This window comes from Olsenella uli DSM 7084 (genome assembly GCF_000143845.1).
Lineage (GTDB): Bacteria > Actinomycetota > Coriobacteriia > Coriobacteriales > Atopobiaceae > Olsenella > Olsenella uli.
On sequence record NC_014363.1, the window covers coordinates 1,087,647 to 1,549,019 of the forward strand.

At 65.4% G+C, this 461,373-nt stretch carries 385 protein-coding genes, 8 tRNA genes, 1 other RNA gene, 1 pseudogene, 1 CRISPR repeat array and 1 riboswitch (1 of these 397 cut by a window edge); of the genes and pseudogenes, 83 read left to right on the forward strand and 312 right to left on the reverse strand.

All coding sequences use genetic code 11. The annotated features are described in order from the left end of the window. From OLSU_RS04835 to lepA, 15 genes are all read right to left on the reverse strand, one after another. A protein-coding gene (locus OLSU_RS04835) for a DNA translocase FtsK (RefSeq protein ID WP_013251828.1) crosses the window boundary here: on the reverse strand, nucleotides 1-1,890 show its 5' portion. Its footprint begins 741 nt before the window's first position; only the first 1,890 of its 2,631 coding nucleotides appear in the window; it begins with the start codon at nucleotides 1,888-1,890; its stop codon lies beyond the left edge, outside the window. Next, complete coding sequence (locus OLSU_RS04840) at nucleotides 1,891-3,552, reverse strand: ribonuclease J (RefSeq protein ID WP_013251829.1); 1,662 nt, start codon at nucleotides 3,550-3,552, stop codon at nucleotides 1,891-1,893. A gap of 243 nt (nucleotides 3,553-3,795) precedes the next feature. Next, nucleotides 3,796-6,027, reverse strand: coding sequence for a polyribonucleotide nucleotidyltransferase (locus OLSU_RS04845; RefSeq protein ID WP_013251830.1), 2,232 nt, complete (start codon nucleotides 6,025-6,027; stop codon nucleotides 3,796-3,798). An 87-nt stretch (nucleotides 6,028-6,114) separates the two neighbouring features. After that, nucleotides 6,115-6,393, reverse strand: a complete 279-nt coding sequence (gene rpsO, locus OLSU_RS04850) for a 30S ribosomal protein S15 (protein WP_013251831.1) — start codon at nucleotides 6,391-6,393, stop codon at nucleotides 6,115-6,117. A 209-nt stretch (nucleotides 6,394-6,602) separates the two neighbouring features. Further along, nucleotides 6,603-7,355: a DNA repair protein RecO gene (recO, locus tag OLSU_RS04855; protein WP_013251832.1), complete on the reverse strand. Its 753-nt coding sequence runs from the start codon at nucleotides 7,353-7,355 to the stop codon at nucleotides 6,603-6,605. A gap of 13 nt (nucleotides 7,356-7,368) precedes the next feature. Continuing rightward, complete coding sequence (gene era, locus OLSU_RS04860) at nucleotides 7,369-8,307, reverse strand: GTPase Era (RefSeq protein ID WP_013251833.1); 939 nt, start codon at nucleotides 8,305-8,307, stop codon at nucleotides 7,369-7,371. Between the two features lie 24 nt (nucleotides 8,308-8,331). Beyond that, on the reverse strand, nucleotides 8,332-8,703 hold the full coding sequence (locus OLSU_RS04865) for a diacylglycerol kinase family protein (RefSeq protein WP_013251834.1): 372 nt from the start codon (nucleotides 8,701-8,703) through the stop codon (nucleotides 8,332-8,334). A gap of 3 nt (nucleotides 8,704-8,706) precedes the next feature. Beyond that, entirely contained in the window at nucleotides 8,707-9,213 is a 507-nt protein-coding gene (ybeY, locus tag OLSU_RS04870; RefSeq protein WP_013251835.1) for an rRNA maturation RNase YbeY, read from the reverse strand. Beyond that, nucleotides 9,203-10,183, reverse strand: coding sequence for a PhoH family protein (locus OLSU_RS04875; RefSeq protein WP_013251836.1), 981 nt, complete (start codon nucleotides 10,181-10,183; stop codon nucleotides 9,203-9,205). The genes ybeY and OLSU_RS04875 overlap by 11 nt, the downstream gene beginning before the upstream one ends. 73 nt (nucleotides 10,184-10,256) lie before the next feature. Then, a complete protein-coding gene (locus OLSU_RS04880) occupies nucleotides 10,257-11,525 on the reverse strand; it encodes a MiaB/RimO family radical SAM methylthiotransferase (protein ID WP_013251837.1) in 1,269 nt (422 codons plus the stop codon). Beyond that, the gene (locus tag OLSU_RS04885; RefSeq protein WP_013251838.1) at nucleotides 11,522-12,631 is read right to left on the reverse strand and encodes a DnaJ C-terminal domain-containing protein; all 1,110 of its coding nucleotides are present in this window, start codon (nucleotides 12,629-12,631) and stop codon (nucleotides 11,522-11,524) included. Before OLSU_RS04885 ends, OLSU_RS04880 begins: the two co-directional genes overlap by 4 nt. Before the next feature lie 81 nt (nucleotides 12,632-12,712). Next, nucleotides 12,713-13,843, reverse strand: a complete 1,131-nt coding sequence (locus OLSU_RS04890; protein ID WP_013251839.1) for a DnaJ domain-containing protein — start codon at nucleotides 13,841-13,843, stop codon at nucleotides 12,713-12,715. A 43-nt stretch (nucleotides 13,844-13,886) separates the two neighbouring features. Further along, entirely contained in the window at nucleotides 13,887-15,170 is a 1,284-nt protein-coding gene (locus OLSU_RS04895; protein WP_013251840.1) for a coproporphyrinogen-III oxidase family protein, read from the reverse strand. Next, nucleotides 15,167-16,219 carry a tRNA dihydrouridine synthase gene (locus tag OLSU_RS04900; RefSeq protein ID WP_013251841.1) on the reverse strand — a complete coding sequence of 351 codons (1,053 nt, stop codon included), beginning with the start codon at nucleotides 16,217-16,219 and terminating at the stop codon, nucleotides 15,167-15,169. The genes OLSU_RS04895 and OLSU_RS04900 overlap by 4 nt, the downstream gene beginning before the upstream one ends. Next, entirely contained in the window at nucleotides 16,216-18,027 is a 1,812-nt protein-coding gene (gene lepA / locus OLSU_RS04905) for a translation elongation factor 4 (protein ID WP_041548916.1), read from the reverse strand. Before lepA ends, OLSU_RS04900 begins: the two co-directional genes overlap by 4 nt. Nucleotides 18,028-18,162: 135 nt before the next feature. On the opposite strand from lepA, the gene rpsT reads away from it, so the two are divergent. Then, on the forward strand, nucleotides 18,163-18,426 hold the full coding sequence (gene rpsT / locus OLSU_RS04910; RefSeq protein WP_013251843.1) for a 30S ribosomal protein S20: 264 nt from the start codon (nucleotides 18,163-18,165) through the stop codon (nucleotides 18,424-18,426). A gap of 109 nt (nucleotides 18,427-18,535) precedes the next feature. Here rpsT and holA read toward each other — a convergent pair whose 3' ends face one another. The 31 genes from holA to OLSU_RS05065 all read right to left on the reverse strand — a co-directional run bounded on the left by holA (nucleotide 18,536) and on the right by OLSU_RS05065 (nucleotide 53,318). Then, nucleotides 18,536-19,504, reverse strand: coding sequence for a DNA polymerase III subunit delta (gene holA / locus OLSU_RS04915; protein WP_013251844.1), 969 nt, complete (start codon nucleotides 19,502-19,504; stop codon nucleotides 18,536-18,538). Nucleotides 19,505-19,551: 47 nt separating this feature from the next. Further along, nucleotides 19,552-21,948 carry a ComEC/Rec2 family competence protein gene (locus OLSU_RS04920; RefSeq protein ID WP_013251845.1) on the reverse strand — a complete coding sequence of 799 codons (2,397 nt, stop codon included), beginning with the start codon at nucleotides 21,946-21,948 and terminating at the stop codon, nucleotides 19,552-19,554. Then, nucleotides 21,941-22,561: a ComEA family DNA-binding protein gene (locus OLSU_RS04925; protein ID WP_049765160.1), complete on the reverse strand. Its 621-nt coding sequence runs from the start codon at nucleotides 22,559-22,561 to the stop codon at nucleotides 21,941-21,943. Before OLSU_RS04925 ends, OLSU_RS04920 begins: the two co-directional genes overlap by 8 nt. Before the next feature lie 201 nt (nucleotides 22,562-22,762). Beyond that, a complete protein-coding gene (gene thiI, locus OLSU_RS04930; RefSeq protein ID WP_013251847.1) occupies nucleotides 22,763-23,995 on the reverse strand; it encodes a tRNA uracil 4-sulfurtransferase ThiI in 1,233 nt (410 codons plus the stop codon). 3 nt (nucleotides 23,996-23,998) lie between these two features. Beyond that, complete coding sequence (locus OLSU_RS04935; protein WP_013251848.1) at nucleotides 23,999-24,292, reverse strand: DNA-directed RNA polymerase subunit omega; 294 nt, start codon at nucleotides 24,290-24,292, stop codon at nucleotides 23,999-24,001. Further along, entirely contained in the window at nucleotides 24,279-24,872 is a 594-nt protein-coding gene (gene gmk, locus OLSU_RS04940; protein WP_013251849.1) for a guanylate kinase, read from the reverse strand. The genes OLSU_RS04935 and gmk overlap by 14 nt, the downstream gene beginning before the upstream one ends. Further along, complete coding sequence (gene mihF / locus OLSU_RS04945; protein WP_013251850.1) at nucleotides 24,873-25,181, reverse strand: integration host factor, actinobacterial type; 309 nt, start codon at nucleotides 25,179-25,181, stop codon at nucleotides 24,873-24,875. Between the two features lie 178 nt (nucleotides 25,182-25,359). Continuing rightward, a complete protein-coding gene (gene pyrF, locus OLSU_RS04950) occupies nucleotides 25,360-26,082 on the reverse strand; it encodes an orotidine-5'-phosphate decarboxylase (protein WP_013251851.1) in 723 nt (240 codons plus the stop codon). Beyond that, entirely contained in the window at nucleotides 26,076-27,002 is a 927-nt protein-coding gene (locus OLSU_RS04955) for a dihydroorotate dehydrogenase (protein WP_041548919.1), read from the reverse strand. Before OLSU_RS04955 ends, pyrF begins: the two co-directional genes overlap by 7 nt. Next, nucleotides 26,996-27,790, reverse strand: coding sequence for a dihydroorotate dehydrogenase electron transfer subunit (locus OLSU_RS04960; RefSeq protein WP_013251853.1), 795 nt, complete (start codon nucleotides 27,788-27,790; stop codon nucleotides 26,996-26,998). The genes OLSU_RS04955 and OLSU_RS04960 overlap by 7 nt, the downstream gene beginning before the upstream one ends. 74 nt (nucleotides 27,791-27,864) lie before the next feature. Beyond that, nucleotides 27,865-29,157, reverse strand: a complete 1,293-nt coding sequence (locus OLSU_RS04965; RefSeq protein WP_013251854.1) for a dihydroorotase — start codon at nucleotides 29,155-29,157, stop codon at nucleotides 27,865-27,867. Then, on the reverse strand, nucleotides 29,141-30,076 hold the full coding sequence (locus OLSU_RS04970; protein WP_013251855.1) for an aspartate carbamoyltransferase catalytic subunit: 936 nt from the start codon (nucleotides 30,074-30,076) through the stop codon (nucleotides 29,141-29,143). The genes OLSU_RS04965 and OLSU_RS04970 overlap by 17 nt, the downstream gene beginning before the upstream one ends. Continuing rightward, nucleotides 30,077-30,649 (reverse strand): bifunctional pyr operon transcriptional regulator/uracil phosphoribosyltransferase PyrR, encoded by a 573-nt coding sequence (gene pyrR, locus OLSU_RS04975; RefSeq protein ID WP_013251856.1) that lies wholly within the window; start codon nucleotides 30,647-30,649, stop codon nucleotides 30,077-30,079. It abuts the gene before it with no gap. Nucleotides 30,650-30,868: 219 nt separating this feature from the next. After that, nucleotides 30,869-31,996 carry a glycosyltransferase family 2 protein gene (locus OLSU_RS04980; protein WP_013251857.1) on the reverse strand — a complete coding sequence of 376 codons (1,128 nt, stop codon included), beginning with the start codon at nucleotides 31,994-31,996 and terminating at the stop codon, nucleotides 30,869-30,871. A 5-nt stretch (nucleotides 31,997-32,001) separates the two neighbouring features. Next, on the reverse strand, nucleotides 32,002-32,796 hold the full coding sequence (locus OLSU_RS04985) for an ABC transporter ATP-binding protein (protein ID WP_013251858.1): 795 nt from the start codon (nucleotides 32,794-32,796) through the stop codon (nucleotides 32,002-32,004). 36 nt (nucleotides 32,797-32,832) lie between these two features. Beyond that, nucleotides 32,833-33,672 (reverse strand): ABC transporter permease, encoded by an 840-nt coding sequence (locus OLSU_RS04990; RefSeq protein ID WP_013251859.1) that lies wholly within the window; start codon nucleotides 33,670-33,672, stop codon nucleotides 32,833-32,835. A gap of 203 nt (nucleotides 33,673-33,875) precedes the next feature. Further along, nucleotides 33,876-33,950, reverse strand: a tRNA-Asn gene (locus OLSU_RS04995). A gap of 210 nt (nucleotides 33,951-34,160) precedes the next feature. Beyond that, on the reverse strand, nucleotides 34,161-35,522 hold the full coding sequence (rpoD, locus tag OLSU_RS05000; RefSeq protein ID WP_013251860.1) for an RNA polymerase sigma factor RpoD: 1,362 nt from the start codon (nucleotides 35,520-35,522) through the stop codon (nucleotides 34,161-34,163). A gap of 43 nt (nucleotides 35,523-35,565) precedes the next feature. Further along, nucleotides 35,566-37,506 carry a DNA primase gene (gene dnaG, locus OLSU_RS05005; RefSeq protein ID WP_013251861.1) on the reverse strand — a complete coding sequence of 647 codons (1,941 nt, stop codon included), beginning with the start codon at nucleotides 37,504-37,506 and terminating at the stop codon, nucleotides 35,566-35,568. Beyond that, nucleotides 37,503-38,570, reverse strand: a complete 1,068-nt coding sequence (gene ribF / locus OLSU_RS05010; RefSeq protein WP_013251862.1) for a riboflavin biosynthesis protein RibF — start codon at nucleotides 38,568-38,570, stop codon at nucleotides 37,503-37,505. Before ribF ends, dnaG begins: the two co-directional genes overlap by 4 nt. Beyond that, nucleotides 38,567-39,523 carry a tRNA pseudouridine(55) synthase TruB gene (truB, locus tag OLSU_RS05015; protein ID WP_013251863.1) on the reverse strand — a complete coding sequence of 319 codons (957 nt, stop codon included), beginning with the start codon at nucleotides 39,521-39,523 and terminating at the stop codon, nucleotides 38,567-38,569. The genes ribF and truB overlap by 4 nt, the downstream gene beginning before the upstream one ends. Beyond that, nucleotides 39,520-40,539 carry a DHH family phosphoesterase gene (locus OLSU_RS05020; RefSeq protein WP_013251864.1) on the reverse strand — a complete coding sequence of 340 codons (1,020 nt, stop codon included), beginning with the start codon at nucleotides 40,537-40,539 and terminating at the stop codon, nucleotides 39,520-39,522. Before OLSU_RS05020 ends, truB begins: the two co-directional genes overlap by 4 nt. A 10-nt stretch (nucleotides 40,540-40,549) precedes the next feature. Next, on the reverse strand, nucleotides 40,550-40,951 hold the full coding sequence (gene rbfA / locus OLSU_RS05025; protein ID WP_013251865.1) for a 30S ribosome-binding factor RbfA: 402 nt from the start codon (nucleotides 40,949-40,951) through the stop codon (nucleotides 40,550-40,552). A 6-nt stretch (nucleotides 40,952-40,957) separates the two neighbouring features. Beyond that, nucleotides 40,958-43,582, reverse strand: a complete 2,625-nt coding sequence (infB, locus tag OLSU_RS05030; RefSeq protein ID WP_013251866.1) for a translation initiation factor IF-2 — start codon at nucleotides 43,580-43,582, stop codon at nucleotides 40,958-40,960. Nucleotides 43,583-43,637: 55 nt separating this feature from the next. Then, nucleotides 43,638-44,882: a transcription termination factor NusA gene (gene nusA / locus OLSU_RS05035; RefSeq protein WP_013251867.1), complete on the reverse strand. Its 1,245-nt coding sequence runs from the start codon at nucleotides 44,880-44,882 to the stop codon at nucleotides 43,638-43,640. 49 nt (nucleotides 44,883-44,931) lie between these two features. Further along, entirely contained in the window at nucleotides 44,932-45,405 is a 474-nt protein-coding gene (locus tag OLSU_RS05040) for a ribosome maturation factor RimP (RefSeq protein ID WP_013251868.1), read from the reverse strand. Between the two features lie 189 nt (nucleotides 45,406-45,594). Then, the gene (locus tag OLSU_RS09505) at nucleotides 45,595-46,662 is read right to left on the reverse strand and encodes an NADH-ubiquinone oxidoreductase-F iron-sulfur binding region domain-containing protein (protein WP_013251869.1); all 1,068 of its coding nucleotides are present in this window, start codon (nucleotides 46,660-46,662) and stop codon (nucleotides 45,595-45,597) included. A 16-nt stretch (nucleotides 46,663-46,678) separates the two neighbouring features. After that, nucleotides 46,679-48,805 (reverse strand): FAD-dependent oxidoreductase, encoded by a 2,127-nt coding sequence (locus tag OLSU_RS05050; protein ID WP_013251870.1) that lies wholly within the window; start codon nucleotides 48,803-48,805, stop codon nucleotides 46,679-46,681. Between the two features lie 110 nt (nucleotides 48,806-48,915). After that, nucleotides 48,916-50,445: an FAD-dependent oxidoreductase gene (locus OLSU_RS05055; RefSeq protein ID WP_013251871.1), complete on the reverse strand. Its 1,530-nt coding sequence runs from the start codon at nucleotides 50,443-50,445 to the stop codon at nucleotides 48,916-48,918. 151 nt (nucleotides 50,446-50,596) lie between these two features. Beyond that, nucleotides 50,597-51,574, reverse strand: coding sequence for a flavodoxin family protein (locus OLSU_RS05060; protein ID WP_013251872.1), 978 nt, complete (start codon nucleotides 51,572-51,574; stop codon nucleotides 50,597-50,599). 187 nt (nucleotides 51,575-51,761) lie between these two features. Then, nucleotides 51,762-53,318, reverse strand: a complete 1,557-nt coding sequence (locus tag OLSU_RS05065; RefSeq protein ID WP_013251873.1) for a PucR family transcriptional regulator — start codon at nucleotides 53,316-53,318, stop codon at nucleotides 51,762-51,764. A 211-nt stretch (nucleotides 53,319-53,529) separates the two neighbouring features. Here OLSU_RS05065 and OLSU_RS05070 point away from each other — a divergent pair, with 211 nt between their 5' ends. The 7 genes from OLSU_RS05070 to OLSU_RS05100 all read left to right on the forward strand — a co-directional run bounded on the left by OLSU_RS05070 (nucleotide 53,530) and on the right by OLSU_RS05100 (nucleotide 61,235). Next, entirely contained in the window at nucleotides 53,530-55,338 is a 1,809-nt protein-coding gene (locus OLSU_RS05070; RefSeq protein ID WP_013251874.1) for a CocE/NonD family hydrolase, read from the forward strand. 131 nt (nucleotides 55,339-55,469) lie between these two features. After that, nucleotides 55,470-56,762, forward strand: a complete 1,293-nt coding sequence (locus tag OLSU_RS05075) for an MFS transporter (protein ID WP_013251875.1) — start codon at nucleotides 55,470-55,472, stop codon at nucleotides 56,760-56,762. A gap of 117 nt (nucleotides 56,763-56,879) precedes the next feature. Further along, the gene (locus OLSU_RS05080) at nucleotides 56,880-57,131 is read left to right on the forward strand and encodes an acyl carrier protein (RefSeq protein ID WP_013251876.1); all 252 of its coding nucleotides are present in this window, start codon (nucleotides 56,880-56,882) and stop codon (nucleotides 57,129-57,131) included. 73 nt (nucleotides 57,132-57,204) lie between these two features. Next, entirely contained in the window at nucleotides 57,205-58,200 is a 996-nt protein-coding gene (locus OLSU_RS05085; RefSeq protein WP_013251877.1) for a phosphate acyltransferase, read from the forward strand. A 95-nt stretch (nucleotides 58,201-58,295) separates the two neighbouring features. Beyond that, nucleotides 58,296-58,781, forward strand: a complete 486-nt coding sequence (locus OLSU_RS05090) for an ABC transporter ATPase (RefSeq protein ID WP_201781574.1) — start codon at nucleotides 58,296-58,298, stop codon at nucleotides 58,779-58,781. A gap of 25 nt (nucleotides 58,782-58,806) precedes the next feature. Next, nucleotides 58,807-59,931 carry a butyrate kinase gene (gene buk, locus OLSU_RS05095; protein WP_013251879.1) on the forward strand — a complete coding sequence of 375 codons (1,125 nt, stop codon included), beginning with the start codon at nucleotides 58,807-58,809 and terminating at the stop codon, nucleotides 59,929-59,931. Nucleotides 59,932-59,933: 2 nt separating this feature from the next. After that, the gene (locus OLSU_RS05100) at nucleotides 59,934-61,235 is read left to right on the forward strand and encodes an MFS transporter (RefSeq protein ID WP_013251880.1); all 1,302 of its coding nucleotides are present in this window, start codon (nucleotides 59,934-59,936) and stop codon (nucleotides 61,233-61,235) included. Nucleotides 61,236-61,411: 176 nt separating this feature from the next. On the opposite strand, the gene OLSU_RS05105 is transcribed toward OLSU_RS05100, so the two are convergent. Both OLSU_RS05105 and OLSU_RS05110 read right to left on the reverse strand, forming a co-directional pair. Further along, nucleotides 61,412-62,272, reverse strand: coding sequence for an MBL fold metallo-hydrolase (locus OLSU_RS05105; protein WP_041548923.1), 861 nt, complete (start codon nucleotides 62,270-62,272; stop codon nucleotides 61,412-61,414). Nucleotides 62,273-62,334: 62 nt separating this feature from the next. Beyond that, on the reverse strand, nucleotides 62,335-62,856 hold the full coding sequence (locus tag OLSU_RS05110) for a hypothetical protein (protein ID WP_013251882.1): 522 nt from the start codon (nucleotides 62,854-62,856) through the stop codon (nucleotides 62,335-62,337). Nucleotides 62,857-63,368: 512 nt separating this feature from the next. Between OLSU_RS05110 and OLSU_RS05115 the strand changes: the two genes are divergently transcribed. Together OLSU_RS05115 and OLSU_RS05120 are read left to right on the forward strand one after the other, a co-directional pair. Beyond that, nucleotides 63,369-64,124, forward strand: coding sequence for an SDR family NAD(P)-dependent oxidoreductase (locus OLSU_RS05115; RefSeq protein WP_013251883.1), 756 nt, complete (start codon nucleotides 63,369-63,371; stop codon nucleotides 64,122-64,124). Between the two features lie 164 nt (nucleotides 64,125-64,288). Next, nucleotides 64,289-65,086, forward strand: a complete 798-nt coding sequence (locus tag OLSU_RS05120; protein ID WP_013251884.1) for a 2-keto-3-deoxygluconate permease — start codon at nucleotides 64,289-64,291, stop codon at nucleotides 65,084-65,086. Between the two features lie 15 nt (nucleotides 65,087-65,101). Here the strand turns inward: OLSU_RS05120 and leuS are convergent, their stop codons facing one another. Next, entirely contained in the window at nucleotides 65,102-67,666 is a 2,565-nt protein-coding gene (leuS, locus tag OLSU_RS05125) for a leucine--tRNA ligase (RefSeq protein WP_013251885.1), read from the reverse strand. A gap of 532 nt (nucleotides 67,667-68,198) precedes the next feature. Beyond that, on the reverse strand, nucleotides 68,199-69,116 hold the full coding sequence (locus OLSU_RS05130; RefSeq protein WP_013251886.1) for a D-alanyl-D-alanine carboxypeptidase family protein: 918 nt from the start codon (nucleotides 69,114-69,116) through the stop codon (nucleotides 68,199-68,201). 214 nt (nucleotides 69,117-69,330) lie between these two features. Here OLSU_RS05130 and OLSU_RS05135 point away from each other — a divergent pair, with 214 nt between their 5' ends. Together OLSU_RS05135 and OLSU_RS05140 are read left to right on the forward strand one after the other, a co-directional pair. After that, on the forward strand, nucleotides 69,331-70,026 hold the full coding sequence (locus OLSU_RS05135) for a response regulator transcription factor (RefSeq protein ID WP_013251887.1): 696 nt from the start codon (nucleotides 69,331-69,333) through the stop codon (nucleotides 70,024-70,026). Beyond that, complete coding sequence (locus tag OLSU_RS05140) at nucleotides 70,023-71,267, forward strand: sensor histidine kinase (protein ID WP_013251888.1); 1,245 nt, start codon at nucleotides 70,023-70,025, stop codon at nucleotides 71,265-71,267. Before OLSU_RS05135 ends, OLSU_RS05140 begins: the two co-directional genes overlap by 4 nt. A 172-nt stretch (nucleotides 71,268-71,439) precedes the next feature. On the opposite strand, the gene OLSU_RS05145 is transcribed toward OLSU_RS05140, so the two are convergent. From OLSU_RS05145 to hpdB, 5 genes are all read right to left on the reverse strand, one after another. Then, on the reverse strand, nucleotides 71,440-72,777 hold the full coding sequence (locus OLSU_RS05145) for an MFS transporter (protein ID WP_013251889.1): 1,338 nt from the start codon (nucleotides 72,775-72,777) through the stop codon (nucleotides 71,440-71,442). Between the two features lie 45 nt (nucleotides 72,778-72,822). After that, entirely contained in the window at nucleotides 72,823-73,773 is a 951-nt protein-coding gene (locus tag OLSU_RS05150; protein ID WP_013251890.1) for a hypothetical protein, read from the reverse strand. 66 nt (nucleotides 73,774-73,839) lie between these two features. Beyond that, nucleotides 73,840-74,784 (reverse strand): 4-hydroxyphenylacetate decarboxylase activase, encoded by a 945-nt coding sequence (gene hpdA, locus OLSU_RS05155; protein ID WP_013251891.1) that lies wholly within the window; start codon nucleotides 74,782-74,784, stop codon nucleotides 73,840-73,842. Nucleotides 74,785-74,885: 101 nt separating this feature from the next. Beyond that, nucleotides 74,886-75,146, reverse strand: coding sequence for a 4-hydroxyphenylacetate decarboxylase small subunit (hpdC, locus tag OLSU_RS05160; protein ID WP_013251892.1), 261 nt, complete (start codon nucleotides 75,144-75,146; stop codon nucleotides 74,886-74,888). A gap of 48 nt (nucleotides 75,147-75,194) precedes the next feature. Beyond that, nucleotides 75,195-77,903 (reverse strand): 4-hydroxyphenylacetate decarboxylase large subunit, encoded by a 2,709-nt coding sequence (hpdB, locus tag OLSU_RS05165; RefSeq protein ID WP_013251893.1) that lies wholly within the window; start codon nucleotides 77,901-77,903, stop codon nucleotides 75,195-75,197. Nucleotides 77,904-78,464: 561 nt separating this feature from the next. Between hpdB and OLSU_RS05170 the strand changes: the two genes are divergently transcribed. Next, nucleotides 78,465-79,370, forward strand: a complete 906-nt coding sequence (locus tag OLSU_RS05170; RefSeq protein WP_013251894.1) for a tetratricopeptide repeat protein — start codon at nucleotides 78,465-78,467, stop codon at nucleotides 79,368-79,370. Nucleotides 79,371-79,432: 62 nt separating this feature from the next. Here OLSU_RS05170 and OLSU_RS05175 read toward each other — a convergent pair whose 3' ends face one another. Beyond that, entirely contained in the window at nucleotides 79,433-81,718 is a 2,286-nt protein-coding gene (locus OLSU_RS05175) for an ATP-dependent Clp protease ATP-binding subunit (RefSeq protein WP_013251895.1), read from the reverse strand. A 203-nt stretch (nucleotides 81,719-81,921) separates the two neighbouring features. Between OLSU_RS05175 and OLSU_RS05180 the strand changes: the two genes are divergently transcribed. The 3 genes from OLSU_RS05180 (at nucleotide 81,922) to OLSU_RS05190 (ending at nucleotide 84,627) form a co-directional block, all read left to right on the forward strand. Beyond that, on the forward strand, nucleotides 81,922-82,581 hold the full coding sequence (locus OLSU_RS05180; RefSeq protein WP_148219057.1) for a Crp/Fnr family transcriptional regulator: 660 nt from the start codon (nucleotides 81,922-81,924) through the stop codon (nucleotides 82,579-82,581). Between the two features lie 105 nt (nucleotides 82,582-82,686). Beyond that, entirely contained in the window at nucleotides 82,687-83,298 is a 612-nt protein-coding gene (locus tag OLSU_RS05185) for a trigger factor (RefSeq protein WP_041548924.1), read from the forward strand. 177 nt (nucleotides 83,299-83,475) lie between these two features. After that, entirely contained in the window at nucleotides 83,476-84,627 is a 1,152-nt protein-coding gene (locus OLSU_RS05190) for a toxic anion resistance protein (RefSeq protein WP_013251897.1), read from the forward strand. A gap of 41 nt (nucleotides 84,628-84,668) precedes the next feature. Here the strand turns inward: OLSU_RS05190 and OLSU_RS05195 are convergent, their stop codons facing one another. The 6 genes from OLSU_RS05195 to ileS all read right to left on the reverse strand — a co-directional run bounded on the left by OLSU_RS05195 (nucleotide 84,669) and on the right by ileS (nucleotide 93,195). Further along, nucleotides 84,669-85,757, reverse strand: a complete 1,089-nt coding sequence (locus OLSU_RS05195; RefSeq protein ID WP_013251898.1) for a 5-bromo-4-chloroindolyl phosphate hydrolysis family protein — start codon at nucleotides 85,755-85,757, stop codon at nucleotides 84,669-84,671. A 47-nt stretch (nucleotides 85,758-85,804) separates the two neighbouring features. Beyond that, complete coding sequence (locus OLSU_RS05200; RefSeq protein WP_013251899.1) at nucleotides 85,805-87,322, reverse strand: IMP dehydrogenase; 1,518 nt, start codon at nucleotides 87,320-87,322, stop codon at nucleotides 85,805-85,807. A gap of 167 nt (nucleotides 87,323-87,489) precedes the next feature. Further along, the gene (locus OLSU_RS05205) at nucleotides 87,490-88,737 is read right to left on the reverse strand and encodes a glycosyltransferase family 2 protein (RefSeq protein WP_049765215.1); all 1,248 of its coding nucleotides are present in this window, start codon (nucleotides 88,735-88,737) and stop codon (nucleotides 87,490-87,492) included. A gap of 75 nt (nucleotides 88,738-88,812) precedes the next feature. Beyond that, nucleotides 88,813-89,841: an RluA family pseudouridine synthase gene (locus OLSU_RS05210; protein WP_013251901.1), complete on the reverse strand. Its 1,029-nt coding sequence runs from the start codon at nucleotides 89,839-89,841 to the stop codon at nucleotides 88,813-88,815. Between the two features lie 3 nt (nucleotides 89,842-89,844). Continuing rightward, the gene (lspA, locus tag OLSU_RS05215) at nucleotides 89,845-90,375 is read right to left on the reverse strand and encodes a signal peptidase II (protein ID WP_013251902.1); all 531 of its coding nucleotides are present in this window, start codon (nucleotides 90,373-90,375) and stop codon (nucleotides 89,845-89,847) included. Between the two features lie 9 nt (nucleotides 90,376-90,384). After that, entirely contained in the window at nucleotides 90,385-93,195 is a 2,811-nt protein-coding gene (gene ileS, locus OLSU_RS05220; RefSeq protein WP_013251903.1) for an isoleucine--tRNA ligase, read from the reverse strand. 940 nt (nucleotides 93,196-94,135) lie between these two features. On the opposite strand from ileS, the gene OLSU_RS05225 reads away from it, so the two are divergent. Both OLSU_RS05225 and ftsH read left to right on the forward strand, forming a co-directional pair. After that, a complete protein-coding gene (locus OLSU_RS05225) occupies nucleotides 94,136-96,133 on the forward strand; it encodes a fructose-bisphosphatase class III (RefSeq protein ID WP_013251904.1) in 1,998 nt (665 codons plus the stop codon). A gap of 192 nt (nucleotides 96,134-96,325) precedes the next feature. Beyond that, nucleotides 96,326-98,227, forward strand: coding sequence for an ATP-dependent zinc metalloprotease FtsH (ftsH, locus tag OLSU_RS05230; protein ID WP_013251905.1), 1,902 nt, complete (start codon nucleotides 96,326-96,328; stop codon nucleotides 98,225-98,227). A 13-nt stretch (nucleotides 98,228-98,240) separates the two neighbouring features. Here ftsH and OLSU_RS05235 read toward each other — a convergent pair whose 3' ends face one another. Beyond that, entirely contained in the window at nucleotides 98,241-99,074 is an 834-nt protein-coding gene (locus OLSU_RS05235) for a TrmH family RNA methyltransferase (RefSeq protein WP_013251906.1), read from the reverse strand. A 110-nt stretch (nucleotides 99,075-99,184) separates the two neighbouring features. Here OLSU_RS05235 and OLSU_RS05240 point away from each other — a divergent pair, with 110 nt between their 5' ends. Further along, a complete protein-coding gene (locus OLSU_RS05240) occupies nucleotides 99,185-100,861 on the forward strand; it encodes a L,D-transpeptidase family protein (RefSeq protein WP_148219058.1) in 1,677 nt (558 codons plus the stop codon). Nucleotides 100,862-100,937: 76 nt separating this feature from the next. Here the strand turns inward: OLSU_RS05240 and ffh are convergent, their stop codons facing one another. The 20 genes from ffh to OLSU_RS05340 form a co-directional block, all read right to left on the reverse strand. After that, complete coding sequence (gene ffh, locus OLSU_RS05245; RefSeq protein ID WP_013251908.1) at nucleotides 100,938-102,335, reverse strand: signal recognition particle protein; 1,398 nt, start codon at nucleotides 102,333-102,335, stop codon at nucleotides 100,938-100,940. A 3-nt stretch (nucleotides 102,336-102,338) separates the two neighbouring features. Then, on the reverse strand, nucleotides 102,339-103,244 hold the full coding sequence (gene ftsY, locus OLSU_RS05250) for a signal recognition particle-docking protein FtsY (protein WP_013251909.1): 906 nt from the start codon (nucleotides 103,242-103,244) through the stop codon (nucleotides 102,339-102,341). Further along, the gene (gene smc / locus OLSU_RS05255) at nucleotides 103,244-106,777 is read right to left on the reverse strand and encodes a chromosome segregation protein SMC (RefSeq protein ID WP_013251910.1); all 3,534 of its coding nucleotides are present in this window, start codon (nucleotides 106,775-106,777) and stop codon (nucleotides 103,244-103,246) included. The genes ftsY and smc overlap by 1 nt, the downstream gene beginning before the upstream one ends. A 26-nt stretch (nucleotides 106,778-106,803) precedes the next feature. Then, nucleotides 106,804-107,532: a ribonuclease III gene (gene rnc / locus OLSU_RS05260; RefSeq protein ID WP_013251911.1), complete on the reverse strand. Its 729-nt coding sequence runs from the start codon at nucleotides 107,530-107,532 to the stop codon at nucleotides 106,804-106,806. A 13-nt stretch (nucleotides 107,533-107,545) separates the two neighbouring features. Beyond that, nucleotides 107,546-107,782, reverse strand: coding sequence for an acyl carrier protein (locus tag OLSU_RS05265; RefSeq protein WP_013251912.1), 237 nt, complete (start codon nucleotides 107,780-107,782; stop codon nucleotides 107,546-107,548). A gap of 116 nt (nucleotides 107,783-107,898) precedes the next feature. Next, nucleotides 107,899-108,888: a phosphate acyltransferase PlsX gene (gene plsX, locus OLSU_RS05270; RefSeq protein WP_013251913.1), complete on the reverse strand. Its 990-nt coding sequence runs from the start codon at nucleotides 108,886-108,888 to the stop codon at nucleotides 107,899-107,901. A gap of 93 nt (nucleotides 108,889-108,981) precedes the next feature. After that, nucleotides 108,982-109,161 carry a 50S ribosomal protein L32 gene (rpmF, locus tag OLSU_RS05275; protein ID WP_013251914.1) on the reverse strand — a complete coding sequence of 60 codons (180 nt, stop codon included), beginning with the start codon at nucleotides 109,159-109,161 and terminating at the stop codon, nucleotides 108,982-108,984. 336 nt (nucleotides 109,162-109,497) lie between these two features. Then, nucleotides 109,498-109,797, reverse strand: a complete 300-nt coding sequence (locus tag OLSU_RS05280) for a hypothetical protein (RefSeq protein ID WP_013251916.1) — start codon at nucleotides 109,795-109,797, stop codon at nucleotides 109,498-109,500. A gap of 5 nt (nucleotides 109,798-109,802) precedes the next feature. Continuing rightward, nucleotides 109,803-110,087, reverse strand: a complete 285-nt coding sequence (locus tag OLSU_RS05285) for a hypothetical protein (protein WP_013251917.1) — start codon at nucleotides 110,085-110,087, stop codon at nucleotides 109,803-109,805. Between the two features lie 39 nt (nucleotides 110,088-110,126). Continuing rightward, entirely contained in the window at nucleotides 110,127-110,603 is a 477-nt protein-coding gene (locus OLSU_RS05290; RefSeq protein ID WP_013251918.1) for a hypothetical protein, read from the reverse strand. 207 nt (nucleotides 110,604-110,810) lie between these two features. Beyond that, nucleotides 110,811-111,281 carry a hypothetical protein gene (locus tag OLSU_RS05295; RefSeq protein WP_013251919.1) on the reverse strand — a complete coding sequence of 157 codons (471 nt, stop codon included), beginning with the start codon at nucleotides 111,279-111,281 and terminating at the stop codon, nucleotides 110,811-110,813. A gap of 14 nt (nucleotides 111,282-111,295) precedes the next feature. After that, nucleotides 111,296-115,723 carry a DUF6531 domain-containing protein gene (locus OLSU_RS05300; protein WP_041548928.1) on the reverse strand — a complete coding sequence of 1,476 codons (4,428 nt, stop codon included), beginning with the start codon at nucleotides 115,721-115,723 and terminating at the stop codon, nucleotides 111,296-111,298. A gap of 3 nt (nucleotides 115,724-115,726) precedes the next feature. Continuing rightward, nucleotides 115,727-116,269, reverse strand: coding sequence for a hypothetical protein (locus OLSU_RS05305; RefSeq protein WP_013251921.1), 543 nt, complete (start codon nucleotides 116,267-116,269; stop codon nucleotides 115,727-115,729). A 249-nt stretch (nucleotides 116,270-116,518) separates the two neighbouring features. Next, nucleotides 116,519-117,145 carry a YceD family protein gene (locus OLSU_RS05310; protein ID WP_013251922.1) on the reverse strand — a complete coding sequence of 209 codons (627 nt, stop codon included), beginning with the start codon at nucleotides 117,143-117,145 and terminating at the stop codon, nucleotides 116,519-116,521. Between the two features lie 14 nt (nucleotides 117,146-117,159). Next, on the reverse strand, nucleotides 117,160-117,657 hold the full coding sequence (locus OLSU_RS05315; RefSeq protein ID WP_013251923.1) for a hypothetical protein: 498 nt from the start codon (nucleotides 117,655-117,657) through the stop codon (nucleotides 117,160-117,162). Nucleotides 117,658-117,748: 91 nt separating this feature from the next. Then, on the reverse strand, nucleotides 117,749-118,261 hold the full coding sequence (gene coaD, locus OLSU_RS05320) for a pantetheine-phosphate adenylyltransferase (RefSeq protein WP_013251924.1): 513 nt from the start codon (nucleotides 118,259-118,261) through the stop codon (nucleotides 117,749-117,751). After that, nucleotides 118,254-118,838 (reverse strand): RsmD family RNA methyltransferase, encoded by a 585-nt coding sequence (locus OLSU_RS05325; RefSeq protein ID WP_013251925.1) that lies wholly within the window; start codon nucleotides 118,836-118,838, stop codon nucleotides 118,254-118,256. The genes coaD and OLSU_RS05325 overlap by 8 nt, the downstream gene beginning before the upstream one ends. Beyond that, nucleotides 118,835-120,997, reverse strand: coding sequence for an ATP-dependent DNA helicase RecG (locus OLSU_RS05330; protein WP_013251926.1), 2,163 nt, complete (start codon nucleotides 120,995-120,997; stop codon nucleotides 118,835-118,837). The genes OLSU_RS05325 and OLSU_RS05330 overlap by 4 nt, the downstream gene beginning before the upstream one ends. A gap of 19 nt (nucleotides 120,998-121,016) precedes the next feature. After that, nucleotides 121,017-122,681, reverse strand: coding sequence for a DAK2 domain-containing protein (locus tag OLSU_RS05335; protein ID WP_013251927.1), 1,665 nt, complete (start codon nucleotides 122,679-122,681; stop codon nucleotides 121,017-121,019). 56 nt (nucleotides 122,682-122,737) lie between these two features. Beyond that, nucleotides 122,738-123,082, reverse strand: a complete 345-nt coding sequence (locus OLSU_RS05340; protein ID WP_013251928.1) for an Asp23/Gls24 family envelope stress response protein — start codon at nucleotides 123,080-123,082, stop codon at nucleotides 122,738-122,740. A gap of 221 nt (nucleotides 123,083-123,303) precedes the next feature. Between OLSU_RS05340 and rpmB the strand changes: the two genes are divergently transcribed. Further along, nucleotides 123,304-123,504 carry a 50S ribosomal protein L28 gene (rpmB, locus tag OLSU_RS05345; protein WP_013251929.1) on the forward strand — a complete coding sequence of 67 codons (201 nt, stop codon included), beginning with the start codon at nucleotides 123,304-123,306 and terminating at the stop codon, nucleotides 123,502-123,504. 120 nt (nucleotides 123,505-123,624) lie between these two features. Here rpmB and OLSU_RS05350 read toward each other — a convergent pair whose 3' ends face one another. Continuing rightward, nucleotides 123,625-125,004 (reverse strand): thiamine diphosphokinase, encoded by a 1,380-nt coding sequence (locus OLSU_RS05350; protein ID WP_013251930.1) that lies wholly within the window; start codon nucleotides 125,002-125,004, stop codon nucleotides 123,625-123,627. A 154-nt stretch (nucleotides 125,005-125,158) separates the two neighbouring features. Between OLSU_RS05350 and OLSU_RS05355 the strand changes: the two genes are divergently transcribed. Then, complete coding sequence (locus tag OLSU_RS05355; RefSeq protein ID WP_013251931.1) at nucleotides 125,159-125,347, forward strand: FmdB family zinc ribbon protein; 189 nt, start codon at nucleotides 125,159-125,161, stop codon at nucleotides 125,345-125,347. Between the two features lie 51 nt (nucleotides 125,348-125,398). On the opposite strand, the gene OLSU_RS05360 is transcribed toward OLSU_RS05355, so the two are convergent. The 6 genes from OLSU_RS05360 to OLSU_RS05385 all read right to left on the reverse strand — a co-directional run bounded on the left by OLSU_RS05360 (nucleotide 125,399) and on the right by OLSU_RS05385 (nucleotide 133,109). Continuing rightward, nucleotides 125,399-126,853, reverse strand: coding sequence for a transcription antitermination factor NusB (locus OLSU_RS05360; RefSeq protein WP_013251932.1), 1,455 nt, complete (start codon nucleotides 126,851-126,853; stop codon nucleotides 125,399-125,401). Further along, nucleotides 126,825-127,754, reverse strand: a complete 930-nt coding sequence (gene fmt / locus OLSU_RS05365) for a methionyl-tRNA formyltransferase (RefSeq protein WP_013251933.1) — start codon at nucleotides 127,752-127,754, stop codon at nucleotides 126,825-126,827. Before fmt ends, OLSU_RS05360 begins: the two co-directional genes overlap by 29 nt. 9 nt (nucleotides 127,755-127,763) lie before the next feature. Continuing rightward, nucleotides 127,764-128,306: a peptide deformylase gene (gene def, locus OLSU_RS05370; protein WP_013251934.1), complete on the reverse strand. Its 543-nt coding sequence runs from the start codon at nucleotides 128,304-128,306 to the stop codon at nucleotides 127,764-127,766. Between the two features lie 208 nt (nucleotides 128,307-128,514). Further along, the gene (gene priA / locus OLSU_RS05375) at nucleotides 128,515-130,824 is read right to left on the reverse strand and encodes a replication restart helicase PriA (RefSeq protein ID WP_013251935.1); all 2,310 of its coding nucleotides are present in this window, start codon (nucleotides 130,822-130,824) and stop codon (nucleotides 128,515-128,517) included. Nucleotides 130,825-130,835: 11 nt separating this feature from the next. Next, complete coding sequence (metK, locus tag OLSU_RS05380; RefSeq protein WP_013251936.1) at nucleotides 130,836-132,089, reverse strand: methionine adenosyltransferase; 1,254 nt, start codon at nucleotides 132,087-132,089, stop codon at nucleotides 130,836-130,838. Nucleotides 132,090-132,184: 95 nt separating this feature from the next. Further along, nucleotides 132,185-132,293: riboswitch (SAM riboswitch) on the reverse strand. 72 nt (nucleotides 132,294-132,365) lie between these two features. Beyond that, nucleotides 132,366-133,109 carry a TetR/AcrR family transcriptional regulator gene (locus OLSU_RS05385; protein WP_036573571.1) on the reverse strand — a complete coding sequence of 248 codons (744 nt, stop codon included), beginning with the start codon at nucleotides 133,107-133,109 and terminating at the stop codon, nucleotides 132,366-132,368. A gap of 259 nt (nucleotides 133,110-133,368) precedes the next feature. On the opposite strand from OLSU_RS05385, the gene OLSU_RS05390 reads away from it, so the two are divergent. The 3 genes from OLSU_RS05390 to gltX all read left to right on the forward strand — a co-directional run bounded on the left by OLSU_RS05390 (nucleotide 133,369) and on the right by gltX (nucleotide 139,911). Next, nucleotides 133,369-136,062 (forward strand): YhgE/Pip domain-containing protein, encoded by a 2,694-nt coding sequence (locus tag OLSU_RS05390; protein ID WP_013251938.1) that lies wholly within the window; start codon nucleotides 133,369-133,371, stop codon nucleotides 136,060-136,062. Further along, entirely contained in the window at nucleotides 136,055-138,286 is a 2,232-nt protein-coding gene (locus OLSU_RS05395; protein WP_013251939.1) for a YhgE/Pip domain-containing protein, read from the forward strand. Before OLSU_RS05390 ends, OLSU_RS05395 begins: the two co-directional genes overlap by 8 nt. A 131-nt stretch (nucleotides 138,287-138,417) precedes the next feature. Next, nucleotides 138,418-139,911, forward strand: coding sequence for a glutamate--tRNA ligase (gene gltX / locus OLSU_RS05400; RefSeq protein WP_013251940.1), 1,494 nt, complete (start codon nucleotides 138,418-138,420; stop codon nucleotides 139,909-139,911). Nucleotides 139,912-140,121: 210 nt separating this feature from the next. Here gltX and OLSU_RS05405 read toward each other — a convergent pair whose 3' ends face one another. Both OLSU_RS05405 and OLSU_RS05410 read right to left on the reverse strand, forming a co-directional pair. Next, on the reverse strand, nucleotides 140,122-140,436 hold the full coding sequence (locus tag OLSU_RS05405; RefSeq protein ID WP_013251941.1) for a hypothetical protein: 315 nt from the start codon (nucleotides 140,434-140,436) through the stop codon (nucleotides 140,122-140,124). Next, a complete protein-coding gene (locus OLSU_RS05410) occupies nucleotides 140,433-140,747 on the reverse strand; it encodes a type II toxin-antitoxin system RelB/DinJ family antitoxin (RefSeq protein ID WP_013251942.1) in 315 nt (104 codons plus the stop codon). Before OLSU_RS05410 ends, OLSU_RS05405 begins: the two co-directional genes overlap by 4 nt. Before the next feature lie 573 nt (nucleotides 140,748-141,320). Here OLSU_RS05410 and sdaAA point away from each other — a divergent pair. Further along, nucleotides 141,321-142,910: an L-serine ammonia-lyase, iron-sulfur-dependent, subunit alpha gene (gene sdaAA, locus OLSU_RS05415; RefSeq protein WP_013251943.1), complete on the forward strand. Its 1,590-nt coding sequence runs from the start codon at nucleotides 141,321-141,323 to the stop codon at nucleotides 142,908-142,910. Nucleotides 142,911-142,927: 17 nt separating this feature from the next. Here the strand turns inward: sdaAA and OLSU_RS05420 are convergent, their stop codons facing one another. Then, a complete protein-coding gene (locus OLSU_RS05420) occupies nucleotides 142,928-144,232 on the reverse strand; it encodes a lysylphosphatidylglycerol synthase transmembrane domain-containing protein (RefSeq protein WP_013251944.1) in 1,305 nt (434 codons plus the stop codon). 257 nt (nucleotides 144,233-144,489) lie between these two features. On the opposite strand from OLSU_RS05420, the gene OLSU_RS05425 reads away from it, so the two are divergent. The 3 genes from OLSU_RS05425 to OLSU_RS05435 all read left to right on the forward strand — a co-directional run bounded on the left by OLSU_RS05425 (nucleotide 144,490) and on the right by OLSU_RS05435 (nucleotide 144,759). Continuing rightward, nucleotides 144,490-144,563, forward strand: a tRNA-Gln gene (locus OLSU_RS05425). A 21-nt stretch (nucleotides 144,564-144,584) separates the two neighbouring features. Next, nucleotides 144,585-144,661 (forward strand) — tRNA-Glu (locus tag OLSU_RS05430). Nucleotides 144,662-144,682: 21 nt separating this feature from the next. Further along, nucleotides 144,683-144,759 (forward strand) — tRNA-Glu (locus tag OLSU_RS05435). A gap of 36 nt (nucleotides 144,760-144,795) precedes the next feature. Here OLSU_RS05435 and OLSU_RS05440 read toward each other — a convergent pair. Next, a complete protein-coding gene (locus OLSU_RS05440) occupies nucleotides 144,796-146,190 on the reverse strand; it encodes a CCA tRNA nucleotidyltransferase (RefSeq protein ID WP_013251945.1) in 1,395 nt (464 codons plus the stop codon). Between the two features lie 194 nt (nucleotides 146,191-146,384). Between OLSU_RS05440 and OLSU_RS05445 the strand changes: the two genes are divergently transcribed. The 3 genes from OLSU_RS05445 (at nucleotide 146,385) to OLSU_RS05455 (ending at nucleotide 150,046) form a co-directional block, all read left to right on the forward strand. Further along, entirely contained in the window at nucleotides 146,385-147,734 is a 1,350-nt protein-coding gene (locus OLSU_RS05445) for a C1 family peptidase (RefSeq protein WP_013251946.1), read from the forward strand. A 99-nt stretch (nucleotides 147,735-147,833) separates the two neighbouring features. Next, complete coding sequence (locus OLSU_RS05450) at nucleotides 147,834-149,297, forward strand: C1 family peptidase (RefSeq protein WP_013251947.1); 1,464 nt, start codon at nucleotides 147,834-147,836, stop codon at nucleotides 149,295-149,297. Between the two features lie 140 nt (nucleotides 149,298-149,437). Then, entirely contained in the window at nucleotides 149,438-150,046 is a 609-nt protein-coding gene (locus tag OLSU_RS05455) for an HAD family hydrolase (protein ID WP_013251948.1), read from the forward strand. A 48-nt stretch (nucleotides 150,047-150,094) separates the two neighbouring features. On the opposite strand, the gene OLSU_RS05460 is transcribed toward OLSU_RS05455, so the two are convergent. Next, nucleotides 150,095-150,736, reverse strand: a complete 642-nt coding sequence (locus OLSU_RS05460; RefSeq protein WP_041548931.1) for an IMPACT family protein — start codon at nucleotides 150,734-150,736, stop codon at nucleotides 150,095-150,097. 83 nt (nucleotides 150,737-150,819) lie between these two features. On the opposite strand from OLSU_RS05460, the gene rnpB reads away from it, so the two are divergent. Continuing rightward, nucleotides 150,820-151,188, forward strand: an RNA gene (rnpB, locus tag OLSU_RS09230) — RNase P RNA component class A. A 259-nt stretch (nucleotides 151,189-151,447) separates the two neighbouring features. On the opposite strand, the gene OLSU_RS05465 is transcribed toward rnpB, so the two are convergent. From OLSU_RS05465 to OLSU_RS05710, 50 genes are all read right to left on the reverse strand, one after another. Continuing rightward, nucleotides 151,448-152,137, reverse strand: coding sequence for a DivIVA domain-containing protein (locus OLSU_RS05465; RefSeq protein ID WP_013251950.1), 690 nt, complete (start codon nucleotides 152,135-152,137; stop codon nucleotides 151,448-151,450). A gap of 74 nt (nucleotides 152,138-152,211) precedes the next feature. After that, on the reverse strand, nucleotides 152,212-152,463 hold the full coding sequence (locus OLSU_RS05470; RefSeq protein ID WP_013251951.1) for a YggT family protein: 252 nt from the start codon (nucleotides 152,461-152,463) through the stop codon (nucleotides 152,212-152,214). Nucleotides 152,464-152,466: 3 nt separating this feature from the next. Beyond that, nucleotides 152,467-153,279 (reverse strand): pyrroline-5-carboxylate reductase, encoded by an 813-nt coding sequence (gene proC, locus OLSU_RS05475; RefSeq protein ID WP_013251952.1) that lies wholly within the window; start codon nucleotides 153,277-153,279, stop codon nucleotides 152,467-152,469. Nucleotides 153,280-153,284: 5 nt separating this feature from the next. Next, nucleotides 153,285-154,055 carry a cell division protein SepF gene (locus tag OLSU_RS05480; protein WP_013251953.1) on the reverse strand — a complete coding sequence of 257 codons (771 nt, stop codon included), beginning with the start codon at nucleotides 154,053-154,055 and terminating at the stop codon, nucleotides 153,285-153,287. Nucleotides 154,056-154,122: 67 nt separating this feature from the next. After that, nucleotides 154,123-154,854 carry a YggS family pyridoxal phosphate-dependent enzyme gene (locus tag OLSU_RS05485; RefSeq protein WP_013251954.1) on the reverse strand — a complete coding sequence of 244 codons (732 nt, stop codon included), beginning with the start codon at nucleotides 154,852-154,854 and terminating at the stop codon, nucleotides 154,123-154,125. Between the two features lie 42 nt (nucleotides 154,855-154,896). Continuing rightward, nucleotides 154,897-155,703 (reverse strand): polyphenol oxidase family protein, encoded by an 807-nt coding sequence (locus tag OLSU_RS05490; RefSeq protein WP_013251955.1) that lies wholly within the window; start codon nucleotides 155,701-155,703, stop codon nucleotides 154,897-154,899. Nucleotides 155,704-155,719: 16 nt separating this feature from the next. Beyond that, nucleotides 155,720-156,847 carry a cell division protein FtsZ gene (gene ftsZ, locus OLSU_RS05495; RefSeq protein WP_036574129.1) on the reverse strand — a complete coding sequence of 376 codons (1,128 nt, stop codon included), beginning with the start codon at nucleotides 156,845-156,847 and terminating at the stop codon, nucleotides 155,720-155,722. A gap of 356 nt (nucleotides 156,848-157,203) precedes the next feature. Then, nucleotides 157,204-158,169 (reverse strand): cell division protein FtsQ/DivIB, encoded by a 966-nt coding sequence (locus OLSU_RS05500; protein WP_013251957.1) that lies wholly within the window; start codon nucleotides 158,167-158,169, stop codon nucleotides 157,204-157,206. A 112-nt stretch (nucleotides 158,170-158,281) separates the two neighbouring features. Continuing rightward, complete coding sequence (gene murB / locus OLSU_RS05505; protein WP_013251958.1) at nucleotides 158,282-159,196, reverse strand: UDP-N-acetylmuramate dehydrogenase; 915 nt, start codon at nucleotides 159,194-159,196, stop codon at nucleotides 158,282-158,284. A gap of 1 nt (nucleotide 159,197) precedes the next feature. Next, the gene (murC, locus tag OLSU_RS05510) at nucleotides 159,198-160,619 is read right to left on the reverse strand and encodes a UDP-N-acetylmuramate--L-alanine ligase (protein ID WP_013251959.1); all 1,422 of its coding nucleotides are present in this window, start codon (nucleotides 160,617-160,619) and stop codon (nucleotides 159,198-159,200) included. A gap of 80 nt (nucleotides 160,620-160,699) precedes the next feature. Beyond that, nucleotides 160,700-161,833, reverse strand: a complete 1,134-nt coding sequence (gene murG, locus OLSU_RS05515; protein WP_013251960.1) for an undecaprenyldiphospho-muramoylpentapeptide beta-N-acetylglucosaminyltransferase — start codon at nucleotides 161,831-161,833, stop codon at nucleotides 160,700-160,702. Next, on the reverse strand, nucleotides 161,823-163,412 hold the full coding sequence (locus OLSU_RS05520; protein ID WP_013251961.1) for an FtsW/RodA/SpoVE family cell cycle protein: 1,590 nt from the start codon (nucleotides 163,410-163,412) through the stop codon (nucleotides 161,823-161,825). The genes murG and OLSU_RS05520 overlap by 11 nt, the downstream gene beginning before the upstream one ends. A gap of 3 nt (nucleotides 163,413-163,415) precedes the next feature. Next, nucleotides 163,416-164,831 (reverse strand): UDP-N-acetylmuramoyl-L-alanine--D-glutamate ligase, encoded by a 1,416-nt coding sequence (gene murD / locus OLSU_RS05525; protein ID WP_013251962.1) that lies wholly within the window; start codon nucleotides 164,829-164,831, stop codon nucleotides 163,416-163,418. A gap of 8 nt (nucleotides 164,832-164,839) precedes the next feature. After that, nucleotides 164,840-165,871 (reverse strand): phospho-N-acetylmuramoyl-pentapeptide-transferase, encoded by a 1,032-nt coding sequence (mraY, locus tag OLSU_RS05530; protein WP_013251963.1) that lies wholly within the window; start codon nucleotides 165,869-165,871, stop codon nucleotides 164,840-164,842. Further along, nucleotides 165,871-167,307 (reverse strand): UDP-N-acetylmuramoyl-tripeptide--D-alanyl-D-alanine ligase, encoded by a 1,437-nt coding sequence (locus OLSU_RS05535; protein WP_322785170.1) that lies wholly within the window; start codon nucleotides 167,305-167,307, stop codon nucleotides 165,871-165,873. Before OLSU_RS05535 ends, mraY begins: the two co-directional genes overlap by 1 nt. Nucleotides 167,308-167,342: 35 nt before the next feature. Then, nucleotides 167,343-169,019: a peptidoglycan D,D-transpeptidase FtsI family protein gene (locus OLSU_RS05540; RefSeq protein ID WP_013251965.1), complete on the reverse strand. Its 1,677-nt coding sequence runs from the start codon at nucleotides 169,017-169,019 to the stop codon at nucleotides 167,343-167,345. Between the two features lie 113 nt (nucleotides 169,020-169,132). Then, nucleotides 169,133-169,702: an FtsB/FtsL family cell division protein gene (locus tag OLSU_RS05545; protein WP_013251966.1), complete on the reverse strand. Its 570-nt coding sequence runs from the start codon at nucleotides 169,700-169,702 to the stop codon at nucleotides 169,133-169,135. A gap of 143 nt (nucleotides 169,703-169,845) precedes the next feature. Continuing rightward, the gene (gene rsmH, locus OLSU_RS05550; RefSeq protein ID WP_013251967.1) at nucleotides 169,846-170,817 is read right to left on the reverse strand and encodes a 16S rRNA (cytosine(1402)-N(4))-methyltransferase RsmH; all 972 of its coding nucleotides are present in this window, start codon (nucleotides 170,815-170,817) and stop codon (nucleotides 169,846-169,848) included. Nucleotides 170,818-170,835: 18 nt separating this feature from the next. Then, the gene (locus OLSU_RS05555) at nucleotides 170,836-171,261 is read right to left on the reverse strand and encodes a division/cell wall cluster transcriptional repressor MraZ (RefSeq protein WP_013251968.1); all 426 of its coding nucleotides are present in this window, start codon (nucleotides 171,259-171,261) and stop codon (nucleotides 170,836-170,838) included. A 265-nt stretch (nucleotides 171,262-171,526) separates the two neighbouring features. Beyond that, entirely contained in the window at nucleotides 171,527-172,492 is a 966-nt protein-coding gene (locus OLSU_RS05560; protein WP_013251969.1) for a site-specific tyrosine recombinase, read from the reverse strand. A gap of 24 nt (nucleotides 172,493-172,516) precedes the next feature. Next, nucleotides 172,517-174,169, reverse strand: coding sequence for a CTP synthase (locus OLSU_RS05565; protein ID WP_013251970.1), 1,653 nt, complete (start codon nucleotides 174,167-174,169; stop codon nucleotides 172,517-172,519). A gap of 82 nt (nucleotides 174,170-174,251) precedes the next feature. After that, complete coding sequence (recN, locus tag OLSU_RS05570; RefSeq protein ID WP_013251971.1) at nucleotides 174,252-175,892, reverse strand: DNA repair protein RecN; 1,641 nt, start codon at nucleotides 175,890-175,892, stop codon at nucleotides 174,252-174,254. Between the two features lie 2 nt (nucleotides 175,893-175,894). Beyond that, nucleotides 175,895-176,740, reverse strand: coding sequence for an NAD(+)/NADH kinase (locus OLSU_RS05575; protein WP_041549378.1), 846 nt, complete (start codon nucleotides 176,738-176,740; stop codon nucleotides 175,895-175,897). Nucleotides 176,741-176,786: 46 nt separating this feature from the next. Further along, nucleotides 176,787-177,569 carry a TlyA family RNA methyltransferase gene (locus OLSU_RS05580; protein WP_013251973.1) on the reverse strand — a complete coding sequence of 261 codons (783 nt, stop codon included), beginning with the start codon at nucleotides 177,567-177,569 and terminating at the stop codon, nucleotides 176,787-176,789. Nucleotide 177,570: 1 nt separating this feature from the next. Next, on the reverse strand, nucleotides 177,571-177,864 hold the full coding sequence (locus OLSU_RS05585; RefSeq protein ID WP_013251974.1) for an exodeoxyribonuclease VII small subunit: 294 nt from the start codon (nucleotides 177,862-177,864) through the stop codon (nucleotides 177,571-177,573). 3 nt (nucleotides 177,865-177,867) lie between these two features. Continuing rightward, entirely contained in the window at nucleotides 177,868-178,365 is a 498-nt protein-coding gene (gene nusB / locus OLSU_RS05590) for a transcription antitermination factor NusB (protein WP_013251975.1), read from the reverse strand. A gap of 5 nt (nucleotides 178,366-178,370) precedes the next feature. Next, nucleotides 178,371-178,733, reverse strand: a complete 363-nt coding sequence (locus OLSU_RS05595; RefSeq protein ID WP_013251976.1) for an Asp23/Gls24 family envelope stress response protein — start codon at nucleotides 178,731-178,733, stop codon at nucleotides 178,371-178,373. Between the two features lie 166 nt (nucleotides 178,734-178,899). Continuing rightward, a complete protein-coding gene (gene efp / locus OLSU_RS05600) occupies nucleotides 178,900-179,463 on the reverse strand; it encodes an elongation factor P (protein ID WP_013251977.1) in 564 nt (187 codons plus the stop codon). A 534-nt stretch (nucleotides 179,464-179,997) separates the two neighbouring features. After that, nucleotides 179,998-180,387, reverse strand: a complete 390-nt coding sequence (locus OLSU_RS05605; RefSeq protein ID WP_013251978.1) for a DUF956 family protein — start codon at nucleotides 180,385-180,387, stop codon at nucleotides 179,998-180,000. 99 nt (nucleotides 180,388-180,486) lie between these two features. Further along, nucleotides 180,487-181,404 (reverse strand): PTS system mannose/fructose/sorbose family transporter subunit IID, encoded by a 918-nt coding sequence (locus tag OLSU_RS05610; RefSeq protein WP_013251979.1) that lies wholly within the window; start codon nucleotides 181,402-181,404, stop codon nucleotides 180,487-180,489. Nucleotides 181,405-181,426: 22 nt separating this feature from the next. Next, the gene (locus tag OLSU_RS05615; RefSeq protein ID WP_013251980.1) at nucleotides 181,427-182,236 is read right to left on the reverse strand and encodes a PTS mannose/fructose/sorbose transporter subunit IIC; all 810 of its coding nucleotides are present in this window, start codon (nucleotides 182,234-182,236) and stop codon (nucleotides 181,427-181,429) included. A gap of 26 nt (nucleotides 182,237-182,262) precedes the next feature. After that, on the reverse strand, nucleotides 182,263-183,258 hold the full coding sequence (locus OLSU_RS05620; RefSeq protein WP_013251981.1) for a PTS sugar transporter subunit IIB: 996 nt from the start codon (nucleotides 183,256-183,258) through the stop codon (nucleotides 182,263-182,265). Nucleotides 183,259-183,554: 296 nt separating this feature from the next. Continuing rightward, a complete protein-coding gene (locus OLSU_RS05625; protein WP_013251982.1) occupies nucleotides 183,555-186,599 on the reverse strand; it encodes a Cna B-type domain-containing protein in 3,045 nt (1,014 codons plus the stop codon). Between the two features lie 276 nt (nucleotides 186,600-186,875). Beyond that, nucleotides 186,876-188,000: a M24 family metallopeptidase gene (locus OLSU_RS05630; RefSeq protein WP_013251983.1), complete on the reverse strand. Its 1,125-nt coding sequence runs from the start codon at nucleotides 187,998-188,000 to the stop codon at nucleotides 186,876-186,878. A gap of 31 nt (nucleotides 188,001-188,031) precedes the next feature. Further along, on the reverse strand, nucleotides 188,032-189,171 hold the full coding sequence (locus OLSU_RS05635) for a 3-dehydroquinate synthase family protein (RefSeq protein ID WP_013251984.1): 1,140 nt from the start codon (nucleotides 189,169-189,171) through the stop codon (nucleotides 188,032-188,034). Continuing rightward, entirely contained in the window at nucleotides 189,168-189,716 is a 549-nt protein-coding gene (locus OLSU_RS05640; RefSeq protein ID WP_013251985.1) for a shikimate kinase, read from the reverse strand. Before OLSU_RS05640 ends, OLSU_RS05635 begins: the two co-directional genes overlap by 4 nt. A 52-nt stretch (nucleotides 189,717-189,768) precedes the next feature. Then, entirely contained in the window at nucleotides 189,769-190,272 is a 504-nt protein-coding gene (locus OLSU_RS05645) for a YqeG family HAD IIIA-type phosphatase (RefSeq protein ID WP_013251986.1), read from the reverse strand. 4 nt (nucleotides 190,273-190,276) lie between these two features. Continuing rightward, nucleotides 190,277-191,515, reverse strand: coding sequence for an endolytic transglycosylase MltG (mltG, locus tag OLSU_RS05650; protein ID WP_013251987.1), 1,239 nt, complete (start codon nucleotides 191,513-191,515; stop codon nucleotides 190,277-190,279). Between the two features lie 2 nt (nucleotides 191,516-191,517). Continuing rightward, the gene (gene ruvX, locus OLSU_RS05655; protein WP_013251988.1) at nucleotides 191,518-191,931 is read right to left on the reverse strand and encodes a Holliday junction resolvase RuvX; all 414 of its coding nucleotides are present in this window, start codon (nucleotides 191,929-191,931) and stop codon (nucleotides 191,518-191,520) included. Nucleotides 191,932-191,939: 8 nt separating this feature from the next. Then, the gene (gene alaS / locus OLSU_RS05660) at nucleotides 191,940-194,582 is read right to left on the reverse strand and encodes an alanine--tRNA ligase (protein WP_013251989.1); all 2,643 of its coding nucleotides are present in this window, start codon (nucleotides 194,580-194,582) and stop codon (nucleotides 191,940-191,942) included. Nucleotides 194,583-194,670: 88 nt separating this feature from the next. Continuing rightward, the gene (locus OLSU_RS05665) at nucleotides 194,671-196,098 is read right to left on the reverse strand and encodes an AI-2E family transporter (protein ID WP_201781572.1); all 1,428 of its coding nucleotides are present in this window, start codon (nucleotides 196,096-196,098) and stop codon (nucleotides 194,671-194,673) included. Between the two features lie 27 nt (nucleotides 196,099-196,125). After that, nucleotides 196,126-196,956: a SigB/SigF/SigG family RNA polymerase sigma factor gene (locus OLSU_RS05670; protein WP_013251991.1), complete on the reverse strand. Its 831-nt coding sequence runs from the start codon at nucleotides 196,954-196,956 to the stop codon at nucleotides 196,126-196,128. Next, the gene (locus tag OLSU_RS05675) at nucleotides 196,946-197,323 is read right to left on the reverse strand and encodes an ATP-binding protein (protein WP_013251992.1); all 378 of its coding nucleotides are present in this window, start codon (nucleotides 197,321-197,323) and stop codon (nucleotides 196,946-196,948) included. The genes OLSU_RS05670 and OLSU_RS05675 overlap by 11 nt, the downstream gene beginning before the upstream one ends. 38 nt (nucleotides 197,324-197,361) lie before the next feature. Then, nucleotides 197,362-197,943 carry a DUF948 domain-containing protein gene (locus OLSU_RS09110; protein WP_013251993.1) on the reverse strand — a complete coding sequence of 194 codons (582 nt, stop codon included), beginning with the start codon at nucleotides 197,941-197,943 and terminating at the stop codon, nucleotides 197,362-197,364. Between the two features lie 75 nt (nucleotides 197,944-198,018). Then, nucleotides 198,019-199,407: a replication-associated recombination protein A gene (locus tag OLSU_RS05685; protein WP_013251994.1), complete on the reverse strand. Its 1,389-nt coding sequence runs from the start codon at nucleotides 199,405-199,407 to the stop codon at nucleotides 198,019-198,021. Next, nucleotides 199,407-200,678, reverse strand: a complete 1,272-nt coding sequence (locus tag OLSU_RS05690; protein WP_013251995.1) for a deoxyguanosinetriphosphate triphosphohydrolase family protein — start codon at nucleotides 200,676-200,678, stop codon at nucleotides 199,407-199,409. Before OLSU_RS05690 ends, OLSU_RS05685 begins: the two co-directional genes overlap by 1 nt. Before the next feature lie 84 nt (nucleotides 200,679-200,762). Next, a complete protein-coding gene (locus OLSU_RS05695) occupies nucleotides 200,763-202,661 on the reverse strand; it encodes a GNAT family N-acetyltransferase (protein ID WP_013251996.1) in 1,899 nt (632 codons plus the stop codon). A 65-nt stretch (nucleotides 202,662-202,726) separates the two neighbouring features. Next, nucleotides 202,727-203,527: a metallophosphoesterase family protein gene (locus tag OLSU_RS05700; protein WP_013251997.1), complete on the reverse strand. Its 801-nt coding sequence runs from the start codon at nucleotides 203,525-203,527 to the stop codon at nucleotides 202,727-202,729. A 57-nt stretch (nucleotides 203,528-203,584) separates the two neighbouring features. Continuing rightward, nucleotides 203,585-204,145 carry a very short patch repair endonuclease gene (locus tag OLSU_RS05705; RefSeq protein WP_013251998.1) on the reverse strand — a complete coding sequence of 187 codons (561 nt, stop codon included), beginning with the start codon at nucleotides 204,143-204,145 and terminating at the stop codon, nucleotides 203,585-203,587. Further along, a complete protein-coding gene (locus OLSU_RS05710; protein ID WP_013251999.1) occupies nucleotides 204,135-205,121 on the reverse strand; it encodes a zinc dependent phospholipase C family protein in 987 nt (328 codons plus the stop codon). Before OLSU_RS05710 ends, OLSU_RS05705 begins: the two co-directional genes overlap by 11 nt. Nucleotides 205,122-205,342: 221 nt before the next feature. On the opposite strand from OLSU_RS05710, the gene OLSU_RS05715 reads away from it, so the two are divergent. After that, nucleotides 205,343-206,593, forward strand: coding sequence for an MFS transporter (locus OLSU_RS05715; RefSeq protein ID WP_013252000.1), 1,251 nt, complete (start codon nucleotides 205,343-205,345; stop codon nucleotides 206,591-206,593). Between the two features lie 57 nt (nucleotides 206,594-206,650). Here the strand turns inward: OLSU_RS05715 and OLSU_RS05720 are convergent, their stop codons facing one another. Next, on the reverse strand, nucleotides 206,651-207,517 hold the full coding sequence (locus tag OLSU_RS05720) for an HAD-IIB family hydrolase (RefSeq protein ID WP_013252001.1): 867 nt from the start codon (nucleotides 207,515-207,517) through the stop codon (nucleotides 206,651-206,653). A gap of 332 nt (nucleotides 207,518-207,849) precedes the next feature. Between OLSU_RS05720 and OLSU_RS05725 the strand changes: the two genes are divergently transcribed. Both OLSU_RS05725 and OLSU_RS05730 read left to right on the forward strand, forming a co-directional pair. After that, nucleotides 207,850-210,690, forward strand: coding sequence for a DUF2201 family putative metallopeptidase (locus OLSU_RS05725; RefSeq protein WP_148219060.1), 2,841 nt, complete (start codon nucleotides 207,850-207,852; stop codon nucleotides 210,688-210,690). 115 nt (nucleotides 210,691-210,805) lie between these two features. Continuing rightward, the gene (locus OLSU_RS05730) at nucleotides 210,806-212,380 is read left to right on the forward strand and encodes an AAA family ATPase (protein ID WP_013252003.1); all 1,575 of its coding nucleotides are present in this window, start codon (nucleotides 210,806-210,808) and stop codon (nucleotides 212,378-212,380) included. Nucleotides 212,381-212,634: 254 nt separating this feature from the next. Here the strand turns inward: OLSU_RS05730 and OLSU_RS05735 are convergent, their stop codons facing one another. From OLSU_RS05735 to OLSU_RS05765, 8 genes are all read right to left on the reverse strand, one after another. Continuing rightward, complete coding sequence (locus OLSU_RS05735; protein ID WP_013252004.1) at nucleotides 212,635-214,431, reverse strand: DUF438 domain-containing protein; 1,797 nt, start codon at nucleotides 214,429-214,431, stop codon at nucleotides 212,635-212,637. A 143-nt stretch (nucleotides 214,432-214,574) separates the two neighbouring features. Further along, entirely contained in the window at nucleotides 214,575-217,988 is a 3,414-nt protein-coding gene (locus OLSU_RS05740; protein WP_013252005.1) for an ABC transporter permease, read from the reverse strand. A 3-nt stretch (nucleotides 217,989-217,991) separates the two neighbouring features. After that, entirely contained in the window at nucleotides 217,992-218,693 is a 702-nt protein-coding gene (locus OLSU_RS05745; protein WP_013252006.1) for an ABC transporter ATP-binding protein, read from the reverse strand. A gap of 159 nt (nucleotides 218,694-218,852) precedes the next feature. After that, nucleotides 218,853-219,584 carry a GntR family transcriptional regulator gene (locus tag OLSU_RS05750; protein WP_013252007.1) on the reverse strand — a complete coding sequence of 244 codons (732 nt, stop codon included), beginning with the start codon at nucleotides 219,582-219,584 and terminating at the stop codon, nucleotides 218,853-218,855. Between the two features lie 504 nt (nucleotides 219,585-220,088). Further along, entirely contained in the window at nucleotides 220,089-220,247 is a 159-nt protein-coding gene (locus tag OLSU_RS09630) for a hypothetical protein (RefSeq protein WP_187287195.1), read from the reverse strand. A gap of 269 nt (nucleotides 220,248-220,516) precedes the next feature. Continuing rightward, nucleotides 220,517-220,831 carry a YolD-like family protein gene (locus tag OLSU_RS05755; protein ID WP_013252009.1) on the reverse strand — a complete coding sequence of 105 codons (315 nt, stop codon included), beginning with the start codon at nucleotides 220,829-220,831 and terminating at the stop codon, nucleotides 220,517-220,519. Between the two features lie 74 nt (nucleotides 220,832-220,905). After that, on the reverse strand, nucleotides 220,906-222,288 hold the full coding sequence (locus tag OLSU_RS05760; RefSeq protein ID WP_013252010.1) for a Y-family DNA polymerase: 1,383 nt from the start codon (nucleotides 222,286-222,288) through the stop codon (nucleotides 220,906-220,908). A 9-nt stretch (nucleotides 222,289-222,297) separates the two neighbouring features. Continuing rightward, on the reverse strand, nucleotides 222,298-222,879 hold the full coding sequence (locus tag OLSU_RS05765; protein ID WP_013252011.1) for a DJ-1 family glyoxalase III: 582 nt from the start codon (nucleotides 222,877-222,879) through the stop codon (nucleotides 222,298-222,300). Nucleotides 222,880-223,138: 259 nt separating this feature from the next. Here OLSU_RS05765 and OLSU_RS05770 point away from each other — a divergent pair, with 259 nt between their 5' ends. Continuing rightward, nucleotides 223,139-224,782 carry an L-lactate permease gene (locus OLSU_RS05770; RefSeq protein WP_148219061.1) on the forward strand — a complete coding sequence of 548 codons (1,644 nt, stop codon included), beginning with the start codon at nucleotides 223,139-223,141 and terminating at the stop codon, nucleotides 224,780-224,782. Nucleotides 224,783-224,786: 4 nt separating this feature from the next. Here OLSU_RS05770 and OLSU_RS05775 read toward each other — a convergent pair whose 3' ends face one another. Next, nucleotides 224,787-225,815, reverse strand: a complete 1,029-nt coding sequence (locus tag OLSU_RS05775) for a 3-deoxy-7-phosphoheptulonate synthase (protein WP_013252013.1) — start codon at nucleotides 225,813-225,815, stop codon at nucleotides 224,787-224,789. A gap of 176 nt (nucleotides 225,816-225,991) precedes the next feature. Here OLSU_RS05775 and OLSU_RS05780 point away from each other — a divergent pair, with 176 nt between their 5' ends. Next, a complete protein-coding gene (locus tag OLSU_RS05780; protein ID WP_013252014.1) occupies nucleotides 225,992-227,539 on the forward strand; it encodes a C69 family dipeptidase in 1,548 nt (515 codons plus the stop codon). 51 nt (nucleotides 227,540-227,590) lie between these two features. Continuing rightward, the gene (gene trhA, locus OLSU_RS05785) at nucleotides 227,591-228,262 is read left to right on the forward strand and encodes a PAQR family membrane homeostasis protein TrhA (protein ID WP_013252015.1); all 672 of its coding nucleotides are present in this window, start codon (nucleotides 227,591-227,593) and stop codon (nucleotides 228,260-228,262) included. A 53-nt stretch (nucleotides 228,263-228,315) separates the two neighbouring features. Here the strand turns inward: trhA and OLSU_RS05790 are convergent, their stop codons facing one another. The 4 genes from OLSU_RS05790 to OLSU_RS05805 all read right to left on the reverse strand — a co-directional run bounded on the left by OLSU_RS05790 (nucleotide 228,316) and on the right by OLSU_RS05805 (nucleotide 232,018). After that, nucleotides 228,316-229,488: a coiled-coil domain-containing protein gene (locus OLSU_RS05790; RefSeq protein WP_013252016.1), complete on the reverse strand. Its 1,173-nt coding sequence runs from the start codon at nucleotides 229,486-229,488 to the stop codon at nucleotides 228,316-228,318. Between the two features lie 318 nt (nucleotides 229,489-229,806). Further along, nucleotides 229,807-230,589: a prepilin peptidase gene (locus tag OLSU_RS05795; RefSeq protein WP_013252017.1), complete on the reverse strand. Its 783-nt coding sequence runs from the start codon at nucleotides 230,587-230,589 to the stop codon at nucleotides 229,807-229,809. A 219-nt stretch (nucleotides 230,590-230,808) separates the two neighbouring features. Continuing rightward, entirely contained in the window at nucleotides 230,809-231,117 is a 309-nt protein-coding gene (locus OLSU_RS05800) for an AzlD domain-containing protein (RefSeq protein WP_013252018.1), read from the reverse strand. Next, nucleotides 231,107-232,018, reverse strand: a complete 912-nt coding sequence (locus OLSU_RS05805) for an AzlC family ABC transporter permease (RefSeq protein ID WP_201781571.1) — start codon at nucleotides 232,016-232,018, stop codon at nucleotides 231,107-231,109. The genes OLSU_RS05800 and OLSU_RS05805 overlap by 11 nt, the downstream gene beginning before the upstream one ends. Before the next feature lie 94 nt (nucleotides 232,019-232,112). On the opposite strand from OLSU_RS05805, the gene OLSU_RS05810 reads away from it, so the two are divergent. Together OLSU_RS05810 and OLSU_RS05815 are read left to right on the forward strand one after the other, a co-directional pair. After that, the gene (locus OLSU_RS05810) at nucleotides 232,113-233,108 is read left to right on the forward strand and encodes a LysR family transcriptional regulator (protein ID WP_013252020.1); all 996 of its coding nucleotides are present in this window, start codon (nucleotides 232,113-232,115) and stop codon (nucleotides 233,106-233,108) included. Beyond that, entirely contained in the window at nucleotides 233,109-233,957 is an 849-nt protein-coding gene (locus OLSU_RS05815; RefSeq protein WP_013252021.1) for a YaaA family protein, read from the forward strand. On the opposite strand, the gene OLSU_RS05820 is transcribed toward OLSU_RS05815, so the two are convergent. Then, nucleotides 233,926-235,023 carry a nucleoid-associated protein gene (locus OLSU_RS05820; protein ID WP_013252022.1) on the reverse strand — a complete coding sequence of 366 codons (1,098 nt, stop codon included), beginning with the start codon at nucleotides 235,021-235,023 and terminating at the stop codon, nucleotides 233,926-233,928. The two genes, OLSU_RS05815 and OLSU_RS05820, sit on opposite strands and share 32 nt — an antisense overlap. A gap of 385 nt (nucleotides 235,024-235,408) precedes the next feature. On the opposite strand from OLSU_RS05820, the gene OLSU_RS05825 reads away from it, so the two are divergent. Next, a complete protein-coding gene (locus OLSU_RS05825; RefSeq protein ID WP_013252023.1) occupies nucleotides 235,409-235,735 on the forward strand; it encodes a hypothetical protein in 327 nt (108 codons plus the stop codon). A 123-nt stretch (nucleotides 235,736-235,858) separates the two neighbouring features. Here OLSU_RS05825 and OLSU_RS05830 read toward each other — a convergent pair whose 3' ends face one another. Together OLSU_RS05830 and OLSU_RS05835 are read right to left on the reverse strand one after the other, a co-directional pair. Then, nucleotides 235,859-236,431: a PTS sugar transporter subunit IIA gene (locus OLSU_RS05830; protein WP_013252024.1), complete on the reverse strand. Its 573-nt coding sequence runs from the start codon at nucleotides 236,429-236,431 to the stop codon at nucleotides 235,859-235,861. 225 nt (nucleotides 236,432-236,656) lie between these two features. After that, on the reverse strand, nucleotides 236,657-237,301 hold the full coding sequence (locus OLSU_RS05835; protein WP_013252025.1) for a GNAT family N-acetyltransferase: 645 nt from the start codon (nucleotides 237,299-237,301) through the stop codon (nucleotides 236,657-236,659). Between the two features lie 180 nt (nucleotides 237,302-237,481). Between OLSU_RS05835 and OLSU_RS05840 the strand changes: the two genes are divergently transcribed. Further along, entirely contained in the window at nucleotides 237,482-238,963 is a 1,482-nt protein-coding gene (locus OLSU_RS05840; protein WP_013252026.1) for a DUF1846 domain-containing protein, read from the forward strand. 636 nt (nucleotides 238,964-239,599) lie between these two features. Continuing rightward, on the forward strand, nucleotides 239,600-240,709 hold the full coding sequence (locus tag OLSU_RS05845) for a hypothetical protein (protein WP_148219062.1): 1,110 nt from the start codon (nucleotides 239,600-239,602) through the stop codon (nucleotides 240,707-240,709). Nucleotides 240,710-241,059: 350 nt separating this feature from the next. On the opposite strand, the gene OLSU_RS05850 is transcribed toward OLSU_RS05845, so the two are convergent. The 6 genes from OLSU_RS05850 to OLSU_RS05875 form a co-directional block, all read right to left on the reverse strand. Further along, complete coding sequence (locus OLSU_RS05850) at nucleotides 241,060-242,136, reverse strand: ABC transporter ATP-binding protein (RefSeq protein ID WP_013252028.1); 1,077 nt, start codon at nucleotides 242,134-242,136, stop codon at nucleotides 241,060-241,062. A 3-nt stretch (nucleotides 242,137-242,139) separates the two neighbouring features. Then, on the reverse strand, nucleotides 242,140-243,858 hold the full coding sequence (locus OLSU_RS05855; protein WP_013252029.1) for an ABC transporter permease: 1,719 nt from the start codon (nucleotides 243,856-243,858) through the stop codon (nucleotides 242,140-242,142). 119 nt (nucleotides 243,859-243,977) lie between these two features. Next, nucleotides 243,978-245,132 (reverse strand): extracellular solute-binding protein, encoded by a 1,155-nt coding sequence (locus OLSU_RS05860; RefSeq protein ID WP_013252030.1) that lies wholly within the window; start codon nucleotides 245,130-245,132, stop codon nucleotides 243,978-243,980. A 122-nt stretch (nucleotides 245,133-245,254) separates the two neighbouring features. After that, complete coding sequence (locus tag OLSU_RS05865) at nucleotides 245,255-248,641, reverse strand: M14 family metallopeptidase (RefSeq protein ID WP_013252031.1); 3,387 nt, start codon at nucleotides 248,639-248,641, stop codon at nucleotides 245,255-245,257. A gap of 265 nt (nucleotides 248,642-248,906) precedes the next feature. Then, on the reverse strand, nucleotides 248,907-249,752 hold the full coding sequence (locus OLSU_RS05870) for a DegV family protein (protein WP_013252032.1): 846 nt from the start codon (nucleotides 249,750-249,752) through the stop codon (nucleotides 248,907-248,909). Nucleotides 249,753-249,804: 52 nt separating this feature from the next. After that, nucleotides 249,805-250,254, reverse strand: coding sequence for a MarR family winged helix-turn-helix transcriptional regulator (locus tag OLSU_RS05875; RefSeq protein ID WP_013252033.1), 450 nt, complete (start codon nucleotides 250,252-250,254; stop codon nucleotides 249,805-249,807). A gap of 290 nt (nucleotides 250,255-250,544) precedes the next feature. Between OLSU_RS05875 and OLSU_RS05880 the strand changes: the two genes are divergently transcribed. Further along, a complete protein-coding gene (locus OLSU_RS05880) occupies nucleotides 250,545-251,972 on the forward strand; it encodes a L,D-transpeptidase (RefSeq protein ID WP_049765167.1) in 1,428 nt (475 codons plus the stop codon). 62 nt (nucleotides 251,973-252,034) lie between these two features. Here the strand turns inward: OLSU_RS05880 and OLSU_RS05885 are convergent, their stop codons facing one another. The 5 genes from OLSU_RS05885 to cysK all read right to left on the reverse strand — a co-directional run bounded on the left by OLSU_RS05885 (nucleotide 252,035) and on the right by cysK (nucleotide 256,581). Further along, entirely contained in the window at nucleotides 252,035-253,030 is a 996-nt protein-coding gene (locus OLSU_RS05885; protein ID WP_013252035.1) for an inorganic phosphate transporter, read from the reverse strand. A gap of 3 nt (nucleotides 253,031-253,033) precedes the next feature. Further along, nucleotides 253,034-253,660 (reverse strand): DUF47 domain-containing protein, encoded by a 627-nt coding sequence (locus OLSU_RS05890; RefSeq protein ID WP_013252036.1) that lies wholly within the window; start codon nucleotides 253,658-253,660, stop codon nucleotides 253,034-253,036. 108 nt (nucleotides 253,661-253,768) lie between these two features. Next, nucleotides 253,769-254,662, reverse strand: coding sequence for a CPBP family intramembrane glutamic endopeptidase (locus OLSU_RS05895; RefSeq protein ID WP_013252037.1), 894 nt, complete (start codon nucleotides 254,660-254,662; stop codon nucleotides 253,769-253,771). 248 nt (nucleotides 254,663-254,910) lie between these two features. Further along, complete coding sequence (gene cysE / locus OLSU_RS05900; RefSeq protein WP_013252038.1) at nucleotides 254,911-255,582, reverse strand: serine O-acetyltransferase; 672 nt, start codon at nucleotides 255,580-255,582, stop codon at nucleotides 254,911-254,913. A gap of 87 nt (nucleotides 255,583-255,669) precedes the next feature. Beyond that, entirely contained in the window at nucleotides 255,670-256,581 is a 912-nt protein-coding gene (gene cysK, locus OLSU_RS05905; RefSeq protein ID WP_013252039.1) for a cysteine synthase A, read from the reverse strand. A 540-nt stretch (nucleotides 256,582-257,121) separates the two neighbouring features. Between cysK and OLSU_RS05910 the strand changes: the two genes are divergently transcribed. From OLSU_RS05910 to OLSU_RS05920, 3 genes are all read left to right on the forward strand, one after another. Beyond that, the gene (locus OLSU_RS05910; RefSeq protein ID WP_013252040.1) at nucleotides 257,122-258,201 is read left to right on the forward strand and encodes a 6-phosphofructokinase; all 1,080 of its coding nucleotides are present in this window, start codon (nucleotides 257,122-257,124) and stop codon (nucleotides 258,199-258,201) included. 311 nt (nucleotides 258,202-258,512) lie between these two features. Next, the gene (locus OLSU_RS05915) at nucleotides 258,513-258,881 is read left to right on the forward strand and encodes a VOC family protein (RefSeq protein ID WP_013252041.1); all 369 of its coding nucleotides are present in this window, start codon (nucleotides 258,513-258,515) and stop codon (nucleotides 258,879-258,881) included. Between the two features lie 113 nt (nucleotides 258,882-258,994). Next, a complete protein-coding gene (locus tag OLSU_RS05920; protein WP_013252042.1) occupies nucleotides 258,995-259,966 on the forward strand; it encodes a 3'-5' exonuclease in 972 nt (323 codons plus the stop codon). Nucleotides 259,967-260,125: 159 nt separating this feature from the next. Here OLSU_RS05920 and OLSU_RS05925 read toward each other — a convergent pair whose 3' ends face one another. From OLSU_RS05925 to OLSU_RS05940, 4 genes are all read right to left on the reverse strand, one after another. After that, nucleotides 260,126-260,371, reverse strand: coding sequence for a hypothetical protein (locus OLSU_RS05925; RefSeq protein ID WP_013252043.1), 246 nt, complete (start codon nucleotides 260,369-260,371; stop codon nucleotides 260,126-260,128). Between the two features lie 166 nt (nucleotides 260,372-260,537). After that, nucleotides 260,538-262,508: a molecular chaperone HtpG gene (gene htpG / locus OLSU_RS05930; RefSeq protein WP_013252044.1), complete on the reverse strand. Its 1,971-nt coding sequence runs from the start codon at nucleotides 262,506-262,508 to the stop codon at nucleotides 260,538-260,540. Between the two features lie 927 nt (nucleotides 262,509-263,435). After that, a complete protein-coding gene (locus OLSU_RS05935) occupies nucleotides 263,436-263,642 on the reverse strand; it encodes a type II toxin-antitoxin system RelB/DinJ family antitoxin (RefSeq protein WP_036573324.1) in 207 nt (68 codons plus the stop codon). A 170-nt stretch (nucleotides 263,643-263,812) separates the two neighbouring features. Further along, nucleotides 263,813-264,295 carry a deoxycytidylate deaminase gene (locus tag OLSU_RS05940; protein WP_013252046.1) on the reverse strand — a complete coding sequence of 161 codons (483 nt, stop codon included), beginning with the start codon at nucleotides 264,293-264,295 and terminating at the stop codon, nucleotides 263,813-263,815. 226 nt (nucleotides 264,296-264,521) lie between these two features. On the opposite strand from OLSU_RS05940, the gene OLSU_RS05945 reads away from it, so the two are divergent. Beyond that, entirely contained in the window at nucleotides 264,522-265,226 is a 705-nt protein-coding gene (locus OLSU_RS05945; protein ID WP_013252047.1) for a gamma-glutamyl-gamma-aminobutyrate hydrolase family protein, read from the forward strand. 83 nt (nucleotides 265,227-265,309) lie between these two features. Further along, a complete protein-coding gene (locus OLSU_RS09910; protein WP_148219063.1) occupies nucleotides 265,310-265,507 on the forward strand; it encodes an NgoMIV family type II restriction endonuclease in 198 nt (65 codons plus the stop codon). Nucleotides 265,508-266,018: 511 nt separating this feature from the next. Here OLSU_RS09910 and OLSU_RS09525 read toward each other — a convergent pair. From OLSU_RS09525 to OLSU_RS09535, 3 genes are all read right to left on the reverse strand, one after another. Then, nucleotides 266,019-266,471: a hypothetical protein gene (locus OLSU_RS09525; protein ID WP_148219064.1), complete on the reverse strand. Its 453-nt coding sequence runs from the start codon at nucleotides 266,469-266,471 to the stop codon at nucleotides 266,019-266,021. A gap of 81 nt (nucleotides 266,472-266,552) precedes the next feature. Beyond that, nucleotides 266,553-267,014, reverse strand: a complete 462-nt coding sequence (locus OLSU_RS09530; protein WP_148219065.1) for a hypothetical protein — start codon at nucleotides 267,012-267,014, stop codon at nucleotides 266,553-266,555. Between the two features lie 174 nt (nucleotides 267,015-267,188). After that, complete coding sequence (locus OLSU_RS09535) at nucleotides 267,189-267,863, reverse strand: hypothetical protein (RefSeq protein WP_013252048.1); 675 nt, start codon at nucleotides 267,861-267,863, stop codon at nucleotides 267,189-267,191. 200 nt (nucleotides 267,864-268,063) lie between these two features. On the opposite strand from OLSU_RS09535, the gene OLSU_RS05960 reads away from it, so the two are divergent. The 4 genes from OLSU_RS05960 to OLSU_RS09365 all read left to right on the forward strand — a co-directional run bounded on the left by OLSU_RS05960 (nucleotide 268,064) and on the right by OLSU_RS09365 (nucleotide 271,030). After that, nucleotides 268,064-268,561, forward strand: a complete 498-nt coding sequence (locus tag OLSU_RS05960; protein ID WP_013252049.1) for a DNA-3-methyladenine glycosylase family protein — start codon at nucleotides 268,064-268,066, stop codon at nucleotides 268,559-268,561. A gap of 334 nt (nucleotides 268,562-268,895) precedes the next feature. Then, nucleotides 268,896-269,258 (forward strand): DNA cytosine methyltransferase, encoded by a 363-nt coding sequence (locus tag OLSU_RS09790; protein ID WP_236697189.1) that lies wholly within the window; start codon nucleotides 268,896-268,898, stop codon nucleotides 269,256-269,258. Then, nucleotides 269,162-270,079, forward strand: coding sequence for a DNA cytosine methyltransferase (locus tag OLSU_RS09915; RefSeq protein ID WP_407635727.1), 918 nt, complete (start codon nucleotides 269,162-269,164; stop codon nucleotides 270,077-270,079). The genes OLSU_RS09790 and OLSU_RS09915 overlap by 97 nt, the downstream gene beginning before the upstream one ends. Nucleotides 270,080-270,082: 3 nt before the next feature. Beyond that, nucleotides 270,083-271,030, forward strand: a complete 948-nt coding sequence (locus OLSU_RS09365; RefSeq protein ID WP_013252050.1) for a NotI family restriction endonuclease — start codon at nucleotides 270,083-270,085, stop codon at nucleotides 271,028-271,030. 902 nt (nucleotides 271,031-271,932) lie between these two features. On the opposite strand, the gene OLSU_RS05970 is transcribed toward OLSU_RS09365, so the two are convergent. Both OLSU_RS05970 and OLSU_RS05975 read right to left on the reverse strand, forming a co-directional pair. Further along, entirely contained in the window at nucleotides 271,933-272,355 is a 423-nt protein-coding gene (locus OLSU_RS05970; protein WP_013252051.1) for a hypothetical protein, read from the reverse strand. A gap of 9 nt (nucleotides 272,356-272,364) precedes the next feature. Then, entirely contained in the window at nucleotides 272,365-272,604 is a 240-nt protein-coding gene (locus OLSU_RS05975; RefSeq protein WP_013252052.1) for a hypothetical protein, read from the reverse strand. Between the two features lie 159 nt (nucleotides 272,605-272,763). Here OLSU_RS05975 and OLSU_RS05980 point away from each other — a divergent pair, with 159 nt between their 5' ends. Both OLSU_RS05980 and OLSU_RS09115 read left to right on the forward strand, forming a co-directional pair. Beyond that, the gene (locus OLSU_RS05980) at nucleotides 272,764-272,988 is read left to right on the forward strand and encodes a hypothetical protein (RefSeq protein WP_013252053.1); all 225 of its coding nucleotides are present in this window, start codon (nucleotides 272,764-272,766) and stop codon (nucleotides 272,986-272,988) included. Further along, nucleotides 272,985-273,500 (forward strand): hypothetical protein, encoded by a 516-nt coding sequence (locus OLSU_RS09115; protein ID WP_013252054.1) that lies wholly within the window; start codon nucleotides 272,985-272,987, stop codon nucleotides 273,498-273,500. Before OLSU_RS05980 ends, OLSU_RS09115 begins: the two co-directional genes overlap by 4 nt. Before the next feature lie 279 nt (nucleotides 273,501-273,779). Here the strand turns inward: OLSU_RS09115 and OLSU_RS05990 are convergent, their stop codons facing one another. Next, a complete protein-coding gene (locus OLSU_RS05990) occupies nucleotides 273,780-275,393 on the reverse strand; it encodes an aminotransferase class I/II-fold pyridoxal phosphate-dependent enzyme (protein WP_013252055.1) in 1,614 nt (537 codons plus the stop codon). Nucleotides 275,394-275,797: 404 nt separating this feature from the next. Between OLSU_RS05990 and OLSU_RS05995 the strand changes: the two genes are divergently transcribed. Beyond that, entirely contained in the window at nucleotides 275,798-276,352 is a 555-nt protein-coding gene (locus tag OLSU_RS05995) for an NADPH-dependent FMN reductase (RefSeq protein ID WP_013252056.1), read from the forward strand. A 382-nt stretch (nucleotides 276,353-276,734) separates the two neighbouring features. Here the strand turns inward: OLSU_RS05995 and OLSU_RS06000 are convergent, their stop codons facing one another. Then, on the reverse strand, nucleotides 276,735-277,694 hold the full coding sequence (locus tag OLSU_RS06000) for a YncE family protein (RefSeq protein ID WP_013252057.1): 960 nt from the start codon (nucleotides 277,692-277,694) through the stop codon (nucleotides 276,735-276,737). 7 nt (nucleotides 277,695-277,701) lie between these two features. Further along, on the reverse strand, nucleotides 277,702-278,667 hold the full coding sequence (locus tag OLSU_RS06005; protein ID WP_013252058.1) for an AEC family transporter: 966 nt from the start codon (nucleotides 278,665-278,667) through the stop codon (nucleotides 277,702-277,704). Between the two features lie 349 nt (nucleotides 278,668-279,016). Between OLSU_RS06005 and OLSU_RS06010 the strand changes: the two genes are divergently transcribed. Further along, the gene (locus OLSU_RS06010; protein ID WP_013252059.1) at nucleotides 279,017-280,096 is read left to right on the forward strand and encodes a D-alanine--D-alanine ligase family protein; all 1,080 of its coding nucleotides are present in this window, start codon (nucleotides 279,017-279,019) and stop codon (nucleotides 280,094-280,096) included. On the opposite strand, the gene OLSU_RS06015 is transcribed toward OLSU_RS06010, so the two are convergent. Then, nucleotides 280,093-282,507 carry a glycyl radical protein gene (locus OLSU_RS06015; protein ID WP_013252060.1) on the reverse strand — a complete coding sequence of 805 codons (2,415 nt, stop codon included), beginning with the start codon at nucleotides 282,505-282,507 and terminating at the stop codon, nucleotides 280,093-280,095. The two genes, OLSU_RS06010 and OLSU_RS06015, sit on opposite strands and share 4 nt — an antisense overlap. Before the next feature lie 258 nt (nucleotides 282,508-282,765). Between OLSU_RS06015 and OLSU_RS06020 the strand changes: the two genes are divergently transcribed. Then, nucleotides 282,766-283,674, forward strand: coding sequence for a glycyl-radical enzyme activating protein (locus tag OLSU_RS06020; protein ID WP_013252061.1), 909 nt, complete (start codon nucleotides 282,766-282,768; stop codon nucleotides 283,672-283,674). Between the two features lie 41 nt (nucleotides 283,675-283,715). Here OLSU_RS06020 and OLSU_RS06025 read toward each other — a convergent pair whose 3' ends face one another. The 3 genes from OLSU_RS06025 to OLSU_RS06035 form a co-directional block, all read right to left on the reverse strand. Then, the gene (locus OLSU_RS06025; RefSeq protein ID WP_013252062.1) at nucleotides 283,716-284,462 is read right to left on the reverse strand and encodes a DeoR/GlpR family DNA-binding transcription regulator; all 747 of its coding nucleotides are present in this window, start codon (nucleotides 284,460-284,462) and stop codon (nucleotides 283,716-283,718) included. 132 nt (nucleotides 284,463-284,594) lie between these two features. Further along, nucleotides 284,595-285,482: a type I methionyl aminopeptidase gene (gene map, locus OLSU_RS06030; RefSeq protein ID WP_236697188.1), complete on the reverse strand. Its 888-nt coding sequence runs from the start codon at nucleotides 285,480-285,482 to the stop codon at nucleotides 284,595-284,597. A gap of 889 nt (nucleotides 285,483-286,371) precedes the next feature. Further along, nucleotides 286,372-286,686 (reverse strand): hypothetical protein, encoded by a 315-nt coding sequence (locus tag OLSU_RS06035; RefSeq protein ID WP_013252065.1) that lies wholly within the window; start codon nucleotides 286,684-286,686, stop codon nucleotides 286,372-286,374. Between the two features lie 161 nt (nucleotides 286,687-286,847). On the opposite strand from OLSU_RS06035, the gene OLSU_RS06040 reads away from it, so the two are divergent. Next, complete coding sequence (locus OLSU_RS06040) at nucleotides 286,848-288,512, forward strand: flotillin family protein (protein WP_013252066.1); 1,665 nt, start codon at nucleotides 286,848-286,850, stop codon at nucleotides 288,510-288,512. A gap of 192 nt (nucleotides 288,513-288,704) precedes the next feature. Here OLSU_RS06040 and OLSU_RS06045 read toward each other — a convergent pair whose 3' ends face one another. Next, nucleotides 288,705-289,640, reverse strand: coding sequence for a hypothetical protein (locus OLSU_RS06045; RefSeq protein ID WP_041548949.1), 936 nt, complete (start codon nucleotides 289,638-289,640; stop codon nucleotides 288,705-288,707). Between the two features lie 94 nt (nucleotides 289,641-289,734). On the opposite strand from OLSU_RS06045, the gene OLSU_RS06050 reads away from it, so the two are divergent. Beyond that, on the forward strand, nucleotides 289,735-290,028 hold the full coding sequence (locus tag OLSU_RS06050) for a hypothetical protein (protein WP_049765169.1): 294 nt from the start codon (nucleotides 289,735-289,737) through the stop codon (nucleotides 290,026-290,028). A 248-nt stretch (nucleotides 290,029-290,276) separates the two neighbouring features. Here OLSU_RS06050 and OLSU_RS06055 read toward each other — a convergent pair whose 3' ends face one another. Together OLSU_RS06055 and OLSU_RS06060 are read right to left on the reverse strand one after the other, a co-directional pair. After that, entirely contained in the window at nucleotides 290,277-291,095 is an 819-nt protein-coding gene (locus OLSU_RS06055) for an HAD hydrolase family protein (RefSeq protein ID WP_013252068.1), read from the reverse strand. Nucleotides 291,096-291,239: 144 nt separating this feature from the next. Beyond that, the gene (locus OLSU_RS06060; RefSeq protein ID WP_036573292.1) at nucleotides 291,240-292,853 is read right to left on the reverse strand and encodes an alpha-glucoside-specific PTS transporter subunit IIBC; all 1,614 of its coding nucleotides are present in this window, start codon (nucleotides 292,851-292,853) and stop codon (nucleotides 291,240-291,242) included. 314 nt (nucleotides 292,854-293,167) lie between these two features. Between OLSU_RS06060 and OLSU_RS06065 the strand changes: the two genes are divergently transcribed. Next, nucleotides 293,168-293,887: a UTRA domain-containing protein gene (locus OLSU_RS06065; RefSeq protein ID WP_013252070.1), complete on the forward strand. Its 720-nt coding sequence runs from the start codon at nucleotides 293,168-293,170 to the stop codon at nucleotides 293,885-293,887. Nucleotides 293,888-293,897: 10 nt separating this feature from the next. Here the strand turns inward: OLSU_RS06065 and OLSU_RS06070 are convergent, their stop codons facing one another. Then, on the reverse strand, nucleotides 293,898-295,286 hold the full coding sequence (locus OLSU_RS06070) for a sensor histidine kinase (RefSeq protein ID WP_013252071.1): 1,389 nt from the start codon (nucleotides 295,284-295,286) through the stop codon (nucleotides 293,898-293,900). Continuing rightward, nucleotides 295,279-295,965, reverse strand: a complete 687-nt coding sequence (locus tag OLSU_RS06075; RefSeq protein WP_013252072.1) for a response regulator transcription factor — start codon at nucleotides 295,963-295,965, stop codon at nucleotides 295,279-295,281. Before OLSU_RS06075 ends, OLSU_RS06070 begins: the two co-directional genes overlap by 8 nt. A 132-nt stretch (nucleotides 295,966-296,097) precedes the next feature. Between OLSU_RS06075 and OLSU_RS06080 the strand changes: the two genes are divergently transcribed. The 5 genes from OLSU_RS06080 to OLSU_RS06100 are packed head-to-tail and all read left to right on the forward strand — an operon-like array spanning nucleotide 296,098 to nucleotide 300,782. Further along, entirely contained in the window at nucleotides 296,098-297,855 is a 1,758-nt protein-coding gene (locus OLSU_RS06080; protein WP_148219067.1) for an AMP-binding protein, read from the forward strand. A gap of 16 nt (nucleotides 297,856-297,871) precedes the next feature. Continuing rightward, complete coding sequence (gene dltB / locus OLSU_RS06085; RefSeq protein WP_013252074.1) at nucleotides 297,872-299,038, forward strand: D-alanyl-lipoteichoic acid biosynthesis protein DltB; 1,167 nt, start codon at nucleotides 297,872-297,874, stop codon at nucleotides 299,036-299,038. A 1-nt stretch (nucleotide 299,039) separates the two neighbouring features. Further along, nucleotides 299,040-299,303: a D-alanine--poly(phosphoribitol) ligase subunit DltC gene (gene dltC / locus OLSU_RS06090; protein WP_013252075.1), complete on the forward strand. Its 264-nt coding sequence runs from the start codon at nucleotides 299,040-299,042 to the stop codon at nucleotides 299,301-299,303. After that, entirely contained in the window at nucleotides 299,296-300,573 is a 1,278-nt protein-coding gene (dltD, locus tag OLSU_RS06095; protein WP_013252076.1) for a D-alanyl-lipoteichoic acid biosynthesis protein DltD, read from the forward strand. Before dltC ends, dltD begins: the two co-directional genes overlap by 8 nt. Further along, nucleotides 300,570-300,782 (forward strand): hypothetical protein, encoded by a 213-nt coding sequence (locus OLSU_RS06100; protein WP_013252077.1) that lies wholly within the window; start codon nucleotides 300,570-300,572, stop codon nucleotides 300,780-300,782. The genes dltD and OLSU_RS06100 overlap by 4 nt, the downstream gene beginning before the upstream one ends. A 6-nt stretch (nucleotides 300,783-300,788) precedes the next feature. Here the strand turns inward: OLSU_RS06100 and OLSU_RS06105 are convergent, their stop codons facing one another. The 14 genes from OLSU_RS06105 to OLSU_RS09125 form a co-directional block, all read right to left on the reverse strand. After that, a complete protein-coding gene (locus OLSU_RS06105; protein WP_013252078.1) occupies nucleotides 300,789-301,418 on the reverse strand; it encodes a uracil-DNA glycosylase family protein in 630 nt (209 codons plus the stop codon). Nucleotides 301,419-301,809: 391 nt separating this feature from the next. Beyond that, nucleotides 301,810-302,493, reverse strand: a complete 684-nt coding sequence (locus tag OLSU_RS06110; protein WP_049765217.1) for a GTP pyrophosphokinase — start codon at nucleotides 302,491-302,493, stop codon at nucleotides 301,810-301,812. 29 nt (nucleotides 302,494-302,522) lie between these two features. Next, on the reverse strand, nucleotides 302,523-303,776 hold the full coding sequence (locus tag OLSU_RS06115) for a sensor histidine kinase (RefSeq protein ID WP_013252080.1): 1,254 nt from the start codon (nucleotides 303,774-303,776) through the stop codon (nucleotides 302,523-302,525). Next, nucleotides 303,754-304,437, reverse strand: a complete 684-nt coding sequence (locus OLSU_RS06120) for a response regulator transcription factor (RefSeq protein WP_013252081.1) — start codon at nucleotides 304,435-304,437, stop codon at nucleotides 303,754-303,756. The genes OLSU_RS06115 and OLSU_RS06120 overlap by 23 nt, the downstream gene beginning before the upstream one ends. Nucleotides 304,438-304,609: 172 nt before the next feature. After that, on the reverse strand, nucleotides 304,610-305,998 hold the full coding sequence (locus OLSU_RS06125; RefSeq protein ID WP_013252082.1) for an FtsX-like permease family protein: 1,389 nt from the start codon (nucleotides 305,996-305,998) through the stop codon (nucleotides 304,610-304,612). Nucleotides 305,999-306,010: 12 nt separating this feature from the next. Continuing rightward, nucleotides 306,011-308,104, reverse strand: a complete 2,094-nt coding sequence (locus OLSU_RS06130) for an ABC transporter permease (protein ID WP_013252083.1) — start codon at nucleotides 308,102-308,104, stop codon at nucleotides 306,011-306,013. Beyond that, complete coding sequence (locus OLSU_RS06135) at nucleotides 308,094-308,864, reverse strand: ABC transporter ATP-binding protein (RefSeq protein ID WP_013252084.1); 771 nt, start codon at nucleotides 308,862-308,864, stop codon at nucleotides 308,094-308,096. Before OLSU_RS06135 ends, OLSU_RS06130 begins: the two co-directional genes overlap by 11 nt. Nucleotides 308,865-308,896: 32 nt before the next feature. After that, a complete protein-coding gene (locus OLSU_RS09635) occupies nucleotides 308,897-309,052 on the reverse strand; it encodes a hypothetical protein (RefSeq protein WP_013252085.1) in 156 nt (51 codons plus the stop codon). A 213-nt stretch (nucleotides 309,053-309,265) separates the two neighbouring features. Continuing rightward, nucleotides 309,266-310,351, reverse strand: coding sequence for a sensor histidine kinase (locus OLSU_RS06140; RefSeq protein ID WP_013252086.1), 1,086 nt, complete (start codon nucleotides 310,349-310,351; stop codon nucleotides 309,266-309,268). Continuing rightward, complete coding sequence (locus OLSU_RS06145) at nucleotides 310,348-311,016, reverse strand: response regulator transcription factor (RefSeq protein WP_013252087.1); 669 nt, start codon at nucleotides 311,014-311,016, stop codon at nucleotides 310,348-310,350. Before OLSU_RS06145 ends, OLSU_RS06140 begins: the two co-directional genes overlap by 4 nt. Before the next feature lie 67 nt (nucleotides 311,017-311,083). Further along, a complete protein-coding gene (locus OLSU_RS09120; protein WP_013252088.1) occupies nucleotides 311,084-311,932 on the reverse strand; it encodes a lysoplasmalogenase family protein in 849 nt (282 codons plus the stop codon). A 699-nt stretch (nucleotides 311,933-312,631) separates the two neighbouring features. Continuing rightward, nucleotides 312,632-312,904 carry a type II toxin-antitoxin system RelE family toxin gene (locus OLSU_RS06160; protein ID WP_013252090.1) on the reverse strand — a complete coding sequence of 91 codons (273 nt, stop codon included), beginning with the start codon at nucleotides 312,902-312,904 and terminating at the stop codon, nucleotides 312,632-312,634. Next, a complete protein-coding gene (gene relB, locus OLSU_RS06165; protein ID WP_013252091.1) occupies nucleotides 312,888-313,124 on the reverse strand; it encodes a type II toxin-antitoxin system RelB family antitoxin in 237 nt (78 codons plus the stop codon). Before relB ends, OLSU_RS06160 begins: the two co-directional genes overlap by 17 nt. A 335-nt stretch (nucleotides 313,125-313,459) precedes the next feature. Next, nucleotides 313,460-313,789 carry a helix-turn-helix domain-containing protein gene (locus tag OLSU_RS09125; RefSeq protein WP_013252092.1) on the reverse strand — a complete coding sequence of 110 codons (330 nt, stop codon included), beginning with the start codon at nucleotides 313,787-313,789 and terminating at the stop codon, nucleotides 313,460-313,462. A 207-nt stretch (nucleotides 313,790-313,996) separates the two neighbouring features. Here OLSU_RS09125 and OLSU_RS09640 point away from each other — a divergent pair, with 207 nt between their 5' ends. From OLSU_RS09640 to OLSU_RS06180, 3 genes are read left to right on the forward strand one after another with little or no spacing between them, the layout of a single operon-like run. Further along, complete coding sequence (locus OLSU_RS09640) at nucleotides 313,997-314,143, forward strand: hypothetical protein (protein ID WP_156407852.1); 147 nt, start codon at nucleotides 313,997-313,999, stop codon at nucleotides 314,141-314,143. Between the two features lie 9 nt (nucleotides 314,144-314,152). Then, the gene (locus tag OLSU_RS06175; RefSeq protein ID WP_013252093.1) at nucleotides 314,153-315,715 is read left to right on the forward strand and encodes a terminase; all 1,563 of its coding nucleotides are present in this window, start codon (nucleotides 314,153-314,155) and stop codon (nucleotides 315,713-315,715) included. Nucleotides 315,716-315,751: 36 nt separating this feature from the next. Further along, nucleotides 315,752-315,967: a hypothetical protein gene (locus OLSU_RS06180; protein WP_013252094.1), complete on the forward strand. Its 216-nt coding sequence runs from the start codon at nucleotides 315,752-315,754 to the stop codon at nucleotides 315,965-315,967. Here OLSU_RS06180 and OLSU_RS09645 read toward each other — a convergent pair. From OLSU_RS09645 to cas9, 5 genes are all read right to left on the reverse strand, one after another. Continuing rightward, complete coding sequence (locus OLSU_RS09645; protein WP_013252095.1) at nucleotides 315,964-316,140, reverse strand: hypothetical protein; 177 nt, start codon at nucleotides 316,138-316,140, stop codon at nucleotides 315,964-315,966. The genes OLSU_RS06180 and OLSU_RS09645 overlap by 4 nt on opposite strands. A 48-nt stretch (nucleotides 316,141-316,188) precedes the next feature. Continuing rightward, a CRISPR array of direct repeats spans nucleotides 316,189-318,199; the repeat unit is 36 nt; unit sequence GTTTGATTACCAGTCAAAACGACACTGCCCCAAAAC. Between the two features lie 54 nt (nucleotides 318,200-318,253). Then, nucleotides 318,254-318,934 carry a type II-A CRISPR-associated protein Csn2 gene (csn2, locus tag OLSU_RS06185; protein WP_013252096.1) on the reverse strand — a complete coding sequence of 227 codons (681 nt, stop codon included), beginning with the start codon at nucleotides 318,932-318,934 and terminating at the stop codon, nucleotides 318,254-318,256. Next, on the reverse strand, nucleotides 318,931-319,239 hold the full coding sequence (gene cas2, locus OLSU_RS06190; RefSeq protein WP_041549421.1) for a CRISPR-associated endonuclease Cas2: 309 nt from the start codon (nucleotides 319,237-319,239) through the stop codon (nucleotides 318,931-318,933). Before cas2 ends, csn2 begins: the two co-directional genes overlap by 4 nt. Nucleotides 319,240-319,262: 23 nt before the next feature. Beyond that, complete coding sequence (cas1, locus tag OLSU_RS06195) at nucleotides 319,263-320,159, reverse strand: type II CRISPR-associated endonuclease Cas1 (protein WP_322785171.1); 897 nt, start codon at nucleotides 320,157-320,159, stop codon at nucleotides 319,263-319,265. Further along, nucleotides 320,131-324,330 carry a type II CRISPR RNA-guided endonuclease Cas9 gene (gene cas9 / locus OLSU_RS06200; protein WP_013252099.1) on the reverse strand — a complete coding sequence of 1,400 codons (4,200 nt, stop codon included), beginning with the start codon at nucleotides 324,328-324,330 and terminating at the stop codon, nucleotides 320,131-320,133. Before cas9 ends, cas1 begins: the two co-directional genes overlap by 29 nt. Before the next feature lie 558 nt (nucleotides 324,331-324,888). On the opposite strand from cas9, the gene OLSU_RS06205 reads away from it, so the two are divergent. Beyond that, nucleotides 324,889-325,539, forward strand: a complete 651-nt coding sequence (locus OLSU_RS06205) for a thymidine kinase (RefSeq protein ID WP_013252100.1) — start codon at nucleotides 324,889-324,891, stop codon at nucleotides 325,537-325,539. 231 nt (nucleotides 325,540-325,770) lie between these two features. Here the strand turns inward: OLSU_RS06205 and OLSU_RS06210 are convergent, their stop codons facing one another. The 35 genes and pseudogenes from OLSU_RS06210 to OLSU_RS06380 form a co-directional block, all read right to left on the reverse strand. Further along, nucleotides 325,771-326,130, reverse strand: coding sequence for an MmcQ/YjbR family DNA-binding protein (locus OLSU_RS06210; RefSeq protein ID WP_013252101.1), 360 nt, complete (start codon nucleotides 326,128-326,130; stop codon nucleotides 325,771-325,773). Nucleotides 326,131-326,280: 150 nt separating this feature from the next. Beyond that, a complete protein-coding gene (locus OLSU_RS06215) occupies nucleotides 326,281-326,535 on the reverse strand; it encodes a hypothetical protein (RefSeq protein ID WP_013252102.1) in 255 nt (84 codons plus the stop codon). A 113-nt stretch (nucleotides 326,536-326,648) separates the two neighbouring features. Further along, a pseudogene (locus tag OLSU_RS06220) lies at nucleotides 326,649-327,368 on the reverse strand (tryptophan synthase subunit alpha); the annotation flags it as partial. A 73-nt stretch (nucleotides 327,369-327,441) separates the two neighbouring features. Next, nucleotides 327,442-328,581 (reverse strand): iron-containing alcohol dehydrogenase, encoded by a 1,140-nt coding sequence (locus tag OLSU_RS06225; protein WP_201781569.1) that lies wholly within the window; start codon nucleotides 328,579-328,581, stop codon nucleotides 327,442-327,444. A 95-nt stretch (nucleotides 328,582-328,676) separates the two neighbouring features. Next, on the reverse strand, nucleotides 328,677-329,474 hold the full coding sequence (locus OLSU_RS06230; protein WP_013252105.1) for a BtpA/SgcQ family protein: 798 nt from the start codon (nucleotides 329,472-329,474) through the stop codon (nucleotides 328,677-328,679). A 75-nt stretch (nucleotides 329,475-329,549) separates the two neighbouring features. Then, nucleotides 329,550-330,302 carry a nucleoside phosphorylase gene (locus tag OLSU_RS06235; RefSeq protein ID WP_013252106.1) on the reverse strand — a complete coding sequence of 251 codons (753 nt, stop codon included), beginning with the start codon at nucleotides 330,300-330,302 and terminating at the stop codon, nucleotides 329,550-329,552. Next, nucleotides 330,284-331,270: a carbohydrate kinase family protein gene (locus OLSU_RS06240; protein ID WP_013252107.1), complete on the reverse strand. Its 987-nt coding sequence runs from the start codon at nucleotides 331,268-331,270 to the stop codon at nucleotides 330,284-330,286. Before OLSU_RS06240 ends, OLSU_RS06235 begins: the two co-directional genes overlap by 19 nt. Further along, entirely contained in the window at nucleotides 331,267-331,857 is a 591-nt protein-coding gene (locus OLSU_RS06245; RefSeq protein ID WP_013252108.1) for a cysteine hydrolase family protein, read from the reverse strand. The genes OLSU_RS06240 and OLSU_RS06245 overlap by 4 nt, the downstream gene beginning before the upstream one ends. Next, nucleotides 331,850-332,764, reverse strand: coding sequence for an ABC transporter permease (locus OLSU_RS06250; protein WP_013252109.1), 915 nt, complete (start codon nucleotides 332,762-332,764; stop codon nucleotides 331,850-331,852). Before OLSU_RS06250 ends, OLSU_RS06245 begins: the two co-directional genes overlap by 8 nt. 2 nt (nucleotides 332,765-332,766) lie before the next feature. Further along, nucleotides 332,767-333,885 (reverse strand): ABC transporter permease, encoded by a 1,119-nt coding sequence (locus OLSU_RS06255; protein ID WP_013252110.1) that lies wholly within the window; start codon nucleotides 333,883-333,885, stop codon nucleotides 332,767-332,769. Continuing rightward, nucleotides 333,875-335,419 carry an ABC transporter ATP-binding protein gene (locus OLSU_RS06260; RefSeq protein ID WP_013252111.1) on the reverse strand — a complete coding sequence of 515 codons (1,545 nt, stop codon included), beginning with the start codon at nucleotides 335,417-335,419 and terminating at the stop codon, nucleotides 333,875-333,877. Before OLSU_RS06260 ends, OLSU_RS06255 begins: the two co-directional genes overlap by 11 nt. 100 nt (nucleotides 335,420-335,519) lie before the next feature. Further along, complete coding sequence (locus OLSU_RS06265; protein ID WP_013252112.1) at nucleotides 335,520-336,722, reverse strand: BMP family ABC transporter substrate-binding protein; 1,203 nt, start codon at nucleotides 336,720-336,722, stop codon at nucleotides 335,520-335,522. A gap of 41 nt (nucleotides 336,723-336,763) precedes the next feature. Then, nucleotides 336,764-337,567, reverse strand: a complete 804-nt coding sequence (locus OLSU_RS06270; RefSeq protein ID WP_013252113.1) for a GntR family transcriptional regulator — start codon at nucleotides 337,565-337,567, stop codon at nucleotides 336,764-336,766. 538 nt (nucleotides 337,568-338,105) lie between these two features. Continuing rightward, nucleotides 338,106-338,180: transfer RNA gene (locus tag OLSU_RS06275), tRNA-Val, on the reverse strand. Between the two features lie 225 nt (nucleotides 338,181-338,405). Beyond that, a complete protein-coding gene (locus OLSU_RS09370) occupies nucleotides 338,406-340,172 on the reverse strand; it encodes a lysylphosphatidylglycerol synthase transmembrane domain-containing protein (RefSeq protein WP_013252114.1) in 1,767 nt (588 codons plus the stop codon). Nucleotides 340,173-340,950: 778 nt separating this feature from the next. Beyond that, nucleotides 340,951-342,093, reverse strand: a complete 1,143-nt coding sequence (gene mnmA, locus OLSU_RS06285) for a tRNA 2-thiouridine(34) synthase MnmA (protein WP_013252115.1) — start codon at nucleotides 342,091-342,093, stop codon at nucleotides 340,951-340,953. Further along, entirely contained in the window at nucleotides 342,093-343,346 is a 1,254-nt protein-coding gene (locus OLSU_RS06290) for a cysteine desulfurase family protein (protein ID WP_013252116.1), read from the reverse strand. The genes mnmA and OLSU_RS06290 overlap by 1 nt, the downstream gene beginning before the upstream one ends. Then, a complete protein-coding gene (locus tag OLSU_RS06295; RefSeq protein WP_013252117.1) occupies nucleotides 343,343-344,251 on the reverse strand; it encodes a putative ABC transporter permease in 909 nt (302 codons plus the stop codon). Before OLSU_RS06295 ends, OLSU_RS06290 begins: the two co-directional genes overlap by 4 nt. Before the next feature lie 291 nt (nucleotides 344,252-344,542). After that, a tRNA-Cys gene (locus OLSU_RS06300) sits at nucleotides 344,543-344,616 on the reverse strand. Nucleotides 344,617-344,654: 38 nt separating this feature from the next. Then, nucleotides 344,655-344,730: transfer RNA gene (locus OLSU_RS06305), tRNA-Gly, on the reverse strand. A 195-nt stretch (nucleotides 344,731-344,925) separates the two neighbouring features. Next, nucleotides 344,926-345,720: an ATP-binding protein gene (locus OLSU_RS06310; RefSeq protein WP_013252118.1), complete on the reverse strand. Its 795-nt coding sequence runs from the start codon at nucleotides 345,718-345,720 to the stop codon at nucleotides 344,926-344,928. A gap of 47 nt (nucleotides 345,721-345,767) precedes the next feature. Further along, nucleotides 345,768-348,053, reverse strand: coding sequence for a GAF domain-containing SpoIIE family protein phosphatase (locus OLSU_RS06315; RefSeq protein WP_013252119.1), 2,286 nt, complete (start codon nucleotides 348,051-348,053; stop codon nucleotides 345,768-345,770). 70 nt (nucleotides 348,054-348,123) lie between these two features. Then, nucleotides 348,124-348,214, reverse strand: a tRNA-Leu gene (locus OLSU_RS06320). A 96-nt stretch (nucleotides 348,215-348,310) separates the two neighbouring features. Continuing rightward, a complete protein-coding gene (locus OLSU_RS06325) occupies nucleotides 348,311-349,345 on the reverse strand; it encodes an ABC transporter ATP-binding protein (protein WP_013252120.1) in 1,035 nt (344 codons plus the stop codon). Then, nucleotides 349,345-350,433: an ABC transporter ATP-binding protein gene (locus tag OLSU_RS06330; RefSeq protein ID WP_013252121.1), complete on the reverse strand. Its 1,089-nt coding sequence runs from the start codon at nucleotides 350,431-350,433 to the stop codon at nucleotides 349,345-349,347. Before OLSU_RS06330 ends, OLSU_RS06325 begins: the two co-directional genes overlap by 1 nt. A 2-nt stretch (nucleotides 350,434-350,435) precedes the next feature. Beyond that, the gene (locus OLSU_RS06335; RefSeq protein ID WP_013252122.1) at nucleotides 350,436-351,413 is read right to left on the reverse strand and encodes an ABC transporter permease; all 978 of its coding nucleotides are present in this window, start codon (nucleotides 351,411-351,413) and stop codon (nucleotides 350,436-350,438) included. Between the two features lie 13 nt (nucleotides 351,414-351,426). Further along, on the reverse strand, nucleotides 351,427-352,467 hold the full coding sequence (locus tag OLSU_RS06340) for an ABC transporter permease (protein ID WP_013252123.1): 1,041 nt from the start codon (nucleotides 352,465-352,467) through the stop codon (nucleotides 351,427-351,429). Nucleotides 352,468-352,675: 208 nt separating this feature from the next. Beyond that, on the reverse strand, nucleotides 352,676-354,316 hold the full coding sequence (locus tag OLSU_RS06345) for a peptide ABC transporter substrate-binding protein (RefSeq protein WP_013252124.1): 1,641 nt from the start codon (nucleotides 354,314-354,316) through the stop codon (nucleotides 352,676-352,678). A gap of 329 nt (nucleotides 354,317-354,645) precedes the next feature. Then, nucleotides 354,646-354,894, reverse strand: a complete 249-nt coding sequence (secG, locus tag OLSU_RS06350; RefSeq protein WP_013252125.1) for a preprotein translocase subunit SecG — start codon at nucleotides 354,892-354,894, stop codon at nucleotides 354,646-354,648. 96 nt (nucleotides 354,895-354,990) lie between these two features. Continuing rightward, nucleotides 354,991-355,755 carry a triose-phosphate isomerase gene (tpiA, locus tag OLSU_RS06355; RefSeq protein ID WP_013252126.1) on the reverse strand — a complete coding sequence of 255 codons (765 nt, stop codon included), beginning with the start codon at nucleotides 355,753-355,755 and terminating at the stop codon, nucleotides 354,991-354,993. Beyond that, complete coding sequence (locus OLSU_RS06360; RefSeq protein WP_013252127.1) at nucleotides 355,748-356,938, reverse strand: phosphoglycerate kinase; 1,191 nt, start codon at nucleotides 356,936-356,938, stop codon at nucleotides 355,748-355,750. The genes tpiA and OLSU_RS06360 overlap by 8 nt, the downstream gene beginning before the upstream one ends. 123 nt (nucleotides 356,939-357,061) lie before the next feature. Beyond that, nucleotides 357,062-358,087 (reverse strand): type I glyceraldehyde-3-phosphate dehydrogenase, encoded by a 1,026-nt coding sequence (gap, locus tag OLSU_RS06365; RefSeq protein ID WP_013252128.1) that lies wholly within the window; start codon nucleotides 358,085-358,087, stop codon nucleotides 357,062-357,064. Between the two features lie 199 nt (nucleotides 358,088-358,286). Next, nucleotides 358,287-359,237: a DNA-binding protein WhiA gene (gene whiA / locus OLSU_RS06370; RefSeq protein ID WP_013252129.1), complete on the reverse strand. Its 951-nt coding sequence runs from the start codon at nucleotides 359,235-359,237 to the stop codon at nucleotides 358,287-358,289. A gap of 1 nt (nucleotide 359,238) precedes the next feature. Next, a complete protein-coding gene (gene rapZ, locus OLSU_RS06375; protein WP_013252130.1) occupies nucleotides 359,239-360,165 on the reverse strand; it encodes an RNase adapter RapZ in 927 nt (308 codons plus the stop codon). A gap of 29 nt (nucleotides 360,166-360,194) precedes the next feature. Next, nucleotides 360,195-361,289, reverse strand: coding sequence for a Gfo/Idh/MocA family protein (locus tag OLSU_RS06380; protein ID WP_013252131.1), 1,095 nt, complete (start codon nucleotides 361,287-361,289; stop codon nucleotides 360,195-360,197). 311 nt (nucleotides 361,290-361,600) lie between these two features. On the opposite strand from OLSU_RS06380, the gene OLSU_RS06385 reads away from it, so the two are divergent. Next, entirely contained in the window at nucleotides 361,601-362,122 is a 522-nt protein-coding gene (locus tag OLSU_RS06385; RefSeq protein WP_013252132.1) for a DNA-deoxyinosine glycosylase, read from the forward strand. An 84-nt stretch (nucleotides 362,123-362,206) separates the two neighbouring features. Here the strand turns inward: OLSU_RS06385 and OLSU_RS06390 are convergent, their stop codons facing one another. The 16 genes from OLSU_RS06390 to OLSU_RS06465 all read right to left on the reverse strand — a co-directional run bounded on the left by OLSU_RS06390 (nucleotide 362,207) and on the right by OLSU_RS06465 (nucleotide 381,296). Then, nucleotides 362,207-363,274, reverse strand: coding sequence for a zinc-dependent alcohol dehydrogenase (locus OLSU_RS06390; RefSeq protein WP_013252133.1), 1,068 nt, complete (start codon nucleotides 363,272-363,274; stop codon nucleotides 362,207-362,209). A gap of 127 nt (nucleotides 363,275-363,401) precedes the next feature. After that, complete coding sequence (locus tag OLSU_RS06395; RefSeq protein WP_236697187.1) at nucleotides 363,402-364,304, reverse strand: PTS system mannose/fructose/sorbose family transporter subunit IID; 903 nt, start codon at nucleotides 364,302-364,304, stop codon at nucleotides 363,402-363,404. A 10-nt stretch (nucleotides 364,305-364,314) separates the two neighbouring features. Continuing rightward, nucleotides 364,315-365,154 (reverse strand): PTS mannose/fructose/sorbose/N-acetylgalactosamine transporter subunit IIC, encoded by an 840-nt coding sequence (locus OLSU_RS06400; RefSeq protein ID WP_013252135.1) that lies wholly within the window; start codon nucleotides 365,152-365,154, stop codon nucleotides 364,315-364,317. A 60-nt stretch (nucleotides 365,155-365,214) separates the two neighbouring features. Beyond that, on the reverse strand, nucleotides 365,215-366,183 hold the full coding sequence (locus tag OLSU_RS09375; RefSeq protein ID WP_013252136.1) for a PTS mannose/fructose/sorbose transporter subunit IIAB: 969 nt from the start codon (nucleotides 366,181-366,183) through the stop codon (nucleotides 365,215-365,217). 175 nt (nucleotides 366,184-366,358) lie between these two features. Next, complete coding sequence (locus tag OLSU_RS06410) at nucleotides 366,359-367,162, reverse strand: DeoR/GlpR family DNA-binding transcription regulator (protein ID WP_013252137.1); 804 nt, start codon at nucleotides 367,160-367,162, stop codon at nucleotides 366,359-366,361. 259 nt (nucleotides 367,163-367,421) lie between these two features. Further along, a complete protein-coding gene (locus OLSU_RS06415; protein WP_013252138.1) occupies nucleotides 367,422-368,114 on the reverse strand; it encodes an N-acetylmannosamine-6-phosphate 2-epimerase in 693 nt (230 codons plus the stop codon). 75 nt (nucleotides 368,115-368,189) lie between these two features. Further along, nucleotides 368,190-369,158 (reverse strand): ROK family protein, encoded by a 969-nt coding sequence (locus OLSU_RS06420; protein ID WP_013252139.1) that lies wholly within the window; start codon nucleotides 369,156-369,158, stop codon nucleotides 368,190-368,192. 25 nt (nucleotides 369,159-369,183) lie between these two features. Next, nucleotides 369,184-370,110, reverse strand: a complete 927-nt coding sequence (locus tag OLSU_RS06425; RefSeq protein WP_013252140.1) for a dihydrodipicolinate synthase family protein — start codon at nucleotides 370,108-370,110, stop codon at nucleotides 369,184-369,186. 89 nt (nucleotides 370,111-370,199) lie between these two features. Continuing rightward, on the reverse strand, nucleotides 370,200-371,123 hold the full coding sequence (locus OLSU_RS06430; RefSeq protein WP_013252141.1) for an acetylxylan esterase: 924 nt from the start codon (nucleotides 371,121-371,123) through the stop codon (nucleotides 370,200-370,202). A gap of 2 nt (nucleotides 371,124-371,125) precedes the next feature. Further along, a complete protein-coding gene (locus tag OLSU_RS06435; protein ID WP_236697211.1) occupies nucleotides 371,126-372,088 on the reverse strand; it encodes an acetylxylan esterase in 963 nt (320 codons plus the stop codon). 74 nt (nucleotides 372,089-372,162) lie between these two features. Further along, nucleotides 372,163-372,990 carry an ABC transporter ATP-binding protein gene (locus OLSU_RS06440; protein WP_013252143.1) on the reverse strand — a complete coding sequence of 276 codons (828 nt, stop codon included), beginning with the start codon at nucleotides 372,988-372,990 and terminating at the stop codon, nucleotides 372,163-372,165. After that, nucleotides 372,991-375,030, reverse strand: a complete 2,040-nt coding sequence (locus OLSU_RS06445) for a dipeptide/oligopeptide/nickel ABC transporter permease/ATP-binding protein (RefSeq protein ID WP_013252144.1) — start codon at nucleotides 375,028-375,030, stop codon at nucleotides 372,991-372,993. It lies immediately after the preceding gene. 2 nt (nucleotides 375,031-375,032) lie between these two features. Further along, on the reverse strand, nucleotides 375,033-375,989 hold the full coding sequence (locus tag OLSU_RS06450) for an ABC transporter permease (protein WP_013252145.1): 957 nt from the start codon (nucleotides 375,987-375,989) through the stop codon (nucleotides 375,033-375,035). Between the two features lie 169 nt (nucleotides 375,990-376,158). Beyond that, nucleotides 376,159-377,766 (reverse strand): ABC transporter substrate-binding protein, encoded by a 1,608-nt coding sequence (locus OLSU_RS06455; RefSeq protein WP_013252146.1) that lies wholly within the window; start codon nucleotides 377,764-377,766, stop codon nucleotides 376,159-376,161. A gap of 221 nt (nucleotides 377,767-377,987) precedes the next feature. Further along, nucleotides 377,988-379,952, reverse strand: a complete 1,965-nt coding sequence (gene uvrC / locus OLSU_RS06460; RefSeq protein ID WP_049765220.1) for an excinuclease ABC subunit UvrC — start codon at nucleotides 379,950-379,952, stop codon at nucleotides 377,988-377,990. A gap of 75 nt (nucleotides 379,953-380,027) precedes the next feature. Then, nucleotides 380,028-381,296 carry a carboxylate--amine ligase gene (locus OLSU_RS06465; protein ID WP_013252148.1) on the reverse strand — a complete coding sequence of 423 codons (1,269 nt, stop codon included), beginning with the start codon at nucleotides 381,294-381,296 and terminating at the stop codon, nucleotides 380,028-380,030. A 220-nt stretch (nucleotides 381,297-381,516) separates the two neighbouring features. On the opposite strand from OLSU_RS06465, the gene cuyB reads away from it, so the two are divergent. Further along, complete coding sequence (cuyB, locus tag OLSU_RS06470; RefSeq protein ID WP_013252149.1) at nucleotides 381,517-382,260, forward strand: cysteate racemase; 744 nt, start codon at nucleotides 381,517-381,519, stop codon at nucleotides 382,258-382,260. 37 nt (nucleotides 382,261-382,297) lie between these two features. On the opposite strand, the gene hisI is transcribed toward cuyB, so the two are convergent. Next, the gene (gene hisI / locus OLSU_RS06475; protein ID WP_013252150.1) at nucleotides 382,298-382,693 is read right to left on the reverse strand and encodes a phosphoribosyl-AMP cyclohydrolase; all 396 of its coding nucleotides are present in this window, start codon (nucleotides 382,691-382,693) and stop codon (nucleotides 382,298-382,300) included. A gap of 247 nt (nucleotides 382,694-382,940) precedes the next feature. On the opposite strand from hisI, the gene OLSU_RS06480 reads away from it, so the two are divergent. Then, nucleotides 382,941-384,686, forward strand: a complete 1,746-nt coding sequence (locus OLSU_RS06480; protein ID WP_013252151.1) for an FAD-binding protein — start codon at nucleotides 382,941-382,943, stop codon at nucleotides 384,684-384,686. Here the strand turns inward: OLSU_RS06480 and OLSU_RS09130 are convergent. The 15 genes from OLSU_RS09130 to OLSU_RS06555 form a co-directional block, all read right to left on the reverse strand. Next, nucleotides 384,683-385,705: a hypothetical protein gene (locus OLSU_RS09130; RefSeq protein WP_049765171.1), complete on the reverse strand. Its 1,023-nt coding sequence runs from the start codon at nucleotides 385,703-385,705 to the stop codon at nucleotides 384,683-384,685. The two genes, OLSU_RS06480 and OLSU_RS09130, sit on opposite strands and share 4 nt — an antisense overlap. 615 nt (nucleotides 385,706-386,320) lie before the next feature. Beyond that, nucleotides 386,321-387,091: an imidazole glycerol phosphate synthase subunit HisF gene (gene hisF, locus OLSU_RS06490; protein WP_013252153.1), complete on the reverse strand. Its 771-nt coding sequence runs from the start codon at nucleotides 387,089-387,091 to the stop codon at nucleotides 386,321-386,323. A 63-nt stretch (nucleotides 387,092-387,154) separates the two neighbouring features. Then, complete coding sequence (locus OLSU_RS06495) at nucleotides 387,155-387,898, reverse strand: 1-(5-phosphoribosyl)-5-[(5-phosphoribosylamino)methylideneamino]imidazole-4-carboxamide isomerase (protein WP_013252154.1); 744 nt, start codon at nucleotides 387,896-387,898, stop codon at nucleotides 387,155-387,157. 3 nt (nucleotides 387,899-387,901) lie between these two features. After that, complete coding sequence (gene hisH / locus OLSU_RS06500; protein ID WP_013252155.1) at nucleotides 387,902-388,558, reverse strand: imidazole glycerol phosphate synthase subunit HisH; 657 nt, start codon at nucleotides 388,556-388,558, stop codon at nucleotides 387,902-387,904. Beyond that, nucleotides 388,558-389,148: an imidazoleglycerol-phosphate dehydratase HisB gene (gene hisB / locus OLSU_RS06505; RefSeq protein WP_013252156.1), complete on the reverse strand. Its 591-nt coding sequence runs from the start codon at nucleotides 389,146-389,148 to the stop codon at nucleotides 388,558-388,560. The genes hisH and hisB overlap by 1 nt, the downstream gene beginning before the upstream one ends. Continuing rightward, nucleotides 389,145-390,248: a histidinol-phosphate transaminase gene (gene hisC / locus OLSU_RS06510; RefSeq protein WP_013252157.1), complete on the reverse strand. Its 1,104-nt coding sequence runs from the start codon at nucleotides 390,246-390,248 to the stop codon at nucleotides 389,145-389,147. Before hisC ends, hisB begins: the two co-directional genes overlap by 4 nt. 76 nt (nucleotides 390,249-390,324) lie before the next feature. Then, complete coding sequence (gene hisD, locus OLSU_RS06515; RefSeq protein WP_013252158.1) at nucleotides 390,325-391,725, reverse strand: histidinol dehydrogenase; 1,401 nt, start codon at nucleotides 391,723-391,725, stop codon at nucleotides 390,325-390,327. A gap of 3 nt (nucleotides 391,726-391,728) precedes the next feature. After that, complete coding sequence (gene hisG / locus OLSU_RS06520; RefSeq protein WP_013252159.1) at nucleotides 391,729-393,414, reverse strand: ATP phosphoribosyltransferase; 1,686 nt, start codon at nucleotides 393,412-393,414, stop codon at nucleotides 391,729-391,731. Between the two features lie 463 nt (nucleotides 393,415-393,877). Then, the gene (gene murJ / locus OLSU_RS06525; RefSeq protein ID WP_081439264.1) at nucleotides 393,878-395,671 is read right to left on the reverse strand and encodes a murein biosynthesis integral membrane protein MurJ; all 1,794 of its coding nucleotides are present in this window, start codon (nucleotides 395,669-395,671) and stop codon (nucleotides 393,878-393,880) included. 80 nt (nucleotides 395,672-395,751) lie between these two features. Further along, nucleotides 395,752-396,249 (reverse strand): Cys-tRNA(Pro) deacylase, encoded by a 498-nt coding sequence (gene ybaK / locus OLSU_RS06530; RefSeq protein ID WP_013252161.1) that lies wholly within the window; start codon nucleotides 396,247-396,249, stop codon nucleotides 395,752-395,754. After that, complete coding sequence (uvrA, locus tag OLSU_RS06535; protein ID WP_013252162.1) at nucleotides 396,250-399,150, reverse strand: excinuclease ABC subunit UvrA; 2,901 nt, start codon at nucleotides 399,148-399,150, stop codon at nucleotides 396,250-396,252. A 979-nt stretch (nucleotides 399,151-400,129) separates the two neighbouring features. Next, the gene (locus OLSU_RS09650; RefSeq protein WP_041548960.1) at nucleotides 400,130-400,318 is read right to left on the reverse strand and encodes a hypothetical protein; all 189 of its coding nucleotides are present in this window, start codon (nucleotides 400,316-400,318) and stop codon (nucleotides 400,130-400,132) included. A gap of 247 nt (nucleotides 400,319-400,565) precedes the next feature. After that, the gene (locus OLSU_RS06545) at nucleotides 400,566-402,071 is read right to left on the reverse strand and encodes a DUF4153 domain-containing protein (protein ID WP_013252163.1); all 1,506 of its coding nucleotides are present in this window, start codon (nucleotides 402,069-402,071) and stop codon (nucleotides 400,566-400,568) included. Between the two features lie 200 nt (nucleotides 402,072-402,271). After that, nucleotides 402,272-402,493: a helix-turn-helix domain-containing protein gene (locus OLSU_RS06550; protein ID WP_013252164.1), complete on the reverse strand. Its 222-nt coding sequence runs from the start codon at nucleotides 402,491-402,493 to the stop codon at nucleotides 402,272-402,274. Next, the gene (locus OLSU_RS06555) at nucleotides 402,494-402,952 is read right to left on the reverse strand and encodes a DUF2975 domain-containing protein (protein WP_013252165.1); all 459 of its coding nucleotides are present in this window, start codon (nucleotides 402,950-402,952) and stop codon (nucleotides 402,494-402,496) included. A 313-nt stretch (nucleotides 402,953-403,265) separates the two neighbouring features. Here OLSU_RS06555 and OLSU_RS06560 point away from each other — a divergent pair, with 313 nt between their 5' ends. Genes OLSU_RS06560 through OLSU_RS06570 form a run of 3 tightly spaced genes read left to right on the forward strand, consistent with a single transcriptional unit; the run spans nucleotide 403,266 to nucleotide 407,370 of the window. Continuing rightward, nucleotides 403,266-404,129 (forward strand): Mrp/NBP35 family ATP-binding protein, encoded by an 864-nt coding sequence (locus tag OLSU_RS06560; protein ID WP_013252166.1) that lies wholly within the window; start codon nucleotides 403,266-403,268, stop codon nucleotides 404,127-404,129. A 5-nt stretch (nucleotides 404,130-404,134) separates the two neighbouring features. Beyond that, on the forward strand, nucleotides 404,135-405,688 hold the full coding sequence (locus OLSU_RS09135) for an NAD(P)/FAD-dependent oxidoreductase (RefSeq protein WP_013252167.1): 1,554 nt from the start codon (nucleotides 404,135-404,137) through the stop codon (nucleotides 405,686-405,688). Between the two features lie 11 nt (nucleotides 405,689-405,699). After that, nucleotides 405,700-407,370 carry an NAD(P)/FAD-dependent oxidoreductase gene (locus OLSU_RS06570; RefSeq protein ID WP_013252168.1) on the forward strand — a complete coding sequence of 557 codons (1,671 nt, stop codon included), beginning with the start codon at nucleotides 405,700-405,702 and terminating at the stop codon, nucleotides 407,368-407,370. 683 nt (nucleotides 407,371-408,053) lie between these two features. Here the strand turns inward: OLSU_RS06570 and OLSU_RS06575 are convergent. The 8 genes from OLSU_RS06575 to pepT all read right to left on the reverse strand — a co-directional run bounded on the left by OLSU_RS06575 (nucleotide 408,054) and on the right by pepT (nucleotide 419,145). After that, the gene (locus OLSU_RS06575) at nucleotides 408,054-410,219 is read right to left on the reverse strand and encodes a C69 family dipeptidase (RefSeq protein ID WP_013252169.1); all 2,166 of its coding nucleotides are present in this window, start codon (nucleotides 410,217-410,219) and stop codon (nucleotides 408,054-408,056) included. Between the two features lie 499 nt (nucleotides 410,220-410,718). Next, entirely contained in the window at nucleotides 410,719-411,546 is an 828-nt protein-coding gene (locus OLSU_RS06580; protein ID WP_041548965.1) for a hypothetical protein, read from the reverse strand. An 819-nt stretch (nucleotides 411,547-412,365) separates the two neighbouring features. Then, nucleotides 412,366-414,681 carry an excinuclease ABC subunit UvrB gene (gene uvrB / locus OLSU_RS06585; protein ID WP_013252171.1) on the reverse strand — a complete coding sequence of 772 codons (2,316 nt, stop codon included), beginning with the start codon at nucleotides 414,679-414,681 and terminating at the stop codon, nucleotides 412,366-412,368. Between the two features lie 84 nt (nucleotides 414,682-414,765). After that, nucleotides 414,766-415,353 carry a lytic transglycosylase domain-containing protein gene (locus tag OLSU_RS06590; protein WP_013252172.1) on the reverse strand — a complete coding sequence of 196 codons (588 nt, stop codon included), beginning with the start codon at nucleotides 415,351-415,353 and terminating at the stop codon, nucleotides 414,766-414,768. Continuing rightward, nucleotides 415,346-415,984: a dephospho-CoA kinase gene (gene coaE, locus OLSU_RS06595; protein ID WP_013252173.1), complete on the reverse strand. Its 639-nt coding sequence runs from the start codon at nucleotides 415,982-415,984 to the stop codon at nucleotides 415,346-415,348. Before coaE ends, OLSU_RS06590 begins: the two co-directional genes overlap by 8 nt. Nucleotides 415,985-416,036: 52 nt before the next feature. Beyond that, nucleotides 416,037-416,447, reverse strand: coding sequence for a hypothetical protein (locus OLSU_RS06600; RefSeq protein ID WP_013252174.1), 411 nt, complete (start codon nucleotides 416,445-416,447; stop codon nucleotides 416,037-416,039). Nucleotides 416,448-416,662: 215 nt separating this feature from the next. Further along, nucleotides 416,663-417,721: a zinc-binding metallopeptidase family protein gene (locus OLSU_RS06605; protein WP_013252175.1), complete on the reverse strand. Its 1,059-nt coding sequence runs from the start codon at nucleotides 417,719-417,721 to the stop codon at nucleotides 416,663-416,665. A gap of 155 nt (nucleotides 417,722-417,876) precedes the next feature. Next, entirely contained in the window at nucleotides 417,877-419,145 is a 1,269-nt protein-coding gene (gene pepT, locus OLSU_RS06610) for a peptidase T (RefSeq protein WP_013252176.1), read from the reverse strand. Nucleotides 419,146-419,391: 246 nt separating this feature from the next. On the opposite strand from pepT, the gene OLSU_RS06615 reads away from it, so the two are divergent. Beyond that, entirely contained in the window at nucleotides 419,392-421,014 is a 1,623-nt protein-coding gene (locus OLSU_RS06615) for an ABC transporter substrate-binding protein (protein WP_013252177.1), read from the forward strand. Between the two features lie 537 nt (nucleotides 421,015-421,551). On the opposite strand, the gene OLSU_RS06620 is transcribed toward OLSU_RS06615, so the two are convergent. The 6 genes from OLSU_RS06620 to rpsA all read right to left on the reverse strand — a co-directional run bounded on the left by OLSU_RS06620 (nucleotide 421,552) and on the right by rpsA (nucleotide 429,036). Beyond that, nucleotides 421,552-422,604 carry an ABC transporter ATP-binding protein gene (locus OLSU_RS06620; protein ID WP_013252178.1) on the reverse strand — a complete coding sequence of 351 codons (1,053 nt, stop codon included), beginning with the start codon at nucleotides 422,602-422,604 and terminating at the stop codon, nucleotides 421,552-421,554. A gap of 3 nt (nucleotides 422,605-422,607) precedes the next feature. Beyond that, the gene (locus OLSU_RS06625) at nucleotides 422,608-423,702 is read right to left on the reverse strand and encodes an ABC transporter ATP-binding protein (RefSeq protein ID WP_013252179.1); all 1,095 of its coding nucleotides are present in this window, start codon (nucleotides 423,700-423,702) and stop codon (nucleotides 422,608-422,610) included. A gap of 12 nt (nucleotides 423,703-423,714) precedes the next feature. After that, on the reverse strand, nucleotides 423,715-424,671 hold the full coding sequence (locus tag OLSU_RS06630) for an ABC transporter permease (RefSeq protein WP_013252180.1): 957 nt from the start codon (nucleotides 424,669-424,671) through the stop codon (nucleotides 423,715-423,717). Beyond that, nucleotides 424,671-425,606 (reverse strand): ABC transporter permease, encoded by a 936-nt coding sequence (locus OLSU_RS06635; RefSeq protein ID WP_013252181.1) that lies wholly within the window; start codon nucleotides 425,604-425,606, stop codon nucleotides 424,671-424,673. The genes OLSU_RS06630 and OLSU_RS06635 overlap by 1 nt, the downstream gene beginning before the upstream one ends. Before the next feature lie 151 nt (nucleotides 425,607-425,757). Next, nucleotides 425,758-427,383, reverse strand: coding sequence for an ABC transporter substrate-binding protein (locus OLSU_RS06640; RefSeq protein ID WP_013252182.1), 1,626 nt, complete (start codon nucleotides 427,381-427,383; stop codon nucleotides 425,758-425,760). 474 nt (nucleotides 427,384-427,857) lie between these two features. Continuing rightward, nucleotides 427,858-429,036, reverse strand: a complete 1,179-nt coding sequence (gene rpsA, locus OLSU_RS06645; protein WP_013252183.1) for a 30S ribosomal protein S1 — start codon at nucleotides 429,034-429,036, stop codon at nucleotides 427,858-427,860. 388 nt (nucleotides 429,037-429,424) lie between these two features. On the opposite strand from rpsA, the gene OLSU_RS06650 reads away from it, so the two are divergent. Beyond that, nucleotides 429,425-430,171, forward strand: a complete 747-nt coding sequence (locus tag OLSU_RS06650) for an HAD family hydrolase (RefSeq protein WP_013252184.1) — start codon at nucleotides 429,425-429,427, stop codon at nucleotides 430,169-430,171. A gap of 129 nt (nucleotides 430,172-430,300) precedes the next feature. Continuing rightward, the gene (locus OLSU_RS06655; RefSeq protein WP_013252185.1) at nucleotides 430,301-431,617 is read left to right on the forward strand and encodes an L-cysteine desulfidase family protein; all 1,317 of its coding nucleotides are present in this window, start codon (nucleotides 430,301-430,303) and stop codon (nucleotides 431,615-431,617) included. Nucleotides 431,618-431,649: 32 nt separating this feature from the next. On the opposite strand, the gene OLSU_RS06660 is transcribed toward OLSU_RS06655, so the two are convergent. The 4 genes from OLSU_RS06660 to OLSU_RS06675 form a co-directional block, all read right to left on the reverse strand. After that, nucleotides 431,650-432,027, reverse strand: a complete 378-nt coding sequence (locus OLSU_RS06660) for a heavy-metal-associated domain-containing protein (protein ID WP_013252186.1) — start codon at nucleotides 432,025-432,027, stop codon at nucleotides 431,650-431,652. Between the two features lie 95 nt (nucleotides 432,028-432,122). Further along, nucleotides 432,123-432,605: a ribonuclease HI gene (gene rnhA, locus OLSU_RS06665; RefSeq protein ID WP_041549456.1), complete on the reverse strand. Its 483-nt coding sequence runs from the start codon at nucleotides 432,603-432,605 to the stop codon at nucleotides 432,123-432,125. Nucleotides 432,606-432,736: 131 nt separating this feature from the next. Further along, nucleotides 432,737-435,505: a DNA polymerase I gene (gene polA, locus OLSU_RS06670; protein WP_013252188.1), complete on the reverse strand. Its 2,769-nt coding sequence runs from the start codon at nucleotides 435,503-435,505 to the stop codon at nucleotides 432,737-432,739. 185 nt (nucleotides 435,506-435,690) lie between these two features. Next, nucleotides 435,691-437,199, reverse strand: a complete 1,509-nt coding sequence (locus tag OLSU_RS06675; RefSeq protein ID WP_013252189.1) for an NAD(P)/FAD-dependent oxidoreductase — start codon at nucleotides 437,197-437,199, stop codon at nucleotides 435,691-435,693. A gap of 583 nt (nucleotides 437,200-437,782) precedes the next feature. Between OLSU_RS06675 and OLSU_RS06680 the strand changes: the two genes are divergently transcribed. Both OLSU_RS06680 and OLSU_RS06685 read left to right on the forward strand, forming a co-directional pair. Then, on the forward strand, nucleotides 437,783-439,873 hold the full coding sequence (locus OLSU_RS06680; RefSeq protein ID WP_013252190.1) for a glutamine synthetase III family protein: 2,091 nt from the start codon (nucleotides 437,783-437,785) through the stop codon (nucleotides 439,871-439,873). Nucleotides 439,874-439,954: 81 nt separating this feature from the next. Continuing rightward, nucleotides 439,955-440,884, forward strand: coding sequence for a zinc dependent phospholipase C family protein (locus OLSU_RS06685; protein ID WP_013252191.1), 930 nt, complete (start codon nucleotides 439,955-439,957; stop codon nucleotides 440,882-440,884). 22 nt (nucleotides 440,885-440,906) lie between these two features. On the opposite strand, the gene OLSU_RS06690 is transcribed toward OLSU_RS06685, so the two are convergent. Continuing rightward, complete coding sequence (locus OLSU_RS06690) at nucleotides 440,907-441,149, reverse strand: hypothetical protein (RefSeq protein WP_013252192.1); 243 nt, start codon at nucleotides 441,147-441,149, stop codon at nucleotides 440,907-440,909. 39 nt (nucleotides 441,150-441,188) lie between these two features. Between OLSU_RS06690 and OLSU_RS06695 the strand changes: the two genes are divergently transcribed. Beyond that, nucleotides 441,189-442,154, forward strand: coding sequence for a hypothetical protein (locus OLSU_RS06695; protein WP_013252193.1), 966 nt, complete (start codon nucleotides 441,189-441,191; stop codon nucleotides 442,152-442,154). Nucleotides 442,155-442,207: 53 nt separating this feature from the next. Here OLSU_RS06695 and pepI read toward each other — a convergent pair whose 3' ends face one another. From pepI to ligA, 3 genes are all read right to left on the reverse strand, one after another. Continuing rightward, the gene (gene pepI, locus OLSU_RS06700; protein ID WP_013252194.1) at nucleotides 442,208-443,146 is read right to left on the reverse strand and encodes a proline iminopeptidase; all 939 of its coding nucleotides are present in this window, start codon (nucleotides 443,144-443,146) and stop codon (nucleotides 442,208-442,210) included. Nucleotides 443,147-443,173: 27 nt separating this feature from the next. Continuing rightward, a complete protein-coding gene (locus OLSU_RS06705) occupies nucleotides 443,174-444,517 on the reverse strand; it encodes an esterase family protein (protein WP_013252195.1) in 1,344 nt (447 codons plus the stop codon). Between the two features lie 154 nt (nucleotides 444,518-444,671). After that, nucleotides 444,672-446,915, reverse strand: a complete 2,244-nt coding sequence (gene ligA, locus OLSU_RS06710) for an NAD-dependent DNA ligase LigA (RefSeq protein WP_013252196.1) — start codon at nucleotides 446,913-446,915, stop codon at nucleotides 444,672-444,674. A 280-nt stretch (nucleotides 446,916-447,195) separates the two neighbouring features. Between ligA and OLSU_RS06715 the strand changes: the two genes are divergently transcribed. Then, the gene (locus tag OLSU_RS06715; RefSeq protein ID WP_013252197.1) at nucleotides 447,196-447,981 is read left to right on the forward strand and encodes a uracil-DNA glycosylase; all 786 of its coding nucleotides are present in this window, start codon (nucleotides 447,196-447,198) and stop codon (nucleotides 447,979-447,981) included. A gap of 279 nt (nucleotides 447,982-448,260) precedes the next feature. On the opposite strand, the gene OLSU_RS06720 is transcribed toward OLSU_RS06715, so the two are convergent. From OLSU_RS06720 to OLSU_RS09145, 10 genes are all read right to left on the reverse strand, one after another. Then, nucleotides 448,261-450,999, reverse strand: a complete 2,739-nt coding sequence (locus tag OLSU_RS06720) for a heavy metal translocating P-type ATPase (protein WP_013252198.1) — start codon at nucleotides 450,997-450,999, stop codon at nucleotides 448,261-448,263. A 34-nt stretch (nucleotides 451,000-451,033) separates the two neighbouring features. After that, nucleotides 451,034-451,354: a metal-sensing transcriptional repressor gene (locus OLSU_RS06725; protein WP_013252199.1), complete on the reverse strand. Its 321-nt coding sequence runs from the start codon at nucleotides 451,352-451,354 to the stop codon at nucleotides 451,034-451,036. 323 nt (nucleotides 451,355-451,677) lie between these two features. Further along, a complete protein-coding gene (locus OLSU_RS06730; RefSeq protein WP_013252200.1) occupies nucleotides 451,678-453,246 on the reverse strand; it encodes a S1C family serine protease in 1,569 nt (522 codons plus the stop codon). A 236-nt stretch (nucleotides 453,247-453,482) separates the two neighbouring features. Continuing rightward, entirely contained in the window at nucleotides 453,483-454,157 is a 675-nt protein-coding gene (locus OLSU_RS06735; protein WP_013252201.1) for a winged helix-turn-helix transcriptional regulator, read from the reverse strand. 168 nt (nucleotides 454,158-454,325) lie between these two features. Further along, the gene (locus tag OLSU_RS06740; RefSeq protein WP_013252202.1) at nucleotides 454,326-455,186 is read right to left on the reverse strand and encodes an amino acid ABC transporter ATP-binding protein; all 861 of its coding nucleotides are present in this window, start codon (nucleotides 455,184-455,186) and stop codon (nucleotides 454,326-454,328) included. Nucleotides 455,187-455,189: 3 nt separating this feature from the next. After that, a complete protein-coding gene (locus OLSU_RS09140; RefSeq protein ID WP_013252203.1) occupies nucleotides 455,190-457,436 on the reverse strand; it encodes an ABC transporter substrate-binding protein/permease in 2,247 nt (748 codons plus the stop codon). 216 nt (nucleotides 457,437-457,652) lie between these two features. Beyond that, nucleotides 457,653-458,999: a glutamine synthetase family protein gene (locus tag OLSU_RS06750; protein ID WP_013252204.1), complete on the reverse strand. Its 1,347-nt coding sequence runs from the start codon at nucleotides 458,997-458,999 to the stop codon at nucleotides 457,653-457,655. Between the two features lie 246 nt (nucleotides 459,000-459,245). Beyond that, on the reverse strand, nucleotides 459,246-459,461 hold the full coding sequence (locus tag OLSU_RS06755) for a hypothetical protein (RefSeq protein WP_013252205.1): 216 nt from the start codon (nucleotides 459,459-459,461) through the stop codon (nucleotides 459,246-459,248). A 212-nt stretch (nucleotides 459,462-459,673) separates the two neighbouring features. Then, nucleotides 459,674-460,078 carry a flavodoxin domain-containing protein gene (locus OLSU_RS06760; protein WP_013252206.1) on the reverse strand — a complete coding sequence of 135 codons (405 nt, stop codon included), beginning with the start codon at nucleotides 460,076-460,078 and terminating at the stop codon, nucleotides 459,674-459,676. A gap of 120 nt (nucleotides 460,079-460,198) precedes the next feature. Beyond that, the gene (locus OLSU_RS09145; protein WP_013252207.1) at nucleotides 460,199-460,903 is read right to left on the reverse strand and encodes a DUF3793 family protein; all 705 of its coding nucleotides are present in this window, start codon (nucleotides 460,901-460,903) and stop codon (nucleotides 460,199-460,201) included. Nucleotides 460,904-461,373 lie beyond the last annotated feature (470 nt).

Below are 461,373 nucleotides of genomic sequence, written 5' to 3' on the forward strand. Positions count from 1 at the left end.
CTTGTTGTAGACCCTGATGTCGCGTGCGCCCGCGCGCTCGAAGACCTTGAGGCGGCGCTCCATCTCGGAGACGGCCCACTGCAGCGCCGAGGCAGCCTGACGGGGCTCGGTCACGACCGGCACATAGAGGTGCGGCAGGCCGTTGTAGGCACTGAACTCGACGCGCTTGGGGTCAATCATGATGAGCCTGACCTGCTTGGGGGTCGTACGCATGAGCAGGGACATGATCATGGAGTTGATCATGACGGACTTGCCCGAGCCGGTGGTGCCGGCAACGAGCATGTGGGGCATCTTGGAGATGTCCGCTATGACCGGACGCCCGGAGGAGTCACGCCCGATGGCGACCTCGAGGGGGCCGCCCGAGGCATAGGGCAGGACGTCACCAAGATGGACGTTCTGCCGCTCCTTGTTGGGGATCTCGATGCCCACGAAGGAGGTGCCGGGTATCGGCGCAAAGATGCGGACCTTCTCGGCGGCGAGCGTGAGGGCGATGTCATCCTCGAGGTTGCGGATCTTGTTGACGCGCTCCCCTTCCCCCATCTCGACGCGGAAGGTGGTCACCAGCGGGCCCGAGACGTAGTCGACGACGCGGCTGCGCAGCCCAAACTCCTGCAGCGTCCCCTGGAGGCGCCGCATCGTCTCCTCCAGCTCGTCGGCAGAGCTGGAGGAGAGGGCGCTGTTGGGGTTGGAGCTGAGCATCGAGAACGGGGGGAGCTCGTATCCCTCGGCGGCGTCGCCCGGTCGCTTCGAGCCGCCTGCGGCGGCGCGACCCGGACGCGGCTGGATCGTCGTGACCGCAGGAGCCGCGGCGTTCGGCGCCGCGGCGGCAGACGAATCGAGGGGGTGCGCGTGGGCTGCGGACCGGGGGCTGGGCACGCGACGGTCAGCCCTGCCCCGCTTGGGCCTGACGACGGCCTTCGTCGGCACCGCCTGCTGCAGGAAGTCCGGGACCACAGGTGCGGGAGGGATGCTTGCCGGGGAGCCATCCGACCCTCCGGTGGGTGCCGCGACCGCATCCGCCGGACAGGCGATCTCGACGTCGAGGTCCGGATGCCTCTTACGACGCAGGAGCCTCGTGGGCTCGACCTCGTCCTGGTCCGCATCCACCTGATGCCCTGCCTTTGGCTTTCTTCCCCGGACGAGGACGCTCGTCTTGCGGGAGCCGATAAAGCTGGTCTTGGGCTCCTCGAGGTCGCCTTCCACCTCTCCCGCGGCCGTCGCGCCGCCATAGGCATCGGCGAAGCGGGCGCCCGCGCGGGGGCGCTCGCGCGAGCCCCCAAGGGAATCCCGTATGCCGGAGAGGCGCAGGCGCAGGCGCACGACGGTATCCGATACGGAGAAGCCGCACACGATCACGCCGGCGACGATCGTTCCCACGAGCACGACGTCTCCCACGGGACGCCCGACGAGCTGGAGCAGAGACCACGCCAGGGCGCCACCGACATAGCCCCCCCGCGCGCGGGCGGACTCGGCGACAAGCACCAGGGAGGGGTCGCTGTCGGCGCCCGGCAAGCTCAGGGAGAGCAGGCCCAGGACGGCGAGCACGACCAGGAGCAGCCCCACGATGACGCGGACTCCCGTCACCTCACCTTCCTCCACAAAGAATGTGGCCGAGAACAGGATGATGGAGACGGGCAGGAGCAGCGCCCCGACACCAAAGGAGAGCTCGAGGAACTCGCCTGTCGCCTGGGTGACGGGAGCGCTGCTGGGCGAGACGATCGAGATGACCATGGCTATTGCGACGACGATCATGAGGACGGCGATGACGTCACCGACGGCGCTGCCCCTGACGGGCGCGGGCGGCACGGGGACGGAGCCCCGGCGCCTGGCTCCTGCCCCGGCCTTGCTGCTCTTCCTCTTTTGTGCGTTTGACCTGTGACCAGAGGACATCTAAACCTCCATCACGACCGGAATCACCATCGGCCGCGTACGGGTCTTGCCCCACAGGTAGTTCGAGAGCCTGTTGCGGGCCGTCTTGCGGAGGGTGTCCATCGTGATGCCCTCCTTGCGGGCGCTGCCCTCGACGGACTCGCGCACGCTGTCCTGAATATCGCCCATGAGCTCGTCGATGGCGAAGGAGACGCCCCGACACGACAGCTCGACGCCGCCCACCTTGCCCGTTCGCTTCGAGACGGTCACGACGCAGGTGACGATGCCATCGCTTGCGAGCTTCTGGCGGTCACGGAAGACGATGGGGTCGGCATCCGTGACGGAGAGGCCGTCAACGTAGACGATGCCCGACTCGACGGGGGCTCCCCACGAGACCTTGCCGTTGCGTACCTCGAGGGCGTCCCCGTTGTCCGCGATGAAGATGTGGTCGCTCCTGATGCCCATCTGCTCGGCCAGGTGGGCGTGCGCGCGCAGGTGCACCGCCTCTCCATGGACTGGCATGAAGTAGTGCGGACGCGCCATGGCCAGCATGAGCTTGAGCTCCTCCTGGCTCCCATGTCCCGAGACGTGGACGAGGGTGGACGACTTGTCGAAGATGGTGCAGCCTATCTTGGCGAGCGAGTTGACGATGGACTGGACGCTCTTCTCATTGCCGGGAACGGGCGTCGCGGAGATGATGACCGTGTCGTTTGCGGTGATCGTCAGCGACTTGTGGTCCCCGTTCGCCATGCGTGCGAGCGCGCTCATGGGCTCGCCCTGGCTGCCGGTGCACATGACGACTATCTTGTCGTCGGGAATGTCGTCGACCTCGAACGCATCGATGATGTCCCCGTCGGAGATCCTGAGATAGCCCAGCTCGCGGGCGATCTTGGTGTTGGTGACCATGGAGCGACCGGTGACGACGACCTTGCGGCCGACCGCAGTCGCGGCGTCGCAGATCTGCTGGAGCCGATGGATATGGGACGAGAAGGACGCGACGAACACGCGGCCGGGAGCGTTCTTGATGATGTGGCGCAGGGCGGGGCCGACGGCGGACTCCGAGGGGGTGAAGCCCGGACGCGTCGCGTTGGTGGAGTCAGAGAGCAGGAGGTCGACCCCCAGCGAGGAGAACCTGCCAATGGCCTGATAGTTGGGAGTGACACCGTCGATGGGCGTCTGGTCGAGCTTGAAGTCGCCCGTGTGCATGACGGAGCCTGCCGGCGTACGCATGTACACGCCGAGCGCAGCGGGGATGGAGTGCGTCATGGAGAAGAAGTCGATGCTGAAGGTACCCAGGTTGATATGGGTTCCGTTCTGGACCTCGCGGAACTTGGGTGCGTTCAGCCGGTGCTCGGCAAGCTTGCCCTCGATGATCCCGAGCGTGAGCTTGCTCGAGTAGATGGGAACCTTGCGGCCCAGGTCCATGAGCAGATACGGGAGGGCGCCGGTGTGGTCCTCGTGGCCATGCGTGATGATGATGCCGCGCAGCTTCTCCTCGTTCTCCAAGACGTAGGAGTAGTCAGGCAGGACCAGGTCGATGCCCGGCTGCTCGTCATCGGGAAACATCAGGCCAGCGTCGACGAGCACCATGTCGTTCTCGTACTCGAACGCGGTCATGTTCTTGCCGATGCCATCCAAACCACCCAGGGGGATGATCCGCAGCGGACTAGATTTTTTTGCCATTGGTGAAGCAATCCTTTCAGGACGTGTTCCCACAGGTTCTATCACATGCCCCGACCGGCGGTCTGGGCAATCGCTTCGCGTGAAGTTGGCATCATGCCATTCTATCCGCCCGGATGAGGGCGCATGCGCCCGAGGCGCCGATTCCAGAACCCCTCTATCAAAGACGCCCCACCAAGACACGAGCCGCGCCCCTGCACAGGACGCGGCTCGCTCAGCGCCTACCCTTATGGTCGCCCCTTACGATCAGCCCTCGTGATGGCGACGGGGATGGCGAGTGCCGACACTGCCCTTGTCGCCTGGGTGTCGCCGGCGTCCGCCGACGCGACCGTCTCCGTGGCTGCCGTGATCGGGGCGCTCACCATGCCCGGAGGGGACTGCGGGGGCCTCGGGCTTGTCGAGGCGGTCAAGGGAGATCTTGCCCTTCTCGTCCACCTCAATGACCCTGACCTTGACCTCGTCACCGATGCTCAGGACGTCCTCGACCTTGTCTACGCGACCCTGGGCCACACGGGATATGTGGAGCAGGCCGTCCTTGCCGGGCAGCAGCTCGACGAAGGCGCCGAAGGGCTGGATGCCCACGACGCGGCCGGTGTACTCCTCGCCCGCCTCGGGGACCTTGACGATGGCCTTGATGCGCTCGGAGGCCTCGCCCGCGGCCCCACCCGTGCCGGCGATGAAGACGGTGCCGTCCTCCTGGATGTCGATGGTGGCGCCCGTGTCGTCCTGGATGCCGCGGATGACCTTGCCGCCAGAGCCGATGACGTCGCGGATCTTGTCCGTGGGAATCTGGATGGAGATGATCTGCGGAGCAGACTCCTTGGTGGACTCGCGTGGAGCGGGAATCTGCTCGAGCATGGCCTCGAGGATGTGCATGCGGCCCTCGTGCGCCTGCATCAGGGCCTGGCGCAGGATCTCGGGCGTGAGGCCGGTCGCCTTGTTGTCCATCTGCATGGCCGTGATTCCCTTGACCGTGCCGCAGACCTTGAAGTCCATGTCGCCGAGGAAGTCCTCGAGACCCTGGATGTCCGTGAGGACGACCGTCTTGCCCTCCTCCTGGATGAGACCCATGGCCACGCCGGAGACGGGACGCGCGAGGGGCACGCCGGCGTCCATGAGGGCGAGCGTGGAGCCGCAAGTGGACGCCATGGACGAGGAGCCGTTGGACTCCATGACCTCGGAGACCACGCGGATGGCGTAGGGGAACTCGTCCTCGGAGGGGATCACCGGGAGCAGCGCTCTCTCGGCCAGGCTGCCATGGCCGATCTCGCGGCGCTTGGGTGCGCCCATGCGGCCGGTCTCGCCGGTGCAGAAGGGCGGGAAGTTGTAGTGGTGGATGTAGCGCTTGCCGTCAACGGGCTCGATGGTGTCAAGGCGCTGCCACTCATTGAGCATACCCAGCGTGGCTATGGAGAGCACCTGGGTCTGACCGCGCTGGAAGAGACCGGAGCCATGGACGCGTGGCAGGTAGTCGGGCTTGACCATGAGCGGACGTACCTCGGTGGCGCTGCGGCCGTCGACACGCTCGCCGCACTCCACGACCATCCTGCGCATGGCATGCTTCTCGAGGCTCTTGAGCTCGACGGGGATCGCGCGATCCCACTGGAGCTGCTCGTCCTCGCTGAACTCCGCGCGGATGGCCTCCTTGAGCGCCTCGACCTTGCCCATGCGGGCGAGCTTGTCGGCGTCGGTGAGGGCGGCGCGCATCTCGTCGAAGTGAGCGAAGACGCGCTCGTGGACCTCGGGCACGGGCTCGTCGAGGACGTACTCGCGCGCGACGATGGACCCATTTGCCTGCTCGACCTTGGCAAAGAACACCCTCTGCTCCTCGCAGAAGGCGGCGATGGCCTCCTGACCGAAGGCCATGGCGGCGAGCATGTCATCCTCGGAAACCTCCTTGGCGCCCGCCTCGAGCATGGAGATGAAGGTGGCGGAGCCGGCCAGCTCGAGGTCGAGATCGGAGGCATCACGCTCCTCGTAGCTGGGGTTGACGATGAACTCGCCCGTCTCGACGTCGCGACCGACGCGAACGCAGGCGAGTGGGCCCTCGAAGGGCACGCCGCCCACGGTCATAGCGGCGGACGCGCCCATGACCGAGATGGTGTCGACGGGGTTCACCTGGTCGGCGACGAGTGGCATGGCGACGATCTGGACCTCGTTGCGGAACCCCTCCGGGAAGGATGGGCGTATGGGACGGTCGATCAGGCGTGCGGTGAGCGTTGCCTTCTCGGAGGGCCTGGCCTCGCGCTTGAGGTAGCCGCCGGGGATGCGGCCCACGGCGTACATCTTCTCGACGAAGTCGACCGTCAGTGGGAAGAAGTCGTAGTTCTTGCGCTCCTTCGAGACGACGACGGTGACGTTGACCGTGGACTCCCCGCAGGAGACGAGGCACTCGCCCGTTGCCTGCTTTGCGAGTTCGCCCGTCTCGAGCGTATAGTGCTTGCCAAAGAGATCGAACTCGTGCGTGACCTTTGCCATTTCTTTTCCTCTTATCTCCGCCTGCCCCGTTGCAGGCGGGCCGTCATACAAAGGGAGCGCCCGCAGGCGCTCCCGACCAACGCTCAGCTACTGAATGTTGTCGCGGATACCCAGGCTCCTGATGAGGGCGCGGTACTCCTCGACGTCCTGCTTCTTGATGTAGGACAGGAGGTTGCGGCGCTTGCCGACGAGCATCAGCAGGCCGCGGCGGGTGTGGTGGTCGTGCTTGTGGGTCTTGACGTGCTCGGTGAGACCCTTGATGCGCTCGGTGAGCAGAGCGACCTGAACGGGCGCGGAGCCGGAGTCGTTGGCGTCCTTGCCGTACTGGGCGATGAGCTCTGCCTTGCGCTCCTTGGTGACTGCCATGTTACTTCCACCTTTCACATAGATTCGCCCCGAACCGGGTTGGCCGTCAGGCAAGGGCGGGCCACCAGGTACGGGGTACGGACTGATAGAGGGTAGCACACCCTCGCAGCGGACATGCATGGCCTCGCCGTCCTACCGATAGCCCACACATTCTCGCACGTGCCACCCGAGGGGACGCGGCGCGCGATGGATCCCAGTGTGCCACAGGACTACATGCTCAGCATGAACTCGAAGGCCCTGAGCCGTGCATCCAGGTGGGTCGCACACCAGACGTGCACGAGCGACACCAGCTCGGTCGAGGTCCCCACATCGATGGGCGCCGAGAGGAGCTCGTCGAACGTGGACTGGAGCAAGGCGGCGAGCCACAAGCGCCCCGAGCGTCCCATCTCCCGTGCCCCTGCGACGTCCTTGGCGCAGCTCGCGCAGAGCATGCCCCCTGAGGCAACCGAGAAGAACGCGACGTCCTCGTCCCCACAGGACGTGCAGAAGCGCAGTTCGGGACGCCAGCCACCATGTGCGAGGACCTTGAGGGCGTAGGCTGCGGCGACGAGGTCGAGGTGCCCCTGGTCCCCGGCCTCCTCGCAAGCGCACAGGGCGCGCGAGCAGATGGGGTACAGGAAGGGGTCGCGCACGTCGGCAAAGCAGGTGAGCCGTGCCACCTCGCAGATGGCCGAAGCGGCGCTCATGCGAGCGAGGTCGCCACGGATGGCGAGATGGGCGTTCGTAGAGGAGGCCTCCGCCACGACGTCGAGGGAGCGGCCGCGCGCGAGGAGGAAGTCCGTCTCGCCGAAGAAGTCGACGCGCGCCGCGAGGCGCCCTCCGGGCTTGAGCGCCCCCTTTGCCACGACGCTCTTCTCCGAGCCGTCCTCGGCGAGCAGCACCAGGATGAGATCCTGCTCCTTGAGCCGTGTCCTGCGATCGACGACGATCGCCTTGGTGCGATAGGTCCCGCGCGGTGCCACTCGAACCTCCGCCCTACTCGTCGGCCTCGTAGCCCAGGCGGCGGATCTCGTTGGCGTCGCGGCGCCACGCAGGTCGTACCCGCACCTGGATGTCGAGGAAGCACGCACAGCCCAGGAGCCGCTCGACGTCACGACGGGCCTGGGTCCCGATGCGCTTGATCATGCGGCCGCCGCCTCCGATGACCATACCCTTCTGCCCCTCGCGCTCGACGATGATGGTCGCCGTGATGGAGGCGTGTCCGTCCTTGGCCCACACTATGTCGTCGCAGAGCACGCCCACGGAGTGGGGCACCTCCTGCCTCATGTTGAGCAGGACCTTCTCGCGGATGAACTCGGCGACGAGATCCTCGTCGCTCATGTCCGTGTCCATGCCCTCGGGAAACCACCGTGGCCCCTCGGGCAGGTGGGCCGAGACGAGGGAGACGAAGCCGTCGACGTTGAAGCCCTCCTTCGAGGAGACGACGAGCGCGTCATCGAAGTCGGCGAGCGCCGAAGCGGCGGCCAGCTGCGAGGTGATCAGCTCGCTCGACGCCAGATCGGCCTTGGTGACCACCAGCAGCTTGAAGGGGGCATGCGACGCCGCCACGTGCCTGGCCACCCACTCGTCGCCCCTGCCCACCGGCTTCGTGGCATCGACGAGGAAGGCCACGGCGTCGACGTCGGCAAGCTCGCCCAGGGCGACCTTGTTGAGCTCCTTGCCAAGCGCGTCCTTGGGCTTATGCAGGCCCGGGGTGTCCACGATGACGAGCTGCGATCCCTCGGCGTTGATGGTCGCCCGCATGCGGCGGCGCGTGGTTTGCGCCACGGGGCTCGTGATGGCGATCTTGTCTTTGAAGCAGGCGTTGAGCAGCGTCGACTTGCCGACGCTGGGGCGTCCCACGAGGGCGACGAAGCCGCTTCTGAAAGGTGTCGGACCGGCGGGGGCGGAAGGGGTAGGGCTTGCGTCCGTCATGTGAGGCTCTCCTTGGGCGGTCGGTCAGAGGATGGCATTTGCGAACACGAGGGCACCGACGAGGGCGACGAGCACGCAAAGCACCCAGACCGAGGCGGCCGCGATGTCCTTGGCGCGGCCGGCAAGTGGGTGGAACTCGGGCGAGACCAGGTCGACGACCGTCTCGATGGCGGTGTTGAGCAACTCGGCCGAAATGACGACCCCGCAGCACAACAGGATGATCGCCCAGCTGAGGGGGTCAATGTTCAGCATGACCCCCAAGAGGAGCGCCGCGGCGCCACCCACCAGCATCACCTTGATGTTGCGCTCCTGCCTGACGGCTGTCCTGAAGCCCTGGACGGCGAACAGGAAGGAGCGCTTGAACGTGGGGTGGCTCGGCCTCTTGCCGGGAATCATGCCCTATTCACCGTCCCCATGCCGCGCGACCGTCACGAGACCCAGGGACCCGTCAGTCGCAACCAGGTCGAGAAGGGCATCCTCGCGCGCCTCCATGACCTCGGCCTCTGCATCGTCCAGGTGGTCGTATCCCAGGAGGTGCAGCATGCCGTGGACGAGCAACAGCCGGCACTCGTCTGCCTCCGTGGTGGAGAGGCGCTGGGCCTGGCGGCGGATGTAGGACGGGGCGAGGACGATGTCTCCCAGCTCGCAGGGCTCTCCGGGCGCGAGGTCGGGATCGCCGGGGCGCTCACACTCGAGCGACAGGACGTCCGTGGCCCGGTCCTGGTCGCGCCACGTGCGATTGAGCTCACGCATGCGCTCGTCGGAGACGATGGAGACTGACACCGCACAGGGCCTCCCGACGCCCTCCTGCTCCAGGACGAGGTCGCAGATGGCGCACAGCTCGCCCTCTGGCAGTATGGGTCTGACACCCCCCTCGACCGTCAGGTCGTAGTCGTTAGTTGCCATGGCCCCTCTCCCCTCTTGGCGCGAGAGCACCACCTGCGCCGTCATAGGCGTCCACGATGCGCGCCACGAGCGCGTGACGCACGATGTCGTTGCGGCCGAGGTCGACGAATGCGATGTCATCGATCTCCGAGAGGACTCTGCGGGCGGACTCCAGGCCGTTGGGTCCCAAAAGGTCATGCTGGGTCATGTCGCCGGTGATGACGAACCTGCTTGCGTAGCCCAGGCGCGTCAGGAACATCTTCATCTGGTCGGGAGTGGTGTTCTGCGCCTCGTCCAGGATCACGAAGGCGTCATTCATGGTGCGCCCGCGCATGAAGGCGAGCGGTGCGACCTCGATCACGCCCTGCTCGATGAGGTCGTTGCCCCGCTGCCTGTCCGTCATGTCAAACAGGGCGTCGTAGAGTGGCCGGACGTAGGGGTCGAGCTTCTCCTCCAACGTGCCGGGGAGGTACCCCAGGGACTCCCCCGCCTCGACCACCGGCCGCACCAGCACGATACGGCTGACCTCGCGCCGCTTGAGCGCGGCGACGGCCATCGCCATGGCGAGGTAGGTCTTGCCGGTGCCCGCCGGACCGACGGCGAAGGTTATCGTGTGCGTGCCTATGGACTCGACGTAGCCCCTCTGCCCAGCCGTCTTGGGACGGATGGCCCGGCCTCGGTACGTGAGTAGGATCTCGTCGGGAACGGAGCCTTCGCGGGTCGCCCCATGGGTCACCTGGCCTATCAGGAGCTCCACGTCATCCGCGGTGGGAAGGTCTCCCGCCTCGACCATGCTGATGAGGCGCGAGAACACCGAGGTCACCTGCTCCACGACAGAGTTGGGGCCGATGACGCTCACCTGGCTGCCACGCACCGCGATCATGGCATCGAAGGACGCCTCGACGCGGCGCAGGAGGGAGTCGGAGGGACCCATCAGTGCGGTGGGGTCCACCGAGTCCGGAATGGTCAGTCTGACGTGAGTTGGCTCCATGTTCCTCCAAGCGGGGTGACGGGGGTGCATGCCGTGGCAGCTGCATCTATGATAGACGTCTGCCGGCCCGCGGTCATGCGCCGACGGCCACGAGCGTGCCGTCCTCCATGACCGCCCCGATGCGCACGCGGACGAGCGCGTCGACGGGGACGGACGCGTCCAGGCGCACGTCGAAGAGCCCGCCCGTCACGCCCCTGCCGGGACGCTGCACCACGACGAGCTCCTCCTGGCCCACGCGGCGCGCCGCCTGGTCGTGGCGCATGCGATCGGCCAGCGCGCGCATGCGGGAGCTACGCGCGGCCATGACGTCCGGCCCAACCTGATCTGGCGCGCTGGCGGCAGGGGTGCCGGGGCGCCTCGAGTAGCGGAAGACGTGCATCTTGGCGAAGTCCATCTCCGCGCAGAACGCCAGCGAGCGCTCGAAGTCATCGTCCGTCTCACCAGGAAAGCCCACGATGAGGTCGCAACCGACAGCGATGCCGGGAACCATCTCGCGCGCCCGGGCGATCGCCGTGCGATAGAGGGCGGTGTCATAGACGCGCCCCATGCGCCTGAGGGTCGCATCGCAGCCGGACTGCAGGCAGACATGCAGGAACGGGGCGATGCGTGCGGGGTTGGCCGCCATCACGGAAAGGAGCTCCCCGTCCACGTCGGGCGGCTCGATCGAGGACAGGCGCACGCGCTCCACAGTCGTCTCGCGTAGGACCAGCTCGAGCAGGCCCGGCAGCGCGATGCGCCCGCCGCCCGCGCAGGTACCCCGGAAGCTGCCGAGGTTGATCCCAGTGAGCACGACCTCACGTGCGCCACGCGAAAGCGCGTCACGCACCGCCGAGACGACCTCGCCCGAGCCCATCGAGCGCGCGGCCCCACGCGCCTTCCAGACGATGCAGTAGGTGCAGCGATTGTCGCAGCCGTCCTGCACCTTTATGCCTGGTCGCGCACGGCCGGTCGGCGTGGGTGTCGCGACCAGCTCTCCGTCGTCGCCGACGGAGCCTGCGGGCAGTCCCAGCTCGCCCAGGACCGTCTCGGACACGCGCGACTTGTCGGCCTCGACCGTGACGTTGGGCGCGATGGAGGCGAGCTCGTCCGAGAAGAGGCTGGCGACGCAGCCCGTGGCGACCACCACGGGGACCTGCCCCAGCGACGCAGCCCTGCGGACGACCTTGCGCGTCTTGGCCTCGGCTTCGGCCGTGACGGCACAGGTGTTGACGACGACGGCGTCCGCCTCCTCGGGCTTGACGATGACACAGCCCGCACGCGCGAGCTCCTGGGCGATGAGGTCGACCTCAACGCGGTTGACCCTGCAGCCCAGGTTGACGAAGGCAACGCGGGGTGCGCTCACTTGGCCTCCGCTGCAGCCGGGTCGGCGTCGGCACGGGCGTTCACGATGGCCGCAATGTCGCCCCTCTCCTCGGGAGTGAGGCCCTCGGGGGGGACGATCTCGACGACGGCGATCAGGTTGCCGCGTGCGCGCATGCCCATCCGCGGCATGCCCCTGCCGCCGACGCGCACCTGCTGGCCAAACTCGCAGAGCGCCGGAACCGTGACCGTGACCCTCTCGCCCGCCATGATGCCGTCCATCTCGACGGACTTGCCGACGATCGCCTCGAGTGAGTCGACGGTGACGCGACAGAGGAGGTCATCGCCCTGCCGCTCGAAGGTCGCATGCTGGTCGACCTCGAGGCGCACGATGAGGTCGCCAGCACGGTCGCCCCGCACGCCCGCCTCGCCCCTGCCCGAGACGGAGAGTGACTGGCCGGAGTGGATGCCTGCCGGGATCTCGATGTCAACGGTCTCGCGGGAGGGCGCCCTACCCTGGCCGTCGCAGGTCTCGCACGGCTTGTCGATGACCTTCCCGCTGCCCCCGCAGTCGGGACAGACGGACTGGGACTGCATCTGTCCGAAGATGGTGCGCTGCACCTCCCTCACGACACCCGTGCCATGGCAGCGTCCGCACTCCTTCTCGTGTCCGCCCTCGGCGACGCCCGTGCCCCCGCAGTCGTCGCAGGGAGCCAGGCGCTCGTATGCGATGCTCTTCTTGCAGCCAGCCGCAGCCTCTTCGAGGGTGATGTGCAGGGTGAGGCCCATGTCACGACCACGTGTGGACGCCTGTCTTGCGGAAGAGCGTCCCGCGGGCCCACCGAAGAACGAGTCGAAGATGTCGTTGATGCCGAAGCCGCCGCCGAAGATGTCCGACATGTCGACGTAGTCGGAACCAAAGCCGCCAGGGCCCTCCGCAGTGCCAAAGCGGTCGTAGTTCGCACGCTTGCGCTCGTCCGATAGGACGGAATACGCCTCGTTGACCTCCTTGAAGCGCTCCTCGGCGTCAGGGTCGTTGCTCACGTCGGGATGGAGCTTGCGTGCCCTCTTGAGGAACGCGCGCTTGATGGTCTTCGCGTCGGCGCCACGATCGACGCCCAGTACCTCGTAGTAGTCCTTACCAGCCACTCTGTCCGTCTCCCACTGCTTATGCCAGAACGTATACGAAACATGCCAGAAGGGCGCACGGCAGCCGCCGCGCCCGTGATGCTACCCCCGCGTCAACGCGGAGCCGGTATAGCCCGCCCGGCCGAGCGACGAGGTGCACGAGTACATGGCGATGGTGAGGATCGCGAAGAACGTTCCCGTCGCCACGCCGTTCGCGAGCGTCGCGAGGGCGTTCCTCCACCAGGCGCGCTCGTGGGCGATCCCATCCCTGAAGGCCAGCAGCACGCCGGCGACCAGGAGCATGACCACGAAGACGCTGTAGGCGGCAAGATTGCCGGATATCGCACCGAAGACGATGAACGGCAGGTCGAAGCCCAGAACCTGAAAGCCCATCGACTGACGCTGCGTCAGCCGCTCGCTGGGAACGCCGATGTGACAGACGAAGTCGCCCGCAGCGGAGCCATTGGTCCCCGCATTGCCCATGCCCTCGATGCGGACCTCGTCGCCATCGTGGCTTCCAGCGGGAATCTCGACGACGACCTCGCTCGCCGAGAGCACGCGACCCGAGCCGCCGCAGTTGCCGCAGGGATCGGCGACGACCTTGCCCGTGCCCTCGCATTCGGGGCACTCCATCTCCATCACGCCGAACCCGAAGATGCCGCTGAGGTCGACGCGCATCTTGCCGCTGCCGCCGCAGGTGGGACAGGTCTCGGAGTGGCTCGTCTCCACCGAGCCGCGCCCAGAGCACACGTCGCAGGCGACATAGCGCTGGTAGGTGACGCCCCGTCGCACGCCCCGCGCCGCCACGTCGCCATCCAGGTCGAGGCGGACCGACACGTCGGCACCCGCGCGGGGGTTGTACGCACGCGAGCGTGCGGACGGTTCCCCCCTCCCCCGGCCGTAGCCGCCGCCAAAGGGGAAGCCCCAGCCAAAGGGGAAGTCTCCAAACGGCGAGCCGCCATAGCCGCCGCCCGCAGAGCCAGCCGGGGAGGCATAGCCCGCAAACGGGGAGCCGGAGCGCAGGGCGTCATAGCGCCTGCGCTTGGCGTCGTCCGAGAGGACGGCATAGGCCTCGGAGACCTCCTTGAAGCGCTCCTCGGCGCCAGGGTCCTTGTTCACGTCGGGATGGAGCTTGCGCGCCTTCTTCTGAAAGGCCCTCCTGATGTCATCCGTCGTGGCATCCTTGTCCACACCGAGGATGGCGTAGTAGTCCTTTTCGTTCATCGACGCCATATGGGCGGCACCCTACTTCCCCAGCCGCGCATTGCGCGGGTCGTCAGCATGCAAACGTCGCGATTGTACCCTCCGAGAGGCCCCACAATTCCCCGTAGAGCTCGTTTCCCAGAAGCCATCCACGACGGGTCGGCACGAGGGAGCCGCCCTCGCGCGTGGCCAGCCCCGACCGATGCACGCGTCCGAGGGCGGCGTCAAGCGCATCTGCGCCGACGACTCCCCGCGCGCGGGACAGCAGGTCCTCCCCGATGCCGCGCGCGAGGCGTGCCCCCAGCATGAGGTCCTCGGCCACGGCCTGCCGCTCGGTGAGCATCTCACCGGAGAAGTGCAGGTCTGCGCAGGAGGAGGAGGCGAGGAATGCGTCCAGGTCGTCTTTGACCACGAGCCGGACGCGCGCGATGCCGGGCAGGGGGACGGGGAGCTGCGGACAGGCTCGCCTCAGAGACTCGTATCCCGTGCGATCGAGCATGCCTGCCGCCGCGACGCCGATTCCGAGGTAGCTCCGCCCTTCCCAGTACGTCTGGTTGTGACGGCACTCACGACCGGGACGTGCGTAGCTTGCGACTTCGTAGCGCCGCAGCCCGGCGGCGGCGAGCGCGTCGCACGCGATCTCCATGCGCCGCGCCTGCACGGCCTCATCGTTGAAGTCCGGGCGAGTGCCTGCGTAGCGCGCCCCGAAGGGGGTCTTCTCCTCGATGGAGAGCGGGTACACGCTCACGTGGGTCGCCCCGGCCGAGAGGACGTCGGCAAGGGAGCGCCTCCAGGTGGCATCGCTCTGGTGGGGAATCGCGCACATCAGGTCGCAGGAGACGGCAAGGCCCGAGGACGCCACCGACTCCACCGCCGCCAGGGCGTCCCGTGCGCCGTGGGTCCTGCCCAAGGCCGCAAGCTCGACGTCGTCCGTGCTCTGCACGCCGAGCGAGACGCGGGTCAAAGGCGTCTGGGCAAGCTCCCCCACCAGGTCCGCAGGCAGCGACTCGGGGTTCGCCTCCATCGAGAACTCGCTCAGGGTGCCCAGCTCGCCGATGGCGAGGCTCAGATCGACCAGCCCCCCACCCAGCATCGGGGGTGTTCCCCCACCGACATAGGCCGTATCGCAACCCTCAAGCAACCCCACGCTTCGCAGCTCGGAGTACTGTTCGAGGATTTTCCCGAGGTAGGGCAGCATGCGCGCGTCGTTGCGCGCGGTGGCCCTCGACGCAAAGTCGCAATAGGGGCATTTGTGGGCACAGAAGGGGATGTGGACGTAGAGTGCGGCCACGGTGCCAGGACCCGAAGGGACCCCCGGCGCGTTGGTCGCCCGGACGTGACGGACGGCGCCAGTCATCGGTCACGTCTCCCGGGGGACTGGGCAAGGAGCGTGCGCAGCTCTTCGATGACGTGCAGGTAGTCCCCCAGGTCCGCGCAATGCATGGAGCGCTCGCGCCAGGCTGCGGCATGGGGTAGCCCCCTGAAGTACCAGCCGGCAAGGCTGCGGGCCCGGGCCATGTGGGCACCGGTGGCCTCCAGGAGGCGCAGGTGGCACTCGAACGCCGAGAGTCGAGACGACGGCGTACCGGACGCGGCAGAGATGCCCCGCGCCTGGGCGAAGAGCCAGGGGTTGCCATAGCTTCCCCGAGCCACCATCACGGCTGCGGCACCCGTCTCGGCAAGCATCCTGCGGGCAGTCGCCGCGTCTGTCACGTCACCCGACCCGATCACGGGAACGTCCACGGCCCGGGCCACACGAGAGACGGTGCCCCAGTCGGCCTCTCCCCGATAGAGCTGGCTCGCGGTCCTTCCGTGCACGGCGATGGCAGATGCCCCAGCCTGCTCCATGGCGCGCGCGAACTCGGGGGCGACCTCCTCCCCCGCCCTGCGGCCGCGACGTATCTTGCAGGTCACGTCCACTGTGGCCTCGGCCTTGCAGGCCCTCACGATGCTGGCGGCGAGGGCGGGGTCGTCCAACAATGCCGACCCCTCGCCCTTGCGGGTGACCTTGGGCACGGGACAGGCCATGTTGACGTCGATGAGCGCCAGGCGCCTGCCCAGGCGCTCCTGGACTCTCGCGGCAGCCTCGCGGAACTGCTCGGGCTTCGAGCCGAACAGCTGGACCGCCAGCTCGCTCTCGCCGTCCCGGGGACAGACGAGATCCCAGGTCTTCTCCCCGCCGTAATGGATGCCCGCGACCGACACCATCTCGCTGTAGGCGAGTCCCGCACCACCCGCACGAGCCATGAGGCGGTAGGCGGCGTCCGTGACGCCCGCCATGGGCGCCATCAAGTAGGGGTTGCGCGAAAGGCGCTCGGAGAGGCTCCCCGTCGGGGGGAAGGGGCTGACCCTTGCGGTCAGGCCCGCCGCGGGGCCCCAGGCCGCAAGGACCTCCGAGGGCGTCACTGGTCCTCCACCTTCAGGACGGCAAGGAACGCCTCCTGCGGGACGTCCACCGAGCCGATGGACTTCATGCGCCTCTTTCCCTCCTTCTGCTTCTCCAGGAGCTTGCGCTTGCGAGAGATGTCGCCGCCGTAGCATTTGGCGAGGACGTCCTTGCGATGCGCCTTGACGGTCGAGCGGCTGATGATCTTGTTGCCGATGGCACCTTGTATGGGGACCTCGAACTGCTGGCGCGGAATGATCTCCTTCAGCTTGTCGCAGAGGGCGCGCGCCATGCCGTAGGCCTTGTCCCTGTGCACGATGAACGAGAGTGCGTCGACCTCGTCGCCTGCCAGCAGTATGTCGAGCCTCACGAGGTCCGAGCAGCGATAGTCGCCCATTTCGTAGTCGAGGGAGGCGTAGCCCTTGGTGCGGCTCTTGAGCTGGTCAAAGAAGTCCAGTATGAGCTCTGCGAGCGGGATGTCGAAGTGCATCTCCACGGACCTCTCCGTGAGGTAGACCATGTCCCGGGTGATGCCGCGGTGATCGACGGCCAGCTGCATGACGGCACCCATGAACTCGGGTGGAACGATGACCTTGGCCTTGAGGTAGGGCTCCTCGATGCGCTCGATGCGCGTGACGTCGGGCAGGTCCTGGGGACTGGTGATGCTCACCATCTCGCCATCGGTCCTGAACACGTGGTAGTCGACCGAGGGCGAGGTGGCGATGAGGTCCAGGCCGAACTCGCGCTCGAGGCGCTCCTTGACGACCTCCATGTGCAAGAGGCCGAGGAAGCCCACGCGGAAGCCGAAGCCCAGGGCAACGGACACCTCGGGCGACCAAGTAAGTGACGGGTCGTTGACCTGGAGCTTCTCGAGTGCGTCACGTAGGTTCTCGTACTGCTTGTTGTCTATCGGGAAGAGTCCCGTGAAGACCATCGGCTTGGCCTCGTGGTAGCCGGGGCACGGCTCAGCACAGGGGTTCTCGACGGAGGTGATGGTGTCCCCCGTCTTGACCATCGACGGGTCCTTGAGGCCCGTCACGACATAGCCCACCTCACCTACACCCAACTCGTCGAGGGGGGTCTCGAGGGGACGCTTGCAGCCGACGCCGTCACAGAGGAACTCGTCACCGAGGGCCATCATCCTGAGTCCCTGACCTTCCCTGATATGGCCGTCAAAGACGCGGACCATGGCTATGACCCCACGGTACTCGTCGAAGTAGGAATCGAGTATGAGCGCCTTGAGCGGTGCCGATGCATCGCCTCGCGGGGGCGAGACCAGAAACACGACGCTCTCGAGCAGGTCATGGATGCCCTCACCCGTCTTGCCGCTGACCAGAACGGCGTCGTCGGCGGGGATGGCAAGGTCGTCCTCGATCTCCGTCTTGACCTCCTCGGGATGCGCCGAGGGCAGGTCGATCTTGTTGATGGCCGGCACGATGTCAAGGCCCGCGTTCATGGCGAGCGTCGCATTGGAGACCGTCTGGGCCTCCACGCCCTGCGTGGCGTCGACCACGAGGATCGCGCCCTCACATGCCGCAAGGGAACGGGACACCTCGTAGGTGAAGTCGACGTGCCCCGGAGTGTCGATGAGGTTGAGCTGGTAGGTCTCGCCGTCCTCGGCCTCGTACTCCACGCGCACGGCATTGCTCTTGATGGTGATGCCGCGCTCGCGCTCAATCTCCATGGAGTCGAGCATCTGGGACGCGAGGTCACGCTCCTCCACCGTGTGGGTGAGCTCGAGGATGCGGTCCGAGATGGTCGACTTACCGTGGTCGATGTGCGCGACGATCGAGAAGTTGCGTATATGTGAAGTATCGTTGCGAGACATGGCGATGATGATAGCCCATCTTGGGCGCAGCATGCTATACTTGCGAACCGACCTTGCCGTGTCAGGTGTTGGATTCCCCACATCCTTCACCTCAAATACAGGGGCCTCAGGGATAAGAACCGAAAGGAATCGCACGTGGCTAACATCAAGTCTCAGAAGAAGCGCATCATCACCGCCGAGAAGGCGCGCGTCCGCAACAGGGCCGTCCGCTCGGAGCTGAAGACCGCGGTCAAGGATGTTCGCAAGGCCGTCGAGGCAAAGGATGCCGACACGGCCCAGGCTGCGGCCTGCAAGGCCAATCGCCTGCTCGACAAGGCCGCTTCCAAGGGAATCATCCACAAGAACCAGGCGGCGGAGCGCAAGAGCGGCGTGCAGAGGCTTGTCAACACCCTCGGCTAGCTCCTTCCAAGGCAGACAAGATTGCGGCATGCAGGACGACGGCCCTCGGGTCGCCGTCTTTTTTTGGACGGTCGCGATTGGGCGCCTGTCGGACGCCGACAGATGGGCGTCAGGCGTAGCCGCATAGCTGTACCACGAGCCGCACGAAGGCGAGGTCGGGTTCCGATGCGCTCTTCAATGACCGGTCGCAGCGGGCACAGAGCACGAGGCCCCTCTCAAGCTCGCCGGCGGCAAAACCCCGCGCCCAGACCAGATGCCTCTTCACCTGCCAGCCCTGCTTGCCCAAGGCGCTCGGGAGGAGCGACCCTTCGCCCCGTTCGTCAAGCGCCCGGGCACAGATAAGCTCGCGAAGCCTCCCCGTCAGCAGGGAGAGGAGCGCCACCTGGGACGGCTTCCGCATCATTGTGTAGAGCACCAGGGCCTTGCGCCCATCCCGTGCCGAGACGGCATCGAGAAAGTCCCAGGGCTTGACCTCCGCCGTCCGGGCGACGTGGGCCTCGACGTCGGAGAGCGTGATGGCGCCCGTCTCACGACAGAGTGCTGCCAGGGTCTTCACCTGGGTATCGAGCAAAGTGGTCGACTCCCCCACCCTGCTCACGAGCTCCCGGGCGGCCTCCTCGCCCATTCTCATCCCATAGCGGGCGGCCATGCGCCCTACGGTAGGGGCCAGCTCCCAGCGCTTCTTGGGAGTGCAGTCGACTATCGTGCGCTCCCCCGCAGACTTGACCGCCTTGTAGAGGCGGGTCGACTTGGCGAGCGATGACGCGACGAGGCAGAGGACGCAGGCGGGGTTAGGGTCCCTGAGGTAGGCGACGATGGCTTCCGAGGCCGCCTTGGGGAGTCTCTCGGCATTCTCCACCAGTACGAGCCTGAAGCCGTTCCCAACAGGAAGCGTGTTGAGCGAGGCCACGATGTCCGCGGGCACCATGTCGGCCTTGGCGGCCCGCTCGTCCAGATTGAACGCGGCCAGACCCGCGTCGAGGTGACCCTTGAGCCGCGTGACGGCCTGCCGGCTCTTCAGCTCGTCAGAGCCAACGACGAGGTACGCAGGTGCGAGCACGGTTTTTTTGGAAGCCAAGGCGCATCCTCTCGCGACGGCATGGCGTGCACTTCTGACACTCCCCACTATGCCACATCAGGGGCCAGCCGGGGGCGCGCCGTGCGCACGAGAAAGCCGCCGTCTTCCGGCAGCAGTTCCACCGTCCCCACGTCCTTGGTGCAGAGGAAGCGCGAGCCGACGCGCTCGAGGGTGTCGACGCAGGTTGCGCTGGGATGGCCATAGCGGTTGCCCTCCCCCGCGCTCGCCACTGACAGCTCGGGGCTGATGGTGCGCGCCGTCCCGTCACCGATTGACACCTCGGAACCATGGTGCCCAACCTTCAGGAAGTCAAGTTTTCCCAGATGGGCGTGGGAGACGGCCGGGCCCGTCTCGTCCCTCTCGGCATCGCCCGTCAATAGGCCCGTGAGGATGCGGTCCCCGTCCCGGTAGCTGAGGTACAGCTCTATCGAGTCGGCGTTATGTGATCCGTCGACGTCTTGCTCGGGCCAGATGACCCTCAGGCCGAAGTTACCCACACGCAGTCCGTCCCCCCATGAGACCTCCTCCACGCGATCGCCCACCAGGCGGCGGACGGCCTCTGCCGCCTCTCCTGACAGGTGCTCCCGCACGCCCCGTGCGACGATGACCCTGTCGCACCGCACGACGCCACACAGCGACGACAGCCCACCGTAGTGATCGTCATGCAGATGGGTGAGTACGACGGCGTCCAGGCGAAAGACATGCAGGCGGGCAAGTTCGTCCGCCACGCGCTCGTCGGGTCCGCTGTCGACCAGGACGGCCGACGGCCCGTCCTGGACGAGTATGGCGTCGCCCTGTCCCACATCCAAGATGCGCACGCTGGGCGGCGCGAAGAGCGCCCAGCGAACAAGCAGGACGGAGAGCACGGCAGCGGCTCCCCCGAGAGCGATCCTGACCTTGCGCGGATTCACCTTTGGCCACCTCCAGACCAACAGGGCAGAGGCGGTCACCACGACAAGCCAGAGCACCCATCCGGGAACGTCCACGCGCAGGGAGGCAAGGGGAATGCGTGACATGCGCCTCACCGCATCAGCCGCAAGGGATCCCGAACCATCGCAGACCAGCAAGGCGCCCACGCGCACGGGAGCGAGGGGGGCGACGCACGCCAGGAGCCCCGCAGTGATGAGCAGCTCGAACAGTGGCCCCAGCACCAGGTTCGCCACAGTGGACACCAGCGCGAAGGACCCGAAGGCAGGGCCTACGATCGGCAGGGTCACCACCTGGGCGACGAGCGTCGCGGCCGTGATGTCGGCAAAGGCGTCGAAGGCGCGAGAGAGAGCGCGACCGCAGGGCAGGCGCCATGGCACAGATTGGGGCCGGCGGGGCAGAAGGGCCCTGAGGGCATATGCCGCGTAGGGGGAGAACAGACAGAGCCCGACGACCGAGGAGACGGAGAGGAGGAACCCCAGCTGCCCAGCGGCAAAGGGGTCGACGAGCACCATGCTCGCCGCGACGACGCAGGCACAGGAAAGGGAATGGTTCCGCCTGCCAACGAGCTGGGCCCCGGATGACGCCAGGACCATGAGAAGGGCCCTGACGGCAGACACAGGGGCCCCGCAGAACACGACGAAGAGCACGTCGCAGGCAAGGAGGAGGACGGCGCGCGCGGAAGGGGCGAGCGCCGTCAGGGCAAGCAGGCGCGCGGCCACCGATGACACGATGGCGAGATGGCCGCCCGAGACTGCGACGAGATGGGCGACGCCGCAGGTCGCGAAGTCGTCCGTCAGCCCTCGCGCGTCCATGGCCCTTCGGGATCCACATATGCTGCCGGCGACGATCGCCCGGGCGTCGTCGGCATCCGGGTCGATCAGCCTGAGTGCTCCCTCCCTGGCCGCCATGACCAGGGCGTAGACGCCTTCCGGCTCCCTTGTCTCCTGGACCCTGACCATGCGCACGCTCCCAGCGATGCCCCTGAGGCGGTTCGAGCGCGAGGACTCGTCATTGGCGTTGGGAGAGAAGCGACCCACGCCTCGGATCGTCATTCCGATGCCATACTCATCCTGGGTCGTCACCCACACGTCACCGCGGCACACTCCGTCAACGCTGACGCTGGCCTGGCATCGCTGTCCGCCGACCGTCGCGCGTCCCTCCGTGGTGATGCGCAGCTCCCACTCGCTCACAGGTCTCTCTGACAGCAGGGACTCGCAGGCGTCCAGGCGCCCAAGCGCCGTGGTCGCCACCAGCACGGCAAGCAGTGAGGACAGCGCCAGGACACAGACCATGCGCGCCATCGTGCCCATGTGGCCACCTTTGTGGCGATGGTGGCGCGCGACGAGGGTAAGTCCCGCCCCGGCAATCGTCCCCAGACAGGCGATGACGCCAAGGGCCCTCCACCCATCACCCCTCGACAGTACGAGACGGACGAGGAGGATGTCCGTCACCATCAGGTAGAACGTGAAGGGGACGTAGGGACGCGCAGGCAGCGGGGCCTTCGTCTCAGACACAGATCTGGTCCCGGACCTTCTCGAATTTCTTCTCCCCTATGCCGGACACCCGCATGAGATCCTCGGGTGACGAGAAGGGTCCGTTCTTGCCGCGATCCTCCACGATGCTTTTGGCGGTCGCCTCCCCAACCCCGCTGAGACCCTTGAGCTCGTCCACACCTGCGGAGTTTATGTTCACGAGCCCGCTTGCCGACGGAGTGGCATCCTCGGCTCCCGATGGCCCCTCCGGGGCCGACGCCTCCCCTGCGGCCGTCACATGGACCTTGCTTCCGTCGGTCACGGGCGCCGCAAGGTTCAACGCGGCGGTGTCGGCATCCTCACGCAGCCCACCCGCCGCCTCAATGGCATCGTTGACACGAGGGGACTCCGCATGTATCTGGTAGACTCCCGGGCTCTCGACCGCACCGTCGACATGAACGAGGACCTCCTTCATCGAGGCGTCGCCCGTCCCCCTCCCGTCGTCTGACGATGCGGTCGGATCGAGCTCCTCTGCGGCAGGTGGCGTGAGACCCTCCCCCCGCACCACCTCGAAGCTGCTGCCAGACAGCTGCCGATATGCCCCCACGGCCACAAGGACGGCGGCAAAGAGCACAAAGGCAACCAAGGCCGTCACAGGTGGAGCGAACCCCAAGAGCGACAGGGCTTTTTTCGACTGATGCCTACGTCGCGCGATCTGAGCCAAAGCAAACTACCCCCACCCCCATTCTCGGGGCAGGGGTAGCGATCAGGCGGGCGAATCCAAGATTGCTCCGCACGAAGATCGCGCATGTATTGCACGAAGCACGCGGCCAGGGCAAAGCCGGCCTGCCAGGCCCTACTGCGAGCGCGGCCCGAGCACGTGATGCCTCCGGCGCAGCATGCGGGGCGGGCGGTAGGACGGACACTGGTCGTAGTCGACGTATTCGATGCCATTGACCAGCTCCTCGATCATGGCGTCGTGGTCAAAGCTCTCCCAAGCCTCGTGGACCTGGTCGAGGCGGGCATGCGTCTCGGGACGACGAGGCATGAAGAGGGTGCAGCAGTCCGGTGCCGTCTCGCAGCTGATGTCATAGGTGCCGATCTGCTCGGCACGACGCATGATCTCCTGCTTGTCAGAGCCGATGAGGGGCCTCAGGACGGGAAGGGAGACGACCTCGTTGACGGCGGCGATGTTATCGAGGGTCTGCGAGGCGACCTGACCGAGCGACTCGCCCGTGACGATCGCCTTGGCACCCTCGAGCTGGGCGATGCGCTCCGCCACGGAGAACATGACGCGCCGGTAGCTGATGATGCGCAGGCTTTGGGGCACCGCGAGGGAGATCTCGCGCTGCCTCGCCCCGAAGGGGACCACGTAGAGCCTTCCGACCACGCCCGAGGGGGCCAGTGCGCGCACGATGTCCTGTGTGAGGTACTCGCTCGTATCGGGGGTCATGGGACGACCCGAGAAGTGGACCGGGACGCAGGTCGCTCCCCGGCGTCCGACCATCCATGTCGCGACGGGAGAGTCGAACCCGCTCGAGAGGAGCGTGACGACCTTGCCCGCCGTCCCCACGGGAAGGCCACCGACACCGGGCTCGGAGGCAGCGTAAACGTAGACGCTTCCGTTGACCACGACGACCATCACCGTGACGTCCGGCTTGTGCATCTCGACCCGCCTGTCAGGGAACTCCTCGCAGAGGGCGGCGCCGACGAGGCGGTTAATGTCGAGGGTATGGAGCCCATAGGTCGTGGACGACCTGCGGGCATGCACCTTGAAGGAGACGAAGTCACCCGCCTCGCGCAGGGCTTGGACGGCAGCTGCGCAATACTCCCCCTCGTCGAGCCCGCAGAGGTATGCCAGCGAGACCCGAGCGACGCCGGGCACGCGGGAGATGGCATGCGCCTCCTCGACAGTGGCCTCACCCTCGAAGGTGACGAGGACATGGCCCGAGATGCGCCTGACGCCCTCAACGGGATAGTCGCCGAGCGAGCGGCGGAGGTTGGTCACGAGCCGGTTCTCGAAGGTCGAGCGATTCTTCCCCTTGAGACCGATCTCGTGATAGTGGACCAGGCAGACCTTGCGCGCCATGGCCTACAGGTTGTGCTCGACGCGCGCGTTGGAGCCCTTGATCTCCTCGTCGAAGTCCTCCTTGACGAAGCCCAGGGTCCCCTCATCGATCTCTTCCATGGCGACGGAAACGGGGTCGGTGCCGGACACGACGGTCGTGATGTCATCAAAGTCCTGGATGGCCGTGACGCGCAGGTGCTGGCCACGCACCATGTTGTTGATGTCGCAGGCACGTTTGGACGCGACGGCGCAGAGGAGGAACGGGTTGTGCTCGGTCTTGTCGAGCAGGTTGTCGATCTCGGGCTCAGTGACTGCCATTGTAGGAGTCCCCTCCGTTCGTTTCGAATGCTTCAAGAAGGCCGGAGAGCTCGCCTGCCGCAACGTCAAGGTCATCGTTGACGACGCGAGCGTCGTATTTGTCGGCAAGCTCCATCTCGTGGCGTGCGTTGGAAAGGCGCAGGGCCAGCGAGGACTCGTCTTCCGTGCCGCGGGCGCGCAGTCGCTGCTCTAGGGCCTCCATCGAAGGCGGCTCGATGAAGATGAGCACCGCGTCGGGATAGACCCTTCGTACGTTCAGGGCACCCTGGACGTCAATCTCGAGGATGACGGACCGGCCAGCGGCCACCCTCTCGTCAACCTCGCTCCTGAGAGTCCCGTATCGGTGGCCATGGACGCTGGCCCACTCCAGGAACTCCCCGCGCGCGAGACGGTCTGCGAAGTCCGACTCGGTGAGGAAATGGTAGGAGGTACCGTCCACCTCGCCAGGACGGGGACTCCTGGTGGTAGCCGAAACCGTCAGGCCCAAGCCCGGGCGCTGGTTGCGAACAACCGCAACCAGCGTGCCCTTGCCTGCACCTGACGGTCCGGAAATGACGAATAGACGAGGAGTCCTAGACACTTACTTGGAAAGCACCTCAATGAGCTGCTCGCGCTGACGGGCACCCAAGCCCTTGACGCGACGCGTGGAGGAGATGCCCAGCTCGTCCATGATCTTGGAGGCCTTGGCCTTGCCATAGCCGGGAAGGGACTCGATGAGGGCGGAGACCTTCATGCGGCTTGCGATGGGATCATCGGAGTTGAGGACGTCCTCGAGCGTGGTCTCGCCCCTCTTGATCTTCTCGCGAAGCTCAGCGCGCTCGTGACGGGCGGCCGCGGCCTTCTCGAGGGCTGCCTTGCGCTGCTCGTCGGTAAGCTGAGGTAGTGTCATGGTTCCTCCAAACATCGTTATCTTGCTGAGTATGATTCTGCAAAATAGCAGGTCACAAACTGGCAGTCACATAGTTTGCCAATTGAGCGGCCGTTTTACAAGTACTTCTTCCCAAATCAGCATGTCAAAGGCGGCCATCCACACAAAACGACCCTTTTGGATGCCCCAAATTGGTCGTTCATGCCCCCAAAAGCTCCCCGACGAGGGCTTCGAAGGTACGGACGGGATCGGTCGCCTGCGTGATGGGCCGGCCGACGACGAGCTTGGTGGCACCTGCGGCAATGGCCGCAGACGGGGTGGCGATGCGCTTCTGGTCCCCCACGGAGGCGCCCTTGGGGCGAATGCCGGGAGTGACGATGAGGGCCCCCTCGCCCAGCAGGGCACGCATGGCAGAGGCCTCCTGGGGAGAGCACACGACGCCGTCGGAGCCGGCCCGCACGGACAGGCCCGCGAGGCGGGACACCTCCTCGGCAACCGTGCCACAGACGCCTATCTCGGCCAGGGAATCCTGATCCATGCTCGTCAGGACCGAGATGGCGACGAGCCGGGCGCGACCGCCGCGCACCTGGGCCGCGTCCTCCACACCGGCACGGGCTTGCGCGACCATGTCCGCAGATCCCATGGCATGGATGGAGAGGATGTCGGCACCAGCAAGGGATGCGGCGCGCGCGGCGCCCCTGACCTGAAAGGGGATGTCGTGGAGCTTGAGGTCGAGAAACACCTTCAGGCCCCTCTCGCGCATCTCGTGCACGATGGAGGGTCCCTCGGCATAGAAGAGCGTCATGCCGACCTTTACCCAGCGAGCCTTCCCACGAAGCTTGTCAGCCAGCCCGAGCGCGTCGCCACGGTCGAGGTCGAGCGCAACGACGAGGGACTCGCGTGCTTGTTCGTCTGTCAGCATTCCACGGCTCCAATCAACTCTCTGATGTCATTGGCGCCCTGTTCGGACGCCCATTGCCTCAGCTCGGACAGGATGCGCGGGGCGCAGCGGGGATCACAGAGGTTTGCCGTTCCGACAGACACGGCCGTCGCACCCGCAAGGATGAACTCTGCGGCGTCCTCACCCGTCGTGACGCCTCCGATGCCGCACAGGGGGATCCTTACCGCATGGTAGGCCTCCCAGACCATGCGAACGGCCATGTGGTGCACGACAGGGCCCGATATGCCGGCCGTCGCGCGTGACAGCCTGCTCCTTCTCGTGCGCACGTCGATCGCCATGCCCGGTATGGTGTTGATCAGCGAGAGGGCGTCGGCTCCCTCCGCCTCGAGCGCGCGTGCGGTCTCGCCCACGTCATGCGGCGCCATCTTGACGATGACCGGCAGTTTGGTGTGCGGCCTCACGGCACGCATGACCTCGGCTGCGGCGGCGGGCGTGGCCCCCAACGCCGCCCCGCCCCTGCTCACGTTGGGACAGCTGATGTTGAGCTCAAGGCCCGAGGCGAATGGCGCAAGGTCGTCGTAGAGTTCGACGGCGCGCGTGCACTCCTCGACGGAGTGGCCCACGACCTGGCATATGACCTGGCAGCCCCGCTCACGTAGGCCCTGGAGGTACTCCCCGTCCTGCCGCACGAACTCTGAGATGCCCGGGTTCTGGAGTCCGACTGAGTTCATCAGCCCCGAAGCGATCTCGGCCATGCGTGGGGCGGGGTTGCCGTCCCAGGGATCGATCGAGCAGCCCTTGGTCGTTATGGCACCCAGCTGAGCCACGTCGTAGAAGCCCTCGAACTGCCAGCCGTAGCCAAAGGTGCCCGAGGCGGTGTTGATGGGGTTTCTCATCTTGATTCCGCCGAGGTCGACGAACATGCTCACGTCACTCACCAGAGGACCTCCCGGGCATCGAAGACGGGACCATCCGTGCAGCAGGCCTTGTAGCCGCCCGACACCATGGCGACGTTGCAGGTGTTGCAGGCGCCAAAGCCGCAGGTCATCATCCTCTCCAGCGAGACCTGGCAGGCGATTTCCGCCTTGGCCGCCAGTCGCGCGACGGACGCCATCATGGGAGCCGGTCCACAGGCGTAGGCCATCCCATACGCCCTCCTTCCGAGGAGGGCGCCCATGGCGTCGGTCGTGAGTCCCCTCATGCCCGCCGAACCGTCGTCGGTCGTGACGACGACCTCGCCGCCGTCCAGCTCGCGCGCCCTTTCGACGCCCCAGAGCCGTCGTGCGTCCTGGGCTCCGATCACGACGTCGAAGGGCACGCCCCTCTCGGCCAGCATGCGCGACGCCGCCATGATGGGTGCTATGCCGGCGCCCCCCGAGACCAGAAGGCAGCGCCGGGCGTCCGTCGGCGTCTGCCAGCCGTGGCCACAGGGCCCGACGACGTCGGAGGAGTCACCGGGGCGCATCGTGGAGAGGCGACGGGTGCCCTCCCCCACCACGGCGTAGACCAGCTCGACTGTTCCCACCCGGGCATCGGAGCGCGAGAAGGATAGCGGCAGACGCACGATGTGCGAGGCGTCGCCAGGGACGTTCAGGTTCATGAACTGTCCCGGCTCGATGGTCCGGGCCAGGGCGGGGGCCTCCATGACGAGGCGAAAGACCGAATCGGCCTCTTCGTCGTTCGAGGCGACCCTGAAGTCATGGAGCCGTACGGAGGAAGTGGGAATCACGCGTGCCCCCTGATCAAGACGATGGGACGGCGCGCCGGTCAGCTGCCGCCGCGCCGTCCCGTTCGGACGAACGGTTAGGCGACGAGGCCGCCCTCGAGCACGCGCCTGCCGTCGACGAAGACGTCGGTGGCGGCGCCCACGAGGGTCTCGCCCATAAACGCCGAGTTCTTCGAGAGGCTCTCGAAGTAGTCGGTCGTGACCCTCACCTCACGGTCGGGATCGATGAGCGTGAGGTCGGCGCGCGAGCCGGCCTCGATGCTAACGGGCCGCAGCCTGAGGACGGAGCGGGGGTTTACGGCCATGACCTCAACCAGACGCTGCCAGGACATGAGACCGGTGCGGACCATGTTGTTGAGCATGAGGGGAAGCGAGGTCTCCAGGCCGATGGTGCCGAAGAAGGCGATCTCCCACTCGCAGTCCTTCTCGTGCTGGGCGTGGGGAGCATGGTCGGTGACGACGCAGTCGACGGACCCGTCCAGAATGCCCCGGCGCAGCGCCTCGGCATCGGAGGGAAGGCGCAGCGGTGGGTTCATCTTGAGGCTGGTGTCGAAGGCGTCCGTGATGTCCTCCTCGCTCAGGAAGAGGTGGTGTGGCGTGACCTCGCAGGTGACGGGCAGCCCCTCGGCCTTGGCGGCCTTGACGAGCTCGAGGCCCTTGGCCGTGGAGATGTGCGCGATGTGCAGCGGGCAGCCGGTCAGGCGGCAGAGCTCGATGTCGCGATAGATCTCCATCTCCTCGCCCAGCGCCGGCCAGCCGAACATGCCCAGCCGCGTCGACGCCCTGCCCTCGTTGATGACGCCATGCGACGAGAGGGACTCGTCCTCGCAATGGGCGATCGCCACGCGGTCGAACTGGGAGACGTAGTCCATGCAGGTACGCATCATGCCGGCGCTCTGCACGCCATGGCCATCGTCGGAGAAGGCGCAGGCACCCTCCATGACCATGTCACCGATCTCGGCCAGGGCCTCGCCCCTCTGTCCGCGCGTCAGCGCGCCGATGGGACGCACGTGGCAGAGGTTGGCGGCACGCGCACGGTCGATCTGGTAGCGGATGCCGGTCCCCGTGTCAGTCACGGGATCCGTGTTGGGCATCGTCGCCACGTCGGTGAAGCCTCCGTGGACTGCGGCGCGGCTGCCGGTCTCGATGGTCTCCTTGTACTCGAAGCCTGGGTCGCGGAAGTGGACGTGCATGTCAACGAGGCCGGGAACGAGGTACTTGCCCGTGGCGTCGATGACCTCGACGCCATCGGCGGGCGCCAGCCCCGCGCCCACCTCGACGATGTCGCTTCCCTCCACGAGGATGTCGGTCATGCCGTCCAGGCCGACCTGTGGATCCACGGCATGGGCGCCCTTAAGCAGAAATGCCATTGTTCTCTCCTCCCAGAAGCAGGTACATCTCGGCCATGCGGGTGAGAACGCCAGCATTGACCTGGTCAAGGATCCTCGAGCGCGCGCAGTCGGCAACGTCGGCGTTGATCTCCATGCCCCGGTTCATGGGACCCGGGTGGCAGATGATGGCGTTGTCCTTCATCCTGCCCACGCGCCTCACGTCAAGGCCGTAGAGGCGATTGTACTCGCGACGGGACGGGATGGCGGCGCCCTCCATGCGCTCCAGTTGGACGCGCAGCATGTAGACGACGTCCATGTCCTCGATGACCTCGTCGAGGCTGGAGGTCTGCGGGCAGCCGAACCAATCGGGGTCGTCCACCTGGAAGGTCGGGGGGCCCACCAGGGTGACGTCGGCGCCCATGGTCTTGAGGGCCGGCGCAAGGGAGCCGCAGACGCGGCTGTGCGCGAGGTCGCCGACGATGGCGACCTTGAGGCCCGCAAGATGGCCGAAGTGCTTGCGGATGGTGTAGAGGTCGAGCATGGCCTGCGTGGGATGCTGGTGCTTGCCGTCGCCCGCGTTTATGACGATGGCATCGGTGTTCTCGGTGATCTTCCGCGGGGTCCCGGCAAGGCGGGCTCGGCAGACGAACATGTCGACGTTCATGGCGTCGATGGTCTGGATGGTGTCGGCGAGGGATTCCCCCTTGACGACCGAGGAGGTGGAGCCGCCCATGCTCAGGCTGTCTGCGGACAGGCGCTTCTCGGCGAGCTCGAAGGAGCTCTTGGTGCGCGTGGAGGGCTCGAGGAAGAGGTTCACGATGGTTCGTCCGCGCAGGGCGGGGACCTTCTTGATGGCGCGCCTGTTGACCTCCTCGAACGATGCGGCGGTGTCGAGTATCTGGGTGATGTCGTCAGCCGTGAGGCTGTAGGTGTCGATGAGGTGTTTGACAGAGAGCATTTAGTTCGCGCCTCCCGCGTTCTTCTCGGTGTTGACGTCCCAGATCTCGACGGCGTCGTGGTCGTCGAGGGGCCGGATGCAGACGCGCACGTCCTCCTCGTGAGACGACGGGACGTTCTTGCCCACGAAGTCGGCGCGGATCGGCAGCTCGCGATGGCCGCGGTCAACCATAACGGCAAGCCGCACCGTTTTGGGACGCCCGTAGTCCATGAGGGCGTTGAGGGCCGAGCGCACCGTACGGCCCGTATAGAGCACGTCGTCCACCAGGACGATGTTGGCGCCATCGATGACGAAGGGGATGTTGGTGGCATGGAGCACGGGAGCGATGGCGCGCGTCACATCATCACGATAGAAGCTGATGTCGAGCGAGCCCATCTGGGGGCGCGTGCCCTCGATCCGCTCGATCGCATCCGCCAGGAGGTTGGCAAGGGTCTCCCCACGGCGGATGATCCCCACGAGGGCGATGCCATCCGCCCCCTCGTTGCGTTCGATGACCTCATGGGCGATGCGTGTCACCGCCCTCTCCATAGCCTGGCCATCCATGATGACCGCCTTGAGCCCGGACTGTCCCATGACGCTCCTTCCTCAACAAAAGTGCCCTGCCCGCACGCGCGGACAGGGCACCGGAAGAAACCTGTGTTTGGCCCTGCGGGACCCATCCACCTTACCGGTATCTCGTACCGCGCTTAAAGGCTATCTCGCGTCACAGTACAGCACAGGTGCCCGCCAGTGGCAATACCCAAGACGCAAGCGGCACAAGATGGCACGAGCGAGCGCCGATGGGACGAAGCCCTAGATGGATGCCGACTTGGTCGAGGTCGGCTTGATCAGGCCCCTCTCGGCGGCGCGGCGGCTGACGAACAGGCCCACGCGCGAGAAGGCGAAGCCCGGCCCGTTGGTCTTCCAGCTGTAGAGGAACTCGGACATGAGGGCCCGACGGTAGGGCCAGTCCGAGAACGGAACGGGGTCGTAGCCAGTGAGCTCGAAGAAGGTCCGCTTGAACGACCCCGAGAGCGTCGCGATCCGGACGACGACCTGCGGGTCCATGCGCCTGAACATTCGCGTGACCCAAGTCCGGCACCGCTCGTCCCCAAGCCCAAGCTCGCCGATCGCCGCACCGGCGTAGCGAAATCCTATGACGTAGAGGCTGCCGAGGATGCCCGCGTCGGTGACCCCGCAACGCTCGATGACGTCAGCCATGTCGTTCCAGCGTTCGAACGAGAGGCCAGCCGTGCGCAAGACCGACGAGCTGCCAGGCAGGTCCTCGCGATAGCAGTAGTAGGCCTGGTCGGTATAGACGATGGAGGAGGCCTGGACGCAGGTCTCGATCAGGAACGGATTGTCGACCCAGCCGGCACCAGGGACCTCCTTGAAGAGGATGCCCCGCTCGTCCAGGAACCCCTTGCGATAGATGGCCGACCAGATGGATGGGTGGTGCTGGATGACACGAGGGCAGTCGCGCAGCGTGAAGGGAGTCCCGACCGGTCTGACGCGCTTGTAATACGCACAGTGGTAGAGGCGCTCCCGGGGGGTGCCCGGCATCCAGACGCGCCAGTAGGACGACTTGACCATGTCGGGGCAGGCGTTTGACCTCGCGAGATCGAAGAGGTCATCATACATGTGAGGCAGCACGTAGTCGTCCGGCTCGAGGATGGCGACGTAGGTGCCACGCGCTTCAAGGAAGCCACGGTTGACAGCCTGCCCATAGCCGCCGTTAGGCTTGTCGATGACCCGGACCCGATGATCGCGCGCCTCGTGCCGACGCATGATGGCAAGCGAGCCGTCAGTCGAGCCGTCGTTCACCACGATGATCTCGAGGGCGATGCGATCGTTCCTCTCGGCGGAGGAGAGCGCCTGGTCGAGGTACCTCTCAGTGTTATAGCAGGGCACCACGACGGTGACGTCAGGCTGGTAAGACATGGGACCTACCTCCCGAGGCCCTTGTAGGCCGCACACACCTCGTCGGTGGGACCGAGCATGCGCTGCTGGCCGTGCTCGATCCAACAGACGCGGTCACACATGCGCTCGACGAGGTCGATGCTGTGGCTGACGAGCAGGACGGTGACGTTGTCGCTCTCGACGAGCTCCTTGATGCGCTGCTCGCACTTCTGCTGGAAGAGGAAGTCGCCGACGGAAAGCGTCTCGTCGACGATGAGGATGTCGGGCTCGGTGATGGTGGCGATGGCGAAGGCGATGCGGGCGACCATGCCGGAGGAATAGTTCTTGAGCGGCATCTCCATGAAGTCCTCGAGCTCGGCGAAGCGGACGATGTCATCGAAGTGGGTGTCGATGAACTCCTTCCTGTAGCCGAGGAGCGCCCCGTTGAGGTAGATGTTCTCCTGGGCCGTGAGCTCCATGTCGAAGCCCGCCCCCAGCTCGATCAAAGGCGCGATGGTCCCCTTGACCGTGCAGCTCCCCTCCGACGCCTCGAGGACGCCCGCGATGATCTTGAGCATGGTGGACTTGCCGGACCCGTTGGTCCCCACCAACCCGAAGGCCTCGCCCCGCTTGACCTGGAAGCTGATGTCGTTCAGCGCACGAAACTCCTTGAAGGCCAGTTCGTGGCGCATGAGCGCTATGAAGTACTCCTTGAGCGAGTTGAACTGCTCGGAGGCGATGTTGAAGATCATGGAGACGCCGTCGACGTCGATGATGGTCTCGGCGTCGTCGCCCGGGTAGATCGGGCGGGTGAGCTTCTGGCTGTCGTTGGACTCTGCCACACGGACTCCTGTCATGGGGCTTGGCGCTGGACGGGGCTAGATGTAGAGGATGAACTTGTGCTCGTTCTTGCGGAAGACCACATAGCCGAGCGCAAGGAAGAACAGCGCGAAGAAGGCGCAGGCGAGAAAGGCGTTGGGATTGGGCATGCGCCCATAGAGAACGAGGTCTCGCACCACGTTGACGTAGTGGTACATGGGGTTGGCCAGCTCGACCTCGAGCATCCAGGGCGGGAGGAGCTCCTGCGTGTAGAACAGCGGCGTGGCATAGGTCCACGCGGTCAGGACGACGCCCCAGAGGTGGATGACATCACGGAAGAACACCGAGGCCGTCGAGAGGAACAGGGAGAGACCGGCACAGAAGATGCCGACGAGGGCGAGCCAGAGGGGAAGCAGCAGCATGCAGGGCGTGGGCGCGACGCCGGCCACGACCATGACGAGGATGACGGCGACGAACGAGAAGGCGAAGTTCACCATGGCGAAGAGGACCTTCTCCACCGGGAACACCCAACGGTTGATGCGCACCTTCTTGAGAAGCGAGGACGCCCCGATGATGGAGGTCATGCCCTGGCTCGTGGAGTCGCTCATGAGCTGGAACGTGATGTTGCCCAGGATGATATAGAGCGGATAGCTGGGGATGCTGTCGGACGAGAAGCGCATCAGGGTGGAGAAGACCACCGACATGACGATCATCATGAGCAGCGGGTTGAGCACGCTCCAGACGACACCGAGGGCGCTGCGGCGATACTTGAGCTTGAAGTCTTTGGCGACGAGCTGCCTGAGGATGAAGGCATCGCGCTTTGACGAGGTGTACCAGGCGTCCTCCCGCTTGTGTGACTGCGTTGGAGGGACCTCTCCCCTGACGACGTCTGCTTCCAAGAAACCCTCCCAAGGGACCGGACCGGTGACATGCGTCCGTCCGATACGCCCGCCAGACAGACCCTGCCCATCCTAGCACAGGCCCCCTCCCAGCCATCTTGCCCATACAAACGGCAGAGCCGCAAAGGGTCCCCGGGACGGCCTTCGCCGGATGGCAGCCCGTGTGAAAAAAGGGCCCACCTTGCGGTGGGCCCTTGGGCCGTTGGCTCCCCGGGCAGGATTCGAACCTGCGACACGCTGATTAACAGTCAGCTGCGCTACCACTGCGCCACCGGGGAATGGTTTAGTGCGCTAGAAACTATAACAGACCTCACTGATTGTGCAACCCAAAAAATCAGGCGCTTTCGCGACCGAGGAGCCTTCACACACCGTCGCAGGCGCCCGAAGTCCCGCTCCACGCCGGTCATGCGGCTCCATCATGCCCCAGGAAGAGCCTGGGGACGCTCCTCCCACGCCCCCGGACGCATGACGCATAGGAAGGGGGCGGCCTAGTCCTCCATGTAGTCCTTCAGGCGCCCAGAGCGCGACGGATGACGGAGCTTGGCCAGCGTCTTGCTCTCGATCTGGCGGATTCGCTCGCGCGTGACGCCAAACTCGCGACCGACCTCCTCGAGCGTACGGGGATGGCCGTCCTCCAGGCCGAAGCGGAACTTGATGACCTTGCGCTCGCGGTCTGCCAGGCTGTCGAGGACCTGTTCGAGCTGCTCGCGAAGCATGGAGTCGCTCGCGGCCTCGGGAGGGGCGACGGCCGAGGAGTCCTCGATGAAGTCACCGAGCGAGGAGTCCTCCTCCTCGCCGATGGGGGTCTCGAGCGAGACGGGTTCCTGGCTGATCTTCTGGATTTCGCGCACGCGGTCCGCAGAGATGCCCATTTCGGCACCGATCTCCTCGGGCGTAGGATCGCGGCCCAGGTCCTGGAGCAGCTGGCGCTGGACACGGACGAGCTTGTTGATGGTCTCGACCATATGGACCGGGATGCGGATCGTGCGTGCCTGGTCGGCGATGGCGCGTGTGATGGCCTGACGGATCCACCACGTCGCGTAGGTGGAGAACTTGAAGCCCTTGGTGTAGTCGAACTTCTCGACCGCACGGATCAGACCGAGATTCCCCTCCTGGATGAGGTCCAGGAAGAGCATGCCGCGCCCCACGTAGCGCTTGGCGATGGAGACCGTGAGGCGGAGGTTCGCGCTGATGAGGGCCTGCTTTGCCTCCAGGCCGACCTGCTCGATGCGCATGAGGCGCCTCTGCTCGGCGCGGGTGAGCTCGATCTCACCGCGATCGGCGGCCTCAAGGCGCTCCGTGGCCTCGGTGCCAGCCTCGATCTTCATGGCGAGATGGACCTCCTCCGAGGCGGTCAGCAGGTCGACCTTGCCGATCTCCTTGAGGTACATGCGGACGGGGTCGCCCGTGAGCATGACGGCCGAGCTGTCGAGCTTGTGGGCTCGTGCGCGTGAAGAGCGCTTGCGACCCTTGGGCTTTGGCACGGACCGCAGGACCTCGTTGGCGACGCGCGCCTCCTTGCGTGCCTTGGAAATCTCATCGTCCTCGTCATCCTCATCGTCGAGGGCGGCCTTCCCGTCGGCCTCGAGGGCATCGAGGCCGTCCTCATCGTCGACGGCAGAGACGGGCTGGCTCTCCCCGGAGGCGACGATGCTCACGCCCCGCGCGCGAACGGCCTCGTAGATGTCCGAGAGCTCGTCGTCATCGACATCCATCTCGGCGATGGCGACCTGTATGTCATCCTCGGTGATGGAACTGTCGGACGAGGAGGCGGACCTGATCAGCTTCGTAACGACCACCTGGAGCTCGTCGGAGAACTCAAGGTCGCTGGCAGCCTTGTTAGTTGTCACGGATTTCCTTTCGACGCACGTGCGGTTGGAATGATACCCATTTTCAGGCCGAGACAACAGATGAGAGCCTATTTGTCAGCTCGCCTATGCGTCGCTGAAGCCCGGTCGCCCTCTGGAAGAGCCCGATGGCCGCGGCGTCGGGCGTGGACGTCGAGGCGGAACGCAGGCGCGCCTTGATCTCGCGAACCTCGCGTCGCTTGGACCAGAGCTCCACCGTGTCAAGCAAGAACGACACCTTGTCGGCATTGGACAGCCTCGAGGTGACCTCGAGGCTGCCTGACGCCAGGATGCGCGGCGCATCCGCGACGACACCCGACGCGGCCGCCACCACGTCGGCGGGAGGGGTGCCCTCGGGCGTCGCGAGCATGGCCCACGCCATGGACTCGTAACGTGCATCAGTCCAGGTGAAGCCTGCGATCCTCTCGGCATGGGGCCTGATGGCGTCTGGGTGCGACGCGAGCATCGACAGAAGCTCGCGCTCGGCAACCACCCGCATGCGCTCGTCGCTCGAGAGCATCGCGAGCGAGGGCACGGGTGCGCCGGTCGCCTCCCCCCCATCATCGAAGGGCTGATGGTCGTAAGGCTGCTCCCCTCCGGAGGCGTGGATCGCGACGTGCTCTGACGAAGGCGGGGGGGGAGGCACGGCCAAGGCGTCCGCGCGGCGCATCCCCTGCGATCGCCCGCCTGCGCGTGGGGATGCGACAGGCTTCTCTCGCACGAGGCGCTTCACCTCGCCGAGGTCCGCGCCAAGCATGTCCGCAAGCTGGGTGGCATAGCCATCGAGGAGGATGGAGCCCTTGAGCGGCGCGAGGAGCGCGGCCATGTCGTCCATCGCCTGGACGCGCCTTCCAGGAACCGAGAGGTCGTAGGTTGCCATGCGCTTGTCGAAGACGAACTCCATGAGGGGGCGGGCGGCGTCGATGATGGGGCGCAGGGCGCCCGCCCCCTTGTCCGCGAGGAACTCGGCAGGGTCCTGGTTGTCGGGAAGCGTGACACACAGGAGGTCGGCCCCCGTCTTGTCGACGAACTGAACGGCGCGCTCCGCAGCCTTCTGACCTGCGGCATCACCGTCGAACATGCAGACGATGCGACTCTTGGCAAAGCGCTCGATCATCTTGACGTGATCGAGCGTGAGCGCCGTACCGAGCGCGGCAACGACGTTGGTGAAGCCCGCCTCGTGCATGGAGATGACATCGGTGTAACCCTCACAGACGATGGCCTCCCCCGTTGCGACCATGGAGTCCTTCGCACGGTCGAACGCGAAGAGGTGCTTCCCCTTGTGGAAGACGGCCGTCTCCTTGGTGTTGAGGTACTTGGGCTTGGCATCGGCGAGCACGCGACCGCCAAAGCCGATGGAACGCCCTAGCTCGTCGTGGATGGGAAACATCACGCGGTCGAAGAAGCGGTCTCGGACGCCGCTGCGGCCCTCTAATGCGAGGTCTGCGGCGACCATCTCCTGGCGCGTGAAGCCCCTCCCGAGCAGGTGTGCCGCAAGGGCACCGTGGCCGGGGGCAAATCCCAGGCCCCACCTGCGGCAGACCGCCGATCCGAACCCGCGCCCCGCAAGGTAGCCCCGTGCCACGCCAGCCCCTTCCGAACGCCCACGCAGCAGCTGGGTCGTATAGAACGCCTCGGCCTCGGCAAGGCACTCCACCAAGCGGTTGCGCTTGGGGCCGTGTCCTGCGGCGCCGCGCTCCTCCTGGAGCTCGATGCCCGCACGGTCGGCCAGGTAGCGGATGGCATCCGGGAAGTCCAGGCCCTCGCGCTTCATGACGTAGGCAAACAGGTCGCCTCCCTCGCCACAGCCGAAGCACTTCCAGAGCCCGGTGGCGGGGTTGACGTGAAACGACGGGCTCTTCTCGTGATGGAAGGGACAGCAACCCCAGAAGTCGCCACGGCGCTCGCGAAGCTCCACCGTCTCGCCCACGAGCCGCACGATGTCGGTCGCCTGGCGGACCCGCTCCCTGTCCTCGTCCGTGATCACGCGCTCACCTCCGCCCCGCCGACGCCTATGTTGGTACGTACCCAGTCGATGTCGCCCAAGACGACGCGTTCGAGCTCTTCGGTGGAATCGAACGGCCGAGAGGCGCGCAGCCATCTCACGAAGATGACCGTCGCCTCGCTTCCGTACAGATCGCCGTCGAAGCCGATGAGGTTGGCCTCGAGGAAGGAGGGGTCGGGGTCGGCGAACGTGGGAGGTGAGCCAACGTTGACGGCAGCGGGCCATGCCCGCCCTCCCTCGATGTAGAGGCAGGCGTAGACGCCCTCCGCCGGCATGCAGGCCTCGGGGCGCACCCGTACGTTCGCAGTGGGAAAGCCCAGGGAACTCCCCTCTCCCCTGCCATGCGTGACGACGCCACGCACGAAGTGGCAGCGCCCGAGCAGCTGTGCCGCGCGCTCGACGCGACCCTCGTGGAGGAGGTTCCTGACGCGCGTGGACGAGACCTTCACGTCACCCTCAGCGACCAGGTCGTGCCCGAAGACGTCCATGCCGCAGAACCTCCCCAGCTCCCGTAGGGCCGAGACGTCACCCGCACCCTGGGCACCGAGCCTGAAGTCGCTGCCCACGTGCAGCGAGACGGGTCTCAGGGCCTCCCCCAGCACATCCGAGAAGAACGCCCGGTAGCTGGTCGCAGACAGCTCCTCTGTGAAGTCGAGCACGAGAATCGCATCGGGTGCCGCCGCGGCAAGCGCCCTCACGCGGTCGCGTGCGGAGAGGAGCTCCGTGGAGATCGCCTTGTGACCCAAGACCGACGCGGGATCGGGGTCGAACGTCACGACGGCGGAAAGACAGCCTCGCGCGCGGGCGTCGGCGATCGTCGTGGCGACAAGCGCCTGGTGCCCCCGGTGAAAGCCATCGAATACCCCGATGACGCAGCAAGCTGCGACATCGGGCCCCAGATCGACGCCCTCCGCGACGAGCGCGCGGCCGCCGCCGAGACCCTTGGCCTCGTAGCGCCGCGCAGGTCGTCCGAGAAGCGCCGCAGACGCCAGACGGGCGACGTCCTCGGCAGGGAGGGGCCCTGGCCATGCCAGACGCAGGCTCATAAGCAGACTCCCGCGATGCCCGCCGGAAAGTTGACGTCACAACGCAGGAGGTGGCCAGAGCGACGCCAGATGCCCACGAGGGCAGCGTCTCGGACGAGCGCGACGCGCTCGCAGGAAGAGGCGGGCCCCTGCACCCCTCCGCCTCCCGCGCGGGAGGCGCCTGCGGGAAGCGCCCTGCCGCACAGGACCGACGCGAGCTCGGCATCGCCCACCTGGCGCACGGGCAGGCCCAGCAGCGACGCGGGATCGAGCATGCCGCCCGAGAGGGCGCGGGCGCCGTGTTTCTGCAGCTCGTCAAGGGACAGGCAGTTCCCGAGGCCGACGGCGCCGGATGCGGTGCGACGCAGCGCGCTCAGGTGCGCCGCCGTCCCCTGCTCGCGTCCCAGGTCACGGGCGATGCTGCGTATGTAGGTGCCCTTGGAGACCGTAAGCGCGACGCGCCACGTGAGCGCCTCGGCAGACTCGACCGCGAGCAGGTCCGCCCCAAGGATCTCTATGTGTCGCGGCGCGATCCTGACCGTCTGGCCCGAGCGGGCGCGGCGATAGGCGCGCTCGCCATTGACCGATATGGCCGAGAAGGATGGTGGCACCTGGTCGTGAGGTCCCACGAGGTCCCGGACGATGGCTTCCGCGACCTCGGCCGAGCGCAGTCGCCTAGGGACGGCGGCGCGGCGCGTCACCTCCCCCTCGGCGTCATCGGTGTCCGTCTCGGCACCAAACGCGATGAGGGCCTCATAGGACTTGGCCTCACAGCTGAGCAGCCCCATCAGGCGCGTACCCTGGCCGACGCCCACCACCAGCACGCCCGAGGCGGCGGGATCGAGCGTGCCGGCATGCCCGACCCGACGCTCGCCCAGTGAGCGGCGAACGCGATTCACCACGTCGTGGCTTGACATGCCGACGGGCTTGTCGATGGCCACGAGACAGTTGATGCCGCTCTGCCCACGCTTCACGAGACGGCTGTCCCGTTCTCGAACAATGCACGTAGCTGGGGCAGGACGGACGAGAGGGCCTCGTCTAGGTCTCCGTCGAGAGTGAAGCCGGCGGCAGCACGATGGCCTCCCCCGCCCAAGCCGCGGGCGATGGCCGCGACGTCGTGATCGGCCTTGGAGCGCAGGTTGCCCCTGACGCGGCCTCCCGGAACCTCCTTGAGAAAGAGTGCGACCTCGGAGCCGGCAACGCTGCGCACGACATCTATGAGGCCGTCGCACTCGTCTAGGCTTGCGCCAGTGCGCTCCAGGTCGGAGGCGGTCGCATAGCTGTAGGCGATCCGACCGCCTGCGAAGGTGGCGATGCGCCCCATGACCGCAGACTCCAGGTGCAGATACGAGAGGCTGAAGTTCTGGTAGACGTTGAGGGAGACCTCGCAGGGCGAGGCGCCGGCATCGACCAAAAGCGACGCGACCGAGAAGGCCTCGGCATCGGCGTTCTGGTACTGGAAGCGCCCGGTGTCGGTCGCAACCGCACAGTAGAGGCACTGGGCGATCTCGGGGGTGATGTCCACGCCCAGATGGAGCGCGAACTCGGCCACGATGACGCCTACGGCGGCGGCGTCGGGTCGTATCAGGTTCACCTCGGCGTAGGGGTCGTCACAGGGATGGTGGTCCATGATGGCCGTGTGGCGGGCGCGGCGCATGACCGCCTCTCCGTCGCTGAGGCGATGCGCGACCGAGAGGTCCACGCTCACGAAGAGGTCGGGATCCTCCGTGTAGTCACGGGCGCTGACCAGGCGCTCGCAACCCGGCAGGAACCGGTAGATGCGTGGCACGGGGGCAAAGTCGGCGAGCAGGCTGGTGACGCGCTTGCCCGGCCAGCGCGCCTCGATGACCCCACACAGTCCCAAGCACGAACCCAGGGCGTCTCCGTCCGGACTCGTGTGGGCGCAGAGCGCGACGCTGTCGCTGCCCTCGATGAGGGCCGCTATGGCATCGAACTTCTCCTCTTGCTCCGGATGTGCGATCAGGCCCATGGCAGCTGCGCTACTCCTCGTCCCCAGGTGTGTCACCGACGGGGTAGCCCGCATCGTCCTTCTCGACGGAGAGGGTCGGAGGGACGTTTTCCAGCGCGATGGAGATGCGCTCGGCCTCGTCGGCAGTCGTGTCTATCTCGAAGATAAGCTCTGGCGTGACCCGCCAGCCAAGGGCGTGTCCAAGCAGGGCCCGGATGCGGCCCCTGGCACGCTCGAGCGCGTCGGCGACGGAGTCGTAGCGATCCCTCTCGCAGCTCACGTATGCCTTGAGCACGGACTTGTCGACCGAGACCTCGACGCCCGTGAGGGTCACGAGCGCCAGGTCGGGATCGGCCACCTCGAAGAGGAGGATGCTGGCGAGCTTCTCGCGCGCGATCTGGTTGTTCCGCCGGGAGTTCCTGTTCTGCTTCATGTCAGCCTACTCAGTGCGGGCGACCTGCTCGACGCGATACGCCTCGATGATGTCGCCGACGTGGATGTCCTGGAAGTTCTCGAGGCCGACGCCGCACTCGAAGCCGGCCTTGACCGTCTTGACGTCATCCTTGAAACGACGCAGCGATGCAAGCCTGCCCTCGTAGACGACGATGCCATCGCGGACGAGACGGCAGAGGTCATCCCGGGAGACCTCGCCGTCCTGGACCATACAGCCCGCCGCGATGCCGACCTTGGGGACCTTGAAGGTGTTACGAACTTCGACGGAGGCCGTCTGGCGCTCCTCCTCGGTCGGCTTGAGCATGCCGATGCGGGCTGCATCGATGTCCTCGATGGCCTTGTAGATGACGCTGTAGGTCCTGATCTCGACACCCTGCTGCTCGGCGGCGGTGCGCGCCTTGGCCTCGGGGCGAACGCCAAAGCCGATGATGATGGCGTTCGATGCGTCGGCGAGGACGACGTCGGTCTCGGAGATGGCGCCGACGGCAGAGTGGATCGTGTTGATGCGGACCTCGGATTGGTCCATCTTGTCCAGCGAGTCCTGGAGCGCCTCGATGGAGCCCTGGACATCGGCCTTGATGATGAGGTTGAGCTCCTTGACGTCGGCGTCGGCCATGGTGTCGAAGAGGTTCTCGAGGGTCACGTGCTTGACCCGGTTCTGCTCCTCGATGCGGGCCTTCAGCTGGCGCTGCTCGGCCAGGCCGCGCGCATCGCGCTCGTCCTGGAACACGCGGAACTCGTCACCGGCCATCGGCACGCTCGAGAGGCCGAGGACCTCGACCGGATCGGCGGGTCCCGCCTCGGTGACGCTGTTGCCACGGGGGTCGACCATGGCACGAATCTTGCCGAAGGCCAGGCCCGCGACGATGGCGTCGCCGACATGCAGGGTGCCTCGGCTGACCAGCAGCGTGGCGACGGAGCCACGGCCACGGTCCAGCTTGGCCTCGAGGACGTTGCCCGACGCGAAGGTGTCGGGGTTGGCCTTGAGCTCGAGGACGTCCGCCTCGAGCAGGACGCTCTCGAGCAGGGTGTCGATGCCCTGGTTCTGCCTGGCGGATATGTCCACGAACATGTTCTCGCCACCCCATTCCTCGGGGATGACGCCGTACTCGGTGAGCTCCTGGCGAACCCTCGTGGGGTCGGCGCCGGGCTTGTCGATCTTGTTGACGGCGACGATGATGGGCACGCCGGCAGCCTTGGCATGGTTGATGGACTCGATGGTCTGTGGCATGACGCCGTCGTCGGCGGCGACGATCAGGATGACTATGTCGGTCACCTTGGCGCCGCGGGCGCGCATGGCGGTGAAGGTCTCGTGACCGGGCGTGTCGATGAAGGTAATGATGCGCCCGTTGATCTTGACCTGCGAGGCGCCGATGGCCTGGGTGATGCCACCGGCCTCCCCTGCGGCGACGCCCGTGTGGCGGATGGCGTCGAGAAGCGACGTCTTGCCGTGGTCGACATGGCCCATGACCGTGACGACGGGGGGACGGGACACCAGGTCCTCGGGGTTGTCGAAGAAGGTGAAGGAGTTCTCCTCCTCCTTGGTCATGACCTTGACGTCCCGGCCGAGGTCATCGGCGACCAGCTCGATAAGCTCGTCGGACATGGACTCGGTCAGGGTCAGGGGCGTGCCCAGCAGGAACAGGCGCTTGATGATGTCGTTGGCGGGGACGCCGAGGAGCCCGGCCAGCTGCGTGACCGTGGAGCCCTGTGGGACCCTGACGGTGTCGAGCTGCGAGACGTCCTGGTCGTTGGCGATGGCCTCCTCGATGCGCTGCTGCTCGGCGGCCTGCTCGGCCTGCTGCTTCCTGCGCTCCTTGCGCTTCTTGCGACGACCGGTGGACTCGCGGGTGGCCTCCTCGACGGCCACACGGGCCTCCTCGAGGACGTGGGAGCGGTTGTACTCCTCCGCCTCGCGGGCCATGCGGCTGTAGCGGTCCTCCTCCTGGCCTCCCCTGCGAGTGGTCTTGCGTCCCCTGCCCCTGCCCTTGCGGCCCTCGTCTCCGGGCGAGGGGGCGCCGGCACCCTCGGAGGGGCGGGGCGCGGCGCTGCGACGGGGACGGTGCTGGTCGTCACGTTTGCCGCCACGGGCCTCGTCCTTCTTCTTGGAGGCCTCCTCCGCCTGCTGCTGCAGGACCTTCTCCTGTTGGGCGATCTGGTCGAGCAGGCTGGTGAAGGACGGGACCGACTTGGGGGCGGTGTCCTTCACGCGATTGCGCTCGGCCTCCTCGGCGGCAAGGCGCTCCGCCTCCAGGCGCTCCTCCTCGGCCCTCTTGCGCGCGGCCTCGGCGGCGGCGCGCTTGCGCTCCTCCTCGGCTCGCTCGCGCTCGCGACGGGCCTCCGCCTCGATGCGCTCCCGCTCGGCCTTCTCCGCCTCGACGCGCTCCCGCTCGGCCTCGGCCTCGGCCTCGGCCCTCTTGGCGGCCTCGATCTCCGCCGCACGGGCCTCGAGGATGGGCTTGAGCTTCTTGCGCACGATGGAGACGTAGGCATCCTCCAAAGTCGAGGACGGGGACTTGGCCGGGATCTTCATGTCTGCGAGATGGCCGAGCATCTCCTTGCTGGTCATGCCATATTCCTTGGCGAGGTCATGTACGCGCGTCTTTGCCATGTGACCAACCTTTCTGGGACGAGGGTCTTGGGGACTACGAGGTGGGACCCTCGTGCTAGATCAGGGAGTCGGGGTCGTCGCTGACGGAATCCGCGGGCATCGAGGCGAGCTTCTCGTGCACGCCGCAATAGCGCGACCCAGGGCGGGCCATGTTGCGGCATTGGACCCCGTTGGCCCCGACGTACTCGCAGCGGTACTCGCCGTCCTCCCCGGCAAGCTCGACCTCCTTGGGCATGTCACGCAGGATGTCGGCCGCCAGGGACTCGTTCTTGATGTCGATGTGCATGCCGGTCAGGCGCGCGGCGAGGCGGGCGTTCTGCCCCTCCTTGCCGATGGCCAGGGAGAGCTGGTCGTCGGGGACGATGACCGTGGCGTAGTTGTTCTCGGGATCGACGATGACGCGTGAGACGCGCGCCGGCGAGAGAGCGTTGGCGACGCAACGTGAGGGGTCGTCGCTCCACAGCACGACGTCGACACGCTCCCCACGCAGCTCGGAGACGACGGTGCGCACGCGGCTGCCCTTGGGGCCGACGCAGGCACCCACGGGGTCGAGACGGTCGTCCAGCGAGGACACGGCGACCTTGGAGCGCACGCCCGCCTCGCGCGCGACGGAACGGACCTCGACGACACCCTCGTAGACCTCGGGAACCTCGAGCTCGAAGAGCCTGCGGATGAGGTCGGGGTGGGTACGGGAGACGACGATCGAGGGACGCTGGCGCTCGCCGCGGATGGGCGGCTGGTTGCTGTTGGGGTCGCGCACGTCGACTATGATCGCACGGATGCGCTGGTTGTGGATGTAGCGCTCGCCTACAGGCCGCTCGTTGCGCTCGTCTGGGTAGCGGCGCTGATCGAAGTAGGGCAGCTCGGCCTCGACGCCCTCGCGGATCTTGATGAAGGCGAAGTCGGGGGTGGTCTGCAGCACGGTGCCGGTGATGATGTCGCCCACTCGCTGAGAGAACTCCTCGAAGATCTGCTGACGGGCAGAGTTGCGCACGATCTCGGCAATCTCGGACTTGGCGTGCTGCGCGGCGATGCGCGAGGCGTCCTTGGGCGTGACGTCGACCTCCTCGAAGTTGTCGAACTCGCCAGTCTCGTCGTTGATGTCCCCCTCGGGAACGAGCTTGTAGACGTAGACGCGTCCGGTCGCACGGTCAATGGTGACGCGTGCTCCGAAGTCGAGGTGCAGGATCTCGGCGTAACTCTTGGCCAGGGATTGCTCGAGGCGGTCGATGAGGTAGAGCTCGTCGATGTGCTTCTCCTGGCAGAGCGCCATCAGTGCTTCCATCATTTCGGATGCCATGTTTCTTCCTTCCCGGGAGGGGCGAACGGATTCTCGAGACGCCTTGCGGCTAGTCGAAGTCGGGTCTGACGTGGCAGGACTTTATGTCGTCGAGGGCGAGGGAGACGCGCTCTTCGCCGCACTCGACGACGACCCTGCCTCCCTCGACGCCCAGCAGCCTGCCCGTGAAGCGGCGGCGACCCTCGCGAGCGAAGGTCTTGAGGGAGACGTCACTGCCCGCAAAGCGCTCGAAGTCGCGCTCCTTGCGCAGCGGTCGCGCGAGACCCGGCGAGGACACCTCGAGGACGTAGGATCCCGCGATGGGATCCGCGTCGTCCAGGACCTCGTTGATCCAGCCGCTCTGGGCGGCAACCTCGTCGAGCGAGATCGTGGGGACCCCCTCGTCCGCATGGTCGATCCTCACGCGCACGACGGGGGCCTTGCTCGAGCCCACGACCTCGACGTCCACGACGTCGATGCCATGCGACCGAGCCGCATCTTCGAGCGCGGTCACCAGTTGCCTCTCAAGGTCGGTCGTTGCCACGCGATACTCCTCCCGGCAGACGGACCGTCTGCATACCAAAAGGAAGCAGGGCAAAGGAGCTGCCCCACTTCCTCGTACGTTCACAATTGAGCTTCACATAATATAGCCAACGTCGCCACCGGTGGCAAGGGGGAATCACGCACATATTACCCGCACGAGCGATGGCATTCGGGACCGACGGCCATGCCCCTAGCTCCGTTTGCAGGGGATGGGGCGTGGCGGCGTCTTGGGCTTCCTGGCACCCGCCATCACGACGGCGCCCTCCCCGCAAGCCTCCAGGCACCTGCCGCACTGGATGCAGGCCTTCTGGTCAATGACGTGGACGAACTTGTCCTTGCCCGTGATCGCGTCCTCCTCACAGGCGGCGAGGCAGTCACCGCAGCCGGTGCAGCGCGACACGAGGATGTGGTAGGTCATGAACGCCTTGCACTCGCCCGCAGGGCAGCTCCTCTTGCTGACGTGCCGATCGAGCTCGTCGCCAAAGAGGTCGATGCCCTCTTGCACGGTACGCGCCATGATGCGCCCCAGCTCGCAGAGCGACTGGGTGGACATGGTCGGGCAGAGGTCGCGCATGAGGTCGAGGTCGCCCATGCGGCCCCTCTTCCCCACCGCGTCACCCAGGATCGTTTCGAGCTGATAGCCGCCCTCGTAGCCAAAGACGCAGCGCCCACAGCACTCCCGGTGGAAGGTTGTGGCGATCTCGTGCAGGGCGTTCGCCATGCAGTTGGCATCGGTGTAGACGCACATGTAGTCGCAGGAGAGCTCCATAGGCTCGTCCAGCTCGCCGGGCACCAGAAAACGGCTCTGCGGATATCCTAAGTAGACGGCCCTGAGCCCCTCGGTGGGGACGGCGGTGACCGAGAGGAGACCCGCAGCCGTGGTCGTAGCATCCACCTCGACGGGGTCATTCGCGCCTTCCAGCCACACACGCTTGGTGCCGTCCTGGCCGCAAAGCCACGCCTCACCCGAGACGACCTCGTCCTCGGCCGCACCCGTCACGGAAGATGGTACGGGCTTCTCGCCCGAAAGCAGCTTGGCAGCCGCCGTGTCGTTGCCATAGAGGAAGCCGATCGTCTCGTCCGCAAGGACCACCTTGCCTTCGCCGAAGCGGCTCGCAAGGTCGGTGCGGCCCTTGGGCAGGATGAGCGTGACGTCCTCGGATGCCGCCCGCTCGACGGCCTCGTCGAGGCGCTCCTCGAGCAGCCTCAGGGAGACGGGGGCCTGGCGGTAGACGGGCATGAAGTTGATGATGGTCATGTGGTCCGTCCCCTCCCTAGTATTCGTTCCAGAGACGCGGCTTCTCGAGGGTCAGGCGCAGGTCGCACTGCAGGCAGCGGCTCGCCTCGCGCTTGGCCTCGGACTCGCTGAACGGGCACTCGAACGGCTCGAGGGCGCCCTTGCGCTCGGATGCCGGAACGAACTGGGGAAGGACCGGGCTGTCATAGAAGCCGGGGGCGGCCTTGCCGATACGCTGTTCGCCCTCCTCGCGGTCCAGCAGTTCCTCGCTGATGTCGCCGTCGCCTCCCAGGAAGCGGTCGATGGAGCTGGCGGCCTCGCGGCCCTGGGCGATGGCGGCGATCACGGACTTGGTACCGGTGACGTCATCGCCAGCGGAGAAGACGCCCTCGACGGAGGTCATGAGGCAACCGTCCGCGACGACGTAGGGACCGTGTGTGAGCGCGAGGCCCATGACCGGCGTATCCTCGGGCTTCTGGCCCACGGCGAAGATGACGTAGTCTGCCGGGAGCGTGAGCTCGGAGCCCTCCACGAGCTCGGTCACGGCGCGGTGGTTCTCGTCGAAGTAGAAGCGGGAGATCTTCTGGATAGTCATTCCTCCCACGAATCCCGGCTTCTCGGGGGACTCGTCGATGGAGTTGAAGGCGTGGGCGTCATGCAGGACGATACCCTCCTCGGCCGCCTCCTTGCGCTCCTCGGGGGTGGAGGTCATCCTGTCCTCGGCCTCGAGGCACGCCACGTCGACGCTCTTGGCGCCCAGGCGAACCGCCGTGCGTGCGCAGTCATAGGCGACGTTGCCCCCACCGAGGACGACGACGCGGCCCTCCTCGACGGGAAGGGGTTTGCCTTCGCGAGCGGCCTTCAGGAAGGCGGTATTAACGTAGACGTTCTTGAGGCCATGTCCCTTCATGGGAAGCACGATACCCTGGTGGGTCCCCACCGTGACGAGGACGGCGTCGAAGTCGCCCCTGAGCGAGACGGGGTCAACAACGCGCTCGCCCAGCCTGAGGTCGATGCGCGGCCGAGGGTCTGTGCCCTGGGAGACCTCGAGGATCGTATCGATCTCTCTGTCGATGGCCTCGTCGGGCAGGCGGTAGGCCGGAATGCCATAGCGCAGCTGGCCGCCGGCCTTCTGATTGGCCTCGAACACGGTGACGCGATGGCCCTTCTCGGCGAGGTAGAGTGCGGCGGTGAGGCCTGCGGGGCCTGCGCCGATGACGGCAACCGACTTGCCCGTGAGGGGATCGTGGCGCACGCGGCTCTTCCAGGCGCCGTTGTCGCGCACTGCTGCCGCACGCTTCAGGCGGCAGATGGAGAGCGGTCCGTGCAGGTCGTTGCGCTTGCACTCGCCCTGGCAGTTGTGGGTGCAGATGGAACCCAGCGTCTCGGGGAAGGGGACCCTCTCGCGCACGACGGCCGTGGCCTTCTCCCACTCTCCCTGCTTGATGTAGCGCAGGTAGCGCGGGATCTCGATGTGCGCAGGACAGCCGAAACGACAGGGGACGACGTTGTCCTCGCTGGAGCGCTCGGGCTTCGCCAGGCCGAGGGCATCGACAATCGAGCCGGTCGGGCATACCTCGACGCAGGCCCCGCAGAAGCGGCAGCCCGCCTCCTCGAGAGAGACGCCCCCGTCGATGCCGATGCGGATGCCGCTCTCGGTGCGCTGGTAGTCAAGGACACCCACGCCGCGCAGGTCGCGGCAGGCGCGCACGCAGCGGCCGCAGCGGATGCAGCGGGTGAACATGTGCGTGATGAGCGGGTTGGAGTCGTCCGTCGGGACGGAGCGGATCTTGCAGCGCCAGCGCGCGGGCGAGACGCCCATGTATTGGTACATGGACTGCAGCTCGCACACACCGTACTTGGGGCAGCCCGTGCAGTCGGCGGGATGTGTGGCGAGGATGAGTTCCATCGCCATGCGACGGACCTTGTCGGCCACCACGCTCTCGGCGTCGACGGACATGCCCTCGCGCACCGTGGTCTTGCAGGCCGGCACAGCCTCGCCGTCACCGTCGACCTCGACCACGCAGAGACGACAGCCGCCCACCGCCTCGAGGTCGGGGTGCTTGCACAGGTGCGGGATGAAGATGCCGTTGTCCAGGGCCGCATCCAGAACGGAGGTGCCCCCCTCGGCCTTGACCTCCCGGCCGTTGATAGTCAGCTTCACGTTATGTCTCTCCTAGGGTCGAGCCCTGTGCGCTCCCTTCCCCTGAGGCGCGCACAGGGCAAGACGGGACCCTCGAGCGAGGGTCCCGCTCAGACGAGGCGTGCTGGGAGCTAGTCCCACTCCTCCTCGTCTCCATCCGCGTAATCGAACGCTGCCATGGAGGCGTTCTCGCCTGCGATGCGACCGGAGTTGAGGCAGAAGCCCATGGTGTTGCCGGGGATGGAGTAGTTGTAGGAGTCACCGTAGATGGTGCAGGCGTCGGTGCCGACGCAGTAGAGGCCCGGAATGACCTTGTACTCGTCGTTCATGACCTCCATGCGGTCGTTGACCAGCACGCCGCCCAGGGTGCCGTAGGCGCCCATGTACTGGCGGCAGGCGTAGAACGGGCCGCTCTCGAGCGGCTGCATGAACTGGCGCTCCTTCTCGAAGAGCTCATCGTAGCCTGCGTGGCACATCTCGTTGTAGGCCTCGACGTTCTTGGACAGGCCCTCGGGGTCGATACCGATCTTCTCGGCGAGCTCCTCGAGCGTGTCGGCGCGGGCGATGACATGGTCGCCGTTGCCGTCGACATAGGTGTCGAGATCCTGCTCGAACTGCTCCTCGAAGTGCTCGTAGAGGTCGTGCGGGTGGACGTGAGAGACGATGTCAGGCCCGTTCTTCTTCCAGTTCTTGAGCATCCTGGAGTCGAAGAGGGCGAAGCCCACCTTACCCGGCAGGTGGTTGATGGCGTTGCCGACGAAGGTGGTGTTGAAGATGTCGTCCTCGGGCATGAAGCGCTCGCCGTTGCGGTCGCACCAATAGGTGGGCTGGCGGAAGGCGCCCTCGACGTAGAAGTGGTTCATGTTGTCAGGAAGCTGGTACATCATCTCCATGGTGACGGGCGTGCGGCCGGCGCCGACGGCGTGGCACATGTTGTAACCGTCGCCGTCCATGCCGGGCACGGCGAAGGAGTAGAGGTTCTTACCCCAGTCGAGGCCGATCTTCTCCTGGATCATCTTGGCGTTGGCGCCGAAGCCGCCGGTGGCGACGATGACCGCCTTGCAGGAGACCTCGACCTCCCCGCCGTCCTTGTCGGCGGCGCGCACTCCTACGACGGCACCCCCGCCGTCGACGACGAGGCTCTTGCCGGGGGTCTCGAACAGGAACTCGACGCCGAGCTCCTGGGCGCGCTCGGTCATGCGCTTGGTCATCGTGGTCGCGGCGCGCGGGCCCGGCTCGGAGCCGTCCTCGGGCTGGACGACATGCCAGGTGTATTCGCCGTCGGCGTAGGCGCGGGTGCGCTCGCGGGCGCGGAACGCCGGGCGCACGGAGTTGAAGACGACGCCCATGTCCTGCAGCCATGAGATGGTGTCGCCGCTCTTGAAGTAGTATGCGCGCACCAAGCGGGGATCGACCTGATAGTGCGTATAGAACATGTGGCGGCGGAAGAGCTCGCCGGGCGTGACCTCGATCATGGACGCGCGCTGCACGGGCGAGCCGGCCGCACAGGGGCCCATGCCCATGTTGGCGGCGCCGCCGGTGTTGGAGGCCTTCTCCAGCGTGATGACGCTCGCGCCGCCCTCGGCCGCCGCGATGGAGGCCGCCAGGCCCGAGAGGCCCGCGGCAACGACGACGACGTCGCACTCAAGCTGCTTTGCCATGTACTCCTCCTGATGTGTCTGCCTACCTGAAGCCGCCCACCTCGTGGCGAACGGCAGCGTTGCTGTCTACCTTCCCAGAATGCCGTCAGCGGGGCCATGTGCAATCGGACAAAGCTCGCGGTTCTGTCCCGCCCGCTCCCTGTGTGGGCAGCTAGGCGCGCACGGGCATGCTGGCCGAGACAAACGCCTTGTAGCGCGCGACGCGACGCTTGTACTCGTCGCCCTTCTGGAGCTGGGAAAGCTCGCCCTCCATGCGACCGATGTCCTCGCCGTGGATCTGCTTGCCCTCGGCGGTGTCGTGGGCGCGGAAGAGCCCACGCTCGTCGTGGGTTTCCTCGTCGAGGTAGACCACCTTGACGACGCCGCCTTCGAGCGTGACATGGCCCTCGAGGCCGCAGACCGAGCAGATGGCCTTGTCCGTGTCGGGGACCAGGTAGTAGTCGTTGGCATGGCAGTGCGGGCAGGTGCCGTCCTCGCCCTGGTACGCCGCGTGCTCGGGATCCTTTGCGGCGTTGGCCATGTTGGTGCCGATCTGATGGGCGCGCGCGACGACCTCGTCGTCGAGCAGCGCGCGCTTGGACCAGGGCACCCACTCGTTATCGATGACGCGCCAGGTGGGGGTCATGGCCTGGATGGCATGGTCGGACTGGACGTGCGTGCCCCAGTCGGACCCGCCGATGCCGATGTAGGAGATGGGCTTGCCCGGACAGATGATGCGCGGGTCGGGCAGCTTCGCCTTGCCTCCCTCGGCGATGATCTTCTGGGCTATCTGGGTCGAGATGACGTTGTTGCCGGTGTCCATGCGGGGCCCGAAGCGGTCCATGATGGTGTGGAACAGGCCCGACGCGCCGGTCTCGAAGATGGGGTCGCAGATGACGATGCCATCGGCCTCGGCCATCTTGAAGAAGAGCCAATCGAAGTCGTCCTTGTGAATGCACATGTTGCCGCGGCCGCTCATCAGCATCTTGACGCAGGTGATACAGCCCGTGCAGTGTTTGATGTCCAGGTCCATCGCACGGATGAACTCGACCTCGCAGCCCCGCTCGGCAGCGCCCATCAGGGCCTCCTTGCAGATGCTGTCGTTGTTGCCGTTTTTGGTGCCGAAGGAAATGCCCAGAACCTTGGTCATGGCGATCAGCTTCCTCTCCCGAACGGTGCGGCGAGCGACATCCCCCTGACGTCGCCCTTGCCATACAGGGTAGATTTCGGGAGTGTTTCTGCCGTTATGCGAATGCCCAGTAAACGTGCGAGAAGAAATCACGTGCATTGTGCTCGTTGACAAACATGCAGGCAGGCATGTTAGCCATGACTCAGGGCTAATGCCCCACGCCCTCCATGAGCGAGGCGGAGAAGCTGAGCGCCAGCCGGTCGTCGCCGTCCTTGAGGTCGACGAAGAACAGCTCGCGTATCTTGTTCACGCGATAGAAGTACGTGTTGCGATGCACGCTCAGCGCCGCCGCGGCGTCGGCCGGGCTTCCCGGGTGACGCACGCTCATGATGGCCGTCCGCAGGTAGGAGGTGCCATGATCGCGATCGTAGTCGGCCATTGCGACCACGCGCTTGTCCAGCAGCATCTCGAGCCGTTCGGGAGAGCCCACAATGGCTGCGAGGGCGGCGAAGCGGTGTTCCCAGTAGAAGAACATCCTGCCAGGCCCCGGCTCGCGGATGGTCTCGCCGAGGTCAAGCGCCTCCTGCAGGCGCTCCGGACACTTGGAGAGGTCGTCGAAGGGCTCGCTCACGAAGGCCGAGAGCCCGTTATTCTGGAGCATGGAAACGAAGGCCTCGTTGGTCCGGAGTTGCCTCTGGGCGCGAGCGTAGTCATCGTAGCCCACAGCTTCATTCCTCCCGATGGGCGCAAGCACCACGAGGCAGTCCTCGCGGGCATACCACAGGCAGTTGCACAGCGCGCGCACGGCCATCGCGCCCACGCGGGCGTGGTATTCCTTGTCGGCGTTACGCTGGCCCGTGAGGGCGAGCAGCACGTAGGACTCCCCGATGGGCAGGCGCGTGAGCAGGATCTGGGCACGCATGGTCCGCTCGTTGACGAAGGAGCCCTCCACGAGATCGTGCAGCACCGAGGAACCGGCACCCACGCGCTCCCCTGCAGCACCAAGACGCTCGATCATCACACCCGCAAGCTGACCTGCATAGTCGATGAGCTCTAGATCGAAGCCCGTGATGGGGCTGTCCTTCTCGAGGACGTCATAGCGACCCATCTCAAGGTGATGGTAGTAGATGATCGACGTGACCCACCGGCGGCCGTAGCGCTGGGTCCCGCTCATGATAGAGTGGCGCGCATGGCGCACGGAAGCCAGCGTGCCGTCACCTTCGAGCGCCGAGTTGACCTCCTCGGTGAGATAGCCCTGCGAGAGGACCTCCTGGACGTCGGGCGCGTCGGCCGGGAACTCACCCGCCGTGGCGAGCAGCCGCATATCCGCGTTGGCGATGATCACGGGGTTACCAAGGACGGCCGAGGAGCGGCGCGCGAACTGCGCAAGGTCGTAGCTGGAGAGGAACGCATCGAACATGCGGTCCCGTCGGAGCTCCAGCACAGCCGCCTTCGCAGGCAAGTCGAGGAAGGCCGCACGGAAATCGTCGTAGCTTGCGCTATGCGCCACCGCCACGAAGTCGCCCATCACGCGAAGGTCCACCGGGATCTGGGACCCGGCATGGACGAGCATGATATGGCGCTGACCAGGACGCACGCTGCCCGCGCGGAAGTCGAAGAGGCGCACCACCCTCAGCAGCCTCGCCTTAGGTGGGACGTTCGTCTCGTACTCGGGGGTGAGCAGGACGTCCTCGTCGAGGATCCCTTCCCTGCCTATGCGCCAGTCGGCGCAGGCAAGCTCGTACAGGACCGTCCTCAGCTTCATGGGTACCCCCTCATGCGATGGCACAAATCATCATACCCCTGAGGATGCACCCATTGTGCCGCCGTTGGTCACGGGTACCGGCAGACGTCCGCGTTCGCACCAAAGTTTGTCACCTAGTCCAATGACCCCGGGAGCGCAAGACCGGATACTTTTCCATGACGGAGACGGCGCCCGCAGTGCGTCGAGAGAGGTTCCCGAGAGGAGCGTTTCCATGGCCGAAGAGAAGGAGTACAAGGGCATCTACAAGAAGATGACCTTTGGCGGCGAGGAGTTCGAGGTGCCCTTCGCCAAGGGCAACCCGGGCAAGTCCCGCGAGGAGCTCGACGAGATCAAGCGACGCCTCGCCGAGGACCCTGACGCGGGCGACGGAGAGATGGTCGCCACCATGGGCTTCTGCGCCAAGTACGATCCCCACACCTACATGACCGACATCCCGGGCGTGCTGTGCGATCGTGACGTGGCGTGCGTCCTGCGCGATGGCGTGACCATCTACGCAGACGTCTACCGCCCGGCAAACATCGGCGAGAAGGTGCCTGTCATCTGCGTCTTCGCCCCCTTTGGCAAGAACCCATCTGAGGGCATGGACTCCTGGCAGCTTATGGGCGTCCCGCCCAAGACCGTCTCTCAGTACGCCAAGTTCGAGGCCCCCGACCCCGGCTACTGGTGCCACCATGGCTATGCCGTGGCCAACGTCGACCCGCGCGGCGTCGGCAACTCCGAGGGCGACGTCTACCTCTGGGGGTCCCAGGACGCCCAGGACGGCTATGACTTCATCGAGTGGGTCACGGCCCAGGAGTGGTGCAACGGTCGTGCTACGATGATCGGCAACTCCGGCGTCTGCATGGCCCACTGGCGCATCGCCGCAACCCGTCCGCCCCATCTCGCCTGTCTCGCAGCCTGGGAGGGTCAGGGCGACCTCTACCGCGAGTCCTACTACTGCGGAGGCATCCCCAACCCCGACTACGAGACCCACATCATCCAGGCGCTCGCCGTGAACAACTACATCGAGGACACCCCGGCGATGGTCGCCAAATACCCTCTCATGAACGCCTATTACAGGGACAAGGTCGTCGACTGGAACAAGATCCGCGTCCCAACCTATGTCACTGCCGGCTGGGTCCACCACCACCTCCGCGGTGCCTTCGAGGGCTTCCGCCGCATCCGCACCCCCAAGAAATGGATGCGCGCCCACCGCGACTTCGAGTGGCCTGACACCTATACGCCCGCCAACCTGGAGGACGTACGCAAGTTCTTTGACCGCTACTGCAAGGAGATCCACAACGGTTGGGAGATGACGCCACGCGTTCGTCTCGACGTCATGGACGCCTACGATTATGACTACGCCAACAAGCGCGCCGAGGACACCTTCCCGCTGAAGCGCACCGAGTACAAGAGGCTCTACCTCGACGCCGAGAACGGCGCTGCGGGCTTCGATGAGTTCGAGAGCGAGGCCGAGGTCGTCTACGATCCCAAGGCCGAGACCACCACGTTCACCTACGAGTTCACCGAGGACACCGAGATCACCGGCTTCATGAAGCTGCACCTTAACGTCGAGTGCCGTGGCTACGATAACATGGACCTCTTTCCCTGGGTCATCAAGCTCGATCACGAAGGCAACTACGTGCCCATCCGCGTCATGGGCGCTCCGTACCGCGGTGCATGGGGCTTCCTGCGCTGCAGCCACCGCGATCTCGATCCCAAGTACGCAAGTGACTTCCAGCCCGTGCACAGCCATGAGAAGGAGGAGCGCATGCAGCCCGGTGAGATCGTTCCCGTCGACGTCGAGATGTACCCGCACTCACGTTTCTGGCACAAGGGCGAGAAGCTCCAGGTCGTTATCGCCGGCCGTTTCATCAAGACCGAGTGGTTCCATGACAACGATATGAACCACAAGACCGATAACGGTGACGGCATGCACGTCATCCACACCGGTGGGCGCCATCAGTCCTACCTGCAGATTCCGGTCGTTCCGCCCAAATACCAGGTTGGCGACTATATCTGGCGTGGCGATTGCCGCTAGTCCACTGCGGCTCAATCGTCTGTATACCGGGGTGTGTCCCCTAAAGGCACGCCCATCGGTCCCGTCATCGGAGCGACGACAGCGGGAGTTCTGACCCCTCTCCACCTCCCACCCCCTCTAGGGAGCCAACAATGTCTGACCAAAAGAAATTCAACGCCTGGTTGCCGAACTTCGGTGCCAAGGGCTGGGGCATCACCATCGCCTGCTTTGTGTTCTTCTACTTCTACTCGTTCTGGAACGCGGCGACCAACACGCTGTTCGGCCTGTACACCGAGATGTACGGCTGGCAGCAGACTGACATGTCCTATGTCATCACCGTTGCGGGTTGGATTAGCCTGATCGCCGTCGTGCTGTTCGGCACGCTTGGCCGCAAGATCGGTGCCAGGATGGTTTCGACCATTGGCCTTGCGGGTTCCGCCCTTGGGTTTGCCGCACTTGCCTGCGCCAGTACGTTCGAGCTGTTCGTGGCCGGCGTTGTCATCTTCAACTTCTCGATGGTTGCCTACGCGACCATCGGTACGGGCCTTCTGGGCTCTGCCTGGTTCCCGCGCACCAAGGGCGCCTTCATGGGCATCGCCACCATGGGCATGACCATCTCGTCCGCCACGCTGAACCCTATCATCTTGGGGTTCGCCAGCAGTGCCTTCGGTATCTCCGGATTCTTCTGGGCTATGGCAGCCATCGTTGCCATTACCGCCATCGTGGTGTTCCTGTTCGTCAAGGACAATCCCGAGGAAGCCGGTGCGTATCCCGATAACAATCAGTCTGTGAGCCGCGAGGAGCTCGAGGGCGAGTTTAGGGCCGCGCTTGAGTACAAGAAGACAAGTCCCTGGACCACCGTTCGCGTGCTCAAGACCCCGCAGACTTGGCTTATCGGTCTCGGAACCGGTCTTCCCATGATGGTCGGCGCCGGTACTATCGCCCTGCTCGTCCCGACGCTCGCGTCCTACGGCCAAGATTCCATGTTTGGCGTCGTGCTGTTGTCATCCATGTGGCCGATCGGTCTTCTGGGTCACTACCTCATCGGTGTGCTCGACCAGAAGCTCGGCACCAAGAAGACCACGCTCGTCGTGATCTGCGTGCTCGGACTCGGCAGCCTGTTCGTGAAGATGGGCGGTACCAGCTCCGTGGTGTGCGCCATTGCGACCGGCATGTTCATGTTCGGTCTTTCGGGTGCTGCAAACGTCTGCATGTCGCTGACGGCTTCCATCTACGGTCGCGCCGACTTCGAGGTCGCTTACACGCCCATCCAGGTGATTTTCAACGTATTGAACTTCGCCGGCGTCTCCGTCATGTCCACGGTATCCGCCGTTGCCGGTCCGCAGAACGTCATGCTCGCCGTATTCACCATCTGCCTTATCGCGCTCGTCCCGGTGATTGTGCTGCCGTACAAGCAGATCGCATCCAACATCTGCGGAGAGTAGCCGTCCGGCAGCTGCGCGTCCTTTTTTGGGCCGGGGCGCCGCAGCCGTCAGACAGACCTTCGGTGACTCGGCCGAGCCTGGGCCCAGCAGCAACCACCCGATCGAAAGGATTGCATCATGAACGAATTCCAGGAAGAAGTCGTCGACGTCCTCAAGGACAAGGCCGTCGAGATCTTCGGTGTTGACCGTGACGGTCTCTCCGGTGAGACTTCCTTCGTCGACGACCTGCACTGCAAGTCCGTCAACATCGTCCAGTTCGCTTCTGCCCTCGAGGACGAGTACGAGGTTGAGATCCCCTTCATGGAGCTGAACAAGAAGAGGACCTTCGCCGAGGCTGCCCAGTTCGTGGATGACGCTCTGTCCATGTAGTCTTACCCTCCGGGGCGGCCGTGAGCGACTCACGTCCGCCCCCTCTTCTTTAACGAGAAAGGATGATGCCGGCATGGCAACCCTGATCGATAAGCTCATCCAGGATGCCCAGGGTGCGCCCAAGCGAGTTGCGCTGCCCGAGTGCGAGGCCGAGAAGACGTTGCTCGCTGCCCGCCATGTGCTCGACGAGGGCATCGGTATGCCTGTGCTCGTGAGCCCGCGTTCCGTGATCGAGGAGACGGCCGCTCGGGCTGGCGTGTCGCTCGAGGGCATGGAGATCGTCGATAACGCCGACGAGGCCGCGGCCGATGCGCTCGCCGAGCGCTACATGTCTAGTGGCCCGCGCCTCATCAGCGCCAAGGGCAGCCGCCGCAAGATAAAGAACCCCATGTATTACGCCATGATGAAGGAGGAGCTGGGCGATGTGGACTGCACGTTCTGCGGTCACGTCAACACCACGGGCGACGTACTCATGGCGGCGCAGACGGTGATCGGCCTAGCCGAGGGCGTCGATGTCCCGAGCATCCTGGCGCTTGTGGACACGCCGGCGTTCGAAGGTCCCGAGGGCAGCGTCATCGCCTTTACCGACTGCGGCCTGAACCCTGAGCCGACGGCTACCGAGCTGGCCTCGATTGCCATCTCCGCTGCCGATAACGTCCGCTCCATCATGGGCTGGGAGCCGCGCGTGGCGTTCCTGTCATTCTCCACGGACGGTTCCGGTGCGGGTACGTCCGTCGACCGCGTGAGGGAGGCCATCGAGCTGGCTCGCGGGCGTCGTGCCGATCTGGCGATCGATGGCGAGTTCCAGCTCGACGCTGCCATCGACCCGGCCGTTGCCGCCAAGAAGGTCAAGCACGAGAGCGGCGTGGCCGGACGCGCCAACGTGCTTGTGTTCCCCGATCTGAACGCCGCCAACATCGCCGTCAAGCTCATCCAGCGCTTTGCCCACGGTGCCGCGTATGGTCATAACCTTTCCGGCTTTAAATGCCCGGTCGCCGACTCGTCACGCGGTGCCACAGTCGACGAGATCGTCGGCGACATCGCGATGCTCGTCCTTTCCGCCCGCTAGGTTCTGCGGTGGCTGCCACTGAGTTTGGTTCGCTGGGTCGTCGCGGGCGATGAAGTTGTCGTCGGATCCTGGTGGCGCTGTGCCTATGGGCTGCAGTGCTGGAGCCAACCTTGCCGCGGTCCATGCTCGGGCTTGTCGTGCACGACGTGTCGTCTCCAGGTCTGGAAGAAGGGAAGCAACCCATGTGCGAATGGAATATCGATACCATCCTGTGCGACCTGGTGCTCTCCCTTGTCATCAACACGTCGGCCATGCTGCTCGGCAGCGCGGTCTTCACCTTCCAGGCATGGTATCCGGGTGTGGCATCCGCTTTTTTCACCAACGTGCTGTTGCAACTGGTACTGCCCGTACCGGGTATTGCGGCTGCCGTAACGGCGTGGGTGGGCGAGCATCGCTGGCGCCCCATCGTGCGGGTGTTCGTCGAGAACCTCATCTTTGTGACGTGCATCTCGCTCACCATGGCGTTCATCCAGGCCCCGGCGGGCGGCGACGTCATTGCCGCCTGGCTCTCGACGTACGTTTGCCTCGTGCTGATTGGCTACGTGACGTCCCTCATCCTCTTCGCTGTCCAAAGCCGATAACTCATTCCGATGCAAGGAGTCCGCTATGAGCTACAAGATCCTGACCCTCTCCCCCGGCTCGACGTCCACCAAAGTCGCCGTGTTCGACGGCACCGAGGCGCTCTTTCGCCTGAACGTTACCCATCCCTCCGAGGAGCTCGCCAAGTACGACATGGCGGCCGACCAGTTCGAGTACCGCAAGGGGACGATCCTCTCCGCCCTCGAGGGCAACGGCGTCAGGCTCGCCGACATCGACGCATTCTCCGGCTACTGCGGGGCCATGGGACCCACTGTCGGCGGCATCTTCGCCATCGACCGGAAGGTCTGCGACCACGTGCTGGACGCCGGCGTGAACCACCCGGCAATCCTCGGCGCCCCGCTCCTCTACGCCTTTGCGCGGGAGGTGGGACGCCCTGCCTACGCCGTCAACCAGCCCGACACCGACGAGCTCTGCGACGTGGCGCGCATCACCGGCTGGCCGGGCGTTTACCGTAAGAGCCACGTCCACTGCCTCAACCAGAAGGAGTGCGCCATCCGCTGCGCCGCCGAGCTGGGCATGGGCTACGAGGACGGCAACTTCATCGTCGCGCACGTAGGCGGCGGCCTCTCCGTCGCATGCCACGAGCGGGGGCGCATGGTCGATACCAACGACGTCCTCGAGGGCGCCGGCCCCTTCGCGCCCAACCGCTGCGGCGACGTTCCCGCGAAGCCCGTGGTCAGGATGGCCTTTGCCGAGGGCGCCCAGAGGAAGCAGATGGACGGCGTGGTCGGCAAGACGGGCGGCCTCGTCGGCCTGCTGGGAACCGACGACGCCCGCAAGATCCTCGCACGTATCGAGCAGGGCGACGCATGGGCCGAAGTCGTCTATGACGCCATGGCCTACCAGGTCTCCAAGTATGTCGCGGGTTTCGCGGCCGTCCTCAAGGGCAAGGTCGACGGCATCGTCCTGACCGGCGGCGTCTCCCATGACCCGCGCTTCGTTTCCTACGTGACCGAGCGGGTCGAGTGGATCGCGCCCGTGAAGGTCTACGCGGGCGACTTCGAGATGGACGCCCTGGCCTCTGGTGCCATCCGGGCGCTTGACGGTGAGGAGCCCGTGATGGCCTTCACCGGCGAACCCTCCTGGAAGGGCTTCTCGATGGACGGCGCGATCGCGGACGTGGAGGCGTAGACGTGGGGTCCTCTTCGCAGCGGGCCGTCGCCAGCGTGACGCGCGGCTTCCACTACGCCTTCGCCATCGTCGCGTCGTGTGTCGCGATCACCTGCCTGCCATGCGCGCTCGTGCTCAGCTGCGCAGGCATCTTCTTCACGCCGGTCTCGGCCTTCTTCGGCGTGCCCAAGGCCACCTTCACGCTGTACTTCTCCATCGTGAACCTCGCGATGATGGTCACGCTGCCCGTATGGGGCAAGCTCCTCTCCAGGCTGGACCTGCGCGTCGCCCTCTCCGCCGCAGTCGTCGCGACTGGCGTAGGTTGCCTTGGGATGTCCGCCTGCCAGGAGATGTGGCAGTTCTACGTCTGCGGGGCCATCATGGGCATCGGCGTCGCACCCTGCATCTACCTGGCCGTTCCCACGCTCATCAACGCGTGGTGCGTCAAACGCGTGGGTTTCTTCGTGGGCCTGTGCATGGCATTCACGGGCATCGGCGGCGTGATCTTCAACCCCATCGGTACCGCGCTCATCAACGCTGGCGCCGAGGGCTGGCGGACCGCCTACCTCGTGTTCGGCGTGGTCATCCTCGTGGGCACGCTACCCTTCACCACCCTTGTGGTGAGGAGCCGCCCCGCCGACAAGGGGCTTCTCCCCTATGGCGCGGACGAGGCCGACGAGAGCGCTCCCTCCGCCACAGACGGCGCCTCTCCGGAACCCGACGACAGCATGGAGGCCTCCGCCGCCATGAGGACCTCGGCGTTCTTCGCACTCGCAGCCTTCAGCGGCCTCATCACGCTCAACCAGACGATCTACCAGTACCTCGCCGGCTACGCGCAGTCCTTCGCACAGACGCTGCCTGCCGTCGCCGCGGCCTCTGGCATCGTGGCTTCGGCGGCCATGGCAGGCCAGGCCATCGGCAAGGTGCTGCTCGGCGTCGTCAACGACAGGTCCGTCAAGCTCGGAGCCGTCATGGGTATCGGCGCGGGCGTCGCGGGCGTCACCCTCATGTGGCTGCTGCCCGGCCAGCTCGCGCTGCTGCTCGTAGGAGCCTTCCTCTTTGGCATCGCCTACGCAGAGACCACGGTCCAGACACCGCTACTGGTCCGCACCGTCTTCGGAAGCGCCGACTACACGAACGTCTACTCGTGCGTGAGCATGGTCGGGTCGTTCATGGGCACCTTCGCCGCCGTGTTCTGGAGCCTCGTGGTCGACTCGGCAGGCGGCTATCCGCTCATGTTCGCCCTTGGCTACGTCTGCATGGTCGGCTGCCTTGCGCTCGCGCTCTTTTCGCTGCACTGGAAGGCGAGGCGAAACGCCACGTAAGGGACTGCCCGCAAGGCGGCCTCTGTGCCGCCGCCTCCGACTGTGCTTGGCCGTACGAAGGAGGCCGCCCTCGGCTTGGCTAGGCCGGGGGCGGCCTTCTTGGACGACGTGGCGCGCGGGCAGCGCCGGGAGCATCTACGGACAGGGTCGTTTTGCGCAGACCTCGTCTTGCGACGCTACGTCCGCACGCGTCGCGCCTGGCGTGTGCGTACGGGTGGCAGGCCCCGGGTGATCACGGCGCGAAAGTCGCAGCTGTCGGGGTCGCTTGTCGGGCAGGGACAGAGGTGCAGTGTGCCCTCCCAGTCGCTCACGAGCATGTGGTGCCAGCTGTGCCCGCGGTCCGTCCGTGTGAAGGCGGCGGCCTCCTCGAAGGAGGCGAGGTCTGCATTGGTGAAGTCATGGCGGTGGTGGCCCGTCCAGAAGCGCTCGAAGGACAGCTTCTCCATCTTGTGCAGGGTCGCGAGCCAGCCGTCAAGGCCAAGCGACTCGGGAAAGCATAGGCACATGATGGGTGTGACGGCATCTCCAGAAAAGAGGATCCCCAGCTCGGGACACAGATACCCCACCGAGTCCGCGGTATGCCCCGGCAGCTCGACCGCCGCAAGCGTGCGCCCGCCAAGGTCGAAGGAGGTGCCTTCCGCCACGCGGCGCACGACGGGGCGAACGCCGTCACGAGGCCCGAACGGCACACCCGCCTCGTCGGCCATGCCTGCCACGAGCTCGAGGCCTTGCCTCTCGCAGGCATTCCACGCGCCCGCGCACGCCGAACCCACCCAGCACTCGCGCGCAAAGTAGGCGCCTCCCACATGATCGGGATGGCAATGCGTGAGCAGCACGCGCAGCTGCTTCTTCTCGCCCACAAGGCCGCGCGCGAGGGAGACGACGTCTCCCAGGCCCGCCAGCGTGTCGACGAGCGCTGCCTCGCGCTCGCCCTCGACAAGGTAGCATAGGTCTCCGAGCGCATCCCCGATGCGCCAGAGCCTCTCGCCCAGCTCCTCGACCTCAAAGAGTCCGCCAGCCACCGCCGTCCCTTCCATACGGGCTTCCATATAAAAGCCTGCCTGCGCACGCAGGTCGACCAGGCCGTTGCCGGCTGATTCTAGTGCATGTCGCCCTCGGGCGCAGGATCGCTGCAAACAGTGCGGGCAAGGCTCTCGATCGGGCCCTGCGTGAGGAAGGTCACGATGTAGCAGGCAACCCAAACGGGGATGATGCTCTGCGCCCAGCCGATGAAGAGCACCGGAAAGACGGGGGCGCCGCCCAGCACGACGGAGTCGAGCAGCGTCATCACGATGTTCAGGATGACCGCATACCAGGTGTTGATGTAGGCGTTGACCCACAGGCCGAACTTTGCGCCATCGGAGGGCTTCGCGTGCCTCATGCCGAACGCAAACCCCGCATCGGGAATGTAAGGGACCATGCCGATGACGGTGGCACAGGCCCAGGCGACCACGAAGTTAATGGCAAACATCGGCCAGCTCCAACCAGCGGCGATGACATCCGCGGGGGCCTGCTTCCAGACGTAGATGGCCAACCACTCACAGAGCGCGCACAGCACGCAGGCCGTGAGGATGTTCAGCAGCGCTGCCTTGACGAAGCGTGTGGACCATTTCATGGGCATGGCGGAAACCTCCTGTGTATCAAGTCCTCTCCAAAGCGTGCGCTTCCCACGCACTCCCCTGCCTGCCGCTGCCGGTGGCAAGCAGGTCCAAGCTGCTGCTAGCTTACAGAGAGATCCATGACCCCTTCATATTCCCTGGCACAAAAAAGAGGGCGTCACAGGTCATCTGTTGTGCGCCCATACAATGACAGCCACCAATCGCTTGCGTCGATGCCCTCCATCTCTGGCAGGCCGATCGTCTCCGTCCATATGAACGCATCAGTAAATCGACAGTCGGTCACATACATTCGGCAGACGGGTTTTCTTCTCGCACATCTTGTATAGATATGAAGTAAGTGTGAAGAAAGTTAACTAAGGTCGCCCTTCGCTTAGGGGAAGGCGAGAGCCGTCTCCCCTTACAGCCATGTGCGTCCGCAGCATCGAATTCGCAGCGCTATTCTCGGCTTCAACTTGAAGGCCCCCCGGGCCGACGCCTCCATCTGCCGGCCCAGGCATACAGGGAAGGGACTGGCATGGCGTTTGACTTCACAGGCAAGACCGCCATCGTCACCGGCGGAGCCGGTGGCATCGGCAGCGAGATCGCCAAGGGCATCGTCGAGGGCGGCGGCCACGTCGTCGTGACCGACATCAACGAGGAAGCCGGCAGGGAGTTCGTCTCGTCCCTGGGCGAGGGCAGCCACTTCTACAAACTCAACATCGCCGATGCGGACGAGGTCCGTTCGACCGTGGGGCGGATCGTCAGTGACATCCCGGGTATCAACGTCCTCATCAACGTCGCGGGCATCATCTCGGCCAAGCCCTTCGAGGACATCGACGACGCCGAATGGAACCGCACCATCGGCATCAACCTCACAGGCACCTTCACCATGTGCAGTGCCATCTTCCCCCACCTCAGGGAGATTGGCGGAGGGCGCATCGTCAACGTCTCGTCCGTGGCCGGCAAGCTCGGCGGCGGCCTTCTGGGCACCGCGGCCTATGCGTCTTCCAAGGCCGGCGTCAACGGCCTCACCAAGGCAATCGCCAAGGAGGGCGGCGAGTACGGCATCTCCTGCAACGCCGTGTGCCCCTCGTTCACCATCACGGGCATGACCACCGCACTCCAAGATGACCCCGAGAAGAACGCCAAGGTCATCGGTATGATTCCCCTCGGTCGCGCCGCATGCCCGTCCGAGCCTGCCCAAATGGTGCTGTTCTTCGCGTACGACCTTGCCAGCTTCGTCAACGGCGAGATCGGCGACTGCGACGGCGGCATCGTGATGGACGGCTAAGTCCCATCCCGGATCTCCCTGTGGGACCCGGAACCAGATGGCTCCGGGTCCCATCCTCGTACGGGTTCGCCCAGGAGGCGCCGACCCAGGGAGACGCGCGGCGTCCCCGGCGTCCTGGGTTGCCCGACCACCTCCGTTTCCCGCATACAGAAAGGCATCACCTCATGCCAGAAGCAACCGCCGTACTCCAGCAGAGGGGAGGCTTCTTCAAGAAGCTCGGCAAGATTCCCGGGGCCAACATCCTCGTCCCCTTGCTCAGCGCCTGCGTCATCAACACCTTCTTCCCCCAGGCGTTCGCGCTGGGTGACAACCTGCTGGGCCTCTCCTCCATGGTCATCCTCGCCGCCTGCTCGGGAGCCAACAACTCGCTCTACGCCGGTCTCATGGGCGACTATGGCACCGAGGTCGAGCGTGGTGCCGTGGCCATCACCACGCTGGTCGTCGGGCCTCCGGTCACCATGATCGCCCTCGGAGCCGCCGGACAGGCGCCCCTTGGTTGGAGCCTTCTGGGAGCCGTGCTACCGATCATCGTGGGCATCATCCTTGGCAACGCCTTCCCCAGCCTCAAGAAGACCCTCTCGGCAGCGCTGCCTGGCATCATCATGATCGTCTTCTTCGCCATGGGATCGACCATGACCCTGGGCCAGATCGCCGATGTCGGCCTGCCCGGCATCCTGCTGGGCGTCATCTGCTCCGTGGGCGGCGCCATCATCAACGTCTGCGCCGACCGCCTCACGGGGGTACGGGCGTCGCGGGAGCAGCCATCTCGAGCTGCACGGGCGCCAACGTGGCAACCCCCGCAGCCATGGCGACGGTCAACGCCGAGAAGTTCGGCGGCGCCGTCCTCGCTGCCGCAAGTGCATAAGGCTCGCCTCGCCCCTATGGCATGGGACCGGGTCCGAGAGTTCTCTCGGGTCCGGTCCCTTTCATCACCTCAGGGGCCTCAAGCTCGAGGTAAATGACGTACCTGACAAAGCTTACACGGCGACGATGTTCACCAGGCGACCGGGGACGACGATGACCTTGCGCACGTCCTTGCCCTCGATCTGGCTGGAAACGGCCTCGCGGGCAGCAGCCTCGAGCTCGTCCTTGGAGGAGTCAGCCGCAACCTGGATTCGTGCGCGGACCTTGCCCTTGACCTGGACGGCAATCTCGATGGTGTCACTCTTCGCCTGCTCGGCGTCAAAGGAGGGCCAAGGCTCGTTGTAGACGGAGCCCGCAAGGCCCAGCGCCTCATGGTGGAGCTCCTCGGCCCAGTGCGGACAGATGGGTGCGAGCATGGCAACGATGTCGTGGGCGACGCGCCAGCAGAGGGCTCCGTCACGCCTCTCGGCGGAGACCTCGTTGGCGTACTTGGAGGCAGCGTTCACGAGTTCCATGACGGCCGAGATGGCGGTGTTGAACTGGCCGCGGTCGAAGTCTGACGTGCACCGCAGGCCCATCTCGTGCAAGACGCGGTTGAGCTCGCGCGCCTGTGGGCCGAGGGCGGCGGCATCGAGGACTACGCCCCTGTCGGCCGATCGGGCGAGCGTCCAGACAACGCGCCAGGCGCGCTTGATGAAGCGGTTGGCACCCGCCACGGCCTCGGGGTCCCAGTCGAAGTCCTTCTCTGGCGGGGCGATGAACAGGATGGCCAGGCGCATCGTGTCCGCGCCGTAGGGCTCGATGACGCTGGAGGGCGGCACGACATTGCCCTTGGACTTGGACATGGTGTCGCCATGCTCGTCCTTGACCATGCCTTGGCAGAGCAGGTTGGTGAAGGGCTCGTCCACGTCGAGCATGCCCAGGTCGCGCATGACCTTGGTCCAGAAGCGCGAGTAGAGCAGGTGCAGGATGGCATGCTCGATGCCGCCGATGTAGTTGTCGACGGGCATCCAGCGACGGGCGGCCTCGCGCGAGAAGGGCAGATTGTCGTTGTGAGGGTCGGCGTAGCGCAGGTAATACCAGCTGGAGCAGGTAAAGGTGTCCATCGTGTCTGTGACGCGCCGGGCTGGCCTGCCGCACCTGGGACAGGTCGTCTCATAGAACGGCGCATACTCGGCCAGGGTCTCCCCTGCCCCCAGGTCGAGGTCGTCGGGCAGGAGCACCGGCAGGTCCTCCTCGGGCACGGGCACGTCACCGCAGTCATCGCAGTGGATCATGGGGATGGGGTTGCCCCAGTAGCGCTGGCGGCTGATGAGCCAGTCGCGCAGGCGGAACTGCACCGTCTCGCGGCCGCAGCCATGCTCGCCAAGCCATTTGACGACCGCGTCCACCGCCTCGGAGTGCTTGCCGCCCTTGAGGCCGGTGAATTCGCCGGACTGGACCAGGTAGCCCTCGGCGACCATGGCGCGGTCCCAGTCGACGGAGCGGATGCGCAGCTCGCGCTCGTCTCCGAGCTCGGCGTAGAGAGGGTCGTCCTTCTCGCAGATGATGGGGGCGATCTCCAAGCCGTACTTCTTTGCGAAGTCGAAGTCACGCTGGTCACCGCAGGGGACGCCCATGACCGCACCGGTGCCGTAGTCCATCAGGACGTAGTCGGCGACCCAGATGGGGACTGGGCGGCCGTTGACGGGGTTGATGACGTAGCGACCGGTGGGCACGCCGTGCTTCTCGCGCTCGGACCCCTGGCGCTCGACGCTGGAGACCTTCTCGGTAGCCGCCCTGAGCTCCTTGAAGGCCACCTCGCACTGCGTGCCCGCAACCAGCTCCGCCGCAAGCGCGGACTCCGGCGGCAGTAGCATGAACGAGACGCCAAAGAGCGTGTCCGCACGCGTGGTGAAGACCGTCACCTTACGATCCGTGGGCGTCACGCCGTCCTCGGCGGCAAGCGCGAAGTCGATCTCGGCACCCTCGGAGCGACCGATCCAGTTGCGCTGCTGGGCCTTGACGTTCTCAGGCCAGCCATCGAGCCGGTCGAGGTCGCCCAGGAGCTCCTGGGCGTAGTCGGTGATGCGCAGGTACCACTGGGAGAGCTCGCGCTTCTCGGGTACGGAACCACAGCGCCAGCACCTGCCGTCCACGACCTGCTCGTTGGCAAGGACCGTCTGGCAGGTGGGGCACCAGTTGACGGGGGACGTGGCGCGGTACGCCAGGCCCCTCTCCCACATCTTGATGAACATCCACTGGCCCCACCTGTAGTACTCGGGATCGCAGGTGTTGAACATGCGGTCGTAGTCGTAGCTGAAGCCCATGCGCCTCATGGTCTTGACCGTCTGGGCGATGTTCTGGTGCGTCCACCTGGAGGCCTGCGTGTGGTGCTTGATGGCGGCGTTCTCCGCAGGAAGGCCGAAGGCGTCGAAGCCCATGGGGTGCAGCACGTCGAAGCCCCGCATGCGGGCCTGGCGGGCCATCGCGTCGCCGATGGTGTAGTTGCGCGCGTGACCCATGTGCAGGTCGCCCGAGGGATACGGGAACATCTCGAGCACATACCTCTTGGGCTTGGCGGGGTCCTCGTCGGTCTTGTAGAGGCCCTCGTCCTCCCAGACGCGCTGCCACTTGGTCTCGATGGCCTCGGCATCGTAGGCAGGGTAGCTGCTGTTGTCGGTCTTGCCCTCGCTCATGGTGGAAGCTCCTCGCTGCATGCGTCGCATCTTGTGACCGCATGATTCTAGCAGGTATGCGCCACGGGGACGTCACCGTTCGATCAAGGCGATCGAGAGAGGGTGCGCACAGATAGTAGCCAAACGACGGTCGCCCACAGGCCTTGGATGGCAAGTGATGTGCGCAGGCACGTGACAGGCAGTAGGTGGACGGGTTGGACGGCTGATAGCCAGCGAGGCGGCATGTCGCTGTCAGCTGCAACGTATCGCTGCCGCTGCAATGCGCCGCTGTCGGCTGGACGGCAGGGGAGCTTTTGTGAGTGGTAGTTGCAAAACGTTTCACAAAAATTACTCACCCGTCCGCCGAGTCCTCGAGAGCGGACCTGTGGGCAACTTCTGTGAAAACGGGCGGCCGCAGACTCACAAAAACTCGCCAGCTGTCCACAGGCTCCGGAAAACGACCTGCGAGCAGCTCTCGTGCTCGTCTCCCGGTGCAGCGTTCATCTTTTGTCATGCGCACCAGCCAGGCATGTCACATCGTCCAAGTCGGGCTCTACAGCGATCTCATGACGTCCAGCGTGTCGACAATCTGCCCGTCATCGGGGCTGTCCAGGTCACCTATCGGAGCGCCCATCACGACCACTATGTAGCGGTGGCCGCCCTTCTCCGCCAAGGTCGCCCAGCAGAGCCCCGCATCGCCCGTCGTGCCCGACTTGCCGCCCAAGATGGTAAAGCCGCGCGTGTCGTAACGCCCAAGCTTCGAGAGGACCGTGCTCTCGAGCAGGACGCCATCCGGATGGGCGGTGGTGGGAGAGCTGCCGAACTGCGGCGTGCAGAATAGGGTGCGAAAGTTCCCGTCCTCAAGGGCATGCCTGACAAGCGAGGCGACGTCGCGCGCCGTCGTGTGCTGCCCCTCGGCGTCCAAGCCCTCCACGTTCCTGTAACTGGTGTCCCTGAGGCCCCACTGCCCTGCCACCTCGTTCATCTCGGCCACGCACGCGTCGGTGCTTCCGCATGCGTTCTCGGCCAGGGACATGGCCGCCTCGCCACCACTGACGAGCATGGTCGCATACATGAGGTCCCGGAAGGTCGTCCGCTCGCCCGGGACGAACCCCGCCATGGAGCAGTTCCCCGTGACGGCACGTGCGTAGGCCTCGCTCGATACCGGCGCCAAGGACGAGAGGTCGTCCACGTGCCGCAGCGCCACATACGTCGTCATGAGCTTCGCGAGCGAGGCGGGGGCGCGCCTCTGGTCTCCGTTCACGCTGATGACCTCCCTGTCGTCGGTCACGTCGTACACGTAGACGCTCTGCGACCGCCAGGCACCGGGATGCAGGGGCCGCCGGCCTTCCTGGAGGACTGCAGGCCCGGCGGCACATGCGAGAGCGACCGTCGACAGGAGGAGGGCGGGGACCTTTCTCGCAAGGCCTCTCCCTGCACGCGTCCCACGGTAGTGTGCGCCAACGCTCATGCCAACCCCTCCCAACGGGACCTCATCGACATCCCCATTGTCAGGAGCTGCCCCTTAACTATCTCTCAGCAAGCCCTTAAGCCATTCTGAAGATTGGGGCCACCCCACGGCAGTTCGTGGATAATCAGGGCCGTGCGGGTGCTCGGAGCCAGGAGCGACCCTTGGGGTCGCCCGCACCCAGATTGGCAAATACGCAGACCGACAAGGAACCGATATGTCCGAACATGTGCTCGTTGTAGATGACAGCAGGGAGATTGCGGACCTCGTCACCACGCTGCTCGGGGCCGAGGGCATCCATGCCGATGCGTGCCACGACGGGGAGAGCGCCCTTGAGCGCTTTGCCGAGAGGGGCTATGGCCTCGTGATCCTCGACATCATGATGCCCGGCCTGGACGGGTGGGAGGTCTGTCGGCGCATTCGACGGACCTCGGCGGTGCCCGTCCTGTTCCTCTCGGCAAAGTCCGAGGAGATGGACGTGGTCAGGGGCTTCTCCCTGGATGCGGACGACTACATCACCAAGCCCTTCAAGCCGTTCGAACTGATCGCCCGCGTGAAGGCGCGGCTACGCAGGGCCGCCCGGCCCGACGGCATCCTCTGCGCCCAGGGCATCGCGCTCGAACCCCTGACGCATAGGGCCACCCTGCACGACCTGGAACTCTCGCTCACCCCAAAGGAGTTCGGCATCCTCGAACTCCTGCTCAGGAACGCAGGCAGGCCCGTACCGAACCGTATGATATACGAGGAGGTATGGCGCGATGCGTACCTCCCCTCGGCCAACAACACGGTCATGGTGCACATCAGGAACCTGAGGCACAAGCTGGCCGGCATCGATTCCTCGGCACACCCCATCCAGACCGTGTGGGGCGTCGGATACAGGGTCGCTGACGGCAGGCTGGAGGCAGGCGAATGAGGCAGAGGCTCAACCGGCAGTCCCAGCAGCTCTTCAGGAAGACGTTCGTGCGCATGCTCGTTGCACTCGTCGTGTACACGGCGGCGTTTGCCGCGCTCGCGCTCTGGGCAAACCTCTCGGTGTTTCCCTCGATCGCGGAGGGCATCGCCGAGAGCGCCCATTGGACCGAGGTCAGCCAGGAGCGCTACCGACAGATCAACGCGATGGGCCAAAGCACGACACTCGACGCCTGGCCGACGACGGATGGTAGGTACATGGCACGCGACCTTAGCGACTACCGGCGATTCCAGCAGCTGAAGATGCCCGCCGTGTCCGTCGCATACACGCTTGGCGCCGTAGCCCTCCTGTTTGTCACGCTCCGCCGCTCCTTCTCGTACTTCGACGAGCTCTCGAACGGGGTCACATCCCTTCTGGGCGATCCCGAAAGGCAGATAGAGCTGTCCGATGACCTTTCCCTCACGCAGGGCGACCTCCTGCGAATCCAACGGAGGGCCCTCTCAGATGCCAAGGCGGCCAAGATGGCCGAGCAGAGGAAGGACGAGCTCGTCGCCTACATAGCCCATGACATCAGGACGCCTCTCACGACCATCCTCGGCTATCTTGACATCCTGCGATCCACGCCAGACCTTCCGAGCGACGCGCGAGGGCGCTACGCCCAGATCAGCTATGACAGCGCGACCAGGCTGAACGATCTGCTCGACGAGTTCTTCGAGGTGACCCGCTACAACCTGCAGTCAATTCCCCTGAAACGCGAGGACACGGACGTCGCGCTCCTGTGTCGGCAGGTGGAGGAGGAGCTTCATCCGGACTCGCAGGCAAGGGGGGTCGCCATCGCCCACGGCGGACCGGACGAGCTCGTGTGGTTCATCGACCCCGAGAAGTTTGCCCGCGTGCTCTCTAACGTCCTGAGAAACGCCATCGCCTTCGCCTCGCCAGGAACCACGGTCAACGTGGACGCTCGGACCAAGGAAGGGGGGCTCGTGGTCTGCGTCACCGACTGCGGCAGGGAGATATCGGCCGAACACCTGGGACTGATCTTCGAGAAGTTCTATCGCGAGGATGGCGCACGCCCGGCAGAGCGTGGCAGGGCCGGATTGGGCCTTGCCATCGCCAAGGAGCTGGTCGTGGCCCATGGTGGTGACATCCGTGCAGCCAGCAAGCTGGGCGAGACGACCTTCACTATCCGCATCCCGGGCGCAAGGGTCGCATCGGCGCACGCGATATCCGAGAACGGAACCTGACGGGACGAGCCCGTTGGACATGGCTGGACCGCCTCCCATTCCTTGGACATGGGAATGGGAGGCGGCTTTGGGGCGGTCAAGCTTTTTCCCGACACCTTTTGAGCACCTCTATGCCGCGCACCCTCGGCTGCGGCTGGGAGTCGTGAGGGGCGCTTGGGTCAATTCCGGGTCGTCACTCCTCGACCTTGGTCGGGAGGAGAGCACCGCAGAGCAGAGAGACCACGAAGGCGCCCATGCCAAAGAATAGCGTGGAGGACTGGATGCCGGTGGCGTTGGGCAGGAAGGCGCCCATGAACGTGCCGAACGAGGGCCCGATGCCCATGATGATCAGGGTGGCAAGGCCCCAGATCTTGCCAAGCGAGGCGCCGCCGAAGACGGTGCCGGCATAGCCGGCCGCACCACCAGGCTCGATGCCCCAGTAGATGGCAAGGATGATCATGCCGAGGCAGACCAGGGGGATGTTGCCGGTGAGGGCGAGCAGGCAGCCAATGATGCCGCAGGCGGGAGCGATGACGAGCATGATCTTACGGGCGCGACGCTCGTCACCCATCTTGCGGACCAGGTTGTCAGAGAACTTTCCCGTGAGTGGCATGGCAAAGATGCCCGCCAGGCCGATGAGCATGTAGATGAGGTTGCCCAGGGGGATGGTGCCCAGCAGTGGCGTGCCCTCCATCGGGAAGATCTTGTCCCAGCCAAAGTTGTTGGCGAAGAACAGGACGATCTGGGACCAGATCAGGAACTCGCCCATGACGGCAAACATGAACGCAAAGATGTCGAGCCACAGGGCCTTGGTCCTGAAGGCCTCGCCAAGGGACCAGGAGCGGGCGGGCTTTGCGGAGGCGGCCTTCTTGGGCAGGGAGTCAAAGCCAAAGGGCTTGACAGGGCTGCCCCCCTCGTCCTCCAGCTTGTCAGGCATGGGCTTGGCCACCAGCGCGGCGACGATGAGCATGACGGCCATGATGACGGACAGTATCTTCATGCCCACGGACCAACCGGCGTCCTTGAGGACAGGCGAGATCACGATGGTGAGGAGAAGCTGGGCCATGGGAGCGCCCATGAAGGCGAGACCCCAGGCGGAGCCGTACTTTGCGCCGACGTACCACTTACGGCAGGAGATGGTCGAGGAGACCCAGAGCATGCCCGTGCCGATGCCGGCGAAGATGCCATAGGTGACCAGGTACACCGGGAAGGCGAACGGGGCGCCCTCTGGTATGAACGAGGTCAGGAAGAAGCCGAGGAAACAGCAGATGGCACCGATGAAGTAGGTGGGACGGGTACCGCGAGAGTCGATGAGCCTGCCACTGAAGAAGGCGGTGATGGCGTAGAAGGTCATCATGAAGCAGTAGCCGAGGGAGGCCTGGGTGGAAGTCCAACCCATGGCGCCCATGAGGTCCTTCTGCATGATCGAGAAGGAGGAGCGGTATCCAAAGAGGCAGAAGACTGCGAGCCAAGCGGCGATGACGGTAAGGGTACCGAACCTCTTCGCGGTCTCCTTGGAAATCTTTTCCATTGACAACACCTGTCCTTTGGTAATGTTGCGTGACTTTGGGTAAAGCTAGCGACCATCAGAGGAGAGGGCTGCGGCAAGCGAGCTGTACTTGGAGGCGAGCTCCTGGTTGCCAGCACGCTGGTACATCTGGCCGCAGTTGATGCAGAGCATTGGCAGCTGGTCCTCGAGGGCACCGTTTTGCCGTGCCTGGTCGATCAGGTCGGCGAAGGCGTCCGCCGCCGCCACGAAGTTGCCCATGCGGAAGAAGATCATGGCCCTGAGGTTCAGCGCCTGATAGAGCAGGTCCCCGCGAAGCGCGTCGGGGGTTCCATCGACCAGGAGCCCCTCAACGGAGTCCAGGGCTTCCTTGGGACTCCCAAGCTGTGCCAAGGTGGCGGCATGGTTGAGCACCATCGATATGAACTCGCTCGATCCCAGGCCAATCTTGCCCATGGCGTCGACGGACTTCTTGGCGGCGGCACTTGCGCCCTCCTCGTCACCCTGGCGGGCAAGGATGACCGCCCTTGCGTCGTGGAGCCTGGACACCACCTCGAGCACGTCCTTGTCATTGTCCGTCCTCTCGGCGATGGACTCGGCGGCGTCCAGGACCTTGGAGGCACCCTCGAGATCATTGGCATCGATGCGAGCGTAGGCCTCGTTCACCTGGACGCGCACCTGCGCGAAAGTTCCCAGAAGGCCTGCCTGCTCGAGATACCCGCCGATCTCCTTGTAGGTGGAGAGGCACTTGTCCCACAGGGAGAGGCCGCGATAGAGGCTGGCCAGCTCGCTTGCGCAGCTGATCAGGCCGCTGTAGAGGTTGTGACGGAAGGCGTCATCCTCCCTCTGCATGGTCTCCTCGGACTTCCCACAGGGGCAGGAGGCGCCACTGCAGGTCATGACCCCACCGTCTTCGAGGCGCTTGATCTCGCCTAGAAGATAGGCTTCCAGAGCGGTGGGATCTCCGGTGGTGGTGTACTTGTTCACGGACGCGGCAAAGCTTGTCGGATCAAAGAGCATGGGAATCAATCTCCTCACGTCCCCGTCGGGGCCTGTCGGCCTAGTGGGCTAGTGGGTCACTCCGCCCTAGAACGGAGTGTCGTCGCCAACGTAGCAGGCAATGCCGGCATCGAGATACATGTCCTGGAGCTCGCTCATGCGCTCGTCGTCCATGTCGCCCTTATTGGCGTATTCGTATTCAAGACCGAGCTGTTCCCACTTGGTCTGGCCCATCCTGTGGAACTTCAGGAGGTTGATCTCATAGAGGTCGTTCTCGTTCATGAAGTCGATGACCTGCCTGGCGTTCTCGTCGGAGTCGTTGTATCCGGCGATGGTGGGCACGCGCAGAACCAGACGACCCGGCCAGTTTGTCTGGGCCAGGGCAGATATGTTCCTGAGGATCTGCTTGTTGCTGACTCCGGTACCCCATACATGAGCCTCGTCGTCCATGTTCTTCATGTCGACGAAAGCGAAGTCGATGCGCTTGAAAACCTCCAGGAAACGCTCGGTGGAGGTAAAGCCGGAGGTCTCGATCGCGGTGTGTATCCAGGTCTTGCGACAGCCCTTGAGGACTTCGACCAGGAAGTCCGACTGCATGAGCGGCTCGCCACCGGTGAAGGTGACGCCGCCATCAGAGCCCCAGTTGCTGCGGTCGCGGTCGAGGACCCCAAGGAGCCCGTCCACGGTCATCTCGCGAACCGGCTGCTTGAGGGCGCCGGCGGCACAGCTGTTGACGCACTCGATGGTCTCGCACTCGAGGCAGGCCTTCCAGTTGAAGGAGGGACCGGCCTCGTCGGACACCGCCAGGGATCCGTGGGGGCACGCGTCGCGGCATGCCCGACACCCCTGGTCCCACTTGCAGGTACGCTCGGCAAACATAAGCTGCTTCCTGGGCCTCTGACTCTCCGGGTTGGCACACCAGCGACATTCGAGCGGACAGCCGTCGAGGAAGACGTTGGTTCGGCAGCCAGGTCCGTCATGGACGGAATAGCTCTGGATATCAAAGACCATGCCAGTGAGCTGTTCACTCATGGGAATCGCTCCTGCAGTTCCTCGCAATGGACAAAGGGTAAGGACCAGCGACGCCCCCTGCCATCGGAACCAGTCCGATGGCAGGGTCGGACGGGGCCTACCTAGTTACGGGCAAACTTCTCGCACGAGAAGGAGCCGCAGTCGCCATAGGCCCACTCCTCCTTGTCGAATCCCTTGCAGACGCCAATGCCGTGGGAGTCGGGGTCACAGAAGCACTTGCAGAACTTGCAGAGGAAGCCCTCCTTGAAGGTCTCGGGGTCGGCCTCGCCATCGTACGGGATAATCTCCCGGGTGCGCAGGTCCATGCCCTTCTCGCAGTCGAGCGGCAGATAGTACAGGCTCTCGTAGTTGTAGTGCGCCATTATGTTCACCAACCAATCGTCGTAAGCGTCAGATGCGGGTGCGTCTTCCTACTGGTCGTACTCGGTGCGGTAGATGACCTCGTCCTGGATGGGCTTGCCGATCTCGCACCAGTACTGGGTGAAGCCTGCGACGCGGACCATGAGGTCGCGGTACTCCTCGGGCTTCTGCTGGGCAGCGCGCAGCACCTTGGAACTGGTGATGTTGAACTGCACATGGAAGCCGCCCTTGCGCATGTAGGCACGGATGACGTCGAGGAGCTTGCGGGTGCCCTGGGCGCCCTTGACGGCCGTCGGGTGAATCTTGACGTTCATCTGAGCGTTCTGGCACATGGAGTGGTCATAGCAGGTGGCGGACTCGAAGACGGCGTAGATGCCGTTCTTGTCGGTGGCGGCGGCGGCGGAGACGGAGCCGTCGGAGTAGGTGGTGCCGGCAAGGCGGCCACCGGCGTCGGCCAAGGTGATGGCGCCCTGCGGACCATGCGTGGAGACGGAGATCTGGCACATGTAGAGCGGCTTGCCCATGTAGGACTTGCAGGCCGGGACAAGCTTCTTCATGAGGATCTCGTAGTCGACCATGAGGCTGTCGACGTAGGGGTCGGCGTTGCCGAACTTGGGGGCGTTCACGCAGTCGAAGAAGATCTTCTCGTACTTGGGAGCATCCTCGGTGGCCTCGCGATGGTCGGGCGAGAACACGCCGGTCTCGAAGGCGGTCTTGAACCCGAAGTTGTTGAGGAGGGCGTCGGTCATCTCCTCGATGGTGTACTTCTTCTCGTCATAGACATTCTTCTTCAGCGATGCCATGGCGTTGATGAAGGTGACGGTGCCGCAGGATTCGAAGTTGATGGTGGCGTTATAGCGGCAGCCCATGTTGGAGAGCGTCTGGCCCTTGGCGAAGCAGTCGGGCTTCAGCAGGGAGGCGACGGTCGGCGGGTTGATCTTGCGCCAGATGTCCATCTGGATGTTGTTGACCCTGTTGGAGATCTCGAGGAGCTCCTCCATGTAGGCGCTCCAGACATCCCAGACGTCCTGGAGGGTCTCGAGCTTGTTGTTGTGGGGCTCGAAGACCTGGATGCCGGTCCGCACGTCACGTCCGTTGGTGAGGACGAGCTCGAGCATCTTGGGCAGTCCGGTGAAGTGGATTCCGGTGCCAGCGGTGGGACCAGCGCCACCAGGAACCATGGTGACCTTGCCGTCATAGTGCAGCGGCAGGAAGGTCCCGGGAGAGGACTCGAGGCAGCCGCCGAGCATCCAGGCGCGGGCGTCCTCGACGGTCATGTCCTCGTCGTGGTAGTTGCGGAGCATGTAGTTCATGCCGGTCTGGTTGTTCATCCACGCGGGGTAGCCCATGCCACCCTTGCAGCAGCGGGCGGCCTTCATGAGGAAGTCCTCGGGGGTCTTCTCGTCATAGAGGACGGAGAGCGTGGGCTGGGTGGTCTTGCCGCGCGTGCCGGCCTCGACGATGAGGTACTCGAGCGGGGTCACGGCGGTCAGGCCGTCAAGGCCCAGGCCACCAAGGCCAAGGTTGTTGAAGGTGTTGCCCGAGAGAACGCCACCGGTGACGCCAGAGGAGGCGAAGCACTCGATCGAGGTGATCTTGATGCGGTAGAGCTCGAGCAGCTCGATGGCGTCTTCCTCGGTGATCTTGCCCTCGCGGAGATCCTTGGCGTAGAACGGCTGCAGGACCTGGCCGATGCGGCCGATGGACTGACCGGACTGGGGGTCCTCGTTGACGACGGCGAGGTGGAGCAGGAAGGTGAGCTGAAGGGCCTCGCGGAAGCTGGAGGGCTGCTTGTGAGCAATGTTGTGCATCACGACAGCGATATCCTCGTAATCCTTCTTCTGCTGGGGGTCGGTCTCGAGCTCAGCCTGGAAGGTGGCCCTCTTGGCATAGTTCTCGGCCCACTGGATGAGGCCCTTGATGATCTCCTTCATGGCGATGTAGTAGTAGCCACGGCTCATGCCGAGGACGCCGTCGCCGTTGTCAGCCTCGCCCAGGAGATCGGCGATCTTCTCGTCGCACATCTCAAGCAGGCGGTCAAAGCCGTACTCGAGAGGCATGTAGTAGTTCATGACCTCGCGGCCCTGAGGGATGGCCCAGGAGTCGAACATGACCAGGACGGTGTCGCGATAGCTCTTGTACTTGTAGTAATCAGGGATCATCGCAGAGTACTCGGCGGTCTTGACCTCGACGGAGTTGGTCATCCAGTAACGGGCGACCTTGACGAGGACGGGGATCTCCTCCTTGCGCAGACCGAACTTCTGGGCGATGGAGACGACGTTGCCGAAAGACTTGGTGACGTTGCCACCGCCGGCACCGACCTGGGAGACGCTGTCGGCGGCGGAGAGGGCGGGGGCGTCGGCCTGGGCGAGAAGGGCCTCGGCCTGGGCGTTGAAGAAGGAGGCGTCGACCCAGGGGAAGCAGAAGGCGCCACGCCAGTTCTTGGTCTTGTTCATGACGAGGAGCTCACCCGGCCAGATGGTCGGAGTCATGTGCGAGAGGGCCGCTGCCTCGGACTTGGCGCGGCGGATCTCGGGAAGGTCGCCGTCGTTCTGCCACCAAGTGCGGTTGTACCAGTACGGATACTCCATGTCGATGGTGTTCTTCAGGACATAGTAGATGTCCATGAGCTTGGTGAAACGCGGAGACGGATCAGGAATGGGCTCCTCGGAGTAATCCTCCATGGCGTCGACGTCCAAGGAGCGGAAGCGATTCCTGTCCTCAAGGATCTCGTTGATCTTTGCCTGTTTGCTATCCACTTTCTTACCCCCTCAAAACTTGCACCAGCAACGAAATGCCAAGATGCCGATGGCGTCCCATGCCCTTCACCCCCCTAGTCCGGCGCCATCGTACGCACCAACGGTCAGCCGACGGGCTGACCCAAAACCTCGAAAGAGCAGCGTGCATGCCGCCCTTCATACATAAAATAAGAACTTAAATTTCCCTCTCGTCACTGGCTGCCAGTCTACGTTCCCAAATTTGCGTAATGTAGGGCAAATTGCACAGATTGATACGGCCTGAAGTTAGATAATGTAAACATTATTCATTTTTATGGCATCTGCCTGCTCTTTATTTGAAAGCCTCGGATTACTTGCCAGAGTGAAATTTGCACATTAGCTTATTTCGCTGCGCTAAACGGTACTTTTCGAACGACGGGCGGTAAGCGTCGATCACTTCCTAAGATGCATTTCGGAGCAGCCGCCCCGCCACAGGGGGCTTCGATCGTCCGCCTGGCAACCGCTTGGATTGCCTCTCCCCCGGCACGTATATACTCAGGGGGCCTTCCTTTGAGAGGCCCATCGTCAGAAAAGGAGACAGGCGTGCCGAATTCCCTCGAGATGATCGACGAGGCCTGGGAGCGCTTTCGCAGGGAGCCCGAGAGGCTCGAGACCTATCTTGCCGAGCTGCTTGACAAGATCGAGCGGGAGCGGGGTGCCGTCTCACCTGACTTCGTGACCGTCTCCAACGAGCTCGGGTCCTTCTACCGCACACATGCCATGTACGAGAAGGGCGAAGAGGCCTTCCTGCGCGCCCTCTCCTCGATAGAGCGGCTGGTGGGGCGCGGCGACTACTATGCCATCTGCATGGGCAACCTTGGCGAGCTCTATCGCCTTTGGGGCAGGCCCGAGGATGCGGGGCGCTGCCTTGACATCGCCGAGACCTGCTTCGAGGACAAGGGTTCGGCCGAGTTTGCCGCCTGCCTCAACTACCGCGGGCACCTCTGCTCCACCATGGGACGTCTAGAGGACGCCCGCAGGCACTACAGGCATGCCCTTGAGCTGGTGTCGGCCATCGAGGGGCACGAGTACGAGGTGGAAGCAGCCCTTGGCAACCTCGCGAGCGCCTGCGAGGCCTTGGGAGACTATGAGGAGGCCTACGGGCTGCTGCTTCGTGCCAAGGCCTTCTATGATGACGGGGCGCTTGCCCCGCGGGCGCACTACGTGTCGCTCCTCAACAGCATCGCCCTGGCCCTCGAACGGCTTGGGAGGGACGGGGAGGCGCGCGAGGTCTACCTCGAGGAGATCGATGCCATGCGGACAACGCCCGTGAGCCCTGTCGACGCTGCCGTGTCCTTTGCCAACGCAGGGGACTTCTTCCACCGGACGGGCGACACCAGTCGGCTCGCGCAGATCAAAGACGAGCTCGGGCACATTGCCGCGACGCCTGGCATAGGGGACAACCACATCGTGCTGAGGTCGCTCGAGAGGGCGAGAGCCTGGGAATAGGGTCGCACCGCATTGGATCCGTTCGGGCCTGGGTGCCCTGGCGGTGCCCTGCGCGCCGCGACCTAGCTGATCTGGAGGCCATCGTCCTCGCAGTCAACGTGGATGACGTCACCGTCGTCCCAGTCGCCGCGAAGGATGCCCTCGCTTATCGGGTCTTCCAGCCTCTGCTGGATGACCCTGCGCAGGGAGCGGGCGCCATATTTCTCGTCTATGCCCTCCTTGGCAAGGAGCCCCTTGGCCTCCGGCGTGACCTCGATGCCCAGACCCCTACCTCCGAGCCTCTCAAGGAGGTCGCCCAGCATGAGATCGACGATCTTGATGCCGTTCTCACCAGTGATGCGATTGAAGATGACCTGGCGGTCGATACGGTTGAGGAACTCGGGGCGGAACATCCTGGAAAGCGAGCTGGTGACGTCCTTGCGCACGGCCAGGGCGTCCGCCTCCTCGGTGGTGGGCATGAAGCCCACGGTACGGTCGCGCATGATGTCGCGGGCACCCACATTGCTGGTCATGATGACGATGGCGTTGCGGAAGTTGACCTTGCGCCCCTGGCCGTCGGTGAGCCTGCCCTCCTCAAGCACCTGCAGGAGGATGTTGAAGACGTCGGGATGGGCCTTCTCCATCTCGTCGAAGAGGATGACCGAGTATGGGTGCAGCCTCACCGCCTTGGTGAGCTGACCCCCCTCGTCGTAGCCCACGTATCCGGGAGGGGCCCCGATGAGCCTGGAGACGGCGAACTTCTCCATGTACTCGGACATGTCGAAGGTGATGAGGGAGCCCTCGCTGCCGAAGAGGAACTCGGCCAGCGCCTTTGCCAGCTCGGTCTTACCTACGCCAGTGGGGCCCAGGAAGAGGAAGGAGCCGCCGGGACGGCGCGGGTCGGACAGGCCGGCACGCACGCGTCGTATGGTCTTGGACACCACGGACACGGCCTCGTCCTGGCCGACCACCCTGCGCTCCAGCGCCTCCTCCATCTTGAGCAGGCGCTTGGACTGCTCCTCGGTGAGGCGGGAGACGGGCACGCCCGAGGCCTCGCTCACGATCTCGGCGACGAGGTGCTTGTCCACCACGACGGCGCCTTCGGAAGCGAGCCCGGTCTCGCCCGCCTCGCCCATGGTGGACTCGTAGCACAGACGGGCGCCGGCGGCATCCATGACGTCGATGGCCTTGTCGGGCTGGTGGCGACCGCTGAGGTAGCGGCCGGAGAGCCCGACTGCGGACTCGAGGGCCTCGGACGTGTAGCTCACGCCGTGGAAGCTCTCGTAGCGCTCCTTCAGGCCGTCGAGGATGAGCAGGGTCTCGTCGGAGTCGGGCTCCTCTATGGTAAGGGGCTGGAACCTGCGCTCGAGGGCGGGGTCGTTGGTGAAGCGCTTGCGGTACTCGTCGATGGTGGTGGCACCGATCACCTGGATGTCGCCACGGGAGAGGGGTGGCTTCAGGATGGACCCGGCGTCCACGGAGCCCTCTCCGGCGCCGGCGCCGATGACCGAGTGAATCTCGTCGATGAAGAGGATGACGTTGCCTGCCCGCATGGCCTCCTGGATGCAGCCGCGCATGCGCCTCTCGAAGTCGCCGCGGTACTTGCTGCCCGAGACTATGCTGCCAAGGTCAAGGGTGATGATCCTGACGCCTTTGAGGTAGGAGGGAACCTTGCCGACGACGATGAGGTCGGCCAGGCCCTCGACCAGGGCGCTCTTGCCCACACCAGGGTCGCCCAGGATCAGCGGGTTGTTCTTGCGACGGCGGCCCAGGATCTGCATCAGCTGGCGCATGTCGTCCTTGCGGCCGATGACCTCGTCAAGCTCCCCCTTGGCGGCACGCTCGGTGAGGTCGGTGCCAAACTCCTCCAGGGTGCCGAAGGACGAGCCCTCGTCCTCCGAGATGCCGCTGCTGCGTATGGCCGACACGGCGGCAAGCGAATCCTCCTCGAGGATGCGACGCAGCTGGTGCATGTCCACGCCCATGGTGGACAGGATCTGAAAGGCCAGACACTCCTCGACATCGAGGATGCCCCAGAGGATCTGTTCGGTGGAGATGAGGATGGAACGTATCTCCTCCGCATGGCGCTTCGCGTGCTCGAGAACATGGGTGGCGTTGGGGGTGTAGCTCAGGCCGAGGTAACCCGCATGCTGGCTTGCAAGCTCGCCGTCCGTCCTGGACAGGGCGGCCATGACGCTGCCATAGCGCACCCCGAAGGCGCCAAGGACGCTTGAGGCGGCGCCCTCGTCCCGTAGGAGCGAGAGGAGCAGGTGCTCAGAGCCCACAAGATGCTGGCCGAGCGAGCTTGCGATCTCTCTGGACCGCGCCATCGCCTGTTCGGCACCGTTGGTCAGGTTGCTGAGTCTCATTTGGGCCTCCTGGTTGGGCACGCTTTCGTCAATTATGGGGCTACGGAAGTCTCGCACGCGGCAAAGGGATGCAAGTTGCACCGTTCGGCTGGCCAGAGGAAGCGTTTGTGGCTATGTTAGTGAGGGATTGTCTTGAGCCTGGATATCCTATGCAGGATGAGCGCGTCGTGCACCAGCCCAAACAAGGAGGATGGGAGGTGGCCTTGGAGTTCAAGGAAACTCAGATATATCCGTTCATTGCGGGACACCCGGATGGCTACAGGCTGATTCATGTCGAGAAGGGCACGAACTTCTGCCCCGCGTACGACAATAGCTATCCGATCTGGTACCTGGTCTCGGGAGTGGTGGATGACTGTGCCACCTCGCACAGGGGACGCACCATCATCGTCGACACCAACTTCGATGACGAGTTCACGGGGCACCTGAGCAACCACTACGGGCAGAACTTCTATTGCTCGTCCATCGCACGGACGCCCTGCGACCTCGTGAGGATATCGCCCAGGTTCTTCAACGAGACGCTGATGAAGGATCCGGGCTTTCGCATGCTCTTCTATTTCAAGACCAGCGTCCGACTGTACGAGATGTTCAAGCTCAACCTGACGTACGACCTCTTCAGCGACAAGAGGGTCTTCTCGTACTGGCTCATGGAGAACGCACGGGATGGCGTATGCGAGATCTCCAGCGCGAGCACCACCAGCAAGAAGCTGAAGATGAGTCGGCGTAACTTCTACAACATACTTTCCAAGCTCAAGGAATACGGGATAATAGAGCGCTCGTCCCCCAATGAAATCACAATCATTGACCAGGACGCACTTGAGGAGCTGGCCGCACCCGTGTCAGCCTTCATGAACAACGAGCTCTGACGGTACCCTGGCGCGCCACGCGCAGTCTGTGCATCCCATGCACAGACTGCGACGACGGCACATGCCGATGGGAGAGACGAGAGAACGCCCCGAAGGGAGATCGCTATGACAGGCAGGTTCCGCGCCGTCCCCCGCCAGGGAGGCCTCGCCAACGTTCGCGTCAAGCTCTGTGACTACTCGGCCATCCAGCTGAGCAACGAAGACTATGCCTTGGCACGCCAGGAGGCCGAGAGTGGTCCCGAGGAGTTCCGCGACACCATGTACGGACACTTCCTCTGCTCATACTATGTGAGAAAGGTGACCAGGCAGAGCAGCGTCAGCGTTCCCAAGCAACTTGCCAGCAGCCGTGCCATGGCCATGGCCATGGAGATCGAGAGCCGTCTCGCGGCCGACTCGCACTCGCTCGAGGACTACTACAAGGCCATGGGCACAGACGAAAAGGGCTTCATAGCCGACCTTGAACGCGAGGCCACCGAGCAGATAAAGTCGCGGGCCGTCCTCCTCGCCATCGCCCGTGCCGAAGGCATAGACGCCACCGACGAGGAGTACGCCAGGGAGGTCGAGCGTCTCTCCACACGCTATCCCCTCTCACGTGAGGAGCTTGAGCGATTCCTCCAAAAGGGCGGCGAGGCCACGGTGGTGCGCGAGGACATCGCCATTGAGAAGGCGTCGAGGCTCGTAACCCAGCTCATGCTGAGGCACGCCCCCAAGGACTGAGCGCGCTCCCTCGGGAGGCGGGTGCGGGAGAGGCGCCGCTGCCCCGGTATAGGCCAGCCCAAGGGCGGTGTGGTCGGGTCACCCTGCCAGTGGCCGGACTCATGGGAGGCGAGGGAGACTTCCCTGCGATAGAATTCTCTCGATGCCGTGCGTGCCCCGACCATCGCAGGAGGATCCATGTCAGACGCCGTCCAGGACTTCGAGATGGAAGTTCCCGAGCCACGCCTCGAGTTCGGTGACCCCATGCCCCGCGCCTCCGAGGTCTCGCCAGACTCCGAGGCTGTTCCCAAGAGTGACCCAGCCGCATCGCTCACCCCCCAGGAACGGGAGAAGCTGTCCTCCTTCGTGGAGAAGATCGACGTCACCGACACCGCAGGCGTCCTCTCCTATGGCGTAGGATCCCAGCGCAAGGTCTCGGAGTTCTCCGAGCGGGCCCTCACGGGGGTGCGCGGGAGCAACCTGGGCGAGATCGGCGACGACATAAGCTCCCTGGTGGTCACGCTCAAGAACTTCGACCCCAAGCAGGACGAGGGTGGCCTGTTCGGCATCTTCCGCAAGGCACGGAATGGCCTGGAGGGCCTCAAGGCCCGCTACAGCGAGGTGGAAAGGAACGTGCGCTCCATATCGGAGGCACTCGAGGGCCACCAGCGGACGCTGCTCAAGGACATCTCCATGCTCGACCAGCTCTACTCCCTCAACGAGGCGTACTTCAAGGAGCTGACGATGTACGTGGTCGCCGGCAAGGAGAAGCTCGCGCAGGTACGCGAGGGCGACCTTGCGGCCCTGCAGGCGAGGGCGGCGGGGACGGGCCTCGCAGAGGACGCGCAGGCGGCCCGTGACCTCACACAGCAGTGCGACCGCTTCGAGAAGCGTATCTTTGACCTGGAGCTCACGCGCCAGGTGGCACTGCAGACGGCACCCCAGATCCGCATGGTCCAGAGCTCCGACGCGGTGATGGCCGAGAAGATCCAGTCCACCGTGGTCAACACCATCCCGCTCTGGAAGAACCAGATGGTCATCGCCCTGGGCATCGAGCATGCGACGCAGGCCGCCCGCGCGCAGCGCGAAGTGGCGGACATGACCAACGAACTCCTCAAGAAGAACGCCGATCAGCTCAGGGTGGCGACGGTGGACGCCGCCAAGGAGGCCGAGCGCGGCGTGGTGGACATCGAGACGCTGCGGCACACCAACGAGCAGCTCATCTCCACGCTCGACGAGGTGGCCCGCGTACAGGCCGAGGGCCGCGAGCGCCGCCGCCAGGCAGAGGCCGAGCTCTCCAAGATAGAGGGCGAGCTGAAGGCCAAGCTCATCGAGGCCTCGAACTACTGAGCATCCCCGCAGGTCCGGTGCGACGTCCTCGGCGCGCGGCTCTACGCACGCGGGACATCATCCCTGCCGTCCGCAAGGCCGTCCTGCTCGAGCATCGTGCGCATGACCTTCATGTCCCCCCTGAGGTCCCACGACTGCTCCCGCAAAAGCTCGTCCGAGAGTCTTGCGAGCGAGGAATCGACTAGGGCGATGGTCCTCTTCAGCTCCTCCTTCGTCGAGCTTGCCTCGGGGCTCTCGGAGCAGCCCTCGAGCTCCACGTACGAGCTCGCAAGCTTGGCGGTGGTAGGCAGGTAGTAGGTGACCGCACGACGGAGCTGGGATGCCGCCTCGGGGTGTGCCGCCACGTAATCAGAGAGGCCTGCGACCTTGGATGCGATGCCCTCGAGTGACAGGAAGACCTTCCCGTCGCTGACCCTCGGCCCAAGCGCGTGGATGCGTGTCACGAACGACGAGCAGGCCTCCACCACCTCGCACGCGTCTTCGGTGAGCTCCTGCCGCCGTGACTCGGCCTGCGCCCGTGCCGCCGTCACGGCGTCGCGAGCGGTGCAGTCGTCCTCCCAGGATGAGGTGGTGAGGTAGAGCGTCTGCGTCCCCAGCGGCGCGTCCAGGCGCCCCTCGGGGATAAGCCCCCTTTTGATCGCCTCACCGACGAGTAGCCCGAGCTGGCCGACGGGGACCTCGACGCGACCCGCAAGCTCGACGAGCGGGACGCTCTGCCTCTCCCCGACCGCCTTGGCCACCTGCGCGAGCGCCTTGGCCAGTCTCCGCCTTCGACTCCCTTGGAGTATCCCCCACAGACCGAGGGCGGCGAAGACGATGGCGATGGCGAGGACAACTACGGATGCAGAGGTCCCGAGCAGGGCAAACACACCGGAGACGGGCAGAAGCGAGAAGGCGATGGCCAGAAGGACCACGCCTCCGACGGTCCTGACAACGGCACGCCTGGTGGCGTTCCGCTCGCAGATGACATAGGGAGAGGGGTCGCCACCGACGAGGCCCAGCTGACGGGCGGCGCCCTGGGCCACACGCCCCATCGAGTCGACAAGGTCCTCCAGGCCCATCTTCGAGACGGACTCCCCCACCTGGCGCTCGACGCCGCCGCCCGGGATCTCCTGGTCCTTCTCGTCCATCGTCACCACACCTCGGGTGTCAGCCACCTGTCGCGGCGGCGATGCGCCTACGACCTGAAGTTGCCGTCAGAGTTCGAGTCCTTGAGCATGACGTCATGCGCGCCGCCCTCGACGAGGGAGGTCGCGGACACGAGGGTGATCCTGGCCTTCTCGCGCAGCTGCACAAGGTCGAGGGCACCGCAGTTGCACATAGTGGAGCGGACCTTGGTGAGCGAGCTCTCGACGTTGTCCTTGAGCGGCCCGGCATAGGGGACGTAGGAGTCGACGCCCTCGACGAAGGAGAGGCCCTTCTTGTCTCCGCCCAAGTCATAGCGGGCCCAGTTGCGGGCGCGCGCGGAGCCCTCGCCCCAGTACTCCTTGACGTAGGAACCGTTGACGTTGAGCCTGCGGGTGGGCGACTCGTCGAAGCGCGCGAAGTAGCGGCCGAGCATCAGGAAGTCGGCACCCATGGCGAGGGCGAGCGTCATGTGATAGTCGTAGACGATGCCGCCATCGGAGCAGACCGGAACGTAGACGCCCGTCTCCTCGAAGTATTCGTCACGTGCCCGGCAGACGTCGATGAGTGCCGACGCCTGGCCACGGCCGATGCCCTTCTGCTCGCGGGTGATGCAGATGGAACCTCCACCGATGCCGACCTTGACAAAGTCGGCACCACAGTCGGCGAGATAGCGGAAGCCCTCTGCATCGACGACGTTACCGGCGCCCACCTTGACGGAGTCACCGTAGTTCGCGCGGACCCAGTCGAGGGTCAGCTTCTGCCACTCGGAGAATCCCTCGGAGGAGTCGATGCACAGGACGTCGGCACCGGCCTCGACGAGCAAGGGCACGCGCTCGGCATAATCACGGGTGTTGATGCCGGCACCGACGATGTAGCGCTTGTGCTCGTCGAGGAGCTCGTCAGGACGGGACTTGTGGGAGTCGTAGTCCTTGCGGAAGACCAGCGAGACGAGGTTCCCCTGAGCGTCCACGATGGGCAGGGTGTTGATCTTGTGGTCCCAGATGATGTCGTTGCAGGCCTTGAGCGAGGTGCTCGGATCGGCCGTGACGCAGTCCTTGGCGCCCGTCATGAACTCGAAGACCCTCTTGCCACGGTCGTCACGCGAGACGCGGTAGTCGCGCGAGGTGACGATGCCACGGAAGGGACCGGTCGGGCTGCCGTCGGCCGTGACGGGCATGGTGGTGTGGCCGGTGCGGTCGCGCATCTCGAGGACGTCCGCCAACGTCATGTCAGGCGTCAGCGTGGAGTCGGACACGACGAAGCCCGCCTTGTAGGTCTTGACCTCGCGGACCATGGCCGCCTCGGACTCGGGGGTCTGGGAGCCGTAGATGAAGGAGATGCCGCCCTGTTGCGCAAGGGCGATGGCCAGACGCGGTCCGGAGACGGCCTGCATGATGGCGGACACCATGGGGACGTTCATCCTGATGGGCGGCTCCTCGCCGCGCCTGAACTTGACCAGGGGGGTCTCGAGGGAGACGTTTGCGGGGACGTTCTCGTGGGAGGAGTAGCCAGGGACCAGAAGGTACTCGGAGAAGGTGTGGGACTCCCCCTCGAAGAACGTTGCCATGGATGCGTCTCCCTCCGTCGTGCTCATGCGACTGTCGACAAGCGATGCCGAATATTGCACGGATTCTACCATTCGCGGACAGGGCACGGCCCAGCCGGGCGGCCCACCATCGAAGCACTACACGCCGGCTTGCGGCCAGGATCACGGAATCGAGGCGCTCGGGGACGTCAGCGGGCGCCCTCGCTCAAGACGTCATCGACATTGACGGCGATGTCATGCCTGGTGGGAACCCATTCGACACGCTTGAAGAGTGCCGCGACCGTGATGGGGATGTAACTCATCATGAACAGGGGGAACGTGAAGAGGTTCGTGATGATGCGCCACTTCTTCTTGGCGTGGATATGCTTGCGCTCGGAGACGGTGGTGATGATGGCAAGCAGGAGGAACACCACGTACATGGAGCCAAAGGTCATGACGAGCGAGCCCACGCACATGGCAAGCTCCCCCTGGGTGGCGATGAAGCCGTGGCTCAGGGTGCCGATGATGAGGTAGGTCGCGTTCACGAACGCGGAGAGCAGGGTCAGGATCATGCCTGGGGCAATGGTCATGAGCATGTCGTACGAAGCGAACTGCCCCTTGCCGATGCCCGTGAGCAGGTTCTTGTTGTAGGAGAAGAACACTTGGTAGAAGCCTTTGGTCCACCGCATGCGCTGGGTCCAGGAGGCCTTGAAGGTCAGCGGCTGCTCGTCGAAGAACTCGGCGGGCGCATAGCCGATCTGGATGCCATGGGCGCAGCAGAAGGTGGAGAACTGGATGTCCTCGGTGAGCGTGTGGAAGCGCCAGCCATGCATGCCACGGATGATCGAGGCCGAGACCATCCAGCCGGACCCCGAGATGGCGCAGCTGGTTCCCAACATCATGCGTGCGTTGTTCAGGAACTTCGCCTCGCGCAGGAACCAGAGGGCGTAGGCCGAGCTGATCCAGCTGGAATCGAAGTTCTTGGAGTTGCGGTAGCTGGTGCAGACCAGGTAGCCGCAGTCGAAGGCACGGTTCATGACCTCCACGTAGTTGGGGGCGATCAGGTTGTCGGCATCCATGACGAAGAAGGCCTCGTACTTGTCGCCATACTCGTCGAGGATGCGGTTGAAGGCGTAGTCCAGGACCCAGCTCTTGCCCTTGCGCACCAGGTCGTTGCGCTCCCAGGTGATGGCGCCGGCCTCGAGGGCCTCCGCTGCGGTGGCATCCGTGCAGGCATCCGCCACGACGAAGCAGTCGATGACGCCGTCGTACCTCTGACTGAGGATGGAGCGCACGAGGTTGCCGATGACGGGCTCCTCGTTGTGGGCGGCGATCACGAAGGCGTAGGAGTGGTTCCTCTTCGCCTTGGGCAGGGCGACGTCGCCGCGCCTCCAGACACGGATGATGTAGACCAGCTGGTAGAAGTAGGCCAAGGTGAAGAAGACCATCAGGACCATGTTGAAGATGACGATGGGCGTGAGCCCGATCTTCAGGAAGTTCACGTGAACCTGCCTCTCGGTCGCGAGCCGGCATCAGGAGAGGTCGCCGACCCCCAGCTGGGGGCAGATCCTCTCCCCCGCCTCGGTACGGCCCATCGAGCTGCCCTTGAGCGACTCCAGTATACCGAGAAGATCGTCTGGCAGGGCGTCGGCGCGCTCGATGGTCGCGCCCGTCACGGGATGGTCGAAGCGGATGTGCCACGAGTGGAGGAACTGCCTCCTGAGGCCACGGTTCTGCCGATCGCCACCGCGACCGTAGAGCTGGTCTCCCACGACCTGGTGGCCGATGTGGCGCATGTGGACGCGGATCTGGTGCGTGCGGCCGGTGTAGAGGTGGCACTCGAGAAGGGAGTAGCCCTCGTCTGAGCGCGAGGCCTCGAAGCGCTCGAGCGTGGCGAAGGTCGTGATGGCCTCGCGGGCCATGGGGTCGTCGGAGACGGCCATGCGCAGGCGGTCGCGGGTGGAGCGGGCTATGCCGGTGGTGACGGTCCCCGCGTCGGGGGCGACGTAACCCTGCACGAGCACCACATAGCGGCGGTCGAGCGCGCGCAGGCGGATGAGGTCCTGGAGCGCGCGCTGCACCTCGTCGCTCTTGGCGGCGACCATGAGGCCCGAGGTGTCCATGTCGAGCCGGTGCACGATGCCGGGACGGTCGTCGCCCTGGAGCATGCCCAGGTGCCCATAGCCGCAATGCGCGACGAGCGCATTGGCAAGCGTGTCATCGACATGCCCCGGCGACGGGTGGCAGACGAGGCCCGCCTGCTTCGAGAGGACGAGGAGGTGCTCGTCCTCGAAGCGCACGTCAAGCTCGATGTCGGGGTTGGGACTGAGCGCACCGGGACCGCCCTGCGCCACCGGTACGCAAGCCTGTATGCGATCGCCCAGGCAGACGCACTCGCTCTTGGAGGTCGCAGGCGTCGAGTTGATCGTGACGGCGCCCTCCCCTATCAGGCGCGCGCAGGCGCTGCGGGAGGGGCAGCCGTCGACCGTGGCGAGGAAGGCGTCGAGGCGCATGCCGTCGGCGTCGGGGCCGACGAGGGCGCTGACGAGGGTCTCGGACATGGGTCAGGACCTGCCGTCGCAGGCCTCGTGGGCGAGGGCCTCCTCACGCGTCCGACGCGCGTCCCAGAGGCAGTAGCCGACGAGCGCGAGGGCGATGCCACAGGTCACGAAGACGTCGGCGACGTTGAAGACCGGGAAGCTCACGAAGGTCGTCGCGAAAAAGTCGGTCACCGAGCCGAAGAGCACGCGATCGACCGCGTTGCCGACGCCACCGCCCGCGACGCATCCGACGGCGGCCGCGAGCGGGAGCGGGAGCTCCTCTCGCCAGACGAGCAGCACGCACGCGACGAGCACGGCAAGGGCGACGAGGACGAAGAGCACGCCCGCACCCTCGCCCATGGAGAAGGCGGCGCCGGTGTTCTCGACGTGCTCGAGCCGCAACACGCCCGGAAGGAGGGGGGCCACCTCCCCCACCGCGAGCCTGGCCCTGACGGCGGCCTTCACCGCCTGGTCGAGGGTGACCACGACCAGGACGGCAAACCAGAACGCGAAGGTGCGCCCGCCGCGGCGCGAGAGGGGACGGCTGATGTCCAAGTGGACCTCCTATTCGCAGTCGCAGTGCTCGACGGCACCGTGGCAGCGCCCACAGAGGCCGTCTTCGCCCAGCTCTCGCCAGTTCCAGCAACGAGGGCACCTCTCGCCGTCCGCAGGCGCGACGACGCAGGAGAGCTCGTCGGAGGGGCGAAGCTCGACCTCGGAGCAGACGAAGACCTCCGCAAGGTCGCAGGCGCTCTGGGAGAGCAGCGCGAAGGGCTCGGCCGGGACGCTCAGGACGGCGCGGGCTGCTTGGGTGGACTGCTCGGTCACGACGCCGGCATCCTTTGCCTCCTCGAAGGCCTTGGTGAAGGCGCCGCGCACCTCCCCCAGCGCACGGTAGGTGGGCAGCAGCGGTCGCCAGGCACCTTCCTCCACGGGATTTCGGTACCAGTCGAGGAGTGCCGCGAAGTCCTGGCCGTCGCGCAGGGCCGCCGGCATGAACTCCATGGCCTCGTCGGTCGTGTAGACCAGGATGGGTTGCAGGTCGTGGACGAGCATCGAGAGGACCTGCGCCCATACGGTCTGGGCGCTCCTGCGGCCACGGGAGCCGCGCTCGTCGCAGTACATGCGGTCCTTCGTGGCGTTGAGGTAGCCGTTGGAGAGCTCGGTCACGTAGTCGTAGAGCGTACGGTAGACGGCATTGAAGCGGTAGCCCTCGTACGCCCTGCTCACGGCGTCGTGGACCTCGCACATGTGTGCGAGGGTCAGACGGTCGAAGGGCAAAAGCTCGTCGAAGGGCAGGGCATCGGCCTCGGGATCGAACTGGTCCTCGAGCTCGCCCAGAAGGAAGCGGAAGGTGTTGCGGATCTTGCGGTAGGCATCGCCCACGTGCGAGAGGATGGTCTCGTCGCAGGGGACGTCGGTGGAGGTGTCGACGGAGGAGACCCAGAGGCGCAGGACGTCGGCACCGTTCGTGGCACAGACCTCGTTGGGGTCGATGACGTTGCCGAGCGACTTGCTCATCTTGCGCCCCTGCCCGTCGAGGGTAAAGCCCTGGGACACGACGGACTTGTATGGGGCCACGCCATAGGCGCCCACGGAGGTCATGAGCGAGCTCATGAACCATCCGCGGTGCTGGTCAGATCCCTCCAGGTACATGTCAGCGGGGAACTGCAGGTTACTGCGGTGCTTGCAGACGGCCGTGTGGCTCACGCCGGAGTCCCACCAGACGTCCAGGATGTCCCTGTTCGCCTTGAGGTGGCGCCCCCCGCATTTGGGGCAGACGCAGGCGTCGCCCAGGTAGCTGGCGGGATCGTCCGTGAACCAGGCGTCGGATCCCTTCTCGCGGAACAGCTCGATGACCTTGTCGAGGGTGTCGTCGTTCATGACGGTCTCGCCGCAGTCCTCGCAGCTGTACGCGGGAATGGGGACGCCCCAGTTGCGCTGGCGGCTGATGCACCAGTCGGGACGGCCCTCGACCATGGACCTGATGCGCTTGATGGCGTGCGCGGGATAGAAGTCGACCCTCTCGAGCTCGTCGAGCGCCTGCTGGCGGAGACCCGTCTGGTCCATGGAGACGAACCACTGGCTGGTGGCGCGGAATATGACGGGGTTCTTGCAGCGCCAGCAGTGCGGGTAGCTGTGGCTGATGTCCTCGTGCATGATCAGGGTGCCGCGCTCGCGCAGCCACCCGATGATCTTGGGGTTGGCCTCGTTTACCTCCATGCCGGACCAGGGGCCGCCGCTACCCATGCCGTCGCCCTTGTAGAAGCGGCCGTCGTCGTCGACGGGCATCACGATGGGGATGTCGAAGCGCACGCCGGCGTTGTAGTCGTCCACGCCATGGCCAGGTGCGGAGTGCACGATGCCGGTACCGTCATCGAGGGTGACGTAGTCGGCGTAGATGAACTCGCCCTCGACCCCCTGGTCGCCGAAGATGGGCTGCCTGTACCTGTTGTGGCAGAGCTCGGCGCCGTTCATGCGCCAGGCGGTGCCGTCGCCGGCCTTCGCGAGTTCCCAGGACTCGTAGCCGAACCTGGCGCAGTCCTTCTCGACAAGGGCCTCGGCCATGAGCTCCGCGCGACCGTCCACCAGTACGGCCACGTAGTCGGCTTCGGGATGGAGGATCACTGCGTCGTCTGCGGGAAGCGTCCAGGGCGTGGTTGTCCAGATGTCCACCCAGAGGTTGCCCTCGTAGGCCTCGAGGCCGGCAGGGACGGTGGTCATCTCGAAGCGGACGAAGATGGCGGGCGACACCTCGTCGCCGTACTCGATCTCCGCCTCGGCCAGGGCCGTATGGCAGTGGCTGCACCAGTGCACCGGCTTGCGACCGCGGTAGATGGACCCCCTGTCGAAGATCGCCTTGAAGATCTCGACGTCGGTGGCATCGTAGTCGTTGACGTAGGTGAGGTAGGGGTCATCCCACTCGCCGAGCACGCCCAGGCGCTTGAAGCCCTGGCGTTGGGTGTCGACCTGCTCGACGGCCAGCTTGCGGCAGAGCTCGCGGATCTTCTCGGTGGGGAGCTGGTTGAACTTCGCCGTGCCGAGCATCTCCTCCACCTTGTGCTCGATGGGCTGGCCGTGGCAGTCCCAGCCGGGAACGTAGGGGGTCTGGTAGCCCCGCATGGACCAGTAGCGGTTGATGATGTCCTTGGAGATCTTGTTCTGTGCGTGACCCAGGTGGATGGGGCCGTTCGCGTAAGGGGGGCCGTCGTGGAGCACGAACTTGTCATGGCCCTCGTTCTTGGCGATCATCTGGGCATAGACGTCGTTCTCCTCCCAGCTCGCAAGCCTCTTGGGCTCGTTCTGGGCAAGGCTGGCGCGCATGGCGAACCTGGTGTGGGGCAGGTTCATGGTCCTCTTGAACTCGTTTGCCACCTTCCGTCCTTCCTTCTGGGGCACTCGAAACAAAAAGCGCCCGTCCCTTCTGCTGGGACGAAGCGCTCGTTTCACACTTCGCTTGTAACCACCCAGCGAGCGGATGTATCCGCCTTACTCGGCTGGCCTGTCACGGCGACCACTCCGACGGCGCCTACTCGCCCGAGGGTCCTGACGCCTGCGCGCACACCCACGGCTTTGGGGCCGCAGCTCTGGGGTGATCTTCCCTGGGACGTGGCTGCGGTTTCTCAGCTCCCCCGCTCTCTGTGGGCCACGCTGCCCCGGGTACTCGTCCCCTTCACAGCCTTTGGTTCGGACGAGATGATAGCACGGGCCCGGCAAGCGGACCAAACACGACGAAGGGCAGCGTGCCCTGACGCCCATACACGCCCCCGGCGCGGCCTCGGCGCGCCGCAGCCAACCTGGACCTCCTGCAGCCCTTCCGTAGTGCTGGCGTGCGATGACGCAAGGAGCAGGCGGCAAGACGGCCCGCACAGCCGAAAGGGGAAAAGCGACCAGGCGAAAAGGCGATCGAGCGGAAAAGTAACAAAAGTACCTGAGTGACTTTTGTTACTTTTATGCATTCACGCAGGTAGATATCTATAAATTGACGAAAGTGCCAAAAGTCCCTCAGGAGCTTTTGCTACTTGGACCCTGAACCTGAGGGCAAGAACGGACATGTCGCGACCGCGGTGGACGAGCTCCCACCCGGGCCCTGAACCTGAGGGCAAGAAAGTTGGACCGCTCGCAGGTCCGGTCGGGAGGTCCGTGTCCCAGGGGATGTCCGAAATGGCAAGATTGGCTTGTCCGCGCTCACTCGCCCGTACAACCTGCTCGCTCGCACAGCTTGTTCGCCCGCGCACGTCGCTCGCGTCGTCGCCCGCGCACGTCCACCATTCACTCGCCCACGCGAGGATTCCGCACGCGAAGGAGGCACCCCATGACGCAGCACCCGACGTCTCGGCACCCGATACCGCAGCACCCGACGTCGCAACGCACGGCGGCGCAGCACCCATCGGCACGTTCGTCAGTGCATGGGACCGGCGCCCTGCCCTGCGCGGAGGAGCGCTACCTGACGCTCCTCTCCCGAAACTTCCCCACCTCTCAGTCCGTCTTCACCGAGATCATCAACCTCGAGGCCATCCTCAACCTGCCCAAGGGCACCGAGCACTTCATGAGTGACGTCCATGGCGAGTACGAGGCCTTCGTCCACATCCTCAACAACTGCTCGGGCGTCATACGGGAGCGTGTGAGCGCCATGTTCCAAGGGGAGCTCTCCGCTGCCGAGCAGGCGGACCTCTGCACGCTCATCTACTATCCCCACGAGAAGTTGCGGCGAGCCCACGACAGCGGCCTCGCAAGCGAGGCATGGTATGCCGAGAACCTGATGAGGCTCGTCCGCATCGCCCGTCTGCTGTCGGGGCTCTACACGCGCTCGAAGGTCCGCAAGGCCATGCCCGTCGCCTACGCCTACATCATCGACGAGCTGCTCCATGCGTCGGGGGCGGGCGAGACGAGCCGCCACGAGTACCATGTGCAGATCCTCTACTCCATCATCGGGACGGGGTCGGCCGACGACTTCATCTGCTCGCTGGCGTCCCTGATCAAGCGACTCGCCGTCGACCGCCTGCACATCGTGGGTGACGTCTTCGACCGCGGCCCGCACGCGGACCGCATCATCGACAGGCTCATGGGCTACCACTCGCTCGACATCCAGTGGGGCAACCACGACATCTGCTGGATGGGGGCTGCGGCGGGAAGCGAGGCGTGCATCGCGTCGGTCGTACGCACCAACGTGCGCTACGGCACGCTCGACATGCTCGAGAGCGCCTACGGCATCTCCCTGCGCGAGCTGGCGCTCTTCGCGGGGCGTAGCTACCGTGCGGATGACGAGATCTCGGCCATGGAGAAGGCGATCGACGTCATGCTCTTCAAGCTCGAGGGTCAGCTCATCGTCCGGCACCCCGAGTTCCAGATGGAGGACCGCCTGCTCTTGGACAAGATCGACCTGCAGGACGCGTCCGTCACGATCGACGGAAGGCGCTGCGAACTCAAGACCTGCGACTTTCCCACCGTCGACCCCGAGCGGCCCTACGAGCTCACGGACGGGGAGCGCCGGGTGCTTGACGGCCTCGTCACCGCGTTCCACGAGTCCGACCGCCTCAGGCGACACGTCTCGTTCCTGTACGAGAAGGGCACGCTCTACCTGGTGTGGAACAACGTCCTCCTCTTCCACGGCTGCCTGCCGCTGGATGCCGACGGGTCCTTCTCCGCCATCGAGGCGGCAGGTGGCTCCATCTCGGGTCGCGCGTACATGGACTTCTGCGACCGTATCGCGCGCCGCGCATGGCACGAGGGCGACCAGGAGGCCCTCGACTGGATGTGGTACCTCTGGTGCGGTCGCCACTCGCCCCTGTCGGGACGCGTGGTGAAGACCTTCGAACGCAGCTTCGTCGAGGACGAGTCCACCTGGGTGGAGCCAGAGGATCCCTATTACCGCCTCACGCGCTCCCCCGCCGTCTGCGAAGACGTCCTCGAGGAGTTCGGCCTGGACGCCTCGGGTGCCCACATCGTGAACGGGCACGTTCCCGTGAAGGCCAAGGCAGGAGAGAGCCCCCTGCGGGCCGACGGGCGGCTCATGGTCATCGACGGGGGCTTCTGCCAGGCGTACCACAAGAAGACCGGCATAGCGGGCTATACGCTCACGGCAGCGAGCGACGGCATGCGCATCAAGGCGCACCGACCGTTCCAGAGCGTCGAGGCGGCTCTCGACGACAACGTCGACATCGAGAGCAGCACGACCGTGATAGAGCGCGAGGAGGTCCCGCTCAAGATCCGCGACACCGACACGGGCCGCGAGATCCGTGCGCAGATCGCCGACCTGCGCCGCCTGCTGCATGCCTATCGTACGGGCGCCATCGCCGAGTGCGAGCGCTAGGCGGTTGGCACGAGGCGCGCCCCACGGTTTCGTCGATGGGGCCGGCGGACGTCCTTCTTGCGTCACATCCTTCTTGTGACGGAAGCGTGAACTGCGGAAGGCCGGCACAACCGTTTGGGTATCTAAAGACGCAGCCAGGCAACGGGGGCTGTCCCGCGACCCACAGACACGACGAAGGAGCGTCACCCCAAGATGGAGATGAACGACAAGAGGAAGCGCCAGTCGCTGATCCTGTACCTGATCATCGCGATCGCCGTCGCGGTCACGCTGCGCACGCTGCTCTACCCCAGCATCGCCACCATGCAGGTCCAGAAGAAGAGCTACAGCGAGTTCCTGGAGATGGTGGATGACGACCAGGTCAGGCAGGTGCAGCTCACCACGGGTGACAACACCATCCGCTTCACAACCGGCGAGGGCGACGGCGAGCAGGTCTTCGAGACCACGCAGTTCCCCAACGACGACAAGCTGGTGGAGCGTCTCGAGAAGCACGACGTGGACTTCTCGGCGCAGATCCCCGACACCAGCGCCAGCATGTGGCTGTACGTCCTCATAAACCTCGCCCCGCTCATCATCATCTTTGGCGGCGGCTGGCTGCTCAACCGACGCCTCAAGAGGCAGATGGGCGACGACAACCCCTCCATGAACCTCGGTGGCGGCTTCGGCCTGGGCCAGGGCGGCCTGGGTCGTTCCAACGCCAAGGAGGTCAAGGGCGAGGAGGTCGACACGACCTTCAAGGACGTCGCTGGCCAGGACGAGGCCAAGGAGTCCCTGCAGGAGATCGTCTCGTTCCTCAAGAACCCCGACAAGTACACCGAGATCGGCGCCCGCTGCCCACGCGGAGCGCTGCTCGTGGGTCCTCCGGGCACGGGCAAGACGCTGCTCGCAAAGGCGGTCGCCGGCGAGGCGGGCGTCACCTTCTTCCAGATCTCCGGTTCGGAGTTCGTCGAGATGTTCGTCGGTCGCGGCGCGGCCAAGGTGCGCGACCTCTTCAAGGAGGCGAACAAGAAGGCCCCCTGCATCATCTTCATCGACGAGATCGACGCCGTGGGCAAGAAGCGTGACATGTCGCTCAACTCGAATGACGAGCGCGAGCAGACCCTGAACCAGCTCCTCTCCGAGATGGACGGCTTCGACAACCACAAGGGCATCGTCGTGCTCGCGGCCACCAACCGTCCCGAGTCCCTCGACCAGGCGCTGCTGCGCCCCGGCCGCTTCGACCGCCGCATCCCCGTGGAGCTTCCCGACCTCACCGGCCGCGAGGCCATCCTGAAGCTGCATGCAGGCGACGTGAGGATGGAGCCGGGCATCAACTTCGGCTCCGTCGCCCGCCAGACGCCGGGGGCATCCGGCGCGGACCTCGCCAACATGATCAACGAAGCCGCCCTGCGTGCCGTACGCATGGGCCGCAAGCGCGTATCGCAGACCGACATAGAGGAATCGGTGGACGTCGTCATAGCCGGCGAGAAGAAGAAGTCGACCGTCCTCTCCGAGCACGAGAAGGACGTGGTCGCCTATCACGAGACGGGCCATGCCATCGTCGCGGCCGTCCAGGACGGCAAGGCGCCCGTCTCCAAGATCACCATCGTCCCACGCACCTCGGGCGCCCTCGGCTTCACCATGCAGGCCGAGGAGGACGAGCACTACCTCACCACGCGCGAGGAGTACAAGCAGCGTATCGCCGTCCTGTGCGGCGGGCGCGCTGCCGAGGAGCTCATCTTCGGGCACATGACCTCAGGCGCGGCCAACGACATCGAGAAGGCGACCAAGATCGCCCGCGCGATGGTCACGCAGCTGGGCATGTCCGAGAAGTTCGGCATGATGGCCCTGGGCGAGCAGCGCAGCCGCTACCTGGGAGGCGGAACGGAACTCACCTGCTCTGAGGGCACCGCGCGCGACGTGGACGAGGAGGTCAAGCGCCTCGTGGAGGAGGGTCACCAGACCGCGCTCAAGACGCTGAACGAGAACCGCTTCAAGCTCCACGAGATTGCCCACTACCTCCAGAAGAAGGAGACCATCACCGGCGAGGAGTTCATGAACATCCTCAACCGAGACGACGGCTTCGCCCCCAAGTACAATAGCGCCCCCGAGGGCTAGGGTCCCCCGAACGCTACCTCCTCCGCGCGCAAAGCTCCCAGAACGCGACCGCAGAGGACGCGGCGACGTTGAGCGAGTCGACCCCACGTGACATGGGGATGATGGCCGACCGGTCGACCGCCGAGAGCACGTCGTCCGAGAGGCCCGTCCCCTCGCTGCCGAAAAAGAGCGCCACGCGCCCGCTATCCGCGAGCGCAGGATCGTCCAGGCGGACGGCGCACTCGTCGAGCGCCAGGGCCACGGAGGTGAAGCCGTCGGCGCGCAGGGCGTCGAAGGTTGCCTGTGGCCAGGGGCGAGGCGCCGGAGCCCAGGGGAGTTGGAAGACCGTCCCCATGGAGGTGCGGATGGCTCGGCGGTTGAAGGGGTCTGCGCAGGTTGGTGCCAGAAGCAGAGCATCGACCCCAAGCGCGGCGGCGGAGCGGAAGAGCGCGCCCACGTTGCTCACGTCGGTGAGGCCCTCCAGGACGGCAACGCGGGAGGCCCCCTCGAGGACCTCTTGCGCCTCCCGCGGGTGTGGGCGTCTGGCTGCGGCAAGGTAGCCGCGGACGACGTTGAACCCGACGACTTCGCTCATCACCGCACGGGACGCGACAAAGACCTCGATGTCCCTCTCGGAAAGGGAGGGGAGCTCCGCGAGGAGGCGCTCGAGGTGGCGTCTTTCGACGAAGACGGAGACGAGCTCGACACCCTCCCGAACGGCGAGGGTGATCACGTTGAGGGACTCGAGGATGACGAGCGCGGAGTTGGGGTCGAGCACGCTTCTGAGCTGACGGTCCGTCAGACGGACGTAGGCGTCGATGCGGGGGTCGCCTATGTCACCTATTTCTGAGACGTTTGTAATTGTCATTGAAATACCTGCTATTGCCGAGGATTCCTCGTCTAGGGATAGAATGGTCCGAGAAAGAATTTTACGGGTGCGGCGCCCTGCCGTCGAGCGAACAGTTTGAGAGAAGACACGTGGCTAGCCGAGACATGAAGAATGACCAGGACGGGCACCAAGGCACACGGCAGTTCGAGACCCTGAGGCCCGGCAACGGCCTCAGGGGGCAAACGATGCGGGCCGCACGGGGCACGCGCCGCGCGCCTGCACCTACGGCGACGCGCGCGCCAGAGGCGGGGAATGCCGCAGGCGGATGCCATGGCCCTCACGGGGCGCACCCGGCCCATGGCGCACACGGGGCATCGGAGCGCCCCTCGTCCGGGGCGCGCCCCAAGGCGGGGCGGGGAACCAGGCGCGCCCTCAGGGCCGCGGGCGTCGCCGCCGCCGTCCTGGGTGCGCTCTACCTGGGCGGCGTCGCGGTTTTTGCGAACGTCTTTGCCCCGGGGACCAGCGTCAACGGCCAGAGCGTCGCACTCAAGAGCACACAGGCCCTCTCCTCCGAGGTGGACAGCTCCGTCAGCGACTATAGCATGCAGGTCACGGGGGATGGCCTGAGCCTGTCGGTCAAGGCATCCGACATCGACCTCACCGTCGACGCCGACTCCTATGCCGCAAGCGCGCGGGCCCAGTCCAACGCCTGGGCCTGGCCCCTTACCGCCCTCATGGGAGAGGACGTGAGGGTCGAGGGGGGCATCGGCTACGACGAGGGGAAGCTTGGCACCCTCGTCGATGACGCCGTGACCCAGGCCAATGCCAGTGCGACCCAGCCAACCGACGCACGGCTGGACTACGACCCCAGCGCCAAGTCCTTCTCCGTCACACCCGAGACCTATGGCACCGCCCTCGACGCCGAGGCCACCAAGCGGGCCATCGTCGCGGCGCTCTCCACGGGCCAGCCCTCCCTCGAACTGGGCAAGGAGGAGATCCTGAAGCCAGCCGTGACCAAGGACTCAGCGCAGCTGGCCGCAGCGGCCAGGCAGGCCAACGCCTACCTCACGGCGGCGCAGACGCTCACGGCCAACGGCTCGGTCGCGGCGACCGTCTCCGCCGACCAGATCGCGCAATGGGTCAGCGTAGGCGACGACCTCTCCGTCTCGCTCGACACCGCAGCCATGACCGACTGGGCGCAGGGCGAGCTCTCCAAGCAGCTCGACACCGTGGGAACCACACGTAGCTACACACGACCCGACGGCAAGTCCTGCACCGTCTCGGGCGGCACCTACGGCTGGAACGTCGACGGCGCCGCACTGGCCCAGACCATCGCGGCCAACATCCAGGCCGGCACCGCAGCGACCGTCGAGGTCCCCTGGAAGGCCACTGCGGCCAGCTGGAATCCCGGCGGGGCCGAATGGGCGCGCTACATCGACGTCGACCTCACCGAGCAGCATGTCCGCTTCTACGACGCCAGCGGCTCCGTCATCTGGGAGTCCGACTGCGTGACGGGGGACGTCACCGAGGACCGTGGGACGCCGGAGGGCGTCTATTCCATCAACGGCAACATGGGCACGAACCAGACCCTCATCGGCCTGGACGAGAACCACGACGGGGAGCCCGATTACAAGTCGAAGGTCTCCTACTGGATGCCCTTCGTCGACAACATGGTCGCATTCCACGACGCGCCGTGGCGTGGCACGTTTGGCGGCACCATCTACCGGGGCAACGGCTCCCACGGCTGCATCAACCTGCCTTCGGCGAACGCACAGGCGCTCTACGGCCTCGTGCAGGTCGGCGACGTGGTGGTGGTCCACTCCTAGGGCGACGGCGGTCCCAAGGTCCCGGGACCGGGACCAGGACCCCGAATAGGGGCCGAGGCTCTCTGGCAGGGACTCGCTAGAACGGCATCTTTCCGCCGAAGCCGCCCAGGGCACCCATGCTGCCACCGGCGTTGCGCAGCATGCCCTTCATCTGGCGCATCTGCCTCTTGGAGCCGCTGCCGGCGAGCTGGCGCATCTTGCCCATCATCTTGTTCATCTCGCCCCACTGCCTCAGGAGCTGGTTGACCTCCTGGACGCTGCGTCCCGAGCCGCGCGCGATGCGCTTGCGGCGCTGGCCGTTGATGGTCTTGGGCCTCTGGCGCTCCTCTCGCGTCATGGAGCGGATCATGGCCTCGATACGTACGATTTGGTCGTCGGAGACGCTGCCGCCCGCCTGCTGGATGGCGCGGTCCCCGCCGGGCAGCGAGGAGAGGATCTTCTGGAGGCCGCCCATCTTGCGGATCTGCTGCATCTGGGAGAGCATGTCGTCCATCGTGAAGCCCTCGCGCAGCATGCGCTCGGCATCCTCGACGTCCTTCTCGTCGGCGACGCGCTGGGCCTGTTCGATGATGCCGTAGACATCGCCCATGCCCAGTATGCGCTTGGCCATGCGGTCGGGATGGAAGACCTCGAGGGAGTCGGGCTTCTCGCCCAGGGAGACGTACTTGATGGGCTTGCCGGTCACCTCGCGGACCGAGAGCGCGCCACCGCCGCGGGCGTCGCCGTCGAGCTTGGACATGATGACGCCATCGAAGTCGACGCGGCTCGCGAACTCCCGGACGACGTTGACGATGTCCTGGCCGGTCATGGCATCGACGACCATGAGGATCTGGTCGGGCTTGACGGCGGACTTGATGTCCACCGCCTCCTGCATCATCTCCTCGTCGATCTGCAGGCGACCGGCCGTGTCGACGATCACGATGTCGTTGAGGTGGTCGACGGCGGCCCGGATGGCCTCCGTGGCCACCCTGACGGCGTCCTTGCCGTCGCCACGGTACACGCCGACGCCGATCTCTGAGCCCAGGGTCTCGAGCTGGTCGGCGGCGGCGGGCCTGTGGGTGTCGCAGGCGGCCAGAAGGGGGCTGTGTCCCTCCCTCCTGAGGAGGTAGGCGAGCTTGGCCGAGGCGGTCGTCTTGCCGGAGCCCTGCAGGCCGACCATCATGATCACGTTGGGCGTACGGTTCTGGGCGAGCACGAGCTTGGACTCGGTGGAGCCGAGGAGGCGGGTGAGCTCGTCGAGCACGATGCGCACGACGTTCTGTGCCGGTGAGAGCGAGTCCAGGACCTCGGCGGTCATGCACTTCTCCTTGCACGACGCCACGAAGCCCTTCACGACGCGATAGTTGACGTCCGCCTCGAGGAGGGCCATGCGAATCTCGCGCATGGCCTTGTTGATGTCGTCCTCGGTGAGGCGGCCCTTGCCGCGCAGCGCGTCGAAGGTCGACTGGAGGCGGTCGGAAAGGCTGTTGAACATGGGCTAGATCCCTTCTCCGTCGCCCACGAGCGCGCGCGAGAACTCGAGCGCGTCGAAGGCCTGCAGGTCGTCGATGCCCTCCCCCACCCCTATGCGGTAGATGGGGAGGCTGAGGTTGTGGGAGATGGCGACGGCGATGCCGCCCTTGGCGGTCCCGTCGAGCTTGGTGACGACGATTCCGTCCAGGTCGAGGGCGTCGTTGAACTCCTTCGCCTGCGCCAGGCCGTTCTGCCCGGTCGTGGCGTCGATGACGAGGACGACCGAGACGGGCGTGGAGGAGCGGCGGCGGGTGACGCCCACGACCTTCGCGAGCTCGCGCATGAGCTCGGGCGAGCTGTGCAGGCGCCCGGCCGTGTCCACGAGCACGAGCTGGGTCCCCTCCCTCTCGGCACGCTCGATCACGTCGTAGCAGACGCTTGCCGGGTCGGCGCCGCGCTCGCGCGTCACGACCTCGGTGCCCGAGCGCTCGCCCCAGACCTGTAGCTGCTCGATGGCGGCCGCACGGAAGGTGTCGGCGCCGCCGATGAGGCAGCTCGTACCCTCACGCCGGGCGACACCGGCGAGCTTGCCCACGGTCGTGGTCTTGCCGGCCCCGTTGATGCCGACGAAGACGACGCAGGAGGGCAGGTCCTCGAACGGGTCGCGCTCGGGGACGCAGAACTCGCGAGCCAGGCGCTCGGCCAGCGCACGCCTCAGGCGCGGGGCCGTCGTGAGGTTCTCGCGCGCGGCCTGCTCGCGTAGGTCGTCGGTCACGCCCATGGCCACCTCGGCGCCCATGTCACCCATGACCAGGCGGTCCTCGAGGTCCTCCCAGAAGCCCTCGTCGACCTCGCCGCCCATGTAGAAGACCTCGCTCAGAGCCTCGCGCGAGCGGGTGAGTCCTGCCCTGAGTCGCTCCCTCAAGCCCATCACAGCTCGACCACCTTTCCGGTCGTCCGGTCGAGGCGCTGGCTCACCACGTGGCTTACGCCGTCGGCCTGCATCGAAACGCCATAGAGGACGTCGGCCTGCTCCATCGTGCGCCGCTGGTGGGAGATCACGATGAGCTGGGTCGTGTCCTTGAGCCGCTCGATGGCATCGAGCAGCTTCGAGAGGTTGGAGTCGTCGAGCGCCGCCTCGACCTCGTCGAACACGTAGAACGGCACCGTGCGCGTCTTGTAGACGGCGAAGAGCAGCGCGAGCGCCGTGAGCGACTTCTCGCCGCCGCTCATGAGCGTCATCTTCTGGATTCGCTTGCCCCTGGGCTGCGCCACGATCTCGACGCCGGTCTCGTCCAGATGATCGGGGTCGCAGAGCTCCAGGTGGGCCTTCCCTCCGGGGAACAGCAGGCCGAACATCTCCGAGAAGTTCGCGTTGACCTGGTCGAAGACCACCAGGAACTGCCGGCGCATCTTGCGCTCGATGGCGGCGGTGATCTTCTGAAGGGACTTGCGAGCCCTCTCGAGATCCTCCACCTGCTCGCCGATGTAGTCGGCACGTCGCCTGAGGGCCGTGTACTCGTCTATGGCGACCTCGTTGACCGGGCCGATCGTCGCGATCTGCTTGCGCAGGCGCTCCGCCTGGCGCTCCATCGCCTCGCGGTCCTCCGGCTCGGGCAGCTCGAGGGCGTCCTCGAGGAGGTAGCCGTCGGCCGTGATGGCAGCTATAGCATTCTCCACCTGCACCTCGAGGCGGCCCAGCTCGACCTTGACGTCGCTTGCGACACCCCTGGCGCGATCGAGCTCGCCGGAGGCGACGTCAACCGCCTCACGCGCATCGGCGATGGTCCGCTTGAGGGATTCGGAGTCCGCCTCGGCGAGCTTGCTGCGGTCCTTCAGACGTGCAGCCCAGCTGAGGGCATGGTCGCGAATGGCGGCGTAGCGCTCGTGGAGCGGATCTATGCGCAGGCGCATGACGTCGAGGGCGCGGGCGCTCTCCTCGACCTGGCGACGGCGCTTCTCGAGCGAGGCCACCTGACGGCCGAGCTCCTCCTCGCGGATGGCGAGGTGGTTCCTGCGCTCCGTGACGGTCGCGAGCTTGAGCTTGGCCTCGGAGAGCCTGGCGGACTCCTCGCTCTCCTCGTGAGAGACACGCGAGCGTTCCGCCTGGGCCTCCTCAAGCTCCTCGGCCAGTCTCCCGGCACGCTTCTGGGCCTCTTCGGCGGCCTTCCTGTGGAGCTCTATCTCCTCACGGGCGGCGGCGGCGCGCTGCGCGGCCGCGCTGCGGCCCTTGGTGACCTGCGCCTCCTCGGACGTTGCCTGCCGGAGCTGCGACTCGAGGCGCCCTATGTCCGAGTTGACGGAGGCGAGCTCGCCCTCCGCACGCGCAAGCTCGCCCTTGGTGCGGGCGCTCCCGTCACGGGCGGCCGAGAGCTCCTCCTCTGCCACTGCTATGGCCGATGATGCCTGCGCGAGCTCTTCCTCGAGGGCCGCCATGCCGTCGCGCAGCGCACGGATGCGCCGCTTGCGCTCGAGGGCCCCCTGCTCGGCTGCGGAAGACAGACCCATCGTGGTCCGTCCGTCGGGGAGCACGGCCACGCCGTCGGGAGTCACGTAGGTGTAGGGGCGGCTCTCCTCGTGGGCACGCAGGGCGCAGCGGACGTCGTCCACGATGCGCACGTCGCCAAGAAGGGCGCTCACGAGCCCCTCGGCGCCTTCCGTCACCACGAGCTCGTCGACGAGGCTGCGACCAGGCATGCCAGAGGCCTCCTTGCTCGCCCTCTCGGAGAGTGACACGACGGTCGCCCTGCCGACCACACGCTCCCGCGACGCACGCTCGGCGAGGGCGGCCACGGCGTCGGCGTCGGGAGTGACGAGGGCCGAGAGGTCATCGCCGAGGAGCGCCTCCACGACGCCCTCGAGTTCAGGCGGGGCCTCAAGCAGATCCGCCACGCGGCCGCTCACGTACCCCGAGCCCTCCTTCGCGAGCAGGGCGGTGAGGGCCGAGGAGTTCTCGGCCTCGAGATCGACGGCCTCGAGCGCTGAGAGCGTCGCCTGTGCGCTCGAGAGCCTGCTGCGGGCGTCGTCCTCGCGCGAACGCTCCCGCGAGAGGGCGCGCTTGCAGTCGGTGATGGCCGCCTGTGCGCCTGCGTCTGCCGCACGCATGGCCTCGAGCTCGCCTAGGACCGCCTCCTTGCGCGCACGACGCTCGAGGAGGGCCTCCTCGGCCGTCGCCGCCACGTCGGAGATCTGGGCGAGTCGGCTCTCGAACATCTGGTCCTCGACCTCCGCGTTGGAGATCTGGTCCTTGAGCTTGGCATAGGCGAGCGTCTCCTGGTCGGATGTCCTCTGGGCTCCGCGCTGGTCGGCCGTGAGCTGCGCCACCTTCGAGCCGAGGGCGCGCCTCCGCTCGCTCGCCTGGCGTGCGAGCGGACCCAGCTCGTCCACCCTTGCCTGGAGCTCCTCGCATGCCAGGCGTGCATCGCTGTGCCCTGCTGCCACCCGCTCGCGCTCTGCTGCCGCCTGCCTTCCCTGGCGATCCATGGACGAGAGGCTCATGCGCATCTCGGAGAGGCGCGAGACCATGTTCTTGCCCTTTTCCTCGAGGAGGCGCATGTCGGAGTCCATGCGTCCGAGGATGTCCTGCATGCGGCGGCGCTGCTCGCCGAGGTCGCCCACGAAGATGCCCTTCTGCTCGAGGAGGTACTGGTACTTCTCGAGCTCGGAGCTCTTCTCGTCCAGGCGGTACTGCGCCAGCTCAATGGCGGCATCGGCCTCCTTGCCGTGCTCGGTCAGCAGGCGCCAGCGCTGCTGGAGCTGGCGGAGGTCGTCCACGGCGAGGGTCGTCGTGAGCAGGGAGAGCTCGCTGGCGAGGTCGTGGTGGCGCTTGGCCTTGTCGACCTGGCGCTCGAGGGGCTTCAGCTGGCGTCCTATCTCGCGTTCGATGTCCTTGGCGCGGGTGAGGTTCTCCTGCATCGCCCTGAGCTTGCGCTGTGAGCGCTCCTTGCGTCGGCGATGCTTGGAGATGCCTGCCGCCTCCTCCACGAGCTCGCGCCTCTCCTCGGGACGGCTCGCCAGGATGGAGTCGAGCTTTCCCTGGCTGATGATGGAATGGGTGTCCTTGCCCAGCCCCGAGTCGTGCAGGATGTCCGTGATGTCCCTCAGGCGCGCGGGGGCCCCGTTGATGAGGTACTCGGACTCCCCCGAGCGATACATCCTGCGCGTCACGGCCAGCTCGGAGAAGTCTAGCGGGATGGTGTGGTCGGCGTTGTCCAGGACCAGCGTGACCTCGGCGAGGCCGACGGCCGGGCGGCCCGACGAGCCGGAGAATATGACGTCCTCCATGGCCTGGCCGCGCAGCATCTTGGCGCTCTGCTCGCCCAGGACCCAGAGGATGGCATCGGATATGTTGGACTTGCCGGAGCCGTTGGGACCCACCACGACCGTCAGGCCGGGATCGAAGGCCATCTGGGTCTTGTCGGCAAAGGACTTGAAGCCCCTGAGCGTGAGCGACTTGAGATACACGGCTGCCCGTACCCTTCTGGCGACGCCTAGGCGCCGTCACCCGCACGCGCGGTCGTGCCTTCGGCCGAGAGGCCCAGGCGATCGAGGGCGTCGAGCGCCGCCTGGGACTCGGACTCCTTCTTGGAGGGACCGCTGCCGCGCCCGACCCTGCGACCGTCCACCAGGACGACCGTCGTGAAGGTGGGGCTGTGCGCGGGACCCTCCTCCCCCTCGAGGCGATACTCGGGGGCGCAACGGAACTCGCGCTGGGTCACCTCCTGCAGGCGCGACTTGGGCGAGAGCGGTCGGGCGGCCAGCTCGGGAACCATATGCGGGGAGAGCGTCCTGCGCACGAAGTCGTGCGTGGCCTCGAACCCCGCGTCCAGGTACAGGGCGCCCACGATGGCCTCGTAGACGTTCTCGAGCGCGGAGTGCATGCCGCGCGCGCCAGTGCCCCTCTCGGACTCGCCGAAGACGATGAGCTCCCCTATGCCCAGGGACCCCGCGACCTCGGAGAGGGTCTTGCCACTGACAAGCGAGATCTTGAGACGCGTGAGCTCGCCCTCGTCCATGCCTGGGAAACGCTCGAACATGTCGGTCGCCACCATGGCTCCCAGGATGGAGTCCCCCAGAAACTCAAGGCGCTCGTAGGAGGCCGAGACGGGCTTGCCCTCGACGGCCGAGGGGTGCGTGATGGCCGAGGTGATCAGCCGCTGGTCGCTGAAGTGGTGGCCTACGATCTGCTCGACCGCGACCACGCGCTGATGGAGCTTCACTGAGACGGGCCCCCTAGCATGCGTTGCAGATGGCGTCGACGGCATCGCCGATGGTCTCGATGCCCTGGAGGGCGTCGTCGTCCATCGTCGTGGCGAACTCCTCCTCGAAGGCGGTGACGAGCTCGAGGAGATCGAACGAGTCCGCGCCCAGGCTCTTGAACTCGCTGTCCTCGCCCAGATCCTCCGCGTCGACCTCGAGCTCCTCGCTCGTGAGGGCGATGACCTTGCCCAAGATCTCCGCACGGTCCATGGGGTCCTCCTTGTGTTGTGGCTATGACGGTTGCGGCTGCGGCGCTCCGGTTGTGACCGCGGCGTCCCGGACGCGTCCCGTTTCGGACGCGTCCCAGTATACCCCGCCCCGCGCGCTTACTCGCCCTGGCCGATGCCCTCGGAGATTTTGTCCACGAGATGGCCCCTGACCGCCTTGGCTGCGGCGAGCGTCCCGTTCTTGACGGCCTCGACGGAAGTGGCACCGTGCCCTATCAGCACGGGCGCCTTGGCACCCAGGAGGATTGCCCCGCCGTACCTGTCGCCCGAGAGGCTCTCCGCGACGGACTTGAGGGCGGGCCTGAGGAGCAGCGCGCCCGCTGCCGCCCTCTTGGAGCCGGCCACCGCCCGCCTGACCTCTGCCATGATGAACTTGGCGGTGCCCTCGAGGGTCTTGACGGCGACGTTGCCCGAGAAGCCATCGCACACGATGACGTCGAAGCGGCCCGCGAGGATGTCCGTCCCCTCGCAGTTGCCGGCAAACCATGGGCCCGCCTGTGCGAGCGCCTCGTGGGCCGCGATGGCGGCCTCGGAGCCCTTGCTGTCCTCGCTGCCGTTGGAGAGCAGGGCGACCCGTGGGCTCTCGACCCCCAGGGCGACCCGTGCGTAGGCACGTCCCATGTGGGCGAACTGCACCAGCATCTCGGGACGGACGTCGGCGTTGGCGCCCATGTCCAAAAACACCGTCATGCGGCCAGAGGAGCCGGGCACGGCGCAGGCGAGGGCGGGGCGCCTGATGCCGCGGATGCGTCCGATGCCCAGCGTGGCGGCGGCAAACACGGCACCGGTGGAGCCCGCCGAGAAGAAGCCGTCCGCCTCTCCCGCGCGCACGGCACCGAGCCCGCGCACGATGCTCGAGTCGCGCTTGGCGCGCACGGCATCCGTGGGGTGCTCGGACATGCCGATGGACTGGGTGGTGACGAGGGCGCGCGCACGCTCGTGAGCGGCACAGAACGGTACGACGACGTCCTCGTCGCCGGCTACCAGGACGCTCAGCTCGCCGTCAGCCGCAAGCGCGGCCGCGACGCCCTCGAGCACGACCTCGGGCCTCTCGTCCCCTCCCATGGCGTCGACGCAGATGGTTGTCATTTCTCCTCCAGCCTGGGCGGCAGTGCCGCTCGACACGAAAAGGAGACCGACCCCCGGAGGGACCGGCCTCCTCGGCCACGTTCATTGTGATTGCTACTCGGTGACAACGACCTCGCGGTCCTTGTAGTAGCCGCAGTTGGGGCACACGTGATGCGGAAGCTTGGGGGCGCCGCACTGCGGGCACACGGAACGAGCCGAAGCGGCGAGCTTGCTGTTGGCCGAGCGACGAGTGTGCGTTGCGCCGCGGCCCTTTTTCTGCTTGGGAACTGCCATCATGAACCTCTCTTAGACTCACCTAACGCCAGGCGGACCAACGCCTGGGAGGTCTTCCTGCGAACACACGAGAAGAGACTATACCATGCCCGTCGAGCCCGTGGGCGTTGACAGAAAATTCTACACGGCACACCTGCAAGAGGGCATGCCATGCTGGCGAAACGATGGGCGTGGTCGGCTGGCGCTGGCGGCAAACGGCGGCGCCGGCGCGTGGGGAGCGGACGGGACGGGCGTCGCGGGCGGCGGTCAAGTGGGACGCGTGCGGCTGGAAGCGGCAAGCGTGTGCACGGGACGGATCGCCAGACCCTTTGCCAACAGCTCGTCCTCACGGGTGCGTTAGCGACTGCCTGTCCGCCTCAGCTCGTCCAGCGCGTCGTCAAGCTCGTCCTCGGCACGACGAAGACGTGCGCGCGACCCCTCGACACGCTCGTCGCACGCGCACATGGCCTGGCTCATGGACCAGCGCAGCGCCTCGACGATCTCCATCTCGCCGTACAGCGTGCTGGCATCAAGGAGCTCGGCGAGCTCGTCCCTGGACGCGACGGCCTCGCGCAGAGCGGTCTCTTGCCTCTCGTAGCGCATGCGCAGTGCACGAACCCTGCCCAGCAGTTCGCCCTCTCCCTCGGCCCCAGCCATGCCAGCTATCCCCCGATCCCCAGCAAGGACCTGGCGACAGCCTCGTCACCCTCTTGGAAGGTGAGGCCTATCTGCTCCAAGGCGTCCGCGTCGCGCGAGAGGGATGACGCGTACCTTGAGAGGGCCCCCTGGTAGCGGCTCGCGCGGTCGTCGTGGTCGGCAGGAGGCACGCCGTCGGAGGAGCCGGCCGCGCTCTGCGCCTCGAAAGACACATATTCGTCGAGGGACGAGAGAATCTCGGCCTTCTTCTGTGAGGCAGCCTCCGCGCTCGACGCGATCTCATTGCCCATGCCAACGCCCCTTCCTCCGCTCGTCTTCTGCCAGCCCCACTAGGGACTGGTCTCGATGCGGTAGACCACCCAGCCGGACCCACCCCTTCGCGCGTGCCACGTGTCGCCCACGAAGGAGGCATGGCTGTCAACCCCGCCGTCGGCTCGGTACTGCGTAACCTTGAAGCTCACCGTGACGGTCAGGCCTCCCTCGCCGTCGGGAGCCACGTCCGTGACCTCGATCGGCGAGACCTCGACGCGCGTCGTATCGGGATACGCGCCGCGCCTGTGGTCCCAGCCCCAGTAGAACAGCTCCCCGTCGAGCTCCTCCGACGCCGGCGGGTCGGCCGTGCCGTCCATGATGGCCCGGGCGCGCTCGAGCAGGGGCTGGAGCTCGCCGCGGTACCGCCCGACGCGCTCGGTGCGCCCCGCGCGCTCACGCTCGGCCTGCCAGGTGTTCCAGACGCGGGGAGCGTACACAGCCGCGAGGATGACAACCAGCGCGGCAACAACCGATATAAGCGCCCTCTTCCTCAAGATAACCTCCCTCGCAGGTTGCTGGGGCCTGGCCCCATCTGACAGGCGGCCTCCGCTCCCGGCGCGAAAGGCCAGGCCGCGCGTCACCCCTCGAGCCTTTCCTCGACCCTACAGAAGACCCAGCGCCCGGGGGAGGGCCGCCGCGAGCAGGGCGACCGCGGCAGCCACCGCCTTCCCCTTCCCCATGCGATAACCTCCCCCCCGCCGTCAGCCGAGGGGCGCGTCGACCTGGTAGACCACCCAGCGGCCGTCCCGCCTCCTGGCGTGCCACGTCTCGACGTCGCGGGACTCAAACCAGTCCACCCTCGACCCGTCCGGCCCGTAGTAGCCAATCACGTACGAGACAGAGAGCGCCGCCTCGTCGCCGTTGACGTCGGCGTCCGTGAGCTCCAGCCACTCGACCTCGGGGCGGGTCACCTCGGGGTAGAACTCGGGATAGAACCTGTTGCGCCCGGCCAGCGCCCCGTCGAGCTCCTCAGAGGACGGGGGGTCGGCCGTGTCGTCCATGATGGACCGCGCCCGATCGAGCAGAGGCCGGAACTCCCGGCGGAAGGACTCGAGGCGCTCGGACTCCCTCTGCACCTCCCCGAGGTGCCTGAGGTAGAGCCCGTACAGGGCACCCGCGCACAACAAGGTCAGCAACGTGGCCACGATGGCCGTACGTCTCGTTCTGCTCATCCGGTCCACGCCCCCTATTCTCCAAAGCACTCGTCCCTCAGGTGGACGATGACGACTGCGCTTCCACTATTCCCATTGCACATGCGCTCGAAAATCAATCTTTTTGAATAAGCGTCATCATTGCTTGCGATGTATATCTGCCCACCGCGCACATCAGTCACGATAGTCGTATGCGCCGCTACGAAATGGCCGTCGGAATCATAGTATCCCCAATACGCAATATCGCCCTTCTCCACTTCATCCGAGTAGTCAAGGAGCTGCTCTTCCACCCTATCCTCACCAACAACCTCAACGGGAAGGACAACTTTTGCCTGTCCGCTCATGAAGCCATTCTCGGGGTTGCTGAAATAATCATAATGGTTCTGTGCGGCACCCCAGGTACTGCTAGCCACATAAAGGTCGCCGCGCTCATCATGTATCGGATGCGCATCCACCCCCGCCATACGGGACATCCCTGTGATAATCTCTGCCGTTAGCATGCTAAGCGGCAAAAGCGAGAGATTCGCAGTCGTCTGAACCGAATCACAGTACCATTCGTATCGATTACCGGCCGGCCGGACGCCACCCGCCGCAAGTGCCTGAGAGACGAAGTTAGTGCAGTTCTGATCGTATGAGGGATACGACGGATTCCGCCCATCTACATCGTCAGCTGCCCACTTCTTTGCATAGTCAACCGCCTCCTGGCGACTCAGGCCCAGAGGGTCAACAAAGTCCAGAGGCTGCTGGCAGCAGTAGGAGTACCTGTTGATCGTGGCCGGTCTCCGAACATACCCATGCAGCGGATCCGCCGACATGAACTGGCCCGTGCGGGGCAGGTACTGACGCGCCTGGGCGTAGAGCGCCTGCGTCACGCCGTCCTTCAGGTAGCCAGCGTATGAAAACGGGACGCCCAGCACATCGCTCTCGTACGCGCTGTTGCCAAACTCGTCGTATCCAAAGCTTGAGAGCAGGTCGCCCTGCCCGTCAAGTATGCGCGTGACGCTGCCAAGGGAATCTTGGATGACGGACGCCACCTTCCCGTCATCCGTGCACACGGAAGCGAGTCCATCGCCGTCCCACAGGTAGCTTTGGCCCAGCCTCCCGTCAATGACGGTCTGCACCAGGTTGTTGCAGGGCCTTGTCGGGTCGAGGACGTACTCGGTCATGCTCGTCGCCCCGTCAGCCTCTTGCCTCTGCGTCGCGCGCCTGTGAAGCATGCCGTCATACGTGTATTTCGCCACGCTGCCGTCCGCCATGCGCGCGCGAGAGAGGCGACCCAAGGCGTCGTACTCGTACGTCGCCTCCGCCTCACGCCCCACGATGCCCTCCGAGACCAGGTTGCCGCGTTCGTCGTAGCGGTAGCTGCGCTCGCCCTCGTCGCTCCAGGAGCACACGAGCTGGTCGAGCGCGTTGTAGGCGTAGCCGGTCACGCCCTCCGTCCCGTCCGTCAGCTGCACGCGATTGCCAAAGGCGTCGTACTCGTAGGAGCGCACGGCCTGGCCGTTCCGCGTCACACACGTCAGTCGGTTGAGCTCGTCGTAGCCGTACGCATACTCACCCGAGAGCTCGGGCATGCCACGGCGCGTCGCGCGCACGACGCTCTTGTTGTCGCAGAGGTCGTACGCATACGAGAGCTCGTCCAGAGGGCCTGTGGCGTCATAGCTTGCAAGATGGGTGAGACGCCCGCGCGCGTCATGGCCAAGGCGCACTCCCGTTCCGTTGGAGTAGCCGCGTGCGGACAGGTTGCCGCTCTCGTCGTATTCGTATGTGGCGTCAAGGCCATTCGCATGCAGGCCGACAAGCCTCAGGGCGTCGTCGTAGTCGTAGGACGTCCGCATGCCGCCGGGATAGGTGATGTCGCGGAGCTCGTCTGCCCTGCCCCAGCCGTAGCGCATCTCGCGGCCGGCATGGTCGCATGTGCGAGTCACGTTGCCTGCCGCGTCGTACTCGTAGGTCGTCGTGCCCAGCCAGTCGCGCAGCTCTACGAGACGTGAGAGGCGATCGTATCCCATATGGACCTCGCGGCCATCCGCGAAGGTGACGTCGTTCGCCCTGCCTGCCGCGTCGAACCCGAACGAGGTGACGTAGCCGTCTGCGTCGGTGCGCGAGACGAGGCGGCCCATGGCGTCATAGGACATCCGCTCACGGTTGCCCAGGGCATCCGTGACGGTGGTCACGCGACCGAGCGCGTCGCGCCCGTAGGTGGTCGTGCGCGGGGAGACGTCCCCATCTAGGCCGGGCACACCCAGGCGACAGACGCGCGCCAGGCCGCCCCGAGCGTCATAGTCATAGCGCGTCACCGCCCCGGAGGCCTCCACGACCTCCCTCAGCTCGCCGCCTGGCGTGTAGGCGTACGAGGTGACGTTGCCCCTCCCGTCGGTCTTGGAGACCCTGTTGCCGATCGCGTCATAGCGGTAGGACTTCGACTGCCCCTGATTGTTGGAGATGTCAGTGACCCGGCCCATGGAATCGTAGGCATAGCGCAGCTCGTAGCCGCTTTGGCTCGTCTTGGTGACGACGTTGAGCGCCGCATCGTAGCCAAAGGCGAGGGACATGCCATCAGGGTTCACGATCCGGTGCAGCAAGCCTCCAGGAAGGTAGTCGTAGCTCGTGACCCTCCCGGCCGCGTCCGTCACACGGGAGAGGGCACCGAGCGACGTATGCTCGTAGCCCGTCGTGCGACCCATGGCGTCGGTGCTGGACGTGAGCCTGCAGGCAGCGTCGTACTCCCACCAGAGGTGGTTCTCCATCGGGTCCACCTCGTGGACGAGGTTTCCCATGGCATCATACTGGTAATACGTCACGCTGCCCGCGCCGTCACGCACGGAGCGCATGCGGTCGAGCTGGTCGTATGTGGCACGCAGGATCGTACCGTCGGGCAGGAGCACCCTCGTGCGGTTGCCGTTGAAGTCGTACCTGAAGCTTGTCGAGGCGCCAAGCGCATCGGTCGCCTTGGTCACGTTTCCCGCGGCGTCGTACTCGAACATGGTCGCCGCTCCGGTGGCGTCAACGTCTTTTACCAAGCGCCCGGCGAGATCATACTCGCGTCGGCTCTCGTTGCCGTCCTTGTCCACGAAGCGAACGGGTCGTCCCATGCAGTCGTACTCGTACGATACGGGCACGCCATCGTAGTCGACCATGCGCACGAGCAGGCCCGTGCCGTCGTACTCATAGGTGCGGCGGTTGCCCTCGGCGTTAGTCATGGCCGTGACGTTTCCGAGCGAATCATGCTCGTACGACGTCCTGTTGCCGTTGGCATCCACCCATGCCGCAAGCATGCCACACTCGTCGAACTCGCGGCGCTCCGTGGCACCCTGTGGCCCCGTGGCTGCGGTCACCAGGCCCAGCGCGTCGTGCTCGAAGAGCGTCACGGAGCCATCCGCGCGCGTGACGCTCAGGAGATCTCCTGACTCGTCGTGCAGGAAGCGCGTCTCGTTCCCGACCGCGTCTATGGTCTTGGTGATTCGTCCCAGGTCGTCATACTCGTTGCGAAAGACCGTCGTGCCGTTCACGGCGGCACGAACCGGCTTGTTGAGCACGTTGTACTCGTACGTGGTGCGCTCGCCAACCGGATTGCTGACGCAGACGAGGTTGCCCACCGCATCAAACTGGTAGCTGCTTGTAAGGCCGCGCGGATTGACGACACGGGTCTTGAGGTTCTTCTCGTTGTAGCTCGTGCGCTCCACCGCGTCGCCAGTGCGCACCTCGACCGTACGGAACAGCCCGTCGTGGACGTACGTCGACTCGTTGCCGAGCTGGTCGGTCACGACGACCTGCATGAGGCCGTCGTCATAGGCGTACGAGATCACCCCGCCGTCGGCAAACTCCTGCTGCGCGACGCGACCCCTCTCATCGAACGTGTTGCGAAGCTCGGCAATGCCACGCGCGTTCGTCACGGAAGCGAGGTATCCGTTTGAGTCATACGAAAACGACGTTGCCGTGCCGGACTCCGTCCTGATGCCGGCTGCCGACACGTAGACGTACCCGTCGTCCTCGCACGAAAGCGCATCAGCCCTGCCCAGCAGGTAGGCAAACCCCCGCTCGGGCGTACCGAGGAATATCTCGGCATGCCCGTCCTCCATGCTGACGACCGCCCGATTGAGCTCCACGGCGAGAGAGACGGCGAAGGGGTGCGTCCAGCCCATCCCCAGCGGCGACGTCCCGCGACCATGGGAGTTGTAGAACAGGCGCAGAGACATGCGAGGTCTGCTGTCAAACGCAAGGTAGTCATAGGCATAGATGAAGTTACCCGTCGCAAGGTTGACCGGGTCGCCCCCGTACGCGCAGCAGTCCCCGCCCTCGCCCATCAGTGCCATGACGACGACGGCCATGAGGCCTCCGGACGATGCGACGGCACCCAGCCTCTGCGCAGCATCCGCATACTTGCCGACAAGGTCGAGCGTCACCCAAGAGAGGTCCGCGCCAGACAGGTCATATGTGCCGGACGCGGGGCTGTAGCACACCGCCTACATGGCTGCCGAGGCCTCGCCGAGCACGTCCATCTCTGTCGACGAGGAGGAATAGATTGACGAATCGGATGCATACGCAAGTGCCTTATCGAGCTGCTGCTGGAAGCGTGCAACGGAGTCTTGGTTGCCTTGCATCACCTGGATTGCGTAGTTGCACGCATCGGGATTCTGCTCGCCGTTGCTGCTGATCCAGCGACTTAGCTCGTCGTTCACGCGCTGGAGGCTGACGATGCGGTTGGCCAGCTCATCGGTATCTATGACGCCAGAGCCATCGGTCTCGAGTTCGGCCAAACGCTCGAGGTCAACCTGCATGTCCGCAGCATACGCATCGAGGAAGACGGACTGTTGCATGAGGGCGGGTATCTTGACCCGGCGGAGGTACTCGAACATGCTTCGGTAGGCAGCACTGTCACATACGCCAGGCTCGGTGGAGAGGCCGTTGAGCCTGTCTATCTGCGACTGGCACTCTTGTGCCTGCTGGCCTACCAGCTGACGATTTCCGCCGACTGTCTCCTTGAGTGCCGTGACGTTGATAAGCATCGGCATCACCCCTAAGAATCACCGAGGTGGCATCCCTACCTTATGTTGGACGGACAGGCGTCGGCCACTTGGAGCCAGTGTAGCACCCGTCACAGTGTGCTACCGTTCGCGAAACATGCATAGAAACATGCACACGTTTTGAAATCGCATGCACGCCGTCGGCATTTGCCCAGGTCACGAAACGCCTCGTGCACACGTTTTGAAATCGTGTGCACGGGGCGCAGCTGTCACAGGCCACGGCCCAACGCCCTAGGATTCGCCTCCGGCATTGCCCTCGACATCGCCTCCGGCATCGCTCCCGGCACTGTGCTCGGTGTCGTCGAGCTTGAGGATCCTGAGTGCAGCAAACGGGCTGCCCTCGAGGCGCTCCTGCGCGCGGCGCTCCTCGATCTGGGCAGCATGGCCGCAGTCGACCTCGTTGAGGTTCTCGCCGCAGACGGGGCAGAGGCCCTTGCAGTCCTCGCGGCAGAGCACGACGAAGGGGGTGTCCATCAGCAGCGCGGACTCGAGCGCGTCCGTGAGGTCGATGCTGTGGTCCGCGCCGACGAGCGCGTAGTCCACCTCGTCCTCCTCCCCTGCAGCCGCCCCGCCCTCGGAGCTGTCGGGGGCCTTGAAGAGGAAGTACTCGTCCACCTCGCCCGCGACGTCGAACTCAGCCTCGCCCAGGCAGCGGTCGCAGGTGCCCGCGACACGGCCCTTGAGGATGCCGGTCGCGAGGATGCCCTCGCCCGCGTTGGTGAGGACCAGGTCGTAGTCGAGGCCCAAAGGGAGCGAGAAGCGGTGCCCGCCCAGCTCATAGCCCCTCTCGTCCAGGTGGCCCGCCAGGGCGAGGGTGTCACCCGCGCCCTCGAGACGCTCGTCGAGTATGGCCACCACGCTCTGCAAGGCACCTACCAGGGGACGTTGTTGGTCTGGTTGCGCGGCCCGGAGTTCTCGTCCAGCGTCTGGCGCACGCGGCTGACGGAGTTGGTCAGCGACTTGAGGTTGTCCTCGAGGTGCGCCAGGACGGTGTCCGCGTACTCCTCGGCGTTGTAGCGCGTGTCACGCTCGTACTGCGCGGCCTTGTCGCGGATGTCGTCGGCCTGCTGCTGGGCGAGGCGCACGACCTCCTGGTCACCCGCGAGGATCATGGCCTGCTGCTGGGCGTCGGCGATGATGGAGTCGGCCTGCAGCTGGGCGTGCTCGAGCGTCTCCGCCTCCTCCTTGACGATGCGCCGCGCATCGGCGAACTCCTGGGGGAAGACGCGACGGATCTCGTCGAGGATCTCGTATATGTCCTGGGCGTCGACGATCTTCTTGCCCGCGCCGCTGGCAAACGGGCTCTTTCCCTCGCTCACTATCTGCTCGAGCTCGCCGATCAGGCTCTCGATCTCCTCACCCGGCTGCATACGGGTCTCCTTTCGCTACAACGTGCGACCTGCTGCCGCCCTCCCGTGTGCCTCAGGCCGCATCGCAGCCATGTTAGCAGATTGCGTGCAGCTACATGCCAAAGCGCTCCCGGAGCCGCTCACTCACCACGTTTGGCACCAGGAACGACACGTCCGCGCCCAGGGAGGCCATCTCGCGGACGATCGAGGACGACACGTAGCCGTACTCGGGGCTGCTCATGACGAAGATCGACTCCAGGTCGGGAGCCATATGGCTGTTGAGGTCCGCCTGCTGCAGCTCGTACTCGAAGTCGGTCATGGCGCGCAGGCCCTTGACCACGCCCCGCGCGCCGACCTCGTGGCAGAAGTCCACCAGAAGCCCCGAGAACGGGCTCACGTCGACGGCGTCCGCGAGCGCGAGTTCGTCGAGCGCCTCCTCGATCATGCAGACGCGCTCCTCGAGCGAGAAGACGGGGCCAGTGCCGTGCTTGGTCGCAGAGGCGGCGACCCCCACCGTCACGCGAGGGAACATCCTATGGGCGCGCTTGACGACGTCGAGGTGGCCATAGGTCACCGGGTCGAAGGTGCCGGGTATGACGACGTGGTCGACCTTGGTGTCACTCATCGGTTCCTCCCCTGCCAAGCAGCGTGACCGTCGTGATGCCATGCGTCCTCTCCTTGACGGTCCGCATCCTCGCAAGCGGGAGGGACGCGCGCCTCCTGTCATGCTCGTACAGCACGAGGGCCCCTGGCGCGAGAAGCCCGTGCGCGTCGAGGTCCTCGACCATGCGCGCCACGGCGGATGCCTCGAGTGCGTAGGGTGGGTCGAGGACGACCAGCGCAAAGGGTCCCCCGGCGAGGGTACCCTTGCGCGCGAGGGAGAGCGCGTCGGCACACACGACGCGGGCCTCCTCGGGAGAGGCGCCTACGGATTCGCAGTTGCGGCGCACGCGCGCGGCGGCTCGGCGATCGCGCTCCACGAAGGTGCAGCGCAGGGCCCCGCGCGAAAGCAGCTCGAGGCCGACGGCCCCCGAGCCGGCGAAGGCGTCGAGCACAGAGACGTCCGAGAGGTCCAGGCAAAACGCGCTCAGCAGCATGGATGCGATGGACTCCCTCAGGCGGTCGGTGGTGGGCCGCGTCACGTCGCGACCCTGCGGTGCCTCAAGGGGATGCGACCGCCATCTCCCCCCCACGATCCTCATGCCTGCTCGACCTCCTCGAAATAGGCTCCAAAGCGATGCGTCACCTCGTATGCGAGCGGGGCGAGCCGATCCGAGGAGAGCGTGGGGTCCTCCTCGGCGATCCTGCGCGCGTCCTCGTGCGCCCACTCGACGAGGTCGGCGTCGGCGACGAGGTCGCTTGCCTTGAGCGTGGGGCCACCGCTCTGACGATACCCCAGGACTTCCCCCTCATGGCGCAGCCTGAGGTCAAGCTCGGCGAGCTCGAGGCCGTCGGAGGTGGCCTCGAGCGCGGCGAGCCTCCTGCGCGCGGGCGTGCCCTTGCGCGCGGCGCAGGAGAGGTACACGACGCCCGGGCTGTCCCCGCGACCCACGCGACCCCGCAGCTGGTGGAGCGTGGCCAGGCCGAAGCGGTCCGCGTCGAACACCAGCATCACTGTGGCGTTGGGCACGTCCACGCCCACCTCGATGACCGTGGTCGAGACGAGCACGTCGGTGCGGCCCGCACGGAACCTCTCCATGGCCTCGTCCTTCTCCTGGGAACCCATGCGCCCGGTCAGAAGGTCCAGGCTGAGCCCCGAGAGCGCCGTGCGGGAGAGGTCCGAGGCGACCTGGGTGGCGGCATGGGCGCCCGTGGCGCCGGAGCGCTCCCGCTCGGGCACGTCGTCCAGCCCGGAGCCGTCGTCGTGCTCGTCCACGAGCGGACAGACCACGTACGCCTGGTGCCCCACCGCCACCGCCTCGCGGATGGCCCCGAAGGCAAGGTCCAGGCTCTCGGGGGCAATGCAATGCGTCTCGATGCTTGCGCCCGGACAGGGTCGATGACGGATGCGTGAGCACGACATGTCGCCGTATACGGAGAGCGCGAGCGTACGCGGGATAGGGGTGGCCGTCATGGCCAGGAGGTCCGCCGCCGCGCCCTTGCGGCGCAGCCTCGTGCGCTGTCCCACTCCGAAGCGATGCTGCTCGTCGATCACGACGAGCGTGAGGCGGGAGAAGTCCATGTCGTCCGAGAGGACCGCCGTCGTGCCGAAGACTACCGTCACCGTGCCGTCCGCGACGCCGTGCGCGAGGGCGGCCCGCTCCTCGGGGGCGGTCGCCCCCGTGACCAGTCCCCAGCTGATGCCCGCTGCGTCCAGCAGCGGTCCGAGCCTCTCGGCATACTGGCGCGCCAGCACGGAGGTGGGCGCCATCATGGCCGCCTGCGTGGCGCTGTCGGCAACGGCGGCCAGGGCCAGGGCCGCCACGACGGTCTTGCCCGTGCCGACGTCTCCCAGGAGCAGACGGCCCATCACCCGCGGTGCCGCCATGTCGGCCAGGATGTCATCCGCCGCCTGGCGCTGCTCGTCGGTCAGGGCAAAGGGAAGCTGTTCGAGAAGTGAGCGCATCCTGGGTCCGGAGGTCACATGGCAGGTGGGCTCTATGCCACGAAGCTCGATGCGCTGTCGCGCGACGAGGGCGAGCTGGAGGCAGAGCAGCTCGTCGTAGGCGAGGCGTCTGCGAGCGCCGTCCCTCTCGGCGAGGGTTCGCGGGAAGTGGATGGCACGCAGCGCACGTGCCTCGCCCATGAGCCTGTGCCCTGTAAGGAGCTGAGAGGGCATGAAGTCGCAGACGTCACCGGCATCTGCCAGGGCCGCCGAGACGATGCGACGCATCCAGGGCACCGTGATGCCCTCGGCCACGGGATGGACGGGCAGGATGCGCGCGAAGTCCGCGCTGTCGTCCTCGGGACCCAGAACCTCGAGGAGGGGGGCCCTCATCTGCTTGAAGCCGTACCCGAAGGTCACCTTGCCCGAGAGGGCGATGCGGTCCCCTTCCTTGACCTGCTCGGCAATCCACGGTTGGCGGAAGAAGCTCACTTGCATGACGCCCGTGGCGTCCAGGGCGAAGATCTCGACCACCTGCATGCGCGGCCGGGGGCGCTTGAGCTGGACCCTGTCTGCCACGGCCACGACGGTGGCCTCGTCCCCCACGTCTGCGTGCGCGATGTCCGTGACGCAACTGAAGTCCAGGTAGCGATGGGGCATATGGTGCAGGAGCGCGCCGACGGTCGGGACGCCCACGCGCAGGAGGGCGTCGCGGCGTGCGCCCGAGACGTACCTCAGGCGTGCGACGTCGTCATCGAGCGAGACGGTCCTGCTCAGGCGCTCGCCGACCTCTGCGATTGTGGGGACGCTGCCCACAGCCCGAAAAGCCGTCCGGCTATTCGATAGAGAAGACGACCGGATAGAGGGGCTGCTCGCCGCGGTGCGCGTCGACCTCGAGGTCAGGCTGGGCCTCCTCGATGGCGGACAGCAGGTGCTGGAAGGCATCGTCGTCGAGGTCGGAGCCAGCGAGGATGGTGAGGGTGTCACCCTCCTCCTCAGCCTGCATGCGGTTGATGACCTCGATGGTGACCTGCTCCACGTCACTGCCGACGACCTCGATGGACCCGCCCTCGATGCCCATGACGTCACCGGAGTGGATGGGCGTGCCGTCTGCGGCGGCGGAGTCGCGCACGGCGGTAGTGATCTCGCCGTCGCGGATCTGGGCGATGGCATCGCTCATCTCGTCCACGTTGGCGTCGAGCTCCCCCTCGGGATCGGCGGCGAACATGGCCGCGAACGCCTGCAGGACGGTCTTGGTCGGGACGACGGCGGCGCGGACGCCTTCGCAGGCGCTGACGGCGGCCTCGGCGGCCATGCGGATGTTGCCGTTGTTGGGCAGGACGATGACGCCCTCCGCGTTGCATTCCTTGATGGCCCCCAGGATGTCCGCCGTGGAGGGGTTCATGGTCTGTCCACCGGACACGATGACGTCGACACCGAGCGATCGCAGGATGTCGGCCTGACCGCTGCCTGCGGCGACGGCGACGAAGCCCAGCGGCTTGCGTGGGCCGGAAGCGGCCTGCTTGTCCTCGCGGATGGACTCGGTGCGCTCCTGCGCCTCGAGGTCCATGTTGTGGACGAACACGTTGAAGATCTGGCCGCGGTGCAGCATGTGGCGCAGCACACGGTCCGGCCGGTTGGTGTGGACGTGGATCTTGTAGTCGGGATTGGAGCCAACCAGGAGCTCGCAGTCGCCCATGGAGGAGAGGTACTTGAGGTTGGCGGACTCGTCGAAGTCGGGGCTGTCCGCGTGGAAGAGGAACTCGGTGCAGTAGCGAAACTCGGAGCCCTCCCAGTCCTCGTTGATCTCGATGTCGACGACGCCTGCGACCTGGGCCTTGGCACCCTCGGAGTCGACGGTGGTCCTGAAGTCGGAGACTTCGCCGGCCTTGCCGTTGTAGGCGTTCACGAAGGCCTCGATGAAGGTGGCCAGGCCGAAGGCGCCGGAGTCCACGACGCCGTTCTCCCTGAGGACGGGCAGGAGGTCCGGCGTGCGGGCCACGGACTCATAGGCCTCGACCACGATGGCGTCGAGGGTCTCCTGAGGGGTTGCCTTGGCCCTCTCCATCTGGTCCGCCTTGGTCGATACGTCCCTGAGGACGGTGAGGATGGTGCCCTCGACCGGCTTGCGGACGGCCTTGAAGGCGACCTTCACGCCGTTGCGCAGCGCCGAGGCGATGTCTGCCGTGGTGGCCTGGGCGCCCTTGGAGGAGGCGAGGCCCTCGGCAACGCCGCGCAGGATCTGGCTGGTGATGACACCCGAGTTGCCGCGCGCGCCCATGAGGGAGCCGTGGGTGATGGCCTTGGCGATGTCATCCATGGATGCTCCCTGGGGAAGCGCCTCGATCTCCTTGACGACGGTGCCCAGGGTCAGCGACATGTTGGTGCCGGTGTCGCCGTCGGGGACGGGGAAGACGTTGAGCTTGTTGATCTCGTCGGCCTTGTCCGCGACGACCTGGGCGGCCACGGGGAAGCAGTTACGAACGACGTTGGCAATCATGATTTGGTGGACCTCGGTTCCTTACGGGGTTGTGGGCGGGGACGCCGGGCGGGCGCCTAGTGGGTACGCATGCCCTCGACGTGGACGAGAACCTCCACGTCGTCGAGCTCGGCGATCTGCCTCAGGATGAACTTGACGGAACTCACGAGGTTGCCGGAGACGGATGACATGTTGACCCCCTGCTCGACCACTACATGCAGGTCAACGACCACGTGGTCGCCCTCGGCCGTGACGCCGATGCCCTTGCGCAGGCGATAGGTCGGCAGCAGGCGTGCGACGCCCTCCTGCTGGTCCGTGACGGCCATGCCCACAACGCCGTAACACTCGAGAGCGGCGTAGCCAGCCAGGTCGGCGATGCAGTCGTTCGACACCTTGAGGGTTCCGGGAACGGCATGTGCCATGTCTTCTCCTCTCGTAGGCCGCGCGAGGCGACCGGAGCATGAATCCTTGCCATTGTAGCGCACGCCCCACGATGGGCGGCACGCCACCACCCCTCCAGAACTCCCCACCAAACCACCACAGGAAGGGCCGCATATTGCTTGCGCACGCGAGGGCCTGTGCTATATTTACACGGCACTTTGGAAATTTCGGCGCCCTTGCGCCACCATTGGAGGTCGTAAACATGTCGAAGGTCTGTGATATCTGCGGTAAGCACGCCGTTGCTGGTCGCTCAATCAGCCACTCCCACCGCACCGTCACCCGCAAGTTCAAGCCCAACATCCAGCGCGTCACCGTCTTCGAGAACGGCAGGGCCGTCAAGAAGAACGTCTGCACCCGTTGCCTCAAGAGCGGCAAGGTCGCGCGTTCCGCCGAGCAGGCGTAGCTGCGGCGTGACCCGGCGCGGCTGCGCCGCAGCTAAGCGCCACCCGTTAGCACGCATACCATGAACTCGCGAGGGGCCCTTCGGGGCCTCTTTTTTGGCTCTGCAGGCTACGCCAACAACCTATGCCAACAGGAACGCCGCAACTGCGCCGGCATGGCACTCGACGCTGGCCGTCGCGGACGTGACCACGTTCGAGATTCCCTCATCCCCCAGAAGGGGCAGCTCACGATGATCCAGCTCCCACTTGAAGCCCCGCTCGGAGAGCATGGTCCCCTCTGCCACGGGAATGGCCGAGAAGAGCGTCCCCTCGACCCCGGCGGCTGGCACGTGGGCCCCACCCAGCTCCCAGCACGCAGTGCCAGAGGGGCTGAGCAGTCGGCACTCGAAGCCGTCCTCCACGATGCGCGGCGAGGCGTCAGCGTTCCGCGCGAGCTGACCCACGACGGCAAGGGCGTGGTCGGGCCTGCCGCCCGTGACGCCGGTCAGCGTGAGCTCCAGCCGCGCGTTGCGTCGAGCGGCCTCATGGCGGGCGCAGGAGATGGCGAGGGCGAGGTCGGTCGCGTACTTCTCGGAGGGAAACTCTATGTCCGCACGGGCGACCGAGCGGGCCCACGCAGCCGATTCGCCCGTTGCCGAGTCGGCGTCGCCGCAGAAGACGTCGGGGGCGATGCCACAGGAGCGCAGCGCGTCGGCCCCGGCGTCGGCGGCGATGACGTAGTCGGTACTGGCGGCCAGGGAGCGGAGCAGCGCCGAAGACGGGCGCTCGGGCGAGGCGCCCACGACGAGGACGCGAAGCGGCGCGAGGCGAGGGTGGGCCGAGGGGGACGCTTGCGGCGGACGGGCGTAGTCGTCCAGCAGGGCGAGCGATAGCTCGTGGTAGCTGTGGACCAGTATGTCAGCGTAGCGCTCGCAGGCCGCAAGGTCGCGGTCCCCGTGTGGGCTGAACAGGCAGACGGTGTTGGCGCCGACCGATCGGGCCGTCCGCATCCCAAACGGGGCGTCCTCGAAGACCCAGGTGTCAGCCGGGTCGGTGCCCAGGTAGTCCAGGACCAGCTCCCAGATGTCCGGGTAGTCCTTGCTGCGTATGGGGCCTCCCGTGGAGAAGACCCGCTCGAAGTAGCCGTCGACCCCCTGCGCCGATAGCGCGACGGAGAGCTCCTCCGGAGCCGTCGACGACGCGACGACCATGCGGACGCCCGCAGACGCCAGCTCGTCCAGAAACGCCCGGCAGCCCGGCAGCAGGCTAACCCGGCTGCGATACCCCTCGCGGACCATATCGACCAGCTCGCGCACCAGCTCCTCGCCCTCGGCCTCAACGCCCCACTCGTCGTGGAAGGCATGGCACATCTCGACCATGGGAAGCGACTCGGTGCGGACGAACGCCTCCTCGGCGTCGGCGACATGGTGGCGGCGCAGCAGTTCGACCGTCACGTCATGCCACAGGGGCATGGAGTCGACCAGCGTTCCGTCACAGTCGAAGATGGCGGCCTTGATGGGCATGGGGGCTCCTTGGTGACGCGGGCACGGCACAAGCAGATTCCATGATAACAGCCATATGGGGACGAGTGCGGCGTCCGGAGGTGCATGCGTTGGGTACAGTAGGTGACGTGGCCGCGAGGCCATGTTTCATGTTCAAGGCACCTACGGAGGGAAAATGGCTCGTTACGACTACAAGTGTGGCTCCTGCGGGGAGGTCTTCGAGGTCGAGCATCCCATGAGCGCACACCCCAAGGTCACCTGCCCCAAGTGCGGCAAGAGGGCAGAGCGTGCGTTTTCGCCTTCTGGCATCGTGTTCTCTGGCTCGGGCTTCTACAACACCGACCAACGCGGAAAGAGGGAATAGGTCCTCTCGCTCGTGCCCGGCACACCGTTTCCGAAGCACCGCTTCCCCGCTCTACTCCCCTTTGCGCACGAGCCGTGCGCAGAAGTGCGCGTCATGCGAGCCCGGAAGCTGCCGGGCCACGAAGAAGCCCTCGGCACTCATGGATTCTGCGACCAGCCGCGCGGCCGTAGCCCCGGCATTCGACAGACCTGGTGCCGAGGCCACGGGAACGACCGAGAAGCCCTGGCCCGCCGGGCTGGCAAGGAAGGCCCTGACCACGGACTCGTCCTCCGACACGAGGGGCGAGCAGGTCGAGTAGACGAGGCTGCCCCCGAGAGCGACGCGGGAGGAAGCCGCCGACAGGATCTGCAGTTGCAGGGTGGGTAGCGTGCCCAGGGCGGCAGTCGAATCAAGCGACCAGGCGATCTCCGGATGGCGGCGCAGCGTGCCCGCGCCCGAGCAGGGGGCATCCACGAACACGCACCCGAAGGCACGGCGCAGCTCTGCGGGGATGTCGTCGTCGGACAGGCGCCGCGCGTCGAGGGAGAGGCTGCGGCAGTGGTCGGAAAGCCCCGCGCGTGCGAGGCGCTCTCTGGCGAGGCGCAGCTTTCCGGTCTCAAGTTCGACCGAGACGATGTCTGCCGACGCTCCCCCGCGCAGGGCTGCGCCCTGCAGGAGGATGGTCTTGGTGGCACGGCCCTGCCCCACCTCGAGCAGGGACCCCCCTGGGGCGGGTGCCGCGATCAGCGCGACGAGTTGGGAGGCGAGGTCCGCCGGAACGGCGCGCACGCCTCCCACCAGGTCCGAACGGGCGAGGCCAGAGGGGTGGGCGAGCTCGAAGGACGCAGGCAGGCCCGTCGGAAGCGGCCCAAGGCCGGCGGCGGACAGCAGGGCCTGCGTGACCGTGGCGTCCTCGCGGGCGGCGTTGCCCACGACGTAGACGGGAGCGGGATCGGCGAGCGAGAGGGCGAGCTGGCGGGCGAAGCTCTCGCCGCGTGATGCCGCGAGGGCGCGGACCAGCCAGATGGGCAGGGCGGCCGTAAGCGCAAGGTCCTCCAGGGAGCAGTCGTCCGCTACCACCCGCGCACGGGCCGCAGCGGCGGACGGTGCATCCCTTTCGGCCACGCGACGGAGGACGGCATTGGCGAGGGCGGCCGCGCGGCGGCTGGCCAGGCGCACCAGCTCGACCCCTTGGCTCACGGCAGCCGAGGGGGGCGTATCCAGGTACATGAGCTCGAAGGAGGCCAGGCGCAGGGCGTCTCGGACCTTGGGCTCGAGGTGGGAGTGCGGACGGAGGTGGGAGTCGATGGCGGCGTCGAGCGCACCACGGGACGCCACCACGCCCAGGACCAGGCGCGTCGCAAGCGCACGGTCGCGTTCGTCGAGAGCAGACAACGCATCGGAGGAGCGCAGGAGCTCGCGGGAGCGGCCGTCTCGCACGCGCTGGTCGCGCAGGAGCCGCACGGCAACGCGACGGGCGGGCGTGATGGCCGCCACGCTATGCCCGGTCCCAGCCGCAATCGCCATGCAGGCCCTGGGCCCAGGCAGAGGCGTCCATCTCGCGCCTGCCGTCGGGCTTCACGCGCAAAAGCTCGAGGGCGCCGTCCGAGCAGCCCAGAAACACCCGCCCCTTGCGCGCCACGACCTGTCCGGGCGCGACGTCGCCCACATCGCTCGCGGTTTCGCCCGCCACGCGGGCGGACAGCGCCCGCAACCCGCACCCACCCACGGAGAGGCGCGCCGGGGCGGTGGCACCGGATGCCTGCACGCAACGGCGGTTGGCGAGGGCAGTGGCGGCAGGGTCGAGGCCCATCTCCTGCTTCGCGATCTTCTTTGCGTAACTGGCCTCAGAGTCGTCCTGCTCCACCCAGACGGCGATGCCGGCCTCCATGTCCGCGAGCGCACCGAGAAGCTCGCGCGCACCAAGGGACGCAAGCTCGCCCATGAGCTCCTCGCAGCCCCTCTCGCCCACCTCGACCGAGGCCTGGCGGCAATAGGCGCCGGCGTCGAGCTCGTGGACGACCCGCATGATTGATATGCCCGCGCGCTCGTCGCCCGCGAGGATGGCGCGCTGGACGGGCGCGGCACCCCGCCAGCGCGGCAGGAGTGACCCATGGACGTTCACGCAGCCCAAGGGGGCTGCGGACAGGAGCTCGTCAGGCAAGATGCAGCCAAAGGCCGCGACGCAGATCACGTCGGGCGCGAGGGCACGGATGCGAGCGAGGAGCTCGTCGGTGATGCGCGTGGCCTCGACTACGGGAAGTCCCAGCGCAAGGGCCTTCTCCTTCACGGGCGAGGGCACAAGCCGCCGGCCTCGACCGCGCACCGCATCCGGGCGGGTCACCACGAGCGCGACCTCGTGAGCGGCGGCGAGGGCCTGCAGCGGGGGGACGGCGAAGTCCGGCGTCCCCATGAAGACGATGCGCATGCGTACCCCCTACTCGGTCGAGGTGTCGCCGGGAAGGGCGCCTGCGGCCTTGGCCTCCTGGTAGTCGCGCATGGCCGCGACGCGGCGGGCGGGGCTGAGGTGGTCGAGCATGGTGATGCCATGCAGGTGGTCGATCTCGTGCTGCAGGCAGACGGCGAGCAGGTTGTTGCGGGCCTCGTAGCGCATGAGGTCGCCGTCGAGGTCGAGGGCCTCCACCACCACATGGCTGGGACGGCTCACCTGGACGGTGATGCCCGGGAAGGAGAGGCAGCCCTCGGAACCGACCACCTCGTCGCCGTCCGCGACGACGACCCTGGGGTTGATGAGGACGTAGGGGCTCCTCTTCCCGTCCGCGTAGTCAACGTCGATGACGACCAGCTGGACGAGCTCGCCCACCTGAGGCGCGGCAAGACCGACGCCCTCGGTGGCGTACATGTCCTCGAGCATGCGCTTGGCAAGCAGGCGCACCTTGTTGTCGATCTTCTCGATGGGGGCGCACTCGGTCCTCAGGCGCTCGTCCGGCGCGGTGACAATTTCCTCAAAGGCGCTCATGGCATCTCCTCGCATGCGCGCCCGCCGCAAAGGGGCTCGGCCGCGGGCGCGCGTCGTTGCCTTCTGTCATCGTTTCACGACGTAAAGGGTACCCCAGCGCACGTTTTGTCCTTGCGGCGCACCCCCCTCTCTACCGAGACCCCACGAGCGGGTCACAGGAGACGGGCAATGGGGTCCTGCGGCGGTGCGGCCGAAGTGGGAGCAGGGACTACATCATGTCGTAGGCGTCGACGTCAATGGCCACGCTCACGCCCTTCGGCGGAGCGGCGGCGTCCACGCAGGACGCGAGCAGCGTCCCCAGCTCCGCCTCGGAGGGGGCCTTCACCAGGACATGCCTGCGCACACGATCCTTGACGCGCGCCCTGAGGCAGTCGACGGGCCCCAGAACCTCCCAGGGCGCGCTCGCCCCGGCGGTACGGCGGCGCAGCTCCGTCGCGATGGCGTCCATGCAGCGACGGACGACGGCGGCGTCCGTCCCCCATGCGATCACGTTGGCCAGGCGCGCGAAGGGCGGGTAGCCTCCCTCGCGTCGGTCGGCGAGCTCGGCGTCGACGAAGAGGGAGCGGTCGTGCCTGAGCACCGCTTGGATGGCGGGATGGGCGGACCAGTAGGTCTGGATAATGACCCGCCCCTTCGCCCCGCCGCGTCCGGCACGACCCGCAACCTGCTCGAGGAGGTCGTAGGTGCGCTCTGCGGCACGAAAGTCCGGTAGCTTGAGCGTGGTGTCCGCGTTGACGACGCCCACGAGCGTGACCTCGGGGAAGTCCAGCCCCTTCGCGATCATCTGCGTGCCCACGAGGACCGCGCACTCCGCGCCGTCGAAGGCTTCCAGCAGGCGTTGGTGGTCGCCCTTGCCCCGGGTGGTGTCCGCGTCCATGCGAACGATGCTGGCCCGCTCGCCCACCAGCATCCCGAGCTCGTCCTCGACGCGCTGGGTCCCCACCCCGAACGCTGCCATGTAGCGGCTCCCGCAGTTGGGGCAGCGCGTCGACGGGTCCGGGTAGGCGCGGGCGGGCCACGAGCGGCCACAGGAGTGGCACATGAGGACGTGTCCGCGCTCATGGTAGGTGAGCGCACAGGAGCAGTGCGGGCATTCGGGCACGGCACCGCACTCCCTGCACATCAGGAAGTTGGCAAAGCCCCTGCGGTTCAGAAGCAGGACGGCCTTCTCCCGACGCTCCACCACCCCCTCGATCGCCGTGACGAGGGGGGTCGAGAAGATGGAGTGGTTGCCGCTGGCGAACTGCTGCGTCATGTCGACCACCTCGACCGTGGGCAGCTGGGCGCAGCCCGGGCGCTCGGGCATCTGGACGCGCCGCCAGCTGACGCCACCCCAACGGCCGGCCTGGCAACGGGCCTGAGCTTCGAGCGAGGGGGTTGCCGAACCCAGCACCAGGGCACCATGGCGCATGGCGGCGATGCGGGCGGCGACCTCGCGCGCGTGGTAGCGAGGCTGCGACTCCTGCTTGTAGGCCCACTCGTGCTCCTCGTCGATGATCACGAGACCGACGTCGCGAAGGGGCGCGAAGAGCGCCGAGCGTGCGCCCACCACCACCCGAGCGCGACCGGAGCGAACGAGGTCCCACTGGTCGAAGCGCTCGCCAACCGAGAGGCGCGAGTGCAGGATGGCGACGTCGTCACCGAAGCGCGAGCGGAAGCGTCCCACGGTCTGTGCCGTGAGGGAGATCTCGGGCACCAGCACGAGCGCGCCGGTCCCCTCGGCCAGGGACTCCTCTATGGCGTCGAGGTAGACCTCCGTCTTGCCGGAACCCGTCACGCCATCGACCACGACGACGTCCCCCCTGCCTCTCCTGCGCGCGGAGGAGATGGCGGCAAGGGCCTCGCGTTGGCCGGTAGTGAGGCGCTCGGGTCGCGGGGCACGCGCACTCGAGAGGCTCGTCCCCTTCTGGCCTCCCCGCACACGGCGGCGCGCGTCGAGGCGCACGACGCCACGACGCTCGAGCGCCGAGAGGGCGCCCGTGACCGGGCCGAGGGTCGCCTTGAGCTCGGACACGCGCGCGGGACCCTGGGCAAGCGCTTCGAGGAGCTGGCGTTGGCGGACGGCGTTGGCGCGAGGCGCGAAGGCAGGCCCCCCCTCGACGAGGGACGCCCAACGCTCGTCGACGGGGCCGCTCTGTTCGCAGACGAGCTCCCAGGGGTCATCCTCGCCCGCACGGCTGACCCGCACGGTCTGCCCGGGCGCAAGGAAGGGACGCACGGCATCCGCCGGCGCACAGGCGTACTCGCGCGCCATCCACAGGGCAACCCCACCCGAGATCTCGTCGAAGGCGGACGCTGCCAGGACGCGCTCGATGGGACGCAGGCGGGCGGCGTCGACGCCCGGGGCCGGCTCATCCGACACCGACAGCACATAGCCCACCGCGGCGCGGTGCGAGAACGTCACGAGCACGGTCGAGCCAACCGTAGCGGTCATGTCGAGCGAGGGTGGTATCAGATAGTCGAAGGGGCGGTCGAGCGTCCGTGCGGGGATGTCGACGACGACGGAGGCATAGGCCACGTGCGCCCCCGCTATGCCCCGAGGGCTCGGACGGCGGCCTTGAGTTCCTCGGTGCGATCCGTGCGCTCCCAGGTGAAGTCCGGGTCCTCGCGACCAAAGTGGCCATAGGTTGCCGTCTTTGCGTATATGGGGCGGCGTAGGCGCAAATCGCGGATGATGGCGCCGGGACGAAGGTCGAAGACCCCCTCGACGGCACGCTCGATGACCTCGTCGGCGACAGTGCCCGTCCCCTGGGTGTCGACCATGACCGACAGGGGCTCGCTGACTCCAATGGCGTAGGCGAGCTCGATCTCGCACCTGTGGGCCAGCCCTGCGGCGACGACGTTCTTGGCCACCCAACGTGCGGCGTAGGCGGCGGAGCGGTCGACCTTGGTGGGGTCCTTTCCGCTGAAGGCGCCGCCTCCGTGGCGGCCCATGCCGCCGTAGGTGTCGACGATTATCTTGCGCCCCGTGAGGCCGGTGTCGCCCATGGGGCCACCCACGACGAAGCGGCCGGTGGGGTTGACGTAGATTCTCGCGGCATCCCAGCCGATGCCCTCGGCTTCGAGGACGGGCCTGATGACGTGCTCTATCATGTCCTCGCGAATCTGGTTCAGCGCGACGTCCGCGGCGTGCTGGGTGGAGACGACGACGGCCGTGACCTCGACGGGACGGTCGTCCTCGTAGCGCACGGTCACCTGGGTCTTCCCGTCTGGGCGCAGATAGGCCAGCGAGCCGTCCTTGCGGACCTCGGCAAGGCGCTGGGCCATGCGCTGGGCAAGGTAGAGGGGCATGGGCATGAGCACGTCCGTCTCGTCTGCGGCATAGCCAAACATCATGCCCTGGTCGCCGGCCCCGATGCGGTCGACCTCGTCCGTGTCGTCCGCACGGGCGAAGGTGCCGTCGACGCCTTGGGCGATGTCGGGTGACTGCTCGTGGATCATGTTGATGACGCCGCAGGTATCGCAGTCGAAGCCGTACTTGGCACGATCGTAGCCGATGTGACGCAGCGTCTCGCGCACGATGGACTGCACGTCGACGTAGGCCTGGGTGCGGACCTCCCCCATGACGACGATGGTACCGGTCGTCGCGAAGGTCTCGCATGCGACGCGGACGTCGGAGAGCTTGGCGGGCACGCCCGTCGGCGAGACGTAGCCGTCGCGTTCGAGCTTGGCCTCCTTGGCCAGGATGGCGTCAAGGACGGCATCGGAGATCTGGTCGCATATCTTGTCGGGGTGACCCTCGGTCACGCTCTCCGAGGTGAACAGGTAGCTCTTGTGGGCCATGGTGGCTCCTCCCTGGCGCGCCGGCGCCGACGTGGGGCCAAAAGAGGAAAGGCCCCCTTGGATCCAAGGGGGCCTCCGTGTCGCGAACACGCCCTCCCCCGTCTTCCAGGCCGTGCGGCCTGCCGAGACTTGGCACCATGCCTGTGGGCGGCGGTTGCCGGAGCTTCAAAGGGCTCGGTCCCTCAGCTCTACGCATCCCTGGGGATGCCTCTTGACGAGCAGTCCCTACGTACCCATTCCAGACGTCGCATAAACATGCCGCCGCCCAGGATGGCCCTACCCCCGTGCATGCCCACCGGGGAGCCCCACGCCACCCATCGTGAGGTCGAACAGCGACTCCGCGAGGGCGTCCTTGTCGGCGAGGCGGTTCGTGCCGGCCGACACCAGGGAGGTCACCAAAAAGCCGCCGGTGACGTACGAGGCCGCCAGCTCGGAGTCCACCTGGGGGGCGACCATGCCCTCGGCCTTGGCACGTTCGAGCTGGGCGGCGATGATCGTGATCGTGCGAGACAGCTTGCCGCTGACGTCGGGAAGGACGGCGTCCTTGGTGCCGGCGAGCTCGCGCGTCATGGCGAGCGCCAGCGGGCTCCCCGTGCGCAGCCGACGACCGAACTCCGCGCAGAGGCCCGAGAGCGCGTCACGGGCCGTCGCGGCCTCCGAGACGAGCTTCTCCATGGAGGCCAGCAGGTCGTCGCTCTCCGCCGAGAAGATGGCCTGGATCAGCTCGTCTTTGTCCGCAAAGTAATAGTAGAGAGCACCCTTGGACATGCGGCAGCGCGACGAGACCTCGCTCATCTGGAAGTCGGTGCCGCCGTGCTCGATCATGAGCTCGCCGGCCGCAGTCATGATGCGATCGCGCGTCGCCTGTCCCTTGCGAGTCTTCGAGGGCCCATGGAGGCGCACATGCTGTCGGACGAGCCGAGTCTCGAGGGCCGCGTGGGCGACCTTGCGCGCCGAACGGACTTCCCCCACGATCTCTGTGGTGGCCTGCTTGGCAGCTGACTCTCTCACGAGGCTCACGTCCCAACCCTTCACTGTGCGACGACCCGTCGCAATGATAGCACCCATTCAAAATATGTCGACCTTGATTCGAAATCAGCATTCACTCTATACGAGCAGGATTACGCCTATCTTCATCACGCATATACCATGTCTCCATCCTCCGTTTTTCACATACGCGTCAGATTTTTTTGAACTTCATTCAAAATGGGCCGACTTGGGATATAGTCTCGTGGTCACAGCTTCGGTGACCCTGGTCAGGACCCAAGGAGGCACCTCCGTGCGCACGGTACTCAAGATTTTCCGCCGGGACGTGAGACGCCTGGCGGGCAACCCCGTCGCCATCGTCATCACCCTTGGCGTCGCCCTCATACCCTCCCTCTATGCCTGGTTCAACATCGTGGCGAACTGGGACCCGTACGAGAACACGAGCACGGTGCCCGTCGCCGTCGTGAACGAGGACGAGGGGGCGGAGGTCGCAGGCCTGGGACCCATCAACGCGGGCGACATGATCGTTGGGGAGCTCAAGGAGAATGGCCAGCTGGGCTGGACCTTCGTGGGCGAGCGGGAGGCCCTCGATGGCGTCAGGGCGGCAGACTACTACGCCGCCTTCGTCATACCGCCCGACTTCACGGCATCCCTCGCCGACGTGCTCGACGGCGACGTGCGCAAGGGCGACATAGCGTACTACGTGAACGAGAAGGCGAATGCCGTCGCGCCCAAGGTCACCGACACCGGCGCGACCACCCTGGAGGCCCAGGTCAACGAGGGGTTCGTCGGCACCGTCAGCAAGACCGTGTCCGAGAAGGTCATATCCAAGGCCACCGGCGTGCTGGGCGATGCGGACTCCTCGTTGGACGGCGCCCTCGGCGACGTGCGCGACGTGCAGACATCCCTCGACAGGCTGTGCTCCCTCCTGGACGACGCCGACAAGACCGTGGCCGAGGCGCGCACGTCCGTCGCGAGCGCACGGCAGACCCTCTCTGACCTCTCCCAAAGCAGCGGCAAGGTCGCAGGGAGCCTGCGCGACGCGCTGGACGGGCTCGGACAGACCCGCAGCGACGCCAACGCCCTCGCCACGCGGCTCTCGGGTGCGCTCGCAAGCGGATCGGGCACGCTCTCCGGCCTGTCCTCCCAGGCAAACTACGACATAGGGAAGGCTGCGGGGACCATAGGATTCGCCCAGGGGAAGGTGGACTCCTCGATAGCCTCCTCTCGCGCCGCCCTCGCCGAGGCCCAGCAGGTCCAGCAGCAGATCTCCGACGTGCGGCACGAGCTCGTCGATAACGTGCTGCCCTTCGTGTCGGACCCCGCGCTCGCAGCGAGGATCCAAGACGTCGCGGCCGCCCTCGACGACGTGGACGGGCTCCTCTCAAAGCTCCGGAGCGACCAGGGTTCGCGACTTGACCGGGCGCAGGGCGTCTCGGACGGCATCAAGGCTGGCAGCTCCGCCATCGAGGGGCTGTCCGGCTCGGTCGACGGTGCCATCCAGGACGGTGCCGCCACGCTCTCGTCCGCCCAGAGCACGCTCCTGACCACCACCCTGCCCCAGATGTCCGGCGCACTCGACGACTTCGCCGGGGCCGGTGAGCGCCTGGCAAGCTCGGCGGACGGGCTTGCCCCGCTGCTCTCCCAGGCAGACGGCGTCATGGTCCAGCTGGATGTTACGCTCGACCAGGCGACCGGGACCCTCTCTTCCACCAAGGACAGCGTCTCGGCCGCGGGCAGGACGCTCGGGACGCTTGCAGGCGACCTCTCCGCCATACAGAGCTCCGCAGCGTTCGGGGACCTCGAGAGGCTCGTGGGCACAGACGCCCAGAGCATCGGCGACTTCATGGCCTCCCCCGTCGAGCTGCGGAGCCAGAGCTTCTTCCCCGTCGCCAACTACGGCTCCGGCGTCGCGCCGTTCTACACCAACCTCGCGCTCTGGGTGGGCGGCTTCGTCCTGGTCGCCATATATAAGCTGGAGGTGGACCGCGAGGGGGTCGGCGAGTACAAGCCCTGGCAGGGCTACTTCGGGCGCGGCACGCTCCTCGTCTGCATCGGCCTCTTGCAGGCCGTCATCTGCTGCGTGGGAGATCTCGCACTCGGCGTGCAGTGCCAGAGCCCCGTCGCCTTCGTCCTCGCGGGCCTTATGGCCTCCTTCGTCTACGTCAACCTCATCTATGCGCTCTCCGTCGCGTTCAAGCACATAGGCAAGGCCCTGGGGGTCCTGCTCGTCGTGCTGCAGATCCCCGGGTCCGCAGGGACCTACCCCATCGAGATGATGCCCGGCTTCTTCCGCGCCCTGCACCCGTGGCTCCCCTTCACCTACGGCATCAACGCCATGCGCGAGTCGATTGCCGGCTTCTATGGCGACTACTACGCCGCCAACCTGGTCGTGCTTCTCGTCTACCTGATCCCATCCCTGCTCATCGGCGTCAGCGCGCGCAAGCACCTGCTCAACATCAACGCCCTCTTCGACCGCAGGCTCACCGAGACCGACCTGCTGATAGCTGAGCGTGTGGGCATGGACGAGGCGCAGTTCAAGCTCACGACCATCATCAAGGCGCTCACCAACTCGGGGGAGTATCGCGAGGCGTTCCAGGCGCGGGTGGCGAGCTTCGAGCTCAGGTACCCCATACTCGTGAGGAGGGGCTTCGTGGCCCTGATGGTCGTTCCCCTCGCCCTGCTGCTGCTCCTGTTCGTCGTCGAGGCCAAGATGGCGATCCTGGCCCTCTGGATCGTCTCGCTGGTCGTCATCTGTACGTTCCTGATCGTGGTCGAGTACCTCCACAGTCGCGTGCGCGACAAGACGGGGCTGGCGGACAAGTCGACGGACGAGCTCTACGAGATGCTTGGGGACAGCCTCAGGCAGGAGGTCTTCGCCTTCGCCCCGATCGAGGTCATGCTCCACGAGAGGGGCCACGTGCTCGGCAGGATAGGACACCCGACACGCAACGGGGAGCGGAAGGGGGGCGAGGGGGATGAGTAGGGTCTGGAGCTTCATCCGACGCGACGCGCGCAACGTCTGCAGAAACGTCATCAGCCTGGTCGTCTGCGTGGGCATGGTCGTCATACCGTCGTTCTACGCCTGGTTCAACATCGCCGGCAGCTGGGACCCCTATGGCAACACGAGGAACCTCAAGGTCGCACTTGCCTGCTCTGACGCCGGCTACTCCGGCAGGCTGGTCCCCGTGCGCGTCAACATAGGCGAGAGCGTCGTGTCGAAGCTGCGCGCGAGCGACAAGATCGGCTACACGGTCACGTCCGAGGACGACGCCGTCGAGGGCGTCAGGAGCGGGGAGTACTATGCCGCCATCGTGATCCCGAAGGACTTCAGCGCCGACATGATGACCGTGCTCTCGTCCGACCCGCATCGCCCGCAGGTGCTCTTCTATGGCAACGAGAAGGAGAACGCCATCGCGTCGATCGTCACGAGCAAGGCCTCGAGCTCCGTTCGGCAGACCATCGACGAGACCTTCGCGGACGCCGTCTTCGAGGTGGGTGCCTCGACCCTCTCGGACCTGGATGACTACCTGGACGACGACCAGCTCGCGTCCGTCGCGCGCCAGCTGGACAGCGCCGTCGCCGACAGTGCCGGGGCCCTGCGCTCGACGGGCGCCGCAATGAGGGGCTACGCCACGCTCGTCTCGTCCACCCGAACCCTGCTGGGGGACTCGTCGAGGCTGATCGACACCTCGCTCTCGTCGGCGCTCGATGCGAACCTAGCTCTGGGCGACGCCGCCAGCGGCGTGCGTGGGCTGGGCGGAACCCTGGACGGCGCCACCGCATCCGTCAACGATGCCATCCGGACGGGCGAGGGGGGCATCGACTCCGTCTCGGACGCCATCGACAAGGCCTTCGAGGTTGCCGACGGGCAGAGCGACAAGCTCGTGGACAGCCTTGCCGACGTCAAGACGATCTCGGACGAGCGTGCACAGGGGCTTCGCGACGCAGCCCAGCAAACGCGCGCGACGCACGACGCCCTCGTTGCGGCCCTGGACGCCGTTGCCGACCAGGGGTCGCCACTCTACCTGGCGCTCAAGCGGGCGGAGCAGGCGACGGGTGACCTTGCCTCGAGCCTGGAGTCCGCCACGCAACGCGCCGACGAGCTCTCGAGCGGCATATCGGGGGTCATGGACCAGATATCCCAGGACAAGGCCGACGCCACGCAGGCGCGCCAGGAGCTGGGCGCACTCGTCGGCAAGGCGCGCACCGACCTGGCCCAGGTCCAGACGGACTACGAGGCGACGCTCAAGGGCAGGCTCTCCAACCTCGCCGACTCCATAGACGGCGCGGCGCGGGACGTCTCGGACGTCGGAGGGGATCTCAGGCAGACGCTGGGGTCGCTCGACGCCGCTGCGGGGTCTGCCGACAGCAGCCTCGCCGGAATCGAGGACACCCTGGGCGATGCCGCCGACAGGCTCGACGTCTCGGCAGGTAGGCTCGACGACCTGAGGGCGCGCGTCTCCCAGGCGCTCGCGTCCGATGACGTCGGTCAGGTCAGGGCCATTCTCTCGGCAGATGCCGGCGACCTCGCGTCGTTCATCTCATCGCCCGTGAACGTCAGCAGAAACGCCGTCTTCCCCGTCGCCAACAACGGGTCTGCCATGGCGCCGTTCTACAGCACGCTCGCCATCTGGATCGGAGGCGTCGTGCTCTGCGCGCTCGTGCGCATCGCGCCCTCCGGGGAGGCGCTCAGGGAGACGGGTGCGAGGCCGCGCCACGCCTACTTCGGCCGTCTCGCGTTCTTCCTGGTCATAGGCCTCATGCAGTCATCGCTCGTGCTTTTGGGCGACCTGTTCTTCCTCAGGATCCAGTGCGTCCACCCGTGGCTGTTCCTGCTCGCGGGCTGGTTCGCGTCCATCGTGTTCGTCAACATCGTCTACGCGCTGACGGCATCGTTTGGCGACGTGGGCAAGGCCATCGCGGTCGTCCTGATGGTCATCCAGGTGGCGGGATCCGGCGGAACCTTCCCCCTCCAGATGCTGCCCCCCTTCTTCCAGGTGCTCTACCCGTTCCTGCCGTTCGTCCACGCCGAGTCGGCGCTACGCGCCGCGATAGCCGGCCTCTGGGGTGCGGACTTCTGGCTCTCGATGGGCGCCCTGGCGCTCTTCCTGGTGCCGTCGCTGCTTCTCGGCCTCGTGCTGCGCAAGCCCGTCGTACGCATGAACGAGTGGGTCGAGCGAAACCTCGAGAGGACCTCCTTCATGTAGGCGACGCAAGTACCGCGAGGATGCAGGTCATCGAGGGGCCCCTCCGCAAAAACCATGACCGCTGGGAGGAGGGAGGGGCAGCGTCTATACTGAGACCGTTCAGCACAGGCCACGAATCGAGAGGCACCATCTTGAGCTCCGAAGACACCAGGCCCGTCCGTGTTCGCTTCGCGCCCTCCCCCACGGGCAAGCTGCACGTGGGGGGCGCCCGCACCGCCATCTACAACTGGGCCTTCGCCCGCGCGCACAAGGGCACGTTCATCCTGAGGATCGACGACACCGACCCCACCCGCTCGACCGAGGAGAACACCCAGGTCATCCTGCGGGCCATGCGCTGGCTGGGGCTTGATTGGGACGAGGGCCCCGATGTGGGTGGCCCCTGCGGCCCCTACAAGCAGACGGACCGCCTGGACACCTACCGTGACGCGGCACAGAGGCTCGTCTCGGAGGGCAGGGCCTACTACTGCTTCTGCTCGGCCGAGAAGCTTGCCGCAGACAGGAAGGCTGCCGAGGAGCGCCATGATCCCTTCCAGGGCTACCAGCGCAGCTGCCGAGGCATCGACCCCGCCGAGGCGCAGCGGCGCGTTGACGCCGGCGAGCCCTACACCATCCGCATCAAGGTCCCCGACGGCCGCGGCGACGTCGCCATCCACGACGCCGTGCATGGCGACGTGATCTTCAACGCCCGGGAGCTTGACGACTTCATCATCTTCCGTTCCGACGGCACGCCCACCTACAACTTCGCCACGGTGGTGGATGACGCCGACATGGGCATCACCCACGTCATCCGCGGGGACGACCACCTGTCCAACACACCGCGCCAGGTGATGGTCTACGAGGCCCTGGGGGCGCCGACCCCCGTCTTCGCGCACATCTCCATGATCCTGGGGCCAGACGGCAAGAAGCTCTCCAAGCGCCATGGGGCCACCTCCGTGGAGGAGTACCGCGACGCCGGCTACCTCCCGGACGCCTTCGTGAACTACCTGGCGCTCCTGGGCTGGGCGCTGGATGGCGAGACCACCATCATTCCTCGCGACGTCCTGGCCCACGAGTTCTCTCTCGACCACGTGTCCAAGAACCCCGCCACCTTCGACCCCAAGAAGCTCGACTGGATCCAGGGCCAGTACATCCAGGCCATGGACACGGAGCGCTTCGTGTTCGACGTGCTCATGCCCGAGCTTGTGGAGGCGGGCCTCGAGCGCGAGGCCGACCCCACCCACCCCAAGGCATGGTACCTGCTGTTGGCCGACATCCTGAAGCCGCGCACCACGCTCGCGGGCGATGTGGTGGAGAAGTCCCGCTTCCTCTACGAGGGCGACGAGGTCACCTTCGACGAGAGGAGCGTGGAGAAGAACCTCAGGGGGGACTACGCCCCCGCCGCCCTTGAGGCTGCCTCCAGGGCGCTGTCAGGGGTGAGCGAGGGCTCGTGGCACGCCGCTTCCATAGACGCCGCGCTTGAGCCTCTGCCCGAGGCCCTCGGCACTAACAAGCGCAAGTTCTACGGTGCCGTGCGCGTGGCCGTGTGCGGCAACCAGGTCTCTCCCCCGCTCGGCGAGTCGCTCGAGCTCCTGGGGCGCGAGACGACGCTCGCGCGGCTCGAGCGCGCGCTGCCGCTCGCGCAGTAGGGCAGGAACGACGCGGGACCCGCACGGGAGGGCGCTTGCGCGCAGGGAGGACGGCCTGACGTCGACGGGCCGCCTGTGGCGCCGTCGACCCAGCGCTTGTGCCCGTACCCTTCCCCGTCCCTCGCGTTCCTCTCGATGCCGTGCCTATTCCGACGGTATCGAGCGGTGGTCATAGACGCCTTGTGACCAGTGGCAGTTTTGGCTTGCGTGCTATTCCGACGGTATCGAGCGGTGGTCATAGACGCCCACCATCCGGATTATGTGCTTCCTCTCTCGCTTGAAGTACACGACCAGAACATCGTCACCATGGACATGGAACTCGAAGTGCTGTCCGTCGTTGTACGGGGATAGCTCGAGGCGATGCTCGTTCCAGCCCGTCTCCTGGACCTCTCCGCTCTGCGCAAGCTCGGCGATTGCCTCGCGAATCGTCTTGATGATCTCGACGTACTCCTGCCTGGGGTACTTGTCTCGGAATGGCCTGACCGTCTCCCAGAACGCGGCGCTTGCCTTTACCGTCCAGCTCATATGGCCGCCTCGTCGGCTGTCACGCCCAGCATTTCCAACACGTCTTGGGGCATGGTCGTCGCGTCGAAGGAGTCATCCGGAATGAGTCCGTACTCCTTGGCTTCCTCGCGGAGCATCGCGATCCTCACCTCGTCGGAGTACTCCTGCCCCCCGCGTCCGAGAAACAGCCCGTCGAAAGGGCTTGAGCCTGTGTTGGCGACCTGCGTCACCATCACCCTGACCGCCATGGCGGTCGTGAGTCCGCTGCGCGCGAAAACCTTGTCTGCGCGCTTCTTTACATCGTCATCGATTGTGGTCTGGAGCAGTGCCATTGCCCTCGACTCCCATTCTCATGTCTTGATTTATGGGAAAACAATGCAAATTCATACTATCATATGGCTTCATAGCTAGCCGAGATGCCGCTGCGTCAAGACCTTGCATGCATTTTCATTGAGGTGACCTGGGCAAAGGAGGGGCTCTTGAAGCACTTCCCGTCCAGCAACGCAAGCGCCGCCGTCACGTCGTTGGAGAAGACGACGCTGCGCGTTCGTCGCCACGAAGCCCCGCTGCCCCTCGTCGACCTCCAGCCTCAGCAGGGGCGTCCAATGATTCGATTTGTCTGCCATGTCCTTCTCGCCGCAATATGCAATATGAATCTGCGAGCGCCCCCTCAATCACGTTTGATTGCCAGCCAAGATACCATTACGTCGAGACGTGCGTACGAGCTGGTGGCTTGTGGGGCGTAGAGCGGCACGGCCCGCATCCGCCAAGCTCCGGTTGAGGTATAGGAGCAACACGAGGCGGCAGGCGGTCCCCCGCATGCCGTATCATCAGCTCGCATGAGACGAGAAGGCGCGACGTGCGGCGAGCCGGGCGCGCCAGCCAAACCCAAGGAGCGCGCAGCCATGATGACGACGTCCGCCTTCGAGATACTCGGCCCCATCATGGTGGGACCGTCGTCCTCCCATACCGCAGGAGCCCTGCGCATCGCCCTCGTGGCCCGCTCGCTGGCACCAAAGGGCCTCAGGAACGTCGAATTCTCGCTCTACAACTCCTTCTCGCACACCTACCGGGGCCACGGCAGCGATCGCGCCCTGGTGGCAGGCATGCTGGGGCTCGCGCCAGATGACGCGCGCGTGCGGGACTCCTTCGCGCTCGCCCGCAAGGCGGGTCTCAAGTTCTCGTTCGTCGAGGCGGGGGACGATGCGGGCCGACACCCCAACACGGTCAGGATCGTCATGCGCTCCGACTCCGGCGAGGAGATCTCCCTCGTGGGCGAGTCCGTCGGGGGCGGACGCATACGCATCGGCGCCATAAACGGCGTCCGCGTCGAGATCAGCGGGGACTATCCCACCCTCTTCGTCACGCACCTCGACCGACCCGGCGTCCTGGCGTCGCTCACGGGTGCCCTGTCGGCCTCGTCGTCAAACATCGCCACCATGCGCACCTACCGCGAACGCAGGGGCGGGAGCGCCCACACCGTCTTCGAGCTCGATGACGGCATAGACCCCGACCTGCTGTCCGGCCTCTCGGCGGCCCCCAACGTCGTCTCCGCACGCGTGGTCGACATACCGGGATCGTCGCACGTCTCTCCCGAGACGCACCTGCGACTGGGCTTCAATGACGGCGCCGAGCTGCTCGCTCTCTGCAGGCGCGGGCGGACCTCCATAGGAGGGGCCATGCGGAGGCGCGAGGAGGAGCTCGAGTCCCACGAGGACGTCGACGCGCGCATGGCGCATGTCCTCGAGGTCATGCGAGACGAGACGACGGGACCCATCGAGAGGCCCGAGCGCTCGCTTGGAGGGCTCATCGGGGGCCAGGCGAGATCCCTCCTCGACAGGGGCGAGGAGCTCGCCGGGGGCCTGCTGGGAACCACCCTCACCAAGGCGGCGGCCTACGCCATGGCAACCCTCGAGCGCTCCGCGACCATGGGCGTCATCGTCGCGGCGCCGACGGCCGGCTCGGCGGGAGTGGTGCCCGGAGCCGTGCTCGCCGTGTCGGAGTCCCTCGGCAGCACGGACGAGGAGGTACGCCGCGCGCTCTGGAACGCCTGCGCCATCGGGGCCGTCGTCGCGCGCAACGCATCCGTGGCAGGCGCGGAGGGAGGCTGTCAGGCGGAGGTGGGAAGCGCCGCCGCCATGGCCGCGAGTGCCGTAGCCGAGCTCATGGGGGCCACCCCCGAGGTCTGCCTCTCGGCGGCATCGACGGCCATCGCCAACCTGCTGGGCCTGGTCTGCGACCCCGTGCGCGGGCTCGTCGAGTACCCCTGCCAGAACCGCAACGCCATCGGTGTCGCAAACGCCCTCGTCGCCGCCCAGCTAGCCCTCTCGGGCGTGCTCGATCCCCTGCCCTTCGACGAGGTGGTCGCCGCCATGAAGTCGGTCGGGGACGCCCTGCCTCAGTCGCTGCGCGAGACGGCCCTCGGGGGGCTCGCCGCCACGGCCTCGGCACGGACGGCCACATCGAGGTGCGCCTCCTGCGGGCTCTGTGGGTAGGGCCTGCCGTCAAACCCTTAGCGGGGGCCATGCCCTCCCTTCCGTTCGCGCAGCCTGCGCGCCACGACGCCCCCTGAAAGCGAGGCCCCCGTCGGCCCGAGGCGGCCCGCACCCCTGCGGTGGCCCGAAAGGAGGAGGCGGAGGCGGCTGATGCGGCCGTAGATGCTCGGTCGCCCACCAGGAGAGCGCAGGCCCAGCAGGGGTGCCGCCAAAAGTGTGGGTCCAAAGAAGGTGGCGATGCGCCAGACGAGGAAGCCCGCAGAAGACGCACTGCCGAACATGTGGCCAAAGAACATCAGGAAGCCACCCTCGGCGCCACCCGTGCCCCCCGGCAGCGGCACGGCCGAGGCCACCATCTGGACCATGGACCCAGCCGCCAGGCACTCCAGGAAGTCCGCCTCGATGCCAAAGGCGCCTAGCACAAACCAGGGGATCATGTAGAGACTCGCGAGCTGGGCCATGGTCACCAGGAGGGTGAGGCCCATGGAGGGCAGGTCGCTTGCAGCGCGCCTGAACGCGTTCGAGAACTCCATGACCTGGACGTTGACCATCTCATCCCAGCGGGCGCTCTCCCTGAGCCAACCATGGCGGTCGGCCAGGGCGATGGCCCCGTTTCCGACGCGCATGACGAAGCGGGGGCAGAGGCATACCACGAAGATGCCCGCGAGCTCGAGGAAGTGGACGCCGAAGACCACGAGGTTCAGCAGGAAGATGTCACCATATGCCTCGAGGAAGTAGCCCGCCTTCGCGACGAGCATCACGGCGGCGAAGAGGACGACGCCGAGCTGGAACATGATGAAGCGCGTGAACTGGGTGGCCGAAGCCTCCCCCACGTCAAGGCCCGTCCGCGTGAGGCGATAGATCTGCGCGGGCACGGCGCCGGCCATCATGGGGGTCAGGTTGCCGAAGAAGACCCCGGACGCCTCGACGCTCATGAGGTCGCGGACGCCGACAGGCGAGTCGTGGTCGAGGTAGACCGCGATCACGTATGCCAGGACGCCGAACACCCAGTAGGAGGCGAAGCAGAGGCACGCCCTCAGGACCCATCCGGCATCGACCGACGAGAGGGCGTCCGCAAAGGTCCCCATCTGGCCGGAAATGGCGAGATAGGCCAGGTAGGCTCCCACGACGGCCGAGAGGAAGAGCGCCCCCCGGCGGGCCTGCGCCCTGCTCTCCTGGTTATCGGTGACGCCTGTGGCGGCCGAGGCGTCGGTCACGTGAGGGGCGGAGACCGTAACGCGAACGGCGCCGACAGGCCTTCTTGGACCGACGGCCCCGTCGAAGCCGTCGTCTCCCCTCGTACCTGACGCTCTCCCAGCCATGGGCCTCCCCGTCGACATCCGACCCCAAACGCCACCTGACGCGTCGCCCGCACGAAAGGCCCGACACCATCCTCGGGCGTCGGGGACGCGTTCGCGACAAAGCACATCTATGGTACCCGTCAACTCGCACGGCGAGCCCACCGCACACCACTTGTGAAGACTTTCTCACCGATGGTGTGCCGTCCAAAATTCCCGTTGCAACGTCCCTGCTTTTCCCGTATAGTCTCTTCCTGCGCTGAAGCGCGGGCAATCTGAATTGGGACGTCGTCTAACGGTAGGACAACGGATTCTGGTTCCGTCAGTGGGAGTTCGATTCTCTCCGTCCCAGCCATGTTGCCTTTGGAAACAGAACGGCCCGTTCGTCTAGCGGTTCAGGACGCCGCCCTCTCAAGGCGGAGATCACCAGTTCGAATCTGGTACGGGCTACCATCTGTTGGCTTCGCGCCATACGGCCCGTTCGTCTAGCGGTTCAGGACGCCGCCCTCTCAAGGCGGAGATCACCAGTTCGAATCTGGTACGGGCTACCACATGTGCGGCGGGTCGTCGGCAGGCGGCCCGCTTCTTTATGTGCGCGAGCCGATGGACGCGAGAAGCGCCCGGCGCTCGTTGGGGACGTCCCCGTTCACGACCGAGGAGAGCATCTCGTTCAGGATGATGCCCACGGCAGGCCCCGGGCTGATGCCCAGACACGCTATGACGTCCGCCCCACTGACGTCGAGGTCCCTCAGGCGCCACGCGCCGCCACGCGCGACCTCCTCGCGCACGGCAGCGGACATTCGGTCGAGGTCGATGGCGTACTTGGCCGCCGAGGACACCTTCGATGCCGCGTCGGCGCGCTTGAGGTCGAGCAGCGCGAAGGTGAGCTCGAGCGCGCGGCCGGGGCAGGCGTTCTCGAACTTGAGGAGCGTGCGCCGGATGGAACGCCCCGTCGGCTTGACGACATGGTCGTGGAGGCGGACGAGGGCCCTCACGGGAGCCACCAGGTCGCCTGGCAGCGCGAGGCGCCTCATGATCGCAGCCGCCATGTCCGCCCCGACCTTGGGATGCCCGTAGAAGTGACCACGCCCCGTCTCGTCGATGGTGAAGGTCTGCGGCTTGGCGACGTCGTGCAGGAGGGCGGCCCAGCGAAGCTCGCTCGAGGCCATGCCCCCCGTGAACTCCTCGACGGCATGGCAGACGTGGGCCGTGTGCGTCAGCACGTCGAAGGCGTGATAGGGACTGCGCTGGTCGAAGCCGACCATGGCGGCGATCTCGGGGATGGCGGCGGAGAGGACCTCCGTCTCATGCGTGAGGGCCCAGCCCATGCGTCCGGTCCCCACGATCCCATCGAGCTCCTGGCCTATGCGCTCACGCGCGATGTCGCCGAGGCCGCGAGCGCAGGCGACGAGCGCCTCCTGGGTATGCGGCTCCACCACGAAGCCCAGGCGACAGGCGAATCGCACGGCCCGCAGGACCCTGAGGGCGTCCTCCTCGAAGCGCCGTCGGGGGACGCCAACCGCACGGATGACGCCCGTGGCGAGGTCCTCTCGGCCCCCAAAGGGATCGAGGAGCCCGCGGGCGGGGTGATAGGCCATGGCGTTCACGGTGAGGTCGCGGCGGGCGAGGTCGTCGCGGATGTCATCCACGAAGAGGACCTCGTCCGGATGGCGATGGTCGCTGTAGGATCCCTCCACGCGATACGTGGTCGTCTCGACGGCCCTGCCGTCCACGACGGCGGTCACGGTACCATGAGCAACACCCGTCTCGTGGACCTCGATGCCAGCCGCGCGCAGGACGCGGGCGGCGGCCTCCCATGGGGCTGACGTGGTCACGTCCACGTCGTGGCTGGGGGTGCCCAGCAGGGCGTCACGAACCCACCCCCCGACGACCCACGCCTCGAAGCCGGCACTCTCCAGTGCAAAGACGACGCGCAGCGCGTAGCCGGGAACCTCGAGGCCTATGCCGTCACGTGTGCTCAAGCAGGTACCTCTTACGCTCGCGAGGGAGGGCTGACGAGGTGGGCCACGGAAGGACACGACCGCCACGCGTCACCCACCGAAGATCTTGTGACCAGTATAACGGGAGTCTCCGGTAAGTAAGCCGAGCGAAACGTGCGACGCCGGAGATGCTATCCTCGTCTCTGTTGACAACTCCGAACCAGAAAGGCGTACCGATGGATGAGATGAGGAGCGTCACCGCCGATGACCTCGCGATCGCGAGGGAGGCGTTTCTCGGCGATCGCGCGAACGTCGTCGCGAAGAACGCCACGACCTCGATGGGCCTGCGCAGGGCCGCCCGCGTGCCCGAGGGCGTGGCGGCCAATGCCCTGCAGTTCGACGTCGAGGTCAAGCAGGGGGAGCGCACGAACCAGGAGCGCTCGGGCCGCTGCTGGATGTTCGCAAGCCTGAACACGATGCGTTACCGCACCATCAAGAAGTTCAACCTCAAGACCTTCGAGCTCTCCCAGGCCTATCCCCTCTTCTTCGATAAGCTCGAGAAGAGCAACTGGTTCTTGGAGAACGTCCTGGACACGCTCGAGGAGCCTCTCGACGGGCGCCTGATGGCCCATCTCCTCGCCGACCCCATTGGCGACGGCGGGCAGTGGGACATGTTCAAGAGCCTGGTGCGCAAGTATGGCGTCGTGCCCAAGGAGGCCATGCCCGAGACCGCCTGCTCCAGGAACACCCACGACATGGACGCATGCCTCACCCGCTACCTGCGTGGTGCGGCAAAGAGGCTGCGCGAGACCGCGGACGCCGAAGCGACGACGAACGACCTCCTCGCCATGAAGAAGGAGATGATGGGTGACGTGTGGCATCTGCTCGTCACCTGCCTAGGCGAACCTCCCGCACGCTTCGGCGTCCGTCTGCGCGACAAAGACGACAAGGTGGTGCTCTCGGGAGAGTTCACGCCCCAGGAGTTCTTTGGACGGGCCGTGGACATGGAGCTCGATGACTTCGTGTCCCTCATCAGCGCACCCACCGCAGACAAGCCCTACTACAGGAGCTTCACGGTGAGCCGGCTGGGCAACGTGTGGGAGGACGGCACCGTACGCCACCTCAACCTCCCCATCGACGAGCTCAAGCGAGTCGCCATCGCCCAGCTTAAGGACGACCTGCCCGTATGGTTTGGCTGCGATGTGGACCAGAGCTACCTGCGCGACGAGGGCATCATGGACACCGCCGCCATCGACGTCGACGCGCTCATGGGCTTTCCCGTAAGCGGTGCCCTCGACAGGGCGGAGCGGCTCGACTTCGGCGAGTCGCTCATGACCCACGCCATGGTCCTTGAGGGCGTGCGCATGGACGCCGAAGGCAGGCCTGCCATGTGGAAGGTGGAGAACAGCTGGGGCAAGGACCACGGCCGTGACGGTTTTGACACCCTCTCCGACGCGTGGTTCGACGAGTACGTGTACCAGGTGGTCGTGGACAGGAAGTACCTGACGGAGGACGAGCGCGCCGCCTACGAGGCCACCCCCGTCGAGCTCGCGCCGTGGGATCCCATGGGATCCCTTGCACGCTAGCCTGCCGCTCGCCCCTTGGAACCGCCTGGACCCACCGGGCCGTGGCGCCAGGGGCATGGGGTGATCCCTTATTCCTTACGAGAGAGGACCTTTCCAAGCATGACGGACGGAAACATCAGCCGCTCCTGGGCCGACGGCCTCACCCGCGACTTCCCCAAGGAGCGTGCCAACCGCGTGGCCCGCAACTCCGTGACGTCCATGGATGTCATGGCCGCAGCCCGCGACATCTCGAAGATGCGCGCCTACACCGACACCTACGGCATCGCCATCCCCAAGACTGGCGACATCACCAACCAGCGCCAGTCCGGCCGCTGCTGGATGTTCTCGGCCTTCAACGCGCTGCGCCAGGAGACCATCAAGTTCCTGGACGTGGACAGCTTTGAGTTTAGCCAGGCCTTTGGCATGTTCTATGACAAGCTCGAGAAGGCCAACTCGACTTTGGAGTACATCATCCAGACGGCCGACCTGCCCGTCGACTCCCGCGAGGTCCAGGAGCTGCTCCGGAACGGCATGGGCGATGGCGGCTTCTATCCCTTCGCCATGAGCATCGTCAGGAAGTGGGGCCTGGTTCCCAAGGACGCCATGCCCGAGACCGCCTGCTCCAGGAACTCCGAGCAGATGGACTCCCAGCTCGAGCGCCTCGTGCGCAAGGCTGCGCGTGCCCTGCGCGCACAGGCGGACCAGGGCGCGACCGTCGAGCAGCTCCACAAGACCAAGGAGGAGTTCGTCCTGCAGGTGCACCAGATCCTGTGCGTCTGCCTGGGCGAGCCGCCTGTGACCTTTGACCTCGAGCTCAAGGTGGGCAAGGACTGCAAGGCCGATGCCTCGAGACTCTCCCCCATCGAGCCCACCCCGAAGAAGGGGGCCGAGAAGGACGGGGACGACGAGAAGCCCGCGCAGATCCTGCGCGACTTTGGCCTGACCCCTCGCGAGTTCGCGGAGCGCTATGTCCCCGTGGACCCCAACGGCTACGTGCAGCTGGTCTCCATTCCCGGCAGCAAGATGCCGTATGGCAAGGTCTATCGCATCAAGCGCATCGACTCCGTCCTGGGCGGCATCAAGGTGCGCTGCCTCAACGTGGCCCCCGAGTACCTTGAGGACGCGTCGGTGGCCTCGCTGCGCGACGGCAACCCCCTGGCCATGGCCTGTGACGTCATGCAGCAGTTCCCCCGCCGCATAGAGGACTTCAAGTACGTGCTCTCGACGGATGCCGTGGACGTCGACGGCCTCTTTGGCATTGACCTGTCGATGGGGCGCACCGACATGATCGACCTATGTGAGACCTGCCTCACCCATGCCATGACCTTCCAAGGCGTGGAGCTTGGCCAAGACGGCCGTCCCCGCGCCTGGCGCGTGGAGAACAGCTGGGGCAAGGACGCCGGCAAGGACGGCTACCTCATCATGAGCAACGACTGGTTCCGCCTGTATGGCGGCGAGGTGGACGTCAGGCGCAGCTACGTGCCCAACGATTTGCTCGAGATATGGGACGACGAGAGCAAGGACGTTGAGGTGGAGCCCTGGAGCGGCATGGGTGTGGCGCTGGGCGTGGGCAGGCGCGACTAGGAACCGGGACACCCCCGCCATTCTCCGCCCCGAAGGTCCCCCTGCTCTAGCACGGCGGTGACGCGAGAACTGCGGGCGCCCGGAATCCCATGGTCTCCGGGCGCCCTCATGTTGGCTTATCCTGCAGGAGGGAGTGACGCATGACCATCAAAAATGTGGTGTTCGACATGGGACAGGTGCTTCTGCGCTTCGATGGCATGATGCTCTCGAGCGCCTTTACCAACGACGAGGGGGATGCCAGGCTCCTGAACGCCGCCCTCTTTGCACATCCCAGCTGGTCTTTGCTCGATGCCGGCGCCATAGACGAGGGGACCATGGAGCGCGTGGCGGCGGCTCGGCTGCCCGAGCGGCTGCACCCCAACCTGCATCGGGCCCTTGCGGAGTGGGACCTCCACCAGCCCGCGATCACCGGCACCAACAGGCTTGCGGAGCGCATCCATGCGGCGGGCCTTGGAGTCTACCTGCTCTCCAATGCAGGCCTGCGCTTCGAACGGGCCCACGCGCGCATACCATGCTGGGACATCATGGATGGTTGGGTGGTCTCGGCCTACGAGGGGCTCATGAAGCCCGATCCCCGTATCTACCAGCTGCTCTGTGACCGCTATGGACTCAAGCCCGCCGAATGCCTCTTTGTGGACGACAATCGGGACAACGTCGCGGGTGCCATGGTCGCCGGTATGGAGGCGCATCTGTTTGTGGGTGCCGACGCGCTTGGGCATGAGCTCATGCAGAGGGGCACGGAGGTGTAGGCGCCCCGAGGGGCGTTCCATCGGGGTCGCTCACGAAAGGCCCGGCCGTCAGAACTCCCCGAAGACCGGCTCGCCGACCAGGCAGAGGTCCTCTCCTTGCGCCAGCTCCCGCAGGGACGCGACGAAGCGTTCCTGCGTGCCCGCAAGAAAGACGCAGTTCATTTGCACGTCCTCTGAGAAGATGGTGTCCCTCACCTTGCCGCCGCAGTCGACAACCATGCGCTCGACCCTGCCATACGCGCTGTACGGGATGGTCGCGGTCACCCTCGCGACAAGATCCATGCGCACCATGTGGCCTGTGCTTTGGGCGGCCTGCACGGCCTTCTGGGCAGCGGCCGTATAGGCCCGTGCAAGGCCCCCGGACCCCAGGAGCGTGCCCCCGAAGTAGCGGGTGGTCACACAGCAGATGTCTGCCAGACCCGCACCGCGCAGCACCTCGAGGGTGGGCATGCCGGAGGTCCGCTGGGGCTCCCCGTCATCCGAGCAGCGCGCGCGGCCATCCGCAAGTATCCAGGCGGGCACGTTATGGCGGGCATCATGGTGACGTGCGCGCACCCTGGCTATGAAGGCGTTGGCCTCGGCCTCGCTTGAGACATGGCTCAGTTGGGCGATGAAGCGGCTGCGACGATCCTCCACCTCGCCCGTCTCCTCGATGCCCTCGCCAAGGGTGAGATATGCCTCCCCCGCCATCGCGCGCACCATCCCTTGTCCACCCGCATGCCCGACGTGCCTTCGCACATACCCCTGCACCCATATGGTACAATGCCGTCCGCGAAGTGGGCCAGACGATCGCGGGGCTCAAGGCCTGCAAGAGGCCGTGAGCCATGAGGAAAGTCCGGGCTCCACAGGGCAGGAAGCAGGCTAACGGCCTGGCGGGGTGACCCGACGGAAAGCGCCGCAGAAAAGAAGACTCCCGCTGCTCGCTTGGGCGAGTGAGAGAAAAGCTGAAACGGTGGTGTAAGAGACCACCAGCGTCTGGGCGACCAGGCGGCTTGGCAAGCCCCTTCCGGAGCAAACGCAAATAGGAGCGCCATGGTGTTGCCCGCACCGCGCTCGGGTTGCGCGCTAGAGGGCGTCGGCAACGGCGCTCGTAGACAAATGATCGTCCTCGACAGAACCCGGCTCACCGGCCCACTTCGCGACCTGGTCCTCCAGGGCCCTGAGGCCCCGTGCATCGGGCTTCCATGGCCTTAGCCCACCAGCGCCTGCGGCTACAGTTGTGCCCACTGCGTCAACCGCACGGGTGCCACCTGCCAGCGGGCCAGCCGGCACGCTATGCCGGCAGCCAGACAGAAGAAGGACCCCGCCACACGGCAGGGTCCTCGGGACGTCCGTTGGCCTAGGCCACCCGATGGACGGACGGGATGACGGCCCTGGGACCGCGACGGCCTTGGGACCGCCTTAGTCCAAGTCGCTGAAGTCCGCAGGGGCGGTGCTGCTGACCGGAGCGTACGGCGCTGCGTCAGTCTCTGCCACAGCAGAGGCGGGCTGAACGGCAGGAGCGGCGTAGCTCTCGGTGTGCGCTGCGGCGGAGCCGTTCGGGGCCGTGAGGACCTTCTCGGGGAAGACGGAGTCGGCATCGTCCATGAAGTGCTGCAGGAGCCTCTTGTACTCTGCGCGGAAGTCCTCGCGGGACTGCTTCAGGCGATCGATCTCGTCGAGCTCGTTCTGCTTCTCGGCCAGGGCCTGGCGAATGACCTCGCGGGCCTTCTGGTCGGCCTCGTTGCGGATGTTCTCCGCATTGGTGCGGGCGTCCGCGACGAGCTTGTCCGCACTCTGCTGGGCGACGATGAGAACCTGGGAGATCTGGCGCTCGGAGGCGCTGAAGTCGGCGGCGGGCGCCGGGGCGGGCGCGACCTCGACGGGCGTGGCGGCACTCTGCTCCTTGAGCTGGGCGACCTGGGCCTGCGCGGCGGCGAGCTGCTGCTCGGAGTTGTTCAGGCGACCCTTGAGGTCGGCGATCTTCTGCAGCATCGCGTCAACCTCTGCGGAGAGCTGGTCGAGGAAGGCATCGACCTCCTCGGTGTTGTAACCGTGCTTCTTGTCCTCGGAGAATGTCATCTGTTCGATGTCTGCTGGTGTGATAGCCATCTTGTTCCCTTTCGACCATGTCTGTTGTGCTACGTCAGCAGCGCGGTTTCCGCTTGCCTCAGTATAGCCGTTGCCTAGAGAATTATCCTCTCGACCAGTTGAAGCGCCAAGAGCGCGACCACCGGCGAGAAGTCCAACCCACCCATAGGTGGCACGAAGCGCCTGAAGATACCGAGATAGGGCTCGACCAGGCGCCGAAGCACCGCCTGGATGTCTGCGACGACACCATCCCGGCCAATGCGAAACCAGGAGAGGGCCACCTCGACGATGATCAGAATCTGGTAGAAGTCGAGGAGCCGATAGAGCACGTACGAAAGGTTTGCCATGCGTCACTCCCCCGCCAGCTCGCGAGTGCGCGCGATCGCCGCGTCGGCCGCATCCGCCGCACCACGCACGAGGACCGGTTCCATGACCCTGAGGCCTGCGGCCGTGGTGCCCCCTGGCGAGGTCACCCGCTCCATGTAGGAGCGTGGGTGATCGCCCGACTCGAGGAGCTGGCGCGCCACCCCACCCATGGTCGCAAGCACCATCGCGCGGCAGTCCGCCGCCTTGAGGCCATGCTCGACGCCGCAGCGCGTGAGCGCATCGACCATGAGGGCGACGTAGGCGGGGCCGCAGCCCACGATTGCGCCCTCCGCGTCGAGCTGGTCCTCGCTCATGACGCGGGCGGTGCCGAGCGCCTCGAAGACCGACGTCGCAAGCGTGAGGTCCGCCTGCGTGGAGCGCGTCCCCGCACACAGGGCCGTGGCACCCGACAGGACCTGGACGGGCAGGTTGGGCATGGCCCTCACGACCCGCACCCCGGGAAGCGAGGCCTCGAGGGCCCGGATGGTGACGCCCGCTGCGATCGAGATGACGCAGCACCCTAAGAGAAGGTCCGCAAGGGAACCCATGACATCAGGAAGGACCTGGGGCTTGACGGCGAGGACCACCGCGTCAGGCCCCTCCCTCAGCATCAGTGCGCTGTCCCTGAAGGTACGGATGCCCAACCTCGCGAGCGGCTCGAGCGCTGGTGCCCCGGGGTTCGCCGCCATCACCCGCGCGGGATCAGACGCGCCGGAGCGGACCAGGCCCGCAGCGATGGCGGACCCCATGGAGCCCGCGCCTATGACGGCAATGGTGGCATCGATCCTCTCGTCCATGGCCGCTACCTCTGCAGGGTGCCGTCTGAGACGAGCTTGTCGAGGTCGGCCTGGGAAAGCTGCAGGCCGGCCGGCATGACGACGAAGACGCGGTCGCCAAGCTCGTCCACCTGACCGCCGATGCCGCAGGCAAGGCCGAAGCAGAAGTCAAGGATGCGCTTGGCCGTCTCGATGTTGGTGTTCCTGAATGCCAGGACGACGGGCTGGTTGGTGCGAACGCGACGCACGACCATCTGGACGTCGTCGTAGGAGACGGGCTTCAGCACGTACGGGGGGAGCTGCCCGGAGCTGACGCGCGGGGTGGGCTTGAGACCCATGTCTGCCGACGTACGGCCGTCGGTGGTGTTGCCCAGGACCGACGAGCCCCTGCCGCCTGCATAGGGTACGGCGCCCGAGGGCATCTGGGTGGTGTCGTCGGCATAGTCGTCATAGCCCCTCTGGACGCCCGGGGCGAGCGTCGTGCGCGGCGCGTACTCCGGGCGCGGCGCATATTCGGGACGTGGCGCATAGCCGGGCGCGCCCTCGCGCTGGCGGCCCTGGGGCGCATGCCCCGCGCCCTGGGCCCCAGGCCCCACAGGGCGACCGGAGCGGGTGTAGACAGAGACGCTCTCGGCCTCGGGTCGACGCGTGTTGCCCAGAAGCCCGCTGGTCTCCTCGCGGCGCGACTGCTGCTGGGGTTGGTCGGGCTCGTCCTCGTAGTAGTCGTCCTCGTAGTCGTCATAATAGTCGTCGTCGGGCGCACGGAACTTGTCCCTGAGGTTGTCGAGGAAGCTCATCTTGGTTTCCGCCTTCCTGGCCGGGCGCCACGCCCGGATCCGTCGATCGCATTCTGTGGTGGTGCGGCTAGCCCATTGCGTAACTGGGATCGAAAACGGTTCTCCCGAGCCTGACCAACGTCGAACCCTCCTCCACCGCCGACTCGAAGTCATCGCTCATCCCGCAGGAGAGCACGTCGAGCGGCAGGCCGTGGGAGCCACGCAGGGCGTCGCGCAGCTCGCGCAGGCCCGAGAAGGTCCGCCGCGCCGCATCGGGGTCGTCGCGGGGTGCCATGGTCATGAGGCCCCGCACGTCGATGCCCGGCAGGGAGAGGAGCGCGTCGAGGGCAGTCGTGGCCCCGTCGGGCGTGAATCCTGACTTGGACTCCTCGCCAGAGACGTTCACCTCGAGAAGCACGCGGGAGCGGATGCCTCGGGCGACGGAGCGCTTCGAGATCGCCTCCGCGAGATGCGTCGAGGAGACGGAATGGATGAGCGAGACGTTGCCGATGACCATGTTGACCTTGTTGGTCTGCAGGTTGCCTATCATGTCGAAGCGCACGTCGGCGAGCTTGGGCGACGTGGCGCAGGCGGAGAGCTTGCGCTTGAGCTCCTGGGGGCGGTTCTCCCCGAACGCGCGGTAGCCCGCCTCCCATGCGAGGGCGACCTCATCGATGCCGACGGTCTTCGAGACTCCCAGCAGCAGCACGTCATCTGCGCGACGACCCGAGCGGACGCAGGCGGCAGCCAGGCGCTCCAGGATCTCCGCCCTCCTCCCCCTCAGGAAGTCGAGGTATGTGCCGCGCTCTTCTTCGTTCATGGTAACTGACGCCTCTTGTCCTCTCCCGTCATCGTGCGCATGTCATCTGTCCGACATCACAACCAGCGCGCCGTGCCTGCCACAGCTGCCGCCTGTGGCCCTGTACGAGAAGAACCGACCCGTCTCGCGCGACGTCGACGCGTGCGTCCCCGCGATCATGTCCGCCGGGACGCCCTCTTCGACCAGGGTCTGCACTATGCAGGCCTCGAGGTCGAGCAGGCGCTCCCCCGCTTGTGCAGCCGGGCCGAACTCGTCGACGAAGCGCCCCATGAGCCCGGCGGAGACCTCGTAGTCCTCTCCGGCGATGTGCGGACCGACGTAGGCCCTGACCTCCTGGGGCGCATGCCCCGTCTCGGTCGCCAGGGTGGCAAGCGCCTTGGCCGAGATGCGCGCGATGGTCCCGCGCCAGCCGGAGTGGATCACGGCGAAGCCTCCCTCGGCCACGAGCACCACGGGCACGCAGTCCGCGTAGCAGAGCAGGACGGGGACGCCCGCCGCCGTGCAGACCACGGCGTCCGCGCCCTCGCCCGCCTCGTTTCGGACCGAGGCGAGCTCCGCGGCCTCCGACGAGGTGACGACCACGACATGGTCCCCATGGACCTGCCGGGGATTGACCAGCCGACCGGAGAGCCCCTCGGCGCCGAGCGCGGCGAGTGCCCGGAGGCGGTTCTCGGCAACGGCGGCGGGGTCGTCACCGCAGGCGTCACCGAGGTTGAGTGAGGAGAAGTCGCCCGTCGAGACCCCACCATGGCGCTCCGTGAACGCAAGCGAGACCCCGTGGGGGCACGTGGCGTCACCCAGGAAGGTCACGCCACGTCGCGCGCGTCTCGTGAGGCTCGGACCGGACATCGCAGGCGCCCGGGCGCTAGATGCTGCTGTGCTTCAGGAACTCGGGGATGTCGAATTCCTTGTCGTTGCTGGAGGGCGACGGACGGCTGGGGGCCGGTGCGGGCGTGGGGGTCCTGGCGGGGCCGCCCTGTGCACGGCCGCCGCGTCCGTTGCCCAGGCTGAGCGACGGCAGGGACTGCTGGACGTTGGAGTCCTTGAAGCCGGTGGCGATGACGGTGACGCGGACCTGGTCCCCGAGGGACTCGTCGACCACGGTGCCGAAGATGATGTTGGCGTCGGGGTCGACGTTCTGGGCGACGAGGTCGGCCGCGTCGTTGATCTCCTGGATGCCGAGGTCCTTGTTGCCGGCGATGGAGAGCAGGACGCGGGTGGCGCCGTCGATGGAATCCTCGAGCAGGCGGCTGGAGATGGCCTCCTCGGCAGCATCGGAGGCGCGGTTGTCGCCTGAGGCGATGCCCACGCCCATCATGGCGGTGCCGGCACCACGCATGATGGTGCAGACGTCGGCGAAGTCGAGGTTGATCAGGCCCGGGACGGTGATGAGGTCCGTGATGCCCTGGGTACCCTGGCACAGGACGTCATCGGCCATGCGGAAGGCCTCGAGCAGGGAGGTCTTCTTCTCGGAGAGGTCAAGCAGGCGATCGTTGGGGATGACGATGAGCGCATCGACGTTCTCGGAGAGGGTCTGGATGCCGTCGAGGGCCTTCTGGGAGCGCGGGCGGCCCTCGAAGGAGAAGGGCTTGGTGACGACGCCGACGGTCAGGGCGCCCACGTCGTTCTTGGCGATGTCCGCGACCACGGGTGCGGCGCCGGTGCCGGTGCCGCCACCCTCGCCAGCCGTGATGAAGACCATGTCCGCACCTGCGAGCGCCTGCTTGAGCTCGTCGTGGGAGTCCTCGGCCGCCTCCGCACCGACCTCGGGGTTGGCACCTGCGCCCAGGCCCCTGGTGATGTCCCCCCCGATATGGACCTTGATGTCCGCGTCAGAGATGGCGAGCGCCTGGGCATCGGTGTTGACTGCCACGAACTCAACGCCGCGGATGCCCTCCTCGATCATGCGATCGACGGCGTTGTTGCCGCCGCCTCCCACGCCTACGACCTTGATGACGGCCATGTAGTTGCTGGGGATGTCTGCATCGATCATGGTTCCTCCTCGCTTGGCGACGGGCTGCTTGACGTCAGCCGTCCTGCCGACGGGTGTCGTTGCGCCGCCGCTGCCGGCGTGACGCACGTAACCGTTCCCTACGTTGGTGCCTTGGCTCTTCTTCTCGCTCATGTGCCTGTCCCGCGTCTTCGCTGCCCCTGGAACTTGCCAGCAGTAGGTCATAAACCCTAAACCTCAGGTAGAACCCTATGCCTTACTTAAAGCGCGCTATGTTTGCACACTCGGCGGAACTAAGTCAACACATTTGTACAATCCATGAAATGACGAGGTGGGGACACTTGCCGCACACATCGCAAAGCCTCAAGTCAAGGCTCAGGCTTGAGGGTATTGGACGATCAGCTGTACTCGGTCCCCGCCGTGCCACTCCCCTGCTGCACGTTGTCGGAGTTCACCATGCGGTAGGACGGCTTGGAGGGAACGCGCACGTTGATGTAGGTCACCTTTCCGGAATACTTTGCGAGTATCTCCGTGATGACGCTCTCCTTCGCCTCGATGCTCGTTGCCGCGCCCAGGGAGACCTCCACGCCGGAGCTCAGGGTGCACGAGATGCTGTCGAGCGTGCTGGCGTTGTAGCTCACAATCTGCGACGAGAGTCCGGGCCCGAACTGCTCGCGGTAGGCCTCCACCGCCTTGAGCGTCTCGTCGGTGGCCACGGAGCCTGCGACCGGGCTGACGGTCGAGGGAACGTCGGTGATCAGGAGCGCGCCCATCTCCTGCGCCTTTCGAAGCGCCGCCTCGGAGAAGGACTCGTTTTCGCCGGGAGACAGGGAGAGCGGCTCGATCCAGACGTTGCCGTCACCCAGACACCAGGCGACATTGCCCGCGCTCATCACGACGATGCTGTCGACGGTGCGCTCCGTAACGCTGATCCTGAGCCTGTCGGGAAACTCGCGCTCGAAGGAGACGGAGTCCACCCAGGGGTTCTTCTGGAGGTTCTTGGTGACCTGCTCCTCGTCAAGGCTCAACAGCGTCGTCCCAGACTGGACGTTGGCGAGCTTGGCGATGTTGTCCGAGCTGATGTGCTCCGTCGCCTCGGCATCGATGCTCGATATGGTAAACAGCGGAGTATAGGAAAGGACGAGAAAGCCGACGAGTCCCACGATGAGGAGGGCCGCGACCACTATGCCGGCCACGATGGCCCTGCGAATGGTCGCGCCTGAGCCGGCGTGCTCGACACCCGAGCGACGGGGGGCGGCGGATGCGGTCGGCGCGACGACCGTGCCTCTCCGCGAGGCGGGGGCACGTCCCTGCGACACCGAACGGGGCGCCGTCCCCGCACGGGCGGCGCTCGTCGCGCGCATGGCGCTCGATGGCCTCCTCTCCCGGCTGCGCACGGGGGCGGCCCCAGGGGTCCGCGCCGATGTGCGCCTCGTGCCGCGACGGCCTGGCTTTCTGTCCGCCATCACGCCACCGCTACCCTCTGAACCCCAGGCACTTGACCTCGGGACGGAGGTCCACGCCATGGTTCTGGGCGACTACGTCGTGCACGTGGCCCATGACCGCCAGCACATCCGAGGCCTTGGCGCCGCCCATGTTCACGATGAAGTTGGCGTGCTGGTCGGAGACCTGCGCGCCACCGACCGCGTAGCCCTTCAGCCCACACGACTCGATGAGGCGACCCGCCGACGCATCGCCAGGGTCCCTGAACACGGAGCCGCAGGAGGGCCTGCCCATGGGCTGGGTCGCGCGGCGCCGTGCGAGACGGCGCTCCATCTCCTCGGCGATCCCCGCCTTGGCTGCGGGCGTCAGGGCGAGGGTCACCTCGAGGATGATCTCGTCTGCCGGGATGGAGGACCATCTATAGCCCCACTCGATGTCGGGGCCGGCATAGCGGCACATGCCCCCTCCGGGACGCAGCGCGACGAGGCTCTGGACGCGCGGGCCGACCCACTCGTGCCGGGTGCCGGCGTCCATCGAGACGGCGCCGCCTACGCTGCCGGGTATACCGACGCAGAACTCGAGGCCTGAGAGCCCATGGGAGAGCGTCTCGCTCACGAGCTTGGAGAGGTTGGCCCCCGCACCAGCCGTGACGCAGCCGTCCTCGGAGAAGGTGATGCGGGAGAACTCGCGACCGAGCTTGATGACGCAGCCGTCGTAGCCCTCGTCCGAGACGAGCACGTTGGAACCGCGACCCAGGATGACCCACTCGACCCCCTCGCGCCTGAGGACGGAGAGGGTGCGCACCAGGGACGAGTAGCTGTTGACCGTCGCGAAGAGCGCCGCCGGGCCACCGATGCGGTAGGTGGTCCGGTGCGAGAGGCGCTCGTCGCGCAGGAGGTCGGCGTCGACGGCGCCGGAAAGCGCCATGTATGCGTTGAAGACGCTCAAGTCAGTCCTCTGCGCCCTTCTCGTCCAGGGCCTCCCTCGCCTCGATGAAGGCGGGGCCTATGGCGGTCACGTCACCGGCGCCCTGCGTGATGAGCAGGTCACCGGGACGGCAGACGTCACAGAGGTGCCGCACGAGGTCCTTGCGATTGGCGATGAAGCTCACGTCGTCGACGCCGCCGGCCTGGGCGACCCCGCCCGAGACGGTCTTGCCCGTCACACCGGGGATGGGCGTCTCGCCTGCAGGGAAGATCTCGGTCACGACCAGGACGTCCGCGTTGTCGAAGGCATGGGCGAACTGGTCCTGGAGCGACTGCGTGCGGCTGTAGCGATGCGGCTGAAACACGCACACGATGCGCTTGAAGTCGAGGTCGCGCGCTGCGGCGAGCGTGGCCCTTATCTCGGTGGGATGATGGCCGTAGTCGTCCACGACCGTGACGCCATCGACGTCTCCCACGTGGGTGAAGCGGCGGTGGGCTCCCTGGAAGGCGCTCAGGGCGTCAGCGGCGCGGGGGAGGTCGCAGCCCAACGCGTCCGCCACTGCGATGGCGGCGGTCGCGTTGGCCATGTTGTGACGACCCGGGTTGGACTTGATGACCACCCTCACGCTGTCTCCCGAAGGGGTCTCCACCGAGAAGCTGCTGGCAAGCCTGTGGTGGGAATCCTCGGGAATGCAGACGTAGTCGCAGGCCCCGTCGAAGCCGTACGAGACCACGCGACGTCCCGTGGAGCGCGCGAGCTCCACGTAGTGCGGCACGTCACCGTTGATGACGATGGTGCCCGCGTCACCGACGAGGTCCATGAACTGGCAGAAGGTCCTCTCGATGTTCTTGAGGGTCCCATAGTGGTCGAGGTGGTCCTCCTCGATGTTGGTCACCACGACGACGTCGGGGTTGAGGTAGAGGAAGGAGCCGTCCGACTCGTCCGCCTCGCAGACGAAGTAGCCGCCCCGGCCGTTGCGGCCGTTGGTGCCATACTCCTCCACGATGCCGCCGATGAGAAACGACGGGTCCATGCCCAGGTGGTCGATCATCGTCGCAACCATCGAGGACGTGGTCGTCTTGCCATGGGTCCCGGCGACGGCGATGGTCGTGGCGTCACTTGAGAGATACGAGAGCATCTTGGCACGGGGCCAGACGGGGATGCCCAACTCGCGGGCACGAATGACCTCGGGATTGGTCTCGGGGATGGCCGAGGAGATGACGACGACGTCGGGGGACGTCGCGTCGATGGTGGACGACAGGTGGCCGACGTGGACCTCGATGCCCGCGGACTCCAGGTCGCGCACGTAGCGCGAGGACTTGAGGTCCGAGCCGGTCACCTTGCAGCCACGCTCGTGGAGGACGAGGGCGATGCCGCTCATGCCGGCGCCACCGATGCCGATGAAGTGCGCGGCCGAGATGGGCTGCGCGTTGGAGTCAGACATAGGAACCTCTCTCTTCCCGTGCAGGGCAGGGCACCCGCATGCGACTGCGGGCACCCCACCACTCTACCCGAACGGATGCCCTACGCGCCGATGGATGCGGCACTCTCCACTTGGTCTGCGAGCGCGCTGGCGGCCTTGTCCTGGGCGAGGCCGCGTGCCGCCGAGCGCATGGCACTCCGGCGGTCACCGTCGTCGATGAGGCCCAGCAGCTCTGCGGCGAAGGCGTCCCCATCTATGTCGTCATCGGCAAACAGCAGCGCCGCGCCGGCGTCGACGAGGTAGCGTGCATTGGTCGTCTGGTGGTCGGCGGTCGCGAAGGGGTACGGAACCAGCACGCTGGGCACGGCAAGGGCGGCGATCTCGGCGATGGAGGAGGCCCCGGCGCGCGAGAGCACCAGGTCTGCGGCAGCGAGCGCCGAGCCCATGTCATCGATGTAGGGGCGCAGCGACCAGCGGGAGCGCTGCTCGTCGGTGAGGGCCAGCCCGGCGGCGACGGAGTCGTAGTCCTTCGCGCCGGTGGAGTGGACGATGTGGAGGTTCCTGCGGGAGAGGAGGTCATCCTTGAGGCGGGTGACGCACTCGTTGAGGTGACGGGCCCCCAGGCTGCCGCCGAAGACCAAGAGCAGCGTGGCGTCGTCGGGGATGCCAAGCGCCTGGCGCCCCTCCCGCCTCGTGGCGCCCGTGACGCACCTGCGCACGGGATTGCCCGTGACGACGATCTGCGTGCTTGCCCCCACGCGGCCGCGAAATGCATCTATCGCGACGGGGAGGGAGACGCAGACGGTCCTCGCCTTGTCCGCGGAGGCCCTGTTGGCGAGACCCGGCACGGAGTTCTGCTCATGGATGACCGTCGGGATGTTCTGCCGGGCGCACCAGTTGATGAGCGGCAGCTCTATGTAGGCGCCAAAGCCGACGGCGACGTCAGGGGCGCCCTCGTCGGCAAAGCGCGCCCCCAGCGCCCTCTGGGCCCGGCGCATGCGCCACAGCGCCGAGGCGAGCGTCCAGGGTCGCGAGCGGTCGAAGCCCGTCACGTCGATGGGGTCGAAGCGAAAGCCCGCCTGCGGCACGAGCTTGGCCTCGAGACGCGTCGGCTGCCCGAAGAAGCGGACCTCGTGCCCACGTTCCTCCAGCTCCTCTGCGAGCGCGAGCGCCGGGTTGATGTGTCCCGCCGTGCCTCCCGCCGCTATGGCGACCTTCAGCTTCCTATCTGCCACGTCTGTCACCCCTTCGCGTGCGCCCGTTGCGGTCGACACCTCTGACCTCGGGCCTGTCCCTGTTGGTCCTGAGCCGCTCCGATGCGGAGGGCCCCAGGTCTATCCTCTTGCGCCCCCGCGCGTCGGTCGTCACGCGCGCCCCCGCGTGACGCTCGGCGAAGTCCCGCTCCGCCCGCCTGCCCTCGGGACTGTCGGAGCGGGGGGCGCCCCTGCCACCGCCAAGGACGGTGAACGCCCTCCTCCCCTGCCGGGACGTGACGGAGCCGTCCTCGGGGGCGAAGGGGTCGGACGCGCGCGCCGAGCGAGGCGTGGCATCGCCCACGACGCCCTCGGCCAGGCTTCCGGGACGCGCGGACACGGCAAAGTCCCTGCGGCGCTCGTCGTGCTCGGTCAGGGGGAGACGCGACTGTCGGGAGACGGAGTATACCAGGCCCACCAGCATGAGGCTCGAGATGATCGAGGAGCCGCCGTAGGAGAGGAACGGGATCGGCTTGCCCGAGAGCGGGAAGTTGCCGATGACGCCGCTCACGTTAAGGAGCATCTGGATGACGAGCAGGGACACCGACCCGCAGGCGATCAGCCTGCCGCAGAGGTCGGGGGCGAAGCGCGCGATCTGGAAGCCCGCGTAGAGCATGACGGCGAACGCGACGAGCACGCCGACGGTACCCACGAGCCCACACTCCTCGCCGATGACGGCGAGGATGAAGTCGTTGTAGGCCATGGGCAGGTACGAGTACTTCTGGCGGCCCATGCCGATTCCAACGCCGAAGATCCCGCCCGAGCCAAAGGCGTAGAAGCCCTGGATGAGCTGGTAGCCGGTGCCATACTCGTCCTCCCAGGGATCGAGCATGGTGGTGATGCGCGAGCGGGAGTAGGCGTCCTTGAACGACAGGGCCACCATCACCGCCACGGCGGCGGCCAGGACGGCGACGCACCACTTGGCTGGCACCCCCGCGAAGTATGCCATGGCCACGAGCGTGACGCCGCAGATCATGACCGTGCCCTTGTCGGGCTGCAGCAGGACGAGGACGAACGGGACGAGGACAGCGCCCACGAACAGGGGCACTATCTCGCGAAGGCTGGCCCCCTCATCGTAGCGCGACAGCAGTGTGGCGCCAACGAGCACGACCGTGATCTTGGCGAACTCGGACGGCTGCAGGGAGAAGGGTCCCATGGCGATCCAGCGGGTGGCGCCATAGGCATCCGCGCCGGCTATGGGAAGAAACACCAGGATGAGAAGGACGTAAGTCACGGCGACGATGCCCGTGAGGACCCGCGTCGTCAGAACGTGGTAGTCCGTGCGCCCCAGGATGGCGGCGAACACGACGCCGAAGGCGGCGAAGACCAGCTGGCGCGTGACGTAGTAGGTGGGGTTGTTGCCCATGTCATCCGAGATGAGCGATGTGATGGACGAGGCGGAGAAGATCATGAGCGAGCCGAAGGCGAGCAACACGAAGACCGAGGCAAGGAACACGAGCCGAGGGCGCATGAAGCGCGCCGGGACGCCCAGGATGAGGCTCTCCCGATGCCGGCTACGCCGCTCGCTGCGAGCGGCCCGTGTCGCGTTGGTCCCCTCCATGGGCTACCTCACCCCGCCGTTCGCAGAGAGGTCGGCCACGAGGCCCTTGAACAGGCGGCCACGCTCTCCCATGTCGTGGAACTCGTCGAAGGACGAGCAGGCGGGCGACAGCAGCACGACGTCACCCGGCCTTGCCGCGCCCACGGCCGCGAGGAAGGCCTCCCTCAGGTGTGGGGCACGGATGACCTGCGTGGGACCGCCTGCCTCGCGCACGGCGCGTGCGATCCTCTCGCCCGCAGCGCCGAAGCACACGGCGGCCTTGCAGCGCTCGTTGACGGCGCGAGCCAGGGAGCCGAGGTCCGTCCCTTTGTCGTGGCCGCCCAGGAGCACGACGATGCGGCCGCGGTCGAAGGCGGTGAGCGCCTTCTCGACGGAATCGGTGTTGGTCGCCTTGGAGTCGTTCACGAAGCGGACGCCGGCAAACTCGCCGACCGGCTCGATGCGGTGCTCGATGGGATGAAAGCCCTCAAGGGCGCGACGAACCGCCTCGACCGAAGCGCCGAGGAAGAGGGCCATCGACGAGGCTGCCAGCATGTTCTGCGCGTTGTGCTCCCCCCTGAGGGGGAGGTTGGCCATGGGCGCGACGCGACGCTCGCCGCCATCGAGGCGCACGGTGAGCCAGCCGTCTCGGACGAAGGCGGCCTCACCTGAGACGGGCTCCTCACGGACGCCCACATGGAGCGTGCGCACGCCACGGGCCTCCAGGCGACCGATGGCGTCACGACAGTAGCCATCCTCCTGCGAGACGACGGCGAGATCGTCGCCCGAGAGGTTCTGGAAGATGCGTTCCTTCGCCGCCGCGTAGCCCTCGAGGCTGCCATGCCACTCGAGGTGGTCAGGCGTGACGTTGAGGAGGGCGGCGCAGCGCGGGTGCAAGAGGCGTGAGGTGGCGAGCTGGAAGCTGGAGAGCTCGGCCACGAACCACGCGCCATCGCGGCGCCGGACCAGCTCGTCGGTGCAGAGCCTCCCGATGTTGCCGACGGAGACGGCATCTGTGCCCGCCGAGCGCAGCATCGCGGTGACGAGGGAGGTGGTGGTGGTCTTGCCGTTGGTGCCCGTGATGGCGACCCAGCGATCGGGGCTCTCGCGCCATGCGAACTCGGGCTCCCCGATGACCTCGGTGGAGCAGGCGCGGGCGGCCGAGAAGAACGCCGAGCGCTCGGGGATGCCTGGGGAGGCCACGGCCAGGTCGAAGCGCCCCCGCACGTCCTCGCTGCCAAGCACGACGCGAACGCCCCTTTCGGCCAGCGAGCGGGCGGGCTCTCCCTCGCCCGAGGAGGCGCCGCCATAGAGCGTGAGCGAGCTCACGCGCTGGGGCATGAGGCCCGCGAGGTAGGACGCGACGGCGAATCCGGTCTTCCCCAGACCCAGGACGCAGACGTCGCCCAGGCGGGCGCCAAGGGATGTGGCGGAGCTCATGGAACCTCCTAGCCCAGCTGGAAGTACAGGGCGAATCCCAGGGCTGCGAAGGCGGCCGAGACGATCCAGAAGCGAATGACGACCTTGGTCTCGCTCCAGCCCCTCTTCTCGAAGTGATGGTGGATCGGCGCCATGAGGAATACGCGCTTGCCGGTGGCCTTGAAGCTCACGACCTGGATGATGACCGAGAGGGCCTCGCAGATGAAGAGGCCGCCCATGATGAGCGAGGTGACCTCGGTCTTGGTGAGGACCGCGAGCGCGGCGAAGGCGGCGCCCAGGGCGAGCGAGCCCGTGTCGCCCATGAAGATGGATGCGGGGTAGCAGTTGTGCCAGAGGAAGCCCAGGCAGGCTCCGGCGATGGCCGCCGCGAACACGGCGAGGTCGATCTCGTCGTAGCTGAAGGCGACCATGGCCATGGCCAGCATCACGACGAGCGAGCAGCCGCTCGACAGGCCGTCGAGGCCGTCGGTCAGGTTGACGGCGTTGGAGAGGCCGGCCATCAGCAGGAAGACGAAGGCGACGTAGAGCCAGGGCACCTGGACCACGGTACCGTCGATGTTGAAGGTCGAACTGAGAACGCCGAGGTCGAGGGTGAAGCCGCCCGGGAACGAGATCACGGGCTCTATGCCGCAGGCGTTGGTGGCGACAAGGCAGAACGAGACGGAGATGAGGATGAGGCCGACCATCTTCTGGGAGGGCGTGAGCCCGAGCGAGCGCCTGTGCGCCACGGACTCGATGTCGTCCAACAGGCCGAGCGACCCGGTCGCGAGCATGGCGAGGACCGCAAGGACGAGCTTGGCGGTCCAGGTTACCTGCAGCAGGCAGGTGACGAGCACGCCGGCGAGCATGACGAGGCCGCCCATGGTGGGCGTGCCCTGCTTGACGAGGTGACGCTGGGGGCCGTCCGCCCTGATCTGCTGGCCGAGGCCCTCGTGGCGCATGAGCCTGATGAAGAGCGGCATGAGGGCGGCCGTGATGACGGCGGAGATGCCTATGGCAAGGAACACCTGATAAGTAGGGTAGTTTGGATTGCCAAGCATTACGCGAGGACTCCCTTCACGAAACGGTCGAGGCCTGAGGCGCGGGACGCCTTGGCAAGGACGAGGTCATCCTCGCCCAGCACGGGCGCGATGAGGTCGAGGGCGGCCTGGACGTCATCCACGCGCTCCATCCGATCCTCGGAGAATCCCATCGTGAGGGCCGCCTCGGCCATGGCCGCCGCATCATGGGTTCCCACAAGGACGAGCAGGTCGAGCGGCTTGGCCGCCGCATAGGCGCCAATGTAGCCGTGGAGGCGCGGCGCCTCGTCGCCCAGCTCGCCTACCTCACCCAGGACGGCCACGCGCCGTCCCGTGCAGGCCATGGAGCAAAGGACGTCGAGGGCGGCTGCCACGGAGCTGGGGGAGGCGTTGTACGAGTCGTCTATCATGCGAGGCCTTCCGGGGGCCGTGACGACCTCGAGGCGCATGTGCGTCTGGGGCATGCGGGCTATGCGGTCGAGCGCGTCGTGGCGGTCGACGCCCAGGCGGTCGCAGATCGCCATGGCGAGAAGGACGTCGCTCACGACGTGGCGTCCGGGCATACCCAGGGTGCAGGGCTCGCTCCAGCCGTCGGCAAAGGAGAGCTCGAAGCGGGGAAGCCCCCCGTCGTCGAGGGCGATGCCCCCGGCGCGGACGTCGTCGCACGGGCGGCCGCCGACATGGAGCACCTCGACGCCCGCAGGCGCAGCGTACTCGTCCTCTATCAGCGCGGCGAAGTCGTTGTCGCTCGTGAGGGCGAGACAGGGGCGTACGGCGCCCTGGGCCGAGGAGCTCGGCCGCATGCCCCCCACGATCTCCGCCTTGGCGCGGGCGATGCTCTCGCGCGAGCCCAGAAGGCCGATGTGGCTGGTGCCGACGTTGGTGATGAGGGCGACGGTCGGACGGGCGCAGGCAGCGAGGCGCGAGAGCTCGCCGGCGTGGTTCATGCCCATCTCCGCGACGACGACCTCATCGGAGGGGTCGGCCGAGAGGAGTGTGAGGGGCAGCCCGATGAGGTTGTTGAAGTTGCCGGCGGTGGCGTGCACCCGGAAGCGCGCGCGAAGCCCCGCGGCGAGCATGTCCTTGGTCGTGGTCTTGCCCACGGAGCCCGTCACGCCGACGACGGTCCACTGGGGGTTGAGGCGTCGCCACGCCCCCGCAAGGCGCAGGAGGAACTCCTCGCCGTCATCCCCCTCGGCGCGCAGCAGGGCACAGCCGTGGCGCTCGGCCGCCTCGGCGCAGCCCTTTGGGGCGGGACCGGTCAGCACGACGGTCGCCGCGCGCGCGAGCGCCTCGGACGCGAAGGCGTTGCCGTCGACGCGCTCCCCCGCAAACGCGACGAAGGCGACGCCTTCCGCCGCCTGGCGCGAGTCGAGCGTCACCGAGCGGACGACGCCGTCGCAAGGCCCGGCGACACGCGACGCCCCCGTCGCCTCAAGAATGTCTCGAACTGACATGCTCAGCATGTGTTCCTCCAAGTGGTTGGGATGCGTCACGAGCTGGGCTGCACGCCCATGTCGGACAGCGCCTCACCCATGATAGTCGAGAAGAGGGGCGCGGCCGAGGAGGTGGCCAGATAGGGCGTTCCGTTGAGTCCCACATAGACAAGGACCTCGGGGTCGTCCGCCGGGGCGAAGCCGATCAGGGAGCTGACGTAGCTGTAGGCCACGTAAGAGCCGCTCTCCCCGGCCTGCTCGCCCGTGCCGGTCTTGCCCGCAATGTCATAGCCGGCGACCTGGGCCCGCCTTGCCGTTCCCTCCTCGACGACCGTCCTCATGTAGTCGGTCACCCTGTCGCAGGTCTCCTTCGAGACGGACGCGCCCTTCGAGGGCCAGTCGACGCGCTGCCCCCCCTTGCTCACGAGGAAGTGGGGGGTGATGAGGGAGCCGTCGTTTGCGATGGAGCCGATGGCCTGCACCATCTGGACGAGGGGTATGGCGAGCGACTGGCCGAAGGACATCGACCCCAGTGACGCGCCGTCGTACTCGACGCGGGACTTCACCAGCCCGTCCACCTCGCCCGGGTAGTCGATGCCCGTCTTCTGGCCTATCTGGAAGCCGCTGACGCCCTGGGCGAAGGCGTCCGCGCCGATGCGCGTCTGGGCGACGGTGGCGATGCCGACGTTCGACGAGCGTCGCAGGATCTCCCGGAGGTCCATGTCCATGGTGTAGTCGCGCGAGTCATCGTCGCGAACCGTGTCGTCCCCCACCTCGACCGACGCGGGGACGGAGAAGACGTCGTCGTCACGGACGGAGCCCGACTCGAGGCCGATGGCCTCGGTCAGTATCTTGAAGATGGAGCCGGGCTCGAACGAGGACGAGACGGGCTTGAGGTTGAGGGCGCCCTCCTCGATGACGGAGGTGTCCGTGATGTCGAACAGCGGGGTCGAGCACGCGGCGAGGATCTCGCCCGTGGCGGGGTCGCTCACCATGACCGACCCGGAATCGGCATCGTAGTCGTCCACGCCCTGTCTGATGGTCTTCTCGGCGACCTCCTGGATCCCGATGTCGAGCGAGATGACGATGTCGGTGCCGTTCTGGGCCTCGGTCGTGGTCGTCGACGCACCGGCGATGGGCGTCCCACCGCTGCCGGTCTCGAAGATGACCTCGCCGTTGGTCCCCTTGAGAATGTCGTTGTAGTAGAGCTCGAGACCCGAGAGCCCGTCGCCGTCGGTGCCAACGATGCCCAGGACCTGCCCCCCCACGTTGCCGTAGGGATAGACGCGCTTGGTGTCGTCGAGGTAGTAGACTCCCTTGACCCCACGCTCCTTGAGACGGTCTTTGATGCTCGCGGCATCGTTGGTGTTGACCTGGCGTCTGATGTAGGAGAAGGTCGAGTTGCCCGTGAGGGAGTCCACGTAGCTCGAGGCGTCACCTCCCAGCACGTCCGCCATGATCGCGGCGGCGCCGTTGGGGTCGTTGACCTCCCGGGGATTGCAGTAGATGGTCTTGCAGTCCTGGCTCATGGCCAGGACGTTGCCGTTGCGGTCGTATATCGTTCCGCGCTTCGCCTGGACCACCACGACGTTCTGCCTGCGCGCGGCGGCGGCGGAGCGCAGGCTGTTGGCATCAACGACCTGGAGCCACACGAGCTTGGAGGCGCAGAGCAGCATGACGACGCCCATGAGGGCCATCACGGCGAGGGCCGCAGCGTCGAAGTCGGGTGCCATGCCGCGTCGTCGTGGGCCCAGACGGCGGCGAGGCGCCTCGTCATACGAAGCGCCCGGCACGTAATCCCGCTGGTAGCGGCTATGTTCGTCTTGGTGTCTCACGGCCTAAGAGTCTACAGCGTCACGGCGTTGGATCCGGCCTCTTGCACGCCCTGCGCATCATCTGCAGAAGCCTTCTGGGCCTCCTTCCACGCCGCGACCCCACCATCAGACGAATCGCCTGCGGCGTCGGCGTCCTGCTGGGCCCGTGACTGCTGGCCAGACGCCTGCGCCGCATCCCCGATGGTCACGCTGTCGGTCGACGTCGGGTAGACCATGCCGTAGTTCTGGGTGGCAATGCGGTCGATGCGCGTCGAGCTGGAGAGCACCGAGCGCTCTATCTTGAGGTCGCCGTTCAGAGCGCGCGCGTCGTCGATGCCCTCCTCGAGCGCCACGTTCTGCTGGAGGATACCAACCGTCGCGGATGTGAGGAGCACGCGACAGGCGCCAAGGGCCACGAATAGCGACGCGACGGCGACGAAGGCCCTGAGGCGCTGCACGAAGGCGCGCGAGACCCCCTCGCGCGCGCGGGCGTCGAGCCCGCCGCCTTCGACGACCTCGAAGGGTGCGCGCCCGCGATCTTGCCGAGGGTGCCTCCCCTCGACGACGTCGAGGTCAAAGGCCTCGGAACCCCAATAGCCCATCGTGCTTCCTCTCTAGGCGACAGGCACGGGGCCTGTCGTAGGTGGTGTGTTGGTAGTGCGTTTAAGCTGCATTCGGGTACGTTGTGCTTCGTTTGTGCCGCTATGCCCACGGCCTCGCGGCCGGATGAGCCGATCCCTTCGCCCTACGCACCCACCTCGGTGACGTCGAGCTTGACCGCCACGCGCATGAGCGCGCTTCTCGCCCGGGGGTTGCGCGCGACCTCGGCGTCGGACGCGACGAGGGGACGTCTCGTCCTGACATCGACTATCGGCACGTGACCGCAGGCGCACACCGGAAGGTCTGGCGGGCAGACGCAACCCTGCGAGAGTTCCGTGAAGACGTGCTTTACGATGCGGTCCTCGAGCGAGTGGTAGGAGATGACGCAGATCCTGCCGCCCGTGTTGGCCCAGCGGACGGCCGCCCTCAGGCCCTGGTCCAACGCATCGAGCTCGTGGTTCACCTCGATGCGCAGGGCCTGGAAGGTCTTGCGCGCGGGGTGGCCCCCGTGCCTGCGTCCTGCCGCCGGAATGGCCGCCTTTATGACCTCGACCAATTGGAGAGTGGTCTCGATCGGGGCCTTCTCGCGCGTGCGCACGATCTGTCGCGCGATGCGGGTGGCGTTCCTCTCGTCCCCGTATACGCGGAGGATCCGGGCGAGGTCTGCTTCGTTGTAGCTGTTGGTGACCTCTGCTGCGGTTAGGGTGTTGTCACCCGGACCCATGCGCATGTCGAGTGGGGCGTCCTCGTGGTAGGAGAAGCCCCTTTCTGGGATGTCGAGCTGGGGGGACGAGACTCCGATGTCGAAGAGGAAGCAGTCAACGCCGGGTACCTCCGCCTGGACCAGGAGGTCGTCAAGGGAGGCGAAGTTGCCCTTGAGGAAGCGTCTCCTCGCCGTGGGCAGCTCGCGCTCGAAGCGTGCGGAGGCGGCGTCGAGGGCCATGTCGTCCTGGTCGATGCCGAGCGAGAGCCCATCGGGCTGGATGCGCCTGGCCATCTCGAGCGTGTGGCCGGCCCCTCCCAGGGTGCAGTCGCAGACGGTCTCGCCCGGCCGGGGGTCGAGCTCGGCGATGACCTCGTCGATCATCACGGGTACGTGCCGATATTCGCTTGTCAAGCCGCCCACTCCCCTCGCCTAGCCGAACATCAGGTCCTCGAGGTCGTCGTCTGCCATCTCGCGGTCGAAGCGGTCGGCATCCCAGATCTCGAAGTGGTCGCCTGCCCCGACGACGGCGACCGCACGCTCGATGGAGCGCTTGGCGAGCTTCGTGGCGTCGAGCTTCCCGAGGGCCAGGCGGCCGGCCGAGTCAAGGTCGAGCGTGACCGTCGAGGCGAGAAGCTTCATCTGAAGCCTGACGTCCTTGGGGTTACGCGGATTGGGCTTGCCATCCTCGAAGAAGCTGGCGACCCAGGCCTGGTGGCTCTCGGGAGTGAAGCCATAGAGCGCGTCACCAACGGGGACGAGGCAGACCTGCTCGTCAAACTGCCTGCGGAAGGGGGCCGGAAGGGTCACGCGCTGCTTGGCATCCAAGTTGTGCCTGTAGGTGCCTGTCAGGTACATGTCCCCCCTCTCTTCCTCAGGGAGCCCCCCGTTGAAAACGTGAGTCCAACTATAGGGTCAAATCCCCCACTTCGCAACACTTAGCGACTTTTTCCGACACATCGAAGTTCCACTCCTCCCTGGTCGCCTCAGCCGAGAAGAAAGCACCCCAGATGTTGTGAGAACGTCCGTTCCTCACCACAAACGTCAAGGGGCGTCCGACTGACCAGATGTGTTCGAGTTGTGGATGCGCTTGGGGGGCGAGCGGGAACCTGCGGGCGCTCCGTCAGCGCGAATGCCGCCTGTCCGCCCGGGGATGCGCCGCGAGATAGGCCATGCGCACATGCGTCCGGTCCACGTGGGTGTAGAGCTGAGTGGTGGAGATGCTCGCGTGGCCCAGGAGCTCCTGGACCGCCCGCAGGTCCATGCCGCCCTCGAGCAAGTGCGTCGCATAGCTGTGACGCAGGCTGTGGGGATGCAGCCCCTCGATGCCCGTCAGGCGACCGTAGCGCTCGACGATGCCGAACACGGCCTGACGCGAGATCTTGGTGCCACGCGAACCCAAGAACACCGCAGGGCAGATGCGGGGCGGCTTCAGCAGGAGGGGACGCCAGTCTTCGAGGTAGCTTCCCAAAGCCCGTGCCGCGGTGCCCAGGATCGGGACGACGCGCTCCTTGGATCCCTTGCCCAGGATGCGCAGGACCTCATCGTCCAGGAGCACGTCGCGCAGCTCGAGGCTGCAGAGCTCGGAGACGCGAAGGCCGCAGCCATAGAGCACCTCGAGGATCGCCTTGTCACGGTAGAAGCGTGCGGCGCCGCTGTCGTCCGTCCCGCCGTCGGCCAGCGCACGGGGAGCCGGTCGGCACGCATCCTGGAAGGGTTCGTCCAGCAGGCGGAACACCTGCTCGTGCGAGAGCGTGTCAGGTAGGTGGAGCGCCTTCCTGGGCAAGGGGAGGTCGGCTGTCGGGTGGTTCTCCGTGATCTGCTCGGACACCATGAAGCGGTGGAACCCCTTGATGGCGGCAACGCTGCGCTGCACCGAGGAGGGGCTGAGCCCCCCCTCGGCCAGGGTCTCGAGATAGGCCTCTATGTCATGCCGGCTGACGGCATCGGGGTCGTCCGCGCCCCTCCCCCTGAGATGGGCGACGTAGCGGCCCAGGTCCCGACCATAGGCCTCGAGCGTGTTCGGGGAACTGCCCCTCTCGATGGCGAGATAGTTCAGGTACTCGTCCTTTGCCCTGGTCAGATCCACCGAAGCGTCCTCCGTAAGGGCCTGCTACGCGTCGAGCGCGGGGCTGATGTCGCGGCGGGCGCAACCGTCATGGCGCGCGATGGAGGCGCGGACGAACTCGCGGAAGAGCGGGGCCGGGTTGGTCGGGCGGCTCTTAAACTCGGGGTGCGCCTGGGACGCGACGAACCAGGGGTGGACGTCCTCGGGGAGCTCGACCATCTCGACGAGGCGCTCGTCGGGCGAGAGGCCGCCGATGACGAGCCCGGCCTCGGTGAGCTGCTTGCGGAAGGCGTTGTTGACCTCGAAGCGGTGGCGGTGACGCTCGTAGACGAGGCCCTCGCCGTAGGCCTCGAGCGCCAGCGGACCCGTGACCTTGCAGGGATAGGCGCCCAGGCGCATGGTGCCGCCCTTGTCAGTCACGTCCTCCTGGTCGGGCATGAGGTCTATGACCGGAAAGTCGCAGTCGGGCACGAACTCGGAGGAGTTGGCGCCAGGCATGCTGCAGACGTTGCGGGCGAACTCGCTGACGGCGACCTGCAGTCCCAGGCAGATGCCCAGGTACGGGATCTTCTGGGTGCGGGCACGGGTGGCCGAGAGGATCTTGCCCTCGACGCCGCGCTGTCCGAAGCCGCCCGGGACGAGAATGCCGTCGGCATCTCCCAGGACCTCGTCGACGTTGCCCTCGCAGAGCTCCTCGCCGTCCACGAGGGTGATGCTGACGTGGCGGCCATAGTAGACGCCCGAGTGGTGCAGCGCCTCGATGACGGAGAGGTAGGCATCGGGGAGCTGGACGTACTTGCCGACGACCTTGATCTCGACGGCGTCGTCCTGGTCGTTGGCTGCGTGCAGGGCGTCGGTGAAGGATGTCCACTCCCCCAGGTGGCTCTCGCGCGGATCGAGCCCGAGCTTCTGGCAGACCTTCACGTCAAAGCCCTGGGCAGCGAGATGGGCGGGCACGTCGTAGATCGAGGGGCAGTCGGAGTTCTCGAACACGCAGTCCTCGTCCACGTCGCAGAAGTGGGCGATCTTGGCGCGGATGGAGGCGTCGACCTCGTGGTCCGAGCGACACACAATGAAGTCCGGCTGGATGCCCATGGAGCGCAGCTCCTTGACGGAGTGCTGCGTCGGCTTGGTCTTGACCTCGTGGGCGGCAGCGATGTAGGGGACGAGGGAGCAGTGGATGACCAGGGTCTCCCCCGGCCCCTTGTCCTTGCGAAACTGGCGGATGGCCTCGACGAAGGACTGGCCCTCGATGTCGCCGATGGTGCCACCCAGCTCGGTGATCACGACATCGGCCTGGGTCTGCTCCTCGATGCGCAGGAAGCGGCTCTTGATCTCGTTGGTGACGTGCGGGATGACCTGCACGGTGCCGCCCAGGAAGTCACCCGCGCGCTCGCGCGAGATCAGGCTCTGGTAGATGAGGCCCGTGGTGAAGTTCGAGTTGCGCGTGAGGTTCTCGTCTATGAAGCGCTCGTAGTGGCCCAGGTCGAGGTCGGTCTCCTTGCCGTCCTCGGTGACGAAGACCTCGCCATGCTGAAACGGGCTCATGGTGCCGGGATCGACGTTGAGGTACGGGTCGGCCTTCTGCATCATGACCTTATAGCCGCGTGACTTCAGCAGGCGGCCGAGCGAGGCGGCCGTGATGCCCTTGCCGAGGGACGATACGACGCCGCCGGTCACGAAAATGTGTTTTGTCATGCGTGAGCCTTCCCGTAACGAGTCCGTGTGACTTCTCTACGGGACTCAATCATACGACCATCCTCATGCGTTCACATTTCGCCTACCGAATTTTTTGCGAGGCCGCTGCGGCGAGCATCTCGCGCGCGTGGTCGAGGGAGGTCTGCGTCTGGTCTCCCGAGAGCATGCGTGCGACCTCCTCCACGCGCTCGTCGCCGGAGATCTCCTCGATGGTCGTCTCAGGCACGGCGTCCCCCACCTTCGAGACCAGGTAGTGACGGTCCCCCACGACCGCGACCTGGGCGAGGTGCGTGACCACGATGACCTGGTGGCTTTGCGCGAGGTGCGAGAGGACCTGGGCGAGGGCCACGGCGGTCGCCCCGCCCACGCCGGCATCCACCTCGTCGAAGACGAGCGTGTCGATGCCATCCGCATCGCCGAGGACCACCTTGCAGGCAAGCATCACGCGGGACGCCTCGCCACCCGACGCGATGCGCCTGAGCGGGCGCGCCGTGAGGCCTGCGGCGGGACGATACATGAGCTCGATGCGACTGGGTCCCTGGCTCGACCACTGGGCCCGATCGAGGCGCTCCTGGCACACCTCCAGCTCGGCGGTTCCCATCTCGAGAAACGCCATCTGCTCGGTGACGGCGCGGGCGAGCCGGGGGGCGCTGTCCGCGCGCGCGGCGTCGAGGGCGTCGGCGGAGCGGGCGAGGTCCCGCTCCGCAGCGTCGAGGGCCTCCTGCGCCTGGCGGACGAGCCCCTCCCCATCGCGGGCCGCGTCGACGAGCTCCGCAGCCCACCGACGGTGGTCGAGGACGTCCTGGATGCGCGGGCCCCAGCTGCGCAGGAGCCCCTGGATCTGGGACATGCGCGCCTGCAGGCGGTCCAGGGTCTCGGGGTCGAAGTCGACGGAGTCCTCGTAGCGGCGCAGGTCGCCCGCGACGTCCTCGATGTCGATGAGCGAGCTCTCGAGCCGGTCGGCAAGGGAGGAGAGCCGCGTGTCGTACGATGCCGCCCCTCGCAGCAGGGCGATGGCTGACGAGAGCGCATCGGAGACTCCCTCGTCGCCCGAGAGGCCGTCGCGCGCGCCCCCTGCGGCGCGCAGCAGCGCCTCGGCATGCTCGGCCCGCGGGAGCGTCTCCTCGAGCTCCTCGTACTCACCCTCCCGCAGGCCCACCTCGTCGATGCGACGCAGGACGAAGGAAGCCTCGTCGAAGCGCTCGTCGGCACCGCGGCTCATCTCGCGGACGCGCTCGAGCTCTGCGGCGGCGGCCCGGGCGTGGGCAAGGCAGTCCTGGTAGGCCGCGAGCGGTACGGATGCGGCCTCGCCCGCCCAGGCGTCCAGGAGCTCGACGTGCGAGGCGACCTGCATCAGGCGCTGGTGCTCGTGCTGGCCGCAGAGGTCTATCGTCGAGCCCACGCCTTGGGCCAGCTCGCGCACGGAGGCCATGCGCCCATCGATCTCGACGCGCCCGCGGCCTTCGGCCTCGACCCTGCGTCGCACCACCACGCCCTCGGCATCCGACGCGGAGAGGAAGACGCGGCCCTCGACAACCAGCCCATCGGCACCCTCTCGCACGGCACTCGCGTCAGAGCGCTCGCCCATCAGGAGCTGTATGGACGAGAGGAGCGCGGACTTGCCCGCCCCCGTCTCCCCCGTCAGCACGGTGAGTCCTGGCGCGGGGGCTATGGTCGCGTCACGGATGAGGGCGACGTCCTGCACGTGCAGCTCGTCGATCATGGCTAGGCTTGCCCGTAGAAGACGCGCGAGACGGACTCGTAGAAGCTCTTGGAGCTGTGGTCCAGGAGGATGAGGTCGCCACGGCCGCGACGCACGGTGGCCCGCAGGCCCTTGCAATCGCCCAGGATGGGCTGGCCGTCGGCGAAGAACAGCCGCTGGACGTCGCGCTCGGGGTTGATCTTGATCTCGACGACGTCCGAGGGGGCCGTCAGGAAGGCGCGCGCCATGATGGTATGCGGCGCGACGGGCACGCACACCATGCCGGCGAACCCGGGGGTGACGATGGGCCCTCCGGCAGCGAGGGCATAGCCCGTCGAGCCGGTCGCGGTGGCCACCACGAAGCCGTCCCCACGGAGGCGGTCGATGTGATGGCCCGAGACCTCGACGTCGAAGACGATCATGTCCCCCTTGGCCCCATGGCCGAGGGAGAGGTCGTTCAGGGCGAAGCGGCGCTCCGTGACCAGCGTGCCGTCGCTCGCCTCGGCCTCCAGCTCGACGTCGAGCGTGGCCCGACGCGACGCGTGCATGCCCCCATCGAGCGCGTCGTCCACGGAGGCAAGGAGCTCATCCGGGCCACCGCAGGTCAGAAAGCCGAGATGGCCGTACGAGATGCCCATGACGGGGATCTCCGCATAGCCGACGATGCGTGCCGCACGCAGCAGCGTGCCGTCACCGCCCAGCGACACGACCAGGCCGACATCGGCGGCGTCGACGATGCGGTCGGGATAGCGCTTCTTGTCGTGGGCCCACCGTACCTCGACCCCCCTGCCCTCGAGGTGCTCTGCCAGAGCGCCTGCGCCCTCGACCGCCTCGGGCCGGGAGTAGTTGGGGACGAGAAGGACCTTCACGAACATCACTCCCTCGGGAGAGGCTTGCCGTTGTGGGAAGAGTGTATCACCACGCCCGCGCGACCACCTCCGCGAGGTCGAGGTCACGGCCTTGCCCCCCACGCTCCCCCAAGAGCAGGAACTCGCGGTTGCCCTTGTGCCCCGTGATGGGGCTGGGACAGGCGGCGACGGGGCCGAGCCCATGGCCCCGGAAGGCGGTGGCGACCGATTCGAGCGAGGCGAGCCACACGGCAGGGTCGCTCACCACGCCGCCCTCCCCCACCTCGTCACGGGCCGCCTCGAACTGGGGCTTGACGAGCGTCAGGAAGCGCCCGTCAGGTCGCAGGAGCTCAAGGACCGCCGGAAGCACCGTGCGGACCGACGTGAAGGAGACGTCGCACACCGCAAGGCCCATGGTCGAGCGGGTCTCGTCGTCGGGAAGGTCGACCACGTTGGTGCGCTCGCGAAGCGTCACGCGAGGGTCCCTGCGCAGACGCCAGTCGAACTGCGCGTATCCCACGTCAACGGCCAGCACGCTCTTGGCACCATGCCTGAGCAGGCAGTCCGTGAAGCCCCCCGTGGAGCAGCCCACATCCAGGCAGGAAAGCCCCCGAGGGTCCACGTGGAACGCCGCGAGGGCGTGCTCGAGCTTGAGGGCCCCACGTCCCACATAGGGAAGATGACCCCTGACGTGCAGGGCCAACCCAGGCCTCACCTGCTCTCCCGGTGAGGTGAGGCGACGACCGCTCGTGGATACGTCTCCGGCCATGACCGCGCGGAGCGCCTCGTCGGCCGAGGCAAAGAGCCCCTGGTCGACGAGCTCCTCGTCCAGGCGGTGACGACGCACCATGCTAGGCGTCTTCGCCTTGGGCCGTATCGAGGATGGCTGGCATCGGCTTCGCCGCCTCGGCGCCGCCGGCGTCCGGACCGGTCGACTCGAGGCGCAACCTCGCCTCCTCCTCGGGCGTGAAGTCGACCGCGTCGACCAGGCCAACTCCCCTGGAGCCGATGGCCACGGCCTCGTCGTAGAGGTCGAGGGAGCGCTCGAGCGAGATGCCCTTGTCGCGGACGAGGTCGACGATCTCGTCGAGCCTGTCATTGACCTGCTGGAACGTCTTGTATGCGGAGGTGTCGGGCTTGGCCATGCGCTAATCCCCCACCTGCTCGGGCTCCGCGCAGGCGGCCTCCTCGGCCAGCTGGGCGCGGGCGGAGGAGATGACGTCCTCGCCCAGCTCGAGCCGGGCGGCGACGCGGCCGAGCAGGCCGTTGACGAAGCGTGAGGACTCAGCGGTGCCGTACGCCTTCGCAAGCTCCACGCACTCGTCGATCGCGATGGGCGTGGCGACCTCGTCGACCTCGAGCATCTCGTAGAGGGCGAGGCGCAGGAGGTTGCGGTCCACGGACGGCATGCGCGAGATGCTCCAGTTGGAGGAGGTGACCGCGATGATGGCGTCGAGGTCGGTGCGCATGTCGTCGACACCGCGGGCGAGCGACTCGCCAAACGGGTCGAGCGGCCCCTGGGTGAGCGCGTAGTCACCCTCGAGGACCTCGAACACGCTGCGGCCGGTCGCCTCCGCCTGGAAGAGGAGCTGCAGGGCCTGACTACGGGCAAGCGTGCGCCCGCCGAAGTGTGACGTTTCGGACACCCGGGTTACTCCTTGGGAAAGACGAGGCTGTCGATGCAGACGTCGACGGCACCGACCTCGACGCCGATCTGCTCGCTGACGGCATCGGAGACGGCGCCGCGTACGGCTGCAGCGAGCTTGGTGAAGGGGTAGCCGTAGAAGACGGCGAGGTGGACGACGACCCTAAGCTTTCCGTCCTCGACACGGGACTCGACGGCCGCCTCGGGGGAGACGGAACGGCTCGTGAAGACGGAGACGAGGCTGGAGGCGATGTCGTTGCCGCCGACGCGCACGACGCCCTCGACCTCCTCGACCGCCATCGTGACGACCTGCGAGACGACTCGCCGGGAAACGCCTATGCCAGAGATGAACAGTTCGGTTTCGCCCATGGGTATCCTTTCGCGACGGTGCGGACGCACCTGGACAAACGTGACACGAGCGTGACGATTGCACCGATTATAGGCCTTGGGAGGAAGCGGTGGCCTATAGAAGGGCCCGCGTAGCACCGGAAGCGCAACGTGGGTCTCCGACACATGTGGCCGCGCACTAGGCGCGCTAGACGCGCGAGACGAACTTGCCGGTGCGGGTGTCGACCTTGACGACCTCGCCCTCGTTGAGGTACATGGGGACCTGGATGGTCGCGCCGGTCTCGATGGTGGCGGGCTTGGTGCCGCCCTGGACCGTGTCGCCCTTGAAGCCTGGGTCGGTCTGAGTGATGGCGACCTCGATGAACATGGGGGGGTTCACGCCCAGAAGCTCGGCATCGGCATAGAGGAGCTGGCAGTTGTCGTTCTCCTTGAGCCACTGCTCGTTGTCGCCGATGAAGTCGGCGGAAACGGGGATCTGCTCGAAGGTCTCGTTGTCCATGAAGTAGTAGGCGGCGCCATCGTTGTAGAGGTACTGCATCTCACGGGTGATGAGCTGGACGTTCTCGAACTTGGTGCCGGCGTTGCAGGTCTGGTCGATGGTACGGCCGTTCTGCAGGTTCTTGATCTTGTAGCGGACGAACGCGCCGCCCTTACCAGGCTTGACGTGCTGGAACTCGACGATGGTGAAGTACTTGCCGTCGATCTTGAGGCCCATGCCGTTCTTGAAGTCAGCAGTAGAGATGGTTGCCACGAGAAGCTCGCTTTCTATTGGTTGCCCCATCGGGGCACGAGACATGCGTCCGCATTGTACAGCAGCAAAATCGCCCTCCACCTGCCGGGAAGGGCGATTCACATACAGCACAGCGTTGCAGGTGAGCGGCACGTGCATCGCCCTGCGCGTGATGTGGGCCACGGCATGGCCCGATGCGCCAGATCCGATGCGTTGGGCTTGTCGGCCTTCCCCCAGACCGTCAGAAGCGGGCACCGACGCCAGAAGTGCGTACCGTCGTTTCGAACGCCCTCGAACGCCTGACATGCCGGAAGTGCGTACCGACGCCAGAAGTGTGTACCGATGCTCACTTCTGGCGAAACTGCCAGGCTGTCTACCTGCGAATGCTTTGAGCGACTTGCATCTTTTGGGCTCACAATCTCCGCCGGGACCCAAAAAAGTACACACTTCTGGCCCGGGTACACACTTCCGGCAGACGTGCCGCGCACCAGGGGCGCGCCGCCCCGCGCACACAGCACCGCCCCGCCCCGCGTACAGTCCGCCCGCGCGCAGGGTCTAGCGCTTGAAGGGCGAGGCGAGCACGTGACCTATGCGCGCAAGTCCGGCTCCAACCACCTCGATGAAGCTCGCCGACCTGACCATGCGCTCGGCACCCACGTACTCGCGCACCGCCCGCAACGTCGCCTTGTTGTCGCGCGTCGAGAAGGTGAAGTGGCCGCTTTCCCTCGTGAAGATGGCAAAGCGCGTGACCCTCTTGCCAAAGACCACCGACGCGCTGACGTGGTCCACCTCGTCCCAGGGGATCTGGATGTAATCCTGCGGGTTCTTCTCGTTGTAGAACTCGAAGGCCCTGTCGCCCACCAGGACGTCCCCATACGTGGAGAGTCCCTGCAGGGAGGTAGCCTTGCAGTTGTAGTCGACTTTCGTGTTCTGTGACTGGGCCATGCGCTCCCCCAACGTGACGGCTTCCATGTGATGAGCCGCACCCCAGGGCGGGGCGCGGCTCGAAAGGCCATGCGGCTCTCGACCTCTGGTACCTACGGCTTACATGAAGCCCAGAAGACGGCCGACGACGCCAAGGGCGAACAGGCCCAGGATGATGGCGATTGGCGAGACCTTCTTCTTGAGGAGCCAGCAGCAGAACAGCGTGAGGCACACGGCGGCGAGGCCGGGGATCAGCTGGTCGAGGTTCTGCTGGAGCGTGGTCACCTTGGTCGCGTCCAGGCCGGCGGCGCCCAGGGAGGAGTACTGCGTGAGCGCCTCCTTGATGCCCTCGGCACCGGAAGGCAGGTTGGTCCAGTCGATGTAGGCACCCGCCTGCTGCGGGATCTGGGAGACGATCGGGGTGAACGAGATGGAGACCCAACGCTCGACGAGTGCGCCGATGATGAACATGCCGAGGATGGAAGCGCCCTCGGTGATCTTGCCGAGCAGGCCACCGGAGAGGTCCTTGGTGATGGAGGTGCCGACCTTGTAGCCAAACTCCTGCGTGTACCACAGGAAGGCGAGACGGATGACGTTCCAGAGCACGAAGAACAGGATCGGGCCGACGATGGAGCCGCCCAGCGCGAGGGACGCGCCGAGGGCGCCGAGGATCGGGCGGACGGTGAACCAGAACACGGGGTCGCCGACGCCGGCAAGCGGTCCCATCATGCCGACCTTGACGCCCTGGATGGCAACGTCGTCGATGGGGGCACCGTTAGCGCGCTCCTCCTCCATCGCCAGCGTGACGCCGATGACGGGTGCGGAGACGTACGGGTGGGTGTTGTAGAACTCGAGGTGGCGCTTGAGCGCCTCCTTCTGGTCCTCGGGATCCTTGTAGAGCTCCTTGATGGCGGGAATCATGGAGTAGCACCATCCGCCGTTCTGCATGCGCTCGTAGTTCCAGGAGCCCTGCAGGTACTGGTGACGGTTGCAGACTGCACGACGCGTTTTCTCGGAAAGCTTGATCTGATCTGCCATGGTATTCACACTCCTTTGCGGCCTAGTAGGTATCCAGGATGTCGCCCAGCGGGTCCCCGGAGCCACCGGCGCCGTTGCCGTTCGAGGCAAGCTCCTTGAGGCCGAGGTAGATGAGGGCGAGGCACACGCCGATGACGCCGAGCGCGATGAGCGTGAGGCTCTTGAGGGCAGCAAGCACGAAGCCCAGGGCGAAGAACGGCCAGACCTCCTTGGTCGCCATCATGTTGATGACCATGGCGTAGCCGACTGCGGCGACCATGCCGCCGCCGACGGCCATGCCGCCGGAGAGCCAGGCTGGCATGGCGGAGAGGGCGGAGGTCACTGCCTCGGAGGGCACGAAGCAGAGGGCCGCGGCCGGAATGGCGATGCGCAGGCCCTGCATGGCGATGGCGGCAACCTGCCAGCGCTCGATGCCGGCCATGTCGCCCCGCTCGGCGCAGGCGTCCATGGCATGCACGATGGCGGTGGCGATCGTGCGGCAGACCATGGTCAGGAAGAGGCCTGCCACGGACAGGGGGATGGCAAGCGCGATGGAGGTGCTGACGGCGGTCTGGGGATCGCCGCCACTGCCCAGCGCCAGGACCATCAGGATGGACGAGGCGACGGAGGCCAGGGCCGCGTCCGGCGCCACGGCGGCGCCGATGTTGGCCCAGCCGAGGGCGATCATCTGCAGGGAGCCACCCAGGAGGATGCCCTCCGCGGGATGTCCGGTAACGATACCGATAAGGGTGCATGCAACGAGGGGCTGGTGGAACTGCCACTCGTCGAGGATGCCCTCCATGCCCGCGAAGAACGCGACGATGATGATGAGCACGACAGAGATCGGTGACATTGTTCCCTCCTTTTCCTATCTCGGGGCTACTGAGCTGCGAGCTCTTCCTTAGCCTTCTTAATCAGTGAGTCGAAGTTTTCGGCCTTGTCGGCGGGGACCTTGCGGACGTCGAACGTCACGCCTTCTGCCTTGATCTTCTCGAGCGTGTCGACGTCGTCCTGGTCCATGGCGAGCGCCTGGGTGACGACGACCTTGCCGACCGAGTGCGCCATGGAGCCGAGGTTGAGCTCCTTCACGGGCACGCCGCCCTCGATGGCGCGCAGGGCGTCCTGCGGGGTCTCGAACAGGAGCATCGCCTTCGTGTCACCAAAGCGCACGTCATGTGCGACCTCGATGATCTTGGAGACGGGCACGACGTGCACCTTGACTCCTGGAGGGGCCGCCTGGACGATCATGGTCTTGCGCAGCTCGTCGCCGGCGACGCCGTCGGAGCAGACGATGATGCGGTCGGGTCCGGTCATCTTGGTCCAGGTCGTGGCGACCTGGCCGTGCAGGAGACGCGTGTCGACACGGGCGAGGACGACCTTGAGCTGGCCGTCGCCGAGGACGGTACCTTCGGGAATCGCTGCCGTGCGCGACGCGGGAACGGCGGGTGCGGGGGCCGCGGCCTCCGCAGGCTGGAGCGACTCGGGCTTGACCTTCACGCCATCCTTGGCCTCGGAGTAGATCTCCTGTGCCACGGCGGCCGCAGTGTCAGCGCCAAGGCGCGACCCATAGGCGGAGACAAGCATCGGCAGGCTCAGGCCGGTGACGGCGACCCAATCCTGCTTGCCCTCCTCCTCGAGGATGCGTGAAATCTGGTTGAACGGGGTGCCACCCCACAGGTCGACGAGGAACAGGACGTGTTCCTGGTCGTCGAAGGTGGCCACGGCATCGAGCAGCTTCTGGTGCATGTCGTCGGGACCCATGTCGGGGGTGAGCACGACTGCCGCAACGTTCTCCTGCGGCCCGAAAATCATGCCGCCCGACTCCATGATGCCTTCGGCGAACTTGCCATGGCTTGCCAGGACGATACTGACCATTCAACTTCCTCCTAACTCTCTCTCGCTAGCTCCTACAGGACCGGAGTGACCGAGCCGTCCTACACGTTTACTGCGCAGGTCCTACACGGACGCTCCACAACTCCATAAGTATAGGCGTCTTACGAAGCTTTAATCAAGAGTCGCGTTGGATGTGTCCCCACGGGACGGGCCTTCTTCGTGGTCCCCCCAACACGACAGAACCCGGAATGAAAGTTCATTCCGGGTTCAAAGTCAGGGGCTCGGCTTACCTGCGACCATCGCGCGAGCGCACGACCGATCCTTTAAGACCGTTCCCGCTAGTCGCGCATGCGCTTCGCATATGCCCAGGCAAGGCCGATGAGCGACACGCCCGCAAGCGCCAGGATGCCGGGAAGCTCCGGTCCCTCGCCGGTCGCAGGCAGCACTCTCCCCTGATGCCTTGGGGAGCGAGGCTTGGAGTCCGGGGAGGGAGGCACGGGCGAAGGATCCGCCTTGGGCGTGTGGGCGTTGGTGATGACGAAATTGCCCGAAGCCTGCTCTTTGACCGAAGAGGTATAGCCGTCGGGCACCGAGGCCTCTTCCACCGTGTAGGAGACCTTGTGCCCTCCCTGGTACTCGGCAAGCCCCGTCCAGGTCGACGTCCAACCGTTGGCGGAGGAGAGCTCGACCGCGCCTCCCTGCGCCACGCCGTCGGCATAGAGCTGCGCCATGACGCTTGCCGGACGGATTCCGTCCTTGTCATTGCCGTCGTTCCAGGTCTTGGAGACGGTGACATCGACCGTGCCCGGTACATGCGTGTTGGTGATATCGAAGCCGGCGACGGTGGTCGTATATCCCTCAACCGCATCTTCGGTGACCGTGTAGTCAATGGCCTGACCGGCCTTGTTCTTGGTCATGCCGGTGAAGCTGTAGGCCCATCCGTCGGCTTCCGTCACCTGCTTCTCGGCGACCTTCTGCCCGTCGGCGAGAAGGTTCACGGTGATGCTTTGCGGACGCATGCCGTCCTGATTGCCGGCGTCGTCCCACGTCTTGGTACCTGAGATGTCCGTTGTCTCGGGAACATGCGTGTTGGTGATGGTGAAGCCGTTCGTGGCATCCCCTGCGGTGACCGAGGTGTATCCGGTAGGAACATCCGTTTCCTCTACCGTATAGGCGATGTCCGCACCCGCCTCTTTTTCGTTGAGATTCGTCCAGGTATGAGTCCAGCCGCTCGCCGCGTCCACGGCAACCGGCGCTCCCAGGGCAACCCCGTTGGCATAGAGCTGCAGCTGGACGGATGTCGGGCGGATTCCGTCGGCATCCGTACCGTCGTCCCATGCCTTGGTAGCGGTGACCGAGGTCTTACCTGGCGTGTGAGAGTTGGTGATGTCGTAGCCGTTGATCACGGTCGCATAGTCGGCAACGGCGTTTTCCGTGATTTGATAGCTGAACTCGTGTCCGTCCACCGAATCGTACTGAGCGAGACCCGAGAAGCTATAGGCCCACGTACCCGAAGCATCGGGCGTGACCGTCTTGGAATCGATCGGCGTGCCGTCCCGGAGCAAGTTGACGGTAATGGAGGCAGGGCGCGCGCCGTCGCGGTCGTTGTCGTCGTCCCAGGTCTTCACGCCTGAGACATCCACCTTGGCCTTCTGGTTGTACATGGTGATGACTTGCCCGGAACCCTGGCTCGTCACCGTGACCGCCTCGGAGTTTGCCGAGGTCGTATGATCGGCATCGTTGGGATGCGCCTCGTCGACGGTCACGTCGGGATATCCGTTGGCGTGCGAGACCTCCACGAAGCGGTACATCATGCCGCCGGTGAGGCCTTTGACCTGGATGGCACCATTATTGGCATCGGGCGTGAGAGTGCCGTCAGGGTTGAGGGAGCCCACGTCGAGCATGGAAGCATCCACTGCGACATCCGTCCAGCTCGTTCCGCCATCATCCGAGGACTGGAGTTTGAAGGAGAAACCGGTGGAGAGAGCCGCACCGCTTTCCTTGTCGGTCTTGAGCATCTTGACAGTCAGAGGATCTGCCGGCGCATCGATGGCGGCGCTCGAAGGAGTCAAGGTAGCCGTACCGGTTGCCGTACTCGAACCCTGATCGCTTGTCATTTCAACGGTGCCCGTCTTATCGGTCGGCGTGTTTACAACCGGATGGACGACCCGAACACGTACGGAAATATTTTGCAGAGCCTTCCCCGCATATATTTGATTGATCTTTCCTATTGTTGCAGAAGAAACGTTTCCGAAGATGTCTGGATAGTTATTCTTGAGAAGGTTTCCCATGCCTCCTGCATCTGCAACGCCGGCGAGGTCATCGTATTTAGGTCCGGCAGGATCGTTCATGTCCCACCACTTCAGCATGAAGGTATAGCTGCCGTCGTGGTTGTCATACATGCAGTACTGACCATTCTGCAAAGCAGCTTTGACATCGCTCTTGCTTTTTGTCCCCTGGTCAACCTTGGTGAGGAAGGTATTCTCTGGAAGGTACTGCCCATACCAACCGGATAATACTTCTCCTTGGTCGTTGATTCCTGAAAATTCAGACCAACTCCTGGCTAGTTCCGGCTCGGCTGCACAATCGGCAAAGGTGCTCTCTACATAGACCCCGGTAAGCGAATTAGGACTATAGGCTCCATTGTGCTCTAGCATATAGGGCATACGGAAATGATATCCGTCTATAGCACGCGCATCATTGAACACCTTTATGTCCCAATCCATGCTTTGATTGGTGGTCAGATCGGATCTAATGGAAAGTGCGGTATTTGTCGCTCCGACGGCTTTGGCAATAACGTAGTATTTCTCATGGGCGGCATAGAGAGTGTCTTTACCAAGTACTCCCTGAGAAAGAGCACGCTCGCCCAGTGTCATCGTATGCCCTAGCTCATCTCGATAATGTGTTATTCCGCCAGTTTGAAGGGTTATCTCGAATTTTTTAATACTGTGGTTTTTGAGGTAGTCCCCGCTGAACTTGAGCACGAATTTACCGTCGGTGTACTCAAAAGTACCCAACTGATTATTGTCACCATCAAGCAAGGGACGGGGAGCGAAATTCAGGCCTCGTCCAACCGATGCTGGAATCGTCAACGTATCCCCATCCTGGATGGCGTCGCTGCCGTCATAAGCAACTTTCGCTTCGAGCTTGAGCGACGAGACCTTCTGGCCCTCGCAAATCGCATTGCTGAACGCGGCCGGATCCGTCTTGGGCGAAGCTTCCGAGCTCAGCGAGTACTCGATCTCCGCATCGCCGTGCGTGGTGTCGATGATCTTGAAGGACTGGATGGTCACGTCATCCAGGCTGAGCTCTTGGGCAAGGGCGCTTCGCGTGTCCAGCCCCACCAAGAGGGCCAGGGTGGCCAGCAGCGTCACCGCCAGCATGGCCACCCTGGCCCTTCTTATCCTTCCGACCACTGTCGATACCGATTCCATAGGCAGCCCCTTTTGTAGAGTTGTTACGTCATGTATAGCGATACCACAGAAGGGGGGGGGGGACAAGGGTCTTTTCAGGAAACGCCAGCAGACGGTTGGATCGAGGCGTAGCGGGATGACCGGCGACCTCGTCCTCATGTCGCGCATAACGTTCGCGAACCCACCCGAACGTGCCACGGGCGACCTTCGACAAAGCGGACGCTGATGAGCAGCGTTTTCTACATATCAGCAGCCGACGACGCGCAGCTCGTGGGACGCATGGGTGAAGGGTCGGTAGCCCTCCTCGCTCACCAGCCCGCAGTCCTCCAGGCGGATGCCGAACTTTCCCGGCAGGTAGATGCCTGGCTCGATGGTGACGACCGACCCTGCGGGAATCTCCTTGTCGTACAGGCGCCCGAAGCCCGGGAGCTCGTGGATCTCCAGCCCGACGCCGTGGCCCAGCCCGTGCTTGAAGTAGTCGCCATAGCCGGCGTCCGAGATGACGTCGACGGCGATCTGATGGATGTCCCGGCCGATGCAGCCGGCTTTGGCAGCTGCGGCGCAGGCCTCGTGGGCCTTGCGGACCACCTCGTAGACATGGCGCTGCTCCTGCGAGGGCTCGCCCACGCACACGGTGCGGGTCATGTCGGAGTGGTAGTCGCGATAGCCGGCCCCGTAGTCCATCACGATGAGGTCGCCCCTCTGGACGACGGTCTCTCCCGGCTGCGCGTGGGGGTTGGCGCCATTGGCACCCGTCGCGATGATGGAGGGGAACGACAGGGCGTCGGCACCGTTGGCGAACATGTAGCTCTCGAGCTCCAGGCGGATCTGCTGCTCGGTCAGTCCTGGACGGATGTAGCCGCAGATGTGCTCGAAGGCGGCGTCGGTGATGCCCTGCGCATGACGCATGAGCTCGATCTCCTCGGAATCCTTCACGATGCGCAGGGTGGCCACGTCGCCATGCAGGCGTGGCATCAGGCACGCAACGGAGGCGCTGGAGCAGGCCGCGTTGAAGGCATCGAAGAAGGCCAGGTCACAACTGTCCTCCACCGCAACCACCCGAGAGCGTGTCTCCACGACGCGCTCGGCCGCCCAGTCGGCGGGATCGATGACGTCCATGTCGATCTGCCAGCAGGTGTCCTCGCCCAGGCGGTCCTGGAAGGTGCCGAAGTAGCGCGAGTCGGTGTGCAGCCAGAGCCTGTCCCCCGTGACGAAGGCCGTGTGGGCGACCTCGTCGTCGAAGGTGCGTTCGGCGCCGGTGAGCCAGCGAAGGTCGGCGTTGTTGCGCAGGACGGCGGCATCATAGCCCCTCTCGGCCATGAGGCTCCTCAGCCTCTCGACGCGCCGTGCGCAGGCATCTGCCTCTGCCATGTGAACTCCTTTCGTCGTATGGGTTGCGCCATCAGGCGCCGGTTGCGTGGGCCTGGCACCAGGCCCCGGCGTGCTCCGCCAGAAGCCCGTCGTCCACGGTCGTCATGCGCACGCGCCCAAGTGCGTTGGGGACCGCCAGCAGGAAGCGGTTGGTGCGCAGGAAGCGCTCCTCCTTGAGCGCGGCCACCAGCCGATCGGGTTCGACGTCACAGCGGGCGTAGCCCAAGCCCAGCATGTCCAGGAGTTCGTCCTGGGCGAGGACGTCGTCGACGGGCAGCCTGCCCAGCCCTGCCGATATGCGCGCGGCGAAGCGCAGCGCCTCTGCCATCAGGATCGACTCCCTGACGGAGCCCTGCGTGAGGCGGTCGAGGGCCCGCGTGAAGGTCTGCCCGTACTCCAGGGACTGACGGATGGCCAGGGCCGTGGAGGTGGCCAGGTGGCCGCGGGACTTGAGCGCCGAGACGGCAGCCTCCCCCACGAGGTCCACGTCGCCGCCCATGACGTCGGATGCCTTGTCCCAGAGCGTCGAGAAGGACTTCTCCGACTCTGCGACGGCCGTCGCGACCATCAGGGCACGGGCGCAGGCCGCATGCTCGCCGTCGGTCGAGAGGTCCATGACCTCGGGGTCGCAGATGAGGTAGCGAGTCGCGGCGCGCAGGCCCGCCATCTGGCTTCTGCCCGCGACGTCGAGGGCACGGGGGGTGCAGGGGACCTCGACCATGGCGCGCAGGTCCAGGGGCACCGAGACGAGCGGTACTCCCCCGCACCAGGCCGCGGCCGCATGCGCGCAGAGCGAGAGCGCGTCGACGTCACCGATGGCGCAGACGAGGTCATCGGAGGTGATGTGGGCGCCCGCGAGGCCATGGAGCAGGTCCGAGAGCGCGGGGAGCGTGCGGGCGGGCGCCTGGGAGGGACAGGCGAGGGGATGCACGAGGAAGCCGGCGTCCGTCAGCTGGCGGCGGACGCGCTCGGCAAGGCCCTCCCCCACCCCTGCGGCCACGACGAGGGCGGCGTCCTGGGGGCGCCCGACGGCGGACTTCAGGATGGGCCCCATCTGCTCGACCGCGCCGGGGCCGAAGCGCGCGTCACAGGAGCCCCCGGGGACGGCGACCCACTGCCTCACCAGGGGCTGCGGCCCCGTCTCGGCGCCGTTTCCCAGCTCTTCGCTCATAGCAGGCCCTTCTCCCACAGCAGCTGGCCCGCCTCGGCGGCCACCTGCTCGAACGTCTTGTCCCTGATGTCGATCCGCAGGTCGCACTCGCGCTCGTAGAGCGGGCGGCGCAGGCGGTAGAGCCTGCTGGCACAGGCCTCGTCCACGAAGTCCGGACGCAGCTCGGGGTGCTGGATCTGCCTGAGCGAGTCCGAGAGCGCCCCGTCGAGGAAGACAATGGATCCCATCCGGTGCATGAGGGCGCAGCTCTCCTCGCCCTCGACGATGCCACCGCCACAGCTTACGAGCAGGGACTTGCGCTGCGCGAGCTTGCGCAGTTCCCTGGCCTCGTAGCGACGAAAGGACGCCTCCCCCTCCTCGGAGAAGATCTCGCACACGGTCTTCCCGACGGAACGCTCGACCATGCGGTCCACGTCCACGTAGCCGCGATGGAACAGGCGGCCGAGGTTGCGCGCGAGGGTCGACTTCCCCGCGCCGAGGAAGCCAACGAAGAAGATATGGTCGCATCCCTCGTGGATGACGTATCCGCCGCTTTTCTCAACCATCGACAACCCAAGAGCCAGACCTAGTGGACCGACCCATAGTAGCGCATGTGCGCTACCTCTCGCCCTCGAAGCGGTGCGCGCCCAGGACGCGGCGCTCGAGGAGGCGCAGCGGCCTGGCATACCAGAGGTCGCGGCGCGTCTGGGGGCGCACCAGGATCGCGCGGACGTCGGCGAGCCTCGCGGCCAGGACGTCCGTGAAGACCTGGTCGCCCACGAGGACGGCCTCCCCGCGCGAGACGCCCATCTTCCTCAGGGCCACCCAGACGGAGAAGGGGGCGGGCTTGAAGGCGCACGCCACGGCCTGCGAGCCCAGGAGGCGTGCGGAGCGCGTGACCTCACGCACGTGGATGTTGTTCGACACCACGCAGGTCGAGATGCCCGCCGCGTGGACCTCGGCAATCCAGTCGAGCACCTCCTGCGGCGCCTGGGAGGAGTCGAGGGGAACGCAGGTGTTGTCACGGTCGAGAAGGACGCAGCGCACACCGGCGGAGACGAGGTCCGCCACGGGGATCAGCGCGACGCGCGCGACGTAGCGCTCTGCCGCAAGCGCACCCACGGCCTCAGGCCCCCGTGGAGTTCGCGATGGCGCTCTGGTGGTCCTCGTAGCTCTCCGAGAAGATGTGCTCGCTGTCCGTGATCCAGAAGTAGTAGTAGCCGGTGTCGGCGGGATTGAGCGCCGCCTGGACTGAGGCGAGGCTGGGCGCGCAGATGGGCGTGGGAGTCAGCCCCTTGTGGAGGTAGGTGTTGTAGGGGCTGTCCGTCTTGAGGTCATCCGCCGTGACCGCAGCCCCCGTGACGTAGCCCATGGTCGCATCGCTCTGGAGCGCCATGTCCGCCTTCATGCGGTTGTACATGACCGAGGCGATCTTGTAGCGGTCGTCGTCGTTGAGCGCCTCCTTCTCGATGATGGAGGCGAGCTTGAGGATGTCGTAGTCGCTCATGCTGACGCCGTAGCGATCCCGGATGGAGGCCTTGGCGCTCCCGAGGTCGAGCGAGAGGACGTTGGCACGGTACTGGTCGAGCATGGCCCTGATGACGGTATCGGCCGTGACCTCTCCGCCGCCCAGGTCATAGGTGCTGGGATAGAGGAACCCCTCCAGGGAGTCGTCCTGCGCGTCCGCGAGGAAGGGGTAGTCGCCCGCGTAGTTAGAGGCCTTGGCCTGGGCGAGGAACTCCTCCGAGGATATCCCCAGCGCATCCTGGACGACTGCGGCCGTCCTTGTGAGCGTGAGGCCCTCTGCCACCGTCACCCGCGACGACGAGGAGTTGGGGCCCGAGACGAGCGTGCGCACGAGCTCCCTGACGTTCCCTCCCGTGATGAGGTCGTAGGTGCCGCTCTTCATGGAGGACTCGGCACCCTGTGCCTGGACCTCCTTGAGGAAGGCCGTCTGGTCGCCGATGATGCCCGCGTCCTGCAGGATCTGGGCGACTGCGGAGGCTCCGGAACCCTCGGGGATGTTGACGGTCACCTGACGGCCGGCCGGCACGGGCTCGGTGCCAGAGCCAGAGGGCGGCAGCAGGCGAGGGGCGAGCGCTATGGCGGCGACGGCGAGAAGGGCCACGACGGCGAGGGAGCCGAGGGCGAGGGGCAGAGCGCCTCGGCGGCGGCGCGGGAGCGCATGGCCGCCACGGGAGTGCGACCCGCCCGCATGCGCGGAGGCGCGACGGGTCATCTGTGCGGTACGCGAGGAGACGCCGCCCTTGACCGCGCTGTGCCTGACAACCCCGGACGCCTTGCTCCCCTGACGTGCCCCGTAGGGGGTGGGGCGCGAGTTTCCCCTCGTGCTTCTCTCGTCCATGTCTATGCCTTTCTGGCGTCAAGCCATGCCTGCAGGAAGAGCGAGGCTGCGACCATGTCGACGCGGCCACGCATGTCCCTCTCGCTGTAGCCCTCCTCGCGCAGGATGCGCTTCGCCTCTTGGGAGGAGAGCCGCTCGTCGGCGAACTCCAGCGGAAGGTCGCAGGACGTCGCGATCCGGCGCGCCTGTCCCATCACCCTGTCGGCCTGGGGGCCATCCTCGCCCGCCATGGTCAGCGGCCTTCCGCAGACCAGCACATCAGGCTCGTAGTCCTCCAGGATGCGACGGAACGTGCGCGAGCAGGAGAGGACCTCCTGTGCCGGCAGCACCCTCACGGGCGAGGCGACGGCGCCGCTGGCATCGCTCGCCGCAATGCCCACCCGCACCTCCCCTATGTCAAGGGCCAAGGCCCTCACCAGGCCGCCTACGCCCCCAGGAGGCGCCCGGCCTCCTCGAGTGCGGCATCGATGCCGGAGGGATCCGAGCCCCCCGCCTGCGCCATGGCCGGCTTGCCACCGCCCCTGCCTCCGACCAGGCCGGCGACGGAGCGGATGATGTCTCCGGCCGAGAAGCCCGCAGAGACGGCGCCATCGGTGCCTGCGGCAAGGAGGCCAACCTTGCCGTCGGACTCCGAGGCGAGCACGCAGGCGCAGTCGACGCCAAGGCGGTCGCGGACGCTGTCCCAGGCGCTCCTGAGCTCCTTGCCCGAGACGCCATCCAGGCGGGCGAGCACGAGGCGGTAGGCACCCCGGTCGATGGCGGAGGCAATGGCGTCGGCGACGGCGTTCGACGAGCCCCCCGTAAGGGCAGCCCTGAGCTTGTGCTCGGTCTCGGCCTTCTCGGCCTTGAGCTGCTCGACGCGCGCCGCCACGTCGGAGGGGCGGCACCTGAGGCCGGCGGCGACCTGGTCGATCTGGGCAAGGCGCTCGTCCAGGTACTCGATGGCCCCCATGGAGGTGACGGCCTCGAGGCGGCGCACGTTCGAGCCGACCGAGCCCTCTGAGACGATCTTGAACAGGCCGAGCTCGGCGGTGTTGCGGGCGTGGGTCCCTCCGCAGAGCTCGCGGGAGAACGGCTCGTCGGAGGCGCCGGTCGACACGACGCGAACGACGTCGCCGTACTTCTCGCCAAAGAGCGCGACGGCGCCCGACGCCTTGGCCTCCTCGATCCCCATGACCGTGGTCACGACGGGCTCGGCCGCAAAGATCTCGGCGTTGACCATGCCCTCCACGCGGGCCATCTCCTCGGCGCTCATGGCCTCGAAGTGCGTGAAGTCGAAGCGCAGGCGGCTGGGGCCCACGAGCGAGCCCGCCTGGCTCACGTGATCTCCCAGCACGCGCTTGAGCGCGGCGTCGAGCAGATGGGTTGCGGTGTGGTTGCGACGGATGAGCTCGCGGCGACCATGGTCGATGACCGCGCGAACGCTCTCGCCGACGCGCAGCTCACCGGCGGTGACCTCGCCGACGTGAGAGACGAACCCGCCGTCGCGGTGCTTGGCATCGCTCACCGCAAGCGTGGCGTCCTCGCACACGAGCTTGCCGCTGTCACCCTGCTGGCCGCCCATCTCGCCGTAGAAGCTCGTGCGATCGAGCACGACCTCGACGTGCTCGCCCCTGCAGGCAACATCGACCTCGGAGCCATCCCTGACGATGGCCAGCACGCGCGCTCCCTCGACGGTGTCCTCGTCGTACCCGCAGAATTCGGTTTCGCCAAGCCTATCCGAGAGGGAGACCCAGACGTTGTTGGAGGCCCCCCAGGCATCGCGGTTGGCTGCCTGCCGGGCACGCTCCCTCTGCTTCGCCATGGCACCGTCGAAGGCGGCCATGTCGACCTCATGGCCAGCGGCTGCGGCGATCTCGCGCGTCAGGTCGATGGGGAAGCCGTAGGTGTCGTGCAGCCTGAAGGCGACCTCGCCCGAGAGGGCCTCGCCCGCGTCCAGGCGCCCCAGGGCGGCGGTGAGGTTGCCCTCGCCCGCGTCCAGCGTCGCGCCAAAGCGCTCCTCCTCGGCGGAGATGATGCCGTCGATGAGGGCCTGGTTCTCGACGAGCTGGGGATAGACGTCGGCCATGAGGCGGGTGACCTCATGGGCGTAGGTTGGGAGGAAGCTGCCGTGGACGCCCATCAGGCGGCCGTGGTAGACGGCGCGGCGCAGCAGGCGGCGCAGGACGTAGCCGCGACCCTCGTTGGAGGGCAGTATGCCGTCACCGATCATGAAGGTGACGGCGCGGGAGTGGTCCGCGAGGATGCGCAGCGAGGTGTCCGTCGCGGCGCCCTCGCGATAGCGCACGCCCGCGAGCTGCTCGCCCACGCCGATCAGCGTGCGCAGGACGTCACCCTCGTAGTTGGAGCCCTCGTGCTGCATGATGGCGGCGATGCGCTCGAGGCCCATGCCCGTGTCGATGTTGCGGTGCGGCAGCTCCGGCATGGAGCCGTCCTCCTGGCGGTCGTACTGGGTGAAGACCAGGTTCCAGAACTCGAGGTAGCGCTCGCCGTCGTCGCCGGGCCTCTCCCCCTCGAAGGCGGGTCCCTGGTCGAAGTAGATCTCGGAGCAGGGGCCGCAGGGGCCTGTGGGACCGGCGGCCCAGAAGTTGTCCTCCTCGCCCAGACGCGAGATGTGGTCGTAGGCGACACCCTGCGCATGCCAGAGTTCGATCGCCTCGTCGTCGTCCTCGAAGACGGTCATGTAGAGACGGTCCTTCGGGAGGCCCAGGTGCTCGGCTGCGGTGATGAACTCCCAGGCCCAGGCTATGGCATCCGCCTTGGTGTAGCCGCCGAAGGAGAAGTTGCCCAGCATCTCGAAGAACGAGAGGTGGCGCGAGTCGCCGATGTTGTCGATGTCGTTGGTGCGCAGGCACTTCTGGCATGAGGTCGCGCCGATCTCGCGCATGGTCTTGGTACCCTGGTAGTACTCCTTGAACTGGTTCATGCCGGCATTTGTGAGCAGAAGCGACGGGTCCTCGGGGACGAGCGACGAGGACGGGTAGAGCCTGCAGCCCTTGGACTCGAAGAACCTGAGGTAGTCCTCACGGATCTCTGCGGTGGTCATGGTCTTGTAGTCGGTGCTCATGGTTCTCCTTGATTGGCAGCGCCTTCGCGGACGCGTTTTCGACCTACCAATGATACGTGTGGGCACCGCCCTTTGGGCCAGCAATCGACTAGGGACGGCCGTTCTCCCCATTGTGTGCATCTGCGTCCGCGCCCGGACGCGAGCCGGGCCGGGGAGCTCGCGCGCTGGCACGCCCCTCGCGGCCCGCGACGGCGAGCACGCGCTCGGCGAGGGTCCGGCGGACGGGCGAGGGACGGTCGGCGGGGACGGAATGGGGCGCATCCTCGCGATCGACGAGCAGGGTGTTCTCGAAGAACGCATCGTCGTCGAGGGCATCGTAGGCAGGCAGGATCTTGCCCTCCTCGTCGTGAAACGGCGTGCTCCTGAAGAGGGCCCCATCATAGGAGACCAGCTGGCGGCCGCTCCTGCTCTCGAAGTAGTACACGAAGACGCTCCTGATGGCCGCCGTCAGGGGTATGGCCAGGATCATGCCCAGGGTGCCGCCCAAGGCGCTGCCCACCATGATGCCCAAGAGAGAGAGCGCCGGGTGGACCTTCACGGCAGACTGCATCACCAGCGGGGAGATGACGTTGTCCACCACGTTGGTGGCAATGACGGCGACCATGAGCGTCTCGATGGCAAGCAGCGGACCCACGAAGAGCGCGAGCGACGTCGCCATGGCCGCCGAGACCCACGGCCCGATGACAGGGACGAAGTGCAGGACACCGGCAAGGGTGGCCATGAGGCCCGCATAGGGGTTGCCGATGAGCGAGAAGCCCACGAAGCTCAGGATGCCGTCCAGGAGCGAGGTGATGACGATGCCGCGCATGTAGCCGCCCATCGAGCGGCTCATGACACAGAGCATGACGGAGAGGCTGCGCTCGTGGTCGGGCCCCGCAACGATGCGGAACTCCCGGGCGATGCGCGGGTAGTCCTTCGCGAACCAGTAGCCCAGAACCAGGCCCAGAAACAACGTGACCGTGTTGCTGAACAGTGACATGACGTTGTCCATGAGGCCGCTCGAGAGCTTCTCGAGCAGATCGGACGAGGCACTGATGCCCAGGTTCGAGGCCGCATTGACCATCTGGTCGAGGTTCTGCTGGACCTCCGAGGTCTTGGAGCTGCCGTAAGCGTCCCAGAACGACGCGATCGCGCCGCGTGCCTGCGAGACGTAGCTGGGCACCTGCTGCAGCACCTCTATGGCCTCACGCACGAAGGGCGGGAAGAGGAGGACGAGCAGCACGACCAGGGCAGCAACCATGACCAGGAGGGCGGCGAGGGCCGCAAGGCCCCTCGGGACACCATGCCTCTCGAGCCCGTTGGTCATGGGGCTGCATATGAAACCGAAGAGGGCGCCGACGAGCAGGAGCTCGACGGCGCCCCAGATCTTGCCGAGCGCAAGGGTCGCCAGGACGAACACGACGGCACAGCCAATTGCGGCCCAAGCCTTGATGCCGACGGACTTTGCCCGGCTCAGGGAGGACGCGGCCCTCTCGTCTGCCGTGAGCCCCCCGCTCCGCCTTGCGTCACCTGACACCACAGGACCCCTCCCCTTCCGGCACGCCTAGCGCATGAGCCCCTCGGGATCGATCTTCTCCTGGACCTTCTGGAGCGTACGGCGCAGCAGACGTGAGACCTGGACCTGCGAGATGCCAAGCCTGCGGGCGATCTCCACCTGGGTCAGCCCCTCGATGAAACGCATGCGGATGATCTCCTGCTCGCGGGGCGAGAAGTCCCGGACCGTCTCCTCGATGACCATGCGGTCGTCCGAGGCGGCAAGGTCCTCGTCCACCGTCGCGTAATGGTCTATGACCGAGGGCGCGTCATCGTCCGCCCCGGGCCCGGTGCCCTCGAGCGGCACGGAGCTGTAGGCGCTCGAGGACTCCATGGCCTCGAGGACCTCGTCGACCGTGGTGTCCAGCGCGGCGGCGATCTCCTCGACCGAGGGGCTCCTCTGGAGGTCCTTGGTGAGCTCGTCGGTCACCTGGTTCACCTTGGCGGAAAGCTCCTGCAGGCGCCGGGGGACGCGAACGGACCAGCCCTTGTCGCGGAAGTGGCGCTTGATCTCGCCCATGATCGTGGGCGTCGCGAAGGTGGTGAACTCCAGGCCACGCTCGGGGTCGAAGCGATCGATGGCCTTGATGAGGCCTATCGTGCCCACCTGGACCAGATCGTCAAGCGGCTCGCCGCGGTTCTTGAACTTGGATGCCAGGAAGCGGACCAGGTTGAGGTGGCTCATGACGAGCTGCTCGCGGGCATCCTCGTCACCCTCGACCTTGTATCTGCGAAAGAGCTCGCGGGTGCGCTCCTTGTCCCAGGCGAGCTTGCCGCGCGGGGTCCGGGTCGGGAGGCGCCTGCGCCGGGGCGTCCCGACCTCGCGCTCGCTACTCGGCATCGGCGGCGCCCATCCGCTTCACGAGGAGCAGCTTCCCCTCGTCGGTGATGCCATGCTCGTCGCACACGGCGGAGAGGAGCAGCTCCGTCAGGTCCAGGCCCTCCCCCGCCTCGGAGGGGTCGCCCCCGGGGGAGCCCAGGGAGAAGAGCATCTCGATGCGGTCATCGGCGAGGGAGAACGCCACGTCACAGTTGCCGGGACCCGTAGCGCAGCTGTAGACGAAGCCCTCCTCGGCCGCCATGCGAACGTCCTCGACCTCGTCCACGTTCATGCCGCACACGACGGCCAGGTTCGATGCCATCATCCGGACGGCACGCGCAAAGTCCGCCTCGGCGGGAACGCTGAGGGAGACGATCTTCTCCTGCATGTTGCTCCTAACTTATGAGGTCTCGTGTCTCTGGGGCGCTACTCGCCGACGGGGCCGCTGCCATCCGGGACGCCGCCGTCGGCGGAGGTGTCGACAGCGGCAGCCGCGGTGTCTGCCTTCACCTCTCCGTAGGTGACGTAGCCGCCAGCCGGCCCCGACGCGTGCGCTCCGCCGCCCTGCGGCTGCGGCGCGCCCTCGATCTGGGCGGTGGGGATGGGTCTGGTGCCAGCAAGCCTGGTGACGATGCCCGTGGCCGCACTGGCCGCGGTGTTCGCGACGGAGGTGACGGCATCGGTCACGCCGGCGGCAGTGCCCGACACGGTGGCGACGTCGGCCAGGATGTCCCTGGCGGCCTCGAGGCTCGCTGACGCCTCGCCCACGACGCCATCGACCTTGGTGACGAGCGGGTCGACCTGCTTGACGGCGGGCTGGAGGTCGTCCATCGCCCCATCGAGCTTCGCGATGACGGGCTGGACCTGCTCAATGGTGTCGTTGGCCGAGCGCGCGACCTCCTCGACGGCGGCGCGTGCACGGCGCAGCGTGAGGGCGAGCTCTACCACAGCCCAGATGCCGACGATGGCAAGGACGATGAGGACTGCGTCCATCGGTGTGAGGTTCATGGTGCCTGCCCTTCCGCTTGTCGCGAACGTGCCCGTCAAGGCTCCCGTGCGCAGGCTCGGTGCCTGTGCGCCATTCTACCCATTCGCAGGCCGCCGCCCCACCTTGTTTGGATCGCCGTCGCCTTGGTCGCCGCCAAGCTCGAGGCGGTCGCGGCCCGCCTGCTCGAGCCTCCAGGCCTCCCACCCGCGCGGCCCTGGGTGGAAGAAGGCGCCCGGCTCGAGCCCCTCGGGCAGGTAGCGCTGCGCAACCCAGCCACCAGGAAAGTCATGCGGGTAGAGGTAGGGACCGTAGCCCTCGGAGCCCGGACGGTGACGGTCACGCAGGTGGCTGGGCACTTCCCGCAGAGGGCCCTGCCTCACCTCGGCGAGCGCGGCGTCGATGCCCGCCTCGGCGGCGTTCGACTTGGGCGCGAGGGCCACGTAGAGGGCCGCCTGCGCGAGGTTGATGCGGCACTCCGGGTATCCGATGACCTCGGCCGCCCGAAAGGCTGCCTCCGCCATAAGCAGCGCCTGCGGGTCGGCGTTGCCCACGTCCTCCGAAGCCTGGATGAAGATGCGCCGGGCGATGAACTTGGGGTCCTCCCCCGCGTCGATCATGCGTGCAAGCCAGTACAGCACGGCATCAGGGTCGCTGCCCCGCATCGACTTGATGAACGCGGAGATGACATCGTAGTGCACGTCACCCGACTTGTCGTACGAGAGGCCGCGACGGGGGTTGGCCTCGAGGACGTGCCGGGACGTGATGCGCACGGGGCTCTCGCGCGTTGCCTGGGCGACGTCACCCGCCGGGGCCGCCATCTGGCTCGCCAGCTCGAGCGAGGTGAGGGCGGCGCGACCGTCGCCGCCCGAGAGCGTCACGATCTCCTCGATGGCCTCGTCGTCGAGCTCGAAGGCGCCGTTCAGGCCAAACTCGTCGTCTACGGCCCGGCGCACGAGGAGACGGACGGCCTCGTCGTCGAGGGGCGTGAGCTCCACCACGCGCGAGCGGCTTATCAGGGCCGAGTTGACCTCGAAGTAGGGGTTCTCGGTGGTGGCCCCCACCAACACTACGGTGCGGTCCTCGACGGCATGCAGGAGGGCGTCCTGCTGCGTGCGGTTGAAGCGATGGATCTCGTCGACGAAGAGTATGGTGCGCCGACCCGACGCCAGCAGGCGGGACTCCGCCGCGTCGATCTCGCGACGCAGGTCCCTGACCGTACCTGTCACGGCGGAGACCTCGACGAACTCGGCATGCGTGGTGTTCGCGATGATGCGCGCCAGCGTGGTCTTGCCCGTGCCGGCCGGCCCATAGAGCAAGACCGAGGACAGCGTGTCGTGCTCTATGGCGCGCCTGAGCCACGAGCCCTCGCCCACCGCCTGTCGCTGTCCCACGAAGCCGTCGAGGGTCTGCGGCCGCACGCGCGCGGCGAGCGGGGCGTTCACCTTGCGCTGATAGCGCTCGACGTTGGAGAACAAGGTGTCCATCACACGCGCACCGCTCCCGCACGCCCGCAGGCGTCCGTCCCCTCGAAGTAGCTGCGCGCCGGGAAGAGGCCGCGCGCCTGGGGAAGGAGCCGCTCGCAGGTGGCGACGAAGTAATCGTCTGTCATGGAGCTGATGAAGTCGCACACGCACTGGTCGGGATCGCTCTCCCAGTCGTAGCTGCGCCCATAGTACGAGAGGTGGCGCACGAGGGGCTGTATGTGGTGACGGAAGATGGCGCTGTCCTCGCTCCCTTCCCGCAGGGCGTCCAGCTCGTGTTCGTAGACGACCGAGAAGAGCTCCTGCACAGGTCCGGCGAAGTCGCTGTTGACCTCGGACGAGCGGTATATCTTCTCGTAGTTCTCCCGCTTGGCGCGCCTGAGCTCGGCAAAGCCCTCCTCGCTCATGGCGACGTTCGTCCTGCCGACGCTGTTCTCCACCACGTCCGCGACGAAGGCAGAGAGCGCCCAGGCGTTGTACGCGCCGCCGAGGCCGTCATCGAAGGCTGACTCATCCACCAGACCGGCGCGGATGGCGTCCTGGCGATCCTTCCCCACATAGGCGATGATGTCCGAGACCCTCACGACACAACCCTCGAGCGTCATGGGCCGCAGGCGCCCTATGGCCTCCTCGCCCGACTCCCAGCAGCCCTTGACCACGCGGTCGAAGGTGTCGAAGCCGTTGAGGCCGCTCGTCTCGAACACCTGCTGCTCGAACTCGCCGTTGTGGCAGATGACGCCGTCGAGCGTCTGGAGGCTGAGGTTCCTGCCGTAGATGACGTCCAGGACCCGGACGCTCTGGACGTTGTGGAAGAACCAACGGCCCGTGCGCTCGTGGAAGACCTCGTTGAGGAAGCGCTCGCCCGCATGGCCGAAGGGCGTGTGGCCCACGTCATGCCCCAGGGCGATGGCCTCGATCAGGTCGAGGTTGAGTCCCAGCGCACGACCGATGTCGCGTGCCACGCGACCCACCAGCTGCTCGTGCAGGCCCCGTCGGGTGATGTCGTCGTCGGGGCGAAACGAGAACACCTGGGTCTTGCCATTGAGGCGGTTGTAGGCCGGCATGTGCAAGATCTTCTCGCCGTCGCGCACGAAGGCGGGGCGCAGGATGGTGTCGCGATCGCGCTCCGAGGCGTCGCGGCGCAGGGCGGAGACGTCTCGGCAGGCGTAGTGCACGAGCCCGCCCGACTCACGCAGCTCGCGGATGCGCTCGCTGCAGGCGCGAGACACGCTCCCCGTGAGGGTGGGCGCCATCCTGTTGACAATCGAAGTCATGCGAACCTCTCTCACTCTGGCCTTCTCGCCCGATACCCTAACGCATCCACCGGACAGTAATGCGCGGGCGGCCAGGTCTGTGCGCTACTCGTGAACGAGGGGCCCGGCGTCGGGAGCCGACTGGCCAGGGCCCAGGCCATCTGCCGGTCGGCTGAGGAAGCACTGCTCGTTGGCGGCAAGCACCCTCATGCCCAGCTTGCGCTGGAGCCTGATCGAGGCGGAGTCGTCAGGCTCCACCTCGGCCCAGGGAACGTCCCCGCGGGCGAGGGCCTCGTTGATCTTGGTGGCCTCGAGGGCATATGCCCATCCCTTCCGCCACTGCCCCGGCAGGACCTCGAGCATGCCGATGGAACCCTCCGGGCGCTCGCCCACGAAGCCCACGAGCCTGCCGCCCTCGAAGCCACCCAGGATGCGTCCGGCACGCAGCAGGGCCAGCACCTCGTCCTCCCTGCGATACTCGGGATGGCGGTAGTTCGCGCAGACGGTCAGGAAGTGGCTCTCGTCCAGGGGGCGCATCTCCCTTTGGCCATCGACCTCGACGGGAGTGCGCCTCTCGTAGAGGCAGCTGTGGTAGGGGGTGAGGCGGGTCAGTGCGTGGGTGAGCTCGATGTCCCGCACCAGCGCGGGTTCGAGCACGTCCACCACGGTCGGCTCCATGAGCGCGGCGATGACCGCACGTCCCAGGTCATGGTCGCCCGCCCAGAACATCTGGACGCCATCGTCAAGGCGCAGCAGCACGCAGCCCCTCTGGGCAAAGACCACCACTCCCAGGCCCCGGCGCAGCGCCTCGGACAAGGGCAGGGTCCGCCGGGGGGCACCCGTGAGCGCCTCAAGGGCGGTGGCGCGACGCTCCCCCTCGGACATGCGGCCCATGGACACGATGGCACCCAGGCGATCGGCCACCTGGCGATGGCCATCGGGACCAGGATGCTCGAAGCCGTCGGCCATGAGCGAGGAGCGCGCGTCCAGGAGGCGCCCCCCGTCCACGAGCTCCATCTGGTCGTGCGGGGCCACGTGCGCCGCAATGAAGGACGGCAGCTGGCGGTAGCAGCTCATGGCATGCGAGGGATGGGCGAGCTCGTCATGCCAGAGCGGCGTGAGCGCGTAGGTGGGGACCTCTGGCCAGATGCGCGAGACCTCGAGCAGGTAGGCACGGACGTCACGCGTAACGGGGCGCGCCCGGCAGGGCTCGTAGCGGTAGTTCGCCCCCAGGCAGACCACGATGGCCTGGGGGTGGAGGGACTGGGCGATGCCATAAGTCGTCCCTGGTTGGAACACCTGACCCCCGATGCCCTGGTTGACAAGGTCGAGACCAAGCCTCTGGGAGAGCAGGGACGCCCAGGTGAGGGCAGGGTCGTCCGCCACGAACCCCTGGGCGATGGAGTCTCCCAGGACAAGGAGCTCGCCGGTGCGCTCGACGGGCGTGATGAAGCTGCCGTTGCCCACCACATCGCGCACGACGCACCCCCTCAGACAGGGCAGCCACACGCGCACGTGATGCGTCTCCCCCATGCCGGGCAGCCGCATGAGGCCATCCTCGGGGGCCCTGTCGGGATCATCGAGCGAGAAGGGCAGGTAGTCGTCCCCCTCGTCCGGCAGGCGCGCGGAAAGGTGGCGCCCGTCCACGTCGACCGAGACCCCGTCATGCGGGCGCAGCGTCCCGTCGGTGTCGACGCCGTCCAGCACGGCCCGTGTGCCCGCGGGCTCCGGGTCCAGCACGACCTCGAGCGCAATCTCGGACGAGTCGGTCTCGAACTCGAGAGAGACGCCTGCGGTCGTGCGTGCCATCTGGCGAAACAGTCCCGGGTGCCAGGCCTGGCAGCTCCCCAGGGCACGGAGCTGGTCGGCCGAGAAGCGCCAGGGGCGCACCCAGCCGTCGCGCTCCTCCGCGATGTGCAACGCCCCGTGAAGGAGCGGCGCCGCATCCACCTGCGACAACAGGGGGCTGCCGTCGGCAGCCCTTGTGTGATCACGAAGCCTCATCGACGTCTTCTCCGTTTTTGTTGCGTCTCTGTCGCTCGGCCCCCTCATTCTACACGGACCCCACCCTACTCGCCCTCGCCGATCCCCTCGTAGAACTCCTCGCCGTCATCCAGCCTGAGCATCAGCAGGCGACCAAAGCCCGCGCCCCCCGCGGCACCGCAGTCGATGTCCCAGCGGTCCGCGACGCCGCCCGTGCGCTCGCAGGCACCGACGCGCACCATGCGGCAGAGCCCGTCCTCGTCTCGGGCGGGGCGGTCGGGGCGGTCGGCCATGCCCTCGAGATAGGGCGTGGGCGTGTGGCCCGCGATGACGATGGGGCCATTGCCGTTCGCGTCCACGAGGCCCGTAGGCCTCTCCCAGAAGTCCTCGCGGATCCAGAGCAGGTCCTCGGTGGACTGGGAGGCCATCAGGGCCTCGAGCTTGTCCTCGGTCCATTCCGCACGCGGGAGGAGGCCGCCGGAACGGATGCCGGCGTGCGCCATCACGAAGGGGCGTCCCTCGGTAAGCGCATAGGCGTAGGTCGGCAGCGAGGCGACCCAGTCCAGGAGCTCCATGCGCTCCCCCTCGCCAAGCCCAGCCAGACCCGCAGAGGTCGTGGCACCGCCGTTCATCTCCCAGTTCATGAGGTTCACGGGATCATCGGGATCTTCGAAGTAGGTGAGCATGAGATCCTCGTGGTTGCCCATGAGGACCGTGGCACCCGATAGGTCACGGCAGGCCCTGAGTACGCCGACGGGGTCGGGGCCACGGTCGATCATGTCGCCGAGCATGAAGACGGCGTCATCCGCAGACGGCGAGACGCGCTCGAGCAGGCGCTCGAGCGGGACCCTGTGACCGTGAACGTCAGAGAAGGCGTACGTTGACATGACGGATGCCTCCAGACGGTCGCTTGCAAGGAATCTCGTGCGTGGGACCCCCCCAGTCTAGCGGGAAACGCGCCTGCGCGCCAAGGCAGCACGGGTCGTGCGCAGCTTCCGTGCGCGGGACGCGCCCGCCTCGACGGCACGCCCCTCATGCCCGCCTGCGGCGCGACGGGTCTGCGCGAGGCGGATCTCGCGCACCATCTGGCGCATCGTGAGCTCGAAGCGCCCCTTCCCGAGGTGGCACTCCCACACGGTGATGACCGTCCAGCCCCCTTCCACGAGCAACCTGCGGTCGCGTTCGTCGCGCAGGACGTTACGGCGAAACTTCGCCTCCCAGAACGCGACGTTGCTCTTGGGAAGGGGCAGCGCGCAGTAGGGGCAGCGGTGCCAGAAGCAGCCGTTCACGAAGATGGCCACCTTCCGGCCGGGATAGCAGATGTCTGGCCGGCCGGGAGCCTTCTTCCAGTGAAGGCGATACCCGCCCAGGCCTGCGGCGCGAAGGGCGGAGCGCACCTTGAGCTCGGGCTTGGTATCCTTGCTCTTGTTCGCCTGCATCACATGGTGCGTGGCAGGGCTCACCCGCTGTTCCCGGGCACCGGGAGGCGAGGGGCTACTCGTCACGCGACGGCTCCGGGGGCGCCTCCTGCCCGTCTGGGTCGGTCGGCTGGCCGGAGAAGTTGAGGTTTTTCGTCAGATCCTCGGCGGCAGCCTCCCCGAACTCCGTCGAGAAGAACGCGTCCACCGCAGCCGGGACGCGACCTCCGGCACAATCGTAGATATCCCAGAAGGAGTCTGCGCCCACCTCCCCCGTGAAGGGGTTCTCCCAGGAGAGATGCCCCTCGTTGGCAAAGGGCGAGTGATCGTCTGCCCGGTCGCGGTGCGCCATGGCACAGTAGAGTGAGTAGCGCCGGTGACCGAAGCTGCGCTCGACCGTGCCCAGGAGGCGCGCCTTGCCCTGGCGCGGGCTCCAGAACAGACGCTGCACCTGGCGAAACGCCTTCATCGCATGCGTGTAGCAGTCCAGCTCGAGCGTGCGGCTGTAGGTCCATAGGCACATGTAGAAGTAGAGCTTGTCGATGGTCGAGAGCACCCTGTCGGAGGCGTGGAGAACCTCGCGATACGGCCTGTACGTGGCGACGGTCTGGTGTGCCTTGGAGAAGAGCACCATCTCGTCCAGGTCGCGTTCGATCTCGGCATGGACCTCGGTGGCGTCGGAACGGTCGAGGCCGTCGATGCCGGCATCGCAGATGGCGTACTGGTTGGCGTACACCAGGGGATGCACGGAGCTGTCAAGCAGGTAATGACAGAGGAAGCCTGCGGCGTAGGCCTCCCCCACCGAGCGCTCGCTGCGCGCCAGCATGGTGAGGGCGTCACGCAGCGAGGCGAGCAGACGCGCCGGGCGCACGTGGTGCATGAGGTCGCCCACGCGGTTGGAGGGGTCGACGCGCGGGTCCGCCACCAGGTAGAACAGGGGGTCAGGACCTTGGTTTCCCAACAGGAAGGCATCGTGCTCGTCCAGGGTCACCAGCCCCAGGCGATCGGCGACCACCGGATAGGCGTCCCGCCCGAAGAAGTCGTGCGTCAGGATTGCTGGCATGAGGCACCTCCCCCAGCGCAGGCCCTTGCGGCAGGCCCGCGCCAATACGGATCGCGTTTGTCATCCCCCTAGGGTAGCGCAGCGGCGGCACCACCGTGGGGAGAAAGGGTGCACGCTCCTCTCGGCCGAAGCCACCCCTGACCGATGCGTAGACGCCGCTTGCCCTCCCCCGACCGGCCGTCACGTACAATCGTCCTGTCGTCCAAGGGAGAGGGGCCCACATGGCACGGACAAGTCTGACCAAGGTCGAGAAGAGCTGGATCATGTACGACGTGGGCAACTCCGCCCTTGTGCTTCTGGCCACCAGCGTCATACCCATCTACTTCAAGTCGCTCGCAGACGGCCCGGCCCTCGTGGCATGGAGCTATGGCGAGACCATAGCCTCGCTGGTCATCGCCCTGCTGATGCCCGTCTTGGGCTCCATCGCCGACATGCAGGGCATGAAGAAGAAGTTCGTCGTCGGCACCGTCGCGACGGGCGTCGTGGCCACGGTGGCGATGGGCCTTCCCGCCAGCGCGATGGCGTTTCTGGTGATCTACGTCGTCTCGTCCGTCATGCTGAACTCGTCAATCGTGTTCTACGACGCGCTTTTGGTGGACGCCACCACGGACGAGCGCATGGACGAGGTCTCCAGCCAGGGCTACGCCTGGGGTTACATCGGCAGCGTGGTGCCGTTCATCGCCTGCCTGGCCGTGGTTCTCATGCACGAGAGGCTGGGCCTGACCCTGCAGGCGGCCATGCAGATCTCCTTCGCGATCACGGCCGCATGGTGGGTCGCCTTCACGATCCCCCTGCTCAGAAACGTGGAGCAGACGCACTTCAAGCCCCTGGAGGACCATGCGCTCTCCAAGGCGATCACGGGCGTCGGGGCGACGCTTGTGCGCATCTGGCGCGACGAGACCCTGCGCAACTACCTCATCGCCTACTTCTTCTACATCGATGGCGTGCACACCATCATCAAGCTTTCCACAAGCTATGGCTCTGACCTGGGCATCGAGGGGACTCAGCTGGTCCTGGCGCTGCTCGTGACCCAATTCGTGGCCTTCCCCTCGGCCATCGCCTATGGCAAGCTGGGCACGCGCCTCGGCACCAAGCGCATGCTCCTGGTCGGCATCGCGGGCTACACCTTCATCACCTGCTTCGCGGCCTTCTTCCTGAGGAGCGCTGCGGAGTTCTGGTTCCTGGCGATCATGGTGGGCCTGTTCCAGGGTGGCATCCAGGCCCTCAGCCGCTCCGAGTTCGGCAAGCTCTGTCCCAAGGAGCACGCCAACGAGTACTTTGGCTTCTTCGACATCTTCGGCAAGTACGCGGCCATCATGGGCACGTTCATCGTGGGCACCATGACCGCGCTCACGGGCAATGGCTCGCTGGGCGTGTTCTCGATCGTCATCCTCTTCGTCGTGGGCTTCGTGATGATGCTGAAGGTACCCGAGCGGCGGGCCGCGACTGCGGGAGCTGGTGGCGCGGAGTAGGCACGTTTCACAGAAGTCGCCCAGACGATATGGGCAGGGCATCGCTGCCGAAAGCCGCTACGCCCGGGGCAGCGCGTCCTCGGGGATGGAGAGCCTGCCGTGGTTGCGCGCCAGCGACTCGAGCACCTTCGCCACGGAGTCATCAGCCGCGTCACCGATGTGATAGCGCGCCGTCGCGCGTGCGGAGTCGGTGCCGTTCGAGACCGCGAACGAATTGGGGACCGCCCTCATCATCGCCAGATCGTTCTCGCTGTCACCGAAGAACACGACCTCCTCGCGCGCGATGCCCAGGTACTCCTCCAGGATCGGGAGCGCGCTCGCCTTGGTCCAACCGTGTGGGAGCACGTCGAAGAACGTCGGCGACGGACGCACGAAGTCGAACTGCGGGCAGAGGGCGCTCAGCTCGTCGCGCAAGGCACCCATCTCGGAGGTGGCCCCGAAGTGCATGTAGCCGACGGTCGCGATGGGCACGTCGGGCACCTCGGACGTGACGTGGGCGTCAAACGCGATCTCGTATTGGGCCACGGCACGCTCGAACTCCGCCTCGGTCACGCCGACGACCTGGCGGTCGACGGTCTTGATCCCATTCCCGTCAACGCTCGGGACATACACCACGACGCAGCCGTCGTGCGAGCGGGCATACTCGACCAGGCGGACTATGCCGGCATGGTCCACCGAGATGTCCTTCACGCGCTTGCCGTCCACGTTGATCATCTTTCCGTTGGCCATGATGCCCGTGGCATAGCAGCTGGCATGCCCATGGAAGAAGCTTCGCAGATCGACCGGCTCACGCCCGCTTGCGGGCCCAAACTCGATGCCGGCGTCGCGCAGCTCGGCTATGGCGCTCATCGTGCGCGTGGAGATGCTCGTATGCCCAAACGGCAGCAGCGTGCCGTCAATGTCGCAAAGAACCAGTTTGATCAAGGTCCCCACCGTTCAGTCGAGCCGATAATACGTGGAGAAGACGCCCTATCCACCAGGCAGTCTACAGCGAATGCCTACGCTGTTTCGCCCTTACACAAAAGCAGATGATTCCTCCGCGAACGCCGCTCGGCGGACCATACGCGCGCATGCGTCGGTGCCCCATGGGCCACAGGCAGCTCGCAAGAGCTGTTGCCGAACGGCCGCAGCCGCTCACGACCTCCTCGACCTGCCCCGACGTCGCTGTGATATCCTCCACCCCACCAAGGCCCGAGAGCTTCTGACAAGCGGTAGCCAGAACGGCAGATGGCCCCTACCACACGAAGATGGAGACCATGGACGGCCAGCGGCACGCATACGAGAGCAACGCGGCAGCGCTTGTCGAGCACGCCCGCACGGCCATCTGCTCGCAGCGCGAGGGCTGCCACTCCGCGGTTGCCGCGATCGCCGCCCTCGAACCCCACGCAAGCGAGGTCTCGGCCACAGACGCCGTCGACCTTCTCGAGCGAGCCTGCGTCTTTGGCACGCCAAGGCTCGTCGATGACGTCTGGGAGTGCTTCGACGGGGACTTCGCCTTCACGGGCTGGGCCCTTGCCCTGGCCCTGCGCTGTGGTCGCGAGGACGTGGCCCGCACCCTTCTCGGTCATGGCGTCGACCTGCTGGGGCAGGTGCGCAGGCCACGCAAGCTTCGCGCCCTGCTGCCGCACGAGGGGACCTTCACCCGCTTCGACCTGGTGCGAGAGAGCCCCACGCTCTTCCTCAACAACATGGACCCCACGGTGGGCACCGAGGTCTTCGAGGGCTTCAGCGGCACCGAGCAGCTTGCGGGGTCGGCCTACAGCGCTCCCACAGACATCGGACGGACCTGCGACGTCATCGCACGTCTCGCAGGCGACGGACTCTTTGACGCCACGGTGTTCGACGACCTCTTCCGAGCCGCCGTCGTGAAGGCGTGGCACGCCCTGCGCCATGCGGGAAGCCAGGACCCCGAGCTGGCAGAGACCTGCCTTGGCCTTGCCGCCCGCCTGCTTGAGCTGCATCGAGAGCGCGGGATGGGAGACCGCACCATCGACCTCATCCTGGGAAACCTCGTCGTGCCGCATGCCAGCCGCCGCGTGGTCGCGTTCGTATGCGAAGCCGCTCCCTCGGTCTTCCTGGGGCGGCTCTGCGCCCTCGGCTGGCTGCAGGACGACATCGATCTCGTGCGCGCGATGGTCCCCCACCTCTCGGGCGGCATGCCCGAGCAGAGTGGGACGCTCCTGCGCATCCTTGCCGCCGCAGGGGCGATGAGCGAGCTGCAGGCAGTCATCGGCTGGACCGGTGCCACAGAGCCCCAAGCCCTCCGCGCGGCCATCGACGCCGCGTCCGAGGCCGGTCATGCCGAGGCCGCCACCTGGCTGTTCGTCCAGCTTCAGGGCGCAGGGGCGAAGGCGGGCCTGCGGGCATCGGCGGGCGGGCGGGCGCCGGTGGGCGCACGGGGGGTCAGGCCTTCCGCCCAGGCGCCCGAGCCCGCACCCACACCGATAGCCGCGCCAGCGGGGGCGAAGACGGCTGCCCCCCTGCCCCATGCGGCTCGACGCATGTGGCGAGGTGCGGACACCGTCCCGAGCGGCCCTTCGATCGAAGGGGACCGCACGTCAGAGCGCGAGGACCTCGCGCGCAGGATAGTCGAGCTCACCCGTGGGGCCGTTGTTGCCGAAAACCCCTTCCTCGCCTCGTCGATCGGCCTGCTGCGCCTTGAGCCCACCACGGCTGCGGCGGGCGGGATTCCCTTCCGCACTGACGGCCGCACGCTCTCCTATGACATCGATGCCGTCATCGATGGCTTTCATGCGCAGCGCGAGCCACTCGCACACGACTTCGTCCACACCCTCGTCCATTGCATCCTCCTGCATCCCTTCGTGGGGCCCACCATCGACCGCTCCGCCTGGAGCCTTGCGGCCGACATCGTCTCCGAGTCGCTCGTGGCCGAGATCGTCGGGAGGCGCGGCGGACGGCGTGGCGACAGCATAGACGCCGTGCTCGACCATCTCGCCGACGACCTCGGCCCCACCATGACCACCGAGAGGCTCTACCACGCGCTCGTTCGGGGCGGCTATGCCAGCATGCGTGCGCCCTGGGCATCGCTCTTCCATGTGGACGACCACGACCCCTGGTATCCCACGGCTTCTGAGGGGAACCCCGCGACGGGCCGACCCCGCGCATCCGAAGGGGGGCCGTCCTCCCACGGGGCTGGCCAAGGCGGCGAAACGCGCTCCGGCGGCGAAGCCGCAGGCGACCAGCAGAAAAGTTGCCGACCCGAGGGTGGCGGCGACGGTTCCGGGAGCGACCGGGTGGAAGGAGGCCAGCGGGACGGTGGCCAGACGGGCGACGGGAACACCGGGCCCTCCATGAACGGGGCGGAGCAGGCCGGGGCGGCACGAGCGGAGGCGGAGCGTCGCTGGGAACAGGCCGCCAAGTCCCTGCGCGTCGATCTGGAGACCCTCTCGCGCAAGCGTGGCGAGCGGCTTCAGCGCCTCATGCACGAGCTCGAGGTCTCGCCCCACGAGCGGGTGGACTATCGCGAGTTCCTCCGTCAGTTTGCCGTCCAGTCCGAGGAGATGCGCCTCTCGGACGACGAGTTCGACTACGTCTTCTACACCTACGGCCTCGCGCTCTACGGCGACCTGCCGCTCATCGAGCCGCTCGAGTACCGAAACGAGCGCAGGATACGCGACTTCGCCATCGTGATCGACACCTCGAGCTCGGTCTCGGGCAAGGTGGTCCAGCAGTTCGTCGACACCACCTTCGACGTGCTCACCAGCGAGTCCAGCTTCTTCCAGAAGGTCAACATCCACATCATCCAGGCAGACCTGCGTGTGCAGAGCGACACTAAGATCACCTCGCTCGCCGAGCTCGATCGCTGGAGGCGCAACATCAGGCTCTACGGCCTTGGCGGCACCGACTTCCGACCTGCCTTCCGCTACGTGGGCGAGCTTCTCTCGGATGGGGAGTTCGACGACCTCTCGGGCCTCATATACTTCACGGACGGCTGGGGCATCTACCCCGAGCGCATGCCCCCCTACAAGACGACCTTCGTGTTCTACGACGAGGACCACCGTCCCGAGCTCGTGCCCGCCTGGGCCCTGCAGATAACGCTGCATCCAGGCGAGTTCGAGTCGATGTCGGTGTACTAGGCGCCGCCGCAGCCCGCCAGGAGCCATCGTGCGGGCCAGGGCGGATGCCGCTACGGCACCCACGCCGGGCACCGCTGCGCTACCATCGTCTCGACCAGGACCACAAGGAGCCATCATGAACATCCGTGCGGCAACCGAGCAGATCGAGGGCACCGTTCGCGCGTACCTCTCCAAGGACGGGCATGGCCTCTATCGCATCCCCACCCCAATGCAGCGTCCCATCATCATGATGGGACCTCCCGGTGTGGGGAAGACGGCCGTCGTCAGGCAGGTCGCGGAGGGGCTGGGCATCAACTTCGTCTCATATTCCATCACGCATCACACGCGCCAGAGCGCCCTGGGGCTCCCCTACATCGCCGAGGACGAGTTCGGCGGTCGCAGCTACAAGGTCAGCCGCTATACCATGAGCGAGATCATCGCCGCCACCTACGACGCCATCGAGGGGTCGGGCGTGCGCGAGGGCATACTCTTCCTCGATGAGGTCAACTGCGCCTCGGAGACGCTGGCCCCGGCCATGCTGCAGTTCCTGCAGTACAAGACCTTCGGCCAGCACCGTCTGCCCGTCGGCTGGGTCATCGTCACGGCCGGCAACCCACCGGAGTACAACCGCTCGGCCCGTGATTTCGATCCCGCGATGATGGACCGCATGAAGCGCATCGACGTGGAGCCCGACCTCGGCGTCTGGATGGACTACGCCACGGCCCATGGCATGCACCCAGCCATCACCACCTATCTCGCCAGCAAGCCCAAAAACTTCTACAAGGTGCGCGCCAGCGTCAACGGGGCTCGCATGGTCACGGCGCGCGGCTGGGAGGACCTCAGCCGCATGATCGTCGCCTACGGTCACGAGGGCATCGGCGTCGATGGGGAGCTTGTCTCCCAGTATCTCCAGGATGCCGAAATCGCGGAGGACTTCTCGCTCTACCTGGACCTCTTCCGCAAGTACCAGGACGACTACAAGGTGGCCGACATCCTCGCCGGCGCACACTCCCCCGCCATAGCCGCGCGCGCGACGGCGGCGCCCTTCGACGAGCGCATCGCCCTGATAAACCTCCTGCTCGACGCGCTTCTCACCGAAGCACATGCGTCCGAGACCGCAGGGCGGGCGCTCGACGCGGCCACCGACGAGGTAGACGGCGTTCGCGACCAGCTCGAGGGCAAGGCGGATCCCATGGCCACGCTCAGCCGCATCTCGGCACAGGCGGCGGGCGAGCTTGAGACGTCCAAGGCCAAGGGAGCCACGGACACTTCCTCACAGCTCATTCTGGCCGAGAAGGCCGAGCTCCTCGACCGCATCCGCGCCACGGCAGCCCGCTGGGCCATGGACCCCGCCCTGAGGGCCGAGAGAGGCGTTCTGTCCGTGGTGCAAGGTGTCCTCTCGGAGGCTGCCGAGACGGTCGGTGGGCAGGCGGCGCTTGCAAGCTCCCACCTGGACCAGGCGCTCGACTTCCTGGATGCGTGCTTTGGAGACGGCCAGGAGCTCGTCGTCTTCACGACGCGCCTTGCCGTCGATCCCGCGTTCATGCGCTTCGTCGCCGATCACGGATCTTCCAGCTTCGCCGAGCACGGCCGCAACCTGATGTTTCACGAGCGAGGGCTCGACCTCCTGGAGGAGGTCGACGCGCTGAGGGGGACGGCGAGTGGGGCGCGGATCGGCCATGATGTGCGTGGGGAGGTGCGCAGGGCCTAGACGCCGCGGCGGAGGAACGAGGGACGGTAGATATCCACACATATCCGTCAAAAATGTTGCATCCGACTTTGCCAGTTCGCTCGCGTCCTGTTTTCGCACTGAGGCTACGGTGGGAGCCGGGGCGGCCCTTCCGGCGATGCCGCCCCATGCCCTGGCGTACTGCCATTTCTGCGCGAGCGTGCGCCCCACGTGCTCGACCTTGCCGTTCTGCCAGGCAGCCCCCTCGGCCACCCTTGCTTCTGCCTGCCTGGCTCTTACATGCTAGGCCGACTCGTGGCCCCTCGCTCCTCATGCGCCCCGTGTGTCTCACGCCTCTCGCGCTCTTCGCGGCGAATGTCGGCGCCGCGACGGTTGTCGCCCTCAAGCTCCTGAATGGGTGCCACATCCTGGGTGGTCTCGAGAGCGCCGAGGTAGTTGCCCTCGCTGTCGCGGACGGCGAAGTAGCGGATGTAGAGGAACGCGTCACCCCTGTGGATCCAGAACTCGTAGGAGTCGCGCGCGCCGCTGCGGAAGTCATCGAAGACCTGACGCACCATGGCCTGGCTCTTGGGTGGGTGGCAGTCGTAGACGTCGCGGCCCAGACAGCTCATCGGACGCGGGAACGCACGTGTCTCGCCGTGGCTGAAGTAGCGGGTCTTGTCGTCCTTGTCGACGAAGGTGATGTCCAGTGGGATGGTGTTGAGCACCGCCTCCAGCTCGGCAGCCGTGAAAGAGCCCGTGGAGAGGTGAACCTTGCTGTCCTCAGACGCCATCGCGTGATCGGCTGCGGAGCCCGTGGCCGCAGCGACCGAACCGCCGCCGGTGGCGCCACTGGAACCCGCGGAGGCCACGCCACCGGCGGTGCCGTCCGCTGCGCCAGCACCCGCAAGGTCAGCCTCCTGAACCGCGGCCTCGGCAAGCTCCATCATCGAGGGACGCCACGCAGGCGGCTGGTCGATGAGGACGAAGCCGTACTCGTCGGAGTCATCGTGGACGCGCTGCCACTCGCGCGCATTGAGCTTCTCGAGCGCCAGCGGAAGGAGGATCTGCTCCTCCTTGGTGATCATGGACTCGAGGGCGTCGGCCGCAGAGGCCAGCTCGCGCGCAACAGACTGGAGGTTGCTGGCGGTCGGGCTTTGGCACGCGCCCTGTGCGAGCGAGAGCGCGGTGGCGAGACCGGCACGAACCTCGTCGTCCTTGCCCCACATGACCTTGGAGGGGCCATGGACGCCATGCCTCTCGAGGAAGGGAAAGACCAGCTCCTCCTTGCGCTTGTAGTGCACGGAGACCTTCTGGAGCCGCTCGATGTCAGACGTCAGGGCTGCGGCAAGCTCGGGGCTCTGCGATCCGTCGGCCAACTGGTCCGCGCGCTCGGTGTCCGGGCGGACCGAATCGGCGAGCAGGCGCTCGAATGCGCGGTTCTCTTGGCGGAAGGACCAGACGGGGTGACCTGGCACGTCGGAGGGCTCGGCCTTGGCGCTGGGCGCACAGGCCACGTGGCCGTCGAACAGCGTGGCGTGGACGTCGCAGAGCCGTTGGACCTCCTCGACGGGGACGCCGCCATTGATGAGGGCCTGCTCGGCCTGGGCGATCTCCGTCGCGTCGACGTCCTGGAAGTTGGCCTTGAAGACGTCCTTCACCTCGTCGACCGAAGCCCCGCCGCTGAGCTGGGCCAGCATGTGCTGGAGGATTCGTTGGCGCTCCTCGGGCGTGGACGCCACCGGAACGCTCTGGGCGGCGCCGGCGGCGGGCGTGGCGGCGGCGGCCGTCGCGTCTGCGGCGCCCGCAACAGGCCCATCCGAGAGAGGTGCGGCAACGGGCTTGGCGACGGGCTCGACACCCGCACCGATGACCTCAAAGCCCTCGTTACGGAGACGATTGACGACGAGGTCGAGGTCGATGCCCTTGACCTTGCATCCCTTGGGGATGGTCATCATGCGGCCCATGGTCTGCAGGCGACCCGGCTTGGTGATCTCGTCGAAGCCAAGGTTGGCCATGGTGGTCTTGAGCCTGGGGTGGTCCCTGCAGAGGTCGTGCACGCTTCTGTCGAGGTCGATGGTCTTGTCGGACATGGGGTTCCTCCGTTTCCGCGCGTGGGGTGTGCCTTTGTTTGCCTCGTCAATGCTACCGCAGAGACCGCGTTTGATTTGTTGCATAAGCGACACTTTTTGAGACAAGGCGTTCCCCCGACAGAATCTGCATGGATGCTGACGCGTCAGTCCACGCTCTTGAGTGACTCCACCATGTCGACTCGGTCCAGCTTGCGACGCATGATGAGGAGCACCAGCAGCGTGAACGCCAACGTGAGGGCGAAGGCGTAGACAAAGCTCGGCGCGTGGATGGTGCGTCCGAACATGACGTAGTCCACCTCGGCCGTCGTGATGACGAAGTTCTCCAACCAGATGCCCAGAAGCATGCCAAAGGCGTCACCGATCACGGCAAGGAGCGCGACCTCGCGGAAGACGTAGGCGTAGACCTCTCCGCGCGTGAAGCCCAGCACCTTGAGGCTCGCGATCTCGCGGATGCGCTCCTCCACGTTGATGTTGGTCAGGTTGTACAGGACGATGAACGCAAGGGCCGCCGCAGACACGATCAGCACCACCACGATGAGGTCTACGACGGAGAGCATGTCGCGGTAGGTCGCTATGGTCTCGGTCGAGAAGATGACGGTGGAGACGTCGGTCATGTCATGCAGCCGCTCGGAGATGCGTTGGCGAAGCCCCTCGTCACACGCGGTCGAAGCATAGACGGTACCGAAGACGGGTGTGGAGGGATCAACCTCGCTCCAGGCCTCCCTTCCCATGTAGACCAGGTTGCCCACGTAGTTCTCGACCACGCCCGTCACCGTGAGCTCGTGCCCGGAGCCACGGGGATTGCCTACGTCATCCTGGTCGAAGAGCACGATCTTGTCGCCCGGGCCCACGCCGTAGAGGGACGCGAGCTTCTCGGTCAGCAGGACCGAATCGTCTCCGAAGGCCGCCTCCGCGCCCGACACGCGGTCCCTGAGCGTGACGGCACGTGAGATCTCCTGTGAGTCCTGTGGAACCACGACCGTCACGCCCGTGGTTCCAGTCGCCGCGCTCGACGTTGTGCCCGCGATGCCCGAGGCCTGCATGTTCTCCGTCTGGACACGCACGATGCCGTTCACGCCGCCCGCCGACTCCAGGTAGGACACGACATCCGAGACATCCAGCTCGTTGGCACTGCCAGAGAGCCCTATCGTGGTGTCGTAGTGCACGATGGGACCAAACTGGCGGTCGATGATGTCCCAGATGGAGTCGTGCAGGCCGAAGCCCACCAGCAGGAGTGCCGTGCAGCCCGAGATGCCGATCACGGTCATCAGGAAGCGGCGCTTGTAGCGGAAGAGGTTGCGAAACGTCACCTTCCAGTTGAAGGAGAGGCGCCGCCAGAGGGCGCCGATGCGCTCCAGGAGGATGCGCTTGCCGGCCTTGGGGGCACGCGGAAGCATGAGGGTCGCAGGCGCCTCGCGCAGGGTCGACACCACGGCGAACCAGGTTGCCAGCAGCGTGACGCCCACACCCAGTCCACCCGCCGAGAACGCGATGGACGCGTCGACGGGAAGCGGGAGCGCCATCCTTGGCACGGCATAGATGATGGAGTACGACGACATGATGATGTGGGGCAGGGCCTGCGTCAGCACGGCGATGCCCACCACGGCACCGACGCCTGCGGCGAGCGCGGCGTAGGACAGGTACTTGGAGGCGATGCGCGCGGTTCCGTAGCCCAGCGCCTTGTACGTGCCTATCTGGATGCGGTCGTCCTCGATCATGCGCGTCATGGTGGTGAGCGCCACAAGGGCTGCCACCAGAAAGAAGATGAACGGGAACACCTGCGCTATGTGGTCTATGCGCTCGGAGTCGGCATGATAGGTTGCCGCGCCTTCGCTCTGCGAGCGGTCCAGCACGTAGAGGTCCGGCCTCTCGATCCCGTCGATCTCCGCTTGGGCGTCCTGAATCTGCCGCCAGGCCTCGCCGAAGCGCTCGTCCGCCTCCGCGCGACCCTCCTCGTAGCGGGCCAGTCCCTCCTGGTAGCGCTCCCTCGCCTCGGACAGCTCCCGTCGAGAGGAGCGGAGCCTCGCGGCGGCGGCATCCAGCTGCGCCCGGGCATCCTCCAACTGTGTGTCCGCGGCCGCCCTCTGCCCATCGAGCCGGTCCCGCCCCGCATCGAGCTGGTCCTGCCCCGCATCGAGCCGCTGGCTCGCGGCGACCAGCTGGTCGGCCTGGGCCAGGGCGTCCGCCGCCTGTCCCTGGGCGGCCCGCAGCCCACCCAGCTGGTCTCGCGTCGCGTCCAGCTGGGCCTGAAGCTGGGCCTGGGCTGCCACGTCACCCTGCTCCTGGGCTGTCGCGAGGGCGGCCTCCAGTTGCTCCAGGGCGTCCTCGCCCTGCGTCACGCCGGCGGCCGCCTGCTCGAGCTGCGCCGCCAGCACGGAGCGTGCCTCCGCAAGGCTGGTGGCGCCCGTGGCAGCGAGGAGCTGCCCTACGCCGACCTCCCATGACGCGCGTTCCTGGTCGAGCTGTGCCCGAGCCTGGTCGAGCTGCCCCTGTGCCTGGGACAGCCGCTCCTCGGCAGCGTCCTTCTCGCCCTGGTAGCGGGCCAGTCCCTCCTGGTAGAGGGCCTCGCCTGCCACGAGCTGGGCTTCTCCGTCGTCGATCTCAGCCTGGGCATCATCTAGCCGGGCCTTCGACGCATCCAGCTCCCCGTAGGTCTCCGCATGCCGGCTCTCATACTGGGCGACCTTCTCGTCCAAGGTCCTCTGGGCCGACGCCTTGAGGTCGTCCTGGCGCGCTGCCGCCAGCTCCTGCTCCCTGTGTTCGATGGCACCCTTCGTCCGGCCCACGAGGTCGAAGTACGCGTCCGACTCGCTCGCGAGCTCATCGGCCCCGGTGACCTTGAGGTAGGCCTCCGTGTAGGCGGCATCCTCCTTGAACGCCGAGGGGCTGACGTAGAGGTACTGCTCTATCTTTCCCGACCCCAGCGAGGTGGAGCCCAGGTTGCCCGTGTAGGGGTAGTTTGACGAGCTCACAGTCCCCACGACGGTGAAGCGGCGTACCTCGAGCAGCTCGTCGAGCTGGTCCGTCCCATAGAGGACCTCGATGGCATCACCCACCCCTACGCCCCCATCGCCGGTGGCATCGGCGGAGACCACGCACTCGTCAGCCGCCGACGGCCAACGGCCCTCGCGCAGCAACGGGCGGTTGAGGTAGTCCTTGTCGGCGGAGGAGACGGCGGTGCCGTCGGCAACCGTCACGCTCCTCTCGGCGGCCTCGGTGTCCACCGTCGAGATGCGTACGGCCACCTGCTCGCCCGAAAGGCGCGCCAGCGCATCCACCGTACGAGAAGGCGCCAATGCCCCCACGCCGCCCACGGACGAGAGGCGACGCAGGTCGTCGTCCCCAAAGCCCAAAGTCGAGATCACACGCAGGTCCCACAGGTTGGTCCCGTCGTAGTAGCGGTCTGCCGCCAGGCGCATGTCCGGCCCGCTTGCCTGCAGCCCCGCGTAGAAGCCGCAGCCCAAGGCCACGATCCCCATGATCGCCAGGAAGCGTCCGAGCGAGCCCCGGACGCTGCGGAGGACCTCACGCGCGAAGGCGGAGCGCATCGCGAACATGGGCTACCACTCGACGTCGAGCGCGTCGGCGGGACGGGCGTTGGTCTCGATGAGCTGGGCACGCCCCTCTCGCACGTGGATGACGCGATCCGCTATCTGGGTGAAGGCCAGGTTGTGCGTCACGATCGCAACGGTGCGGCCGCTCTCTCGGCTGCTGTCCTGCAGGAGGCGCAGTATCTGCTTGCCCGTCCTGTAGTCGAGAGCCCCCGTGGGCTCGTCGCAGAGCAGGAGCTTGGGGTTCTTCGCCAGGGCGCGCGCGATGGCGACGCGCTGCTGCTCCCCACCCGAGAGCTGCGCGGGGAAGTTGTCCATGCGCCCCGCCAGGCCGACCTGGTCGAGCACCTCGGCGGCGGGGAGCGGATCCTGGCAGATCTGACTGGCGAGCTCCACGTTCTCGAGTGCGGTGAGATTCTGGACCAGGTTGTAGAACTGGAAGACGAACCCGATGTCATGACGACGGTACTGGGTCAGCTCGCGCCCCCCCATCGCGCTCACGAGCGCGCCATCCAGGCGGATGTCGCCACTCGTGCACGAGTCCATGCCGCCCAGCATGTTGAGGACCGTGGTCTTGCCCGCGCCGGACGGTCCCACGATGACCACGAGCTCGCCACGCTCTATGGCGAAGCTCATGCCGTCGACGGCATGGACCTCGACGTCACCCATCTGATAGGTCTTGCGAACGTCGGCGAACTCGACGAAGGGCATGGAACACCACCTAGCTGAGAGGAACGCTTCCACCCCCATTGTGCCACCAACGTCGACCGCGCGGGCAGGCGCGCCGCTCGGCGCCTCGCCCAAGGGGCCGAGCGTGGGCGAGGCGGCAACCAGTTCGGGGGACCGCCCCGACAACCAGTTCGGGGGCCCTTAGATTTCGAAGAGCGAGAGCGACCCCACGATGTAGTTGCGTCCGGTCATGAGCGGATGGCCGCACTCGTCGAGGAAGTTGGTGCGCTCGTAGAGGATGGGCTCCCCGGCACCGACCGAGAGCTCGCCCACCATCTCGCCACTTGCGCGCATCGCCTCGATGGTATGGAGGCTCGTCGCACCGGCAACGTGACCACTCCGCCGCCTCACGAGGTCGAAGAGGGACACGTCGTTGAGGTCCTCCGCCAGCAGGAAGGCAAACTCCTCGGTCGCGGGAAAGAAGTTGTTCTCGAGCATCACGGGCACGCCGTCGGCCGTCCGCACGCGCCGCACGCTGATGATGGAACTCCCCTCGGCAAGGCCCAGCGCCTCGAGCTCCGCGGGCCGCGCCTCGATGGTCTCGACGCTCACGACACGCGCACCGGGCTCACGGCCGTCATCGCGGCAGACGTCCGTGAAGCTCTTGTTCGAGCTGGGCTGCCAGATCTTGCGCGCGAGCTTGGGCGGGTTCACGTAGGTGCCCTTGCCCTGCTTCTTGGTCAGATGCCCGGAGGCCGCCAGCTCCTCGACGGCGCGGCGCACCGTGATGCGGCTGACCGAGTAGATGGCCGAGAGCTCCGCCTCCGAGGGGATCTTGTGGTTGGGGGCATAGACACCGGCGTCTATCGCCTTCTTGAGGTCATCCATCACCTGCTGGTAGAGCGGGATGAGAGACTTCTCCGACAGCTTCATACGCGCAAGCCTTCCCAACGCGGCACAGTCCCTGCGCCTTGGCGCCCAGGTCATCGGTGCCCAGACTGCTGGCGCCCGGGTCGTCGATGGCCGAGCCGTTGTGATGCACAGGTCACTGGATTCCAGGTCGGAGCAAGTGTAGCACGGGGCACGCCGGGGGCAGGCCGTCCGGTCCGACGGGGGAGCCTCCCCCTCTCGACCGAACTTCGCGCATCGAACGAGTCTCGCGCCTCGATCGTCCCCCGTACGTCATCCGGATCTCGCACATCCTTCCCCGCTGCCCACTCTGCGGAATCGTATGGATGGGAGAAGAACTCGTGTGAGTGAATATCGAAAGCCTGCTCACAAAAGTCCCCCTCCGACCCGCTGAGAACTCGAGAACGGACACGAGGAAAGCTTCTGTGAAAATTTTTAACGTTCTGGATTGAGCCACGCAGCGCCGCAGAGAGCGAGGGCGGCAGACAAGATCCCAGCATCCGAAACCACAGGGGGTTCTGACCGAAACTACCGCACATCCTCGTCTTGCATCGAGCCCTTGCCATCACGTCGCGCGTCACGACGAAGTCCGATCCCCGTGTACAGGAGGGCCACGCCGACGAGCGCCGCGACGGTCCAGGCAACCGTGGCAGCCCAGCCAGACTCTGCCGAGTTGACGAGCCCCACGAATGACACCACGGTCACACAGAGGCCTGCCAATGTGAAGGGCCATGCCGATCGAGCCGAACCGGAGGAACCCCTGCCCACATCCCTTGTCAAAACTGCCCCCTGTTGTCACCTGGCACAAGTCACCTGGCACACGATCCCATACGGGGAAGTATGCCCCTTGAGGCGTCTATGGCCACCAACGCTGCCAAAGACTGCTCAAGAAACCCACCGCTGGGGACCGTCCCCGAGGGGCGCCGCGCTTTGGACTGCTCGCCACGCCAGTCATGTCAGAGCCGCTCGAGCTCACGGATGGCATCAAAGCGCAGCGGCCGTCCCACGAGGTGCAGGAGGGAGTCCGAGGCGGACACCTTGGTCACGCAGCCCACGGTCTCCTCGTAGTGGTCGTCCACATAATGCGTAACGCGCACCATGTCTCCGGGGGCGAGGGCGGCCATTTCACGCGAGAGCTCTTCCATCTGGTTCTCGGTCAGATCGGCGCGGGGCTGCACGAGCTGTGCCCGCTCGCGCTCGCGCAGGGCCTGCCGAAAGCCCCTGAGCGGCTCGAACGGGATGAATATCTTCGCCCGTTCGCTTACGGGCATGTGCGGCCGCGGCGTCCCTGACCCGCTGGAACCTACGCCCGGCCGAGCTGTGCCTTCGCTACATCCCACTGCGGCTACTCCCCACTGCGATGGCCCCCTATCTGCGCGTTCCTTTCGCGAGCCGTGGCGTCGGGAAGCAGGTCAATGCCTCTGAGCAGCGCGTTTCTACCAAACTTGTGTCGCACCGCCCCAATGGCGTCCTGACGGCGGCGCTCGCGCGCCTGCTCGGCGGCATCCGAGAAGAGGCTGCCCTGCAGACCTGGGGCATCCTCCTCCATGACGCCACCCAGGGTCACGTTCAGGCGATGGATGGGTCGCGTGCCAAGGGCGACGCGGGAAAACAGTGGTTCGAGCTCGGCCATGATGGCCGCGCGGGAGTTGGTGGGAGCCACGAAGGACGCGCCACCGGACTCCATGAACTCGCCCCGGCTCGCCCGTCGCCCATGCTCGCCCGCCCGCCCCTCGGACGTGTTGGCAACGCGCGAGAGGTCCGCCTTCTCCCGGGCCGTCGCACGATAGCCGATGCCGATGGCCAGCGACGACGCCAGGCGCCCCTGGTCGACCAGCTCCTGTATCAGGGCGTCGCACATCTCCTTTGCCACGAGCAGGCCACCCTCGTAGTCGTAGTCACGACCCAGCACCTGGCTGTTCGCGATCGAGCGGGAACGCGGGCGATACGCCTTGATGTCCGCGATGGTCACGGGCTCCCGACCCCAGGCGTGGTCTATCAGGATCTCCGCATCGACGCCGAAGACGCGAAAGAGCGGGTCCTGTGGGTACAGGGCCAGCTGGCCCATCGTATGGATGCCCAGCTCGGCCAGGCGCCGGGCCGTGCCCGCCCCCACACGCCAGAAGTCCGTGATGGGACGATGGCACCAGAGCGTCTCCTTGTAGCGGTCCTCGTCCAGCTCCCCGAAGAAGCCGGGGCTGTGCTTGGCCGTGATGTCGAGCGCGACCTTGGCCAGGTAGAGGTTGGGCCCTAGGCCGCAGGTCGCCGGGACGCCCGTGGATGCGACCACGTCCTGCCGTATGCGCTCCCCCAGCTCGCGGGCATCGCAGCCATAGAGGTCGAGATAGCCCGTCACGTCCATGAACGCCTCGTCGATGGAGTAGACGTGTATGTCGTCTGCAGCGACATAGCGCAGGTACACGCCGTAGATGTCCGCCGAGCGCTCGATGTAGGCCCTCATGCGGGGGACCGCGACGACAGTATGCCGGAGCAGGCCGTCGGGGATCTCGAACAGGCGGCAGCGGTTGCGGACGCCCTTCCCCTTAAGCGAGGGCGACACCGCCAGGCAGATGGTCTTCTTGGTGCGCGACAGGTCGGCAACCACGAGGTCCGTGGTCATGGGATCGAGCCCCCGCTCCACGCACTCGACCGAGGCGTAGAAGCTCTTGAGGTCTATGACCAGGTACTGTCGCGGCCTTGCCGCGGGTGCTGGCCTTGCCGCAGGCACCGCCGCATCCTAGCGGGTATAGACGATCTGGTCCCCGCAGGCCCGCACGGCATCGCCACCCAGGATGCGGCGGACCAGGGTCAGGCCCAGCTCGATGCAGGTACCCAGTCCCTGGCTGGTGACGAGGTTGCCGTCCTCCACGACGGCGTCTTGCGACACGGTGGCGCCATGGTCTGCCAGCACGCCCTGGAAGCCAGGGTTGGCGGTGGCGCGCCTGCCCTCGAGCAGGCCAAGTTCGGCCAGGATGGAGGGTGCGGCACACACGGCGGCCACGGTCCTGCCGGACGCGACGAAGGAGCTTGCGGCCTCGCAGAGTGGCTTGCAGGCACGCAGGTTCTTGGTTCCCGGCATGCCACCTGGCAAGAACAGCAGGTCGTAGGAATCGAAGCTGAAGTCCTCGTCCGTCAGGGAACGGTCGCAAACCACAGTCGCCTCATGGCTCGAGACGACGGCGAGGTTGTCCGTGATGGACACCTTGTCGCAGGGGATGCCGGAGCGGTACAGCAGGTCGCATACGACCAGCGCCTCGCACTCCTCGAGACCGTCGGCGAAGAAGGCTGCGACGCGCGTTGTGGTGGCTTGCTTGAACATGGCGCTCTCCCATCCGTCCGTGCCGCAGGCAAGGCGGCGCGCTTCCCTTGACTAGATGCAGAACAAGTGTACTACATCAGACGATCACGGGCGAGCCAAACGCCTCCCGCTCTCGGCCTTCTCCCTCGACCACGGGAAGGCTGCCCGACACGGTCGCCGATGGCGCTGGCCGGCCACGGTTCACCTGGTATTCAAAGGATCTTCAGTTTGCGGAGAAGAACCTGCATCCCTCTCGCCCACACGCCCCCAACGAGGGATAATGGGTGTCGAAGCCACGGCCGCCGCGCCAGGCCGCACCCGCCACCACAAGGAGGCCACCATGGGTCAGCTGCTCCTGATGTTCGTGCTCGCACTGCTCCCGATCATCTGGTTGGTCATCGCGCTTTGCGTGCTTGGGCTGGAGGCCCACCGGGCCAGCCTGGGCGCCCTCGCCACCTGCGCCATACTGGCGGCTGCGGTGTGGGGGATGCCGGTCCCCGACCTCGCGACGGCCGCGCTCGAGGGCGTCCTCATGGCCCTGTGGCCCATAGTCATCGTCATCGTCGCTGCGGTGTTCACCTACAACCTCACCGTGCACACCGGGGCCATGGAGACGATCAAGGGGATGCTGACCTCGGTATCCGCCGACCGGCGCGTGCTGGTCCTGCTCATAGGCTGGTGCTTTGGCGGCTTCCTCGAGGGCATGGCGGGCTTCGGCACCGCCGTCGCCATTCCCGCCTCCATGCTCATGGCGCTGGGCTTCGACCCCCTGCTCGCCATCCTCTCGTGCCTGCTCGCCAATGGCGTCCCCACGATGTTCGGCTCCATCGGGATTCCCACCACCACGCTCGCAAGCATCACGGGGCTCGATCCAGTGCGCCTGGCCGTCACCCAGGCCCTACAGGTGGCCCCATTCGTAATCGTCACGCCCATACTCATGGTCATGCTGGTGGGAGGTGGCGCTAGGGCGCTCAGGGGGGTCCTGCCCATCACGCTGGCCGCTGGCATCTCCGTCTCGCTGTCCGAGGTCGTGGCAGCTCAGTTCGTCGGAGCCGACCTCCCCATGGTCGTCGCCGCCGTGGTGTCGCTCGGCGTCACCTTCCTCATCGCGCTCAGGTCCAACGCAGAGGTGCCTGCCGCATATGCCCTCGCAGGAGGGGACGAGACGGGCGGCGAGGGGGCGGGCGGCGAGGCAGCCCCCGCAAACGGCAGCGCAGGCGTCGGTGAGGCCCTCAGGGCGTGGTGCCCCTTCCTCCTGATCTTTATGGTGCTGGTGCTGACCTCGAAGCTCGTCCCCTTCGTCCACGAGCCGCTTTCCGCCCTCAGGAGCACGGTCAACGTCTATTCCGGCGACCCCGAGGCCACCCTGACCTTCTCCTGGGTCAACACCCCCGGCGTGCTGATCCTGGCCTGCGGCTTCGTGGGAGGACTGGTGCAGGGCTGCCCGCCTGCGGACATGGCTCGCGTGCTGGTGGCGACGATCCGACAGATGTCCAAGACCATCGCCACGATGCTCTGCGTCCTGGCCTGTGCCAAGGTCATGGGCTACTCGGGCATGATCGCCAGCGTCGCCGCCTTCTTCGTCGGCACCCTGGGCACCCTCTACCCGCTCGTCGCGCCCATCCTGGGGGCCCTCGGGACCTTCGTCACGGGGTCGGGCACCTCCTCCGAGGTGCTCTTTGGCACCGTCCAGGAGCAGGCCGCCGCATCGATCGATGCCGACCCCTATTGGCTGTGCGCGGCCAACTCCCTCGGCGTGTCCGCCGGCAAGATGCTCTCGCCCCAGAACATCGCCATCGGCACCGCCGCCTGTGGCCTGATCGGCAAGGACGGCGAGGTCATGGGCAGGATCGCCCGGTACGCCTTCGGATTCGTCGCCGCCATGGCGCTTTTCGTGTACGCAGGCGTACTGCTGGGGGCCTAGATCCCTACAGCCTTTCGGCCATCCCCCTGACCAGAAGCTCGGTCCTCTCCCAGCCGATGCAGGCGTCCGTGATCGACTTGCCGAAGACGCCTCCGCCCACGGGCTGGGCACCGTCCTCGAGGTAGGACTCGACCATGAAGCCACGGAAGAGGCCTGCGATGCTCGTGGAGCGCCTCACGCTGTCGAGCACCTCGTTCACGATGCGGGTCTGCTCCAGTGGGCGCTTGCCCGAGTTGTCATGGTTGCAGTCGATGACCACTGCGGGGCTCTCGTACATGTCGCGTGCGTAGCGCTCTGCAAGGCGCTCCAGGTACTCGTAGTGGTAGTTGGGGTAGTTGATGCCGTCGAGCCCTTGATAGCCACGCAGGAGCGCATGGGCGAGGGCGTTGCCCGTGGTGGCGACCTCCCAGTTGCGGAAGATGAAGGTCTGCGGCGCCTGCGCGGCGTAGATGGAGTTGAGCATGACCGCAGTCGAGCCGCCGGTGGGGTTCTTCATGCCCACGGGCACGGGAATGCCGCTCGCCACCAGACGATGCCCCTGGTTCTCCACGGAACGCGCTCCCACGGCGACGTAGGAGAGGATGTCGACCAGGTACTGGTAGTTCTCGGGATAGAGCATCTCGTCCGCCGTGAACATGCCGGACTCCTCCACCACCCGCAGGTGCATGTGACGTATGGCGCGGACGCCCTCGAGCAGGTCGGGGGCACCCTCGGGATCGGGGTTGTGCAGCAGCCCCTTGTAGCCGGTGCCCCTGGTGCGCGGCTTGTTGGTATAGACGCGCGGGATGATCACGAGCTTCTCCGCGACTTCCTCCTGCAACCTCGCGAGACGAACCACGTAGTCGAGGACGGCGTCCTCGCGGTCGGCTGAGCAGGGTCCGATGACCAGCAGGCGCTTTGTGCTTTCACCCCTGATGATGCGGGCGACCTCTGCGTCGAAGGAGGCCTTGGAGGAGGTCGCGCCCGCGGGGAGCGGCATCTCCTCGCGTATCTCCTTGGGAATGGGTAGCTTCCTCTTGAACTCCATGGCCATGCCGTTGCCCCCGTCTTGTGTCGCAGGCCGACAGAGCGGCCAATCTGCGCGTCGATCGTATCGTGGTGCGTTGCGATTATGCCATGTGCGCGCGAGGGGACTGGTGGCGGCGGGTAAAATGTGACGCGGAAAGCAAACGCGTGACAGCGTCACGTCCATGCGAAACGGAGGCACCCATGCCCTGCACGACCCTGCTCGTCGGCAAGGGGGCGAGCTACGACGGCTCGACCATCATAGCCCGCAACGAGGACTCCCCCAACGGCGAGTTCACCCCCAAGAGGTTCGTCGTGGTCCAGCCCGCCGACCAGCCACGCCACTACCGCTCCGTCCTGAGTCACGTCGAGATCGACCTGCCGGACGACCCTCAGCGCTACAGCTCGGTCCCCGATGCCCTGGGCAAGGACGGCATCTGGGCCGAGGCGGGCGTGAACGAGAGCAACGTGGCCATGTCGGCCACGGAGACCCTCACCACCAACGAGCGCGTGCTGGGGGCAGATCCCCTGGTCGAGCTGGTTGCTGCCGAGGGGGCGCCCGACGAGGAGGGATATCGCCCCGAACGGGCCGGCGGTATCGGCGAGGAGGACATGCTCACCCTGGTCCTGCCTTACATCGGCTCCGCGCGCGAGGGCGTCCTGCGCCTGGGCGCGCTGCTCGAGGGGTTCGGCACCTACGAGATGAACGGCATCGCCTTCAGCGACGTGGACGAGATCTGGTGGCTCGAGACCGTGGGAGGCCACCATTGGATCGCTCGCCGCATCCCCGACGACTCCTACGTCGTGATGCCCAACCAGCTGGGCATCGACTCCTTCGACCTGGACGACGCCCTGGGCGAGGGTCGCGATCACCTGTGCTCCGCCGACCTGGCCGAATGGATGGCGCGCCATCACCTCTGTCTTGACCCGGACTTCGGTGCAGGTGCCGAGGAGGGTGGGCGAGACGCGCACGCCAGGCGCGTCTTCAACCCACGCACCGCCTTCGGCAGCCACAGCGACGCCGACCACGTCTACAACACCCCACGTGCCTGGGCCGTCCACCGCTTCCTGAGGGGCACGCTGGAGTTCGGCTATGACGGGGAGGGCTGGGGACCAGAGGACGACGACCTCCCCTGGGATGCGGCGCCTAAGCGCAAGGTGACCATCGAGGACGTGAAGTACGCCCTGTCCCTGCATTACCAGGGCACGCCGTTCGACCCCTATGGCAGCGCTGGCACGCCCGCGACGCGCGGTGCCTACCGCCCCATCGGCATCAACCGCAACGGACAGCTCGCCGCAATCCAGCTGCGTCCCTACGCGCCCGAGTCCTGCCGCGCCATACAGTGGATGACCTATGGCTCCAACGCCTTCAACGCCCTGGCCCCGTTCTACGCCAACGTCGACCGCACGCCCGAGTACCTGGCCAACACCACGGGGACCGTCACGACCGAGAGCTTCTACTGGGCGAATCGCCTCATAGCCGCGCTGGCGGATGCCCACTTCGGCGCCTGCGCCGCCCACATCGAGCGCTACCAGGAGGCCGTGGGCGCACGCGGCCACGCATCCGTCGCCAAGTGGGACGCCCTCGTGAGCGAGGGGAGCCTGGGCCACGAGGGCGCGGCCGAGCTTTTGGGCCAGGCAAACGACGAGGTCGCATCCATGCTGCGCGGGCAGACCGATGACGTGCTGGGTAAGGTGCTCCTCACGGCGAGCCTGGGTATGCGCAACGGCTTCGCCCGCAGTGACGGCTGAGCAGATGGGACCATGTCCGCATGCGGACTGTGAGAGCGGGAGGCGAGCTCGGTGAACGGTACACGACCACGTAAAGACGCAAACAGGGTGGCCCGGCGCTACTCGACCGGCGAGGAGATTGCCAACTCGGTCTCGCACGGCATCGGCGCGCTGCTGTCGATCGCGGCGCTCGTGCTCCTCATCGTGCGCGCAGTCCAGCATGGGGGCGGTATGCACCTGCTGGCCGCGCTCATGATGGGCGTCACCCTGGTCCTGGAGTTCACGTTCTCGACGCTCTACCACGCGCTTACCCCAAGGGGGGCCAAGAGCGTGTTTCGCATCCTGGACCACAGCGCCATCTACCTGCTGATCGCAGGGAGCTACGCCCCGTTCGCCTTCGTCGCGCTCGCGGACTGCGGCGGCATACCACTGGGAGTGGCGGTGTGGGTCGTCGCTGTCCTAGGCGTCGTGGGCGAGGCATTCTTACGCGAGCGGCAGCCCAAGTGGGCGTCGGCCCTCGTCTACCTGGGACTGGGCTGGGCCGTCGCGTTTAAGCTTGCCGACATCCACCGCCTCTTGCCCACGCCGGCGTTTGCGCTCCTTCTGGCGGGGGGCATCTGCTACACCGTGGGCTGCGGCTTCTACGTGACCAAGAAGGTCCCCTACCTGCATTTCGTATGGCACCTCTTCGTCCTGGCCGGAGCAACCTGCATAACGCTGTCCGCCCTCATCTTCGTCGTCTGACAAGGGCGAGCGGATGAGGGACCCATGCTGGCCGGGAGACCCGAAACCCGTGCCTACGCCAGCTGGATTCCCATGAGCCAGCCCCAGCGTGGGGTGACCGTGGTGCCGTAGTAGCTGATCCAGCTGTTGACGCTCTGGGTGTTGATGGAGCCTATGTTCTCCATGATCATGCCGCCGCCGATGTATATGCCTATGTGACCATAGATGCGGCCGGCGGAGGTGTGGCTGTGCGTGGAGACGGCGACGATCATGCCCGGCTGCAGCGCCGAGCGGTCCGAGCTGTAGCACCAGGCGTTGTACATGTCATTGGCATTGCCCGACGCATAGCCGTACCCCGCATTGGAGAAGACCCGCGAGACCCACATGGCGCACAGGCCCGCGCCTGGCGAGGGCGTCGAGTAGCAGGCGTTGATGACCCGCTGCTGGGAGCCCGTGGTGGAGCCGCCACTGGGGAGGTCGCCCGTGACGTTGGGCGAGCCGCCGCCCGGGTTTGAGTTGGTGTTGGGATTCGAGCGCGAGCTTGAGCTGGCCGCCGCTGCGGCTGCGGCGGCTTCCTGGGCGGCGCGTTCCTTGGCCATGGCCTCGAGCTCGGCGTCACGCTGGGCCATAAGGTCCTTGACCTGCTGAGAGAGGCCGTTGAGCGTACGCGTGGCCTCGTCCTGCTTGGCCTGCATGTCGCTGAGCTGCTGCACCTGGGTCGCATTCAGGGCCTCGAGATCGCCCTTCTGGGACTCGAGCTCCTCCTTCTTGGTCTCCAGCTCGGCCTTGATGGACTTGACGTCCTCGATCATCTGCTTGTCGTTCTCGGAGATCTTGTCGAGGTAGTAGATGTTGGAGGAGAGCTCCTCGAACGACGTGGACGAGAAGAGCACGCTCAGGAATCCGTCGGCACCAGACTTGTACGCGGACGAGACGCGCTTGGAGAGCTGCTCCTTCTTCTCGTCCAGCTCGTCCTGCTTCTTGTCGATGTCGCCCTGGGTGTTGTCGATCTGGTCCTGGACGCCCTCGATCTCGTCCTTGGTCCTGCTGTTCTCCTCCGAGAGGGCCTCGTAGTCTGCGGCGATCTGGTCGAGCTGGGCCTGGACCTTGTCGAGCTGCGACTGCGCCGCGGCAAGGTCGCTCTCGGTATCCGCGAGGGCATGCTTTGCGGGGCTCATGGCGGCCGCAGCACCCGCCGCGATGAAGAGCCGGAGCGCGTCACGACGCGTGAGGTTCCTGTGAGTCAAGTTCTGTCCCCTTGTTCGATATTGGCTACGAATGATGACATTCGAACGCTGGTGAGCAGGTTTTGAAGTGGGCAGTTCCCGATATACTACCCGCCCCCCTCAGCCTAGCACTAGCATTCCTCAACTTCCACACGCGCCTGAATGACCTCGGCTGGCACGGTCCTGTCCAACACCACGCTCGATTTCGGCTCTGACGCGGCAAACCTCCTGCAGGCGGAGGGCAATGACCCCAGCGGCTGCTCGGATCCCGCTCGGGGCGACTCGTGGTGGGATGGCATCGTCAGCTTCTTCAGGGGGTTGCTTGGCATCGGCTCGCGGTTATGGCCCTCCGAGGGAAAGGCTCAGGCACCGACTGACCACCTGCTGACCAAAAAGCTGCGTAAGCCAGCAGGCAAGCGCTATCGACGGCCCCCAGGGAAAGGTTCCTGCGGGGCCGCCCACCGCAGCATGTCCTCCGCGCAGCCAGCCCAAAGCGCCCCTCCCAAGCACTTCCGCCAGGTATCCCGCAATGCCCAGGAGGCATGCCATGACCAAGGCCAGCAGGAACTGCCGCCATCCGAGGCAGAAGGCGACGGCCGAAAGCAGCTTCACGTCACCCCCGCCGACGCTCTCGTGGCCGAGGAGGGCGTCCATGCCGACGGCGAGGGCGACGAGGGTCCCCAAGACGGCCAGGGAGCAGGCCAGCGCGGGCACAAGGACGTCCCAAGCCGTCTGGCCTGATGGCATAAGGCCCATATGCTCGGCGACGAGGACGCGAACGACATGCAGCACGACCAGGGCCGCGACACAACCATTGGGGATGATGCGCAGGTCGAGGTCCGTGAGCGAAGTCACCAGCAGGACGTCCGCGAGGCCAAGCGACCCTGCTGCCTCAGGGGTGACGCCATAGCGTGCCACGATGGTCATGGACGCAACGACGTACGTTAGGCAGGCCACCGGATGCCGCACGCCTGGTGGGCGGTCGTCCGGTCCCGGCGCCGTGCCGCATCCACATGCTCGCCCTCCCAGCTCACGTCCTGCCAGACGCCGTGCACAACGGTCGAGAAGAACGGCCTTGAGCAGCATAAGGGCGGCCACGGCCGCATAGACGGGAAGCGACATGTGTCCCTACCTCCGCACGCAGGTGCGCCAGCCTTCGGCGCAACGGCCCAGCAAGCCACAGGATTGTATGCGGGCACGAGGCGCGAAGGCGTGGCCGTTGGCCGAATGGGAGGGGTTTCTCTGCACCAATCTTGCGGCAAGCCCCGCGCAAAGCCATCTGCCAGAGCGTGACCCAACATCATTCGGCAGGAAGGCCATGCGTGACCCGACACCCTAGCGCTAGACGAGAAGCAGCTCCAGCACGAACACGATGGCGCAGCAGCCAACGGCCACCTGAAAGAGGGACGCACCAGACCACGCAGCCGCAATGCCCGCAACGAGCGCGACCGCTCCCGCGACAGGCGAGTTGGTGGACTCGACGATGGCCGGGAAGGTCATCACCGCAAGGGTGACGTAGGGCACGTAGAAGAGGAACGACCGCACGAAGCGATTGGTGATCTGCCCCCTGATGAGGGTGAGGGGAAGCACGCGGATGAGCAGCGTGACAGCCGCCATGACCGCGATGTAGAGGTACGGGCTAGGCGGCATCGACAGCCCCCTGGGCATCGAGGACGGGGCCCGTGGTCTGGGGGGTGACGTCTGCCGCGGCCTCGGCGCCCCCCTCGGCTCCAGCGGCGCCTTCGGAGACTATGGCATCATCGCCTTCGGCAACCGGGAAGAGCAGCGCCGCGAGCGACGACAGGGCGACCGTCAGCACGATGGTGCGCGTGCCACCCGACCAGGCGGAGACCAAGGGCGCCCAGGTGAAGGCCCAGCTGGCAAGGAAGCTGAGGAGGACGAACGCGCCGACTGCACGGTTCCTGCGCGCAGGCGGCACGATGATGGCAAGGAACATGCCGAACAGCGCCACGGAAAGGGCGCTGACGACGCGCGGGGGCATGATGTTGCCCACGACGATCCCCAGTGCCGTGCCGCCCGCCCAACAGGGCAGCGCGGGAATCATCGCCCCGTAGCTGTAGTAGGGATCGACGAAGCCGTCGCGGGCGACCGCGATGCCAAAGATCTCGTCCGTCAGGTCGAAGCCCACCAGGATGCGGTGGATGGCAGGCGTGCCGGGGGCGAAGCGCTGTGACAGCGCGCAGCTCATGAGCAGGTAGCGGGCGTTGGCGACGAGCGTGACGACCGCCATCTCGAGCAGGGTCCCGCTGGCTGCCATGAGGGTGAAGGCGGCATACTCGCCTGCCGAGGCGTTGTTGAGCAGGCTTGCGAGGAGCCCCTGCAGCGGATCCAGCCCTACGTTGCGCGCTGCGATGCCAAGCGAGAACGAGACGGCCAGATACCCCAGGCCGATGGGTATGCCGTCACGCACACCATCGCGCAGTGCCTGCCCATGCCGGGCAGAGAAGCCCCTGAGGTCTCCCATCGGTCGCCGTCCCCCCTCGTCTGCCTTCGACTCCCGCCAGCCCTTGATACCATGCTGGAGTACCATTAGTAAAACTCATGTTTCTTATCAACACATAAGCGATTCTTCTCAATAAACTAAAGAAGAGCTAGATGCCCTGCGGAAGGATGGCACTGGTGCGATGCGGACGAGAATCTCCAGATATGCAATATTCCTCCGTGTGGTCGAGTCCGAGAGCTTCACGCGGGCGGCACAGCAGATGGGCTATAGCCAAAGCGCGGTGAGCCAAGCCGTCAAGGCGCTCGAGGGCGAGTTGGGCTGCACTTTGCTCGAACGCCGGAAGGGCGAGGCGACGCTCACGAAGGACGGACGCCAATACCTCCCCTACCTGCGCGCAATTGCGCTGGACGAGGAGGCGCTCCTCGCACGTCAGCGCGAGATGGAGGGCCTTGAGAACGCAACCGTCACGATCGGTACCTTCACGAGCGTCAGCCGCAACCTGCTGCCTCCGCTGATGCAGGAGTTTCGCACGCGATACCCAGACGTTCGTTTCGTCCTTCGCCAGGGCGAGTACACCTCCATCGCAGACTGGCTGCACTCCGGAGCATGTGACCTGGGCTTCACGAACCAGACGAGCGCCTCTGCCGCAGGGCTCGAGGTTGTGCCGCTCTTTCGAGACCAGATGATGGCCGTGCTTCCCGAGAGTCATCCCCTCGCCGAGGGGGATGCGAGGGCTCCCGTCGCAGACGTTCCCGTCATCGCAAGCGCGAAGGCAAGAACGACGGGCGCGTCGGGGATGGCGGGGACGGTGCGGGCGGCAGCGGGCACAGCGGATGCGGTGACGCTGGCACAGCTGGCGGACCAGACGCTTATCCAGCTGGACGAAGGCGAGCAGTCCGTGGCCATGGACGCCTTCTCCCATGCAGGGCTGCATCCACAGGTGAGCTACGAGGTGACGGACGACTACTCCATCCTGGCGATGGTCAGGCGCGGGCTGGGCGTCTCGATCCTGTACGAGCTCATGCTGAGTGGCTTTGGCCAGGGCGTCGTGGTGCGCCCCATAGCGGAGCGGCCCGAAAGGACGATATCCATAGCCTGCAAGCGCAGCGAGACGCTTCCGATAGCCGCCCGACGCTTCTCGCAGTTCATCGTAGAGCGGCTGAGGACGGAGCCCTAGATGTCCCTCAGGCTGATCATCTCGCCCGCCAAGAGGATGCGTCCCGTCGAAGGGCCGCCGTTCGCGCAAACGGAGCCGCAGTTCCTCTCGGATGCGGTATCTCTGGCGCGTCAGCTGCGCTCCCTGAGCTACGTGGAGCTTAGGGAGCTGTGGGGGTGCAGCGAACGGCTGGCCGCGGAGAATGCCCGTCGGGTGCGAACGCTCGCTGAGGACATGGCTGCGGACACAGGCACCCTCACGGCTGCGGTCATGGCCTACGATGGCATCCAATACCAGCACCTACGTGCATCCGTGATGGACGAGCGTCAGCTGTCGTGGTTGGGCGAGCACCTGCGGATCGCCAGCGGGCTCTACGGTCTGCTGCGACCGTTCGACGGCGTGGTCCCCTATCGCCTGGAGATGCAGGCCGGGCTCGCCGTCGACGGTGCTCGGAACCTGTACCAGTACTGGGGCGGTCGCCCCTACGACGCCCTGTGCTCCGGGCGCGACGTGGACACCATCGTGAACCTGGCATCGGTCGAGTACGCAAGGGCCATGTTGCCCCAACATGCCAGGGGCGCGCCACCTCACGCCCAGGGTACGGGGCCACGGGTGGTGACCTGCCTGTTTGGGGACATCAGGACGAGCGACGACAGGTTGGTGCAACGCGCGACCGAAGCCAAGGCCACCCGGGGCACGTTCGTGCGCTGGTGCGCGGAGAGGGGCGTGGACTCCGTCGTCGAGATGCGCGACTTCGACGAGCGCGGCTACGCGCTGGACGAGAGGCGCTCGGACGACACGACGCTCGCGTTCACCCGAGCCCACAGCATCCACGCCCTCAGCGGTTCTCTATGCGCCCGACGTTCTTGATCAGGATCGAGACGTTGCCGTCGGCGTCGGCCGTGAACTCGATGTAGTTTGAGTCGGCCGCATACTCCGAGGGAAACGTGATCTCTATGCCCGTGTCCGTCTTGATCTTGTGGCTCTTCGCCAGTCGGTTGGCGACGCCGCGCCGTACGGGCACCTCCTCGGGCAGCTTCCTCTCATGCGCGACGCGCTCGTAGTGTTCCTGCACCTCGGGCTGGCCCTCGAACACCTGGCGACCGACCTCCTCGGGAGAGAAGGACTCGTCGCGCTCGGCGGTGGCCGCGACGCAGGCCTTGGCGTGGGCCACGGCGCAGGCGGCGTTCAGGCCATGCTCCTCGGCGACGCCCTCCACGATGTCCTCGACCGCTTCGACGAGCTCCCTGCTGGATGCCTGTGAGCTGCATTGCAGCAGGCGCTCCGGGATGATCTCGACCTCCCGACCGCCAATCGCGCGTGGTTTGTCACGAAAGTCGATGGCAGCTGTGGCCAAGTCGACCAGCAGGTAGGAATCGACCTTCTGTGACGGGTTGGGAAGCGTGACGTCCTGGCTCAGGATGTCGTTGGCAGCAGCGCCCGTCGCATCGTTGCCCAGGTCGTGCACGAAGGCCTGCCTGCGCGGCAGGACTGCCATCCCAAAGAGGCGCTGGGAGAGGTCCTCGGAACCAACCGCTGCCGGATCGTCCGACACAGCTGCCGCCACCACACCATCGGCCAGGACCGCCGTCCGAGCCCTCATGTCCTTGGTGTCCGTGAAGTCGCAGACCAGTAGGTCGCATTCCACGAGGTCATCGCACATCCGCAGCTGCTCCCACATGAATTGGGCCAGCTGCTGCGAGAGCTCCACGAAGCCCACGCGCCCGGCAAAGTACTCGGCCAGGCCGGCGCCAAACGAGCTGTCCTCGGCAAACGTCCCATGCCGGCTCTCGGCGCTCGAGGCGATTTTGCGCATATGACGCTGCACGTAGGACTTCACGGGACGACTGCCCAGGTCGAGCTCCCGATCGCTGGGATACGACGTCCCGCTCTCGAAGTCGAAGGCATGCAGTATGGCGTGGCTCACTCGCATCATGGACGATCACCGTCTGGGAATAGTGGCTCCGGCGCCGGCAGGGTGCCCTTGGCCCGAACAGGATAGCGCACGGACGATCGGGCGCTGGCGCCAGTTTCCCCGAGCACCGTCTGCCCCGCCTCCGTCGAGGTCCGTGGGCACCGGATGGAACGCATGTGGGAACATACGTCGATTCATACGCCATAGGCACCCTTGGCATTCTATATTATGCATCATATGTTTGAATTAATGCTATTAGCATGCTGTTTGTGCCGTTACCGCTTACCGAACATCCCATCCGCTCAAAGCACGTTGTCAGCCTATAACGAGTATATGAACTCTCTATCTGGTCTGATGGTGCTACCTTTCATATGTCTAATAAAATGGAACGAAGTTTGGATAGGATATGCGCATTCTCTTTTGCGTCGGGGAAAGCGCCCCCGCCAGTGCAGCGCTTGTGGAGGGCTCGTTCGAGGGCTTTGGCGAGAGCGCCCGCATCCTCTGGGAGCAAGGGACCATCCCCCTGGGGGAGCTCCTCTCTGTCAGGCTCGTCGAGGTCGGGCACCGCAGCATGGCTCGAGTCACCACGAGCCGCAGCACGACCGTACACCTATGCGTGCCGCGGACGTTCCCCATGACTGGGACGTCCATCACGATAGACAACGCCCCCGCGACGGAGCGCCTCGCCCTCCAGCTGCGGGAGAACGTTCGAGGTGGCGTCGCAGGGATCTGAGGACGACCGGGCCTCATGCCATCAAGGACCTGCAACGACGGGACGTGCCCCAAAACCTGCCGAACGCCCTCTCCGCATCCCCGGCCTTCTCCGGCATCGCGCCGCACGGGCCGGGGCGCAACGCTACCTTGCGGCGTGGCGGACGACAAGCAGAGGGTCCCCGACCTTGACCAGCGGACGACCTCCAATGAGGGTACCGCTCTCGTAGACGCCCTCGACCCCGTCGAAGTCGGAGTAGTTGGTGACCACGCAGGTCACGACGTCATCATAGCCCGACTCGGCGATCTCCTCGCGGTCGAAGACCAGAAGCGGCGTGCCCGCGACAACCTCCTGCCCCTCCTCGACCAGTCGCTCGAACCCCCTGCCGTCCATGTCGACCGTGCCCAGGCCCACGTGGATGAGAAGCTCGACGCCGACGTCCATAGTCATGCCGATCATGTGGTTGGTTACGGCCGTGACGCTCACGCAGCCAGAGACCGGCGCATAGACGACGCCATCGACGGGCATGACGCCACAGCCCCGACCAAACAGCCCGCCCGAGATGACCTCGTCGTTGACCTCCTCCAGGCTCACGACCATGCCTGTGACGGGCGCATGCACGGTGTTGGGGAGGACATCGAAGGTCGCAGGCCTAGGCCTGGCAAGCTCTCCGTCAGCCGAGAAGAACGTGTCCTTGATCCTGTCGAGGAGTCCCATGTCTCATCCCTTCGATGTTGGCGGTCGCTCTGACCGCCGCATCCACATAATCTTAGCCAGCAGATGACGTAATAGCAATTTTACAGCCAGCATCAGCGCAAAACCATCGGTGAGCGACAAGACGTCTTAGACCTCATGCATCCTGGGCCCACGCGTCTCGGAACCCGCGCGCCCCGGCCTTGCGGGTCTCAGGTATCGCGCGTCCCGGCCCTGCGGGTCAGCCCCCTAGAGGCGACGTCCGTAGAGGTAGATGACGCGATCGCCCGTGTCACCGGAGGCACCGCCCTTCCTCTGGATGCAGCTAAGCCCCCGATGCTCGAAGAACTCCAGGTCATAGTCCTCCCGCAGCACCACAAAGCAACCATGGGCGTCCTCGGAGCACAGGGCCAGGACCATGTCCTCGAAGAGCCGCGTCCCTATGCCCTCGTGCATGTGGCGTGGGTCGACCACCAGGAGGTTGACCTCGGACTCCGCGTTGGTGTAGCCAAACGAGATGAAGACGTCGGCCGTGGTATACATCCGAAGCCTGCTGAAGAGGGTCTCCTCTACCTCGATACCGCCGATCTTGGCGCGCTTGCGGGCGATGGTCATGAGCTCGTCGAAGCGTACGCTCCACACCTCGTTCGTCGTGCTGGATCCACCTTGGGAGAGCCCGCCGAAGCATGCCCCCACGACCACGCCGTCCTTGGTCGCGACGGTGGCGATCTGGGAGCGCCTGAGGGCCCCTGCCGTCATGACGCGACCAAAGATCATGCGATCGTAGACACCCTCGACGCCCGTGCACCAGATGCGGACACAGATGTCGACAACGGCATCGAAGTCCGCGTCCTCAAATGGGCGGTGGATGACGCCCGACGTAGCCTGCGGCATGCTGGTCTCCCCACATGTGCCTTCCCCGAGCCAACGCCATCCAGTCTAGCGCGAAGCTGCCCGTTTGGCCAAAGACGCACGCCACCGCAGACCTCTCGCTGGTGACGTATCATCATTGCCTGACGCACCTGGCCGGGGACGGCCAGAGACAGGCCATCCGCAAGGACGAGGGAGATTACGGTGCAGACCGGCTTTGACAACGACCGCTACATCGAGATGCAGGCAAGCCACATCCGCGAGCGCATCGCTCAGTTTGGTGGCAAGCTCTACCTGGAGTTTGGCGGCAAGCTCTTCGACGACTACCATGCCAGTCGCGTCCTGCCCGGATTCGAGCCGGACTCGAAGGCGCGCATGCTCGCCCAGCTCGCCGACCAGGCCGAGGTCGTCTTCGCGATCTGCGCCAACGACATCGAGCGGAACCGCCGCCGCTCGGACATCGGCGTCACCTACGACGAGGACGTCCTGCGGCTGATGGATGTCTTTCGCAGCATGGGCCTCGCCATCGGAGGCGTGGTCATCACGCGCTTCAGCGGCCAGCCCAAGGCCGAGGCCTACCAGGCGCACCTCGAGCAGCTGGGGATCCCGGTCTATCGCCACTACCCCATCGAGGGCTATCCCACCAGCGTCGACCTCATCGTCTCGGACGAGGGCTTCGGCAAGAACGAGTACGTCAAGACCGAGCGCCCCCTCGTCGTGGTGACGGCACCCGGCCCAGGCTCGGGCAAGCTCGCCGTGTGCCTGTCACAGCTCTACAACGAGCATCTCCGCGGCACCGAGTCAGGCTATGCCAAGTTCGAGACCTTCCCCGTCTGGAACCTACCCCTCAAGCACCCCGTGAACGTGGCCTACGAGGCCGCCACGACCGACCTCGACGACGACAACGTGATCGACCCCTTCCACCTCGAGGCCTACGGCGAGGTGACGGTCAACTACAATCGCGACGTCGACACCTTCCCCGTGCTCAGGGCCATGATGGAGAAGATCTTTGGTCGGAGCGCCTACCAGTCCCCCACCGACATGGGCGTCAACATGGTGGGCAACTGCATCAGCGACGACGCCGTCTGCCAGGAGGCGGGCAAGAGCGAGGTCGTCCGACGCTTCTACACCATGTCCGAGAGGATAGCGCGCACGGGGCAGGGCGAGGGCGAGCTCGACAAGCTCCGCCTCCTCATGAGAGAGGTCGGCGTGGACGAGAACCACGACCCCGCGCACGTCGCGGCGCTTCTCAAGGAGGAGGTCACGGGCCTGCCTGCCGCGGCCATGGTCCTGCCCGACGGGTCCCTCGTCACCGGCAAGACCAGCGAGCTGCTGGGTGCCGCCTCGTCGCTCCTGCTCAACGCCCTCAAGCGTGTCGCGGGGGTCGCGAAGAGGACCTATGTCGTCTCCGACGAGGCGCTTGCCCCCATCAGCCACCTCAAGACCGCGCACCTGCACAGCCGCAACCCCCGCCTCCACACGGACGAGACGCTCATCGCCCTCTCGATCAGCTCGGCCACCAATCCCGAGGCCGAACGCGTCATCTCGGCGACGAGCGAGCTCAAGGGCTGCGACGCGTACTTCTCGGTCATCATCTCGCCTACCGACGAGGCCATCTACCGGAAGCTGGGTATCAACGTCTGCTGCGAGCCCAAGTTCGAGCGCAGGACCTTCTACCACAGGTAGCACGACGAGCACGACTGAGGCACGCACCTGCACGGCCAAGCACCCATGCGGCGGGTGGGGGCAACGGGGAGCGGCGGCGCGGCGGGACAGCCATGCGGCGGCGCGGCGGGGTTCTCACATTGTGGCGCGTGCACCTGTCTTGAAATCGTGTGCACGCGCGCAACAAAAGCCCAGCTCACGATCAGGCGCGTGCACCTGTCTTGAAATCGTGTGCATGGACCCGGCCCGCACATGCCCAACCTGCACAGGCCCAACCTGCACATGCCCAACCTGCACAGGCCCAACCTGCACGGGCCCGGCGAGCGCGCGAGTCCAACCGGCGTGCGGACTCGATAAGCACACGAGGCCACATGGCCTACGTTCGCACGCCAAAACCACGCGCTCACGGAATTCGCATCAAAAATGGTGTGTGCATATCCGTCCTTTTCGTCACTGTCCGTCACTTTAGAGCGCATGGCATGCGCTACCTGCAGCGAGACAAGTGAGATGCGCTCGCCGGCACCTGCAGTACGTACCCGCAGAGCGTCACCCAACGCCCTGCGGCCGCATAGGATGTAGGCCGTCAGTGCAACGTTACAGGATACTGGCATCTAACTTGCCAGGTGCCACATCGTTCTCGGCCCTATGATCCGGGCCATGGACATCATCTTCTCTCATGCCACAGCTCTCGCCATCATACGATCTTGGCGCTCGAGCGGTGAGGTGCCCACCTGCCCGCAGACCCATCCCCTCCCGTCCGTTCCGTCCCTTACCGAGAAAGTGACGGTCGATGCCCTCTCCGAACTGCTCGCAGCCGCATCCGTAAGGCCCGAGGCACTCATACGCGGCGAACACAGACTCGACGTCCTTTGCTCAAGGGAAGGGACGCGGCCTCACGGCAGGTATGTCTGTGGGCATGTCGCTCCACACGACCTGAAAGGCTATCGACAGCTGTGGATGAAGGGCGGCTCCCGCATGTCGAGCGTCGGCCTCACGCTCTCACAGCTCGCCACGTCACTTCCTCTCTGCGAGTTGCTTGACGTTGCGAACGAGCTGGAAGGCGGCTACTCGCGAGACCCCGTACGTCCCGTCTTGGGTGCCGCAAGGTTTGACATCAGCCCTTTTATCTCGAAGGATGAGGTGCTATGGGAACTATTCCGACTTCCGCGGGGACGCACGACCGAAAGGGCGAGGACAGCGGTGGCCCTATCGTGTCCGAACGCATGGTCGCCGCGCGAGGGCATCCTGGCGACAATGCTCGTCCTACCTTGCCATGAAGGTGGGTACGACCTGGGTCCGATCACCCTCAACCAAAGACTGACAGCCGACAGTCCCGCAATCACCTCATTGCGTTCGCGCGTCCCAGATATCTCCTTCCACCAGGCACCCATTGGACTGAACTATGACGGAAGAGAGCATCTTGCGCTGTCACTCCTGGAGCGGACGGCCATGGAGGTCGGGCTGCATCCTGGCGACGGAAGCGCCTTTCAAGAGCTGCGATCGGTGCGTGGCGCTATCCGAAGGAAGTACGTCGACGACCGGCGGCGCGATCGGGACCTCGCCACGATGGGACTGGAGACGATGGTCGTGACGAGCGAGGACATGGACGACATACGCTCCCTCGACCTGCTCATGCTACAAGTCATCGCTCGCATCGAACACCATGTTGGCATCCACCTCTGGGAGCAGCGAACCTGCATCGACGACCCCAGGTGCACGGCACGAAGACAAGAGGTGCTCGCGCACCTGTTGGACAACCACACCTAGGGTCGGCTGATGGATCTCAGGATTCGTGGACCCCAAGCTAGCGATACGCGAATTCGCACTGTGACGAATTCACTCCGTGACGGGCTCACATTGTCACGTGTGCGCACCATGGTGCGATGGCGCGTGCACCTGTTTTGAAATCGTGTGCACGCGAGCGACAAAAGCCCAGTTCACGATCAGGCGCGTGCACCTGTCTTGAAATCGTGTGCACGCGCGCGACAAAAGCTGATAGGCAAACGCACCCCGCGCGGGTCCGATGACGGACTTTCGGGCCTAGGCGGCCTCGTGGGCCCGACGGACTTGCGGGCCCGCGAGGTACGCGGGGTCCGCCAGCCACACGTCACCCAACCCTACAGCGCGTGGACGTCATCTGCGGAGAAACGAATGGACGCCTTGTCTCCCACCTCGTAGGCCTTCTTGTTCTTGGGGTTGAACTCGGTGATCTTGATCAGGTGCCTACCGCAGCGCACCTGGTAGTTCTGGTAGTGACCCATGAAGCGCGACAGCGTGACCGTGCACGGGAGCACGCCCTCGTCCGCCACGTGGACGGACTCGGGGCGCAGCACCAGCGTGATGTCATCGCCTGCGGCCTTGCCGTTGAGGTCGGCGACCTCGACCGGGCTGCCCTCGATCGTCGCCACGCCGCCTTTGCCATCGACGCTCGCAACTGTGCCGCGCAGGAAGTTGGACTCGCCGATGAAGTCCGCCACGAACTCGTCGACCGGGTGATAGTAGACGGTCTGTGGGTCGCCGATCTGGTCAACGAGGCCCTTCTTCATGACGATGATGCTGTCGGAAAGTGCCATGGCCTCGGACTGGTCGTGCGTGACGTAGATGGCCGTGATGCCCGCCTCCTGCTGGATGCGGCGGATCTCGCTGCGCATGTCCACACGCAGCTTGGCATCCAAGTTGGAGAGCGGCTCGTCGAAGAGCAGGACGCCTGGCTCGATGACCAGGGCGCGCGCCAGGGCGACGCGCTGCTGCTGGCCACCCGAGAGCTGGTTGGTCATGCGATCCTCCATGCCCTCAAGACCGACGAGGCCGAGGATGTTGGTGACCTTCTCCCTGATCGTGGCGGCATCCATCTTGCGGAGCTTCAGTCCGTAGGCCACGTTGTCGAAGATGTTGTAGTGCGGCAGCAGGGCATAGGACTGGAAGACCATGGCGGTGTCGCGCTTGTTGGGCGTGAGCTCGTTGATGGGCTCGTTCGCCAGGTAGATCTCGCCCTCGTCGGGACTCTCGAAGCCCGCGATCATGCGCAGGATGGTGGTCTTGCCGCAGCCGGAGGGGCCCAGCAGGGTCACGAACTCCCCCGGTTCGATGCTGATGTTGGCGTCATGGACGGCATAGAAGTCCCTGCCGGTCTTGGGGTCCTGGTAGATCTTGGACACATGCTCGAGGAGCACGCCCTTCTTCTCCTTGGCCATCGCTTAGCCCTCCTCTTCCGTTTTGATCTTGGCGCTGGTGCCGAAGTGCTTGATGGCGAGGTTCATCAGAAGCACCGCACCGTAGGTGATGACGATGAGGACCGTGGCGAACGCGCAGGCGACACCATAGGCCCCCTTCTCGGCGAACTCGTTGATCTGCACCGTGATGAGCAGGAACTGCGGTGTGACGAGCAGGATGATTGCCGAGATGGCCGTGATGGAGCGCACGAAGGCGGTCACGAGGCCCGAGAGGAACGAGTCCTTGATGAGCGGCAGGGTCACGGTCATGAACACCTGCAGCGAGTTGGCGCCCATGTCATAGGCTGACTCCTCGATGGACTTGTCGATCTGGCGCAGGGCCGAGATGCCCGATCGGGTGCCCGTGGGCAGCGAGCGCACGATGAAGACGATGACGAGGATGGCGCCCGTTCCGTAGAGTCCCTGCAGAAGCCCGGTGTGGAAGATTCCACCCGAGAAGCCGCGGATGTAGCCCACGCCCAAGACGGTCCCCGGCACCGCCATGGCCAGCATGGAGACGGCCTCGATGAAGCCCTTGGAGCGGAAGTCCCGCTTGACCACCAGGTAGGAGATGATCATGGAGAGCAGCGCAGTGATGGGGGCCGAGACGAACGACAGGACGAAGGAGTCGCGGAAGGCCTGGAAGCCGTGGTGCATGGTGAACATCTGCTGGAACCACTTCGTGGTGAGGCTGAAGTCATAGCCCCAGGTCTTGAACAGGGCGCCGAAGGGCACGCAGACGTACATCATCACGACGAACAGGGCGATGGCGGCGCAGAGCACGGAGAGCGGCACGCGCACGGAGGCATCCGTCACGAGCATGCGGGCGCGACTTGCCTTGCCCGTGAGCGTCGCAGTGGAGCGGGCCTCGAGCACGTACTTCTGCACGACGAACATGGCCAGCGTGATGAAGAGAAGCACGACGGCCATGGCAGCGGCGCCCTGCTTGTCGTAGGCGCCGGTTATCTGCAGGTAGATGGAGGTCGCGAGGGTGTCATACGAACCTCCTATGAGCATGGGGTTGGCGAAGTCGGCGATGGACTCGATGAAGGTGACCAGGAAGGCGTTTCCCAGGCCGGGAAGGATCAGTGGCAGGGTGACCGAGGTGAAGACCTTCCAACGGGAGGCGCCCATGTCGCGAGCGGCCTCCTCGAGCGAGGGGTCGATGTTCTTGAGGAGGCCCTTGAACATCATGTAGCACACGGGGAAGAACGTGAGCGTCTGGACCAAGGCGATGCCCCAGAAGCCGTAGACGTTGTTGTCATAGATGCCCAGGAGGTAGCGGGTGATGATGCCCGCCTTGCCAAAGAGCATGATGACCGAGAGGGACAGCACGAAGGGCGGCGAGACCACGGGCAGCACGGACACGACCTTGAAGAGGCCGCCGAGCAGCCTGGTCTTGAGCTGCACGTACTCCTCGACATAGGCAAAGAGGAGGCCGATGAGGGCCGCGAGGATGCCCACGAGGAAGCCCACCTTGAGCGTGTTGGTGATTGCCGTGTCGAAGGCCGGCATGGCCAGCACACGCTTGAACACGTCGAGCGTGAGGCCACTCTCCCCCACGACGCTGTCCACCATGAGGATGGCCAGCGGGTACAGGATGAACAGCGTCAGAAACGCGACGAGCACGGCTATCGTGGTGACCATGATGGGGTCTGCCATGAGCTTCTTGCGGTCGAGCCGCACGCTCTGGTTCTTCGCCATTGCTCCCCTCCTTGAGTCGTCTGCCAACGGTGCGTCCCTCACGGCAAGCCGGGTGGATGGCGAGACCCATCCACCCGGCGCTGATGCCATACGGGACGACGCGGTCTGGGAGCTGGGCGCTACTCGGTCTGGAAGCGGCTGGCGTCACCGGTGTTGGCGCCCGCGCTGGAGAGCGCGCTCATGATGTCGCTCACGTAGGCCTCGGTGTTCTCCTTCGCGTCGGCGAAGTCGTACTTCATGACGTTGTCGGGGTCGAGACCGTACTCGGTGGCAACCTCGGGCTGCTTGGCGTTGTCGATGACCAGGAACTGGTAGGCGCCGACCTCCTGGGCGCGCTCGACGCACTCGGGCGAGAGGGCGTACTCGACCCAGAGCTTGGCCGCGTTCTCGTGCTTGGCCCCCTTGAAGATGGCCGTTGCGCCGACCTCGAAGGAGGCCCCGGAGGACGGGACGACCATGCCGATGTTGCCGTAGCCGTTGTCCACTATCTGGTAGATGGCGTCGTGCAGGAAGCCGATGCCGATCGTGCACTCGCCGGTGCCCACGTTCTTGGACGGGCCCGAACCGGACTTGGTGTAGACCTGGATGTTCTTGTCCAGGTCGACGAGATACTTGATGCCGTCGTCGTGGCCATACTTCTGGATGACGGTGTTCAGCACCAGCTTCGCCGTACCTGCGGTGTTGTAGTTGGACATCCAGATGAGGCCCTTGTACTTCTCGTCCAGGAGGTCGGGCCAGTCCTTCGGCGCGTCCAGGCCCTTGCGCTCGAGCTCGTCCTTGTTGTAGAAGAAGCCCAGGATGCCCTTGTAGATGCCGTACCAGTTGCCGTCGGCGTCCTTGTAGGCGTCACTGATGAGGTGGGAGGCGTTGTTGGCCGCATAGGGCTCGAGGAGTCCCTTGGTGACGGCGACGTTGTAGGGGTCGGTCGTGCCACCGAACCAGACGTCGCCGGAGGGGTTGCCGTTCTCCTCCTCGATCTTGGACTCGACCTCACCGGTGGAGAGACGCTGGTACTGGGTCTCGATGCCAAAGAGCTTCTGGAAGTTCTCGCAACAGGCGGCCACGTGGGCCTCCTCGCAGGAGCCGTAGACCACGAGCGCGCCGTCCTCCTTCGCAGCCTTCACCAGGTCCTCGGAGGCAATGGACGAGGTGGCGTCCGACGTTGTCGCGGAGCCGGCGTCAGAGCCGGAGCCACCGCAGGCGACCAGGCCCAGCCCTGCGGCTGCGACGGCGGACGCTCCCAGGAAGTTGCGACGCGTGAGATTGCTGTTCATGTCTCTCTCCTCCATCTTTGTGCGGCCCATGCCGCATTGAAAGGTTACCGCAGGGTGTACATAAGCACCAAAGCTATGCCAACGCCAACGGGACGTGCGAACTATTCGCCGAACGGTCGAGATCAGCGCTCGTCGTTGACGGCGCCCCCACGCCTGCGGTAGACGAAGTACGCCGCACCCGCGACGACGAGGACCGCCACCACGACGAGCGTGGGGTTCGAGAGGGGCGATGGGGATGCGACGAAGTCGCCGCCCAGGCGCTTGGAGTATATCGCGGCGCTGAGGTAGCGGTAGTCGTCCTGCTGATGGGCCTTGTTCGTGAGCGTGTTGGCAAACAGTGCGATGCTCTTGCCGTCCTTCTCGTAGTCGATGGCCTGGACTTGGTTCTTGTACCGCTCGAGGTACTCTCGGGTCATGAAGCCCTCGACCGGCTCGGCATCGGTGGTCTTGACCAGGACCTTGGCGCCGTCGGGGACGTCGGTGATGTAGCCGCCGCCAAAGCCGTACATCAGCGTGTCGCCACTGTTCTTGTACGTTGCCGTGACGAGGTCGTCCTCGGGGAACTCCACGCTGTCAAGTGCGTCGAAGCCCCACCAGTCGCCGTCGCCGGGCACGAAGTCCAGGCCGTCCGCCAGGCCATAGTCCTGGACGAACTGGAGGGCATCGGCGGTGTAGGCCACGTAGGGCGTGCCGGACTCGACCTTCGCGGCCACCGCGTCGGCGTTGATGGGGTTCTGGCTGCCGACGATGACGTCGGCCTCGCCCAGGTCGTCGGTCACCGTGAAGCCAAGCTGGTCCTCGAGGGCGAAGCGGTCCCAGTTGCCGTTCGTGTTGAGCCGGTTCTCGTAGTCCCTCATGCCGACCTCGTTGCCCTCGGCGTCCACGACGTAGGGGTCGAAGGCCTTTGGCACGTAGACCTTGATGTCGCCGTCGATGGACTTCGCGGCGGGGGCGGCATCGGTTGCCCTGGCGTCCAGGACGAAGTCGTCCTTGACGGAATCGTAGTCTGCAGACGAGACGAGGTAGCTTCCCGCGTCGTCGCCCTCGCTGATCAGGCCCACGCCCCGACCTTCGGACAGGAGCCTGTTGGTTGCCCTGACCGCATCGAGGCCGTTGTTCTTGATGACGGCGAGGCTGCCCTCCCCCTCGGTGACGCTCTTCTGATGGGGCGCCTCGTCCACCTGGGAGAGGCCTGCCTCCCCAAAGGCGCCCGGGGTGCGGACCGTGTCCATGTCGTAGCCGCGGAACTCGGAGAAGTTGGTCACGGGCTCGGAGTAGAGGGATCCCATCGTCCAGTCGCTGATCACGAGGTTGGGATAGAGGGCGCAGTTGGCCATGTTGCGCTTCGCCTGGTGCATGTCCACGACGGCGGTGCCCGCCGGGTAGGTCACGCCGCCCACCGTGACCTCGGAGCTCGTCTGCTCGACCCTCACACCGTTGTGGATGAGGAAGTCGATGGACTCGCACGCGGCGGCACGGTTCTTCTGCAGCGACGGGTCGAGGGGTATCACGTAGTACTCGGGGAAGAAGTTGTGGTTCTCGTTGTCCCGGGGGCGGAAGACGTCCGCCTCGGCACCCGCCTCGTCCGCCTGGTTCACGTAGTAGGGGCGGACGGTGTCCGCGTCGATGTTCTCGACCCCGCGGCGGAAGCGCTCCAGCTGGTTGTTGAACATGCGATCCTTGTTCTGTGCCACGAAGTCGGCGTTTCCGATGAAGCCGTACTCCAGGGCGCGCACGGCGTCGGAGGTTCCGTAGGGCGCTTCGACGGTATAGGCATTGGTACCGTGCATCATCGCGTACTGGGGCGTGTAGCTCGTCGACATGTCATCGAAGGGCATCTCCCAGAAGCGCGTGCCGTCCCCCTGCAGCTTGAGATAGTCACGCATCGGCATCTGGACGCTGTTGATCGTCTCGTTGCTCGCGATCGAGGAGGCCATGAACGCCTCTCCCTGTGCGAGTGCGGTGTCGACGAAGAGGTCGTACTCGTTGTTGGGGTCATGCGTGGGGGAGCAGGGCTCGACCTGGTACTGCTGATAGTAGCCATGCACCTCGTGGAGCGAGAGGGGGTCCCACTGCGCAATGAGGCCAGACATGGCCTGGGTCTCGGGCTGCGTCTGGTAGGTGTTGTCGCGGTTGAGGTCGAAGCCGTTGGCGTTGGTGCGGACGTTATCGGTGCGGGCGTCCACGTTCTCGGAGGGCACGAGGATGAAGAACATGTCATCGAGGGCAACGGAGGGGACGAAGGTCTTGTCCTCCACGTTGTAGTAGCGAGACAGCTCGTCCTCGCTCAGGTCCGAGGAGGCGGTGTCGGTGTCCGGGCCGTCGTAGTTGGTGCCCCTGCCCGAGCCCCCGTTGCCACGAAGATAGCCAATGCCCGTGACATCGTCCTTGATGAGGTCGGACCATACCGTCCTGTCATGGTCCATCTCAGTCGCAAGCTCGCTCTTCCCCTCGTCGGTGAGGCTGGCTGCCCTGCGATAGCCAAGGGGCTGGTTGCGCACCAGGTCACGCGCGAACGCCATCACGCTGTCGGGCGCGACTATCTCGTCGGCATGCACGTTGCTGTAGACCACGGGGACCTTGTAGTCGAGACTGCCGGAGGCGAGCTCGGCCTGGACGGACGCGGGATCTGACTCCATGCGTCCCTTGAGTTCCTGATAGCGGTCGAGGTCCGCCTTCTCCTTGGCCACGAAGAGCGCCCTCATCGCACGGCCGTCGACCGTCGTGCCGAACTGGCGTACCTCGGCATACAGGCCGTTGTCGATGGCCTGCTGGGCGAGTTCGGGCAGTTCGGCATCGATCTCCTCCTGGGTCGAGAACTCGTCGTAGGGGCGCAGCTGCAGGTCGGTGGAACCCACCTCGCCGCCATCGATCGCGCAGGCAAGCCGATAGGTGCCGACATAGTCATACAGAGATGAGCGGACGGACTCGCGCGCACGGACGTCGATGCCGTCGATTCCCTCGTAGAGCAGGTGGTTCTTGAATCCCAGCACTATCGAGGGAACGCCATCCACCTCCTTGGCCTCGACGCTCACGTCGTAGAAGAGGTCCCGCGAGGGCAGGGTGCCCGAGCCCTCCTCGCCCAGGCCGTTACCCGACTCGGCGGGACCGTTCTCCGTCGCAACGGTCTTCCAGTTGGAAAGAGGGCCGCCCATGAACTGGTTGGGGTAGGCGTCGGTGCCGAACTGCCCCTGCGTACGGGTGAGCGACCAGCCCACCTTGCCCTCCGAGACGAGCTCGGCAAGCTCGTCCAGGCTCTTTCCCCCAACGGGAACGCTCGCCTGGAACTGGCGCTCCTCGAGCAGGGAGACCATGGGCGCCGACGTACCGTCGTAGGCTTCGTCCGTGCGCGTGAGGCTTACCGGGCCCTGCTGTGCCGCGACGTCCTGCTGGCCCTGGGACGCCGGCGCGTACGCCAGGACTGACGTGGGCGCCGCCGCCTGAGAGAGACTGACGGCGAGCACGAGGCCGGCCAGCACGGCGCCCGTCGTCTTGCGAATGGAAACCATGCGCTCCTCCTTGTACCGAGAACGACAGGAACACAGGCCAACCATGGTCCCAGCCCACCGTGCCCTGCCGGGGCGACCCAGGGTTGGCCCGCTCGATGACGAGGAAGAATGTATCAGCTGGCGTTAGGGTTTATTTCAGGATTGTTTCACACGTAGGCGAACGCCACGCTTTGCTCGGTAGAAGTCGGCACAACGGGGCGAGGCCGCACATCCCATGCGTCAGCGCCCACCATCGCCTGCCCGCGCCCGGTCTCCGGCAGACGCCCTATCGCCTGCTGAAGAAGGCCACGCCGATGGCACCGGGGCCCGCATGCGTACCCACGGTCGATCCGATCATCACAACGGGGAGGTCGTCGACCTGGGACTCCCATAGGCTCCGGCTGTCTCGGATGTACTTCTGCAGCAGAGACGAGCTGAGGCCGCTGTAGCCCAGGGCGATGGGCAGGTCGTAGTCTGCGCCGCCCACACGGTCGATCTGTTCGTTCAGGAGGTTTCGGCCGTTCTTGGAGCCACGGGCCTTGCCCAGCACCACGACCTCGCCCGACTCGACCGCGATGACCGGCTTGATGGAGAGCATCGTGCCCAGGGAGGCCGAAAGCCCCGAGACGCGGCCACCCTTTCGCAGGTACTCGAGGGTGTCGAGCAGGGCTATGAGACGGATGGAGCCCTTGCGGGCCTCAACCTCGGAGACGACCTCGCTCGCAGTGGCGCCAGACGCCGCCAGACGGAGTGCGTACTCCACGAGGATGCGCTCGCCCAGGCACACGCTCAGGCTGTCGACCACACGGACGCGCTCGCCAAAGGCGGCCGCGGCGGCGCAGGCGCTTTGGTACGTGCCGGAGAGCTTGGACGAGAGCGTGATGATGACGGCCTCGTCATCCGGTGCCAGCACCTGTTCCAGAAGGCTCGAGAACCCATATGGCGTGACCTGTCCCGTCGTGGGCAGGCCTTCGGACTCGACTAGCATCTCGTAGAAGCGCTCGCCCGTGAGGTCCACGCCGTCGCGATAGGTCCTGTCGCCAAATGCGATGGAGAGCGGTGCGACGGAGAGTCCCTCGAACTCGCCCTGTCTGATGTCGGACGCGGAGTCCGTGATGATGCGTAGTGCCATGTGACGCTCCTTGTCTGTGGTCGTTTGGGAGGTCGTGCCTCGAACATGGGGCTCACGCATGACGTGAGACGTCTATCTTCTCCAGATTGGCCTGGATGGTTGCCAGTGCACCATACATCGTCGAACGGTCGGACTCGCTCAGGCCCTCGGTCGCACGTGCGACGATGTCATCGATAGCCTGAGAGCACTCGCCCATCACGGATTGCCCGCGCGCGGTCAGGCGAAGGGGCGCGCGATATTTGGTCGCAGCGTCCCTCGCGGCGCTCACGTACCCGCCCGCCTCGAGCCCTGCGATCGTGCGCGACACCGCTGCGCGGTCGACGCCGATGGAACGCGCCAGATCAGCCGAGGTCATGCCCTCCGGATGGCGTTCCAGAAAGTACAAGGCCATCACATCGGTACCCTTTAGGCCAAAGCGACCCATCTCGGCGGCCTTGATGCGCGTGATCTCCTTGTGCAGTGCGGAGACCGCGCTGACGAAGCTCTCGAAGCGGCTGGCCACCGGCCTTCCCTCCCCCAGCGTTGGGACGGGCCCAACGACACATGCCCCTAGTCGCACATGTTGACTCGTCATCATAATAGCTTACAGTGTTGATTTGTCAACAACTATACGGGAGAACCATCAAGGGGCAGCTTTGGTCTACAATCGGTCCGTGCGATTGCGCGGACTATGCCAACCGTCGCGGGCCAGGCAGTGGGTACGGACCAGAGACACAGGTCGCAGGCTCAGTCCAAGGCAGTCGCCCACACAGGAGCAACCCTCCCTCATCACAAGCGAAACAGGGGTCCCCTTTGTCAGACGAGTCCAAGCGCGAGAGCGCGCACATGTCACCGCAGCCCAACTCACCCGCAAGCTCCCCAGCGAGAAGGGCCATCGTCGGGATCGCGGTCGTCCTCGCCGTCCTGGTCGCCATCTACGGGGGCGGAGCCCTGCACTTCTCGTCCCATTTCGTGCCGGGAACCACAGTCAACGGCGAGCCCGTCGCTAACATGACGGCCGACGTGCTCTCCGCCCACGTGTCAGACAGGGTCTCGCGCTACGCCCTCACCCTCACGGGAGACGGCCTCGAGCTTGGCGTCAAGGCCAGCGACATCACCCTCTCCGTGCAGGGGGACGCCTACGCCCAGGCAGCCATGAGCCAGGTCAGGGGCTACGCGTGGCCCCTCGACCTCGTCATGCCCAAAGACATCCTGGTTGGCGAGGGCGTCAGCTTCGACGACGCGGCCCTCTCGGAGATCGTGGGGTCGGCCGTCGACGCCTTCAACGCCAGCGCCGCGCCGCCAACCAACTCCGTCTCCACCTATGACGCGAGCTCCGGGCAGTTCAGGATCTCCGATGCCGCCGTGGGGACCGCCATCGACCGTGAACGCGCCATCGAGGCCGCGCGTCAGGCTGCGGGCGCGCTGAGACCCACCGCCGCCATCGACGAGGGCGCCCTCGTCCAGCCTGCGGTCACGGCAGACAACGCACAGCTGGTCTCGGCCAATGACCTGGCCAACCGGATGCTTGCGCTTGACATCCCCATCACCAGGGGTGGGGTCGAGGTGACCCACGTCACGGGTGGCGTCATCTGCGGCTGGGTCAGCGTCGCGGAGGACTTCAGCGTCAACGTGGACCAGACGGCCATCGTCCAGTGGGCCAATGACACGTTGGCCGCGCAGGTGGCCTCGTCGGACGAGGAGCATGACTACGCCATCGACGCCGACGCGGTCGCGGGGGCCCTCGCCCAACGGATCACCGAGCTCGACGCAGGCGCTCTCGAGGCGTCCGTCACCGTGACCGAGACGCGACCCCCCGAGAGCGAGGGCGCCGCCAGCAGGGGACGCCACGTCGACGTCAACCTGTCCACGCAGTACGCCCGCTTCTACGACACGGACGGGAGCGTCATCTGGCGCTCCTACCTCGTCTCGGGCAACACCAGCATGGGACGCGGGACGCCCACGGGCACCTTCGCGCTCAACGCCAAGCGCACGGACGAGATGCTCATCGGTGCCGACGAGAACCACGACGGGCAGCCCGACTACAAGAGCCACGTGAACTACTGGATGCCCTTCGTCGGCAACTCGGTGGGCCTCCACGACGCCACCTGGCGCAGTCGCTTTGGCGGCACCATCTACGCATGGAACGGCAGCCATGGCTGCGTGAACCTGCCCTACGATGACGCCGAGCGGCTCTACGAGCTCATCAACGTGGGGGACACCGTCTACGTCCACTGGTAGGACCACGCACATCGGTCGAGACGCGTCACAGGCCCTTGTCGCCATCCCGCCGGTCCAGCCATCTACCCCAGGAACAGCTCCAGGACGAAGGCGCAGGTGCCGCCCAAGAGCATCGTCGCCGGCAGCGTGACGAACCACGCCGAGACGATCTTGCGCGCCACGCCCCAACGCACCGAGCTCACGCGGCGGGCTGACCCGGCGCCCATGATCGAGGTCGTGATGACCTGCGTGGTCGAAACGGGCGCACCCAGGGCGGTCATGCACTCGATGGCGATGGCCGAGGACGTCTCGGACACGAAGCCCAGGACCGGCTCGAGCCTGGTGACGCCATCGCCCACGGTACGCATGATGCGCTGGCCCCCGATCGAGGTGCCCAGCGCCATCGTGGTGGCGCAGAACAGCTTGACCCACAGCGGCACGCCGGCGGCGGGGTCGGCCAGACCGGAGCCCACCAGGGCCAGCGTGATGATGCCCATCGTCTTCTGCGCGTCGTTGTTGCCATGGCTGTACGCCATGAACGCGGACGAGAAGATCTGGGCCTTGTGGAAGAGGGCGTTGGCGTTGTGGGGCTTCCAGTTGGCAAACGCCTCGAACACGACACGCATGATGCAGAAGCCCAGGGCCATGCCGATGAGCGGCGAGGTGAACAGCGGGATGACGACCTTGCGCAGGACGCCCTCCCACATGACGTGCTCCGTACCACCCGTGAACACGATGGTGGCACCGATGAGCGAGCCGATGAGCGCATGCGATGACGAGCTGGGGATCGAGCGCCACCAGGTGAAGAGGTCCCAGACGACGGCCCCCACAAGCGCCGCGAGGATGACGTAGAGGTCGAGCTGGATGTCTACGAGACCCTTGGAGATGGTCAGGGCGACCTTCTCGCTCGTGAGGGCGCCCACGAAGTTCATCGTCGCGGACATGAGGATGGCCGCCCGAACGGGAAGCGCGCGGGTGTAGACCGTGGTCGCGATGGCGTTCGCCGTGTCATGGAAGCCGTTGATGAACTCAAAGGAGAAGGCCGCGACGAACACGGCGACGAGGAGGCCGCTCACCATGGGCTAGGCGTTCTTCACGATGACGGCCAGCACCGCGCTTGCAACCGCCTTGCAGGCGTCCAGGGTGTCCTCCATCTTGTCCAGGAGGCTCTTCCACTTGACCGTCTCGATGGGATCGCCCTTCTCGCGGAAGACGTTGCCCAGGGCGCCGCGATAGACCTTGTCGCCACGGTCCTCGATGTCGGCGGTCTCGATGAGCGCCTCCACGACCGAGGGGTCCCTCTTGTAGTTCGAGAAGTTCTCGAACGCATCGTTCAGGCGGCGGATGGCGCGCAGCGTGAGCCTCGAGAGCTCGATGGCCTCGGGACGGACCCGGTCGATGTCGTAGAGCCCCAGGCGCGCAGAAACGCCCTCGAGCCCATCGACGATCTCGTCGAGCTCACCAGTGATCTCGGTGATGTCCTCGCGGTCGAACGGGGTGATGAACGACTGGTAGAGCGTGGTCATTATGTCGCGCACCAAGTCGTCGCACTGGACCTCGATCTCCTTGATCCTCGCGATCTTTGCCCCCGCACCCTGTGGGTAGGTGTTAAAGAGCCCGTCGAAGAGCTCTCCCGCATCGACCATCCGTGCGCTGAACTCCCGGAACTTCTGGAAGAACAGGTCCTCCTTGCGGCTGACTCGACTCATGTGCGCGAAGCCTTTCGATAGGGGATCGGTCGTCCCGGCGAGATGGAAACGTCGAAGTGACGAATGCCAAGGCGTCTGCATGGTAGCAGTTTCTTGGAGCCGGCGCCCTCAGCCGACGAAGGCTCCTCGCTCGGGCATGGGCGCACGCGCGAGCTCGCGGGCGGCACGCACGGCAAGGGGCGCGTACACCGCGATGACGACCGCGTAGAACACGATGGTCGGAAGTGCGTCAGAACCTGCGGAGACATAGGCGGTGGTGTCGGGCTCGCCGAACACGCCGTTGGGGACGAACATGATCAGGAAGTCATCGAGGCCGTGGAGCAGGGCGGCGCCGACCACGCTTTGCGTCCTCGCCACCACGACGCACAGGGCGAACGAGTACAGGGCGGTCTGGATGACCTTGAGCACTGCCTGGGCAAGCTGCAGGGCGTCTGCGAGGTCGACCGACGCCCAGCTGATGTGCAGCACTCCGAAGACGAGCGAGACGACGCCCGCCGCGACCGCCACGCCCCAGCGCCTGCGACCGAGGACGGCGAGCAGGGCGTTGAGGAGGAGGCCACGGCACATGAGCTCCTCGAAGAGGCCGATGCCCAGGCAGAGCAGGGCCTCGTAGCCCACGCCCCAGGCCCAGTCCTCGGCGACGGCCTCACCCGCCTCCGCATACGAGAAGAGCTGCATGGCCATCATCACGACCGATGCCACGATGAACGGCCAGATGACATGCCAGGCATACCCCAGCCCCGCACGGTCGGCGCACAGCAGCCGCGCACCACCAGCCAGGATGCAGGCGAGGCCAAAGCAGAGCGCGCCCGCCCACTCATAGGCGAGGTTCTCGTCAAGGCCCCAGCCCTCGGCCCAGGCCAGCGCGAAGGACGTCGCCACGAAGGCGAGCGCGAAGAGCGCCAGGGAAAGGACGAGCTTGAGGACGGGGCGAGGCGCGTCGCGTCGGGGGGACGCGCCCGGGGCAGGCACCGCCAGATGCTTGGCGACATTGGTGCTCATGTGCGTACCGCCAGCTCCGCCAGGGCCGCCGACACGCGCCTGCGCGCGTACCTGCCCGCCGCGATGGCCTCGCATGCCTCCTGCCGTGGGTCACTTGACATACGCTCACGCTCCCGGATGCGGATTCCCGCCGCAGGGGAATCACCTTCCGCACCAGTGTAGTCGAGGGCGCAGGGAAACGCCTTCGGCCGCGACCTCCCACGACACGTACACGCCCGCGGGCATGCGAGGGCACGTCCCCCGGGTGGTCAGAGCGCGCAGGACCAGCGCACGTTCTCGTTGTCCAGCTCGCCCGCACGGTCAACGACGTCGCTCGCGGCCAGATGCAGGCCCTCCCAGCAGCGGTGCTCGCGCACGATGCTCGCGGGGACGCCCGCGACGGTGACGCCATCGGGGACGTCATGGACCACCACGGCACCAGCCCCCACCTTGACGTCGTCGCCGACCCTGATGTCGCCCAGGATGACGGCACGGGCACCGACGATGACGTCGTTTCCTAGCGTCGGGTGGCGCCTGCCGCCGTGCTTGCCGGTCATGCCCAGCGTCACGCCCTGGTAGACCATGCAGTCGTCCCCGATGGTGGCGGTGGAGCCTATCACGACGCCCATGCCGTGATCGATCACGAAGCGCCGTCCGATGGTTGCGGCAGGGTGAATCTCGACCCCAAGGCGTCGTCGGGAGCGCTGTGAGAGGAAGGTCGCCAGGGCACGGGCGCCGTGGACCCAAAGCCAGTGCTGACGGCGATAGGCCCACACGGCGTGCAGGCCCGTCGCGAAGAGGACGACATGCAGGCCCGAGTCCGCGCTGGGGTCGCGCTCGAGGACCGCGCGCACGTCCTCCCGGACGCGCCCGAAGAACCCGGCCCTTCCCCTCTGCGACGGCACGGCCCCTGCGACGGCGCCCGCGTTGCTCTCGCCCATCTCCACGCCCCTCCCCTTCCACGGAGTTCCCGATGCCTCGGGTCCGACCCCGCCCGCCCTGCCAACGACGCCTGGTACGCGAGCGCCCTACAGCCCCATCGACAGGTAGCGCTCGCCCGTGTCCGGAAGGATGGCCACGATGGTCCTGTTCGCAAGGTCGTCGCGCTGGGCCAAACACCGGGCCGCCGCGACGGCGGCGCCGGAGCTGATGCCAACGAGCAGGCCGAAGTCGTCCGCAAGGCGCTTCTTGGTCGCAATGGCATCGTCGGACGCCACGGGTGCGACCTCGTCCACGACGGAGGCGTCGTAGGTCTTCGGAACGAACCCCGCGCCGATGCCCTGGATGCGGTGGGCCCCGGCGGGCTTCCCGGCCAGGACCTGGCTCTCGGCGGGCTCGACGGCGACGGAGAGGACGGTCGGCTTCTTCTCCTTCAGGAACCTCGCCGCACCCGAGATGGTGCCGCCGGTGCCGACGCCGGCTACGATGACGTCGACCGAACCCTCGGTGTCGGCCCAGATCTCGGGGCCCGTGGTCTCGTAGTGGGCGCGGGGGTTGGCGGGGTTCGAGAACTGGCCGGCCACGATGGAGCCGGGCGTGGCGTCACGCAGCTCGCCCGCACGGGCGACGGCACCCCTCATGCCCTCGACGCCTGGCGTGAGGACGATCTGTGCCCCGTAGGATGCGGCCAGCTTTCGGCGCTCGACCGACATGGTCTCGGGCATGACGAGGATCATCCGATAGCCTCGTGCGGCCGCCAGCATCGCAAGGCCCACGCCCGTGTTGCCGCTCGTGGGTTCGATGACGGTGCCTCCCGGCTTGAGGCTGCCGTCAGCCTCGGCGGCATCCAGCATGGCCTTGGCAATGCGATCCTTGATGGAGCCGCCGGGGTTGGTGGCCTCGTACTTCGCGAGTATGCGGGCCTTCCCGTCGACGAGGGCCGAAAGGTCCACGAGCGGGGTGGCGCCGATGAGCGATTCGATCCTGGCTGCGTATCTCATGGTGGTTCCTCTCCTCGGGATGACTCTCTGCGGATGACATGCGAGTCGTGTGACGATCGAGGTGCGACGCCAACGCCAAGGCAGCCGAGAAAAAACGGGCCGCCTGGTGGCGTCCCGTCTGACCATACACATATGAAGCTCCTGGGCTTCCGCCGTGGGTGCGCCGCGTCAGCGACAGCCACCCCCGCGACTGGTCAAGGGGGACGTCTGGCTCTGGCAACAACACGCGCGCGCGCTCGTCCGAAGCGTCAGCACCCTTGCGTCCCTCCCCTCGCCACACCATGGAACCCCACGGGCCCCGTGACCTTATCCCCAGTCGTTGGGTAGGAACTTAGAGCAGGCAGACGCCTCCTGTCAACCCAGACGGCGAGAAACATTGTTACGTTGTCGTTTCTGATCTCCTACGGGCCTATCGCAGGGGTCAATGGCTCCGGCGGGCGGAACGGACGTCCGGAGCCCGGACAAGCGCATGCCGACAGAACTAGAATGGGGACATGCGTTCCAACGCGCCATCCCCCGGCGCCGGCCCAAGGAGACGACATGCTGAGAATCGGACTGCTCACGAGCGGCGGCGACTGCCAGGCACTCAACGCGACCATGCGCGCCATCGTCAAGACCGTCCTGCGGAACGCGGGCGAAGGCGTCGGCATCGTCGGCTTTCTCGACGGCTACCAGGGCCTCATCTACGACCGCTACCTGACGCTCACCCCTGGCGACTTCAGCGGCATCCTCACGCGCGGAGGCACCATCCTGGGCACCAGCCGCACGCCCTTCAAGCGCCTCGACATCCCCGAGGAGGACGGCATCGACAAGGTCTCCGCCATGAGGGCGACCTATGGGGCGCACAAGTTGGACTGCCTCTTCATGCTGGGCGGCAATGGCTCCACGAAGACGGCGAACCGCCTGAGCGAGGAGGGCCTCAACGTCATCGCCCTGCCCAAGACGATCGACAACGACACCTGGGGCACCGACATGACCTTCGGCTTCCCCAGCGCCATCGACGTGGCGACCCGCTGCATCGACGACATCCACACCACGGCCAGCTCGCATGGCCGCGTGTTCGTGATCGAGATCATGGGGCACAAGGTCGGCTGGATACCCCTGCACGCCGGTGTCGCGGGCGGCGCCGACGTCATCCTCATCCCCGAGATCCCCTACGACATGGGCAACGTCGTGAGGGCGATCGAGCGCCGGGACCAGGACGGCGGGCGCTTCGCCATCGTCGTCGTGGCCGAGGGGGCCATCTCCAGGGAGGAGGCGGCCATGAAGAAGAAGGCCTACAAGGCCAAGGTCGCCCAGCGCGTCAAGCCCTCCGTCGCCTATGACATCGCCGAGGAGATCGCCCAGCGCACGGGCCGCGAGATCCGCGTCACCGTACCCGGCCACACCCAGCGCGGCGGAGCGCCCGACGCTGCGGACCGCATCTTCGCGACGCAGTGCGGCGTCGAGGCTGCGCTCGGCATGCTCGAGGGCAGCTATGGCTTCATGGTCGCCCAGGTGGGCGGCAGGATGCGCCGCGTGCCCCTGTCCGAGGTCGCCGGCAGGCTCAAGTATGTAGACCCCCAGTGCGACCTGGTGCGCGAGGCAAAGATGCTGGGCATCAGCTTCGGTGACGAATAGCGGTGAGACGCGTGCGCCCGTGGTCTCTGGCGAAGGCCTGCACGGGAACGCCCCCGTCCGCGCACAGCGCCGCAAAGGTCGCGCGACTGAACGCGTCGGTGGTGTAGGCCTGGTTGGCCGCCTCCTTGATGACCGGGCCGCCGTTGATCCGAGCCAGCACGTCATGCAGGAACGTGGACAGCGCGCCCTACTCGGTTCATGTGGATGGCGAGGCCCGGGATTGGCAGGGACGAGCGACAGGGGGCCTGCGCGTACGGGTACAAGGACTCCAATGCGCTAAACGTCCGCAGGCCACGAGCAAGGAGCCCATCATGCAAGCACGGTTCGTCCACCGCTGCACCCATGTCAACGACCTCGAGGCCACGAGGGAGTTCTACGAGAAGGCACTTGGGCTTGTCGTAGACCACGTCTCCGGACCTGCCGACGGGTCGTGGTCCAACACCTTCATGAACGACCCCGCCACCGGCTTCCAGCTCGAGCTCACCTGGAATCGTGGCCATACGGAGCCCTATGACAACGGTGGCATGGACACGCACATCGCCTTCGAGGTCGACGACTTCGACGCCTATCATGAGCTGCATCGGCAGATGGGCTGCATCCAGAAGGAGAATCCCGCGATGGGCCTCTACTTCATCGTGGACCCCGACGGGCAGCGCATCGAGATCCTGCCCCAGGGCTAGCCGAGGGAAGCGCGTCACGGCCCCAGGGGCTACACTGGACAGCATCAAACGACGACCCCGCAGCCAGGCCCCACAAGCCAAGCGGCTCAGCAAGGACAGGCAAGGACACCAAGATGAACCTCCCCCAAGCGCTCGAGCACGCACACGCCTTTGCGTTCCCGGGTTTTTTGACCGACGACAATGCCCTCGACGAGGAGCGTCGCAAGAACGAGGAGGCCATCAGCGTCCTCATGTCCGCGTGGAGAGACGCCCCCTCGGGACAGGAGCCCTGCTCATTTGGCCTGATCCTCGCTCTCGCGGACAACAACCGCCAGATCGTGGACTCCTATGGCATAGACCGCCTGCGCAACGCCAATGGGCTGAACCTCCAGCGCAAGCTGCCTGACGAGGACCTGGTGCGCGGGGTGGCGCGCATGCAGCACCGCAGCGAGGCCAAGGTCGCCGCATCGGCGGGCCCCATGCTCAACGACCTGGGCATCGCCTACACCGAGGCGACGGTCTCGGGTACCGTCATGGGCATCGACCTGGAGACCACGAGCCGCGACCCCGACCGCGGCTACATCATCAACCTGGGGTTCGAGTTCATGGACCTCGCCCCCAAGGCGAAGCCGCACGACGGGCACGCCGCCTACTTCGGCCTGCCCGACATCTACCGCGAGCGAGGCGTGCCCCTGGCGAACATCCACCACATCACCTGGGACGACCTTGCGGGAAAAACGCCGTTTCGCCAGGCAAGGCGTGAGCAGGAGGCGCTCCTCGCGGCGTTCAGGGCATTTCCCATCATGGCGCATAACGCCTCGTTCGAGGACTCCTGGCTGACCCTGCACCTCGAGGGGTACGCCGAGGCGCGCAAGGCGGGCCAGGTCGTCGTGATCGACTCACGCGACATATGCCGCCGCATCGACCCGGATTACAAGACGCTCCCCCACGACTCCCGCCCTGCGGCACTCGAGAGCTGGGCGCGTCGCCGCGGCACGCTCAAGGCAGGCGAGAAGGAACGTCACCTGGGGCTCGAGGATGTCGACCTCATGTTCAGGACCGTCCAAGCGGAGTTCCGCGAGCGCAACATGTTCTCCGCGACATAACGTCATGCGCGGTGCGCGCCAGGGAACGTCGCGACATGGTGTCAGCACGTTCGGCACAGGCGGGGCATATGCGACTAAGGCCAGCCAGCTGCTGCCCCCATCGCGCGCACGCGACACGGGACAGCAGCTGACGTCCGCCGCTATGGATGAACGCCTAACCTACTCCTGGGCCTGCCAGGCCCTTGCCTCCTCCTGGGAGATGGGCTTGAGGTCTGTGCCCTGGGCGTAGGGGGAGTCCTCGCCGCCCTGCCCCACCAGGAAGTAGAAGCCGCCACGGTTCTGGTAGAGGGTCTCCTCATACCCCGTGGGGTCACCATAGCTGCCAAAGTCACGGTGCCCGAGCTCGGTCGACTTCTCAGTGTCGTACACGTGCTTCTTGCCCTTGAAGGTCTTGGTCTTGCGCATATCCGGCCCGTCCTTTCGAACTCCTGTCGCACGAGCGACCGACAAATACGCCACAGCCACACGCAGGCCGCGCGACTGCCTTTCTCTGCGAGATTGTAGCAAACTGACCCTAATCTGTGGATTAGATGAAATATTCCGTTCACCAACGGTTGCCGAGGGACGCGGACTACATCAGTTCCGTGACGTTCTTGGCAAACTGGATGGGATCGTCGACCGGCAGCCCCTCCACCAGCAATGCCTGATCATAGAGGATGGAGCCGTAGAGCTTGAGGCGGTCCTTGTCGCCCGCCTCCTCGGCCGCAACGAGCTTGCCGAAGATCGGGTGTGCCGCATTGAGCTGCAGCACGCGCCGGGCCTTGGGGGCTTTGGTCGCGTCGGGACCCTGGCTGATGACGCGCTCCATCTCGAGGGAGACGGGACCGTCCGCCGCAATCGTGGCAGGGGCATCACCCAGGCCGGCGGCAACGCGCACGTCGGTAACCCTCTCCCCCAGGGACTCCTTGAGGTCGCCGACGAGTCCCTTGTGCTCGTCCGTGGCCTTCTCGGCCTCCTTCTTCTCGTCCTCGGTGGCGAGGTCGAGGTCGGTTGCGGAGACGTTGGTCAGCGCCAGGTCGCGCTCGTCCGCGCCCTTGTGCTCGGAATCACCGGCGACGGCCGCCTGATGGTAGCTTCGCATGGCCTGGAACATGAACTCGTCCACGTCCTGGGTGCACAGCAGCACGTCATAGCCATGATCAAGGGCACTCCTGACCTGCGGAAGACGTTCGAGGCGCTCGCGCGAATCGCCAGCGGCATAGTAGATCTTGTCCTGGCCCTCGCCCATGGCCTCGGCATATTCCCTGAGCGTGACCATCTTCCCCTCGCGAGCGGACCAGAAGAGCAGCAGGTCACCCAGTTCGGATGCCTTCGAGCCAAAGGAGTTGTAGATGCCAAACTTGATGCCACGGCCGAAGTTCTCGAAGAGCTTGACGTAGGCCTCGCGGTCGTTGTCACGCATGCCCTCCAGCTCGGAGTGGACCTTTTTCTCGACACGGCGTGCGATGGCGCGCAGCTGCGAGTTCTGCTGCAGGGTCTCGCGGCTGATGTTGAGCGTGACGTCCGGCGAGTCGACGATGCCACGGACGAAGTTGTAGTAGTCCGGCAGCAGGTCAGCGCACTTCTCCTGGATGAGGACGTTGGACGTGTAGAGCGCCAGGCCCTTCTCGTAATCCTTGCTGTACAGGTCAAAGGGCGGTTCGCTGGGGATGAAGAGCAGGGCATCGTAGCTGAGGGCGCCCTCGGCATGGAAGCTAATCGTGCGGGCAGGGTCACTCCAGTCGTGGAAGGTCGACTGGTAGAACTCGTTGTAGTCCTTCTGCTCGACCTCGCTCGCACGCTTCTTCCAGATGGGCGTCATGGAGTTGATGGTCTCGAGCTCCTCGTAGTCCTCGTACTGGGGCTTGTAGTCGTCGCCGGCGTCCTCGGGCTTTGGTAGCTCGCGGCTCTTGGTGACCATCATCTGAATCGGATGGCGCACGTAGTTGGAGTACCTCCGCACCAGCTCCTTCAGGCCCCACTCGGAAAGGAAGCGGTCCGTGTTCTCCTCGTCTGTGGACTCACGCAGGTACAGCACAACGTCAGTGCCATGGTCATCCGCCCCGTCGCGCTCGCCGGCAGCCGCCTGGCCGATGGTGTAGCCCTTCACGCCGTCCGACTCCCAGGCAGAGGCCTCGTCACTCCCCAGCGCACGGCTCACGACACGCACGCGGTCCGCGACCATGAAGGCGGAGTAGAAGCCCACGCCAAACTGTCCGATGATGTCGACGTCCTCCCCCTGGCGCTCCGCATTCGCCTCCTTGAACTGCTCTGAACCGGAGTGGGCGATGGTGCCCAGGTTGCGGTCAAGCTCCTCCTGGGTCATGCCGATGCCGTTGTCGCTCACGGTGATGGTGCGAGCGTCCCTGTCGAAGGAGAGGCGAATGGCAAGCGAGGCCTGGTCGACCTTGAGGTCGGGGTCGGTCAGACTCGCGAAGCTCAGCTTGTCGATTGCGTCCGACGCGTTGGAGATGAGCTCGCGCAGGAAGATTTCCCTGTTGGTGTAGATCGAGTTGATCATGAGGTCGAGGAGCTTCTTGCTCTCCGTCTTGAACTGCTTCATCGCTCTGGGACTCCCTCTCTCGTAGCCGGCACGACAAACGCCCACGGAGCGCGAGGGCCGCAGGCGTCATCTTGAATGACAGCTATCGTTCTACCCGAGAAGGACAGACCTATTCGCCTGGCAGGAGAAAACCTCATGCGCTGACGCTTAGATATGGTGCGGGTCACCCTCTGAGACGCAGCGCGGACATAGGACCAACCGCCCACGCGCGTAGGGCCGGCCATCCGACCCCACGTCCCGCCGGATTCCGGATCCCATGCAAGAGGGGCGAACGGCCCCATTGCCGCCCGCCCCTCATCCTCTTTGGTTCTTGGTTCTGGGAGCCCTTAAACTCCCTGAAGGCCGCCTTCATAGAAGGGGCAGGTAGGTCAGTAGACAAACAGTCAGACGCCAAAAGCACGTAAAACCAACAGCCCCAACACTCAGCGCCTCACCGGGTGGCGCTCCAGCTCCTGCACGCCGACACCTTGCCTGCCGTCTGTCTGCCTTCGCCTGACTCTGTGGCGCCTGTGCCACTCACGGGGCCTCTGTCTCTATGGCCCACTACATGAGACGGGACGCGATGCCGGACGCGGGACGCTCGCACGCTATATCTTCGCTGTTCACTGGCACCACCTCCTAGGTCGGCCGCTTCGCTCTCACGGCCCCTTCTCCTACCTGCATCCTACCCGGGATTGGCAAGCCCATACAGACGAGACGGTCGCTTCCTCGAGCGGTCGAAAAGGAACTGCGAGCGCAGGCATGCGTGCGACGTGCATGGCATTCGCGACTACATGCATGGCGGCGCGCATGAAGCCGATCAGATGAAGCAGGGGCAGGCCTCACCACAGCGAGTGAACCGTGCTGATTGAGGAGGTCCTCATCCGCCAGGTGACGGCACAGGGGAAGACGTGTGACAGCCAGATGGAAAGCCTTAGGTAGGACCACTTAGTTGCAGTGCGAATCCTCGACCCTCGCATGGTGAGCCTCCGGAGCAGAAATCTCGAATGGAAACGTACCCGCCCTGTTGAACGCCGCGATGAACATGCGGATGGCGTTTGAGGGCGTCGTTCCGATCTGCTCCGTAGCCTCGAAGAACCTGTCCTTCTCGGCGGGGAGGACCTTTGCGACGACAGGCGTCATCTTGTCCTTCACGGCATTCCCTTCGTGCTGCACTCTGCTGTGTTGGTATTACTTTGTAAGACTACGTTATACCCTGAGGACATGGTAGCAGAACAAGGGGCCCATGAGGTCGGAGGACTGCAGAAAGTCGTGCGTGATGGTCCCGATGCGCAAGGCTGCCGGGCAGGTGGCCGGCAGCCCTCCTAGACGAGGGCGTCTTCGGGTAGCCTTACCTGGCGGTACGTGATCCCGCAGCGGTCGAAGACCGACTTCGAGACGCGGTTGCCCTCGGTTCCGTCGTACTTGTCATCCAGGTAGATGACCTCACCCACACCGGCCTGCACCAGCGTCTTGGCGCATTCCTGGCAGGGGAACAGGGTGACGTAGACCTTCGCCCCCTGCATGTCCTTGAGCGAGCCCCGATAGTTGAGGATGGCGTTGGCCTCGGCATGGATCACATAGTTGTGCTTATCGAACAGGGGGTCCTCGGACGTGCCCCAGGGGAACTCATCGTCATCGAGCCCTGAGGGCGTGCCGTTGTAGCCGACCGACAGAATTCGGTCGTTGGTGTCAGCGATACAGGCCCCCACCTGCGTCTTGGGGTCCTTGCTCCTAAGGCTTGCCGCGATGGCGACGCGCATGAAGAACTCGTCCCACGAGATGACGTCTGACCTTTTGCCGGGCATGGCGAACTCCTTGGCTGACAGGGTGACGACCGGCAGAGCCACACCGTCGGGCGCCCCACACGAACGTCCCCCATGATAGCCAAATGATTGCAGGGACTCATATCCTCAGGCGGCACAAAGCGTCCGGATGCGCGCGTGCACGGGTGTACGGATGCACGGCAAAGACAGTTGCGCTAGGCTGGGAGCTTGTCCGCTGACGCCGGCACCCAGGGAGAGGGCACGCCACATGAGGCCAATCATCGCAGTCACGGCTCGCTTCGAGGCGAAGCTCGAGGGGCTCTGCATCCAGCACAACTACTATGAGGCCCTGACGACCTGCGGTAGCCTGCCGATCATGCTCCCCCTGACGGACGATGCGGACGAGATAGCGCGACTGCTCGACGGGGTGGACGGCGTCCTGTTGCCTGGCGGGCTCGACATCGACGCGCACTGCTACGGGGAGGAGCCCCGCCCCGCGACCGAGAGCCCCTACCTCCCTCTCGACCGCCACCAGATGGCGCTCGTGCCACAGGTCCTCGCTCGAGACCTGCCGATGCTGGGCATCTGTCGTGGCATGCAGGCCATCAACGTCGCCATGGGAGGAACGCTCTGGCAGGACCTCTGCTCGCAGCGTGCGCACACCCACGACCACCGCGTCGAGAAGGACACGGACAGGCCGGCCCACACTGTCGACGTCGTTTCGGGCACACCTCTTGCCGAGCTTCTGAACACGGACGAGATGGGCGTGAACAGCATCCACCACCAGGCCGTACGTAAGCTCGGCAGGGGTCTCGAGCCCATGGCGTACTCGGATGACGGACTGGTCGAGGCCGTCTGGATGCCCAAGCGCCGCTTCGTGCGTGCGGTGCAGTGGCACCCCGAGCAGATGTGGCACGCCGACCAGAGACAGCGCGCCATCATCCAGCAGTTCGTCGACGCATGCCGGGGGTAGTCCCCCGGCATAGTGCGGGTCAACGGGCCCGGGATGACCGCTGATTCAAATCCCTGGGTCTAAGCCCTTTTTGAAAACAGGTCATGCCCACGAGCCATGGCCCATGCACATATTGTCAAGCACATAGCAGATCAGCCACTGCCCCTATCACTTTGCCATCTAAGTTAAGGCGTGCCGTAGAGGATCATGGCCACGATGACGTCGCCGAGGAGCTTGACACACCCGTAGCTGGCAAACGCCTAAAGGATGTTTCTGACCCACCTCTTGACCTGCGTGTCTAGCCGTTCCCTCACCCATTGGAACAGTACGGCCTCAGAGCGTATCCATTGAACGATATGCCCGCGACCCGGGCCGGCCCACCCCACCCACCAGCGGCGGAGCGGAGGGCTTGAAGCCGATGGACGGGCACGACGCGGGACGGAGCGCGCCGAAGACCGGCCCGCGTAGGAGTCCCGACGTGCCCCCACACAACCTTCCAGAGGTGTGCGCAGCCCCGTGGCACGATCCGGCCCGGCGACAAGCCCAGAGCGAAGACGGTGGCGGGTGGGGTGGAAAGGGTTCTTCTCCCCTAATTAGGACGTCTTTTGGTCGACATTCATCAGTTGCACTTCGACTGTTTACTCTTACTCATCTGCCGTAATCCGATAGGTCAAGGGGAGCAGAAAGCCCGCCTTTCACAATCAGCACCGAAGGGAACGCATACGGCTTACCTTGCTGTACCCTGTCAAACTCTATGCGCACGAGGACGCTATCACCAGAGGTATCTTCGACTGTGTGGTAATTCCCGAAGATCTAGTCGACGGTTTCTTGGTAGTCACGACTGTCCAAGTTACGCTCGCCACTCATTAACCCGAGCGTCCTTGACTGGTGAATCACGGGCATGTTCACGCCCGATTCGGACCTCGCCATCGAGGTTTCATAACTGCGGCATGAGGCAGATTCCTCAAGCGCATACAGTTCTTCTGCGAGCCAATCGACAGCCTCCTCGCTATCGGGCACATGCCCGATAAAGTAATCGCTGGGTTTCGGCGCTTCTTCTTTGCGAATAAACGAAGCTTTGGGTATGGCTACCTCAACGATTGCATGATGTGTGGGGGATCCACCCGAGTTCAAGAGGACTAGCACTATTCCTCCAATCCCCTTGAACGAATCTAGGAACGTGCAGTAGTCTCTCTTCTCCCTACAGGCTTCTATGAGTGATCCCCAGGCCCCATACTTTGACTTTTCTTCGTCAAAACCGGCCAAGCTTCTTCCGTTACCATACAGCCCAATGTCGAGAGACGGCCTTGACCCCAAACCGCCCAAATAGAACGTGTCATCATCTGCCTAAAGCCCGAGTTCCCTCAGTTCAGCGATTACTGCGGCCCTGTCCGCCTCTTCGACTTCAACAGGTTTGTGCTGCAATGTCTTCCATGCTGGAGAGTCCCTCCAGGCGGCAGCAATGCTCTTTTGCTGGTCCTGAAACTTAGCTATTGCTTCAAACGTTTGTTTGGACAGCCCGCCTATGGCTGCTGAACTCAGCTTCGTTACGCTGGAGACATTGCTGCTTCCTTCATCATGTCGGCGAGCCTGTGTATGCCGTGGCTTTCTTACTGGGTTTTCGGTTACCTTCTTGAATGCGCTACGCACCTTGTCGTCGAATGCTGTCGGTTTGAATATTGGGTTTGCGAGGCTCTTACGAACCAACAGACCATCGGACATAACCCCGCCGCCCCGGTCAACACTCACTAGAGAAGGTACTGGTTTCTTTGGCTTTGTCCCACCCTCCAGCTCGAGGATCAGCCTCATGAAGTCATGTGTCACTCGTTGGCGCAGCTCTTTCTCATCAGCGAAGGATGGTACATCACCGTGCTGCTGAGGCTGCTCTTTAACGTAGCGATTACCTTGAACTGCTCGGGTCTTTGGGCTGGAACCCCTCAGGCGCCTGCCATGTATAGAGCATAACCTGCTTGCCCTGGATCTCTACGCAAGATACATGCTTAACTCAAAATGGTTGATCCATTCAGAAACTGACCTGCTCTCCAACCCTCGCGTATCCGTCCCATTCGCTGTTATCTGCACCCGCACAGCCTCATACCTCTCTTTATGTTCTGAGGTTTGATAACAGGCCAGCGCAGCTTCCGCCAAAACCAGGCATAGATAAACGAGGTTGATTACTATCCTCTTATCCTCTGGGTTGTTTCCTATTGGATTCCTCTTGTCCTCAGGGACAACCGAGCAGATACATGCAGTACCAACGTCAAAGGAAACCTCACCGACTTCTATGCCACGTGGCTTCCTTCCCTCTTCGGCATATCTATCGTCAATAAGAACGTTGCCGTTGTGGAGCAGCCGACATCTGAGTACGTAACATGCCTTTCCGTCGAAGTTGGGCATGTGCAGGGTGTCTGGGATTCGCGGTTCTGGGTTGCTCACATCAATCCTGTCCATCTGTGGCATGCACGGTATGTGCTCGTCGTACCAAACCTCATACAAGGATCTGCTACCTTTTGACGCTCCGCTCTCTGCCTGGGAGCAGATGTCTGGCAGAGTCAGAGCTACTTCAAGAGCCGCGATGTAGCAATCAGCCATAAGCGCATGGCATATCTCTTTGACCAGCACTTCTATTGGATTCGGTTCGATATAGGGATTGGCCACCAATGTCGCCTTCCAATGTCGCTTTTGTCTCTCCTATAAGCCTGTGCTTCATCCTAGAATACACACTCTATTGGTTGAATACGCGATAGCGAACAGCCACGCATCGGCAAACTTCGCCTCCGTTTCCATGGACACCATGCTGAACCACCGCAGATGCTAGCTACAATTATCCACCGAAAGATATTGCATAAGGATTATTCATGCCCGTACTCACCACTGACACACCCGAAGTCGCCTGCCTCATGAAGCGCAACTGGCGGCTGCGCAAGCTCATCGAGGCGGTAGGCAACCTTGAGTACGAGGTCACGGGTACCGCCTATAACCACCTCGCGCATTCGGTTATCGAGCGGATGCTTTCCATGAAGGTCGGGCATGCCATCGAGAAGGGGCTCGAGACCGCCTGCGACGGGTGCATATGCCAGGAGACGATACTCTCACTCCCCATGGAGGACATAAGGACATGCGGCATCGCTGCCCGCAAGATGCCTGAAGAGGAACTGGCCAAGCTTGTCGACATGACTGACGACGAGGTTAGGGCCTCGCTCATGCGCATACGGGGAATCGGCAAGTGGACGGTTGACATGTGCCTTATCTTCTACTTAGGCAGGTCGGATATCCTACCTGTTGAGGACGGAGCCATCCGACAGATGTTCCAGTGGCTCTACGGCGAGCCAATCACGAACGCCAACGTACGGTAATGGTCTGCTCCCTGTGGAGGCCCTGCTCGACCACGGCGGTGAGGTACACGTACCGAGCCTTGAACACTAGATTGCTGGTTGGGAACATTGCAAATTGTTAGCTTTACAACTTCGACTGTGCCGATACTTGAAATAACACTTGCGACACGCACTGTTTCCAATCTGATGCCTTTGCTAGCCCTGAATGGACCTGTAGTAATGTTCAAACCTGCAACTGAAGAGCTAGAATGATTCCATGTTGCTCATTTGGAGCGAAGTGCTAATACGTGTCTCCCTGCTTCCATAGATTTAAAATTTAAAGGTTGTCCAGTCTCGCATGAACGGAGGTAACCGCGTGGCCTTAGATCAGCTTACCTACATTGATCTCTTCTCCGGTGCAGGCGGTCTCTCCGAGGGGCTTGAGCAAGCTGGATTTCACTCGCTTTTTGCTTCTGAGATTATCCCTAAATACGCCGAAACCTATGCGCACAATCATCCTAACGCAGAGGTCTGTATTGAAGACATTCGTTCTATTGACCCAGAAGACGTTCGAAAAAACTTGGGCTTGATGTCGGAGACCTCGATTTGGTGGCCGGCGGCCCACCTTGTCAGGGTTTTTCCATTAACGCTCCAATCAGGTTGCCAGAAGACCCTCGTAACCACCTCTTTCTTGAGTATTTGCGATTCGTTAGAGAATTTAAACCCAGAGCCATTCTAATAGAGAACGTTCCTGGTCTGGTTTCTTTTGAACACGGAAGCACTCTTCATGCCATATTGGATTCCCTCGCGAATTTAGGATATGAAGCAGATGTTCATATATCGGGGGCACCGTTTTACGGTGCACCTCAGATGCGGTGGCGGACTGTCATCTTGGGTCTGCGTGGTTCTATGATTCCGCAGTCAGCTTGGCCCGAGCCAACTCGACATGCCCCGATTAGGGCCAATTTCACTACAACATTCGATGGCCATCCAATCGTTAAGCGCCCCTCTCCCGCAGTCGACGCTCCTTTTACGACTGTAGGAGATGCGATTGGGGACTTGCCGCCTCTAGAGAATGGAGAGAGGGGGATTACCTGTAAAGATTATGCTTCGCCACCTCAATGCTCTTATCAGGCTGCTATGTGTGTTGGATCCGCTGGCGTTTTTAATCACGAGGCACCGCGGCTTTCGGCGGTCAATATAGAGAGACTTAAATACATAAAGCAAGGAGGTAATTGGACGGATATCCCCATCGATCTTCTACCTAAGGGCATGCGACGAGCTCGCAGAACTGATCATACAAAACGCTATGGGCGGCCACGGTGGGACGACCTCGCAAGCACTGTCCTTACAAAGTGTGATCCTCACTGGGGTGCTTTCTTCCACCCAGATCAAGCACGAGCGTTTACTGTACGTGAGGCCGCACGGTTTCAATCTTTTCCAGGCCACTATGTATTCCTCGGGACCCAGGCCGAGCAATATGCCGAAGTCGGAAATGCAGTTCCGCCCATGCTGGCCTGCTGCGTTGGACAATCGCTAAAGGCTGTACTGGAGGGATGATGCATGGCCGGGACTATCGTTGATTTCTTTGGTTATAGGGCGAACGACTCAAGCAATGAGGCTCGCCTCGCAATAGTTCGTCAAGAGTGCCCCTTCATACATGATGCCTGTACAAAGATGCTTGGACGTGATGGCACTCGATCGGGTGTCTGCGCCGTAAAACAAGTATCTTCGGATCAGCGCATCATCTGCTGCCCCATTCGGCTTTATGCCGATGACTACCAGCTTCTCCGCACTATTTCAAAGATGACCTTCAACTACGACTATGGTCTCTATGCGGGGCGAGCAACTGTCAGTCGTTCAATTCGCGAAGGTGGTGCCGTTGCTGTCTTCGACCATCGCTGGGGCGGAGAGCTACGATTGCCAAAGAGAAATGGCGTTGGTAACTACTTTGCCGACTGGGTTCTCGCTCTTCTTGATGAGTCTGGCGTCCTGAAGGAGTTCACCTCCATTGAGGTACAGACCATAGATACCACAGGCAGCTACTGCAATTCTCGCAATTGCCTCCTTGAGGGGCGGCCTCAGGAACAATCTACCGTTGGTCTGAACTGGGAAAACGTATCAAAACGGATCATCCCCCAGCTTGTCTACAAAGGGCAGGTCTTACAACGCGAGGCCCTCTGTCGTTCAGGCCTATGGTTTGTTACCCCACAACCCGTTTACGACAGGATCGTGGAGCGTTTGGGAGGCATTGAGAACATGGCTTTCGGTTACGCCCCTCAGCCTGGCGCCCTTCATTTCCTACGTTATGATTACGATCATGATGTTGTCCCTTTTGAAGGGACGCCTACTAAATTACGTGTCGTAGGCGATGACTGTTCGACCGTAGAGCAGGTGCAAGCAGTCTTTAGCAGAGTCAGGCTTCCCAAGTCTGGAGTCTATGGTGAAACTCTACGGCAGGCGCTATACGGGGACAGCGATACTTCTTACTGGGCAACGACATTAGGCTAGTCGTAGCATTCTCTGTCTCTAGGCTCTTCACGCTTGCCCTTCTAACGAAGTTGAATTTGTTGAGCTAATCATCCTCCTGAAAAGCCTTGGTCCTTACTTAACTGATCTTATGACACACCCGTAGCCTTGTCCCATCGACAGGCTGCGGGCGCTCTTCGTTTTGCGCCCACCCGACTAGGAAGGCGGTCCTCATAGACGGTGACAGTGATGGCAGGAAGACGCAGGACGCGGAGTTCGTAGGGCAGCAGGGCCAGCAGGCGCACGGGGACGAGGCCGGGGTGCAGGCAGCAGGCGCACCAGTCCCGCAGGAAGCGGAGAGACCGGTAGACGGCGAGGCCTCCGGCGGCCAAGTCCTGTCTCTTCGCGGGACCCGTACCGGGGACTTCTCAAAACACTTCTCAGATTCACGCATCCTCCACAGGCATGCCAGGGAGCCCCACCGAGTACGGCATCTGCAAGCCAGGCGAGGACGGGGTGCCACCGACCCCGACAACGACCCGCGCCAGTGGCTCTGGGGGACGCTGCGCTCAGACGGCGTGCTCGAGGCCTCAGCCTCGTCGGAGGTGGAGTGGTCACGCGGGGTCACGGACCATGGGCGGGCATGCGCCCAGGCGAGGTACGCGCTCAACTCCTGCGGCGTGGCGGAGCTTGACCTGACGGGGCTGGACCCGTCGTCGCTGACCGACCTCTTCTACTGCTTCTCGACCTGCTCGGCGCTCACGACCATCTACGTGGACGCCGGCTGGGAGCTGCCAAGCGGCGCGAGCAGCTACGGGTGCTTCTACAACTGCAAGGCGCTCGTGGGAGAGAACGGAACCGCGTGGGACAGCTCGAAGACGAGCGCCACGTACATGCGGATAGACAGGGACGGGCGGGGTACATCACGGCGAAGGGCTAGCGACCTAGCTCCGGCCTTCTCCGTCCGGCGGCCTGACGTCCCCCGGCCTGCGCAGAGGCGGCAGGTCGGACAGGCCCAGCCGGTCGTAGGCGCCGCGCTTGCCGCTCTCGGGATGGCGGTCGAGGGCGATAACGGTGATGGAGCCCTCGTCCGGGCCGTAGACCCACCACATGCGCATGGCGCCGCTGTTCCTGTTCTCCAGGTAAGACTGCCAAACCTTCTGCCCGTAGCGCTTGGTGAGCGCCTCAATGTCGTGGGTCCTGAGGCTCGGGTGGCACGGGTTCTCGGAGAGCAGCCTCATGGCCTTGCCCCACTTGGCGTAGAGGCGCTCCTCGGCCTTGCTGGCGGTGCCCACGAGATGCTTGGCTTGAAGGTCGTTCCAGAGGCACTCCATCTCGGGGACGCCCATGCGTATCGCGAACGACACGGGCCCCTCCTAGAAATCGGAGAGGTCGACGGGGGCCGAGACGCGGCCGGCCCTCACGTTAGCCATCGAGACGTCCATCTGGGCCAGGACGTCTGCCGGCACACCCTCAGGCACGGCGAGCTCACGCGGCTCCAGCACGTAGCAGCCGTTGTCGAACTCCCTCACGTTGTAGTAGTCATATCGGGCCCCGCGCAGGGTGACGCGGCGCTTGCTGTCCACGCGGGCGTCGTACTCCTTGACTTCCTGCATGTGCCCCTCCTTCGGTTGCTCACAGCTTTTATAGCTGGTATGTGGGAAATCCCATAAAGGGAATTGTAATGGCCGGCCTTGGGCACGTCAAGGGTGCTCGTGACGTGGAACGAGGATGGAAGGCGTTGGTAAGAACATCATCGAAGGGGGTCTTCTCGCATGGAGTCGGTATTGGTGGCCTTGATCGGCAGTGCCGTCACGCTGGCAGGCGTGGTGGCGAGCAACTCGCGGTCGCGGGCCGTTACGGAGCAGAAGATCGACGAGCTCACACGCCGCGTGGACAAGCACAACTGCCTCATCGAGCGCACCTACCTGCTCGAGCGGGACACAGCCCTCCTGCGCAACGATGTCGACGATCTCGAGAGGAAGGTGGGGATCAAATGACGGAGTTCCTGACAGGCAACGAGTGGTGGTGGAGGCTGGCACGGACCGTGACCCAGGGGGCGCTGGGCGTCGTGGCTGCGAACCTGGACTTGCTGGTGGGCACGGCGGTGGTCGATCCCGCGTGGAAGGCTTTGGTGGTCGCGCTGGTGATGGCTGCGATGGGAGAGGTTCGGATGGCGAAGAGTAAGCTCTGCACCTACATGCACATCACCAAGAACCATTCGAGCGGCCGCTCGGGATGTCGCGTCTGCAAGCTCACGCCGCACTACATGGCGGCGAAGTGTCCGGGTAGCAGTGCGCCGACTACTTCGCGGACACGACCCGGCAGACCTCGTCCAACCACTGCAGGCGTGAACGGCGACGTGGCCATAGGCGTGGACGAGGCAGACCGTGCCTGGACGTCCTCCTCGGCCTGGAACGACAACCGGACTATCACTATTCAATGGCACGGCGCGGCGGAAGCTCCTGCCTCCAAGCCACAGCCGTGCCGCACTGTTGGAAACTCCTGGTGACCTTGCTGTCTTGTGAGCTTTGAACTTACCTTTCTTTCTTCTCGACCTTGAGCGCATGAGCGCCACACCCGAAAAGGAGTGTGACGCTCACCACATGAGACTCTTTGAATTCGTCCTTCCTCTTTACCCTAGGACGAATTTTAGGACGAACAATCCCGGTTGGAGTGCTTTCTACTGTTGCGTTCCGTCACTTGACAGATACGGTATTTAATGCCTTCCACCTGCTGAAACGTTGCCTTTCGCTGCGCTCTGGCGCGGGACGTTGCCACCCCCGTCAGATTATTGCCGATAGTAGCTCAGGAAGTCCGCGAGGTTGGACATGGCTCCGCGCAGCGTCTCAAGGCGTGGCAGGTAGACGATGCGGAAGTAGCCCGGCGTCTGCCAGTTGAAGCCCTTCCCGTGGACGATGAGCACGTGCTTCTGACGCAAGAGGTCAAGGGCCATGCGCTCGTCGTCCTGGATGTTGAACTTGGCGGGATCGAGCCGCGGGAAGATGTAGAACGCCGCGTCGGGCTTCACCACGCTCACGCCGTCGATCTCCTTGAGCGCACTGTAGACGAACTCGCGCTGCTCGAAGACGCGACCGCCGGGAACGATGTAGTCCTTGACGGACTGGTGCCCGCCCAGGGCGGTCTGGACGATGGACTGTGCCGGCACGTTCGAGCACAGGCGCATGTTGGAGAGCATGTTGATGCCCATCATGAGGTCACGGCCCAGGTCCTTGTTGCCCGATATCGACATCCAGCCAATGCGGTAGCCCGCGATCATGTGAGACTTGGAGAGCCCGTTGAACGTGATGCAGAACAGGTCCGGTGCCAGGCTCGCGATGGAGACGTGCTCCTTGCCATCCATGACCAGGCGGTCGTAGATCTCGTCCGCAAGGATTATGAGCTGGTGTTCACGGGCGATCCCGACGATCTCCTGCAGGACCTCGCGTGGGTACAGGACGCCCGTGGGGTTGTTGGGATTGATGATGACGATGGCCTTGGTGCGGTCCGTGATCTTGGAGCGGATGTCGGTCATGTCGGGAAACCAATGGGCCTGCTCGTCACAGAGATAGTGGACGGCGGTTCCGCCGGCCAGCGAGGCGCACGCGGTCCACAGCGGGTAGTCGGGACTGGGGATCAGGATCTCGTCGCCGACGTCGAGAAGGGCGTTCAGCGTGAGCTGGATGAGCTCCGACACGCCGTTGCCCGTGTAGATGTCATCCATCTGCACGTTGGGGATGCCCTTGATCTGGTCGTACTGCATGATGGCCTTGCGCGCGGAGAACAGCCCGCGGCTGGCGGAGTAGCCCTCGCATTCGGTCAGCTGGCGGCGCATGTCGGACACGACCTCGTCCGGCGTGCGAAAGCCGAACGGAGCGGGGTTGCCGATGTTGAGCTTGAGGACGTGGACGCCCTCGTCCTCCATGCGGTTTGCCTCGTCGACGACGGGACCACGCACGTCGTACAGGACGTTGTCGAGCTTGGAGGACTTCTTGAACTCCCTCATGCGAGCACCCTTCGTCTGAGTTGCCCCGCGCGTGCTGGGCCTGGCCTTCGCGCCGAGACGGGACTTTGTATCGGCGCCAATCGTGGCGGTACTGCCATTCGGCGCACTGTCACCGACGTCGCTCGACACACCGACGGCAACCGATGCGCCAGGGGCACCTGATGCGCCGATCGCCGCCGAGGCCTCCCCCAGAAGCCATTCCTCGCTTACGCCAAGGGCCTGAGCGAGAAACGCGAGGGTCTCCGCCCGCGGTGTGGTCTTCCCACTCACGTACTGGCTGAGCTGCGACTTTCCCAGCTTCTTGCCTTGGTCCTGCGCCAGGTGGACGAGATCGACCTGCTTGAGGCCACGCTCCCCCATCCTTTGCGCAAGGCGCTCCGAGAATGTCTGTTGCGGCATACCCATGCCTCCTAGTTCAAAGTTCAATTTTATTCAATCACCTAAAGTTCAATACTCCTTAAGTTCAATGTCACTGAAGTTCAATTTATGAGAACGAGGGTAGCACGGATGTCGAGAAGTTCAAACAGAAAGTTCAGTTACTGACCGTGAAGCGACCAACTTCACGCCCGGCACATACTTCCCTGACGCATCCGTGGCGGCATATGCGCCCGTGAGCTGGAAGACCGCACAATGGGCACAAGGAGGCCAGGGGATCTTGTGGCTCTGATAGATTGTGCGCAACCTATATTGGACACAGTCAACGCAGTGGGCGCCTACCCTGGCAAAGTCCGCTCGTCTTGACAGAACTACCTGTCCCAACGACAGAACTACCTGTCCCAACATAACAAAGGAAAGGAACCACCGTGGAGAAGAAGAACGTCCTTATCGTCTGCGGGACCCTGCGCAAGAACGGCTACAATCTGCAGCTGGCCAACGTCATCAAGCAGCTCATCGGCAAGCGGGCTGACGTCAGCTACCTTGATTACTCCGAGCTGCCGCCCATGAACCAGGACCTGGAGAGTCCCGAGCCTGCATCCGTTGCCGCCGTACGCGGCGCCGTCCGGGCCGCCGACGGCATCTGGTTCGTCACCCCGCAGTACAACGCATCGTTTCCTGGGCACATCAAGAACCTGATCGACTGGCTGAGCCGCCCTCTGCCCGGCCAGGGTCGCGGCTCCGTCGTGATTACCGGTCGCAAGGTCACTGTCTCGGGTGCTGGCGGACGTACGGCAACCACGGAGATGCGCAGGGAGTTGGGTTCACTGCTAGCCTTCGTGGGTGCCGACGTCATGAGCGAACCCGAAACCGGCATCGCGCTATCCGGCGGGTCCTGGCAGACCGGCAAGCTCAAGCTCTCGGACGATGACAGGTCAGCACTCTCCGACCAGGTCGACGCCTTCCTGGAGTTCATTGCATAGGCAAGGCGCCTGCATAGCGGAGCGCACGGTCAGTGGACGGGGAGCGTGACCAAACAGAACAACTGACATCTGGCGGACAAGGACGTGCGGGTCGTCAGCGGGAAACTGGCCCATACAGACGGAAAAGTAACAAAAGTCCCTGAGGGGCTTTTGTTACTTCCATATATTCGTGCAGGTAAATACCCATAAATTACCGAAAGTGCCAAAAGTCCCTCAAGGGCTTTTGGCACTTTCGGACCTAGAGTCCGTTGCCAGAGTTCGACGCCTGTCAACCTGGTCAGCGTAAACCGCTTTCGGACAGCCCTGCCCAAAGGCCACCGACCAGCATCTCGCAGCAGCAAAAAGATCGGGACGAGGGCAAGGCCCTCCGTCACGCGCATGACTACTGCAGGTCATAGAGGTAGACGCGGGCAGTGCTGCAGTTGTAGTCGATGACCAGCTGACGGGCGTCGTCGTTGAAGGTCAGGCCTTCCGCCTCTCCGTCCTCCTCGATGTCGCCCAGCGTCAGCTCAAGCGTGGCAGTCGCGCTGCGCCCGCCATCCGCCAGCTCCACACGGTAGATGTGGTCGGGCTCTCCCACACTTGCCGACCCATTGTCAGCCGAGAGGTAGAGAGCCCCGTCGCGGCAGGTGACGCCTTGCACCGCCCGCGGGGCGCCAACCAGTCGCACCTTGCGTCGAAAGTCGCCGGACGCGAGGTCGTACTCGTAGAGGTACTGGCTGCTGATGCCATCCTCCCACGAGCAGAGCCAAAGTGACCCCATGGCGGGGTCGACCGCGACGCCCGAGCACTCCGTCTGGCCGGATGCGGCACTCACTTGGATGTCTCGCTGCAGCGTCAGTGTGTTGGCATCATAGACCGCTATGGAGAGGTCGGATGCCATGCCATCCTCGAAGTGCTGCGCCGCCGCATAGAGCAGGCCGTCGTAGACGTCGATGTCCCCCAGGTGGTTGGCGGTGCCGCCCACATCCGCAAGGGCATCGTCGCGCTGGTCGATCTGGTCCCAGTCCGCATCGTAGCGCAGGATGGTATTGTTGTTCGTCACCCAGTACGAGCCGTTCGCATACGCGACGCCCTGATGACCGCCCACCTCGTGCATGCCTGCGTACACATAGCCCCGCGTGGGCGTCTCGCGTGCAGGCGAGATGCCACGGACGGACGTGCGGCCCAGCAACGCCAGGGCGAGAAGCGCCCCTGCCACCAGGACCGCGAGCATCTCCACCGCGACGGCGCCACCACCCTTGCTGGCGGTCGTCTGCCATGAGGGCCGCGCGCCCCTTGCCTGACGCTCTCCCCTCGGCCCCTTCCGCTCCGCCTGCCACGAATGTCTCCCACACCACATGGATACGTCACCCCACCAGTGCAAGCGACTTCAGCAGCCACAGCCAGAGCGTCAGCGTCGCGGCGCAGCCAAAGGTGGTCATCATCACCACGGTCGAGGTCAGCGTGCCCTCGTGTCCCATGTTCTTGGCCATGACGAAGCAGCTCACGGTCGAGGCGGAGCCCAGCATCACCAGAAGCGCCACCAGCTGCTGGTCTCGGAAGCCCGCCCACACGGCCAGGGGCATGAAGGCGGCCACCAGCAGCACCAGCTTGATGACGGAGGCGGCGAGCGCGGCTGGGACGTCGCCTTTGGCCCTCTCGGGACAAAACGACGCTCCCATGGCCATGAGCCCCAGCGGCGTCGCCAGGACGCCCACGTTGTGGACGGTGCTAAAGAGCAGCTCAGGGCAGGGCAGGCGCAGGAGCGACCAGGCGAACCCTGCAACGATGCCCAGTATGATGGGGTTGGTGACGATGCCGTGCCCCGCACGGCGCAGGAGCGGCACCGCCCCCGGCCGCCCGCCCCTCTCGCCGGGTGCCGTGAGCGTCAGCACCACCACGGCAACGACGTTGTACAACGGGACGCTGCCCAAGATCATGAGCGATGCCATGCCCGCGTCACCCGTGCCGTATATGTTCTGGATGAAGGCGAGGCCCAGGATGGCCGCCGAGCTTCGGTAACTCACCTGGACGAACTCGCCACGCCGTGGCGCGTCGCGCACGAAGACGAGCGACGCCGCCGCGATCAGCACGATGCTCACGAGCGTCGTGGCAAGGCAAAACAGCACGAAGCGACCGTCCCACGCGCTGGCAAAGTCCTGGCCGGCCAGGTCCATGAACAGCAGCGTCGGCAGGGCGACCCTGAACACGAATGCGTTGAGGTAGTCGGTGAACGGCTCGTCCATGACGCCCGCACGACGCAGGAGCGTGCCAAGCAGCATGGTCAGGAATATGGGCAACGTCGCATTGACGCTGAAGACGAAATCGCTCACGGAGGACTTCCCGGATGGTCGAGGGATTGCGGACGGGACGCGGCCGAGAGGGACGCCCCTCCGCCATTGTGACAGGCGTCCCCGTGCGAGGCGTCATCGCGCACGACGAATTAACCCAATCGCATGCTTGCGGCCTTTACACATGGCTGGCACCCGCGCGAGCGCCAGCCATGTGGATTGGGCGGGCGCGCGGGTGCCAGATACGCCCGTGCGACTGCCCATCCGCACGACTGGTCGTCAGCACAGCCTGCCCAGCGCTGCAAGGCATCGCGTATTGCTACCATGTCTGGCGTGAGACCAACCACTGCGGCGCCTTGGGCGGCGCCCACGCATCGGAGAAGGATGTCCTATGGCAGAAAGGCTCAACGTCGCGCTCCTCTTTGGGGGGACCTCGAGCGAGCACGACGTCTCGCTGCGCTCCGCCGCCAACGTGATCGACCTCCTCTCGGAACGCGTCGACCTGACGCTCGTCGGTATCACGAGGGGTGGCAGCTGGCTGCTCTATGGGGGTGACGCCACCGCCATCGCGGACGACTCCTGGCAGGGTCATGACACCACGCCGGTCTGCGCCGTGCCCGGCGATGGGGGTGGGCTTTTCGCAGTCGAGGGTGGGTCGCCCGTCCGGCTGCCCATCGACGTGGTCTTCCCCGTACTCCACGGACAGGGCGGGGAAGACGGCGTGACGCAGGGGCTCCTGGAGTCGTGCCGACTACCCTACGTGGGCTGTGGCGTACTCAGCTCGGCCCTCTGCACGGACAAGGACGCCGCCCACCGCATAGTCGCTGCCGCAGGCATCCGCTCACCTCGCTGCGAGGTCGTGCACCCCGGCGACGGGGCCACACGCATCGCCGAGGTCGCGGCCGCCTGCGGCTACCCCCTCTTCGTGAAGCCGGCCCGCGGGGGATCCAGCTACGGCGTCAGCAAGGTCGAGGGTCCCGAGCAGCTGGACGAGGCCCTCGGGCTTGCCTTCGGCTATGACGAAAAGGTCGCCGTCGAGGAGGCCATCGTGGGCACCGAGGTGGGCTGTGCCATCATGGGCGGCGCCGCGGGCGAGCTCGCGATGGGGCTGGTGGACGAGACGGTCGTCTCGGATGGAGGCTTCTTCCATATCCACCAGGACCACAGCGAGGGTGCGGACGCATCGACGAGAAACTCCTCGACTCGCTGTCCCGCGCTCCTCCCGCCCGAGGTCATGGAGCGCGTGCGCGAGACGGGAACGGCCGTCTGGCGCGCGCTGGGCTGCTCGGGACTCGCCCGCGTCGACCTCTTCGTGACCGAGAGGGGCGAGGTGGTCTTCAACGAGGTCAACACCATGCCCGGCCTTACCAGCTACTCGCGCTTCCCGGCCATGATGGCCGCAGCGGGTGCCGACATGGGGGAGGTCCTGGAGCGCCTCGTCCGCAGCGCCGCACGGACGGGCGCCCGCTAGAGCGTCTGCTCCGTGCGGCCGATGATGTCATCCTGGGTCGCACGGGACAGCACATTGAAGAAGGCCGAATAGCCTGCCACGCGCACGATGAGGTCCTTGTGCGCCTCAGGATGCCTCTGTGCGTCAATCAAGGTATCCCGACTCACGACGTTGTACTGGACGTGGTAGCCATGCAGGCGGTTGAAGAAGGTCTGCAGCATCAGCTCGAGCTTCTGCCTGTTCTCCTCGCGGGAGAGCATGGTGGGGGTCAGCTTCTGGTTGAGCAGCACGCCACCCGTGATCTTCTCGGTCGGAAGCTTGGAGACGGACTTGAAGACGGCCGTGGGCCCCTGCTTGTCGCAGTTGTGCGCCGGGCTGCAGCCCTCGGCTAGCGGCTCGCGGGCATGGCGCCCGTCCGGCGTGGCCATGGTTCCCATGCCCTGCCCCACGTTCGCGCTGATGGAACTGGTCCCGGCATAGCGGATGCCCCCTATGGGGCCACGGCCGAAGCGGGTGCTGGGGTACTTTGCGACCTCCTCGATATAGGGCTCGTACGACTCGACTGCCAGGTCGTCGACATAGTCGATGTCGTTGCCGTACTTGGGGGCCTCGTCGATGAGCAGCCGCTGGACACGCTGGCCCTCGGGACTCTGAAAGTCGTCGAGGAGGGCGTCCCACAGCTGCTGGCGACCGATCTTCTCCTCCTCGAAGACGAGCTTCTTGATTGCCGCCAGGGAGTCGGCCATGTTGGCGATGCCCACCTGCAGTCCGCTGATGAAGTCGTAGACGGCGCCGCCCTCCTTGATGGTCTTGCCGCGCGCGATGCAGTCGTCCGTGAGCGCGGAGCAGAGCACGTCGGGCACGTCACGCTCCGAGGCCTTGTCGATGGCGTTCTCCACGATCACGGAGTAGCGGCACATCTCGCGGATGGTCTTGTCCCAGGCCTCGGCGAGCTCCTCGTAGCTCTCCATCTCGGTGAAGTGGCCGCAGTCCTTGGTGAAGCGCTTGCCACTCGTGAGGTCGACCCCCCCGTTCATGGTACAGAGCAGCAGGCGCGGGAAGTTGAGGTAGCTCATGCCGGTGCAGCGGTAGCCCCACTTGCCCGGCACGGCGCACTCCACGCAGCCGATGGCCGAGTAGTCGTAGGCGTCCTCCTCAGACACGCCCCAGCTGATGAAGGAGGGGATGATGACCTCGTCGTTGTTGAGGGCGGGCATGCCAAAGCCAAGCCGCATGACCTCGACGCACTCGTCCAGGAAGCGCCTGTCGATGTTGGCGTGGTAGCGCACGGTGAGGTTGGGTTGGGTGAGGCGGGTCTGTGCCACGGAGCGCAGCACCAGGAAGGAGAGCTCGTTGACGGCATCGCGCCCATCCGTGGTCTGGCCGCCGATGGTGACGTTCTGGTACATGGGCGAGCCAGCTGAGGAGAGCGTGTGTGCCTGGCTGCGGATCTTCTGCACGGTGAGGGTCTTGATCCAGAGGTTGCAGAGAAGCTCGAGCGCCTCGTCCTCGCTTATCCTGCCGCCGTCGAGGTCCGCCTTGTAGTAGGGGTACAGGTACTGGTCGAAGCGGCCGAAGGAGAGCGAGTGGCCGTTTGACTCGATCTGCAGGAGCACCTGGGAGAACCAGACGGCCTGCATGGCCTCGCGGAAGGAGGAGGCGGGCTCGTAGGGCACCTTGGCACAGATGGCGCCCATGCGCTCGAGCTCGGCCCTGCGCGCGGGATCGGACTCGCGGGACGCAAGGTCGACGGCAAGGGCAGAGTAGCGCAGGGAGAAGCGGCGGACCGCGTCGATCACGACGAGTACGGCCTTGTAGAAGGCGTACTTGTCGACGGAGTCGGGATCCGTGAGGTCGAGAGCGGCCTTGGCGCGGCGGGCGCGCTCCTCGTAGCCGCGCAGGCCCTCGCGCAGCATGCGCGCATGGTTGATGGCGAGGTGCGCGTCGCCGGCGTTGAGCTTGCCCTCCATGCCGAAGAGACCCGTCTCCATGAAGACGGAGACCTCGTCGGGGAGAAGCGCCATGCCGCGGTCGCGCAGGGTGTTGTTCTCCCAGAAGGGCGCGATGCCGCGGATGCGCCGCTTGTCCTCGTCGGTGATGTAGAACACGTCGCCGTCGCGCTTCTCGAACGAGTCCAGCTCGTCGAGCACGAAGCCCAAGGTGTACTCGGGGAAGACCGGCGCGTTGCAGTTCTTGGTGGCCTGGTTGCCGGCGAGGAGGGTCTTGTCCTCGATGTAGATGCTCATGTCGTCGAGGATGTGCGCGAGGGCAAGCGCGCGACGCATGACGGGGGGCTGGTTCTGCGTCTGGCGGTAGGACTCGGTGCAGAGCACGGCGCGCTCGGCGTCGACGAACGGCCGCTCGTCGAGGACCTCCTCGCGGAAGGCCCGCATGCGTGCGGTCAATGCCCCGAAGTGCTCCTTGTTCTCCATGGTCGCTACTCCTTTTTGGATTTCGTAACGAATCCTAAATACTTACGTTCGTAAGTATAGTATATCGTCGTGTCGAGATTGTCAATGAGACGTACTTTCGCCCGCACCCATCACACAGCAGTGACATCACACCTGGTGACAGATGGTTGTCCTCCACTCGTGAGTCCCTGGAGAAAGAGCTATACTCGTAAGTAATTACTATTTCGTTCATAATTTTTCGACGTTCAATTTCGCCCGTCAACAACGGAGGGGGAAGGCATGCAGAGCGCGACCGTGTTCAACATCCAGAAGTTCAGCCTGAACGACGGGCCCGGCATACGCACCGTCGTCTTCCTCAAGGGCTGCCCCCTGCGCTGCCTCTGGTGCTCCAACCCCGAGAGCCAGCATCGGGAGCCACAGCTCGAGTGGAAGGCAAGCGCCTGCACGGGCTGCGGCACCTGCGTTGGGTTGTGTCCCCAGGCGAGCGCCATCACCACGGTCGGTAAGCGCCACGTGGACGTGCGCAAGCTGAGGGGCGACTCCCCCGAGGCGGCAGCGGCCATCGAAGCGTGCCCCGCTCGGGCCCTCTCGTGCGTGGGCGAGACCAAGACCGTCGATGAGGTCCTCGAGACCTGCCTGCAGGACAGGTTGTTCTACGAAGATTCGGGCGGGGGCGTCACGCTGTCGGGTGGCGAGGCCCTCACCTGGCCCGAGTTCGACATCGAACTGCTCTCGCGCCTCCACGGCGAGGGCGTGGACACCTGCATCGAGACCGAGGCATATGTGCCCACGGCAACCTTCGAGGCTGTCGCGGAGCACCTGGACCACCTGCTCATCGACCTCAAGCACTGGGACTCCTCCGCCCACGAGCGGGGGACCGGCGGTGGCAACGGGCTCGTCCTTGCCAACCTGAGAAGGGCGTTCGACATGGGCAAGGACGTGCTCGTGCGCACGCCCGTCATCCCAGGCTTCAACGATGGCGTCGAGGACGCACGACGCATGGCACGCATCCTGCTGGACGTTGGCACGACGCGCGTGCAGCTCCTCCCCTTTCACAACTTCGGCGAAAGCAAGTACGACCTGCTGGGTTGGGAGTACCACCTACACGGGACGCAAAACCTCCACCCCGAGGACCTGGCGGAGTATGCACGGGCATACCAGGACGAGGGGGTGGAGGCGTTCTTCTAGGCTGTAGCAGCCATAGATGGGGTCCGCGAGGCCGTTGGGTGCTACGCCAAATCGATGGCGACCCCCAGCCCGGCGAGGCGACTGCGGTAGTCCTCGGGGATGCCCGCGTCCGTGACGAGGCGCAGGGACTTGCCATCAAGGCGCAAGGGCGACAGGCCATGGCACCCGAACTTGTCGGACTCCGTGAGGACGACGACCTCCTCGGCGGACTCTGCCATGGCGCGCACGGCCTCCGCGCGCATCTGGTCGCCATTCGTGAAGCCGATGCCATCGGCCCAGCCATCCACCCCGACGAAGAGGCGGTTTACCAGGAACTCGCGGGCACACATGCGTACCAGGGGGCCAACCATCACCTGCGAGTCACGCTGTGCCACGCCGCCCAGAAGGACCGTCTCGACACGGGCGCTGTCGCGGATGTAGCCGGCAATGAAGGCGCTGTTGGTGACGATGGTGACGCCCGCTTTGACGTCGGCCAACTCCCGTGCGAGAAGGGCACAGCAGCTGCCGCTCTCGATCATTACCGTGGACCCGTCAGGCACGAGGACGGCTGCCTTGCGAGCGATCCGACGCTTCTCCTCGTAATGACGTGCCAGGCGCCCTGCCACGTCGTTGGGGTTGACGAGTAGGGCAAAGCCATGCTCGCGCTGGACGAGACCCTTGCCCTGAAGCGCGTCGAGGTCCTTTCGCATCGTGACGCTGGAGACGCCCAGCCTGTCGGCCAGCGCTGTCACCTCGATTCGTTGCTCTGCGGTCAGTATCTCGAGTATTGCTCCATCACGCTTTGACATGGCTGCTCCTGCAAGGGCACGGCCAGACGCGGGGGCACATTCGCTGCACCAGCACCGTCCGTACCGTACCCTGGTTGGGGTTTCGGTTGGGGTTTCGAATACGGTTTCTCTCGCAAGTGTACCGCAAACCGCCTACCAGCTGAGCAGCTCGTAGCCGTCATCGGTGACCACGAGCTGGACCTCCCATTGGGCGGAGGGCGTCCCGTCGGCCGTACGGACGATCCAACCGTTCTCTCGATCTGTCATGATCTCAGGCCCGCCCATGTTGACCATGGGCTCGATGGTGAAGCAGAGCCCCGGCACCAGGATGGGACCCGTTCCCGCCTCGGAGACAAAGCTTACGAAGGGCTCCTCGTGGAACTCCCTGCCGATGCCATGGCCTCCGTACTCGTGCACGACCGAGAATCCCGCGTCGCTGGCGACGCGGTTCACGGCCGCGCCCACGTCGCCCATGTGGCCCCAGGGTCGCACGGCCGCAAGGCCCGCCTGCACGGACTCGCGGCACACGTCCACCAGCCGGCGCCACTCAGGGTCAACGTCGCCGATGTGGTACATGCGACTCGAGTCGCTGAAGTAGCCGCCCTTGATGGTGGACATGTCCACGTTGATGATGTCACCGTCGCACAGCACGTCCTTCTCGTTGGGAAAGCCGTGACAGACCACGTCGTTGATCGAGGTGCATACGCTGAAGGGGTAGCCCTCGAAGTTAAGGTCAGCCGAGACGGCATCGTGTGCGGCCAGGTAGTCGTTGACCCAGCCGTCGATGTCCATGGTCGAGACGCCGGCCTGGATGTGCTCGCCCACGTAGTCGAGAATCCCCCTGTTGACCTCGGCGGAGGCCTTGATGCCCTCGATGTCGGCCGCGCTCTTGTACAGCGCTCGCGGCAGGACCTCCTCGCCCCTGCTCGCAAGCAGCTCGAGGCGCTCGTCGAACGCCCCGTGGCACTTCTTGTACTTCCTGCCGCTGCCACACCAGCACGCGTCGTTGCGCCCGGGATTAGTCATGCCGTCGTAGCTCACCAGTCACCTCGCCTCTCGTGGGCAGACCTGCCGCGTGGCAGGGCCCTGCACTCGCATTTGCCATAACATTTGCCATAACCATGGTAGCCCCTGGCTCGCCCGTGGCAAGGTAACCCTTGGCTTACAGCATTTGGGAACAGAAGGTGGCAGAGCCTGCTGCGAGGGCGGCGAACACAAGGGCAGGGACAGGTGACGGGACCGAGGACAGCGAGACGGGTGACGGGGATGTAGGGCGTGAGCGTGTGCCGCGGCATGCCGCGGCATGTCGTGACGTGAGCGCGAAACGTAGCCTAACGTGTGGCGTAACGTGACGCGGCGTGGCATGGCGTGGCGTGGACGACAGGGAAAGTTATGTGAGTCCACGTTGACTCGTTTTCACAATTCTTTCTCTGCCATCCGTATCTGGTGTGCTGATGGATGACAGGGCAGGTATTGTGACGGTGCGAAACGTTAGCGCTCACATTTTCTCTCCTGCCATCCAGATGAGAGGCGATTGACGTTACGATCGGGATGTGTGACGAACTTCTGTGAGCATATCTCACACCTCGACTCACAGAAATTCACCTGCCATCCCACAGCGACCGTAAAGCGGACGGCAGGCGAGTTTTTGTGAATCAAATAGTGTACTAATAGAATGGCACTGCAAAAAACAGGGGACACATGCTCCGGAGTATTCACTCCGGAGGTACGTGCTTCAGCATACTGTCCCGCAGTATCCATCGTACCCGCAACACCAGCCATACCAGCGACGCCAGTCGCGTCAACCACATCCGCAGCGCCAACCGTGTAGGCATCGTTGGACCACTTGAGCTGTAGGGTCTGCGCCACCCCGCCTCCAGATGCGCATGCTGCGCGAGGTCTAGTGGGGTCTGACGGGTAGTCCCAGGGCCTACGAGACGAAGAGCCCCCTGACCACGAGCGCAGCCAGCACGAGGCCCGCCACAAGCGCCACGAACCCCACGACCACCAGGATGACGGGACGCACGACCTTTGCCTTGACGTTGAAGCGCTTGCCATCGTGGTACCACAGCCATGCGAGGTGCCCAAGGTCGGCCACTGCCAAGACGTCACAGACCAGCGACGCGATGAGGGCGATGAACGCCGGAGAGAGGATTATGGCGCTCGCGACCTCGAACAGCACGAAAACCAGCCCCACCGCAAAGATGAGTGGCCAGAACAGCAGAACGAAGAAGACGGCGCCCATGGTCGCAACCTCCCGTTGTCAGGTTTCTCGGATCGTCAGGTCTCTCGGCCTTGTCCTCGACACTATACCGTAGGCCAAGGTAGCGCGGTCAACCATGCGGCATCCGCTATCATTCAGCTTGTCCCAGAAGTCATCCACGAGATGAACGAGGAGGTCCACCCATGGACATCATTCGCTACGCCCTCATCGCGGCGGTGGTGATCGTCGTGCTTGTCATCATCGCCTCGGGTTACGTCAAGGCACCACCTGACCAGGCCTACATCATCTCCGGCGGTGGCAAGCGCCCACGCTACCTCATCGGCAAGTCGGGCATCCGCATCCCCTTCCTGCAGCGCGTGGACCGCCTCTCGCTCAGGATGCTCTCCGTCGACGTCAAGACCACCAAGACCATCCCCACGCTGGACTACATCAACATCATGGTCGACTCCGTGGCCGTGGTGAAGATCTCCAACACCGACGAGGGCCTGGCAAAGGCGGCCGAGAACTTCCTCAACCGCGACTCCGACTACATCAACGCGATGGTGGTCAACGTCCTTGAGGGCAACCTGCGCGAGATCATCGGCGGCATGCGCCTGACCGAGATCATGAACGACCGCAAGACCTTCGCCGCCAAGGTGCAGGAAAACGCGATGACCGACATGCAGCGCATGGGCCTGGACATCGTCTCGTTCAACATACAGAACATCGATGACGACGGCATCGGCGTCATCGAGAACCTGGGCATCGCCAACACGGTCGCCATCCAGCAGAACGCCCAGATCTCCAAGGCCAACGCCGAGAAGGAGATCGCCGTCGCGCAGGCGGAGGCCAACAAGATCGCCAACGACGCCCGCATCGCATCAGAGACCGCCATCGCCGAGCAGAACAACGCCCTCGCCCTGAAGCAAGCCTCGCTCAAGACCGAGGCTGACACCGCAGCCGCCAAGGCGGACGCCGCCAAGGGCATCGAGGCCCAGAGGCAGCAGAAGGCCATCAACACCGAGCAGGTCAACGCCGAGATCGCCAGGGCGGATCGCGAGGCCGAGCTCAAGTCGAAGGAGGTCTCCGTCAGGGAGCAGGAGCTTGACGCCACGGTCAGGAAGCAGGCGGATGCCGACCGCTATGCCGTCGAGCAGCGTGCCCAGGCAGACCTTGCCCAGCGCCAGCGCCAGGCGGAGGCCGAGCTCTATACCGCCCAGAAGAAGGCGGAGCAGATCAAGGCGCAGGCTGTGGCGGATGCAGAGGCAATCCGCGTACGTGGCCAGGGCGAGGCGGATGCGGTGCGTGCCAGGGGCGAGGCAGAGGCGGAGGCGGCGAAGGTCAAGGGCCTGGCCGAGGCTGAGGCGGCGAAGGCCAAGGGCCTGGCCGAGGCCGAGGCCATGGACAAGAAGGCCGAGGCCCTGCGCAAGTACGGCCAGGCGGCCCTGGCTCAGCAGATCATCGGCGTCCTGCCCGACATCATCGCCGCGGCGTCGAAGCCCATCGAGGGGATCGACGCCATCAACATCTACTCGACCGTAGGCGGCGCGGACGGCGAGGGCTCGCCGGCGGCAGGCGTGACCTCCATGGCACCCCAGTCCATCAAGGCGGCGTTCGACATGGTCAAGAGCGTGACCGGCGTCGACCTGGCCGACGTCATGCGCGCCGACACCTACGACGCCAAGGTCAACCGCAACGTAAGCATCGACGGCGCCGCCCTGGGCAAGGTCGCGGACGCCCTGGACCGGCACGGCGAGCGGCCCGCAACGTCGCCAGACGCGTCAGGCGACGTACGGGATACGACGCCGACGACGCGGCAGGTGCAGGGGGTCCGCCCTGCGGACGCTCGGATCGAGAAGGACGACTGACCGCCTTCCCAAACGGTAGCCAGGTGGCAAGCCCCGGGCAGCGCGCCTGAAGCTCGCGTTGCCCGGCGAAGGGGGCGGATCACAAAGGGGACGGACCCACATGAGCGGTCCGTCCCCTTCTATATGCGTGACTCACGTGGTGCGTGACTCACGTGGCCACGGCCTCAAGTGCCAGTCGAGGTCTCTCGAGCGCTAGTCGAGAAGTGCCGAGCGCTCCGTAAGGTCGCTCAGGTCTGCGCCCATGTAGAGGTCCAACGGCTTGAGCGCGTCCACCGCTGCGTTACGCGCCTCCTGATAGGCCTCCGCAAGCTCCTTGTCCTGATCCGTCACCAAGAGGTCTGCGATGCCATCGATGGTAGGTACGGCATTCATGGCGGCGATGGCCTCGTCCTTGGTCGCGTTATACGTCTCGGACAACGAGTTGAACGCGCCGGCATCCCTCGATGCCGTGGCCGTCGAGATCTGACCCAGCAGATCGGCCAGGCTCGAGCACTTGTCCACGACGGCCTGGAAGGCGGAGAGGTCGGCGTCGGGAACGGTCTCTTTGGCCGTCTTGACACCATCGGCCAGATCACGTGCACACTGCTGGGCCCGTGCGACCTGGTCCGCAAGCGTCGAGGTGTCGATGGCGTTGATGTCGTTGCTGGCGTTGAGCGTGTCCACGACATCATTGGTGCTGTCCCAGAAGGACATGAGATCGGAATAGTAGCCGACAAGCGCGCGGCTTGCGGCATACGTGTCGCTCATGGCATCCACGACTGCCTTGCCCGTGTCGATCATGTCCCAACGCGCGTCTATCGAGGCCTGCAGCGCATCGATCGCGTTCCTGTCGCCGCCATCCAGTGCCCACTCCCGCGACTTTGCCTCGTTAAGTGCGGACTGTGCCTTGTCCAGATAACCACCCGCAGAGGAGAACACGTCCTCGGGGTCCGACGTGCTGCTCAGGGACAGGGAGGCGTAGTCGAGGCCTGTGTAGAGGTCGATCTCCACAAGCTCGCCGTCAGCGGAGACGAGGTCGGACCCCGCCGTCCCGATGCTCAGGCGGGCGGCCTGGGCCGCCTGCCCCCTCAGGGAGAAGAACGTGGCGATGGCAACCACGATGACGGCCACTGCGATGGCGATGGCCACGACCTTCTTGTTCGCCCCCCTCTTGGCAGGCTGGGGAGCCTGAGGTGCGTCGGGGGTTGCGACGGGACGGGGAACGGGGCTTGCGGGGGCAGGCATGGCCTGCGACGTGGCGGTGGTGGGCGCAGACGGGGACCCGGGATCTGACGGGGATGCGGGCGCCGCTGGGGACGCGGATGCGGTAGAGGCCGGCACCCCCTCTGGGGGAACGGGGACACCCGAGGCCGTGGCGCCGGCTGGTGGCACCGGCGCGCCCGAGGTCCTTGCACCCTGCACGGGTGCCTCCGGCGCACCCGCACTTGGTGCCGCCTCCGCAGGCGGCACCGGCGCGGATGCTGCGTCAGGGCTGCCGGACGGCGCGGGTTCGGCAGGTCCGCCCACACTGGGCTGAATGGGGTCCTTCTCGTCTTCCGTCGCCATTGCATATCTCCTTAACCGAGGGCGTGAGTGGTTGTCTGCGCGTGCAGCATGGCCCATGCATGGTCTCTCAGGGCATATGCATAATCCTGATACGGCCACGGCCAGAAGCATCATGACACAAGATACGGCCTTCGCGCCATCGGAGTCTGCCGTAAACCCTTCTCATGAAGCCGACCCGGGTAAGCACACTGTCCTCGAGCCCAGACGGCACCGACGGCCTCAGGCGAGATGGAAGTGCTCGAGGCCAGTGGCGACGCCGTCACAGGAGACCGAGTCCGTGACATAGTCCGCAACAGCCTTCACCTTGGGAATCGCATTCCCCATCGCTATGCTTACATCGACCTCGGAGAACAGCGTGAGGTCGTTCTCGGAGTCCCCGAAGCCATACGTCGTGCCAACGTCGTCGCCAAGGCGCTCCGTCACGGCCTCTATGCCGGCCTTTTTTGTGTTGCAGGCAAGCCCGACCTCCGAGTTGCCCATCTCCAGCCGGCTCGCGACCAGCAGCGGGCCGATCTCGGGGTCAGAAACCAGGCCGTCTGCCGCGGTGGTCCGTATCACCAGCTTGTAGGCGCACCCATCCGAAATCTGCCGGACCGCCTCCGCCATCGTCTCCGGGGTCCCGAGGCGCTTGCCCAAGGCCCCGCCGCGTGCCTCAACCGCACCGTGCGCAGACTCGATCAGCACGCCGTAGCCGCCCGCCACCAGCACCTCGTCGATGCGGTCGAGAAGGTCGGGGGGGATGGGGCAATCCCTCAGGACCTCGGCGCCAAGGGTGACGTAGGCCCCCGCGAGCGCAACCATCCCGCTGAACGGCAGGGCAGCGAGGTCAGGGTGAATGCCCTCGGGGGACCTTCCGGTACACAAGAAGGCATGGTTGCCACGGGCGACGAGGGCCCTGATAGCTTCGGCGACCCGATCGCTCGGCGTCGGCGAGAGTCCCCTCTCCCACTCTGGCATCGCATCCCGCTTGCTGGGATCCGTCCAGCCAAGCGTCCCGTCGACATCGAAGAACACCGTCGCCTTTCCTGATGATGACATGGGTCCCCTCTCTCTTCGAGTTGTCATTATGGAGGTTAGGGCATGCAACTCAAGGCATGCAACTCAAGAAGCGGCCGCCGAGGTCCGCAGATGGAGATGCGGGGCCCTCGGCGGCATGTTAGTTGCTGCGCGATTCGTCGCGCCCTACTCGTTCCCCAGGAGCTTATCGAACCGTTCGCGAACCTGCGTCACGGTAAGGCCGATGATGACCTGCATCGCCTTGCCGTTCTTGGAGACTCCCATGGTGCCGATGGACTTGAAGTCCTTGTCATCCGCCACCTTCGTCTCATCCTTGACATTGACGCGAAGGCGCGTCACGCAGTTGGTGACGTCCACGATGTTGTCAGCCCCACCGAGCAGGTCGAGGATGTTGGCGGCCAGGACCGCCTTCGGGTCGCCCTCGTCAATCGCCGGACGGTCGTCCGGGTCCTCCGAGCTGACAGACTGCGCCATGCCGTGCGCCTTGCGGAACTCCTTCTTCGAGCCGAACTTGATCTCCTCGTCCTCCTCGCGACCGGGGGTCATGAAGTTGAACTTGAGGATGAGGAAGCGGAACACGAAGAAGTAGATTGCGGTGAACGCGAGGCCCACGGGGATGATCATGAGGTAGGTCAGGCCATGCGACGCGCCCAACGGGATGAAGTTGAACGATGACATCTCGATCAGGCCACCCGAGAAGACGCCAACTACTCCCACAAGGTTCATGCACGTCGAGAGCAGGGCCGCCAGCGCGGCATGGACGACGAACAGGGGAGGTGCGACAAAGAGGAAGGTGAACTCGATGGGCTCGGTCACGCCGCAGAGGACGGCGGTGATGGTGATGGGGACCAGCAGCGCAAGGAGCTTCTTGCGGTTTTCCTTCCGTGCGGTCGCGTAGAAGGCCGCCGCTATGCCGGGGACGCCGAAGACCTTCGACCAGCCAGTGGCCGTGATGGCGCCCCAGGGCGCGAGGGACTTGAGGGACTCTGTCGAGGCGGCAAGATCGGGGAGGGCCCTTGCCCAGGCCGCGTAGATGCCGCCGTTGACGGCGACGTTATCGTAGTAGAACGGCGCGTACAGCAGGTGATGGAGGCCGAACGGGATGAGCAGGCGCTCGAGGAAGACGAAGATCGTGACGCCAAGCGTCCCCGCACTCATGATGAGGCCCTGGAACACATGCATGCCGACCTGGACCTTAGGCCAGACGAGGACGGCGGCGATCGCACAGGGGATCATCACGAAGAACGCGACCATATAGACGAACGTGGAACCGGAGAACACGCCGAGCCATTCGGGAAGCTCCGTATCGAAGAACCTATTGTGCAGGGCGATGACGACGCCAGAGATGAGGAGGGCGCCGACCATGCCCATGTCGAGGGTCTTGATGCCACCGATCATGGCCAGGCCAGACGCGTTGCCGACCTCCGCGGTGAAGTCAACGCCCAGCTGCGGGCCCCATGCGCTCAGAATGGCGTTCACGAAGTAGTTGAAGGTGAGGTACGAGACGAGCACCTCCATGCAGCAGCGACCGCTCTGCTTGCGCGCGAGACCAATGGGCAGGGCAATCGCGAACAGGAGAGGAAGCTGGTTGAACACGGTCCAGCCACCCGAGAGCACCACATTCCACACGTTGTACCAAAGGGTTCCCTCTGCAGCGATCGGACCCATGATCACCTCTGTGGTGAACAGGGTTCCCAGCCCCACAACGATGCCCGCGAAGGCGAACAGCAGGACTGGGGTGAACATCGCACCGCCAAACTTCTGGATCTTCTGCATCATTGCTCTGTCCTCTCTCTGTGCAGCCTGATGCGACCCACATGACAAAGAAGTGCTCAGATAACTTGTATGAACAAGTATATCACGTATGGGCGTAGGTTGTTTAAACAAGTTTCCGCTCTTCTGAATCCTGTTCCTCTGGTCCGATTGCGTGAGAACCTGTTGTCTTCATGTAAAGCGTTCCGTGCCTCGACCCCGAGCCCCCCAGTCCGCACAAAACCTATAGAATAAGTGGAGTTTTGAGTTTGCAATCGGCTCTGGCCCCGTGTGCATGACGTGGCCCCGTCGCCATGCTTACCAAAGGGAAGCAAATTCCGATGACAAAGGCACTTTTCGAGGCAATCTACCTGGACCTGGAGAAAAAGATCAAGAACGGGGAATTCCCGTACCAGTCCTTCATACCCTCCGAGAACGATTTGGTGGCTGCCTACTCCTGCTCTAGGAACACTGTCAGGCGCGCCCTGTCCATCCTGGCAGACGAAGGCCTCGTACAGCCCATCCACGGGAAGGGCGTTCGCGTGATCTGGCGCTCGACCGACCGGGACATCATCGGATCTCTGGAAGGCCTCTACTCGTTCGAGGAGTATGCGGAGCGCAACGGCATGGCCCCGCATACCGTAGTGCGGGAGTTCGAGCAGCTCGTATGCGGCTCGGGGCTTTCCAGGTACACGGGCTTTGCAAAGGGGTCCAAGCTCTACCGCGTGGTGAGGACCCGAAGCCTTGATGGCTTCACCTGTCAGGTGGACATCAACTACTTCCTCCGCGAGAGCATCCCCGACCTCACGCCAGAGATTGCGCAGAGCTCCGTCTACAGCTACATCGAAGAGAGGCTCAACACCAAGATCCTCACCAGCAAGCGTCAGATAACGGTCGAACTTGCAAACGAGGATGACTTTGCGTATCTGAACCTCTCCCCCTACAACTGCGTGGCCATCATCGAGAGCCAGACCTTCAGCTCCGAGGGGCTGATGTTCGAGTTCACCCAGGTGCGTCACCACCCAGACGCATTTCGATACTGCGCCGTCTCGAGGCGTTAGCGAAAGGCCCTCAGATCCTCACCTCGACCGTCAGGCGCCGCCCGTCGCAATGGGCGTTCGCGCTGCCACCGTGCGCCTCGGCGACGGCCCTCACCACGGCAAGCCCGATGCCATGCCCACCAGAGTACCTGCGTGACTCATCGGTGCGATAGAACCTCCCGAAGAGCTCGGGATGCGGACCTGCGGCCATCCCTTCGACGTCGTTGCTCACCGCCAGGCGCACATGGCCCACATCACGCTCGCGTTCCGGCGCGCCCACAGCTCGTAAACCGCCCACGCCACCCGCGTCGCCCATGCTATCGTCTGCGCCACTTGCGCCAATTGCGTCGCCCATACCGCGCCCCCCCACAGCAGACAGCTCGAAGCGCACGCTCGCGCCCTCGCATGAGTGCTTGAAGGCGTTGTCCAGAAGGATCGAGATGGTCTGCTCGACCATGGAGGCGTCGGCCAGGCAATGCACGCCCCGGGCGATGTCGCAGCTCATGGGCTTGCCCTGAGCCTGCGAGACGGACTCGAAGTCCTCCGCCAAGCCCAGCGCGACGGTCGAGACGTCCATATCGGCCAGGGAGAGCGAACGGCCCCCCTCGTCGGCCTTCGCCAAGGCGACCAGCTTGTTGGTGAGGTCCTCCAAACGCCTCGTCTGGTTGTGGATGCTCTGCGTCCACTCGCTCTCGCCGGACTCTATCTCGATCACGTCCGTAGCCGAGCCGATGATGGAAATGGGCGTGCGCAGCTCGTGGCTCGCATCGGTCACAAAGCGACGTTGGCGTTCCTGCGCCTCCTCCACCGGCCTCGCCGCCGAGATGGCGAACGGCACCACGATTGCGGCGAAGGCGGCCAGGCCCAGGAGTCCCATGATGACGCTCGCCCTCAAGAACGCATGGAAGTAGTTCAGGTCATCGTAGCAATAGAGGAAGATGACCATGCTCCCCTGGTCCGTGGGCACCACGCGAAAGCGGTAGTCGCCGTCGAAGCCCTCTGTCGCGCCCGAGAGGAACACGTCGCGCGCCTTAGCACGAGCCGCCGGCTCATCCACCGACGCGATGCTGCTGAGGTTGGAGTCGAGCGTCTCCCCGCCGCCATCGAAGGTCACCGTGAAGTAGCGCGCGTCATAGGGGACCTCCTGCAGGGCCTCCCAGGCTATGCCTCGCGGGAGCAGCTGCGAGTCATCGCTCACGTCGAGATTGCCCAGGGCGCCCCCTGCCTCCTCGATCAAATCGACCACGCCGTCCACACGATCACAGAGGTCATGCCAACTCAGCACGTCCATGCCTACGATGACCATCGTGAGCACCAGCGTCGTCGCGCCCATGGCCGTCGCGACCAGCTTCAGGCGCATCCTGCGGATGGTGCTCGAGGCCTGCCCGCGCAGCAGGGCCGCCAACCGCCCCCTACTCATCCGCGAGCTCCAGACGGTACCCCAGCCCCCGAGCGGCGGCGATGCGCACCCGAGAGCCCACGCGCCGCAGCTTCTTACGCAGGTTGGAGACGTTCACCCACACGGCACTCTGCTCGGTGTCCGAGAGCAGGCCCCACACGTCACGACGGATCTGCTCGACCGTCGTGAGGCCATCGCCGCGCTCCACAAGAAGACGCATGATCCTGAGTTCGGTGGCCGTCAGGGAGACGGAGTCGCCACCGCAGGTCAGACGCGAGTTCTCCTCGTCCACAGCAAGGTCGCCAAACGAGGGGAGCGAGCGCACCGCCCCCGGGCTCGTCCGGGTGAGCACACGGATGCGGGCCAGCAGCTCCTTGGCCGCGAACGGCTTCACAAGATAGTCATTGGCACCGGCATCGAGCCCACACACGCGGTCGTCTATCTCGGCACGGGCCGTGAGCAGCAGCACGGGAACCTCGTGTCCCTCCTCGCGCAGGGTGCGGAGCACCGTCAGGCCATCGACCTTGGGCATCATGATGTCCAGGATGACCAGGTCGTAGCCGTTGACGTTCAGCTTGTAGAGGGCATCCTCCCCGTCGGGGGAGGCATCCACCTCGTAGCCTGCGTGCCTGAGAATCGCCACCAGGGCCTGCGAGAGCTCCCTCTCGTCATCCGCGAGCAGCAGCCGTTTCGCTTCCATGCGTACCTCCTGTTTCCCGCAGCCATCGTAGCGCCATCGCAGGGGTTGCACGATGACGGCCCCCGACCAAAGGTTCGCTTTAGGAACGTCCCCTACCTTTGTGGCCACACGACAAAACGCGAGGAGGGGAACATGATGCGGGTAGACACGATGCGGACGAAGATCAACGTCACGGCGGGCTCCGTGGCAGACAGGCCCATGGCAGACGGTCTTGCGACGGGCGACGTCGCGGGGGGCGCGTCGCGTGGCGCAGCCAGCATGGGATGTGACGAGAGGGGCAACGGCCTGCTCGGCAAGGTCTGGTGGCACGCCATCGCACGCCCCGACACGCCGGCGTTTCGCTCCCTGGGTGAGGAGCCCACCAGCTACTCCCAGCTCTGGGACCTCTCCACGAGGCTCGTCGCGGCCATCTCCACGGCGTGCGGTGACCGCTCCCCCATCATGGTCCTGGGCCCCAAGTCCGCCCTCACCGTGGCATCCTTCCTCGCCTGCCTGCGCTCCGGCCACGCCTATGTGCCCATCGATGACGCCACGCCCGCCAAGCGCGTCAATGACATCGCCGAGCAGTTGGCGGCAGGGCGCGCGGACGCCGCACGGCCCACGGTCGTGGTCAGCGCCGACGCGAGCGCCCTCGACGCGGGCATCGACCTGACCGGCGCCATCGATGCCAAGGCCGTCTGCGATCCCACGGCCTGCGACAAGTCCCGCTCCCCTGAGTCCGTGGCGCCCACGGCACCGCAGCTCGCGGAAGGGGAGCGCTCCTCGTGGGTCTCGGGCGAGGAGACGCAGTACATCATCTTCACCTCGGGATCCACCGGACGTCCCAAGGGCATCGAGGTCAGCGCCGGGGACGTCGACAACTTCATGGGGTGGATGGAGACCTTCCCCGTCGTGCGCGACGGCGGCAGGACCTTCCTGGACCAGGCCCCCTACTCCTTCGACCTCTCTGAGTTCGAGCTCGTGGGCGCCCTTGCCACCGGCGGCTGCCTCTACGCCCTCTCGAGAGAGGCAGCGCACGACTACGGCCTGCTCTTCCGCGAACTCGCCGACTCAAGGGCCGACGTCTGGGTCTCGACCCCGCCGTTTGCGGACCTCTGCCTCGTCGACGGCTCGTTCGGTCACGACCTCCTCCCCCAGCTGGGCCTCTTCCTGTTCTGCGGGGACACGCTGACACACCGCACGGCATCGAACCTGCGCGAGCGCTTTCCCCAGGCGCGCGTCGCGAACACCTACGGCCCCACCGAGTCCACGGTCGCCGTCACCTACTGCGAGATAGACGATGGGATGCTCGCCAACCCCTGCGCCCTGCCCGTCGGCAGACCGCGCCCCGGCACCGAGCTCCACGTCATGCGCTCCGCCGCCCCCGAGGGGGCCTTCATCGAAGAGTGCCGGGCCGGGGAGTCCGGCGAGATCGTGATCTCTGGCGACACCGTGGCCAAGGGCTACTTCAACGACGTCGAGAAGAGCGCGTTCGCCTTTGGCGAGGCCACCCTCGCTGACGGCAGGCACGTCCGCACGTTCCGCACGGGCGACATCGGACATCTGGACGAGAGCGGGATGCTGCACTACGAGGGCCGCATGGGCTCGCTCGTGAAGGTCAACGGCTTTCGCATCGAGCTGGGTGACGTCGAGAACCACCTCTCGGCGCTTGCGGGCATCAAGTGCGCCGCCGTCGTGCCCGTCATGCGCGAGGGCCGTGCCAGCGCGCTCAGGGCGTTTGTCGTCCTGGACCACGAGGACGCAGGCGCCAACGAGACGCCCCGTGCCATCCGTGAGCGCCTGGGCCGGTGCATCCCGTCCTACATGGTCCCCCGCTCGGTGAGGCTCCTCGAGAGGATGCCCCTCACCAGCAACGCAAAGATCGATCGCAAGCAGCTGATGGCAAGCTAGGAGCGCAGAGCACCCCATGTCCTTCTACTCCGACACGAGCTTCTTCGTCCTTTTGGTCCCCATCATGTGCGGGGCGGCCTTCCTGGGCCTGCGAGAGAGGCCGCTGGGGCGCTACGGTCTGGTCGTCTCGCTCCTGATGCTGGCCTGCCTCTTCTGCAAGACACCGGTCCAGGCCGCCTACGCAGCATGCTACCTCGCGGTCGCCACAGTCGGCACGCAGTGGCTCCTCCGCGATCCCAGAAGCGGCAGACGCTTTGCCGTCTCGCTCGCCTGCGTGTTGGTTCCCCTGGTGGCCTGCAAGGTGAGCGGGGCCTTCGGCGGGAACCTGTTTGGCTTCGTCGGCATCTCGTATTTGACGTTTCGGGCCGTGCAGGTGCTGATAGAGGCCCACGACGGTCTCATCGGGAGCATGCGTCCCCTGGACTACCTGTACTTCATGGCGTTCTTCCCCACCTTCGTGAGCGGTCCCATCGACCGCAGTCGCCGCTTCCAGAAGGACCTGGACAGGGTCCCCGACTCGGACGAGTACGCAGGCATGCTGGGAAGGGGCATCCTTCTGGTCATGCTCGGCATGGTCTACAAGGTGGTCCTGGCCGCCGTCGCCAAGCGCTACTACATCCCCGTCACCTGGGACAGCGTCCAGGGAGACGGGCTTTGGAAGCTTCTCATCCAGATGAAGGTCTGCTACGCCTACGGTCTCTACCTGTTCTTCGACTTCGCCGGCTACTCGCTCATGGCCCTGGGGGTAAGCTATGCCCTCGGCATCCGCACGCCGCGAAACTTTCGCGCACCCTTCCTGGCCACGAGCGTCACCGACTTCTGGAACCGTTGGCACATCACGCTCTCCACGTGGCTGCGCGACTTCGTGTTCATGCGTCTGGTGCGCACGCTGATGCGCCACAAGGTCGTGAAGGGACGCCTGCGCACCTCGCAACTGGCCCTGGTCACCGACATGCTCGTGATGGGTGCATGGCATGGCCTCACGGCCAACTACCTTCTCTATGGCCTCTATCACGGCATCCTCCTGGCGGCCGAGCAGGGATGGGAGCGGACGGGCTTCTACAAGCGTCACCGCCACCAGACCTGGTACCGCACCTGTTCGTGGCTCGTCACGATGCAGCTCGTGTTCCTGGGCTTCGCCCTGTTCTCCGGACAGGTATCTCTTCTCGTGAAAGGAAACTGACATGTCCACGCCCACGCTCTCGCATGAGGAGCTCACCGACCGCATCCTCGACATGCTCGTAGAGATCGCCGATGACGACGAGGTCCGGGAGCACCTTGACGACGACCTCTTCGAGTATGGCTATCTCGATTCCATGGGTGCCGTCGAGCTGCTCCTCGCCATCGAGGACGAGCTGGGGGTCACGATCGCCCCGACCGAGGTCCCCCGCGAGGAGATGAACACCGCCAACCTCATCGTCTCCCAGGTGGAGAAGCGCCTTGCCTAGCGCACGCGAGGGGACCAGGCCCCAACGCGCCCTCTCGCGCAAGGCATTCCTTGCCGCGACCGCAGGCAGCCTCGCTGCGGTGGGGGCCGGGCTCGTCGCGGCCGACCGGCTGCTGATCCCCCAGCGACTCGACGAGGTCGCAGACGGTTCGCGCCTCTACGACTACGTGGTGGACGGCACCAAGTTCGACGCCGTGGACTGGACGCTCGCCAACATGTCCGACGTGGGGCGGCTCTCGCTGGGATCGTCGGAGTTCTACATCTCCAAGAATCTCGTGGCGCAGTGCCCGCAGGCCGTCTTCGGCGAGAGCAACTGCGGCATCGACCTGACCTACATCGGGGAGGCCTACGACCAGTCCCTCTGGCAGACCATCGCCGCAGGCGCCTACGCAAGTCGCACCAAGCGGCGGCAGTGCATGGTGTTCCTCTCACCCCAGTGGTTCTTCCGTGGGGGCGACCGTGACAACAGGTTCAGCACCAAGTTCTCCTACGAGCTGTTCCGTGCCTTCTGCCGCAACGGCGACATCCCCGACGAGCTGCACGGCTACGTGCGCAAGCGTGCCGGCGCCTTGGGCGTGGACTCGAGCCTCCTGGCGGCGGCCGACCAGGACGGCCCCCTCGACGCCATCAACGACCTGCAGCTGCACGAGGCCCAGACCGTGAGGCTGCGCACCAAGCTCCCGCAGGTCATAGCGGGTGCGCCCAGCAAGAGCGCCATCCGCATGTCCGGGACTGCCACCGGAGAGCCCGACTGGGACGCACTCATGGAACAGGCCGACCTCGATGGTGCGGCAGCCTGCACCAACAACGAGCTGGGCGTCCACGACGACTACTGGGCCAAGAACCATATCTACAAGCCCGAGCTCGACCAGAGCTTCGACCAGGCCGACAGCGAGTATGCCGACTTCGCCTGCACGCTGGATGTCCTGCGCGTGTGCGGCATGGACGTCCTGGTGGTCATGCAGCCGATGCACGGTGCCTGGTACGACTACGTGGGCGTCCCGTCTGACGTGCGCGACGTCTGGTACGATCGGGTGCGGCGGATATGCCACGAGCACGAGGCAACCTACGCAGACTTCCACACCTGCGAGTACGAGCGCTACTTCTTCTGTGACACCGTGCACCCCGGATGGCGCGGCTGGGTGCGCATCGAGCGGGCCATCTACCACTACCTCAACGGACGGGACGACGACTTCCTGGGTGGTTGGGGCTTTGGCGACGTGACGGGCGAGGGGCTGACCACCATGCAGAACGCGCAGGTGAACCAATGAGGGTGACGAGTGGGCTACGCGAGACGAGCGTGGAGTTCACGCCGCTTGCGGATGGCAAGAGATGGCTCCTCTCCCAGGGGGAGGGGCACCCGGCCCTGGTAGTGGGCGCCTCTGTCGTTGCGGTCGTCGCGATGGCGCTGCTCCTGGCATGGTTCGTGTTCCTCTCGGGCTTCAACTCCCCCGCCGAGCTGATATACGCCGGCTTCTAGGGAAGGCTAGCTCGCATGTCGCAGGATCCGCGCGACCGTGGCGCGTAGGTCCGGCAGGACCTCCTCCGCGAACCAGGGGTTGTTGCGCATCCAAATCTGGTTGCGTGGGGACGGATGGACCAGCGGGAAGCGCGCGGGCAGGTAGCTGCGGTAATCCTGCACGACTGACGTCAGGCTGATCGACGACTTGAGGCCCAGGTAATGGTGGACCGCGTAGCTCCCGACGAGGACGGTGAGTTCGACCTGGGGCATCATCTGCAGCAGAATGGGATGCCACTTCTCGGCGAAGCCCTTGCGCGGCGGCAGGTCACCCGACTTGCCCGTACCCGGGAAGTAGAAGTCCATGGGGATGATGGCAACCTTGCTTGGATCGTAGAACGTGTCACGGTCCATGCCCAGCCACTCGCGCAGGCGATCGCCGCTCCGGTCGTTCCAGGGAACGCGTGTGTCCTGGGCAACGCGTCCCGGAGCCTGCCCTATGATGACGATCCGCGCGCTCGCGGACGCCGAGTAGAGAGGGTCGATGCCCGCAGCCGTATAGGCCGCGTTCTGCTCGTCGTTTCGAATGTCCTCGAACACCTGGTCAAACATGGCAGGTGCGCTCTTCTCGGGTATGGTTTTCCTTGGCGTGCCCATGGAGTACCTCCGTTCGACGGTTTGTCCATCTCGGTTTGCTGCAACCAGACTGGGGCATGCGACCAAGTTGGACGCAGGCAAACCGGATGTAACAAATAGTGCCGTTATGTGTGTTTGGGCGAACAGGAAAAGCACCCTCACTGCAGCACAACCGACCCCTCGTGGGACATGGCAACAGCATCAGGGCATCTACCTGCTGCTTCTCAGAAGCTATGTACCCTCTTGGAAAGGAGGTCCCCCAGAGAGAGCATGCTTGGCTTCCGAAAACACACATAGCGGCACTATTTGTTACATCCAGCTCTGGGAGGTGCCCGGCACCCGCACCCGCCCATTCTAGGGCTCATCCGAGAGGCACGCGTCCACGTTTGTTCGGTGCGGCCGGGCCCATATGTCAGCCAGCGTCGCGAATCACGTTACGGATGGCCTGCATGGAGAGGTCAACGGCGGCGATCTCGTCCGCACAGCGCTTGAGCTCGGCCTGCATGAGCTCGGGGTTCTCGATGGTCTTCTTGTACTTGATCTTGTGCTCGAGGGTCGCCCAGAAGTCCGTGGCGATGGTCCGCAGCTGGATCTCGACGGCGGGCAGCAGCGCAGCGGCGCCCCTGTGGAGTCGCACGATGAGGTGGAGGCTCCTATAGCCGTTCGGTTTGGGATGGGCGATGTAGTCCTTCTCGTTCAGGACCTCCACCTCGTCGCGGGAGCGGACCCAGGCGGCGGTGGCGTACACGTCGTCCACGAAGGCGCAGTTCACACGTAGGCCCACGATGTCGTTGATGCCCACGGAGAGCGCGTCGTCGAAGGTGGTGCCGCAGGACCCCTTGCGCGCGATCTTCTCCATCAGGCTCGCGGGGGACTTGACTCGCGACGTGTGATAGACCACGGGCTTCAGGTCGTCGGAGTCGCTGCGTGAGCGGGAGAACTCCTCGATGAGGTCGTCCATCTGCTGACGCGCGGCAAGGAGCGTCGCATAGCGCTCGCCGTAGTAGGCCTCGGGCGACGGTGCGGCCCCCGGCACGGGCCCTGGCGTGACCTCTGGTGCGATGCCTGGCACGGCGTGCGAGGCTGTCCCTGGCATGCGGCGTATATCATTCGTCTGACATTCCGTCATGGGCGGTTCCCCTTCCTCACGGGCAGCGGCATCGACACGGTCATGGTCACCCTGCGATGGTCGGACGAGACGGACGCGCGGGCCCTGCCCCCGTGCGCCTCCGCAACCGCACGGACCATCGCGAGACCGATGCCAAAGCCGCCGACGTGGTGGTCGCGCGACCTGTCGGACTGGTAGAAACGGTCGAACCAACGACGGACATCGGCGGGGTCGGCGTCGTCGACCGCGTTGGAGACCGAGACCTCGACTTGGCGCACATGGCGCTCGACGCGCACCGAGATGGCCGCGCCGACGGAAGAGTACTTGAGCGCGTTGTCGAGAAGGGACCCCACCATGCGCGCGAGATACTGTCGGTTTCCACGGACCCATGCGCCATCCATGCGCCCCATCTCGAGTTCGTGGCCCTCGAGGAGCGCCCGCGAGCGGAAGGAGGACACCTGCTCGCCGACCAGCTCGCCGACATCCACGACATCATCGCGCGCGATGGCGGCCGACGCGCGGGAGAGGACGATGAGGCTCTCGGTGAGCTCGCTCATGACGGCAACCTGGCGCTTGATGTCGAGCAGCCACTCGTTGTCCTCGCCGATGTCCATGGCCAGGATGTCTGCGTCGGCGGAGATGATCGAGACGGGCGTCCTGAGGTCGTGCCCGGCATCGACCACGAACTGCCGCTGAGCCACCTGCGAGCGGACGATGGGCGCAACGATGCGCCGAGAGAGCAGGGCAAAGACGAGGGTGGTGCCCACCATGACCGCAAGCGATATCCACGAGATGGCGAGCGTGCTGTAGCGTAGGGTGTCACTCTGGCTGGTCCGGTCGAGAAACGCCACGGTCATCGACCCGTCCGAGCCATGTCGGATGCGGTAGCGGTAGCCTTCTATGCTCCCGGAGTCCGGGCCGGCGCGCCGGTAGACCTCCTGGGCAAGGCGCAGGGCCGTGTCCCCGTCCAGCAGGCCGATGCCGTCGAGGTTCACGCCGGTGACGGAACCCGAGGGGTCGATGCTGGCCACGAAGAACTGCGCGCCGAGGATGTCATTGATGCTCGCGCTACCGGTGGAGGGCAGGCTCACATAGCCGGACGGCACGCTGCCGTCGTAATCGAGGACGATGTCGAGGACGGCGTCGGCCGTCGCGTCGAGCTGCTGCCGCCTGAGGAACGTGGACGAGACGATGATGAAGGCCAGCATGACGAAGAGCGCCGCAGCGACCGACGCGGTGAGCTGTGCCCTAAGCCTGCGCTCCATCTCCATCGGCGCTCACCAACCTCCAACCATCCCCCTCCGCCCCCTCGACGCGCAGAGACGAGCCGAGCGCCTCGAGCTTGGCGTTGAGGAGACGTGCATAGAGCTCCACCGTCCCCGACAGCGCCTCTCCGTCCCAGATGTGATCTACGAGCCAGGACGCGGCAACCGGCGTGCCACCGGCGTTCGCGAGCGCCGCCACCATGGCGGCCTCGTGAGGATCAACCCTCAGCGCCCCCCGCTCGGTCGAGAGCCGTGCCGCATCCGTCTCGATGCAGAGGTCACCACAGCGCACGACGGAGGATGCCCCGGAGCGGGGGCGCGCGGCGGCACGCACGCGTGCCACGAGCTCGCGCGCATCGAAGGGCTTGGAGATGTAGTCGTCCGCCCCGAGGTCGAGGCCGAGGACCCTGTCGTCCACCTGGGTCTTTGCGGTAAGGAGGATGGTGGGGGTGGTGTTGCCCTCGGAGCGCATCGAGCGCAGCACCGCGAGTCCGTCCATCTCCGGCATCATGATGTCAAGGACCGCCACGTCAAAGTAGCCGTTGCACAGCATCTGAAGAGCCTCGGCACCATCGTGCGCCACGTGGACCTCACAGTCCGAGCGGGTCAGTATCGCCGTCGTCGCGCGTGCGAGGCTCGCGTTGTCTTCCGCCAAAAGGACGCGCATGGAACTCCCAACGTCGGGGTACAGGGCAGGGCCAGCTCACGGCGCCCCTGGCCCTGCTTATACCCAAACGGTACGCACGTACCCTGCCGCAGCGGGACGCAACGCCGCGACACCACAAGCTTCGGGCGCCATCACGGCGCCATCACGACGACCGCCCGCCGTCAGACACCCCTCACGACGACCGCGGCCTGCGCGGCAGGACGCTGCGCCTGCAGGCACGATAGGTCACGACAAGGTAGGCGGCAAAGGCTGCCAGCACCGTGGCAAGCACGACGCCGTAGTTGACGTTGCCCCCAGGCACCCCCAAGATCTCCAGGATGCCGTCTGCCGCAATGAAGCCGGACAGGTCATGCACGGTCGCCATGGCGGAGGGCACGAGGAAGTACACGCAGACCTGGGCGAGGAGCGCCCGCGAGAGCTCGCGGTCCTCCGCCCCCAGACGTCGCAGCTCGCAGAAGGTGCCACGGCTCTTCGACACCTCGCTCATCTGTTGCAGCGCCAGCACCGCGACGGCTGACACCACGAAGGCCACGCCAAAGAACAGCACGATGTAGACGAGGGTGCCCACCATCGCCTGGAAGTCGGCGTCGCTGACCAGGGCGCTGTCGCCTCGGGGAACGGCACGTATGCCAACGGCCAGGCCCAAGGCGCAGACGCCGACGGCGAGCAGGGCACTCGCGCTGGTGAGCGCGGCACAGCTGCCTGCCACGTGGGCCTCGAGCTGACGCACCACGAAGCAGGTAAGCCCCTTCAGGTACACGCCGCGAGCACGACGGACCGCCGACGAGACGATGGACGCGCCTGCGCGGAGGAGCAGGTAGGTCCCCAGGCAGGCCAGGATGGCCACCGGGATCATGAACGCCATGAACATCTGGGCCGACCACCAGCAGATGCCATACGCGCTCCCCAGGAGCGCCAGCCCCGCCAGCAGCTCGAGCACGACCATGGCCTTCGGGCGCACGCGCGCGGCGTCGGAGACACGGCGCGCCTGCATGAGGTCCAGGAGCGACGTGCGCCTGAGCTCCGCAAGGGAGCCCAGGGCGGAGGCAACCGACACGGCCAGGAAGCTCATGGTCGCAAACCAGGCCCCCTCGGCAGACGCGACGACGACCGGCCTCCACGCGAGCCCAAAGGCCCATGAGGCGAGCGCGGCAAAGGCGGGAGAGAGGGCGACGCCGAGGGAGATGCCCACGACCAGCGCGCCTGCGGCCACCAGGGCGCACTCCATGAGCAGGACGGAGGCGACAGAGCCCCTCCCCATGCCGACGAGCTCCATCATGGCGAGCTCCGCCTTGCGACGACGCACCAGGAAGCGGTTGGCATAGCGTGCCAAGAAGCAGAACACCACCACCGAGAAGACCCCGAGGGGTGCCACGACGTCTGCGGCCTGGGTGAAGACCTCAAGCGACACCGAGCCGGTCCCCAGCGCCAGGAGGTAGTCCCGACACGAGGCATAGGTGTAGAGCAGGCAGGAACAGAACGCGAACGTGGCGAAGTAGACCGAATAGTCATTCAGGTTGCGTCGGACGCCCCCCAGGGCAAGCTTGATTTCGAGCAACATGGGCCCCCTCTCCTAACCCCTGGATCCCAGCCTACGCTGTCCTACGATCCCACGCGCCATGAGGTAGGTGACCATGAGATAGGAGCCATACACGGTCACGAAGGCGATAGCGGTGACGAGCACGGGGACAAGCCAGCTCGCCTTCCCCAGCATGGCCACGACCTTCATGACCTGCGAGAGCGCGACTGCGCTGTGCGCCAGGGCCACCAGAAGCGGCAACAGGAAGAATGCGAGCACCTGCGCGAAGAGCGAACCCATGGCCATGCCGGACGGGCAACCGAGCTCGAAGAGCAGACGATAGCTGGGCGCGGCGTCCGAGGCAGCCGAGAGCTGTTGGATGGCGAGGATGGCGGCACAGGCGATCACGAGTACGAAGCCTATGTAGATGGCCAGGTACGAGATGATGGCGGTTGTCCCACGCGAGCTCTTCTCTATCTCCGTGCGCGTGGAATAGAAAACGGCGCCCACCCCCTCCGGCTCCACGCCCAGGGCTTCCCGGACATCCTCGAAACGCCTGTCCCCCTCCTCGACCGGCACGGAGTAGTTCAGGTTCACGCAGATGGAGCTTGGCGTCACGGAGGCCACGACGTCATCGGGCACGACGCAGAAGCCATAGGAGTAGTCCGAGTTGCGTAGCGTCGCCGCAGCAGACGAGTCAACCGACGACGCGACGGGGACGAGCGTGCGCCCACCCAGCCTGAGCGGTGTTCCCGCAGACATCACGTCATCAAGGAAGTCCCCGAGCACCTCGCCCGAGGCCGTGCCACATGCCAGCAGGTAGCCACCATCGCCCAGCTGGACCTCCCCCAGGCCGCACGCACGCCGCGCGGCATTGTACTCGGAGGCCGCGACGAGGTAGAGCGAGTCGTCCTGGTAGGTCCCGGGAACCTGCCTGCCCTGTACCAATGCCCCCGAGGCGTCGGACAGCGCACCCAGGGTGAGGGCCCCGCCGCCCTCGACGTCGGCGCCATCGTAGCGCGAGACCATGACGACCTGCCGGGAGAACGAGGCGAGGTCCACGCCATGGCTCCCCAGGAACGTCTCGGCGTCCTGATGGCGCAAGCCTGCGTCCCTCCCATCCTGTCCCCCATGTGAGCGCTGGTACAGCTCGATCGAGGCATCGTAGGGCGCCCTGCGCGCGACCTCGCCGCTCAGACCTGCGCAGATCCCCAGGCCGCCCGACACGCTCGTGATCGCCAGGAAGAGGATGAGGGACACGACGCCCATCGAGACCGACACGGTATTCACCCGGGATGAGAGCTGTCGCACCGTGAACATGTTGAGACCTCGGTAATAGCCTCCCCTGAAGGCCCGAGCCACATGGAACAGGACGCCCGACAGAGAGAGAAAGAACACGACCGTGCCCACGAAGACGATTGCCGTCGTCAGGAAGAAGCCGTTGTACTGGTCGGGACTCTCGATGGGCAGGCCGTCACGCAGCAGGCGGGCATACGCCCAGCCGATGAGGCCCACACCCAGCATGACGCCCGCAAGCGTCACGGGAAGGTTGCGAGCCCGCATCCGCTCGTTGGTGCGCGCGGCACCCATGAGTTCGACGAGCCGGACCTTGCGTAGCGTCCGCAGGTTGAAGACGAGCATCGTCAGGAACACCGCGACGAAGCAGCCCAGGGTGAAGAGGGCCGCCATCGAGGAGAAAGTGAAGGCGAAGTTGGTGACCGTGTCGTTGAACAGCGCCGCCGTCATGAAGACGAGCAGCTGTGAGAGCAGCACGCCCGCCGCCAGCCCAACCACGAACGACGCCACCGACGCCAGGAAGGTCTCGAGCACGAGGACGAGGGACACCTGGGAGCGCGTCATGCCCAGCAACTGGTAGAGGCCAAGCTCGCGCTTGCGGCGCCGAACGAGGTAGTTGTTGGCGTAGACCATGAGAAAGCCCAACACCAGCGCCAGGAACACCGTGACGAACCGCATGATCAGAGCGATTGCCTGGACCATGGAGCGGGTGTCCTCGGAGAGGAACGCCGCCTGGTCGGAGATGGTGTTGAATGCGTAGAACACGGCGACGCCCAGCGAGAGCGTGACGAAGTAGACGGCATAGTCGCGCAACGACTTGCGCACGTTGCCGAGGGCGAGCCTAAAGAACATCTCCCTGTCCTCCCCCGATCGTCGCGACGACGTCCATGATCTGGTCGAAGAAGGCACTGCGGACGAGGTCCCCGCGCCTGAGCTCAGTGAAGATCCTCCCATCCTGGATGAAGAGCACGCGGCGGCAGTAGCTCGCCGCGAAGCTGTCGTGGGTGACCATGAGGATGGTCGCGTCGAGCTGCTCGTTCAGGGCATCGAAACGCTCGAGGAGGAGCTTGGAGTTCTTTGAGTCAAGGGCGCCCGTGGGCTCGTCCGCAAGAACGAGCGTGGGACTCGTCACCATGGCGCGGCAGGCGGCGACGCGCTGGCGCTGCCCACCCGAGGCCTGGTAGGGGAACTTGCCGAGAACCTCCACCACACCCAGTGCCTGGGCCATGCGCTCCACGCGCCCATCGACCTGGGCGGGATCCACGTGGGCGATGGTGAGCGGCAGGGCGATGTTCTCGCGGCAGGTCAGCGTGTCAAGCAGGTTCGAGTCCTGGAAGATGAACCCCAACTGCTCCCTGCGGAAGGCCGCAAGCTGCTTGGAGCGCATGTGCGTCGCGTCGACGCCATCGATGAGGACGCTCCCCGCCGTCGGGCGGTCGATCGTGGCGATGCAGTTGAGCAAGGTGGTCTTGCCCGAACCCGAGGGGCCCATGATGGCGACGTACTCCCCCCTCTCGACAGAGAACGACACGCCGTCGAGCGCCCGCGTGGCGCTGCCCAGCCTCCCGCCGTAGACCTTCTCGACGTTCACGACCTCAAGGGCCTTGTTCATGGCACATACCGCCTTTTCTCGTTGCGATGGGCTTATCGGGGGGAGACCCAGAGCAGCACCAGCATGCCGATGCCCAGGCCAAAGTAGCAGACGGACCACAGGACCCACTGCAGGGGCGTCATGTCCCCGTTGAGGCGCCTCTCGTTCGCCTCCCAGAACCGCTGGGCCGTAGGGTTCATCCTCTTCATGTCTCCTCCTCTGCTTCCGTCGATGGGTGCCCCCCTTGGGGCACGACCCCATCATGGACGCGGGGGGACATGGGTGCCATCGATGTGGCTTACAGATGGGTGACGGTTTCGTAAGATTGGCAAGGGCGCCTGCGGACGGGCAGAGACGGATGCCATGCCGGGGACCGACGTAGGGTCATGCGAGGCGGGCGCCGGAGGGCAGGCGTGGGGCGCCTACGAGGAGATCTGGTCCACGTAGTGCATGCGGTTCGTGGGAAAGGAGATGCTCACCCGCGTCCACGAGCCGCACTCGGACGCGATGGACACGTGCAGGCCCATCTTGTCGCAGAGCCTCTTGACCAGGAAGAGTCCGATGCCCGTGGACCGCGACGAGGACCGCGAGCGGCCCCTCTCTCCCACGAACCCCTTGTCGAAGACGCGGGGGAGGTCGGCTGCGGGAATGCCCATCCCATTGTCCTCGACCTCGAGCACCACGTGCTCGCTGGCACGCCCCACGTCGTGCCGCGTGGCCCGAAGCGTCAGCACGGCGCCACGGGCACCGGGACCCTCCGTGGGCGCGCGGTACTTCGCGGCATTCTCCACGAGCTGGCCCAGAATGAAGGCAACCCACTTGGCATCCGAGAAGACGACCAGGTCGAGGCCTTGCGCGGACACCGACACGCCCCGGTCGATGAGGCTGCGCGCATGCGTCCGCAGGGCATCACGCACGACCTGGGAAAGGGGCAGCTCTCGGACAACGTAATCCCTGTCGAGGCTGCCCGAGCGTGCGTAGTAGAGGGCCTGTTCCACGTATCCGTCTATACGCCCCAGCTCGCGGAGCATGGCCGAGGACAGCGCGCCGGGGTTGTTGTCGGCCATGAGCCGTGCGGCCGCGATGGGAGTCTTCACCTCGTGGACCCATGCCTCAACGAACGTGCGGTAATCGGCCCCCTCCGAACGGACGGCGTCGATGCGGGAGCGGAAGTCCTGCGCGAGGGCGTCAAAGGCCTCCCATGCCAGGCGGCCCTCGAGAAAATGAGGCTCCTCCACCAAGTCAGGCATGGACAGGGGACCTGCGGCCTCCCTGCCTTCGGGCCCCTCGCGCACGATGTGCCTGCCGACGGAACGCCAGAACGAACGACGGGCGAAGTACGACACGAGCAACCTCGCGAGGGCGGATGCCACGAGAATGACCGTCACGAAGGCCAGCACGGAGTCACCCATGCCTGCCCCACGCAGGACGAGCTGCACCGCCAGGATGGAGGCAACCGTCACGAAGAGGGCGGCCACGTGGTCGGCCGCATAGCGGACGAGGCTCATGGGCGCACCGAGTAGCCCTGGCCGCGATGGGTCACGAGGAGTTGGCCACAGCCTATCTTGGAGAGGGTCTGGCGGAGACGGTTCACGTTCACCGTCAGCGTGTTGTCGTCCACGAAGGTGTCGGAGTCCCAAAGCTCGCACATGATGGTCTCGCGGGGGACGATGACACCGGAATTGCGCATGAGCAGCGAGAGGATGCGCAGCTCGTTCTTGGTGAGCTCCACATCCCGGCCGTTCGCTAGGGCACGCGAGCGCGCAACGTCCAGCGACAGCCCCCCACAGGCGAGGGTGGACCCGGAAGCGCCGCCTACGCGACGCAGGAGTGCCTCCACATGGGCGAGGAGGACGTAGCTGCTGTAGGGCTTGGAGACGAAGTCGTCCGCGCCAAAGGTCATGCACATGACCTCGTCCATCTCCGTGCTGCGGCTCGTCACCACCATGATGGGCACACCCGAATGGGCGCGCAGCTCGCGGCACACGGTCGTGCCGTCCAGCCCCGGCAGCCCCAGGTCAAGCAGGACGAGGTCGGGCGAGGCCTCCAACACGTCCTCGACCAGGCTGTCGAACACATGAGGGGTGACCACCTCGTAGCCACTCCTACCCAAAAGCTCGCAGAGAGACGAGCGCAGGGGCGCATCGTCCTCGACCACCACTATCCTTGCCATGCGCACGGCCTCCCAATCCGCTCGCGTGAGTCCTCCTCGCCTAGGATACGACAGGGGCGCAGCGGCGTCATGCCGGCAGGACCGCCAGGGCTATGAGCAGCTGGGCGGCGTAGTACACCGAGAGGCTCGCGGCACGCCGGAGCGCCTTCCGTCCTCTTGTGCGCCCCGTGCCGGACGGGCGCGACGTGCCAGTCGGGTCCCCTGCGACGCACGCGGCCTTCACGGAGGATGTGGCTCCAGCGGCCTCTGCGGGGGATGCGGCGGCCCCAAAGGCGTTCAGCGCCAGGAGCGAGTCGGACAGCAGGAACAGCAGGGCCCCGACGGCAAAGGAGAGGGCCGGCGGCGACGGCATCGCAACCGCATCCACGACGGCGAAGCCCGCCATAAGGCAGACGGTCAGGAGATAGGCCCCATAGGCGCAGCGGCGGTATCCCGTGACCGAGAGCCGTCGGGCCATCCAGCCGAGAAGGACGGCCGTCCCCGTCAGGCCCACGGACAGACCTGCCGCGGGCTGGCTGCAGCGGGGCACGAGGACGGCAAGGTAGGCGACATGACCGAGGAAGAACATCACGGCACCTTGACCGAAGAGGTGACGTCGGCGCGTGAGGACGAAGCGCAGCGCATGGAGCACGTCGCCTGCGGCCCCCAGAAAGAGCCCCAGACACACGAGGGCAGCAGGGGCCACCGACGCACCCGACTGGGAGTCCCCTTGCGCGCATGCGGCCAGGCCCACCACGCCCAACAGCACGAACGCGGCAGACGCCAGTGCCTTGAGCACGGCGGCGGAAACGTAGGCGTGCCGCAGGTCCGCGCGGATGAAGAGCGCCTGCAGCAGACAGCCCACGATGACGGTCACAATCGCGGCGGGGGGCATGGCGGCTACGACGGGAGCTACGTCAGCGACTGCACTGGGCACGTTCTTCTCCTTGGGTGATCGCTCGTGACGGGCGTGGGGCCGGGACGGGCGGGTCGTCACCACTTCCAGAGGTGGGTCGGCGACACCGCCGACGGTCCCACGGTAGCACGTCCGCATGGTATCCGCCGGGCGTCGTCGTGTGCTCCGGCAGCCATCGTCGCGGCGATGCTCAAGGGTGCGGAGAAGAGGGCAAGGGAGCTGTGCGCGATGCAGGCAAACCTGTCCGGGAACGACAAGGACACCCTCGATGCCTATGAGCGCGACTTCATCGGCCGGTTCGCCCACAGCTCGAGCGCCATCGAGGGCCGCACCCTCTCGCCCATCGAGACCCAGCTCGTCCCCGAGAGCCGGCACGAGGTCGCGCAGCGTCCCCCTGGGAGGGGAGCAGTAGTTTCGGGAGGCCACCTATACTTTCCACGCGGCTCCGGGGTGTGGTGCAGCTTGGTAGCGCATCTGCTTTGGGAGAAAAGGGCCGCTAGTTTGAATCCAATTGACCGGATTACGAAGCAGCAGGTTACAGGCCTACTTTAATTACTGAAACTTCTTGTGTAACACGAGACTGAAAAAGTCAGGCCATTGAATCGAAAAAGGCCGGGTCCCTGCGGCTCGGCCTTCAGTGTGAAGATAGATAAACGCATCATTTGGTTCGTGCGCTGGCGCCATGGCGTCCACAATGTTTGCACACGCATGGCATGGTTCTCATTTGTGGCGCTTGTAGACCTCGCGCCTGTGGGCCACATCGACCACGAGAACCAAGAGAACCTCGTCCTCCATGTCGCACACGATGCGGTGGTCGCCGACCCGATAGCGCCACAAGCCCGACAGGTTGTGTCTCAGGGCCCTTCCTCTTGTGCGGGGGTCTTCGAGTTTCGACACACTCTCAAGCTCGTCGAGAATCCTCGACGAGACCGAGCGATCGAGCCGTCGCAGGGCCTTGTCGGCGGCCTTTGTGAACTTAATCCTCCAGGCCACAGTGCGCCCTCACCTCATCGAGGCTGTAGGTCTCTAGCCGCCCCGCTCGATAGTCTTCGATGTCCTTGAGGATTCCGTACTCGTACTCGAGCCTGTCGATGGACTCCGCAAGGGCCTCGGTCATATAGAACGTCTTCGTGCGCCCCGTAGACTTTGCCAGCTGGTCGTACCTTGCGACCAGCTCCTTAGGCATTCTCAATGCCGCAGTCGCAGTTTCCATCACGCACCTCCCAGTTCGTTTGTTTGCGTGTTATACAGTTTAACACATTAACACAGGGGGGGGGTGACCGCTGTCGAGGGGTCGCGCTGACCGCTCCGTCCAACGAACGGCCGAGGGGATCTGCGAGCTCCCAGGCTTTTCTCTAGTGCAGAGTCCATTTTTCCCGCTCATGCATCACAGGTAGGTGACTCGGTGGGCCTTTCGGAGAAGTCCTCGTGATGCTTCGGGGCGCAGTCATATACGACGTCGTCGTTGGCACCTCGTCTATTAAAAATCGAAGGAGGTGAGGTGCTCTCATGTCAGCGGCGCTGGCAAGGATTGACGCCTCGCTCATCCTAGCGAGCGCCTTTCTGCCTCAGCGAGTCCAGCTCAGCGAAGCTCTCCGCCGTCTTGATCAGGGTGTCTCTGCGTCCGTCTTCGCACCTCTCGTACAGGTTCGTGAGGTATGTCTTGCGCTCAGCCAGAGCACTTACGGAGACAGGCCTCCCCACCAGCTCGTCGAGGGTCACATCGAGAACATCCGCGACGGCACAGACGTTCTCGATGCTCATGCCATTGACTCCGTATTCCCACTTTCCGTAGGTGTCGGCCTTCATCCCCAGCTTGGCAGCCATTTCCCTTGCTGTCATCCCGCGTTCTTTGCGCAAGCGCTTCAATTGCAGCATCTAGACTCCAAAGAATGATTTCCAATCCAAATCTTAGGGGATCATCCCCGCGTGAGCGTCCTCATTGAGAGGTCGGCGATGATGTTCGCACACTGCCGCGCTGCCTCCCCTATCCGCGTCTTTGCCTTGTGCGCGTTGTGCGTCTCAAGGCGCTTGATTTCGTAGGTGATACCATCCACCGACACGTCTGCCGTATTGGAACCTGGTTTGGGATCATCCCCGCGCGTGCGGGGAGCAGCGTACGTCTCCTACCTCAAGCAGATCCAGGCGATGTGCGGCGTGCAGGTGACCCGCGACGAGGGCGCCACCTCGGCGCTCGCGCGTCAGAGGAGGGAGTCCCCGCTGGCCAGATAGGAGGTGCGGATGGCCGGGCTCGTCGGCAGGGAGGAGCCGCGCCTCTGCACGCCGCCACTGAGGGAGCTGACGCCCGACACCACGCTCGGGTTCGACGTCATCCGCTTCGCCACGGAAACCCTGGGCATGTCCCTGCGCCCGTGGCAGAGGTGGCTCCTCATCCACGCCCTCGAGGTCGTGGGCGACTTCGGCGGGGACTGGCACCTCCGCTTCTCGACAGTGCTCACCCTCGTGGCGAGGCAGAACGGCAAGACGGCGGTCATCGGCGTGGTCACGCTCTACTGGCTCTACATGCTCCACGCCGCGCTGGTCATCGGCATGGCGCAGGACCTCACCCGCTCGGGCGACACCTGGGACGCGGCCGTCGCGATGGTCGATGACACGCCGTCGCTCAGGGCGGAGCTCGTGCGCCCGAAGCGCGGCAACTCGGGCCGCGACCTCGTGCTCACGCACCGCAGGCACTACGTCACCAAGCCGCCGACGCGCGGGGCGGGGCGCGGGCCGTCGGCACAGCTCGTCATCATGGACGAGATGCGCGAGCAGCAGTCATGGGACGCCTGGGACGCCATGGCCGACACGACGCTGACCCAGGAGAACGGCATCATCTGGTGCGCCTCAAACGCGGGCGACGCCCTCTCGATCGTCCTTCGCTCGAAGCGGTTCCAGGCGCTCAGGGCCATCGGAGACCCGGACGGCTGGCGCGTCTCCCAGAAGGACCTCGCGGCGCTCAACCTCCCGGAGGACGAGGCGCTCGGCCTCTTCGAGTGGAGCGCGGCCCCAGGCCGCGACGTGTGGGACACGGAGGGGTGGCGCGAGGCCAACCCCTCGCTCGGCCACGGCCTCACGGAACGCAAGCTCCGCGCCTCCATCTCGGGCAAGACCGAGGCGGGCGCGCGCACCGAGAACCTCTGCCAGTTCGTGGGCGTGACGGAGGACCCGCCGTTCCCGGACGGCGCGTGGGAGGCGGGAACCGACGCCGCGAGCGAGATAGCGCCCGACAGCACGCTCTGGTGGGCAATCGACGTGAGCGCCAACCGCATGCACAGCTGCATCGCCGTGTGCGGCCTGCGAGCCGACCGCACCTACCACGTCGAGGTCGTGGCCTACCGCCCGGGCCTCGGCTGGGTGAGCGGCTGGCTCTCCGAGAGGGCCGACCCGGCACGCCCCATGCGCATCGCCTACCAGGGCAGGGGAGCACCCGTCACGTCCATGGCCGACGTGTACGGACAGGTGGACGGCGTGGAGCTGGTGCCCGTGCAGGGCCCTGACGTCCCCGCCTACGCGGGCCGGTTCTGGGACGGCGTGGCGGCGCTCGACCCAGGGGGCGTCGATGGCGAGGGCAGCGACGCGGTGCCGGTGCGACACAGGCCGCAGCCCGTCCTCGACCTCGCCGCCGCCATCGCCCGCACCAGGGCGTCGGGCGACGGCGCGTGGATGTGGGACAGGAGCGGCAGTGCGGAGGACATCTCCCCGCTCGTCGCCTGCGCGACGGCGTACGGGCTCGCCACCGCCGCGACCGCCGAGGAGCAAACCGAGAGCGCCTACGAGGAGTGCGGGCTGACCGTGCTGTAGCCCACGCCGTGCCACGACACTCACAAGAGGAAGACGATGGTTACGCTCGATGACTTGGCGGCGATCGCCGCGCGGCACGACACCTCCATGAGCTGGGCGCTGCTGCGCGCGCTGCCCGCCCGTGGGGTCTCCGTGCGCCTTCCGCGCGCGAGGCGCCACGCCCACGACCACGGGCGGGCCTACGAGGTCACGACCGAGGAGGCCCTGTGGTGCATGCGCCACAACCGTGACGTCATCGGGGCGGTGCGCTAGCTGCGGCGCTCCATGTCCTCGCGTATGAGCCGCTTGACGTACCCGGCCTTGTTGGGCTGGGCGTCGAGCCATGCGAGGAGGTCGGCGTCCACCGGCATGAAGCGTATCGACACGTTCTTGGTGCTCCTCTTCTGGTACTTTGCGCTCGCCCTCTTCTGGGCCTCGGTCTGCATGCCCCTCTCCTTTCCGTATGTGAGGAAGTGATATGATGGTGGAAGCGAGTTTGATTACCAGTCGAAACGACACTGCCCCAAAACGCATCGCAGACCCCGTGAGCACGTTTCGCGGTTTGATTACCAGTCAAAACGACACTGCCCCAAAACGCCTATGGGAGGACTAACGCATGGCAATTGTTTGATTACCAGTCAAAACGACACTGCCCCAAAACGCCTATGGGAGGACTAACGCATGGCAATTGTTTGATTACCAGTCAAAACGACACTGCCCCAAAACCCTCGTCCAAACGTCGCTTCGTCCATCCGAGTTTGATTACCAGTCAAAACGACACTGCCCCAAAACACCTGGCGGAGGCCATCGCCACCGGCGGCAGTTTGATTACCAGTCAAAACGACACTGCCCCAAAACATGAAGGATTACACGCTTGGTGCGGGTGAAGTTTGATTACCAGTCAAAACGACACTGCCCCAAAACCCCGAGTCTGGGCTTGTCGACAAGTCGGCGGTTTGATTACCAGTCAAAACGACACTGCCCCAAAACCGAATGCGACGCTCATGTGCGTGACTCCGAGTTTGATTACCAGTCAAAACGACACTGCCCCAAAACCCATATCACGACACCATTCCTGACGAGAGGGTTTGATTACCAGTCAAAACGACACTGCCCCAAAACCCCGAGTCTGGGCTTGTCGACAAGTCGGCGGTTTGATTACCAGTCAAAACGACACTGCCCCAAAACCGAATGCGACGCTCATGTGCGTGACTCCGAGTTTGATTACCAGTCAAAACGACACTGCCCCAAAACACCTCTCGGAGGGTCACCGCGAGTTCGCCTGTTTGATTACCAGTCAAAACGACACTGCCCCAAAACCCATATCACGACACCATTCCTGACGAGAGGGTTTGATTACCAGTCAAAACGACACTGCCCCAAAACTGCGAGGTGGTCAGGTGCCGGGATTGCGTAGTTTGATTACCAGTCAAAACGACACTGCCCCAAAACCCCGGATTGAGCATGAGGGCGTCGGTACGGGTTTGATTACCAGTCAAAACGACACTGCCCCAAAACCCGTCCGTCTTCATCCCACGGCTCTCGAGGTTTGATTACCAGTCAAAACGACACTGCCCCAAAACTCGCGCGGCGGATGATGGAGTCGGCTATGCGTTTGATTACCAGTCAAAACGACACTGCCCCAAAACGCTAACAGATATTATCTGTAAACAGATGGGGTTTGATTACCAGTCAAAACGACACTGCCCCAAAACCCATGGAAGTACCTCCCATTGTCAAGAGAGTTTGATTACCAGTCAAAACGACACTGCCCCAAAACTCCCCTATATCCCGAAGTCGAAGGGGACCGGTTTGATTACCAGTCAAAACGACACTGCCCCAAAACCGCGAAGCCTAGCAGGCGTCTGGTCGATGCGTTTGATTACCAGTCAAAACGACACTGCCCCAAAACTGATATACGAATCGATGGTCGAGGCCGCAGGTTTGATTACCAGTCAAAACGACACTGCCCCAAAACCTTGCCCTTGGTGTTGACGCGAATGACGTGGTTTGATTACCAGTCAAAACGACACTGCCCCAAAACTCGTTGCCGCGAGGGTAATCAGGAAGTTCAGTTTGATTACCAGTCAAAACGACACTGCCCCAAAACGCCGCGCTGCTGCGCCACCTCGTCCACCTTGTTTGATTACCAGTCAAAACGACACTGCCCCAAAACAAAGGTCCGCCTTGCCAAGGCTAGACATCGGTTTGATTACCAGTCAAAACGACACTGCCCCAAAACTGCGATATTAGACAGGAGGTGAGGTGATGGTTTGATTACCAGTCAAAACGACACTGCCCCAAAACAGGAATGTCACCCATCTTATCCATCTCGGAGTTTGATTACCAGTCAAAACGACACTGCCCCAAAACCGTTGAAGCTCCTGCCCGACGCCGCCGCGAGTTTGATTACCAGTCAAAACGACACTGCCCCAAAACCGCGATATAATTCCTATCATCCCCTGCGTGGTTTGATTACCAGTCAAAACGACACTGCCCCAAAACATTGGAGCAAAATCCCCTCTGCAAGAGACGGCCCTTTCGACTAGCACCTGTTACTCAGTGTTCGATAAAGTCCAGGTCAATAACCCTTTTACTCTCGTAATCATAGACTACATCATCCATCCATTTCTCAAGAAGAAGTACTGGGACGTTCGTGAAAAAGACGTGCTCGAAGAACATTCCCAATCCCCTTTCCGTCAGAAATGTCTTGAGATTTACAAACACGATGCACTGAGTAACGCCTGCGTCAAGAGATAACGAAAGAAAATCCATGCAACTATCAAGGATCGACTGCTGTGAAGTACGATTAACACCAAAACCAAACGCTTTAACAAACCTTTGTATGTCCCATTCTATTTCAAAATCATACTCAGCATGCATTGTCATACCCAAAGACATGTACTTAGAGACAATATCAGCCGCCGACCGATCTATGGAGGTTCGCAGCTCTTCATCCTCTAACAGCGCAGTCTGGAATCTCTTTATCACAGCCCCAAGCAAAGGCTTACTATTCCACGGTAGCTCTAAGGGACTCTCAATGAAGATAAGCGCATCCTTTGGCGAGAGCTCCTCTTCATCATTCCAAAGTGTATAGGGCTCAGGTGCTTGTCTTCCCTGGCCTTCCTTCAAGGAGAGACATATGCGTGAGAATAGCTCGGCGTTTGTAACCTCCAATGTCGTGACCCTACCAGGTTGAATGTCTAGGGGGTCATCAAGACCAGAGAACGACAGCCTCATATGATCAGAAGCTCTTCCATGGTATCCACCTCGTCATATACGCTCCGGTTGCCCGTTATGTACTCCATGGTGGCAAATTGGCTCTCGGTCACTTTGAGTATCTGGACCAAGCCACTGGATGGACGGTTCTTCCTCAGCCGCATCACTGCGGCGCCGGCAGTTCCATCGTTTGTAACGAGTTTCGCATAAACAGACTCCTGAAGCATCAAGTATCCATCGTGAAGAAGATACTTGCGAAAGAGACGATACTCCCTACGTTGTGCAGCAGTATCGATCGGCAAATCAAAAAAGACGATCAGCCTCATGTAACGTATCCTCGCCTCCATGGTCATACGATATCGAAGGGCTCTATCTCACCCACCGCCAAACGCCTGCAAAGTGCGTTGAGACAATCCTGGACATAGAGCGAAATGACCGAACTGACCTTATACTTTCCATCGCGATAGCAAATGCTCACATTGAGCACATCAGCAAGGAGGCGTCTTGTTTCCTTCGTAAAGTCGACCTCAACGTTATCAAAGACAAGCCGATCAACGATAGGTCGAAAAGGCTCCATGAGATCACAGGCGAGATTAAATTGATTATATTCGCTTCTATGGCAGATGCCAAGCGGTGTAAGGTAGCCGCGGGATACGATTTCACGACTCACAGCAGAAAGAATGACTGCGTATCCGTAGTTCAAAGCGGCGTTTATGGGGCAGTCAATGTCGCGCGAAAAACCATTGCCGAAAAGTACGGGGAAGTAGAGCCGTGCGGCAGCAGCTTCGCGATTGGTGGTATCCCCCGACCTAACCTCATCCACCATCCCTTGGAGCTGATCTGAAAACCCCTCTCGTCCCCGCAGTTCAAGCAGCCTCGCCTGGTGAGAGATCTTATCTTTCACCACATGCTGCCATACGCGCTTCTTGGACGGTTCGCTCCATTCAAGTTGCTCTGCAATACGTTTGCTCGTGTTGTGAGCACCATAGAGTGGCAAATACTGCCCTATTGGGTTGCACTTCTCGTCTGACACGACGAAAGAAATCTTTGCCTTGGCCAATTCGGAGAGCAGATAGGCACTAATGAATGCCCGTGTTGACTGAAGAGTAACGGAAGAGATTTCCGAAAGGTGTACCTTCACTATCTCGTCCTCCTTGCGGACAACAAGATAGCCTCCCTTATAGGTGCACTTGCAGGGACTTTCTATAAGAATGTTCCTAAAGCCCAATGCGAGTCCGCCTCTCAAACATGCCTGTCACGGACTGGTCGATGAGGACAAAGCTGCTAGCAGGATTATTCAACTTTGCATTGAAGTCGAACTTCATCTGGGCAGCATGCTTTGCTCCCCCAACTAAGCTCAAGTCAACCGAATTACTCTTAGCCCTAATCCTGTCCAGAATGCTGATAAGGATTTTAGATTTATCGTCGGAAGAGATCATATAAAAGTTTTGAGAAAGTTTGTCGAGCTTTAACTGGGAAAATAAAAGGGCGCACCTATCAGAGCCCCTCCGCTTCAAGTTGTCAAAGAAACTATCTTGAGCATTGCCAATTTTATCGATAGCGCTAGGATCTGCTCCATTGATGCACTTGGCACAGGTACTTATTATCTTCATCTCATCTAGCGAAAAAGCGAGTTCAGTTGCGTTGGTTACTGCATCTGCAGCAGTTACCAACAGCCTGCAGTTATCTACTTCAATCAGCTGCTTTTTCATTATCTTGCGAACCATGCGAACATGTTCAAGATTCTCTTGGAGAGCTAGACGAGAAACGTATTCTTCCAGCCTTTTCTGATTGGCCATTCGAGCAGCAATGGATGTCGGGATTCCTATGAACCTGAGTACTCTTTCTCCCGACGAGACGTCACTCGCTTCATAAATAAGAAAGTATGAGTAAAGCAGGTCGGAGTAGCCACCATACAGATTTGGGTCAAGCCCTTGCTTCAGAGGTATCTCATGCTTATGCTTGCCCTTAGGAGAATATATTGTCTCTCCCCAATAGCGGCCACCATATCGTGTATCTCCCTCCACGGGCATACGGCTTATAAAGCACTGGCGACAGTTAAGCACGCGACGGATCCCCTCGACCTCAGCCTTAGCATCCCAATCGTCCTTGAATATCTCGCCTGTCTCCTCATCAAAACCCGAGCTAAGGAAGCTGTTAACGATAAAGCCCTGCGTATGTGCAAGACAGTGAGACTTCTTATACTCCCGCGCCTGCATACGAGCATAGTCGCGCATGATGCGCGCAAGCCCAATGGGATTGTCATAGACGCTGGGATGACGCTTCTGGATGAAGAGGCCGATACGACAGGCAAGGAAAGCGTCGTGCGCATGGTGGAAATCATTGGCCTCACGGCATTTGACTAGACCAGCTGCTTCACGCAAATCATGCGAGATGCCAGCCTTCACCGGCACGATCCGCGTGTTTGGATACCTCGCCTCAAACAGTGTCTGAACAAGCTTGACCATCTGGCTGGTCTCGACGATCTGCCGCGCGACAAACCCCTTCATGGCCTTATCATCAATATGGTTGCGGAAGAGATTCCTGAACTTCTTGTCGCCCACCAGCTTTGCGTCATGCAGCATACGCCAGTATCCGCCCATCTTCTGCCTGATAGAGGAATCGATAAGCAACGCGTCCGTCTTATGCTGGTTCTCCTCGCGGTACACGAGCACCTTGTTCTCGAAGCTGTCATCCTTTATGTACGAGCGTGGAATGATGTGATCAACCTCGTATTTTCCAGTATGTAGCTCCTCAATCTTGATTGGACGCCCTGAGTACATGCACTTACCCCGTTGCATGAAGTACAACGAGAGCCGTTCGTCCATATCCCCCGGTGCTTTTTCGCACAGTTCTTTCCAAAGCGATGGATCATCTTTCTTAAATTTTTCGAGGGCGCTCTTGATTGCGTCATAGCGTCTCTTGGTGCGCTTGCCTTTCTTGCGTGGATCATCCTCCTCACGTGTCACCTCAATGAAGATGTTGGTGGGCTCTTTCCTCGCAATAGAGGCGATCTCATCCACAATGCGTACAGCCTGGTTGATACTTCTCCGAATCGCAGGAGACCCAGGTAGGTCATTTACATCCATAAGGCCATTATTGTGCTCGCGGAAATAATCCCTGTTGAGGCCATCAATAGCCTTCTGGAAGCCAAGGTCCTCGTCACGGAGCACTTCCATAAAGACCATCGTGCGAGAACGTTGGCCATTGTTCGGATTCCCCTCACGCAGCACATCCATAATCGACTTGCGACCAGTATCCGTATTGACCTTAATGTCCGTGAGGAGTCTCTTCGATAGCCGTCCCCAGCCCGTAAAGCGTTTCTTGCAGATGACCTTTATCTGCTCGGAGGTCAGCCTATCACCACCGTATGCTTCCTCGATCTTCCGCTTGAGAATGTCCCTATCCTCAAATAGCGTGCTCCAAAGGATGATCTGCTCGATCATCGTATAGTCGGCCTCGTCCAGCCCGTCAGTTTTGAATACGTCCTTACAGAAGAAGATATACGAGCCGAGCTTTGACTCAAACCCATGCTCTCCCTGTCCTCCGCGCACACGAGCACCTGTAAAATTGTATTTGCGCTCCAACCAATCGGAGACCTTATTGTATGTGACGGAACGAGTTCTTCTGAACAAGTCGCACATGATGCGCTCGCGTTGGGCGGCGTCAAAACGACGCTCATCGTCCCCATCAACCGTCCAATGCGCACCGTTAAATTCGTTGAGAGCACAGAATTCCTCATAGAGCAGAGAGCACTTGGGGAGGACGGGCTCCCCCTGGAGGTAGGTGCAGTCACCCGTCATGCGCATTATGAAGTCTTCGGCACTCTTATCGCGATCGATGATCTCTTCCCAGTTCCATGGGGTGATGACAGCATGCTCCATACCATCCTTGCGTGATGACCATGCAAAGCGCTCTTTACCGTCATGGCCAATCGCGGCATTTTTCCTGGTAAGCGGCCCCACATAATAGGGAATCCTGAAGGACACGAGCGACTCAATCTTGTCTTCTTCAGACAGGAGGAAGGGATAGTGTTTCCCCTGGTTTTCGAGGATGGTATGCAACTCCTCTAGATGAAGCTGGTAGTAGATGCTCCCGTTATCGCTCGTCTTGAGCCTGCGAAGAAACTTCTGCTCGCCAAAGGCTACCATCATCTCTTGGTAACGCTCATCCTGCAGCGCATCCGTTCCCTTGAAGAGTTCCTTGACTGACTTCTGGAAGTCATCATAGTTCGCCTTTGTGGTACCAAGGTTATATCGGGTATACCCCCGCGCCTCGTCTACGACGTAGTCGCTTGACCCCGCATATGTCTCACCACGGAAAAATAAGTCGTATTTCTGTGGCGCATATGTACGTGTAAGCTCCTTGAGCAGTCTCAAGTCTCTTCCGTACTGCTTGTACTTGGCAACCATGTTGGCCGAGATGGTCTGGCCTGATGGATCTGCATAAGAAAGGAGCTCCTGCAAGATGTAGGCTGAGTACAACTTGCAAAGCGCCTGGAACAATTCTCCACTATCATCAGGACAGGATTCACGAACGGCCTCGACATCTTCGTCAGACGACAAATAAATGTATGATGTCTTCTCAGCAGGAAACTCACCGAAGATGTTCTTCATCTCCACCTTGAGTCCGACGATTGCCTTAGCGATTGCCTCGTTACACTGCTTGCTCTGCTTTGCGTCCCCACAATCGACACCAGTTAGCTTGGCAATCTCCTTTGCCTGGTCGCTGCGCCCTTTCTCGCCATCAGCCAGCACATTGAGAATGGCCTCGTCGATAGCACCATCATCTTCCTCGCCTTTCCAAGCGCACTCATAGTCACGCTCCGAACACCAATCGTTCAAAGCCAGTCGCAGACTCTTCACCGCCTGAGCAGGATTTGCATCACGAGAACTCAGACTCTTGTTGTTCTCACGCAGGAAGTTGCCCCTATGCTTCACGATGTTATGAGTAGCAAGATAGATGAGACGAATGTCGGCTTTCTCGTCCGTTTCCATCAGCCATTTGCGTAGGTGGTAAATGGTAGGAAAGCGCTTGTAATAATCCACTTCGTTGAAGTCTGAGTCATTGAAGATGGGCCATGTGTAATCCGCATGTCCCTTTTCCCTATCTCCCACATACAGGCGCGATTGTCTAAGCCTGCAAAAGAACTCTGAGTCAACCTTGCTGACCTCATCTTGGAAGAGACTCTGTAGAAGGTCGAGCCGCCAACGCCTGCGAACATAACGACGCCGTTGGCTGCGGTGTATACGCGCCCCTGCAGCAGTTTGCGCTGCGTCGAAAAGCCTGCTACCCAGAGTGGGCTTGCCCTTGAAGTGCGCGATGGCCCCAGCTTTATCTGTAACTGCCCATCCAACGGAGTTGGTGCCCATGTCCAGACCGATGTTGTACTCGTCTGTAGTATTGCGAAGATTCATGCGCTTCCCTTTCTCCGTGTGGTGCTACACTGTCCTCGTTCTGAATTACCAGTCAGAACGATACTGCGAGTCAAAATACGGCTTAGCCATACCTGCCCTTTTTGGGCACCGCGTAGGCGGTTTTTGACTGGCACGGCCCTTCCTGGAAAAAGCTTCAGGAAGGGCTCTTGTTTAATCTAGCACTAGGTGCAGACGCGAATGATAAGGTATCGACCAGAATAGCAATACCCTGCTCTGTGGATTATGGCTTACCAACGCGATCAGCCTCCTCTTATGGGGACTCTCCCAAAAGGACTCCTCTCCCAGCACTGAGGCGAGCATATCGAAGGCACCGGACATTAATTCACCCCGATCCGCCCCAATCCCCGCATGGCGACACCGTGACAAAGGGGCCACCTTGCCCATAGAATTGGGTCTCGGTGGCGTTTGGGGCCCCACCCGGCTCCCCAGACCCGTCACCCAACCCCGACGTGCCAAGCTCGATGCCCCAAAGCCCGGCACCCGGGGTCCGACACGCTTGCACGGCGACCTGCCGACCCTGATGGAGGCCCTTCTCATATGGCAAAGCTGTACTACATCCACGGAGCTATGAACTGCGGGAAGTCGACCAACCTCTTGCAGGTGGCCCATAACTACGAGGAACGCGGGATGCGCGTGCTGCTCATGAAGCCCTCGACCGACACCAAGGGGGACGCCAGCATCATGAGCCGGCTCGGTGTCACGCGCAGGGTCGACGTCCTCATACGACCGGGCGACAGGATGGGCGACCTCGTGGCTCCACATCTCGCCCACGTGGGGTGCGTCCTCATAGACGAGGCGCAGTTCCTCACCCCACGCCAGGCGGAGGAGCTGCACGAGCTGGTGCACACGCGCCACGTCCCCTGCATGTGCTACGGCCTCAAGATCGACTTCCGCGCCGCAGGCTTCCCTGGTTCGTCGCGCCTGCTGGAGCTTGCCGACGAGATACGCGAACTGCGCACGATCTGCCAGTGCGGGCGCAGGGCGACCATGAACCTGCGTCTGGTGAACGGCGTCGCCACCTTTAGCGGAAGCCAGGTCGAGGTGGACGACCAGGGCGACATCAGATACGTGTCAGTCTGCGGGGACTGCTTCTACAAGATCAGAAACGGCGAGATGCGCTATGACTATGGTGAGGCGATGGGCAAGGCGAGCCCAACCGACGTGACGGATCCAGACGATCCCGCATAGGCAAGCGGCGGAGAGCATAGGCGGAGGCGGCCGGCCCGACCCGTCGATGCCGACGGCAAGCCGGCCTATCCCGCCTCGAGTGCATCTACCTCGGGTGCATCCAGGTGCCCATGAACGTCAAATTGCTTCAGCTCCCAGGAACCCCTGCCACCAGGCTGCCCCCCAAGCGGATGGGAGGGATGTCCGCCGGGCAGCCGATGCGTGCAGCGCCAATCGCTCCCGAGCGCATCGCTAGGCAGTGAGCCGCCTGCTCGTCTCGATCAGCTCCCCGACCAGCTCGCCTGGCACCCGCGCCAGGCGCACCGAGACCCAGTTCCGCCTGCTCATGTGATACGCGGGAAGGATGTCCTGAGAGAGGCGCAGGACCAGGGAATCGTCTGGGTCCACCTTGACGTTGAGGATGTCCACGCGCTCGTCAGGAGCCGCGTCCTCAAGCCCGAGCCGACCGGCCGGAACGTCCATCACCACCCCGTACCACTTCTGGTTCGAGGTGTTTCTCAGCACGGCGTAGCCGGGCCATCTCTCCCAGAGGTGCTCGGGGGTCGTCTGGTACCTGTCGGCCACAAGGGCGAGGAGCTCGTCTCTCGTCATGCTTCCCCTTCGTCGCCATGTCGCATTCGTGAGCCAGTGCAATCATACGCCTGGTTGTCGCACCTGCCTCAATATGCGGCAACGGGAGCTTGCCAGCGACGGGAGCTGGGGTGATGCGTCACGGGATCGCTGGGATGACGGGTGGGACGGCTAGGCTTGTGTCGCCAGGATGCCGTATACAACGAGCGATATGGCGACCAACGCCACGAGTGCGATCCCGACCCCCTGACCGACCTGACGCATCTCCTCACTTTCCAGCCTCTCCCTCGGAAGGGACCATGCCCCAGCTATGAGCCTGAGCCATCTTCCCCTCATCAGCTGAATGCCCACGACCACGGTCACCCCGGCGAGGACCACGGCAAGAGCGACTGTGACGAATGCCACCGACCCTGCTATCACATCCATGGCCACCTCCTGACACCCCTCTTGTCGCGAGTCTACCCACCGGCCGCAGGGTCATTCCGTCAAGCCGGGAGGGCATTCCACCAGCCGCAAGGGGCATCTCGTCGACCGACCGCCTAGCACCTCTCCTTGAACTCGCGTATCTTGTCCGCAAGAGCCAGCTTGTCGTCGTGCAGCCTGAGGATGGTGGAGCCCACGAAGATCCCATCCCCACCGGCATCCCTGACCATCTGTGCGTCCTGCGGGGAGTGGACTCCCACACCGCAGTAGATGGCATTCTCTAGCCCGCGTGACCTGAGGTAGCCGATGCAGGACTTGAGCGTGGGATGCTCCCTGGTGGCTTGTCCAGGTGCAGGGACCGCCTGCAGATAGGTGAACCCGTTGGACTCCAGCGCTCGTCTGACCTCTTCTTCCGGCAGGTTGAACTGAACGTAGCAGCTCACCTTCAGGCCGGCGGCGATGAGGCGATCCTTGACCTCGTCCGTGCTTGACCCCACAAGGATGATGTCCTCGAAGTCGTTCTCCCTACAGAAGCCCCCAAACCTGCCTATGCCAATTTCCAGGATGGTGCTCTCGTATGCCATGAGGATGAACTTGGTATCTGGCAGCAGAGCGTGTGCCTTTGCCATGCCCACCATGTACTTGTCGTAATCACATTCGGCCTCAAGGGCCTTTGCCATTCTCCTTGCGATGAAGTCGCCTTCCAAGAAGGGGTCCTTGCTTGGAAAGTCCATCTCGATCATGTCGCAGCCGGCATCGACGTAGGTCCTTGCCATCTCTATGCTGCTCTCGATGGTCGGATAGCCGTTTGAAAGGTAGAGGATGAGCTTCATGCGGTTACCCTTCCGTAGTTATTGCTTGACAGGAAATCCGATGCACCCCGCGCATGCCCATACGACGCAGGTCCATCTAAACGCCGTAGTAGGCCCTTTCGAGAATCTCGGCGAACTCGTGCACGGTCGGGATCACGGGGTTCGTCTTCGTGCATCCATCTCGGAGAGAGTCCTCCGCCATCTGCCGCAGGCTCCCCCTGTAGGTCGTCTCGTCGATTCCGGCGTCCTGCACGGTACTGGGAATGCCGAGGCTCGCGTTGAGGTCGCGCACGGCCTGCGCGAGGTCGTCCACGCCCATCTTTGCCGCAAGCCCCTCGTAGCGGCCTCTCGCCCACTTGTCCCTGCTGTTCCACTCGATGGTGTAGGGCAGCAGGATCGCGCAGATGCGGCCGTGGGCGATGGGGAAGTAGCCACCGATGGTCTGCGCCATGGAATGGTCGATGCCCAGCGACACGTTCGTGAAGGCAAGGCCTGCCGTCATGGACGCATCGCTCATCATCTCGCGGGCCCTCATGTCATCGCCATCCCGATACGCCCTCGGAAGCCACCTCACGATGTCGAGCGCCGCTGCGGTGGCAAGGATGTCCGACACGTAGTTGGCCCTGTTGGAGACGAGCGCTTCCAACGCATGGGTAAGGGCATCCATGCCCGTCTCGGCGGTGACGTGCGGCGGCATGCTCCTGGTGACGTCCGGATCGCAGATGGCGATGTCCGGCATCATCTCCATGTCTCCCAGGCCGTGCTTGCGACCTTCGTCATCGTCCGTGATGACGACGGAGCGGGAGACCTCGGATGCCGTGCCGGATGTCGTGGGCACGCACATGAAGCGTGCCTTGGAGCGCAGCTTGGGGAGCGGCTTGGTATGCAGGATCTGGTCGAGTTCCTCGAGCTCGGGGTGTTCGTACATGACCCACATGGTCTTCGCCGCATCCATGACGGAACCGCCGCCAAGGGCGCAGATGAGATCGGGCTCCTCCTCGAGCATGCTCTGGGCGCCACGGCGCACGGTCGAGAAGTGGGGGTCGGGCTCCACTCCCCTGAACACGAACGTCCGCGCACCTCCGTCATGGAAGTACTCCTCGACCCTCGCGAGCGACCCGTTGCGCTCCACGGCGCGACCACCAATCACGATGAACGCCTTCCTGCAGTGCACGGAGGTCTTGATGTACTCGAGGCAGCCCTCTCCGAACATCAGCTCGCTACCCGCGAGCTTCATGGGTCTCATCATCGCTATCAACCGCCTTTCGTCCGGCGCCAACGCCCGGAGCAATCCAGTGTCGCTTCGAATACCGGCTCGCCGAGAGGTGCCGGCTACCTTCCAAGAGGTCTCATGAGGGTTCTGACCAGGTCATAGTCGACGGGGTTAGTCGTGAGGCCACCCTTCTTGAAGGTCGAGCCGACAATCGCGCCGTCCGCGACCTTGAACTGCTCGACGACGTCGGTCGGGCTGATGCCAGAGCCCGCAAGCACGGGCAGGTCGACCACGCTCTTGACCCTCCTTATCATGTCGATCGGAGTCTCCTCGCCCGTCGTGGTTCCCGTCACGATGATGGCGTCGGCGCCAGCCGCCTCCGCGTTCGCGGCGCTCTCCTCGATGGAGACTTGGGGCAGCAGCATGCTGCTATGCTTGACCTGCACGTCGCAGAGGAGCATCACGTCGTCCGCCCCAAGGTGATGACGCAGCTCGATGACCTTGTGTGCACAGGGGTTGACGACGCCGCACCAGTTGGAGACCGTGTCCACGAACACGGGCACGCGGACGAAGTCGCATCCGTTCGCCACGGCGATCCCCAGGCTGGCCTCGCAGTCGTTGAAGGACGCGTCAGAGCCGACGGGTATGCCCACGGCCTGCCTCACAAGCGCAGTTGCAGCGGACAAGGCTGCCACCTGCGCCTTCGTGAGGAGCTCCGTGAACGGGGCGTCATTGGTGTTCTCGACGATCAGTGCGTCGACGCCGCCGCGCTCGAGGGTCCTCGCGTCCTCGACGGCCCGCTCCAGGACCTCACCCATGTCCCCCCGGCATGCCGGAGAGCCCGGAAGCGGGAGGCAGTGCACCATCCCGATGACGAAGCCCCCGCACACCTTGATCACGTCCTTTATGTCCTTCATCTCGACCTCATCCCCTTCGATAGGCTCTCTTCTCCAGACTCCTGGCCTTGAGCTCCCGGTGGTTTTACTGGCCTCCTAGCCGTTCGAGCCCGCGAACCGCGCAAGTCCCTCGAGGGTCACCCGGCACAGGAGGTCTTCCGCATCCGTTCTCTCGTCCCCCTTAAGGCTGTCCCTCAAGTTCTCCAGGACGGTGGCGAGGGTGACCACACACGCGCGCACCCCCATGAGTCGCGAGACCGTCAGGATGCAGCTCGACTCCATGTCGATGGCGCAGACGCTGAGCCTCCTCATCTCGTCGAAGGTGGGGGAGATGTCCCTTCCCTGCTCCCGCGAGAGGCGCGAGTCATGCATCTGGGTGTAGAAGCCGTCCATGCTGCACGTGACGCCGTTGAGGCAGCGCCTGCCATGGTCCGACACGACCTGGTTCATCGCATTCACGAGGTCGACGTCTGCAACCGCCGGATACCCGCGCTCGACGTAGGTGTCGCTCGTACCGTCGCGCCGCATGACCGCTATGGGGATGATGAACTGCCCGAGCATGTCATCCCGAAGCGACATCGAGGTGCCCATCCTCACGGCTACGCGCATCCCCGCCTCGTACATCTCCTCCACGGCGATTGCGGCTGAGGGGGCGCCGATCCCCGTGGAGCTCACGGTCATGGGCACGCCGTGGTACGTGCCCGTGTAGGTGTTGAACTCCCTGGCAAAGGCCACATGCACGGGATCGTCCAGATAGCGCTTCAGCACCTCCACGCGCCAGGGGTCGCCCGAGAAGATCACGCTCGGGGCGACCGTGCCCTTCCTCGCCCCTAGATACAGTGTCGACATGCCTGCCCCCGCATCCTTCCGACCTCGCCCCGCCTCTCCTCGAGCCTTGCCAGGAGCTCCTCCTCGCCAGGCACGCCTGTGCAGCATCCGTACCGCTCCAGCACGAACGAGGAGAGGGTCGCCCCCAACCGACAGCACTCGCCAGGCCCCTTGCCATGCGCCCATCCGTATAGGAAGCCGCTCATGTACGCGTCGCCACAGCCCGTCGTGTCCACCACCGCGCCGCACGGCACGACGCCAACCGAACCGCGACTGACGGAGCCGTCCGACTCGCGGTGGCACCACGCCGAGCCCCTCGGCCCGTACGTGGTGACGATGGTGCGCACCTCGTCGGACAGGAGGTCCTCCATCGACGGGAGGCCCAGCGCCCTCTCGATGCAGCGACGCTCGGACTCGTTGGCGAACACGATTTCCGAGCCCCTGAGCAGCTCCTCCAGAAACGGCAGCGGAAACGCGCCCTCGTCGGCCTTCATGCCAAAGGCCACCGGGATGCCGTGGGTGCGGCACTTCTCGAAGAACTCCCGGTTGTCACGCTCGGAGGCGACGGTTATCACGCCCAGGGCCACGTCCGAGAAGAGCTCGTCATCCAGCGGGCGGAAGTGTTCGGGCGCCATGGGTCCGGGGTAGTAGCAGGTGATGTGTTGGCCCTCCGCGTCCTGGATGAGATAGCTCGCGGAGGTGGCCTCCCCAGACACCACGGCGATCGCATCAAGGCCGACGCCAGCCTCCTCCAGGAAGCTGCGGAACCCGGTCCGCTCCCAGTCATCCCCCACCCTGAGGATGGGCTTGGCCGGGACGCCCAGCTTGGAGAGGGCGTAGGCTATGTTGACCGAGCAGCCGCCAAAATAGGTCCTGGTGCAGCTGCTGTTGGTGATGATCGAGGTGTAGCCCACGCGCGCCGGTGTCGAGATCTCGATCATGTGGTCCATGCTCACGTACCCGGACGTGAGCACGACTTGTCCGCTCATCGCCTCTCGCCCCCCCTGAGCCTCCCCAGGAGCTCGTCCATCGAGACGACCTCCCCCAGGTACTTGCGGATGTCCTCGAGGTGGACTTGGTTCACCGCATCGGAGTCCGTGGCGACGCACTCCCTCACGACGATGGGGTCGTAGTCCAGGCAGAAGGCGTCCGTCACCGTCGCTCGGATGCAGCAGTTGGTCTTGGTGCCCACCACGATCACGTTGCGCATGCCGTTCTCGCGCAGGACGAGGTCGAGGTCCGTCCCGAAGAAGCCCGAGTAGCGACGCTTCTTGATCACGTAGTCGCACTGGGGGACGACCTCGAGCATGGGGTCGATGTCGTCGCCCCACGTCCCTTCGATGCAGTTGGGCCTCATGGATGCCGCCTTGCGGTCATACTTGCCCGCGCGGTTGCAGTGCCTGAGGAACACCACCAGCACGCCCGCCTGCCTACAGGCATCGATGACCCGCCTGATCCTCGGGAGGATCTCCCTGTTCTGCGGATAGAAGGCGAGCCCCTTGGGGTCGGTGAAGTCCCTGAGCATGTCCACCACGAGAAGGGCGCTCCTCCTTCCCTCGATGGCGTCACTAGCCATTTGCGAACCCCCTTGCCCTGACGTTGCGGCGCTTGGAGACCTGGGCGAAGAGCAGAACGACCACCATCACGATGTAGGGGATGACGTCGAAGAGCCCTGCGGCGGATCCCGCATAGATCGCGAGGTTGATGGAGAGCGAGCGAGCAAAGCCGAACAGGATCGCATAGAGCGAGGACTTGAGCGGGTCCCCCCTGCCGCAGTAGATCGCGGCGATTGCTACGAAGCCCCTGCCTGCGGTCATGTTGTTGGTGTAGAGCCCGAGCCTCTCAGTCGAGAGGTTTGTGCCCGCAAGCCCGCAGGTGAGTGCGCCGATGAGGATGGCTGCCACTTTGTAGAAGTCCACCTTGAGTCCCAACGACTTGGCCGCGTCCTCGTTCTCCCCCACGACCCTCACGTAGGTGCCGAACCTCGTTCGGTACGAGAGGACCCACGTGAGCCAGATGCCCGCGAAGGCAACGTAGGTGAGGACGGGGTGGCCCGACACGATGGGTCCCACGAGGGGGACGTCACTGACGCCGGGGATCACGATCTTCAGACCTGCGACGCTAAGGTTCGAGAGTGCGATGTTGGCGACGTTCATCCTCGCCATCACGAAGCCCGCGACAGCGGTCGCCAGGAGGTTGAGCGCGACGCCGATGATGATGACGTTACCCTTGAGCGTGACCCCCATCAGCGAGAACATCGCCCCGAACACGAATGCCGCAAACACGCCGGCGAGTAGTCCCAAGAGCAGGTCGTCGGTAAGGAGCACGACGAGCGTGGAGGCGAACGCGCCTATCCCCATCATGCCCTCGAGGGCAATGTTGAGGACGTTTGCCTGATAGGCAAACACGCCGCCTATGACGCAGAGGATGATGGGTGACGCATGGTACACCGTGTCGTAAAGAATGCTTGCGAGAAGATCCATCGCTAGGCCCCCTTCGCGCCGTCGGCACCCACGACATCGGCCGTGCCCTCGGGACCGTCATGTCTGTGCGGGAAGCGAGCCTTGAGGCGCCCCCTCAGACCGAAGCGGCTGTCCAGGAGCTTGGCCGCAAGGAAGAGGATGATGAGGCCTTGGATGACCGTCACGAGCTCCTTGGGGACGGACGAGTAGAGGTTGATGTTGTCCGCACCCGTCTTGAGCGCAGCATAGAAGACGGCCGCGATGAGGATTCCCGTCGGGGAGTGGTTGCCCAGGAGCGCGACGAGCATGCCGTCCCAGCCGAGCCCGGGGTTGCCCGAGAAGCCCAGGGTGTAGTGGTACTGGTCAGATAGCATGTAGCCGGCGCCGGCGAGTCCCGCGAGGGCACCCGAGACCAACATGAGGACGATGATCTTGCGACGCACCCTCATGCCCATCGCGTCGGCGAACTCGACGTTCTTGCCCATGGCGGTGATCTCGAAGCCGAGCTTGGAGTGGTTCATCACCACGAACATCACGGCAAAGGCCACCAGCGAGACGAAGAAGAAGGGCGTCATCTTGGCGCTCGCCATGCGCTGGAACATGGCCCCTTCATGGATGGTGGGCGTGCAGACGTAGCCCGAGCCCTGGTCACGGAACACGCCGGTGGAGAGGAACTCCAGCACCTTGGCAAGCGCGTAGTTGAGCATCAGGGTCACGACCATCTCGTCCACGTGGAAGCAGGCCTTCAGGATCGCGGGCACGACCACGTAGAGCATGCCGCATGCGATGCCGACGACAAGGCAGGTGACCTTGAGGACCGTCGGGTCGAGCGTGGCGGGAAGGTATGCCCCCGCAATGCCGGCGAAGAAGCCGCCCAGGAGGACCGACCCCTCCACACCCATGTTGTATATGCCCGCCTTGAAGTTCACCGCGATGGCAAGCCCCGTGAGCACGAGCGGGGCCGCGTAGTGCAGCGTCGTGAGGAGGCCCTTTGGGGTGAGCAGCGACTTGTCGATCAGTATCGAGTAGGTCTGCATGGGGTTCTCGCCCATGAAGGCGATCACGATCCCGCCGAGTACGAACGCCAGAAGCACGGGAACGAGCGAGTTGAGAACACCCATGCCGACCGTCTTAGCCTTCAAGTCCCTCGCCTCCCCCCTTCTTGACTCCCGCCATCAGGAGTCCCAGCTCAGTGCTGGTAGTCTCCCTCGGCAGCACCTCCCCCGTTATCTGTCCCTTGCACATGACGACGATCCGGTCGGAGAGCCCGAGGACCTCCGTGAGTTCGCTCGAGACGAGGAGCACCGAGCTGCCCGCGTTGCGGAAGCGCAGGATCTCCTCGTGGATGGACTCGGTGGCACCGATGTCCACCCCTCGGGTCGGCTGGCACGCGATGAGGAACTTGGGCGCAGACTCGAGCTCACGCGCAACGATGACCTTCTGTGCGTTGCCACCCGAGAGGGCCCCCACCTGGCCATCGATGTCACCGACGCGAATGTCGTACTTCTCCAGAAGGGCGTCGCGCTGGGCGAGGACCGCCCGCCTGTTCAGGATCCCATGCCTGCAGACGGCGGGATCGCCATGATGGCCGGCGATGCAGTTGTCGGCCACGCTCATGGTGGCGCAGAGACCGTCCTCGAAGCGATCCTCCGGAATTATGGCCACACCATCGTCGCGGAGCTGGTCGGGCCATTGGTTGGTGATGTCGACGCCGTCGAGCGTGACTTTGCCCTCGGTGGTGGTCATGAGACCGGTCAGCACCTTCACGAGCTCCGTCTGCCCGTTGCCCTCGACTCCCGCGACGCCGAGGATCTCTCCGCGGTGGACGTCGAAGCTCAGCTTGTGGAGGACTTCCTTGCCGTACTCGTTGACGGTCGAGAGCCCCTTGGCCGAGAAGGCAACCTCCTCGGACGGGGGTGTCGTCACGTCATTATGAACAGTCAGGACGACCTCACGCCCGACCATCATCTGCGCGATCTGCTCCTGGGAGCTGTCCTTGGTCGCCATGGACCCGACGACCTTGCCATGCTTGATCACCGTGACGGAGTCCGAGATCTCCATGACCTCACGCAGCTTGTGGGTGATGACGATGATGGTCTTGCCCTGCCCCCGCAGTTCACGGAGGTTGTCGAAGAGCTTGTCCACCTCCTGCGGCGTGAGCACGGCGGTGGGCTCGTCCATGATGAGGACGTCCACGTTGCGGTAGAGCATCTTGAGGATCTCGACGCACTGGCGCGACCCGACGGATATGTCCTCGACCTTGGCGCGGGGGTCGAGGTCGAACTTGTACTTCTTGATGAGAGCGGAAACCGACCTGATCTCCTCCTGGGTGTCGATGAGGCGCGATCCCTTGTGCAGGATCTCTGTCCCCAACAGGACGTTCTCGTACACGGCCAGGCTAGGCACGAGCTTGAAGTGCTGGTGCACCATGCCCAGGCCATGCTTGATCGCATCGGTGGGCGAGCGGAGGCTCACCTCCTCGCCCCTGATGAGGATCCTCCCGCTAGTGGGTTGCAGCATGCCGTAGAGCATGTTCATGAGGGTGGACTTGCCGGCGCCATTCTCGCCGACGATGCACTTTATCTCGCTCTTCCTGACGATAAGGTCTATGTGGTCATTCGCGACAAAGTCCCCGAACGCCTTGGTCAGACCCACCGTCTCGATGACGTTTCCCATGGGCACGCACCACCGTTCCGCAAAATCGCCTGTGGGGCAGGGTCGGAGCCCCTCTCCCGCCCCACGGGCATGGCCTGGCTCACGAGCTGACCGAGGCCAACTACTTGATGTTCACGTTCGGGCAGGTGGAAGGATCGAACTCCTCGCCATTCTGGGCGTTGACGATCTTGATCTCGGATCCGACCTTGCCCTTGAGGTCCTCGATCTCGGACCAGATCTCCTTCCACTTGGCCTTGCCCTCGTCGGTCGTGATGGCCTTCTGGATCTCGCTGCAGTCGGTGATACCGGTCGCGCCGGATGACAGGGAGTAGTCCTGCAGGTTGTCCATCTTGGAGATGGAGCCGTCATCCAAGGCGTCGCAGATGGCCTGGACGGGGACGTTGGTGTTCTTCAACACGGAGGTGAGCACGTGGCCAGGCTGTTGGTCGTCCTTGTTGCCGTCGACCTGGATTGCGAGCTTGCCAACCTCCTTCGCCTTGGACGTGATGCCATCTCCCACGCTGCCAGCAGCACCGAAGACGACGTTTGCGCCATTGCCGTAATAGGTGCCTGCGACGGTCGCGCCACCGGCAGAATCGGTGAAGCCGGCATCGTACTTGGAGTAGTAGTCGTACGTGACGCCCAGCTTCTGTGCCTCGTAGTTGATGCCCGTGATGTAGCCCCAGGAGAACACCGTAATCCCAGCGGAGTTCGTGCCACCAATAAAACCGCAGGCACGGGCAGTGTTGGGGTCGGTGAAGCTGTAATCGCCCCCCTCGAAGAGGACCGAGGCGCTCTCGTTGACCAGGACTGAGAGCGCACCAGCAAGGAATGAGGACTCATTGAGGTCGTAGAGGACCGCAATGACGTTCTTGTGCTTGACCGAACCGTCTTCGCTCTTGTTGGGGTTGTCGTTGAAGATGACCCACTCGGTGCTGGGATACTGTGCGGCAAGCGGCTCTGCACCGCCCACGCCATTGATCAGTGCCTCGAAGTCATACGCCATGTTGAAGATGACGTCGTACCCTTCCTCGCCGAGCGACTCGAGGGCGTCAGGCACGCCGTTTGTGGGCTCGACGACCTTGAACTCCCAGCCCTTCTCGTCGCAGACCTTCCCGGCGCCCTCGACGGCAGCCTGGTTGTAGCCGTTGTCGTTCTTGCCGGCGTCATCGCAGAGGACGGCGATGCGCCTCTTCTTGCCGTCATCATGAGAATCCGAGACGTTGGCACCTCCGCATGCAGCGAGGCCGAGCATTGCGGCAACGGCTGCCGAAGTGCCGAGGAACGTACGACGCGACATCTTTCTGTTCGTGGAATCCTGCATGGTCTTCCCCTTCTCTCCCCTCTGGCGGCCTTTCAGATCCTCTATGAGTCCTTTCGAGCTCCTTCCTCCCCACCCATGACTTGATTGATATAGAACTTGAACTTGTCGCTTCTATAGCAGCACTTGAAGTACTCGATGGGACGCTCGCGGCCGCACATCTTGCCTTTGGTGACGCACTCAAAGTGGAGGATCGGGGTTCCGGGACTGACTTGCAGGTATCGGGCTATCTCCTCCTTGGCGAGGATCGCCTCGATGGTGCGTGTCGCAGTGGTTATCTGACATCCGTACTGCTTCTCCAGCACCCGGTACAGGGAATCTTGCGAAAAGTCGTATGCGTCGATCCCAGGGAACAGCTTGCAGGGCAGGTAGGCGATCGTGTGGTTGAGGGGATCGTCATCTGCGAGGTAAACGCGTTCGAGCGTGAAGACCCGCTCGTTGCTCCCAAGCTCCAGGAGACGCATGCGCTTCTGGTCCGCGACCCCCGTGGACGAGGAGATGACATGCCTCTTTGGGGTCATGCCCAAGTTGATGACGTCTTGCGTGCAGCTGGTGATGGAGATGAGGTTCTGCTGGATCTTGTCGGACTTGACGTAGGTGCCCTTGCCTTGGATGCGGTAGAGGTAGTTCTCCCCCACCAGCTCATCGACTGCCCTGCGGATGGTGATTCTGCTTACGCCAAAGAGCTCGGTCAGTTCGCGCTCGGACGGGATGAGCTCGTTCCCCACGTACTCCTCCGTCTCGATCTTCCTGAGGATTGCCCGTTTGACGATGTAGTACTTGGGGGCCATGGACTGATCTGCGGCCTTCAGCTTCATGCCCAACGGCAATTCAATAAGCTGGCTCATTGATGACCCCTCTTGTCATTATGTTGTCATATCCACTTATAAATGTTATTCGCCACGAAACTGAGGCCGCGAGCTGCTCTCGTGGCGAGTGCCATTTGGTCCGCGAATGGTAATACCACTTGAACTACCTGCGGAAACGCAGATTGGTTGTGACGCCATCTGAAGCTGCTCATCAAAAGTGTCCGAAGAGAGAAGCTGGCCCTTTGAAGAACCGAATATGCTCCTGCCGACATCATGACGAACTGGCTTAAAAGATACACGCTACGAGGACTGGCATTAAGCGGAATGGCCATCCACCAAGCACTGCGTTGTAGGGGTCTATGGTCTGTGGATTCGAAAGCCCATACGCTGTGCCCGAGCCTGATAGCGAACCTTGTCGATGTCCTATTGCCGGACGAAGCCAACTTCCTTGCCCGCCGCGCGACAGACTCGTTCGCTGAGCATATAGGGGTCCTCGGCTTTGCTGTCCCATTTGGTGTCCCGTTTAGTGCACTAAAACAAAGCAGGCCAGAAGCTAAGCCTCTGGCCTGCGAATTTATGGTGGGCGTTAGAAGATTTGAACTTCTGACCTCTTCCGTGTCAGGGAAGCGCTCTCCCCCTGAGCTAAACGCCCGAATGCGTGCCGCCGCGCGTGGGGTCGCGCAGCGCGTTAGCTACTATACGAGAATGGGAGCGTTGGTGCAAACGAGAACTTGTCGCACGGGCAAACCGTTGAGACTTTGTGAACCGTGAGCGTATGCCCACCTCCGTCCGGCGAGCGCCTCGCCGTTTGGCCCGCCATATGGCCAACATTTCCAGGCCAGTGGCGCCTCGAACGGCTTTCCGCAAGCCTGCCACCCTACTCCTCGACGATGATGCGCAGCTTCTTCTTGCCGGACTTGGGAGGTTTCTCAGCCACAGGCCGCGATGGCTGAGAGGCTTGCGATGGTTGCAACATCTGCGCCGAACGAGGCGCTTGTGCTGGACGAACCCCAGTCTGCGCCGGTCGCATCCCAGCTCCACTTGCAGGACGGGCAACCTGGGGCGGAGTCCCAGCCCCACCCGCAGACGCCACGCTACCGGCAGGGACCGCGCCGCTCGCAGGTGCCACGCTACCCGAAGGCATGCCCTTGCCGGAGATCCTCACCTTGCCCGAGCGGCTCATCCTGACGCTGACCCCATCGGTACGACCGCCTGACCGACTCCCAATGCGCCCCCCCGTGAGAGTGGCGATGCGGCCACCCACACGACCGCCAACCCGCGATGCCGCACGCCCATGGAACACGTCCCTGCGCACGCCAGCCAGGCGGGAACGCAGGCGCTTCCAGCGCACGTGGATGCTGGGGCCCCCATGCGAGCGCAGGCCCAGCAGCGGCACCGCGACCAGGACCGGCAGGAAGTACTCGACCATGCGCCAGACCACGTATCCCGCCGTGATGGACGACCCGAACATGGGCGCAAAGAGGAACGCGAATCCCCCCTCGGCACCCCCCGTACCACCCGGCAGCGGTATGGCCGAGGTCAGAAGCTCCAGCATGGAGCCACAGGCCAGGCAGGTGATGAGGTCCGCCGGTTGGCCAAACGCCCGCAGGACGAAGTATGGCAGCGCATAGAGGCACCCCAGCTGGATCAGGGTCACGACCAAGGTGGCGATCATCTCGGCAACGTTCTTCGACGCGGCGCGAAAACCCGCCGAGAAGTCGTTGACCTCGGAATTGACGACCTCGTGCCAATGGTCGTGGCTCTTCTCGGACAGCCAGCCACGCGCACGGAGGAACCTCAGCAGGGCGTTTCCCACGCGCGTGATGAAGTGCGGCCACAGGCAGACCACCAAGAGGCCTGCCACCTCGACCACCTTGAAGCCAAAGAGCAGGGCTCCCACCAGCACGACGTTGCCATAGGTATCCAGGAAGTACTGCCAGCGGAAGAGCAGCATGAGCGCGGCGAAGATTCCCTCGCCCGCCTCGTACACGATGAAGCGCGTGTACTGCAGCGCCCCCGCGCCACCCATGGAGAGTCCCGCGCGGGTCAGGCGGAAGATCTGCGACGGAGCCCCGCCGGCCCCGTTGGGCGTGAGGTTGCCAAAGAAGATGCCCGATGCCTCGACGCTCATGAGGTCGCGGATGCCCACCGGCGACGTGGGGTCGGATATGACCGCCATCACGTAGGCGCTCACGCCAAAGGCGTAGTAGACGACGTAGCACAGCGCTGCCGCGACGACCCATCCACGATCGATTCCGCCCATCGCCGAGAGAAACTCGTCGATCTGGCCCGATATGATCAGGTACGCCGCGTATGCCACGCCGACGGCAGCCAGGAAGAGCAGGCTCTTGCGGACCGTGCCCATGCTCTCGCGCTCGGCCTCGACCTGGGAGGCGGGCACCGACGCCGACGCCGACACCCTGACCGAGACCTTGGCGGTCTTGGGAGACTTCGCGGGTTTCGAGGGTTTCGCAGAATCTGTGGAACCTGCGGCCCCCGTGGGCTGGAGGACCCCCGCAGGTCCGGATGGTGGCGTGGTCCCAGAGGCCCGTACGGACCGAGAGGCATTCTCGGACCCAAGGGCACCGGTCCCGGACGAGACGGGTGCGTTCTTCCTCCCCTTGCTGTCAGCGGACTGGGACATGCGACTCCTGAGTCGGTGTACATGGCACGTGGCGGCGCGTTCGAAGCACAAGCACCCGGCATGCGACGCTCGTGCAGGAGCTCGTCTGCCACACTCAAGCATCATATGTCACGGTGGCCACGTTACGGGCGACACGGCATTCGAGGACTCGAACACCAGAAAGACTCCCGCCGTGGGGAAAGACTCCCGTTGTGGGGAAAGACTCCCGCCGTGAGCGGGACAAAGGACAGCAGCGCACATGTCTTCTCGACCTCGCGGGGCGGCAGGGACAACCTCGCCTCGCGGGGCGGCAGAAGAACCTGACCGCAAGGGATGGCAGAGCAACTTTTGTGAGCGAGTCTGAGGAGAGATTCACAATACTTCTTCACACGTCCATTTTTCGTAGGCGAATGGATGACAGGAGAAGTTTTGTGAGTCGGATTTGCTCAGCAACTCACAATACCTCCCCTCTCGTCCATAAAACCCCTAGAGGTCGGATGGCAGGAGAGGTTTTGTGAGTTTCCATCACACAGGGCTCACAATAGTTCCCCAGCCATCCACAGGTCCCGAAAAAAGGGATGCGAGGGAAACTTCTGTGATTCGCGCTCCTTGTGATCTGCGCTCCTCGCGATCCTTGTGATCTGCGCTCCTCGCGATCCTTGTGATCTGCGCTCCTCGCGATCCGTGCGATCCGTGCGATCCGTGCGCTCCGCGCTCCGAAAGGCTCACGGAACTTCGCCGGTCATCCACTGCTGACGCCCACAGACAAATGGCCCGGGCGGGCAGCGTCGGCATGGGCCTACGAGGGCAGTGGACCCTTCTGGATGATGCCACCACCAAGGCAGACGAGCCCATCATAGATGACGGCCGACTGGCCTGGAGCGACGGCGCGCATGGGCTTTGCCAGGTCGACCGAGACCGTGCCATCCGCGTGGGGCATGACATGTGCCGGACGCAGCTCGCCGGTATGGCGCGTGCGGACCACGTAGTCGCCCTCCGCAGGTGGGACCCCCGCGATCCAGAGGACGTCGGAAAGCTCGAGACGTCGGCACCACAACGCGGGGCAGGACCGGTCCGCAGTCACGTAGACCACGTTGCTCTCGGTGTCCGTGGTGACGACGTAGCGTGCGGGGCCACCACCGAGGTCGAGCCCCTTGCGCTGGCCCACCGTGAAGAGGAAGGCCCCGTCGTGGCGGCCCAGGACGGTGCCGGTCTCCCACTCCACGATGTCCCCCGGACGACGGTCCAGGACGTCCAGCAGGAAGCTGCGGATGCCGACCTCGCCGATGAAGCAGATGCCGTCGGAGTCCGGCTTGCGCTCGACGCCCAGGCCGCGTGCGGCGCACATGCGGCGGACCTCGCCCTTGGAGGGAATGTCGCCCACGGGAAAGAGCGTGCGGGCGAGGGTCCCGGTCGGCACGCGCCAGAGGAAGTAGGTCTGGTCCTTGTGCTCGTCGGCGGCACGAAAGAGAGTCGCCCTCCGCGATGGTGCCGGGGCCGACGCTGACGGTGCCGGGGCCGACGCCGATGGCGCCGTTTCCATCGGTGGCGCGACGCCCACGCGGGCATAGTGACCCGTGGCGACGAAGTCGGCACCCTCGGCGAAGGCGCGCTCGGCGAAGGCACCGAACTTGACGGTCTGGTTGCACATCACGTCCGGATTGGGCGTGTAGCCATGCGCGTAAGCGTCGACCAGGTAGTCGACCACGGTCTCCTTGTACGTGCGCTCGCAGTCCCACACCTCGAGGTCCAGCCCCAGCGTGACGGCCACGCGCTCCGCATCCGCCAGGTCATCCGCCCAAGTGCACCTGAATCCCGGCAGGTCGCGCGACCAGTTGCGCATGTAGACGGCCTTCACGTCATGGCCCTGCTCCACGAGGAGCGCAGCCGCGAGCGCCGAGTCGACGCCGCCGCTCATACCCAGGCACACCCGCTCCCCCATCACGCGCCCCCCATCAGCCGGCGGGCACGTGCGTGCGCCTCGGCCTCCGTGACGGCCTGGCGCGCAAGCTCCGCCCGGACGGCCGCAGCCAGGCAGCCTGCGGCGTAGTCGACCTCCCCGGCCGTGCTGGGGCGGCCAAGCGTCAGGCGCAGGCTCCCCTCTGCGACCCCATCGGGCAATCCAATGGCACGAAGCACATGCGAGACGCGCATGTGGCTTGCCGCGCAGGCCGAACCCGTCCCCACGCTCACGCCCTGTCGCTCGAGCAGGATGACCAGGCGACGGGCCTCGATGCCCGGAAACGAGATGTGCAGGAGCCCGGGAAGGCGTCTCTTGCCCTTCGAGGGCCCGGACACCACGGCCCAGGGAAAGTCGGCGAGGACGTGTCGGAGCAGACGCTCGCGCAGGTCGGCCAGCCGGCGGGACTCCTGGGGGCGCAGCTCCTCCGCACGGGCGAGGGCTGCCGCGAAGGCGACGACGCCAGCCACGTTCTCCGTGCCGGAGCGCACGCCGCCCTCCTGGCCACCGCCGCGCACGAGCGGACGGAGGCGCACGACGTCCGACGCATAGAGGAGACCGACCTGCTTGGGTCCGTAGACCTTGGCGGCGGAGAGGGTCATGAGGTCCACTCCCAGCGACGAGACGTTGACGGAGACGTGGCCGGCGGCCTGCGAGGCATCGGTGTGCAGGAGGATCTGGCGTCTCTCCCCCGCCTCGAGCCGACGGCGGCGCTCGGCCGCCACCACGCGCGAGATCTCGCGGACGGGTTGCAGGGTGCCGATCTCGCCGTTGGCGAGGGCGACCGAGACGAGCTCGGTATCCGGGGTGAGGGCGGCCGCGACGTCCGCGGCGTCCACGCGGCCATCGCGCGCAACGCTGACGACGGAGGCGGGCCTGTTGCCAAAGGCGGGCCTGCCGTCAGAGGCGGCTCCGCTCGCATCACCATGGCGGGCAGCGGCGCAGGCCAGGACGCTCTCGTGCTCGATCGCATCCGTCACCACGCGTCCCGACGTGGCGGCAAACGCCAGGTTGTTCGCCTCCGTGGCACCGGCGGTCAGCACGACGTTGGCCGGCCGGGCGCCAATGGTGCGGGCCAGGGCCGCACGGGCGTCCTCGAGCTCGGCATGCACCTCGCGGGCGGCGGCGTAGGGAGCCGAGGGGTTGTAGTACCTCTCGGACAGATACGGGAGCAGCGCCCGGACGGCCTCCGGCGCCATCGGGGTCGCCGCCGCGTAGTCGAGATACGCCCTCACCGAGCGTCGCCTCCCCCCTGGCTGTCGATGACGAGGTTCTGGAACTTGCTCGACATGAACTGGTCGGTGAAGTTCTGGTCTACCCACGCCTCGAAGGCGTTATGGGCCGGGATCCCCGCGTCACGCGCGGCACGACGCGAGAAGCAGGCGACGGTCAGGAAGATGTCGAGCGCAAGGTAGACGGCTAGAATCACCACGAAGGTGACCTGACGGCGCGTGGTGGGCTCACCGATGCGGAAGAGCAGCTCGGGTGTGATGACCTTGGCCCAGACCAGGCCGAGGGCACCCCAGAACACGAGGAAGCGCCAGGCCACCCAGGTGGTGATGTGATCAGGCAGGGCGGCGTAGGTCCAGGACTGCGCGTGGAAGAGCGTCTCCATCCCCCAGCCGGTCAGCTGCTCCAGGCTCCCCCCCACGAAGGCAGAGAGCAGGAAGATCTGCCAGGAACGTGCCTGCTTGCGCCTCAGCCAGAACGAGAGGGCGGTGAGCAGGACCGTGCCCGTGCCGTACAGAGGGGAGAACGGCCCCCACACCAGGCCGACACGGGACTCGGTAAGGCCGGCCGTGGCGAACATCCAGACCTCCTCGAGCAAAAGGCCTGCCATGGAGCCCAGGACGAAGATGAACACGATCTGATACCAGCCCAGGCTGAGGCCATCGAGAAACTCCTCGCGTTCCTCGCGGCGGGACTGCAGCACCTGCGCGCGCTGACGGCGCGTGAGGCGGGGGCTGAGGACCTCCTCGGCCTCCTCGGGCAGGCTCCCCTCTGACGTGACGCGCCCACGTGCGCGGGCGTGCTCGAGGTCCCTGCCATGGCCGAGCCAGGTCCAGAAGTAGCCGACAACCCGTGCGAAGCCACGGACGACCAGCAACAGGAACAGGAGCGACAGGAGGGTCAGGAACATGGGACTCCTCTGACGAGGGCTGGGGGCAGCAGGGACGGGCAGTGCGCGTCACGACGGCGCATGCCACGAGAGCGCGCGACGCAATGGCGCACGACATAAATATAGGACTCTGTACGTCTTTTCGACAGCCATTCGGGCGAGATGCTACCCATGGGCCCTTCTATCCATATATCTACCTTGCATTATGTGCAGATCATGAGATAGGGAGATGGAAGGGTGGCTGATCGCGCAGGGGCCATCCGCCGCGCACGCAAAAGGGCACCCGCCATAAGCAGGTGCCCTTGCGCTCGATGGAGGCGAGACCCGGATTCGAACCGGGGATAAAGGCTTTGCAGGCCTCTGCCTTACCACTTGGCCATCTCGCCGTATGAAAAAGGCCGATCGAAACCGGCCGGGGTTCGCATGGAGCGGGCTACGGGGTTCGAACCCGCGACCTCCACCTTGGCAAGGTGGCGCGCTACCAACTGCGCCAAGCCCGCGAACGCGAGGAATAATATACGCGACGGGACAGGCGGGCGCAAGGCTCAATCTCAAATTCTTTGAGCCCCCGCGAAACGCCCGTGGGGCACCCACAAACCCGTGACCCATGCGGACCCGGGATGCATGTCACCCGGAGCATGCGAGGATCCGGATCACCCCAGAGCCCAACTTGCCCCGGGGCCATGGGGCGAAGCCTAGCTGCGGGCCACGTCGGCCTCTTCGACGAGCTTGACGAGGCGTACGAGCGTGCCGACGCCAGAGGGCTTCGGCGTGATCGTGACGGAGTCTGCAAGCAGCCTCATCATCCTTACGCCACGGCCACGCTCCGCGAAGGAGTCCTGTTCCGGGAAGGGGCCCTGGCCCGCAAGGGGGCCCTGGCCCGTGACCGACGTCGGCATCCGGGGTGGTGCGGCGTAGCCGCAGCCGCAGTCCGTGACGTCAATCACGGCCCTGTCCGGGAAGGCGCTCACCGTGACCTGCGCACAGCTGCCGTCGGTGTGGTCAACCGCGTTACCCATGGCCTCCCCCACCGCAAGGGTCATGTCGAACATCTGGTCGTCCGTGAAGGGGAGGCGCCGCAGGAGCCCCCCCACGCGGGTGCGCGTCTCGGCAAGGTCGGTGGGGTCTATGCGCACGGCGACACGCCAGAGCGGCTGTACCTTGGGATCGAGCTCGGACACCACGGGACGGGGGCCCCTGCCGGACACCGGTGCAAAGTCCACCACACGGGCGATCCTGAGCGAGCGCAGCACCCTCTCCGAGGCGTTGGTGATGGAGACGAGGCCACCCATCGCCCTCATGCGACGGATGGACCGGAAGATGAGTGCCATGCCCGCCGAATCGACGTAGCTGGCACCCAACATGTTGAGGATGACCCTGCGACAGCCGCCGTCTATGAGACGGTCCACCGTCCGGCGGACGGCACGCACCGTCGTCACGTCAAGGTCGCTGTCTATGGGCACAAGCGCTATGTCCGGCATGTTCTGCATACCGTGCTTGTTCCCCTAACGCGCGGCACCCATACGCGCGGCAGACGTCAGCGCCGAGGAGGGACGGCTGCGGCCGGGAGGGGCGCGCCCACGTCGTCGAAGCGCAGGCAGACCATCGCGACGTCGTCCTCCAGGCGACGGTCCGTGAAGCGGTCCAGGGTCTCCAGCAGGCGGTCCAATATGCCGTCGAAGCCACGGGGGGCCTCGCGCATCACGGCGTCACGCAGGCCGTCCTCCCCGAAGAAGGCGCCGTCCTTGGCGCGCGCCTCGGTCGTGCCGTCGGTGTAGAGCAGGAGCATGTCCCCCCGCGAGAGCCGCACGCACCCGTTCTGGTAGCTCATCTCGTGGAACGCGCCTACGACACCGCTCTGCACGTCGAGCGTCTCGATCTCGCCCGAGACGTCACAGCCAGCACCGGCAGCAGAGCGTACCAAGAGCGCGGGGGGATGCCCGGCAGAGCAGTACGTGAGCGTACCTGCCGACAGGTCCACGATGCCCACGAAGAGCGTGGCGAAGGTCTCCAGACGCGAGAAGCCCAGGAGGAAGTCGTTCAGGAGGCGCACCATCCGCGCCGGCGAGAGCCCCTGCCACGAGTAGGCACCCAGGGCCGTCTTCACTGCGGCCGACACGGACGCCGCCTCGACGCCCTTGCCCGACACGTCTCCCATGATCACGCAGGCGTGATGGTGGGGCAGGCGGATCAGGTCATAGAAGTCGCCCCCTATGACGGCCGCCTGCGTGGCCGAGGAGTAGATGCCGCGTGCGCTGATGCCCGGCACCCTCTGCAACTCGTTGCGCATGCCGGTCTGCAGCGCCTGAGAGATGCGCTTGTCCTGCCGGCGTTCCTCGTCCCCCAGCGAGAGCTCGCGGGCTCCCTGGGCCACGCGCGAGAGGAACGAGAGCTCCAGGTCGTCGAGGGGCTCTGCGTCGATGTGCCGCAGGATCATGCCCATCCTGCGCTCACCCGCAATCACGCCCACGTCCACCAGCGCTCCGATGCAGGGCTCCCCCATCTCTCGCAGCCAGGAGGCCAGGGGGGAGCCAGTGCCCAGGACGTGCACGCCCACCGACGGGGCCGCACCCCTCTCCACCGGGACGTCCGCCAGCAGCCCCTCGAGGTCCCGCTCGAGATCGCCGCCAAGGGATACGGGCCCCCTGTCTGGGAGCTCGGCCACGTAATGGCCGTCTCCTGCGGCGCGCATGGGCACCAGGGTCGCATCGAGCTCCCCAGCCGCCTCGACGGCGGCCAGGCGCAGGCCATCGCGCTCGAGGCCTCCCTCGCCCATCAGGTGCCCGCGAATGACGGCCGCGGCCTCTCCCAGGCGCTGCTCGTGCTGGGCGCGCATCGTGCTGAACGCACCCACCAGCTGGACCGACAGGTAGCGCGCCACCGCATCCAGCAGCTCGGCATCGTCGCCGCGCGTGGGATGCACCTGCTTCCACCCCACCTCGATCAGGGCGACCACGTGGCTGCCAAACCACACCGGCACCGCGATGAAGCTCACGAACGGCGGCAGCACGCGTGACGAGATGCCATACACCTCACGCGTCTCCTCGTTCACGACCTCGCGACGGGCAAGCCTCCCCTGGCGCAGCGCGTCACCCCGCGGCGCCAGCACGCGCAGCCGCAGGGACCGGCCCGCCTGCGTCGCCAGGCGCTCGATCATGCGACCCTGGGGCATGTAGCGCGCGACGTCGGCGCCCACCAAGGACGAGCTCGTGCCACGCAGGTGGTAGCCATCGTCGGCGGCGACGTAGAATACCGTGCCGAAGGCCTCCATGGTCTCGGTGATCTCCTCGAGCACGCGCGAGAAGAGCGTCGTCACGTCCTTTGAGTCCAGGGTGTCCAGCACGATCTTGAGCGTGCCCGAGAGGCGATTGTTGGCACGCGAGAGCTCCTCGACCAGACGGTCATGCTCGCGCTGGGCCTGCTGCTCCCCCACCGTGTGGTGGGCCACCAGGAGCAGCGTGTCGCCAGGCGAGCTCACGCGGGAGCACCTGAGCGTGAGGGTCACCGGCATCCCATCGGCTCCCTGGCAGGTGAGGGTCGCAGAGGAACCGTCGCACGAGAAGGGCAGCGACTCCAGCGAGAAGGGGGCGTCGGGGACCACGCCCACTGCAGGTGGGAACAGCATGCGCACGTCGCAGCCGAGAAGCCCTTCGGCAGGGCCGGCGAAGAGGCGCTCCGCCTCCGCATTGGAGAGCAGCACCTTGCCAAAGCCGTCGAAGGCGATGACGGCATCGCTCGTGAGCGAGAGGAGCCCCGCCAGCGTGCCGTTGACGCTACGTTCCCCTATGCCGTCGACCCTGCGGACGATGCCGTTCGCTCCCATGTGGACCCCCGTCGCAGCCGTCTGCCTATATGAGAAGAGGGCCTCCCGAAGGAAGCCCCCTGGCGTCTCATGGTGTCGGAGGCGGGACTTGAACCCGCACGACCTTTTAGTCAGTCACTAGCACCTCAAGCTAGCGCGTCTGCCAATTCCGCCACTCCGACGTGACTCGCGCAGGGAGTAATATAGCAAACCCCTTCGCGCCAATGCAACACCTTTCTGGGGGAAATTTACGTCCCCAGGGGCTCGCGCCCGACCCGCTAGAGCTCGACCGACTCCTCCTTTATGGGATGCGGCGCGGCGAAGTGGCACGCGCAGAAGTGGCCGGGCGCGACCGTCCTGAACTCGGGCATCGGCTCCGCGGAGCAGACGTCCTGCGCGATGGGGCACCTCGTGTGGAAGCGGCAGCCGCTGGGCGGCTCGATCGGCGAGGGTGGGTCGCCCTTCAGGATGATGCGCTTGCGGTTGTGCTGCACGTCGGGGTCGGGCACGGGCACCGCAGAGAGGAGCGACTGGGTGTAGGGGTGGTTCGGCTCACCATAGAGGCTCTTCCAGTCCGAGCATTCCATCATGTTGCCGAGGTACATGACGGCGACGCGGTCGGAGATGTGCTGGACCACGGAGAGGTCATGGGCGATGAACAGGTAGGCCGTCCCATACTCGCTCTGGAGGTCCGAGAGGAGGTTCAGGACCTGCGCCTGGATCGAGACGTCCAGCGCCGAGACGGGCTCGTCGCAGATGATGAGCTTGGGGCGCAGGGCGAACGCGCGGGCGATGCCGATGCGCTGGCGCTGTCCGCCCGAGAACTCGTGCGGGTAGCGGTTGATGTGCTCCGGGTTGAGACCGACGACGTCCAGCAGCTGACGGACGTAGTCCATGCGCTCGTCGGCACTTTCCATGAGCCCATGGATGAGGAGGGGCTCGGAGACGATCTCGCCGATGGTCATGCGCGGGTTGAGCGAGGCATAGGGGTCTTGGAAGATGTACTGCATGTTGCGGCGCATCTCCTTGAGCTCCCGCCTGCCCATCGACGCCACGTCCTTGCCGTCGAAGACGACCCTGCCGGAAGTGGGCTGCGTCAGGCGCATGATGCAGCGGCCGGTGGTGGACTTGCCGCAGCCGGACTCGCCGACGAGGCCGAAGGTCTCTCCGGGATAGATGTCGAAGGAGACGTCGTTGACCGCATGGACCTTCTTCTTGTTGAACCTGCTGGCAAAGACGCCCTGCTCGACGGGGAACTCCTTGGTGAGGTGCTCGACGTGCAAAAGCGGCGTGCGCTCCTGGGTCTCGGCCATCACGCCTCGCCTCCTTCCTTGGCACGAGAGGTCGCAGGCGCGTTGGCCTTGACGAACTCCGCGTCGCCGGCATAGTGGCAGCACGCGTAGTGACCCGTCTCAGTGACGTGCAGCTCGGGACGCTCGCTGCGACAGCGCGGCGTGGCATACGGGCACCTGGGCGAGAAGGCGCAGCCCTCAGGCACGTTGACCAACGAGGGGGGGTTGCCCTCGATCGGCGTGAGGGGCTTCTTCTCGTCCTGGACCGGATCGGGAATGGAGCGGGTGAGGCCCCAAGTGTAGGGATGGATCGAGTCGTAGAAGATCTCGTCGGCCGTGCCGAACTCAACGGGGGTCCCGGCGTACATGACCATGATCTTGTCCGCCACATCGGCGACGACGCCGAGGTCGTGGGTGATCATGATGATCGCGTTGCCGTTCTCCTCCTGCATCTTCTTCATCAGCTCGATGATCTGCGCCTGGATGGTGACGTCGAGGGCGGTGGTGGGCTCATCGGCAATCAGGATGTCCGGGTCGCAGGCAAGCGCCATGGCGATCATGACGCGCTGGCGCATACCACCCGAGAACTCGTGCGGGTAGTCCTTGACGCGCTGCTCTGCGTTGGGGATGCCGACCATGGTCAGAAGCTCTACGGCGCGGGCGTTGGCCTGCTCCTTGCTGTAGCCGCGATGGAGCCTGAGGCCCTCTCCCAGCTGGCGCCCGATGGTGTAGACGGGGTTGAGCGAGGTCATGGGGTCCTGGAAGATCATCGCGATGTCGTTGCCGCGTATGTGCTCCATCTCGTGCTCGGACATCTCCAGCAGCGACCTGCCGCGGTAACGGACGTCGCCGCCCTCTATGCGCCCCGGGGGCATGTCGATGAGGCCCATGATGGTGAGCGAGGTCACGGACTTGCCGGAGCCGGACTCGCCGACGACGCCGAGGGTCTCGCCGCGGTCGAGCGTATAGGAGACGCCGTTGACGGCCTTGACCACGCCGTCCTGTGTATGGAAGTACATCTTGAGGTCATCGACCTCGAGGAGGTGCGCGCCCTCGGGGACCGGCTGGTCCTTGAGGTCGACCCAGTTGTCAGTCTTCTTGCGTGCCATGTCTATGCATCCTTCATCTTGACGTCGAGTGCGTCGCGCAGGCCGTCACCAAGGAGCGTGAACGCCAGAACGGTGGTGAGGATCGCGAGGCCGGGCATGATCATCAGCCAGGGCTGGGTGGCCAGGTAGGTCTGGCCATCCTGGATCATGATGCCCCAGGAGGGGTCGGGCGGGATGACGCCCATGCCCAGATAGGACAGGGCCGACTCGGTCAGGATGGCCCCGCCGATGTTCATGGTCGCGTAGACGACGATGGAGGCGACGGAGTTGGGGAAGATGTGACGCGAGACGATGCGGATGTCGGCGGCGCCCATGGAGCGTGCGGCGTCGACGTAGTCGTTCTCCTTGACCGTCAGGATGGCGGAGCGGAAGACGCGCGCGATCGACGGCCAGCCCAGGACGCCGATGGCGATGAACACGTTCTGGATGCCCTGCCCTATGACGGCGAGCATCGCGATCACGAACAGGGTGTACGGGAACGCCAGGAAGATGTCCGCCAGGCGCATGATGATCGTGTCCCAGATGCCGCCGTAGTAGGCCGCCAGCGCGCCCATGACCAGGCCGATGACCGTGGAGATGGCCGTCGCGAGGACGCCGACCGCAAGCGATATGCGCGCGCCGTAGATGACGCGGCACAAGACGTCGCGACCGAGGGTGTCCGTGCCGAAGGGATGCTCGAGAGACGGGGCGAGCCGGGACTGCGCCGTCATGGTCGAGGAGTCGATCTCGGTCGGGTTGCCGAGCGTCTGGGGCACCCAGAGGTCGGCGGAAAGCGCGACGATCACCATGAAGACGATCCAGGCGAGGGCGATCATCGCGAGGCGGTTCCTGCGCAGGCGCTTCCATGCGTCGCCCCAGAGCGTGCGGACCGGCGCGTCGGACACGGTGGCGGCGCCGTCCGGGGCGACATCCTCCCGCCCCGTGGGGGCCTCCTGGAAGGCGGCAACGTCCTCGCTGTGGAGGTAGCCCTTGTCTGCCATGCTCACTACCTCCCTATTCCTTATCCTTGCCGGCGCCGTACCTGATGCGTGGATCGAGGAAGGCGTACGACACGTCGACGAGAAGGTTGATGACCATCACGACGACGACGATGACGGTGACGGAGCCGAGGACGATGGGCCAGTCACGCTGGGTGATGGCACGGTAGGTCTCGAAGCCGACTCCGGGCCAGTTGAAGACCGTCTCCGTCAGGATGGCACCGGCGAGCATGGCCCCGAAGTCGATGCCGATGTAGGTGACGACCGGGATGAGCGCGTTCTTGAGGGCATGGTGCAGGATGACGCTCCTGCGCGAAAGGCCCTTGGCGCGGGCGGTGCGGATGTAGTCCTGGCTCATGACCTCGAGCAGCTGGGAGCGCATGATGCGCGCGGTGTAGGCCGTGGAGACGGAGGCCAGGGTGATGGCGGGCAGGATGTAGTACACCCAGTCGTCGAACTCGGCCTGGGGACCACCGGCACCCGAGACAGGCAGGTAGACGGAGCCGCCCGTCGCGTCCTTCAGGAATACGCCGAAGAAGAGCTGGAGCAGCATGCCGAGCCAGAACGCGGGCATCGCGACGAGGATCGACGTCAGGAGCGTCACGAAGACGTCCCAGAACGAGTAGCGCTTTATCGCCGACACCATGCCAGCGCCTATGCCCACTATCGCCTCTATGATGATGGCCACGATCGAGAGCCTGATCGTGTACGGGTACTTCTGTGCGAGGATCGAGAGGACGGGCTGGCCGCTCCTCTGGTACGAGGTGCCCAGGTCTCCGTGGAGGAGGCCGGTGACATAAAGGCCGTAGCGCTTCCACATCGGGGTCTCGATCGTGTTGCCATCCTCGTCGTAGATCGGGTGCCCGTCGTCGTCCGTCTCGATGAGGTGGTACGATGCGCGCAGGTTCACCTCGGTCACCGGGTCAAGCTTCTTCTCGCCCGCCATGAGCTTGATCGGGTCACCGGGGACGATGTTCTCCATCGCGAAAAGGATCAGCGTCACGCCGAGGAACACCGGTATGAACTGGAGAACTCGTTTGAGAATGTACTTTCCCATGCTTGGAATCCCCTTGTTTGGCCTACAGATGCAGAAAAGCGGCACAGGCCGCACTTCGCCAGGGTGCAGTATAGCGTAAAGACCTTATATCGGAGCCAGCGAGCGGCGTGTAGGCGTGCGCTCACACGATTTGCCCGTAACGCGGCGGGGCGCCGGATCGCTCCGGCGCCCCGCGCAAAATCGCTTGGTCGGCCGCTAGAGATAGTCGCTACGCGTTGAGCGCGGCGCTCGCGAGGTCGGCGGTGTTCTGCGGGCTGAGGTACATGCGCGCAACCCGGTCGGAACCGACGTGGTCGAGGGCATAGAACATCAGGGGGATGACCGGCACGGACTCGGCGATCGTCTGGTTGATCTTGCGATAGGCGGCCTTGCGCTCCTCGACGTCCGTGACCTGACGTGCGGCGTCGATGGCGGCGTCCACGTCGGCGTTCACGTACTTGGCGTAGTTGTTGTCCGCCGTGGAGTAGAAGTTGGGGTACAGGAAGTTGTCCATGGTCGGGTAGTCGGCGTTCCAGCCCAGACGACCCACCTGGTACCTGCCGTCACCGAGGTTGGTGAGGTAGGTGGCCCACTCCATGGAGGACTGCTCTACCTTGAAGCCCACGGCCTCGAGGTCGCCCTGGACGATGGACATGATGTCCTCGTGGCCGCCGCCGGAGTTGTAGGACAGGGTGATGGTGGTGCCGGCGAGGTTGTTCTCGTCGACGATCTTCTGGGCGGCGTCCTTGTCGTACTTGCAGAACTCCCAGACGTTGGACTCGTCGTCGTCGATGATGAGGGGGAAGAAGCCGTTGGCCGCCTTGCGCGAGCCCTCGAAGAGGGTGTCGACGATGTTCTGGCGGTTGATGGCGAGCGACATGGCCTTGCGGACGTTGATGTCGGCCATGGTGGGGTCGTTGAGGTTGAGCGTCAGGTAGTAGATGGCGGCCTGGGCGCCCGTCAGGACCTGCTTCTTGGGGGTGACGGTGTAGCCGTCCTCGGAGGTTCCGTACTTCTCGGAGGTCTCGTTGAGGCGACCGGAGGGAATCTGGCAGAAGTCGATGTTGCCGGCCTCGAACTCGCGGAACGCGGTGGCCGGGTCCTTCTGGATGGAGAAGTGGATGCCATCGAGGATGGGCTTCTCGCCATAGTAGTCATCGAAGCGGACGACGTCTATGTACTGTCCGCTCTCCCACTTGCCGTCCATCTTGAAGGGGCCGTTGCCGATCGGCGCGAGCAGGAAGGACGCAGGGTCGTCGAGGGCGGCCTGCGGCACGGGCGCGAGGGCGATGTGGGCGCAGATGTAGGGGAAGTCGGCCATCGGGGCGCTCAGCTTGACGACGAGGGTGTTGTCGTCGGGGCAGGTCACGCCCGAGAGCTCGGTTGCGGTGCTGGCCTGCATCTCGGCGTAGCCGGCGACGGGGGCAAGGTGATAGTTGATCTCGGACGGGGTGGACATGTTGGGATTGCAGATGCGCTCCCACCCGCGCTTGAAGCTCTTGGCGTCGACGGGATCGCCGTTGTGGAACTTGGCGCCCTTCACCAGGTGGAAGGTGAACTCGGTGGCGTCGGCGTTGGACTCCCAGGACTCGGCGGCCTTCGGGACGAGCTCCTCCTTCTCCCAGTCATAGCCCAGCAGGGAGTCGAAGAGCTTGGACTCGACCTGGGAGCCCTCGGTCTCCTGGGTGTTGTAGGGGTCGATGGCGACGGGCTCGTTGATGTAGAACTTGAAGGTGCCACCCTGTGCGGTGGCGCCGGCGGACGCGTCCTCTGACTTCTTGCCACAGGCGGCAAGGGACGCGAGTGCGCTGGCGGCGAGGCCGCCCTTGACGAAGGTGCGACGAGTCACGCCGCTCTTCTCAACTGCCATTCTTTTCCTCCCTTGAGTGCGTCTCACGGCAGCCACCCATTGAAGGCCGCCGTCGGAACATCCGGGACATCGCCTGGCGCGATGCGCCCATGCGTTCTATTTTCATACAATACGCATAGGGATGCAAACCATCTGCCTGCAAGGCCGCACGTCGGACGGCCCTATGCCCGCACGGCCCGCATTGGGCTTTCGGCAGATGGGGACCCCGCCACGCGCCTCGCGAGACGGGGTCCCCACCTCCTCGGACGAAGGTCAGAGTTTACATGTCGGCAACATTGCCGACCCAGGGGGCAAGACGGCGCCCCAGCCAGCCATACGAGCCGAGGCCCCTAGATGGTACCCAGGGGGAAGGTCAGTGCGAGCACGCAGACGCAGACGCCGAAGACGACGGCGGAGATGACGGTGAGGCGGTCGAGGTTCCTCTCCCACACGCCCGACCCCGCAGCCGAGTTGTACATCGAGGAGGCGATCATGTCGGACACGCCCGTGCCCTTGCCGGAATGCATGAGGACGAGGGCGATCGTCGCGAGGGCGGAAAGGGCTAGGATGATGAGAAGAACGACGTTGAGCGGACCCACGGGCAGTCTCCTTAGCGAAGGGGCTTGACGAAGGGGGTCGGCATCGCGGGTGCGATGCCGACCCCTGCTAGCTTCACACTACAGCGTAGCAGCTTATCACATAGCCGCCTTCACCATCGCGGCGAACGAGTCCGCCTTGAGGGAGGCGCCGCCGACGAGGGCGCCGTCGACGTCGTCCTTCCCGAGGAAGCCCGCGACGTTCTCGGGCTTGGCGGAGCCGCCGTAGAGGATGCGGATGCCGTCGGCGACCTCTTGCCCGAAGGCCTCGGCCAGGGTCTCGCGGATGGCGCCGCAGACCTCCTGGGCGTCGTCGGCCGTGGCGGTCTTGCCCGTGCCGATGGCCCAGATGGGCTCGTAGGCGATGACGTACTTGGAGGGGTCGTCGATCTTGAGGCCCGCGGTGTCCTTCTTGATCTGCTCGACGACGAATGAGACATGGGTGCCGGCCTCGCGGACCTCGAGGGACTCGCCGCAGCAGCTGATGGGCACGATGCCGTGCGACATGAGGGCCTTGGCCTTCCTGTTGACGTCCTCGTCGGTCTCTCCGAAGTAGCCGCGACGCTCGGAGTGGCCGATGATGCAGTGGGTCGCGCCGATGCCCACCAGCATGTCGGGAGCGGTCTCGCCCGTGTAGGCCCCGCTCTCCTCGAAGTAGACGTTCTGGGCGCCCAGGGAGAAGGGCGCGCCCTCCTGCTCGATGACCTCCGAGACTCCCTTGAGGTCGACCGTCGGCGGGCAGACGACGACGTCCACGTCGCCGGTGCCGCCCTCGAGCTCTCTGACGAGGCCCTGTGCGAGGACGACGCCCTCGGTGAAGGTCTTGTTCATCTTCCAGTTGCCAGCGATCATCCTGTTACGCATCGAGAAGCGCCTCCACTCCGGGAAGGGCCTTGCCCTCGACGAGCTCCATGGATGCGCCACCGCCGGTGGAGATCCAGCTCATCTTGTCGGCAAGGTCGAACTTGTTGATGGCCGCGACGGAGTCGCCGCCGCCGATGATGGACGTGCAGTCGGAGTCGGCCACGGCACGGGCGACGGCCTCGGTGCCCTTGGCGAACTGGTCCATCTCGAAGACGCCCATGGGGCCGTTCCAGAAGACGGTCTTGGCGCCCTTGATGGCCTCGACGTAGAGCGCACAGGTCTTGGGGCCGATGTCCATGCCCATGCGGTCGTCGGGGATCTTGTCGGAGTCGACGACCTCACCCTCGGCATCCTCGCCGAAGTGGTCCGCAACGACGTTGTCGACGGGAAGGAGGATCTTGACTCCCTTGTCCTCTGCCTTCTTGAGCATCTCGGCGGCGCGCTCGACCCAGTCCTCCTCCTTGAGGGAGGTGCCCACGGCGTAGCCCTTGGCCAGGAAGAAGGTGTAGGCCATGCCGCCGCCGATGATCAGGGTGTCGGCGGAGTCGATCAGGTGGTCGAGGACGCCGATCTTGCTGGAGACCTTGGAGCCGCCGACGATGGCGACGAAGGGACGCGCCGGATCGGCGAAGATGGAGGTGAGGGTGTCGACCTCCTTCTCGAGCAGGAAGCCCGCGACGGCCGGGATGTAGGCGGCAGGCCCGACGACGGAGCCTTGCGCGCGGTGTGCGGTGCCGAAGGCGTCAAGCACGAAGACGTCGCCGTAGGAGGCAAGCTTCTTGGCGACCTCGGGGTCGTTCTTCTTCTCGGCCTTGAGGAAGCGGACGTTCTCGAGGACGAGGATGTCGCCGGGCTTGACCTCGGAGACGGCCTTCTCGGCCTTCTCGCCGTAGGTGTCGTCGACGAACCTCACGTCATAGCCGGTGAGCTCGGCGAGCTTCTCTGCGGCGGGCCTGAGCGAGAGCTCGGGCTCGGGGCCGTCGCCCTTGGGGCGGCCGAGGTGCGACATCAGGATGATGCCGGCGCCCTGCTCCTTGAGGTACTTGATGGTGGGGATGGCGGCGCGCACGCGCGTGTCATCGGTGACGACGCCGTCCTTCAAAGGGACGTTGAAGTCGACGCGCATGAGGACGCGCTTGCCGGCGACGTCGATGTCGCGAACGGTCTTCTTGGTGAAAGCCATGCTCACTCCCTTGCCGGGTGCTGGGTGGACTGCGCTGGGCGGACTGGCGAAGAGGGGCGCGGCCGAGGCCCTGGGACCTGCGACCGCACCCCTCTCCTGTACGAGACCGAGTCCGGGGCGCCCTTAGGCGACGAACTTCTCGAAGTACTTGATGGTGCGGACCATCTGGGAGGTGTAGGAGTTCTCGTTGTCGTACCACGAGGTGACCTGGACGAGGCTCTGGCCACCTCCGAGATCCTGGACCATGGTCTGGGTGGCATCGAAGATGGAGCCGTGGGTCTCGCCGACGATGTCGCGGGAGACGATGTCGTCCTCGTTGTAGGCGAAGGTCTCGGGGATGGTCTCGGCGTAGGCCTTCATGGCTGCGTTGACCTCGTCGACGGTGACCTTCTTGTCGACGACGGCGTAGAGGTTGGTGAGGGAGCCGGTCGGCGTCGGGACGCGCTGGGCGGCACCGATGAGCTTGCCGTTGAGCTCGGGGAGGACGAGGCCGATGGCCTTGGCGGCACCCGTGGAGTTGGGGACGATGTTCTCGGAGCAGGCGCGGGAGCGGCGGAAGTTGCCCTTGCGCTGCGGGCCGTCGAGGGGCATCTGGTCGCCCGTGAAGGCATGGATGGTGGTCATGATGCCGGACACGATGGGGGCGAAGTCGTTCAGGCCCTTGGCCATCGGCGCGAGGCAGTTGGTGGTGCAGGAGGCGGCGGAGATGATGTTGTCATCGGCGCCCAGCTGCTCGTGGTTGACGTTGAAGACGATGGTGGGCAGGTCATTGCCCGCAGGGGCGGAGATGACGACCTTCTTGGCGCCGGCGTTGATGTGGGCCTGGGCCTTGGCCTTGGAGGTGTAGAAGCCGGTGCACTCGAGAACGACGTCTACGCCAAGCTCGCCCCAGGGCAGGTTGTTGGCGTCAGCCTCCTTGTAGATGGTGATCTCGTGGCCATCGACGACGATGGAGCTCTCGGTGGCCTCGACCTTGTGGCCGCGCGCGTAGTTGCCCTGCGTGGAGTCATACTTCAGCAGGTAGGCGAGCATCTCTGGCGAGGTGAGGTCGTTGATGGCGACGATCTCGGAGCCCTCGTGACCGAACATCTGGCGGAAGGCCAGACGGCCGATGCGACCAAAGCCGTTAATAGCAACCTTAACTGCCATGCTATCTCCTTTCGCGAGGCCACCTGGGGCCCTTCCCCACGGTCGGCCCAATGCTTGCGCATAGCACTATTTTAGCCGTTTCAGGGGACCGGTATGCATCGCGACGCATGTGTGGTGGAAAAGTCTCGGCTTGCGCAGGTTGACCACTTATCGCTATGCAAATCTACAGACGGTTGCCGACATTCCGCGAACGGTAGTCTTAGGACGTTCCCACGCCTTTCGTGCGCATCTCGCCCACAAGTTCCTGGAGCCTGAGGACGCGATGGTACATGGCCGACTTCGATGCCGGGGGATCGCAGAGCGCACCCAGGGCGACGAGCGAGAGTTCGGGGTTGGCCCGGCGCAGGAGACAGAACTCGCGCAGGGCGGGCGGCAGGGCACGTAGGCCCATGCCCCTCTCGGCCTGGGCGATGAGCTGGAGCTGGTCGGCGGCGGCCCCCGTCGACCGGGCCTGGTTGGCCATCTCCGCGTTGACGCGGCGGTTGACGTCGTTCTTGAGCGACTTCATGCGCCGGACGTTGCCGACTGCCATGGCCGAGCGGGTGGCCCCCATGGCGCGCAGGAGGACGACGATGTCGTCGAAGCTCTTGACGTAGACGGCGAAGCTGCCGCGCCTCCGGTTGAGGCGGGCCTCGACGCCCAGCTCACGAGCTATATCCACGATGTCGTGGGCAAACTCCTCACCCGTGACGGCGATCTCCAGGTGGAAGTCGCCACGCGGGTCGGCGATGAAGCCGCCTGCCATGAAGGCGCCGCGCACGAAGGCGCGCTTGCAGCAGGGGCGCGCGAGGAGGTCGTGGGGCGCGCCGGTCGCGAGGCCCCTTCCCGCGACGAGGATGCCCAGGCGCTCGAGGTCCGCCTCGAGCTCGTCCTGCTCGGGGATCTCGATCAGGTAGTTGCGGGTCTTGTGCAGGTTGGAGTGGCGGACCGTGAGCGGGGTCTCGAGGTCGAAGAGCTCGTGGGTGAGCTTGATCATCGTGCGCGCGACGGCTCCGGTCTCGGTGGCGACGCGGATGGAGTAGCGGCCGCTGCCGCGAAACGACAGCGTCCCGCAGACGCGGGTGATGGCCGAGAGCGCGGCGTAGGGGCAGAGCGCGCATCCGTCCTCGATGCGGGAGAGCTCGTCCTTCACCTGGGCCGTGAACGACATGCTAGACCACGCCCCTGTTGGCGAGGGGCAGGTCGCGATGGGTGAGCGTCACGTGGTAGCCCGCCTCGCTGAGGTAGGCGGCCGTGGCGTTGGCGATGGCGACGCTTCGGTGCTGGCCACCGGTACAGCCGACGGCCACCGAGAGCCGCGACTTGCCCTCCGCGACGTAGCCGGGCATCACGACGTCGAGGAGCCTCTGCCAGGCCTTGATGAAGTCACGCGTGACCCGCTGGCCCATGACGAAGTCGCGCACCTTGGCGTCATTGCCCGTGAGCGGGCGCATCTCGGGATCGTAGAACGGGTTGGGCAGGAAGCGCACGTCGATCATGAGGTCCGCCTCGACGGGCATGCCATGCTTGAAGCCGAACGAGAAGACGTTGACGTCGAGGAGCTGCTGGTCCGTGAGCTCGGAGAAGCTGCGCCGGATGCGGGAGCGCAGGGTGGACGTGCGCATGCGGCTGGTGTCGAGGACGAGGTCCGCTCCCTCGCGGATGGAGGCCAGCTGCTCTCGCTCGCGCCGGATGGCACTCTCCGTGGACTCGCCGCGCTTGGCAATGGGATGGCGGCGGCGCGTCTCGTTGTAGCGGCGGAGCAGCACCTCGTCGGAGCAGTCCAGGAAGAGGAGCCTGACCGTGAGCTCGTGCTCGCGCAAGGCCCTCACGGCATCCGCCATCTCGTCAAAGAGCCCCTGGCTGCGCAGGTCGCAGGTCACGGCCAGGTGGCGGCCGATGCTGGTGTTGATGCCCACCGTGGTGGCGAGGTCGAGGATGAGCCGCGGGGGGAGGTTGTCGATGCAGTAGTAGCCCATGTCCTCGAACACGTGCATGGCCTGGGTGCGACCGCTGCCCGACATACCCGTGATGACCACGACGTCGGGCACCTGGTCGAGCCGCGCCGCACGGCGCATATCCTGTCCACCGTCAGCCATGTGGCCCCTCCCCTCTCGTCTGCGACCCCCTAGCGTCCCCGCTCCTCCGGATAGACCACTCCCCACTCTCGACGAAGCCTCGTCATGATGTCCATGACGTCTGTGGCGACGTCTATGAGAGAAGAGCACTGCGCATCGCCCGCAACGGCCCTTTCGAGGTCCGCCATCTCGTAGCAGAGGGCATAGGCCTCACAGCCGACGGCTACCTCCTCGCGACGTCCGTCCGCGCTCCACACGATGGTCCCGCGGTCTGCCCTCGGGTAGTCCGTCACCTCGAGGTAGCACTCGTCGAAGCTGATGACAGCACGCTTGGGCTGCTTGGAGTGGAGCGACAGGGACACCACGCCCAACTGCCCGGAGGCGTTCCTCGCCACTATGCCACTGGTCTGGTCGACGCCGGTAGGCGCCCTGTTTGCGAGCGAGGTCAGCTCGTCCGGCTGCGAATCCATGAAGAGCCTCATGATCGTAAGCGCATAGACCCCGATGTCCAGCATGGCGCCACCGGCCAGCCTGGGGTTGTAGAAGCGATTCGTGAGATCGCCGTACTCCTTGAGGCTCCCGAAGCTCACCTGGGCGAGGTTCATGCGACCGAACTCGCCCGAGCGTGCGCGGCGAAGGAGCTCCCGGTACAGGGGCATGTGGAGAATGGTCGTCGCGTCCATCAGGACGCATCCGTGCTCCCCCGCGACGGAGCGTGCCTGGCCGAGCTCCTCGGAGTTGAGGGTGATGGACTTCTCGCACAGCACGTGCTTGCCCGCCGTCAGGGCCGGGACGAGGTAGCGGATGTGGGTGTTGTGGGGCGTGGTTATGTAGATCGCGTCTATCGACGGGTCGGCGTAGAGCTCGTCGGGGCTGCCGTACACGCGCTCGACGTCGTAGCGCCGCGCAAAGGCGACCGCCTTGTCGTGCGTGCGGTTGCAGACGCCCGAAAGCCTACGGCCCGCAAGCTCAAGCGAGCGCGCCATCTGGTTCGCTATGGCGCCGCAGCCTATGACTGCCCAGCGAAGCTGGGGCGCAGCGAAGATCCCATCGGGAAAGCCCGCACCCCTGACCCGCTCGAAGGCCGCCTCCGCCGCAGCTGCGGCATCAATGGGCGCCGCGGCCTTGGTGCTGCCGTCACACATGCCTTCCTCCGTCCTTGCCCACGCGCGGCCTGCGGCCAGGCGGCGCGGGTGCAGTTGCCAGACAGGGACATTCTCTCCCATCCCAAGGGGTTTTCCCGCAGGAACGCCAAGACTACACCTCGAGCCGACGGCAAAGCCAAGGCATGCGGCGACAGTGACGCAGCAAGGAACCAGCGCGCTGGGGTATCGTGGATCGAGGCACCCGTCGATTGGAAGCCCCATGAGCGACCGCATGCCCTCACGTTCCCTGGCCGCGGGCGGGGCGAGGCGTGCCTGTTCGAGCCTAGTTTGCGATGGGAGTCGGTGGGCGCATGGCGGACGGTGACGGCTACCTGCATGTCTCCCACGGCTTTGACCCCGTGTTCGACGAGCGCAGCCGCGTGATCATACTCGGGTCGTTTCCCTCGGTGCTCTCACGGCGAAACGACTTCTACTACGGCAACCCGCAGAACCGCTTCTGGCGTGTCCTGGCTCGGTGCCTCGGCGAGGCATGCCCACAGACCGTACCTGAAAAACGCGCGATGCTGCTGGCACACGGCATCGCCCTGTGGGACGTCATCGCAAGCTGCGATATCAGGGGCTCGAGCGATGCGAGCATCCGCAACGTGACGCCCGTCGACCTTGGTCGCGTGACCCGCGTTGCGCGCCTGCGTTCCGTCCTCTGCAACGGTACCACGGCCGGCAGGCTCTACCACCGCTGGCTGGAGACCCAGACGAACATGCCGGCCGAGGTCCTGCCCTCGACGAGCCCGGCCAACGCCGCCTGGCGGCTCGAGCGGCTTGTCGCACGCTGGAACGAGTCGCTCTCCCCGTCGCTGGGCGAGGGCCGATAGGCGGCAGCGGTGCCAGCCACGACATGGTCGCACATCTCGCCGAGGATGACGGCGGATTGGCGGCCACCGTGCGGATCATGGCGGTCATTTCCCGTCGAAGTTCACGACGACACGGTATGACGCGCCCTCGATCGCCTTGTCAAAGGCCTCCTTGACCTGGCTCTCGTGATAGGTGCCGCTCACATAGGGCTTGAGGTCGATGACGCCCTCGGAGACCATCGCGACAGCACGCACGAAGTCCCTGGAGTTGGAGTTCGCGGTACCCAGCGTCTTGATGGACCAGCTGTGCATCCAGCCGGCATCGACAGGAACGAGCTTCTCCTCGCCCGGTTTGGGGTGGATGGAGCTATAGAGGATGACCTTGCCGACGTTGGCGACACAGGTGTAGGCGTCCTTGAGCACGCTCGGGAACGGCGTGGTGTCAAACACGGCCTGGCACTTCAGGCCATGGGTAAGCTCGAGGACCCTCTCGGTCAGGCTCTCCTTCGACGGATCGATGGCGTAATCGGCACCGTACCGCCGGGCCAGGACCGTACGCTCCCGATTGATGTCGGAGACGATCACGACGGCACCACGCTTCTTCGCAACCTGCACGTGCAGCTGCCCCATGATGCCACAGCCTATTACGAGGACGTAATCCCCGAGCTGGATGTCCGCCGTCTCGACGCTGTGCACGACACAGGAGAGCGGCTCGACGATGGACGCCTCCTGAGGCGTCACGTTGCGATACTTGAACAGGCAGTGCGTCGTCACGAGCATGTACTCGGAAAGCCCGCCCATGCCGTGGTAGGGCAGGCCCTCGAGCTGCGCCCCGTGGTCGAAGTGCGCGCAGCTCTGCTCCTCGAACGTCTTGCAGTAGTAGCAGTCACCACACGGAAGCGTGTTGCCTACGACGACTTTGTCACCGACCGCCCACTCGTCAGGATTGACGTCGTCGCCCAGCCCCACGATCTCGCCGGAAATCTCGTGACCGCCGATGAACGGATGCTCGACCTTGTTGACACCCGTGTACACGCGCTGCTCCCACGTGCACAGGGCGCAGCAGTCAACCTTCACGAGCACCTTGTTGCCCTTGGCATGAGGACGCTCGCACTCCTCGAGAGAAATATCCATGCGGCCATGGAATACCGCCGTCTTCATCGTCTCTGGCATGGGGACTCCTTCTGAATAACCTGGGCAGCGCGAGAGCACGTCTTCGCCGGCACGCCCTCGCGCACCCAGGCACATGGACTAAGACCGATTTCTTGCGAACGCCAGACCCGCTGGATCGCAGCGTAGGCTACGAGATGATGCCGCCCAGGAGTCCCGTCGCACCCAACACGGCGCCAACGACAACGAGGGCGACCATGACCCGCGTCGACTTCATCTTGCGAACCTTGAGAAGGTACCAGGTGCCCAACGTAATCGCCAGCGGAATGACGCCCTTGAGAAGCTTGTCAAGGATGTCCGCCTGTAACGCCAGCTGGGCCTCCCCCACCTGAATGACAAAGCCCGAGGAGGCAGTCACGTAACTGGCCGCCAGAGCCCCAAGCACCACGGCCCCCATGATCGACGCCGCAGAGATAAGCCGTCGCATCTGGCCACCACCAAGGAGCTTCTCCACCCCACCCTTCCCTTGCCTGTAGCCGGTCATGAAGAAGAAGTAGCCAATGGCAGTCTGGATTGCGAACATCGCAACTGCAAAGAACAGGGCGCCTGCGGGGGACCCGGACGCAGAGGCAAGCGAGATGCCGATGGCCAAGAGGATCGGCTGCAAGGTCCCCTGCCATAGGGTGTCGCCCACGCCGGCCATGGGCCCCATGAGGCCGGTCTTGATCGCCGAGATCGCCTCGCCGGTCACGGCGGGGTCGTTCGCGCGCTCCTCCTCCATTGCAAGCGCCAGGCCGTTCACGATGCCCCCGTAATGCGGCTCGGTGTTGTAGAACTGCATGTGGCGCTTCATGAAGTCGATCTTTGCCTGCCTGTCGTTCGGATACAGCCTGTCAATGATGTGCGTCATGGAAAAAAGGACGCCAGAGGCCTGCATGCGCTCGTAGTTGTAGTTCGCGTGGCTTGCGAAGTCCCATTTCCAGAACACCTTGAGAACGTCGGCCTTGGAGAGCGCCCTACGCTTGGCCGTGCCGTCAGCCGCCACATCAATCCCGCGGCGCCCGGTTCCCCCAGTCATCTCGTTCTGCATCATACGGTCCCTTCTATTCGAAATCCGCGTCGGAGTCCTCAGAGGCAATATCGGCGGATGGAGGCGCGCCGCCAGCGATGACCGGCTGAACCGGTACCATCTCTGCCCCGGACGCCGCGCTTCCCGTAATGAGGTAGGCAACGATGCCGGCGAGCACGGCCAGGGGCAGCGTCGCGATTCCCGAGTACTGGACAACCACAAAGCCAAGGACGAACCAAAGGATCACCCCAGGGCGGTCCAGGGCTCGCAGGTTCATGGCGATGCCAATGGCCGGCAGGATACCGCCAATAACCTGCAGCGTCTCAAGAGGCCGACCCTCAAGGGCGTTGATGATGTCAGCCACCACTCCCGCGCCGAAGTATGCCCCCAGCATCACGGGGATGATGCCAATGATCGCCGCTACGATCTGCGGGGGGCAGAGATGCCAGAACGCAAGCGCCTTGGTGTCGCCGTTTTCCGCCGCCCTGTCGCACATGTGGGCGAACACGACGTCAACCGTCATGTGGATGACCCAGATGATCGTTCCCAGCAAACCGATCGGCGTGGCGATGGCAATTGCCGTGGCAGGGTCGACGCCCGCAGCGAGCGCGAGCGCCGTGCCCAGCGTTCCCGCCAAGCCCGGGTCCGTCGGAGGCGCGCCACCAGCCGAGATGTATGCAATGAAGGGGAGTTGAATGGCGGCGCCGATGACTGCCCCCTGCACCGGGTCGCCCATGATGATGCCCACGAGCAGGCCGGACACCAAGGGCTTCTGAATGATCGTAGAGCCAACGAGCGTGAGCCAAGGCGTCCCATTTATCCCCAGGTAGTACACGACGCCGATAAGCAGTGCTTGGATGAGTGAAATCTGCATGCTCGCCCCTTTGTACGCATGGAATGTCGTGCGCTAAGCGCCCCATAGAGACCAAAGGTGTTACAAAAGCTTTGAAACGCTGACCTGCGCATCGTCCGCAAGAATCTGAATTGCGACGTCCACGCCCTCGTCCACGAGGGCCCTCAGGGCCGCCCTCTCATCCTGTGACGCAGAGATGTTGCGGTAGAGCCTGCTCCGATCCTCGCGTGCGCCCATACCTCCGATGATGACCTGCCGGAGACTCGCACCCCTCTCGACGAGGGACAGAAAGGTCTGGGGGTACTTGGCAAGCACGATGACCCTGTCTGTTGGCTTGAAACCCTTGATGAGACGATCGACCGCCTTCGCCTCATTGAATACCCCCACTTTCACGTTTGCGGGCACGGCGCTCTTGAACACGCTCTTGAGGAACGGGTTTTGGGATGTCTCATCGTCCACAATCATGATCTTGTTGGCGCCCGTGGCATTCAGCCACGATGTCATGACCTGACCATGGATGAGACGATCGTCCACACGGCACAGAACCACCTCACCGTTGCCCGGCGCCGTGAGGTTCTCCCCCCGTTCAATGGGAGGCGCATCGCCGGGTTCCATTCGCTCCTGTTCCCTCTCCTGCTTTGCCGGGGTCTCGAGCTCGGGAATCTTGAGGCTCAGGTCGATGACGGCGTCACGCTGTGCCGCAAACGTCTCTCGTGCGAGCTCCTCGAGGCCAAGGCTCTCCCGCATGAAGACCGCCTGAATCACCGCAGGCAGATTCACGCCCGCCAATGCGCGGACGTTGCCGCTCTGCATGAGCCTCATCACCACGTTCGAGGGCGTTCCACCCAGCATGTCAACCAGGCAGAGGGCTCCATCGCCCTCGTCTGCCTTCCTGATGGAGGCAGACACTTTCTCCTCAAATTCGGAGGGCTCATCCCCGTGGTACAGACCGACCGTCTCGAGCTGCCGCTGAGGGCCGACGAGCAGCTCGACTCCCGATCTCAGCCCTTCTGCCAGCGAGCCGTGTGTGGCTATCACTATCCCAACCATACTTCCCCCTTTACTTAACTAGAAACTAGTAGATACCTAATATCTATAAGTAGAAATATATGCACCTATAGATAGAAAATAATAGTAAGTTTTAGAAAGTCTACGAAAGGTATGAAAAACACCCCGAGCGGTAGCCCCAGAGTGTTAGAGCGGTCCCTTATTTATATAAATTAATTTATGATGCTATCGTCAGCTGTGTTGTGAGGCTCTGTCTGCGTATGGCACTGGAAACTATGCCATCCGGATCAACATCCATGACAATGACGTCGATATCAGGGAGCTCTGCAAATCTGATGAAGCTACTGGCGCCAACCTTCGAGGCATCCATGAGCACGTAGCTCGTGCGCGCGTGAGCAATCAGCTCGGACTTAACCAAAGCCATCGGCTCGTATTCGGTCATGAAGCCCTGATTTGGGAGAAACGCATTGGCGGCGAGAAAGGCCTTGTCGACATGGAGCATCTCCAGGCAGGCCGAGGTAAGCCGCCCGAAAGCGTAACGATGGTTGCGCCGGAACGTTCCGCCCAGGACCACGAGCTCGGCGTCGGGCAGGTGGTCCTCAACATACTCCGCTATCGCAAAGTCATTGGTGACAATTGCTATATCGCGCTTGTCAGCGAGGCGTTTGGTGAATTCAAGCGTAGTCGTGCCAGCATCGATGCCAATGGTGTCTCCGTCTCGGACATACTCGGCCGCCCGTCGGGCAATCCTCTCCTTCTCGCGCATGTGGACGGACATTCGCTCCTTGGGGACGGAGACATGCCGGGTGAGGTCGAGGGAGACCGCACCGCCATACATGCGGCGAAGCTTGCCCTCCTCTTCCAATACTGAGAGGTCGCTGCGGGCGGTTACCGCCGAGATGCCAAACTCCCGCTTGAGATTCGCTATTGAAACTGAGCTGTTGCGCTCGACAAGCTCCGCAATCCGGGCCCTGCGCTCCCCGGCAAGCATCCTATCCTGTTTCTTGTCATCGAACCCCATGATCCGACCAATCCCTTGCAACCGTCCAAAACAGCGGTCAATTCATTTCCACTATTTGCCAACGCTTACTTTTATGTCTCATTGTATCCAATATTTATTGAACCGGCTGACACATATGCGCCCAGACGGGCAAGCGCGCCAGTCCCCCGATTGCCATGCAAATCGAGTCGTTTGGACCCATCCGGTCTGTGGGAATATCCAGACCGCGCGGCAACTCGCAGTGTCATCTGACGTGTTCGACGGTATCGCTGGCTATGGGCTAGGCCTCCTTGATGGCGTCGACGAACCAGCCTGTGATGGACGTGGGGTGCGTGATGCCCGTCCCCACGACGACGGCCCAGGCGCCCGCCTGCATGGCGGCGACGGCATCGGACGGCGTGTGCACATGACCCTCGCAGATGATGGGCAGGCCCGGGAACTCGGTCGTGGCCCGGCGCAGAAGCGGCAGGTCGGGGCCGTCATCCATCGTAGTGTCGATAGCCGGCTTGTTGTGCGAGAGGGTCGTCGAGACGATGTCGCAGCCGCAGGCCACCGCGCCGCGGATGTCCTCGATGGTCATGCAGTCGGCCATCACGAGCGTCTCGCACCGGGCACGCAGGTCACGGACCGTCTGGGCGAAGCTGCGCCCATCGGGGCGGGGACGACTGGTCGCGTCGAGGGCCACGACGTCCGCGCCAGCGTTGACGCAGGCGACGGCGTGGCGCAGGGTCGGGGTGATGTAGACGCCCTCGTGCCCCTCCTTCCAAAGGCCTATGACCGGGACCTCGACGCGGCCCTTGATGGCGGCGATGTCCGCGAGTCCCTGGCAGCGTATGGCGGCGGCACCACCCTGCTCGCATGCGGCGGCCATCTGAGCCATGGTCTCGGGATGGCGCAGCGGCTCGCCGGGATAGGCCTGGACGGAGACGATCAGCCTGCCCTTGAGGGACCGGACCAGAGGCGAAGCTTCCATGTTCCCTGCCTTTCTGCCCTGGAGGGCGAGAGGGATTCGCCCTCGGCGCTTTGAGAAGTGTCTGCCATGACCTGGCTAGTCGAGAGAGACGTACGCCGAGCTGACGACATTCTGGGCCGCCCCGATGAGCGGCGCAGCGTCGCCCAGCGTGCCGCTCCTCACGGGCGTGTTGGCCTGAGGTGGCATGACGACCTCGGCCCAACCCCTTCCGAGGGCGTCATGCCAGACGGGCCCGCACTTGGCAACCGATCCGGACAGGATGACGCAGTCGGGGTCAAACATGTTGACCATGGACCCCAGCACCTCGCCGAGGGCGTGGCCGGAGCGCGACTCGGCCGCGATGGCCGCCTCGTCGCCCGTCTCAGCAAGCCGACTGATGTCGGCCCCATCCGTGGGTCTGCCGTCAGGCCGAGTGGCGACGCCACCCAGCTCGAGGTAGCGCGCGAGAATCCCCGGACCGCAGGCGATGGTCTCCACGTGGCCGACGCCGCCGCACTGGCAGGGAATGCCCGCCGCATCCGTGCAGGTCACGTGACCGATGTTCGCCGCCGCGCCATGGGCGCCGAGGAGCAGGCGGCCATGCTCGACGAAGGCGCCGCCTATGCCGGTGCCCACCGCGCACACGAAGGCGCTGTCCGAGCCAAGCCCGGCGCCCCAGCTTGCCTCGCCGAAGGCGTGGGCATGGACGTCGTTCATGACGCGTGCGGGAACGCCGAAGGCGCGCTCGAGCTCGGAACCAAGGTGGGTTCCGCCCCAGCCGGGCATCATGTCGTTGGCGTAGGTGATGTCTCCCGTGCGGGGATCGACCACGCCACCGGTCGAGACTCCGACGCCATCCACGCTGCCGCCCGCCAGCTCGATCACGCGCCGAGCGCTCCCAAGGGCCACCTCGAGCACGTGACGCCCTCCCAGTTGGGCCTCGGTCGGACGCCTGCCATAGCCTTCGACCCGAGGCGTCTGCCCGTCACCCAAGGTGACGAGCGCCGAGGCGACCTTTGTGCCACCGATGTCGATGGCGATGACCTTCTTGCCTTCTTCTGCCATGAGCAGCTCCTTCGAGAGATGGGCCCTACGCCCCCAAGACGCCGTTGTCGACAAGGACCTTCCGGATGGCCTCGCGGTTGGCGCCCTCGAGCGCCCTGACCGGACGGGGCATGGTGTCGTGGTCGAAGACGCCCATGAGGTTGAGGGCGCACTTGAACGCCCCGACGCCGCCCGCATAGCCCTGCACGCCGGCGGTCACGTCGAAGATGTGGGAGACCTCGTTGATCTGGTCCTGGAGTTCCTTGACGTGCGCCCAGTCGCCCGCCCGGTAGGCCTCGTACTGTCGGACGTAGGGCGCGGGGATGACGTTGGCGAGGCCCGGCACGGAGCCGTCCGCGCCCGAGAGGTAGGCCCCGTCGACCACGATCTCGTGGCCAGTGAGCAGGCTCAGGGGATGGCCGGCCTTCTCGTTCTCCTGGACCAGGTAGCGGAAGTTGACGTCGTCGCCCGAGGAGTCCTTGACGCCGGCGAGGACGCCGTCTTGGCCCAGCCTGAGCGCAAGCTTCCAGGGGATCTTGGAATGGACGCAGGCGGGGATGTCGTATGCCAGGATCGGCAGGTCGATCTCCTCGTGCAGGATGCGGAAGTGCTCCTCTATCTCGTCCAGGCCGCCCAGGGCGTAGAAGGGCGCCGTGGCGACGACGGCGTCGGCGCCGAGGGCCTGCGCACGCCGGGCGTGCTCGATCACACGGTCCGTCTCGGTGTCGATGCAGCCGACGAGCACGGGCACACGGCCGGCCACGATGCGTATGCCCTCGCGGACGATGTCCTCGCGGTGGGCATCGTTGGAGAAGGCGACCTCACCCGTGGAACCCAGGAGGAACAGGCCGTTGACACCGGAGCCGACCATGCGGTCGATGAGGCGTCCGTAGGACCTCACGTCGAGGGTATGGTCGGGGTTGTCGGGGGTGACGACGGGGGGGATGACGCCAGAGAACTTGGGTTGGGGCATGGGATGACTCTCCTCTTCCTTGTCTTGCGGCCAAAGGCCGGCAGATGGGTGGCGTGGGTGATGGCGGTGGCGTGGGCGAGGCCGCGTGCCTAGGGGTGCAGGAACGCAAGCAGCTCGTCCTCGAAGGCGTTCACGCGCTCGTGGGCCCACCTGGGATAGGTGACGTGGCGCACCTCCCCCGCCACGTTCCCCACGATAGCAAACTGGCTGGAGGGCGGGGCAGCCGTGTCCAGGAGCGAGGTGCCCACCAGCAGCCTGGAGCCCAGACGGCGCGCGAAGTTGACCGTGTCGACATACTCCAGGGCCGAGAAGAGCGCGTCCGCATCCTTGCCGGTCGGGTCCTCGAGGCGGAAGTGGGCCCGCAGGCCGGCATACAGAAGTTCGCAGGGGCCCTCGAGCCAGACGGAGCGCAGGTCGGCCGGCATGGGGTTGAGGGCCGCGCAGCGAGAGGGTCGCACCCTCCCCACAGCCGCGGCGTCGATGGCGAGCGCGCCGCCCAGGCCCTCCCCCCAGAAGCTGAGGCGCGTCTCGTCCACGCCCCCGAGCCTCGACGCGATAGACGCGCACACCAGGGCGTCGTCAACGAGCCGGGCCAGGGCGAGGTCACGGGCACCTCCATGCCAGCCATCGCAGATGTCGCCCGACCAGCGACGGTTCTCGAGCTCGATCACGGCATGGCCGATGGCGGCGAAGCGCGTCAGGTGGTGCCAGCCGTGCGGGGCGCAGCCGACGTCGTGGAACATCACCACGGCCGGATGGCGCGGGCCTGTCTCGGCGTCAGGGCGCAGGGGGTGGACGTAGCGGGCGACGAGGGGGGTGCCGTCCGTCGACGTGAACCCCAGTCGCAGGTACACGGCCATTGGGCTGTCGATTCCCACGTCATCCACCGTGACCTCGCGCAGCTCGGCGGCACGCGCCGCACGTGCGTCCCAGAGCGCGTCGAAGCCGACGGGTAGCCTCGTCTCGCCTTGGTATCCGGCGAGGTCGGCCAGGGTCCGGGCGAGCGTCTCCATGGCTAGCGCGCCCCCTTCCCGAAGAAGCCGAGGAGGGCGTCGTCGAACGCCTGGATCGCCTCATGGCCGAAGTCGGGGTAGAGGAGGTGGGTCTTGGGGCAGCGCAGAGCGTTGTACACGGCGAACTGCGTGGGGGGCGGGCAGACGTCGTCTGCCAGGCCCGTGCCAAAGAGGACCTCGCAGCGTACCAGGTGTGCAAAGCTCAGAGTGTCGATGTAGCCCAGGCGACGGAACCACTCGTCCGCACCGGAGCCGTCCGCGTCGAACCAGCGGGAGAAGTAGCGGAGGCCCTCGTAGGCAGACACGTCGTCCCCCCGCTCCCAGACCCCGCGGAAGTCCGAGAGGAACGGGTAGAGGATGGCCGCCCGCCTGATGAGGTCGCCGTTGAGTGCGCAGGTCGCAAGGCCCACGGCCCCGCCCTGGGAGCCACCGTAGACGCAGACGTCATCCAGGTCCAGCCCCGGAAGTTCCCTCACGATGCGGCAGAGGATGCGTATGTCCTGGTAGAGGCGGACATAGTACAGGTCCTTGGGGTCGCCGCCCAACCCGGCGATGAGGTGCCCCGAGACGGTAGCGCCCCTGAAGCCGCCGACGTCCTCGGACCTGCCGCCCTGGCCGGGGTTGTCCAAGGCGATGCCGGCGAAGCCCATGCCCACGAAGGAGCTGTGTTCGAACCAGCTGCGGGTGCGACCGGGATAGCCATGGAACTGCAGCACCAAGGGTGCTGGGCCAGGTCCTGCGGGCCTGAGGTACTTGGCGTAGAGCCGCGCACCCGCCATGCCCCGAAACCAGAGGTCGAGATACTCGCAGCCATCGAAGGACGGGACGTCTGCGGGGACGGTCTCAAAGTCGAGGGGCCGCTCGTCGGCCTCTGCGACGCGCTCGGCCCAGAACGCGTCGAAGTCTGCGGGGATGGGGTTGGTCCCCGCATAGGCCTCGAGCTCGCACAGCTGTTGGGGTGTCACTGGCAAAGGCTGTCACCTCGAGATGGGTGCGCCCGAGGTAACGGGCGCACCTTTGGGGCGGAATCTCCGGGAGCTCACTGGCCGAGCCTGGGATGCAGAAGCGACGGCGCCGCGCCCAGGAGGGTCTTGGTGTAGTCGTCCTGCGGGTCGTTGAAGACCTGTTGGGCAGGGCCCTGCTCCATGATCTGCCCGTGGTTCATGACGATGATGCGGTCGGATATGTAGCGCACGGTCTGGATGTCATGGCTGATGAAGATCATCGACAGGCCGAGCTCGCTCTTGAGGTCCGTGAGCAGGTTCAGGATCTGGGCGCGGACGGAGACGTCGAGGGCGGACGTGGGCTCGTCGGCGATGATCGCGGCGGGGTTCAGCGACATGGCGCGCGCGATGGCGACACGCTGGCGCTGGCCGCCCGAGAGCTGGCCGGGAAGGGCGCGCAGGGCGCTCTTGGGAAGACCGACGAGCTCGATGAGCTCGCCAATGCGCCTCTCCTGGTCCACGGGGGTATCGACCGCATGGACCAGCAGCGGGTCGAGCAGCTGGTCATGGACGACCATGCGCGGGTTCAGGGCCGTCGCGGGGTCCTGGAAGACGACGGAGACGACGCGGCCGATCTGCTTGCGCATCTCGGCGCTGCGGCGCGTGACGTCTTGCCCCTTGAAGTAGACCCTGCCCGACGTGGGCGACTGCAGGCCGCACATGACGTTGGCCGTCGTGGACTTGCCGCAGCCCGACTCGCCGACGATGCCCACGGTCTCGCCGGGCATCAGCCTGATCGTGACGCCCCGGACGGCGTTGACCGTGTTGGGGCGGAAGAGCGAGCCCGTGCGCGTCCTGAAGGTGACCGAGATGTCATCGAGGAAGATGATCGGCTCGGTGGTGTCGCTTCCCTTCCCAGCCATCTACTTCGCCTCCTTGAGGGTCTCGAGATACGGGGTGAGGCCGTTGTCCTTGAGGTAGTCGTCAGGCAGTTCGGAGAACCTGTGGCACACGTCACCAGGCAGCCGCTTCAGGACGGGATGCACGTCGAGGCCAAGCGTCGGGTGGCTCGAGCGTGGCGCGAAGCGGTCGCCTGCGGGAAAGTCCTCGGGCGAGGGGACGGAGCCTGGCACCTGGTGGAGACGCGTGCCCGTCTTGGCGCCCTCCTCGATGGAGAGCACGGAGCCCAGAAGGCCGCGGGTGTACTCGTGGATGGGATTGGTGAGGAGCTCCTTGGTGGGGGCCTGCTCGATGACCTGGCCAGCATACATGACCGTGATCTCGGAGGCGACCTCGGCAACGAGCGCCAGGTCATGGCTGACGAAGATCATCGCGAAGCCGAGCTTGGCCTGAAGGTCGTTCAGGAGCCTGATGACCTGCTTCTGGACCGTGACGTCAAGTGCCGTGGTGGGCTCGTCGCAGATGACGAGCGAGGGGTCGCGCGTAAGCGCCATGGCGATGAGGACGCGCTGGCGCTGGCCACCCGAGAGCTCGTGCGGGTACGACTCGAGGGTGCGCTTGGGATCGAGGCCGACGAGCTCGAGGAGCTCCTCGGCGCTGCGGGTCCCACCGCGGTCGGTGAGCTGCTTCATCTGCGCCGAGATGAGCATCGAGGGGTTCAGCGAGGACAGGGCGTCCTGGTAGACCATGGCAAGCTCGGTGCCCAGGAGCCTCCTGTGCTGCTCGGACGTGAGCTTGAGCAGGTCTTGCCCCCGATAGATGACCTCGCCCGTGACGGTCTCCTTGGGATCGGTGAGGTTCATTATCGTCTTGGTGGTGATGGACTTGCCGCAGCCCGACTCGCCGACGAGGGCCATGCACTGGCCGGGGCGGACGTCGAAGGACACGCCGTCCACGACGCGCACGTCGCCGTGGGACTCGAAGCTGATGGAGAGGTCCCTCACCCGAAGCAGCGGCTCCACGGAGAGGTCGGGCACGTGGCGGTCGCTGCGGGCGAGCTCCACCTCGCGCAAGGCCGACAGCCTGCGGTCGAGGGAGACGGCCTGCTCCTTGTAGGCGCGCACGGGGTCGGAGGCCAGGACGTCGTCGGCGCGGCGGGAGCCGGAGGCGTCCGCGTCCACGGGGGCGCCAGGCGCAGCTGCCATGGCATCGGTCAGGCCCTCGGAGAGGATGTTGAGGGCCAGGCAGGTGACCATGATGGCGATGCCCGGGAACAGCGCCTGCCACCAGCGACCGGAGAGGACGCCCGCACGGGCGTCGGCAAGGATGTTTCCCCAGGTGGGCGTAGGCTCGGTGATGCCAGCGCCGATGAAGGTCAGCGAGGCCTCGAAGATGATGGCGTCGGCGACGAGGGTGACGGTGAAGACCATGATCGGTGCGATGCAGTTGCGCAGCACGTGCCTCCATAGGATCCAGGGCGCGCGCGCACCCGAGACGATGACCGCCCGGACGTAGTCCTCGCCGTACTCGGACACGACGTTTGCGCGGACGATGCGCGCGATCTGCGGCGTGTACATGAAGCCGATCGAGAAGATGATCGAAGGCACGGAGTTGCCCAGGATGGAGACGAACACGGCAGCCAGGGCGATGCCCGGGAAGGACATGATGATGTCCAGGATGCGCATGATGACCTCTGAGACGGCCTTGCGCGAGACGGCGGCGACGGCACCGATGATGGAACCGAAGACCAGCGCGAAGGCCGTGGCCCCGAAGCCGATGATCAGCGAGTAGCGCCCGCCGTAGAGCATGCGGGAGAGGATGTCTCGGCCCTTGTCGTCGGTGCCAAAGAGGAAGCCACCCCCGGGTGCCTGGCGTGCCGCGAAGATGTCGATGGGGTTGTAGGGTGCGATCACCGCGGCAAGTATCGCGGAGAGCGCCACGAGGGCGAGGATGACGAGGGAGACCTTCGATCCCAGGCTCATCTTCTTCCACCCGCCAAGGCGCAGGCCCTTGGCCGCGGCGCGCTCGAGCGCCTCGGACTGCTCTCGTCTTTGGGTCAGCATGTCTACACCGTCCTAATCCGAGGGTTGATGAGGAGGTAGAGCATGTCGACCACGATGTTGATGATGATGAAGGACAGCGCGACGACGATGACGACGCCCTGTACGAGGTTGGTCTCGTTGCCCTGGATGCCTTCGAGGATGGCCATGCCCATGCCCGGTATGTTGAATATCGTCTCGATGACGACGGCACCGCCCATGAGGTAGCCGATCTTGAGGCCGAGCGTCGTGACTGGGGTGATGAGGGCGTTGCGCAGCACGTTGCGCCCGACGACGACGGCCTGTGGCAGGCCGGCGCCCTTGGCCGTCTTGACGTAGTCGCGGTCGAGCTCCTCGACCATGGCGGTGCGGACGATGCGGGTCATCTGCCCGGTCAGGGGCACGGCGAGCGCGACGGCGGGCATGATCATGCGCGCCATGTAACCACCGGGGTTGGCGAAGAGGTCGGGCAGCGGGCCCGATGCGGGCAGCAGGTGCAGGAAGGTGGAGAAGAGCAGGATCATAAGAACCGCGAGCCAGAACGAGGGCGTCGCGAGCCCTGCGATCGAGAGCACGCGGATGACCTGGTCCGGCCAGCTATCCCGGTAGAGAGCGGCAAGGACGCCGAGGACGAACGAGATGATTGCGCCCATGACGAGCCCCATGAAGGTCAGCTGCATCGTGACGGGCAGGGCCTTGGAGACGCGCTCGCCGACGGAGTAGCTCGCGGCGCCGTAGGTGCCAAGGTCACCGTGGAGAAGTCCCCCCATGTACCTGACGTAGCGGACCGGCAGCGGATCGTCGAGGCCATGCTCCTCATGGTAGCGGGCCACGGCCTCGGGTGTCGCGCTCTCGCCCAGCGCGTTGTACGCCGGGTCGATCTTGGAGAACGACATGAGGAAGAAGACAAGGACGGTGACGCCCAGTGCCATGATCGGCAGGGCGATCAGGCGGCGACCTATGAGACGCAGGAAGTTGTTCACGCAGCCTCTCCCCTTTCTGTTTCCTACTGGTTGAACGCTTGCCACACGGCTGGAGGGACCTTGGCGATCGCAAGAGACTCGCGCAAGGTCCCTCCTCCAACTGGCGACTAGTGTGCCACCCACGGTCTGCGGGTGACGCCGTCAGGGCAACGGCCGCAGGGCCATGCGGTCACTTGGCAGTGACGACGTCTGTCAGCGAGACGCCGGTGGTACCGATTCCGGAGAAGCCGGAGACCTTGACGCCCTCGCCGTTGGCCGTCTCGGACCAGGAGCCCGTGGAGGTCTTGACCTGGAGGACCGGGTAGAGGGGGACGTTCTCGGACAGCAGGTCGAAGCACTTGTTCCAGGTCTTCTGCTGCTCGTCTCCCGACTGCTCGAGTGCCTGGGCCATGGTGGAGGTGAGCTCCTTCCACTCGTCGGAGCCACTCCAGGGGCACCTGGTCTTCATCCAGATGTTGTCGCCGTACCACCAGTTGAGCAGCAGGTCGGGGTCAGCGCCGAAGCAGGAGGGGTCGCCTGGGGCGAGCAGCAGGTCATAGGCCTCGCCGCCGTCGATTGCGGCGTAGGTCGCGGCCGAGGTGTCGGTCTGAATCGTGACGTTGAAGCCCAGCGCGTCGAGGTCGTTCTTGACCTGCGTGGACATGGCGACGACCTGGTCGTTGTCCGTGGTGCGCAGGGTGATGTCACCTGGGGTGATGCCGGACTCGGCGATGAGGCCCTTGGCCTTCTCCTGGTCATAGCCATAGACCATGGAGGCCTTGTGGTAGTTGCTGAAGGTCTCGGGCAGGTAGCTTGTGGGGGCGGACGCCATGCCCGCCAGGGCGTTGTTGATCATCTGGTCGTAGTTCAGGGCGTACATGACGGCCTGACGGACCTTGACGTTGTCCCACGGCGCCTTGGCGACGTTGAACATCATGAAGCGGGTCCCGAAGCCCTGGACGGTGTCGACGGTGACGCCGGCGCCCTTGAGCTGGTCGATGGAGTCGGCCGGGACGGACTCGCAGACGAGGGTGGTGCCCTCCTGCTGCGCGGTGACGCGGGCGGTGGCGTCCTTGAGGACGTCGACGCGTATCTGGTTGTCCTTGGCGGGGTGGTCGCCGTTGTAGTTCTCGTTCGGGGAGAGGGTGACGGAGGCGTCGGTGATCTCGTCGTACTTCCACGGGCCGGAGCCGACGGGCTTCAGGGTGAGCTCGTCCTTGGTCATGGCGGCGGGAATGACGCGGACGATGGCCAGGCGCTCCTTCAGCAGGGAGAAGTTCGCGACCTTGGTCTTGATGGTGACGGTGGTGTCGTCCTTCTTCTCGACGGAGGCGATGGGGGCGAGCATCGAGACGTAGATGTTGCCCTCGGCGGTGGCGCGGGCGAAGGACTCCACGACGTCGTCTGGGGTCACGGCGTTGCCGTCGGAGAACTTGGCATCGGCGCGGAGCGCGACCTCGAAGGTGGTGTCGTCCACCTTGACGGGGTCGCCCGAAGCGAGGCCGTTGTAGGTGGAGTAGTCGTGGTAGTCAAGCTCGTAGAGGCCCTCGACGACGTTCCAGTTGGTCGAGAGCGCCAGGGCGGAGGACGTGGACGAGGGGTCGTAGTTCTGGGTGGCATAGGCGGAGCCATAGGAGAGGGTGCCACCGCCCTGGGCCTCGGAGCCCGTCGCATCGCCGCCCGACGAGGGCTGGGAGGCGCCGCATCCCGCCAGGCCCAGGCCCGCCAGCGCAGCGGCGCCGCCCGTCACACCGAGAAACGAACGGCGCGAAAGGTTCTTGCTCATGGTCTCGTTCATGTCCTTGCCTCTCTCACGTGTGTGGTACGTCCCTGTCTTGCCACAGCTCGATCCGTGGCTCAACCTTCATGAGAGCAGGGTATTTCAGAGTACCGGTTCCCTAAAAGGGGTCATTCCGTTAAAGGCCCGCCTTTGAGCACGAGTGGAGCGAACAAGAAAAACACTTGACAAATCGCGCCAATCTGTTTGGCCATTCTCAGTTGTTCGCAAGACAATGCCAGCTAATCAGTATGATGACTTATTGAAGACGTTATATCGCCATCCAAGGCGGACGAAGCCTCGTCCGCCACCCGCCCCGCCTGTGCGTCCCACGCGCGCAGGGTCTGCCACACGTCCCGGGCGACGGCCTCGGGCACGCCCCTGACCGACGCGATCTCCCCCGGGCTCGCCGCGCGGAGCCGCTTGAGGGAACCGAAGTGACGCATGATGGCCTTCTTGCGCTTGGGGCCGACGCCCTCTATGTCGTCGAGGACCGAGATGGTCATCGCCTTGTCACGCAGCTCTCGGTGGAAGGTGATGGCAAAGCGGTGCGACTCGTCACGCACCTGCTTGATGAGGTAGAGTGACGCGCTTCCCGAGGGGAGCACGACGGGCGTCTCGTCCCAGGGGACGAAGACCTCCTCGTCCGACTTGGCAAGGCCGCAGACGGGGATGTCGAGGCCCAAGGCCCCAAGTTGCCTGAGCGCAGCTGTGAGCTGGGGCTTGCCACCATCGACCACGAGGAGGTCGGGCCGTGAGCCAAAGCGCTCGTCGGCCATGCGCTCGGGCGCGTAGCGCCGACCCAGCACCTCCCCCATCGACACGAAGTCGTTTGCCTCGTCGAGCTGGGAGCGGACCTTGAAGCGGCGGTACTGCCCCTTGTCGGGACGACCGTTCGTGAAGACCACCATGGAGGCGACGGTGAAGTTGCCGTGGAGGGTGGAGATGTCGAAGCACTCGATGCGTAGGGGCGGCGCGTCAAGGGCAAGTGCGCTCTCGAGCTGGAGCAGGGCCTGGTTGGTGCGGTCATCCGCGTAGCCCGTGCGCACCATGTAGCGCATGAGGGCGTGACGGGCGTTCCGCTCGGCCATGTCGAGCAGGTGGCTCTTCTCGCCTCTCTGGGGGCGGTGGACGTGCACGGCAAGGCCGCGCTTCTCGGTAAGCCAGCCGCCCAGGAGCTCTGCGTCGGGAAGGGCGCACCTGACGTCGACCTCGGCGGGGATGTCCGCCGTCTCGTCGTAGTAGCGCTTGACGAAGCCCCCCGTGAGCTCCACCTCGTCGACGTCGGCGCCCTTGTTGAGGATGAACTCGCTCGAGCGGATGGTGCGTCCCTCGCGCACGACGAAGACGCAGGCGCAGCTGATGGTCTCCTCACGGTAGAAGCCGATGAGGTCGAGGTTGACGCTGGTCGGGAAGGTCACCTGCTGCCGATCGTCGAGGCCGTCTATGACCTCGAGGCGGCGCTTGATGCGTGCGGCGCGCTCGAACTCGAGGTTGGAGGCTGCCTCGTGCATCTGGTCCTCGAGCTCGCCGCAGATCTCGGCACGCCTGCCCGAGAGGAACTTCTCGACCTGGCGCACGTGGGCGGCATAGTCGACGGTGTCTATCTGCCCGCAGCAGACGCCAGGCCCGCGCCCTACGTGATAGTCGAAGCAGGGTCGGCAGTGCTCGCCCAGAACCAGGTTGGCGATCGCCACGTCGTCGGGATGACCCTTGAGGTAGCGGCGGGCGCGCTTCCACTCCGTGCAGCTGGCGATGCAGATGGGCACCGCCTTGCGCAGGGTGTCGATGGTCTCGCGCGCGGCGTGGGAGTCCGTGTAGGGGCCGAAGTAGCGGGTTCCCTTGCGGTGCCTCTCGCGCGTGTACTTGATCGCCGGGAAGGCGTCGTCCTCGGTGATGGCGATGTAGGGGTAGCTCTTGTCGTCCTTGAAGTCAACGTTGAAGTAGGGGTGGTACTGGGCGATGAGGTTGCGCTCCAGCACCAGCGCCTCGTGCTCGGAGCCCACGACCACATAGTCGAAGCTGCGGACCACCTGCATCATCAGGGGGATCTTGGCACGGTCGTCCGTCAGGTTGACGTACTGGAGCATGCGCGAGCGCAGGTTCTTGGCCTTGCCCACGTAGATGACCTCCCCCCTGCCGTCCTTCCAGAGGTAGCAGCCAGGCTCCGTGGGAACCTGGGCCACTTGCTCGGCGATGCTCGGCATGCCCAGCTCCTCCGGACTCGGGGAGGCGAGGCCGAGGTCGGGCCTTCTGGCTGAGGGGTCCTTCACGCCCATGGGCTACTTGCTCGCCCTGCTGCCCTCGTCGCTCCAGTAGTACTTCCGGAACTTCTGGACCTGGTGGTAGTAGTTCACGCTGGCCCAGAAGCGCTGTGCCAGGCAGTCCTGGTCCCAGTGCAGGGCGAAGCAGGCGGTGCCGTCCCTGAACGCGTCCAGGACCTGCCGTCTGACCTTGGGGTCGCTGACGCAGGACCTCACGACCTGCGGAGGCACGGTGACGTAGGCGAAGGGCCTGTCGGACGCCACGGGCTCCATCCTCTTGCCGAGAAGGACGTCGTCCACCTGGACCTTTGCGAAGTTCACCCCAGCGAGGTAGGGGAAGAGCGAGCTGCGACCCGGGCGGGTGTTTATCTCGAAGAACTTGAAGCTGTCGTCACGGGCGTCGTACTTGACGTCGAAGTTGGCCATGCCATGGTAGCCGACGCGGCGCATGAAGCGGCAGGCGTCCTCGAGCACCTTGCGATTGGTCTCGGGGATGATCACGGCGGGGTTGCCGATGGCGGTGGGCGCATGGTCCTGCAACACGACGCGACCGCCGACCATGAACACGGGATCGGAGTTGGCATCGGTGTAGATGGAGAGGATCCTCTCCTGGGAGTCCTCGCCGGGGATGAGCTCCTGGACGATCAGGCTCTTGTCATAGCTTGACGCCTGGAGGCTCCTGAAAATGCCCTCGAGCTCGCTGCGGTCCTGGACGAAGAACACCTTCTTCTTGTCGGGAATCTCCGCATAGTGGTAGGCAGCCGAGTTGGACGGCTTCGCCACCAGGGGATATGAGAAGCCCGAATCATCCACCGCGGCATGGGGGTCGGCGCAGTCGAGGAAGCGGGTCTTGGGGTACGGGATGCCGACCTCGTCCGCGATGCGATAGAAGTTCTCCTTCTGCGTGATGTCGTCAAGCAGGTCGAAGTCGATGTAGGGGACGTAGTACCACTCCTCGAGCACCGGTTTGTTCTTGGAGACGATGCGGGCGTAGAAGTCGCCGCAGCCCACGAGGAACGGGACCTTCCCGGCAGACACGAGCTCGGCGCCGAGCCTCGTGAGGTAGCCCATGAGGACGTCCTCGCGGTCGATGCCAGGAACCACGCGGAAGTCGACGAAGCGGCTGCGCGCGATGGACTTGATGTCGTCGGCGCCCAGCTCGATGGGTTTGACGTGGTAGGCCTCCCAGAAGCAGCGGATGTACGCATAGCCGCAGAAGTCCGCTCCCAGGATGACGGGCTGGAGCACGTTGGGGAGGTTCTTCTCGTCTGTAACCACAGGTCTCATGGGACGGACTCCTAGGGTTGCCGATTGGACGCGGGAGGGACCCAGCGCCTACGCCGGAAGCATCCGGGCGGGCGAAGCGCGGCGCCTGGGGTGCGGAACCTTCCATGGCCTATGGTAGCGCCATGGAGACGACGCCCCGACGGGTAAAATCGGCTGCAGCAAGATTCAACAGTTGCGCGGGCCCGCAGGACGCACGGGCCAGCTGGGGACGGAGGGGCGCGTGAACAAGCCAATCCTGGGCATCATCGGCGGCGTGGGGCCACTGGCGACGGCCTACTTCATGGAGATGCTCATCAAGAAGACGCCCGCCACGTCCGATCAGGACAACATGCCGATGATCGTCTTCAACGACCCCCAGATCCCCGACCGTACGGCCTACATCCTCGACCACGGCAGGCCCAACCCCCAGCCCGAGATGGTCAAGGTGGCCCGCTGGCTGCAGGATGCCGGGGCGGACTACCTCGCCATCGCCTGCAACACGGCGCACTACTTCTACGCCGCCATCGACGACGCCGTCGACATACCCGTGGTGAACATCATGGAGGAGACCTCGCGTCACATCGCCGAGAAGGTCGGCCACGGGGGCAGGGTCGGCCTGATGGCGACCGAGGGCACCGTGCGCTCGGAGGTGTTCCAGGGCTACTTCAAGGCCATGGGGCTCGAGTGCGTGCATCCCGACGAGGCGGACCAGGCACAGGTGAGCTCTCTCATCTACGACGGCGTCAAGGCGAACGCGGACTACGACCCCGGCGACCTCCTTGACATCGCGGGACGGCTGCGCGGGGCCGGCTGCGATGCGGTGGTCTGTGGCTGCACCGAACTCTCCGTCATCTACCAGGACCTCCTGGACGACAAGACCCAGACCGTACCTTGCTGGCTCTTTGACTCGCTGGACATCCTGGCGGAACGTTGCGTACAGCTGTACCTGTGGGCCCGCGAGGCGGGCGGCGACATCAAGATGTAGGGAGGTGTGGGGCGCGCGGGGACCTCAGGGGGGCGGCCTATGCGGTGAGCTCGCGGTAGAAGCAGCTGCGATGTCCGGTATGGCAGGCGGGGCCCGGCGAGTCCACCTCGTAGACGAGGGTGTCCGCGTCACAGTCCACCAGCACGCGCCTGAGTCTCTGCACGTTGCCGCTCGTCGCCCCCTTGTTCCAGAGCTCCCTGCGAGAGCGGGACCAGAACCAGGTGGTACCTGTCTCGAGGCTGAGACGTACGGCCTCCTCGTTGGCCCAGGCGACCATGAGCACCTCACCCGTCCCTCCCTGCTGGACCACGACGGTGACCAGCCCCCTGTCATCGAAGCGCATGCCCGCGGCGGAGAGGCCGACCCGCTCCACCCCCTCGTCGGCGTAGGGTTCGGCGCCAGGACGCTCATTTGCGATGTCGACGTTGCACATGGGGGCCTCTCTCCTCGTCTTGCCGTACGCACGGCTCCGCCGCACGTGGCGCCCGCGGCATATGGTGCACGGCGCGAGGTGCGACGCGCAGGGCACGGGGCGGCATCCGGCGCGCGGCGCCACGTTGTCCGTGGGGACGCCGCCCACGAGTGCACGCAGGGCATACGGGACATACTATAGGAGCGGCGCGCAGGGCGTAGGCGGAACGTGACGCAGATGGGGCCCGAACGCGACGGGAAGAGACGGGATGGCCGTCGGGATTGGGGCTGTCATGGGGAGCTCGCACGAGAAGGGCGTGGACGTCCTCGTCGTGGGCGCGGGCATCGCGGGCACCACGGCCGCACTCGCGGCGTCCGCGCAGGGTGCCCGCGTGTGCATGGCAAGTGTGGGGACGACGTTTTCCGGGGCCAGCTTCTATGGGGGCACCTGGGGGCTGGGGCTTGTCGGCCCAGACGGGGAGGGGGACGAGGACGACCTGGTGGCAACCATCCTGCGCGTGGGCGGCAACGTGGCCGACCCAACGCTCGTGCGCACGCTCGCCCGCGGCATCGCCCCAGCGGCGGAACGCCTCGAACGGCTGGGCGTCACGCTGCGACGGCCCGCTGCGGGACATGGGGACGAGCAGGCCTACGTGCCTTGCTTCGATCACAGACATCGCTGCTGGAGGGGAATCGAGCGTGGGCCCTACCGCGCCTCCGTCGCCCGTGGGCTGCGTGCGGGGGAGGTCACGCTCCTCGAGGGATGCGAGCTCGTCGACCTAGCCGAGGCCGATGACCACATCTGCGGCGCCGTCCTGTACGATGCGGGGTCGGGACGCTTCCGCACGGTGGCATGTGGCGCCGTCGTGCTCGCCGCAGGCGGGCTGAGTGGCCTGTACCAGCAGAGGCTCTGTGCGCCCGACGTCACCGGCGCGGTGCACGCCATAGCCCTCAGGCATGGGTGCTCCCTGGTGAACGTCGAGTTCCTGCAGATGATGCCGACGATTGTCTCGCCTAGGCCAGGAATCGTGTTCAACGAGAAGAGCTTCGGCTACGTGGACGGAAGGTCGGCCGGCCTGTCGCGGGACCTCCTGGCCGAGCGAGGGCGCTACGGACCGTTCAGCGCCCGCCTGGCCTCGCGCTCTGTTGACTTTGCCATCGCGTCTGCGGGCAGGCGGGGCATGGAGGTCCGCTACGGGACGCTCCCGGACCGGCTCCCCGAGTTCGTTCGCAGCTATTCCGCCTGGCTGTCCGCACAGGGCGTGGACCCCATGGGGCCCCTTCGCATCACGCACTACGCGCACGCCTCGAACGGGGGCATCGCGATTGACGCGCGGGGTCGATGCCGCGGGGGCGCACGGGGCCTCTTTGCCTGCGGGGAAATGGCAGGGGGCATGCACGGAGCGGACAGGCTGGGAGGGCTCTCGAGTGCCAACTGCCTGGTGTATGGCGAGATCGCGGGAAGGGAGGCCGCACGCGAGGCGTTGGGGACGTCGTGGGCGAGCAGGGCCTGGCGCCACCCCGACGCACACGCCCCAGGTCGCAAGCTGCCTTCGACGCAGGCGATGGTCCCTGCGGACGCGGAGGCGATGGAGGGCGAGCTGCGGGACACGATGAGCCGCTGGTGCATGGTGAGGCGCGAGGCCGAGGGGTTGTCACGTGCGCGCAGGCGGCTGGACGGGCTTGCGGAGAGGGCCACGGCCGGGCTTGTTGGTGCGGGGGGCGCCGCGAGGGCCGCGGATGCGGTCGTGACGGTGGAGGGAACTCTGACGGCAGGCGTGGGCGAGGTCGCGGGCGCACCCCATGACGTCGCCCGAGCCATGCGCCTCAGGCTGCGGCTGGACTCCGCCCGCGCCATGGTCGCGGCGATGTCGGCCAGGCAGGAAAGCCGCGGCGCACACTACCGCAGCGACTCCCCGCACGAGGTTGCCGAACTCGCAACTGCGCATGTGGTAACCCTGGACGCTGGGGGCAATCCCGAGGTGCGGGCGTCAGGGGAAGACGTGCGGGACTAGGCGACGGGCGGGGCGGGGCCCAGGCCGGGACTTGGGTCAGGGGGACGCACGGCGAGCGGCACGCCAGCCCAAGGCGAGGCCACGAGGTCCTTCCAGAGTTCCCGTCGGCAGTCCTCCGTCCTGCCGTCAACGGGGCGCGCACGAAGCCCGAGCATATGCCGGACGGCGATGCCCGCCTCACAGGCACGCTGGTAGCTGCTGAACTGCTTCCAGGAGATGCGTTCCTCTCGATAGCCCACGTTGGAGAGCTGTGTCTGGCGATGCGCGTCATCATCTGACTGAGCCGAGGACTCATGCTGGAGACCATCGCACTCCACCCCGCAACGCTGCCGCGGATAGCATATGTCGATGACGCGCGTACGCCGCGCTGGCATACCAGACCCAAAGCCCTCTCCCACGTCGACCGCGACGTTGAACGCCGACTGGCCGGTGCCATAGCCACCGTGCTCCACGGGAACATGCAGCCAATGGCGCACGAGGGCCTCGAGGGGCGACGCGGCCCCATCGGCGGCGAGGCGGATGGCACGGCGGAGTATGTTGACGCCTCGGGCACCGGGGACCTCCTCGCAGAAGGAGGTGACGTCGGCAAGCGTCACGAGGGGTTCTCGACGAACGAACGCCGTCTCGTCCGGGGTGAGTGCAAAGCCACCGCAAAACTCGTCCGCCAGCAACGCGAGGCGGTTCACTCCCAGGCCACACGCCATCGTCAGCAGACAGAGCTCCGGTGTGGCGACCAGGACGCCCGGGGCATGGCGATTGAAGGAGCCCTCGGGAAGGGGGACGCAGCATGCATGTTGCACCAGTCGCCTGTCATGACCGTTCCTCCTGCCGGCGGGCGTCAGGATGTGTAGGGTCTCGTCGCCCTCGAGGCACCTCCTCAGCTGAGGGTCCTCGATCTCACGCCTGTTGGAGGCGATCTCCTCGACGCGAGGGTTGCCTGACGGAGCCGGTCGCCTGCGCGCCACGCGCATGCGACGGATGCTCCTGAGGGCGGATATGCCTACGATGCAGGTTTCCATGGGTCTGTTTTCCGCCAAAACAGGTAACGGGTCAACGGCTACGGGGACCCTTTCGACAGAACGTCGGCACCACGCAGCAAGTCTGCTGCAAGTAAGCTTGGACAGTGACATCGCTGCAGGTGAGCATAGGGAAGGGCAGCACGGCACACCGTCAAGGGTCACCAGCCGAAAATCGACGAACGGCAGGGGTCAGCGTGTCGCGCGCATGTGTCCCCAGTTACCCGATGCACATCATTAGGCTGCTGGTTCATTAGGCTGCTGGTTCACAACAGCTCCTAAGGCTCACAACAGCGCCTAATTCACACTACTTGCTGTGCCGTCCACTTTTGAAGGGCGGATGGATGGCTAGAGAACTTCTGTGAGTGTCGCGAGGAGGAATTTCACAATAACTCGCCACGCATCCCATCATGTGCGCCAGAACGCACCTCAGAGGAACTATTGTGAGCGTACGCCCAAGTCACACTCACAATAGTTCTCCTCCCATCCAGAGGACCCCGAAAAACGGACGCGTGAGCAACTATTGTGAAAACGGATGCCGCTAGACTCACAGAAAGTCCCCTGCGATCCAAGTGAAGCCTGCTGCCATGGCGCGCGTTCATGCGGCCCCACGCGGACCTAAAAGTCCAGTCTCACGGGAATGCCCTGTGAGGCCATGTACTCCTTCACCTGGCGAATCGAGAAGGTGCCGAAGTGGAAGACGCCGGCCGCCAGCACGGCATCCGCCTCTCCCTCGATGATGCCCTCGGCGAAGTGCTCGAGCGTGCCCACGCCACCGGAAGCGATGACGGGTATGGGGACCGCGCGCGCGACGGTCCGTGTCAGCGCGAGGTCGAAGCCGACCTTGGTGCCATCACGATCCATGCTGGTGAGGAGGATCTCGCCGGCGCCACGACGTGCTACCTCCTCGGCCCACGCCACGGCATCGATTCCCGTTGCCGTGCGTCCGCCAGCGACGTAGACCTCCCAGCGGTCACGAGGCCCCTCGACGCGTCGGGCGTCAATCGCGCACACCACGGCCTGGCTGCCAAAGGCAGAAGCCGCAGCACTCACGAGCATCGGGTCGCGTACGGCGGCGGAGTTCACCGAGACCTTGTCGGCACCGACCGAGATCATCTGGCGCATGCCGTCGACGTCACGGAGTCCACCGCCCACGGTGTAGGGGATGTGCAGCTCCTCTGCCGCACGGCTAGCCAACTCGACAGTGGTCCCACGATCGTCGGAGGTAGCCGTGATGTCCAGGAAGACAACCTCGTCGGCACCCTCACGGTCATACGCGGAGGCGAGCTCCACGGGGTCGCCCGCGTCTCGCAGCCCGACGAAGTTCACGCCCTTCACGACACGTCCGTCCTTCACGTCCAGGCAGGGTATGACGCGCTTGGTAAGCATCGGTGAATCTCCTCTCGCTACGGCTCGCCCCTCAGTTCAATCCCCTCCGGAACCGGCACGCCCTCAGCTCGACCGCCATGCGGCCGCAAGCGCCTCCTCCAGCGTGAAGCTCCCCTCGTAGAGGGCGCGGCCCGTGATGGCGCCCTCGATCACGTCAGGGCCGGCGGCGGCGAGCGTGCGGATGTCGTCGAGCGTGGCGATACCGCCGGAGGCCACCACCGGGAACCCCGCGATGCCGGCGATGTGGCGGTACGCATCCGCATCGATGCCCGTCTGCATGCCGTCGCGCTCGACGTCCGTGAAGACCAGGTGACGGAAGCCCATGTCAGCCAGGCGTGCGACCAGGTCGTCGGCGCGCATGCCCTCACCCTCGCACCATCCGCTCACGCGGACCTCGCCGGCACGGGCGGCCACGTCAGCCACGAGGAGCTCGCCAAACTCGCGCGCGGCATCACACGCGAAGCTGGGGTCGCGCACGAGCGCAGTGCCCACGGCGATGCGCCGGACGCCACAGCCCAGGAGGCGTTCGATGGTCGCAAGGTCGCGTACGCCGCCTCCCATGTCGACCGCGATGCCGTCCACACCGCAGATCCCACGTACCGCACGCCGGTTCCGCTCGAGGGAGGACGCGTCCTCGCCGAAGGCCGCAGAGAGGTCGACCACATGGACCCAGGTCGCGCCACGGGCAGCGAAGTCGCGAGCCACGGCGCTCGCGTCTGCGGAGTAGACGTCCACCCGCGAGCGCTCACCGCGCCTCAGGCGGACGACGCGTCCGTCGAGCAGGTCGATGGCGGGAAAGAGGATCACCTGCTACCCCCTCGCCACGTTCACGAAGTTGGAGAGGATCCGCATGCCGGCGTGCGACGACTTCTCGGGATGGAACTGCACGCCGAAGACGTTGTCCTTCCACACGCCGGAGGCAAAGCTGCATGCGTAGTGCGTGGTGGCCGCCACGATGCCGCCGTCGATGTCATCCGTCGTGGCATAGGAGTGCGTGAAGTAGACGTTCGCCCCCTCAGGGACGTCCACGAAAAGCGGGCACCTGCGGCCATGCTCGGTAAGGTGCGCCTGGTCCCAGCCCACATGTGGGACCTTGAGCCGCGAGGACTCCAGGCGTGCGACCGAACCCTCGAGCACGCCAAGACCACCCACCCACTCGCCGTTGCCACGGTGGCCCGCCGAACGTTCGGCACCTCGCTGGAACAGCAGGTGGAGACCCAGGCAGATGCCCAGAAAGGGCACGCCCGCACCGATGCGGCCCACGATGGCGTCGGCCTGGCCGCTTTGCCGCATGTAGGCCATCGCATCCTCGAACGCGCCCACACCCGGCAGGATCACGGCGGCGGCGCGGTCGATGTCGGCAGGCTCGTCGCTGGCGAACGCATGGCCCCCTGCGGCGTTGACGCCGCGCACCACGCTCTGTAGGTTTCCCTTGTGGTAGTTAACCACCACGATGTCGCCGCGCATCACGACAGGCTCCCCTTCGTCGAGGGGACGCCGCTCACGCGCGGGTCCGGCCCGCACGCCAGGCGCAGCGCGCGTGCCGCCGCCTTGAAGGTGCATTCCAACACGTGATGGGCGTTCTCACCGGCCATCCTGCGCAGGTGCAGGGTGATGCCAGCGTCACGGGCGAGGCCCGCGAAGAACTCGTGGCCCAGCTCGGTGTCGAAGCTGCCGACCTTCTCGGCCGCTATGGGCACGTCCCAGAACAGCTCACCACGACCGGAGATGTCGACGGCCGCGAGGACGAGCGCCTCGTCCATGGGAACGCAGGCGTCCGAGAAGCGCGTGATGCCGCTCCTGTCGCCCAGCGCCTGCGCGATGGCCCGCCCCATGACGATGCCCACGTCCTCCACGGTGTGGTGATCATCCACCCAGGTGTCGCCCTTCGCGCGGACCGTGAGGTCCACGAGCGCGTGGCGGCCGAAGGCATTCAGCATGTGGTCGAAGAATCCGACTCCCGTCTCGACATCCACCTTCCCCGACCCATCGAGGTCGAGCGTGACCATGACGTCGGTCTCGCCCGTCTTTCGCGTGATCGTCGCACGCCTGTTCATCGTGACCCTCCCTTGAGGATTTCCGCGAGTGCGGAGAGGACAGCGTCGTTCTCCTGGGGCGTCCCCACGGTCATGCGCAGGCAGCCATCGAGCCCCGGCGTGGCCGAGAAGTCACGCACCAGTATGGAGCGCTCGTCGCGCAGTTGACGGTGGACCTCGTGTGCGCCTGGCACGCGCACCAGCAGGAAGTTTGCCGCGCTAGGCCACACGCGGACCCCCAGGCCCACAAGCTGCCGAAGGCCTCCCGCAAGCCGCTCGCGCTCGGCCTCGATCTCCTCGATGGTGGCCGAGAAGGACATGCGGTCCCTGACCACCTCCAGCGCCGCTGCCTGGGAGAGCACATTGACCGAATAGGGCTGGCGCACCGTCGCGAGCGCGCTCACGACCGAGGGAGAGCCCAGAACGTAGCCTATGCGTGCGCCCGCCAGGCAGAACGCCTTCGAGAGCGTGTGCAGGATGGCAAGGTTCTCGAACTCGGGGAGCAGCGGCGCCGCAGTCGAACCCTCGGGCGCAAACTCCACGTACGCCTCATCCAAAAGGACGATGCCCGGGCACGCCTCGCAGAGCCTGCGGGTGTCCCCTATGGGGAACAGGTCCCCCGTGGGGTTGTTGGGCGACGTGACGATCACGAGGCTCGCGGCGCGCGCGGCCGTCACGAGCGCGTCGACATCGACCGCGAAGCTGTCGGGATCGCGCGGGACGTCCACGACCGCGGTCTCGAGGAGCTGCGCGTACAGGCGATACATGGAGAAGGTGGGAGGCAGGTTCACGAGCGCATGGTCACGGCCACCGAACGCCAAAAGCAGGTTGAACAGCAGCTCATCGCCACCGTTTCCCACCATGACCTGGTCGGGGTCCACGCCATGCCACGCGGCGAGCTCCGAGCGCAGGGCATCCGAGAGCGGCTGGGGGTAGCGGTTGGCCACGACCTTGGCCAAGGCTGCCTCCACATGGGCCTGGACGTCATCCGGCATGCCGTAGCCGTTCTCGTTTGCCGAGAGGTTGATGCTGGCCGGCAGGAACGCGGGGTCGTAGGGTTCGAGGTCTGCCGCGGAGGGCCGCATGGCGGCCCGCACCGCGTCGTTGATGCCTGGGGACATTGGCGCGAGGCTCCTTCCGGTGTCGAGGGGACGTGGCGTCCGTGGAGAGGCCGGGACGGGGAACGGACCGGCGCGACTATGCGGGGCCACCGGAGGGCCTGGGCACGCCAGGCTCGCTGAGCCTGCGTGGCCAGGCGGTCGCCATGGCATCAGCGCATGCTGCGGCAGGATCGGCGAACTTCTCGCCCCCCTCCGCCAGCAGCTTGCGGCGCATGCCCACGGAGAGGGCATGCGCCCATAGGCCCTCGGCCTGCGCCATGGCCTGAACGGCGGGACCGTCGACGGCCAGGCCCTCGGGACTGTAGCCGATGACGCTCGAGCGCTTGGTGAAGTCGTAGACGCCCAGGGGGTTCGAGAAGCGTGCGGTTCCGCCGGTCGGAAGCGTGTGGTTGGGACCGGCAACATAGTCGCCCAGGGGCTCGGAGCTCCAGGCCCCCACGAAGATGGCGCCAGCATTCCTGACCCTGCCCAAAAGCGAGAACGCGTCTTGGCAGTGAAGCTCGAGGTGCTCCGGGGCAATCACGTTGACCGCATCGATGGCATCGCCCAGGGTGGCGCAGCAGACCACCAGGCCCCTCTCCGCAAGCGAGGTGCGCGTGATCCCCTCGCGCGGGGACTGGGCGACCAGGAGCCCCACGGCGTCGAGAACGCGCTGGGGCAGGTCGGCATCGCAGGTCACCAGGTAGCAGGTGGCCATGGGGTCGTGCTCGGCCTGGGCCATGAGGTCCGCCGCGACGATTGCGGGGTCTGCGCTGGCATCCGCGAGGACGCACACCTCGGAGGGTCCGGCGACCATGTCGATGCCCACGTCACCCGACACGCATCGCTTGGCTGCCGCGACGTAGGCGTTGCCGGGGCCCACGATCTTCTCGACGGGAGGGATGGACTGCGTGCCATAGGCGACCGCAGCGATTGCCTGGGCACCCCCGACGGCGTAGACCTCATCGACGCCGGCGACTGCGGCGGCGGCGAGGGTGTAGGCGGAAAGCGAGCCGTCGCGCTGGGGTGGCGTGACCATGATCACGCGCTCGACGCCGGCGACCTTCGCGGGGATTGAGCCCATGAGGACCGTGGAGGGATACTGTGCGCGCCCACCGGGCACGTAGAGCGCCGCAGACGTCACGGGCGTCACCTTGACGCCCAGGACGGTGCCGTCCGCGCGGGTGGTGAACCAGGACTGCTCGCGCTCCCTCTCGTGGAACTCGCGAATCTGGGCGGCCGCCCTGCGCAGGGCCTCCCGGAACTCCGGGTCGACCATGCCCAGCGCATCGGTGATGACAGACCCGTCCACGCGGAAGCTGTCAGGGCACGCGCCGTCGAACTTCAGGCAGAAGTCGCGCACGGCCCGGTCGCCACCCTCGCGGACGGCGCGCACGATCCCCTCGGCCGCTTCCATGACCTCGCGGGGAAGCGCACCCTCGCGGCGCAGGTCGTCGCGGGTGAGCTGCTGTCCGGTGGAAAGGCTCACGAACCTCATGGGTCACTCCTCACCCTCGGCACCCAGACGGGCGCAGGCGCAGGCACGCGCAAGGCGCCCCGCGAGGTCGCGAATGCGCTCGTCGGAGCGATAGGCGGCCGGGCTGGCAAAGAAGCGCGCCGTGCACTCCATGACCTCGTCGACGATCACGAGGTCGTTCTCGCGCAGCGTGGTTCCCGTCGCGGCGATGTCGACCAGGCGGTCGGTCATGCCGACGAGGGGGCCCAGCTCTATGTTGCCGTGCAGGGAGACGATGTCGACCTGTTGCCCGATGGAGTCGTAGTAGCCCTGCGTGATCCGCGGGTACTTGGTGGCGACGCGCACCGTGCCGCGCCAGGCATAGGCGCCCTCGGCGGCACCCGCCTTCGAGCGGGGCTCTGCCACCACAAAGCGGCAGGCGCCGAAGCCCAGGTCCACCAGCTGCAACACGTCGATGCCGGCCTCGATGATCGAGTCGTTCCCGCAGATGCCGCAGTCCGCGCCGCCATGGCCGACGAAGGCCGGCGCGTCCTGCGCGCGCACGATGACGTACTCCACGCCGCCTGCGGGGATGACGAGGCGGCGGCCAGGTTCGCGGAGCTCGGCCACGGGAAGGCCCGCCTCCTCGAGAAGACGGATGGCATCCTTGAGGAGGCCGCCCTTCGGGACGGCAATCCTCAGGGGCCGCTCGGCGTTGCCGGCACGCGCCGAGACGACGCCGGACTCCCCCTGCTCGCCCAAGACCTCCTGGGTGCGCTCGAGCGAGAGGGCAAAGCCGCAGGAGGCCACGCCAGGCCTGCCGAGATTGGCGAGCACCGCGTCATAGCGGCCACCCGAGGCGATGGAGGCCGTCGTGGCCTCGGAGTAGGCCTTGAAGACGATGCCCGTGTAGTAGTCGAACGAGTTGATGATCGAGAAGTCGAAGGACAGGCGCCCGTCAGCAACCAGCCCCGGCAGGCCGCAGGCGAGCTCGCGAAGCTGTGCCGTGCCGCGATGGCCCCTTGCGATGCCGGCCTCCGCCAGAAGGGCGTCGACCTCGTCGATGACCTGGACGCCCCCGGCAAGGCGGCAGATCCTGTGGAGGGCACGGGCGGCGGCGCGAGGAAGGCCCTCCGCCGCGGCCACCAGCTCGTCGAGGCCCACGAGGTCCGAGCCGTGAACAAGACGCAACACCTCCTCGCAGAACGCCTTGCTCGGGGCGCAGGCGTCCAGGAGGGCAGTCAGGGGCGACACGGACCCGCAGGAGATGCGCCACGCGGGGACGCCCAGGGCATCGAGGGACTCCGCGAGCAGGGACATGACCTCCACCTCGGGGCTCGCGTCCGTATCACCGAAGAGCTCGACGCCCATCTGGGTGAACTGGCGCGGCTGGCCCCCCAGTGCGGACCCCTCGCGCACGACGGGCGCCTCGTAGCGCAGGCGCACGGGCAGGTCGGCGTCCGAGAAGCGGGCCGACACCATGCGCGCGATGGGAAGCGTGAGGTCGGGACGCAGGACCAGCAGGCTGCCGTCGGCATCGAACAGCTGGAACGGGGAGTCCTGCATGCGACCGCCTTGCTCGAGGGAGCTGCGGTCCTCGATGAGCGGAGGCTCGACGGGCAGGTAGCCATGTCCCGCAAAGCATGCGCGCGCCTGTGCGCGGATGCGCTCGCGGGCGAGCGCCTCGGTAGGCAGGATGTCACGAAAGCCCCTTGGCGTCCGTACGGTCAAGCGAGACCCCCCTCGTTGGCACCGCGCCTCCTGGAGGCGTCGAAGCATCGGCGCTTTAGTACGCCGCAGTGACTCTGGAGGGTACAGTAGCACGCTAAAGTGGGAAGCCCCTCCCTCATGAGAAGAATAAACGAGCGCGAAACATGGGGCGGCGCGGACGGGCCCGGAAGCCATCTGCATCCCCACCCCTCCGCCAGGGTCCGCGCTCTCTGCCAGAAGTGAGCGCCTGGCCGCCGGAAGTGAGTACTTTTTGGGTCTCTCCGAGGGTACGCGGCTTCCAGATGCCATGTCCATCTCGACGTTTTCGCAGTTGAATAGGTTATTCAGACTATCTTCAGCGGAGGTCGGGCACTCACATTCGAGAAGTGAGTACTCACTTCCGGGATGTGAGCACACACTTCCGGGCACAGGCACCCGCTTTCGGCGAGCAGGCACCCACCTCCGTCGCCTGCGAGCGCCCAGGCTAGCGGCGGAGGAGGCGCCCGAAGATGCGGCGCGCGACGTCCATCTCGGGCGCGTGGGTGAGCGCTGCCAAGCCATAGGTCACGACGAGCGCGGGGACGCCGCCACAGACGATGTAGAGCAGCGCGCCGGAGACGGAAAGGCGCTCGACGTAGTTGCCGAGGGTCGTAAGGTTCAGCAGCACGGCAGAGGCCGCTACGCCCGCCACGCCGAACGCCAGCGCGCGGAGCGCGGAGCCGACGATCCCCACGAGCCCGACGTGGCCCAGGTGGCGCTTGAGCATCGCAAAGGTCACGACGTCGACCGCCGCGAAGTACAGGAAGGACGAGAAGGCCACCATCCAGAGCCCGACGACAGGCGTGAGGAAGATGCAGGCGGCGACTTGGATGAGGGCTGCGATGACGTTGGAGGTCGCGTACAGCCTCATCTTCCGCAGTGACGAGCAGACCTTCTGGAGGTACATGCAGACCGCATACACGGGCAGCCCGACGGCGAGCGCCGAGAGGTAGTTCGCCGTCATGCCGATCTGGTCGGACGTGAAGTTGCCTGCGGCGAGCAGGGTGATGAGCGGGAACGAGAACTGGACGAGGTACATGCCGAACGGAATCATGAAGAACAGGATCTTGCTGGTCCCCGACGAGACGCCCCGTCGGTAGGAGTCCATGTCGCCCCGTGCGACGTCGTCGGAGAGCTCGGTGAACATGGCCGTGGTGATGGGCACCGCGAGTATGGCGTAGGGCAGCGTGTACCAGAGGCGCGCGTAGTACGAGACGGACGCCCCCTCGGCCGCGACGAAGAGCGCTGAGCTGGTCTGGACCGACACGGTCACGAACGAGCAGAGCATGACCACGAGCGACGGTATGCCGATGGAGAGCGTGTCCTTGATGGCGGGGTCATGAAGGTCGACGTGGAAGCGCAGCCGGATGCCGTGCCTCCTCAGCGAGGGCATCTGCATGACGACCTGGACCGCGACGCCCAGGGGGTTGCCAAGTGCCAGCAGCAGGAGCGCGAGCTGGGGGTTCTCGCCAACCAGGAAGGCATAGGCAAAGAACGACGCCGTGGTGACGAAGTTGTTGAAGATGGGGGCCGCACTGCTCCAGAAGTAGTCGCGCTCGGCGTTGAGGACACCCGAGAAGATGGAGCTCAGCGAGTAGAGGACGACCTCGATCACGAAGAAGCGGAAGAAGTAGACCGCAAGGTCGCTGTCGAACGCATCGCTGGCCGAGAAGGACTGGGTGAACACCACCTGGTAGGCAAAGACCAGGCCCAGGACCGTGACGGCGCCCATGAGTATGCACACGAGCGACACGAGGTTCGAGGTGTAGGCACTCGCCCCCTCGCGACCGTACCTCTTCTTGACTGAGAGGTAGACCGGCAGGAAGGCCGTGACGAGCATGCCGCCGACGACGAGCTCGTAGAGCTGGTTGGGTAGGTTGTTGGCGACCGAGTAGCACGACGCCGTGACGGTGACGCCCAGGGCGTACGCCTGTCCCCAGGTGCGCAGGAAGCCCGTGAGGCGGCTGATGACGACGAGGACGCTCATGAGGGCCGTGTTGCGTCCCACCTGGGCCGAACGGTCCGCCTCACGGTCCCTCTCGGCCGATCCCCCGTCGGCAGGGCTCCCCCCATCCCCGCGCACGGAGGCAGGCGCGTCGGACGCCGGCATCGCCTGGGACGTATCCCCTCGCGAGACCTGGTCGGCAAGCCTGACGTAGAGCATCGTCTCCTCGGGGGACGCCCCGCCCCATGCGCCCTGCTGGGTGCGTGCGCGGGACGGCTCGCCCTTCGGTGCCATGTGCCTGGGGCTCCGGGCCACCTTCTACCTCCTGGTCGAATCGTGCCGGGCAGCCGGAGCCACCGCAGCCTTGCTGGGCGCTACCGGCAGATGTCGGCGAACGTCGCCCCGATGAAGCGGGCGAGCGCCTCGGGATCGAGGCGCAGCGACAGGCCCCGCCGCCCACCCGAGATGCCGATCTCCTCGAAGAGCTGGGCCGTCTCGTCGATCAGCGTGGGAAGGCGCCTCCTCATGCCCACGGGAGTACAGCCGCCGCGGACGTAGCCCGTCGTGGGCTCGAGGTCCCTGACGTGCAGCATCGCGAGCGACTTCTCCCCTGCCGCAGCAGCGGCCTTCTTGAGGTCGAGCTCCGCCGCCACAGGGACGCAGCAGACCACATGCCCGCCCGCAGGCGTCGTGGTCACGAGCGTCTTGAACGCGCTGTCGGGGTCCTCCCCCAACATTCGAGAGATGCGTACGCCCACGCCCGTGGAGAGGTCCTCGCCGTCGACATCGTAACTCCGCACGGAGTACGGGACACCTCCCCGCTCGAGCTCGCGCATGGCGTTGGTCTTCTGGACCTTGTCGCGGCGCGCCATCTAGCGTCCCGCCTCCGCCATGCGGGCGCGCTCGTGGTCGCGGGCCAGAACGCGCGCCAGGTACCTGCCCGTGTAGGACCCCTCGACCCCGGCGACCTTCTCCGGCGTCCCGTAGGCGACGATGGTGCCGCCGCCCTCGCCGCCCTCGGGTCCCAGATCGATGACGCGGTCCGCCATCTTGATGACGTCGAGGTTATGCTCGATCACGAGCACGGTGTTGCCGGCGTCGACGAGCTTCTCGAGCACCTCGACCAGCATGCGGACGTCCTCGAAGTGCAGTCCCGTCGTGGGCTCGTCCAGGATGTAGAAGGTCTTGCCCGTCTGCTGGCGGTGCAGCTCCTTGGCGAGCTTCACGCGCTGGGCCTCGCCGCCCGAGAGCGTGGTGGCGCTCTGCCCCAGATGGATGTAGCCCAAGCCCACGTCATAGAGGGTCTGTAGCTTGTTCTTGACGCGGGGTATGCTCGAGAAGAACGCGAGCGCCTCGGTCACGGTCATGTCCAGCACGTCAGAGATGGTCTTTCCATGATAGGTGACCTCGAGCGTCTCGCGGTTGTAGCGCTTGCCCCCGCACACCTCGCAGGGGACGTAGATGTCCGGCAGGAAGTTCATCTCTATCTTGATCTGACCGTCGCCCTTGCAGGCCTCGCAGCGCCCGCCGGAGACGTTGAACGAGAAGCGCCCCGGGTTGTAGCCGCGTGCGCGCGACTCCGGCGTGGAGGCGAAGAGGTTGCGCAGGTCATCCCAGAGGCCGATGTAGGTGGCGGGATTGGAGCGCGGCGTGCGGCCGATGGGGCTCTGGTCGATGTCGATGACCTTGTCGATGAGCCTGGTGCCATCGCCGTCCACGATGCCCTCGAGCTTCCTGTAGGGCCCCACCAGGCGCTTGGAGCGCTGGACCTCGTTGGTGAGCGCGGGGGCGAGCGTGTTGGTCACCAGCGACGACTTGCCCGATCCCGACACCCCCGTCACGACCGTGAGGGTGCCGTACTCGACCTTGGCGGAGACGCCCTTGAGGTTGTTGGCGCAGGCCCCCGTGATCCTGAGGGCCCCACGCCGGGGGTTGCGACGACTCTCGGGCAGGGAGATGGCCCTGCGGCCCGTGAGGTAGGCGCCGGTCAGCGAGTCCGGGTTGGCCATGATGTCCGCCGGCGTGCCGGCAGCCACGATGTCGCCGCCCAGCTCTCCGGCACCGGGCCCCATGTCGATCACGTAGTCGGCCGCACGGATGGTGTCCTCGTCGTGCTCGACCACGATGACGGTGTTGCCCTGGTCGCGCAGGCGCCTGAGGGTCTCGATCAGGCGGTCGTTGTCACGCTGGTGCAGGCCTATGGAGGGCTCGTCCAGGATGTAGAGGACGCCCATGAGCCCCGCGCCGATCTGGGTGGCCAGGCGGATGCGCTGGGCCTCGCCACCGGAGAGCGTGGCAGCGGCGCGGCTGAGCGTGAGGTAGTCCAGGCCGACGTTCACCATGAAGCGCAGGCGGGCGATGACCTCCTTGACGATGGGGGCGCCGATGAGGTGCTGGCGCTCGGTGAGGGTGAGGCCCTCGAAGAACGCGAGGGCGTCCTTGCAGGAAAGGTCGCAGACCTCCTGGATGTTCCTCTCCCCCACCGTGACCGCAAGGTACTCCGGCTTCAGGCGCGCGCCATGGCAGCTGGGGCACGGGACCTCGCGGATGAACTTCTCGAAGTGGGCGCGCATGGTCTCGGACGTGGTCTCCTGGTACTTCTCGAACAGGATCGAGCGGATGCCGGAGAACTTGGTGAACCAGTGGGTGTCACGGCCGTCGCGGGTGTGGTAGTCCACGCGGACCTTCGTCTCGCCCAGGCCATCGAGCAGCGCCGCCCGCGTCCTCTTCTTGAGCTTGTTCCAGGAAGTCTCGTCGGACTCGCCCAGGTGCCTGCAGACCGCGGAGAAGATCTGCGGGTAGTAGTTCGAGCGCCCGAATATGGGCCCGAAGACGCCCCCTGCGACGGAGAGGTTGGGGTCCTCGATCAGGGCCTCGGCATCCACGACGCGGCGCACGCCCAGGCCGTCGCAGTCGGGGCAGGCGCCATAGGGGGCGTTGAAGGAGAAGTCGCGCGGCTGCAGGTCGTCGATGGAGTGGCCGTGCTCGGGACAGGCCAGCGCGAGCGAGTACCGCAGGAGCTCGCCCTTGCCCCCCTCCCCCTCGCTGCGACCGGGCAGCAGGTAGAAGCTCACGCGACCGCTGGCGAGCTTCGTCGCCTGCTCCACGGCCTCGGCTATGCGGCCGAGCGAGTTCTCGCGGATCACGATGCGGTCGACGACAACCTCGATGGTGTGCTTGTACTTCTTATCGAGCTTGATCTCACCCTCGAGCTCGCGGACCTCCCCATCCACACGCACGCGGCTGAAGCCCTCCTTCTTGAGGTCCTCGAAGAGCTTGGCGTACTCGCCCTTGCGACCGAGCACGACGGGGGCGAGCACGTAGGCGCGCCGCCCCTGCCCCGCTGCGAGGACCTTGTCGGCCACCTGGTCGGTGGTCTGGCGCGCGATGGGCCGCCCGCACTCAGGGCAGTGCGGCACCCCGATGCGGGCGAAGAGCAGGCGCAGGTAGTCGTAGATCTCCGTGACGGTACCCACCGTGGAGCGCGGGTTTCTCGACGTGGTCTTCTGGTCGATGGAGACGGCCGGGGAGAGGCCGTCGATGGAGTCGAGGTCGGGCTTGTCCATCTGGCCCAGGAACATGCGGGCGTAGCTGGAGAGAGACTCCACATAGCGGCGCTGCCCCTCGGCGTAGATGGTGTCGAAGGCGAGACTGGACTTGCCGGAGCCCGAGAGGCCCGTGATCACGACTAGCTTGTCACGCGGAATAGTGACATCAATGTCGCGCAGGTTGTGCTCGCGCGCGCCGCGAATGACAATGGATTCTGATGCCATGGGTACCTCTCGATGCATGGTCGTGCGTATACCTCGTGCAGCGTACCCGTTATGGGGGAGCAGGGACGGCTTTCGGAGAAGGTCACATGCCAAAAGCACGAACCAGAACAAATATTCGGTTGCGTTCGGTTGCCGTGTGCCGGTGCCACGGGCGTTCGGCTGCCGCAGCTGACACCACGCAGGGTCCAACATATGTCGGCACGCGTGGACCCGACGCGCAGGGAGGTGCGCAGGGCAACTTCTGTGAGCGGGTGGCAACCAAGACTCACAGTTCTTCTCCAGCCGTCCATTTCAAGGACCTGGGTGGACGGCAGAGCAACTTCTGTGAAGACACCGCACGTCATCACTCACACTATCTCTCCTGGCAACCAACAATCTCCTTGCCGTCCGTGAGCATCGGACGTGAGGAGAGCTATTGTGAGTCTATCCACTTCCGCCGCTCACAATAGTTCACCTGCCATCCGTCACGTTACGAAAAGTGGACGCCAAGCGAACTATTGTGATTTATTTATTAAACTATATTTTGATAATGCAACCAAGGGGCGTGCCACCCCGCAGCATGCACTCTCATGTGGAAGCGTGCACTCTCATGCGAAACGATCTCTCCGGGTGACGTTTCGTCCTCCTCTGGTCCAAGTCACCCCGCAGGTCGGATGAAAGCAGAGCGCCACGAAGCTGGATGTAACATTTTTGTCAGATATGTGTGGTTTTTTGCTACCTGTAGCCCCTCTGCTGCAGCAGACGGATCTTGGCCGCCGTCCGATGATGTTTTTGAAATTGATATACACAGGTAGATGAAGTGGCAAGGCTCCTACCTAGGTGCGTTTAACTCAACAACATAAAATATGTAATCATATAAACACACATAACCCCTTATTTTGTTACAAGCGACCTTTGCGGACAGCTTCTCGGTACGTATGTCTCGTCCGTTTCGTCGAACGAGCCTACCCCACCGCGCGGCCCGCTCTTGCCGCACGGCCTATCTCCACTGCACGACCGCCATCGTCGCCTGCCCACCTGCGTCTAACTGTCGGATGCGACGTGACAGCCGCGGCAACGTGACGAAGTTGCCCAGATCGACCCCGGTGAGCCCGATGGGCTCCTTCGACGCACCATCAAGGTCGACCTGCGGCACCTGCGGCGCGAGCAGATTAGTGCCGCATATCATCCTCGCACCAAGTCATCCTCGCGCCAACCAAGTCATCCTCGCGCCAATAGTGCACGCGAGCACAGCCTGGCCACCCTTGAGGACGAACGAGTCATTGCCGTCGGTAAACACGTGACAGAGGGGCCTGTGGGGATAGAAGGGCGATATGAAAGGGCGGTGCGACGCATCCGGTGTCGAGGGGCGATGCGGGAGCGGCGACCTTGGCCGCCATCTCGAGCAGGCCTCACGTCCCGGCAGGCCCCACGCGTCAGCGGGTCCAGCCCCTCAGTATGATCGGCACGGATGCCTGCCACCATTCGACCCGACGGTAGCCCAACTCGGACCCAAAGGACCCGAACAGACCCTCGCCTGCAAAGCCATAGCCACTGCGGGCCAGGACCTCGTCGATCCTGCGCGCCAGAACGGAATCGGAACCCACGGGCCCACGGGAAAGGTTCTCCAGCTCGTCCGCTGCATCGGGCGATATGTCCACCAGGTAGTCGAGATCTATCTCGTGGACGGATCCCGACGCATACCCCTCGACGTTGTAGCGAACCACCCAGCGATCGACCCCCGAGAGCGCGAAGGCGCACCAGAGCGCGAACAGCGTGACCATAGCCGAGCGATACAGGGGAAAGACGGGACGCAGCACGCGCACGACCACCAGCAGCGCGAGCGCGGCGATGGCGACCATGCCCAGATAGGTGAACGCGCGCAACTCGCTCAGGCCGTAGTGCGACACGTACAGGCCCATGCGCCACGCGGCAGAGGCGTCCACCACGAGCGTCTCACCGAGAAGGACGACCTGTGCCAGCTGGACAACGATGCTCCTCGGCGCATCGCGGCGAGCCCAAAGCGTCACGACGACGATCGTGAGGTTTATCGCCGCGACCTCGACCAGCTGGAAGAAGCCCGACCGTGCGTACTCGGCGTAGCCCCCGTGCATGGTGGGAGCGCTTGCCCCGCCAAAGAGATAGGCAAATTGTATGACCGCGAACAGGAGGTAGACCAGGTCGAGCACCACGAGCAGGGGCGCAACGGCCGCAGGGTCAGCGGCGCGGACCACCCTTGGGGGCAGCTTCCGGGTACTGGCGTCGGAGCGCATGAGCGAGAGCAGCAGAGACGTCGCGGCAAGGGCGACGAATGCGTAGCGGACCACCCGCAAGACATTCATGCCCAGGGAGTCCTCCAGCCAGGAGAGGGCGTCGCCGAGCACGCTGCCGAAGACGGCATCGGCACTCGCGAGGAGCGGAAGCACCACCAGGAGCACCGCGACGGTGACCAGGAGTGAGAGGAGGACCGAACCAGTCCTGCGAGTCGACCCCCCTCTGTCAGACGTGATGGTGCGGATGGGATCGAGCATGTGGGCAAACTGGGACCGCACGAAGAATGCCAAGGCGTCGACGCCGCCACGGGCACTTGTGGCCACATCGACGGGACAGCCGGAGAGCAGCAGGTACTCGAGCATGCAGGCGGCGGCGAGCACGAACGCGTTGGCGCAGCGCACGGCCGGGTCCATGGTCACGGCAGGCACGCAGGCAAGCACGACCACCAGAACCAGGAGCATGGCAGACTCGCGCGAGAGATGCGCCCGACGTCCCCCCAGCGCGATTGCAGCGGCAAAGAACCCCAGGATGGAGATGGTGAGTGTCACGCCACCAGCCAAGACGAGGATCCCGCTGAGGAACCAGGGATCGGCAAAGACGCACCAGAGCAGGGCGAGAAGGGCCCCGCATCCGGTCGCCGCCCAATCCCGCGACCCGAAGGGAGCCACAGACGTCGACCTTAGCTCCGGAGTAGACGCGGGGGGCGGCAGGGGTGGCGATGCTGGCACGGAAGACGGCATGGGTGGCGCCCCAGGAACGGACGAGGGTGAGCCACCCGTGGTCACGACGTCGGGACTTGTGTACGCAGAGTCCATGGGAGCGGAACGCTCCCCCTTGCCGTCGAGCTGATCCGTGTGTCCTTCTCCCCCTAGTCTCTCTCGTTGCTGGGCAGGTACTCCAGGATGTCACCGGGCTGGCAGTCCAGCTCCCTGCAGATTGCGGCAAGCGTGGTGAAGCGGACGGCTTTGGCCTTGCCGTTCTTGAGGATCGAGAGGTTTGCCATGGTGACGCCCACGCGCTCCGAGAGCTCGGTCAGGCTCATCTTGCGGCGTGCCAGCATGACGTCCAGGCTTACGACGATGCGCCCCATCTAGACCACCAGGTCATTCTCGTCCTTGAGGCTGGCGGCACTGGACGTGAGGTGCGAGAGCGCAACGCACACCACCGCCAACGAGACGGCGAATATCAGAGCCACGCTGAGTGACGCGACCACCGAGAACCACAGACGGGATGCGACGAGCGCATATGCGACGAGGAGCGCGAGCCACACGACGGCGTCTGCGGCGGCGAGATAGCCCATGGTGCGAAGGCGGTGTGCGTTCGACTGCACGAACGTCTCGCCACGGCCGATGGCGGAGAAGAGTCCCCAGGAGACGGCACCGAGAGCCAGGAGCGGCGCGATGCCCACGGCAAAGCACGGCACGGAGCCAGCGGGGACCGAGCCTTCGGATTCGACCCCGGGGATCACAAGCGCACAGACGAACACGCATGCCGCACAGGCAAGCGCGTCGAGCGCCTTGAGGACGGCTTCCATCTCGCGCTGCGACATCTCTTCTCCCTCGGTCGGCTCTCTCCCTGCTCGGTCGGCTGACTGTAGGATAGCAGAAACATATCGTAATTCAATGTGTATTTATCGATATTCAATATGTTTGTACAAGAGTATAGCAAGCACATGCCAAACACATGCAAATCTCGCGCCAAAACACGGTCCGACTTCACACCAGGCGCATGCCCACACGCAAGCCCGAATCGCGACGCCCCGACGCACGAACGTGCACCCTTGGGTAGAATCGGCTCCATACAAGATGACAAACCAGCCTTCCCCCGTGGGGGCTGGGAAGGGGCGCTCGGAAGGAAGCGGCATGTCAGCAGACATCGACAGAGAGGCCCTGCGCCGCGAGGTCGACGCGGCCTTGGGGCACCACAGGCCGGAGCAGGACCAAGGCCCGCAGAAGTTTCAGGTCAATGGCTCGTCGAGCATCAGGCACGTCGTGGGCGTGATCTCCGGCAAGGGCGGCGTCGGCAAGTCGCTGGTCTGCGGCATCCTCGCGAACGGGCTCAGGCGCAGGGGCCACAGGGTCGCCATCCTCGATGCCGACATCACGGGACCCTCCATCCCCAAGATGTTCGGACTCTCCGGCGCGCATGCGCTGAGCTCTGACGGCACTCACATCGACGCGGTCGAGTCGCCGGGCGGCGTCAAGGTCATGAGCACCAACCTCGTCGTCGAGAACGAGACCGACCCCGTCCTGTGGCGCGGCCCCATGCTCATGGGGGCCCTCAAGCAGTTCTTCGAGGACACCCTCTGGGGAGAGGTCGATTACCTGCTGGTCGACATGCCCCCGGGAACCGGCGACGTGGCGCTGACCGTCTTCCAGTCGCTGCCCATCGAGGGCGTCGTAATCGTCAGCTCGCCGCAGGACCTGGTCCGGATGGTCGTCGGCAAGGCCGTCAACATGGCCAGCATGATGGGGGTGCCCGTCCTGGGCGTCGTCGAGAACATGAGCTACGTCAAGTGCCCGGGCTGCGGCCGCAGGATCGAGCTCTACGGGCCCAGCCATCTGTCCGCAACCACGGAGGCCTTTGGCATCAAGGCCCTGGGCCAGCTGCCCGTCGACCCCGCGATTGCCGCAAGCTGTGATGCCGGCGACTTCGAGGAGAGGCTCCCCGAGGGGCTCATCCCCGACGCCCTTGCCGCCGTCGAGGCCCTGGACTCCAGAGCGTAGCCCCCATGCAGAAAAGCCCCCACGGTACGTCGCAGGCCCGCCACGGTACGTCGCGGACCCCCCATGGCAAGCAGCCCCACAGGTCCTCGCGTGCCGAGCTGCGCGAGGGTCAGTTGCTCGCCGCAGCGCAGGTGGACGTCGCGGGTTGCTATGACGTCGCCGTCATCGGCGGGGGTGCAGCGGGCCTCGTGGCCGCCACCGCCGCAGCCGAGGGGGGCGCCCGCGTCGTGGTCCTGGACCGCAGCCTGGAATGCGGCAGGACCATACTCGCCACGGGCAATGGGCGCTGCAACTTCTCCAACGTGGGACTCGAGGCCAGTCGCTACAACGACCCCGACTTCGTCGCAGCCGTCTTCGGAGCGGACCCGCTCGCCGACATCCTGGGCTTCTTCGGCGACTGCGGGTTGCGCTGGGACCTCGAGGGGGACCGCCTCTACCCCCTCTCGCGCCAGGCCAGCTCCGTGAGGAGCGTCCTGATCGCACGGGCGAGGGCTGCCGGGGTCACGCTCGCCGCGGCGCGCGAGGTCGAGCGCGTGGAGCGTTCCGTAGGCCCCGCCGGCCCCTCTGCGCGCTGCGGTTTCACGGTCGCGTACCGCGAGCTCTTCTCAGCCGAGAGCGACATGTCGGGTGGGGGGGCCGCGTCGCTTCATGCGACCTGCGTGATCGTGGCGACCGGCGGGGGCACATGTCGGGCGCTCGACGCCCTGGGGCTCGCGAGCACCCCCACGCGCCCCGTCCTCTGCCCCGTGGCCTGCGAGGACTCGCCGCTCGCGGCGCTCGACGGCAGGCGTGCCCACGTGCGCGTCCAGCTCAGCAAGGGAGGGCCTCCCGTCTGGCAGGAACGGGGCGAGGTGCTCCTGCGCTCCTATGGGCTCTCGGGCATCGTGAGCTTCGACCTCTCGCGACACGCAGGCGCAGGCGACCTCGTCGAGATCGACCTCGTGCCCGACCTCGCGGAGGCCGAGCTGCGTGCCATGATCGACCCCACGGCCTGCGGAGACTTCGTCGAGGGTCACCTCGACGGCACCCTCGACCCCGTCATCGCCCACACGCTGGAGGTCCTCGCCCGCGAGCGCTGGACTCTCCCCGGCAGCTCACGGCACGCTGGCGATTCGCGTGGTGATGATGGGCCGCACCGCGACGGCAGTTTGCGGCACGACGCTGGCCTGGCTGGTCCGAGGCCCAACGCCCCGCAGTCTGACGCCGACGCCCTTCTCGCCCTCGTGAAGGCACTTCCCTTCCGGGTCGTCGGCAACTGCGAGGAGCGCGGCGCCCAGGTCACGCGCGGCGGTCTGCAAAACGACCAGTTCTCTGCCGAGAGCATGGAAAGCGCACAGGTCCCAGGCCTGTTCGCCTGTGGCGAGGCACTCGACGTCGATGCGGGCTGCGGCGGCTTCAACCTCTCGTGGGCCTGGAAGAGCGGCCTTGTCGCCGGCGCTGCCGCAGGGATGGCAGCCAGTAGGGCAACCGCCATGTCTGGCACCGCCGCAGACGACGCGGACGTCGCGGCCGCACCCGCGCCCAACCCCGACGCCACCCCGTCCCACCCGCAAGGATAGCGAGGAGCAGCATGCTCGACATCTCCAACATCCGCGTCCCTCTCGACCAGCTCGACGGCACCGCGGCCACCGAGGATCGCGCCCTGCGGGCAGCCGTGCTGCGCCGTCTGCGCATCACGCCTGACGACCTCGCGGCGGTCGAGCCCCGCAAGCGCTCGATCGACGCCCGCAAGAAGGGCGACGTCCATCTCACCTACACCGTCCGCATCCAGCTGCGCGGGGCGGCCAATGCCGAGAGGTCCCTGCTCGAGCGCCTGAGGCGTCGCCACGCCGAGAGAGGCGTGTCCGTTGTGGACGATGTGGCTGACATGGCCTTCCGTGCCCCCGTCCACCTGGGGACCAAGCGCGTCGGACGACCCGTGGTCGTCGGCGCCGGCTGTGCGGGGCTCTTCTGCGCGCTGGCGCTGGCCGAGGCGGGGCTCGAGCCCCTGCTGGTGGAGCGTGGGCAGGACAGCGGGTATCGCAGCTCCTCCATCGAGCGCTTCAACAGGACCGGCAAGCTCGACGTAGAGTCGAACATTCAGTTTGGCCTGGGTGGTGCGGGCACCTTCTCCGACGGCAAGCTCGCCACCGGCACCAAGAGCCCCCTGCACCGCCACATACTCAAGACCTTCGTCGCCTGCGGTGCCCAGCGCGAGATACTCTACGACGCCAAGCCGCACGTGGGTTCGGACGTGCTACCCACCGTCGTGACCAACATGTGCAGGCGCATAGGGGAGTTGGGGGGCGAGGTTCGCTTCTCCACCCGCATGGTCGACCTCGACACGCAGGGAGGTTGCGTCCGCTCCATCACCCTACGGCAGAAGGGATCCGACTCCGGTTTCGTCGTCGAGGAGCGCCTGCCCGCCGCAAACGTCGTCGTCGCCTGCGGGCACTCGGCCCGCGACGTGTTCGAGCTGCTGCGCAGACGGGGCGTCTCCCTGGAGCGCAAGACCTTCGCCATGGGCGTGCGCATCGAGCACCTGCAGAGGGATGTCGACCGCGCGCAGTACGGGCCCTTCGCGGGGCATCCGGCACTCGGTGCCGCACCCTACAAGCTCGTCACGCACCTCGGCAACGGGCGCAGCGCCTTCTCGTTCTGCATGTGCCCCGGTGGCTACGTGGTCGCTGCGGCAAGCGAGGAGGGGGGAGTGGTCACCAACGGCATGAGCCTCTCGGACCGCAAGGGCGAGAACGCCAACTCCGGGCTCCTAGCCAACGTCTTTCCCGATGACCTTCCCGGCGATGACGTGCTTGCCGGCGTCGAGCTCCAGCGCCGCTGCGAGCGCAGCGCCTACGAGGCGGGTGGCGGCGACTACCTGGCACCCGCCCAGCTGGTGGGGGACTTCCTGCAGGGAGTCCCCTCCTCGGGCCAAGGCAGCGTCACGCCCACGTACCCGCGAGGCGTCTCCTGGGGCGATGTGGCGACCTGCCTGCCAGGCTACGTGAGCGAGACCCTACGCGCCGCCATACCCCGCATGGACAGGCGGCTGCATGGCTTCTCGGAGGCGAGTGCGGTCCTCACGGGCGTCGAGACGCGTTCGAGCTCACCTGTGAGGGTGACCCGCGGCGAGGGGCTGCAGTCCCTCTCCACGGCGGGCCTCTGGCCCTGCGGCGAGGGGGCAGGCTACGCGGGTGGCATCATGAGTGCCGCAACCGATGGTCTGCGCGTGGCACGGACCCTGGTCGAAAGCCTCGAGTAGCGCGAGCGACATGTGCGGAAAGTCCACGTACTCCCAAACCGCCCGCATCCCCGACTCGTCCACGCTCTCTCCCCGTTCGCACCCTCTATTCGTTCGCACCCTCTATTTATTCACTTGCGCCCTCGACCCACCCGCGTCTGCCGATTCAAGAACTGGATGTAACATTTAAAACTGGATGTAACATTTTTGGCAGTTATGTGTGGATTTTTACCACTTATAACCCCTCTGCCATGGCAGGGCGCGACAGGTTTGTTAGCCGTAAGTACTTTAAAAAATAATATATACAGGTAGATGGTGTGACTAGTTCTCCATTAATACACGTTTTTCCTAATGACATAATATATGCAACTACATAGGCACACATAACCGCTCATTTTGTTACAAGCAGCTTCCGAAAGCGGGCTCCGCTCTGATGAGACGGCCGAGAGCGGCCGCCTTAGGTGCGCAGCCGCGAGGAGGAAGAGGCCACGGACGCCAGAAGGGCTTACCCACGGGGTCGCCGAAAAAATAGGATGGACCGACTGCCCAGTCACAGCCAATCCGCCCGGGAGCAAGTCCCGTAAGGCCATCGCATTAGTTCCGTATCAGTTCCGCTCGCAGTGCCAGGCCCCGCCTCGCGCTCGGGCGAGACGGGGCCTTGTGCCTCACGCTGTCAGACGCTTGGGATGACTACCTTGGGGTGACTACCTGCCACTCCTCTTCGTGCGGAGGACTGCTGCCGCCACGACGAGCGCCGCGCCCGCCGCGCCCAGGGCAAACGATGGAAGGACGCTGATGGGGTCGGAGGTCTGAGGAAGCCTGCCCGTACCCCTCTTGCCCGTCGGGGTGACCGTATTGCCAGGAGTGGGATCCGGCTTCGGTTCTGTGACCTCGACAGTGGCGGTCTGCGAGGTGGCCTTCTGGCCGGAGGTGCCGTTGGTGGCCACGCAGTAGTAGCTGAAGGAGCCGACTTCCGAAGTGCCGACGGTAAGGGTGTCTCCCGTACCGGCGGAGCTGTCGGCACTGCTGCCTGCTGCGGGAACACGCAGGGCGGCCGACGGCATGATCCGCTTCGCACCGGCGTTCGCGCCGTTGGAGTCGGAGGATTTCGCCACCTTGAACCACTCGTAGGTCAGCTTGGAGTCGCTGCCCTCGACGCCATCGGGGATGCTCGCCTTGGCGCTGAGCGTGACAGGCTTGCCTTTCTCGACAGTCACATTTGAGGGCTCTGTGGTGAAGGTCGGGGCAAAGACGGAGGTGGCGTAGCAGATGGGGGTCTTCGCGAGGCCGGTCTCCTCATCAAAGTCGCTGGGGACGAAGGGCGTGGACTGGTCACCATGAAGATAGGCGCGCATCTCGTCGAGAAGGGCCTTGGTCTTTGCGTACACCTCGGTGCTGGCCTGCTTGTGGAGCCTGTTGGCAAGGTCCGTGCGCTCGGAGGCGGGCGTCTCCTGCATGACCTTGTCGACCGTCGCCTGTTGGGCAATGAGCTGCCTCTGCAGGGCGTCGAGATAGGCACGGGTGCCGCTGGCAAGCTTGTCGCGCCTGTTGTAGGCAAGCGTGTTGATGTCCATCAGGACGTAGTCGAGCGAGCCGTTGTCGGTCGTGGCGTCCATGGCGGCGTCGACGCTGTCTTCCCTCTCGGCGGTGCCCGTGTGCGCCTCGCTCCATCCATCGACGGCAGGGTAGACGTCCTTGTCGACCTCGGTGAGCAGGGCAGAGTAGCTGGGAATGGCGATGCCGAACTCGGAGCGCGAGAGGTTCTCCCACTGTATGGTGGCGACGTCCGCACTCATTCCCTGGCGGATCTGGTACAGGTGAGTCTCGACCGTGCGGTTGTTGCCGATGGCATAGAGACCCGCATTGGTGTTGGCGTTGAGGCTGCTGTCCTGCTCGCCGCGTGCCGCGAAGGAGCGCAGCGCCTGGAACAGGTCCACCTTGTCGTTGCCGGGGGTGAAGAGGAGCTGGGGATCGCTCACGGAGGTCACGCCCGACGCGCCCATCGTGTAGCTGCCCTCCTCGAGCGGGGAGCCAAAGTACACGCGGCCCTGCGCAAGGCGCGTGTACTGTCCGGAACCGGCACTGGCTGCGCCGTACGAGGTGGCGACATCGAGGGATCCGTCCGCAAAGTAGGTGGCGCTCCCCGCGTCCACGGCAGTCTCCTTCAGCCTCTCGGAGTGCAGGCAGAGGTTCTCGTCGTCGAGGTCGGCCTGATACTTGAGCTGTCCGATGTTGGGGTTGACCGAAGCCTTGTCGGGGTAGGCGGCCGTCAGGTTGAGCGCGATCCACTGATGCCCCGAGAGCTGCGCAAAGAGCCAGGTCTCGTTGTTGTCCGAGACGATGATCTGGTTGCAGTCGTAGCTGCCATGCTCGTCGATGATCCTTCCCAGGAGCTTGACGCCGTCACGCGCCGTGGGACTGCAGGCCAGCACGACGTCAGCGATGGTGTACTCGCCCAGACCGCTCGGGTTGTCCCTGTCCTCGTTGCCACAGGGGTCGACGGCCTTGACCTGGTCGTTGTAGTCCGTGGTGAGTGTCGCGGAGACGCTCACGCCCCTCTCGTTGGTGCCCGCCTCGGAATAGGCATCGGTGCGGTTGTCCCAACCCGAGGGGAGGTCGCGCACATAGGTGTAGCGATACGTCGTCCCCGTGTACGTCCACTGGAAGTCGGACTCGTCGGATGAGAACGTGGGGTTGGTCCGAGGCTCCTGGATGCCGAATGCCTTGGGATGGCGGGGTGCGTAGTCCTCCGCGCGGCCAACGTAGACGTTACCTGTGTCCGTGAGTCCGGGACCGACGTAGACCTGCGTGCATGCGAGCGCATCCTTTGGCAGCGCCATGGAGAGCGACAGCGCCATGGCGACCGCCATGCCAACAGCCCCTCCAAAACGCCTCTTGTCCCACTTTCCTGTCATGTGCATAGAGCGCATCAACCTCCCAAGGGTGATTGGATAACTTCCAGGGACCCCTAACAGACCTGGACATCAGCTTGGGATTATATAGGCCTGATACCTGGGGGCGCCCCCTTAAAGAGGGAGAGGTGCCGGATGGACGGCGAGCGGAAGACCTTGGTGGCGTTGGCGAGACGATCGTCGCCAAGGTTAAGGAGGCCCTCGGGCCCAGGGCGCGCTGCAGATAACGGCGCTGTGGCGGGCCACGTGGCCAAACCGTGACAAATTGTGGCGCCGTGGCACGGATTCTGCGCCACAGCGCCATTTTTTGTTACACGCAGCCCCATAGTGCCACGGCATCTAATGCCGTGGCGTCGTCTCTACGACAACCCCCCTCTGCAGCGGCTTCTCTTTCCGCAAACCCCCTCTGTAACGACCCTTCTTTTCGCGACACCACCGTCTGCGACATCCTTCGCCGCTACACCCCATACGCATCAACCGGCACGAGTTCGACGGCATCGAGCGGCTCTTCCGTGGCAACCTTACGGTAATCGCCACGCTTCCTGCCACCCCAAGTCACCCCATCAATGCGGTCAAGCTCCTCCTTGAGCGCAAGCCGCAAGGCCCGACGCTTTCGCTTTCTCTCCTCCGTCATCCGATAGCATGGATGACCGATATCGTCGGCAATCGTCCTCATAAGGGCATCCATGTATTCAAGATCGTCGTACAGCTCTTTGTTGAGCTGATACTCGATGCCGCCGTACGCCAGGATCTCGTTGGTTCTGCGCTCGTCCTCTGCCTGCCGCTCGCGCGTGAGGTGGTCATTGCCGTTGTACTCCAGCGCGACGAAGCGCGCCTTGGCCCTCGAGCCGGGAAGGGCCCCAAAGACGAAGTCTGGCTTTCGGACCTTCCGTGAGCCCCTCTTGCCGACGGCGTCGACGTCGAGAGGTCGATTCGCGGCATCGATCTCCATGCCGTATCCCCCGTAGCACGGCGAGAGCACCGTCCGTAGACACAGTCGTGTCTCCATCGGGGATGCCAGGCCCTCTACGGTCGCCGGGAGCGCCTGCCGCACGAGATCGATCCCGTCGATGCGATCGAGCCTGTCAATATGACGCTCGATCGACTCCTTGGCCATGAGCGGAGAGTTTCTCTGCAGCATCCCATCGGAGATCGACGGCACAATCGCATAGACGCCGAGCAGCTCGCAAAGAAGCACCTGCAGCTCGAGCTTGGTGAGCAGAGGGGCCATTTGAACCGCAAGATGCTCGGGCATGACGCAGGCGACACCCTCCCCGATCACCATGATGCTTCCCGTCGGCAGCGGTCTCCCACAGACCCTGGTCCGCAAGCTAGAAGACCTGCGACGGCTCCCGACCCCGCTGACTAAGGCCTCCATCACCTTTGGGCAGAAGCCGTAGAACTCGAGGTAACGGCGAAGTTGCGACAGACGTTCCGGTGCCGGCAGGCAGGAAGGAATGGCATCGGGACAGACTTCCCCCTTCGCCAGGAGTGCACGCAATCCGGTGGATCGGTACGCCTCGAGCGCAGTCGAATGTGTGAGTAGCAGTTCCATGTATCAAGGCTATACGTCACGCCTCTCTTGGCAGGCGCCATTCGAAGGTTGGGTAAAAATGTCTTTCTGAATTCTTGCGGATAGCTGGCAGAATGCGGATAGCTGGCAGAATTACCCTGTCTTGCCGCATATATATAGGTCAAGCCATCGCCCGATGCGCTGGACAGAAGACGCACGCCCTGCTGTGGGCAGGGAGCAGGCACACCGGCCCAATGTTCAACGTTGATTTCTCGCCACCTGCCACATAAGTTCGTGCGGCGAGTGAACGCCGCTCGCACACGTTACAGAAATCAGCGCTGTGGCACGCCACATGGCCACTCCGTGACAAATATCGGCGCTGTGGCACAAAATCCGCGCCACGGCGCCAATATTCTCAACACTCGAACTCTCGCCAGTGCCACGGCGACCTTTTTCGCAACGCCCATGCTGCATGCCCACTCGGCGAGAGGCGCAGCTTGCCAAGACCGTGCCCTCGACCACCCGGTCGAACGGGTCGTGCTGCAGGATGCCTGCGGCAGCCACCGCCTCCGGCGGCACGTTGGCGCCACGTTATCTCTTCCGCTTCCAGCGGCGCCGGGTCGCGTGCGCACTCCCCTTGCGATCCGTCGCCTTCAGGCGGGAGATGACATCCTCCTCCGAGCTGCCGTCCAGACGCCCACGCAGCTCCACGATCTGATCACGCAGCTGGGCGGCGCGCTCGAAGTCCATATCGACCGAGGCCTGGACCATCTCGTCCTCGAGGGCCCCCATGACCTTGCCCGCCTCCTCAGGCGGAAGGGCCGCAAGCTCGCGCGCGACGGAGTCTATGGTCCGCTCGTGCTCGGTACCCGTAGGCCCCTCGCCGGCCGGCGCCGTGAAGAACTCCCCTCCCTCGCGCGACTTGGTGCTGAGGGTCTTGTCGGCATCCTCGATGAAGCTCGCCACGTCGGTGATGGACTTGCGTATGGTCTTTGGCACGATGCCGTGCTCGGAGTTGTAGGCCTCCTGGATGGAGCGACGTCGCGCCGTCTCTCCCATGGCCTCGCGCATGGAGTCCGTGACGGTGTCCGCATACATGATGACCTCGCCCTGGGCGTTGCGCGCGGCGCGGCCCATGGTCTGTATCAGGGAGCGGCGGTTGCGCAGGAACCCCTCCTTGTCGGCATCGAGGATGGCGACAAGGGAGACCTCGGGGATGTCGAGGCCCTCGCGCAGGAGGTTGATCCCCACGAGCACCGAGATCTTGCCGATGCGCAGGTCGCGGATGATCTCGACGCGGTCGAGCGTGGCGGTGTCGGAGTGCATGTAGTTGACCTTCACGCCCTCGTCCAGCAGGTGGTCCGTGAGGTCCTCGGCCATGCGCTTGGTGAGCGTGGTCACCAGCACACGCTCCTTGCGCGAGGTGCGGTCCTTGATCTCCTCGATGAGGTCGTCGATCTGGCCCCGGACGGGGCGTACCTCGACCTTGGGGTCCAGGAGGCCCGTCGGACGGATGACCTGCTCGACCTCCTGCTGGCTGACGCCCTCCTCGTAGTCGCCCGGAGTCGCGGAGACGTAGACGAACTGCCCGATGCGCTGCTCGAACTCATCGAAACGCAGCGGTCGGTTGTCGAGTGCGGACGGCAGGCGGAAGCCGTGCTCGACCAGCGTGACCTTGCGGGAGCGGTCCCCCTCGTACATGCCACGGATCTGCGGGACGGTGACGTGCGACTCGTCGATGATGCAGAGCATGTCCTTGGGGAAGTAGTCGATCAGCGTGTAGGGCGGCTCGCCGGCCTTGCGCCCATCCATGTGGCGCGAGTAGTTCTCGATGCCCGAGCAATAGCCCATGGTCTCGAGCATCTCGAGGTCGTAGCCCGTGCGCTGCGAGAGGCGCTGGGCCTCGAGGAGCATGTCGTTATCCTTGAGCTCCTTGACGCGGCCCTCGAGCTCCTCGCTGATGGTCTTGATCGCATGGGTTATCTTGGGACGCTCGGTCACGTAGTGGGACGCCGGCCAGATGGGGATGGCATCGAACTCGCGGACGATCTCGCCCGTCACGTTGTCGATCTCGGCTATGAGTTCGACCTCGTCGCCGAAGAACGAGACGCGCAGGGGGTTCTCCGCGTAGGGTGGGAACACGTCGATGGTGTCGCCGCGCACCCGGAAGGTGCCTCGGGAGAGGTCGTAGTCGTTGCGGTCGTACTGGATGTCGATGAGCTCGCGGATGAGGTCATCCCGCTCGAGCGGGACGGACTTGTCCACGTTGGGAGCCAGGCCCGCATAGTCCTGCGGACTGCCGATGCCGTAGATGCACGAGACGGACGCGACCACGATCACGTCGCGGCGCGAGAGGAGGCTGGAGGTGGCCTGGTGACGCAGCTTCTCGACCTCCTCGTTGATGGAGGCGTCCTTCTCGATGTAGGTGTCCGTCTGGGGGACGTAGGCCTCGGGCTGGTAGTAGTCGTAGTAGCTGACGAAGTAGACGACCGCGTTGTGGGGGAACAGCTCCTTCATCTCGCTTGCGACCTGGGCCGCAAGCGTTTTGTTGGGCTCCATGATGAGCGTGGGCCTCTGGGTGGCCTCGATGGTCTTGGCCATCGAGAAGGTCTTGCCCGACCCCGTGACGCCCAAAAGCGTCTGGTAGCGCAGGCCGTCCTCGATGCCCCGCGCGAGCCTGGCTATGGCCTTGGGCTGGTCGCCGGCGGGCTCGTAGGGGGAGACGACCTCCAGGCGCTCGTCACCATGCTCGAGGCCGAAGCGCTTGAGCTCCGCGCCGAAGCGCTCCTTGGCCTCGGGCGTGCCCGCGAGCGGTTCGTAGGCGACCTCGTGGCCCGTGCCATCGACAAAGGTGCGCGGACCATCCGCTGCGGGACCCGCTGCCCCTCCCGCCACTTCCTCCGCCATCCTCATGTCTCCCCTCTCGTGAGCCTACACCGGCGCCGACCCCCGCACCGCCAACCCTACGCTGCCGCAACGTCGCCGCCAACCCTACGCTGCCGCAATGCCGTTGGGATAGAACTGCGCGTAGCGTTCGTACGCCTCGTTCACGCGGACCAGGTAGGTCGCCGTCTCGGCATACCGTATCTGGTTCGAGATGTCCTCGCCCTGGGAGAGCCATCCGGAGACGGCTCCCAGCCCCGCGTTGTAGGCCGCGACGACCTGGTCCCTGCTCGAGAGGTTGCTCTGCAGGTAGGCCAGGTAGGCGGTGCCGTACTCGATGTTGGTTGCCGGGTCGGTGAGGTTGTCTGGGTCGTACGCCGAAGCGCTGACCAGCCCCAGGCGTGCCACCTCCTGCGAGGTGGACGGTATCAGCTGCATGAGCCCGACGGCGCCGGCCGACGAGGTGGCCTTGCTGTCCCAGTCCGACTCGCACTTGATGACGGCGCAGATGAGGTACTCGTCCACGCCATAGCGCTCGGACGCGCTCTCGATGAGGTCCGCGTACTTCACGGGAAAGAGCATCTGTCGCACCAGCGCGTCCGGGGCCACGCTCACCAGCGCCGTCAGGACGCACAGGACGCCCATCGCCATGAGGGGAAGCGTCCGGAACCAGCGCCAGAAGCGCATCTCACGCATGTGTCTCTCCCATCGCATCGGCCGCACCGCAAGACCAGCCCCTCCGGGCATGGGCATCCCACCAGAGGGCGACCTGATCCAGCAGCTCGCCCTCATCCCCGTCGTTCGCGAACTCAACGTCGCTGTGGGCGCGCAGCCAGTCGTCGGTGGGCTGCCTGGCCGCACGCGCATCGAAGTCCCCCGGGTCCATGCCGCGCCCCCGTGCACGCAGGCGGCGCAGGGGAAGGGGACAGGTCACACAGACGACCTCGTCCGCCAGGCCCCGCACGTCACCCATGCGGTCCAGGAGGGGGACCTCGACGACGCAACAGCAGGGATGCGTGTCCCGTGCGAGCTCGCGGGCAAGCTCGGCACGTATGTGGGGCAGCTCGATAGACTCAAGCCGTCGGGCCGCCTCCGACGAGGAGAACGCCCGCCGTGCCAGGAGGCCACGATCCAGCTCGCCCGTCTCCCCCTCGACGAGATCCGTGCCGAAGGCCGCGACGATCTCGCGTAGGCAGGCGCCCCCCGGCACGAGGACGCGTCGCGAAAGCTGGTCGAGGTCGATGCGACGCGCACCGCGCAACGAAAGCTCGCGGGCAACCGTCGACTTTCCGGAGGCGATGCCCCCGGCCAGGAAGACCGTGTACACGCGCGCCTCCTTGCCGTGAGGACGCAGGGTCCTGCGGACGCCGACTCCCCTGCTAGGAGCGAACCTCGAACTTCTCCTTGCAGGTGGGACAGGTGACCCTCAGGAGCCCCTTGCCACGCGGGACGCGCACGTGCTGGTGGCACTGCGGGCAGCTGGCGTGCTTGTAGGCCCTGTTCTCCTCGAACGCCTTCCGGGGGTTGGTGATCCAGGGGCGTACCGGACCCAGCTTGGAGACGACCCCATAGCTCTCCTTGCGGCGTTGGCCCACGTTGGTGGAGACCACGCGGAACACGGCGTAGGCCAGAAGGGCGACCACGACGACGCCCAGCCACAGCTGACGGGCGAAGGCGTTGACGATGCCCAGGATGAGGGCCACCTCGACCGTAAGCATGCCGAGCTCGTCGGCGCCGTTGCGGCCGCGCATGAACTGGGCCACCTTACTTTGAATGTCACCGTTCGCCATCTTGGAGCGCCTCTTTTCTCACACGGGCAGACGCAAGGGCTGCCACCACCGGCCTTGGCCGAAATGCCCGTCTCTGGTATGCAACAGTCTTCCCATTATCGTCCAAGGCATACCCCGGCGCCATCCTTCAGGAGGAGGGTGCCGCAAATCCACAGGACGGTTCGATGCCGTCGGGGCGCGGTCCGCCAAATCTTCTTCCCGCTCCCACCCGGCGCCTACCCCCTGCCCTCGCCCATCACATAGGCGCGACAGAGCTTCTCGGTCTCGACGATGGCGTCCACATGGCAGCGCTCGCGCCCATGGGTGTTGAGGCAGGCCATGCCGAAGGCGGCGCTGCGCAGGTTGGCGCCCAGCGTGTAGGCCGCGTTGGCGTCGGTCGAGTAACGGAAGCAGACTTGGGTGTTCCACTTGTCCGCGTCGCAGGCGACCTCCGCGCAACGGATGAGCCGGTTGGTGAGCTCCCAGTCGTAGGGACCCTTGTGGTCCGAGGCGATGATGCCCACGTGATGCTCGTTGGCATCGTAGTCCGGACCGATCAGGGTGATGTCAAGCGCCACGTACTCCCCGACCTCAGCTGGGACGTAGGAGCCGCCGTGGCCGATCTCCTCGTAGATGGGAAAGGCGAAGAGCGTGTCGGCCGCCGGCCTCTCGCCCGTCTCCCCGAGCCACCGCAGCGTGTCGATGAGCACTGCAACGGCGGCCTTGTCATCGATGTGGCGGCTGACGATGTAGCCGTTGTCGAAGGCCTCGAACTGCGGGTCTATGGAGACGATCGCACCCTCGGTCACACCCAGGGCGCGGGCGTCGGCCGGGCAGCAGACATCCGCGACGAGCGAGACGGACATGGTGTTCTCGTCACGCGGAGCGCTCTTGCAGTCCTCGAAGACGTGGACGGAGTGCTTGTTGCAGATGACCTGGCCGACCACGACGCGGCCGTCACGGCAGTGGACGCGACAGGTCTCCCCCTCGATGGAGTGGTAGTTGATGCCGCCCAACTGGCGCACGCGAAGGGTCCCGTCATCGTTGAAGCCGCGCACGATCAGGCCGATGGTGTCCAGGTGGGCGCCCACGCACACGGCGGGGGCCTGGGAATCCCTGCCCCGCACGCGGACGTAGGCCGTGGCCTTGTTGTCGACCTCCATCTCATAGCCCAGCTCGGCAAACTTGCCACGCAGGTAGTCGTGTATGTCGTTGTAGTAGCCCACGGGGCTGTCGACCTCGACGAGCTCCTTCAGGGTGTCGGTGAGGTAGCGGGCGTCGATCTTGGGGGTCATGCTCTTCTCCTTCGAATGGCCACCGTCGCACGGGCGAGATGGACGGACATGATTGGCGTGGATGCCATCAGCGGGGGTGCCATCGGCGGAGACCGCACGCGCCGCGAGGGCTCCTGCGCCAGCGGGCGCGGCGCATGACGCCAGGCGGGGGTGCCCTACCCCACCGCAGGCTGGGGCACGGCGTAGAGGGCGACGAGCTCCTGGAGCATGTCGACCATCGCCTCGAGCTCGGGTACGGGGACGAACTCGCGCACGCCGTGGGCGTTGTAGTAGCACGCGGAGAGGTTCGCGCAGGCGAAGCCGCGGAAGCTCAGCTGGCTGCCATCGGTGCCGCCGCGCATGGGGATGCAGGTCATCTCCTGGCCGATCTTGGCATACGCCGCACGGGCGTTGTCGATGAGGTGGCGGTGCTCGGGAAGGGCCACGACATCGGCCAGGTTGTGGTACTGGTCGCGAATCTCGATGGTCAGGACCTCCTGGCCGAAGGCCTGGTTCACGAAGGCGACGGCCTGGCGCATGAGCTCCTTGCGGGCCTCCACCTTGTCCTGGTCGTGGTCGCGGATGATGTAGTCGGCCAGGGCCTCCTCGCAGTTGCCCTCGACGCGCTCGAGATAGTAGAAGCCGTCGTGGCCCTCGGTGTACTCCGGCCTCTCCTGGGGAGGCACGAGGGCATGGAAGCGCATGATGGCCTCCGAGGCGTTGATCATGATGCCCTTGGCGGTGCCCGTGTGGACCGAGAGGCCCTTGGCCCGGACCTTGGCCTCGGCCGCATTGAAGGTCTCGTAGCAGAACTCTCCCAAGGGACCGCCATCGATGGTGTAGCCGAAGGCCGCACCAAACTCGTCGAGGTCGAGCAGCGCCGCGCCGTGGCCGATCTCCTCGTCGGGCACGAAGCTCACGGCAAGGCGCGGGTGCGGCAGTGACGGGTCGGCCTTGAGGCGGGACAGGAGCGAGACGACCATGGCGTCACCGGCCTTGTCGTCGCCACCCAGGAGCGAAGTGCCATCCGAGGTGACGAGGTCCCAGCCCACCATGCGATCGAGGCAGGGATTGGTCTTGGGGTCGAGTGCGACCTCCTTGCCGTCACGCCCGCTTCCGATGACCAGGCGACCTCCCTCGTAGCGCAGGACCTGGGGATGCACGGGGTCGCCATAGGACTGCCAGGCGGTGTCGATGTGGCAGCAGAAGCCCAAGGTCGGCAGGGCCTCGCAGCCTGCGCTTGCGGGCCAGTGGGCGGTGACGTAGGCGCTTTCGGTGACGCTGACGTTCTCTGCCCCCAGCTTGCGCAGGTCATCGGCGATCACGTTCGCCATGTCGAACTGGCAGGCGGTCGAGGGGACCTTGTCCGCGCTCAGCGGGTCGGACTGCGAGGCCACCGAGCAGTACCTGACAAGGCGGTCGACGACGTCACTCATCTCACTCATGAAAGTCCTTTCGGTTGGCGCAGCGTGCCCTTCTCGCCCACACTCCCTCTGCCTCACACCACCCTATCATCCCCTCGCCCCCTCCGATGGGCCACACACGTTTCCCATTGTTTACTTCTCCGTGACCCCCTGCGGCCGCCGTCCACGCGGTCGTCGCTCCGCGACGGATCCTCCTCGGCGGTAGGGTAGAATCCTGGCATCAAACGACTTTTCGGCACAGCCTCGACCCCGAGCGAAGGGACCACCATGGACACCAACGGCTCCAGCATCACACGGCGCACGTTCATCAGGGGCGGCCTGGGTGCGGCCCTCTCGGCGGCGGGCGTCGGCCTCACGGCCTGTGGTGGCCCCTCCGACGCAGGGAGGACGGACGTGCCGAGCGACACGGGCGAGCCCAAGGTGCTGCGCTTCGGCGTCTCCAACCCCAAGGTCACCTTCGACACCCAGAAGACCTCCAACGACGTGGGCGTCTCCGAGGCAGTGGCCGAGGCCCTGGTGAACATGGACCCCGACACCAAGGAGATCTACCCCGTCCTCCTGACCACGCTGCCCAGCGTCTCGAGCGACGGGCTCACCTACAGCTTCACCCTGAAGGACGACGTCAAGTTCCACAACGGGGAGACCCTCAAGTCCAGTGACGTCAAGTACACGCTGACGCGCATGTTCCTGCCCGAGACCAAGGCCACCTCGATCGACTCCTTCGTCTACATCAAGGGCTCGCAGGACATCATCGACGGCGTGGCCACCGAGCTCTCGGGCGTCCAGGTGCAGGACGACACGCACTTCACCATCGAGCTGACCCAGCCCTACTCCACCTTCCTCGCCATGATGTCCGAGTTCTATGCGATCATCTACCCCGAGAAGGCCTGCACGGAGGCGGGCGAGGCCTGGGGCTCCGGCACCACCTTCATCGGCACCGGCCCGTTCAGGCTCGAGTCCAACGACGACAGCACCGAGGTGGTCCTCAAGGCCTTCGAGGACTACCACGAGGGCAAGGTCGACCTGGACGAGGTCGACTTCGTCTACATCGATGACGCCAACACGCGCATGCTCAGCTACAAGAACGCTGACATCGACCTGGCGTTCATCGACCGCAGCCTCATCAAGACCTATGCTGCGGACGACGACGTCAAGGATGACATCGTCTACTACGCCCCGGCGTCCACGCAGTTCGTGAACCTCAACCTCAAGGACGAGAAGCTCGCAGACGTTCGCGTGCGCCAGGCGCTCTCGCTCGCCATCAACCGCAGGGAGATCTGCGACACCGTGCTCTCCGGCGCCGCCGAACCCGCCAGCTGCTTCTGCCCCTCCTCGGAGTCAGGCCATGACGGCAGCTACGACGTGCTGGACTATGACGTCGAAAAGGCCAAGTCGCTGCTCGCCGAGGCCGGTGCCGATGGCCTTGCGCTGAGCGCCCAGGTGCGCTCACAGGACCAGGACCTCATGGTCGCCCTGCAGGACGCCTGGTCCAAGATTGGCGTCAGCTGCGACGTCCAGGTCATCGACAACGGCGTCTGGTCCGAGTCGCGCAAGAACGGCACGCTCCAGGTGACGCTGGTCACCTGGTCGACCCTCTGCTTCCAGGGCATCGAGCACATGGGCTCCTACTTCAGGAGCGACCGTGCGGCTGCCAAGAGCTCGTTCTACGAGAGCACCGTCTTCGACGCGCTCGTAGACGAGGCGCGCCAGACCACCGACGGCGACAGCGCCATCGCCAACCTCGCCAAGCAGGCCGACAAGCAGCTTGTCCGCATCGACTATGCCTGCCTGCCCGTCTGCTGGCCGCAGATGCCCTATGCCCTCAAGAGCGACTTCAAGGGCCTGCAGGTCCTGGTGAACCCCCTGTTCAGGAAGGTCACCAAGGGCTGAGGGGGGCTGTAGGCGAGCAAGACAGGAGCGGGCAGGCTGGCATACGGCGCTGCCCCGCTGCCCCTCAGCGGGCATCGATAACATGGACGGCAGGGAAGTTACTGTGAGCCTTGGCCGAGAGAACTTCACAGTTCTTCGCTAGCCGTCCAGTTTTCTGTCCCTCATGGATGGCTGGATAACTAGTGTGAAAATTTTTGAAACTAACTCTCGGGTGCACTCACAATACCTCGCCACGCATCCGCAAAGTGACCCTATCCGGGATGTCTGGCGAAGTATTGTGAATCTGTCCCCATCGCAACTCACGATAGTTGTCCTGCCGTCCCCGGGGCCTCTAAAAATGGACGCGTGAGAAACTATTGTGAATGAGGTTGTAGGGCAAGGATGCGAGGACAGCGCATCGCGGCCTGGCGGAGCGCGAAAGCCGCTGCGAACCGATACGGTGACATCCCATCCCCGACCGCCACGCGCTCATTGATGCGCCCGTAACGCCGCCATCCAACTTTCTGCCGAACCCTGCCGCAGCGTACGTCCTTCACCCTACGCCTGTGTCTTGGCCTCGGGCGCAATGCCCACGAGCTCTCGCTCCGCTTCTGAGAGCGCCTCGTCGAAGAGGTGGCAGGCGCAGAGGTGCCCGGGCTCGACCTCACGCAGCTCGGGCGCGACCTCGGTGCAGACCCTCATGCACCGGCTGCAGCGCGTGTGGAACACGCAGCCCTCGGGCGGGTTGGTGGGACTGGGGACGTCGCCCTGCAGGATGCGCTTGTCCTGGATGCGCTCGTGACGGATGCGCGGGATGACGTCGAGAAGGGCCTGGGTGTAGGGGTGCAGTGGCCTCTCGAACAGCGCGTCCTTCTCCGCCAGCTCCATCTCGTGACCCAGGTACATGACCATGACCGTGTCGGAGATGTGCTTGACGACGGAAAGGTCGTGGCTGATGAAGACGTAGGACAGGCCCAGGTCGTCCTGGAGCCGCTCCAGCAGGTTGATGACCTTGGCCTGCACCGACACGTCAAGCGCGGAGACCGGCTCGTCGCACACCACGACCTCGGGCTCGAGCACGATGGCGCGGGCGATGCCGATGCGCTGGCGCTGCCCTCCGGAGAACTCGTGCGGATAGCGGTACTTGTAGGAGAGGTCCAGGCCCACGGCGCCCATGACCTCCTCGACGCGGGCGTCGCGCTCGGCCTTGGTCTTGTAGGTGCCGGCGATGTCGATGGGCTCGGCAATGATGTCGGCCACGGTCATGCGCGGGTTGAGCGAGCTGTACGGATCCTGGAAGATGAGCTTCATCTTCTGGCGCGCCCGTACCAGCGCGTCACCCGAGAGCGCGGTGAAGTCCTCTCCGTCCAGCGTGACCGTGCCCTCGGTGGGCTCCGTCAGACGCAGGACGCACTTGCCCGTGGTGGACTTGCCGCAGCCCGACTCGCCGACGATGGCGAAGGTCTCGCCCCTGTGCAGCTCGAAGGACACGTCCTCGAGGGCATGGACGAACTGCCGGGACTTGCCGAAGAGGCCCTTCTTGATGGGATAGCGCTTGGTGAGGTGCTCCGCCTTGAGCACGACGTCGTTCATGTCCCTGTTCCTGCCCATCGGCTACTCTCCCCAGCTCTTCGTGTACTTCCAGCATGCCACGAGGTGGTTCTCGTCGCCCTCGACGGGCAGCATCCCGGGCGCGTGCTTGCGGCAGATGTCCTTGGCGAACGGGCAGCGCGGATGGAACGGGCAGCCGACCGGCATCTCGTTCAGCATCGGGACGTTGCCGGGAATGGCGTAGAGCGTGTCGACCGACGAGTCGAGCGACGGGATGGAGTCGATGAGGCCCCTGGAATAGGGGTGTAGGGGGTTGGTGAAGAGCTCTGGCGCCAGGGTGTACTCGACCTTGTGGCCGGCGTACATGACCAGGACCCAGTCGGCCATCTCCGAGACGACGCCCATGTCGTGGGTGATGAGCATGACCGCCGTTCCCAGCTCCTCGCGCATGCGGTCGATGAGCTGCAGGATCTGAGCCTGGATGGTGACGTCGAGGGCGGTGGTGGGCTCGTCGCAGATCAGAAGCGACGGACGCGAGGCCAGGGCCATGGCGATCATGATGCGCTGGCGCATGCCGCCCGAGAGCTCGTGCGGGTAGCTCTTGAAGACCTTCTCGGGCGCCGGGATGCCCACGAGGCGGATCATCTCGAGGGCACGTTCGTCGGCCTGCCTCTTGCCCATCTTGGGATTGTGGACCAGAAGGCCCTCGCGGATCTGCCTGCCTGCGGTCATGACCGGGTTGAGCGAGGTCATGGGCTCCTGGAAGATCATGCCGATCTTGCTGCCGCGGTACTGGCGCATCTCCTCGGCCGTGAGCTTGACCATGTCGACGCCGCCCAGCTCTATCGAGCCGTCCGTGACCTTGGCGGGCGGCTGGGGCAAAAGCCCCATGATGGAGAGCGCGCACATGGACTTGCCGCAGCCCGACTCGCCCACGACGGCCAGGGTCTCCCCCTTGCGCATGACGAAGGAGAGGTCGGTGATGGCCGGGAGGTGCCCGTCCTCGGTGAAGAGGGTGACGCTCAGGTTGTTGACGCGGAGAAGGACCTCGCGGGCCCGGTCCTCGTCGAGCCGCTCCTGAGCGAGCTCCCTGGCCTCGCCGCGATACTCCTCGGCAACGACCTCGGAGGTGGTGCGGTGCTTGCCTGCTGTGGTCATGTTCCCCCTCCCCTACGAGCGCATCTTGGGGTCGAGCGCATCACGCAGGGCATCGCCGAGCAGGTTGAACGCCATGACGGTGACGATGATGGCGATGCCGGGCACGACGCTGTAGTTGGTGTTCGACTGGATGTAGGGCTGGGAGGCCGAGATCATCTGGCCCCAGCTGGACATGGGCGGCTGGACGCCGAGGCCCAGAAACGAGAGCGAGGCCTCCGAGAGGATGGCGTTGGGGATGCCCAGCGTCGAGACGACGATCAGCGTCGATATGCAGTTGGGCAGCAGGTGCTTCATGATGATGCGCCAGCTCTTGCCACCCGAGAGGATGCAGGACTGGATGTACTCGGAGCCCTTGAGGCGCATGACGTCGCCGCGGACGAGACGCGCCGTGGACGTCCACATCAGAAGGCCGAGCGCCACGTAGAGGTTCACGAGGCCCGGCCCCATGACGAACATGACGACGATGGCAAAGAGCAGGAACGGGAAGCTCGAGAAGACCTGGATGGCGAACGAGACGACCGCATCTACCCTACCTCCGAAGTAGCCCGCGAAGACGCCGGCAAGGAAGCCTATGACCAAGGCGATGAGCTGGGACACGACGCCGACGGAGAGCGAGATGCGGCAACCGTAGATGACGCGCGAGAGTATGTCGCGGCCGAACTCGTCGGTGCCGAAGACGTGGGCCGACGAGGGTGCTGCCAGCATGTTGGAGAGCTCTTGGGCGTCGGGGTCATAGGGCGCCAGCATAGGTGCCAGCAGCGCCACAAGAACGAGCAGGGCGACCACGACAAGGCAGGCCACACCGAGCCTGTTGCGCTTGAAGATGTTCCAGCTGACCGCCCAGTAGCTCGAGGCACGCCGCCCGCCCGCCTGGGGCCCCTCGGCCTCCTGGGCCCGGACGGCGTCTTTCGCGATGCGCTCGGCCTCCTGGACCCTGCCATCGCTCTTGTCGCTTGAAAGCAGTGCCATTACTCCGCCGCCTCCCCTCCGAGTCGGATGCGTGGGTCCACGACGGCATACAGGATGTCGACGAGAAGGTAGACCACGACGCAGATGATTGCGATGTACATGACCCCGCCCTCGATCAGGGGCAGGTCGCGGGCGTTGATGGCGTCAAGCAGGAGCTTGCCCATGCCCGGCATGGCGAAGACGGACTCGATGAGGATGGAGCCGGTGAAGATGTCGCCCAGCTGCGTGCCCGCGATGGTGATGATGGGGATGAGGGCGTTGCGCAGGCCGTGGACCATGACGATGGACCACTTCCTGAGGCCCTTGGCCTCGGCCGTGCGCATGTAGTCCTGGTTCAGCACGTCCAGCATGGAGGTGCGCGTCACGCGCGCGATGGATGCCGCGTAGCGCGTGCCCAAGGCGATGACCGGCAGCACGAAGGCCGCTGCGGTCTTGACGCCCGAGAGCGGGAACCATCTGAGGTTGAGCGCGAAGATGATCTGGATGATGATGGCCACCCAGAACGACGGCGCCGATATGCCGAAGATGGAGAGGGCCATGAGGATGCGGTCCGCCGCCCTACCATGGCAGACGGCCGACACGATGCCAACCGCCAGGCCCAGGGCCAGGGCGAAGAGATAGGCGAAGCCCGCCAGCCGCACGGTGACCGCGAACGCGTTGCCCATCAGCAGGGCGACGCTCTTGTTCTGGGTGTACGACGTGCCGAAGTCTCCCCTGACCATGTTGGAGAACCAGGTGGCATACTGCTCGGGGACGGGCCTGTCCAGGCCCATCGTGTGCCTGACCTGCTCGATCGTCTGCTCGTCGGCCATGTCGCCCATCATGGTGCGGACGGGATCGCCCGGCACGATGTTGAGGACGAAGAACGTGATGGCGGAGATGCAGATCACCACGCCTACCGCCTGCAGGATTCTCTTTACGAGAAAGTCCCTCATTCGGCCTCTCCCCTCCTCTTGGTCGCGGGCCACGCGCAGGATTCCTCCCTAGGCCCCTTGCGCACGGCGGGGCGCCGCAGGCACGTGCGGCGCCCCGCCTGGCTAGCTTGCGTCGGCAGCTGCGTCTGGACGCAGGCGAACGGCGCGCAGGCTAGGCCGAGTAGTCATCCTTTGTGGTGTCGATGTCGACGTCGATCATGTGGTAGATCAGGTTGCCGACCTTGGCCCCCTTGACGTAGTCCTTGGCGACGAACTGGTTCTTGGGCCAGTAGAGCGGCAGGGTGGCGAAGTCGGTGCGGGTCAGGATGTTGTCGGCCTGCTTGTAGAGGTCGGCACGCTTGTCCTTGTCCTGCTCGATGCGGGCCTCTGCTACGAGACGGTCGAACTCGGCATTGTTGTAGAAGGAGGACTTCTTGGCGGCGTTCTCGCTGTAGAAGTAGGTGTACATGTGGTTGTCGGCGTCGGCATAGAGCGGGAACCAGCCCAGCGCGGTGACCTGGAGGCTGCCGTCGGCCCAGTCCTGGGCCCAGACGCCGTTGTCCTCGACCTGGACGTCGAGGGTGACGCCGATCTCATTCCAGTAGCCCTGGATGGCGACGAGCTGCTTCTGGCTGATGCCGTTACGGACCTTGGCGGAGAGCGTCAGGCCCGAGACGCCGGCCTCGGCGAGGAGGGACTTGGCCTTCTCGGGGTCGTACTCGAACGCCGCGGCGCTCTTGTCGAAGCCCGGGGTCTGGGGGGCCAGCCAGCCGGAGCATGCGATGCCCGCGCCACCGACGATGGAGTCGATGAGCTCCTGGCGGTTGATGGCGAGCGAGAGCGCCTGACGCACGCGGACGTCCTGGAGTGCGGCATCGCTCAGGTTGAGGTTCACGAACTGGGTGCCCAGAGTCTCGTACTGGGTGATGAGGTCCTTGACGTCCGGGTCGTTCTGGTACTGCTGGAGCAGGGAGGCGTCGAGGTCGGTGTAGTCGATGTCGCCGTTCTTGAATGCCATCATCTTGGTGTTGAGGTCGTCATAGAAGACGTAGCGCAGCTCGTCCAGGGCAGGCTCGCCATCGTGGTAGTCAGCGAACTTCTCCAGGACGACCTCGGTGGTGTCGTCGTTGGACTGGACCTTGTACTTGCCGGAGCCCACGCAGCTGGTACCGGAGCCCCAGGAGTCGCCGGCGGCCTCGCAGGCGGCCTTCGGGAAGATGTGGGCGTAGGAGATGCCCAGGTTGTTGACGAAGGTGACCATGGGATCGGTGAGGACGAAGGTGAAGTGGGTGTCGTCCTCGACCGTGAGGCCCTCGAGCTCGGTAGCGGTACCGGCAAGCATCTCCTTGGCACCCTTGATCTTGTCGTACATGTAGGTCGACTTGGCACCGGTGGCCGGCGTGAACATGCGCTCGAAGCTGTACTTGACGTCATTGGCGGTCAACGTCGAACCGTCATGGCACTTGATGCCGTCCTTGAGCTCGCAGTGCAGGGTGACGCCGTCTGCCTCGAAGCTGGGGATCTCGGTCAGCAGGCAGGTGACGAGCTCGTTGTCCTCGGTCCAGCGCAGGGGTGACTCGAAGATGGAGTCGGCGATGGAGGAGGAGGCGGAGTTGGTGGACTTCTGCATGTCCAGACCCTGCTTGGCGTTGGCCTGACCGAACTTCAGGACCTTCTTGGCGGACTCGGGGGAAGCCGTGTTGCCACCGCAGGCGGCGAGTGCCGCCGTGGCAGCCGTACCGCCGGCAGTGAGCGCGGACGCCTTCAGGAAGCTACGGCGTGTGAGGTTCTCCATCATGGATCGCACCTTTCTCAAGACAGGCAGATGTGCCAATGCAACGCTATGCCCTCGATACTATGAGGCATCAATAGTTGCTTGAAGTGCCGCAGTCGGCAGGTGGAAACGTTTGCTTAACATTGCTATTCGGGGCAACCGGTTATCGGTCGGCAGATACCTCGGCCGACCATCGAGGCCGGCGTACGCACGGGGCGCGACCGGTCGTCGGGGCAGACAGGGCTGCCCGCCTGCGCACTAGCCTGTCGCAAATCGGATGACCGCCAGTCCGCAGCGGGCCGGATGACCGCTAACCTCGCATACTTGGGCCTTGAGAACGATTTCATACGAGGTTAGCGGTCATGCGCTCAAGAGATCGAAGGCCCTGTGTTGCACACCCTGTACTGCACACAGAGAGGCGGGGTCGCCTTAGGGCGGCCCCGCCTGCACATGACATGCCATAGGCGGGCGCGTGGAGCGCCGGAAGCCGAGACGAGGCTACTCCTCGACGGGTGCCTCCTCGGACTCCTCGTCCTCCTCGGGCTTGTCCAGAGGCTTGACTTCGACCTCGACGCCCAGCGTCTCGGCAGCAGCCTTCATGGACAGGGAGATGCGACGACGGTCGAGATCGATCTCCATGACCTTCACCTGAACGGTGTCGCCCACAGCGCAGACCTGCGCGGGAGCGTCGACGTGCTGCTTGGCCATCTCGGAGATGTGTACCAGGCCCTCGACCCCGTCACCAAGGTCGACGAAGGCGCCGAAGGTGACGAGCTTGGTGACAGAACCCTCGACGATGGCGCCGACCGGGTACTTCTTGACGAGGGTACGCCAGGGATCCTCGGTGGTCTGCTTGAGGCCGAGGGAGATGCGCTCGCGGTTGAGATCGACATCGAGGACCTGGACCTCGACCTCCTGGCCGACCTTGACGACCTCGGAGGGATGGTTGACGTGGTTCCAGGAGAGCTCGGAGATGTGGATGAGGCCGTCGATGCCACCAAGGTCGACGAAGGCGCCGAAGTCGACGATCGAGGAGACGGTGCCCTTGAGGCGCATGCCCGGCTGAAGCTTCGAGAGGATCTCGGAGCGCTCGGCCTTGCGGGCCTCCTCGAGGACGACGCGACGGGAGAGGACGACGTTGTTGCGGTTGCGATCCATCTCGATGACGCGGGCCTCGATGCGGGTGCCCATGTAGGCGTTGAGGTCCTTGACGCGACGGAGGTCGACGAGGGATGCGGGCAGAAAACCGCGCAGGCCGATGTCGAGGATGAGACCACCCTTGACGACCTCGATGACCTCGCCCTCGACGTTCTCGCCGGCGTTGAACTTCTCCTCGACGCGGTTCCAGGCGCGCTCGTACTCGGCACGCTTCTTGGAGAGGATCAGGCGACCCTCCTTGTCCTCCTTCTGGAGGACAAGCGCCTCGATGGTGTCACCAAGGGCGACGACCTCCTCGGGGTTGACGTCCTTGCGGATGGAGAGCTCGCGGGAGGGAATGACGCCCTCGGACTTGAAGCCGATGTCCAGCAGAACCTCATCGTGCTCGATCTTGACGACGGTACCCGTCACCAGATCGCCCTCATCGAAGTCGGTGATGGTACCGTCGATGAGGCTGTTCATCTCCTCGTCGGACATGTCATCCAGAGAGAAGATGGACGAGTTCTGAATCTCACTCAAAGGTGGACCCCTTTCGAAAAACGGGGCCCCGATCAACATGATCGCTGCCGGGCGCGCGACGGATGCCTTGCGCAGTTGGAAACTTACATGCTCTCGGGGGCCTACAGATACAGGTGCACGGACGCGCTGCCCATGCACAGGACAGGATACCTTTACAGACGCGTGGTTTTCAAGCTGCGGAGAGGCAAATTACGTCGTTGATGGGCGATTTTCACGCCCAGACCAAATTTTCCTCTCGCCTTGGACACAATGGAGACGGACGTCTGGGCACACTTGCCCATAGCGCCCGGGACGGCCATGGCGCCCGGGACGGCAGGGCTGGTCTCGGCATGTCGCCCGGCGCGGGGCCTGCCACGGGACCCGACAAACGGAGGAGGGAGGCAACGCGGTGATCAAGGCAGTGCTCTTTGACCTGGATGACACGCTGCTCGACATCAACCTGTCGGCATTCATGGCACGCTACCTCTCGGGCCGCTGCCGGCTGCTGGCGTATGCCACGCGGACTCCCCTTCCCAAGGTGGTCTGGGCACAGGGACGTTCCTACCTGGACGTCGACAGGGGCGACCGCCAGGATGCCCTCACGAACGAGCAGTTCATGGCGGCTCGGATGGCCGAGCTCTGCGGCATTCCCCTGGGCGAGCCCGCCCTCGCGGACGCGCTTTCCTTCTTCGACGCCATCTACATCGAGCGCCTCAGGGGCGGCCTGGTGCAGGCTCGTCCCCGCGCGGGCGCCCGACGCACGATCGAGATCGCGCAATCCCTCGGCCTCGCCGTCGCATTGGCGACGCAGCCCGTGTTCTCGCTGGAGACGGACCTCGTGCGCATGCGTTGGGCAGAGGTCGATGACATCGACTTCAGGCTCGTCTCACATGCGGGAAACTCCACGCGCACCAAACCGAACGCCCACTATTACCAGGAGTTCTGCTGCACCTTGGGTCTCACGCCACAGGAGTGCCTCATGGTCGGAAACGACGCGGGACGCGACTTCGCGCGTCCCGACTGCGGGTTGCGCACCGCCTACGTGGGACACGGGCTGCCTGGCAAGGGGGTGTTCCGCGGAAGCATCCGCGAGCTGGGGGACCATCTGCCTGAACTGGTGGCGAAGCTGAATGCCGAGGACGCCGCAGGGACATAGGTGGGGCCCGTGACATGGGCCATGCGTGATGCGATACTGTCCGGAGGCGTCGTACCCCGGCGTACCGCGCCCTGGCCTCGTCCGACCGATCGCACGCATTCCAGCGTCCCACCCATACCAGGAGCACCCATGGAAGCATCCGCCTATCGCAACCACGTCGCCATCCTCGAGGAGGAGCTCGTCTGCGCCCTGGGCTGCACGGAGCCCATCGCCGTCGCGCTCGCCGCCGCGCTCGCGCGCGCCGCGCTGCGCGAGCGTCCCGAGCACCTGGAGGTCGCCTGCTCGGGCAACATCATCAAGAACGTGAAGAGCGTGACCGTGCCCAACTCGGGCGGCATGCGCGGCATAGAGGCCGCCGCGACGCTCGGGGCCCTGGGCGGCGATCCCACCGCATCGCTCGAGGTGCTGCAGGCTGTTCGGCCCGAGGACGTGGAGCGCACGAAGGACCTGCTCGAGGACCCTGGCTACTGCATCGTCGAGCTGGCGGAGGGCGTGCCCAACCTGTACGTGCGCGTCAGTGCGGCGGCGGGCGGCCACACGGCCGTCGCCTGCATCGAGGAGCGCCACACCAACGTCACCGAGCTCAGCTACGACGGCAGGCCCACCGTCGCCGCCGGCATCACGGCGACGGCCGCAGGCGCACCGGGGACGGACGCAAATGCGGACTCCGCCGACCGCGGGGCCATCACCCTGGCCTCCATCTGGGAGTTCGCGCATGAGTTCCGGCTGGGGGACGTGGACGCCCTCATCAGTCACCAGATCGGGATGAACCAGGCCATCTCGAGCGAGGGCCTCTCGGGACGCTGGGGTGCCAACATCGGTTCGACCCTGCTCAAGAGCCGGCCTAACGACATCAGCACCAAGGCCCGCGCGGCCGCGGCGGCGGGTTCCGACGCGCGCATGAGCGGCTGCCCCCTGCCCGTGATGATCTGTTGCGGCAGCGGAAACCAGGGCATCACCTGCTCGCAGCCCGTCCTCGAATACGCGCACGACCTGTGGGCGGACCACGAGACGCTCGTGCGCGCCGTGGTCCTCAGCGATCTCACCGCCGTGCATGTGAAGTACTTCATCGGCGAGCTGTCCGCGTTCTGCGGGGCGGTCTCCGCCGGCTGCGGCGCAGGCGGCGGCATCTGCTACCTGCGGGGTGGATCGTTTGCCCAGTTCGAGGCGACCATCGTGAACACCCTGGCAAACGTGGGCGGCATCGTGTGCGACGGGGCCAAGCCCAGCTGCGCGGCCAAGATCTGCGCAGCGGTGGACGCGGCCATCCTAGGCTGCGACATGGCCCTGGCCGACGACAACTTCCTCGCGGGCGACGGGCTGGTGGGCAAGAACGCCGAGGAGACCATCCGCTCCATGGGCTATGTGGGACGCGTGGGAATGCACCCCACCGACGTAGAGATTCTCAACATCATGATCGGCAAGACGGACCTCACGGGCGCATGACACGGGAGCGGGACGGCAAGGGACACCCAGCCTCACGCGATGATGCGATAGCCGGCCTCGCTCACGACGTCCCTGTAGGAGTCGACATCGATAGGGTTCTTGGAGAGGACATGGGCTTGACGGCTTTCCAGGTCGACCGTCGCCCAGGTGCCGGCGATGGAGTCAAGCGCGGCGGTGACGTTGCGCGCGCAGTGGTCGCAGGTCATGCCCGCCACCGTGAAGTCAGCCTTATAGGGATAGTGGCTCTCATCGGTATCCACGATCTTGACGTCCCTGAAGCGCCTGGCCGAGCTCTTGGCATCGCCCGAGCAGCAGCTCCGCCTGCCGGTGGCCGTTTCGATGATCCTGCGCGCACCCAGAGCGACGACTGCGAGAACGATCGCGATGATGATGAGATCGGCTGGATTCATGGAGGCCCCCTCTGGATATTTGTTTACCAGAGAGAACTATACCCGTTCTTCTCCGCACACGTCTCCGGCCTTCCCGAGCGACGTCCGTCCCGGCCCTAGTCCGTGAAGCCGCGATCGTCCAGCAGAGGTCCTGACGCGCCATCGGCCGCAGAGGTCGCCAGCTGGTCGCAGCGCTCGTTGAGCTCGGTGCCCGCATGGCCCTTGACCCAGACGAAGCTCACCTGGTGGGGCTCCTTGGCCGCAAGCAGGCGCTTCCACAGGTCCACGTTCTTCACCGGTTGCTTCTGTGCGTTCCTCCAGCCGCGCCTGAGCCACCCCGTCACCCAGTTCTTGTTGAACGCGTTGCAAACGTACTGCGAATCGGAATGGACCTCCACCTCGCAGGGACGCCTGAGCGCCTCGAGCGCGACGATCACGCCCAGCAGCTCCATGCGGTTGTTGGTCGTACGGCGGTATCCCTGGCTGAACTCACGGCGATGCACGACTCCCGCAGGGTCGCGGTAGAGGAGGACCGCCCCGTAGCCCCCGGGGCCGGGATTGCCGCGCGAGGAGCCATCGGTCCACGCCACGACGCGCATCGGCCCCGCGGCGACGCGTGGGCGAGGGGGGGCCGCCACCCCCTCTGCGCCAGGAGCCCGGCCCACATCCACCGACTCGCCCGCGGCAACGGGGCGACGCCGCTCTCGCATGAACTCGTCGAAGCTCGGCATCACTTGGCCTCCGCCCAGTTGGCGCCGTAGGAGACGTCGGCCAGGAGGGGCACGCGCAACTCGCAGACGCCCTCCATGGTCTCCTTCACCAGCTTAGAGAGGACCTCGATCTCGTCCTTGGGTACCTCGAAGTCCAACTCGTCGTGGATCTGCAGCACGAGCTTGGACCTAAGGCCCTCCTGCCGCAGGCGCTCGGCCACGCGCACCATCGCAAGCTTGATGATGTCGGCGGCCGTGCCCTGCATGGGGTGGTTCATGGCCGTTCGCTCGGCGAAGGAGCGCAGCTGGAAGTTGCGGGCGTTGATGTCCCTGATGTGACGCTTGCGACCATACATGGTGACGGCATAGCCCCGCTTGCGCGCGAAGTCGACGCTCTGGTCCAGGTACGCACGGACGCCGGGGTAGGCCTCGAAGTAGCGGTCGATCATCTCCTGGGCCTCCGCACGGCCGATCCTGAGCGAGGATGCCAGGCCAAAGGCCTGCTGTCCGTACACGATGCCAAAGTTGACGGCCTTCGCCCGACTGCGCAGCTGCGGCGTGACCTCCTCCACCGGCACCCCAAAGACGCGCGCGGCGGTCGCCGCATGGAAGTCTGCGCCCGAGTTGAAGGCGCCCACCAGGTGCCCGTCCGCCGAGAGGTGCGCCAGGAGGCGCAGCTCGATCTGGGAGTAGTCACACGCCAGGAAGACCGAGCCCTCCGGCACGGTGAAGGCGGTCCGCACGCGATGGCCCAGTTCGGAACGTGTGGGGATGTTCTGCAGGTTGGGCGCGGAGCTCGAGAGGCGACCCGTCGCGGCCACGGTCTGGTTGAGAGTGGTGTGGATGCGCCCGTCGCGACGGATGTCGGCCGGCAGCGCGTCGAGGTAGGTGCTCTTGATCTTGGCACGCTCGCGGTAGTCCAGGATCATGCGCACGCGCCCGTCCTGCTGGGCAAGGTCCTCGAGGGTCTTGGCGTTGGTCGAATAGAAGCCCTTCTTGGTCCTCTTGAGCCCGAAGGTCGGCAGGCCCCACACGTCAAACAGCACGTGGGAGAGCTGCTGCGGCGAGTCCATGTTGAAGTCCTCGTCCGCGTCGGCCTTGATCGTGGCGACCATGCAATCGATCTCGGAACCAAGCTCCCGCGACTGCTCGGCCAGCCTGCCCGCGTCGGCATGCAGCCCAGTGCGCTCCATCTGCAGCAGCACACGCAGAAGCGGCATCTCCAGGTCGCAGAACAACCCCTTCGAGCCATCCTCCTCGAGGCGCCTTGCCAGAAGCGGGCACAGGGCCCAAGCCCCCACGGCGTCGAGGGCGGCCTGGGGAAGCTCGTCGGTGGGCTCGGGCAGGGACATGTCCATCTCGCGCGACACGAGGTCGGCCACCGAGAAGGACGCGGCATCCGAGTCGAGGAGGTAGCCCGCCACCGCGACGTCGAAGACGCGGCGGTGGTCGACGTCCGTGACGTCGAGGGCGGCCCTCTCAGCCGAATCGGACGGGTAGACCTGGTGGACGAGGGCCTTGACATCGTCTGAGGCGACCTTGCCCTCACGCACCAGGCGCACGATGGCAAGGGGGAGGTCGTCCCCGTCGAGGTGCGCGAGGCCCTTCTCGGACGCCAGCCAAAGAACGGGTCGCGGCTCCTCATCGAAGAGCGAGGCCTGGCCACGCTTCCGCTGCGGCAGCTCGATGGCGGCACCCACCCACTCCCCGGACGCAAGGGCGTCCTCGAGGAGGGCGCGGGCGTCGGCACCGCCGACTGGCTCGGAAACGGGGAGCGAGGGCTCGCTGGCAGCCATGGGGGCACTCCCCTCCCCCGCCCCCATGCGAACCAGGCGCCTGATCATGCCCGTGAAGCCCAACGCCGAGAAGGCCGCGCTCACCTCGGCCGCATCGAAGGTCGGGAAGCGCGCGTCGTCGAAGTCGAACTCGATCGGCGCGTCGGTGCGGATGGTGGCCACCTTGCGGCTGAGCAGGGCGTCGTCCACATGGGCCCGCAGGCTCTCGCCCATCTTGCCCCTGACCTCGTCTGCGTGGGCGATGACCTCGTCGAGGCTGCCGTACTGCACGATGAGGGCGGCCGCCTTCTTGGGGCCGATGCCCGGCACGCCGGGGATGTTGTCCGAGCCGTCGCCCTTGAGGCCGTAGAAGTCGGGCACGAGGTCGGGTGTGATGCCGTGGTAGAGGTCGTCGACGGACTCCGGCGTCATGATGGCGACGTCGGAGACGCCCTTCTTGGTGGAGACGATCTTCACGTTCTCGGTCGCGAGCTGGTACATGTCACGGTCACCCGTGAAGAGCAGCATCTCGTAGCCGGCGGCCTCCCCGCGGCGCGCGAGGGTGCCCAGGATGTCGTCGCCCTCCCAGCCGGCCAGCTCGACCACGGGCACGTCGAGCGCCCGCAGCAGGTCCTTGACCATGGGGAACTGCTCGTGGAGGCTCTCGTCCATGGGCGGGCGCTGGGCCTTGTACTGGGGCAGCATGTCGATGCGAACCTGAGGCTTGCCCTTGTCGAAGGCACAGATGACGCCATCGGGCGAGAACGAGTCGACGAGCTTGACGAGCATGTTGAAGAAGCCGAAGAGCGCATTGGTCGCCCGGCCGTCGGGCGCGCTCATGGGCTGGCGGATGGCGTGGAACGCGCGGTGCATCAGCGAGTTGCCGTCGATGACGGCGATGGTGCGGCGCGTCGGGGCAGCGGCTGACGCGGAGGCGCTGGGTGGTGCGGGCTCGCCGATCGGCATGCTGGCGGACACGGCGCTGGCGGATTCGGGCGTTGGCAGGTCTGGCATGGGTGATGCTCCTTGTGAGGTCGCGTCCCGGCGAGGGATGCCCCCCGCATGTACGGTGCACCCCATTGTAGCGGGCGGGGGCGACGCGCGGCATCAGCCGCGCATTGCCCCAGGACGGACGTGCCGGGCACGACCCCGGTGCCGTGGCATCCCTCCCCACCCGATCGATGCCGCTCTGGCGGCTGCTACCCCTCGGCCACCGCCTGCATGGCGACGGCGCCCAGGTAGTTGACTGGCTGGCAGAAGTTGGGCTGGAAGAGGAAGTCGAAGGCGGCCAGGTCGTCGATGGTGTTGTGGTTGTGGATGGCGATGGAGACGGCATTGGCGGCCTGGGAGACGTCGTGGGGACAGGCGAACTGCGCACCCTTGACCTCGCGCGTCGCGGGATCCCAGGTCAGGATACAGGTCACCGGCTCGGTGGTGAGCATGAAATCCGGGCGGTAGTCCTGCACGAGGGTGGTTGAGCGCAGGCGCATGCCCAGGGCCTCGGCGTGGCCCGCGGTCAGACCCGTTGCGGCAAGCGAGAGGCCATAGAGCTGCACGGCCGAGGTGGACTGGGTACCCCGATACGCCTGGGTGGGCGCTGCTATGTTGGCGCCGACAAGCAGGCCCTGGCGCACGGCGTTGGTTGCCAGCGGGATGTAGTCGGGCTTGCCCGTGGGGTTGTAGAGCACCGTCGCGCTGTCGCCCGCAGCAAGGACGTCTGGGCTCGACTCCGCCTCGGGCGTGCCGTCGGCAGCGAGGGGCGTGGCGCGCATGTACTCGTCCACCTTGATGGCGCCGTTTGGCAGCATGTCGAGCATGCCGGAGAAGAGGTCGGTGCGCGGGAGGAAGCCCGCCGCCATGATCAGGTAGTCCACGCGGCGCTCGCGTCCGCCCGAGACCACGGTGACACCGTCCGCATCGGCCGAGACGCGCTCGACCACCTGGCCCAGTGCCAGCTCGACGCCATGGGCCGCATAGGCCTCCTCGACGAGTTTGGTCACGTCGGCATCGAAGTTCTTGGCCAAGACGCGGCCGAGGCCATCGATGAGCGTGACCCTCGCCCCCATGAGGGAGATCTGCTCGGCCAGTTCGGCTCCGATGTAGCCGGCGCCCACCACGGCCACGGAGGCGGCCACGGCGACCTTTTCCTTGATGGCCCTGCCGTCGTCCCAGTTCTTGCAGCGCAGGACGCGTCCGATCCCGAGGCCTTCGGCCAAACCGGGGATGGGCGGAAGGACCGGCTTTGACCCCGTGGCCGCCACGATCTTGTCGAATGCCAGGGTGCCCGTCTCGCCCGAGTCGATGCCGCGCCAGGCGAGCGTCTTTGCGGCAAGATCGACGGACGTGACATCGCAGCGCATGTGCATGGTCGCGCCGAGCGAGGCCAGGGCCTCGGGGGACGAGTAGAACATGCGCCTGGGGTCGGAGACGTTGTTGCCCACCCAGAGCGCGATGCCGCAGGAGAGGAAGGAGAGGGTGTCATTGCGCTCGAACACATGGACCTGCCAGCTGGGATGCTGGGCCAGGATGGACTGGGTCGCGAAGGTGCCGGCATGGGTGCATCCCACGACCGCAACGACCTTCTGGTCGCATGCGGCGCGAGCGGACGAGGCGGCGGCGAGCGCGTCAGGGCTGGGGGCAGCGCCAGGCCCAAAGGCGGGCCTTGGGGTGGGACGGTCTGCGCGGATGTGGTCGGTGTGGTCGAACATGGTGGGTTCCCTCCTGCTTGATGGCTGCGTGCTCTTGCTCGTGCCGCCGCCCGGCGACGGCGCGGCGTCGGCGGCGACGATGCTTCGCGCACGACGCCTGGGGTTCGGGGCCCGATTCACGAGCCGCAGTACCCCTCGCGGTCTTCGGCGCCAATTATGTTATTAAATCTATAGCAATTATGGAAGAGGGGACATGGGGAACGGGTGCGAGAGGAGCGCGAAGAGCGGCGCGACAGGCGCGTTGCTGGACATGCAGCCAGGTCAGGGGCTCATACGCCCTTCTCCGCAATCCAACGAACGGGATCCGTTGGTGCTGGGCCATGCGGTAGGCTGCCCGAGGGGCTACGTGAGGCGATGTGCGCGAAGGCCCCATGCGAGTCTCAATGCCTGGCCAAGTGTGCACAAGATGGCGAGCACCTCGAAATACCACGAGTCCAGAGACAAGAGGGTGCGATTGTGGCAGCATGGACTCGGTAGTGTGGCAGCATGGTCCCGGTATGCCGACTCAACGTTTTCTGTACTCAACGCCCTTTGCACTCAACGCTTCTGTAGTCTGGACACCCGGTAAGGAGAGAAAGCCCTCATGGCAACAGACAAGGTATCCGAGGAATACGGCAGCCTGGTATTCACCGATGCGGACATGCAGCAGCGTCTGCCCAAGCCCACCTACAAGGAGCTGCGGCGCGTCATAGACGAGGGCAAGGACATCGACCTCGACATCGCCAACGAGGTCGCCCACGCCATGAAGGAGTGGGCGCTCGAGAAGGGCGCGACGCACTTCACCCACTGGTTCCAGCCCCTGACGGGCATCACCTCCGAGAAGCACGACAGCTTCATCAACCCCAAGTCCGACGGCACCGTTCTCATGGCGTTCTCGGGCAAGGAGCTGGTGCAGGGGGAGCCCGATGCCTCCAGCTTCCCCAACGGCGGCCTGCGCGCCACGTTCGAGGCCCGCGGCTACACCGTCTGGGACCCCATGAGCCCCGCCTTCATCAAGGACGAGGTGCTCTGCATCCCCACCGCCTTCATCAGCTACACGGGAGAGGCCCTGGACAAGAAGACCCCGCTCCTGCGTTCCGAGGTCGCCCTCGAGGAGCAGACGAAGCGTGTGCTGGCGCTCTTTGGCAAGGAGCCCCGTCGCGTCGTCACCACCTGCGGCCCCGAGCAGGAGTACTTTCTGATCCAGGAGGACGACTACAAGGCCCGCCCCGACCTCATCCTCTGCGGCCGCACGCTCTTTGGTTGCGAGCCCGCCAAGGGCCAGGAGCTTGAGGAGCACTACTTCGGCGCCATCCGACCCTCGGTCAACGCCTTCATGAAGGAGGTCGACGACGAACTCTGGAAGCTTGGCATTCCCGTGCGCACCAAGCACAACGAGGTGGCCCCCTGCCAGCACGAGCTTGCGCCCATCTTCGAGCAGGGGCCTCTCGCGATCGATGACAACCTGCTCACCATGGAAAAGCTCAAGCTCCTGGCAACCCACTACGGCCTGGCCTGCCTGGAGCACGAGAAGCCCTTCGAGTACGTGAACGGGTCTGGCAAGCACGACAACTGGTCCTTGTCCGCCGACGGCGAGAACCTCCTCGAGCCAGGAGACGACCCCGAGGACAACCTGCAGTTCCTGGTGTTCCTCGCCTTCCTGGTCGCTGCCGTCGACGACCATGCCGACCTGCTGCGCGCAAGCGTCGCCTCGGCGGGGAACGACCATCGCCTGGGCGCCAACGAGGCGCCCCCCGCCATCATCTCTGTCTTCCTGGGCGACGCCCTCACGCCGGTCGTCGAGGCGCTCATCAAGAAGGAGCACGCAGAGTCCCACGACCGCGAGCGCGTCGACCTGGGCGTCCCCGCGCTGCCCGACATCCTGCGAGACAACACCGACCGCAACCGCACGAGCCCCTTCGCCTTCACCGGCAACAAGTTCGAGTTCCGCATGTGTGGCAGCCAGCAGAACCTCTCGGACCCCAACATCATCCTCAACACCGCCGTGGCCGAGCAGTGCGACCGCTTCTGCAGCTACGTCGAGACCCACGGCGATCTCGAGTTCATGGCGGCGGCCCTGCAGTTCGTGCGCCACACCTTCCGCGACCACCAGCGCATCCTCTTCGACGGCAACGGCTACTCGCAGGCATGGGAGCAGGAGGCCGAGGGGCGTGGCCTGCTCAACAACAAGACCACTCCAGACGCGCTGCCTTGCATGGTCGATCCCAAGAACATCGCCTTCCTCGAGAGGTACGGCGTCCTGACCGAGACCGAGACGCGCGCCCGCTACGTGGCTCAGGCCGAACAGTACGCCAAGCTCATCAACATCGAGGCCAACACCATGGTGTACATGGTGCGCCATATGTACCTGCCGGCGCTCTTCGACTACTCGGGCGACATCGCGACCTCCGTCGCCACCAAGGCCGAGATCGGCATCGAGAGCAGGGCCGAGAGGGAGGTCGTCACCACGCTCACGGGCGGCATCAACGAGATCTACTCCGCCGTGGCCGCCCTCGACGAGGACAACAGGCATGCGCAGTCCATCGAGGACTGTCGCGAGCAGGACGACTACTATCGTGACAGCGTCATCCCCAAGATGGTGACCCTGCGGGCGGCCGTCGATGCGATGGAGATGATCTGTGGCACCGACTACTGGCCCGTCCCCAGCTACAACAAGATGCTCTTCTACGTGTAGGGGAGGCGCAGGGGCACCGTACGGCGCGAATGGGCTACCCTAGGGGGAGCATCCGCATAGACAAGGACGTCTGGGGGGATCATGCCCGCTCTCATCACGCACCACCTGTTTGGCGAGGAGGCAGTCTCGCTCCTGCCCGAGGGCATCGTCTCGAACCAGGAGGAGATGCTCTCGTTCCTATTGGGGAACCAGGGCCCCGACCCGCTCTTTGCGTGCTTCTCCACACGACCGGATGTGGCACGCGCCTGCCACCAGCTGGCGCACGCCATGCATAGGTCCCAGGTAACCGAGGCCCTCCTGGCGTTGCGCGACGCGGTGAGTCACCTGCCCGAACGGGACAAGACCATCGGTCGCGCCTTCGCCCTGGGCATGCTGGGCCACTACCTGTTGGACAGCACGGCCCACCCGTTCGTCTACGCGCAGCAGAATGCCATCTGCGAGGCGGGCGTAGGGCTGGAGGATGCGGGTGGCGACGTTCATGCCGTGATCGAGAGCGACATCGACTCCTGGCTCCTGTGGGCCTACCGTCACCAGACCGTCTCCGAACACCCCGTCTCGCTCAACCTCGCACGCACCGGTCGCATCGAGCGCGTGGCCGGTGCGATGGTCGCCCAGGTCGCCTGGCAGGTCTTCGACCTCTCGATCCCCGCCAACGCCTACGGCGGGGCCGTAGGCGACTACGAGCTCGTCTACCGGGTCATCGATGACGGCAGCGGACTGAGGACGGATGCCATCGCGCTGGTCGAGCGCATCTTCCGCTCGCACTCGCGCGCACAGGCGCTGGCTCACCACGACACCACGAGCGACGCTTGCGCCGCAGCAAACCTCTCGCACCACGAGTGGCATGACCCCTACACGGGCGCCCCGAGCAGCGAGAGCTTCCCTGACCTGTTCTTCTCGGCCCTGGACCGCTGGGAGGCCATGGCCGAGAGCTACGTGAAGGGCGACGCCCGCGCGCTGCGTGCCGTCACGGGCAAGCGCAATTACGACGGGGAGCCCACGAGCGAGTAGCCCGGCCTCCGTCGCCGGGAGACTAGTCCTCCCATGGCTCCATCTCGTCTTCCATCTCTTCGACCATCCGACGGACGCGAGCGAGGTAGTCTGTCGTGGTGAAGGCCTCACCACACTCCTGGGCCGCCTCGGCCGGCGCGGCCTCGCGCACCACACGCACGAGCGACGTGATCAGCGGGATGAGCACGACCGTGAGCGCCGACGACGCACGTGAGGTCCCTGCGCACCATACGTAACACTCGGCTATCATGCGAGGGGAGCCCATCCCCTTCCCCGAAGCAACGTCCCGACCGAGGGAGACCCGATGTCACACGCGCTCCAGAGGGTGCGCCGCACCCAGACCCAAGTCATCCTCCACGTCGTCTCGATCGTCCTCACCATACTCAGCCTCATCGTCGGCCTGATCGGGATCGGCGTCGTGGGGGCCTGGTTCGCCGGCGGGGCAGGCCTCGTCGACACCGACCAGTCGACGCTCACCGGCGGGCTGCTCACCTTCGCCGCCGCCGTGCTGGTGCTGGTCACGGGCGTGCTCGGCATCATCTCCAGCGAGGACTACTCCAAGGTGGGTCCGTATCGCGGCCTCTGCTACTCCGTGAGCCTGCTGATACTGCTCGTGCTGATCTATGGTTGGGCAAACGGAACGTTTTTGCTGTTCAACCCCCTGGTCCTGATGGCAACTACCATCTATGTGCTCATATGCTCGACCCTGGCCGACAGGGTGCAGAGCGAGTACGACCTGGGCATCAAAGGCAAGCTCATCACCCGCGACGCCACGCAACGCACGCTGCACTTCCTCGCAAGCATCATCACCATCGAGGGCGTCATGTACCTCGTCGCGGGAGGCGTCGCCTACTATGTCCTCGATCAGCACCTCCTTGGTCCCGATGCGCAAGGGGGCGCCGTCGGCCTGCTGGGGCTGGTCAATCCTGGTGGCACGCTCACGCTCGAGACGCCTACCGCGATAGCCCTGGCCATCGTCGCGCTGGGCATCCTTCGCCTGATGGTGGGCCTCTTGGGCATCCGAGGATCCAACCATCCCCAGAGGGTCGCCCCCTTCCTGGCGGTGTGCCTGGCCGTCTCCGCCATACAGGTGTTGTCGTTCGTGGCTTCCGTGGCCCGTGCGGGACTGGGGGGCGCCAACTACGCCGAGACCCTGCTGTCGCTGCTGCTGTACGGCACCTGCGCCCGCCTGTCCCTGCGCATACGCCAGGGCAGGGGCGCGTCCGGGGCGTCTCCCGCACGGCAGGGCTTCCCGACGCACCAGGCGTGACCCACACGCCCGCGTGCCCCGTCGTCGGCGTCCATGCGACTCCCCGACGCGCGCTAGCTGCGGTTCCCGTCAAACTCGTCCCGCTCGTCCAGCCAGGCTCGCAGGAGGGAGACGTAGCGTTCGTGATCATCGGCGTAGCACATATGCCGACAACCCTCGAGGAGCTCCCAGCGAGCGTTGGGCAGCGCGTCGAACATGGTCTTGGCGATGAGCGGGGTGCAGAGGTCGTCCGTTCCGCTGATGATGAGCGCGGGCGTCTGTATGTCAGGGAGCCGATCCGTCACGTCCCATTGTGAAAGGGTGCCCGTGGGCATGAGCTCGTTGGGGCCCCAGGCCACCGCATAGGACTCGGCTCCCGAGCGCTTGGGCCTGCGCAGGCACTCGGGCGCGTCGGGCCCGTAGCTGAGGTCGGCGCAGTGGAGCCCCATGTAGTGGTCGATGGCACGCTGGTAGGCTGCACCGGAGAAGTCGCCCGTCCCCTCGGCCTCCCTCAGGGCGGCCCACTCGTCCGCAGGAAGCTGGCGTGCCATGCGATGCTGCTCGCGGCCCCAGAGCTGTGAGGACGGCAACGTGCTCGACAGGACGACCGAGCACGCGCCACGGTCCGCCCCCACCGTGGCGACGTGGCGCGTGAGGTAGGTCAGGGCGAGCATGCCTCCCCACGACTGGCCCAGCAGATGAAAGCGCCTGAGATTCAGCCATGCCACCAGGGCCTCGAGCTCCCCCAGCCAGGTCTCGACATCCCAGAGTTCCGGATGGCCCTCCAAGTAGGACTTGCCGCAGCCAATCTGGTCGTAGGAGACGATCGCCCGGCCGTCGTCGGCGACGCAATCGAGCAGCTCCATGTAGTTATGTGTGGAGCCCGGTCCCCCGTGGAGGGTGACGAGCGGCACCCTGCCTGACGCGAGCGACTCCTCGAGGTCGCCCACCACACGGTAGTACGTCCTGTGTCCCAGGTATGGCAGATACCCCTCGAACACCGCTGGCATCATGGGATCCCTTCCTCCGGGCCCCTGCGGCTAGCGCGACTTCGTGGGCTTGCGCGCGGCTGGCTTCGCCGTGGTCCTGCGCCCCGTCGCCTTGGCCGTCGCATCGCGCTTCGTCTTCGTCGTCGCACCACGCCCCGCCTTGGCCCCACCCCTCACGTCATCCAGGGCCTTTGCGGCGGCGGCACACGCGAGCTCGGCGTCCTTCAGGCCGGCCTCGGCTCGCTCCACACGCTCGTGGGCGCTCCTCTCGTTGGCGACCGCCTGCTCGACCGCCTCCTTGGCCTCTCCCGCAATCCACTCGGCGGACGACTGGATCCCTGCGGCCTCGTCGGCAGCCGCCTGGGCCTCGTCGGCCCTTCGGGTAAGCGCCGCAAGCTCTTCCAGCGCCCGATCGCGCTCGGACCAGGCGTCCCGCGCAGCCGCAGCAAGCTCGTCGGCACGGGCGACATGGCGAGCCACCGACCTGCCCTCGGCCTCGAGGCGCTTCGAGGTGCCCTTCACGGCCTCCACGGCGACGCTCAGCGCGTCGCGCGCTGCCGACAGCTCGTCCCTCTGCTGTGCAAGCAGGTCCTCGGCATGCTTGACGTCTGCCTGAGCGGAAGAGATGCGGGCGATCTGGCTACGCTCGGCAAGGCCCGAGCCCTCCAGCAGGCAAGGGAGCAGTTGACGGGCCTCCTCCTGCCACCAGCTCCAGTCATGGCTCACGTCATAGCCCCAGTACTCGAACGTGGCACCCAGGTTCTTCTCGGCAAAGAGGGCGTCGAGGGCACGCTGGGTCTCGATACCGCTCTCGCTCTCGTGGCGACCACAGACGAAGGCCATGGGCCTCTTGCGCAGGAGACCGGCGCACTTGCCTCGCGGGGAAAGGCTCCGCACCAGATCGACCGGCGAGAGGGACAGCCACTCCTCGGTGACGTCATCCGTGAAGGCACGCACGTCATAGGTGCCAGAGAGCGCCAGGAGCCCCCCGAAGAGCTCCGGATGGCGCAGCATCACAAGCGCCGCGTTCAGCGCGCCGATGCCGACTCCCGCCACGAGCGGCAGGTCCTGTGACGCAGCATGGGCCGACACGAAGGGCAGGAGGCCGCTGCGGACGTAGTCGAGATAGGGCATGAGGCTGCCCAGTCGATAGGAATTCCGGGCACCATGGGCGTACCAGCCCTCACTATCCACCGAATCGAAGCAGAACAGCTGAATCCGCCCGTCCTCGACGAACTCGGACAGGGCCTCGACCATGCCGCCGTTCTCCCAGCTCGTGCACGAGGCGTCGCCCTCGGGGAAGACGACGGTGGGCCGGCCGGCCTCGCCATAGACGATGACGTCGAAGTCCTTGTCCATCTCGTCGCAGTGCAGGGTGCATTCCTTCAGCTCCATGAGGCGTCCTCCCTCTCGCAGCGTAAACATCGCGATAGCGCTCGCGGCATGCGCTCGCGGCATGCGCTCGCGGTCTCCATCCATTGTGCGACAAGACGCGTGACGCAACCACAGGATTTGTCCCGCGCCAACAAAAGTGCGCCCGTCCGTCTCGCTATCCCGGAAGCTGGCCTGTCGCAAGAATGTGGTCGAGCGCCGTCTCGTCGAGCACCGTCACGCCCAGGGCCTGCGCCTTGGCGAGCTTGGAGCCTGCGGCGGCGCCCGCGACCACGAAGCTGGTCTTCTTCGAGACCGAGCCCGATACCTTGGCGCCCAGGGCCTTGAGCCGGCTTCCCGCATCGCCGCGGCTGTACTTCTCGAGCGTGCCCGTCAGCACGAAGGTGAGGCCGTCCAGCGTTTGGGGACGCTTAGGCCCCTCGCCGAAGCCCTCCTGCTCGAGCGAGACCCCAGCCGCGCGCAGGCGCTCGACCACGGCGACGTTCCCCTCAACCGAGAAGAACCCCCGCACCGACTGGGCGATCTTGGGGCCTATGCCATCGACCTGGGCCATGTCCTCCTCCGTCGCGGCCGCGAGCGCCTGCATCGAGCCGAAGCGGTCGGCCAGGAGGTTTGCGACACTGGCGCCCACGTGGCGGATGCCCAGGCCGAACAGGACGCGCCCCAGACCCGCGCGCTTCGAGGCCTCCACCTGCCCCATGATCTTGCCGGCGATGGTGGGTCCCACGACGATGCCGTCGCCCTCCTCGTGGCCCTTGCCGGCCGTCTCGTACACGCGACCGGTGTCGACGGCGGCAAGCGTATCAACGTCAAGGCGATCGTAGTAGTCCGCGACATCCGTCAGGATGCCCTGCTCGACCATGCGGCCCACGATCTCGTCGCCCAGGCCGTCGATGTCCATGGCATTGCGGCTCCCCCAGTGGATCAGGCGCTCGGACGCCTGCGCAGGGCAGTCTATGGACACGCAGCGCCAGGCGACCTCGCCCTCCTCGCGCACGACGGGACTACCGCAGCTGGGACAGGTCTCGGGCATGTCCCAGAGGGGACGCGCCTCGTGCTCGGCAGCGAGGGGGCCCTCGGTCACGGGCCCCACGACCTCGGGGATCACGTCGCCAGCCTTGTGGACCACGATCGTGTCGCCCTCGCGCACGTCCTTGCGACGGACCTCGTCGATGTTGTGGAGCGTGGCACGGGCTATGGTCGACCCTGCGACCACGACGGGATCGAACTCCGCGACCGGCGTCAGCACGCCCGTGCGTCCCACCTGCACGCGAATCTGACGCAGCACGGTGCGCCTCTCCTCGGGCGGGAACTTGAAGGCCATGGACCAGCGCGGCGCGCGGGCCGTGAAGCCCAGGGCGGCCTGCCCCGCGAAGGAGTCCACCTTCACGACGACGCCGTCGATGTCGTAGTCGAGCTCCCCTCGGTACGCCAGGGCATCGACGCAGAAGCGACGCACCTCGCGTGAGCTCTCCACGCGGCGGGCGTGCGGGTTCACGCTGAAGCCGCAGTCCTTGAGCCATGACAGGAAGTCATGCTGCGTGTCTATGGCAAGCGGACTCTCGTCGGCCACGGCGTAGATGAAGGTCTCCAGGTCGCGGGCCTTGGTCACGCTTGAGTCCTTCTGGCGCAGGCTCCCTGCGGCGGCGTTGCGTGGGTTGGCGAAGGGTTGACGCCCGGCGGCGTCGTTCTGCTCGTTCAGGCGGACGAAGCTGTGCTTGGGCATGTAGACCTCACCGCGGACCTCGATGGAGACACCGAAGCCGCCGCCCGCGATGCGTCCCATGCCAGCGGACGCCAGCGCACGCGGAATGTCCTTGATCGTGAGGGCGTTGGCGGTCACGTTCTCCCCCGTGGTACCGTCACCACGCGTCGCCGCACGCACCAGGGTCCCGTCGCGGTACGTGAGCGCTATGCCCAGGCCGTCGATCTTGAGCTCGCAGGTGTAGGCGACAGGGCGCTCGGCGGTGGCTCCCAGGGCCCCGTCGGTGCGCGCCAGCCACTCGTCCAGCTCGTCCAGGCTCATGGCGTCGTCGATCGAGTACATGCGCTGGGCGTGGCGGACGGGTTCGAACTGGTCGCTCACGTAGCCACCGATGCGCTGCGTGTAGGACTCGGGCGAGACGAGTTCGGGGTGGGCCGACTCGAGAGCCTGGAGCTCGACGAGGAGGCGATCGAACTCCGCGTCCGTCATCTCGGGGTCGTCCAGCGCGTAGTAGGCATAGGCGGCGCGGCTCAGGATGCGGTTGAGCTCTGCCGCGCGTGCGACGGGGGTCGAAGCCGAGCCGAGGGGCGCCGAGGCGGCGGGGCAGGCGCTCGCAGACGGGGCGTCGGGGGCTTCCGGGGCACCGATGGCAGGGGGGTCGTCGAACAGGGACGTCTGGGGCGTATCGTCTGACATGCGGTGCTTCCTCCCGCGCTCGTGGGGGTGCAGGTCCCTGGCGGCACCTGCGGCTGGTCTCTTCGGAGTGCGATTATCGCATGGAAGTGCAGGCTTCAGCCATTGTCGCGTGCACGCGTTTTCGAAATGTGTGCACGCGGCATTTCGCGAACTGGGCAAACGCTAAGATCGTGCACACGGTTTCAAAACGTGTGCACGAGGCATCGACTAGGTGCAAGCCCTCGCCCCCGCCCCGCCGCTCGACCCGCCGCCCGACCTTCCATCACACAACGGAGGAGCCATGGACCTTCTGTTCGGCACCGACCCCCTGCCCGATGGCAGCCCTTTGCCCAATACGGGATCCCTGCTCAGCATCAGCCCCCGACTTGCGGACGACCACCTGGACGCATGGCTCGACCTTCTCCCCCCAGAGACGATCGAGCGGATGGAGCGCATCGACAAGAGCCCAGAGCTAGCCGATGGCACGTCGTTCCTCCCGCCACGCGAGGACGTGCTCAACGCGCTGCGACTGACCGACCCCGACGCCGTACGCGTAATCATCCTGGGGCAGGATCCGTACCACGAGCCTGGACAGGCCATGGGGCTGGCGTTCAGCGTACGCGCGGGGACCACGTACCCACCGTCGCTGAGAAACATCCTGAAGGAGCTTCGGGCGGACCTGGGCCACGAGGCCCGAGGCGGTGACCTCACCCCCTGGGCCCGGCAGGGCGTCCTGCTCCTGAACACGGTGCTGACCGTCCCGTGCGGCAAGGCCAACGGCCACGCCAGGCTCGGCTGGCTGGACGTGACCTCGGCCATACTGGATTGCGCGCTGACGAGGACGAGCCGGCTGGGGCACCATGTCGTGCTGCTGTGCTGGGGAAAGCAGGCCCTGGCCTATGCCCAGGGCTCGCCCGCCGCCACGCTGCCCAGCACGCATATCGTCGCGTCCACGCATCCCTCCCCGCTCTCCGCCAGACGCGGCACCAGGGACCTTCCCGCCTTCATGGGAAGCAGGCCGTTCTCCACCACCAACGCGATCCTCGCGGACCATGGCGAGGAGCCGGTGGATTGGTGCACGGTGTAGGCCATCCGACAACGGACCAGACGAGCCTCCTCATACCACTGTGCCTGCGGGAGGGCTCGGCCCCGGATGTCGCGCTCGTGGTCTCGCTCCGCGAGAGCGGCAACTACCGGGGGGACCATCCTCACGACGCACAAGGCGTACCTCGACGCACCAGGCGTACCTCGACGCACGCCTGATCTGTCGTCCGGGGGAGGACTGGCTCACGGCGCGGTTACCGCGCCGTGGCGCACGCCCTCACCATCCGGCCCGGCAGTCACGGCCTCGCTCGATGCCCTTGGCTCACTCGATGCCCCTGACCTTGTAGCCGGCGCCCTCGACGGCCCTCTCGAGCGCTGCGTCCTTGACGAGCAGGCCGGCATCCAGCCTGGCGGTGCCGGAATCGAGGTCGACGACGACGTTCTCGACGCCCCTGACGGCCTCGAGCGCCTCGGTCACATGGGCCGCGCAGTGCTCGCACATCATGCCTTCGATGCTCAGGGTCCTTGCCTTCATGTGGGTCTCCTTCTCCTTGCCGTCATTGCCTTTGTCGCCATTGCCACCATAACCGGCCTGCGCGGCCTCCACGGAGCTCGCGCCACCAGAGCGGTCGGTAGTGGGGATGGGGGAAGTGGGGGCGCTCGCAGGGACCGCCGCACTCCCACGCGGCTCCCAGCGGAAGAGGCGCAGCGCGTTGCTGACCACGAACACCGAGCTGAAGCCCATGGCAGCCGCACCGACCATCGGGTTCAGCGTGATGCCGAGGGGCGAGAGCACGCCCATGGCCACGGGAATGCAGACGGCGTTGTAGAACAGCGCCCAGAACAGGTTCTGCTTGATGTTTCGCATGGTCGAGAGGGACAGCTCGATGGCGGTTGCGACGTCGGCCGGGTCGCTGTGCATGAGCACGATGTCGGCACTGCCGATCGCGACGTCCGTGCCAGCACCAATGGCAATGCCAACATCGGCTCGGGCCAATGCCGGGGCATCATTGATGCCGTCGCCGACCATGGCGACACGATCGCCTCCCCGCTGCAGCTCGCGGATCTTCTGCTCCTTCTGGCCGGGCAGCACGCCAGCGACGACCTCGTCCACACCCACCCGGGCGCCAATCACGCGGGCCGTCGCCGCCTGGTCGCCCGTGAGCATGACGGTCCTCACGCCCAGGGCGCGCAGCCGTGACACCGCATCGGCCGAGCTGGGCTTCACGACGTCCGTCACGCCAAAAAGGCCCAGCACGTCGCCGTCGGCGGCGGCGAAGAGAGGGGTCTCGGCGGAAGCGGCCATCTCGTCCGCGCGGACGGCCAAGCCGGACGCGCCGACGCCCACCCCACGGTCCGCCATCAGGCGGGCATTGCCCACCAGCACGTGATGGCCCGCGACGTCGGCCTCGAGGCCCCCGCCGGCAACCTGTACGAAGTTGTGCACGTCAGCCTCGGAAGCGATGTTCCTCTCATCCGCATAGCTGACTATGGCCGCAGCCAGCGGGTGCTCGCTCATGCGCTCGACGGCCGCAGTCAGACCGATGAGCTCGTCTTCCGACACGCCGTCAGCCAAGACCGCATCGCTCACGCGAGGCGCGCCCTCGGTCATGGTCCCGGTCTTGTCCAGCACGACGACGTCCAGCTTGCAGGCGGTCTCCAAGGCCTCGGCGCTCTTGATCATGATGCCGTTGGCGGCCCCGCGCTCCGTGCCCACCATGATGGCGGTGGGAGTGGCCAGGCCCAGCGCACAGGGACAGCTGATGACCAGGACGCTGACCGCATGGTTGAACGCCACGGCAAAGTCACCGGGCGCGAAGACAACGAGCCAGCCCAGGAGCGTCACCACGGCCACCGCGATGACGGCGGGCACAAAGACGCCGGCAATGCGGTCGGCCACGCGCTCGATGGGTGCCTTGGTGCTGGTGGCCTCGTCCACCAGGCGGATGATGCCGGCGAGTGCGGTGTCCTGGCCGACGGCGGTCGCCTCCATCTGGAACCAGCCGCCCTTGGTGACAGTCGCACCGGTCACGGAATCGCCGACGGCCTTTTGCACGGGCACGGGCTCGCCGGTGATGGCGGACTCGTCCACGAGGGCCTCCCCCTTGGTCACGACGCCGTCCACGGGGACGGCCTCGCCCGTACGAACGACAAGGGTCTCCCCTGCACGGACCCGTTCCGTGGGCAGTTGGACCTCGGCGCCGTCACGCACGACCGTCGCGGTCTTGGGAGCCAGGTCCATGAGCGCGCTTATGGCACTCGTGGTCTTGCCCTTGGCCCGCGCCTCGAAGTACTTGCCCAGCGTGATCAGCACGAGAATGGTGCTGGCCGAATCAAAGTACAGGCCATGCATCATGGCATGATGCGCACCCTGCATGTCCATGGAGCCCAGGGCCAACGCCATCTGGTATACGCCCACGAGGCTGTACGCGTAGCTTGCCGCCGACCCGATCGCGATGAGCGAGTCCATGTTGGGCGAAAGGTGCGCCAGCGTCTTGAAGCCCCGGGTAAAGTAGCTGCGGTTCACGAACAGGACCACCGTGGCAAGGAGCAGCTGCGTCACGGCCGAGGCCATCATGCCCTCCATGCCCGCCAGGCCCGGCGGCTCGGGCCATCCCAGCATGGGTCCCATGGCCAGGTAGAACAGGGGCACGCCAAAGACCAGTGACCACAGCAGCTGGTCACGCCTGGCGCGCGTCGCCTTGTCGGCATTTGCCTGTGGGTTCGCGAACGCGCTGGGCGAGGAGGACGCGGCATCGCGACTTGTGGCCCCCTGCCCAGTGGGCGACATGCCGCTCGCGGCGTCCGAGGCGGCACCTGCGACGCCTGGGGCGACAGCGCCCGCGCCTGCCGAGCGCGGACTCGCGCCGTAGCCCGCCTTGTCGATGGCCGCCACGACCGCGGCGACGGTGGCGGGGTTGCCGTCGTAGTCAAGCTCCATCGAGTTCTTGAGCAGGTTGACGTTGGCCTCGGTGACGCCCGGTACGCCCGAGGCGGCCTTGCCTACGCGAGCCGAGCACGAAGCGCAGGTCATGCCCGTGATGTCAAGGGTCTCCTTCATATGCGGTCCCATCTCCCCCTTTGCGCGGGTTGATCTACATGAACTTCCTGAGGAGTTGCATGACCTCGTCGACGGCCTCGGTGTCGCCGGCCTGGACGCGCTCGACGACGCAGGTCTCCAGATGGTCCTGCATGATCTCGCGGCTGACGGCCTTGACGGCCGACTGCACGGCAACCAGCTGGGTCAGCACGTCTGCGCAGTAGCGGTCATCCTCGACCATCGACTTGATGCCTCCCAGCTGGCCGATGGCCCGGTTGATGCGGCAGGCGACGTCACGCTTGAGCGCCTCGGAGCGCGGCGTTGCCTTCTGGTGGCAGCAACCCTCGGATGCTGGAGACGCGTTCTTCTCGGGCATGGGCGCTTCTCTCTCTTAATACCCCTTAGGGGTATGTATCACTGACATGAACTATACCCCTTGGGAGGTCTCTATCACCAGCGGCGAACGCGTTCCAAGCGGGTGGGGGCTGCGTCCTGCCGTTCGACGCTTGCGGACGATTCCGTGCCTTCCCGAAGGCCCCGGAAGAACGTCTGCAGGCACAGAGGACGTTTGCGAGACAGGCCCACACCCTGAAGGGGTGCGGGCCTGCCGAGTCGACATGCCTGTCATGTGCCTTACGTCTGCAGACGGACGCGCAGGTGCGGCGATGGGCGGCGATGCGGTTCCGAACGCACGGCCACCTAGCTCTGGGTGGAGTCTCCCGAGCCCGTCGTCCGTCCGGTCGTGTCCAGCGAACCGCCGCGGTCGTTGTAGAGGTACTCGTAGATCTGCCGCAGCATCTCCTCACGGCCGCTGGTCCCCCTGTCATCGCCGTCGTCGCCGCTGCCGCCACCATTGCCGTAGCTGTTGCCATGGCCGCCGTTTCCGTCTAGGCCATTCTCCCGCAGCTGCTCCTGCCGCTGGCGCTGCTCGGCCTGCTCCTTCTGAAGCTCCTCGTCGGAGCCCAGGGTGACGCCGACGGTCTTCTCCTCGCTGCCACGCATGAAGGTGACTTGGACGGTCTCCCCGATGGCATGTGAGCGGACGTTGAGGATCATACCGTCGGCCGAGGTGATGGGCTCCCCGTTGACTGCGGTGATGATGTCGCCCTTCTCGATGCCGGCCTGGTCCGCCGGGCTGCCCTCGGTGACCGCCGCGACGTAGGCCCCCTGGTTGACCGAGAGCTTGTTCCTCTCGGCATTCTGCGCGTTCACCGTCTGCATGGACAGCCCGATGTAGGCGTGCGTGACCGTCTCGCCGGCGATGATCTTGCTGGCCACCTGGACGGCATAGTTGCCGGGAATCGCGAAGCCGATGCCGGCGAACGAGTCCGTGTCGGACGAGAAGAGCGTGCAGATGCCGACCAGCCTTCCCTTGTCGTCCACGAGGGCGCCACCGGAGTTGCCGGGATTGATGGCCGCGTCGGTCTGGATGAGGTTGGTGTAGAGGGTGTTGCCCGAGGCAGACTCCATCATCTGGTTGCGGGCGAGCGAGCTGACGATGCCGGACGAGACGGACTGGTCGAGGCCGAAGGGGCTGCCCACGCTCATGACCCAGTCTCCCACGACGAGCTCGTCTGAGTTGCCGACCTCGATGGGACTCACCTCCGCGCCGTCCCAGTCGACATGGATGACCGCCAGGTCCGATGACGAGTCGGACCCCACCAGCGTCGCGTTGTAGCTCTTTCCGTTGTACGTGACGGAGATCGACGTTGCGCCCTCGACCACGTGATAGTTGGTGATGATGTTGCCGTCCTTGTCGTAGACGACGCCAGAGCCCAGTCCCGACCCCTCGGGCGTGGTCACGTTGACGGACACGACCGATGGCAATGCCTTGGCTGACGCAGCCTGTGCAACGGTCGCGTCATCAGAGCTGGCGTTGATGGTGACGGTCCGGCCTGCGGAGCTCTGGGTCGTGGCCGATGCGTTTCCGATCACGCCGCCCGCGTAGAGCGCAGCTGTCAGCGCAGCCGCGCCCAAGACGCCACCGACCAGCCCCACGAGGGAGACCTTCCACCATCTGCCGCGAGAGTCCCCACCGCCGCCGTTGCCCCTGCCGGGGACGGGGACGGAGGTCGTAGCGGCGGCACGTGCGGTGCCCATGGCATCGTCTGCGCCGGCCCTCCCGGCCGCATTGTGCGTGCCCGCAGACGCCGCTGCCCCGTCCCGCATCGGGATGGGGGCCTGCAGGGTGGGCTGCTGCTGAGTGGACTGTGCGGCAGGGTCGCCTGACCCGGCTACGGGAGGACGGTCGTTCTGGTAGTCATCCATGCTGAGCTGTTCCTTTCCGGGCTATCGCCCACCTGACAAGGCCCACGCGCGTCACGCACGCAACACATGCGAGCCTGTCCTTTGGGAACTGTACCCCTCGTCCCGCCCGTCCCATGGCCCCGCCGCATCTCACACGCCACGGAAACAACGCTTTTGGATTTCTGAAGACGTTGGTGCGCCGACCAGAGCCTTGGCCTCGGCGCACGTTGGCCTCGGCGCGCGCCATCAGGGGCAGGCTAGAACTTGAAGAGGTATCCGACGCCGCGGACGGTGACGATGTGCGCTGCCACCTGCGGACCGACCTTCGAGCGGACGCGACGGATGTGCACGTCGACCGTGCGGGTGCCACCGCAGTACTCGAAGCCCCAGACGCGGTGGAGCAGCGTCTCACGCGAATAGGCGCGGGAGGGGTGCGTCGCCAGGAAGGACAGCAGCGAGTACTCCATGAGCGTGAGGTCCACCGGGGACTTGTCAATGTAGACCTGGTAGGTCGCCAGGTTGATCGTCATGTTGTCCACGGTCACGATGTCGGCGGGCGAGCTCTCCTCGCCCGGCCACAGGAGCAGGGCGCAGCGGACCTCGAGCTCGACCTCGCCGGCAGTGGAGAGGATGAAGTCATTGCGGCCCTGGGCGGGCATGTGCAGGCTGTCGAGCCTGCCCTCCTCCTGGATGGTGAGCGTGGGGATGAAGCCGTTGTCCGAGACGTAGGAGTCCACGGCATTGAGGGCTGTCTGGTCAAGGCCATCCGTGTCGAGGATGACGAGATCGAAGCTATGGCCTGAGGACACCGCCTGGGGGAAGGTCTCGGGGGTGGTGGGGAGAATGGACACGTCAAGCGCATGCTTGAGCTCGCGCATACGGTCGATGAAGCGTGACGTCCTCGCTACGAGCAAGATGTTCTTGTGGTGCATCAAGAGCTCCCCGAGTCAGATATGGCGCGTCCCAAGCCGAAAAGCGGGAACGCTTGCAGTGCGTTCCCGCTACAGACTAGCATAAACGGAATCTTGCAGCTTGTTATATGCACAGGTTGTTGCAGATAAAACAGGCGCTTGCGCCGGAAGCCGCGACGACGGGGCCCGCTAGCGGATGCTACCCAGGAACTCCTTCGTGCGATCGGCCTGTGGATGGTCGAAGACGTCCTCGGGAAGCCCCTGCTCCACCACGACTCCGCCCTCCATGAAGACGACGCGGTCGGCCACGTCGCGAGCGAAGCCCATCTCGTGGGTGACGACGATCATGGTCATGTCCCCGTTCAGCGCGAGGTCGCGCATGACGGCCAGGACGTCGCGGACGAGCTCCGGGTCGAGCGCCGAGGTGGGCTCGTCGAAGAGCAGCACCTTGGGATGCATGGCGACGGCGCGGGCGATGGCGACGCGCTGCTGCTGGCCACCGGAGAGCTGGGGCGGCTTGTAGTCTGCGCGATCCACCAGGCCGACGGCGTCAAGCTGCTTGAGGGCCTCCTCGCGCGCCTCGTCCTTGCCCCGCCTGAGCACCTTGGTCTGGCCGATCATCACGTTCTCCAAGGCACTGAGATGTGGGAACAGGTTGAAGCCCTGGAACACCATGCCCAGGTTTCGACGGAGCTCGTTGACGTTTGCCTTGCTCGTGCCCGTGATCTCCTCGTCGTCGATCAGGATGTGGCCCGCCGTGGGAGTCTCGAGCAGGTTGATGCAGCGCAGCATGGTCGACTTGCCCGACCCCGACGGGCCGAGGACCACGACGATCTCACCGTTCCACACGTTGAGGTTGACGTCACGCAGGACAGGCGTGTCGGTGAACGTCTTGTTCAGGTGCTCGATGCGGACCACGGGGTGCTCGCCGTCCACGAAGTGGTGACGGGAACGGCCCTTGTCCCGCTCGAACGCGATGCGCGCCGCCTCCGCGGCATCCATCGCGGGAGGAACCGTGGCCCTCTCGGCCACGTGCTTCTTCGAGAACATCGCCTACACCTCCGAGGATGCGGGATGGGTACGGAAAGGACCGGTCAGGACATCGAGGGCACCGTGCATGCCGGACTCCCAGGACGCATCCCTCCCCTGGGCGTGATAGCTGCTGGCCGTCTTCTCGCCAACCGTGTGGGAGGCGCCTCGCCCCGACGCCGACGCAGCCTTGGGCCTGGTTCCCCCGCCGCGCTCCGCGTTGGCAAGGCGACGCTCCACGAGGGAGACGATCCTGATGAGGGGCAGCGTGACGATGAGGTAGTAGATGGCGGCGGCCATGTACGGGGTGATGTTGCCCGAGACCGTGGTGAGGTTCTTGGAGAACATCATGAGTTCCATGACGCCGACGGAGGACAGAAGCGACGTGTCCTTGTAGGACGTGATGAAGTCCGAGGTGACGGTAGGGATGACGCGGCGCACCGTCTGCGGCAGGATGATCGAGAGCATGGTCTGCGCGCGGTTCATACCCAGCGAGGCGGCGGCCTCGTACTGGCCCTGGGGGATGGACTGGATGCCAGCGCGGAAGATCTCGGCGAGGTAGGCCGAGGAGTTGATGGCCATGACCATGACGCCCAGCACGTTGTTGTCGATGTTGATGCCCATCATCGGCAGGCCGAAGAACATGATGTAGATCTGCAGGAACAGCGGCGTGCCGCGCAGGACATTGATGTAGACGGCGGCCACGCCGCGCGCGAGGCGCACGCCTGAGATCTTCATGATGGCGAAGAGCAGGCCCAGCAGGATGGCGAACGGGTACGCGACGATGACGATGCCCAGGCACACCAGCCAGCCGCCAAAGAGGGAGACGAAGGAGGTCACCAGGAGCTGGGGCTTGAAGAACATGCCCAAAAACGGCACCGAGTTCCAGGCCGCAACCCACCCTTGGCCGTCAAGCCAGTTGACGACCTGCTGGACGGGCGTGTTGGCGATGACGGAGATGGACGGCGAGTCCTCCAGCTTGGCCTCCGTGCCTGCGGCTGTGGTGTAGCTGCCGCCGACGACGTAGGCGCCACCCTCGGCGGGGAACTGCATGTCCGTGACCTCGAGCCTGAGGAGGGAGCCTGCGGGGACCGGCGCCGCGAAGCTGACGGTGACGCTGCTGCCGCTGGCCTTCGCGTCACCGTCGACGTTCAGGCGGTTGAGGCCGTCGAGGACGGTGACGCGGGTCGTGGAGCCTTCGAAGGTCGAGCCCTCGGGCAGGCTCAGCGTGACGGAGGAGATCCCACCATCCACGTTGACGGTCCCCTCCCAGGTGAGACGGGTGTTCATGGCACCGATGACGCCGCTGCCGCCAGACTCGTTCGGACGTGCGGTGGCCTTCTGGACCTCGATCGTGCCCGCACCGCCCGCAGCGCCTGTCGCAGGGGACGGCTGCGACGTGGACGTCGCCGCAGGCGTGGGCGCACCGGACTCTTCGCTCTCGCCGAACCACTTGGCCTCAAGCGTTGAGAGCGTGCCGTCCTCGCGACAGGAGGCGAGTGCGGCGTCCAGGGCGGAGGTGAGGCCGGGGTTGGCCTTGGAGACGACGATGCCGTACTGCTCCCCGGTCGCGATCTCCCGTGCGACCTTGAGGTCGGTATAGGCGTTGAGGCACTCGTAGCGCATGACCGGCAGGTCGGCGATCGCCGCCGCGTACAGCCCGGTCTGAACGCCCGTCAGCGCCTGGATGGGGTCGTCCAGCGCGACCACGGTGGCGCGGGGCAGGTTCTCGCGTGCCCAGGACTCGCCGGTCGTGCCGGCTTGGACGGCGATGCTCGAGGTCGCATCGTCGAGTGCGGAGACGTCCGCCGAAACGGAGTCCGCCAGCTGGGCCGAGGTCACGATCCCCTGGTTGGAGTCGATGTAGGCGTCCGTGAAGTCGATCTCCTGCCTGCGCTCGTCGGTGATGGTGAAGTTGGACGCCCCGACGTCCGCCTTGCCACCCTGCTGGATGGTGGGGATGATGGAGTCGAACTTGAGGGGCGGAAGGAACTCGCACTCAAGCCCCATCTTCTGGGCCAGCTCCTGCATGAGCTCGACCTCGAAGCCCTTGGCGACGCCGTCCTCCATGTAGTCGAAGGGCGGGTTGGCGAGGTCGGAGACGACGGTGAGCGTGCCTTCCTTGACGGTCGTGTAGCCGTCGGCAGACGCGGCAGGATCTGGGGCGGCAGGCTCCGACGCACAGCCCGAGAGCAGCAGCGACGCCGCGAGTACCAACGTACCTACGAGCACGGTCAGGGCCGACCTCCGCCTAGCAAGTGTAACGTCCATGTGGCTCCTCCCACAGGAATCTGCGGCGACGCGGGGGTTGCCCCCACGCAAGCGTCGATATGTCGACATCTTATTTTAAAAGCGTAATTATATTGGCTTTTTGCATATATTGAAACATATACGCGACCACTTCCTGAAAGGAGCGCCAGAGAAGGCGACGTGCACGGGCGTGCGCCGCCTTGGCATGCCACGGGCGGTCCAGAGTCCACGCGCCGGCTAGACGCCTGCGTAATAGTTGGCGCACTCCCAGTCGGTGACGACGGAGCAGAACTCGTCCCACTCCTTGCGCTTCTCGCTGACGAGATACTCGAAGATGTGGTCGCCCAGGGTATCGCGCATGAGCTCGCTGCGCTCGAAGATGTCGACGGCCTCGCCCAGCGTGCGCGGCAGGCGCTGCATGCCGGCCGACGCGCGCTCCTCGGGGCTCATGGCATTGGGATCGACCTGGGCCTCGTCCGGCAGGGCGAGCCCCTCCTCGACGCCGCGAAGCCCGGCCGCCAGGGTCACTGCGAGCGCAAGGTAGGGATTGGCCGTGGGGTCGGGACTGCGCAGCTCGATGCGCGTGGATTGGTGCTTGCCTGGCTTGTGCGTGGGAATGCGCACGAGGGTCGCACGGTTCTTCCGTCCCCAGGTGGTGTACAGCGGCACCTCGCCATTGGCGACGAGGCGCTTGTACGAGTTGACCGTCGGGTTTGTGACGAGGGTGAACTCGGGCGCATAGCGCAGGATGCCCGCCACGTAGCCCTGCCCCACCGGGGACAGGTGGGCGCTGTTCTCGGTCTTGGGAGCCCAGAACAGGTTGTCGCCCTCGTGGTCGAAGAGCGACTGGTAGAGGAACATGCCCGACCCGGAGCAGTCGCCCAGGGGCTTGGGCATGAACGAGGCCATCATGCCGTGCTCGAACGCCTGCTGGCGAATGACCAGGCGTGAGGTGACGATGTTGTCGGCACTGGCGACGGCCTCGGCAAAGCGCAACTCTATGCCGTTCTGGGAAGGCGCGTTCGAGTGGTAGGAGTACGCCACGGGAATCGACATCTTCTCAAGGTTGAGCGTGGTCTCGCGACGCAGGTCGGTCGACGCGTCCGATGAGGTGAGGTCAAAGTAGCCCGCCTGGTCGAGCGGCACGGGCACGGGGGCCTTGGACTTGTCGAAGTAGAAGTACTCAAGCTTGGGGCCCACGTTCATGACATAGCCGCACTCGTCTGCCTTGCGGAATACGTGCTGCAGGCAGGAGCGGGGGTCTCCGTCGAACGGCTCGCGCGACGGGGTGCGGATATCGCAGAAAACGCGCGCCGCCCCCCTCTCCTCAGGGCGCCAGGGAAGCACCTGGAACGTCGTCGGGTCGGGAAATGCGAGCATGTCGGACTCGCACTGCGGGACAAAGCCCTGGACCGACGAGCCGTCGAAGCCAATGCCCTCCTCGAAGGCCTCCTCGAGGTCCTCTGCCGAGATGGAGAACGACTTGAGGTTGCCGAGCACATCGGTGAACCACAGGCGGATGAAGCGAATGTCACGCTCCTCGACCGTCCTCAGGACAAAGTCGACGTTCCTATCACCACTCATGCGACGCCCTCCCAGACGACTCGGAACTACAGCGAGAAGAGCCACGGCCCACCCGAACCTACGACCTACCTTTACATACCGAGATTACGCCTCTGTTACCGTCCGCAGACGGAAGAAAAAGCGGACCCGCCGTGGCAAGCCCGCAAGATTGTAACAATAACTGAACTTGTGTGCGAACGCCCGGCCATACGGGCGCTCCGGGGCCACCTCGCAAGGCCCCGGCCGCGGGGCCCCCGCAGCGAGGCCCTATGTGGAGGCCTTCCCACCCCGCTTGTCCAAGGCGGCGTCCACGTGCTCGAGCATGTCCTGAGCCACGGAGCAGCTGCCTCCCGTCGCATGCGCGCTGCAGCCAGCGCTCGACGAGCACGAGGAGCATTCGCTGCCCCCCTTGCGGAACGAGCGCACGCATGCCACCAGCACGGACAGCACGGCAACGATGACGACTATGTCGACCAGACTCATGGGCGAAACCTCCCGCAGGATCAGGGACCTCGACCGGATCTCGAACTCAGGCAAGGTGGGAACCTCAGTTAGCCACGATAAACTATACCCACCGACCCGTCGCCTCGCCCATCCGTCACAACAGGCACACGGAGCAAGCACAACACAGCACCCCGGAGGCGCGAAAACGTCCGTCCGGGACAGGCGCGCTGCACGATGCAGGGCAGAAAGTGCTAGGCAGAGAGCTTCTCGCCCAGCTTCCTGAGGCGCTCGAGGGCCTCGTCGTCAGGCTCCAGGTTGGCGATGACGGTGTCGACCACGTTGACGCCCGCCTGCTCGGCAGCGTCCTTCCAGGTCTCCATCCACTCGCCCGTGCCCCAGTCGTAGCTGCCGAAGAGTGCGACGGGCCTGTCGCCGAAGGACCCCACGCAGTCACCCCAGACCTCCTCGAAGTCCGGATCGAGCTCCTCGGCGCCCATGGCGGGGCAACCGAACGCAAAGGCATCATAGTCGGTGACGCTACCTGCGGAAAACGAGGACACCTCGATGGCATCGGTTCCCGCGGCCTCGGCAATGGCGTTGGCCATGGCCTCAGTGTTCCCGGACTGGCTCCAATAGACGACTGCCACCTTGCTCATGATTTCCTCCTGTGCTCTCGTATACGTCTTGTCTTGCAACGCGTCTCGTGCCAACCTGCACGCCGGATCCCGGTACCCGCTGCACTGGGCCCCTGGCACGCTGGACCCCGATCCTCGAATCTACGCCGCCGCACCCCCCCTCCCGCGCAGCAGTGACGCGAGCGTCGCGCCGTACGCGAAGCGCTCGCGGCAGCGTTCCTCTTGCATGCGCAGCCGACCGAACTCCCGTCGCGCCTCCTCCACGTCGCCGTATGCCTTCCACGGCCCACGGCAGGTCTCCCTGCCGCCGCACATAAAACCGATGACGTCCGCGAGCGGATAGCCCAGGACCAGCCCAATCTCATGGGGGAACGCCAGACGTCCCCGGTGGCCGCCACGTCGCATGTGGTCATGACAACCGAAGAACGCGCGCAGGCCCCGGGAGAAGGACCCCATCAGCCGATCGGCATCCCGCACGTCATGGCCCGCCGCTCGGAGCAGCTCGCGCTTGTCCGCATCTCTGAGGACGGAGGTCACCAGATCCCTGCGCCAGACCAGGAGGTTGAGGCGACGACCCGTGCGGCCCACGCAGGCAAGGGATATGCCAAATCCCGGCAGCAGGCGAGCGTAGGTGTCGACCACCCTGCCAACCGCAGCACCACCATCGCCAAGGACGGCACCGGGATCAAACGAGAAGAGCGCCGAGGGCTTCGCGCCCGCGATGACGCCCGCGGCACAGCAGACGAGGCACGAGGCGAAGCGATGGCAGAGGAGGCTTTCTCTCGGGTTGCAGCCCGTAAGTGACGTCGGCTCGCACGTAACGGATAGTGCGCCAAGATCGCTCATGCGTGCCTCCGGCTTACAACCGACAGAGTATGCGCCGCCGGTGCAGGAAAGGGGGGAACACCGGCGGCGCGAAGACCTGTCTGCGCGCGGGGAGAGGGTCCGCTTGCACCAGGTAGAGAAAAACGCGTTGCCACGACACGGGAGCGGCCACAGGCAAGGCCAATTGCACGGTCCCACATCGCCCAACCGCTTCAGCAAGTAAAGTTTCCTTTAGGTAACTCGACTTGCTGGGACATATAGTACACCATAGCTAACTCATTGCAAGCGTCATCGCGGACTTTTTTGCGTCCCTACCCACTTCTCGTGCACACGATTTCAAAACGTGTGCACGAGGCTTTTCCTGAACTGGGCCTTTATCACATGCGTGCACGCGATTTCAAAACGTGTGCACGCGATGGACTCGCACACCGCGATGCAAGGGCACAACATCGGCCCAAGGGCCAAGGCCAAGGGACAAGATCGAGGTCCGG

Bases quoted from the DNA above. Each gene is read 5' to 3' on its own strand.
- OLSU_RS06075 (WP_013252072.1), bottom strand. From the start codon at position 295,965: ATGGAAGCGAAACGGCTGCTGCTCGCGGATGACGAGAGGGAGCTCTCG.
- OLSU_RS06340 (WP_013252123.1), bottom strand. From the start codon at position 352,467: ATGGGAAAGTACATTCTCAAACGAGTTCTCCAGTTCATACCGGTGTTC.
- OLSU_RS04895 (WP_013251840.1), bottom strand. From the start codon at position 15,170: ATGACTGGCGCCGTCCGTCACGTCCGGGCGACCAACGCGCCGGGGGTC.
- infB (WP_013251866.1), bottom strand. From the start codon at position 43,582: ATGGCAAAGACGCGCGTACATGACCTCGCCAAGGAATATGGCATGACC.
- proC (WP_013251952.1), bottom strand. From the start codon at position 153,279: ATGGACGAGAGGATCGATGCCACCATTGCCGTCATAGGCGCGGGCTCC.
- OLSU_RS06035 (WP_013252065.1), bottom strand. From the start codon at position 286,686: ATGGGCGCCGTCTTCTTCGTTCTGCTGTTCTGGCCACTCATCTTTGCG.
- mihF (WP_013251850.1), bottom strand. From the start codon at position 25,181: ATGACACTACCTCAGCTTACCGACGAGCAGCGCAAGGCAGCCCTCGAG.
- OLSU_RS06615 (WP_013252177.1), top strand. From the start codon at position 419,392: ATGGACACCAACGGCTCCAGCATCACACGGCGCACGTTCATCAGGGGC.
- OLSU_RS05825 (WP_013252023.1), top strand. From the start codon at position 235,409: ATGCGCATTCTCTTTTGCGTCGGGGAAAGCGCCCCCGCCAGTGCAGCG.
- OLSU_RS05075 (WP_013251875.1), top strand. From the start codon at position 55,470: ATGTCTGACCAAAAGAAATTCAACGCCTGGTTGCCGAACTTCGGTGCC.
- OLSU_RS05210 (WP_013251901.1), bottom strand. From the start codon at position 89,841: ATGTCCGAGACCCTCGTCAGCGCCCTCGTCGGCCCCGACGCCGACGGC.
- uvrB (WP_013252171.1), bottom strand. From the start codon at position 414,681: ATGGCGGAGGAAGTGGCGGGAGGGGCAGCGGGTCCCGCAGCGGATGGT.
- coaD (WP_013251924.1), bottom strand. From the start codon at position 118,261: ATGAGTGACACCAAGGTCGACCACGTCGTCATACCCGGCACCTTCGAC.
- OLSU_RS06630 (WP_013252180.1), bottom strand. From the start codon at position 424,671: ATGGCACTGCTTTCAAGCGACAAGAGCGATGGCAGGGTCCAGGAGGCC.
- ftsH (WP_013251905.1), top strand. From the start codon at position 96,326: ATGGAGATGAACGACAAGAGGAAGCGCCAGTCGCTGATCCTGTACCTG.
- dltC (WP_013252075.1), top strand. From the start codon at position 299,040: ATGTCCACGCCCACGCTCTCGCATGAGGAGCTCACCGACCGCATCCTC.
- OLSU_RS05350 (WP_013251930.1), bottom strand. From the start codon at position 125,004: ATGCCCATCAAGGCCGCCATCTTCGACTGTGACGGAACGCTGGTCGAC.
- recN (WP_013251971.1), bottom strand. From the start codon at position 175,892: ATGATCGACGAGCTGCACGTGCAGGACGTCGCCCTCATCCGTGACGCG.
- OLSU_RS05615 (WP_013251980.1), bottom strand. From the start codon at position 182,236: ATGTCACCGATCTCTGTCGTGCTCATCATCATCGTCGCGTTCTTCGCG.
- fmt (WP_013251933.1), bottom strand. From the start codon at position 127,754: ATGCGCATCGTCTTCATGGGGACGCCGGACTTCGCCGTCCCCCCGCTG.
- OLSU_RS06175 (WP_013252093.1), top strand. From the start codon at position 314,153: ATGGCCGGGCTCGTCGGCAGGGAGGAGCCGCGCCTCTGCACGCCGCCA.
- OLSU_RS06225 (WP_201781569.1), bottom strand. From the start codon at position 328,581: ATGAAGCTCGCGGGTAGCGAGCTGATGTTCGGAGAGGGCTGCCTCGAG.
- OLSU_RS06040 (WP_013252066.1), top strand. From the start codon at position 286,848: ATGGACATCATTCGCTACGCCCTCATCGCGGCGGTGGTGATCGTCGTG.
- OLSU_RS06655 (WP_013252185.1), top strand. From the start codon at position 430,301: ATGGAAGCATCCGCCTATCGCAACCACGTCGCCATCCTCGAGGAGGAG.
- OLSU_RS05410 (WP_013251942.1), bottom strand. From the start codon at position 140,747: ATGGCACTGCTCCAGACCACAATCGATGACGATGTAAAGAAGCGCGCA.
- murC (WP_013251959.1), bottom strand. From the start codon at position 160,619: ATGTCTGACTCCAACGCGCAGCCCATCTCGGCCGCGCACTTCATCGGC.
- pyrR (WP_013251856.1), bottom strand. From the start codon at position 30,649: ATGGGACAGTCCGGGCTCAAGGCGGTCATCATGGATGGCCAGGCTATG.
- OLSU_RS06270 (WP_013252113.1), bottom strand. From the start codon at position 337,567: ATGAGCCAGCTTATTGAATTGCCGTTGGGCATGAAGCTGAAGGCCGCA.
- OLSU_RS06580 (WP_041548965.1), bottom strand. From the start codon at position 411,546: ATGGTGATCGGGGAGGGTGTCGCCTGCGTCATGCCCGAGCATCTTGCG.
- OLSU_RS05925 (WP_013252043.1), bottom strand. From the start codon at position 260,371: ATGCGCAAGACCAAGACCTTCAAGGGCAAGAAGCACGTGTACGACACT.
- OLSU_RS05775 (WP_013252013.1), bottom strand. From the start codon at position 225,815: ATGGCCATGGAGTTCAAGAGGAAGCTACCCATTCCCAAGGAGATACGC.
- OLSU_RS05730 (WP_013252003.1), top strand. From the start codon at position 210,806: ATGAACATCCGTGCGGCAACCGAGCAGATCGAGGGCACCGTTCGCGCG.
- OLSU_RS09505 (WP_013251869.1), bottom strand. From the start codon at position 46,662: ATGACCATCATCAACTTCATGCCCGTCTACCGCCAGGCCCCCGTCTCC.
- OLSU_RS04865 (WP_013251834.1), bottom strand. From the start codon at position 8,703: ATGATTCCCGGCAAGAGGCCGAGCCACCCCACGTTCAAGCGCTCCTTC.
- mraY (WP_013251963.1), bottom strand. From the start codon at position 165,871: ATGCTTGGCAATCCAAACTACCCTACTTATCAGGTGTTCCTTGCCATA.
- lepA (WP_041548916.1), bottom strand. From the start codon at position 18,027: ATGTCTCGCAACGATACTTCACATATACGCAACTTCTCGATCGTCGCG.
- rbfA (WP_013251865.1), bottom strand. From the start codon at position 40,951: ATGAAGCAGAACAGGAACTCCCGGCGGAACAACCAGATCGCGCGCGAG.
- hisH (WP_013252155.1), bottom strand. From the start codon at position 388,558: ATGCGCGGCGACATCGTGGTGGTTAACTACCACAAGGGAAACCTACAG.
- leuS (WP_013251885.1), bottom strand. From the start codon at position 67,666: ATGAGCGAGGGCAAGACCGACAACAGCAGCTACCCTGCCTACGATGCC.
- OLSU_RS04935 (WP_013251848.1), bottom strand. From the start codon at position 24,292: ATGGCAGTCACTGAGCCCGAGATCGACAACCTGCTCGACAAGACCGAG.
- hisD (WP_013252158.1), bottom strand. From the start codon at position 391,725: ATGAGGTTCGTGAGCCTTTCCACCGGACAGCAGCTCACCCGCGACGAC.
- dltB (WP_013252074.1), top strand. From the start codon at position 297,872: ATGTCCTTCTACTCCGACACGAGCTTCTTCGTCCTTTTGGTCCCCATC.
- ftsY (WP_013251909.1), bottom strand. From the start codon at position 103,244: ATGGGCTTGAGGGAGCGACTCAGGGCAGGACTCACCCGCTCGCGCGAG.
- OLSU_RS06695 (WP_013252193.1), top strand. From the start codon at position 441,189: ATGTCACACGCGCTCCAGAGGGTGCGCCGCACCCAGACCCAAGTCATC.
- OLSU_RS05865 (WP_013252031.1), bottom strand. From the start codon at position 248,641: ATGGTTTCCATTCGCAAGACGACGGGCGCCGTGCTGGCCGGCCTCGTG.
- OLSU_RS06760 (WP_013252206.1), bottom strand. From the start codon at position 460,078: ATGAGCAAGGTGGCAGTCGTCTATTGGAGCCAGTCCGGGAACACTGAG.
- OLSU_RS04970 (WP_013251855.1), bottom strand. From the start codon at position 30,076: ATGCTCTCTGTCAAACACCTCATCGACACCTACAGCCTCACGGCTGAC.
- OLSU_RS05795 (WP_013252017.1), bottom strand. From the start codon at position 230,589: ATGTCGCTTCCCGTCTATGCGGCCGTGGCCGCCCTTATGCTGCTCAAG.
- OLSU_RS06335 (WP_013252122.1), bottom strand. From the start codon at position 351,413: ATGGCAGACAAGGGCTACCTCCACAGCGAGGACGTTGCCGCCTTCCAG.
- OLSU_RS04980 (WP_013251857.1), bottom strand. From the start codon at position 31,996: ATGTCTTACCAGCCTGACGTCACCGTCGTGGTGCCCTGCTATAACACT.
- OLSU_RS05455 (WP_013251948.1), top strand. From the start codon at position 149,438: ATGACCATCAAAAATGTGGTGTTCGACATGGGACAGGTGCTTCTGCGC.
- hisF (WP_013252153.1), bottom strand. From the start codon at position 387,091: ATGCTTACCAAGCGCGTCATACCCTGCCTGGACGTGAAGGACGGACGT.
- OLSU_RS09650 (WP_041548960.1), bottom strand. From the start codon at position 400,318: ATGATATGCGGCACTAATCTGCTCGCGCCGCAGGTGCCGCAGGTCGAC.
- OLSU_RS05085 (WP_013251877.1), top strand. From the start codon at position 57,205: ATGGCAACCCTGATCGATAAGCTCATCCAGGATGCCCAGGGTGCGCCC.
- OLSU_RS05190 (WP_013251897.1), top strand. From the start codon at position 83,476: ATGTCAGACGCCGTCCAGGACTTCGAGATGGAAGTTCCCGAGCCACGC.
- OLSU_RS05465 (WP_013251950.1), bottom strand. From the start codon at position 152,137: ATGGCTATCACACCAGCAGACATCGAACAGATGACATTCTCCGAGGAC.
- OLSU_RS05945 (WP_013252047.1), top strand. From the start codon at position 264,522: ATGAGGCCAATCATCGCAGTCACGGCTCGCTTCGAGGCGAAGCTCGAG.
- hpdC (WP_013251892.1), bottom strand. From the start codon at position 75,146: ATGGCGCACTACAACTACGAGAGCCTGTACTATCTGCCGCTCGACTGC.
- OLSU_RS05835 (WP_013252025.1), bottom strand. From the start codon at position 237,301: ATGCCGCAGGCTACGTCGGGCGTCATCCACCGCCCATTTGAGGACGCG.
- OLSU_RS06050 (WP_049765169.1), top strand. From the start codon at position 289,735: ATGGCCTGCGACGTGGCGGTGGTGGGCGCAGACGGGGACCCGGGATCT.
- OLSU_RS05450 (WP_013251947.1), top strand. From the start codon at position 147,834: ATGACGGACGGAAACATCAGCCGCTCCTGGGCCGACGGCCTCACCCGC.
- OLSU_RS06720 (WP_013252198.1), bottom strand. From the start codon at position 450,999: ATGAAGGAGACCCTTGACATCACGGGCATGACCTGCGCTTCGTGCTCG.
- OLSU_RS05975 (WP_013252052.1), bottom strand. From the start codon at position 272,604: ATGCAGGAAGTCAAGGAGTACGACGCCCGCGTGGACAGCAAGCGCCGC.
- OLSU_RS05565 (WP_013251970.1), bottom strand. From the start codon at position 174,169: ATGACAAAACACATTTTCGTGACCGGCGGCGTCGTATCGTCCCTCGGC.
- OLSU_RS05675 (WP_013251992.1), bottom strand. From the start codon at position 197,323: ATGCAGGAGAAGATCGTCTCCCTCAGCGTTCCCGCCGAGGCGGACTTT.
- OLSU_RS05265 (WP_013251912.1), bottom strand. From the start codon at position 107,782: ATGGACCGTGCGGAGATCTTGGGCAAGGTCATCGCCCTCACGAGCGAG.
- OLSU_RS05195 (WP_013251898.1), bottom strand. From the start codon at position 85,757: ATGGACGAGAAGGACCAGGAGATCCCGGGCGGCGGCGTCGAGCGCCAG.
- OLSU_RS09910 (WP_148219063.1), top strand. From the start codon at position 265,310: ATGCCCACGAGCCATGGCCCATGCACATATTGTCAAGCACATAGCAGA.
- OLSU_RS06010 (WP_013252059.1), top strand. From the start codon at position 279,017: ATGGCAGAAAGGCTCAACGTCGCGCTCCTCTTTGGGGGGACCTCGAGC.
- OLSU_RS05690 (WP_013251995.1), bottom strand. From the start codon at position 200,678: ATGACTTCGATTGTCAACAGGATGGCGCCCACCCTCACGGGGAGCGTG.
- hisB (WP_013252156.1), bottom strand. From the start codon at position 389,148: ATGAACAGGCGTGCGACGATCACGCGAAAGACGGGCGAGACCGACGTC.
- OLSU_RS05490 (WP_013251955.1), bottom strand. From the start codon at position 155,703: ATGTCCGGTCCGAGCCTCACGAGACGCGCGCGACGTGGCGTGACCTTC.
- OLSU_RS06235 (WP_013252106.1), bottom strand. From the start codon at position 330,302: ATGTCGACACTGTATCTAGGGGCGAGGAAGGGCACGGTCGCCCCGAGC.
- OLSU_RS05610 (WP_013251979.1), bottom strand. From the start codon at position 181,404: ATGGCAGATCAGATCAAGCTTTCCGAGAAAACGCGTCGTGCAGTCTGC.
- OLSU_RS09140 (WP_013252203.1), bottom strand. From the start codon at position 457,436: ATGGACGTTACACTTGCTAGGCGGAGGTCGGCCCTGACCGTGCTCGTA.
- OLSU_RS05200 (WP_013251899.1), bottom strand. From the start codon at position 87,322: ATGGCAACGTTCTTCGAGGGGGAGTCCCACACCTTCTCCGAGTACCTT.
- OLSU_RS05750 (WP_013252007.1), bottom strand. From the start codon at position 219,584: ATGAAGCTGTCGGAGAAGTCTCTCATCCCGCTCTACCAGCAGGTGATG.
- OLSU_RS06750 (WP_013252204.1), bottom strand. From the start codon at position 458,999: ATGAGTGGTGATAGGAACGTCGACTTTGTCCTGAGGACGGTCGAGGAG.
- OLSU_RS09115 (WP_013252054.1), top strand. From the start codon at position 272,985: ATGACGGAGTTCCTGACAGGCAACGAGTGGTGGTGGAGGCTGGCACGG.
- OLSU_RS06080 (WP_148219067.1), top strand. From the start codon at position 296,098: ATGATGCGGGTAGACACGATGCGGACGAAGATCAACGTCACGGCGGGC.
- OLSU_RS05895 (WP_013252037.1), bottom strand. From the start codon at position 254,662: ATGAGCACCAATGTCGCCAAGCATCTGGCGGTGCCTGCCCCGGGCGCG.
- ybeY (WP_013251835.1), bottom strand. From the start codon at position 9,213: ATGGCAACTAACGACTACGACCTGACGGTCGAGGGGGGTGTCAGACCC.
- OLSU_RS06420 (WP_013252139.1), bottom strand. From the start codon at position 369,158: ATGGCAGAAGAAGGCAAGAAGGTCATCGCCATCGACATCGGTGGCACA.
- OLSU_RS05500 (WP_013251957.1), bottom strand. From the start codon at position 158,169: ATGCGCGCGACGAGCGCCGCCCGTGCGGGGACGGCGCCCCGTTCGGTG.
- OLSU_RS09530 (WP_148219065.1), bottom strand. From the start codon at position 267,014: ATGAGGCTGATCCTCGAGCTGGAGGGTGGGACAAAGCCAAAGAAACCA.
- ffh (WP_013251908.1), bottom strand. From the start codon at position 102,335: ATGTTCAACAGCCTTTCCGACCGCCTCCAGTCGACCTTCGACGCGCTG.
- OLSU_RS05595 (WP_013251976.1), bottom strand. From the start codon at position 178,733: ATGGGCGAAACCGAACTGTTCATCTCTGGCATAGGCGTTTCCCGGCGA.
- OLSU_RS04840 (WP_013251829.1), bottom strand. From the start codon at position 3,552: ATGGCAAAAAAATCTAGTCCGCTGCGGATCATCCCCCTGGGTGGTTTG.
- OLSU_RS05360 (WP_013251932.1), bottom strand. From the start codon at position 126,853: ATGGCGATTGCGGCTGGGACCGGGCATAGCGTGGCGGCCATCACGCCC.
- OLSU_RS05820 (WP_013252022.1), bottom strand. From the start codon at position 235,023: ATGATGCGAGTGAGCCACGCCATACTGCATGCCTTCGACTTCGAGAGC.
- OLSU_RS06310 (WP_013252118.1), bottom strand. From the start codon at position 345,720: ATGCAGAACATGCCGGACATAGCGCTTGTGCCCATAGACAGCGACCTT.
- OLSU_RS06055 (WP_013252068.1), bottom strand. From the start codon at position 291,095: ATGTCATCATCAGGAAAGGCGACGGTGTTCTTCGATGTCGACGGGACG.
- OLSU_RS04890 (WP_013251839.1), bottom strand. From the start codon at position 13,843: ATGGCGTCGATGAACGAAAAGGACTACTACGCCATCCTCGGTGTGGAC.
- OLSU_RS05460 (WP_041548931.1), bottom strand. From the start codon at position 150,736: ATGGCGGGGGAGGCATATCTCACCCTTGGCGAGGGCATCGAGGAGACG.
- OLSU_RS05535 (WP_322785170.1), bottom strand. From the start codon at position 167,307: ATGTCAGTTCGAGACATTCTTGAGGCGACGGGGGCGTCGCGTGTCGCC.
- OLSU_RS06015 (WP_013252060.1), bottom strand. From the start codon at position 282,507: ATGGAGAACAAGGAGCACTTCGGGGCATTGACCGCACGCATGCGGGCC.
- OLSU_RS06215 (WP_013252102.1), bottom strand. From the start codon at position 326,535: ATGGATGTGATAGCAGGGTCGGTGGCATTCGTCACAGTCGCTCTTGCC.
- OLSU_RS06110 (WP_049765217.1), bottom strand. From the start codon at position 302,493: ATGCCAGGGACAGCCTCGCACGCCGTGCCAGGCATCGCACCAGAGGTC.
- OLSU_RS05805 (WP_201781571.1), bottom strand. From the start codon at position 232,018: ATGGTACTCCAGCATGGTATCAAGGGCTGGCGGGAGTCGAAGGCAGAC.
- OLSU_RS06560 (WP_013252166.1), top strand. From the start codon at position 403,266: ATGTCAGCAGACATCGACAGAGAGGCCCTGCGCCGCGAGGTCGACGCG.
- OLSU_RS06755 (WP_013252205.1), bottom strand. From the start codon at position 459,461: ATGAGTCTGGTCGACATAGTCGTCATCGTTGCCGTGCTGTCCGTGCTG.
- rnhA (WP_041549456.1), bottom strand. From the start codon at position 432,605: ATGCGCGTCGTGGCGTGGACCGATGGCTCCTCGCGCGGCAATCCCGGC.
- OLSU_RS06105 (WP_013252078.1), bottom strand. From the start codon at position 301,418: ATGGGCACGCCAAGGAAAACCATACCCGAGAAGAGCGCACCTGCCATG.
- OLSU_RS06125 (WP_013252082.1), bottom strand. From the start codon at position 305,998: ATGTTGCTCGAAATCAAGCTTGCCCTGGGGGGCGTCCGACGCAACCTG.
- OLSU_RS09365 (WP_013252050.1), top strand. From the start codon at position 270,083: ATGGCCGGGACTATCGTTGATTTCTTTGGTTATAGGGCGAACGACTCA.
- OLSU_RS06230 (WP_013252105.1), bottom strand. From the start codon at position 329,474: ATGAAGGACATAAAGGACGTGATCAAGGTGTGCGGGGGCTTCGTCATC.
- OLSU_RS06265 (WP_013252112.1), bottom strand. From the start codon at position 336,722: ATGCAGGATTCCACGAACAGAAAGATGTCGCGTCGTACGTTCCTCGGC.
- ybaK (WP_013252161.1), bottom strand. From the start codon at position 396,249: ATGGCGCGCCGCGACAAGGTCCAGAAGACCAACGCCATGCGCGAGCTC.
- OLSU_RS06180 (WP_013252094.1), top strand. From the start codon at position 315,752: ATGGTTACGCTCGATGACTTGGCGGCGATCGCCGCGCGGCACGACACC.
- OLSU_RS09145 (WP_013252207.1), bottom strand. From the start codon at position 460,903: ATGAGCGATCTTGGCGCACTATCCGTTACGTGCGAGCCGACGTCACTT.
- OLSU_RS05745 (WP_013252006.1), bottom strand. From the start codon at position 218,693: ATGCCCTTCGTCGAGTTCGCCGACGTTCGCAAGACCTATCAGATGGGT.
- OLSU_RS06705 (WP_013252195.1), bottom strand. From the start codon at position 444,517: ATGGAGCTGAAGGAATGCACCCTGCACTGCGACGAGATGGACAAGGAC.
- ftsZ (WP_036574129.1), bottom strand. From the start codon at position 156,847: ATGATCGATGCAGACATCCCCAGCAACTACATGGCCGTCATCAAGGTC.
- polA (WP_013252188.1), bottom strand. From the start codon at position 435,505: ATGCCAGACCTGCCAACGCCCGAATCCGCCAGCGCCGTGTCCGCCAGC.
- hisI (WP_013252150.1), bottom strand. From the start codon at position 382,693: ATGTGCAACGTCGACATCGCAAATGAGCGTCCTGGCGCCGAACCCTAC.
- OLSU_RS06000 (WP_013252057.1), bottom strand. From the start codon at position 277,694: ATGTGGTGTGGGAGACATTCGTGGCAGGCGGAGCGGAAGGGGCCGAGG.
- pepI (WP_013252194.1), bottom strand. From the start codon at position 443,146: ATGATGCCAGCGGTGTTCGAGGGGTATCTGCCATACCTGGGACACAGG.
- nusA (WP_013251867.1), bottom strand. From the start codon at position 44,882: ATGGCATCCGAAATGATGGAAGCACTGATGGCGCTCTGCCAGGAGAAG.
- htpG (WP_013252044.1), bottom strand. From the start codon at position 262,508: ATGAAGCAGTTCAAGACGGAGAGCAAGAAGCTCCTCGACCTCATGATC.
- OLSU_RS05205 (WP_049765215.1), bottom strand. From the start codon at position 88,737: ATGGTCCTGATGGTCTTCTTCACCTTGGCCTACTTCTACCAGCTGGTC.
- OLSU_RS05225 (WP_013251904.1), top strand. From the start codon at position 94,136: ATGACGCAGCACCCGACGTCTCGGCACCCGATACCGCAGCACCCGACG.
- OLSU_RS06065 (WP_013252070.1), top strand. From the start codon at position 293,168: ATGACAAAGGCACTTTTCGAGGCAATCTACCTGGACCTGGAGAAAAAG.
- OLSU_RS04965 (WP_013251854.1), bottom strand. From the start codon at position 29,157: ATGGCATTTCTGCTTAAGGGCGCCCATGCCGTGGATCCACAGGTCGGC.
- OLSU_RS06690 (WP_013252192.1), bottom strand. From the start codon at position 441,149: ATGGGCTCCCCTCGCATGATAGCCGAGTGTTACGTATGGTGCGCAGGG.
- OLSU_RS06315 (WP_013252119.1), bottom strand. From the start codon at position 348,053: ATGGGAGCGAACGGCATCGTCCGCAGGGTCGACGGCATAGGGGAACGT.
- OLSU_RS06455 (WP_013252146.1), bottom strand. From the start codon at position 377,766: ATGAACGAGACCATGAGCAAGAACCTTTCGCGCCGTTCGTTTCTCGGT.
- OLSU_RS05860 (WP_013252030.1), bottom strand. From the start codon at position 245,132: ATGAACAGCAATCTCACGCGTCGCAACTTCCTGGGAGCGTCCGCCGTC.
- OLSU_RS05065 (WP_013251873.1), bottom strand. From the start codon at position 53,318: ATGAAGCTGAGGACGGTCCTGTACGAGCTTGCCTGCGCCGACTGGCGC.
- OLSU_RS06210 (WP_013252101.1), bottom strand. From the start codon at position 326,130: ATGACGAGAGACGAGCTCCTCGCCCTTGTGGCCGACAGGTACCAGACG.
- OLSU_RS09125 (WP_013252092.1), bottom strand. From the start codon at position 313,789: ATGCTGCAATTGAAGCGCTTGCGCAAAGAACGCGGGATGACAGCAAGG.
- OLSU_RS06415 (WP_013252138.1), bottom strand. From the start codon at position 368,114: ATGGAAGCTTCGCCTCTGGTCCGGTCCCTCAAGGGCAGGCTGATCGTC.
- OLSU_RS06440 (WP_013252143.1), bottom strand. From the start codon at position 372,990: ATGGCTGGGAAGGGAAGCGACACCACCGAGCCGATCATCTTCCTCGAT.
- OLSU_RS06120 (WP_013252081.1), bottom strand. From the start codon at position 304,437: ATGCGCGTCCTTTTGGCGGAAGACAACGCGAGCCTCGCACGCGCGACG.
- OLSU_RS09135 (WP_013252167.1), top strand. From the start codon at position 404,135: ATGCAGAAAAGCCCCCACGGTACGTCGCAGGCCCGCCACGGTACGTCG.
- OLSU_RS05480 (WP_013251953.1), bottom strand. From the start codon at position 154,055: ATGAGCTTCCTCGACAACCTCAGGGACAAGTTCCGTGCGCCCGACGAC.
- OLSU_RS05870 (WP_013252032.1), bottom strand. From the start codon at position 249,752: ATGGCACTACGCATCATCACGGACTCCGCGTCCGACATCAGACAGGGC.
- OLSU_RS05960 (WP_013252049.1), top strand. From the start codon at position 268,064: ATGCCCGTACTCACCACTGACACACCCGAAGTCGCCTGCCTCATGAAG.
- hisC (WP_013252157.1), bottom strand. From the start codon at position 390,248: ATGTCCCCAGGCATCAACGACGCGGTGCGGGCCGCCATGCGGCCCTCC.
- OLSU_RS06060 (WP_036573292.1), bottom strand. From the start codon at position 292,853: ATGATGCAGAAGATCCAGAAGTTTGGCGGTGCGATGTTCACCCCAGTC.
- OLSU_RS06205 (WP_013252100.1), top strand. From the start codon at position 324,889: ATGGCAAAGCTGTACTACATCCACGGAGCTATGAACTGCGGGAAGTCG.
- OLSU_RS05325 (WP_013251925.1), bottom strand. From the start codon at position 118,838: ATGAGGATCGTGGGGGGGAGATGGCGGTCGCATCCCCTTGAGGCACCG.
- OLSU_RS06145 (WP_013252087.1), bottom strand. From the start codon at position 311,016: ATGGCAAGGATAGTGGTGGTCGAGGACGATGCGCCCCTGCGCTCGTCT.
- OLSU_RS05640 (WP_013251985.1), bottom strand. From the start codon at position 189,716: ATGGTTGAGAAAAGCGGCGGATACGTCATCCACGAGGGATGCGACCAT.
- OLSU_RS05555 (WP_013251968.1), bottom strand. From the start codon at position 171,261: ATGTACCTGACAGGCACCTACAGGCACAACTTGGATGCCAAGCAGCGC.
- OLSU_RS05700 (WP_013251997.1), bottom strand. From the start codon at position 203,527: ATGTCAACGTACGCCTTCTCTGACGTTCACGGTCACAGGGTCCCGCTC.
- murJ (WP_081439264.1), bottom strand. From the start codon at position 395,671: ATGGCACCGAAGGGCGAGCCGTCCCGCGCACGCACCCAGCAGGGCGCA.
- OLSU_RS06130 (WP_013252083.1), bottom strand. From the start codon at position 308,104: ATGTTCTTTAGGCTCGCCCTCGGCAACGTGCGCAAGTCGTTGCGCGAC.
- buk (WP_013251879.1), top strand. From the start codon at position 58,807: ATGAGCTACAAGATCCTGACCCTCTCCCCCGGCTCGACGTCCACCAAA.
- OLSU_RS05335 (WP_013251927.1), bottom strand. From the start codon at position 122,681: ATGATTGCCAACGTCGTTCGTAACTGCTTCCCCGTGGCCGCCCAGGTC.
- OLSU_RS05940 (WP_013252046.1), bottom strand. From the start codon at position 264,295: ATGCCCGGCAAAAGGTCAGACGTCATCTCGTGGGACGAGTTCTTCATG.
- OLSU_RS05055 (WP_013251871.1), bottom strand. From the start codon at position 50,445: ATGGCAAAGCAGCTTGAGTGCGACGTCGTCGTCGTTGCCGCGGGCCTC.
- OLSU_RS05315 (WP_013251923.1), bottom strand. From the start codon at position 117,657: ATGCAGCCGGGTGAGGAGATCGAGAGCCTGATCGGCGAGCTCGAGCAG.
- OLSU_RS05285 (WP_013251917.1), bottom strand. From the start codon at position 110,087: ATGGGCAATGAGATCGCGTCGAGCGCGGAGGCTGCCTCACAGAAGAAG.
- OLSU_RS06325 (WP_013252120.1), bottom strand. From the start codon at position 349,345: ATGGCCGAGACCCAGGAGCGCACGCCGCTTTTGCACGTCGAGCACCTC.
- whiA (WP_013252129.1), bottom strand. From the start codon at position 359,237: ATGTCGTTCACGGCCCAGGTGAAGGACGAGCTCTCCCGCATCGAGGAC.
- def (WP_013251934.1), bottom strand. From the start codon at position 128,306: ATGAGCGCCTTTGAGGAAATTGTCACCGCGCCGGACGAGCGCCTGAGG.
- OLSU_RS05890 (WP_013252036.1), bottom strand. From the start codon at position 253,660: ATGAGTCGAGTCAGCCGCAAGGAGGACCTGTTCTTCCAGAAGTTCCGG.
- OLSU_RS05540 (WP_013251965.1), bottom strand. From the start codon at position 169,019: ATGGCACCCGACTTCGACGCTGCGGCCCTCGCCGTGATGGCCCTCATG.
- OLSU_RS06385 (WP_013252132.1), top strand. From the start codon at position 361,601: ATGGCGGACGGTGACGGCTACCTGCATGTCTCCCACGGCTTTGACCCC.
- rpsO (WP_013251831.1), bottom strand. From the start codon at position 6,393: ATGGCAGTCACCAAGGAGCGCAAGGCAGAGCTCATCGCCCAGTACGGC.
- OLSU_RS05420 (WP_013251944.1), bottom strand. From the start codon at position 144,232: ATGGCTGGGAGAGCGTCAGGTACGAGGGGAGACGACGGCTTCGACGGG.
- OLSU_RS05135 (WP_013251887.1), top strand. From the start codon at position 69,331: ATGTCCGAACATGTGCTCGTTGTAGATGACAGCAGGGAGATTGCGGAC.
- OLSU_RS06020 (WP_013252061.1), top strand. From the start codon at position 282,766: ATGCAGAGCGCGACCGTGTTCAACATCCAGAAGTTCAGCCTGAACGAC.
- OLSU_RS06260 (WP_013252111.1), bottom strand. From the start codon at position 335,419: ATGGGAAACGTCATCGAGACGGTGGGTCTGACCAAGGCGTTCGGGGAC.
- OLSU_RS06600 (WP_013252174.1), bottom strand. From the start codon at position 416,447: ATGGCGAACGGTGACATTCAAAGTAAGGTGGCCCAGTTCATGCGCGGC.
- OLSU_RS06390 (WP_013252133.1), bottom strand. From the start codon at position 363,274: ATGCCAGAGACGATGAAGACGGCGGTATTCCATGGCCGCATGGATATT.
- OLSU_RS06465 (WP_013252148.1), bottom strand. From the start codon at position 381,296: ATGAGACCTGTGGTTACAGACGAGAAGAACCTCCCCAACGTGCTCCAG.
- cas9 (WP_013252099.1), bottom strand. From the start codon at position 324,330: ATGAATCTTCGCAATACTACAGACGAGTACAACATCGGTCTGGACATG.
- OLSU_RS05855 (WP_013252029.1), bottom strand. From the start codon at position 243,858: ATGGCGAAGAACCAGAGCGTGCGGCTCGACCGCAAGAAGCTCATGGCA.
- OLSU_RS06025 (WP_013252062.1), bottom strand. From the start codon at position 284,462: ATGTCAAAGCGTGATGGAGCAATACTCGAGATACTGACCGCAGAGCAA.
- OLSU_RS05605 (WP_013251978.1), bottom strand. From the start codon at position 180,387: ATGGCCCAGTCACAGAACACGAAAGTCGACTACAACTGCAAGGCTACC.
- OLSU_RS06570 (WP_013252168.1), top strand. From the start codon at position 405,700: ATGCTCGACATCTCCAACATCCGCGTCCCTCTCGACCAGCTCGACGGC.
- OLSU_RS05990 (WP_013252055.1), bottom strand. From the start codon at position 275,393: ATGCCGCAACAGACATTCTCGGAGCGCCTTGCGCAAAGGATGGGGGAG.
- cysE (WP_013252038.1), bottom strand. From the start codon at position 255,582: ATGGGCGAGAGCAACGCGGGCGCCGTCGCAGGGGCCGTGCCGTCGCAG.
- pyrF (WP_013251851.1), bottom strand. From the start codon at position 26,082: ATGCTGACAGACGAACAAGCACGCGAGTCCCTCGTCGTTGCGCTCGAC.
- OLSU_RS06100 (WP_013252077.1), top strand. From the start codon at position 300,570: ATGAGGGTGACGAGTGGGCTACGCGAGACGAGCGTGGAGTTCACGCCG.
- plsX (WP_013251913.1), bottom strand. From the start codon at position 108,888: ATGACAACCATCTGCGTCGACGCCATGGGAGGGGACGAGAGGCCCGAG.
- OLSU_RS06395 (WP_236697187.1), bottom strand. From the start codon at position 364,304: ATGATGCAGAACGAGATGACTGGGGGAACCGGGCGCCGCGGGATTGAT.
- OLSU_RS05845 (WP_148219062.1), top strand. From the start codon at position 239,600: ATGGACATCATCTTCTCTCATGCCACAGCTCTCGCCATCATACGATCT.
- mltG (WP_013251987.1), bottom strand. From the start codon at position 191,515: ATGGACGAGAGAAGCACGAGGGGAAACTCGCGCCCCACCCCCTACGGG.
- uvrA (WP_013252162.1), bottom strand. From the start codon at position 399,150: ATGGCATCAGAATCCATTGTCATTCGCGGCGCGCGCGAGCACAACCTG.
- OLSU_RS05770 (WP_148219061.1), top strand. From the start codon at position 223,139: ATGGGTGTCGAAGCCACGGCCGCCGCGCCAGGCCGCACCCGCCACCAC.
- OLSU_RS05765 (WP_013252011.1), bottom strand. From the start codon at position 222,879: ATGTTCAAGCAAGCCACCACAACGCGCGTCGCAGCCTTCTTCGCCGAC.
- OLSU_RS05110 (WP_013251882.1), bottom strand. From the start codon at position 62,856: ATGCCCATGAAATGGTCCACACGCTTCGTCAAGGCAGCGCTGCTGAAC.
- csn2 (WP_013252096.1), bottom strand. From the start codon at position 318,934: ATGAGGCTGTCGTTCTCTGGTCTTGATGACCCCCTAGACATTCAACCT.
- OLSU_RS05235 (WP_013251906.1), bottom strand. From the start codon at position 99,074: ATGACAATTACAAACGTCTCAGAAATAGGTGACATAGGCGACCCCCGC.
- OLSU_RS05740 (WP_013252005.1), bottom strand. From the start codon at position 217,988: ATGTTCGCGATGCGCTCCGCCTTCGCGCGTGAGGTCCTCCGCAGCGTC.
- pepT (WP_013252176.1), bottom strand. From the start codon at position 419,145: ATGAGTGAGATGAGTGACGTCGTCGACCGCCTTGTCAGGTACTGCTCG.
- OLSU_RS05780 (WP_013252014.1), top strand. From the start codon at position 225,992: ATGCCCTGCACGACCCTGCTCGTCGGCAAGGGGGCGAGCTACGACGGC.
- OLSU_RS05625 (WP_013251982.1), bottom strand. From the start codon at position 186,599: ATGCTGGCGGTGACGCTGCTGGCCACCCTGGCCCTCTTGGTGGGGCTG.
- OLSU_RS06480 (WP_013252151.1), top strand. From the start codon at position 382,941: ATGGCCGTCGGGATTGGGGCTGTCATGGGGAGCTCGCACGAGAAGGGC.
- OLSU_RS05735 (WP_013252004.1), bottom strand. From the start codon at position 214,431: ATGTCCGACAAGACCATCGACCTCGACAGAAGCGTGCACGACCTCTGC.
- cysK (WP_013252039.1), bottom strand. From the start codon at position 256,581: ATGAGATACGCAGCCAGGATCGAATCGCTCATCGGCGCCACCCCGCTC.
- OLSU_RS05685 (WP_013251994.1), bottom strand. From the start codon at position 199,407: ATGGACACCTTGTTCTCCAACGTCGAGCGCTATCAGCGCAAGGTGAAC.
- thiI (WP_013251847.1), bottom strand. From the start codon at position 23,995: ATGGCGCGCAAGGTCTGCCTGGTCCACTATCACGAGATCGGTCTCAAG.
- OLSU_RS05810 (WP_013252020.1), top strand. From the start codon at position 232,113: ATGCGGACGAGAATCTCCAGATATGCAATATTCCTCCGTGTGGTCGAG.
- OLSU_RS05175 (WP_013251895.1), bottom strand. From the start codon at position 81,718: ATGAGACTCAGCAACCTGACCAACGGTGCCGAACAGGCGATGGCGCGG.
- OLSU_RS05695 (WP_013251996.1), bottom strand. From the start codon at position 202,661: ATGAGGCTTCGTGATCACACAAGGGCTGCCGACGGCAGCCCCCTGTTG.
- metK (WP_013251936.1), bottom strand. From the start codon at position 132,089: ATGGCCCACAAGAGCTACCTGTTCACCTCGGAGAGCGTGACCGAGGGT.
- OLSU_RS05305 (WP_013251921.1), bottom strand. From the start codon at position 116,269: ATGCTTATCAACGTCACGGCACTCAAGGAGACAGTCGGCGGAAATCGT.
- OLSU_RS06445 (WP_013252144.1), bottom strand. From the start codon at position 375,030: ATGCTGACCCAAAGACGAGAGCAGTCCGAGGCGCTCGAGCGCGCCGCG.
- OLSU_RS06245 (WP_013252108.1), bottom strand. From the start codon at position 331,857: ATGGCTAGTGACGCCATCGAGGGAAGGAGGAGCGCCCTTCTCGTGGTG.
- OLSU_RS06410 (WP_013252137.1), bottom strand. From the start codon at position 367,162: ATGGGGTTCGATGACAAGAAACAGGATAGGATGCTTGCCGGGGAGCGC.
- OLSU_RS09110 (WP_013251993.1), bottom strand. From the start codon at position 197,943: ATGAACCTCACACCGATGGACGCAGTCCTCATCGTCCTTGCCATCGTC.
- OLSU_RS06685 (WP_013252191.1), top strand. From the start codon at position 439,955: ATGCCCGCTCTCATCACGCACCACCTGTTTGGCGAGGAGGCAGTCTCG.
- OLSU_RS06725 (WP_013252199.1), bottom strand. From the start codon at position 451,354: ATGCCCGAGAAGAACGCGTCTCCAGCATCCGAGGGTTGCTGCCACCAG.
- OLSU_RS06295 (WP_013252117.1), bottom strand. From the start codon at position 344,251: ATGTTCCTGACCCTCCTGTCGCTCCTGTTCCTGTTGCTGGTCGTCCGT.
- mnmA (WP_013252115.1), bottom strand. From the start codon at position 342,093: ATGGGGGAGCGGGTGTGCCTGGGTATGAGCGGCGGCGTCGACTCGGCG.
- OLSU_RS06135 (WP_013252084.1), bottom strand. From the start codon at position 308,864: ATGAACAAGGCCCTTGAGGTCGTGAACGTCGAGAAGGTCTACGGCGGG.
- sdaAA (WP_013251943.1), top strand. From the start codon at position 141,321: ATGATGACGACGTCCGCCTTCGAGATACTCGGCCCCATCATGGTGGGA.
- OLSU_RS06430 (WP_013252141.1), bottom strand. From the start codon at position 371,123: ATGGAGACGCTCGCCCGGACCCTGGCCGACCTCGCCGGATACCAAGGC.
- OLSU_RS05620 (WP_013251981.1), bottom strand. From the start codon at position 183,258: ATGGTCAGTATCGTCCTGGCAAGCCATGGCAAGTTCGCCGAAGGCATC.
- OLSU_RS05470 (WP_013251951.1), bottom strand. From the start codon at position 152,463: ATGGCAAACCTTTCGTACGTGCTCTATCGGCTCCTCGACTTCTACCAG.
- OLSU_RS06345 (WP_013252124.1), bottom strand. From the start codon at position 354,316: ATGGCAGTTGAGAAGAGCGGCGTGACTCGTCGCACCTTCGTCAAGGGC.
- OLSU_RS05635 (WP_013251984.1), bottom strand. From the start codon at position 189,171: ATGAGCGAAGAGCTGGGAAACGGCGCCGAGACGGGGCCGCAGCCCCTG.
- cas2 (WP_041549421.1), bottom strand. From the start codon at position 319,239: ATGAGGCTGATCGTCTTTTTTGATTTGCCGATCGATACTGCTGCACAA.
- OLSU_RS05405 (WP_013251941.1), bottom strand. From the start codon at position 140,436: ATGAGCTGGACGGTAAAGGCAAGCGCCGCGTTCTGGGAGACGGTCAGG.
- OLSU_RS05815 (WP_013252021.1), top strand. From the start codon at position 233,109: ATGTCCCTCAGGCTGATCATCTCGCCCGCCAAGAGGATGCGTCCCGTC.
- gap (WP_013252128.1), bottom strand. From the start codon at position 358,087: ATGGCAGTTAAGGTTGCTATTAACGGCTTTGGTCGCATCGGCCGTCTG.
- OLSU_RS05080 (WP_013251876.1), top strand. From the start codon at position 56,880: ATGAACGAATTCCAGGAAGAAGTCGTCGACGTCCTCAAGGACAAGGCC.
- relB (WP_013252091.1), bottom strand. From the start codon at position 313,124: ATGGAAACTGCGACTGCGGCATTGAGAATGCCTAAGGAGCTGGTCGCA.
- OLSU_RS05485 (WP_013251954.1), bottom strand. From the start codon at position 154,854: ATGAACGAAGAAGAGCGCGGCACATACCTCGACTTCCTGAGGGGGAGG.
- murD (WP_013251962.1), bottom strand. From the start codon at position 164,831: ATGAGCTCCGCCACATCCCTTGGCGCCCGCCTGGGCGACGTCTGCGTC.
- OLSU_RS05140 (WP_013251888.1), top strand. From the start codon at position 70,023: ATGAGGCAGAGGCTCAACCGGCAGTCCCAGCAGCTCTTCAGGAAGACG.
- OLSU_RS05580 (WP_013251973.1), bottom strand. From the start codon at position 177,569: ATGGTGCGTCGTCACCGCCTGGACGAGGAGCTCGTCGACCAGGGGCTC.
- OLSU_RS05915 (WP_013252041.1), top strand. From the start codon at position 258,513: ATGCAAGCACGGTTCGTCCACCGCTGCACCCATGTCAACGACCTCGAG.
- OLSU_RS05295 (WP_013251919.1), bottom strand. From the start codon at position 111,281: ATGAGCAGAACGAGACGTACGGCCATCGTGGCCACGTTGCTGACCTTG.
- OLSU_RS06635 (WP_013252181.1), bottom strand. From the start codon at position 425,606: ATGAGGGACTTTCTCGTAAAGAGAATCCTGCAGGCGGTAGGCGTGGTG.
- OLSU_RS06675 (WP_013252189.1), bottom strand. From the start codon at position 437,199: ATGTTCGACCACACCGACCACATCCGCGCAGACCGTCCCACCCCAAGG.
- OLSU_RS06575 (WP_013252169.1), bottom strand. From the start codon at position 410,219: ATGGCGGTCGCCATGGCGCTGTCGCTCTCCATGGCGCTGCCAAAGGAT.
- OLSU_RS05020 (WP_013251864.1), bottom strand. From the start codon at position 40,539: ATGGGCCTGATCGCACATCCGGAGCAAGAGGAGAAGTTCGATGCCATA.
- alaS (WP_013251989.1), bottom strand. From the start codon at position 194,582: ATGAGCACCGACTACAAGACCATGACCACCGCAGAGATCCGTGAGGAC.
- OLSU_RS06425 (WP_013252140.1), bottom strand. From the start codon at position 370,110: ATGCCCCAACCCAAGTTCTCTGGCGTCATCCCCCCCGTCGTCACCCCC.
- ligA (WP_013252196.1), bottom strand. From the start codon at position 446,915: ATGTCAGACGATACGCCCCAGACGTCCCTGTTCGACGACCCCCCTGCC.
- OLSU_RS06660 (WP_013252186.1), bottom strand. From the start codon at position 432,027: ATGAATCCAGCCGATCTCATCATCATCGCGATCGTTCTCGCAGTCGTC.
- rpmB (WP_013251929.1), top strand. From the start codon at position 123,304: ATGTCGAAGGTCTGTGATATCTGCGGTAAGCACGCCGTTGCTGGTCGC.
- OLSU_RS06555 (WP_013252165.1), bottom strand. From the start codon at position 402,952: ATGTCGCAGCGCGAGATGGAAGCCGTCCTCAAGGCGCTCGACGCGCTT.
- OLSU_RS06550 (WP_013252164.1), bottom strand. From the start codon at position 402,493: ATGGGGCGCATCGTCGTAAGCCTGGACGTCATGCTGGCACGCCGCAAG.
- OLSU_RS06360 (WP_013252127.1), bottom strand. From the start codon at position 356,938: ATGGCTTTCACCAAGAAGACCGTTCGCGACATCGACGTCGCCGGCAAG.
- OLSU_RS05715 (WP_013252000.1), top strand. From the start codon at position 205,343: ATGGCACGGACAAGTCTGACCAAGGTCGAGAAGAGCTGGATCATGTAC.
- OLSU_RS09635 (WP_013252085.1), bottom strand. From the start codon at position 309,052: ATGAAGAGGATGAACCCTACGGCCCAGCGGTTCTGGGAGGCGAACGAG.
- OLSU_RS05885 (WP_013252035.1), bottom strand. From the start codon at position 253,030: ATGGTGAGCGGCCTCCTCGTCGCCGTGTTCGTCGCGGCCTTCTCCTTT.
- OLSU_RS05920 (WP_013252042.1), top strand. From the start codon at position 258,995: ATGAACCTCCCCCAAGCGCTCGAGCACGCACACGCCTTTGCGTTCCCG.
- OLSU_RS05980 (WP_013252053.1), top strand. From the start codon at position 272,764: ATGGAGTCGGTATTGGTGGCCTTGATCGGCAGTGCCGTCACGCTGGCA.
- OLSU_RS05150 (WP_013251890.1), bottom strand. From the start codon at position 73,773: ATGCTCTTTGATCCGACAAGCTTTGCCGCGTCCGTGAACAAGTACACC.
- OLSU_RS09645 (WP_013252095.1), bottom strand. From the start codon at position 316,140: ATGCAGACCGAGGCCCAGAAGAGGGCGAGCGCAAAGTACCAGAAGAGG.
- OLSU_RS05395 (WP_013251939.1), top strand. From the start codon at position 136,055: ATGAGTAGGGTCTGGAGCTTCATCCGACGCGACGCGCGCAACGTCTGC.
- OLSU_RS06605 (WP_013252175.1), bottom strand. From the start codon at position 417,721: ATGACCCCCAAGATCGACGCCCGCTACCTCACCGACACCCTGAAGGAG.
- OLSU_RS05280 (WP_013251916.1), bottom strand. From the start codon at position 109,797: ATGGCTGGGGCCGAGGGAGAGGGCGAACTGCTGGGCAGGGTTCGTGCA.
- OLSU_RS06620 (WP_013252178.1), bottom strand. From the start codon at position 422,604: ATGGGCAGGAACAGGGACATGAACGACGTCGTGCTCAAGGCGGAGCAC.
- OLSU_RS09130 (WP_049765171.1), bottom strand. From the start codon at position 385,705: ATGGAAACCTGCATCGTAGGCATATCCGCCCTCAGGAGCATCCGTCGC.
- OLSU_RS09370 (WP_013252114.1), bottom strand. From the start codon at position 340,172: ATGTCCCAGTCCGCTGACAGCAAGGGGAGGAAGAACGCACCCGTCTCG.
- OLSU_RS05710 (WP_013251999.1), bottom strand. From the start codon at position 205,121: ATGCCAGCAATCCTGACGCACGACTTCTTCGGGCGGGACGCCTATCCG.
- OLSU_RS05340 (WP_013251928.1), bottom strand. From the start codon at position 123,082: ATGGCACATGCCGTTCCCGGAACCCTCAAGGTGTCGAACGACTGCATC.
- OLSU_RS06680 (WP_013252190.1), top strand. From the start codon at position 437,783: ATGGCAACAGACAAGGTATCCGAGGAATACGGCAGCCTGGTATTCACC.
- OLSU_RS05445 (WP_013251946.1), top strand. From the start codon at position 146,385: ATGGATGAGATGAGGAGCGTCACCGCCGATGACCTCGCGATCGCGAGG.
- OLSU_RS05105 (WP_041548923.1), bottom strand. From the start codon at position 62,272: ATGGAAGGGACGGCGGTGGCTGGCGGACTCTTTGAGGTCGAGGAGCTG.
- OLSU_RS05060 (WP_013251872.1), bottom strand. From the start codon at position 51,574: ATGACCAAGGTTCTGGGCATTTCCTTCGGCACCAAAAACGGCAACAAC.
- ribF (WP_013251862.1), bottom strand. From the start codon at position 38,570: ATGAGCCTGCGTCTGGCATGGCCAGGGCCCCTCCCTGCCGAGGACGTC.
- OLSU_RS09375 (WP_013252136.1), bottom strand. From the start codon at position 366,183: ATGGTTGGGATAGTGATAGCCACACACGGCTCGCTGGCAGAAGGGCTG.
- OLSU_RS06330 (WP_013252121.1), bottom strand. From the start codon at position 350,433: ATGGCACGCAAGAAGACTGACAACTGGGTCGACCTCAAGGACCAGCCG.
- OLSU_RS05520 (WP_013251961.1), bottom strand. From the start codon at position 163,412: ATGGAGGGGACCAACGCGACACGGGCCGCTCGCAGCGAGCGGCGTAGC.
- OLSU_RS05355 (WP_013251931.1), top strand. From the start codon at position 125,159: ATGGCTCGTTACGACTACAAGTGTGGCTCCTGCGGGGAGGTCTTCGAG.
- OLSU_RS05185 (WP_041548924.1), top strand. From the start codon at position 82,687: ATGACAGGCAGGTTCCGCGCCGTCCCCCGCCAGGGAGGCCTCGCCAAC.
- OLSU_RS06115 (WP_013252080.1), bottom strand. From the start codon at position 303,776: ATGGAGATGGAGCGCAGGCTTAGGGCACAGCTCACCGCGTCGGTCGCT.
- tpiA (WP_013252126.1), bottom strand. From the start codon at position 355,755: ATGCGTAACAGGATGATCGCTGGCAACTGGAAGATGAACAAGACCTTC.
- OLSU_RS06640 (WP_013252182.1), bottom strand. From the start codon at position 427,383: ATGATGGAGAACCTCACACGCCGTAGCTTCCTGAAGGCGTCCGCGCTC.
- OLSU_RS04875 (WP_013251836.1), bottom strand. From the start codon at position 10,183: ATGGAGCCAACTCACGTCAGACTGACCATTCCGGACTCGGTGGACCCC.
- OLSU_RS05145 (WP_013251889.1), bottom strand. From the start codon at position 72,777: ATGGAAAAGATTTCCAAGGAGACCGCGAAGAGGTTCGGTACCCTTACC.
- OLSU_RS04845 (WP_013251830.1), bottom strand. From the start codon at position 6,027: ATGGCAAAGGTCACGCACGAGTTCGATCTCTTTGGCAAGCACTATACG.
- OLSU_RS06740 (WP_013252202.1), bottom strand. From the start codon at position 455,186: ATGTTCTCGAAGAAGCACGTGGCCGAGAGGGCCACGGTTCCTCCCGCG.
- OLSU_RS06140 (WP_013252086.1), bottom strand. From the start codon at position 310,351: ATGAGCCTCGTCCGCTATGCGGCCGACCACGTGGCCGCCCTCTTCGTG.
- OLSU_RS05800 (WP_013252018.1), bottom strand. From the start codon at position 231,117: ATGCCGCCTAGCCCGTACCTCTACATCGCGGTCATGGCGGCTGTCACG.
- OLSU_RS05830 (WP_013252024.1), bottom strand. From the start codon at position 236,431: ATGGGACTCCTCGACAGGATCAAGGACACGTTCTTCTCGGCTGACGGA.
- era (WP_013251833.1), bottom strand. From the start codon at position 8,307: ATGACGGACGCAAGCCCTACCCCTTCCGCCCCCGCCGGTCCGACACCT.
- OLSU_RS05545 (WP_013251966.1), bottom strand. From the start codon at position 169,702: ATGGGCTATTGGGGTTCCGAGGCCTTTGACCTCGACGTCGTCGAGGGG.
- OLSU_RS05910 (WP_013252040.1), top strand. From the start codon at position 257,122: ATGCTGAGAATCGGACTGCTCACGAGCGGCGGCGACTGCCAGGCACTC.
- OLSU_RS05070 (WP_013251874.1), top strand. From the start codon at position 53,530: ATGGCCGAAGAGAAGGAGTACAAGGGCATCTACAAGAAGATGACCTTT.
- OLSU_RS05120 (WP_013251884.1), top strand. From the start codon at position 64,289: ATGCCAGAAGCAACCGCCGTACTCCAGCAGAGGGGAGGCTTCTTCAAG.
- OLSU_RS05130 (WP_013251886.1), bottom strand. From the start codon at position 69,116: ATGAGCGTTGGCGCACACTACCGTGGGACGCGTGCAGGGAGAGGCCTT.
- OLSU_RS06380 (WP_013252131.1), bottom strand. From the start codon at position 361,289: ATGTGTGACGGCAGCACCAAGGCCGCGGCGCCCATTGATGCCGCAGCT.
- OLSU_RS06250 (WP_013252109.1), bottom strand. From the start codon at position 332,764: ATGGATCTTCTCGCAAGCATTCTTTACGACACGGTGTACCATGCGTCA.
- OLSU_RS05585 (WP_013251974.1), bottom strand. From the start codon at position 177,864: ATGGCCAAGCCCGACACCTCCGCATACAAGACGTTCCAGCAGGTCAAT.
- OLSU_RS06400 (WP_013252135.1), bottom strand. From the start codon at position 365,154: ATGCAGATTTCACTCATCCAAGCACTGCTTATCGGCGTCGTGTACTAC.
- OLSU_RS05850 (WP_013252028.1), bottom strand. From the start codon at position 242,136: ATGGCCAAGGAGAAGAAGGGCGTGCTCCTCGAGCATGTGTCCAAGATC.
- OLSU_RS06735 (WP_013252201.1), bottom strand. From the start codon at position 454,157: ATGCACCACAAGAACATCTTGCTCGTAGCGAGGACGTCACGCTTCATC.
- OLSU_RS05725 (WP_148219060.1), top strand. From the start codon at position 207,850: ATGGACGGCCAGCGGCACGCATACGAGAGCAACGCGGCAGCGCTTGTC.
- OLSU_RS05630 (WP_013251983.1), bottom strand. From the start codon at position 188,000: ATGGCAGAGGCAGATGCCTGCGCACGGCGCGTCGAGAGGCTGAGGAGC.
- OLSU_RS06070 (WP_013252071.1), bottom strand. From the start codon at position 295,286: ATGAGTAGGGGGCGGTTGGCGGCCCTGCTGCGCGGGCAGGCCTCGAGC.
- OLSU_RS06730 (WP_013252200.1), bottom strand. From the start codon at position 453,246: ATGGATGACTACCAGAACGACCGTCCTCCCGTAGCCGGGTCAGGCGAC.
- rpmF (WP_013251914.1), bottom strand. From the start codon at position 109,161: ATGGCAGTTCCCAAGCAGAAAAAGGGCCGCGGCGCAACGCACACTCGT.
- rapZ (WP_013252130.1), bottom strand. From the start codon at position 360,165: ATGGCTGACGGTGGACAGGATATGCGCCGTGCGGCGCGGCTCGACCAG.
- OLSU_RS05115 (WP_013251883.1), top strand. From the start codon at position 63,369: ATGGCGTTTGACTTCACAGGCAAGACCGCCATCGTCACCGGCGGAGCC.
- OLSU_RS06625 (WP_013252179.1), bottom strand. From the start codon at position 423,702: ATGACCACAGCAGGCAAGCACCGCACCACCTCCGAGGTCGTTGCCGAG.
- OLSU_RS05670 (WP_013251991.1), bottom strand. From the start codon at position 196,956: ATGCCGAGTAGCGAGCGCGAGGTCGGGACGCCCCGGCGCAGGCGCCTC.
- hpdA (WP_013251891.1), bottom strand. From the start codon at position 74,784: ATGAGTGAACAGCTCACTGGCATGGTCTTTGATATCCAGAGCTATTCC.
- OLSU_RS06240 (WP_013252107.1), bottom strand. From the start codon at position 331,270: ATGAGCGGACAAGTCGTGCTCACGTCCGGGTACGTGAGCATGGACCAC.
- uvrC (WP_049765220.1), bottom strand. From the start codon at position 379,952: ATGCCGAGCATCGCCGAGCAAGTGGCCCAGGTTCCCACGGAGCCTGGC.
- OLSU_RS05755 (WP_013252009.1), bottom strand. From the start codon at position 220,831: ATGCCCGTAAGCGAACGGGCGAAGATATTCATCCCGTTCGAGCCGCTC.
- OLSU_RS06590 (WP_013252172.1), bottom strand. From the start codon at position 415,353: ATGCGTGAGATGCGCTTCTGGCGCTGGTTCCGGACGCTTCCCCTCATG.
- OLSU_RS06715 (WP_013252197.1), top strand. From the start codon at position 447,196: ATGGACCTTCTGTTCGGCACCGACCCCCTGCCCGATGGCAGCCCTTTG.